Origin of the sequence: Pseudomonas massiliensis (assembly GCF_000826105.1) — a bacterium.
Lineage (GTDB): Bacteria > Pseudomonadota > Gammaproteobacteria > Pseudomonadales > Pseudomonadaceae > Aquipseudomonas > Aquipseudomonas massiliensis.
Genome location: NZ_CCYK01000007.1, coordinates 224,277 through 683,246, shown reverse-complemented (window position 1 = coordinate 683,246; position 458,970 = coordinate 224,277). Strand labels below are relative to the sequence as shown.

The 458,970-nt window shown below is 63.0% G+C and carries 415 protein-coding genes, 3 tRNA genes, 1 other RNA gene and 6 pseudogenes (1 of these 425 cut by a window edge); 185 read left to right on the top strand and 240 right to left on the bottom strand.

All coding sequences use genetic code 11. The annotated features are described in order from the left end of the window. The first annotated feature begins 459 nt into the window (after positions 1–459). The 4 genes from BN1188_RS13970 to BN1188_RS13955 are packed head-to-tail and all read left to right on the top strand — an operon-like array spanning position 460 to position 4,514. Positions 460–1,977, top strand: a complete 1,518-nt coding sequence (locus tag BN1188_RS13970; RefSeq protein ID WP_040262060.1) for an amino acid ABC transporter permease/ATP-binding protein — start codon at positions 460–462, stop codon at positions 1,975–1,977. Between the two features lie 30 nt (positions 1,978–2,007). Continuing rightward, positions 2,008–2,880, top strand: a complete 873-nt coding sequence (locus tag BN1188_RS13965; protein WP_040262059.1) for a phytanoyl-CoA dioxygenase family protein — start codon at positions 2,008–2,010, stop codon at positions 2,878–2,880. A gap of 21 nt (positions 2,881–2,901) precedes the next feature. After that, the gene (locus BN1188_RS13960; RefSeq protein WP_040262058.1) at positions 2,902–3,735 is read left to right on the top strand and encodes an ABC transporter substrate-binding protein; all 834 of its coding nucleotides are present in this window, start codon (positions 2,902–2,904) and stop codon (positions 3,733–3,735) included. Between the two features lie 47 nt (positions 3,736–3,782). After that, positions 3,783–4,514, top strand: a complete 732-nt coding sequence (locus BN1188_RS13955; protein WP_040262057.1) for a class II aldolase and adducin N-terminal domain-containing protein — start codon at positions 3,783–3,785, stop codon at positions 4,512–4,514. A gap of 158 nt (positions 4,515–4,672) precedes the next feature. Here the strand turns inward: BN1188_RS13955 and BN1188_RS13950 are convergent, their stop codons facing one another. Beyond that, positions 4,673–5,566, bottom strand: a complete 894-nt coding sequence (locus tag BN1188_RS13950) for a sensor histidine kinase (RefSeq protein ID WP_052469279.1) — start codon at positions 5,564–5,566, stop codon at positions 4,673–4,675. Further along, positions 5,563–5,994: a response regulator gene (locus BN1188_RS13945; RefSeq protein WP_040262056.1), complete on the bottom strand. Its 432-nt coding sequence runs from the start codon at positions 5,992–5,994 to the stop codon at positions 5,563–5,565. Before BN1188_RS13945 ends, BN1188_RS13950 begins: the two co-directional genes overlap by 4 nt. A 325-nt stretch (positions 5,995–6,319) precedes the next feature. Here BN1188_RS13945 and BN1188_RS13940 point away from each other — a divergent pair, with 325 nt between their 5' ends. Continuing rightward, positions 6,320–7,078 carry a substrate-binding periplasmic protein gene (locus BN1188_RS13940; RefSeq protein ID WP_040262055.1) on the top strand — a complete coding sequence of 253 codons (759 nt, stop codon included), beginning with the start codon at positions 6,320–6,322 and terminating at the stop codon, positions 7,076–7,078. Positions 7,079–7,298: 220 nt separating this feature from the next. Here BN1188_RS13940 and BN1188_RS13935 read toward each other — a convergent pair whose 3' ends face one another. Continuing rightward, the gene (locus BN1188_RS13935; RefSeq protein WP_040262054.1) at positions 7,299–10,118 is read right to left on the bottom strand and encodes an autotransporter family protein; all 2,820 of its coding nucleotides are present in this window, start codon (positions 10,116–10,118) and stop codon (positions 7,299–7,301) included. A 141-nt stretch (positions 10,119–10,259) separates the two neighbouring features. On the opposite strand from BN1188_RS13935, the gene BN1188_RS22180 reads away from it, so the two are divergent. Beyond that, positions 10,260–10,487 carry a recombinase family protein gene (locus tag BN1188_RS22180; protein ID WP_052469278.1) on the top strand — a complete coding sequence of 76 codons (228 nt, stop codon included), beginning with the start codon at positions 10,260–10,262 and terminating at the stop codon, positions 10,485–10,487. Further along, entirely contained in the window at positions 10,469–10,861 is a 393-nt protein-coding gene (locus BN1188_RS22175; protein WP_325062742.1) for a recombinase family protein, read from the top strand. The genes BN1188_RS22180 and BN1188_RS22175 overlap by 19 nt, the downstream gene beginning before the upstream one ends. 208 nt (positions 10,862–11,069) lie before the next feature. On the opposite strand, the gene BN1188_RS13925 is transcribed toward BN1188_RS22175, so the two are convergent. The 9 genes and pseudogenes from BN1188_RS13925 to dapA all read right to left on the bottom strand — a co-directional run bounded on the left by BN1188_RS13925 (position 11,070) and on the right by dapA (position 19,994). After that, positions 11,070–12,749, bottom strand: coding sequence for a coiled-coil domain-containing protein (locus BN1188_RS13925; RefSeq protein WP_148485257.1), 1,680 nt, complete (start codon positions 12,747–12,749; stop codon positions 11,070–11,072). Positions 12,750–12,757: 8 nt separating this feature from the next. Beyond that, positions 12,758–14,305 carry a hypothetical protein gene (locus BN1188_RS13920; RefSeq protein WP_040262053.1) on the bottom strand — a complete coding sequence of 516 codons (1,548 nt, stop codon included), beginning with the start codon at positions 14,303–14,305 and terminating at the stop codon, positions 12,758–12,760. A gap of 36 nt (positions 14,306–14,341) precedes the next feature. After that, on the bottom strand, positions 14,342–14,833 hold the full coding sequence (locus BN1188_RS13915; protein WP_040262052.1) for an SMI1/KNR4 family protein: 492 nt from the start codon (positions 14,831–14,833) through the stop codon (positions 14,342–14,344). Positions 14,834–15,365: 532 nt separating this feature from the next. Then, entirely contained in the window at positions 15,366–15,824 is a 459-nt protein-coding gene (locus tag BN1188_RS13905) for a hypothetical protein (RefSeq protein ID WP_148485256.1), read from the bottom strand. Positions 15,825–16,198: 374 nt separating this feature from the next. After that, a tRNA-Ser gene (locus BN1188_RS13900) sits at positions 16,199–16,288 on the bottom strand. 92 nt (positions 16,289–16,380) lie between these two features. Next, complete coding sequence (purC, locus tag BN1188_RS13895) at positions 16,381–17,091, bottom strand: phosphoribosylaminoimidazolesuccinocarboxamide synthase (protein ID WP_040262049.1); 711 nt, start codon at positions 17,089–17,091, stop codon at positions 16,381–16,383. A gap of 67 nt (positions 17,092–17,158) precedes the next feature. Beyond that, positions 17,159–17,982, bottom strand: a pseudogene (locus BN1188_RS13890) (MBL fold metallo-hydrolase). Beyond that, complete coding sequence (gene bamC / locus BN1188_RS13885; protein WP_040262048.1) at positions 17,983–19,098, bottom strand: outer membrane protein assembly factor BamC; 1,116 nt, start codon at positions 19,096–19,098, stop codon at positions 17,983–17,985. A 17-nt stretch (positions 19,099–19,115) separates the two neighbouring features. After that, on the bottom strand, positions 19,116–19,994 hold the full coding sequence (dapA, locus tag BN1188_RS13880) for a 4-hydroxy-tetrahydrodipicolinate synthase (RefSeq protein WP_040262047.1): 879 nt from the start codon (positions 19,992–19,994) through the stop codon (positions 19,116–19,118). A 257-nt stretch (positions 19,995–20,251) separates the two neighbouring features. Here dapA and BN1188_RS13875 point away from each other — a divergent pair, with 257 nt between their 5' ends. Beyond that, the gene (locus tag BN1188_RS13875) at positions 20,252–20,812 is read left to right on the top strand and encodes a glycine cleavage system transcriptional repressor (RefSeq protein ID WP_040262046.1); all 561 of its coding nucleotides are present in this window, start codon (positions 20,252–20,254) and stop codon (positions 20,810–20,812) included. A 9-nt stretch (positions 20,813–20,821) separates the two neighbouring features. After that, positions 20,822–21,286 carry a peroxiredoxin gene (locus tag BN1188_RS13870; RefSeq protein ID WP_040262045.1) on the top strand — a complete coding sequence of 155 codons (465 nt, stop codon included), beginning with the start codon at positions 20,822–20,824 and terminating at the stop codon, positions 21,284–21,286. 93 nt (positions 21,287–21,379) lie between these two features. Here the strand turns inward: BN1188_RS13870 and BN1188_RS13865 are convergent, their stop codons facing one another. Continuing rightward, entirely contained in the window at positions 21,380–22,450 is a 1,071-nt protein-coding gene (locus tag BN1188_RS13865; protein WP_040262044.1) for an AI-2E family transporter, read from the bottom strand. A gap of 17 nt (positions 22,451–22,467) precedes the next feature. Beyond that, on the bottom strand, positions 22,468–22,707 hold the full coding sequence (locus BN1188_RS13860) for a sulfurtransferase TusA family protein (RefSeq protein WP_040262043.1): 240 nt from the start codon (positions 22,705–22,707) through the stop codon (positions 22,468–22,470). 184 nt (positions 22,708–22,891) lie between these two features. Between BN1188_RS13860 and BN1188_RS13855 the strand changes: the two genes are divergently transcribed. Further along, complete coding sequence (locus tag BN1188_RS13855) at positions 22,892–24,325, top strand: M48 family metalloprotease (protein WP_040262042.1); 1,434 nt, start codon at positions 22,892–22,894, stop codon at positions 24,323–24,325. Between the two features lie 103 nt (positions 24,326–24,428). Next, positions 24,429–24,941 carry a DUF4174 domain-containing protein gene (locus BN1188_RS13850; protein ID WP_040262041.1) on the top strand — a complete coding sequence of 171 codons (513 nt, stop codon included), beginning with the start codon at positions 24,429–24,431 and terminating at the stop codon, positions 24,939–24,941. Between the two features lie 48 nt (positions 24,942–24,989). Here BN1188_RS13850 and BN1188_RS13845 read toward each other — a convergent pair whose 3' ends face one another. Further along, positions 24,990–26,171 carry an aspartate aminotransferase family protein gene (locus BN1188_RS13845; protein ID WP_040262040.1) on the bottom strand — a complete coding sequence of 394 codons (1,182 nt, stop codon included), beginning with the start codon at positions 26,169–26,171 and terminating at the stop codon, positions 24,990–24,992. A gap of 97 nt (positions 26,172–26,268) precedes the next feature. On the opposite strand from BN1188_RS13845, the gene BN1188_RS13840 reads away from it, so the two are divergent. The 6 genes from BN1188_RS13840 (at position 26,269) to BN1188_RS13815 (ending at position 33,858) form a co-directional block, all read left to right on the top strand. Continuing rightward, positions 26,269–27,174 (top strand): LysR family transcriptional regulator, encoded by a 906-nt coding sequence (locus BN1188_RS13840; RefSeq protein WP_040262039.1) that lies wholly within the window; start codon positions 26,269–26,271, stop codon positions 27,172–27,174. Between the two features lie 75 nt (positions 27,175–27,249). Then, complete coding sequence (locus tag BN1188_RS13835; protein ID WP_040262038.1) at positions 27,250–28,683, top strand: mechanosensitive ion channel family protein; 1,434 nt, start codon at positions 27,250–27,252, stop codon at positions 28,681–28,683. A 75-nt stretch (positions 28,684–28,758) separates the two neighbouring features. Next, the gene (locus BN1188_RS13830; RefSeq protein ID WP_325062741.1) at positions 28,759–29,025 is read left to right on the top strand and encodes a hypothetical protein; all 267 of its coding nucleotides are present in this window, start codon (positions 28,759–28,761) and stop codon (positions 29,023–29,025) included. Positions 29,026–29,122: 97 nt separating this feature from the next. After that, the gene (locus BN1188_RS13825) at positions 29,123–32,476 is read left to right on the top strand and encodes a transglycosylase domain-containing protein (RefSeq protein WP_052469276.1); all 3,354 of its coding nucleotides are present in this window, start codon (positions 29,123–29,125) and stop codon (positions 32,474–32,476) included. Between the two features lie 65 nt (positions 32,477–32,541). Next, on the top strand, positions 32,542–33,078 hold the full coding sequence (locus BN1188_RS13820; protein ID WP_040262037.1) for a PadR family transcriptional regulator: 537 nt from the start codon (positions 32,542–32,544) through the stop codon (positions 33,076–33,078). Between the two features lie 3 nt (positions 33,079–33,081). Next, a complete protein-coding gene (locus BN1188_RS13815; RefSeq protein WP_040262036.1) occupies positions 33,082–33,858 on the top strand; it encodes a siderophore-interacting protein in 777 nt (258 codons plus the stop codon). On the opposite strand, the gene BN1188_RS13810 is transcribed toward BN1188_RS13815, so the two are convergent. Beyond that, positions 33,812–34,480, bottom strand: coding sequence for a Pr6Pr family membrane protein (locus BN1188_RS13810; RefSeq protein ID WP_040262035.1), 669 nt, complete (start codon positions 34,478–34,480; stop codon positions 33,812–33,814). The genes BN1188_RS13815 and BN1188_RS13810 overlap by 47 nt on opposite strands. A 145-nt stretch (positions 34,481–34,625) precedes the next feature. Between BN1188_RS13810 and BN1188_RS13805 the strand changes: the two genes are divergently transcribed. Continuing rightward, positions 34,626–35,990, top strand: a complete 1,365-nt coding sequence (locus BN1188_RS13805; protein ID WP_040262034.1) for a carbohydrate porin — start codon at positions 34,626–34,628, stop codon at positions 35,988–35,990. Positions 35,991–36,052: 62 nt separating this feature from the next. On the opposite strand, the gene BN1188_RS21610 is transcribed toward BN1188_RS13805, so the two are convergent. Further along, positions 36,053–36,286, bottom strand: a complete 234-nt coding sequence (locus BN1188_RS21610) for a hypothetical protein (protein ID WP_148485255.1) — start codon at positions 36,284–36,286, stop codon at positions 36,053–36,055. Here BN1188_RS21610 and BN1188_RS22095 point away from each other — a divergent pair. From BN1188_RS22095 to BN1188_RS13790, 4 genes are all read left to right on the top strand, one after another. Continuing rightward, positions 36,279–37,622: a hypothetical protein gene (locus tag BN1188_RS22095; protein ID WP_269745222.1), complete on the top strand. Its 1,344-nt coding sequence runs from the start codon at positions 36,279–36,281 to the stop codon at positions 37,620–37,622. The two genes, BN1188_RS21610 and BN1188_RS22095, sit on opposite strands and share 8 nt — an antisense overlap. Next, complete coding sequence (locus tag BN1188_RS13800; RefSeq protein WP_269745229.1) at positions 37,529–38,896, top strand: outer membrane protein assembly factor BamB family protein; 1,368 nt, start codon at positions 37,529–37,531, stop codon at positions 38,894–38,896. Before BN1188_RS22095 ends, BN1188_RS13800 begins: the two co-directional genes overlap by 94 nt. Before the next feature lie 134 nt (positions 38,897–39,030). Next, positions 39,031–40,407, top strand: coding sequence for a pyridoxal-phosphate dependent enzyme (locus BN1188_RS13795; RefSeq protein ID WP_040262033.1), 1,377 nt, complete (start codon positions 39,031–39,033; stop codon positions 40,405–40,407). Beyond that, positions 40,404–41,582, top strand: coding sequence for a cystathionine gamma-synthase (locus BN1188_RS13790; protein ID WP_040262032.1), 1,179 nt, complete (start codon positions 40,404–40,406; stop codon positions 41,580–41,582). The genes BN1188_RS13795 and BN1188_RS13790 overlap by 4 nt, the downstream gene beginning before the upstream one ends. 9 nt (positions 41,583–41,591) lie before the next feature. On the opposite strand, the gene BN1188_RS13785 is transcribed toward BN1188_RS13790, so the two are convergent. The 4 genes from BN1188_RS13785 to BN1188_RS13770 are packed head-to-tail and all read right to left on the bottom strand — an operon-like array spanning position 41,592 to position 45,898. Continuing rightward, complete coding sequence (locus BN1188_RS13785) at positions 41,592–42,014, bottom strand: group I truncated hemoglobin (RefSeq protein ID WP_040262031.1); 423 nt, start codon at positions 42,012–42,014, stop codon at positions 41,592–41,594. After that, positions 42,014–42,880 (bottom strand): DUF3034 family protein, encoded by an 867-nt coding sequence (locus BN1188_RS13780; RefSeq protein ID WP_040262030.1) that lies wholly within the window; start codon positions 42,878–42,880, stop codon positions 42,014–42,016. The genes BN1188_RS13785 and BN1188_RS13780 overlap by 1 nt, the downstream gene beginning before the upstream one ends. Then, positions 42,877–45,234 (bottom strand): putative bifunctional diguanylate cyclase/phosphodiesterase, encoded by a 2,358-nt coding sequence (locus tag BN1188_RS13775; RefSeq protein ID WP_040262029.1) that lies wholly within the window; start codon positions 45,232–45,234, stop codon positions 42,877–42,879. Before BN1188_RS13775 ends, BN1188_RS13780 begins: the two co-directional genes overlap by 4 nt. After that, entirely contained in the window at positions 45,218–45,898 is a 681-nt protein-coding gene (locus BN1188_RS13770; protein ID WP_040262028.1) for a methylamine utilization protein, read from the bottom strand. The genes BN1188_RS13775 and BN1188_RS13770 overlap by 17 nt, the downstream gene beginning before the upstream one ends. A gap of 183 nt (positions 45,899–46,081) precedes the next feature. Here BN1188_RS13770 and lon point away from each other — a divergent pair, with 183 nt between their 5' ends. From lon to nadE, 5 genes are all read left to right on the top strand, one after another. Next, a complete protein-coding gene (lon, locus tag BN1188_RS13765; protein ID WP_040262027.1) occupies positions 46,082–48,514 on the top strand; it encodes an endopeptidase La in 2,433 nt (810 codons plus the stop codon). 68 nt (positions 48,515–48,582) lie between these two features. Then, positions 48,583–49,002, top strand: a complete 420-nt coding sequence (locus BN1188_RS13760) for a protease inhibitor I42 family protein (RefSeq protein ID WP_052469275.1) — start codon at positions 48,583–48,585, stop codon at positions 49,000–49,002. A 95-nt stretch (positions 49,003–49,097) separates the two neighbouring features. Then, entirely contained in the window at positions 49,098–49,841 is a 744-nt protein-coding gene (cmoA, locus tag BN1188_RS13755) for a carboxy-S-adenosyl-L-methionine synthase CmoA (protein WP_040262026.1), read from the top strand. Then, on the top strand, positions 49,838–50,800 hold the full coding sequence (gene cmoB, locus BN1188_RS13750) for a tRNA 5-methoxyuridine(34)/uridine 5-oxyacetic acid(34) synthase CmoB (RefSeq protein ID WP_040262025.1): 963 nt from the start codon (positions 49,838–49,840) through the stop codon (positions 50,798–50,800). Before cmoA ends, cmoB begins: the two co-directional genes overlap by 4 nt. A gap of 125 nt (positions 50,801–50,925) precedes the next feature. Continuing rightward, the gene (gene nadE / locus BN1188_RS13745; RefSeq protein WP_040262024.1) at positions 50,926–51,756 is read left to right on the top strand and encodes an ammonia-dependent NAD(+) synthetase; all 831 of its coding nucleotides are present in this window, start codon (positions 50,926–50,928) and stop codon (positions 51,754–51,756) included. 18 nt (positions 51,757–51,774) lie between these two features. On the opposite strand, the gene pdxJ is transcribed toward nadE, so the two are convergent. The 10 genes from pdxJ to rpoE all read right to left on the bottom strand — a co-directional run bounded on the left by pdxJ (position 51,775) and on the right by rpoE (position 61,449). Then, positions 51,775–52,527 carry a pyridoxine 5'-phosphate synthase gene (gene pdxJ / locus BN1188_RS13740; RefSeq protein WP_040262023.1) on the bottom strand — a complete coding sequence of 251 codons (753 nt, stop codon included), beginning with the start codon at positions 52,525–52,527 and terminating at the stop codon, positions 51,775–51,777. Between the two features lie 164 nt (positions 52,528–52,691). After that, the gene (gene recO, locus BN1188_RS13735; RefSeq protein WP_040262022.1) at positions 52,692–53,381 is read right to left on the bottom strand and encodes a DNA repair protein RecO; all 690 of its coding nucleotides are present in this window, start codon (positions 53,379–53,381) and stop codon (positions 52,692–52,694) included. After that, complete coding sequence (era, locus tag BN1188_RS13730) at positions 53,362–54,264, bottom strand: GTPase Era (RefSeq protein ID WP_040262021.1); 903 nt, start codon at positions 54,262–54,264, stop codon at positions 53,362–53,364. The genes recO and era overlap by 20 nt, the downstream gene beginning before the upstream one ends. Next, on the bottom strand, positions 54,257–54,934 hold the full coding sequence (gene rnc / locus BN1188_RS13725; RefSeq protein ID WP_088776236.1) for a ribonuclease III: 678 nt from the start codon (positions 54,932–54,934) through the stop codon (positions 54,257–54,259). Before rnc ends, era begins: the two co-directional genes overlap by 8 nt. An 11-nt stretch (positions 54,935–54,945) precedes the next feature. Then, complete coding sequence (locus BN1188_RS13720) at positions 54,946–55,323, bottom strand: DUF4845 domain-containing protein (RefSeq protein ID WP_040262019.1); 378 nt, start codon at positions 55,321–55,323, stop codon at positions 54,946–54,948. Positions 55,324–55,402: 79 nt separating this feature from the next. Beyond that, complete coding sequence (lepB, locus tag BN1188_RS13715; protein WP_040262018.1) at positions 55,403–56,260, bottom strand: signal peptidase I; 858 nt, start codon at positions 56,258–56,260, stop codon at positions 55,403–55,405. Between the two features lie 9 nt (positions 56,261–56,269). After that, the gene (gene lepA / locus BN1188_RS13710; RefSeq protein ID WP_040262017.1) at positions 56,270–58,066 is read right to left on the bottom strand and encodes a translation elongation factor 4; all 1,797 of its coding nucleotides are present in this window, start codon (positions 58,064–58,066) and stop codon (positions 56,270–56,272) included. A gap of 299 nt (positions 58,067–58,365) precedes the next feature. Next, the gene (locus BN1188_RS13705; RefSeq protein WP_187375348.1) at positions 58,366–59,796 is read right to left on the bottom strand and encodes a DegQ family serine endoprotease; all 1,431 of its coding nucleotides are present in this window, start codon (positions 59,794–59,796) and stop codon (positions 58,366–58,368) included. A gap of 497 nt (positions 59,797–60,293) precedes the next feature. Beyond that, positions 60,294–60,836 (bottom strand): sigma-E factor negative regulatory protein, encoded by a 543-nt coding sequence (locus BN1188_RS13700; protein WP_040262015.1) that lies wholly within the window; start codon positions 60,834–60,836, stop codon positions 60,294–60,296. 31 nt (positions 60,837–60,867) lie between these two features. After that, positions 60,868–61,449 carry an RNA polymerase sigma factor RpoE/AlgU gene (gene rpoE / locus BN1188_RS13695; protein ID WP_003252049.1) on the bottom strand — a complete coding sequence of 194 codons (582 nt, stop codon included), beginning with the start codon at positions 61,447–61,449 and terminating at the stop codon, positions 60,868–60,870. A gap of 522 nt (positions 61,450–61,971) precedes the next feature. On the opposite strand from rpoE, the gene nadB reads away from it, so the two are divergent. Further along, the gene (gene nadB, locus BN1188_RS13690; RefSeq protein ID WP_040263950.1) at positions 61,972–63,585 is read left to right on the top strand and encodes an L-aspartate oxidase; all 1,614 of its coding nucleotides are present in this window, start codon (positions 61,972–61,974) and stop codon (positions 63,583–63,585) included. 63 nt (positions 63,586–63,648) lie between these two features. Here nadB and BN1188_RS13685 read toward each other — a convergent pair whose 3' ends face one another. Together BN1188_RS13685 and BN1188_RS13680 are read right to left on the bottom strand one after the other, a co-directional pair. Next, positions 63,649–64,110 (bottom strand): protein YgfX, encoded by a 462-nt coding sequence (locus BN1188_RS13685; protein WP_040262012.1) that lies wholly within the window; start codon positions 64,108–64,110, stop codon positions 63,649–63,651. Continuing rightward, positions 64,094–64,348, bottom strand: coding sequence for an FAD assembly factor SdhE (locus BN1188_RS13680; protein ID WP_040262011.1), 255 nt, complete (start codon positions 64,346–64,348; stop codon positions 64,094–64,096). The genes BN1188_RS13685 and BN1188_RS13680 overlap by 17 nt, the downstream gene beginning before the upstream one ends. A 143-nt stretch (positions 64,349–64,491) precedes the next feature. On the opposite strand from BN1188_RS13680, the gene ygfZ reads away from it, so the two are divergent. Then, entirely contained in the window at positions 64,492–65,433 is a 942-nt protein-coding gene (gene ygfZ / locus BN1188_RS13675; RefSeq protein WP_040262010.1) for a CAF17-like 4Fe-4S cluster assembly/insertion protein YgfZ, read from the top strand. 60 nt (positions 65,434–65,493) lie between these two features. Further along, the gene (locus BN1188_RS13670; RefSeq protein ID WP_040262009.1) at positions 65,494–66,306 is read left to right on the top strand and encodes an HDOD domain-containing protein; all 813 of its coding nucleotides are present in this window, start codon (positions 65,494–65,496) and stop codon (positions 66,304–66,306) included. 6 nt (positions 66,307–66,312) lie between these two features. On the opposite strand, the gene BN1188_RS13665 is transcribed toward BN1188_RS13670, so the two are convergent. Continuing rightward, positions 66,313–67,713: a sensor histidine kinase gene (locus BN1188_RS13665; protein ID WP_040262008.1), complete on the bottom strand. Its 1,401-nt coding sequence runs from the start codon at positions 67,711–67,713 to the stop codon at positions 66,313–66,315. Beyond that, positions 67,706–68,377 carry a response regulator gene (locus BN1188_RS13660; RefSeq protein ID WP_040262006.1) on the bottom strand — a complete coding sequence of 224 codons (672 nt, stop codon included), beginning with the start codon at positions 68,375–68,377 and terminating at the stop codon, positions 67,706–67,708. Before BN1188_RS13660 ends, BN1188_RS13665 begins: the two co-directional genes overlap by 8 nt. Before the next feature lie 188 nt (positions 68,378–68,565). On the opposite strand from BN1188_RS13660, the gene BN1188_RS13655 reads away from it, so the two are divergent. The 4 genes from BN1188_RS13655 to BN1188_RS13640 are packed head-to-tail and all read left to right on the top strand — an operon-like array spanning position 68,566 to position 72,593. Continuing rightward, complete coding sequence (locus BN1188_RS13655; protein ID WP_040262005.1) at positions 68,566–69,546, top strand: Bug family tripartite tricarboxylate transporter substrate binding protein; 981 nt, start codon at positions 68,566–68,568, stop codon at positions 69,544–69,546. A gap of 45 nt (positions 69,547–69,591) precedes the next feature. After that, positions 69,592–70,053 (top strand): tripartite tricarboxylate transporter TctB family protein, encoded by a 462-nt coding sequence (locus BN1188_RS13650; RefSeq protein ID WP_040263949.1) that lies wholly within the window; start codon positions 69,592–69,594, stop codon positions 70,051–70,053. Between the two features lies 1 nt (position 70,054). Continuing rightward, positions 70,055–71,566 carry a tripartite tricarboxylate transporter permease gene (locus BN1188_RS13645; protein ID WP_040262004.1) on the top strand — a complete coding sequence of 504 codons (1,512 nt, stop codon included), beginning with the start codon at positions 70,055–70,057 and terminating at the stop codon, positions 71,564–71,566. Continuing rightward, entirely contained in the window at positions 71,559–72,593 is a 1,035-nt protein-coding gene (locus BN1188_RS13640; protein ID WP_040262003.1) for an AbrB family transcriptional regulator, read from the top strand. Before BN1188_RS13645 ends, BN1188_RS13640 begins: the two co-directional genes overlap by 8 nt. Here BN1188_RS13640 and ung read toward each other — a convergent pair. Continuing rightward, on the bottom strand, positions 72,588–73,283 hold the full coding sequence (gene ung, locus BN1188_RS13635) for a uracil-DNA glycosylase (RefSeq protein ID WP_040263948.1): 696 nt from the start codon (positions 73,281–73,283) through the stop codon (positions 72,588–72,590). The genes BN1188_RS13640 and ung overlap by 6 nt on opposite strands. Before the next feature lie 109 nt (positions 73,284–73,392). Here ung and BN1188_RS13630 point away from each other — a divergent pair, with 109 nt between their 5' ends. After that, the gene (locus BN1188_RS13630) at positions 73,393–74,496 is read left to right on the top strand and encodes an enoyl-CoA hydratase/isomerase family protein (protein ID WP_040262002.1); all 1,104 of its coding nucleotides are present in this window, start codon (positions 73,393–73,395) and stop codon (positions 74,494–74,496) included. A gap of 287 nt (positions 74,497–74,783) precedes the next feature. Here the strand turns inward: BN1188_RS13630 and BN1188_RS21605 are convergent, their stop codons facing one another. From BN1188_RS21605 to ppc, 7 genes are all read right to left on the bottom strand, one after another. After that, on the bottom strand, positions 74,784–75,155 hold the full coding sequence (locus BN1188_RS21605) for a hypothetical protein (RefSeq protein ID WP_148485254.1): 372 nt from the start codon (positions 75,153–75,155) through the stop codon (positions 74,784–74,786). Positions 75,156–75,255: 100 nt separating this feature from the next. Beyond that, entirely contained in the window at positions 75,256–75,939 is a 684-nt protein-coding gene (locus BN1188_RS13625; RefSeq protein WP_040262001.1) for an extensin-like domain-containing protein, read from the bottom strand. Between the two features lie 15 nt (positions 75,940–75,954). Further along, entirely contained in the window at positions 75,955–76,824 is an 870-nt protein-coding gene (locus BN1188_RS13620; RefSeq protein WP_084596221.1) for a DUF72 domain-containing protein, read from the bottom strand. Beyond that, complete coding sequence (locus BN1188_RS13615) at positions 76,821–77,126, bottom strand: hypothetical protein (protein ID WP_040261999.1); 306 nt, start codon at positions 77,124–77,126, stop codon at positions 76,821–76,823. The genes BN1188_RS13620 and BN1188_RS13615 overlap by 4 nt, the downstream gene beginning before the upstream one ends. A gap of 123 nt (positions 77,127–77,249) precedes the next feature. Further along, positions 77,250–77,933: a tRNA (adenosine(37)-N6)-threonylcarbamoyltransferase complex dimerization subunit type 1 TsaB gene (tsaB, locus tag BN1188_RS13610; RefSeq protein WP_040261998.1), complete on the bottom strand. Its 684-nt coding sequence runs from the start codon at positions 77,931–77,933 to the stop codon at positions 77,250–77,252. Positions 77,934–78,101: 168 nt separating this feature from the next. Continuing rightward, complete coding sequence (adk, locus tag BN1188_RS13605) at positions 78,102–78,749, bottom strand: adenylate kinase (RefSeq protein WP_040261997.1); 648 nt, start codon at positions 78,747–78,749, stop codon at positions 78,102–78,104. Positions 78,750–79,021: 272 nt separating this feature from the next. Continuing rightward, complete coding sequence (gene ppc / locus BN1188_RS13600; protein ID WP_040261996.1) at positions 79,022–81,688, bottom strand: phosphoenolpyruvate carboxylase; 2,667 nt, start codon at positions 81,686–81,688, stop codon at positions 79,022–79,024. A gap of 164 nt (positions 81,689–81,852) precedes the next feature. Between ppc and BN1188_RS13595 the strand changes: the two genes are divergently transcribed. The 3 genes from BN1188_RS13595 to BN1188_RS13585 all read left to right on the top strand — a co-directional run bounded on the left by BN1188_RS13595 (position 81,853) and on the right by BN1188_RS13585 (position 83,621). Then, positions 81,853–82,233, top strand: coding sequence for a hypothetical protein (locus tag BN1188_RS13595; protein WP_052469274.1), 381 nt, complete (start codon positions 81,853–81,855; stop codon positions 82,231–82,233). A 155-nt stretch (positions 82,234–82,388) separates the two neighbouring features. Then, a complete protein-coding gene (locus tag BN1188_RS13590) occupies positions 82,389–82,802 on the top strand; it encodes a DUF4398 domain-containing protein (RefSeq protein WP_040261995.1) in 414 nt (137 codons plus the stop codon). Between the two features lie 36 nt (positions 82,803–82,838). Beyond that, a complete protein-coding gene (locus tag BN1188_RS13585) occupies positions 82,839–83,621 on the top strand; it encodes a lipotoxin F family OmpA-related lipoprotein LptF (RefSeq protein ID WP_040261994.1) in 783 nt (260 codons plus the stop codon). A gap of 85 nt (positions 83,622–83,706) precedes the next feature. Here the strand turns inward: BN1188_RS13585 and BN1188_RS13580 are convergent, their stop codons facing one another. From BN1188_RS13580 to BN1188_RS13520, 13 genes are all read right to left on the bottom strand, one after another. Continuing rightward, positions 83,707–84,612, bottom strand: a complete 906-nt coding sequence (locus BN1188_RS13580; protein WP_084596220.1) for an alpha/beta hydrolase — start codon at positions 84,610–84,612, stop codon at positions 83,707–83,709. Then, positions 84,584–85,861 carry a flavohemoglobin expression-modulating QEGLA motif protein gene (locus BN1188_RS13575; RefSeq protein ID WP_040261993.1) on the bottom strand — a complete coding sequence of 426 codons (1,278 nt, stop codon included), beginning with the start codon at positions 85,859–85,861 and terminating at the stop codon, positions 84,584–84,586. The genes BN1188_RS13580 and BN1188_RS13575 overlap by 29 nt, the downstream gene beginning before the upstream one ends. Before the next feature lie 16 nt (positions 85,862–85,877). Then, positions 85,878–86,426 carry a hypothetical protein gene (locus BN1188_RS13570; protein ID WP_040261992.1) on the bottom strand — a complete coding sequence of 183 codons (549 nt, stop codon included), beginning with the start codon at positions 86,424–86,426 and terminating at the stop codon, positions 85,878–85,880. Positions 86,427–86,441: 15 nt separating this feature from the next. Then, positions 86,442–87,170 carry a TetR/AcrR family transcriptional regulator gene (locus BN1188_RS13565; RefSeq protein WP_040261991.1) on the bottom strand — a complete coding sequence of 243 codons (729 nt, stop codon included), beginning with the start codon at positions 87,168–87,170 and terminating at the stop codon, positions 86,442–86,444. Positions 87,171–87,359: 189 nt separating this feature from the next. Further along, on the bottom strand, positions 87,360–88,874 hold the full coding sequence (gene lysS / locus BN1188_RS13560) for a lysine--tRNA ligase (protein ID WP_040261990.1): 1,515 nt from the start codon (positions 88,872–88,874) through the stop codon (positions 87,360–87,362). Between the two features lie 100 nt (positions 88,875–88,974). Then, positions 88,975–90,070 (bottom strand): peptide chain release factor 2 gene (gene prfB, locus BN1188_RS13555; protein ID WP_148485253.1). Its coding sequence is split into 2 segments (ribosomal slippage): positions 88,975–89,997 and positions 89,999–90,070, totalling 1,095 coding nucleotides; the frame shifts between segments, so codons are not numbered across the junction. Between the two features lie 67 nt (positions 90,071–90,137). Next, complete coding sequence (locus BN1188_RS13550) at positions 90,138–91,145, bottom strand: diguanylate cyclase (RefSeq protein ID WP_040261988.1); 1,008 nt, start codon at positions 91,143–91,145, stop codon at positions 90,138–90,140. Positions 91,146–91,197: 52 nt separating this feature from the next. Next, the gene (gene cheB, locus BN1188_RS13545; RefSeq protein ID WP_040261987.1) at positions 91,198–92,208 is read right to left on the bottom strand and encodes a chemotaxis response regulator protein-glutamate methylesterase; all 1,011 of its coding nucleotides are present in this window, start codon (positions 92,206–92,208) and stop codon (positions 91,198–91,200) included. Beyond that, positions 92,205–94,478, bottom strand: a complete 2,274-nt coding sequence (locus BN1188_RS13540; RefSeq protein WP_040261986.1) for a hybrid sensor histidine kinase/response regulator — start codon at positions 94,476–94,478, stop codon at positions 92,205–92,207. Before BN1188_RS13540 ends, cheB begins: the two co-directional genes overlap by 4 nt. Beyond that, the gene (locus BN1188_RS13535; protein WP_040261985.1) at positions 94,475–95,149 is read right to left on the bottom strand and encodes a chemotaxis protein CheW; all 675 of its coding nucleotides are present in this window, start codon (positions 95,147–95,149) and stop codon (positions 94,475–94,477) included. Before BN1188_RS13535 ends, BN1188_RS13540 begins: the two co-directional genes overlap by 4 nt. Then, positions 95,146–96,465, bottom strand: coding sequence for a CheR family methyltransferase (locus tag BN1188_RS13530; protein ID WP_040261984.1), 1,320 nt, complete (start codon positions 96,463–96,465; stop codon positions 95,146–95,148). The genes BN1188_RS13535 and BN1188_RS13530 overlap by 4 nt, the downstream gene beginning before the upstream one ends. After that, complete coding sequence (locus tag BN1188_RS13525) at positions 96,462–96,977, bottom strand: chemotaxis protein CheW (RefSeq protein WP_040261983.1); 516 nt, start codon at positions 96,975–96,977, stop codon at positions 96,462–96,464. Before BN1188_RS13525 ends, BN1188_RS13530 begins: the two co-directional genes overlap by 4 nt. Beyond that, complete coding sequence (locus BN1188_RS13520; RefSeq protein ID WP_040263944.1) at positions 96,977–98,599, bottom strand: methyl-accepting chemotaxis protein; 1,623 nt, start codon at positions 98,597–98,599, stop codon at positions 96,977–96,979. Before BN1188_RS13520 ends, BN1188_RS13525 begins: the two co-directional genes overlap by 1 nt. A 221-nt stretch (positions 98,600–98,820) precedes the next feature. Between BN1188_RS13520 and BN1188_RS13515 the strand changes: the two genes are divergently transcribed. The 8 genes from BN1188_RS13515 (at position 98,821) to BN1188_RS13480 (ending at position 108,629) form a co-directional block, all read left to right on the top strand. Next, positions 98,821–99,729 (top strand): LysR substrate-binding domain-containing protein, encoded by a 909-nt coding sequence (locus tag BN1188_RS13515; RefSeq protein ID WP_040261982.1) that lies wholly within the window; start codon positions 98,821–98,823, stop codon positions 99,727–99,729. A gap of 91 nt (positions 99,730–99,820) precedes the next feature. After that, the gene (locus tag BN1188_RS13510) at positions 99,821–101,287 is read left to right on the top strand and encodes a gamma-aminobutyraldehyde dehydrogenase (RefSeq protein ID WP_040261981.1); all 1,467 of its coding nucleotides are present in this window, start codon (positions 99,821–99,823) and stop codon (positions 101,285–101,287) included. Between the two features lie 85 nt (positions 101,288–101,372). Beyond that, positions 101,373–102,524 (top strand): putative ABC transporter substrate-binding protein YdcS, encoded by a 1,152-nt coding sequence (ydcS, locus tag BN1188_RS13505; protein ID WP_040261980.1) that lies wholly within the window; start codon positions 101,373–101,375, stop codon positions 102,522–102,524. Between the two features lie 137 nt (positions 102,525–102,661). Continuing rightward, positions 102,662–103,687, top strand: a complete 1,026-nt coding sequence (locus BN1188_RS13500) for an ABC transporter ATP-binding protein (protein WP_040261979.1) — start codon at positions 102,662–102,664, stop codon at positions 103,685–103,687. A 1-nt stretch (position 103,688) separates the two neighbouring features. Beyond that, positions 103,689–104,639: an ABC transporter permease gene (locus BN1188_RS13495; protein ID WP_052469273.1), complete on the top strand. Its 951-nt coding sequence runs from the start codon at positions 103,689–103,691 to the stop codon at positions 104,637–104,639. Beyond that, on the top strand, positions 104,629–105,435 hold the full coding sequence (locus tag BN1188_RS13490) for an ABC transporter permease (RefSeq protein WP_040261978.1): 807 nt from the start codon (positions 104,629–104,631) through the stop codon (positions 105,433–105,435). Before BN1188_RS13495 ends, BN1188_RS13490 begins: the two co-directional genes overlap by 11 nt. A 16-nt stretch (positions 105,436–105,451) precedes the next feature. After that, the gene (locus BN1188_RS13485; RefSeq protein ID WP_040261977.1) at positions 105,452–106,876 is read left to right on the top strand and encodes a gamma-aminobutyraldehyde dehydrogenase; all 1,425 of its coding nucleotides are present in this window, start codon (positions 105,452–105,454) and stop codon (positions 106,874–106,876) included. A gap of 133 nt (positions 106,877–107,009) precedes the next feature. Then, on the top strand, positions 107,010–108,629 hold the full coding sequence (locus BN1188_RS13480) for a glucan biosynthesis protein D (RefSeq protein ID WP_040261976.1): 1,620 nt from the start codon (positions 107,010–107,012) through the stop codon (positions 108,627–108,629). A 216-nt stretch (positions 108,630–108,845) separates the two neighbouring features. On the opposite strand, the gene BN1188_RS13475 is transcribed toward BN1188_RS13480, so the two are convergent. From BN1188_RS13475 to ffh, 14 genes are all read right to left on the bottom strand, one after another. Beyond that, entirely contained in the window at positions 108,846–109,967 is a 1,122-nt protein-coding gene (locus tag BN1188_RS13475) for an NADH:flavin oxidoreductase/NADH oxidase (RefSeq protein WP_040261975.1), read from the bottom strand. A 108-nt stretch (positions 109,968–110,075) separates the two neighbouring features. Continuing rightward, a complete protein-coding gene (gene recJ / locus BN1188_RS13470) occupies positions 110,076–111,785 on the bottom strand; it encodes a single-stranded-DNA-specific exonuclease RecJ (protein WP_040261974.1) in 1,710 nt (569 codons plus the stop codon). 49 nt (positions 111,786–111,834) lie between these two features. Next, a complete protein-coding gene (locus BN1188_RS13465) occupies positions 111,835–112,377 on the bottom strand; it encodes a YaeQ family protein (RefSeq protein ID WP_040261973.1) in 543 nt (180 codons plus the stop codon). Positions 112,378–112,588: 211 nt separating this feature from the next. Further along, positions 112,589–112,879 carry a DUF3509 domain-containing protein gene (locus tag BN1188_RS13460; RefSeq protein WP_052469272.1) on the bottom strand — a complete coding sequence of 97 codons (291 nt, stop codon included), beginning with the start codon at positions 112,877–112,879 and terminating at the stop codon, positions 112,589–112,591. Positions 112,880–112,993: 114 nt separating this feature from the next. Then, the gene (locus BN1188_RS13455) at positions 112,994–113,407 is read right to left on the bottom strand and encodes a response regulator (RefSeq protein WP_040261972.1); all 414 of its coding nucleotides are present in this window, start codon (positions 113,405–113,407) and stop codon (positions 112,994–112,996) included. Between the two features lie 177 nt (positions 113,408–113,584). Then, complete coding sequence (gene thrC, locus BN1188_RS13450; protein ID WP_040261971.1) at positions 113,585–114,994, bottom strand: threonine synthase; 1,410 nt, start codon at positions 114,992–114,994, stop codon at positions 113,585–113,587. Positions 114,995–115,154: 160 nt separating this feature from the next. After that, positions 115,155–116,459 carry a homoserine dehydrogenase gene (locus BN1188_RS13445; RefSeq protein WP_040261970.1) on the bottom strand — a complete coding sequence of 435 codons (1,305 nt, stop codon included), beginning with the start codon at positions 116,457–116,459 and terminating at the stop codon, positions 115,155–115,157. Positions 116,460–116,541: 82 nt separating this feature from the next. Further along, positions 116,542–117,270, bottom strand: a complete 729-nt coding sequence (locus BN1188_RS13440) for a DsbC family protein (RefSeq protein ID WP_040261969.1) — start codon at positions 117,268–117,270, stop codon at positions 116,542–116,544. Positions 117,271–117,423: 153 nt separating this feature from the next. After that, entirely contained in the window at positions 117,424–118,320 is an 897-nt protein-coding gene (gene xerD / locus BN1188_RS13435; protein ID WP_040261968.1) for a site-specific tyrosine recombinase XerD, read from the bottom strand. Positions 118,321–118,490: 170 nt separating this feature from the next. Beyond that, positions 118,491–118,841, bottom strand: coding sequence for a 50S ribosomal protein L19 (rplS, locus tag BN1188_RS13430; RefSeq protein ID WP_040261967.1), 351 nt, complete (start codon positions 118,839–118,841; stop codon positions 118,491–118,493). Between the two features lie 42 nt (positions 118,842–118,883). Beyond that, complete coding sequence (trmD, locus tag BN1188_RS13425) at positions 118,884–119,636, bottom strand: tRNA (guanosine(37)-N1)-methyltransferase TrmD (protein ID WP_040261966.1); 753 nt, start codon at positions 119,634–119,636, stop codon at positions 118,884–118,886. 3 nt (positions 119,637–119,639) lie between these two features. After that, on the bottom strand, positions 119,640–120,176 hold the full coding sequence (rimM, locus tag BN1188_RS13420; RefSeq protein WP_040261965.1) for a ribosome maturation factor RimM: 537 nt from the start codon (positions 120,174–120,176) through the stop codon (positions 119,640–119,642). 5 nt (positions 120,177–120,181) lie between these two features. Next, positions 120,182–120,433, bottom strand: a complete 252-nt coding sequence (gene rpsP, locus BN1188_RS13415) for a 30S ribosomal protein S16 (protein ID WP_040261964.1) — start codon at positions 120,431–120,433, stop codon at positions 120,182–120,184. Positions 120,434–120,597: 164 nt separating this feature from the next. After that, entirely contained in the window at positions 120,598–121,971 is a 1,374-nt protein-coding gene (ffh, locus tag BN1188_RS13410; RefSeq protein WP_040261963.1) for a signal recognition particle protein, read from the bottom strand. Positions 121,972–122,153: 182 nt separating this feature from the next. Between ffh and BN1188_RS13405 the strand changes: the two genes are divergently transcribed. From BN1188_RS13405 to BN1188_RS13395, 3 genes are all read left to right on the top strand, one after another. Beyond that, the gene (locus tag BN1188_RS13405; protein WP_040261962.1) at positions 122,154–122,966 is read left to right on the top strand and encodes a cytochrome C assembly family protein; all 813 of its coding nucleotides are present in this window, start codon (positions 122,154–122,156) and stop codon (positions 122,964–122,966) included. Between the two features lie 9 nt (positions 122,967–122,975). Continuing rightward, positions 122,976–124,172, top strand: a complete 1,197-nt coding sequence (locus BN1188_RS13400) for a transporter associated domain-containing protein (RefSeq protein WP_040261961.1) — start codon at positions 122,976–122,978, stop codon at positions 124,170–124,172. Between the two features lie 236 nt (positions 124,173–124,408). Beyond that, complete coding sequence (locus BN1188_RS13395) at positions 124,409–125,716, top strand: MFS transporter (RefSeq protein WP_040261960.1); 1,308 nt, start codon at positions 124,409–124,411, stop codon at positions 125,714–125,716. A gap of 71 nt (positions 125,717–125,787) precedes the next feature. Here BN1188_RS13395 and purT read toward each other — a convergent pair whose 3' ends face one another. From purT to BN1188_RS13380, 3 genes are all read right to left on the bottom strand, one after another. After that, complete coding sequence (gene purT / locus BN1188_RS13390; protein WP_040261959.1) at positions 125,788–126,969, bottom strand: formate-dependent phosphoribosylglycinamide formyltransferase; 1,182 nt, start codon at positions 126,967–126,969, stop codon at positions 125,788–125,790. Between the two features lie 114 nt (positions 126,970–127,083). Further along, positions 127,084–127,302, bottom strand: coding sequence for a DUF1289 domain-containing protein (locus BN1188_RS13385; protein WP_052469271.1), 219 nt, complete (start codon positions 127,300–127,302; stop codon positions 127,084–127,086). A 19-nt stretch (positions 127,303–127,321) separates the two neighbouring features. Continuing rightward, positions 127,322–127,921, bottom strand: a complete 600-nt coding sequence (locus BN1188_RS13380) for a CoA pyrophosphatase (RefSeq protein ID WP_040261958.1) — start codon at positions 127,919–127,921, stop codon at positions 127,322–127,324. Positions 127,922–128,036: 115 nt separating this feature from the next. On the opposite strand from BN1188_RS13380, the gene BN1188_RS13375 reads away from it, so the two are divergent. The 4 genes from BN1188_RS13375 to BN1188_RS13360 all read left to right on the top strand — a co-directional run bounded on the left by BN1188_RS13375 (position 128,037) and on the right by BN1188_RS13360 (position 135,623). Then, on the top strand, positions 128,037–128,600 hold the full coding sequence (locus BN1188_RS13375) for an NUDIX hydrolase (RefSeq protein WP_040261957.1): 564 nt from the start codon (positions 128,037–128,039) through the stop codon (positions 128,598–128,600). Positions 128,601–128,628: 28 nt separating this feature from the next. Then, entirely contained in the window at positions 128,629–129,174 is a 546-nt protein-coding gene (locus BN1188_RS13370; protein ID WP_040261956.1) for a L,D-transpeptidase family protein, read from the top strand. Between the two features lie 125 nt (positions 129,175–129,299). After that, positions 129,300–131,051: a ShlB/FhaC/HecB family hemolysin secretion/activation protein gene (locus BN1188_RS13365; protein WP_052469270.1), complete on the top strand. Its 1,752-nt coding sequence runs from the start codon at positions 129,300–129,302 to the stop codon at positions 131,049–131,051. Between the two features lie 18 nt (positions 131,052–131,069). Next, a complete protein-coding gene (locus tag BN1188_RS13360) occupies positions 131,070–135,623 on the top strand; it encodes a hemagglutinin repeat-containing protein (protein WP_040261955.1) in 4,554 nt (1,517 codons plus the stop codon). A gap of 170 nt (positions 135,624–135,793) precedes the next feature. Here the strand turns inward: BN1188_RS13360 and purL are convergent, their stop codons facing one another. Then, positions 135,794–139,690 carry a phosphoribosylformylglycinamidine synthase gene (purL, locus tag BN1188_RS13355; protein ID WP_040261954.1) on the bottom strand — a complete coding sequence of 1,299 codons (3,897 nt, stop codon included), beginning with the start codon at positions 139,688–139,690 and terminating at the stop codon, positions 135,794–135,796. Positions 139,691–139,876: 186 nt separating this feature from the next. Here purL and mltF point away from each other — a divergent pair, with 186 nt between their 5' ends. Both mltF and BN1188_RS13345 read left to right on the top strand, forming a co-directional pair. Further along, positions 139,877–141,343 carry a membrane-bound lytic murein transglycosylase MltF gene (mltF, locus tag BN1188_RS13350; RefSeq protein WP_040261953.1) on the top strand — a complete coding sequence of 489 codons (1,467 nt, stop codon included), beginning with the start codon at positions 139,877–139,879 and terminating at the stop codon, positions 141,341–141,343. A gap of 95 nt (positions 141,344–141,438) precedes the next feature. After that, on the top strand, positions 141,439–144,351 hold the full coding sequence (locus BN1188_RS13345) for a membrane-targeted effector domain-containing toxin (RefSeq protein ID WP_040261952.1): 2,913 nt from the start codon (positions 141,439–141,441) through the stop codon (positions 144,349–144,351). 26 nt (positions 144,352–144,377) lie between these two features. Here BN1188_RS13345 and tadA read toward each other — a convergent pair whose 3' ends face one another. From tadA to BN1188_RS13310, 7 genes are all read right to left on the bottom strand, one after another. After that, positions 144,378–144,863 carry a tRNA adenosine(34) deaminase TadA gene (gene tadA, locus BN1188_RS13340; RefSeq protein WP_040261951.1) on the bottom strand — a complete coding sequence of 162 codons (486 nt, stop codon included), beginning with the start codon at positions 144,861–144,863 and terminating at the stop codon, positions 144,378–144,380. Beyond that, a complete protein-coding gene (locus tag BN1188_RS13335; protein ID WP_040261950.1) occupies positions 144,863–146,236 on the bottom strand; it encodes a multicopper oxidase family protein in 1,374 nt (457 codons plus the stop codon). The genes tadA and BN1188_RS13335 overlap by 1 nt, the downstream gene beginning before the upstream one ends. A 485-nt stretch (positions 146,237–146,721) precedes the next feature. Then, a complete protein-coding gene (locus tag BN1188_RS13330; RefSeq protein WP_408633623.1) occupies positions 146,722–147,000 on the bottom strand; it encodes a type II toxin-antitoxin system death-on-curing family toxin in 279 nt (92 codons plus the stop codon). 119 nt (positions 147,001–147,119) lie between these two features. Then, positions 147,120–147,290 carry a hypothetical protein gene (locus tag BN1188_RS13325; RefSeq protein WP_040263938.1) on the bottom strand — a complete coding sequence of 57 codons (171 nt, stop codon included), beginning with the start codon at positions 147,288–147,290 and terminating at the stop codon, positions 147,120–147,122. 494 nt (positions 147,291–147,784) lie between these two features. Further along, complete coding sequence (guaA, locus tag BN1188_RS13320; RefSeq protein ID WP_040261949.1) at positions 147,785–149,362, bottom strand: glutamine-hydrolyzing GMP synthase; 1,578 nt, start codon at positions 149,360–149,362, stop codon at positions 147,785–147,787. A 152-nt stretch (positions 149,363–149,514) separates the two neighbouring features. Further along, complete coding sequence (gene guaB, locus BN1188_RS13315; protein WP_040261947.1) at positions 149,515–150,984, bottom strand: IMP dehydrogenase; 1,470 nt, start codon at positions 150,982–150,984, stop codon at positions 149,515–149,517. A 78-nt stretch (positions 150,985–151,062) separates the two neighbouring features. After that, a complete protein-coding gene (locus tag BN1188_RS13310; RefSeq protein WP_040261946.1) occupies positions 151,063–151,611 on the bottom strand; it encodes a hypothetical protein in 549 nt (182 codons plus the stop codon). Between the two features lie 85 nt (positions 151,612–151,696). Here BN1188_RS13310 and xseA point away from each other — a divergent pair, with 85 nt between their 5' ends. The 3 genes from xseA to leuA all read left to right on the top strand — a co-directional run bounded on the left by xseA (position 151,697) and on the right by leuA (position 155,907). Continuing rightward, a complete protein-coding gene (gene xseA, locus BN1188_RS13305) occupies positions 151,697–153,076 on the top strand; it encodes an exodeoxyribonuclease VII large subunit (protein ID WP_040261945.1) in 1,380 nt (459 codons plus the stop codon). A 2-nt stretch (positions 153,077–153,078) separates the two neighbouring features. Further along, positions 153,079–153,903, top strand: coding sequence for a peptidoglycan DD-metalloendopeptidase family protein (locus tag BN1188_RS13300; protein WP_040261944.1), 825 nt, complete (start codon positions 153,079–153,081; stop codon positions 153,901–153,903). Positions 153,904–154,236: 333 nt separating this feature from the next. Beyond that, a complete protein-coding gene (leuA, locus tag BN1188_RS13290) occupies positions 154,237–155,907 on the top strand; it encodes a 2-isopropylmalate synthase (RefSeq protein WP_040261942.1) in 1,671 nt (556 codons plus the stop codon). A gap of 80 nt (positions 155,908–155,987) precedes the next feature. Here the strand turns inward: leuA and BN1188_RS13285 are convergent, their stop codons facing one another. The 20 genes from BN1188_RS13285 to trmJ all read right to left on the bottom strand — a co-directional run bounded on the left by BN1188_RS13285 (position 155,988) and on the right by trmJ (position 173,870). Beyond that, positions 155,988–156,779: an amidohydrolase gene (locus tag BN1188_RS13285; protein WP_040261941.1), complete on the bottom strand. Its 792-nt coding sequence runs from the start codon at positions 156,777–156,779 to the stop codon at positions 155,988–155,990. Beyond that, complete coding sequence (locus BN1188_RS13280; protein WP_040261940.1) at positions 156,767–157,915, bottom strand: pyridoxal phosphate-dependent aminotransferase; 1,149 nt, start codon at positions 157,913–157,915, stop codon at positions 156,767–156,769. Before BN1188_RS13280 ends, BN1188_RS13285 begins: the two co-directional genes overlap by 13 nt. A gap of 76 nt (positions 157,916–157,991) precedes the next feature. Continuing rightward, positions 157,992–159,455, bottom strand: a complete 1,464-nt coding sequence (gene der, locus BN1188_RS13275; RefSeq protein ID WP_040261939.1) for a ribosome biogenesis GTPase Der — start codon at positions 159,453–159,455, stop codon at positions 157,992–157,994. A 115-nt stretch (positions 159,456–159,570) separates the two neighbouring features. Then, a complete protein-coding gene (gene bamB / locus BN1188_RS13270; protein WP_040261938.1) occupies positions 159,571–160,722 on the bottom strand; it encodes an outer membrane protein assembly factor BamB in 1,152 nt (383 codons plus the stop codon). Further along, complete coding sequence (locus tag BN1188_RS13265) at positions 160,715–161,356, bottom strand: YfgM family protein (RefSeq protein ID WP_040261937.1); 642 nt, start codon at positions 161,354–161,356, stop codon at positions 160,715–160,717. Before BN1188_RS13265 ends, bamB begins: the two co-directional genes overlap by 8 nt. A 47-nt stretch (positions 161,357–161,403) precedes the next feature. Beyond that, entirely contained in the window at positions 161,404–162,690 is a 1,287-nt protein-coding gene (hisS, locus tag BN1188_RS13260; RefSeq protein WP_040261936.1) for a histidine--tRNA ligase, read from the bottom strand. 57 nt (positions 162,691–162,747) lie between these two features. After that, positions 162,748–163,857: a flavodoxin-dependent (E)-4-hydroxy-3-methylbut-2-enyl-diphosphate synthase gene (gene ispG, locus BN1188_RS13255; RefSeq protein ID WP_040263936.1), complete on the bottom strand. Its 1,110-nt coding sequence runs from the start codon at positions 163,855–163,857 to the stop codon at positions 162,748–162,750. A 5-nt stretch (positions 163,858–163,862) separates the two neighbouring features. Beyond that, positions 163,863–164,903, bottom strand: a complete 1,041-nt coding sequence (locus BN1188_RS13250; protein WP_040261935.1) for a RodZ domain-containing protein — start codon at positions 164,901–164,903, stop codon at positions 163,863–163,865. Next, entirely contained in the window at positions 164,903–165,661 is a 759-nt protein-coding gene (gene pilW, locus BN1188_RS13245) for a type IV pilus biogenesis/stability protein PilW (RefSeq protein WP_040261934.1), read from the bottom strand. The genes BN1188_RS13250 and pilW overlap by 1 nt, the downstream gene beginning before the upstream one ends. 23 nt (positions 165,662–165,684) lie before the next feature. Further along, positions 165,685–166,833, bottom strand: coding sequence for a dual-specificity RNA methyltransferase RlmN (gene rlmN, locus BN1188_RS13240; RefSeq protein WP_040261933.1), 1,149 nt, complete (start codon positions 166,831–166,833; stop codon positions 165,685–165,687). Positions 166,834–166,861: 28 nt separating this feature from the next. Beyond that, a complete protein-coding gene (ndk, locus tag BN1188_RS13235; RefSeq protein ID WP_040261932.1) occupies positions 166,862–167,287 on the bottom strand; it encodes a nucleoside-diphosphate kinase in 426 nt (141 codons plus the stop codon). A gap of 87 nt (positions 167,288–167,374) precedes the next feature. After that, the gene (iscX, locus tag BN1188_RS13230) at positions 167,375–167,575 is read right to left on the bottom strand and encodes a Fe-S cluster assembly protein IscX (protein ID WP_040261931.1); all 201 of its coding nucleotides are present in this window, start codon (positions 167,573–167,575) and stop codon (positions 167,375–167,377) included. A 13-nt stretch (positions 167,576–167,588) separates the two neighbouring features. After that, positions 167,589–167,930, bottom strand: a complete 342-nt coding sequence (gene fdx, locus BN1188_RS13225; RefSeq protein WP_040261930.1) for an ISC system 2Fe-2S type ferredoxin — start codon at positions 167,928–167,930, stop codon at positions 167,589–167,591. A gap of 3 nt (positions 167,931–167,933) precedes the next feature. After that, complete coding sequence (gene hscA, locus BN1188_RS13220) at positions 167,934–169,796, bottom strand: Fe-S protein assembly chaperone HscA (RefSeq protein WP_040261929.1); 1,863 nt, start codon at positions 169,794–169,796, stop codon at positions 167,934–167,936. A gap of 39 nt (positions 169,797–169,835) precedes the next feature. Further along, a complete protein-coding gene (gene hscB / locus BN1188_RS13215) occupies positions 169,836–170,357 on the bottom strand; it encodes a co-chaperone HscB (RefSeq protein WP_040261928.1) in 522 nt (173 codons plus the stop codon). Between the two features lie 8 nt (positions 170,358–170,365). Further along, entirely contained in the window at positions 170,366–170,689 is a 324-nt protein-coding gene (gene iscA / locus BN1188_RS13210; RefSeq protein WP_040261927.1) for an iron-sulfur cluster assembly protein IscA, read from the bottom strand. Between the two features lie 34 nt (positions 170,690–170,723). After that, complete coding sequence (gene iscU, locus BN1188_RS13205; protein ID WP_040261926.1) at positions 170,724–171,110, bottom strand: Fe-S cluster assembly scaffold IscU; 387 nt, start codon at positions 171,108–171,110, stop codon at positions 170,724–170,726. 48 nt (positions 171,111–171,158) lie between these two features. Further along, on the bottom strand, positions 171,159–172,373 hold the full coding sequence (locus BN1188_RS13200) for an IscS subfamily cysteine desulfurase (RefSeq protein WP_040261925.1): 1,215 nt from the start codon (positions 172,371–172,373) through the stop codon (positions 171,159–171,161). A gap of 39 nt (positions 172,374–172,412) precedes the next feature. Beyond that, positions 172,413–172,919 (bottom strand): Fe-S cluster assembly transcriptional regulator IscR, encoded by a 507-nt coding sequence (iscR, locus tag BN1188_RS13195; protein ID WP_040261924.1) that lies wholly within the window; start codon positions 172,917–172,919, stop codon positions 172,413–172,415. Between the two features lie 195 nt (positions 172,920–173,114). Beyond that, positions 173,115–173,870, bottom strand: coding sequence for a tRNA (cytosine(32)/uridine(32)-2'-O)-methyltransferase TrmJ (trmJ, locus tag BN1188_RS13190; RefSeq protein WP_040261923.1), 756 nt, complete (start codon positions 173,868–173,870; stop codon positions 173,115–173,117). Between the two features lie 145 nt (positions 173,871–174,015). Between trmJ and suhB the strand changes: the two genes are divergently transcribed. Next, on the top strand, positions 174,016–174,831 hold the full coding sequence (gene suhB, locus BN1188_RS13185; protein ID WP_040261921.1) for a type III secretion system regulator SuhB: 816 nt from the start codon (positions 174,016–174,018) through the stop codon (positions 174,829–174,831). A 125-nt stretch (positions 174,832–174,956) separates the two neighbouring features. Here suhB and BN1188_RS13180 read toward each other — a convergent pair whose 3' ends face one another. From BN1188_RS13180 to queA, 6 genes are all read right to left on the bottom strand, one after another. After that, positions 174,957–175,505, bottom strand: a complete 549-nt coding sequence (locus tag BN1188_RS13180) for a glycine zipper 2TM domain-containing protein (RefSeq protein ID WP_040261920.1) — start codon at positions 175,503–175,505, stop codon at positions 174,957–174,959. Between the two features lie 131 nt (positions 175,506–175,636). Continuing rightward, complete coding sequence (secF, locus tag BN1188_RS13175) at positions 175,637–176,548, bottom strand: protein translocase subunit SecF (protein WP_040261919.1); 912 nt, start codon at positions 176,546–176,548, stop codon at positions 175,637–175,639. Positions 176,549–176,558: 10 nt separating this feature from the next. Continuing rightward, on the bottom strand, positions 176,559–178,427 hold the full coding sequence (secD, locus tag BN1188_RS13170) for a protein translocase subunit SecD (protein ID WP_040261918.1): 1,869 nt from the start codon (positions 178,425–178,427) through the stop codon (positions 176,559–176,561). 59 nt (positions 178,428–178,486) lie between these two features. After that, positions 178,487–178,822 carry a preprotein translocase subunit YajC gene (gene yajC / locus BN1188_RS13165; protein WP_040261917.1) on the bottom strand — a complete coding sequence of 112 codons (336 nt, stop codon included), beginning with the start codon at positions 178,820–178,822 and terminating at the stop codon, positions 178,487–178,489. A gap of 32 nt (positions 178,823–178,854) precedes the next feature. Then, a complete protein-coding gene (gene tgt, locus BN1188_RS13160) occupies positions 178,855–179,976 on the bottom strand; it encodes a tRNA guanosine(34) transglycosylase Tgt (RefSeq protein WP_187375347.1) in 1,122 nt (373 codons plus the stop codon). Positions 179,977–179,990: 14 nt separating this feature from the next. Then, positions 179,991–181,055, bottom strand: coding sequence for a tRNA preQ1(34) S-adenosylmethionine ribosyltransferase-isomerase QueA (queA, locus tag BN1188_RS13155; protein ID WP_040261915.1), 1,065 nt, complete (start codon positions 181,053–181,055; stop codon positions 179,991–179,993). Positions 181,056–181,169: 114 nt separating this feature from the next. Here queA and BN1188_RS13150 point away from each other — a divergent pair. From BN1188_RS13150 to BN1188_RS13095, 13 genes are all read left to right on the top strand, one after another. Beyond that, positions 181,170–181,254: transfer RNA gene (locus BN1188_RS13150), tRNA-Leu, on the top strand. Positions 181,255–181,462: 208 nt separating this feature from the next. Continuing rightward, the gene (locus BN1188_RS13145; RefSeq protein ID WP_040261914.1) at positions 181,463–182,668 is read left to right on the top strand and encodes a tyrosine-type recombinase/integrase; all 1,206 of its coding nucleotides are present in this window, start codon (positions 181,463–181,465) and stop codon (positions 182,666–182,668) included. Next, positions 182,668–183,252, top strand: coding sequence for a hypothetical protein (locus tag BN1188_RS13140; protein ID WP_040261913.1), 585 nt, complete (start codon positions 182,668–182,670; stop codon positions 183,250–183,252). The genes BN1188_RS13145 and BN1188_RS13140 overlap by 1 nt, the downstream gene beginning before the upstream one ends. 124 nt (positions 183,253–183,376) lie before the next feature. After that, positions 183,377–183,601, top strand: coding sequence for a helix-turn-helix transcriptional regulator (locus tag BN1188_RS13135; RefSeq protein WP_040261912.1), 225 nt, complete (start codon positions 183,377–183,379; stop codon positions 183,599–183,601). Between the two features lie 14 nt (positions 183,602–183,615). Continuing rightward, on the top strand, positions 183,616–184,263 hold the full coding sequence (locus BN1188_RS13130; RefSeq protein WP_148485251.1) for a hypothetical protein: 648 nt from the start codon (positions 183,616–183,618) through the stop codon (positions 184,261–184,263). After that, positions 184,260–184,976 carry a hypothetical protein gene (locus BN1188_RS13125; protein WP_040261910.1) on the top strand — a complete coding sequence of 239 codons (717 nt, stop codon included), beginning with the start codon at positions 184,260–184,262 and terminating at the stop codon, positions 184,974–184,976. The genes BN1188_RS13130 and BN1188_RS13125 overlap by 4 nt, the downstream gene beginning before the upstream one ends. Before the next feature lie 2 nt (positions 184,977–184,978). After that, complete coding sequence (locus BN1188_RS13120) at positions 184,979–185,893, top strand: toprim domain-containing protein (RefSeq protein WP_232430926.1); 915 nt, start codon at positions 184,979–184,981, stop codon at positions 185,891–185,893. Positions 185,894–185,910: 17 nt separating this feature from the next. Then, positions 185,911–187,257 carry an AAA family ATPase gene (locus BN1188_RS13115; RefSeq protein ID WP_232430925.1) on the top strand — a complete coding sequence of 449 codons (1,347 nt, stop codon included), beginning with the start codon at positions 185,911–185,913 and terminating at the stop codon, positions 187,255–187,257. Then, positions 187,257–187,547 (top strand): hypothetical protein, encoded by a 291-nt coding sequence (locus BN1188_RS13110; RefSeq protein ID WP_040261909.1) that lies wholly within the window; start codon positions 187,257–187,259, stop codon positions 187,545–187,547. Before BN1188_RS13115 ends, BN1188_RS13110 begins: the two co-directional genes overlap by 1 nt. A 333-nt stretch (positions 187,548–187,880) precedes the next feature. After that, positions 187,881–188,072 (top strand): hypothetical protein, encoded by a 192-nt coding sequence (locus tag BN1188_RS21500; RefSeq protein WP_040261908.1) that lies wholly within the window; start codon positions 187,881–187,883, stop codon positions 188,070–188,072. A gap of 134 nt (positions 188,073–188,206) precedes the next feature. After that, the gene (locus tag BN1188_RS13105) at positions 188,207–188,881 is read left to right on the top strand and encodes an HK97 family phage prohead protease (protein ID WP_040261907.1); all 675 of its coding nucleotides are present in this window, start codon (positions 188,207–188,209) and stop codon (positions 188,879–188,881) included. Between the two features lie 11 nt (positions 188,882–188,892). Next, positions 188,893–190,017 carry a phage major capsid protein gene (locus BN1188_RS13100; RefSeq protein ID WP_040261906.1) on the top strand — a complete coding sequence of 375 codons (1,125 nt, stop codon included), beginning with the start codon at positions 188,893–188,895 and terminating at the stop codon, positions 190,015–190,017. A 507-nt stretch (positions 190,018–190,524) separates the two neighbouring features. Then, positions 190,525–191,409, top strand: a complete 885-nt coding sequence (locus BN1188_RS13095) for a hypothetical protein (protein ID WP_052469269.1) — start codon at positions 190,525–190,527, stop codon at positions 191,407–191,409. 309 nt (positions 191,410–191,718) lie between these two features. On the opposite strand, the gene BN1188_RS13090 is transcribed toward BN1188_RS13095, so the two are convergent. Continuing rightward, complete coding sequence (locus tag BN1188_RS13090) at positions 191,719–192,615, bottom strand: alpha/beta hydrolase (protein WP_040261905.1); 897 nt, start codon at positions 192,613–192,615, stop codon at positions 191,719–191,721. A 260-nt stretch (positions 192,616–192,875) separates the two neighbouring features. Here BN1188_RS13090 and BN1188_RS13085 point away from each other — a divergent pair, with 260 nt between their 5' ends. Further along, positions 192,876–195,095, top strand: coding sequence for a TonB-dependent siderophore receptor (locus BN1188_RS13085; RefSeq protein ID WP_040261904.1), 2,220 nt, complete (start codon positions 192,876–192,878; stop codon positions 195,093–195,095). 149 nt (positions 195,096–195,244) lie between these two features. Beyond that, a complete protein-coding gene (locus BN1188_RS13080; RefSeq protein WP_040261903.1) occupies positions 195,245–195,961 on the top strand; it encodes a tRNA (adenine(22)-N(1))-methyltransferase in 717 nt (238 codons plus the stop codon). A gap of 284 nt (positions 195,962–196,245) precedes the next feature. Here BN1188_RS13080 and BN1188_RS13075 read toward each other — a convergent pair whose 3' ends face one another. Further along, positions 196,246–197,556, bottom strand: coding sequence for an MFS transporter (locus BN1188_RS13075; protein WP_040261902.1), 1,311 nt, complete (start codon positions 197,554–197,556; stop codon positions 196,246–196,248). 144 nt (positions 197,557–197,700) lie between these two features. Here BN1188_RS13075 and BN1188_RS13070 point away from each other — a divergent pair, with 144 nt between their 5' ends. The 4 genes from BN1188_RS13070 to BN1188_RS13055 all read left to right on the top strand — a co-directional run bounded on the left by BN1188_RS13070 (position 197,701) and on the right by BN1188_RS13055 (position 203,128). Next, positions 197,701–198,807 (top strand): sugar diacid recognition domain-containing protein, encoded by a 1,107-nt coding sequence (locus BN1188_RS13070; protein WP_040261901.1) that lies wholly within the window; start codon positions 197,701–197,703, stop codon positions 198,805–198,807. 91 nt (positions 198,808–198,898) lie between these two features. Then, complete coding sequence (locus BN1188_RS13065) at positions 198,899–200,056, top strand: glycerate kinase (RefSeq protein ID WP_040261900.1); 1,158 nt, start codon at positions 198,899–198,901, stop codon at positions 200,054–200,056. Between the two features lie 175 nt (positions 200,057–200,231). Beyond that, a complete protein-coding gene (locus tag BN1188_RS13060) occupies positions 200,232–202,397 on the top strand; it encodes a TonB-dependent siderophore receptor (RefSeq protein ID WP_040261899.1) in 2,166 nt (721 codons plus the stop codon). 245 nt (positions 202,398–202,642) lie between these two features. Beyond that, on the top strand, positions 202,643–203,128 hold the full coding sequence (locus BN1188_RS13055; RefSeq protein ID WP_040261898.1) for an REP-associated tyrosine transposase: 486 nt from the start codon (positions 202,643–202,645) through the stop codon (positions 203,126–203,128). A 126-nt stretch (positions 203,129–203,254) separates the two neighbouring features. On the opposite strand, the gene BN1188_RS13050 is transcribed toward BN1188_RS13055, so the two are convergent. Next, positions 203,255–204,316 carry an SDR family oxidoreductase gene (locus BN1188_RS13050; protein ID WP_040261897.1) on the bottom strand — a complete coding sequence of 354 codons (1,062 nt, stop codon included), beginning with the start codon at positions 204,314–204,316 and terminating at the stop codon, positions 203,255–203,257. An 88-nt stretch (positions 204,317–204,404) separates the two neighbouring features. On the opposite strand from BN1188_RS13050, the gene BN1188_RS13045 reads away from it, so the two are divergent. Continuing rightward, the gene (locus tag BN1188_RS13045) at positions 204,405–204,785 is read left to right on the top strand and encodes a winged helix-turn-helix transcriptional regulator (protein ID WP_040261896.1); all 381 of its coding nucleotides are present in this window, start codon (positions 204,405–204,407) and stop codon (positions 204,783–204,785) included. Here the strand turns inward: BN1188_RS13045 and BN1188_RS13040 are convergent. The 4 genes from BN1188_RS13040 to BN1188_RS13025 all read right to left on the bottom strand — a co-directional run bounded on the left by BN1188_RS13040 (position 204,771) and on the right by BN1188_RS13025 (position 211,983). Continuing rightward, positions 204,771–207,107, bottom strand: coding sequence for a glycosyl hydrolase family 65 domain-containing protein (locus tag BN1188_RS13040; RefSeq protein WP_052469268.1), 2,337 nt, complete (start codon positions 207,105–207,107; stop codon positions 204,771–204,773). The genes BN1188_RS13045 and BN1188_RS13040 overlap by 15 nt on opposite strands. Continuing rightward, entirely contained in the window at positions 207,100–208,056 is a 957-nt protein-coding gene (locus BN1188_RS13035; protein WP_040261895.1) for a PfkB family carbohydrate kinase, read from the bottom strand. Before BN1188_RS13035 ends, BN1188_RS13040 begins: the two co-directional genes overlap by 8 nt. Before the next feature lie 79 nt (positions 208,057–208,135). Next, positions 208,136–209,047: a DMT family transporter gene (locus BN1188_RS13030; protein ID WP_040261894.1), complete on the bottom strand. Its 912-nt coding sequence runs from the start codon at positions 209,045–209,047 to the stop codon at positions 208,136–208,138. Positions 209,048–209,349: 302 nt separating this feature from the next. Further along, positions 209,350–211,983, bottom strand: coding sequence for a patatin-like phospholipase domain-containing protein (locus BN1188_RS13025; RefSeq protein ID WP_040261893.1), 2,634 nt, complete (start codon positions 211,981–211,983; stop codon positions 209,350–209,352). Between the two features lie 189 nt (positions 211,984–212,172). Between BN1188_RS13025 and BN1188_RS13020 the strand changes: the two genes are divergently transcribed. Then, on the top strand, positions 212,173–212,826 hold the full coding sequence (locus tag BN1188_RS13020) for a polysaccharide lyase family 7 protein (protein ID WP_040261892.1): 654 nt from the start codon (positions 212,173–212,175) through the stop codon (positions 212,824–212,826). Positions 212,827–212,851: 25 nt separating this feature from the next. Here the strand turns inward: BN1188_RS13020 and BN1188_RS13015 are convergent, their stop codons facing one another. Beyond that, positions 212,852–213,796, bottom strand: a complete 945-nt coding sequence (locus BN1188_RS13015) for a copper resistance protein B (protein WP_040261891.1) — start codon at positions 213,794–213,796, stop codon at positions 212,852–212,854. After that, positions 213,789–215,546 (bottom strand): copper resistance system multicopper oxidase, encoded by a 1,758-nt coding sequence (locus BN1188_RS13010; protein ID WP_040261890.1) that lies wholly within the window; start codon positions 215,544–215,546, stop codon positions 213,789–213,791. Before BN1188_RS13010 ends, BN1188_RS13015 begins: the two co-directional genes overlap by 8 nt. Before the next feature lie 209 nt (positions 215,547–215,755). On the opposite strand from BN1188_RS13010, the gene BN1188_RS13005 reads away from it, so the two are divergent. The 9 genes from BN1188_RS13005 to BN1188_RS12965 all read left to right on the top strand — a co-directional run bounded on the left by BN1188_RS13005 (position 215,756) and on the right by BN1188_RS12965 (position 225,846). Beyond that, positions 215,756–216,667 carry a TauD/TfdA dioxygenase family protein gene (locus BN1188_RS13005; protein WP_040261889.1) on the top strand — a complete coding sequence of 304 codons (912 nt, stop codon included), beginning with the start codon at positions 215,756–215,758 and terminating at the stop codon, positions 216,665–216,667. 15 nt (positions 216,668–216,682) lie between these two features. After that, the gene (locus BN1188_RS13000; protein WP_040261888.1) at positions 216,683–217,816 is read left to right on the top strand and encodes an ABC transporter substrate-binding protein; all 1,134 of its coding nucleotides are present in this window, start codon (positions 216,683–216,685) and stop codon (positions 217,814–217,816) included. Positions 217,817–217,850: 34 nt separating this feature from the next. Then, complete coding sequence (locus BN1188_RS12995) at positions 217,851–218,630, top strand: ABC transporter permease (RefSeq protein WP_052469443.1); 780 nt, start codon at positions 217,851–217,853, stop codon at positions 218,628–218,630. After that, complete coding sequence (locus BN1188_RS12990) at positions 218,627–219,409, top strand: ABC transporter permease (RefSeq protein WP_040261887.1); 783 nt, start codon at positions 218,627–218,629, stop codon at positions 219,407–219,409. The genes BN1188_RS12995 and BN1188_RS12990 overlap by 4 nt, the downstream gene beginning before the upstream one ends. A gap of 18 nt (positions 219,410–219,427) precedes the next feature. Next, positions 219,428–220,186 (top strand): ABC transporter ATP-binding protein, encoded by a 759-nt coding sequence (locus BN1188_RS12985; protein ID WP_040261886.1) that lies wholly within the window; start codon positions 219,428–219,430, stop codon positions 220,184–220,186. Between the two features lie 626 nt (positions 220,187–220,812). After that, positions 220,813–223,569: a polysaccharide lyase family 8 super-sandwich domain-containing protein gene (locus BN1188_RS12980; RefSeq protein WP_052469267.1), complete on the top strand. Its 2,757-nt coding sequence runs from the start codon at positions 220,813–220,815 to the stop codon at positions 223,567–223,569. A 352-nt stretch (positions 223,570–223,921) separates the two neighbouring features. Beyond that, positions 223,922–224,620 carry an AzlC family ABC transporter permease gene (locus BN1188_RS12975; protein ID WP_040263925.1) on the top strand — a complete coding sequence of 233 codons (699 nt, stop codon included), beginning with the start codon at positions 223,922–223,924 and terminating at the stop codon, positions 224,618–224,620. Then, a complete protein-coding gene (locus BN1188_RS12970; protein WP_040263923.1) occupies positions 224,620–224,931 on the top strand; it encodes an AzlD domain-containing protein in 312 nt (103 codons plus the stop codon). Before BN1188_RS12975 ends, BN1188_RS12970 begins: the two co-directional genes overlap by 1 nt. A 93-nt stretch (positions 224,932–225,024) precedes the next feature. Continuing rightward, positions 225,025–225,846: an HDOD domain-containing protein gene (locus tag BN1188_RS12965; RefSeq protein ID WP_040261885.1), complete on the top strand. Its 822-nt coding sequence runs from the start codon at positions 225,025–225,027 to the stop codon at positions 225,844–225,846. On the opposite strand, the gene BN1188_RS12960 is transcribed toward BN1188_RS12965, so the two are convergent. Beyond that, positions 225,847–226,788, bottom strand: coding sequence for an iron-sulfur-binding ferredoxin reductase (locus tag BN1188_RS12960; protein ID WP_040261884.1), 942 nt, complete (start codon positions 226,786–226,788; stop codon positions 225,847–225,849). After that, the gene (locus BN1188_RS12955) at positions 226,781–227,887 is read right to left on the bottom strand and encodes a GGDEF domain-containing protein (RefSeq protein WP_040263922.1); all 1,107 of its coding nucleotides are present in this window, start codon (positions 227,885–227,887) and stop codon (positions 226,781–226,783) included. The genes BN1188_RS12960 and BN1188_RS12955 overlap by 8 nt, the downstream gene beginning before the upstream one ends. 331 nt (positions 227,888–228,218) lie before the next feature. Between BN1188_RS12955 and BN1188_RS12950 the strand changes: the two genes are divergently transcribed. The 4 genes from BN1188_RS12950 (at position 228,219) to ilvA (ending at position 232,421) form a co-directional block, all read left to right on the top strand. Further along, positions 228,219–229,742: a fumarate hydratase gene (locus tag BN1188_RS12950; protein ID WP_040261883.1), complete on the top strand. Its 1,524-nt coding sequence runs from the start codon at positions 228,219–228,221 to the stop codon at positions 229,740–229,742. 235 nt (positions 229,743–229,977) lie between these two features. Next, on the top strand, positions 229,978–230,463 hold the full coding sequence (locus BN1188_RS12945; RefSeq protein WP_232430924.1) for an N-acetyltransferase: 486 nt from the start codon (positions 229,978–229,980) through the stop codon (positions 230,461–230,463). Positions 230,464–230,498: 35 nt separating this feature from the next. Further along, on the top strand, positions 230,499–230,660 hold the full coding sequence (locus BN1188_RS21705; RefSeq protein WP_187375326.1) for a hypothetical protein: 162 nt from the start codon (positions 230,499–230,501) through the stop codon (positions 230,658–230,660). A gap of 210 nt (positions 230,661–230,870) precedes the next feature. Continuing rightward, positions 230,871–232,421 carry a threonine ammonia-lyase, biosynthetic gene (ilvA, locus tag BN1188_RS12940; RefSeq protein WP_040263920.1) on the top strand — a complete coding sequence of 517 codons (1,551 nt, stop codon included), beginning with the start codon at positions 230,871–230,873 and terminating at the stop codon, positions 232,419–232,421. 209 nt (positions 232,422–232,630) lie between these two features. On the opposite strand, the gene BN1188_RS12935 is transcribed toward ilvA, so the two are convergent. From BN1188_RS12935 to BN1188_RS21955, 3 genes are all read right to left on the bottom strand, one after another. Then, on the bottom strand, positions 232,631–232,882 hold the full coding sequence (locus tag BN1188_RS12935) for a BrnA antitoxin family protein (protein ID WP_040261881.1): 252 nt from the start codon (positions 232,880–232,882) through the stop codon (positions 232,631–232,633). Positions 232,883–232,886: 4 nt separating this feature from the next. Beyond that, positions 232,887–233,138, bottom strand: coding sequence for a BrnT family toxin (locus BN1188_RS12930; RefSeq protein WP_040261880.1), 252 nt, complete (start codon positions 233,136–233,138; stop codon positions 232,887–232,889). Positions 233,139–233,496: 358 nt separating this feature from the next. Beyond that, positions 233,497–235,404 carry an S-layer family protein gene (locus BN1188_RS21955; protein WP_052469266.1) on the bottom strand — a complete coding sequence of 636 codons (1,908 nt, stop codon included), beginning with the start codon at positions 235,402–235,404 and terminating at the stop codon, positions 233,497–233,499. A 131-nt stretch (positions 235,405–235,535) separates the two neighbouring features. Here BN1188_RS21955 and BN1188_RS12920 point away from each other — a divergent pair, with 131 nt between their 5' ends. Next, positions 235,536–236,447, top strand: a complete 912-nt coding sequence (locus tag BN1188_RS12920; protein ID WP_052469265.1) for a DMT family transporter — start codon at positions 235,536–235,538, stop codon at positions 236,445–236,447. Between the two features lie 35 nt (positions 236,448–236,482). Here BN1188_RS12920 and BN1188_RS12915 read toward each other — a convergent pair whose 3' ends face one another. After that, positions 236,483–237,892, bottom strand: coding sequence for an aminotransferase-like domain-containing protein (locus BN1188_RS12915; RefSeq protein ID WP_040261879.1), 1,410 nt, complete (start codon positions 237,890–237,892; stop codon positions 236,483–236,485). Positions 237,893–238,081: 189 nt separating this feature from the next. Between BN1188_RS12915 and BN1188_RS12910 the strand changes: the two genes are divergently transcribed. The 3 genes from BN1188_RS12910 (at position 238,082) to BN1188_RS12900 (ending at position 240,907) form a co-directional block, all read left to right on the top strand. Continuing rightward, the gene (locus tag BN1188_RS12910) at positions 238,082–239,008 is read left to right on the top strand and encodes a LysR substrate-binding domain-containing protein (protein ID WP_040261878.1); all 927 of its coding nucleotides are present in this window, start codon (positions 238,082–238,084) and stop codon (positions 239,006–239,008) included. Between the two features lie 103 nt (positions 239,009–239,111). After that, entirely contained in the window at positions 239,112–240,476 is a 1,365-nt protein-coding gene (locus BN1188_RS12905) for a metal-dependent hydrolase family protein (protein WP_052469264.1), read from the top strand. Beyond that, on the top strand, positions 240,473–240,907 hold the full coding sequence (locus BN1188_RS12900) for a GlcG/HbpS family heme-binding protein (protein ID WP_040261877.1): 435 nt from the start codon (positions 240,473–240,475) through the stop codon (positions 240,905–240,907). The genes BN1188_RS12905 and BN1188_RS12900 overlap by 4 nt, the downstream gene beginning before the upstream one ends. A 46-nt stretch (positions 240,908–240,953) precedes the next feature. On the opposite strand, the gene BN1188_RS12895 is transcribed toward BN1188_RS12900, so the two are convergent. Together BN1188_RS12895 and BN1188_RS12890 are read right to left on the bottom strand one after the other, a co-directional pair. Next, complete coding sequence (locus tag BN1188_RS12895; protein WP_052469263.1) at positions 240,954–241,910, bottom strand: LysR family transcriptional regulator; 957 nt, start codon at positions 241,908–241,910, stop codon at positions 240,954–240,956. A 4-nt stretch (positions 241,911–241,914) separates the two neighbouring features. After that, positions 241,915–243,072: a phospholipase D-like domain-containing protein gene (locus BN1188_RS12890; RefSeq protein ID WP_040261876.1), complete on the bottom strand. Its 1,158-nt coding sequence runs from the start codon at positions 243,070–243,072 to the stop codon at positions 241,915–241,917. Positions 243,073–243,313: 241 nt separating this feature from the next. Here BN1188_RS12890 and BN1188_RS12885 point away from each other — a divergent pair, with 241 nt between their 5' ends. Next, positions 243,314–244,066, top strand: coding sequence for a GNAT family N-acetyltransferase (locus BN1188_RS12885; RefSeq protein ID WP_040261875.1), 753 nt, complete (start codon positions 243,314–243,316; stop codon positions 244,064–244,066). Beyond that, entirely contained in the window at positions 244,063–244,824 is a 762-nt protein-coding gene (locus BN1188_RS12880) for a lysophospholipid acyltransferase family protein (protein ID WP_040261874.1), read from the top strand. The genes BN1188_RS12885 and BN1188_RS12880 overlap by 4 nt, the downstream gene beginning before the upstream one ends. On the opposite strand, the gene BN1188_RS12875 is transcribed toward BN1188_RS12880, so the two are convergent. The 4 genes from BN1188_RS12875 to BN1188_RS12860 form a co-directional block, all read right to left on the bottom strand. Further along, positions 244,821–245,402, bottom strand: a complete 582-nt coding sequence (locus BN1188_RS12875; protein ID WP_040261873.1) for an acyl carrier protein phosphodiesterase — start codon at positions 245,400–245,402, stop codon at positions 244,821–244,823. The genes BN1188_RS12880 and BN1188_RS12875 overlap by 4 nt on opposite strands. Before the next feature lie 8 nt (positions 245,403–245,410). Then, positions 245,411–246,253 (bottom strand): hypothetical protein, encoded by an 843-nt coding sequence (locus BN1188_RS12870; protein WP_040261872.1) that lies wholly within the window; start codon positions 246,251–246,253, stop codon positions 245,411–245,413. A gap of 81 nt (positions 246,254–246,334) precedes the next feature. Further along, positions 246,335–247,339, bottom strand: coding sequence for an NAD-dependent epimerase/dehydratase family protein (locus BN1188_RS12865; RefSeq protein WP_040261871.1), 1,005 nt, complete (start codon positions 247,337–247,339; stop codon positions 246,335–246,337). 13 nt (positions 247,340–247,352) lie between these two features. Then, positions 247,353–248,270, bottom strand: a complete 918-nt coding sequence (locus tag BN1188_RS12860) for a LysR family transcriptional regulator ArgP (RefSeq protein ID WP_040261870.1) — start codon at positions 248,268–248,270, stop codon at positions 247,353–247,355. A gap of 87 nt (positions 248,271–248,357) precedes the next feature. Here BN1188_RS12860 and BN1188_RS12855 point away from each other — a divergent pair, with 87 nt between their 5' ends. The 7 genes from BN1188_RS12855 to BN1188_RS12825 all read left to right on the top strand — a co-directional run bounded on the left by BN1188_RS12855 (position 248,358) and on the right by BN1188_RS12825 (position 257,225). Then, positions 248,358–248,954, top strand: coding sequence for a LysE/ArgO family amino acid transporter (locus tag BN1188_RS12855; RefSeq protein ID WP_040261869.1), 597 nt, complete (start codon positions 248,358–248,360; stop codon positions 248,952–248,954). A gap of 174 nt (positions 248,955–249,128) precedes the next feature. Next, positions 249,129–249,725: a superoxide dismutase gene (locus tag BN1188_RS12850; protein ID WP_040261868.1), complete on the top strand. Its 597-nt coding sequence runs from the start codon at positions 249,129–249,131 to the stop codon at positions 249,723–249,725. 265 nt (positions 249,726–249,990) lie between these two features. After that, on the top strand, positions 249,991–252,042 hold the full coding sequence (locus BN1188_RS12845) for a putative bifunctional diguanylate cyclase/phosphodiesterase (protein ID WP_040261867.1): 2,052 nt from the start codon (positions 249,991–249,993) through the stop codon (positions 252,040–252,042). Between the two features lie 125 nt (positions 252,043–252,167). Continuing rightward, positions 252,168–253,505, top strand: coding sequence for an imelysin family protein (locus BN1188_RS12840; RefSeq protein WP_040263910.1), 1,338 nt, complete (start codon positions 252,168–252,170; stop codon positions 253,503–253,505). 126 nt (positions 253,506–253,631) lie between these two features. After that, a complete protein-coding gene (locus tag BN1188_RS12835; protein WP_040261866.1) occupies positions 253,632–255,062 on the top strand; it encodes a di-heme oxidoreductase family protein in 1,431 nt (476 codons plus the stop codon). A gap of 29 nt (positions 255,063–255,091) precedes the next feature. Continuing rightward, the gene (locus BN1188_RS12830; protein WP_040261865.1) at positions 255,092–256,156 is read left to right on the top strand and encodes an imelysin family protein; all 1,065 of its coding nucleotides are present in this window, start codon (positions 255,092–255,094) and stop codon (positions 256,154–256,156) included. A gap of 1 nt (position 256,157) precedes the next feature. Then, positions 256,158–257,225: a DUF1513 domain-containing protein gene (locus BN1188_RS12825; protein WP_052469262.1), complete on the top strand. Its 1,068-nt coding sequence runs from the start codon at positions 256,158–256,160 to the stop codon at positions 257,223–257,225. 48 nt (positions 257,226–257,273) lie between these two features. Here the strand turns inward: BN1188_RS12825 and BN1188_RS12820 are convergent, their stop codons facing one another. The 5 genes from BN1188_RS12820 to BN1188_RS12800 form a co-directional block, all read right to left on the bottom strand. After that, on the bottom strand, positions 257,274–257,507 hold the full coding sequence (locus tag BN1188_RS12820) for a hypothetical protein (RefSeq protein WP_040261864.1): 234 nt from the start codon (positions 257,505–257,507) through the stop codon (positions 257,274–257,276). After that, positions 257,504–258,226 carry a lipopolysaccharide kinase InaA family protein gene (locus BN1188_RS12815; protein WP_040261863.1) on the bottom strand — a complete coding sequence of 241 codons (723 nt, stop codon included), beginning with the start codon at positions 258,224–258,226 and terminating at the stop codon, positions 257,504–257,506. Before BN1188_RS12815 ends, BN1188_RS12820 begins: the two co-directional genes overlap by 4 nt. 5 nt (positions 258,227–258,231) lie before the next feature. Further along, positions 258,232–258,912 carry a class I SAM-dependent methyltransferase gene (locus BN1188_RS12810; protein WP_040261862.1) on the bottom strand — a complete coding sequence of 227 codons (681 nt, stop codon included), beginning with the start codon at positions 258,910–258,912 and terminating at the stop codon, positions 258,232–258,234. Positions 258,913–259,100: 188 nt separating this feature from the next. Next, positions 259,101–260,363 (bottom strand): sensor histidine kinase, encoded by a 1,263-nt coding sequence (locus BN1188_RS12805; RefSeq protein ID WP_040261861.1) that lies wholly within the window; start codon positions 260,361–260,363, stop codon positions 259,101–259,103. Then, the gene (locus tag BN1188_RS12800) at positions 260,353–261,036 is read right to left on the bottom strand and encodes a response regulator transcription factor (RefSeq protein ID WP_040261859.1); all 684 of its coding nucleotides are present in this window, start codon (positions 261,034–261,036) and stop codon (positions 260,353–260,355) included. The genes BN1188_RS12805 and BN1188_RS12800 overlap by 11 nt, the downstream gene beginning before the upstream one ends. A 196-nt stretch (positions 261,037–261,232) precedes the next feature. Here BN1188_RS12800 and BN1188_RS12795 point away from each other — a divergent pair, with 196 nt between their 5' ends. Next, positions 261,233–261,961 (top strand): phosphatase PAP2 family protein, encoded by a 729-nt coding sequence (locus BN1188_RS12795; protein ID WP_040261857.1) that lies wholly within the window; start codon positions 261,233–261,235, stop codon positions 261,959–261,961. Positions 261,962–262,026: 65 nt separating this feature from the next. Here the strand turns inward: BN1188_RS12795 and groL are convergent, their stop codons facing one another. The 4 genes from groL to BN1188_RS12775 all read right to left on the bottom strand — a co-directional run bounded on the left by groL (position 262,027) and on the right by BN1188_RS12775 (position 265,911). Continuing rightward, positions 262,027–263,676: a chaperonin GroEL gene (groL, locus tag BN1188_RS12790; RefSeq protein WP_040261855.1), complete on the bottom strand. Its 1,650-nt coding sequence runs from the start codon at positions 263,674–263,676 to the stop codon at positions 262,027–262,029. A 55-nt stretch (positions 263,677–263,731) separates the two neighbouring features. Next, a complete protein-coding gene (locus BN1188_RS12785; protein WP_040261854.1) occupies positions 263,732–264,025 on the bottom strand; it encodes a co-chaperone GroES in 294 nt (97 codons plus the stop codon). 249 nt (positions 264,026–264,274) lie between these two features. Then, the gene (locus BN1188_RS12780) at positions 264,275–264,754 is read right to left on the bottom strand and encodes an FxsA family protein (protein WP_040263907.1); all 480 of its coding nucleotides are present in this window, start codon (positions 264,752–264,754) and stop codon (positions 264,275–264,277) included. Between the two features lie 146 nt (positions 264,755–264,900). Further along, on the bottom strand, positions 264,901–265,911 hold the full coding sequence (locus tag BN1188_RS12775) for a DUF481 domain-containing protein (RefSeq protein ID WP_040261853.1): 1,011 nt from the start codon (positions 265,909–265,911) through the stop codon (positions 264,901–264,903). 76 nt (positions 265,912–265,987) lie between these two features. Between BN1188_RS12775 and BN1188_RS12770 the strand changes: the two genes are divergently transcribed. Together BN1188_RS12770 and BN1188_RS12765 are read left to right on the top strand one after the other, a co-directional pair. Next, the gene (locus tag BN1188_RS12770) at positions 265,988–266,359 is read left to right on the top strand and encodes an MGMT family protein (protein ID WP_052469261.1); all 372 of its coding nucleotides are present in this window, start codon (positions 265,988–265,990) and stop codon (positions 266,357–266,359) included. A 42-nt stretch (positions 266,360–266,401) separates the two neighbouring features. Further along, positions 266,402–267,919, top strand: coding sequence for an AmpG family muropeptide MFS transporter (locus BN1188_RS12765; RefSeq protein WP_040261852.1), 1,518 nt, complete (start codon positions 266,402–266,404; stop codon positions 267,917–267,919). Between the two features lie 177 nt (positions 267,920–268,096). Here BN1188_RS12765 and BN1188_RS12760 read toward each other — a convergent pair whose 3' ends face one another. Next, positions 268,097–268,969, bottom strand: a complete 873-nt coding sequence (locus BN1188_RS12760) for a mechanosensitive ion channel family protein (RefSeq protein ID WP_052469260.1) — start codon at positions 268,967–268,969, stop codon at positions 268,097–268,099. A 94-nt stretch (positions 268,970–269,063) separates the two neighbouring features. After that, positions 269,064–269,549, bottom strand: coding sequence for a YajQ family cyclic di-GMP-binding protein (locus BN1188_RS12755; RefSeq protein WP_040261851.1), 486 nt, complete (start codon positions 269,547–269,549; stop codon positions 269,064–269,066). A gap of 211 nt (positions 269,550–269,760) precedes the next feature. On the opposite strand from BN1188_RS12755, the gene BN1188_RS12750 reads away from it, so the two are divergent. Genes BN1188_RS12750 through BN1188_RS12735 form a run of 4 tightly spaced genes read left to right on the top strand, consistent with a single transcriptional unit; the run spans position 269,761 to position 274,279 of the window. Continuing rightward, complete coding sequence (locus BN1188_RS12750) at positions 269,761–270,711, top strand: GGDEF domain-containing protein (RefSeq protein WP_040261850.1); 951 nt, start codon at positions 269,761–269,763, stop codon at positions 270,709–270,711. A 3-nt stretch (positions 270,712–270,714) separates the two neighbouring features. Beyond that, entirely contained in the window at positions 270,715–271,635 is a 921-nt protein-coding gene (locus tag BN1188_RS12745) for a putative 2-dehydropantoate 2-reductase (protein ID WP_040261849.1), read from the top strand. Positions 271,636–271,683: 48 nt separating this feature from the next. Further along, positions 271,684–273,714: a sensor histidine kinase gene (locus BN1188_RS12740; protein ID WP_040261848.1), complete on the top strand. Its 2,031-nt coding sequence runs from the start codon at positions 271,684–271,686 to the stop codon at positions 273,712–273,714. Between the two features lies 1 nt (position 273,715). After that, entirely contained in the window at positions 273,716–274,279 is a 564-nt protein-coding gene (locus BN1188_RS12735; RefSeq protein WP_040261847.1) for a cob(I)yrinic acid a,c-diamide adenosyltransferase, read from the top strand. A 107-nt stretch (positions 274,280–274,386) separates the two neighbouring features. On the opposite strand, the gene BN1188_RS12730 is transcribed toward BN1188_RS12735, so the two are convergent. The 3 genes from BN1188_RS12730 to secA all read right to left on the bottom strand — a co-directional run bounded on the left by BN1188_RS12730 (position 274,387) and on the right by secA (position 279,447). Next, positions 274,387–275,334: a Nudix family hydrolase gene (locus BN1188_RS12730; protein WP_040261846.1), complete on the bottom strand. Its 948-nt coding sequence runs from the start codon at positions 275,332–275,334 to the stop codon at positions 274,387–274,389. A 55-nt stretch (positions 275,335–275,389) separates the two neighbouring features. Next, positions 275,390–276,607 carry a bifunctional glutamate N-acetyltransferase/amino-acid acetyltransferase ArgJ gene (gene argJ, locus BN1188_RS12725; protein WP_040261845.1) on the bottom strand — a complete coding sequence of 406 codons (1,218 nt, stop codon included), beginning with the start codon at positions 276,605–276,607 and terminating at the stop codon, positions 275,390–275,392. 98 nt (positions 276,608–276,705) lie between these two features. Further along, positions 276,706–279,447: a preprotein translocase subunit SecA gene (gene secA / locus BN1188_RS12720; protein WP_040261844.1), complete on the bottom strand. Its 2,742-nt coding sequence runs from the start codon at positions 279,445–279,447 to the stop codon at positions 276,706–276,708. Positions 279,448–279,694: 247 nt separating this feature from the next. On the opposite strand from secA, the gene BN1188_RS12715 reads away from it, so the two are divergent. Further along, entirely contained in the window at positions 279,695–280,150 is a 456-nt protein-coding gene (locus BN1188_RS12715) for a DUF721 domain-containing protein (protein ID WP_040261843.1), read from the top strand. A 194-nt stretch (positions 280,151–280,344) separates the two neighbouring features. Here BN1188_RS12715 and lpxC read toward each other — a convergent pair whose 3' ends face one another. The 18 genes from lpxC to rsmI form a co-directional block, all read right to left on the bottom strand. Then, a complete protein-coding gene (lpxC, locus tag BN1188_RS12710) occupies positions 280,345–281,256 on the bottom strand; it encodes a UDP-3-O-acyl-N-acetylglucosamine deacetylase (RefSeq protein WP_040261842.1) in 912 nt (303 codons plus the stop codon). Positions 281,257–281,368: 112 nt separating this feature from the next. Then, positions 281,369–282,562 carry a cell division protein FtsZ gene (gene ftsZ / locus BN1188_RS12705; protein WP_040261841.1) on the bottom strand — a complete coding sequence of 398 codons (1,194 nt, stop codon included), beginning with the start codon at positions 282,560–282,562 and terminating at the stop codon, positions 281,369–281,371. A 46-nt stretch (positions 282,563–282,608) separates the two neighbouring features. Beyond that, positions 282,609–283,868, bottom strand: coding sequence for a cell division protein FtsA (gene ftsA, locus BN1188_RS12700; protein ID WP_040261840.1), 1,260 nt, complete (start codon positions 283,866–283,868; stop codon positions 282,609–282,611). 13 nt (positions 283,869–283,881) lie between these two features. Beyond that, complete coding sequence (locus BN1188_RS12695; protein WP_040261839.1) at positions 283,882–284,748, bottom strand: cell division protein FtsQ/DivIB; 867 nt, start codon at positions 284,746–284,748, stop codon at positions 283,882–283,884. A 3-nt stretch (positions 284,749–284,751) separates the two neighbouring features. After that, complete coding sequence (locus BN1188_RS12690) at positions 284,752–285,711, bottom strand: D-alanine--D-alanine ligase (RefSeq protein ID WP_040261838.1); 960 nt, start codon at positions 285,709–285,711, stop codon at positions 284,752–284,754. Continuing rightward, complete coding sequence (gene murC, locus BN1188_RS12685; protein ID WP_040261837.1) at positions 285,708–287,162, bottom strand: UDP-N-acetylmuramate--L-alanine ligase; 1,455 nt, start codon at positions 287,160–287,162, stop codon at positions 285,708–285,710. Before murC ends, BN1188_RS12690 begins: the two co-directional genes overlap by 4 nt. Further along, entirely contained in the window at positions 287,155–288,225 is a 1,071-nt protein-coding gene (gene murG / locus BN1188_RS12680; RefSeq protein ID WP_040261836.1) for an undecaprenyldiphospho-muramoylpentapeptide beta-N-acetylglucosaminyltransferase, read from the bottom strand. The genes murC and murG overlap by 8 nt, the downstream gene beginning before the upstream one ends. Beyond that, positions 288,215–289,426: a putative lipid II flippase FtsW gene (gene ftsW, locus BN1188_RS12675; RefSeq protein ID WP_187375346.1), complete on the bottom strand. Its 1,212-nt coding sequence runs from the start codon at positions 289,424–289,426 to the stop codon at positions 288,215–288,217. The genes murG and ftsW overlap by 11 nt, the downstream gene beginning before the upstream one ends. A gap of 2 nt (positions 289,427–289,428) precedes the next feature. Then, the gene (gene murD / locus BN1188_RS12670; RefSeq protein WP_040261834.1) at positions 289,429–290,775 is read right to left on the bottom strand and encodes a UDP-N-acetylmuramoyl-L-alanine--D-glutamate ligase; all 1,347 of its coding nucleotides are present in this window, start codon (positions 290,773–290,775) and stop codon (positions 289,429–289,431) included. 4 nt (positions 290,776–290,779) lie between these two features. Further along, positions 290,780–291,862, bottom strand: coding sequence for a phospho-N-acetylmuramoyl-pentapeptide-transferase (gene mraY / locus BN1188_RS12665; protein WP_040261833.1), 1,083 nt, complete (start codon positions 291,860–291,862; stop codon positions 290,780–290,782). Beyond that, positions 291,862–293,229, bottom strand: coding sequence for a UDP-N-acetylmuramoyl-tripeptide--D-alanyl-D-alanine ligase (locus tag BN1188_RS12660; RefSeq protein ID WP_040261832.1), 1,368 nt, complete (start codon positions 293,227–293,229; stop codon positions 291,862–291,864). Before BN1188_RS12660 ends, mraY begins: the two co-directional genes overlap by 1 nt. Beyond that, on the bottom strand, positions 293,222–294,685 hold the full coding sequence (locus tag BN1188_RS12655; protein WP_040261831.1) for a UDP-N-acetylmuramoyl-L-alanyl-D-glutamate--2,6-diaminopimelate ligase: 1,464 nt from the start codon (positions 294,683–294,685) through the stop codon (positions 293,222–293,224). Before BN1188_RS12655 ends, BN1188_RS12660 begins: the two co-directional genes overlap by 8 nt. After that, positions 294,682–296,433, bottom strand: coding sequence for a peptidoglycan D,D-transpeptidase FtsI family protein (locus tag BN1188_RS12650; protein ID WP_187375345.1), 1,752 nt, complete (start codon positions 296,431–296,433; stop codon positions 294,682–294,684). The genes BN1188_RS12655 and BN1188_RS12650 overlap by 4 nt, the downstream gene beginning before the upstream one ends. Next, positions 296,433–296,726: a cell division protein FtsL gene (gene ftsL, locus BN1188_RS12645; protein ID WP_040261829.1), complete on the bottom strand. Its 294-nt coding sequence runs from the start codon at positions 296,724–296,726 to the stop codon at positions 296,433–296,435. Before ftsL ends, BN1188_RS12650 begins: the two co-directional genes overlap by 1 nt. After that, a complete protein-coding gene (rsmH, locus tag BN1188_RS12640; protein ID WP_040261828.1) occupies positions 296,723–297,670 on the bottom strand; it encodes a 16S rRNA (cytosine(1402)-N(4))-methyltransferase RsmH in 948 nt (315 codons plus the stop codon). The genes ftsL and rsmH overlap by 4 nt, the downstream gene beginning before the upstream one ends. After that, on the bottom strand, positions 297,667–298,122 hold the full coding sequence (gene mraZ / locus BN1188_RS12635; RefSeq protein ID WP_040261827.1) for a division/cell wall cluster transcriptional repressor MraZ: 456 nt from the start codon (positions 298,120–298,122) through the stop codon (positions 297,667–297,669). Before mraZ ends, rsmH begins: the two co-directional genes overlap by 4 nt. A 324-nt stretch (positions 298,123–298,446) precedes the next feature. Then, an RNA gene (gene rnpB, locus BN1188_RS12630) (RNase P RNA component class A) lies at positions 298,447–298,804 on the bottom strand. A 90-nt stretch (positions 298,805–298,894) separates the two neighbouring features. Continuing rightward, complete coding sequence (gene rsmI, locus BN1188_RS12625) at positions 298,895–299,845, bottom strand: 16S rRNA (cytidine(1402)-2'-O)-methyltransferase (protein WP_084596216.1); 951 nt, start codon at positions 299,843–299,845, stop codon at positions 298,895–298,897. Positions 299,846–299,907: 62 nt separating this feature from the next. On the opposite strand from rsmI, the gene BN1188_RS12620 reads away from it, so the two are divergent. The 4 genes from BN1188_RS12620 (at position 299,908) to BN1188_RS12605 (ending at position 303,305) form a co-directional block, all read left to right on the top strand. Continuing rightward, positions 299,908–301,683 (top strand): penicillin-binding protein activator, encoded by a 1,776-nt coding sequence (locus tag BN1188_RS12620; RefSeq protein WP_040261825.1) that lies wholly within the window; start codon positions 299,908–299,910, stop codon positions 301,681–301,683. After that, positions 301,680–302,051: a YraN family protein gene (locus tag BN1188_RS12615; protein ID WP_040261824.1), complete on the top strand. Its 372-nt coding sequence runs from the start codon at positions 301,680–301,682 to the stop codon at positions 302,049–302,051. The genes BN1188_RS12620 and BN1188_RS12615 overlap by 4 nt, the downstream gene beginning before the upstream one ends. An 85-nt stretch (positions 302,052–302,136) precedes the next feature. Then, positions 302,137–302,730 (top strand): phosphoheptose isomerase, encoded by a 594-nt coding sequence (locus tag BN1188_RS12610; protein ID WP_040261823.1) that lies wholly within the window; start codon positions 302,137–302,139, stop codon positions 302,728–302,730. After that, the gene (locus BN1188_RS12605) at positions 302,727–303,305 is read left to right on the top strand and encodes a BON domain-containing protein (protein WP_040261822.1); all 579 of its coding nucleotides are present in this window, start codon (positions 302,727–302,729) and stop codon (positions 303,303–303,305) included. Before BN1188_RS12610 ends, BN1188_RS12605 begins: the two co-directional genes overlap by 4 nt. Positions 303,306–303,341: 36 nt before the next feature. Here the strand turns inward: BN1188_RS12605 and BN1188_RS12600 are convergent, their stop codons facing one another. From BN1188_RS12600 to rplM, 4 genes are all read right to left on the bottom strand, one after another. After that, positions 303,342–303,770, bottom strand: coding sequence for a ClpXP protease specificity-enhancing factor (locus BN1188_RS12600; RefSeq protein ID WP_040261821.1), 429 nt, complete (start codon positions 303,768–303,770; stop codon positions 303,342–303,344). A gap of 17 nt (positions 303,771–303,787) precedes the next feature. Beyond that, positions 303,788–304,405 carry a glutathione S-transferase N-terminal domain-containing protein gene (locus BN1188_RS12595; protein ID WP_040261820.1) on the bottom strand — a complete coding sequence of 206 codons (618 nt, stop codon included), beginning with the start codon at positions 304,403–304,405 and terminating at the stop codon, positions 303,788–303,790. A 260-nt stretch (positions 304,406–304,665) separates the two neighbouring features. After that, entirely contained in the window at positions 304,666–305,058 is a 393-nt protein-coding gene (gene rpsI, locus BN1188_RS12590; protein ID WP_040261819.1) for a 30S ribosomal protein S9, read from the bottom strand. Between the two features lie 14 nt (positions 305,059–305,072). Beyond that, on the bottom strand, positions 305,073–305,501 hold the full coding sequence (rplM, locus tag BN1188_RS12585; protein ID WP_040261818.1) for a 50S ribosomal protein L13: 429 nt from the start codon (positions 305,499–305,501) through the stop codon (positions 305,073–305,075). Between the two features lie 315 nt (positions 305,502–305,816). Here rplM and BN1188_RS12580 point away from each other — a divergent pair. After that, positions 305,817–306,800 (top strand): annotated as a pseudogene (locus tag BN1188_RS12580) (GlxA family transcriptional regulator); the annotation flags it as partial. A gap of 60 nt (positions 306,801–306,860) precedes the next feature. On the opposite strand, the gene zapE reads toward BN1188_RS12580, so the two are convergent. The 3 genes from zapE to BN1188_RS12565 all read right to left on the bottom strand — a co-directional run bounded on the left by zapE (position 306,861) and on the right by BN1188_RS12565 (position 310,099). Further along, a complete protein-coding gene (gene zapE, locus BN1188_RS12575) occupies positions 306,861–307,955 on the bottom strand; it encodes a cell division protein ZapE (protein WP_040261817.1) in 1,095 nt (364 codons plus the stop codon). Between the two features lie 138 nt (positions 307,956–308,093). Beyond that, entirely contained in the window at positions 308,094–309,440 is a 1,347-nt protein-coding gene (locus tag BN1188_RS12570; protein WP_040261816.1) for a tryptophan--tRNA ligase, read from the bottom strand. A 23-nt stretch (positions 309,441–309,463) separates the two neighbouring features. Continuing rightward, a complete protein-coding gene (locus tag BN1188_RS12565) occupies positions 309,464–310,099 on the bottom strand; it encodes an alpha/beta hydrolase (RefSeq protein WP_040261814.1) in 636 nt (211 codons plus the stop codon). A 145-nt stretch (positions 310,100–310,244) separates the two neighbouring features. On the opposite strand from BN1188_RS12565, the gene BN1188_RS12560 reads away from it, so the two are divergent. Beyond that, on the top strand, positions 310,245–310,682 hold the full coding sequence (locus BN1188_RS12560) for a Z-ring associated ZapG family protein (RefSeq protein WP_040261813.1): 438 nt from the start codon (positions 310,245–310,247) through the stop codon (positions 310,680–310,682). 58 nt (positions 310,683–310,740) lie between these two features. Here BN1188_RS12560 and cysN read toward each other — a convergent pair whose 3' ends face one another. The 3 genes from cysN to BN1188_RS12545 form a co-directional block, all read right to left on the bottom strand. Further along, positions 310,741–312,639, bottom strand: a complete 1,899-nt coding sequence (gene cysN / locus BN1188_RS12555) for a sulfate adenylyltransferase subunit CysN (protein WP_040261812.1) — start codon at positions 312,637–312,639, stop codon at positions 310,741–310,743. Between the two features lie 209 nt (positions 312,640–312,848). After that, positions 312,849–313,766 (bottom strand): sulfate adenylyltransferase subunit CysD, encoded by a 918-nt coding sequence (gene cysD / locus BN1188_RS12550; protein ID WP_040261811.1) that lies wholly within the window; start codon positions 313,764–313,766, stop codon positions 312,849–312,851. Positions 313,767–313,897: 131 nt separating this feature from the next. After that, on the bottom strand, positions 313,898–314,656 hold the full coding sequence (locus tag BN1188_RS12545) for a Nif3-like dinuclear metal center hexameric protein (RefSeq protein ID WP_040261810.1): 759 nt from the start codon (positions 314,654–314,656) through the stop codon (positions 313,898–313,900). A 108-nt stretch (positions 314,657–314,764) separates the two neighbouring features. Between BN1188_RS12545 and algW the strand changes: the two genes are divergently transcribed. Further along, complete coding sequence (gene algW / locus BN1188_RS12540; RefSeq protein ID WP_040261809.1) at positions 314,765–315,922, top strand: Do family serine endopeptidase AlgW; 1,158 nt, start codon at positions 314,765–314,767, stop codon at positions 315,920–315,922. Between the two features lie 150 nt (positions 315,923–316,072). Here algW and hisC read toward each other — a convergent pair whose 3' ends face one another. The 10 genes from hisC to BN1188_RS12490 form a co-directional block, all read right to left on the bottom strand. Next, entirely contained in the window at positions 316,073–317,116 is a 1,044-nt protein-coding gene (hisC, locus tag BN1188_RS12535; RefSeq protein ID WP_040261808.1) for a histidinol-phosphate transaminase, read from the bottom strand. Between the two features lie 2 nt (positions 317,117–317,118). Next, positions 317,119–318,432 (bottom strand): histidinol dehydrogenase, encoded by a 1,314-nt coding sequence (gene hisD, locus BN1188_RS12530; protein ID WP_040261807.1) that lies wholly within the window; start codon positions 318,430–318,432, stop codon positions 317,119–317,121. 131 nt (positions 318,433–318,563) lie between these two features. Further along, positions 318,564–319,199 carry an ATP phosphoribosyltransferase gene (hisG, locus tag BN1188_RS12525; protein WP_040261806.1) on the bottom strand — a complete coding sequence of 212 codons (636 nt, stop codon included), beginning with the start codon at positions 319,197–319,199 and terminating at the stop codon, positions 318,564–318,566. A 67-nt stretch (positions 319,200–319,266) separates the two neighbouring features. Then, positions 319,267–320,532: a UDP-N-acetylglucosamine 1-carboxyvinyltransferase gene (murA, locus tag BN1188_RS12520; RefSeq protein WP_040261805.1), complete on the bottom strand. Its 1,266-nt coding sequence runs from the start codon at positions 320,530–320,532 to the stop codon at positions 319,267–319,269. Between the two features lie 21 nt (positions 320,533–320,553). Then, the gene (locus BN1188_RS12515) at positions 320,554–320,793 is read right to left on the bottom strand and encodes a BolA family protein (RefSeq protein ID WP_040261804.1); all 240 of its coding nucleotides are present in this window, start codon (positions 320,791–320,793) and stop codon (positions 320,554–320,556) included. 106 nt (positions 320,794–320,899) lie between these two features. Next, positions 320,900–321,202: an STAS domain-containing protein gene (locus BN1188_RS12510; protein WP_040261803.1), complete on the bottom strand. Its 303-nt coding sequence runs from the start codon at positions 321,200–321,202 to the stop codon at positions 320,900–320,902. After that, the gene (locus BN1188_RS12505; protein WP_040261802.1) at positions 321,199–321,852 is read right to left on the bottom strand and encodes an MlaC/ttg2D family ABC transporter substrate-binding protein; all 654 of its coding nucleotides are present in this window, start codon (positions 321,850–321,852) and stop codon (positions 321,199–321,201) included. The genes BN1188_RS12510 and BN1188_RS12505 overlap by 4 nt, the downstream gene beginning before the upstream one ends. A gap of 10 nt (positions 321,853–321,862) precedes the next feature. Further along, a complete protein-coding gene (gene mlaD / locus BN1188_RS12500) occupies positions 321,863–322,330 on the bottom strand; it encodes an outer membrane lipid asymmetry maintenance protein MlaD (protein ID WP_040261801.1) in 468 nt (155 codons plus the stop codon). Next, on the bottom strand, positions 322,330–323,127 hold the full coding sequence (gene mlaE / locus BN1188_RS12495; protein WP_040261800.1) for a lipid asymmetry maintenance ABC transporter permease subunit MlaE: 798 nt from the start codon (positions 323,125–323,127) through the stop codon (positions 322,330–322,332). The genes mlaD and mlaE overlap by 1 nt, the downstream gene beginning before the upstream one ends. Further along, positions 323,127–323,936, bottom strand: coding sequence for an ATP-binding cassette domain-containing protein (locus BN1188_RS12490; RefSeq protein ID WP_040261799.1), 810 nt, complete (start codon positions 323,934–323,936; stop codon positions 323,127–323,129). The genes mlaE and BN1188_RS12490 overlap by 1 nt, the downstream gene beginning before the upstream one ends. 280 nt (positions 323,937–324,216) lie before the next feature. Here BN1188_RS12490 and BN1188_RS12485 point away from each other — a divergent pair, with 280 nt between their 5' ends. The 10 genes from BN1188_RS12485 to BN1188_RS12440 all read left to right on the top strand — a co-directional run bounded on the left by BN1188_RS12485 (position 324,217) and on the right by BN1188_RS12440 (position 331,239). Continuing rightward, positions 324,217–325,191 carry a KpsF/GutQ family sugar-phosphate isomerase gene (locus tag BN1188_RS12485; RefSeq protein ID WP_040263901.1) on the top strand — a complete coding sequence of 325 codons (975 nt, stop codon included), beginning with the start codon at positions 324,217–324,219 and terminating at the stop codon, positions 325,189–325,191. After that, a complete protein-coding gene (locus BN1188_RS12480; RefSeq protein ID WP_040261798.1) occupies positions 325,191–325,715 on the top strand; it encodes a KdsC family phosphatase in 525 nt (174 codons plus the stop codon). The genes BN1188_RS12485 and BN1188_RS12480 overlap by 1 nt, the downstream gene beginning before the upstream one ends. Before the next feature lie 8 nt (positions 325,716–325,723). Beyond that, a complete protein-coding gene (gene lptC, locus BN1188_RS12475) occupies positions 325,724–326,296 on the top strand; it encodes an LPS export ABC transporter periplasmic protein LptC (RefSeq protein WP_040261797.1) in 573 nt (190 codons plus the stop codon). Next, positions 326,283–326,828 carry a lipopolysaccharide transport periplasmic protein LptA gene (lptA, locus tag BN1188_RS12470; RefSeq protein ID WP_040261796.1) on the top strand — a complete coding sequence of 182 codons (546 nt, stop codon included), beginning with the start codon at positions 326,283–326,285 and terminating at the stop codon, positions 326,826–326,828. The genes lptC and lptA overlap by 14 nt, the downstream gene beginning before the upstream one ends. Further along, on the top strand, positions 326,828–327,553 hold the full coding sequence (lptB, locus tag BN1188_RS12465; protein ID WP_040261795.1) for an LPS export ABC transporter ATP-binding protein: 726 nt from the start codon (positions 326,828–326,830) through the stop codon (positions 327,551–327,553). The genes lptA and lptB overlap by 1 nt, the downstream gene beginning before the upstream one ends. A gap of 126 nt (positions 327,554–327,679) precedes the next feature. Next, entirely contained in the window at positions 327,680–329,194 is a 1,515-nt protein-coding gene (locus BN1188_RS12460) for an RNA polymerase factor sigma-54 (protein WP_040261794.1), read from the top strand. A gap of 113 nt (positions 329,195–329,307) precedes the next feature. After that, the gene (gene hpf / locus BN1188_RS12455; RefSeq protein ID WP_040261793.1) at positions 329,308–329,616 is read left to right on the top strand and encodes a ribosome hibernation-promoting factor, HPF/YfiA family; all 309 of its coding nucleotides are present in this window, start codon (positions 329,308–329,310) and stop codon (positions 329,614–329,616) included. Positions 329,617–329,623: 7 nt separating this feature from the next. Further along, entirely contained in the window at positions 329,624–330,088 is a 465-nt protein-coding gene (gene ptsN, locus BN1188_RS12450) for a PTS IIA-like nitrogen regulatory protein PtsN (RefSeq protein WP_040261792.1), read from the top strand. Position 330,089: 1 nt separating this feature from the next. Next, positions 330,090–330,947 (top strand): RNase adapter RapZ, encoded by an 858-nt coding sequence (rapZ, locus tag BN1188_RS12445; RefSeq protein WP_040261791.1) that lies wholly within the window; start codon positions 330,090–330,092, stop codon positions 330,945–330,947. 19 nt (positions 330,948–330,966) lie between these two features. Further along, entirely contained in the window at positions 330,967–331,239 is a 273-nt protein-coding gene (locus BN1188_RS12440) for an HPr family phosphocarrier protein (protein ID WP_040261790.1), read from the top strand. 91 nt (positions 331,240–331,330) lie between these two features. Here BN1188_RS12440 and BN1188_RS12435 read toward each other — a convergent pair whose 3' ends face one another. From BN1188_RS12435 to pmbA, 3 genes are all read right to left on the bottom strand, one after another. Beyond that, positions 331,331–331,948: a superoxide dismutase gene (locus tag BN1188_RS12435; RefSeq protein ID WP_040261789.1), complete on the bottom strand. Its 618-nt coding sequence runs from the start codon at positions 331,946–331,948 to the stop codon at positions 331,331–331,333. Position 331,949: 1 nt separating this feature from the next. Continuing rightward, complete coding sequence (locus BN1188_RS12430) at positions 331,950–332,393, bottom strand: tetratricopeptide repeat protein (RefSeq protein WP_040261788.1); 444 nt, start codon at positions 332,391–332,393, stop codon at positions 331,950–331,952. Positions 332,394–332,489: 96 nt separating this feature from the next. Beyond that, positions 332,490–333,836, bottom strand: coding sequence for a metalloprotease PmbA (pmbA, locus tag BN1188_RS12425; RefSeq protein ID WP_040261787.1), 1,347 nt, complete (start codon positions 333,834–333,836; stop codon positions 332,490–332,492). Between the two features lie 109 nt (positions 333,837–333,945). On the opposite strand from pmbA, the gene yjgA reads away from it, so the two are divergent. Then, positions 333,946–334,467, top strand: a complete 522-nt coding sequence (gene yjgA / locus BN1188_RS12420) for a ribosome biogenesis factor YjgA (RefSeq protein ID WP_040263899.1) — start codon at positions 333,946–333,948, stop codon at positions 334,465–334,467. 34 nt (positions 334,468–334,501) lie between these two features. Here yjgA and tldD read toward each other — a convergent pair whose 3' ends face one another. The 8 genes from tldD to mreB form a co-directional block, all read right to left on the bottom strand. Further along, entirely contained in the window at positions 334,502–335,950 is a 1,449-nt protein-coding gene (tldD, locus tag BN1188_RS12415; protein WP_040261786.1) for a metalloprotease TldD, read from the bottom strand. A gap of 2 nt (positions 335,951–335,952) precedes the next feature. After that, the gene (locus BN1188_RS12410) at positions 335,953–336,804 is read right to left on the bottom strand and encodes a carbon-nitrogen hydrolase family protein (protein ID WP_040261785.1); all 852 of its coding nucleotides are present in this window, start codon (positions 336,802–336,804) and stop codon (positions 335,953–335,955) included. A 96-nt stretch (positions 336,805–336,900) separates the two neighbouring features. Next, entirely contained in the window at positions 336,901–340,740 is a 3,840-nt protein-coding gene (locus tag BN1188_RS12405) for a YhdP family protein (protein WP_040261784.1), read from the bottom strand. 29 nt (positions 340,741–340,769) lie between these two features. After that, on the bottom strand, positions 340,770–342,227 hold the full coding sequence (rng, locus tag BN1188_RS12400; protein ID WP_040261783.1) for a ribonuclease G: 1,458 nt from the start codon (positions 342,225–342,227) through the stop codon (positions 340,770–340,772). A gap of 70 nt (positions 342,228–342,297) precedes the next feature. Then, positions 342,298–342,888, bottom strand: a complete 591-nt coding sequence (locus tag BN1188_RS12395) for a Maf family protein (protein ID WP_040261782.1) — start codon at positions 342,886–342,888, stop codon at positions 342,298–342,300. Between the two features lie 25 nt (positions 342,889–342,913). Continuing rightward, the gene (gene mreD, locus BN1188_RS12390; protein ID WP_040261781.1) at positions 342,914–343,402 is read right to left on the bottom strand and encodes a rod shape-determining protein MreD; all 489 of its coding nucleotides are present in this window, start codon (positions 343,400–343,402) and stop codon (positions 342,914–342,916) included. Further along, positions 343,402–344,511, bottom strand: coding sequence for a rod shape-determining protein MreC (gene mreC / locus BN1188_RS12385; RefSeq protein ID WP_408633622.1), 1,110 nt, complete (start codon positions 344,509–344,511; stop codon positions 343,402–343,404). Before mreC ends, mreD begins: the two co-directional genes overlap by 1 nt. Before the next feature lie 187 nt (positions 344,512–344,698). Next, a complete protein-coding gene (mreB, locus tag BN1188_RS12380) occupies positions 344,699–345,736 on the bottom strand; it encodes a rod shape-determining protein MreB (RefSeq protein ID WP_008371426.1) in 1,038 nt (345 codons plus the stop codon). A 206-nt stretch (positions 345,737–345,942) separates the two neighbouring features. Between mreB and gatC the strand changes: the two genes are divergently transcribed. Genes gatC through BN1188_RS12355 form a run of 5 tightly spaced genes read left to right on the top strand, consistent with a single transcriptional unit; the run spans position 345,943 to position 350,677 of the window. Further along, positions 345,943–346,230, top strand: a complete 288-nt coding sequence (gatC, locus tag BN1188_RS12375) for an Asp-tRNA(Asn)/Glu-tRNA(Gln) amidotransferase subunit GatC (protein WP_040261779.1) — start codon at positions 345,943–345,945, stop codon at positions 346,228–346,230. 16 nt (positions 346,231–346,246) lie between these two features. Further along, positions 346,247–347,698 (top strand): Asp-tRNA(Asn)/Glu-tRNA(Gln) amidotransferase subunit GatA, encoded by a 1,452-nt coding sequence (gene gatA / locus BN1188_RS12370; RefSeq protein ID WP_040261778.1) that lies wholly within the window; start codon positions 346,247–346,249, stop codon positions 347,696–347,698. A gap of 12 nt (positions 347,699–347,710) precedes the next feature. Next, the gene (gatB, locus tag BN1188_RS12365; RefSeq protein WP_040261777.1) at positions 347,711–349,156 is read left to right on the top strand and encodes an Asp-tRNA(Asn)/Glu-tRNA(Gln) amidotransferase subunit GatB; all 1,446 of its coding nucleotides are present in this window, start codon (positions 347,711–347,713) and stop codon (positions 349,154–349,156) included. A gap of 59 nt (positions 349,157–349,215) precedes the next feature. After that, complete coding sequence (locus BN1188_RS12360) at positions 349,216–349,587, top strand: septal ring lytic transglycosylase RlpA family protein (protein ID WP_040261776.1); 372 nt, start codon at positions 349,216–349,218, stop codon at positions 349,585–349,587. 7 nt (positions 349,588–349,594) lie between these two features. Further along, positions 349,595–350,677 (top strand): sodium:calcium antiporter, encoded by a 1,083-nt coding sequence (locus BN1188_RS12355; RefSeq protein WP_232430923.1) that lies wholly within the window; start codon positions 349,595–349,597, stop codon positions 350,675–350,677. Positions 350,678–350,681: 4 nt separating this feature from the next. Here BN1188_RS12355 and BN1188_RS12350 read toward each other — a convergent pair whose 3' ends face one another. From BN1188_RS12350 to BN1188_RS12325, 6 genes are all read right to left on the bottom strand, one after another. Next, complete coding sequence (locus BN1188_RS12350; RefSeq protein WP_040261775.1) at positions 350,682–351,623, bottom strand: AEC family transporter; 942 nt, start codon at positions 351,621–351,623, stop codon at positions 350,682–350,684. Positions 351,624–351,739: 116 nt separating this feature from the next. Next, positions 351,740–352,651: a 5-dehydro-4-deoxyglucarate dehydratase gene (gene kdgD / locus BN1188_RS12345; RefSeq protein ID WP_040261774.1), complete on the bottom strand. Its 912-nt coding sequence runs from the start codon at positions 352,649–352,651 to the stop codon at positions 351,740–351,742. Positions 352,652–353,358: 707 nt separating this feature from the next. Next, positions 353,359–354,105, bottom strand: a complete 747-nt coding sequence (locus BN1188_RS12340; RefSeq protein WP_040261773.1) for a FadR/GntR family transcriptional regulator — start codon at positions 354,103–354,105, stop codon at positions 353,359–353,361. A 63-nt stretch (positions 354,106–354,168) separates the two neighbouring features. Continuing rightward, positions 354,169–355,908: an ABC transporter ATP-binding protein/permease gene (locus BN1188_RS12335; RefSeq protein ID WP_040261772.1), complete on the bottom strand. Its 1,740-nt coding sequence runs from the start codon at positions 355,906–355,908 to the stop codon at positions 354,169–354,171. A gap of 75 nt (positions 355,909–355,983) precedes the next feature. Then, complete coding sequence (locus tag BN1188_RS12330) at positions 355,984–356,547, bottom strand: response regulator transcription factor (RefSeq protein WP_040261771.1); 564 nt, start codon at positions 356,545–356,547, stop codon at positions 355,984–355,986. Next, positions 356,540–357,802 (bottom strand): ATP-binding protein, encoded by a 1,263-nt coding sequence (locus BN1188_RS12325; protein ID WP_040261769.1) that lies wholly within the window; start codon positions 357,800–357,802, stop codon positions 356,540–356,542. The genes BN1188_RS12330 and BN1188_RS12325 overlap by 8 nt, the downstream gene beginning before the upstream one ends. 195 nt (positions 357,803–357,997) lie before the next feature. Here BN1188_RS12325 and BN1188_RS12320 point away from each other — a divergent pair, with 195 nt between their 5' ends. From BN1188_RS12320 to BN1188_RS12280, 9 genes are all read left to right on the top strand, one after another. Further along, positions 357,998–358,699 (top strand): SIMPL domain-containing protein, encoded by a 702-nt coding sequence (locus BN1188_RS12320; protein WP_040261768.1) that lies wholly within the window; start codon positions 357,998–358,000, stop codon positions 358,697–358,699. Positions 358,700–358,966: 267 nt separating this feature from the next. Continuing rightward, the gene (locus BN1188_RS12315) at positions 358,967–360,568 is read left to right on the top strand and encodes an ABC transporter substrate-binding protein (RefSeq protein WP_040261767.1); all 1,602 of its coding nucleotides are present in this window, start codon (positions 358,967–358,969) and stop codon (positions 360,566–360,568) included. A 334-nt stretch (positions 360,569–360,902) separates the two neighbouring features. After that, positions 360,903–362,285, top strand: coding sequence for an OprD family porin (locus BN1188_RS12310; protein WP_040261766.1), 1,383 nt, complete (start codon positions 360,903–360,905; stop codon positions 362,283–362,285). Between the two features lie 75 nt (positions 362,286–362,360). After that, complete coding sequence (locus tag BN1188_RS12305) at positions 362,361–363,956, top strand: ABC transporter substrate-binding protein (RefSeq protein WP_040261765.1); 1,596 nt, start codon at positions 362,361–362,363, stop codon at positions 363,954–363,956. Between the two features lie 106 nt (positions 363,957–364,062). Next, positions 364,063–365,073, top strand: coding sequence for an ABC transporter permease subunit (locus BN1188_RS12300; RefSeq protein WP_040261764.1), 1,011 nt, complete (start codon positions 364,063–364,065; stop codon positions 365,071–365,073). A 10-nt stretch (positions 365,074–365,083) separates the two neighbouring features. Next, positions 365,084–365,995, top strand: coding sequence for an ABC transporter permease subunit (locus tag BN1188_RS12295; RefSeq protein ID WP_040261763.1), 912 nt, complete (start codon positions 365,084–365,086; stop codon positions 365,993–365,995). Positions 365,996–366,005: 10 nt separating this feature from the next. Next, entirely contained in the window at positions 366,006–366,974 is a 969-nt protein-coding gene (locus BN1188_RS12290) for an ABC transporter ATP-binding protein (protein ID WP_040261762.1), read from the top strand. Beyond that, positions 366,974–367,945, top strand: coding sequence for a peptide ABC transporter ATP-binding protein (locus BN1188_RS12285; RefSeq protein WP_040261761.1), 972 nt, complete (start codon positions 366,974–366,976; stop codon positions 367,943–367,945). Before BN1188_RS12290 ends, BN1188_RS12285 begins: the two co-directional genes overlap by 1 nt. Before the next feature lie 108 nt (positions 367,946–368,053). Beyond that, complete coding sequence (locus BN1188_RS12280) at positions 368,054–368,878, top strand: MBL fold metallo-hydrolase (protein ID WP_040261760.1); 825 nt, start codon at positions 368,054–368,056, stop codon at positions 368,876–368,878. 250 nt (positions 368,879–369,128) lie between these two features. On the opposite strand, the gene BN1188_RS12275 is transcribed toward BN1188_RS12280, so the two are convergent. Continuing rightward, a complete protein-coding gene (locus BN1188_RS12275) occupies positions 369,129–370,079 on the bottom strand; it encodes a hypothetical protein (protein ID WP_052469259.1) in 951 nt (316 codons plus the stop codon). Between the two features lie 302 nt (positions 370,080–370,381). Between BN1188_RS12275 and BN1188_RS12270 the strand changes: the two genes are divergently transcribed. Then, positions 370,382–371,380 (top strand): SDR family NAD(P)-dependent oxidoreductase, encoded by a 999-nt coding sequence (locus BN1188_RS12270; RefSeq protein WP_040261759.1) that lies wholly within the window; start codon positions 370,382–370,384, stop codon positions 371,378–371,380. A gap of 18 nt (positions 371,381–371,398) precedes the next feature. Here BN1188_RS12270 and BN1188_RS12265 read toward each other — a convergent pair whose 3' ends face one another. The 3 genes from BN1188_RS12265 to BN1188_RS12255 form a co-directional block, all read right to left on the bottom strand. Continuing rightward, positions 371,399–371,722, bottom strand: a complete 324-nt coding sequence (locus BN1188_RS12265) for an EthD family reductase (RefSeq protein WP_040261758.1) — start codon at positions 371,720–371,722, stop codon at positions 371,399–371,401. 54 nt (positions 371,723–371,776) lie between these two features. Then, positions 371,777–373,360, bottom strand: coding sequence for a peptide chain release factor 3 (locus tag BN1188_RS12260; protein ID WP_040261757.1), 1,584 nt, complete (start codon positions 373,358–373,360; stop codon positions 371,777–371,779). Positions 373,361–373,622: 262 nt separating this feature from the next. Beyond that, on the bottom strand, positions 373,623–373,880 hold the full coding sequence (locus tag BN1188_RS12255) for a transcriptional regulator (RefSeq protein WP_325062739.1): 258 nt from the start codon (positions 373,878–373,880) through the stop codon (positions 373,623–373,625). Positions 373,881–374,238: 358 nt separating this feature from the next. On the opposite strand from BN1188_RS12255, the gene BN1188_RS12250 reads away from it, so the two are divergent. The 5 genes from BN1188_RS12250 to BN1188_RS12230 all read left to right on the top strand — a co-directional run bounded on the left by BN1188_RS12250 (position 374,239) and on the right by BN1188_RS12230 (position 379,162). Beyond that, positions 374,239–374,958 carry an ABC transporter permease gene (locus tag BN1188_RS12250; RefSeq protein WP_040261756.1) on the top strand — a complete coding sequence of 240 codons (720 nt, stop codon included), beginning with the start codon at positions 374,239–374,241 and terminating at the stop codon, positions 374,956–374,958. A 16-nt stretch (positions 374,959–374,974) separates the two neighbouring features. Further along, positions 374,975–375,883: a glycine betaine ABC transporter substrate-binding protein gene (locus tag BN1188_RS12245; RefSeq protein WP_040261755.1), complete on the top strand. Its 909-nt coding sequence runs from the start codon at positions 374,975–374,977 to the stop codon at positions 375,881–375,883. Continuing rightward, positions 375,880–376,533: an ABC transporter permease gene (locus tag BN1188_RS12240; RefSeq protein WP_040261754.1), complete on the top strand. Its 654-nt coding sequence runs from the start codon at positions 375,880–375,882 to the stop codon at positions 376,531–376,533. Before BN1188_RS12245 ends, BN1188_RS12240 begins: the two co-directional genes overlap by 4 nt. Then, positions 376,530–377,687: an osmoprotectant ABC transporter ATP-binding protein OsmV gene (locus BN1188_RS12235; RefSeq protein WP_040261753.1), complete on the top strand. Its 1,158-nt coding sequence runs from the start codon at positions 376,530–376,532 to the stop codon at positions 377,685–377,687. The genes BN1188_RS12240 and BN1188_RS12235 overlap by 4 nt, the downstream gene beginning before the upstream one ends. Before the next feature lie 311 nt (positions 377,688–377,998). Further along, positions 377,999–379,162: a type III PLP-dependent enzyme gene (locus BN1188_RS12230; protein WP_040261752.1), complete on the top strand. Its 1,164-nt coding sequence runs from the start codon at positions 377,999–378,001 to the stop codon at positions 379,160–379,162. 48 nt (positions 379,163–379,210) lie between these two features. On the opposite strand, the gene BN1188_RS12225 is transcribed toward BN1188_RS12230, so the two are convergent. The 3 genes from BN1188_RS12225 to BN1188_RS12215 form a co-directional block, all read right to left on the bottom strand. Then, the gene (locus BN1188_RS12225; protein WP_040261751.1) at positions 379,211–379,777 is read right to left on the bottom strand and encodes a hypothetical protein; all 567 of its coding nucleotides are present in this window, start codon (positions 379,775–379,777) and stop codon (positions 379,211–379,213) included. Positions 379,778–379,858: 81 nt separating this feature from the next. Next, positions 379,859–380,614, bottom strand: coding sequence for a tetratricopeptide repeat protein (locus BN1188_RS12220; protein WP_040261750.1), 756 nt, complete (start codon positions 380,612–380,614; stop codon positions 379,859–379,861). Then, positions 380,611–381,291, bottom strand: coding sequence for a Fe2+-dependent dioxygenase (locus BN1188_RS12215; protein ID WP_040261749.1), 681 nt, complete (start codon positions 381,289–381,291; stop codon positions 380,611–380,613). The genes BN1188_RS12220 and BN1188_RS12215 overlap by 4 nt, the downstream gene beginning before the upstream one ends. Positions 381,292–381,487: 196 nt before the next feature. Here BN1188_RS12215 and BN1188_RS12210 point away from each other — a divergent pair, with 196 nt between their 5' ends. Both BN1188_RS12210 and BN1188_RS12205 read left to right on the top strand, forming a co-directional pair. Next, complete coding sequence (locus tag BN1188_RS12210; RefSeq protein ID WP_040261748.1) at positions 381,488–383,746, top strand: TonB-dependent receptor; 2,259 nt, start codon at positions 381,488–381,490, stop codon at positions 383,744–383,746. A gap of 89 nt (positions 383,747–383,835) precedes the next feature. After that, positions 383,836–386,202 (top strand): PepSY domain-containing protein, encoded by a 2,367-nt coding sequence (locus tag BN1188_RS12205; protein WP_040261747.1) that lies wholly within the window; start codon positions 383,836–383,838, stop codon positions 386,200–386,202. A gap of 212 nt (positions 386,203–386,414) precedes the next feature. Here the strand turns inward: BN1188_RS12205 and BN1188_RS12200 are convergent, their stop codons facing one another. Continuing rightward, positions 386,415–388,514, bottom strand: coding sequence for a M10 family metallopeptidase C-terminal domain-containing protein (locus BN1188_RS12200; protein WP_052469258.1), 2,100 nt, complete (start codon positions 388,512–388,514; stop codon positions 386,415–386,417). A gap of 104 nt (positions 388,515–388,618) precedes the next feature. Here BN1188_RS12200 and BN1188_RS21950 point away from each other — a divergent pair. Next, positions 388,619–389,032, top strand: a pseudogene (locus tag BN1188_RS21950) (integrase core domain-containing protein); the annotation flags it as partial. 103 nt (positions 389,033–389,135) lie between these two features. Here the strand turns inward: BN1188_RS21950 and BN1188_RS12190 are convergent. From BN1188_RS12190 to BN1188_RS12135, 12 genes are all read right to left on the bottom strand, one after another. Continuing rightward, positions 389,136–390,296, bottom strand: a complete 1,161-nt coding sequence (locus BN1188_RS12190) for an alpha/beta hydrolase family protein (protein WP_040263889.1) — start codon at positions 390,294–390,296, stop codon at positions 389,136–389,138. A 21-nt stretch (positions 390,297–390,317) separates the two neighbouring features. Continuing rightward, positions 390,318–391,292 carry a VOC family protein gene (locus BN1188_RS12185; RefSeq protein ID WP_040261745.1) on the bottom strand — a complete coding sequence of 325 codons (975 nt, stop codon included), beginning with the start codon at positions 391,290–391,292 and terminating at the stop codon, positions 390,318–390,320. 37 nt (positions 391,293–391,329) lie between these two features. Then, positions 391,330–392,070 carry an SDR family NAD(P)-dependent oxidoreductase gene (locus BN1188_RS12180; protein ID WP_040261744.1) on the bottom strand — a complete coding sequence of 247 codons (741 nt, stop codon included), beginning with the start codon at positions 392,068–392,070 and terminating at the stop codon, positions 391,330–391,332. Between the two features lie 12 nt (positions 392,071–392,082). Then, the gene (locus BN1188_RS12175) at positions 392,083–393,525 is read right to left on the bottom strand and encodes a carbohydrate porin (RefSeq protein ID WP_040261743.1); all 1,443 of its coding nucleotides are present in this window, start codon (positions 393,523–393,525) and stop codon (positions 392,083–392,085) included. An 85-nt stretch (positions 393,526–393,610) separates the two neighbouring features. After that, positions 393,611–394,828 (bottom strand): MFS transporter, encoded by a 1,218-nt coding sequence (locus tag BN1188_RS12170; protein WP_040261742.1) that lies wholly within the window; start codon positions 394,826–394,828, stop codon positions 393,611–393,613. A 38-nt stretch (positions 394,829–394,866) separates the two neighbouring features. Further along, positions 394,867–395,802: an NAD-dependent epimerase/dehydratase family protein gene (locus BN1188_RS12165; protein ID WP_040261741.1), complete on the bottom strand. Its 936-nt coding sequence runs from the start codon at positions 395,800–395,802 to the stop codon at positions 394,867–394,869. A 1-nt stretch (position 395,803) separates the two neighbouring features. Continuing rightward, complete coding sequence (locus BN1188_RS12160; protein ID WP_040261740.1) at positions 395,804–396,790, bottom strand: fumarylacetoacetate hydrolase family protein; 987 nt, start codon at positions 396,788–396,790, stop codon at positions 395,804–395,806. Next, positions 396,787–397,227 (bottom strand): VOC family protein, encoded by a 441-nt coding sequence (locus tag BN1188_RS12155; protein WP_040261739.1) that lies wholly within the window; start codon positions 397,225–397,227, stop codon positions 396,787–396,789. The genes BN1188_RS12160 and BN1188_RS12155 overlap by 4 nt, the downstream gene beginning before the upstream one ends. Positions 397,228–397,234: 7 nt before the next feature. After that, positions 397,235–397,987: an SDR family NAD(P)-dependent oxidoreductase gene (locus BN1188_RS12150; protein WP_040261738.1), complete on the bottom strand. Its 753-nt coding sequence runs from the start codon at positions 397,985–397,987 to the stop codon at positions 397,235–397,237. Then, positions 397,984–399,270: a histidinol dehydrogenase gene (gene hisD, locus BN1188_RS12145; protein ID WP_040261737.1), complete on the bottom strand. Its 1,287-nt coding sequence runs from the start codon at positions 399,268–399,270 to the stop codon at positions 397,984–397,986. The genes BN1188_RS12150 and hisD (BN1188_RS12145) overlap by 4 nt, the downstream gene beginning before the upstream one ends. Positions 399,271–399,295: 25 nt before the next feature. Then, positions 399,296–400,312, bottom strand: a complete 1,017-nt coding sequence (locus BN1188_RS12140; protein WP_040261736.1) for an SMP-30/gluconolactonase/LRE family protein — start codon at positions 400,310–400,312, stop codon at positions 399,296–399,298. A 21-nt stretch (positions 400,313–400,333) separates the two neighbouring features. After that, complete coding sequence (locus BN1188_RS12135; RefSeq protein ID WP_040261735.1) at positions 400,334–401,461, bottom strand: FAD-dependent oxidoreductase; 1,128 nt, start codon at positions 401,459–401,461, stop codon at positions 400,334–400,336. 203 nt (positions 401,462–401,664) lie between these two features. On the opposite strand from BN1188_RS12135, the gene BN1188_RS12130 reads away from it, so the two are divergent. Next, a complete protein-coding gene (locus tag BN1188_RS12130) occupies positions 401,665–402,570 on the top strand; it encodes a LysR family transcriptional regulator (RefSeq protein ID WP_040261734.1) in 906 nt (301 codons plus the stop codon). Here the strand turns inward: BN1188_RS12130 and BN1188_RS12125 are convergent. After that, positions 402,567–403,004, bottom strand: a complete 438-nt coding sequence (locus BN1188_RS12125) for a winged helix-turn-helix transcriptional regulator (protein WP_084596212.1) — start codon at positions 403,002–403,004, stop codon at positions 402,567–402,569. The genes BN1188_RS12130 and BN1188_RS12125 overlap by 4 nt on opposite strands. A gap of 161 nt (positions 403,005–403,165) precedes the next feature. Here BN1188_RS12125 and BN1188_RS12120 point away from each other — a divergent pair, with 161 nt between their 5' ends. Both BN1188_RS12120 and BN1188_RS12115 read left to right on the top strand, forming a co-directional pair. Beyond that, entirely contained in the window at positions 403,166–404,749 is a 1,584-nt protein-coding gene (locus BN1188_RS12120) for a phytoene desaturase family protein (RefSeq protein ID WP_040261733.1), read from the top strand. Between the two features lie 2 nt (positions 404,750–404,751). Next, entirely contained in the window at positions 404,752–405,003 is a 252-nt protein-coding gene (locus tag BN1188_RS12115) for a hypothetical protein (protein ID WP_040261732.1), read from the top strand. Between the two features lie 249 nt (positions 405,004–405,252). Here the strand turns inward: BN1188_RS12115 and BN1188_RS12110 are convergent, their stop codons facing one another. The 8 genes and pseudogenes from BN1188_RS12110 to BN1188_RS21945 form a co-directional block, all read right to left on the bottom strand. Next, on the bottom strand, positions 405,253–406,005 hold the full coding sequence (locus BN1188_RS12110) for a hypothetical protein (RefSeq protein WP_052469257.1): 753 nt from the start codon (positions 406,003–406,005) through the stop codon (positions 405,253–405,255). Positions 406,006–406,182: 177 nt separating this feature from the next. Continuing rightward, positions 406,183–406,518, bottom strand: a complete 336-nt coding sequence (locus BN1188_RS12105) for a hypothetical protein (protein WP_040261731.1) — start codon at positions 406,516–406,518, stop codon at positions 406,183–406,185. Positions 406,519–406,665: 147 nt separating this feature from the next. Continuing rightward, positions 406,666–406,938 carry a hypothetical protein gene (locus BN1188_RS12100; protein ID WP_040261730.1) on the bottom strand — a complete coding sequence of 91 codons (273 nt, stop codon included), beginning with the start codon at positions 406,936–406,938 and terminating at the stop codon, positions 406,666–406,668. A gap of 635 nt (positions 406,939–407,573) precedes the next feature. Next, positions 407,574–408,080: a peptide-methionine (S)-S-oxide reductase MsrA gene (gene msrA / locus BN1188_RS12090; protein ID WP_040261728.1), complete on the bottom strand. Its 507-nt coding sequence runs from the start codon at positions 408,078–408,080 to the stop codon at positions 407,574–407,576. 250 nt (positions 408,081–408,330) lie between these two features. After that, positions 408,331–408,702, bottom strand: a complete 372-nt coding sequence (locus tag BN1188_RS12085; RefSeq protein WP_088776210.1) for a type II toxin-antitoxin system VapC family toxin — start codon at positions 408,700–408,702, stop codon at positions 408,331–408,333. After that, positions 408,699–408,899 carry a type II toxin-antitoxin system VapB family antitoxin gene (locus BN1188_RS12080; protein WP_040263882.1) on the bottom strand — a complete coding sequence of 67 codons (201 nt, stop codon included), beginning with the start codon at positions 408,897–408,899 and terminating at the stop codon, positions 408,699–408,701. The genes BN1188_RS12085 and BN1188_RS12080 overlap by 4 nt, the downstream gene beginning before the upstream one ends. Positions 408,900–409,059: 160 nt before the next feature. Further along, complete coding sequence (locus tag BN1188_RS12075) at positions 409,060–410,619, bottom strand: alkaline phosphatase D family protein (RefSeq protein ID WP_040261725.1); 1,560 nt, start codon at positions 410,617–410,619, stop codon at positions 409,060–409,062. 41 nt (positions 410,620–410,660) lie between these two features. Further along, positions 410,661–410,864 (bottom strand): annotated as a pseudogene (locus tag BN1188_RS21945) (hypothetical protein); the annotation flags it as partial. Between the two features lie 255 nt (positions 410,865–411,119). Here BN1188_RS21945 and BN1188_RS12065 point away from each other — a divergent pair. The 3 genes from BN1188_RS12065 (at position 411,120) to BN1188_RS12055 (ending at position 413,976) form a co-directional block, all read left to right on the top strand. Next, entirely contained in the window at positions 411,120–412,103 is a 984-nt protein-coding gene (locus BN1188_RS12065) for a TRAP transporter substrate-binding protein (protein ID WP_040261724.1), read from the top strand. Positions 412,104–412,167: 64 nt separating this feature from the next. Further along, positions 412,168–412,695, top strand: coding sequence for a TRAP transporter small permease (locus BN1188_RS12060; protein WP_040261723.1), 528 nt, complete (start codon positions 412,168–412,170; stop codon positions 412,693–412,695). Continuing rightward, positions 412,696–413,976 carry a TRAP transporter large permease gene (locus BN1188_RS12055; protein ID WP_040261722.1) on the top strand — a complete coding sequence of 427 codons (1,281 nt, stop codon included), beginning with the start codon at positions 412,696–412,698 and terminating at the stop codon, positions 413,974–413,976. A 183-nt stretch (positions 413,977–414,159) separates the two neighbouring features. Here the strand turns inward: BN1188_RS12055 and BN1188_RS12050 are convergent, their stop codons facing one another. The 3 genes from BN1188_RS12050 to ptsP are packed head-to-tail and all read right to left on the bottom strand — an operon-like array spanning position 414,160 to position 419,707. Beyond that, positions 414,160–415,890 carry a PTS fructose-like transporter subunit IIB gene (locus BN1188_RS12050; protein ID WP_040261721.1) on the bottom strand — a complete coding sequence of 577 codons (1,731 nt, stop codon included), beginning with the start codon at positions 415,888–415,890 and terminating at the stop codon, positions 414,160–414,162. Further along, positions 415,887–416,843, bottom strand: a complete 957-nt coding sequence (pfkB, locus tag BN1188_RS12045) for a 1-phosphofructokinase (protein WP_040261720.1) — start codon at positions 416,841–416,843, stop codon at positions 415,887–415,889. The genes BN1188_RS12050 and pfkB overlap by 4 nt, the downstream gene beginning before the upstream one ends. Continuing rightward, complete coding sequence (gene ptsP, locus BN1188_RS12040) at positions 416,843–419,707, bottom strand: phosphoenolpyruvate--protein phosphotransferase (protein ID WP_040261719.1); 2,865 nt, start codon at positions 419,705–419,707, stop codon at positions 416,843–416,845. Before ptsP ends, pfkB begins: the two co-directional genes overlap by 1 nt. Positions 419,708–420,081: 374 nt before the next feature. On the opposite strand from ptsP, the gene cra reads away from it, so the two are divergent. Next, a complete protein-coding gene (gene cra, locus BN1188_RS12035; protein ID WP_040261718.1) occupies positions 420,082–421,098 on the top strand; it encodes a catabolite repressor/activator in 1,017 nt (338 codons plus the stop codon). Beyond that, positions 421,095–421,901, top strand: a complete 807-nt coding sequence (locus BN1188_RS12030; RefSeq protein ID WP_040261717.1) for a TatD family hydrolase — start codon at positions 421,095–421,097, stop codon at positions 421,899–421,901. Before cra ends, BN1188_RS12030 begins: the two co-directional genes overlap by 4 nt. A gap of 58 nt (positions 421,902–421,959) precedes the next feature. Here BN1188_RS12030 and ampE read toward each other — a convergent pair whose 3' ends face one another. The 3 genes from ampE to BN1188_RS12015 form a co-directional block, all read right to left on the bottom strand. Continuing rightward, entirely contained in the window at positions 421,960–422,793 is an 834-nt protein-coding gene (ampE, locus tag BN1188_RS12025; protein ID WP_040261716.1) for a regulatory signaling modulator protein AmpE, read from the bottom strand. After that, complete coding sequence (ampD, locus tag BN1188_RS12020; RefSeq protein ID WP_040261715.1) at positions 422,790–423,368, bottom strand: 1,6-anhydro-N-acetylmuramyl-L-alanine amidase AmpD; 579 nt, start codon at positions 423,366–423,368, stop codon at positions 422,790–422,792. Before ampD ends, ampE begins: the two co-directional genes overlap by 4 nt. Positions 423,369–423,448: 80 nt before the next feature. After that, on the bottom strand, positions 423,449–425,683 hold the full coding sequence (locus BN1188_RS12015) for a DUF1631 domain-containing protein (RefSeq protein ID WP_040261714.1): 2,235 nt from the start codon (positions 425,681–425,683) through the stop codon (positions 423,449–423,451). A 354-nt stretch (positions 425,684–426,037) separates the two neighbouring features. Between BN1188_RS12015 and nadC the strand changes: the two genes are divergently transcribed. After that, complete coding sequence (gene nadC, locus BN1188_RS12010; RefSeq protein ID WP_040261713.1) at positions 426,038–426,886, top strand: carboxylating nicotinate-nucleotide diphosphorylase; 849 nt, start codon at positions 426,038–426,040, stop codon at positions 426,884–426,886. A 41-nt stretch (positions 426,887–426,927) separates the two neighbouring features. Continuing rightward, on the top strand, positions 426,928–427,473 hold the full coding sequence (locus BN1188_RS12005; protein ID WP_040261712.1) for a cupin domain-containing protein: 546 nt from the start codon (positions 426,928–426,930) through the stop codon (positions 427,471–427,473). Between the two features lie 14 nt (positions 427,474–427,487). On the opposite strand, the gene BN1188_RS12000 is transcribed toward BN1188_RS12005, so the two are convergent. Next, positions 427,488–428,264 carry an EAL domain-containing protein gene (locus BN1188_RS12000; RefSeq protein WP_040261711.1) on the bottom strand — a complete coding sequence of 259 codons (777 nt, stop codon included), beginning with the start codon at positions 428,262–428,264 and terminating at the stop codon, positions 427,488–427,490. 239 nt (positions 428,265–428,503) lie between these two features. On the opposite strand from BN1188_RS12000, the pseudogene BN1188_RS22320 reads away from it, so the two are divergent. The 7 genes and pseudogenes from BN1188_RS22320 to BN1188_RS11975 all read left to right on the top strand — a co-directional run. After that, positions 428,504–429,244 (top strand): annotated as a pseudogene (locus tag BN1188_RS22320) (methyl-accepting chemotaxis protein); the annotation flags it as partial. A gap of 117 nt (positions 429,245–429,361) precedes the next feature. Further along, a complete protein-coding gene (locus tag BN1188_RS22315; RefSeq protein WP_408633621.1) occupies positions 429,362–430,129 on the top strand; it encodes a methyl-accepting chemotaxis protein in 768 nt (255 codons plus the stop codon). A 232-nt stretch (positions 430,130–430,361) separates the two neighbouring features. Then, positions 430,362–431,048: pseudogene (locus BN1188_RS22310) on the top strand (HAMP domain-containing protein); the annotation flags it as partial. After that, on the top strand, positions 431,040–431,903 hold the full coding sequence (locus BN1188_RS22305; RefSeq protein ID WP_408633620.1) for a methyl-accepting chemotaxis protein: 864 nt from the start codon (positions 431,040–431,042) through the stop codon (positions 431,901–431,903). The pseudogene BN1188_RS22310 and the gene BN1188_RS22305, both read left to right, overlap by 9 nt. A 117-nt stretch (positions 431,904–432,020) precedes the next feature. Beyond that, positions 432,021–433,310, top strand: a complete 1,290-nt coding sequence (locus BN1188_RS11985) for an arsenic transporter (RefSeq protein ID WP_040261708.1) — start codon at positions 432,021–432,023, stop codon at positions 433,308–433,310. A gap of 136 nt (positions 433,311–433,446) precedes the next feature. Next, positions 433,447–433,710 (top strand): CopG family ribbon-helix-helix protein, encoded by a 264-nt coding sequence (locus BN1188_RS11980; RefSeq protein ID WP_084596210.1) that lies wholly within the window; start codon positions 433,447–433,449, stop codon positions 433,708–433,710. Continuing rightward, positions 433,673–433,963 (top strand): type II toxin-antitoxin system RelE/ParE family toxin, encoded by a 291-nt coding sequence (locus BN1188_RS11975; RefSeq protein ID WP_084596209.1) that lies wholly within the window; start codon positions 433,673–433,675, stop codon positions 433,961–433,963. The genes BN1188_RS11980 and BN1188_RS11975 overlap by 38 nt, the downstream gene beginning before the upstream one ends. A 192-nt stretch (positions 433,964–434,155) precedes the next feature. Here the strand turns inward: BN1188_RS11975 and BN1188_RS11970 are convergent. The 4 genes from BN1188_RS11970 to BN1188_RS11955 all read right to left on the bottom strand — a co-directional run bounded on the left by BN1188_RS11970 (position 434,156) and on the right by BN1188_RS11955 (position 435,738). Further along, positions 434,156–434,231: transfer RNA gene (locus BN1188_RS11970), tRNA-Thr, on the bottom strand. Between the two features lie 64 nt (positions 434,232–434,295). After that, a complete protein-coding gene (locus BN1188_RS11965; protein WP_084596318.1) occupies positions 434,296–434,718 on the bottom strand; it encodes a pilin in 423 nt (140 codons plus the stop codon). Between the two features lie 23 nt (positions 434,719–434,741). Then, positions 434,742–435,170: a pilin gene (locus tag BN1188_RS11960; RefSeq protein WP_040261707.1), complete on the bottom strand. Its 429-nt coding sequence runs from the start codon at positions 435,168–435,170 to the stop codon at positions 434,742–434,744. A gap of 142 nt (positions 435,171–435,312) precedes the next feature. After that, a complete protein-coding gene (locus BN1188_RS11955) occupies positions 435,313–435,738 on the bottom strand; it encodes a pilin (protein WP_040261706.1) in 426 nt (141 codons plus the stop codon). 224 nt (positions 435,739–435,962) lie between these two features. Between BN1188_RS11955 and pilB the strand changes: the two genes are divergently transcribed. From pilB to hutH, 8 genes are all read left to right on the top strand, one after another. Next, the gene (gene pilB, locus BN1188_RS11950; protein WP_040261705.1) at positions 435,963–437,657 is read left to right on the top strand and encodes a type IV-A pilus assembly ATPase PilB; all 1,695 of its coding nucleotides are present in this window, start codon (positions 435,963–435,965) and stop codon (positions 437,655–437,657) included. 3 nt (positions 437,658–437,660) lie between these two features. Then, positions 437,661–438,887, top strand: coding sequence for a type II secretion system F family protein (locus BN1188_RS11945; RefSeq protein WP_040261704.1), 1,227 nt, complete (start codon positions 437,661–437,663; stop codon positions 438,885–438,887). Then, positions 438,888–439,763 carry a prepilin peptidase gene (locus tag BN1188_RS11940; RefSeq protein WP_040261703.1) on the top strand — a complete coding sequence of 292 codons (876 nt, stop codon included), beginning with the start codon at positions 438,888–438,890 and terminating at the stop codon, positions 439,761–439,763. After that, positions 439,760–440,383 (top strand): dephospho-CoA kinase, encoded by a 624-nt coding sequence (gene coaE, locus BN1188_RS11935; RefSeq protein WP_040261702.1) that lies wholly within the window; start codon positions 439,760–439,762, stop codon positions 440,381–440,383. Before BN1188_RS11940 ends, coaE begins: the two co-directional genes overlap by 4 nt. Next, on the top strand, positions 440,380–440,583 hold the full coding sequence (gene yacG, locus BN1188_RS11930) for a DNA gyrase inhibitor YacG (RefSeq protein WP_040261701.1): 204 nt from the start codon (positions 440,380–440,382) through the stop codon (positions 440,581–440,583). Before coaE ends, yacG begins: the two co-directional genes overlap by 4 nt. Before the next feature lie 89 nt (positions 440,584–440,672). Next, entirely contained in the window at positions 440,673–441,302 is a 630-nt protein-coding gene (locus tag BN1188_RS11925) for a DUF1780 domain-containing protein (RefSeq protein ID WP_040261700.1), read from the top strand. A gap of 306 nt (positions 441,303–441,608) precedes the next feature. Further along, on the top strand, positions 441,609–442,907 hold the full coding sequence (locus BN1188_RS11920) for an NAD(P)/FAD-dependent oxidoreductase (protein WP_040261699.1): 1,299 nt from the start codon (positions 441,609–441,611) through the stop codon (positions 442,905–442,907). 325 nt (positions 442,908–443,232) lie between these two features. Further along, entirely contained in the window at positions 443,233–444,765 is a 1,533-nt protein-coding gene (gene hutH, locus BN1188_RS11915; RefSeq protein WP_040261697.1) for a histidine ammonia-lyase, read from the top strand. 11 nt (positions 444,766–444,776) lie between these two features. On the opposite strand, the gene BN1188_RS11910 is transcribed toward hutH, so the two are convergent. Continuing rightward, the gene (locus BN1188_RS11910; RefSeq protein ID WP_040261696.1) at positions 444,777–446,093 is read right to left on the bottom strand and encodes an MFS transporter; all 1,317 of its coding nucleotides are present in this window, start codon (positions 446,091–446,093) and stop codon (positions 444,777–444,779) included. A 301-nt stretch (positions 446,094–446,394) separates the two neighbouring features. Between BN1188_RS11910 and proC the strand changes: the two genes are divergently transcribed. Together proC and BN1188_RS11900 are read left to right on the top strand one after the other, a co-directional pair. After that, positions 446,395–447,183 (top strand): pyrroline-5-carboxylate reductase, encoded by a 789-nt coding sequence (gene proC, locus BN1188_RS11905; RefSeq protein ID WP_040261695.1) that lies wholly within the window; start codon positions 446,395–446,397, stop codon positions 447,181–447,183. 146 nt (positions 447,184–447,329) lie between these two features. Further along, a complete protein-coding gene (locus tag BN1188_RS11900) occupies positions 447,330–448,355 on the top strand; it encodes a branched-chain amino acid aminotransferase (RefSeq protein ID WP_040261694.1) in 1,026 nt (341 codons plus the stop codon). A 113-nt stretch (positions 448,356–448,468) separates the two neighbouring features. On the opposite strand, the gene BN1188_RS11895 is transcribed toward BN1188_RS11900, so the two are convergent. Together BN1188_RS11895 and BN1188_RS11890 are read right to left on the bottom strand one after the other, a co-directional pair. After that, positions 448,469–449,653, bottom strand: a complete 1,185-nt coding sequence (locus BN1188_RS11895) for an amino acid aminotransferase (protein WP_040261693.1) — start codon at positions 449,651–449,653, stop codon at positions 448,469–448,471. A 165-nt stretch (positions 449,654–449,818) separates the two neighbouring features. Beyond that, on the bottom strand, positions 449,819–451,120 hold the full coding sequence (locus BN1188_RS11890; protein WP_088776209.1) for an MFS transporter: 1,302 nt from the start codon (positions 451,118–451,120) through the stop codon (positions 449,819–449,821). A gap of 296 nt (positions 451,121–451,416) precedes the next feature. Between BN1188_RS11890 and BN1188_RS11885 the strand changes: the two genes are divergently transcribed. From BN1188_RS11885 to BN1188_RS11875, 3 genes are all read left to right on the top strand, one after another. Further along, a complete protein-coding gene (locus tag BN1188_RS11885) occupies positions 451,417–452,244 on the top strand; it encodes an NAD-dependent epimerase/dehydratase family protein (protein ID WP_040261692.1) in 828 nt (275 codons plus the stop codon). Between the two features lie 118 nt (positions 452,245–452,362). Beyond that, on the top strand, positions 452,363–453,805 hold the full coding sequence (locus BN1188_RS11880; RefSeq protein WP_040261691.1) for a SulP family inorganic anion transporter: 1,443 nt from the start codon (positions 452,363–452,365) through the stop codon (positions 453,803–453,805). A gap of 370 nt (positions 453,806–454,175) precedes the next feature. Next, a protein-coding gene (locus BN1188_RS11875; protein ID WP_040261690.1) for a putative Ig domain-containing protein crosses the window boundary here: on the top strand, positions 454,176–458,970 show its 5' portion. The gene runs 827 nt beyond the window's last position; only the first 4,795 of its 5,622 coding nucleotides appear in the window; it begins with the start codon at positions 454,176–454,178; the stop codon falls past the right edge of the window.

Here is a 458,970-nt window from a genome sequence, read left to right as displayed (position 1 = left end):
CATATCCCTCCTGAACAGGATAGCGATTTTCATGCCAGAGCACCGGAGCCTGCGCGTAGGCCCCTGGCGATGGGAATCCGGCACGCCCGAACCCGGCACCCATAAGACCTTGCCGGCATTCTCCGTGGCGCTTTCCACCCCGTCATTGCGCTTTTCAGCCGGTAACCAACACGTTGCACCTGCCCATTATCGCGCACCAAAAACTTGCACCCCTGGGCACGATAAATGGATCATGCGCCCAAGTAGGGCATTATCTAACAAACCAGCCGAAGATCACTGATTAAAACTTTTGCATTTCAGTCCGCTGCATAGCAGCCTCCTATCCAGTTCTCGAAAATTTACTAATTGACGCTACCCGTCACGCTCAGGGATTCTTGAGTTACCGCTGGCACTGGAGAACGAACTCCGACTGTCCACAGCCAGCACCTACCTCAATTGATCATGTCGAGCACAGTAGCGATGATATTTGACTGGAACTACATGGTTGGTTTGCTAAGTTATTCTGAGTTCTGGCTGGCATCCTGGACTGTCATAAAACTCAGCGCCCTGACCTGGCTGATCAGTATAGTGATCGGCTTTGGCCTGGCGCTGGCCAAGCAATCCCCTCACCCGCTGCTGAACTTGCCGGCGCGAGGGTACATATGGCTGTTCCGCAGCGTGCCGCTGCTGGTGCTGCTTATATTCATCTACAACCTGCCTCAGGCACTGCCTTTCACATCCCGAGTGCTGTCCGATCCGTTCTGGGCAGGGCTGATCGCCATGGTGATCTGCGAAGCCGCCTATGTGGCGGAGATTCACCGGGGCGGCCTGCTGTCGATTCCCAAGGGCCAGGCCGAAGCCGCACGGGCCCTGGGCTTGCGCTTTCTAGGCATTCAGGGCCGAGTGGTGATTCCGCAAGCGCTGAGGGTCGCGCTGCCTTCGTTGGCCAACGAATTCATTTCCATCGTCAAGCTGAGCTCCCTGGTGTCGGTGATTTCCCTTACCGAGATCCTGATGGTGGGCCAGCGGCTTTACGCGCAGAATTTCCTGGTAATGGAAACCATGGCCGCAGTGGCCGTGTATTACGTAGCCATAGTCACGGTATTCGACTTCCTGCTCAAGCAGCTCGAGCGCTTCCTGGATGTCACCCAACGCAAGGCACCGTTGCGAGCGGCTGCCGTACCGCCGGTATCGCCTGCCTCGCCAGTGGCGCTGGTTCGCCCTGCGGTAGCCGGGGCCGGGCCAGCGTTGCAAGCCGTGCGGCTGCACAAGGCCTATAACAATGTGGAAGTGCTGGGCGCGGTCAGCCTGCAGATCCAGCCCGGCGAGGTGGTATCGGTGATCGGCCCGTCGGGGTCAGGAAAAACCACCCTCATCCGCCTGCTCAACGGCCTGGAGCAGATCGACAACGGTGAAATCAGGATCAATGGCCAGCCGTTCATTCACCTTTCCCGGCAAGGCGCGCAGAAACCCCGTTTCGTAGAGGATGCCAAGCATCGTCTGAACATAGGCATGGTGTTCCAGAGCTTCAATCTGTTTCCGCACCTCACTGTGCTTGGCAACCTGCTTCTGGCACCGCGTTATCACCGCCTGGCCCCCTTGGGCGAACTCAAGGCGCAAGCCCATGCCCTGCTCGACAAGGTCGGGATGCTCGAACACGCCTGGAAATACCCGCACCAGTTGTCCGGTGGGCAGCAACAGCGGGTCGCTATCGCCAGGGCATTGATGATGCGCCCGCAGATCATGCTGTTCGACGAGCCTACCTCGGCCCTTGACCCGGAGAAGGTCAACGAGGTGTTGCAGGTCATCGAAGCCCTGGCTCAGGACGGCATCACCATGGTGATAGTGACCCACGAGATGAACTTCGCCTTCAAGGTCTCGGACCGCATCGTGTTCATGGAAAAAGGCCGGGTGGTGTGCGATGACGCCCCCCAGGTATTGCGCAACGGCCAACATCCCAGGGTCGAGGCCTTCCTCAAGGATGTGTCATTGGCCTGAACGGCCCACTCGCTTTGGAGAAGAAACAGCATGATCGAGCAATGGCAGATTGAACAGTTTCATCGAGACGGCTTCCTGGTGGTGGAAGGCGTGCTCGGCGTGGACGAATTGACCGCCCTGCGGCAGGACTTCGACCAGTGGGTCGAGGAAAGCCGCGGCCACCTGCAAGGCTGGGGCGAAACCCTCGACGGACGTGCCCGCTTCGACCTTGAGCGCGACCACCGCCCAGACCACCCTTCCCTACGCCGGGTAAGCTCGCCAACGGAAATCTCGTCGGCCTGCGAGCAGGCGGCAATGAAGTCGCGCATGGCGGAGATCGCCGCCCAGTTGATCGGTGGCAACGGCACGCGCTTCCACCACAGCAAGATCAACTCCAAGCTGCCCCATACCGCTACCCAGGTGAAATGGCACCAGGATTTCCCCTTTACCCCGCATAGCAACGACGACCTGGTCACCGCCCTGCTCATGGTGACCGAGGTGACGCCGGAGAATGGTCCGCTGACGGTAATCCCTGGCAGTCATAAGGGGCCGTTGTGGTCGCACTGGCACGATGGCCGTTTCACCGGCGCCGTGGAGGCCTCCGTGGTGGAGGAACACTGCCAGCAGCCGATGGCCTGCTACGGCCCGGCCGGCTCGGTGTGCTTCATGCACACACGGCTGTTGCACGCCTCCAGCCCGAATGAAACCGAGCTGCCGCGTACCTTGTTCATCACCGTCTATGCCGCCGAGGACGCCCTGCCCTTCGGAGAAAACCCGTTGCCTAGCCGGCATTACGGTCGCCTGGTGGCGGGCCGGGAAAGCGGCCTGGTGCGCACTACCCCCAACCAACTGCGGCTGCCAGAAAAACCCCGAGGCGCTTCTTTCTTCGTCCAGCAAGCCGGCATGGACCTCCCAGCCGCCTAATCCCTTCCAAGGAGCACTTCCATGACGTTCTCAAGCAAGACAATTCGCCAATGGGCCACGGCTGCCACTGCCGCTACGGTGGCCCTCGCTTCGCTGGGTGCCTCGGCGTTCCAGCAACCGGGCAAGATCATCGCCGGTTCGGACCTGACGTTCTTCCCCTACGAGTACATGGATAACAACAAGCCGGCCGGCTTCGACGTGGAATTCCTCGACGGCCTGGCCAAGGTCATGGGCCGCACCGCCGAGAACATCGATACGCGCTTCCCCAACCTGGTGCCTGGCCTGCAAGGAGGGCGCTTCGATATTACCAACTCGTCCATGTACATCACGGCAGACCGCCTCAAGGTGATCGACATGATCCCCTACCTCAAGAGCGGCGAAGCCATCATGGCCCTCAAGGGCAGCGATTACCAACCCAAGACGCCGGAAGAATTCTGTGGCCACAAGATCGGCTCCATGGGGGCCACGTCCTGGCTTCAGCAGTTACACAAGCTTTCGGATGAGTATTGCCTGAAGAATGGCCTGCCGCCCATCAGCCTGAGCGAATACGCCACCGACCCACAGACCACCCAGGCGCTGCTGTCCCGCGCCGTGGAAGCCCAGATCACGGATGCCGCCGTCGCCCGTGGCGTAGTGGAGAAACTGGGCAACCGGGTCGTGATTTCCTCCGAAACCCTGATCTATCCGGTGCTCAACGGCTTTGGCGTGAAGAAAGGCAACGACGAGGTCCGCAACGCCCTGGTCAATGCCCTGAAAACCTACAGCGCGACGCCGGAATATACCGCCCTGCTGAAGAAATACAACTTCCAGGCACCCACCGAAGCCGACATCGCCGCTCTGATGCCCAAGCCCTGAAATGACCGACAAGGCCTGCGCGCAGACCACAGGCCTGGAGAACCGTGATGGGACTGTCCCTGGAAGAACGCACCCGCATCAACCTTGCCGCGACCTTTCGCATCATCGCTCACCTGGGCATGCACGAGGCCGTAGCCAATCATTTCAGCGCCGCCGTTTCCGCCGATGGCAAGCGCTTCCTGCTCAACCCCAAGTGGAAACACTTTTCACGCATCCGTGCCAGTGACCTCTTGCTGCTGGACGCCGATGACCCGGCCTGCGCCGAGCGCTCGGACGTGGATGCCACAGCCTGGTGCATCCATGGCCAGCTGCATCAGCGCTTGCCCGAAGTGCGGGTGGTCCTGCACCTGCATCCGGTCTACACCACGGCGGTCGCCTGCCTGGCCGAACCTCGGGTGCCTCCCATCGACCAGAACACCGCGCGCTATTTCAACCGCGTCGCCGTGGACAACCTGTATGGAGGCATGGCGGACAACGAAGCCGAAGGCGCCCGGCTCGCCAGCCTGCTGGATGGCAAGCGCCGCCTGCTGATGGGCAATCACGGCGTGATGGTCACCGCGCCAACCATTGGCGAGGCCTTCGATGACATCTGGACGCTGGAACGCGCCTGCCAGATCCTGGTTACCGCCTGGTCTACAGGGCAGCCACTGCGGGTGCTGAGCGATGATGTGGCGGAGAAAACCGCCAAGGCCTGGGAGCGGATCACCGACTTTTCACAGCAGCATTTCGAAGAAATGAAGCAGTTGATGATCGAGCGGGATCCGTCGGTACTGGATTGAGCTACGCCGATACAGCCGGCGAGGGCATTGCGTGCCCTCTGCCAGGCCGGCTACAGGCTGACGGGGAAGACCAACCGTACATGAGCCCCGTTGTCGTTATAACGCTGGACCACGGCATTGAGCCGCCTCGCCAGGGCATCGATGATTCCAGTACCCTGTTATCGGTGACTACCGGGCACGAGCGTGCCCTCGGCAAAGCCAACGCCGGCATCCGAGACGGTCAGCGCAACATCACCGCCGGCTTCGCGACGCAGGACCAGCTTGATAGGCAGCGCCGAGGGGCCACCATGCTTGAGCGAGTTGGTGATGAGCTCGTTGAGTACCAACCCCAGGTTCGAAGCCTGCGGGAAGGAAACCCAGATGCTTTGCATGTCTGTCACCAGGCTCGACCCACCGCCATCTCCGGCATCCAGTACCGCCTGGGCCAGGCTGGGCAGGTAGTGCGCGAGGTCCACTTCCCCGGTTGTGGTTTGATGCAGGAAATCCTGAACCAGCCCGACGCCTTGAATGCGGTTGATCGCTGTCTCGAGCAGATCTCTCGCTTCCTGGCCGTGAGCCTTGGCGCCCGCCAGTTGCAGGAAAGCCATGACCAGTTGGAGGTTGTTCTTGACCCGGTGATTCAACTCCGCGAGCAACACCTGCTGGTGTTCCTGAAGCTCGCGCTGCTCGGTGATGTCGATGCAGCTGCCGAAGTAACCGGCGAAACTCCCATTGCGGAAATAGGGAGCGCCATTATCGAGGAACCAGCGGTACACGCCGTCCCTGCGACGTAGCCGGTAAGGCATGGTGAAAGACTCACGGGCATCGAAGGCGGCCACATAGGTAGCGACACAGCGGTCGTAGTCTTCCGGATGGACATCTTCCGCCCAACCGTAACCGAGCAACGCCTCCATGGACCGGCCGGCGTACTCGATCCAGGGCTTGTTGAACCAATCGCACTGCTTATCGATACCCGAGCGCCAGATCATGACCGGGGCATTATCGGCCAGCTCGCGAAACTCCTGCTCCCCCATATCGGGAGCGGACAATTGCCGCAGGTTCGAGTCGCTCATGAAGCAGTACCTATCGGGCAACGAGCATAGAGCGTCAACGCAGGTGGAAGCGCCTGCGCGTCCAGGCTGGCTTGCGCATCCTGGCGAACCGCTTGAACCGCCTTGAGCAAATCCGCTGGCGGGAAGGGTTTCTTCATCAGGCCTAGCGCCAGGTGCGCATGCTGCTGCACCACGGCGACCTGACCACTGACAAACAAAGCGGGTATGCCGAAACGCATACGCAGGTCGCGCACGACCTCGATGCCTTCGTCCTTTCCGTTGAGGTTGACGTCTGCCAGGGCCAGTTGCGCATCTGAGTGAGCCGATGCGAGGTCGTATGCTTCCTGGGCCGTGTAAGCGATTCCCAGCACCTCATGTCCACCCTGCTCCAAGGTGGATGCAAAGGTGAGGGCCAGGATAGGGTCGTCTTCGATCAGGAGAATGCGCATAGTATTCAGCGTAGAAAGGGCATTTGGGATTGCAGACATAGCTGACTGCCACACTTGGCCTTTATGTTGACAGAAGGCCGAGTGGGTGACAAATGAAGCCGGCCTGCCAGGAGGCTGCTCCGATAGATTGCGCTACAGGCTGTCATCTTCAACGGCCGGATCGAAGTCGGACCGAGGGCCGTTACCCCTGGCTTCAGCCTGAGATTGGCGCCAATAGTGACCGTTCGTAGCCAGACAGAGCGGGCGTCGCAGAAAAGACCATGGTCTATCCTTTTAGCGCGTTCAGGCGCAACGTGGATTCTGTGGCGCACTTCAGGCAGGGCATATGATCCATTCGGCGCTGGTCACGATAATGCTCGCTCTATTCCTGGCTGCTTCCAGCACCTGCGCTGTAGCACAAGGTTATCGCGTGGTCACTGAGGAGTGGGCACCTTACAACTATCTCGAGCATGAACGTCTCACCGGTATGGCGACGGATATCGTTCGGGCCATCATGACACGCACGGGAGATGAGTTTGAAATAACACTGCTTCCCAGCATGCGCAGCACCTTGACCCTCAGCAAGGGGCCGAGGACCATCATGTATTCTCTGTTCCGAACAGCGGAGCGAGAGTCCCTGTACAAGTGGGTGGGGCCGATTGCGGAAGTGTCCATTTTCCCCTACCAGCTAGCCGGTTCGGCACCGCAGGTCAATTCCATGAGCGAACTGCTGCGCGCTCCGCGGATAACGACCCGCCACGCCGGCCTGATACAGAAGCGGATGATGGCGCAAGGCTTTGAAAACCTGGACCCCAGTGCAGGAGAAAATGTCCAGCTCTACCTGATGCTGCTCACGGGCCGCACCGGCATCATCGTTGGCGACAGCACTGCAGGCGTTGATCATTACAGCCGCAGCCTGCGCATTCCTCCCGGCACGCTGCGCCAGATACCCGTGGAGCTTTACCGCTCCTCGCTCTACATCGCCTTCAGCAAGGATTCGGACGACGCCGTCGTGGCCAGATGGGCCGCCGCGCTGGAGCAACTGCGTGAATCCGGGGAGCTGAAACGCATCCAGGCTCAGTATGAACCGGCGAGTGAGCAATGAATGCTTTCCCCGAGCCGGAGGAATGGTTCATGGGGAGCCTTATTCCCTCGAACAAAGCATATTACTTTGCCATTCGGTAATGGATTCAAAATGCCGTGCCTGGTTGCCTTACGCTTCGCTATTGCCTCGCGGGCTTCGGCTTGATAGCGCGCATGCACCTTAACGACAGCGCTCGAAATTCCCTGGTGGGTCAAGCACTCTTGCGCGGTTGCGGTCGTCGCTAAAAAGGCACCTTCATGCTCACTGTCGCGGTCTGATCCGTGTAATCACTTCGGCTCTGCGTGTCCCAGTCCAACGACAGTTCACTTCCATTTCTGAACGTACTTGTCACCCCTACTCCGCCGCGCATCAACCACGGGCTGGCACGCTCGGGGGTGACTGTGAACGGCTGGTCAGACGCGCCTTCGAAAGCGGCCCGGCGGCTGCCGTCGGCGTTGAGCAGGTCGTAGCCGATGCCCAGATTGGCCCGCAGCTGGGTACCCGGGGCAAGCTGGTGCTCCAGGCGAGTATCGAAGCCTGCGATCAACTGTTCGGTATCGCGGGCGGCGACATCGAGTAGCAAGGGTTGCAGGCCGCTTGCGCCGCGCTCGCGGTAGCTGCCTTCATGCACGTGATTGAAATCCAGCCGCACGGAAGGCATCCAGTGAGTGGTGTCGCTCAGGCGATAGGTTTGCGCCAGGCTGCTACCCAGGGTGGCGACCAGGCTATCGTAGCGGGCATGGGCGGTGCCCGCTCCCGCGCCGGTGCGCAGGGTGCGCTCGGCCTCCATGCGGCGGTTGCCAGCGCCTCCATACAGCATCCATTCGGTATTGGTGTCGAGACGGTGGCTGCTGTAACCGAGGAATTGCCAGAGGTCGAACCGGTCACGTTGCTGGCTGCCGGACACGCTACTGGCGTTACCGTTGGCATAGGCGAAACCCAGGCCCACACGGTGAGTTGAGGAGAGCGCAGTGTCCACACCAATCACGTTGCCCCCGGTGGCACCGGATTCCTCGGCGCGGCTCCCGCTATAACTGAACGACTGCTGCCACAATCCCGCGCTACTGCCGCCGGGGCCCGCCAGGCTCATGCGGCCTTGCACGGCCTGGCCGATGGCTGACAGCGCGGCTTGGCTGGTGCGCAGCGCGCTGTTGTCCAAGGGCACGCTTTGCGCGAGGGTGGCGGCCACTTCAGCCTGGCTACTGGCACCGACGAAATATGGGGTAAGCGTACTGGCCGTACCCAGCGCGAGTTGCCGGTCCACTACGGCCGCCGCCCCTGCAGCATGCTGGAGCCCGGTCGCGCTGGCGGCATCGGAGACGCCGCTGGAGCTTTTGGCAGCCAGGGTCAGATCAACGGTATTGCCGTCCTTGACCGCACCGAAGTTGAACAGGGCGGAGTTGCTGGTGACCTTGAAAGTACCGTCGGAAACGAGCGTGCCGGCGCTCACTACATTTTGCAGCTGAGCTGGCGCCAGGGGCTGCGTGGCCTGGCTCAGGTCGATGTCGATCCGGGCCTGCGTGGGAAGCGTAGCCGTACCGCTCACTGTCAACTGGCCATAATGCGTGGTATCAACGACCTCGGCGCGCAGCACCCCTTCGGCCGCCTGGTTGTAATCACCAATGATCGCTGGCACCGCTGCGTCAGCATTCGTAGGCGCGGCCAGTATCAGGGTCCCCTGGTTGGTCAGTGAGCGCACTTCGAATACGTCGTTGGGCAGCAGCCGGTAGGTGGCCTTCGGATTGACAAAAAACGGGACCGTGGGAGCCTGCACCCTCCCGTCGAACCGCGCCCTGTCGCCCACGATCTGTACCGAGCCCACTTGAGCGCCTTCGCTGATCAGGAGGGAGGCTCCAAATCCGTATTCGTCGTACACACTGATGGTACCGCTGTTGATCAGCGTACCGATCTGAGCCCCCTCGCCAATCCTCAAGGCTTCGGAAGAGCTGGAAATGGTCCCGGTATTGACCAGGATGGGTGTGTGCGCACCGATCGACAGTGCACTTGAAAAGTCCCAGCCGCCGACGATTACGCCACTGTTGTAGATGCCGCCACGGATTTCCCCGGAGATACCGAACGAGTAGGCTCCCCCTGAAAGGACGCCGGTATTGACCAGGCGCCCCCCAATGTCGGCACGGATGTACGCGCTCGAGCCGGCTTCAAATGTGCCGGTATTGATGACGTCACCCGCAATATGGCTGTCCCGGATGCCCGCGAAGTCGCCGCCGTCGATGTCACCTGTGTTGATGAAGTTGCCACCGATGCGGACATTGATCAAAGCGAAGGTGCTGCCTATTTCGGCGTTGTTGACGAAGTCGCCTGCAAAACTTGAGCTGTAGATTCTTACGGCTGCACCCGCGCTGATGCTGCCGCTGTTGCGAAAAGAGCCATCCACCGTGGTTTGTTCAATAGACAACCCGTAGTAATAGCCATCAATGGAACCGCTATGCTTGATATCGCCCTTGATTCGGCTGCGAGAAATGGAGAGGGCCGGATAGGTAGCTTCATCGACCACCTCCAGGGTCCCTGTGTTGTTGATATCGCCGTTGACAGTACTATTTTCGATCAGTACTGCCGGAAGGTTTACTTCCGGACCGCCCGCCAGCGAAAGCCTGCCGGCATTGGCAAAGCTGCCCACGGTACTGTTGACAATATGCACAACGGCCTCGGAGCCTTCGATAACGCCGGTCTTGCCGTTGGATACTTTCCCGCTGAGGCTGGCATCGGTCAGCACCAGCCCTCCCCGGCCAGCAATCAAACCATTGTTGAGTATCTGTCTAGCGTTGGCGCCTGGGCCAAGCGTCACGGCTGAGTTACCTGGTACGCTCAACTCAGCCCCCTGGCCAACCTGCAGCTGTTCACCGTCATCGAGTATACAGGCGGTGTCGTTCCTACCTCCCAACACTGTAGTTCGGCGGTCACAGCCTTCGGCCATTGCGTCGTCCGAAGGCAATCCACAGATTGCCACCATCACCGCCAGGCTCAAACGACACAGCGGAGGGTAAGGGTGATGGCCTGACAGGCGCCCTAGCTGCGTGCGTTGGCCAAGGTAGCGATTCATGACTGTACCCTGTGCAATGGATGCAAACCTTGGGTATAGCGGGCAATTGGACAAAGTCAACATGCCTGGACGGGCAATGGGTTCACGATGCGTTATGATTAGTGCTGCCTAGCAGCTAGGGATGTTCACCAGACGAAAGTAATGGTTTACGAGGTAGTCACGTATCTTCGCGTCAGCACTAGCGCTCAAGAAAAATCAGGTCTGGGGCTGGAGGCGCAACGCGACTATGTGCAGGCAGCTGCGCGTCAGCAGGGGTGGATGACCGTGGCGGAGTATATTGAAACCGTAAGCGGTACGATTGCCCCCCTGATCGTCCTCAGTGTAAGGCTGCACTTGCTCTGGGCCTGCCGTTGCTGGTTGCGAAGGTAGATCGGATAAGCCGGGACGTCGAGCACATTGCAGGTCTAATGAAGCGAGCAACTCTGAAGGTCGCGCCTATGCCTCACGCTGATAATTTCCAGCTACATCTGTTCGCGGCCCTGGCACAGCAAGAGCGGGAATTTATTGCGGGTCGTACGAAGGACACGTTGGCCGCGCTAAAAAGGGACGCAGATAGCGGGAAGACCGAATCAATAAAAAAGGTCGCCAACTGTGCAGCCACATTGAGGCGCGGCCGCACTGATCAAAATCGGGCAAAGGCACGACAGTCCCTGGTCACCCATGCAAGTCCGCCGCGTTATGCTGTCGTTAGGCCTAAGCTTTGGTGTGCCATGACACCTACTACGGCAAAAGCCTGCTTCTGAATACCCAACAACCATCCCATTTCCCGCATTCGTACCACTGCCACCAATGCCCAAGCGGCACGCTGGTGAAGCGTCGGTTATTGTGGTGCCGCTGAGTGCTCAAACCATCATGGCTTAATGGCCCATCTATGACCCGGATGGTTGCGCAAGCTTCATCCATAGCATTTCGCAATAAAGCGACCATATCGTGAAATAATAAGCCTTCCGCTCAGGTCTTCAACCAATATAGCGCCGCCTGCCAAACCAGTGGCCCCAATGCCAACACTCCTACCCCCAGCAAACCCATCCAGTGCCGTTGCTGACTCCGCTTTAGCGCCTGCCGCAGATCGCTCACCTGCAACTGCTGATCCGACAGAGTTTTACAGGCTGCGCCAAGCTCAGCCACAAGCTCTTCGACTGACTGCGTGAAGCTCTCACCCTGTGCCTGAATTGACTGTTCCAGAGTCTGGCAAGTCGCCTCGACCTTCTCGGTGACCAATTTGTGCATATGGCGAACCGCAACCAGCCCCTGCTTGGCCGAGGCCGCAACAGACTGCTGAGCTCGATTCAGTTGCGCGGTGAAATTTTCATCCATTTGCCTCAGTGTCTGCTGTTGCGCGTCCACATTCGATGCCAGCAGGCCTTTCAGCACAGCCAGCTGTTCATGCAAGGCTGACTGCTCTTGCGCCAACTGTGCATGACCTGCTTCACAGGCCTCACGCGCTTGCTCCACCGCGAGCTGACTGTGCTGGGTAGACGCCTGGAGGGCCTGCTGGACCTCGTCAATCTGCGCGACGAAGCGCTCGTCCAAATGCTCGACAGCCTGTTGCTGCGCAGCTACAGCGGACTCAAGCATCTGCACGCTGGCTTGCAGCTTTTCTTCGAACACCTTGTCGAGGGCGATCAGTCGCTCACGCAGAACCGCCAGATCCAGCGCCAACTGCGCATCGTCTGCCTGCAAGGCCTCACGTGCCTGCTCAACCGCCAACAGGCCCTGCTGGGCCGTCACCGCAACCGACTGCTGCAACACTGCAACCTGTGCCACAAAACGCTTATCCAGCCCCTGCACAACCTGCTGCTGAGCAGCCAGGCTGAACTCTAGTGCCTGCGCGCTATTTTGCAGTTGCTGCTGCAGATGCCCTTCAAACACTGTCAGTTGTTCACGCAGCGCTACCTGTTCATGCTGACGCTGGGTATCCTGCGCGACTAAGGCCTCCTGCACGCGCTGCTCGGTGGCTTGCCAATATTGATCGCGTGCTGCCAGCCCCTCAGACAATTGGGCCAGGCAATCCTCGCTAGACACTTGCAGGCGATGATCGACGCTGTCGCTCAGCCGCTGGTTAGCTTGCTGGATGCTCTTTTCGGCCTCAGTTACGCGCACAACGCAACCGACCAGTTTCTGTGCTTGCTCCTGGCTGATGCCTTTAGCTTGCAGCAAGCCTTCGTTGGCTGCATTGATTGCGTGCTGTTGCTTTTCTAGAAGCAGCTGTTGCTGGAAAATCTTTCCGTTCTGCTCCGTTAGCGTATCGGCCTGGTTTTTCAAGACATGCTGCTGTTGCTGCAGTACACCTTGCTGGTCATACAGCATCTTGGAGATCGCGGTGTTGACGATCAGTAACTGCGAAGACTTCTGTGTCAGGCTGCCAATCGACTTGTTCAAGTCCAGCTGTGCGTCCTGCACCGCATCCGCTCTGTCATTCAGCAAGTTACCAAACCAGTTACCTTCCTTCTGCTCGCGACGGGCACGTTCAAGCTTGCTTGCGGTGGACTGCACCGATGCCTGAGCGTCGGTCATCCCTTTCACCAGTTCTTTGATATTGCTCTCTCGAACAATCTGCTCCGGCACACTCACCGAAGAGAAAGCCTCGACAATCTGTAGATCCTGCCGCGAGGCCGTACGGTTGTTCATTTCCATATTCAAAGCGTTCCCAGAAAATCTTCGATATCACGCTGGCTCGATGCGATGTACTCGATCGTTGCAACGCTTTTCGCGACCTGCTCGTGGGTCTGGGTGACTGTCCGCTCAAGGCTGGCCAGGGTAGCGTCCGCCATACGACCCGCAGACCCGTAGGCTTGTCCGATACCTTGGTAGAGCACGATCGATTGGTTATAGGCCCCGACATTGCGCAAGGAGCTATCCGACAGCTCAAGCAGCCCATGGGCAAAGACCTCACCACTGCGGGCACCACTGATCAGCTCATCCATAAAGCGCTCATCGTAGCCGTGGCGATCGAATAGGCAGTCGATCTGATAGGCAATGAACGCCGACAATAATCCGCTCAGTGTGCCGATCAGTGCTGAAGACAGAATCTCGGCCACCGGTAGCAAAAACGGGACGCTGGCGATAAAGGTTTTCACGGTTTCCTGCAGCAGCAGGCCCACCGATGACATCACGACCGCACTTAGCAATTTCAGGCCTTCTTGCAAAGCCTGCTCTGCAGTGAGGTGCGCCGGGGGAAACAGAATGATCTTGAAGGCTTTGAACAGCCCAATGAGCCCTTCGCGGATGACGGTGACAAAGCGTTTTGCCGTCGATACGAAACCGTTCAGCACAAAGGTCAGCAAGTTGCTCATAAAGCCACTGAGTCCGCCCTGGAACAGCTGAGAGATGGCATCTGGGATTTTCTTTAGCACCCGCGCCATCACGCCCGCCAGGCGCTGACGAATCTCGTCGAACAGCGTTTTGCCCTGTTCGACGCCGTGCTTGATCAGCGTCTTGATTTCATTGAACAGGCCGTTGACCAGTTCATTGAGCAGCACACCCAAGGCCTGTCGCAAGCCCATCTGCGCCGCCTGCTGAAAACCGGTTTTAAGCACCTCGCCGGTTTGCTTGACGAGAATGGCCCGGTTCGCCGTACGTTCAAGATATTGCTCCGAACGTGCCTTGGCGGCGCTCATCCGCTCGCGGTCGAGGTCAAGACGTTCGGCCTGGGTTTGGCCATCGACCACTTCATCAGCAAATTCCAGAATGTCTTTGGCGCGCTTGGGGTTGTTAACTTCCCGATGGGTCGCAACCAAGTTCTCGGTGTTGTTCGCCACTTCGCTCAGGCGATCAAGGTTTTCGCCAGTGTTGTAGGCCAGATGGTTTTTGCGCGTACCGTGGATTTTCTTCAAGGCCGTGACATGGTCGGCTTCCAGATGGGCAGGATCGACCTGTTTGCCAGTATAGCCGTCGACCCCTGGGGCCTTGAGGTTGTCTTTGACACTCTGCTTGATATCTTTGAGCTTGCTGCGGTCGTAGGCCTCACGGGAAGCCGCATAAGTTTTCTGGTCTTTCTCGGCCACATAATCGGCGCCCGCGTTCTCGAAATTGTGTACCGTGGTGACATTGCCACCATTGCGGTCTTCGAACATCGCGGTAGACAAGCCAAACGGCCCGATGATCTGGGCAATCACCTGCTGCTGGCAATCGTTGAATAACTTCTGCAGACGCTGTTCCTTCAACTCGGTCAGGGTCGGTTGCATACCTGTTCCTTGAAAAAAATGGGGGCTGAGGCGCCGTTAAAAAAACCGGGAAAACCAGGCTAAGAAGTGCACATCGACAATACGACGTGCGCCATCATCGTGCCATACCGTAATCACCTGCCCAGGCACACCCGCCGTCGCGGGAGCCAGGTCCAGGCAGAGGTAGTCGCCACTGCCATTACTGGCAAAGGGAATCCAGCCAGGATGCCACCAGTAGGCCTGTACGCCTGGGCCAGGCTCGACACCTTTGTTGAACCCGGTACTGGCAGACTGCTGTTTCCAGAAGTGCCAGGCATCAAGTATTCGTGCGCAGGACAGCCACCGGAAACTGTTCAGCAGTGGCTCGCTGTTACCCCGTTGACCGTCATGTCCGCGCAGGGCGTCAAGGAACGCCTCCGGCAAACTGACCCCCAGCGTGCTTTGCAGATGCTGGAGGGTCTTGGCAGACGCAGGGGGGTTCAGATCAGCCAGCAGGGCGGGTCTGTGCGCGCGCAATGACGCATCCAATTGGGGCCATGCAAGGGTCATCGAAGAGTCCTTCAGCGGCGTCAATATGCAGAACAGCGAAGGCACGCGCCGCTCTGACCTGGAGCATTTATCGGCTGCACAGGCTGAGGCTTGAATCGCTTTGGCTGTTCTATCGTCACGAGAACGGCACGGCGTTACAGGCCGCGTGGTCACGGATGTCGTACACTTGCGCCTCTGTCACCGGCGAGCCGTTCTGTTCTTCCCGGGCGCGTAAGCAGCATCTGCCTTTGCAGCACGCGGTCGCTCGACAGAGAGTGCGCAGATAATTTCATGGCCGGATCACAACCGCGAGGGTCTGGACAACTCAGCGCGAGGTAAAGATTTTGTACGCTTTTATTGCGCCAGAGGTTAAGGCGTCGAGCATCCAGTTCAGCTCATAAACCGTGAGCTGGATAGCTTCTTCTGGTGCGTCCGAGAAAATATGAAAGCGCTCGGCTTCGAGGTGCTTGGTAACCGTCTGGGGAACTTCTTTCTCAAGCCACAACCCGTACCGGAGCGCGATTATGTGGTTGCGGAGCCTTTGGTCTGCGGATTATAGGTTTTTTAGCAGCTCGCAGGCGTCAGCCCACGAATACGCTCCTTCCAAAGGGCTGTGCTCGAAGACCATCAAGTAGCGGTAATCTCGGCCTGCACACCTTTCCCAATACTTCCCAAGTTCGATTTTCGCGCTGGAGTCTGAGTTGTCCCGGTCACTACCCTTCGTCTCCAACAGGATGACGAGACTTGAGCGCAGTTTCAGAACGAAATCAGGGTAGTGGTTGATCGGGCCATTCAATACGAAGCCACGACCGCTTGAGTTCCTATGCCACCAACGGACGTTTTCACAGTCCGACAGGAATTCGGACATGCGCTCTTCAAGACCATTGCCCTTCTCTTCACGAACGTACAGAGAGTTCTCTGCCGCAAGTGAAGCGTTCTGCCGTGGAGCAATCTCCATTGGCAGTTGATAGGAAGGTCGTGTGTCCACCTTGTTCAGGTCGATCCACTGCACACCTATGCATCAAATCTATCTAGCCTACGATCAGTAGGCCGCAACCTGATTATGGAACGGCAACCACCATGCCAAAACCTCCGAAAGCTTCATGAGTGCAGGCGCGATCCCTCGGGTCCATCGCTATCAAGGGTATTGATCTGATCAATGAGCAAGTAAGCACTGCCCCTCATTGCCTGCATCACGTACGGCCGATGCCGCTAGAAACCTTCAGTTATTCCTCTAGTGGCGTAAACCGGTAATCGGCAGCCGACGCGCTGGCCAAACTCTCGCAAAGAAGGCAAAAATTTTACGTACTATCCCTACGTACAATGGGCAAGATCCAAAAACTAAAAACCCTCGCAAATCAATGACTTGCGAGGGTTCTATTCGTATGGCGGAGAGATAGGGATTTGAACCCTAGGTGCCATTGCTGACACAACGGATTTCGAATCCGTCCCGTTCGACCACTCCGGCATCTCTCCAATGGCGCGCATGATAGCAGCAGTTTCATTCGAGGCGAAGCCCCTTTTTGAAAAAAACCGCGTGCTATCAGGCGTTTGCGCGAGCGTTGCGCTTAGAGCGACACGCCAAGGCGTTGGGCGACTTCCTCGTAGGCTTCGATCACGCCGCCCAGGCCCTGGCGGAAGCGATCCTTGTCCATCTTCTTGCGGGTTTCCTTGTCCCATAGACGGCAGCCGTCGGGGCTGAACTCGTCGCCCAGGACGATCTGGCCGTGGAACACGCCGAATTCCAGCTTGAAATCCACCAGCAGCAGGCCGGCATCGTCGAACAGTTGGCTCAGCACCTCGTTGACCTTGAGCGACAGCTGCTTCATGGTCGCCAACTGCTCGGCGGTCGCCCAGCCGAAAGCGATCACGTGGGATTCGTTGATGAAGGGGTCGCCCATGGCGTCGTTCTTCAGGAACAGCTCGAAGGTGGATGGCACCAGTTGCTTGCCCTCCTCCACGCCCAGGCGCTTGACCAGACTGCCCGCGGCGTAGTTACGCACCACGCATTCCACCGGGATCATGTCCAGCTTCTTCACCAGGCATTCGTTGTCGCCCAGCAGGCGGTCGAACTGGGTCGGCACGCCAGCGGCTTCGAGCTTCTGCATGATGAACGCATTGAACTTGTTGTTCACCATGCCCTTGCGGTCGAGCTGCTCGATGCGCTTGCCGTCGAAGGCCGAGGTGTCGTTGCGAAACAGCAGGACCAGGCGGTCGGCGTCGTCGGTCTTGTAGACCGACTTGGCTTTACCACGGTAGAGTTCTTCGCGTTTTTCCATGATGGGCTCCGCTAACTGTAAAGGGGCCAGACGGTGGGCGACACCGTTCGCCGGTGCCGTACACAGCCTAGGCGATATGCCGCCAATCGAGCCCTGAGGCCTGATCCGCCAGTTGCAGCCAGGCTGGGTCGCACCCTAGGGTATCGACGAAGCACTGCCTGGCGCGTTCCGGCAGGTTGTTCTTCTGGCTGAGGTGGGCCAGCACCAGGTGCTGCAGGCCCTGCCATCCCAGCTCGGCCACCAGGCCGGCGGCCTGATGGTTGTTCAAATGTCCCCGGTCCCCACCCACCCGTCGCTTCAAGTGGTACGGGTAAGGCCCGCCCGCGAGCAGGTCGCGGCAATGGTTGGACTCGCCCGTCGCTTCAAGTGGTACGGGTAAGGCCCGCCCGCGAGCAGGTCGCGGCAATGGTTGGACTCGATCATCAAGGCGTCGAGGCCGCTGTAGTGATTCATCACCTTCGAGCACCAGGAGCCCAGGTCCGTCAGCAGGCCGAAGCGCCGCTTGCCGTCGCTGAACACATACTGGGTGGGCTCACGGGCATCATGAGCCACGCCCACCACCCGTACGTGCAGGTCGCCCAGGTCGAAGGCGTCGCCGCAATGCACCAGCCGCGCCGGCAGCACCGGTTTGCGCAGGCCGCTGTGGGTGCCCTGGCTCAGGTAGACTGGCACATTGTAGCGGCGCGACAGCAGCTCCACCCCGTGTACATGATCCGCATGCTCATGGGTGACCAGCACCGCCTTCAACTGAGCGGGATGCACCCCCAGCAAAGCCATGCGGCGCTCGGTTTCGCGCAGGGAAAACCCACAGTCCACCAGCACCAGGGTGTTGCCACTGGCGACGAGCGTGCCATTCCCTTGGCTTCCGCTTCCGAGAACGGCGAAGCGCACTTAGCCCAGGTTGTCCTGGATCACACTCAACACACGACGCGCCACATCGGCCGGCGCCACGGTGTTGATGTTCTTCTCGACGGTGACCTGCACCGCCTCGCCCACCTTGCTCAGGCGAACCTGATAGCGCTCGGCGCGGGCCTCGAGTTCTTCCTTGCTAGGCTCATGACCGAACAGCCGGCCGAAGAAGCCTGGCTTGTTGTCTTCCGGCCGACCGCCCTTCTCCGCCAGGTTGATGTAGTACAGGCCCAGGCTGCGGTTGATATCCTCGACGCGCCACTGGCCACCCTGCTCCAGGGCGCGACCGACGCTGGACCAGGCGCGATCCAGGTCTGCGCCCACGGTAAGGATCGGGTTGCCACTGCCGTCTTCGGTCATGGCCACCTGGCTTGGGGCGTCGAAGTCACGCGCCGCCACCAGGGACACGGAACCGCCCTTCTCGGCGCCACGGGTCAGGCTCGACAGCATTTCGTCCACCAGGGTGGCGTCCACCCCGCTGGTGGTGCGTGCCGGGAAGCCCACGTCTTCGCCGCTGCCGGCGGGACGCTGGGCGCTGACCACGTAGATTTCACTGGTGTTGCGCTGAACGCCAGGCTCTACCCGGACCTGCAGGCGGATGTCGCCGTTCACGTCAGAACTGCCGCGCAGGCGCTGGGCCAGGTCACCGGCCAGGCTGTCGAACGGCTGCCAGGCCGTGGTGAATTCACCGGTCTGCACGCTTTCGCGGTCGATACGGAAGCCGTTGTCCTCGAAGAACTGGCGCGCCAGCGGCCAGGCCTCGGCGGGCGGGCGCTGGGCCAGGATCCAGCGGCTGGCCGCGCTTTTCTGCAGGGTGAAGTCGCCACTTTCGGCCACCGTCGACAGCGGCTGCGGGCGGGGCACTTCATAGTCGTTCAGGGCGGTGTCGTCGGCCACGTTGCGCGGGATCGGCAGCAGTGGGTCCAGGCGCTTGGCGGTGCTGACACCCTCCGGAAGGTTCATCGGCTCGGTGCGCCGGGCCTCCAGGTAGTCGTTGCCACGGTCACGGAAATAGCCGTGCTCACCCCAGAGCCAACCGCAGCCACTGGTACTCGAAATAATGACAGCAAGGGCGGAAAGACCAGCCAAGCGCTTCATGCGTTGTACTTCCTCACTCAAACCAGAACGCCGGACTGGCGCAGGGCCTGCCGCACGGGGTCTTGACAGGTTTCGCTCAACCAGGTGAGCGGCAGGCGGATGCCTTCGGCCATCAGGCCCATTTCATGTAGCGCGAATTTCACCGGGATCGGATTGGCCTCGAGGAACAGATTCCTGTGCAGCGGCATCAACTGCTCGTTCAACGCCCGTGCGGTTTGCCCGTCGCCGCGCAGCGCGGCGGCGCAGAGATCGGCCATGGCCCGGGGCGCCACGTTGGCAGTGACCGAGATGTTGCCCTTGCCGCCGAGCAGGATCAGCTCCACGGCGGTGGGATCATCGCCGGACAGGAGCATGAAGTCGTCGCTGACGCGATCGAGGATATCCCGGGCGCGCTGCAGGTCGCCGGTGGCCTCCTTGATGCCGACGATGTTGCCGACCTTCGACAGGCGAGCCACGGTATCAGCCTGCATGTCGCAGGCGGTGCGGCCCGGCACGTTGTAGAGGATCTGCGGGATGGCCACGGCTTCGGCGATGTGGCGGAAATGCTGGTACAGGCCTTCCTGGGTCGGCTTGTTGTAGTACGGGGTTACCAGCAGGCAGGCGTCGGCGCCGGCGGCCTTGGCGTTGCGGGTGAGCTCCACCGCCTCGCGGGTGGAGTTCGCGCCCGTGCCGGCGATGACCGGGATGCGCTTGTTCACCTGCTCGACCACTCGGCGAATGACGTCGATATGCTCGTTCACGTCCAGGGTAGCCGATTCACCGGTGGTGCCTACGGCAACGATGGCATCGGTGCCGTTTTCCAGGTGGAAATCCACCAGCTTGCTGAGGGCGTCCCAGTCGAGACTGCCTTCGGCATCCATCGGGGTGACCAGCGCCACCATGCTGCCCGCGTACATGCAACCGCTCCTGCCGGAAAAAGAGAGCGGTAATGGTACTGGCGCCACCGACCTTGCACAAGCGACGCCATGGTTTCGAGCATTCCCACCGGCGGCGGTTTTCGCTACCCTTGGCCCTTTGATCGAGACAGGCGGCCACCGCCGCCCAGCGCCGCTTCGTCGCGCGCCAGGCCCGTGGGCTCAGCGCTCGCCCGGCCATGGGCTGGGCGCTCCAGGCGCCCGCCTGCCTCGACCGCTCATCGCTTTAGGAAGGCTGCATGTCCACCCCACCCGTTCGCGAACAATTTCTCGTCCTTACCGCCATGGGGCGCAACCCCATGGAGCTGACCAACGTCCTGTGCCGGGCCAGCCACGACAGCCGCTGCTCGGTAGTGACGTCCAGGCTCACCCGCCACGGCGAATTCAGCGCGCTGGTGCTGCAGATTTCCGGAAACTGGGACGCCCTGGCCCGCTTCGAGGGCGTACTGCCCGGCCTGGCCAAGCGCCACGATTTCCAGGTAAGCGTAGTGCGCAGCTCCACTCTTGAAAGCCGGCCACAGTCGCTGCCCTACGTGGCCTACGTGAGTTCGGCCTATCGCCCGGACATCATCAACGAGCTGTGCCAGTTCTTCATCGACAACAACGTGGAGCTGGAAAACCTCACCTGCGACACCTACCAGGCGCCGCAAACCGGCGGCCTGATGCTCAACGCCACCTTCACCGTCACCCTGCCCGCCGGCGTGCAGATCAGCTGGCTGCGCGACCAGTTCCTGGACTTCGCCGACGCCTTGAACCTGGATGCGCTGATCGAGCCCTGGCGCCCACAGAACCCCGTATAAGGACCTGCCATGGCCGTCGCCCTCGACCAGCCCGTTCCGGACTTCACTGCCCAGGCCACCTCCGGGCAGGCCATCACCCTCGCCGGCCTGCGTGGCCGCAAGCTGGTGCTCTATTTCTACCCGAAGGACAGCACCCCCGGCTGCACCACCCAAGGGCAGGGGTTTCGCGACCTGCATGAAAGCTTCGAGGAGGCCAACACCGTGGTGCTGGGCGTTTCCCGGGACGGCATGAAGTCCCATGAGAATTTCAAGGCCAAGCAGGGCTTTACCTTCGAGCTGATCAGCGACAAGGACGAAACCCTTTGCCAGCTGTTCGACGTGATCAAGCTCAAGAAGCTCTATGGCAAGGAATACCTGGGCGTGGATCGCAGCACCTTCCTGATCGACGAACAGGGCGTGCTGCGTCGGGAATGGCGCGGCGTGAAAGTCCCCGGCCATGTGCAGGAAGTGCTGGCCGCCGCCCAGGCCTTGTAGGGAGCGGCGAAGCTGCCGGAGCCAGCCATGAGTCGGTCATGCCTTCCGGCCCATCGCTGGCTGGCGCCAGCGTCGGTGGCATCGCGCCGGTACCTACAGCAAGGGCGCCACGCCGCCCTGGTTTCGGGGCCAGGCTTCCAGCACGGCCTTGACCAGGGTAGCCAGGGGAATGGCGAAGAAGATGCCCCAGAAGCCCCATAGCCCACCGAACAGCAATACCGCGCAAATGATCGCCACCGGGTGCAGGTTCACCGCCTCGGAGAACAGCAAGGGCACCAGCACATTGCCGTCCAGGGCCTGGATGATGCCGTAGACCACCATCAGGTAGATGAACTGGTCGCCCCAGCCCCATTGGAACAGCGCGATCAACGCCACCGGCACCGTGACTACCACCGCGCCCACATAGGGCACCACCACCGACACGCCCACCAGCAGCGCCAGCAATGCCGCGTAGTTCAGGCCAAGGGCGATGAACGCGATATAGGTGGCTATGCCGCAGATGACGATCTCGATCACCTTGCCACGGATGTAGTTGGCGATCTGCCGGTTCATTTCCTGGGCCACCCGAGTCAGCAAGGCCCGCTCACGAGGCAGGTAGCCGTTAATCCACTGGCCGATCAGCTCGCGGTCTTTCAGGAAGAAGAACACCAGGATGGGCACCAGTACGCAGTAGATCATCAGGTTGACCACAAACGGCAGGCTGGAAAGCGACAGGGTCAGGGCCCACTGGCCGAACTTGCCGATTTGCCCCCGGGCGGCCTCGATGGCGGCCAGCACCTGCTCGTCGGTGACGACCTGGGGGTAGCGCTCGGGCAGCAGCAACAACAAGGACTGCCACTTGGCCAGCATGCCGGGCAGTTCGTTGAACAGGGTAATGATCTGATGCCACAGCAGCGGCACCAGGACCAGCACCACCAACGCCAGCAGGCCCATGAACAGGGTGAACACAAGGCCGACCGCCATGGCCGGTGGCATTCGCCAGCGCTCCAGTTGCGCCACCAGGCCATGCATCAGGAACGACAGCACCATGGCCGCCAGCACGGGCGCCAGCATGCCGCCCACCGTCAGCACCACGGTGAAGGCCAGCACCAGCAGCAGCACCAGGACCACGGCCTCCTCGTCGGAGAAGTAGCGCTGGGTCCAATCCCTGAACAACTTGAACATGCAAGATCCTTGGTGGGTCAGTTTTTCCGAAGCCAGTAGGTATAGGTGCCCGCTTCGGCGGTTTCGCTCAGCAACGGGTTGCCGGAAAGCTTGGCAAAGGTGCGGAAATCTCGCTGCGAACCTGCATCCGTGGCGACCACTTTCAATACCGCGCCTTTGTCCAGGCCATTGAGGGCCAACTTGGCCTTCAACAAGGGAAGCGGACAATTCAGACCGCTGGCATCCACTTCGGCGTCACACTCAATTTCTCCACCCATTGCTTCCCTCACGGACAGTTCACTCATTCATGGTTTCGCTGGCAATGCGCAGCCCTGCGCCCAGAGTACAGAAGTGTTGGGAATTCTTCAGGCGCGATCTCCCATGGCGGCCTCTGGCGCCATGCCCTTGTGGCGTACCCCCAGGCATCGCTACAGTACCCTTTTGCCGCCCAGAGTTTCGTGCATGACCCTTCTGCGCCCTACGCTGTTGGCCCTGGCCTGCCTGCTTGCCCTTCCCGTCCACGGCGACGACCTGCCCTCCTTGGGCGATGCCAGTTCGGCGATCGTATCCCCGCAACAGGAACATGACCTGGGCCGAGCCTGGCTGAGCATGCTGCGCTCGGAGGTCAAGCAACTGCCGGACCCGCAGCTCAAGGATTTTGTGGAAACCAGTGTGTACCGCCTGGCTGAAACCAGCCAGGTGCAGGACAGGCGCCTGGAATTCATCATCATCGACAGCAAGGAACTGAACGCCTTCGCCGCCCCCGGCGGGATCGTCGGGGTCAACGGCGGGTTGTTCCTGGGCGCGGAGACTGAAGGTGAATACGCCGGCGTGTTGGCCCACGAACTGGCTCACCTGTCGCAGCGTCACTTCGCCCGCGGGCTCGAGGAGCAACAGCGCATGCAGGTGCCGATGATGGCAGCCCTGCTCGCTGGGGTGGTCATGGCTGCCGCCGGCGCGGGAGATGCGGGCATGGCTACCATTTTCGGCAGCCAGGCGGCGGCCATCCAGAGCCAGCGAGGGTTTTCCCGACAGAACGAAGCGGAAGCCGACCGCATCGGCCTGCTCAACCTGCAAAAGGCGGGCTACGACCCGCGCAACATGCCCAACATGTTCGAGCGCCTGGCCCGGCAGTACCAGTTCGCGGCCAAGCCGCCGGAGTTTCTGCTCACCCACCCGGTAACCGAATCGCGTATCGCCGATACGCGCAACCGCGCCGAACAGTCACCCAGGGGCGGCAAGGAAGACAGCCAGCTCTACCAACTGATGCGCGCCCGGGTGCAACTGATGTACGAGGAGACTCCGGGGGTCGCGGCCAAGCGCTTCCGTGCCCAGCTCGACGAGAATCACGGCAACGACGTCGCCCGCTATGGCCTGGCCATCGCTCAGGTCAAGGCCGGGCAGCTCAACGAAGCCCGGGAGAACCTCAAACCGCTGATCGCCAAGGCGCCGAACGATCTGACCTACAACCTGGCCCAGGTCGACCTGGACATCACCAACAACCGACTCGCCGACGCCCAGCAGCGGGTCGATCGCCTGCTGCCCCTCTACCCCGGCAGCTATCCGCTCAACCAGGCGCGCATCGACCTGCTGCTCAAGCAGGGCCGCACCGCCGAAGCCGAGAAAGGCCTGGATGCATTGCTCAAGGCACGTCCGAACGATCCTGATGTCTGGTACCTGGTGGCCGATACCCGGGGCCAGAACGGCAACATCATTGGCTTGCATCAGGCACGGGCGGAATATTTCGCCCTGGTCGGCGATTTCCGCCAGGCGATCCAGCAGTTGGACCTGGCCAAGCGTCGCGCGGAAAACAACTTCCCCCTGGCCTCGCGCATCGATCAGCGCCAGAAGGAGCTGATGGATCAGGAACGCGCGGTCAAAGACATGATGCGTTGAACCGGCGATGCCCGACCGGGCGGCAATCTCGGCTCATTCACGCTCAAGCTGGCCGTTTCGCCAACTTGAGCAATGCTTAAGGCTTGAACTGAAGGAGAACCCCATGCCCATCCGCACCCTCGCGCTTATCGCCCTGTTCGCCGCCAGCCCGCTCTACGCGGCCGACAGCGACTCGCCGCTGGCCCAGGACCGGGGCAAGGCGAGGCCGCTGCTGGTGTATTCCAAGACGGGTACCGACCAGCCCCTGGTGGATGAGGGCAAGGCTCTGCAAGACCCTGGGCTGAAACAGCGTGATGTGGTGGTCTACAAGGTGGTGGGCCTGGCCGGGGAGCGTAACGGCAAGCCTCTGGACACCCAGGCGACCATGGCGTTGATCCGTGAACTCAATCTGGGCGCCGGCACCCAGGCCAAGCTGGTGCTTGTAGGCAAGGACGGCGAGAAGAAACTGGAAAGCACCACGCCGCTGAAGCTGGACGAAGTCTTCGCCACCATCGACCAGATGCCCATGGCGGAAAAGGAAGCCGCCGCCGCGGCGCCAGCCCCCGCCCCGGCGCCCGCCGAGAACGGAAAAGCCAAGGGCAAGCCAGGCAAGGCCCCAGCGGATCTGGAGGATTGAGGCAAGTGGGCGATTGAACCAACCTCCGGTCGCCGCCAAGGCGGGCTGCTACAGCGATGCATTATCCTTCAACAACCCAATCACTCCCTCGGCCAGCCCGGCCGCCTCGGCGTCATTGAGCGTCAAGGGCGGCAGCAGGCGCAGCACCGTGCCATGAGTGACGTTGATCAGCAATCCTCTGTCGGCCGCGAGGCTGGCCAGGCTCGGGATTGGGGCATCCAGCTCGATGCCGATCATAAGCCCCTTGCCACGCACGTCCCGGATGCCTGGCTGGCCCAACAGCGCTGAGCGCAAGGTTGCCAGTAACCACGCGCCCTGGCGCTGGGCGTTGCGCACCAGCCCTTCCTGCTCGATCACGTCCAGCACGGTACAGGCCACCCGGCAAGCCAAGGGGTTGCCGCCAAAGGTGCTGCCGTGACTGCCGGGCGTCAGCAAGGCCGCGGTGCGGCTACGTGCCAGGCAAGCACCAATGGGAATGCCGGCTCCCAGGCCTTTGGCCAATGTCAGTACATCCGGGATAGCGTTTTCCGCCTGGTAAGCGAACCATTGTCCGGTGCGGCCCAGACCCGTCTGCACCTCGTCGAGCATCATCAACCAGCCCTGGCGATCACAAAGTGCCCGTACACCACCCAGGTAGCCGGGCGGCGCCGGGTATACGCCGCCCTCCCCCTGTACCGGCTCCAGCAACACGGCGACTACTTGCTGCCCATGCGCCTGGGCCACCGCCTGCAAGGCGCCCAGGTCTCCAAAGGGTACGCGAAGGAAATCATCGGCACATATACCGAACCCCAGGCGCATGCCGGTGCCACCGCTGGCCGCGAGAGTAGCCAGGGTACGCCCATGGAACGCACCCTCCATAACCACGATGCGCGGCTTGTCGATGCCCTTGTACCAAGCATTCAACCGCGCCAGTTTCAGCGCGGCCTCGTTGGCTTCCGCCCCTGAGTTGGCGAAGAACGCAGCGTCCAGGCCGCTCAGGCTGGTCAGGCGCGCCGCCAGCTGGTGTTGCCAGTCGATCCGGTAATGGTTGGAGGTATGCAAGACACGTCCGGCCTGATCCTGGATAGCCGCCACCACGGCAGGATGGCAGTGCCCCACCGAGGTCACCGCAACGCCACTCATGGCGTCCAGGTAACGCGTGCCGGCCGTGTCCCAGAGCCAGGCGCCCTCGCCACGTTCGAAACTCATCGGCAGCCGGTTGTAAAGCGACATCAGGGGTGCGGCAGTCATGGCAAGGCTCCTTTCCTTTGAAGGCTTGCAGTATCGTTAGCGCACCGGGATGGATAAACGACCATCCGCTTCAATCATTTATAAGCCGGGCTTGATAATGGATGTATTGCTGGCGATGTCTGTGTATGTGCAAGTCGTGGAAAAAGGAAGCCTGACCGCGGCGGCGCAGCAGTGCTCGATGTCCACCACCATGGTGGGCAACCACTTGCGGGCGTTGGAGCAACGTCTCGGGGTCAGCCTGTTGCAACGCACCACCCGCCGCCAGCGCCTGACAGAGTTCGGCGCGCAGTACTATCAGCGCTGCGTGGAAGTGCTGGGGCTGGTGGACGCTGCCGAGCGTCTGGCCGAACAGGCCCAGGCCGAGCCTTCGGGCCGCCTGCGCATCACCGCGCCGCTGACCTTCGGGGTCGAGCGTCTGGCACCAGCACTGGCCGAATACAACTTGCGCTACCCCAAGGTGCGCCTGGATGTCGTGCTGAGCAACCAGCGCCTGGATCTGCTGGAAAACGGCTTCGACCTGGCGATCCGCCTGGGCAACCCCGATCCTGCCAACGGGGTCATCGCCCGCCCGCTGGAGGACTACACCCTGACCATTTGCGCCGCGCCTGATTACCTGGCGCGCCGAGGCGTGCCCTTGCACCCGGCGGACCTTACCCGGCATGAGTGCCTCGCGTTCGCCTACCCGGCGGGGGACGACTGGCGTTCGGTGGAAAAGGAATGGCGCCTGCAAGGCCCGGAAGGCGAGGTGGTGGTACCGGTAAGCGGCGCCCTGACCCTGAACAGCTCGTCGGGGTTGCACCAGGCGGCACGCGCTGGCATGGGTATCGTGATGATGCCCGATGCGCTGGTCGCCGAAGACCTGGCCTGTGGCCGCCTGATGCCCTTGCTTGGAGGCTACCGCCTGCCACGGCGGCCCATGAACCTGCTGTACGCCAGTGATCGCTATCGCCTGCCGAAAATCCGCAGCTTCGTGGAATTCGCCCTGGAACATTGGGCACACTGAAGCACCCGCGTTCTGGCACAGCTGCCGGCAACCCATTAATCTTCCCCAGCCGCCCCTTTGTGGAACTCCGCGACCATGCTCAACCTGCCCGCCCCTGCCCTGCTCTGGAGCCTGGCGCTGCTGCTTGCCGACCTGGTGCTCTGGCAATGGGCGCCCTTCGCGCACCAGGCGGCGCGGGTCGGTGTCCGCCTGGCGCTCTTCCTGGGCTATAGCGCGGTGATCATGGCCAGCGGTATCAGCCCCCTGCTGCCGCCGCCCTGGCCGGAACAGAACCTGTGGAACCTTGCCGCCATGGGGCTGGCCATTATCTGGTGGCTATATGGCGCGCGCACCTTAAGCGAAGTGCTGGGAGTAATCCTGACCCGACGGATCGGCCACAGCGGCAGACTGCTGCGCGATGTGCTGGGAGCGGTCGTCTTCCTGATCGCCGTGGTGGCGGCCGCGGCCTATGTGCTGCAACTGCCGGTCAAGGGGCTGCTGGCCACCTCTGGCGCGGTGGCGATCATCGTCGGCCTGGCGTTGCAAAGTACCCTGAGCGACGTATTCTCCGGCATCGTGCTCAACACCACCAAGCCCTATCAGGTCGATGACTGGGTGGCCATCGACGGTACCGAAGGCCGGGTGGTGGACATTGACTGGCGGGCCACGCACTTGCTGACCACCGCGGGCGCTACCGCCGTGGTGCCCAACTCAGTGGCGGCCAAGGCGCGCATCGTCAACTTCAGCCGTCCGGCCGGGCGTCATGGAGTATCGATCAGCATCAATGTGCCCAACCGCATAAGGCCCGGGCGCGTGCTCGAAGCCCTGGAGCGTGCCTTGCGCGGCAGCCATGCCCTGCTGGCGGACCCCGCCCCCAAGGCGCTGGTCAAGGACGCCGGCGAGGACACCACCGAGTACACCGCCAGCGGCTTCATCGCCACCCTGGCCAACAAGGGCGAGGTGCGCAACCAGCTGTTCGACCTGGCCCATCGGCATCTGGAGGCGGCGGGCATCACCGATCACAGCGGCACGGGCGAGGCCGGCGCGGCGGCCTCGCGTAAACGCAGCCTGCTCGACGAAGTGAAAGTGTTCCGCGCCTTGGCGGCCAGCGAGAAAGACCGCCTCGCCGAGGCCCTGCAGGCACGCGAAGTGCCGGCCGGGCAAGTGATCCTGGACATCGGCGAAGTGCCGCAAAGCCTGTACCTCATTGGCGCGGGCGTAGTGAGCGCGGCCATCGCCAATGGCGATGCGCTTCTCGAAGCAGGGCGCATGGGCCCAGGCGAAGTCATGGGCGAGCAGAGCATTCTCGAAGACACCCCTTCCCAGGCTCGCTTCACAGCCCTGACCTCCTGCACGCTCTACAGCCTGGACAAGGGCCTGACGCAGGAATGCATGAAGGCCCGGGTGGAGGTGAGCAAGGCCTTGCAGAAATTGCAGGCGGTACGGCGCCAGAATAGCCAGTCCCTGCTGCTGCAGCGGCCGGCGCCGACCCGCAAGGGTGGGTTCCTGGGCTGGTTGCAACGCCACTAGGCACCTGGGGTCGACTGAAGCCGACGCGCTCGACACGACCGCCTGAACTCCGCCAAAGCCCCGGCTTCCAAACTGATGCAGGCCGCGCGCAGCGAGGCCCGCCGTGCCACCAGGGAGAGACACACCATGCCGCAAACCTGTGCCTGTCCACAATGCAAGGCCTTGGCCGATCCATCCATTGTCCGCCATGGACGCACTTACTGCAGCCGGGCCTGCGCCGATCGACACCCGGACAAGCAGCCCTGCCCGCGCTCGGATTGCTATTGCGAACACGCGGTGCTCGAAGAAGACGAGCGTACAGCTGTCGCTGGCACACATTGCCCTGGCGCCGCCTTGACCTGACCAGCCGTCGCGCTCCAGCGGCGTGCGCCTCTGGCGACCGCTCCAGGGTCTACGCTCAAAGTAGTCAGGCAGCATTTTCCAGACAAGGCCACGCAATATGGGCGTTTTATGGAAGCACGATTCCGAACCTAGAAAAGCGAGCCTCGATAGCGCGGACACCTCCAAGAGCGGCAGTGGGCAGGGTCGCCGCACCACGGTTGTCTTCCTGGCCCTGGCGGCGCTGCTGATAGTCGCCGCGGCGGTAGCAGCGCGCTGGGAAATGCAGAACGCCCGGTTGCAGGCCACCTGGCTATCCCGCTGGGCCGCCACCCTTACCTATGCACCCGGCCCGGGCCCTAGCGACCACATCATTTACCCCTCTGCCGGCCCGTTCGACAAACGCCTGGGCTATAGCGAACTGGACAGCTACGTCAGCCGCCTGCTTGAGCGCAACTACGCCGTCCAGCGACAGATGCGCTTTTCGCCTGCGTTGATGGATTACACCGAGCGGGGCCTGTTCGTGCCCTACGCTGAAAAACCCCAGGCCGGCCTGCTGATAAAGGACGCCACTGGCGCTCAGGTGTACCGCTTCGATTACCCTCAGCAGCTGTACCGCCGTTTCGAGGACATTCCACCGCTGGTGGTCGATAGTTTGCTGTTCATCGAGAACCGGCACCTGCTCGACCCCCATCCCGTCACCCAGAACCCGGCGGTGGACTGGCCACGCTTCGCCAAGGCCGCCTGGAGCCAGTTGGCCCACGCCCTGGGCTTGCCTGGGCAGTCGGCCGGCGGCAGCACCCTGGCGACCCAGCTGGAAAAATACCGGCATTCCCCCGATGGGCTGACGGCTTCGGGCCTGGAAAAACTGCGCCAGATGTTGTCGGCAAGCGTGCGCGCCTACCAGGAAGGGCCGGACACCTTGCGCGCCCGCCAGCGCATCGTGCGCGACTATCTCAACAGCGTGCCGCTCTCGGCCGTGCCTGGCCATGGCGAGGTCCATGGCCTGGCCGAGGGCCTGCGGGTGTGGTACGGCGCCGATTTCGACAAGGTCAACCAGGCCTTGCTGGGCCAGGATGCGCAGACCAAAGGCTTGGCGCTGCGTCAGGTGTTGTCGCTGATGATCGCTCAGCGGCGGCCCTCGCACTTTCTTACCCGCGGCCATGACGAACTGGACGAACTGACAGCCGCGCACCTGCGTCTGCTTGCCGCCCAGAAGGTCATAGACCAGGGCCTGGCCAAGGCTGCCCTGGCCAGTCGGCTGCGCTGGCGGGACTGGGCCAAGGAGCCGACCTGGGAACCCTATGCCAACGACAAGGGAGTGATGGTTGCGCGCAGCCGCCTGGCAGGCTTGCTGGGCGTGCCGTTGTACGACCTTGACCGATTGGACCTCAGCGCGACTACCAGCCTGGATGCGCAGTTGCAAACCCAGGCTACCGCCTACCTCAAGCGCCTCGCCGACCCGGCGTTCGCCCAGGCCGTAGGGTTGTTGGGTGAGCGTTTGCTGACGCCCACCAGTACCCGGGAAGTGAAGTACAGCTTTACCCTGTTCGAAAACACGTCCAAAGGCGCCCAGGTGCGGGTGCAGACCGACAACACTGACCAGCCTTTTGACATCAACGAGGGCAGCAAGCTCGAACTGGGGTCCACCGCCAAGCTGCGTGTGCTCACTAGTTACCTGGAGGTCATCAATGAGCTGTACGACCGCTACGCAGGTAGACCTGCGGCCCAGCTCCACAAAGTGCAGGTCGACCCGCAAGACCGCCTCACCCGCTGGACTCTTGATTACCTGCTGGCTCACCCCGGCACAGACTTGCCCGCCGTGCTGGATGCCGCCTTGGAGCGTAAATATTCGGCCAACCCCGGCGAGCGCTTCTTCACCGGTGGCGGCCTGCACACCTTCCACAACTTCCGCCGTGAGGATGACGGCCGCAGCCCGACCTTGAAGGAGGCACTGCGTGAGTCCATCAATCTGCCGTTCGTGCGACTGATGCGCGACCTGGTCCGCTACAGCATCTACCAGGCGCCCAACAACAGCGCCGAGTTGCTCAAGGACGACAGCAATCCCCAGCGGCAAGCGTACCTGGCCCGCTTCGCCGACCGCGAAGGCACCGAATACCTCCGGCGCTTCTGGCACAAGTACGCCGGCAGGGACACTCAGGCCCGGGTAGAAACCTTCCTGGATGACCTGCGCATCACCCCGGTTCGCCTCGCCGCGGTACACCGCTACCTTTATCCTCAGGCTGACCTGGCCACGTTCGAACGATTTGTACGCCAGCACTGGACCCGCACGCCTCTGAGCGACAAGCGCCTGGCGCAGATGTATGAGCGTTATGGGCCCGGCGGCTATGACCTGCCGGACCAAGGCTACATTGCTCGGGTTCACCCTCTGGACCTGTGGCTGCTCGGCTACCTGCTGCAGCACCCCGAAGCCCAGTGGCCGCAGGTCGTGGAGGCCAGCCGCTTCGAGCGTCAGGAGGTATATGGCTGGCTGTTCAAGAGCCGGCACAAGGGCGCCCGGGATAGCCGCATCCGCACCATGGTCGAGATCGAGGCCTTCTCCGATGTGCATCGCCGCTGGCAACGGCTGGGCTACCCGTTCGACCATCTGGTGCCATCGCTGGCCACTGCCCTGGGTAGCTCGGGTGACCGCCCCGCTTCCCTGGCCGAACTGATGGGCGTGATTCTCAACGATGGCGTTCGCATGCCCACCGTGCGCATCGACGACCTGCTGTTCGGCCAGGGCACGCCCTACGAGACGGCGCTGATCACCCGCACCGACGGTGGCGAGCGGGTGCTGTCTTCGGAAGTGGCCAACGCCATGCGCCAGGCCCTGGCCCAGGTGGTGGATGCCGGCACCGCGCGGCGCGTGGCCGGCAGTTTTACCCAGGGCGATGGCACGGCACTGGCCATGGGCGGCAAGACAGGCACCGGAGACAACCGGATCGAGAGCTTTGGCAGTGGCGGGCGCCCGTTGGGCTCCCCGGCCCGCCACCCCACCGCCCCCTTCGTGTTCTATCTTGGCAACCGCCCTTTCGGCACCCCCCCCGCCCACGTCCCCGGACAGGCCCCCGGCGGGGGGGGGGCGGGATTTTTCCCCGGGGGGGTGGGCCGGGCCCGGGCCGGGGGGGGAAAGACGGCCCCGGGAAACACCGGGACGGAGGTTTTGGGGGGGGGGGGGCGCTTGTGGGCCCCCGGGCCCCCCACCCCCCCCGCCACTTTCGTGTTCTATCTGGGCAACCGCCATTTCGGCACCCTCACGGCCTACGTCCCTGGACAGGCCTCAGGCCGGTTCAGCTTTACCTCGGCATTGCCGGTGCAGGTACTCAAGGGCATGGCTCCTTTCCTCAGTCTTTATCTGGCGCGTGCCTCGACGAAGCCCACCCCTACGGTTATGACGGCGCTGTCCCACGGTACCCCCTCTTTTCCCGTCTCCGATCATCGGTCAGGCAGACACTCTGTCGACGATCGGTAAAACATATCTGTAGACGATTCTAAAGATATATCTTAGTCTTCGCTCGCACTTAAAGAGAGAACGACATGAGACCCCAACTTCCCCCCCACGACGGCCTCGAGCGTGGCCGTGGCCGAGAGCGTGGCAGCCGAGGCGGCCGAGTATTCGCCCCTGGCGATCTCAAGCTGCTGCTGCTGTCGCTCCTGGCCGATCAGCCCTGCCATGGCTATGACCTGATCCGCCGCATCGAAGCCATGTTCGATGAGGCCTACAGCCCTAGCCCGGGGGTTATCTACCCTACCTTGACCTTCCTCGAAGAAAGCGACCTGATCACCAGCACCGCTGAAAATGGGAAGAAACGCTATAACGCTACTGACGCTGGTCGTTCATGGCTGAGCGAACAGAGCGTAGCCCTGGATGGCATCCGCACACGGATCGACGTCAGCAAACGCGCCCTGCGCGGGCAGGAACGTCCTGCTCCTATCCAGGAAGCGGTAAACAACCTGCGCCACGCCTTGCAGCTGCAGCAAGGGCGTTGGAGCGACGCCGAAATCCTGCGTGTGCGTGACCTGCTCAACGCTACCGCCCGCGCCATCGCCGATGGCCCCATTGCACAGGACTGACCCATGACCAAAGGCCCAGAATCCCCCGTACGCCGTGTGATGCATGAAATCAAAAGGCGCAAGCTCAACGTGCTTCGGGTCACCGAGCTCACTCCTCGGATGCGGCGCATCACCCTGGGCGGCCCGGAGCTGGCCGGTTTTCTCAGCCAGGGCAGCGACGACCACATCAAGCTGTTGTTCCCGCGCACTCCGGAAGAAGAAGCCGCCTTGCAAACCCTGGTCCTGGGCAAAGACAGCGAAGGGCCCAAGCCGGCCATGCGCGACTACACCCCACGCCGTATCGACCTGGCTGCCGGCGAACTGGATATCGATTTCGTGATCCACGGAGACGGCCCCGCCTCGACCTGGGCGGAGCAGGCCAAGGAAGGCGACACCCTGTACATCGGCGGTCCTCGAAGCTCACTGATCGTCGATGACGTATTCGACAGTTATCTGCTCATTGGCGATGAAACAGCCCTGCCAGCCATCGGCCGCCGCCTGGAAGAGTTGCCGGCCAACCGTCAGGTGCTGGCCGTGGTCGAGATCGAGAACGACGCCGAACGCCAGCCGCTTCTCGAGCGGGCCGGCATCGAAGTAATCTGGGTGAACCGCCGACAACAGGATCTGGAGCAGGTGATCAAGGGCCTGAGCCTGCCGCCCGGCCAGCTCTATGCCTGGATCGCCACCGAGGCGGGGCTTTCCCGCCGAGTGCGACGGCTGCTGCTGGAGGACTTCCAGCTCAACGAAGAACAGGTCAAGGCTGCCGGCTACTGGCGGCGCGAGGAAGACACCCCTGCCTGAGCCCCAGCCAGCGGTCCAGCGCCACCAGGGCCAACCCGCCGAGGCAGAACACACCCAGCAGGCCCAGCGCGTTGAGCGAAGCCCGGGCCAGCCCCAGCTCGCTGGCATCGATGAAGGGGTATGGCCATACCCCTATCGACCAGCCGCGCAGCAAGGTAAAGCCGTACCAAGCCAGCGGGTAGCAAGCCCATTGCGCAACCTGTACCGCACGCAGCCGCCCCTTGGGCAGGCAATGCCACCAGAACAGCACGAAGGCCGGTGGCAGCAGGTTGTGCAAGAGCGCGTTGGCCAGCCACTGCAGGCCCTCGGGCGCCCAGAGCCGACTGAGCAATAGCTGATAGGCCACCGCGACCAGGGCAATGCTGACCGAGGCGCAACCCGCCGCTGAAGGCGTACGCAGCGACACCCCCAGCGCGGTGGGCCGTGGCCAGGCATGAGCGCTGCAAACACCGGCCGCCAGGATATTGCTCAGCACGGTGAAGTAGCTCAGGTAGTGTACCGCTGCGCCCACCAGGCTGGCTTGCATCGCCCAGCGTGCCTGAAGGATGAGCCACAACTGCAGCGCCAGGGCGAACCAGCCCAGGACGGCCAAGGTGGCGGCAATCGTCCTGCCCCTCACCATTGCTGCCCCTCCATTGTTACGAAGCGGACAAGACTGTGTCTTTGCCGCGGCGCTTTGCCACAGGCGCGGATATCTATATCCTCCCCGCCCCGCTGACTGAACCCATTCAGCGTGCTTGCCATAACCATTAGAAAGACTGCCTTAAATGCCTGCTATCACATCCCGCCGCGACGGCGGTACCTTGCTTTGGGTGGCCAGCGCCACTGCGTTGTCGGCCTGCCTGTTCGCCATGCCCGCGTCTTGCGCGGACATGTTCGACGCTGATTCGCCCTGGATGTTCGGAGACTGGAACGGTACCCGTTCCGGCCTGGCCGAGCGTGGCTATGATTTCAAGCTCGACTACGTCGGCGAAGCGGGCGCCAACCTCCATGGCGGCTATGACCACGACCACGTCACCCGCTACAGTGACCAGCTGGCTCTGGGCGCTCACCTGGACCTGCAAAAGATACTCGGCTGGCAGGGCGCGGACTTCCAGGTCACGGTCACGGACCGTAACGGCGACAACATCACCAACGACCGTATCACAGACCCACGCGTGGGCGGGTTCACCTCGGCCCAGGAAGTCTGGGGGCGCGGCTCGATCTGGCGTCTGACCCAGCTCTGGTACCGGCAGACTTTCCTCGACGGCAAGCTCGACATCAAGGCGGGTCGCTTCGGCGAGGGCGAAGACTTCAACAGCTTCCCCTGTGACTTCCAGAACCTGGCCTTCTGTGGCTCCCAGGTGGGTAACTGGGCGGGCAGCATCTGGTACAACTGGCCGGTGAGCCAGTGGGCCTTGCGCGTCAAATACAACCTCACCCCTGAGTTGTATGCGCAGATCGGCGCCTTCGAGCAGAACCCGAGCAACCTGGAAAACGGCAACGGCTTCAAGCTCAGCGGTAGCGGCACCCAGGGCGCGGTGATGCCCATGGAGCTGGTGTGGACGCCACGCGTAGGCAGCCTCCCGGGCGAGTACCGGGTGGGCTACTACTACAGCAGCGCCGATGCCACTGATGTCTACAAGGACAGCCACGACCAGGCCGCCGCGCTCAGCGGCGAAACCTATCGAAGCGCTTCCAGCAAGCATGGTTTCTGGCTGGGCGCGCGCCAGCAACTGACCAGTCTGGCCAGCGACGGCTCCCGCGGCCTGAGCGTGTTCGGAAACATCACCCTGCACGACAAGAAAACCAACGCCATCGACCAATACGTGCAAGGCGGCCTGGTCTACAAAGGCTTGTTCGATGCCCGCCCAGCCGACGATATCGGCCTGGCGCTGGCGCGCATTCACGTCAACCCGGCCTATCGGCACAACGCCGAGGCAGCCAACCTGGCCAACGGCGTGGCGGACTACGATGACCTCGCCTACCTGCCGGTGCAGCGCACGGAATACAGCGCCGAGCTCAATTACGGGCTACACCTGACCAACTGGCTCACCGCGCGCCCAAACCTTCAATACATTCGCCATCCCGGTGGTGTAACAGAGGTAGACGATGCCTGGATTGGTGGATTGAAGTTCATAGCCTCCTTCTGACCAACGCGGCTTGCTGTCGGAGCCGGCTTAGTTGGCGAATGAATAATGAAATTCTTCACGGTTCAACCCGAAAGATTTAATCCCAGTTCGTTGTAAAGAGAATCGATCCATGCGTAGTAACCCTTCGGGATGTGGCCGGGTAACGCCTCGCCATTCCTTTGGAACCAAGAGAAACTCGAGTAAGTCAAGTCAACAGGGCTATCAGAGAGAAGGCTGATGAACACAGAGTCGAAAGGATCAGGTTTAAGAAATGTCAGCGTCGTAATCGCGGCGCTATTCGGATTGGTCTTGCTCATCGGCGGTATCTGGTTGGCGACCCTGGGCGGGTCGTTGTATTACCTGATCACCGGTGTTGTGCTGCTGGTCGTGGCCGGTCTGCTGGGGCGCCGCTCCACCGCGGGCGTGTGGCTGTATGCCCTGTTGATGCTGGCCACGGTGATCTGGGGCCTGTGGGAAGCGGGCACCGACTTCTGGGCCCTGGTACCGCGCCTGGACATCCTCGGCGTGCTGGGAATCTGGCTGCTCATCCCCGCCGCTACCCGGGGTGTCGGGCCCAATGCCAAGGGCAGCCGGGGTTTCCTCGCGCTGACCCTGGCCTTCGCCATTGCGGTGTTGATTTACTCGATCTTCAACGACCCGCAGGAACTCGACGGTAGCATCGCCGCCACCCAGCCGGCTCAGGCCCAGCCGGTGGAAGGCGTGAGCGATGCCGACTGGCCGGCCTATGGCCGTACCCAGGCTGGCACCCGCTACTCGCCCCTGACCCAGATCAACGACGGCAACGTCAAGGATCTGGAAGTGGCCTGGACCTTCCGCAGCGGTGAAAGCAAGACCGATAGAGACTCTGGCGAAACCACCAATGAACTGACGCCCATCAAGGTGGGCGACAACATGTTCATCTGCACTACTCACCAGATCCTGGTTGCCCTGGACCCTTCCACCGGCAAGGAAAAATGGCGCTTCGATCCCAAGCTGCAATCGGACCCATCCTTCCAGCACCTGACCTGCCGTGGCGTCTCTTACTACGATCAGGCCAACACCACGGAATTCGCCGCCAGCCTGGCCAACGTCACGCCGACCCAGACCGTCTGCCCACGCAAGGTATTGCTGCCGGTCAACGACGGGCGCCTGTTCGCCATCAATGCCGACAACGGTCAGCGTTGCAGCGACTTCGCCCAGAACGGCGAGCTGGACCTCAAGCACATGCACCCGTACACCTACCCGGGTGGCCTGCAACCAACCTCCCCGCCTGTGGTCACTGGCACCACCATCATCATCGGCGGGTCGGTCACCGACAACCCCTCCCTGCATGAACCCTCCGGCGCCCTCCGCGGCTATGACGTGAACACCCGGGCGTCGCGCCGCCCCAGCCCGTCTGCCCACGCAAGGTATTGCTGCCGGTCAACGACGGGCGCCTGTTCGCCATCAATGCCGACAACGGTCAGCGTTGCAGCGACTTCGCCCAGAACGGCGAGCTGGACCTCAAGCACATGCCCCCGTACCCCTCCCCGGGTGGCCTGCACCCACCCCCCCCGCCTGTGGTCACTGGCACCACCATCATCATCGGCGGGTCGGTCACCGACAACCTCTCCGTGCATGAACCCTCTGGCGCCATCCGCGGCTATGACGTGAACACCGGTGCGCTGCGCTGGATTTTCGACACTGGCGCCGAAGACCCGAATGCCTGGCCGGGCGAAGGCCAGACCCTGGTCAACAACTCGCCGAACGCCTGGGCGCCGCTGGCCTATGACGCCAAGTCGGACATGGTGTACATCCCTACCGGCAACCCGACGCCGGATATCTGGGGCGGCAACCGCACCCCGGTGATGGAGCGCTACGCCAGTGCGATCGTGGCCCTGAACGCGTCCACCGGTAAGCTGGCCTGGAGCTTCCAGACCACCCACCACGACCTGTGGGACATGGACGTACCGTCGCAGCCGACCCTGGCCCAGGTGAAGACCGAAGCCGGCGAAGTACCCGCCGTCTACGTGCCCACCAAGGCCGGCAACCTCTTCGTGCTCGACCGCCGCGACGGCAAGCCAGTGGTGCCTATCACCGAGATGCCGGTACCGGCCGGCGAAGCCGCTCCGGGCGACCGCGTCAGCCCTACCCAGCCACGTTCGGCGCTGAACCTGACGTCCATCCAGACCCTGGCGGACAAGGACATGTGGGGCGCCACCATGTTCGATCAGATGATGTGCCGGGTGATTTTCAAGCGTCTGTCCTACAACGGCCAGTACACCCCGCCGTCGGAGAAGGGCACCTTGGTATTCCCGGGTAACCTGGGCGTATTCGAGTGGGGTGGTATCTCCGTCAACTCGGATCGCCAGGTAGCGCTGATGAACCCCATGGCCCTGCCGTTCGTGTCCAAGCTGATCCCGCGTGGCCCGAACAACCCGCTGTGGCCGAAGGAAGGCCTGACTGGCGCGGGCACCGGTACCGAAATGGGCATCCAGCCGCAGTATGGCGTGCCTTATGGCGTGGAAATCAACGCCTTCCTGTCGCCGCTGGGCCTGCCGTGCAAGGAACCGGCCTGGGGCTACGTGGCCGGCGTGGACATGAAGAGCCACGAAGTAGTCTGGCGCAAGCGTATCGGTACCATCCGCGACAGCCTGCAGGGCATCCAGCTGCCTCCGCTGAAGATTGGCGTGCCCATGCTGGGCGGCCCTATCTCCACTGCGGGTAACCTGATGTTCATCGCCGGCACTCAGGACAACTACATCCGCGCCTACAACGTCACCAATGGCGACCTGCTGTGGCAGGCCCGCCTGCCGGCTGGCGGCCAGGCGACCCCGATGACCTACGAGGCCAACGGCAAGCAGTACCTGGTCATCATGGCCGGCGGCCATGGCTCCTTCGGCACCAAGATGGGTGATTACCTGATCGCCTACGCTCTGCCCAAGTGATCCCAGGCTGAGCTGAACCGCTGTACCGGAACCCCTGCCTTGCGCAGGGGTTTCTTCGTTAAGGCGGGCGCAACCCGCACCTTCACCCCCCGCCGCTGTCGATGGCTGTACCCACTCTATTGAGGAGGCTCACCATGTCAGCGGATTCCCGCCCGGCTGTGCTCGAACTGATCGGCAATACACCCCTGGTGCGGGTGACCCGCCTGGATACTGGGCCCTGCACCCTGCTTCTCAAGCTTGAATCCCAGAACCCCGGCGGCTCGATCAAAGACAGGGTCGGCCTGGCGATGATCGATGCCGCTGAACGGGAGGGCCGGCTGCGCCCTGGCGGCACCATAGTCGAAGCCACGGCGGGGAATACCGGCCTGGGCCTGGCGCTGGTCGGCCGGGCCAAGGGCTACCGCGTCGTGCTGGTGGTGCCGGACAAGATGTCTACCGAAAAGGTGCTGCACCTCAGGGCCATGGGGGCCGAGGTGCGGATCACTCGCTCAGACGTAGGCAAGGGCCACCCCGACTACTACCAGGACATGGCGGCGGGCCTGGCGGCGCAGATCCCTGGTGCGTTCTTCGCCGACCAGTTCAACAACCCCGCCAACCCCCTGGCCCATGAATCAGGCACCGCGCCGGAAATCTGGGCCCAGGCCCAGCACGACCTGGACGCTATCGTGGTCGGCGTGGGGTCAGCGGGAACCCTTACTGGCTTGACCCGTTACTTCAAGCGCGTGCAACCGGACCTGGAAATGGTGCTGGCCGACCCGGTGGGCTCGGTCATGGCCGAATACAGCCGCAGCGGCCAGCTGCCCACCCCTGGCGCCTGGGCGGTGGAAGGCATTGGCGAGGACTTCATCCCCTCGTTCGCCGATCTGTCCAGCGTGAAGCAGGCTTATTCCATCAGCGACGAAGAAAGCTTCGACCACGCCCGCCAGTTGCTGCGCGCCGAGGGTATCCTGGGCGGGTCGTCCACAGGCACGCTCCTGGCCGCCGCCCTGCGCTATTGCCGCGCCCAGACTGAACCCAAGCGGGTGGTCAGCTTCGTCTGCGATACCGGTACCCGCTATCTATCCAAGGTCTACAACGACCAGTGGATGACTGACCAGGGCCTGCTCAAGCGCACCCAGTATGGCGACCTGCGCGACCTGATCGCCCGGCGCTTCGAGGACGGCCGGGTGGTCAGCGTGAGCCCGGACGACACCCTGCTCACAGCCTTCCAGCGCATGCGCCTGGCCGACGTCTCGCAACTGCCGGTTCTGCGCGAAGGCAAGCAGCTGGCAGGCGTCATCGACGAATCGGATATCCTGCTGGGTGTGCACAAGGACGCTGGCCATTTCCACGACACCGGGGCCAGCGCAATGACGCAACGACTGGAAACCCTCCGGCCGGATGCCAGCCTGGCAGCCCTCGAGGATGAACTGGACCGGGGCCTGGTAGCCATCATTGCCGATGACGCGGGCTTCCATGGCCTGATCACCCGGGTCGATCTGCTCAACCATCTACGGAGAACCCTTGCATGAGCCATAACGACGAGCAACGCCCCCGGCATGCCTTCGCCACCCAGGTGATCCACGCGGGGCAAGCGCCAGATCCGACCACGGGCGCGCTGATGCCCCCCATCTATGCCAACTCTACCTACCTGCAGGAAAGTCCCGGGGTGCACAAGGGCCTGGACTATGGCCGTTCTCACAACCCGACCCGTTGGGCGCTGGAACGCTGCGTGGCGGAACTGGAAGGCGGCAGCCGCGCCTTTGCCTTCGCCTCGGGCCTGGCCGCCATTGCCTCGGTGCTGGAGCTGCTGGATGCCGGTGCGCACATCCTTTCCGGCGACGACCTTTACGGCGGCACCTACCGCCTGTTCGACCGCGTGCGCAGCCGTAGCGCCGGGCATCGCTTCAGCTTCGTGGACATGACCGACCCGGCGGCCTTCGAGGCCGCGCTGCGCGACGACACTCGCATGGTCTGGGTGGAAACCCCGAGCAACCCCCTGCTGCGCCTGACCGACCTGGCGGCCATCGCCCGGCTGTGCCGTGACCGAGGCATCATCTGCGTGGCGGACAACACCTTCGCCAGTCCGTGGATTCAACGGCCCCTGGAGCTGGGCTTCGATATCGTAGTGCATTCGACGACCAAGTACCTCAATGGGCACTCAGACGTCATCGGCGGTATCGCCGTGGTAGGAGACAATGCCGAGCTGGCCGAGCGCCTCGGCTTTCTGCAAAACTCGGTGGGCGCCATCGCCGGCCCTTTCGACGCCTTCCTCACCCTGCGCGGCGTGAAAACCCTGGCGCTGCGCATGGAGCGCCATTGCACCAATGCCCTGGCCCTGGCCCAGTGGCTGGAGCGGCAGCCGCAAGTGGCCCGGGTGTATTACCCTGGCCTGCCCTCGCATCCGCAGCATGCACTGGCGCAACGGCAAATGCGCGGCTTTGGCGGCATGATTTCCCTGGACCTGAACACTGACCTGGACGGAGCGCGTCGCTTCCTCGAACAGGTCAGCCTCTTCGCTCTGGCTGAAAGCCTCGGTGGCGTGGAGAGCCTGATCGAACACCCCGCCATCATGACCCATGCCAGCATCCCACCGGAAAACCGTGCCCGGCTGGGCATAGGCGATGCCCTGGTGCGGCTGTCGGTTGGCGTGGAAGACCTGGAGGACCTGCGCGCGGACCTGGCCCAGGCGTTGGCGCGGATCTGACACTGGACTTCAGCGGCCGATGACCTCGCCTCTTTGCGCGGCCAGGCGTGCCAACAGGCGGTTCTGCACCGGCACCGGCACGCCCTGGCTTTCCATGGCGGCGATCAGGTCTTCAACCAGTGCGTTGAATTCGCTTGGAGTAATGCGCTGGCCCTTGTGCGCTTCGGCCATGCTGTCGCCGCTGTAGGTGCAAGGGCCGCCCGCCTCGACGCAGAGTTTTTCCACCAGCTTGTCACGCAATCGCACAGGGTCTACTTGCCGAAAATGCTGGACGATGCGTGGGTCCCGGGCGACGTTGAGCAACATGGCTTCGACGATACGGGTGATCCCCGGCTGCTGGCCCAGGTCCTGGTACAACCGGTCATCGACTGGTGGTCGCTGAGCGCAGGCCATCAGCAGGCCAACGGCCATGACCAGGAAAAGCCGACGCATCAGAAGGCTCCCTGGATGGACAGATAGGCACCATTCTGGTCAGCCAATGTGGCGATTTCTCCGAGGCGAGCGTACGCCAGAACGACAGACAGGCGCTTGCTCGGGAACCAGCCGACGAACAGGTCCGCCCAGTCGCTTTCCCCGGCGAAGGACAGGTTGTCGGGCTTTTCCCGGTATTCCATTCCTACCGCCCAGCGGGGATTGAGCAGCACCGCCAGCGAGCCTTCCTTGAGCAGGCTGCGGCTATCCCGCCGATCCCCACCGAAACCCAGCAGCCCGAGTTCATTGGCACGGCTGTAGCGCAGGTTGCCGTTGAGCAGCAAGTTATAACCGAAGGCCCCGCCGAGAAAGAGCCGACTGGCGGCCAGGTAGGCTTCGGTGTCGTGGTCTCGACGGGCGCCGACCAGGCTCGGGATGAGGAAGTCTTTCTGCCGTTTGTAATTCACGCCCAGGGCGACCTGTGGCAACCGGTCATAGATCAAATCGCCAAACAGGCGTACCTTGGCGCCGAATACATCCTGGCTGAGGCTGTCTTCAGGCAGGCCGAGCCTGGGCACGAGGCTGCCGAGGTCGAAGCGATTGCGCGCCACGGACAGTTCCACCCGGTTGCCATAGCCCACTGCCACGCCCATGGCGTCCAAGCGGTAGTCAGGTAACTGTACCCGGGTGGTGAACAAGGTAGTGCCCCACTGCTGCGCCTCACCGTAACCCGCGATCACTGCCCACGGGGTAATGCCCCCGCCGGCCGCACCTTCCAGGCTGCTGGCTCCGCCCGTGGCGAGGAGGCGCCCATCAGTACCACCCTCTCGGGCGTAAACCGCCGCGCTCAGGAGCAGCGCGCTTAGCAGCACGATGGCGGCCTTCATGGCGTCAGCGCCTCCGGCACGGGGGAGTAGGCGGCCTGGCGTACCCAGGCTTCGAAGGCATTGGCCGGCAACGGCCGGCTGATGAGATAACCCTGGGCCGTATCGCAGCGCCAGCGTTTGAGCAAGTCCAGGCTGCGCTCGTATTCGACCCCTTCGGCCACCACGCTCAAACCCAGGTTATGACTCATTTCAATGGTCGAACGCACGATCACGGCATCCTCGCTGGTTTCATCCAGGTGGCGCACGAACGACTGGTCGATCTTCAATTCCTGTACCGGCAGACGCTTGAGGTGCGCTAGTGAAGAGTAGCCAGTCCCGAAGTCGTCCACAGAAAGGCTGATGCCGCAGCCTCGTAAGCGGTGAAGCACCTCCAGGGCCGCTTCCGGCTCACGCATCACCGCGCTTTCGGTGATCTCGAAAGTCAGCTGGTCGGCCGCCACGCCATAGTGCGCCAGCAACCGCGGCACCCGCTCGGCCAGGTCAGTTCCCAACAGATCCTCGGCCGAGACGTTCACCGACAACTCGATCCGCAGGCCGCGACCGTTCCACTGGGCCAGCTGCTGAATGCTCTCGGCGATCACCCAACGGGTGAGCCCTTGGATGCTGCCGGTGCGTTCGGCCAAGCCGATGAATTCGGCCGGGGAAACCATGCCCAATTCCGGATGCTGCCAGCGCAACAGTGCCTCGGCCTGGCGCACCTGGCCAAGGCGCAAATCCAGCTTGGGCTGGTAATGAAGCGACAGCTCACCATTGCCTGGGGCATTGCGCAGGTCGCGGATCAGCCTCACTTCCCGCTGGTGGACCAGGTCGCGCCCGTCCTGATAGAGCTGCAAACGGCCTGGCAGGCCGGCGGCATCATCACGCGCGATGGCAGCTCGTGATACCAGAAGCTCCGCGCTCTGCCCGTTCCCGGGATACACCGCGATACCGATGCTGGCGTCCAGGCTATAGTCATGGCCGTCCAGGCGACGGGTGCTCTGCAAGGCCTGCTGGAGGCGGTCGGCCATGGCCACTGCCAGTTGCGCGCTCAGCCCATCGAGGATCAGCAGATACTCACCGCCAATCAAGTGCGCCAGGGTATCGCCGGCGCGCAACTCCGTTTCCAGGGCCGGGCCGATGCTACGCAGCAAGGCTTCGGCAAAGGCCGCGCCACCATCGCCGCGCAGCGTTGCCAGGTTGTCCAGGCTCAGGCTCAGCACGGCCGCGGGACGCTCGGCGGCGATTGCGCCGCGCAGGCGCTCCATGGCCAGGGCCCGGTTGGGCAAGCCGGTGAGGTGATCGTGCAGCGCGTTATGCGCCAGGCGCTGCTCACGCTCGGCAATGCCGGCTTGCATCATGTTGATCGCGCTGGCCAGGGTGCCGAACTCGTCGCTGCGCCGCAGCTCGACTCGAACCTCATAATCCCCTTGGCCGATACGCTCAGCGGCGGCGGCCAGGGTTCGGACCGGCCGCGAGATGGTACGGGCCAGCAGCAGCGCGCCCAGCAGGGACGCCAGCAAGGCGCCCAGGGCGATCAGGAAAATGTTCTGGTCCAGAGGCGCGAAGGCGTGCATGGCATCGTCCAAAGGGCTTTGCAGCAAGGCGATGACCTGCTCCCCTCGGCCGCCGTTGGCCAGGTTCAGGCGCTGTTCGAGGAAGCTATGGCCACCATGCCAGTGCACACTGACCAGGGCCGGCGGCGAGTCGGCCCGCAGCCACTGCAGAAGGTCCTTGCGCAGCGCCGAAGGCTGCGTGGTCACCAGCTCGCCGACCCGCTCGCCTTCCACCGCCAGGAACGACACCTCCAGGTTACTGAGGTCGTGCAGCTCCTGGGCGAAGGCGGCGTCCATGGCAAAGCCCATCACCATCCGGGCAATGGGAAGCGGCGCCAGCACAGGCGCATCTACCAGGAGCACTGCCTCACCGCCCCGGGCCACGATCAGCATGGTCTGGTTACGACGGCGCGCCTCGCGCAGAGCCTGATCGTAGACAAAGAAAGAGCCTTCGCTGAATGCCGCCTGGGTACTAGCCATGACAATGCCATCCAGGCCCAGCAGCACTGCGTCGCTGGCGCCGATGCGGGCCCCATGGTTGACCAGGGCCGAGCGAATGGTAGCAAGGTCCGCGCTGGCGATGGCGTCGCGCAAGCCGAAATCGGCGGTGAGCAGTTGCACGCTGTCGCGCAGCCGACGGCCATGCACGTCCAGCAGGCGCTCGAAGACACGGCCGCCGATGGCCAGTTGCTGGGCTGCCTGGGCCCGCACCGCTTCAGCGGTGGCCAACTTGACAGCCAGGGTGATGGCGGCGATCACGATCAGCAACAGCAGCACCAGCACGCCGCTGATGCGGAACTGAACGCTATTTTTGGTTTTCACGGAGAGCCTTTTGGAACGCATCGCCGAAAGGGCTGGCCGGTGGCGACGGAGATGGCCCGTCGGCCCCGTCCACGGCCAGGGTCAGGACCTTGCGCTCCGGCGCCTGGCCCAACGCGAGGCTACCGCCAGCCTGCGGCCGCAGGTCCGGACTGCGAGGGTGCCACAGGGTGAGGCTGTAGCTTCCCTCTGGTAACTGAGTCAGGTTCAGATGGCCCTGGGCATCGGTCACCCCGAACCGGGGGTCGGCGGTTACATAGATGTAGCCGAGCATCCAGTCATGGATGTTGCAACCGAGCACCACTACTCCGGGCCGATCGAACACCACTGGCGCGGTGGGCGTGCCTTCATACAGGCGTAGCTCGAAGCGCTTGCTCTGGGAGAAGGAGTAAACCTGGTGACGAATGTCATCGCTGTTGGGGAAGGTCACGGCTGTGCCTGTGCGAACGGCCAGGACATGGGGCAGGAACATTTTGCCCTTCTGGTCCATGCGAGTCGTGACCACTGGCCGCGCGGGCCCGGCCGGCCCAGCCAGGGTGACCACGGCATCGGCCAGAGGGGCGCCCTGGGCGTCACTGACGCTCAATTGCAGTTCCGTGGCCTGGGCTGTCTGGGCCAGCCAGCCAGCAACGGCGAAAACGGCGACAGCGCGAAAGAATGAAAACATAGCCCCGGTTCTCGTTCGAAGGCGTAAACAAGGCAACGCAGGTTGGAGGATTACCCTGGCCCACGGGCTCGAAGGTGCTTTCCCATGGTTATCGGCCCAGATCGGCATTCCTTCACCCTTGCCATTGAAACCGCCCGTGCCGCGCCCCATCTAAGCGTTCATAGCCATTGCCGCAGGTGCCCCATGAGCGATCAGGATTCCGTGAAGGATCAGCCAAACGTATCCAGCGAGCCCAATCAAGGGGCTGAGCAGGTGGAGCATTCCACCACCTCCAGTACCGAGCTGGTGTTGCCCGGGCAGCATCTGCCGGACAAGGTCTACGTCATCCCGATCCATAACCGGCCGTTCTTCCCGGCTCAGGTGCTGCCGGTCATCGTCAACGAAGAGCCTTGGGCCGAGACCCTGGACCTGGTGGCCAAGACACCTCACCACTCCCTGGCGCTGTTCTACATGGAAACGCCGGCCGAGGATCCTCGCCACCTGGACACCTCTACCCTGCCCCTCTACGGCACCCTGGTGAAGATCCACCACGCCAGCCGCGAGGATGGCAAGCTGCAGTTCGTGGCCCAGGGGCTGTCCCGGGTGCGCATCCGCACCTGGCTCAAGCATCACCGCCCGCCCTACCTGGTGGAGGTTGAATACCCTTCGCAGCCGGCCGAACCCACGGACGAGATCAAGGCCTACGGCATGGCGCTGATCAATGCCATCAAGGAGCTGTTGCCGCTCAACCCCCTGTACAGCGAAGAGCTGAAGAACTACCTCAACCGCTTCAGCCCCAACGACCCTTCGCCGCTCACCGACTTCGCCGCGGCCCTGACCTCCGCCACCGGCGCCGAACTGCAGCAGGTGCTCGATTGCGTGCCCATGCTCAAGCGCATGGAGCGGGTGTTGCCCATGCTGCGCAAGGAGGTCGAGGTCGCACGGCTGCAGAAAGAAATTTCCGCCGAGGTGAATCGCCAGATCGGCGAGCACCAGCGGCAGTTCTTCCTCAAGGAGCAGCTCAAGGTCATCCAGCAGGAGCTGGGGCTGACCAAGGATGACCGCAGCGCCGACCTGGAGCAGTTCGAGCAGCGTCTGGAGGGCAAGACCCTACCGCCCGCGGCCCGCAAGCGCATCGACGAAGAACTGGGCAAGCTGGCCATCCTGGAAACCGGCTCACCGGAATACGCGGTGACCCGCAACTACCTGGACTGGGCCACGGCCCTGCCCTGGGGGGTGTACGGCAAGGACAAGCTTGACCTCAAGCACGCCCGCAAGGTGCTGGATGCCCATCATTCCGGCCTGGGCGACATCAAGAGCCGTATCCTGGAATTCCTCGCGGTGGGTGCCTACAAGGGCGAAATCAGCGGCTCCATCGTGCTGCTGGTGGGCCCGCCTGGCGTAGGCAAGACCAGCATCGGCAAGTCCATCGCCGAGTCCCTGGGCCGGCCGTTCTATCGCTTCAGTGTCGGCGGCATGCGCGACGAGGCCGAGATCAAGGGCCATCGCCGCACCTACATCGGGGCCCAGCCGGGCAAGCTGGTGCAGGCGCTCAAGGACGTGGAAGTGATGAACCCGGTGATCATGCTCGACGAGATCGACAAGATGGGCCAGAGCTACCAGGGCGATCCGGCCTCGGCCTTGCTGGAAACCCTGGACCCGGAACAGAACGTGGATTTTCTGGACCACTACCTGGACCTGCGCCTGGACCTGTCCAAGGTATTGTTCGTGTGCACCGCCAATACCCTGGACTCGATCCCAGGCCCCTTGCTCGACCGTATGGAAGTCATTCGGCTTTCCGGCTACATCACCGAGGAAAAACTGGCCATCGCCAAGAAGCACCTGTGGCCCAAGCAACTGGAAAAGGCCGGGGTGGCCAGGAGCAGCCTGAGCATCAGCGACAGCGCCCTGCGCCTGGTCATCGAGGGCTATGCCCGCGAGGCCGGCGTGCGGCAGTTGGAGAAACAGCTGGGCAAGGTGGTGCGCAAGGCAGTGGTCAAGCTGCTGGAGCAACCCGATGCCGTGGTCAAGGTCGGCCCCAAGGAACTGGAAAGCTACCTGGGCATGCCCGTGTTCCGCAGCGAGCAGGTACTCGCCGGGGTAGGCGTGATCACCGGGCTGGCCTGGACCAGCATGGGCGGCGCCACCTTGCCCATCGAGGCGAACCGCATCCATAGCCTGAACCGTGGCTTCAAGCTCACCGGGCAATTGGGGGAGGTGATGAAGGAATCCGCGGAGATCGCCTACAGCTACATCAGCTCCAATCTCAAGACCTTCGGCGGCGACCCGGCTTTCTTCAACGAAGCCTTCGTCCACCTGCACGTGCCGGAAGGGGCTACCCCGAAAGATGGCCCCAGCGCCGGCATCACCATGGCCAGCGCCCTGCTCTCGCTGGCGCGCAACCAGGCGCCGAAGAAGGGCGTGGCCATGACCGGCGAGCTGACCCTCACCGGCCACGTGCTGCCCATCGGCGGGGTGCGCGAGAAAGTGATCGCGGCGCGTCGGCAGAAGCTCAACGAGCTGATCCTGCCGGAGGCGAACCGCGGCAACTTCCAGGAGCTGCCTGACTATCTGAAGGAAGGCTTGACCGTGCACTTCGCCAAGCGCTTCGCGGACGTGGCCAAGGTGCTGTTCTGACACACGCTTAACCGCAACGCCCGCCTGAGCTATGCTGGCGGGCATCGCCTCTGCCTGGATGCCTGACGATGCCTTCGCTGACTGCCCTCCCCTCGCTGCGCACTGTATCGGTGGCTCTTGCCCTGCTCGCTGGCTGTGCCGGCCGACATGGGCCGGACCCTTCGGTGGCATTCGAGCTGAGCAAGCAGTCGCAATGCCCGGTGGCGCTGGCCAAAGGGCAATTGGTGATCCTTACCCTGCCCAGCAATCCCACCACCGGCTATCGCTGGCTGGTGCAGAACCCGGCCCCGGGCGTGCTGCGTAGCCTCGGCCCCGAGGTGTACACCAACGCCGAGGACGCTGGCATCGTCGGTGCCGCCGGGCAATCGCTGTGGCGGTATCGGGCCGAGGGTCCTGGCGAAGGGCACCTGATCCTGGTGCTGCAACAGCCCTGGGCGCCCGAGGTCAAGCCGGTCCAGACCTTCGACTGCGCCATCCGGGTCGAGTAACCCCCTGTTCCGTCGCCACTCACGCATTGCGGCTTGTGGCTGATCCCGGCTAGTCCTAAAATCCCGCGCTTTCCCTGAAGTGCCTGTAGACCTCCGTGCCTGAATCTTCCGATCGTCTGTTCGCCCAACCCCTGGCCGCGGTGCCCGACTTCGTCTTCAACGAGGATGTGGTGCGCGTGTTCCCTGACATGATCAAGCGGTCGGTGCCCGGCTATCCGGCCATTGTCGAGAACCTGGGCGTGCTGGCAGCGCGGTTCGCCCAGCCCCATACCTGTCTCTATGACCTTGGCGCCTCACTGGGGGCGGTGACCCAGGCCCTGCGCCGGCACGTGCGCGCGCCAGGCTGCGAGGTGATCGCCATGGACAACTCGCCGGCCATGGCGCAGCGCTGCGGTGAATACCTGCGAGCGCAGGATTCCATGTTTCAGGAGCTGTTGCCCGTGCAGGTCGTGGAAGCGGATATTCTGGCCGTCGAATTCCAGCCGGCCTCTGTGGTGGCCCTGAATTTCACCCTGCAGTTCATTGCGCCCGATCAGCGCCTGGGTTTGCTGACCCGCATCCGTCAGGCACTGGTCCCCGGCGGCGCGCTGCTGCTGTCGGAGAAACTGCGCTTCGAAGATGCCCAGGCGCACGAACTGCTAAACGAGCTGCACCTGGATTTCAAGCGCGCCAATGGCTACAGCGAGCTGGAAATCGCCCAGAAACGCAGCGCCATCGAGCACGTGATGAAGCCCGACAGCTTCGAACAGCACCGTGAGCGGCTGCTGGCGGCGGGATTTAGCAAGGTGGTGCCGTGGTTCCAGTGCCTTAACTTCGCTTCGATGATCGCCCTGCCATGATCGACCTGTCTCCACTCGTACAGCGCCTGGCGGGTTCGCCCTTGGCTCAATGGGCCAACGGCTTGCAGGCCGACCTCGATCGTCGGCTGGAAAAGGGGCACGGCGACCTGGCTCGTTGGCAGGCCGCGCTCAAGTCCTTGCCGGAGCTCACCGCCAGCATCGTGGACCTGGCTGACAGCGTGACCCTGGGAGGAGCCTGCGACGACAGCGCACGCCAGCGTCTGCATGACGCCCTGATGGGCCTCAGCCCCTGGCGCAAAGGGCCTTTTCACCTGTTCGGCGTGCATGTGGACACGGAATGGCGCTCCGACTGGAAATGGGCCCGGGTGGCGCCGCACCTGAACCTTCAGGGCAAACGGGTGCTGGACGTCGGCTGCGGCAATGGCTATTACCAATGGCGCATGCTAGGCGCTGGGGCCGAGAGCGTGATCGGCATCGACCCCAACTGGCTGTTCTTCTGCCAGTTCCAGGCCCTGCGCCAGTACCTTCCCGAGTTACCGGCCTGGCACCTGCCCCTGGCGCTGGAAGACCTGCCACCGAACCTGCAAGGTTTCGACACGGTGTTCTCCATGGGCGTGCTCTATCACCGCCGCTCGCCCATCGATCACCTGTTCGCCCTCAAGGATTGCCTGGTCAAGGGCGGCGAGCTGGTACTGGAAACCCTGGTGGTGCGCGGCGACGAACAGCGGGTACTGGTGCCGGAAGACCGCTACGCGCAAATGCGCAACGTCTGGTTCCTCCCCTCCCCCGACGCCCTGGCACTGTGGCTGCAGCGGGCAGGCTTCGAGGACGTCAAATGCGTGGACATCAGCCATACCACGCCGGATGAGCAACGCAGCACCGAGTGGATGCGTTACCAGTCCCTGGAGCACTTCCTGGACCCCGAAGACCACAGCAAGACGGTGGAAGGCCTGCCAGCGCCCCTGCGGGCGGTGATGACGGCGCGCAAGCCGGGCTGAAACGCGGCCCGCCGGCCTCAAGGGCCGAAGTGCTAGCGCGGGCGAAATCCCGTGGATCAAGGTAGGCTTCACGCTTGTCTACAGGTTTTCGCCAGCTCCGCTGGCCTTCACAGGAGGTCGACCCCATGAGCAACCGCCAGGCCGAAATCGCTGCCGCGTTGAATGTCATTCCCCCCTTCGCCGACGAGGCGGCCCTGGCCGCCGAAGTCGAGCGGCGCAAGGCTTTCATCAAGCAGACGCTGCGCAATTCCGGCCTCAAGGCCCTGGTGCTGGGCATCAGCGGCGGGGTGGACTCAAGCACGGCCGGCCGTCTGGCCCAACTGGCGGTGGAAGAGCTGCGTCAGGAAACGGGCGACGCCAGCTATAAATTCATCGCCGTGCGTCTGCCCTATGGCCAGCAACTTGACGAAGTCGATGCTGCGGCGGCCATGCAGTTCATCAAGGCTGATCAGGAAGTGACCGTCAACATCGCCGATGCGGTGAAAGGCCTGGATGCTGAACTGGACGCCATCTCGAAATTAAGCGATGCCCGCCGCGACTTCGTGCGTGGCAACACCAAGGCACGCATCCGCATGGTGGCCCAATACGCCATCGCCAACGCCAACGACGGCCTGGTGATCGGTACCGACCACGCCGCCGAGGCGGTGATGGGGTTCTTCACCAAGTTCGGTGACGGGGCTTGCGACCTTACCCCGCTGGAAGGGCTGGTCAAAGGCCAGGTACGGGACATCGCCAAGTACCTGGGGGCAGCCGAGAAGCTCTATCTGAAGGTGCCCACCGCCGACCTGGAAGAGCTCACCCCTGGCAAGCCTGACGAAGATGCCCACGGCGTCACCTACAAGGACATCGATGCCTTCCTCCAAGGCCGGGAAGTCAGCCAGCATGCCTATGACACCATCGTGCGCACCTACGACAAGACAGCGCACAAGCGCCGCCTGCCGTACGCGCCCGAGTGATTGACAGGCCGCGCCAGGTCAGGCCTTGGCGCGGTCCGCGGCAGCGATGATCAAGGCTTTCATTTCGGCGACCGCGGCCGGGAAGCCTACGAACAAGGCATGGGCCACCAAGGCGTGCCCAATGTTCAGTTCATTGATGCCAGGAATGGCGGCGATGGGCTCCACGTTGTGGTAATGCAAGCCATGGCCGGCATTGACGACCAAGCCTAGCGCTCGGCCCTGAGCGACCCCTTCGGCGATCCGTTGCAACTCGGCGGCGGCCTCCTCAGGGGTATGGGCATCGGCGTAGCGGCCGGTGTGCAGCTCGATGGCCGGCGCCCCGACCCGCGCGCTGGCCTCGATCTGGGCTGGATCGGCGTCGATAAAGAGCGACACTTCACTGCCGACTGCGCTGAGCCGTTCAACCGCGCCCCGAATACGCTCCTCTTGGCCTGCCACATCCAGCCCGCCTTCCGTGGTCAGTTCCTGGCGGGTTTCGGGTACGAGGCACACGTGCTCGGGCCGCAGGCGCTCGGCGAACGCCAGCATGGCCTCGGTAACGCCCATCTCGAAGTTCATGCGGGTCTGCATCACCTCCTTGAGCACGAGCACGTCCCGCTCCTGGATGTGTCTGCGGTCTTCACGCAAATGCACGGTGATACCGTCGGCGCCGGCCTGTTCGGCGTCCAGCGCGGCCTTGACCGGGTCTGGATAACGAGTACCGCGGGCCTGACGCAGGGTAGCGACGTGATCGACGTTCACGCCCAATAGGATGCGGTTGGGGGTATTCACGGAAGAAATGCTCCTGGCAGTAAGTGTGCACAGGATAAGTGAGCATGACCGGTAGGAGCCAGCGAAGCTGGCGACACCTTGTGGAACCCAGCGTCAGTTCAGCAATTGGGCGCCAGGCCGGCCTGGCATTCGGCAGCTTCGCTGCGTCCTGCAAGTGACAGACTTCAAGGTTTGCGAAACAGCTCCCGGCTCATCAGGGGCTTGCTGCCCAAGTGAGCCGCCAGCGCCTGACGCATCAGGCGCTTGGCGGCCAGCAGGGCCCCGGCGGCTTCCCAATCAGCGACGGCCATGGCCAAGAGGTCAGCGCCGCTGAACAGCCCGGGGGCGAAGCTGAATACCCGTTCAAGCCCCTCATCCGCGCTCAGGCGGTAAAGACCGTCCACGGCTATGGGCTCGCCCTGGCTGTCGCGGTCGAGAGCGAAGGCGTAGCCCAGCTCGTCCAGCAGCCGCCATTCGAACGCCCGCAGCAAGGGCTCCAAGGCACGGCCTTGGGCGAGCGCTTGCAGAGTCTGGGCATAGTGTTCATACAGGCGAGGATGGGGGTCTTCCAACGGCAGCAGGCGAACCAGCAGTTCGTTGAGATACAACCCGCTGAACAGCGCCTCTCCGACCAGCCAGGGGCTGTTGCCGGTAGCCTCCAGGCGGCTGACGCTGCGCAGCTCGCCCTTGCCGCGAAATTCCACCGCCAGGGGTACGAAAGGGCGTGCCAGGCTGCCGGCCTTGCCCCGGGCACCGCGCAACACGCCACGCACCCGCCCCCCAGGGGTCAGGAAATCCACCAGTGCGCTGGTTTCCCGGTAGGGCCGGGCATGCAGCACATAGGCCGGCTGCGGGTCAGACGTCGCCGTAGCCAAGGGAGCGCAGCGCCCGCTCGTCGTCGGACCAACCGCCTTTCACCTTCACCCAGAGGTTGAGCATCACCTTGGCATCGAACATCTGCTCCATGTCCTTGCGAGCCTCCATGCCGATGCGTTTGATCCGCTCGCCCTTGTCGCCGATGATGATTTTCTTCTGGCCGTCGCGCTCCACCAGGATCAGAGCGTGGATATGCAAGGTTGCGCCCTGCTGCTTGAACTCCTCGATCTCGACGGTGATCTGGTAAGGCAGTTCGGCCCCCAGCTGGCGCATGATCTTTTCACGCACAAGCTCAGCGGCCAGGAAGCGGCTACTGCGATCGGTGATCTGGTCTTCCGGGAAGAAATGCTCGTTTTCAGGCAGGTAATTGCCGATCAGGGCTTCCAGGGTGTCCAGGTTATGGCCCTGCTGGGCGGAGATGGGCACCACCTCGGCCTTTGGCAGCTGCTGCTGCAACCATTCCAGGTGAGGGATGAGCGCGGCCTTGTCTTCGAGCCGATCGGTCTTGTTGATGGCCAGGATTACCGGGCCCTGAACGAACTGCACTCGCTCCAGGACCAGCTGGTCTTCGTCGGTCCAGCGCGTGCGGTCCACTACGAAGATGACCACGTCCACGTCCTTGAGCGCGGCCGAGGCAGTCCTGTTCATGTAACGGTTCAGTGCCTTGTCGTTGGCCTTGTGCATGCCGGGCGTATCCACGTATACCGCCTGCACATGCCCTTCGGTCTTGATGCCGAGCATGGTGTGGCGCGTGGTCTGCGGCTTGCGCGACGTGATGGCCAGCTTCTGGCCGAGGATGTGGTTGATCAGTGTGGACTTGCCCACGTTGGGGCGACCTACGATCGCTACATAGCCACAACGGCTTTCCGGGGTATCAGTCATTGCCATTCTCCACGCCAAGGGCGATCAGCGCGGCCGCGGCGGCGACCTGCTCGGCGATACGCCGGCTTACGCCCTGCCCTCGGCTTTTTTCGTTGAGCAACGCCACTTCGCATTCCACGAAAAAGGTGCGGCAGTGCGGTTCGCCCTGGATATCCACCACCTCGTAGCGAGGCAGCTCGCAGGCGCGGGATTGCAGGAACTCCTGCAGGCGGGTCTTGGGGTCTTTGTTGGTGTCCACCAGGGTCAGGCTGTCGAACTCACCGGCCAGCCAGGCCAGGACGCGCTCGCGGGCCGTCTCCATGTCGGCGTCCAGGTAGATGGCACCGATCAGCGCTTCCAGCGCGTCGGCGAGGATGGACTCGCGACGGAAGCCACCGCTTTTCAGCTCACCGGAGCCAAGGCGCAAGTACTCGCCCAGGTCGAAGCCACGGGCCAGCAATGCCAGGGTTTCGCCTTTGACCAGGCGTGCCCGCAGGCGGGAAAGCTGGCCTTCCCGAGCCTGGGGGAAGCGCTCGTACAAGGCCTCGCCCGCGACGAAATTGAGGATGGCATCGCCGAGGAATTCCAGTCGCTCGTTGTTACGACCGGCGAAGCTTCGATGGGTCAAGGCCAGCAGCATCAGTTCCTTGTTCTTGAAGCTGTAGCCGAGCTGGCGCTCGAGACGGTTCAGAGGCGACTGATTCACGGCAGACGCACACTGCTTTGGTGATCGAAGCTGACCACCATGTCGACATTGCCCAGCAGGTGCTCCCGCCGCTCGTAGGCCAGGCGGGCCACGAGGGCGCCGGACTGTTCAGTGATGTTCAACGCTTTTTTCAAATCCAGATCCCGGATGTTATTGATCTGCAAACTGCGGTTCACGTAGTCGAAGTATTCATCGCCATCGGTAACCTTGGTGGCGGGGTCGCTGGCGGCCTTGTCCATGGCTTTCTTCAACGCCCAGTAATCCATGTAATGGGGCCCCAGCCGGGCGCCAGCCATCACGACCAGCGCCAGCGCGGCCAGAAGGAACAGCCCGCCAATCAGAGAAAGTCCTCGTTGGGACCTTACTGCTTTCATGCTAGACCCTCGCCTGCCGGATGTCGGGAAAACTGGCGAGGGCGCCATGCACGGCGCGACGCCAAGGGGAAACCGCGCGTTACTTGATCAGACCTACGCGCTCGAGGGTTGGCAGGTGCCGAGTCTTCGGTTCCGGCCAGCTCATCCATACGGCGAATGCCTTGCCGACGATGTTGTGGTCGGGGACCATGCCGAGCAGGTCCTTGGGAATGCGCGCGTCATCCCAATAGCGGCTGTCGTTGGAGTTGTCGCGGTTGTCGCCCATCATGAAGTAATGCCCGGCCGGAACCGTCCATTGCCCCCCAGGCAGCATGCGATAGGCCGCCATCTGCTTGTGGATCAGGTGCTCGGCCTCGCCGATGTGCTCCTTGTACACGCCAACCTCGCCCAAGTGTGGGTCGAAGGTGGTGCCGACCATCTGCTCGTCCACCGGTGCGCCATTGACATACAGATGCTTGTCGCTGGTGTAGCGGATGGTGTCGCCAGGTACGCCGATCACCCGCTTGATGTAGTTCACCGAGGGGTCGCTGGGGTAGCGGAATACCATCACGTCGCCCCGTTGCGGATCGCCGATGTCGATCACCTTGGTGTCCAGCACCGGCAGGCGAATGCCATAGGAGAACTTGTTCACCAGGATGAAATCGCCCACTTCCAGGGTCGGCTTCATGGACCCCGACGGGATCTGGAAGGGCTCGACCAGGAACGAACGCAGCACCAATACGATGAACAGTACCGGGAAAAAGGATTTCCCGTACTCCACCAGCAGCGGTTCCTTGTTCAGTTGATCCAGCACAGCGGGCTCCGGCTGAGCCACGCTGCCCTGATAATTCGCAATGGCAGCACGCCGCCGTGGTGCGTAGTACACAAGGTCAAGCAGACCCAGCAGGCCGCACACGGCCACGAGGATTACCAACAACAGCGGGAAGTTTAAAGACATAGGACCTGATCATTCCAACCTGAGCACGGCGAGGAAGGCTTCCTGTGGAATCTCCACGTTGCCGACCTGTTTCATGCGTTTCTTACCAGCCTTCTGCTTTTCCAACAGCTTGCGCTTGCGGCTCACGTCGCCACCGTAGCACTTGGCCAGAACGTTCTTCCTGAGTGCCTTTACAGTGGTTCGAGCGATGATCTGGCCGCCAATGGCCGCCTGGATCGCCACGTCGAACATCTGCCGAGGAATCAGCTCCTTCATTTTTTCGGTCAGGGCCCGCCCCTTGTAGTGGGCGTTGTCCCGATGCACGATCAGCGCCAGGGCATCGACCTTGTCGCCATTGATCAGCACGTCCAGCTTCACCAGGTTCGCCGACTGATAGCGGTCGAAGTGGTAGTCCAGCGAGGCATAGCCACGGCTGGTGGACTTGAGGCGGTCGAAGAAATCCAGCACCACTTCGTTCATGGGCAGGTCATAACGCACCTGCACCTGACTGCCCAGGAACTGCATGTCTCGTTGCACGCCACGCTTTTCGATGCACAGCGTAATGACGTTCCCCAGGTGCTCCTGAGGCACAAGGATGGTGGCTTCGACGATAGGTTCGCGGAAGTCCTCCACCGACGAGATGTCGGGAAGCTTGGACGGGTTGTCGACGTAGATCGTCTCGCCGTTCTTCATCTTCACTTCATAGATCACGCTCGGCGCGGTGGTGATCAGGTCCAGGTCATACTCGCGCTCCAGGCGCTCCTGGATGATTTCCATGTGCAGCATGCCGAGGAAGCCGCAGCGGAAGCCGAAGCCCAGCGCATCGGAGCTTTCCGGCTGGTATTGCAGCGAGGAATCGTTGAGCGTCAGCTTCTGCAAGGCCTCGCGGAAGTCCTCGAAATCGTCCGAACTGGTGGGGAACAGGCCGGCGTACACCTGGGGCTGGATGCGCTTGAAGCCTGGCAGCACTTCCACGTCCGGCGTGGTGGAGAGCGTCAGGGTGTCCCCCACCGGCGCGCCGTGGATGTCCTTGATGCTACCGATGATGAAGCCGACCTCGCCTGCCTTGAGGTCCGCGGTAGGCGTGTGCTTGGGCGTGAACACCCCGACGCTGTCCACCAGGTGGGTCTTGCCGGTGGACTTGACCAGGATCTTGTCGCCTTTCTTCACTCGGCCATGGCGCACGCGTACCAGGGAAACCACGCCCAGGTAATTGTCGAACCAGGAATCGATGATCAGGGCCTGCAGTGGGGCCTCGATGTCGCCTTCGGGAGCCGGGATGGTCTGCACCAGGCGCTCGAGCACGTCGTCCACGCCCATGCCGCTCTTGGCGCTGCAGGCGACCGCGTCGGTGGCGTCGATGCCGATGATCTTCTCGATTTCGTCCTTCACCCGGTCAGGATCGGCCTGGGGCAGGTCCATCTTGTTCAATACCGGCATGACCTCCAGGCCCTGCTCGATGGCGGTATAGCAGTTGGCGACGGACTGCGCTTCCACGCCCTGCCCCGCGTCCACCACCAGCAGCGCGCCCTCGCAGGCCGCCAGGGAACGGCTGACCTCGTAGGTGAAGTCCACGTGGCCGGGGGTGTCGATGAAGTTGAGCTGGTAGGTTTTACCGTCCTTGGCCTTGTAGTGCAGCGTGACGCTGTGGGCCTTGATGGTGATCCCGCGCTCGCGCTCCAGGTCCATGGAGTCCAGCACCTGGGCTTCCATCTCTCGGTCGGCGAGGCCGCCGCACATCTGGATGAATCGATCGGCCAGGGTCGACTTGCCATGGTCGATGTGGGCGATGATGGAGAAATTGCGGATATGACTCAAATCACTCACGGATCAACACTCGAGAAGGCCTTGGGCCGGGCGCCCGACAAAAAATAGCCGGGCATTGTACCTGATGCAGTGAGTTTTGTGGGAGCTCCTGTATCTGAGCCAACGGGCGAGCTGCGCTGGCCGAGGCCATGCCTGTGGCCGCCGGTATTGCTCGCGTCCAGCCCTGACGCCATCAGTATCGGAGGCTGCGACGCCCGGGCCAGTCCGAGCTGGGCCGACCCGACCTGGACCGACCCGGCTGCCACGGCGACAGGCATTGAGCCGGTCACCGGTAGCAGCCGTCCCAGCCCTGCCGCCGCTTATTCAGCCAGCTTGAACGTAATGAAGCTGGCACGCCCCTGACGCAGCACGCGCATGGAAACCGAGCGATTCTTCGGCAGGCCCTTGGCTACTTCGGTGAACTGCTTGGCCGAGGTGATCGCCTGGTTGTTCAGGTGGGTGATCACGTCTCCCGGCTGAAGGCCGATCATGGCGGCAGGACCATCCTGTACGTCCTTGATCAGCACGCCGCCCCGCAGGTCGGCGGCTTTCTTCTGCTCGTCGGTCAGGTCCGCCACGGCGACACCAAGCCGGTTGCTGCTGCGCTGGGGCTGGCCGTCGGCACCGGCGCCGGCTTCCAGGTCGTCGTCGTCCGGGATGGCACCCACGGTCAGCTCGATGTTCTGGCGCTTGCCGTCGCGAATGATCTCGAAGGTCGCCTTGGCACCTGCCTTGAGGCCGCCGACCAGGTGCGGGAGATCCGCGGACATGACGATGGGCTGGCCGTTCATGCTCAGGATCACGTCGCCCACCTGCAGGCCGCCCTTGGCTGCCGGGCCATCCTGCATCACCTGGGCCACCAGCGCGCCGGCGGGCTTGTCCAGCCCGAAGGATTCGGCGAGGTCCTTGTTCACTTCCTGGATGACCACGCCCAGCCAGCCACGGCTGACCTTGCCGTCCTTCTTCAGTTGGTTGGATACGTCCAGGGCCACGTCGATCGGAATGGCGAAGGACAGCCCCATGAAGCCGCCGGAGCGGGTGAAGATCTGCGAGTTGATGCCCACCACTTCACCGTTCATGTTGAACAGCGGCCCGCCGGAGTTGCCCGGGTTGATGGCGACGTCCGTCTGGATGAAAGGCACGTAGGAATCGTTGGGCAGCGAACGGCCCTTGGCGCTGACGATCCCCTTGGTCACCGAATGGTCGAAACCGAACGGCGAGCCGATGGCCAGCACCCACTCGCCTACCTTGAGCTTGTCGGAGTCGCCGAGCTTCACCGTAGGCAGGTTCTTGCCATCGATCTTGAGCAATGCCACGTCGGTGCGCGGATCCGTGCCTACCAGCTTGGCTTTCAGCTCACTGCGGTCGGACAGACGCACTATGATTTCGTCAGCATCGGCGATCACGTGGTTGTTGGTCAGGACATAGCCATCCGGGGAGATGATGAAGCCGGAGCCGAGCGACTGGGCTTCGCGCTGGCGATCGCCACGGGGGGAGCGTGGGGCGCTGCGGGGCATGTTGCGCTCGAAGAACTCCCGGAACATGGGCGGCAGGCCCTGGAGGTCAGGCATCTGGCTGTCCGCCACGCCGCGGTCCGGCAGTTTCTGGGTGGTGCTGATATTCACCACGGCTGGCGAGGCCTGTTCGACCAGGGTAGTGAAGTCAGGCAGTGCTTCGGCCTGGGCGCTAAGCACCTGCCCCAGCATCAGTACCGCCGCGAACAGCGATAGGCAGGATTTCAAGCGAGGTATCGACATACGGCTCCCGTGTAGTGCGAGCATGGTTAAGCGAAGGGGGCGCCTCTGCCGAGAACCCGGGCCTGGATGCCCTGAAGGTCGCTAGGCACAAGGCTGGGCGAACCCTCCCCTGGTGGCAAAGACCTATAAGAAAAAGCGGATCTATTTGCAACAACAATGGCAGATCTTTCATGTTGCAACTTGATACATGAAGCCCGCGTTAACACGGCTCGACTGTGCCGAATACTGCATCAAACGCTGTGCAGACGGCGATAGCGACGCTCACAAGCGTCACTCACCGATACGCCCCGGCCCTTATGGACCACGGAAGCACAAATAGGTTTTCACCCAGCGTTGGCACGGAGCCGCACGGCGAAGCCGGCTTTCGCCCATTGCAAAAGCGCGCCGACATGGCTATTGCCTACGTGAAACGACAGGACTTCCAGACGAACGAACGCCCGGCCGGCCGTCGCAAGCACATGCGAGAGCCGAACCGGGCGTTCAGGTGTTACTTAACGAGTCTCGGAGCCAGCGGCATGCGAAGATTGCTCGGCGTGCTGACGCACAGGGCCCGATGCCTTTTCGTCCTGCCAGCCCGCTTCACGGGCGGCTGGCGCCTTGACCGGCTCGCTGGTTTCCGTGTAGCCCGCCAGTACAGCCGGGCCGTTGGCCTGAGGCGCCACCAGCACAGGCTGAGCCGCCTGTTGAGCGACCTGGGCACCGCCAAGGTCGTTCTGGTTGTACAGACGCACCCCGGCAAGCACCGCCAGAGTGACCGAGGCCGCTACCGCCAGCCGGCCCAGGCTGCGCCATGGACGCGCAGCCACGGGTGCTGGAGCCGCTTCGTCGACCAGCGCGGCGGAAACCGCGGCGGCCAGGTCCAGGCGTGGATTGAGCAGTTCCTTGTGCATGGCGGCGCGGGCAACCTGGTAACGAGCCCAGGTAGCGCGTGCCTCGCTGTTCTCCACAGCGCCCAGTACACGACGTAATTCAAGTTCGTCCGCTTCGTTATCCATCACCGCGGACAGCGATTCCTGCAGGGCTTCACGACTCATTGCGGTTCCTCTCTTGGCTGTCGCCGCTGTCTTAGGTTTCCTGCAGCAAAGGCTGCAGGGCTTTATCTATGGCTTCCCGGGCCCGGAAAATCCGCGACCGTACGGTGCCCACCGGACATTGCATGACGCTGGCAATGTCTTCATAACTCAGACCATCGAACTCGCGTAGCGTCAATGCCGTACGCAGGTCCTCTGGCAATTGCTGGATGGTCCGGTGGACGGTGCCCTCGATCTCATCCCTTAACAGCGAGCGTTCCGGTGATTCAAGGTCCTTCAGGCCGTGATCGCCGTCGTAGAACTCTGCGTCTTCGGAGCTGACATCGCTATCCGGTGGCCGTCGTCCTCGGGACACCAGATAATTCTTCGCCGTGTTGATGGCGATGCGGTACAGCCAGGTATAGAAGGCGCTGTCGCCGCGGAAATTTCCCAACGCCCGGTACGCCTTGATGAACGCTTCCTGGGCCACGTCTTGTGCTTCGTGGGTGTCGTGCACGAATCGCACGATCAGCCCGAGAATCTTGTGCTGGTACTTGAGCACCAGCAGATCGAACGCTCTCCGGTCGCCACGCTGCACGCGCTCGACCAATTGCTGATCTTCTTCCTGGGTTAGCATGAACACTCCTCGTTAAGCTCCAAGGAGCGCTGCAAGAGCCATCGTTCAGGCTTGCAACCATAGACTCGGGCTTTGTGCAAAAGTTCTCCCCTCCACGCAAGTTTCCTGCCCTGAAGATCGGGTGCAGGAAAAAAACACATCAGGCAAGCCCTGCTGTGTGAACACTCCGGATGTCCGGCCGCTGGCGGTGGCCTTTGTTGTAGGCCCTTCCCGTCGCGCCCTGTGTATTTGGCAACTCCCTATGGATTGTCCATCATTTAGGAAAGTTCCCAACACCCTATAGCCAATTTCCTACAAACCAGACAGGCATCGGACGTTTGCGCAGCCGCCATACACAAGACCGTGGCCCTGTCGATACGCCGCTGGTATAACTGTCGGCCGCCCGCTGCGTTCAATAGTTTCATTTTGCCATCTGGCTATGCGGGATTGTGCCCGTGGACGCGACCAATGACCAGCGCCGCGCCGCGTTCTTGCACTCTGCCTATGAAAAGCGGCATCTGCGCCGCGGGAGACACCTGCTACATGAGTCAGCATTCGCATCACGACGTTCTGGTAATCGGCAGCGGTGCCGCAGGCTTGAGCCTGGCCTTGAATCTTCCTTCTCATCTGCAGGTCGCGGTGCTGAGCAAGGGTGAGCTCTCCAATGGCTCTACCTACTGGGCGCAGGGTGGCGTCGCTGCCGTGCTGGATAACGCCGACACCGTGGACTCCCACGTCCAGGATACGCTCGAGGCCGGCGGCGGGCTGTGCCATGAGTCGGCGGTACGCTTCACCGTCGAACACAGTCGCGAGGCCATCCAGTGGCTCATCGACCAGGGGGTGCCCTTTACCCGGGACGACAACCCGGCGCCCGAGGAAGGCCACTTCGAGTTTCATCTGACCCGCGAAGGTGGCCATAGCCACAGGCGCATCATCCACGCCGCGGATGCCACCGGAGCAGCGATTTTCAACACCCTCCTCGCCCAGGCGCGTCAGCGGCCGAACATCCAGCTGCTGGAACAGCGCGTGGCCGTGGACCTGATCACCGAAGGTCGGCTAGGTCGAGACGGCCAGCGTTGCCTGGGGGCCTATGTGTTGAACCGCAAGACCGGTGAGGTCGACACCTTCGCGGCGCGCTTCACGGTTCTGGCCACTGGCGGCGCGGCCAAGGTGTACCTGTATACCAGCAACCCCGACGGCGCCTGTGGCGATGGCATCGCCATGGCCTGGCGCGCGGGCTGCCGGGTGGCCAATCTGGAATTCAACCAGTTTCACCCAACCTGCCTGTACCACCCACAGGCCAAGAGCTTCCTGGTGACCGAAGCGCTGCGAGGCGAAGGCGCCGTGCTCAAGCTGCCCGATGGCGAACGCTTCATGCCGCGCTTCCATCCCCGCGCCGAACTGGCCCCACGGGACATCGTCGCCCGCGCCATCGACCACGAGATGAAGCGCCTGGGCGCAGACTGTGTCTACCTGGACATCAGCCACAAGCCGGCGGAGTTCGTGCGCGCGCACTTCCCCACGGTATATGAGCGCTGCCTGGCCTTCGGCATCGATATCACCCGCGAGGCCATCCCGGTGGTGCCCGCCGCCCATTACACCTGTGGCGGAGTAATGATCGACAACCATGGCCGCACCGATGTGCCGGGGCTTTATGCCATTGGCGAAACCACCTTCACCGGCCTGCATGGGGCCAACCGAATGGCCAGCAACTCATTGCTGGAGTGTTTCGTCTACGGTCGCTCGGCGGCCCGCCACATCGAGAGCGAACTGGCCCAGGTGAGCATGCCCCAGGCCTTGCCTACCTGGGATGCCAGCCAGGTGACAGATTCGGACGAGGACGTGATCATCGCCCACAACTGGGACGAGCTGCGACGCTTCATGTGGGACTATGTGGGCATTGTCCGCACCAGCAAACGCCTGCAGCGCGCCCAGCACCGGGTGCGCCTGCTGCTCAGCGAGATCGATGAGTTCTACAGCAACTACAAGGTCAGCAGGGACCTGATCGAGCTGCGTAACCTGGCCTGCGTGGCGGACCTGATGATCCGCTCGGCCCTGGAGCGCAAGGAATCCCGAGGCCTGCACTACACCCTGGATTATCCGGGAATGCTGGCGGAAGCACAGGACACGATCCTCGACCCCAGGGCAAGACCCTAGCAGCCGGCGAAACTGGCGAACCCACGCCGGCCTCGAGGCCAGGGACAGCGTAGAAGCTTGCGCCTAGATGGACGCGCCGGGCGAGACGAAGCGCTTGCGGCTCCAGCGCAGGCGCAGGCGTAGACGGCGGTGGGTATCAGGGTCCAGCGCGTCGGCGGGGATGCAGGCGGAGCGGGTCCACCACTGCCCTGGCAACCGATAGCGCACGATGACCAGCGCAGGCAACGCCAGGCTGTCGAACATCAGCCGCGCCGGGCGCCAGCCACTTTCCCGGCAGTACAAGGCCCAACCGGCTGGAGTGCGGCGCAGGCCTGTCACCGCGCCGGGCGCGCTCAAGAGTAGATGACGCGGCAGTACCCAGATGCCATGGGCCACGCACCCTGTGAGCAGGGCGAAGCCGACCAGGGGCGGCACTTGCAGGGACAATATCGAGCCAATGGCCAACAGCTGCGCGACGCCATAGCTCCAGCAAAGTGCCCGCGACGCTGCCCAATGGCACTCGAAACGGTCATTTCGGCTGGACACGATCCAGGATCATCCGCACCATGCGCTGCAGCTCAGGGTCTTCGGACTCATTGCGCTCCATGAACCAGCCGAACAGGTCTTGGTCTTCGCAGGCCAGCAGGCGCACATACAGGGCACGATCGGTATCGTTCAGGGTGCCGTAGACCTCCTGGACGAAGGGGACCAGCAGTACGTCCAGTTCCAGCATGCCACGGCGGCTGTGCCAGTACAGGCGGTTGAGTTCGATATCCGCGACCATGACGGGCTCCTCGATAGGGGGCGCCAGTATACAGAGCGCGCCGGCCAGAGGCACCCTGGCGGGGTGTATGCGCTTATGACCTGCCTGTTTATTTTCCGCGCCGGGCACTATCATGGGCATCTTCACGTCCGCCAAAGTGCCTCATGTCCGAATCCGCCTTTTTCTGCGTGCTCAACCACGAGGGCATCCTCGCCGTCCGCGGCTCGGATGCTGGTAAGTTTCTGCAGGGCCAGCTCACCTGCAACATCAATTATCTGAACCCCACCGCCAGCAGCCTGGGCGCCCGGTGCACACCAAAGGGGCGCATGCAGTCGAGCTTTCGTATTGTCGGCCAGGCGGACGGCTACCTGCTCGCCCTGGCGGCCGAATTGCTCGAGCCGCAACTGGCGGACCTGAAAAAATACGCCGTATTCTCCAAGGCCACCTTGACCGACGAAAGCCCGCGGTGGGTACGCTTCGGCCTGAGTCACGCCGAAGACGCCCTGAAAGCCATGGGAATGGGCCTTCCCGGCGAACCCAACGAGGTGCTTGCCGAGGGTGAGGCCTTGCTGGTGCGGGTATCGCCGGGACGTATCGAAGCCTGGCTGCCCGTGGAACAGGCCGAGGCTTTCCAGGCCCGCCTGGGTGAAGCCCTGGCGCGAGCGAGCCTGGACGAGTGGCTGCTGGGCCAGGTCCGTGCCGGTATCGGGCAGGTCTTCGGCCCTACCCGGGAGCTGTTCATCCCACAGATGATCAACCTGCAGGCCGTGGGCGGGGTCAGCTTCAAGAAAGGCTGCTATACCGGCCAGGAGATAGTCGCGCGCATGCAATACCTGGGCAAGCTCAAGCGCCGGCAATACCGCCTGGCCCTGGGTGGCAACAGTGTCCCGGCCCCGGGCACCGAGCTGTTTTCCTCCGTGCACGCCAGCGCCGTGGGCGAGGTGGTGCTGGGCGCTCCGGCAGGCGATGGGGTCGAGCTTCTTGCGGTGTTGCAGGATAACGCCGTGGAACAGGGCGACATTCGCCTCGGCAGCCTGGAAGGCCCACGCCTGGGCTTGCTGGACCTGCCCTATGAACTGGACCGTGACCGCGAAATCCAGCGGTAGCCCCACGGCCCGGGCGCTGCCCGGCCCGTATCGCGTTCCTCGGAACGCTCGAGAGGCCTCATGAGCACGTTGGCCGAGACGGTTCAACAGCATTTACTGGTCGCCATCGACCGGGACGACCTGATGTTGCCTACCCTGCCGGAGGTCGCCTTCGAGATCCGGCAGGCGGCTGAAGACAGCGAGGTAAGCGTCAGCCAACTGAGTCGCGTGGTCGGCCGTGACCCGGCGCTCAGCGCCCGGCTGATCAAGGTGGTCAACAGCCCCCTGCTGCGCAGCCAGGTAGAAGTCACGAGCTTGCAGGCGGCCATCACCCGTCTGGGCGTCAACTATACCTGCAACCTGGCGATCGGCCTGGTCATCGAGCAGATCTTCAACGCGCGCCTGCCCATAGTCGAAGCCAAGCTGCGGGAAATCTGGAACACCAGCATCCAGGTGGCGGGGATCGGCTACGAGCTGTGCCGTCGTCAGCCTCATCTCAAGCCGGACCAGGGCGCCCTGGCCGGCATGGTGCACCTGATCGGGGTGCTGCCCATCCTGACCTATGCCGAAGAGCACAATGACCTGCTCAGCGACCCGGTGTGCCTGAACCATGTGATCGACAACATTCACCCGGTGATAGGCGCGCGCATCCTGGCGTCCTGGGATTTCCCCAAGGCCCTGGCCCAGGTACCCCTGCTTCACCTGGAGCTGCAGCGGGAGCAGACGACCGCTGACTACGCGGATGTGGTGCAGATCGCCTCGCTGCTGAACACGCCCATCCAGCGACGCCCCTCCATGAGCCACCTGCCCGCTTATGCGCGCCTGGGGATGGATCGACTCGACCCGCCACTATCAGGCAGCGAAATGGAAGAAGCCAGAATCATGCTGGCCTGAACAGGCTCAGGCCAGCGCCTTGGCCTGGGCCGCCAGGGCAAAGTCGACCCGTACGCACAAGCCGCCCTGTACACCGTCATGCAAGGAGATATCGGCCCGATGGGCACGGCAGATTTCGCCCACGATAGCCAATCCCAGGCCCGTACCTTGCTGACGCCCCCGATAGAAACGTTCGAACACGCGTTCGCGCTCGGTGGCCGGGATGCCCGGGCCTTCGTCTTCCACTTCCAGGACGGCGCCTGGCATTACCCGCAGTACCACCGTGCCGCCCGCCGGGCTATGGGCCAGAGCGTTGTCCAGCAGGTTGCTCAACAGTTCGCTGAGTAACGTGGGCTCGCCATCGAGCAACACCGGGCGCTCAGCTTCGAATGCCAGGCCAATGCCCTTGGCATGCGCCAGGGGCGCCATGGCCATGGCCAGGTCCCGCGCCAACTCGGTGAGGTCGACCTGCTGGGCTCCGCCTTCGGCAATGGCCTGAGCGCCGTTTTCTACCCGGGCCAGGGACAGCAACTGATTGGCCAGGTGCGTCAGACGGTCGATGCCGTCCCTGCCTTCGTGCAGGGTTCGCTTGAGTTCACTTGCCTCTTCACTGCGCAGGCCCAGTTCCACTCGAGCCTTGAGCGCCGCCAGGGGCGTGCGCAGCTCATGGGCCGCGTCAGCGATGAACTGGCCCTGGCGCTCGAACTGCAAACGCAGCCGCTCGGTGAAGTGATCGATGGACTGCACCAATGGCAACAGTTCGCGTTGCACCTCCTCGCTGGGCAATGGGCGCAGGTCGTCCGGGCGACGTTCCTCCACCGCACGGCGCAACCGCTCCAAGGGTCGCAGGGCGCCGCTGACGGTAATCCATACCAGCAGCAACGCTCCGCCGCCCAGCATGCCCAGGCGCAGAAGGGTGTCGGTCATCAGGTCCCGGGCCATGCTCACCCGGGCTTCGTCCGTTTCGGCCACGCGAATTTCGGCCATGCCGTTCATGCTCGGCTCGCTGACCGCCTTGAGCAGGCTCACCACTCTCACGTCCTGGCCCCGGTAAGTGCCATCGTAGAACTTGGCCAGCGCTGGGTAGGCATCGGTACGGGGCGTGTCAGACGGCGGCGCGGGCAGGTTCTCATAACCGGAGATCAACTGCCCGTCGATACCGTTGACCTGGTAGTACAGCCGTCCGGCGCTGTCATAGGCAAAGGTATCCAGGGCTACGTAGGGCACATCCAGGCTCAGGCGACCATCCTGTTCGAACAGCCCCGCGGAAATGGTCCTGGCCGAGGCCAGCAGGGTGCGGTCGTAAGCCACGTCCGCGGCCTGCCGGCCATTCCAGTAGGCACTCAGACCACTGGCCAGCATCAGCAGCACCAAGAGCCCGGCCAGGTTGCCCAGCAGTCGCCAGCGCAGGCTCGCCGGCCTAGGCATCACGGGCCTCGAGCAGGTAGCCCAGGCCGCGGAAGGTCACGATGGCCACCCCCTGGCCGTCGAGTTTCTTGCGCAGTCGATGAATGTAGATCTCGATGGCTTCCGCGCTGGCATCCTCGTCCAGGCCGAATACCTGGGCCGCCAGCTGTTCCTTGCTCATCACCCGTCCGGGGCGGGCGATCAACGCCTGCAACACCGACTGCTCCCGCGATGTCAGCACCAGCGGCACCTCGCCAATGCTGAAGCGCCTGGCTTCCAGGTCGTACACCAGGGCCCCGCAGCGCTGCTGGCGCTCGCCGCCAAGCAGGGTTCGCCGCAGTAGCGCCTTGACCCGCGCCTCCAGTTCGCTCAGCTCGAAGGGCTTGGCTAGGTAATCGTCGGCGCCGAGGTTCAGGCCATGGACCCGGTCGCGCACATCGCTGCGCGCGGTGAGCATCAGCACTGGCAGGTTGCGACCGCGGTCGCGCAAGCGGGCCAGCACCTCGAAGCCGTCCAGGCGGGGCAAGCCCACGTCCAGGATGGCCATGGCGTAGTCTTCGCTGGCCAGGGCCAGGTCTGCCGCCACGCCGTCGTGCAAGACGTCCACGGTCAACCCAGCCGCCTTCAGAGCCTGGGCTACGCTCTCGGATAATTGCTCATGGTCTTCTACCAGCAGAATGCGCATCGCTCTCCCCTCGGCTACCAGCGGCTGCGAAGTGTCCCCTATTCATCGCCTATTGGCGATACGCCACTGCCGTAACGGCGGATTTTCCGCGCCATGGCGGGGCATGAAAGCTTGGTGAAAGGTTCGTTTCCTAGGCTCTGGGCAGGCGGACTTTTCCGCCAGACAAAAACAACAACAATGGAGTCACCATGAACCCGATACTGCGCTCACTCGCGCTGGCCGTCACCTGTGTGACGCTGGCCGCACCCGCCCTCGCCGAAGAACCCAAACGCCCGGAATGCATTGCTCCGGCGGCTCCTGGCGGCGGCTTCGACCTCACCTGCAAACTGATTCAAAGCGGCCTGCTCGAGCAGAAGCTGTTGAGCAAACCCATGCGTGTCACCTACATGCCTGGCGGTGTCGGCGCGGTCGCCTATAACGCGGTAGTGGCGCAGCGCCCCGCCGATGGCGGGACGGTGGTAGCGTGGTCCAGCGGCTCGCTGCTGAACCTCGCCCAAGGCAAGTTCGGGCGCTTCGACGAAAATGCCGTGCGCTGGCTGGCGGCAGTCGGCACCAGCTATGGCGCCATCGCGGTAGCCAGCGACTCCCCCTTCAAGACCCTCGATGACCTGGTACAGGCGCTCAAGAAAGACCCCAGTCAGGTGGTGATCGGCTCCGGCGGCACCGTGGGCAGCCAGGACTGGATGCAAACCGCCCTGATCGCCAAGGCCGCGGGCATCAACCCCCGCGAATTGCGCTACGTAGCCCTGGAGGGCGGCGGCGAAATCACCACGGCGCTGCTGGGTCACCACATCCAGGTGGGCAGTACGGATATTTCCGACTCCATGCCCAACGTAATCGCGGGCAAGATGCGCCTGCTGGCGGTGTTCTCGGACAAGCGCCTGGAAGAGCCGGACATGAAGGACATCCCCACCGCCAAGGAGCAAGGCTACGACATCGTGTGGCCGGTGGTGCGCGGTTTCTACGTGGGGCCCAAGGTCAGCGACGAAGACTATGCCTGGTGGAAGACCACCTTCGACAAGCTGTTGGCCAGCGAGCAATTCGCCAAGCTGCGTGATGACCGTGAGCTCTTTCCCTTCGCCCTTACCGGCGCGGAGTTGGACACCTATGTGAAGAAACAGGTGGCCGATTACAAGGTGTTGGCCAAGGAATTCGGGCTGATCCAGTGACCGCTTGCGCCCACCCCAGGGGTGGGCACGCCGGAGAATACAATGATGAATACATTGCAACGGGCCTTCGCCGCGGTGCTGCTGCTGGCATGCGCCGCCCTGGCGATCATGGCCTGGCCTTATCAGGCGGCTTTTTCATACGAACCTGTCGGCCCCCGAGCCTACCCCCTGCTGCTGCTGACCCTGCTGGGTATCGCCGCGCTCTACATGCTGATCCGTCCGGCCGCCATCGTCCATGGTGAGGATGAGCCCCAACTCGATCGCCATGGCCTGCTCAAGATAGTCGCCTGCATCGGCTTGCTGCTGTTGTTCGCGGGGCTGTTCGAGCCCCTCGGCTTCATCCTCAGCAGCGTGCTGATAGGCGTGCCCATGGCAAGGCTCTACGGCGGGCGCTGGATGCCGGCACTGCTGGTGATTCCTCTGACTGCGCTTGCGCTGTACATCCTGTTCGATCGGCTTATGGACGTCCCACTACCGCTGGGCCTGCTCAGCCTTCTGGAGAACTGATATGGATACCCTCGGTTACCTGGGCCAGGGCTTTGGCGTGGCCATGTCCCCCTACAACCTGATCACCGCCTTGATCGGCACGCTGATCGGCACCGTGGTCGGCCTGCTGCCGGGCCTGGGGCCCATCAACGGCGTGGCCTTGCTGATTCCCGTGGCCTTCGCCCTGGGCCTGCCGCCCGAATCGGCGCTGATCCTTTGCGCCGCGGTGTATCTGGGCTGCGAGTATGGCGGGCGCATCAGCTCCATCCTGCTGAACATTCCCGGCGAAGCCTCTACCGTGATGACCACTCTGGACGGCTATCCCCTCGCCCGTCAGGGCCTGGCCGGCGTGGCCCTGTCGCTGTCGGCCTGGAGCTCGTTCATCGGCGCCCTCATCGCCACCTGCGGCATGGTGTTGTTCGCCCCGATCCTGGCGCGCTGGGCGGTGGCCTTCGGCCCGGCGGAATATTTCGCCCTCATGGTCTTCGCCATCGTTTGCCTGGGCGGCATGGCCGGTAACCGGCCAGTGAAGACCTTCATGGCGGCGCTGATCGGCCTGTTCCTGTCCACCGTCGGCATCGACGCCAACAGCGGGGTCTATCGCTTCACCGGCGACAGCGTGCACCTGGCCGATGGCGTGCAGTTCGTGGTGCTGGTGCTGGGGTTGTTCTCGGTGTCCGAGATCCTGTTGCTGCTGGAAAAAACTCAGCATGGCCACGCCGCGGCCAAGGCCACCGGGCGAATGCTGTTCAACGCCAAAGAGGCGCTCAGCGTTGGTTGGGTCAACCTGCGCTGTGGCTTGCTGGGCTTCATCATGGGCGTGCTGCCCGGCGCCGGCGCTACCCTGGCCAGCGCGGTGGCCTACATGACGGAGAAACGCATGGCCGGGCCCGCTAGCCGCTTCGGCCAGGGCGACCTGCGCGGCCTGGCCGCCCCGGAAACCGCTATCGGCGCCGCCGCCTGCGGCGCGCTGGTGCCGATGCTGACCCTCGGCGTACCGGGTTCAGGCACCACGGCGGTGATGATCGGCGCGCTGAGCCTTTACAACATCACCCCTGGGCCGATGTTGTTCGAGCAGCAGCCGGATCTCGTCTGGGGCCTGATTGCCTCGCTGTTCATCGCCAACGTGATGCTGGTGATCCTCAACATTCCGATGATCCGCGTCTTCACCCGTATCCTGGCCATACCCAACTGGGCCCTGGTGCCAATCATCGCCATCATCACCGGTATCGGCGTATACGCCGTGCACGCCACCACCTTCGACCTGTTCCTGATGGTGGGCATCGGCATCTTCGGCTACATCCTGCGTAAGCTGGACTTCCCGCTTTCACCGCTGCTGCTGGGCTTCATCCTGGGCGGGCTGATGGAACAGAACCTGCGCCGGGCACTGTCCATCTCCAATGGCGACCTGCAGATCCTGGTGTCCAGCCCCATTACGCTGGGGACCTGGGTGTTGACCGCGGTCATGCTGGCCTTGCCGCTGCTGCGGTTGTGGCGCAACCGCCAACGGGCGCGGCAGGCGGCCCATGCCTGACGTACGAACGCCGCCGTGGTGGGTCACCGCCACGGTCGGCCTGGCAGGCGGGGCCTTGGCCAGCATGGCCGGCTGGCCACTCCCCTGGATGACCGGCGCCCTGCTGGCGGTGATCCTGGTGCGTTGCGCCACGCCCTGGCAGTTGAAGGAAATTCCCAATGGGCGACGTTGCGGCCAATGGATCATCGGCATCGGCATCGGCTTGCACTTCACCCCCGAGGTGCTTGATCAGGTCGCTGACCACGGGCTGCTGATCCTCGCGGGCGCCTTCGTGACAAGCGTCTCCAGCCTGGTCAGCGTCTGGCTGCTGCTACGCACGGGCGAGGATCGCCCTACCGCTTTCTTCTCCAGCATGCCGGGAGGATCGGGAGAAATGGTCAACCTGGGCGCGCGCAACGGGGCCAATCTGGGTCAGGTCGCCGCTGGCCAGAGTCTGCGGGTATTGCTCGTGGTGCTGCTGGTGCCCGCCCTGTTCAAGTACCTGCTGGGTGAAGGCGCGGTGCTTTCCCATGCAGCTTCCTTGGGCTGGAGCTGGCTGGCGCTGATCGGGCTACTAGGGCTGGGGGCAGCGCTGGCCTGGCAAGCCCTCGGCCAACCCAACCCCTGGCTGTTCGGCCCCTTGGCGCTGGCAGCGGGCTTGAGCATCGGCTTTCAGCTTCAAGGAAGCCTGCCCCCGGGTGCCAGCCAGGCAGGGCAGTGGCTGATTGGCAGCGGACTGGGCTGTCACTTCAACCGGGCCTTTTTCCGCCGCGCTCCGTCATTCCTGGGCCGCACCCTGGTCGGTACCCTGTTGACCATGCTGATCGCCGGCCTGGCCGCCCTGCTGCTGAGCACAGCCACCCACCTGGACCTGCGTTCTCTTACCCTGGGCATGATGCCCGGCGGCATCGCGGAGATGAGCCTGACCGCCGAAGCCCTTCAGCTGTCGGTGCCATTGGTCACGGCGATGCAGGTCATGCGCCTGGTGTTCGTGCTCTTCCTGGCCGAACCGCTGTTCCGCCGTTGGAATCGCCAGGTCGCCTCATAGGCTCCAGTCGATAGGGGCCAGGTGGTGGTCCTGCAGGAATTGATTGGCCCGGCTGAAATGGCCGTTCCCCAGGAAACCCCGGTGCGCCGACAATGGCGAGGGGTGCGCTGAGGTCAACACCAGATGGCGAGTGCCGTCGATGAGTTTCCGCTTGCTCTGGGCATGAGCGCCCCAGAGCAGAAACACCACGTGTTCGCAACGATCGCTGACCGTCTGGATGATCCTGTCGGTGAAGGGTTCCCAGCCTTTCTTGGCATGGGACGCCGCCTGGCCCCGCTCCACGGTCAAGGTGGTGTTGAGCAGCAACACACCCTGTTCAGCCCAATGCTGCAGGCAACCATGGTTGGGGACCGGCAGGTTGAGGTCGCGCTTGAGCTCCTTGAACACGTTCACCAAGGATGGCGGTGCCGGCACTCCGGGCTGGACCGAAAAGCACAAGCCGTGGGCCTGCCCTGGCCCGTGATAAGGATCCTGGCCAAGGATCACTACCTTGACCTTGTCCAGGGGCGTCAGGTTGAGGGCATTGAAAATCAGGGGGCCGGGCGGATAGATTTCCTTGCCTGCGGCCAGCTCATGGCGCAGGAAGTCACGCAACTGGTGCATGTATGGCTGGTCGAATTCAGTCTTGAGGGCCTGTTTCCAGCTGGGCTCGAGCTTGATGCGATCGTCTTCAGGTGCAATGGTGGTCATGTGGCAGTCCATGGAACAATCCATGGACACTAGGAAAGACCCTCTCTGTTGTCAATCGAACCGCCGGGTGGCGGTCCATAATTCCAATAAGCGCTGAACAGAGGTTTCGATGAATCTGAGTTTCGAAGAGCTGCTGGGGGCCAATGGCGCACGTATCGGCATTGCCAGCCTGGATGCGCCCAGATCCCTCAATGCCCTTTCCTTGCCAATGATCGAAGCCTTGCTCGATCGACTCGATGCCTGGGAGCAGGACCCGCGCATCGCCTGCGTGCTGTTGCGCGGCAACGGGCCCAAGGCCTTCTGCGCGGGGGGCGACGTACGCAGCCTGGTGGAGGCGTGCCGCGCCCGGCCCGGCGAGGTCCCTGCCCTGGCGGCGCGCTTCTTCGCCGCGGAATACCGGCTGGACTACCGTCTGCACACCTATGGCCGACCCGTCATCTGCTGGGGGCATGGCTACGTGCTCGGCGGCGGCATGGGCCTGTTGCAGGGTGCCTCGATCCGCATCGTTACCCCAGGCAGTCGCCTGGCCATGCCGGAAGTGAGCATCGGACTTTACCCGGATGTAGGCGCTGGTTGGTTCTACAACCGTCTCCCTGGCAAGCTCGGGCTGTTCCTGGCCCTGACCGGGGCCCAGGTGAACGGCAGCGACGCGGTGGCCCTGGGCCTGGCGGATCGATTGCTGCGAGACGACCAGCAGGATGCGTTAATCGACGGGCTGGTTCAGTTGAACTGGCAGGAAGACTCAGAGCTGCAATTGATCAGCCTGCTGCGCGCCCTGGAGCACGAGGCCGAACCCGACCGTCCTGAACCACGATGGCTGGCGCGGCGGCCGGCGATCGACGCTTTGCTGGATGTCCCGGGGCCAGTACAGGCGTGGAAAGCCATCGCGCGCTGGCAGGACCACCCCGACCCGGACCTAGCCCAGGCTGCGCGCAACCTGGCCACCGGCTGCCCGCTCACCGCACACCTGGCCTGGCATCAACTGCGCAAGGCCCGGCGGCTGTCCCTGGCCCAAGTATTGCGGATGGAGTACGGCCTGAGCCTGAACTGCTGCCGACACCCAGAGTTCAGCGAAGGGGTACGTGCCCGCCTGGTGGACAAGGACAACACGCCCCACTGGCACTGGCCCGACGTGGCGGCGATTCCCGAAGCGGTGGTCAGGGCGCACTTCAGTCAGGCCTGGGATGGGGAACATCCATTGGCTGATCTTTAAGGAACCCGGCGAAGCATCATTGTAGAGCGCTGTCCGAAAGTGAGCGCCGCATTGTAGGAGGCGGGCGCAGCCGCAGGCGGAGCTCGCGAATGGCCATTGCACCGCATTCTGGAGCTTCGCCTGCTGCCCGGCGTTGAATGAGAGTCAGCGGCAACTGGCGGATGTTCAGTTCACATTCCCTTCGCTAGCTGTCGCTAGCTCCCACAGGCATTCCTAGCCTGGCGCCGCTCGCCTGCCGCGGCGCCTGTGCCATCCGCGCAAGGTTCGCTAGCTCACTTCGTTGCTACTTAGCGATCCCGCTGCCAATACCCCCGCTCCGGCCCTCCTCGACCATGATCCCGCCAATCCGGCCCGCGGTCACCGCGCCAGTGGGGCGGTGGGCCGCCATGCCAGCCCATGCCTGGCCGCGGTGGCGGGCCCGGACGCCAGGCCGGTGGAGGCGGTGGCCGACGATAATGAGGCGCAGGCACGTAATACCGAGGGGCCGGCCTTACGTAATAGCCGCTGGTGTAGCCATAGGGGTATGCATAAGGGCGGTACTCATAGGTCGGGCTCTGTACGGTATAGACGTCCGTCTGTACATAGCCACTGGTGGCATAAGGCGCGCAGGCTCCAAGCAGCGTTCCCAGGGAAGCGATCAACAAGAGTTTGCGATACATGGGCGGCCTCCGGGACCGCGGTGGGGGAAATCTGCACAAGATCAGACAGAGGAAATCGGTGCCGGTGCGGACGTGGAAATACCCAGAAATAATTCCCCGTTCAGCGACATACTCGCCAGGGGCCCATGTCCAGATGCAAGTGGTTGCGGTGGGCCGCGTTGTAGTCGGGGCTCAGCACTGTATTGAAGCTTGTACAGGCCCCGTCGCGGACTTGCCGCAGGAAGGCGGCCTCCGCTGCCGAGCCCGCCCACCCCTTCAAGACACTGACGCGGCGGCCATCGGCCAGCCGAAACCCGGCGATATCCAGGGCGTTGGCAGTGGCATGCTGGCTGAGTCGCCCCTGGGCGCGGTTATAGATGTTCCGGCAGGCGAAACTCCCCAAGTGATCGACCTGCACGACCGGGGTCTTGAACGCCGCCTGGGCGGCCGGCTGTAGTACGTTGCGCTCGAACAGGGCAAAGGCGACCGCTACCGGGCAGGTGGCAAGGAAGCTGCTGCTCATGCGTACCGGGCCGCCAGAGATCCGGACGACATCATGAAGCGGGCAACGGCTGTCACCCGTTGTATCAGCCTGGGCGATGACCTTGAGCGTCGAACTGGCCAAAGCCTGGGCGCATAGGCCAGGGTCGCCGCGCAAGCGCCAAAGCTTGTAAGGGGTCAATAGGTTCGGCGGGGCTGTGACATCCAGCGGCGTCCAGGGATTCCAGCTAGGGCTGGGCGGCCACAGGCGCCAGCCCAACGCCAGTGCCGCGCAAATGACAACCAGCCATGCCGCCCCTCTCATTGGCTCGCGCCTCCGTCATAACAATCCCAGTTGGGTGGAGGCTTTAGTGCTGGCAAGGGTCGGTAGCGCCGGCAAACCAGGCAGGCGTACGCCCAACTGCTCGTGGAAGTACCGGGCCAAGGCAGGCGCGTCGCGGTTATCAGCGGTATGAAGGAATATGTACGGACGGCGACCCTCTTCAATCCATTCGGCCACCTTCTCTACCCAGGGCACCAGGAAAGGCTCGTTGTCCTTCACCACTGGCAGTCCGATAAACCGCACCTGAGGGCTCTGACTGAAGGCGGCGGGGCGCACCGGGACCTTGGGCTTCTGCCCTTGTGCGTGGAGAATCCCCGGATCATTGGAAGCAACGCTGAACAACGCCCTGGAGTCCAGGCAGACGCGCTCCACGCCTGTATCGCGCAGCAGCCGATTGAGCGCCCGCTCATCCGGCCCCTTGTCGAAGAAGGCCAGGTGGCGCACTTCGACCGCCAGGGCGCAGCCGAGCCCTTCGATGAAGGCCGCCAGTTCACCCAGGCGATTGGGACCAAAGCTTGCTGGCAGTTGTAGCCACAAGGGGGAGACTCGCTCGCCCAGGGGGCGAAGCAACCGAATGAAATTCCAGGCGGTTTCCAATTGCCCTGGCAAGTCCGCGCCGTGGCTGACCTCCCGAGGAAACTTGGCGGTGAAGCGGAAGTGCTCCGGCATGATTCGAGCCCAGCGTTCTACAGTGCCAGGCGCAGGCCAGGCGTAGAAGGTCGTATTGCCTTCTACTGCATTGAATACCTGGGCATAGAGCCCCAGGCTGTCACCCGCCTGGGTATCGCCCGGGTAGAAGCGCCCGCGCCAGGCGGTGTCGCTCCAGGAGGGGCAACCCAGGTGGTACGGCAGCGCCAGGGCAGTCAGATGTGAACATCCAGGCCGAGCACTTCGCCATCCCAGTCGACGAAGCTGGCGGTGGTGAGGTAGCTGGCCAGCGCGGTAGCCACTCGGCTGTTCACGCCGCGTAGGGTTTCTTCCTGTTTCACGCGCGCCGGCAGCGTGGCCACCAGCGCGCCACGGCTAGCGCCGGCCGATGGCCGCTGCCGTGTCTCGATGACCTCGAATTCGCCTTCTTGCTCGTCGATCGCGTCTTCAGGCCGGGCAAGTCCCTTGCGGGGCTTGCGCGACACCGGATAAGACCGCGAGCCGACTCCGTCTATGCGCATACCGATACTCGTGGGTTAATGCCAGTGCGCCACTGTTTCAAAACGCAGGTGATAACTGGACCACATAAACCCGAAAAGGTTTATAACGCAACGGCGGAACCCGGCCTCCGGATCGCTTTGGAATCAGGCGCCAGCGCCGCCCTTGGGCGTCGCTACCTGGTCCCGTAGATACACTGGCTGAGCCTGGTCGGCACTGACGGCCTCCCCCCTTGCCCAGGCAAATCCGGCCAGCGTGAGTACGTCCTGGGCGTGGGGCAAGGCCTGGGCGTCGAAGCGGTTCAGGCGCACGGCCAGCCGATCGGCGTAGCCCCAACCCGTGCCGACGCCATTCCAGTTGTTCGGGTTATCGGCCGGCAAGCTCACAGCTTGAGGCGGCAAGACCGCTTCCCGGCCACAAAGGCGCATCTCCCCGCCCTGCTCGACATAGCAGCCCCAATAGACTTCATCCATGCGGGCATCGATGGCCGCGGCCACCTGGGCCCAACCGTGCTGGCGCCAAGCGCCCTGGGCCAGGGCCGCCAGGTTTGACACGCCAAGCACCGGTCGATCCAGCGCAAAGGCCAGGCCCTGGACCACGCCGATGGCGATCCGTACCCCTGTGAAAGCGCCAGGCCCGCGACCATAACCGATGGCATCCACGGCGCTGAGCCCGATGCCGGCCTCGGCCATCAAGCGCTGCACCATGGGCAGCAGCTTCTGCGCATGCAGCCGGGGGATGACTTCGTAGTGGCTATGGGTACGCCCTTCATGGAGCAGGGCAACGGAGCAGGCTTCGGTGGCGGTATCGAGGGCCAGCAGGGTCGGCATGGTGGCATCCGGACTGAAAAAAGGCGCGCAGTATAAACGACGAAAGCCCGTGAACGGGCTTTCGTTTATCCGGAGCGGGCGGCTGGCGGATTCAGGTGAGCTTTCATGGCTCTGTCATGGCCCTGACCGCCAGCTGGCGCTGGCTCCCACCGCTTGCGCCAAAGAGGCTCAGCTCAGCGCGGTGACGACCTTGGCGGTGATGTCTTCCACACTACCCACGCCCTCGATGCAGGCGTACTTGGGCTTGCCCTGCTCGACGGACAGGTTCTGATAGAAGCTCACCAGGGGCTCGGTCTGCTCATGGTAGACGTGCAGGCGCTTGCGTACGGTTTCTTCGGTGTCGTCAGCGCGGTGGATCAGCGCCTCGCCGGTAAGGTCGTCCTTGCCTTCGACCTTCGGCGGGTTGAAGACAGTGTGATAGACACGCCCGGAGGCTTCGTGCACGCGACGGCCAGCGATGCGCTTGACGATCTCGTCATCCGCCACGTTGATTTCCACGACATAGTCGAGCACCACGTTCGCCTTCACCAAGGCCTCGGCCTGGGGAATGGTGCGCGGGAAGCCATCGAACAGGAAGCCATTGACGCAATCGGGCTGGGCAATGCGCTCTTTCACCAGGGCGATGATCAGATCGTCGGATACCAGGCCACCGCTCTCCATCACGCTCTTGGCCTTCAGGCCCAGCTCGGTGCCTGCCTTGACCGCGGCGCGGAGCATGTCGCCCGTGGAAATCTGCGGAATACCGAACTTTTCGGTGATGAACTTGGCCTGCGTACCTTTCCCGGCTCCGGGAGCTCCCAGCAGAATCACGCGCATCGATGTGCTCCTCAAATGTTTTTTTATATAACAACGCCGATGACTCTGGAGAAAACCTAACTGCCGGTGAGCCACCGAAAAAATTCGGACCAGCCGAAAAATCGGCCAAAAGGCTGATCAAGATACACAGCCGCCTATAAGCAGACAAGCCACCGAAGGTCGCAGGCACCCGGCGGCCTGGCCTCGGTACAACCTGGCGCCACTCCAGGACCCGCCATGGATCAACCAGGTGGCGCCGACAGTGAAGGAGCGAGCAGGCGCCGCGCCATCCCTCAGCCCGTGTTGCGCAGGCCGGCGGCGATCCCCGCCACGGTGACCAGCAAAGCCTGCTCAAGCCCGCTTTCAGGGGGTGCCGGGTGGTTGCGCGAGCGGGCCAGCAGTTCGGCCTGCAAGCGGTGAAGGGGGTCAAGGTAGGTATTGCGCAAGGCGAAGAACTCAAGGGTTTCCGGGCTGCTGGCCAGCAACCTCGGCTGCCCGGTTAGCCTCAATACATGGCCCGCGCAGTGCGACAATAGGTCGCGCAGTTGCGCGCCGAGAGGCTTCAAGGAATCCTCTACCAGGCGGTCGTCGTACTGCTGCGCGATACGTAGGTCCGCCTTGGCCAGGACCATTTCAAGCATGTCGATGCGGGTGCGGAAGAACGGCCAGTGCTCGCGCATTTCTGCCAGCAGTGGGCCGTCGCCGCGCTCGAGGGCCTTGCCCAGCGCCGTTTCCCAGCCCAACCAGGCGGGCAACATAAGTCGGGTTTGAGTCCAGCCGAAGATCCAGGGAATGGCCCGCAGGCTCTCGATTCCACCCTGGCGTCGCTTGGCCGGCCGGCTGCCGAGCGGCAGGCGTCCCAACTCTTGCTCCGGCGTGGACTGACGGAAGTAATCGACAAACTGGGGATGCTCGCGTACCACCTGCCGGTAGGCTTTCACCCCGTCGGCGGCCAGTTGATCCATGAGTTGTCGCCACGCGGGCTGCGGCGGAGGGGGAGGCAGCAGGGTCGCTTCCAGCACGGCGGCCAGGTAGAGATTGAGGTTCTGCTCAGCGAGATCAGGCAGGCCAAATTTGAAACGAATCATTTCTCCTTGCTCGGTGGTGCGAAAACGACCTGCCACCGACCCCGGCGGCTGGGAGAGAATCGCGGCGTGCGCAGGGCCGCCGCCGCGTCCGACAGTGCCGCCACGGCCGTGGAACAACAGCAGTTCAACACCCTGCTCCCGACAGATGTTCACCAGGGTTTCCTGGGCCCGGTACTGCGCCCAGGCCGCTGCTGTGGTGCCCGCGTCCTTGGCCGAATCCGAATAGCCGATCATCACTTCCTGAGGACCCTGCAGGCGCGAGCGGTAGCCTGGCAAAGACAGCAGCCGTTCAACCACAGGCCCAGCGTTATCCAGGTCGGCCAGGGTTTCGAACAGCGGTACCACCCGCATCGGTCGCAGCAGGCCGGCTTCCTTGAGCAACAACTGCACCGCCAGTACATCCGAAGCAGCCCCGGCCATGGAAATGACGTAGGAGCCCAAGGAAGCAGCAGGCGCGTTGGCGACCTCCCGACAGGTCGCCAGCACCTCAGCGGTTTCCGCCGAGGCCTGGAAGTAGGTCGGCAGCAAAGGACGCCGGTTGGCCAGCTCAGCCAGCAGGAAGGTGATGCGCTGCTCTTCGTCCCAGTCAGCGTATCGGCCCAGGCCCAGGTAATCAGTGATCTCACTCATGGCGGCGCAATGGCGGGCCGCATCCTGGCGTACGTCCAGCCGTGCCAGGAACAGGCCAAAGGTCACCGCGCGGCGAATGCAATCGAGCAGGGGGCCGTCGGCGATCACGCCCATGCCGCAGGCATGCAGGGATTCGAAGCATAGCTGCAAGGGCGCGAGCAGCTCGCGATTGTCCTGCAGCACGGCATCTGGTGCCGGTTGCGGCTGTTGCAGCGCGGCCTGGGCCCAGCTTCGAGTAGCCCGCAGGCGCTCGCGCAGTTGCTTGAGCACCGCCCTATAGGGTTCAGGGCTGTCGCCGCTGTGCTGGCGCAAGGCATCGCTGGCCTGTTGCATGGAAAGCTCGCCAGCCAGGTGGTCCACGTCCCGCAAGAACAGGTCAGCGGCCATCCAGCGAGCCAGCAGCAGCACTTCCCGCGTCACAGCCGCGGTAACGTTAGGGTTTCCGTCCCGATCGCCGCCCATCCAGGAAGCGAAGCGAATCGGCGCGGCTTCCAGAGCCAGGTGCAAGCCAGTGGCAGCGTGCAATGCCCGGTCTACCTTGCGCAGGTGGCTTGGTATGGCATGCCAGAGGGAATGCTCGATCACAGCGAAGCCCCACTTGGCTTCATCCACCGGCGTAGGCCGGGTGCGACGGATCTCGTCGGTATGCCACGCTTCAGCGATCAGCCGTTTCAGCCTCTCATGGATGCTGGCACGCTCGGCCTCGGTCAGGTCGCGATGGTCCAGCGCCGCCAGCTGAGCAGCGATGGCGTCGTATTTCTGGATCAAAGTGCGCCTGGCCACCTCGGTGGGGTGAGCGGTAAGCACCAGTTCGATGTCGAGACGGCCGACCTGGCGAGCCAACTGCTCAGTGCCATGCCCGGCCGCGCGCAAGCGCTTGAGCAGTTCGGGCAGGCGTTCGGCATCCAGTACCTCGGCCGCCGGATGCGCCGCTGAAGGTGTTCCCGGGTCTTCTTCGGTACGACGGCGAATGAGCTGGTATTGCTCGGCAATGTTGGCCAGGTTGAGGAACTGGTTGAACGCCCGGGCCACCGGCAACAATTCTTCATCGCCCAGTTCGTCCAGGCTGTCGCGCAGATGCGCCTTGCCTGCATCGGCGCTGCGGCGATCGGCCTTGGCCCCCTGACGGATGCGCTCGATCTTCTGCAGAAAGGCCTCGCCATACTGCTGGCCGATGGTAGTGCCGAGCAGTTCGCCCAGCACATGAACCCGTTCGCGCAAGCGCGCGTCGATCTCGCTCATATCCACTCTCCGTGATCAAGCCGGCCTGCCTGGTCAGCATACTCCAGGGCAACTGAACGCGACGGTGAAAAACCGCTCAATAGCCAAGTAGCCGTTGCTGCCGTCGCGCCTGCCAAAGGCCATTCGACACTCGGCCAGGTATCTATCCGACCCCTGAGGTGTCCATGAAAATCCGTGAGCTTGCCCGCCATTGGGAGCAAAACGCCAAGGGCCGCCTGACGAAGACGGCCTACAGCATCCACCTGGACGTGGAAGCCGCCGCGCGGCTGGCGGCCCTTCAGGAAATGTACCCCAAGCACCATGCCGAGGAGCTGCTGGGAGAACTCATCGGCGCCGCGCTGGAAGAGCTGGAGACCAGCTTCCCGTATGTGCGTGGAAGCCGGGTGATCGCCACTGACGAGGAAGGCGATCCCATGTACGAAGACATCGGCCCCACCCCTCGTTTCCTGGCCCTATCAAGGCGATACCTTGAGGAAATGAACAGCACGCAGGCCCGGCCGACGCCCGACACGCCGCAGGAAAGCAAGCCAAAACCCCTCTCCTAGAGCGCCCGAACATTAAAAAACGGACGATCCGCTCAGTTTTGTGAACTATTCAAAAATTACTTGAGTCCCAAACATTAGCCATAGCAGGACAACGCCGCTGGCCGGCCTGCGGCTTACCAGCGCCGCGGCCCAGACGTTATTTGAAAAGCCCTCCCATGGAGTCGAAGATCATGAAGACTTGCACTGCCAAACCGTCGTCCAACGCTGTCCGTGGGCTCAAGCTCGCCGTACTGGCGTTGGGCAGCAGCTTCATCCTGGCCGGTTGCGCTGGTAACCCGCCAACCGAGCAGTACGCTCTGGCCCAGTCGGCGGTCAATGCCGCGGTCAGCGCTGGCGGCACCGAATTTGCCGCGGTTGAAACCAAGTCGGCCCAGGACAAGTTCAAGGCCGCCGAGATTGCCATGCATGACGAAGACTACGAAAAAGCGAAGGTACTGGCCGAGCAGGCCGAATGGGACGCCCGCGTAGCCGAGCGCAAGGCCCAGGCAGCAAAAGCGCAGAAGGCCGTGGATGACGCGCACCAGGGCGTGGAAGACCTGCGCCAGGAAGGCATGCGCAACGCTCAGTAATCGCCCTTTCGCCTCGGAAACATAAGGAATAGACCCATGCGTAAACAGTTGATGATCCCTGCCCTGCTGGCCGTTGCCGTGAGCCTGAGCGCCTGCTCCCACGACCCGAACGCCAACCTGGAAAGCGCCCGTACGAATTTCTCCTCCCTGCAGACCAACCCGAAATCGGCGACCCTGGCTGCCCTTGAAACCAAGGATGCGTCCGAGTGGCTGGACAAGGCCGACAAGGCCTACCGCGAAGGCGACGATGAGAAAAAGGTCGACCAACTGGCCTACCTGACCAACCAGCGCGTTGAGTTCGCCAAGCAGACCATCGCCCTGCGCACCTCCGAAGACGAGATCAAGAACGCTGCGGCTGAACGCGCCAAGGCCCAGCTGGCGGCCCGCGATGCCCAGATCAAGAAGCTGCAGGACAGCCTGAACGCTAAGCAGACCGACCGCGGCACCCTGGTGACCTTCGGCGACGTGCTGTTCGACCTGAACAAGGCCGAGCTCAAGCCCAGCGGCATGACCAATATCATCCAGCTGGCTCAGTTCCTGCGCGACAATCCGGAGCGCCAGGTGATCATCGAAGGCTATACCGACAGCACCGGTTCGGATGCCTACAACCAGAGCCTGTCCCAGGCCCGCGCCACCTCCGTGATGGCCGCCCTGGTACGTCAAGGCATCGATCCCAAGCGCATCGTCGCCCAGGGCTACGGCAAGCAGTATCCGGTGGCTGACAACAGCAGCAGCGCCGGCCGCGCCCAGAACCGTCGTGTGGAAGTGACCATTTCCAACGACAACCAGCCGGTGGCACCGCGCTCCACCATGCGCTAAGCCATGGTGGCAGTGAAAGGCCAGCCCTCGGGCTGGCCTTTTTCATGGGCGCTTATCCGAAGCGCCTGCACCCCGCTTCGCTGGCCTAGGGGTAATTGGGGATCTCACCCAGGCGCCTGATGCCATTGAAGTGCTGCGGATCTTCCAGGAAGCGCAGCATGACCTGACGATAGGTAGGGTCGGCGAAGGTCTGGACATGCCCGCCCCGGGTCAGTTGCAGCACTCTCGGCGGGGGCAAGGCCTTATAGAGTGCAATACCGTTTTCAGGAGGCACTACGGTGTCATCCAGGCTCTGGAACACCAGCTTCGGTGTTTTCTCCAGGGCGGGCGCCGCGCCCAGGGCGCTGTCGCCGTCCGGTACGAACCAGGACAAAGGTACCTGCAAGGGCCAGGTCAGCCAGGACTTGCTCAAGGCGAACCGCCCTACCTGGCGATAGCTGGCCGGCGCGCCATCGAATACCAGGGCCTTGAATCGCGCGGCTTCGACCGGATGAGAAGCCAGGTAATGAATGGCCAGCGCTCCGCCAAGGCTTTGCCCCAGCAGGACCATCGGCGACTTGCCCACCCGCGGATCATGCTTGAGCCAATCCAGAGCAGCCCGGACATCCAGGTACAGGTCGGGTAACCGCGGAGTGCCAGCGGAAAGTCCATAGCCTCGGTAATCGAGCATCAGCACCTGGTACCCCTCGGCGGGCAGCCACCAGCTGCCGCCCAGGTGCCGCGCCAGGTTACCGCCATTGCCGTGCAGGTGCAGTACCGTACCCTTTACCGCCACGCCTGCCTTGGCCGGCAACCACCAGGCTTGGAGGGCCACGCCATCAGCGGTACGCAGGCGCACTGGCTGCCAGGCCAGGCCGGCCACCTCGGGCGTGAACGGCTGGCCCGGTTCCGGGTAGAAAAGCAGACTGCTGCAGCCCGCCAGGGCAAGGCACCCAAGCAAGGCCAGCCTTCGGCCGAACACGCTAAATGATATTGGCGTAATCGGCTTCAATGCGGTCCAGGCTCAGATGATTGAGGAAGTTGGAGAAACACATCCAGGCGGACAGGGCATTCATGTCGCGGAATTGCTCGGGCAGGTATTTGGGTGGTTCCACCAGTCCTTCTTCCACCAATTGGCGCAGGATGCGCATGTCTTCCAGGGTGGTCTTGCCGCAGAACAATAGCGACACCTGATCCAGCTTGCCTTTGCGTACGGCGAGCTGGATATAGTTGTAGACCATGATGAAGCCTTTGAGGTAGGACAGGTCCTTGGTGAACGGCAGGCCCGTCGGCGTGGAGCCTCGGAAAACCCGGCTGGCATTGCCATAGCTTTCACTCATGCCGAAGCCCTGTTCGCGGAAGAAATCGAACACCTGGAGGAAATCGGCCCCCTGCTCCACCATATCGATGGCGCGGGTACGGTTGGTCAGTTTGCGCAGGCGACTGGGATAGGAGGCGAACGCGATCACTTCCATGAGGATGGCGAGGCCTTCCTGAGTTACCGTGGATGACGGCGGCCCCTTGGCGAGGAAGGTGCAGATAGGCTGGTTGAGGCCATTCAGGGTAGTGCCCACATGCACCAGCCCTTCATGGACTTCCAGGGCACGCACGTCGCGCTCGTTGAACATGGCATCGGCCCGCAGCTTGATGTAATCGGCCCCAGCCGCTGCATCGGCAACGATGCCGTCGGATTCGAACACCCGGATGGTTTCCTCGGTTTCGCCGAAGACCCGGTTCAGTCGGCCCTGCAGCATGGCCACGGCCTCCTTGGCGGTCATGTTCTTGGCTTCGTCCTTCAAGTCACCCCGGCCATCGATGTTGTTCAGGTAGCCCGACAAGGCCAGGCCAAGATCGGCCAGGGTGGGGTCCCCAGCGTGGAAAGCGTCGGAGGCAGCGCCATACAGCTCTTGGGAAATCAGGCCGAAGTCCTCGGTGCCACGGGCTTCGAGCATCCGCACCACCATGCGGTACTCCCGGCACATGCGGCGCATGATCTGCCCCACCGGGTTGAACTGGCCCAGTTGACGGGTAATGTCGCGCTCGATGGCCTGGAATTCGATCCTGACCTCGGCGGCATCGAAGCCCAATGGCCGCGCCTGATACCAGGCGCGGTCTACCTCGGGGAGCGCCTTGCCCTTGGCCTTGAGGAAGCGCTGGCGGATATCGTCATCCCACTTGACCGCATCGAGGATGCGAATGGGCGTTTGCGCAGCGACAATCCGGTCGGACAGGGTGCGTACCGTCTGCTGGTAATCGTCCATCGGCTTTCCTTGTTGGTTATTGAGCGGCCCGGCTATAACGTGCCGTTTCGACGAATACGTCCGAGTTGGCCGGGTCATCCAGCCAGGCGAATACCTGGGCGGGCGTAGAGCGTATCGCAACGCCCTGCCCTTCTTCCGTCTCGAAACGGTCGCCGGCCAGGGCGCCCTGGCTGATGGCCTGCTGCAGGCGCTGCAGATCCAGGCTATAGACCACCAGTTCGCCTTCCCCGCTCAATTCGAAACCGACCAGCGCAAAGCGGCCGCCATAGGCCTTTGGCATGGGCGCGGACGCATACCAGCGGCCGCCATGGCGGGTCACGGTGAAAGTCACTTCATCCCGCGGCCCGGCGCTGCCCTTCTGGTAGTTGATGGCGGTGTAGCGCCCGCCGGGCGCGGGCCGCAGGCTTAGCCTGAGGGCATTGCCAAAGGCATCCCGCGCGCGCCAGTGGCCCATCAGGCCAGCCGGCGCTTTCTGCCCGGGGGCGATAGGTTCGTCGAAGGTGGCAAGGCACCCGCTGAGCGATGCCAGGAGTACAAGCATGAACAGCGGGCGCCAGAGGTTCATCCGGGCGGTTCTCCGTCAGGCCGCGGCCAGCACCAGGTGCATGTACCGGGTAAGTATGTCGAGCATGCCGGCATCCTGATGCCCCGCGTGAGCTTGCGATGCGGGCGCCAGCAGTGCCTGATATTCCAACTGTCCGATCAGCGCCGTCAACACCTGCGCGTCCTGCTCGGGTGAGCGGGAGCCCAGCACACGCAGCATCTGGCAGGCACCTTCATGGAGGATGCGCTGGTGGGAAAGCACCAGGCCGGCCAGCCGGGGCGTCAGCAGGGCTTCCTGGCGAAACGCCTGCTCAGCCATCAGGTACTCACGGCGGGTATGCAGTTGCTTACGTACGTAGTCCGCGGTCATGCGGGCGATGGCATCGGCCAGGCGACCTCTGGCTTCTGGCGTATCGTCGGTGGCCGCCAGCAATTGGCGCAGCAGTTCCTCGCTGTTGGCCCAGAGCTTGGTCATATGGGCGGCGCTGCGCTCCACGTAACGGGCAAAGCTGTCGGCCAGCAGGTCTTCGATGTCCTTGAAGTAGTAGGTAGTGGCAGACAACGGCACCCCGGCCTCGGCCGCCACCGCACGGTGACGCACGCCACGAACCCCATCGCGAACGACGATCCGCATGGCGGCGTCGAGAATCGCCTGGCGGCGCTGCTCGCTGCCCTCCCGCGTGGGCTTGCGACCTTCATACTGGATACTGTTGGCCACGGCGCTGGCAACGCCGGCGGCTCCGATTGTAAGGGTAGCGGGTTCCACTTCTGATCCTTTTGTTGAAGCAATCCAGAGCTGGCCTGGAACCTCCAGGCCGCGCCGGCTATTTTGCCTCAATCCGAAGGACGTGCAGACGTTTTCTCTGGGGAAGATACCCGACCGTAGGAAGCGGGCGGAGCTCGCGAACGCCGCTACCCCGCATTCGGGAGCTTCGCCCCCTTCCTACCGAGCGGATCAGGCCTGGGGGCGCATGTGCGGGAACAGAATGACGTCGCGGATCGACGGCGAGTCGGTCAACAGCATGACCAGGCGATCGATACCGATGCCCTCGCCCGCGGTTGGCGGCATGCCGTATTCCAGGGCGCGAACGAAGTCCGCGTCGTAGTGCATGGCTTCATCGTCGCCCGCGTCCTTGTCCGCCACCTGGCGCATGAAGCGCTCGGCCTGGTCCTCGGCGTCGTTGAGCTCCGAGTAGGCGTTGGCGATCTCGCGTCCGCCAATGAACAGCTCGAAGCGGTCAGTGACGCTGGGGTTGTCGTCGTTGCGCCGAGCCAGGGGCGAGACCTCGAAGGGATACTCGGTGATGAAGGTAGGCTGCTCCAGCTTGTGCTCCACCAGTTCTTCGAAAATCATCGTTTGCAGCTTGCCCAGGCCCTCGAAGCCCTTGACGTCGGCACCGGCCTTCTTGGCCAGGGCGCGCGCGGTGTCGATGTCCTGAAGGTCAGCCGGGGAGATCTCCGGGTTGTACCTGGTGATGGACTCGAATACCGAGATGCGCTGGAACGGCTCGCCGAAATGGAACACCTTGCCCTGGTAAGGCACGTCCGTGGTGCCCAGCACGGCCAGGGCCAGTTCCCGGAACAGCTCTTCGGTCAGGTCCATGTTGTCGCGGTAGTCCGCGTAGGCCTGGTAGAACTCGAGCATGGTGAATTCCGGGTTGTGCCGGGTCGAAACGCCTTCGTTGCGGAAGTTGCGGTTGATCTCGAACACCCGTTCGAAGCCGCCCACCACCAGGCGCTTGAGGTACAGCTCGGGCGCGATGCGCAGGTACATGCCCAGGTCCAGGGCATTGTGGTGCGTTTCGAACGGCTTGGCCGCCGCGCCACCGGGAATGGTCTGCAGCATGGGGGTTTCCACTTCGAGGAAATCCCGCTCGCTGAGGAAGCGGCGAATATGGGCAATCACCTTGGAGCGCACCTGGAAGGTATGGCGCGTTTCCTCGTTGACGATCAGGTCCACGTAGCGCTGGCGATAGCGGGTTTCGGTATCGGTCAGGCCGTGATGCTTGTCCGGCAGCGGGCGCAGCGACTTGGTCAACAGCTGCACATGGGTCATGTCCACGTACAGGTCGCCCTTGCCGGAGCGGGCCAGGGTGCCCTCCACGCCGATGATGTCGCCCAGGTCCCAGGTCTTGATGGCCGCCAGGGTGGCTTCGTCCAGCACCTTGCGGTTGACGTAGACCTGCAGGCGGCCGCTCATGTCCTGGATCACCATGAAGGCGCCACGGTTGAGCATGATACGACCAGCGACCTTGACCGGAATGGCCGCCGCTTCCAAGGCTTCCTTGGATTCGTTGGCGTACTGCTTCTGCAAGGCGTCGCAGTAGCTGTCGCGACGGAATTGGTTGGGGAAGGCGTTGCCTATTTCGCGGACCTGGGCAAGTTTTTCCTTGCGCAGGGCGATCAGGTTGTTTTCTTCCTGTTGCAGTTCTTGCGGGTCTACTTGCGGGGCTAGGGGTTGGTCGGTCATGTCAAAATCCACAAATCTGATAGCTACGAGCTCCAAGCTGCAAGCTGCAGGCTGAAGCGCTGTGTCTTGCCGCCTGAAGCCCGCGGCTTGTGCTCCGGGCCTACAGGCCCTGCTTCAGGCTGGCCTCGAGGTATTCGTCCAGGTCGCCGTCCAGCACCTTGTCGCAGTCGCTGCGCTCCACGCCTGTGCGCAGGTCCTTGATCCGCGACGAGTCGAGCACGTAGGAGCGGATCTGATGCCCCCAGCCGATGTCCGACTTGCTGTCTTCCAGGGCCTGGGAAGCGGCGTTGCGCTTCTGCACTTCCTGCTCGTACAACCTGGCCCGCAGCATCTTCATGGCGGTGTCCTTGTTGGCGTGCTGGGAACGTTCGTTCTGGCAGCTGACCACGGTGTTGGTGGGCACGTGGGTGATCCGCACCGCCGAATCGGTGGTGTTGACGTGCTGGCCACCGGCACCGGAGGAGCGGTAGGTGTCGATGCGCAGGTCGGCCGGGTTGATCTCGATCTCGATGTTGTCGTCGATTTCCGGCGAAACGAATACCGCGGTGAACGAGGTATGGCGGCGGTTGCCCGAATCGAAGGGGCTCTTGCGCACCAGGCGATGCACGCCGATTTCGGTGCGCAACCAGCCGAAGGCGTACTCGCCCTTGATGTGCAGGGTAGCACCCTTGATGCCGGCCACTTCGCCTTCGGACAGTTCCATGATGGTAGTGTCGAAACCGCGCTTGTCGGCCCAGCGCAGGTACATGCGCAGCAGCATGTTGGCCCAGTCCTGGGCCTCGGTGCCGCCGGAGCCGGCCTGGATGTCCAGGTAGGCATTGTTGGCGTCCATCTCACCGCTGAACATGCGGCGGAACTCGAGTTTTTCCAGGGATGCGCGCAAGCGGTCCAGTTCGCTCACCACGTCGGCGACAGCGCCTTCGTCGTTTTCCTCGACGGCCATGTCCAGCAGGTCACGGCAATCGGCCAGGCCGCCGGAGAGCTCGTCCAGGGTCTCGACGATGGTCGCCAGGGTGGAACGTTCCCGGCCCAGATTCTGGGCGTATTCAGGGTTGTTCCAGACGTTGGGATCTTCCAGCTCGCGATTGACTTCGGTCAGGCGTTCAGCCTTCTGATCGTAGTCAAAGATACCTCCGAATGGTTTCGGAACGTTCGCTGAGGTCCTTGATGGTGTTGAGGATCGGATTGATTTCCATGGCGGCTGCGCACTCACGTCAAAAGCCCGGGAGTATAGCATGGCCGCCCTGGCGTGCGGTCGCTGCCTCATTCGGCCACGATCACCTGGTTGCGCCCGCTGTGCTTGGCCATGTAGAGGCCTTTGTCGGCCGCCTGGATCAGCAACCGGCATTGGGTTCCAGGCACCGGTGTCATGGTCGCCAGGCCGATGCTCACGGTCAGCGGCGAGGCAGGTTCCGGCGCGTTGTGCCAGATGCCCAGGGCGGAGATGCTCTGGCGCAGTTTCTCGGCCACCAGCCGGGCGCCGCCGGGGGAAGTGCTCGGCAATACCAGGGCAAACTCTTCGCCGCCGTAGCGCGCCGGCAGGTCACTGGAGCGGCTGGAGCAATCACGGATGGCATCCGCTACCCTGCGCAGTGCCTCATCGCCCTCCAGATGCCCGAAACTGTCGTTGTAGGACTTGAAGTAGTCCACATCGATCATCAGCAGCGAAAGCTGGGTCTGGTCACGCATGGCCCGGCGCCATTCCAGCTCCAGGTATTCGTCGAAATGACGGCGGTTGGACAGGCCGGTGAGGCCATCGGAATTCATCAGGCGCTGCAGTACCAGGTTGGTATCCAGCAATTGCTGCTGGCTCACCCGCAAGGCCCGGTAGGCCTCATCGCGCTGCAGCAGCGTCAGGTATGACCGGGAGTGGTAGCGAATCCGGGCCACCAGCTCGATGGTATCCGGCAACTTGACCAGGTAATCGTTGGCCCCGGCGGCGAAGGCGGCGCTCTTGACCACCGCGTCTTCCTTGGTGGATAGCACGATGATCGGAATGTCACGGGTAGAGGGATGATTGCGGTATTCGCGCACCAGGGTCAACCCGTCCAGCCCAGGCATCACCAGGTCCTGGAGAATGACCGTGGGGCGGATGCGCACGGCATTGGCGATGGCCTGGTGGGGGTCGGCACAGAAGTGGAAATCGATGTTCATTTCCGTAGCCAGGCTCCGCCGGATGGCTTCGCCGATCATGGCCTGGTCATCCACCAAGAGCACCATGGCCTGGTTTTCAGGGGCGGATTTGAATTGGTCCAGTTGTAGATCAATCATTGGGTTGTCACCTGAGTACCGCTGGTATGCCGGCTCGGCCGGACGTACGAAGTCATTGAATGAACATCTCTACAAGCCGAGGAGCGATCTGCTCCAGGGAGAGCACTTGAATGGCCGCGTTCAACGCCACGGCTGCCTTGGGCATACCGAACACGGCACAGCTTTGTTGATCCTGGGCGATGGTGAGGTGCCCCTGTTCGCGCATCCGTTTCAAGCCCTGGGCACCGTCCCGCCCCATGCCGGTGAGCAGCACGCCAACGGCCTGCCCGCGCCAGTGCTCGGCCACGCTTTCGAAGAAAACGTTGATCGAGGGGCGGTAAATCTCATTCACCGGATCCGGGGTGTAGTTCAAGCTCCCATCCGCACCCAGCCGCAGATGATTGTTGGTGCCCGCCAGCAAAACGTCGCCCGGCCGCAGGCAGTCCCCCTTGCGGGCCAGGCGCACCGGACGGCCCGTAGCCGTGGCCAGCCAGCTGGCCATGCCGGCGGCGAACACTTCATCCACATGCTGGACCAGCACCAGCGCGGCGGGAAAACTGGCCGGGAGCCCCTTGAGCAGGGTTTCCAGGGCCGCCGGCCCGCCGGCCGAGGCCCCGATGGCCACCAGCCCCAGGGGCCCCGCACCGTTGCGCTGCACCGCCAGCCGGGGCTTGGCGGGCGTACCGCGTTCGCCCACCAGCCAGCCGATATTGGTGATCTTGCGCAGCAGGGGCGCGGCAGCCTCCCGGCCATCGCCCAGGCCCAGGGCCGGTGTATCCACCACGTCCAAAGCGCCATGGCCCATGGCCTCGAACACCTTGTGCACGTTGCGCTCACGATCCACGGTCACCAGCAGGATGGCGCAGGGGGTGTCCGCCATGATCTGCCGGGTAGCCTCTACTCCGTCCATGTTCGGCATCACCAGGTCCATGAGCAGCACGTCCGGGCGCTGCTCGGCGCACAAGCGCACTGCCTCCGCTCCATCGGTGGCAATCCAGATCACCTCGTGGGCCGGCTCGAAGGCCAGGGCGCGGCGCAAGGCCTCCACTGCCATGGGCAGGTCATTTACGATCGCAACCTTCATTCCCTGGCTCCTCCGATCAACTCGGCCACTGCCTGCAACAAGGCGTCGTCATGGAAACTGGCCTTGGCTAGATAGTAGTCGGCCCCGGCATCCAGGCCGCGCTGGCGGTCTTCTTCGCGATCCTTATAGGACACCACCATCACTGGCAGGCCTTGCAGGCGGGCGTCTCGCCGCAGCAGGGTCACCAGTTCGATGCCGTCCATGCGAGGCATGTCGATGTCGGTGATGAGCAGGTCGAAGGCCTCGGCACGCAGCGCGTTCCAGCCGTCCATCCCGTCCACCGCCACGGCCACCTCGTAGCCTGCCGCCCGCAACAGCTTGCGCTGCAATTCGCGTACCGTGAGCGAGTCATCCACCACCAGGACGCGCTTGCCGGCCGGCTTCGAGGCGGCGCCAGCCGAACGATCGATACGCTCCAGCCGACCGCTGCTCAAAAGCTTTTCCACAGACCGTGTCATGTCTTCCACATCGACGATCAGCACTACCGAGCCGTCGTCGAGCAGCGCGCCGGCGGAAATGTCCTGTACCTTGCCCAGGCGCGTATCCAGCGGCAGCACCGCCAGTACCCGCTCGCCGATGAAGCGGTCGACCGCGATGCCGTAGAGGGCATCGCGCTCGCGCACCACCACGACCCGCACGCTGGCGTTGCCCGGTGCGCCGGAGGGCCGTTGCAACAGCTGGCTGGCGGCGACCAGCCCGACCTGCCGGCCATGATGGAAGAAATGCTGGCGCCCCTCGATCTGCAGGATATCCGCGAGGGCCAGGTCAAGGCTGTACTCGATGTGCGCGAGCGGAAAGGCATAGGCCTCACCACCCACCTCGACCACCAGGCTGCGCACCACGGACAGCGTCAAGGGCACTTCCAACAGGAAGCGGCAGCCTTCGCCGGTGCGCTGAGTCAATTCGATAGTGCCGCGCAGTTCGCGAACCATATGCTGTACCGCGTCCAGCCCAACGCCCCGGCCGGATACCTCGGTCACTGTGTCGCGCAGGCTGAAGGCGGGCAGGAAGAGAAACGCCAACAGCTCTTCCTCGCTCAGGCGTGCCGCGGTGTCGGCGCTCGACAATCCGCGCTGCGCCACACTCTGTCGCAGCCGGGAAAGGTCCACGCCAGCGCCGTCGTCATTAAGCTCCAGCACCAATTGCCCGGCGCGGTGGGAGGCACGCAGACGAATGCAGCCCTCGGCCGCCTTGCCGGCCATCAGGCGCTGCTCAGGCTGCTCGATGCCGTGATCGACAGCGTTACGCAGCAAATGCATGAGGGGCCCTTCCAGGCGCTCGAGGACGTCGCGGTCCACCTGGGTCTTTTCGCCCTCGACCTCCAGGCGTACCTGTTTGCCCAGGCTGCGACCGAGGTCGCGGACCATGCGCGCCTGGCCGCCAAGCACGTCGGCGAAAGGCCGCATGCGGCAGGCCAAGGCCGTGTCGTAGAGCTGCTGGGCCCGCTGCCCAGCCTCCCAGCCGAAGTCATCCAGTTCAGCCACCTGGCCCAGAAGGATCTGCTGGGTATCGCCGAGCAGCGTCTTGGCCTGGGTCAGTGCCTGGCGCACGTCCTCCACCGGCAGCTGCGCGTCGAGCCGCTGCTGCAATTCATCCAGCGCCCGCAGCCCCTGGGCCTGCATTCGCTTGAGCCGCTGCAGGCTGGCCAGGTAGGGCTTGAGACGCTGGGTCTCGACCATCGCCTTGCTGGCCAGGTCCAACAGCGCGTTGAGGCGTTCAGCGGTGACCCGGAGCACCCGTTCGCCCTCCCCGCTGCGTCGGGCCCCGGTCGGCTCGCCGCTGGGCTCGTCCACGAGCGCGGGCGCCAGGCTCGGCTGCACCATAGGCGCTGGCTCGAGATCGACCATTGCCGCCTCGAGCGGCGATGCAAGCGCAGGAGGAGCGCCTTCTACGGCGGCCTTGATCTGCCCCAGGAAGGCGCTGATGTCTTCCGCGGCCGGGGCCTTGTGCGGCATGCCGATGCGCAGCAACAGGTCAGTGCCCTGCAGCAGGGCATCGATATGCTCCGGCCCGAGGCGCAAATCACCGGCCTGAGCCGCCACCAGGCAGTCCTCCATCACATGGGCCACCTGCACACCGGCATCGACGCCTACGATACGCGCGGCGCCCTTCAAAGAGTGGGCCGCGCGCATGCAGGCTTCCAGCTGAGCCGGATCGCCGGGGTTGCGCTCCAGGGCCAGCAGCCCTGCGCTGAGCACCGCTGTCTGGGCCTCGGCCTCCAGGGCGAAGAGCTCCATCAGCGATGCATCGCGCATCTGTTCAGGGGTCATGTCAGGCTCCCCGCGATGGCTGCCAGTAGCGCCGATTCTTCCAGTACCCGCAGGGTGCGTGCTTCCTCTCGGACGACGGCCGCGGTGAACCTTGCCTTGTCCAGGAGGGCGCTGGCCTGGATCAGCCGCTCCTCGAAGCGCTGGATGCCCGCGACCTCATCCACCGGGGCGACCACCGAGCCACCCGGCACGGCCAGTATCAACAATCGCGGCGACACGCGCCGAGTGCCGGCCGGCGCGACGCCGGGGCCTATCCCGAGCAGGGCTTGCAGGGCGATGCAAGGCACCAGGGCGCCACGCACGTTGCACACGCCCAGCAAGGCACGCGAACGCTGATGGGGCAACGAATGCACAGGCTGCTGGGGCGCTATCTCCACCAGGCAGCGGGTGGCCAGGGCAAGCCATTCTTCCCCCAGGCGAAACACCACCAGAGAACGCGAAGGCAGCACCGGTGGCGTCGGCGGGTAGGTCAGTTCCCCTGGCTCACGACGCAGGGAGTAGCGGTCCAGCAGCGTGCTGGCGGCCTCGGCGAATACCGGGCAATTCAGGCAGCGCACATATTCGACCAGGCGCGGGCAGGAGTGGTCGCCACGTACCCCGATGGTCTTCCAACAGGCATCGAGGATGAGCGCCTGATCATCGGCGGCCTCGCGCCCCGGTTGTTCGGTCATGCCCTAGGCTCCTTCATGGCACGGGCGGCACGGGCCTGCAGGCGTCGAGCGCTTTCCAGGTCCCCCCTCGCCGCCAGCAGCATGGCCAGTTGCGTCAGCGCTTCGGCATGCTGCGGTTGCAGATACAGTGCCTTGCGATAATAACCCTGTGCTTCCAGGGCATTGCCGGCGGCGTCACAGAGCAAGCCTAACCAGTAATACACCTGGGCTTGAGGCGGATGCTGCTTCAGGTAACGCTCGCAAGCCAGCCGGGCGTCGGCGCTCTGGCCTGCGTTGGCCAGGGCGGCGATCCGTGCGAGGAGCGTGGCTGCGTCGGAGCCGCCCGCTTCCACTGGCGCGACGGAACGGGAATTCTCCTGGGCGGTTACCCTTGCGGATGAAGCCGAGCGGGATAGGGGGAAATCCAGAGCCTTGGGCTGCGCGCCCCTGGCCGGCAAGAACTGCTGCCGCAAGGGCCGAGCGGGCGCCATGGACACCGAGGCCAGCGGTAAAGGCTTGCTGAGCCCGGCCAGGGCGGGACTTGGCTCGGCTTGCCGAACAAAGGCAAAGGCCTGGGCAATGCCAAGGGGGCGCATGCCATTGGAGGCCAGGAGGCTGCCTTCGGCCGGGCCGATGAACAACACGCCATCGGGCCGTGTCAGCGATTTGAGGACGGCTACCACTTCCCGTTGTGTGGGCACATCGAAGTAGATAAGCAGATTGCGGCAGAAGACAAAATCATAGGGCGTTTCGCTGGCCAGCGTCGGGTCGAGCACGTTGCCGTGGCGCAAGCGAACCTGCCCAGTGATACTCGGCCGCAACCTGTGCCCTTCCGGGTCCTGGGTGAAATACCGGGCCTGGTAGGCCCTGTACTCGCCTCGGAAGGAGTTGCGCCCATAGCACGCCCGCCGGGCCTTCTCCAGCGAGGCCGGGCTGATGTCCAGGCCATCGACGATAAAGGCCTCGCCGGGCAGGCCGGCGTCGAACAACGCCATGACCATGGAATAGGGTTCTTCCCCCGTGGAGCACGGCAGGCTGAGCAGACGTAGCGGCTGGCCGGGGCGTTCGTGCCAGCGCGCTCGCGCCAGGCGGCCCAGGGCCGCGAAGGACTCCGGATAACGCATGAACCAGGTTTCCGGCACAATCACCGCTTCGATCAGCGCCTGCTCTTCTTCCTTGTTCAGGTTGAGCAAGCTCCAGTAGGCCTCGAGGCTGGGCGCGCCGACCTTGTCCTGGCGGTGACGCACCGCGCGCTCGATCATCGCCGGGCCCACCGAGGCGGCGTCCAGCCCGATACGCTGGTGAAGAAAGGCGAAGAAGCGTGGGTCGAAGCTCACTTGGGCGCGCCTCCGAGCAAAGCCGCGTTCTCAGGCGCGAACAACAGCGTCCGGGCGCGTTCATCGAGCAAGTCCTCGACGCTGATGCGCTGCAGCAAGCCCTGGGCATCCTCACGGATGGGGCCCAGGTAGGGCGCGTCAGGGCTCAGCAGCCCGTACGGCTTGAATTCGGTGAGGTCACAACGAAGGGTTTGGCTGGCCTGTTCAAGCACCAGGCCCAAGCAGTGATTGCCGGGGTAATTGACCAATACCACCCGGGTACTGGTGCGCTGCCGAGCGGGACTGCCAAGGGCCAGATGGCAAAGGTCGATCACCGGCACGACCCGGCCGCGATAGGAAAATACGCCGGCCACCCAGCCTGGTGCCCGCGGGATCGGCTTGAGCGGCAGCAGTGGCAATACCTCGACCACTTCCCGCGCAGGCAAGGCAAAGCGCTGCTCGCCGAGGCTGAACAGCAAGAAAAGCTGGGTGGTGGGCACGGCTGGCGCCACCGGTGTGCGCGGGCTGGTCATCAGACCTTGAAGCGCGACACACCGCCACGCAACCCAGCGGCGACTTGGCTGAGCTCGTCGATGGCGGCGCTGGCCTGGCGTAGCGAGTCCACTGTCTGGCTGCTGGCGTCGCTGAGCTGGCTCAAGGCATGGTTGATCTGTTCGGCGCCGGTGGCCTGGGCCTGCATCCCTTCGTTGACCATCAGCACCCGCGGCGCCAGGGCCTGGACCTGATGAATGATCTGATTCAACTGCTCACCGACCTGATGCACTTCCAGCATGCCGCGGCGTACTTCTTCGGAAAACTTGTCCATGCCCATGACCCCTGCCGATACCGCGGACTGAATCTCGCGCACCATCTGTTCAATATCATAGGTGGCCACGGCGGTCTGGTCGGCCAGGCGACGCACTTCAGTGGCCACCACGGCGAAGCCCCTGCCGTACTCGCCGGCCTTTTCAGCCTCGATCGCGGCGTTGAGGGACAACAGGTTGGTCTGGTCGGCGACCTTGACGATGGTGACCACCACCTGGTTGATGTTGCTCGCTTTCTCATTGAGCGTCGCCAGCTTGGCGTTGACCAGCTCCGCCGCGCCCATGACGTGTTGCATGGTATCGGCCATGCGCGCCAGCCCCTGCTGCCCATTGTCCGCCAGCAGCGAGGCCTGGTCGGCGGCGCCGGTCACCTCGCCCATGGTGCGTACCAGGTCGCGAGAGGTCGCGGCGATTTCTCGAGAAGTTGCGCCGATTTCGCTGGTCGTGGCCGCGGTTTCCGTGGCCGTGGCCTGTTGCTGGCGAGAGGTGGCGGCGATCTCCGTAACCGAGGTGGTGACCTGGATGGACGAACGCTGAGCCTGTGACACCAGGGCGTTGAGCTCCTCCATCATGGCGTTGAATCCGGTCTCGATGGCGTTGAACTCATCCCGGCGACCCAGGTTCAGGCGCACGCTCAGGTCACCGCCGCGCATTACATCGAGGATCTCCAGAAGACGGGTGGTGGGCGACATGATGTTGCGCAACAGCAATAGCCCGCAGGCCAGGGCCGCGGCCACCGCCACGATCAGGCTGGCCAGCATGACCAGGCGGGTAGTGACCACGGAACCTTCGATGGCCGCGCTGGCCTTTTCGGCAGCCTGGCGGTCCAGGTCAACCACCAGGTTCAGTTGCTTTCGGCCCGCCGACCAGGCAGGTGTCAGCTCCTGCTCGAACAATTCCATGGCTTCGGTGAAACGCCGCTGCTGATAGACCGCCAAGGTACGCTTGAGCGCTTCCTGATAGCTGTCGCGCAGCCGAGCGAATTCAGTGAAGGCGGCACGCTCCTCATCGCTGTTCAAGGTTCTCTGGAATACCGCCATCTGGCTGGCCAGGCGCTCCGAGAACCCCTTGTACTGTTCTTCATCGGCGCTGACCAGTTCGCGCTGATAGCTCAACCCCAGCAACTGCTGGGTATAAAGGTAGCCGTCGGTCCAGGCGCTGCGCATCATCGAGCCGGAATACACACCCGGAATGCTTTGGCCACGCAGGCTGGCCGCCTCCTGCTCGATCATCAGCAAGCGGGTGAAGGTGATCAGTACCATCGCCAGCATGATGGCGATCACTACGGCGAAGCTCGCCAGAATGCGTTGGCGCAGCGTCCAGTTCTTCACAATCACTCCTCGGGCTGGGGGCAGGCGAAAGTCGGGCAGTATAGACCAGCGGCTGGTAAGCGAGGCGGCTACTTTCACGATGACAATATGGATAGCGGAGCCACGTGCGGCGCTTGTCACGGCTGGCCAACCGGCCTCATCGGACATAGTCCGCGCCCCTGTCGCCCGTTCGATTTTTTCGATATAACGGATCCACCCTCTTCTTTTGTAGATACCTTGTCATGATGACGCTGCGCCAGATCCGTCATTTCATCGCGGTGGCCGAAACCGGATCGATCTCGGCGGCCGCTCAGGCAGTGTTCATCTCACAGTCCACGCTCACGGCCGCGATCCAGCAACTGGAGGAGGAAATCGGCGTCTCGCTGTTCAATCGTCACGCCAAGGGCATGAGCCTGACCCACCAAGGGCACCAGTTCCTCCGCCAGGCGCACTTGATCCTGGCCACGGTGGATAACGCCAAGCGCAGCCTGCAGCAATGCACGGACCAGATCATCGGCACCCTCACCATCGGGGTCAGCAGCTTGGTTGCCGGGTATTACCTGGCCAACCTGCTCACGCGCTTCCAACGGGCTTACCCGAATGTAAGCCTGCGGGTCATGGAAGACGAGCGCCCCTACATCGAGCACCTGTTGCTCAACGGCGAAATCGATGTAGGAGTGCTGATTCTGTCCAACCTGGAGGATCGCCACGCCCTGCAAACCGAGGTGTTGACCCACTCTCCCCAGCGCCTGTGGCTGCCAGCGCGCCATCCCCTGCTGGAGCGTGATGACATTGCCCTGGCGGACGTGGCCGCCGAGCCTTTGATCGAGCTCAATGTCGACGAGATGGACCGCAACGCCCAGCGCATCTGGGCCGAAGCCGGACTGCGCCCCAGTATCAGCCTGCGCAGCGCTTCCACCGAGGCGGTGCGTAGCCTGGTGGCCGCCGGGCTAGGCGTGGCGATCCAGCCTGACATGACTTACCGGCCCTGGTCTCTGGAAGGCGACATCATCGAGGCGCGTAGCGTAGTGGACCTGACCCGCACGCTTGACGTGGGTCTGGCTTGGCGCCGGGGCAGCGCGCGGCCTCCGCTGGTTGACCCCTTCCTCACCACGGCCCGCGAGCAACATGCCCGCAAGCATTCGGTTTAATCGAACGCAGCTTTCGATATTTGATATTTGTCGGTAGCGCACCGGCGCTACTAGGCTGCAGGCCAGACAACCGCTTCGTCGAGGCTTTGCCATGCCCCGTTTCGACCTGTTCGAGCCCTTGCGCACTGCCTTGCTGATCGACGGCCAACTGGTGGCAGGCGAAGGCATGGCCGAGACCATCTTGGACCCCAGCGATGGCAATGCCTTGGCCCAGGTGGCCGAAGCCAGCCCCGCTCAGGTGGAGGCGGCGATCGCGGCCGCCAGTCGGGCGTTCCCGGCCTGGTCGCGAACCACGCCCCAGCAGCGCGCCAATCGCCTGTTGGCCATCGCCGAACGCATCGAAGCCAGGGCCGATCAATTGGCTCGGATCGAGGCCCTCAATTGCGGCAAGCCTTTGCACCTGGCTCGCCAGGACGACCTGGCCGCCAGCGTGGACGTATTCCGATTTTTCGCCGGGGCGGTCCGCTGTCAGACGGGACAGCTGGCGGGCGAATACGTCCCTGGCTACACCAGCATGGTACGCCGAGACCCGGTGGGCGTGGTGGCATCCATCGCGCCCTGGAACTACCCCTTGATGATGGCGGCCTGGAAACTGGCCCCAGCGCTGGCCGCCGGTAATACCCTGGTCTTCAAACCCTCCGAACACACGCCCTTGAGCGTATTGGCATTGCTGCCCGATCTGGCCGAGCTGCTGCCGGCCGGGGTGCTGAACGTCGTCTGCGGTGGAGGGGATGGCGTGGGTGGACAACTGGTCAGCGACCCTCGGGTGCGCATGGTGTCGCTTACCGGCGATATCGTCACCGGGCAGAAGATTCTCCAGGCGGCCGCCCGCACCCTCAAGCGTACCCATCTGGAACTGGGCGGCAAGGCACCGGTGATCGTTTGCGACGACGCCGACCTGGAGGCGGTGGTGGAAGGCATTCGCACCTATGGCTATTACAACGCCGGCCAGGACTGTACCGCAGCCTGCCGTGTCTATGCCCAGGCCGGTATCCATGATCGCCTGGTGGCCGAACTGGGTACAGCGGTGGGCAGCTTGCGCTTCGCCAGCAAGCGTGACCAGGACAACGAGCTGGGCCCGCTGATCAGTGCCCGCCAACGCGACCGAGTCGCCAGCTTCGTGGAGCGCGCCCTGAGCCAACCGCATATCGAGCGCGTCACAGGCGCGGCCACCCATTCAGGCCCAGGCTTTTATTACCAGCCCACTTTGCTGGCCGGCTGCAGGCAAACCGACGAGATCGTGCAACGGGAAGTTTTCGGCCCGGTGGTCACCGTGACGCGCTTCGACACCGCCGAGCAGGCCCTGGGCTGGGCCAACGCCTCTGAATATGGCCTGGCCTCGTCGGTCTGGACCCGCGACCTGGACAAGGCCATGCAGTTCGCTTCCCGGCTGGAGTATGGCTGCACCTGGATCAACAGCCATTTCATGCTCGCCAGCGAAATGCCTCACGGCGGCCTGAAACGCTCCGGCTATGGCAAGGACCTGTCCAGCGATTCGCTGCAGGACTACAGCGTGGTACGCCACATCATGGCGCGCCACCGGGAAGTGCTGGACTGAGGCTCCAGCCCCACAACAATAACGAATGCGAAGCTGTCCTTGGCTCACCGCTGCCCCGACGATAATTTGAAAAAGAGGGAAATCCATGTCCGCGTCCACGACCACCTTGCTCAGCGCAATCACCACGGGCCTGCTCGCCAGCGTCGGCGTCCAGGCCGCCGAACTTCCCAAGGCTCTAGGCGCCGGTGAAGGCCACCTGGATATCATTGCCTGGCCCGGCTATATCGAGCGCGGCGAAAGCGACAAGCGCTATGACTGGGTCACCGGCTTCGAGAAGGAAACCGGTTGCAAGGTCGAGGTCAAGACCGCGGCAACCTCGGATGAAATGGTCAGCCTCATGGCCAAGGGCGGGTACGACCTGGTCACCGCGTCGGGTGATGCTTCCCTGCGCCTGATCGCGGGCAAGCGGGTTCAGCCCATCAATACGGCGCTGATCCCCCGTTGGAAGAACCTGGACCCTCGCCTGGCTGACGGGCCATGGTTCGTGGTGAACCAGCAGGTATACGGCACGCCTTACCAGTGGGGCCCCAACGTCCTGATGTACAACACGCAGGTGTTCAAGACCGCGCCCAGCAGCTGGAGCGTGGTGTTCGAGCCCCAGGGCTTGCCCGATGGCAAGCCGAACAAAGGCCGCGTGCAGGCCTATGACGGCCCCATCTATATCGCCGATGCAGCCTTGTACCTGAAAAGCGCCAGGCCTGAGCTGGGCATCCAGGACCCCTACCAACTGACTGAAGCCCAGTACAAGGCCGTGCTGGACTTGCTGCGCCAGCAGAAACCTCTCATTCACCGCTATTGGCACGACGCCACGGTACAGATGAGCGATGTGAAGAATGAGGGCGTGGTTGCGACCAGTTCCTGGGGCTACATGGTCAATGGCCTGAAGGCAGACAACCAACCCGTGGCCTCCACGGTGCCCAAGGAAGGAGCTACCGGCTGGGCGGATACCACCATGCTCCACGCCGAAGCCAAGCATCCCAACTGCGCCTACAAGTGGATGGACTGGTCACTGCAGCCAAAAGTCCAGGGCGACGTGGCGGCCTGGTTCGGCTCGCTGCCAGCCGTGCCCCAGGCCTGCAAGGCCAGTGAGCTGCTCGGTGCCGAGGGCTGCGCCACCAATGGCTACGACCTCTTCGACAAGATCGCCTTCTGGAAGACCCCCCAGGCCGAGGGCGGAAAGTTCGTGCCCTACAGCCGCTGGACCCAGGACTATATCGCGATCATGGGCGGCCGCTAGCCGTCTGTTGGCGCCAGCGATGCTGGCCAATGGGCGAAGGCTGGCCGGATCGCCAGCTTCGCTGGCTCCTACTGCAACCTCCTGGCAAGCACGCGGGCGCGCCATGCCCGTATTCCTCTCGGCAAAGGGCAATCATCATGACCGCTGCGGTGCAATTTACTGACGTATCTCGCCAGTTCGGGGAGGTCAAGGCTGTAGACCGGGTGTCCATCGACATCCGGGACGGGGAGTTCTTCTCCATGCTCGGGCCCTCAGGCTCCGGCAAGACCACTTGCCTGAGGTTGATCGCCGGGTTCGAGCAGCCCAGCGCCGGGTCCATCCGCATCCATGGCATAGAAGCTGCCGGGCTGCCCCCCTATCGCCGTGATGTCAATACGGTTTTCCAGGACTATGCCCTGTTCCCCCATATGAGCGTGCGCGACAACGTGGCCTATGGCCTCAAGGTCAAGGGTGTCGGCAAGGCTGAACGCCTGGCCCGCGCTGAGGAAGCCTTGGCCATGGTTGCCCTGGCCGGTTTCGGCGAGCGCAAGCCGGCACAGTTGTCTGGCGGCCAACGTCAGCGAGTGGCCCTCGCCCGCGCGCTGGTGAACCGCCCGCGTGTGCTGCTGCTGGATGAGCCCCTGGGGGCGCTGGACCTCAAGCTTCGCGAACAGATGCAGGGCGAGCTCAAAAAGCTGCAGCGGCAACTGGGGATCACCTTCGTGTTCGTGACCCACGACCAGACCGAAGCCTTGTCCATGAGCGATCGAGTGGCAGTATTCAACAAAGGCCGCATCGAACAATGCGACAGCCCGCGTAACCTCTACAGCAAACCGGCCACTGTCTTCGTGGCCGAGTTCGTGGGCACCTCCAATGTTCTGCGCGGAGAGCTGGCCACTACCTTGCGTGGCGTTCCGGGGGCCTTTTCGATTCGTCCGGAACACATACGCCTTGGCCTGCCGGATCATGTCGACCATGTGCGCGTGGATGCCACCGTGCAGGACGTGCAGTTCCAGGGCAATAGCACTCGCTACGAGGTGCGCCTGGGCAATGGTCAGCCTCTGAATGTCAGCCAGGCCAACCAGAACTGGCAGTTCGATGGCAATGCGCCCCAGCCCGGCCAGCGGCTGACCCTGCATTGGCCCCGGGCGGCCATGGTGCCGCTGCTGGACGAGGCGCGCTGACATGGCCCTGGCACTGGAGTCACCCGCACCCGCTCCGCGCAGGCCCACCCTGCGCCGGTTGGCCGACCTGCTTTACCGGCGGCCCAACCTCTACCTGGCGCTGTTGCTGGTGCCGCCGTTGCTCTGGTTCGGGGTCATTTACCTGGGGGCACTGCTGAACCTGCTCTGGCAAGGGTTCTACACCTTCGACGATTTCAGCATGACGGTGACCGCGGACCTGACCTGGGCCAACCTCGGCGCGCTCTTCGTGCCGGCCAACCTGGACATCATCCTGCGTACCCTGACCATGGCCCTGGCCGTGTCGGTCGCCAGCGCAGTCATCGCGTTTCCCATCGCCTGGTACATGGCCCGCTACACCCAGGGCCGTGTCAAAGCCTTTTTCTACATCGCAGTGATGCTGCCCATGTGGGCGAGCTACATCGTCAAGGCCTACGCCTGGACGCTGCTGCTGGCCAAGGGAGGAGTGCTCCAGTGGTTCGTCGATCACCTGGGGCTGGGCGGCCTGCTGGGCTGGCTGCTGAACCTACCCGGCATTGGCGGCAGCACCCTGTCCACCTCGCATCTGGGCCGCTTCCTGGTGTTCGTTTATATCTGGCTGCCATTCATGATCCTGCCGATCCAGGCGGCCCTGGAGCGCCTGCCGCCGTCGCTGCTGCAAGCTTCGGCCGACCTTGGCGCCACGCCACGGCAGACGTTCATGCAGGTGGTATTGCCCCTGGCGGTACCAGGTATCGCGGCAGGCTCGATCTTTACCTTTTCTCTCACCCTGGGAGATTTCATCGTGCCGCAGTTGATCGGCCCGCCAGGGTATTTCATAGGGAGCATGGTGTACGCCCAGCAGGGGGCCATCGGCAACTTGCCCATGGCCGCCGCCTTCACCCTGGTGCCCATCGTGCTCATTGCGCTCTACCTGACCATCGTCCGTCGCCTGGGGGCCTTCGATGCACTCTGAAAAAGCGTCCATCGGGCTGCGTATCGCGGCCTGGAGCGGGTTGGCTTTCCTGCATGTACCGATTCTGGTGATCTTCCTGTACGCGTTCAACACCGAGGATGCCGCCTTCAGCTTCCCGCCCCGGGGCTGGACCCTTAAATGGTTCAGCGCTGCCTTTGCCCGGGAGGATGTAGTCCTGGCGATCAAGCTGTCGCTACAGGTGGCCTGCCTGGCCACGGCGCTGGCCCTTGTGCTGGGCACCCTGGCCGCGGCGGCGCTCTACCGGCGAACGTTCTTCGGCAAGGACGCCGTGTCGCTGATGCTGATCCTGCCCATCGCCCTGCCGGGCATCGTCACGGGTATCGCCTTGCTGTCGGCCTTCAAGACCCTCGGCATCGAGCCTGGGCTGTTCACCATCGTGGTCGGCCATGCCACCTTCTGCGTGGTGATTGTCTACAACAACGTCATCGCCCGGCTCAGGCGCACATCCCATAGCCTGATCGAAGCTTCCATGGACCTGGGCGCCGATGGCTGGCAGACCTTCCGTTACATTATCCTGCCGAACCTGGGCTCGGCCCTGCTGGCCGGGGGAATGCTGGCTTTCGCCCTATCCTTCGATGAAATCATCGTCACCACCTTTACTTCCGGCAATGAACGCACCCTGCCCGTTTGGCTGCTCAACCAACTGGCGCGGCCGCGGGATGTCCCCGTCACCAACGTGGTGGCCATGTTGGTGATGCTGGTGACCATGCTGCCCATTCTGGGCGCCTATTACCTGACACGCGGCGGCGAATCGGTCGCCGGCGCCGGCAAATGACCTGGAGGCTCGCACGATGCAAACCCTACTGTTGATCAATGGCCAGTTGGTAGCTGGCGAAGGTAGCCTCCAGCCGGTGCTGGACCCGGCCCGGGGTCAGGTGCTGGTCAAGATTCCCGAGGCCAGCGAAGCCCAGGTGGATGCCGCGGTACGTGCCGCCGATGCCGCCTTCGAAGGCTGGTCGCAGACCCCACCGAAGGATCGCGCCCTGGCCTTGCTCAAGCTGGCCGACGCCATCGACGCCCATGCCGATGAGCTGGCCGGCCTGGAATCCGCCAACTGCGGCAAGCCTCTGAGCGCGGCGCGCAATGATGAGCTGCCGGCCATCGCGGACGTCTTCCGCTTCTTCGCTGGCGCGGCGCGTTGCCTCAATGGGTCGGCCGCCGGTGAATATCTGCCGGGCCATACCTCGATGATCCGGCGTGACCCGGTGGGCGTAATCGCCTCCATCGCGCCCTGGAACTACCCGCTGATGATGGTGGCGTGGAAAATCGCTCCGGCCTTGGCCGCGGGCAATACCGTGGTCCTCAAACCGTCCGAGCTTACGCCGCTGACCGCCTTGAAGCTGGCCGAACTGGCGACGGGCATTTTCCCGGCGGGTGTACTGAATATTCTCTTTGGGCGCGGAGCCAAGGTGGGAGCGCCTCTGGTTGAGCACCCCAAGGTGCGCATGGTATCCCTGACCGGCTCTATCGCCACCGGCTCGCAAATCATCGCCAGCACCGCAGCCCAGGTGAAGCGCATGCACATGGAGCTGGGCGGCAAGGCACCTGTGCTGATCTTCGACGATGCCGACCTGGATGCCGCCGTGGAGGGCATTCGCACCTTCGGTTTCTACAATGCCGGGCAAGACTGTACGGCCGCCTGCCGGATCTATGCCCAGCAGGGTATCTATGAGCGCTTCGTCGAAAAACTGGGCGCGGCTGTCAGCAGCCTCCGACACGGGTTGCAAGAAACCGAGGGCACCGAGCTGGGCCCGCTGATCAGCGCGCAGCAGCGCGACCGTGTGGCAGGCTTCGTCAGCCGTGCGATAGCTGAGCCGCACATTCGTCTGGTCACGGGCGGCAAGGCCGTGGAAGGAGACGGTTTCTTCTTCGAACCGACAGTGCTGGCCGATGTGCAACAGGACGATGAGATCCTCCGGCGGGAGGTGTTCGGCCCGGTGGTCACCGTGACGCCCTTCAGTGACGAAACCCAGGTACTGGACTGGGCCAACGATTCGGACTACGGCCTGGCTTCATCGGTCTGGACCCAGGATCTGGGCCGGGCCCATCGGCTCAGTGCCCGCTTGCAATACGGCTGCACCTGGGTGAATACCCACTTCATGCTGGTGAGCGAAATGCCCCATGGCGGCCAGAAACACTCCGGCTACGGCAAGGACATGTCCATGTACGGACTGGAGGACTACACCGTGGTGCGCCATGTGATGTTCAAGCATTGACGCGATGAACCAACGGGGGCGATCGGCGCTCTACAAGGGCCGTGAAGCAAGGTTGGTGGCGCCAATCGAAGCGGTGATTGCGCGGTGCCATCAACCTTGGCTAACGTTCGCATTTTCCAGCAAAGGTTTGCCCATGCACCGCAGAAGCCTGTTGAAAGCCTCCATGGCCCTGGCCGCCTATACCGGCCTGTCTACCAGCGCACTGTTCTCCGCCCGCGCGCTGGCGGCAACCGCCGACGGCGACGCCGAACACTTCGATTTCGAGGGGCTCAAGGCCCTGGCCAAGGCCCTGGCCGCGCAGCCCTACACCGACCGCAAGCAGGCCTTGCCGCCTACCTTGGCGAACATGACGCCTCAGCAGTTCAATGCCATTCAGTACGACGCCAACCATTCGCTCTGGAAAGAAGTGAATGGCCAGCTGGATGTCCAGTTCTTCCACGTGGGCATGGGCTTCCGCACGCCGGTGCGCATGTACAGCGTGGATCCGGCCACCCGTCAGGCGCGGGAAGTACACTTCCGGCCCGAGCTGTTCAACTACAACGACAGCAAGGTCGACCAGAAGCAGCTCAAGGGTGACCTGGGCTTTTCCGGGTTCAAGCTGTTCAAGGCGCCTGAGATCGATCGCCATGACATCGTTTCCTTCCTTGGCGCCAGCTATTTCCGCGCCGTGGATGCGACCAAGCAGTACGGCTTGTCGGCGCGCGGCCTGGCGGTCGACACCTTCGCCAAGCGGCAGGAAGAATTCCCGGACTTCACCAGGTTCTGGTTCGAGACCCCGACCAAGGACGCCACCCGCTTCGTGGTCTACGCCTTGCTGGAATCCCCCAGCGCCACCGGCGCCTATCGTTTCGACATCGACTGCCAGGACGAGCGCGTGGTCATGGCGGTGGACATGCAGGTAACGGCCCGCACGGCGATCCAGCAACTGGGCATCGCCCCCATGACCACCATGTTCAGTTGCGGCACTCATGAACGTCGCATGTGCGACACCATCCATCCACAGATCCACGACTCGGACCGGCTGGCCATGTGGCGCGGCAACGGCGAATGGATCTGCCGGCCACTGAACAACCCGGCCAAGCTGCAATTCAACGCCTTTGCCGATACCAACCCGAAAGGGTTCGGCCTGGTGCAGACCGACCACGATTTCGAGAGCTATCAGGATACCGTGGACTGGTACAGCAAGCGTCCCAGCCTGTGGGTAGAACCCACCACCGCCTGGGGCGAGGGCTCGATCGACCTGCTGGAGATCCCTACCACTGGCGAGACCATGGACAACATCGTGGCGTTCTGGACGCCCAAAAAGCCCGTGGCCGCTGGTGACACCTTGGCCTACGGCTACAAGCTGTACTGGAGCGCCCTACCCCCGACCGGCACGCCGCTGGCACGGGTTCACGCCACCCGCTCCGGCATGGGCGGCTTCCTGGAAGGCTGGGCACCGGGCGAACATTACCCGGACAAATGGGCCCGCCGCTTCGCCATCGACTTCACCGGCGGCGGCCTGGAAAGCTTGCCGGAAGGCACCGGCATCGAGCCCGTGGTGACGGTATCCAATGGCAAGGTCCAGGACTTCCATGTGCTGGTACTGCCGAACATCAAGGGCTACCGGGTGATCTTCGACTGGTACCCCACCAGTGACAGCGTGGCGCCGGTGGAGATGCGGTTGTATATCAGGACCAGCGACCGCACCCTTAGCGAGACCTGGCTGTACCAGTACTTCCCGCCGGCGCCGGAGCAGCGTAAGTATCCGTAGGAGGGCTGCCAAACTGACGAATGGTCCCGCTCACTGCCCTTCGCCAGCTTCGCTGGCTCCCACGATGGGTAGCGAAGCCGCCGAAGGTAAAGTTGGGCCTACAGGGGTTGGACCAACCGGTAGGACCTAGCGCCAGCTGGGGAATGGAGCTTTCGAAATTCGCTTCATTCGCCAGCTTCGCTAGCGCCTACCTTGGGGGCAGCCCGTGGATAGGGATCAACCGCGCGCTGCCGTATCCCGTAGGTCAGACTCATGGATGGGTTGGTCCCGGTGGGTGGCGCGCTGGTACTGGGCGGGCCAGGTGGACTGACGGCCACCGAGGTCATCGTCGGCATGCAGCGGCCAGTACGGATCGCGCAATAGCTCCCGGGCCAGCAGAATCAGGTCCGCCTGGCCAGTGCGCAGGATATGCTCGGCCTGGGCAGGTTCAGTGATCATCCCTACGGTGCCGGTGGCAATTTCCGACTCCTTGCGTACCCGCTCGGCGAAGCGCGTCTGATAGCCAGGACCCGTCGGGATTTCAGCATTCGCGGCGGTACCGCCGGAAGAAACGTCTACGAGGTCTACCCCCAGGGCTTTCAAGCGCCGCGCCAGTTCAACGGTTTCGTCCGGATTCCAGCCGTCCTCCACCCAGTCGGTGGCCGATACACGCACGAACACCGGCAGGTCCGCCGGCCACAGCTCGCGAATGGCTTCGGTTACTTCCAATACCAGGCGAATGCGATTGTCGAAGCTCCCCCCGTACTGGTCAGTACGGCGATTGCTCAAGGGCGACATGAATTGGTGCAGCAGGTAGCCGTGGGCGGCGTGGATCTCCACTACCTTGAAATTGGCGCTCAAGGCGCGGCGGGCGGCTTCGATGAAGGCTTGCTTGATGCCCTCGATGTCCTTTTCGCCGAGCTCGGTCGGCCGTGCATGTTCGGGGTCGAAGGGAATCGGTGAAGGCGCCACCGGAATCCAGCCGCCCTCTTCCAGGGTCACGCTACCGTGCTTGCCCAGCCAGGGCCGCCAGGTACTCGCCTTGCGACCGGCATGGGCGAGCTGGATGCCCGCTACCGCCCCCTGGGCCTCGATGAAACGCGTGATGCGCTGCAGGCCGGGAATCTGCTCGTCTTTCCATAGGCCGAGGTCTTCGGGAGTGATGCGTCCGTCCGCGGTTACCGCGGTGGCCTCGAAGATCACCAGGCCCGCGCCACCCACGGCCCGGCTGCCCAAGTGAACCAGGTGCCAATCGTTGGCCAAGCCATCCTCGGCCGAGTACTGGCACATGGGCGAAACCACGATACGGTTTCGCAAGGTCAGGCCGCGCAGCGTGTAGGGTTCTAACAGCAGGCTCATGAAGCACCTCTCAAATGGGTTAGGTCAGCCATAGACGCTGCCCGTGGCTTTGGGCCAGCGGACATTCTACAGAGCCTAGTAGACCCCCATGGAGGGCGGCGGATTCCCCTAGCGTGGACTCAGGTGCTGAATCAACAGCTGCACGCTCTCCACGCCCCGGTACTCATTCACGTCCAGCTTGTAGGCCATTTCCACCCAACGCGCGCCGGGGTTGGGCCACAGCTCTCGATCGACACCGAAGGCGATGCCATCGAGGCGAACGCTGCCGCACTCACTCTTGAGCACCACTTTGAGGTGCCGCTCACCCACTATGCGTTGCTCCACCAGCTCGAAAACACCGTGGAACAGCGGCTCGGGAAAATGCTGCCCCCATGGCCCGGCATTGCGCAGGGCCCGGGCCAGTTCCAGGTGGAATTCTTCCACGGCCAGGCAACCGTCCGACAATAGCCTTCCGGTGAGATCGTCCTCGCAGAGCTGGGCCCGCGCCTGTGCATCGAAGGCCTCGGCGAAGGCCTGGAAATGCTCGGCCGGCAACGAGAGCCCGGCGGCCATGGCGTGGCCGCCGAACTTGGTGATCAAGCCTGGATGGCTGGCGGCTACGGCATCCAGCGCATCACGGATATGGAAACCAGGGATGGACCGCGCCGAGCCCTTGAGCACGCCATCGCCGGCATCGGCAAAGGCGATGGTGGGCCGGTGATAACGGTCCTTGAGCCGCGAGGCGAGGATGCCGATCACGCCCTGGTGCCAGTCCGGCTCGAACAGGCAAAGGCCAAAGGGCATGGCCTCCAAGGGAAGGTCCTTGAGTTGCGCCAGGGCTTCGCGTTGCATGCCCTGCTCCACGGATTTTCGATCCTGGTTAAGGCCATCGAGCTCCGCGGCCATGTCCCGCGCCAACGCCAGGTCTTCACTGAGCAGACATTCGATGCCAAGGCTCATGTCGTCCATGCGCCCCGCTGCGTTGAGGCGCGGTCCGAGGATGAAGCCCAGGTCCACGGAAGTCAGACGGCGATGGTCGCGACGAGCGACTTCCAGCAGTGCCTGAATGCCGGGCCGCGCCCGACCGGCGCGGATGCGTTCCAACCCCTGGTGCACCAGGATGCGATTGTTGGCATCGAGAGGTACCACGTCAGCCACGCTGCCCAGCGCGACCAGGTCCAGCAGCTCGCCGATATTCGGCTGCGCTGCCTGCGCATAGCGGCCGAGGGCGCGCAAGCGGGCACGTAGCGCCATCAGGACATAGAAGATGACACCGACACCGGCCAGCGCCTTGCTGGGAAATTCACACCCGGGCTGGTTGGGGTTGACGATGGCATCGGCCTGGGGCAATTCAGGGCCCGGCAGATGGTGGTCGGTAATCAATACCTTGAGCCCGGCCTGCTTGGCGGCCTGGACGCCATCGACACTGGAAATGCCGTTATCCACGGTCACCAGCAAGTCTGGCTGACGCTCCAGGGCCACGCCGACGATTTCCGGCGTAAGGCCATAGCCGTAAGTGAAGCGATTGGGTACCAAGTAATCCACCTGGGCGGCGCCAAGCAGGCGCAAACCCAATACCGCAACGCTGCTGGCCGTGGCCCCATCGGCATCGAAGTCACCGACCACCAGGATGCGCTGGCGCTGGTCGATGGCTTCGACCAGCAGCGACACCGCCTGGTCGATGCCTTTGAGTTGCTGATAAGGCAGCAGCCGTGCCAGGCCCTTGTCCAGCTCCTCCTGACTCTGTACCCCACGGGCGGCATACAGGCGGGTCAACAGGGGCGGCAAGTCGCCAAGGAAAGGCAGTTCAGCAGGTAGCGGGCGTGGCTCGATACGCATGTGCGGCAATCATCTCAGGGGTACGACAACGGCGGGCGGCCACCATGCCTTAGCCACGTTCGCCAAGCAACCATTCAAGCTGGACTTCATGTTGGCCCCGATCATCGGTCACGAACACCGTACCTTCGCTGATCATCACATCCCACTTGATGGCGCGCGGCATGTCGCTGGCCAATACCTCCAGCACATCCTGAGGCACTGCGGCAATGTTCAGGTTCTTCAGGGTCCGGGCCGAATCCACCACCTTGCCCTGCCAGACCCGCAGGCTGCCATAGGCCAGCAGGCTGGTACGTTCGGTACGACGGGAACACCAGGTCAGGCGATCCAGATCAGGCTGGCCTACTTCGATCCAGTGCAGCACACGGTCGTCCAGGCTCTTCTCCCAGAGGGCAGGCTCGTCCACGTCAGACAAGCCGCGACCGAATGCCAGGTTTTCGTTGTACCACAGCGCGTAGGCCAACAGGCGTACCGCCATGCGCTCTTCGGTTTCCGAAGGGTGACGGGCGATGGTCTGCTTGATGCTTTCGTAGACGCCCCGGTCCAGGTCGGTGAGGTTGAGTTCGAACTTGTAGGTTGTCGAGGGCTGGGCCATGGTGGGCTTCGAGGTAACGAGGGGGGCAATAGTCTACCCGAAGCAAGGGGCCAGGTGGCGGGCGGGCAAAAGAAACCCCGGACGCGGTGGGGAGGCCGGCCGGGGCAAACATGGCCTTACAGGCCACCGGACGACCGAACGACACCGGAGCACAATGTCGTTCAAGCGTCCTTGTAAGGTAAGAGGGTTGCCTTTCAGGAAGGTTCCCCGATCAACGCATCTCGGCGCCGTACCGACCGGCGGTACCCACGACACGCAAGGCCGCGATCATCGAAGGCTCCAGGCGGCCCTCTGCGATCAGAAGGTCTCGATGCAAACCATCCACCACATCGGTGAGGGCACGGGTATCTGCCAGCTGGCTTTGATTCACATCGCGATTCAGAACCGTATTGCCGGCTTGATCGTCGATCGTCAGCCGCAAGCGGCCTTGGAGATCCGACGGAGCCAGGCTGACGCGGTATGGCGCCAGAGCATCACTAAGCAACAAGCTGATGTTTTCCATCTTGATCACCCTTGTTTACCGGAAATCCTATTCAGTGCCAGTAAATGACCACTATGCCAGGGCAAAAGTTCGCCCCTTCGGCCTGACCAAGCGCAACGGGCGATGAAAGGCGGTTCAAGCAGTCAGGGCTTCGGCAGTCTCCATGCGGTATCGGCAAAGCATGTTGTGCAGCGGGCAGATGGACTGCCCCCAGGGCAGCAACCCCAGCACCCACAGCCCCGCCTGACGAGCGCGGCGAACGACCTCGGCCGGTTCGGTGTACCCGACCGGCCCCTGGACGATAACGCCACCCGCCAGGGCGGTAGCTTGCCCGCGACCGGCAAGCTCTGCGAAAAAGCTCGAGGCAGGCAACAGCTGGCTGCCTAGTACGAGCACATCCACGCTCCCCTGACGGGCGAGGCTGCGCCGCGCGGCGTTCAGATCCTCGGCGACACGCACACCGAAGACGCCGCAGGCATTGAGCATCTGATGGAGCTGCAGCAGGCGGGCGGGATTCTGCTCTACGATGAGAACCTTGAGCGAACGCATTGGGCGGCCTCCTGAATGTGTATAGGGCGGCTACCTTAAAGAAGGCTGCGTTGCGTCTAAATAGGATTGATCTGAAAGACCAGGGCGAAAAGTCGATGAACTTCGCCAAAGTGGCGAGATATTTCCTACAGCCGTGTAGGCAACAAGGGCGCCGCGGAGCGCCCTTGAGGTGACGGGTTACAACGGCTTGCCACGATTGCCATGGCTGCTGACGAATGCCTGCACCGCGGCAATGTCATTGGGCAGTACGGTGCAGCGCTCTTCCCGCTGGAACAGGTCTTCCAGGTGCGCGGGCAGATGCAGGGCCTTGCCGACGCCTGCCTTTTCCACGGCGTCAGGGAACTTGACCGGGTGCGCCGTGCCCAGCACCACCATGGGGATGTCGAGGCTGCGCCGGCACTCGCGGGCGGCGCGCACGCCGATGGCGGTGTGCGGGTCGAGCACTTCACCGGTGGTGGCAAATACCTGGGCGATGGTCTCGCACGTCTGCTCGTCGCTCACTGCCAGGGAGTCGAACAGCTTGCGCGCTTCGGTCCAGCGGTCTTCATCGACACTGAACCCGCCGCCGAGCTTGAAGCTGGCCATCAGCTGCGCGATCGCCATGCCATTGCGCCCGTGCAGGTCGAACAGCAGACGCTCGAAGTTGGACGAGACCATGATGTCCATGGAGGGCGACAGGGTCGGATGAAGGGTGTCCTTCACATACTGGTTGCCACTCATGAAGCGATGCAGGATGTCGTTGCGGTTGGTGGCGACGATCAGCTGGTTGATGGGCAGCCCCATGTTGCGCGCCAGGTAGCCGGCGAAGATATCGCCGAAGTTGCCCGTGGGTACCGAGAAGGCCACCGAGCGCAGCGGGCCACCCAGCTGCAGGGCCGCGTGGAAGTAGTAGACGATCTGGGCCATGATGCGCGCCCAGTTGATGGAGTTCACCGCTACCAGCCGCGTGCCTTTGAGGAAGGACTGGTCGGCGAAGCTGGCCTTGACCATCTCCTGACAGTCATCGAAGTTGCCTTCCACGGCGATGTTGTGGACGTTGTCTCCAAAGAGCGTGGTCATCTGCCGGCGCTGCACTTCCGACACGCGCTGGTGCGGATGCAGGATGAAGATGTCCACGTTTTCGCAGTGCTTGCAGCCTTCGATGGCCGCCGATCCGGTATCGCCGCTGGTGGCGCCGATGATCACCACCCGCTCGCCCCGCTTGGCCAGCACATGGTCCAGCAGGCGGCCAAGCAGTTGCAGGGCGAAGTCCTTGAAGGCCAGAGTAGGGCCGTGGAAGAGTTCCAGCACCCATTCGTTGCCGCCGAGCTGGCGCAGGGGCGCGACTGCGGCATGGTTGAAGCCGGCATAGGTTTCTTCAAGGATGCGCTTGAAGTCCACGTCGGCGATGCTGCCGGTCACGAATGGGCGCATGACCCGGAAAGCCAGCTCGTGGTACGGCAAGCCGGCCCAGGAGGCGATTTCCTCCTGAGTGAAACGCGGCAGATTCTCTGGCACGTAGAGGCCGCCATCACTGGCCAGGCCGGCCAGCAGCACGTCCTCGAAGTTGAGCGCCGGTGCCTGGCCGCGGGTACTGATATAACGCATGGGTGCAAACCTTTGGTTTGAGCGGCGAGCTCCGAGCCGCAAGCCACAAGACGAAGCCTCCTGGCGTATCTCATGCTCTGCGTTTCGGCCTCGCCGCGAGTTTATTCCGATCGAAGCTTCAACACTGCGTCGCCTTCATTCACAGCGTGAAGCCTGCCGCTTAGTTGAGCTGTTCGACGCGGATGCGCACAACCTTGCCGACCACGTCATCCAGGGCTTCCAGCGCGACGATGGCGTCGTCGATCCGCTGCTCCACCACGCGATGCGTCAGCAGGATCATCGGCACCAGGCCATCGTGCTCCTCGGCTTCCTTCTGCATGATCGATTCGATGTTGATACCACGTGCGGAGAGAATGCTGGCCACCTGTGCCAGGACGCCCGGATGATCCTTGGCCTGGATGCGCAGGTAGTAGGCGCTTTCGCAGGCATCGATCGGCAGGATCGGGTGCGCGGACAGCGCATCGGGCTGGAAGGCCAGGTGCGGCACGCGGTTTTCCGGGTCCGAAGTCATGGCCCTGACCACGTCGACCAGGTCGGCCACCACGGAGGAAGCCGTCGGTTCCATGCCGGCGCCGGCACCGTAGAACAGGGTCGAACCTACCGCATCGCCATTGACCATCACGGCGTTCATCACGCCATTGACGTTGGCGATCAACCGGTCGGCCGGAATGAGCGTCGGGTGCACCCGCAGCTCGATGCCGCTGGGAGTGCTTCGCGCCACACCCAGGTGCTTGATGCGGTAGCCCAGGGCCTCGGCGTAGTTGACGTCGGCCGTGGTCAGTCTGGAAATGCCTTCGGTATAGGCCTTGTCGAACTGCAGCGGAATGCCGAAAGCGATGGAAGCCAGGATGGTCAGCTTGTGGGCCGCGTCTATGCCTTCGACGTCGAAGGTCGGATCGGCCTCGGCGTAGCCCAGGGCCTGGGCTTCGGCGAGCACGTCAGGGAAGGTACGGCCTTTCTCGCGCATCTCGGTGAGAATGAAGTTGCCCGTGCCGTTGATGATGCCGGCTACCCAGTTGATCCGGTTGGCCGAAAGCCCCTCGCGGATGGCCTTGATCACTGGAATGCCGCCGGCGACGGCTGCCTCGAAGGCGACGATCACGCCCTTCTCTCTCGCCTTGGCGAAGATTTCATTGCCATGCACGGCGATCAGCGCCTTGTTGGCGGTGACCACATGCTTGCCGTTCTCGATCGCCTTGAGCACCAGTTCCCGGGCCACGGTATAGCCACCGATGAGTTCGATGACAATGTCGATCTCCGGGTTGCTGGCCACTTCGAACACATCATGGGTAATGGCGGTACCGGTAATCTGGCAGTTGGGGTTTGGCGAGCGCATGGCGATCTGGGCGACCTGAATACCACGCCCGGCACGGCGGGCGATCTCCTCGGCGTTGCGCTGAAGTACGTTGAAGGTGCCGCCACCGACGGTACCTAACCCACAGATGCCTACTTTGACCGGTTTCACTCTTGACTCCCCATGAATCGGCCGACGCTGGCGCCGGCCGGAAAGCGCCGCGATCATCGCGGCCTGTATTTGGTATGGCCTGTCACTTCGTCGCCAGGGCCAGCTTCGCCACCTGGGGCGCCGGCTGGTAGCCTGGAATGACCTGGCCATCCTCCAGGATGATGGCCGGGGTGCCGCTGACGCCGATGCTCTGGCCAAGGGCGAACTGCTTGCTCACCGGATTCTCGCACTTGGCGCCGCCAACGGACTTCCCGCTGATCAGCTTGTCCAGGGCCGCGCGTCGGTCGCTGGCGCACCAGGCGGCTTGCAACTGCTGATCGCCTTCGGAGCCCGGGCCTTGGCGCGGGAAGGCCAGGTAACGCACCTCGATGCCGCGCCGATTGAGTTCGGGCACCTCGGCATGAAGCTTCTGGCAATAGGGACAGGTGGTGTCGGTGAATACGGTGATGTGCGCCTTGACCTCGCCCTGGGCCGGATACACGACCATTTCCGAGGCAGGGATGGCATTGACGGTCTTGGCGATAGCAGCCCGTTCGGTCTTCTCGGTGAGGTTGACCGGCTTGCCATCCTGCATCTGGTAGAGGTAGCCCTGCATCACGAACTGACCGTCAGCGCTGGCATACAACACCCGACCGCCTTTGAGGCGCACTTCGTAGAGGCCGTTGAGCGGGCTGCTGGACACCGCTTCGATGGGCACATCCAGCTGAAGCGTTTCCAGGGTTTTACGGATGGCCTGCTCGGCATTGTCGGCCAGGGCAAAGGTACTGGCCAGGGCCAACGCAGCGGCGGCGAAAAGACGTGTCACGCGCATGAGAACTCCTGAGGCGGCGGACGGGCGACCCGGCCGGCCGAGGCCGGGAAATGAACCGACGGGCCGGGTACGATTGGCCGCCAAGACTATCACATAAGGCCCTGTTGGCCGACAGCCCGGCTTTCGAACCTGGCACCCAGGCGTGCCCCTCGCTTAGCCGCGTGGATGATGAAGGGCATGCAACTCTTGCAACCGGGCCTTGGCCACATGGGTGTAGATCTGGGTTGTGGAAAGATCCGCGTGCCCTAGCAGCAGTTGTACCGAGCGCAGGTCCGCGCCGTGATTGAGCAAGTGCGTGGCGAAGGCGTGGCGCAAGGTATGCGGGGACAGGGCCGCGCTGATGCCGGCGTGCATGGCGTGCTGCTTGATTCGGTGCCAGAAGGTCTGGCGGGTCATTTGATCTCCGCGCTGACTGGGGAATACCACATCACTGGCGCGGCCATTGAGCAACTCGGCGCGACCATCGCGCAGGTAGCGCTCCATCCAAGTGATGGCTTCTTCTCCCATGGGCACTAGCCGCTCCTTGCTGCCCTTGCCCATGACCCGTATCACCCCCTGGCGCAGGTTGAACTGGTCCAGCGTCAGGCTGACCAGTTCGGTCACCCGCAGGCCGCAGGCGTAGAGCACTTCGAGCATGGCCCGGTCCCGCTGGCCAATGGCTTCGCTCAGGTCAGGGGCCGCCAGCAGCGCCTCCACATCCGCCTCTGAAAGACTCTTGGGCAATGGCTTGCCCAACTGGGGTAGGTCCACCAGCAAGGTGGGGTCTACCTCAATCACTTCCTCGCGCAATAGATAGCGGTAAAAACCTCGCGCCCCGGACAGGAACCTCGCCGTGGAACGGGCTTGATACTGGTGATCCACCCGCCAGGCCAGGTAGTCGAGCAACACCTCCCGACCGGCCTTGGGCAGATCCACCCCACGCTCGCTCAACCAGTGATTGAAATGAGCCAGGTCACTGCGATAGGCGCTGCGACTGTTCTCGGACAGGCCTTTCTCCAGCCAGAGCGCATCGAGGAATTGATCGATCAGGGGATGGTCGAGGGCGGGCATGACAACTTCGCAGGCAAAGCCCGGGATATTAGCATGATGACCACTGACAGCTAGCGAATGGGTGGCAGGGCGCGTACGTGACCTTACCAGCCTCACTGGCGCCAACATGTAAAAGCAAAAACCCCGGCACAAGGGCCGGGGTTTTAGGTGAGCCTGAGCTCAAGCCGCTATCAGGACAGTTTTTCCTTGATGCGGGCGGCCTTGCCGGACAGGTCGCGCAGGTAGTACAGCTTGGCCTTACGCACGTCACCACGACGTTTCACGGACATGCTGTCGATCTGCGGGCTGTAGGTCTGGAAGGTACGCTCAACGCCAACACCGTTGGAAATCTTGCGAACGGTGAATGCGCTGTTGATGCCACGGTTACGCTTGCCGATGACAACACCCTCGAAGGCCTGCAGACGGGTACGCTCGCCTTCCTTCACCTTCACTTGCACGACAACGGTGTCGCCAGGTGCGAAGGTCGGGATTTCCTTGTTCATCTGCTCGGCTTCGAGCTGAAGAATGATCTTGTTGGTCATGCTGTGCTCCTAAGGCAAAAAAATGGTTTTGCCATCGATACGTTAACTATCGTCCCGCTCGCGGAGATACTCCGCCAGCAGCTTCTGCTCTTCTCCAGAAAGTGAGCGACTTTCCAGAAGATCGGCCCGCCGTTCGTAGGTCCGCCCAAGGGACTGCTGCAAACGCCAGCGCCGGATGTGTGCATGGTTGCCGCTAAGCAACACGTCGGGTACACGCCGTTCCGCATACACCTCAGGTCGGGTGTAGTGCGGGCAATCGAGCAGACCATCCGTGAAGGAGTCTTCCTCCGCGGAGTCCGCATGCCCTAAAGCTCCGGGCAGCAACCGTGTAACCGCATCGATCAGCACCATGGCCGGCAGCTCGCCACCGGACAGCACGTAATCACCAATCGACCACTCTTCATCCACATGCGCCTCAATGAAACGCTCGTCGATGCCTTCGTAACGCCCGGCAATGAGGATCATCGCATCCAACGTTGCCAGTTCCTTCACCGCCGCCTGGGTCAGGCGTCGGCCTTGTGGCGACAGGTAGATCACCTTCGCCGTGCCTCCAGTTGCCTGCCTGGCCTCGACCAGGGCGTCTTCCAGTGGCTTGATCTTCATTACCATTCCAGGGCCACCGCCGAACGGGCGATCATCCACCGTGTGGTGACGGTCCGTGGTGTAGGCCCGCGGGTTTCGACAGGTAAGCTCAAGCAACCCCTGCTTTACCGCGCGGCTGGTAATGCCGTACTCGCTGATGGCCGAAAACATCTCGGGGAACAGGGTAATGACTTCTATGCGCAGGCTCGCCATGGCCTAGAAATCCGCGTCCCATTCCACCCGCATGATGCCGGCATCCAGATCGATGGCTTGCACGCAGTCGTCCGTATAGGGCAACAGCCGCTCGCGATCGTCCAGGCTACCCGCGCTGGGCTTGACCACCATCACATCGTTGGCGCCGGTCTCGAGCAGGTGATCAACCGTGCCCAATACTTGCCCCTCGCCGTTGATGACCTGTAGACCCTCAAGCTGATACCAGTAGTAATCGCCATCGGTGAGGTCGGGCAGCAGGCTGCGCGCGATGCAGATCTCGTAGCCCGCGAGAAGCCGAGCTTCCTCACGGTCGTCAAGACCTTTCAACTTAGCTACCAGGACCTTGTTCTGGGAACGGCCCCGGGTCATTTCCACCTGCTTGACGATGCCTTCATGCCGAAGCGTCCAGCGTGTGTACTGAAGCAGGTTTTCAATCGGATCGGTAAAGGAATACACCTTCACTTCACCACGAACGCCGTGCACCGAAACAATCTTGCCGATGACGATGAGGTCATCCGCGGAGTCTGGCGTCGCGTTCATACTGCTCAGGCAGCAGCCTTGGCAGCGTCCTTCAGCAGCTGAGCAACGCGCTCAGACGGCTGCGCGCCCTGGGACAGCCAGTAGCTCACGCGCTCCTGGTTGACGGACAGGCGAACTTCGCCACCGGTAGCAACGGGGTTGAAGAAGCCAACACGCTCGTTGAAACGACCGTCGCGCGCATTGCGGCTGTCGGTCACGGTGAGGTGGTAAAACGGGCGCTTTTTGGAGCCGCCACGGGCAAGACGGATGGTTACCATGTGAACATCGTTCCTGTTTGTCGGTGCAAAACTATAAGGCACAGCGGGCACGGGTGCCCGAAAGGCCGCATATTCTCAAGGAATGCAGGGATTTTTGCAAACCTCTTTTACCCCAATGGCCAGGCATCGCATCGCGGCGGCTGGCCACGCCGGGCCGCCTGGCATCAGAGACGGGGCATGCCGCCTGGCATCATGCCGCCCAGGCCGCGCATCATCTTGGCCATGCCGCCCTTGGTGGAGAATTTCTTCATCATCTTCTGCATCTGCTTGTGCTGCTTGATCAGCCGCCCCACGTCCTGCACCTGGGTGCCCGAGCCCAGCGCGATGCGGCGCTTGCGCGAACCGCTGATCAGCTCAGGGTCCCGGCGCTCGGCGGGCGTCATGGAGTTGATGATGGCTTCCATCTGCTTGAACTGCTTTTCAGCCGCGCCCTGGGCATTGCCCATCTGGGACAGGTTGACGCCGCCGATGTTGGGCAGTTTCTCCATGAGGCTGCCCAGGCCGCCCATGGTCTTCATTTGCAGCAACTGATCGCGGAAGTCTTCCAGGTCAAAGCCCTTGCCCTTCTTTATCTTCTTGGCAAGCTTCTCGGCCTTTTCCTTGTCTAGGTTCTGCTCGGCCTGCTCGATCAGGCTGAGCACGTCGCCCATGCCGAGGATTCGCGAGGCGATACGGTCCGGATGGAAGGGCTCGAGGGCCTCGCTTTTCTCCCCCATGCCGATGAACTTGATCGGCTTGCCGGTGATGGAGCGCACCGACAGCGCGGCGCCCCCGCGGGCGTCGCCGTCGACCTTGGTCAGCACCACACCGGTGAGCGGCAGCGCGTCACCGAAGGCCTTGGCGGTGTTGGCCGCGTCCTGGCCGGTCATGGCGTCGACCACGAACAGGGTTTCCACCGGCTTGACCGCGGCGTGCAATGCCTGGATCTCGGCCATCATGTCGGCGTCGATGTGCAGACGGCCCGCGGTATCGACAATGACTACATCGATGAACTTGAGCTTGGCTTCCCGGATCGCCGCTTCGGCGATAGCCACGGGCTTCTGGCTGATGTCGGACGGGAAGAACGTGACGCCGATGTCGTTGGCCAGGGTTTCCAGCTGCTTGATGGCCGCGGGCCGGTAGACGTCCGCCGACACCACCATGACGGACTTCTTCTTGCGTTCCTTGAGGAAGCGCGCGAGCTTGCCCGCGGTGGTGGTCTTGCCCGCGCCCTGCAGGCCGGCCATGAGCACCACGGCCGGAGGGGCGACGTTGAGCGCCAGGTCTTCGTTGGCCGCGCCCATCACCGCCTCGAGTTCGGCCTGGACGATCTTCACGAACGCCTGGCCGGGCGTAAGGCTGCGCGACACCTCGGTGCCGACCGCGCGCTCCTTGATGGCGTTGACGAAGTCCTTCACCACCGGCAGGGCCACATCGGCCTCGAGCAGCGCCATGCGCACTTCGCGCAGGGTGTCCTTGATATTGTCCTCGGTCAGCTTCGCCTTGCCGGTGACATGGCGAAGCGTCTGGGATAGACGATCGGAAAGATTTTCAAACATGGGGAATCCTTACAGGCTCCGTCGAACCGAAGTGGCATGCGGCCTGCCGATGTGTTCTGGCCACGGGCAAGGGAAGACCGGCGATTATAGCGAGAAGTTGCCCGAGCCGACACAGGCCGCCACTTTATCCCGGCGAAGGTTCTATGCCACACTCGCGACTTTAGTGGCCGCCCGTCAGACTTATGCTCGCCTTGCCTTCCAGTTTGCTACCCAGCCTCGCTTCGGCGCTGTTCTATGCCGGGATCACGGCCTATCAGGGCGCGCGGCTCGCGCGTGGGGCCAAGGCGAACAGAACACTGCTGTATGGCGGTGGCATCATTGCCGTGCTGCTGCATGCCCTGGCCTTGTCTTCGCAACTGCTGGCCCCTGGCGGTCTGAACCTGGAATTCATCACCGCCGCGAGCCTGATCGCCGCCGCGGTGATCGCCCTGACCCTGCTTGCCTGCGCCTCGCTGCCAGTGGAAAACCTGCTGGTCCTGCTCTATCCATTGGGCCTGGTCACCGTCCTGGTGGCGCAATTCGCGCCCGCCGGCACCATGCCTCGCATCGACCAGGAACCTGGCATCCTGGCCCACATCCTGCTGTCCATCCTGGCTTACGGGGTGTTCACCATCGCCGCCTTCCAGGCGTTGCTGCTGTCTGTCCAGGATCACCAGCTCAAGCATAAGCACCCTTCCGGGCCAATCCGCGCCTTCCCGCCACTGCAGACCATGGAAAGCCTGCTGTTCGGGTTTCTCTGGGCGGGCTGGGTGTTGCTGTCATTGTCCCTGATATCGGGCTGGCTGTTCCTGGAAAACATGTTCGCCCAGCACCTGGTGCACAAGACGCTGCTGTCCTGCCTGGCGTGGGTCGTGTTCAGCGTACTGCTCTGGGGCCGCACGCGCCTGGGTTGGCGCGGTCATATGGCCATTCGCTGGACCCTCGCCGGTTTCGTCCTGCTGATGCTGGCCTATTTCGGCAGCAAGCTGGTCCGTGAATACATCCTGCACATCTGAGGCCGCGTCATGATGCCTATGCCTGTGGGGCCCGCCGCTGGCGCCATCGCCCTGGCGCTGTTGTGGTCGGCCAGCCTCGGTACCGTCGCTCATGCTCGGCGCCAGCCGCAGGGCCGGGTTCGGGGCGCCGACCGGGAGCGCTCGGCACTGGCCCTGGCCAGGCTTGGGTTTCATGTACTGGTGGCGAGCCTGAGCGCCCTGCTCGGCGCGCAGGCTTTCGGCCCCCTGGGCGCGATGGCCGCCGCGTTGCTGGCCTGGGTAGCCATCGTGCTGCTCGCTGGCGCCCTGCCCCGTCTGCTGGCTCAGCGGATGCCGGAACGCTTCGACCATGCCGGCCTCCTGCTCTGGCTGCCCGTGTACCTGATGCGGCCCCTGGTTGCGGTCGAACTGGCGCTGGCGCGCAGATGGGCTCCCGCGACGCGAACCCGACACAATCCAGGCGAGCCCCAGGCCACGGCGCAGCCGACGAACACTCCGGAAGCCGAAGGGCGCGCGTCCCGGCAAGGAGTGGCCAACGCCATCATGGGCCTGGACCGGATGACCGTGAACGACATCCTGGTGCCACGTCACGAGGTGGATGGCATCGACCTCGATGACCCGCTCGACCAGATCATCGACCAACTGATGGTCAGCCGCCACACCCGGTTGCCGGTGTTCCGCGGCGATATCAACCAAGTGGACAAAGTCATCAACACACGGCAGATCAGCCACCTGCTACCCAGCCGAAGCCTCACCGAGCAGGCGCTGCTGGCGGCCTGCTACGAAGCCTACTTCGTTCCGGAAGGCACGCCGCTGCATACCCAGCTGCTCAATTTCCACAAGCAGCAACGGCGGCTGGGCATGGTGGTGGACGAATATGGCGAAGTGCTCGGTCTCATCACGCTGGAAGACATCCTCGAAGAAATCGTCGGGGAATTCGAAAGCGAACAGGCTGGCAGCCACCCCCATGTGTTCCCCCAGGCAGACGGGCGCTACATCCTCGACGGTGCCGCCAGCCTGCGCGACCTGAACAAGGTGCTGGGCTGGCATCTGCCCAGCGATGGCCCCAAGACGCTCAACGGCCTGGTCACCGAGGCGCTGGAGTCCATACCCGAGCGAGCGGTATGCCTGAAAGTCGGCCGCTATCGCCTGGAAATCCTCGAAACCGAAGAGAATCGGGTCAAGCGCCTCCTGGCCTGGCAACATTCGGGCCCGTCCTCCGCCTGAGCATTGCCCCGCCCGGTAGCCCTTCCTATACTCCAAGGGCTTACCCAAGCCCGCCGAATCAGGCGCCATCCGCGCCTACCGTTTCTGGCCAGTCAGCCCGCTGACCGCCGCGCCCCCGCCTTCCCATCCGAAGGCCCGGGACGCTCTTTCCCGATCCGGGATCGCGGCCCAGCGAGGACCTACAACAATCCGCCAGCGCGGCCTGCCGCCCATGGCTCATGACTGTCGAGACACCCATGACCGCTACTACCCTTGCCCCAGCAGACGCACCCGCGGTTCGCCCCGTGAATTCCGCCACGCGCGTGGCTACGGCCAGCTTCATCGGCACCGCCATCGAGTTCTACGATTTCTACGTCTACGCCACGGCCGCTGCGCTGGTCATCGGCCCGGTGTTTTTCCCACAGACTTCAGGCACGGCGCAGATGCTGTCGGCGTTCCTGACCTTCGGCATCGCCTTCCTGGCGCGACCGCTGGGTTCGGCTCTGTTCGGGCATTACGGTGACCGCATCGGGCGCAAGGCGACCCTGGTCGCTTCTCTCTTGCTCATGGGTGTCTGCACTACCCTGATCGGTGTGCTGCCAGGCCACGAGCAGATCGGCCTCTGGGCGCCGGCCTTGCTGTGCGTGCTGCGCTTCGGCCAGGGCCTCGGCCTGGGCGGTGAGTGGGGTGGCGCGGCGCTGCTGGCCACCGAGAACGCGCCTAAGGGCAAGCGCGGCTGGTTCGGTATGTTCCCGCAACTAGGGCCATCCATTGGTTTCCTGGCGGCGAACGGCCTGTTCCTGGGGCTGGCCATGGGCCTGAGCGATGAGCAATTCCGTAGCTGGGGCTGGCGCCTGCCGTTCCTGCTGAGCGCCGCGCTGGTCGTGCTGGGGCTGTATGTACGCCTGAAGCTGGTGGAAACCCCGGTATTCGCCGCGGCCCTGGCACGCCAGGAAACGGCGCGGGTTCCGGTGGTGGAAGTGTTCAGCCAACATTGGCGGCCGATGCTCCTGGGCGCCGCCGCCATGGTGGTGTGCTACGCCCTGTTCTACATCTCCACGGTATTTTCCCTGAGCTATGGGGTTTCCACGCTTGGCTACAGCCGCCAGGCCTTCCTGGCCATGCTCTGCTTCGCCGTGCTGTTCATGGCCCTGGCCACTCCGGTGTCGGCCTGGCTGAGCGATCGCTACGGGCGCAAGCCGGTGCTGGTGTGGAGCGCGCTACTGGCGATGCTATCGGGCTTTGCCATGGAGCCTCTGCTCAGCCAAGGCACGACCTGGGGCGTGCTGCTGTTCCTGAGCCTGGAATTGCTGCTCATGGGCGCCACCTTTGCCCCCATGGGCGCCCTGTTGCCGGAGCTGTTCCCTACGCGGGTACGCTACACCGGTGCGTCGGCCGCTTATAACCTTGGCGGGATCGTCGGGGCCTCGGCCGCGCCTTTCTTCGCCCAGAAACTGGTTGCCATGGGCGGGCTGAGCTGGGTCGGCGGTTATGTTTCCGCCGCCGCCCTGCTCAGCCTGCTGGCGGTGCTGTGCCTGAAGGAGACCCGGCACCAGGCCTTGTAGGTCTCGCCCGAAGCCTGCGAACCTTGCCATCGCCAAGAGCGAGGGTATAGGTTCGCCAGCTTCGCTGGTTTCTAGAGCTCGACCTTTACCGCCTGGGCGGCGCGGGTAGCCTTGGCCCGGGCGGCTTCGATGGATTTATCGCGGGCCAGAGCCACGCCCATGCGCCGCTGGCCATTGACCTCCGGCTTGCCGAACAGGCGCAGGGCGGTGTCCGGCTCGCTCAGGGCAGTGCCCAGGTTGGCGAACGCGGTTTGCGTGGACTGCCCTTCGACCAGCACCACCGCCGAGGCGGAGGGGCCGAACTGGCGGATCACCGGCACTGGCAAACCGAGAATGGCCCGGGCATGCAGGGCGAACTGGGAAAGGTCCTGGGAAATGAGGGTGACCAGGCCGGTGTCGTGCGGCCGTGGCGACACCTCGCTGAACCACACCTGGTCGCCTTTGATGAACAGCTCCACGCCAAACATGCCACGGCCACCCAAGGCCTCGGTCACCGCCCGGGCGACCTCGCGGGAAGCCTCCAGGGCTTTCTCGCTCATGGCCTGAGGCTGCCAGGATTCCTGGTAGTCACCCTTCTCCTGGCGATGACCCACCGGCTCGCAGAAGGTGGTTCCGCTGCCATGGCGAACGGTCAGCAAGGTAATTTCGTAATCGAAGTCGATGAACCCCTCCACGATGACCCGGCCTTTGCCGGCTCGCCCGCCTTCCTGGGCATAATCCCAGGCGCGCTGGACATCCGCCTCGCTCTTGAGCAGGCTCTGACCCTTGCCGGAAGAGCTCATCACCGGCTTGACCACGCAGGGGAAGCCGAGCGCCAGAACGGCGTCGCGGTAATCTTCGAACGCATCGGCGAAGCGGTAGGGCGACGTGGGCAGGCCCAGTTCCTCGGCAGCCAGGCGGCGGATGCCTTCACGGTTCATGGTCAGTTGGGCTGCGCGCGCGGTGGGGATCACCGTAAAGCCTTCGCTTTCCAGGTCCACCAGGGTAGCGGTGGCGATGGCTTCGATCTCCGGCACGATGTAGTGAGGCTTCTCGGCTTCGATCACGGCGCGCAGGGCCGCCCCGTCGAGCATGTTGATCACGTGACTGCGGTGAGCCACCTGCATGGCTGGCGCATCGGCGTAGCGGTCCACGGCGATGACCTCTACTCCCAGACGCTGCAATTCGATCACGACTTCCTTGCCCAGCTCGCCTGAACCGCATAGCAGGACGCGGGTGGCGGTCGGCGAAAGGGGGGTTCCGATACGGGTCATGGCAGCTCCTCAACTGAACGAAACGAGGGCCGCCGGTGCGCAACCCTGGAAGGGGCGCATTCTACCTCAAGCGGCGGCCTGGGCGGGACCGTTGGCCGAGGCCGCAGATGGGTTTCAGCGCATGACGCCCTGGACACGCGCTCGCGCCTGGGCCTGGGCAATGACCTGGCGCCGCTCCTCATTGCTCATCCTGCCCCACTGGGTAATTTCCAGCGCCGTACGCTGGCAACCGATGCACAGGTCATGTTCGTCCATGGCGCACACGTTCACGCAGGGGGAGCGTACCGGCCGCTCGGGCGTGGGTTGCGACGAGGCTTCGCCGAGGCTGGTCATCACGCAATGCTCCTTGTCATCAGGGCGAAGAATAGGGGCCGGTGGGCCTGTCCATGGTGATACCGGTGTCATACAGCAGGTTCACCAGCTCGACGATCATGATGGCGGTGAGCCCCCAGATCTTGAAACTTTCATAACGGTAACAGGGGACGTACCAACTACGCCCCTGGTAATCGATGCGATGGGTGTGTTCGCGCGGGTCTTCTCGGAAAAACTCCAGCGGAACGGAAAAGACCGCGGCGATTTCGGCGTCATTGGGACGATATTCCACGAACGACGGTATTACACCCACCACAGGCGTGACCTTCAGCCCATGGGCGGAGATCAATGGGCTAAGGTTGCCGACCACTTCCACCATGCCCGGAGGCAGCCCGATTTCTTCCTCGGCTTCGCGCAGGGCGGTGAACGTGAGGTCGGGATCTTCCGGGTCGCGCCGGCCGCCCGGGAAGGCGACTTCACCGCCATGGGTAGACAGCCCCTTGGCCCTGAGGGTGAGCACCAATTGCGGCGGGTCGTCTCGAGTGATAGGCACCAGAACCGCCGCCTCGGGAAATCGCTCGTCGATTTCCAGTGTTCCGGGCACATGATTGCCGATACGGCGTAGCAACTCCTCGAGCATGGCTTTCCTCGCTACTTGGCCTGCCCTCCATCATGCTACAAAGGCACTCAATGCCCAACCCCAAAAACACGCTCGCCCCCGGTCGAGACCGAGCAGCCTACCCAGCGAGGCCCCGATGAAGTTCTGCAGCCACTGTGGCCATACCGTTTCCCATTTGATTCCCGAGGGCGATACCCGGTTGCGCTACGTCTGTGGCGCCTGCTCGCAAGTGCATTACCAGAACCCCAACATCGTGGCCGGAGCCGTGCCCATGTGGGAGGGGCAGGTCTTGTTGTGCCGCCGCGCCATCGAGCCGCGCAGGGGATACTGGACCCTTCCGGCGGGCTTCATGGAAAACGGCGAAACCCTGGAACAGGCCGCGGCCCGGGAAACCGAGGAAGAGGCGTGCGCGCGCCTGCGCGAACTGCGGTTGTACACCTTGTTCGACCTGCCCCATATCAATCAGGTACATGTGTTCTTCCGCGCCGAGCTGAGCGACCTGGCCTTTGCCGCGGGCGTGGAAAGCCTGGAAGTACGGCTCTTTCATGAAAGCGAGATACCTTGGTCGGAGCTGGCTTTCCGCACTGTGGCGCGTACCTTAGAATGCCTCTTCAGCGACCGGCGCACAGGCGAATTCCCGGTTCGCAACGAGGCGCTGCCACCGCTGTCGGCGCAGCAGGTGGCAAGCCCTTCTCCCTAGCCGGCTGGTTCGAGGTTCGATTTCTTCAATGCGCGTGCTGTTTGCATTCCTGTGCCTGTCGTTCGCCTGCGCGGCCAACGCATCCTTCACCCAGACCATCGTCACACGCCCATTGACCCCGGCCGCCCCGCCGGCAGTCGTGCCCACCGGCCCGGTGGACAAACTGCTGGTGGTCAAGTCCGCCCGCCAATTGCAGTTGCTCAGCCGGGGGGTGCCCCTGAAGACCTACCGGGTATCCCTGGGCAAGCAGCCCCGCGGGCCAAAAGAGCGCGAGGGTGACAAGCGTACCCCGGAAGGCCTGTACTGGGTGGACTGGCGAAAGATCAGCGAGCGCTACAACCTGGCCTTGCATCTTTCCTATCCCAACCCGAAGGACATGGCCAAGGCAAGGGAAGCCGGCGTAGAGCCCGGCGGCATGATCATGATCCACGGCACGCCTGCCAGCGAGGACTATCCGGAGTGGTACTTCCAATCCTTGGACTGGACCGACGGTTGCATCGCGCTCAAGAACGATGACATGCGGGAGTTATGGAGCCTGGTGAAGGACGGTACCTTGGTCGAGATCCGCCCGTGAATATTTCCTAGGATTTTTCCCTCAAGATCCTCACCAGTTTCCTTCACTGCCCTCGGAAGCCGCTGACCGCGAAAACGAGGCGGACCGGGTAAGGTAGAAACCATTCATTCGGATGGTTTCTACCGATGCTGAAATTTCGAACCAAGCTTTCGAATATCGTACTCGCCTGCGCCCTGGTCGAAACAGCCCTGGCAGAGACCCCAGGTGGCGGGTCCGGCTTCCCGGCGCTACCGCCTACGCTGCTCGATGCCCCCCAGCGCTTCATCCAAGACAGCGAACAACGCCGCGAGGCCATCGAGGCCGAACAGCGCCAGCGCCAACTGGAGCGCCAACCGCCGCCCTCGCCACGCCAGCCCGCCCCGCCGCCCTCCTCGCAGGACGCACCGGACGCCCCTTGCTGGTATCTCACCGGGATCAGCGTCCAAGGCAATCGGCTGGTGTCGGACAGCCAGGTGCAGCATGCCGTCCGGCCTCTGCTCCGGCCATGCATGGGGCCGATGCGGATCAACCGCATCCTGGCCGCCATCACCCGGCTTTATACCGAGGCAGGCTATGTAGCCAGCCGGCCGGTGCTATTGTCCCCGCCCGCCGATCAGCAGCCCCTGGCCCTAGTCATCGAAGAGGGCTTCGTGGAAGCCATCGAGCTGGCGGACCAGGAGCTGCCGGTGAACCTGGGCGCCGCATTCCCGGGCATGATCGGCCAGCCCTTGCAGTTGCGGGCCCTGGAGCAGGGGCTGGACCAGCTCAATCGCCTGCGCTCGGTGGACCTCGTCGCCGACATTGCGCCAGGCCAGTACCAGGGTGGCACCAAGGTCGCGCTGCGCGCCGCCAGTCGCCCGCCGCGCTGGCAGGTCGACCTGGGCATGGACAATCAGGGAAGCGCCAGTACCGGGCGCCAGCGCATCAGCCTGAGCGCATCGGTGGACAGCCCCCTGGAGCGCAACGACTTTTTCAGCCTGCACGGCGCTCGCAGCCGGCCCAGCGACACTGCGGGCAGTGAAACCCTGGGGCTGAATTACAACATTCCCTATGGCCCCTGGAGCCTGTCCCTGGCGGCCAACCAGTTTCGCTACAAGGCCCAGGCGCCAGGGTTGCTGAGTGTCCTACCGATGCAGGGCACCTCCCATCTGTTCAGCTACGCGCTGGAGCGCGGACTGTGGCGGGATCAGTCCCGCTTGCTGAGCGCTACCCTGCGCCTGGATGACAAGCGTATCTCGGCCGGACTGGCCGGGCATCGCATCGCGCTACAAAGCCCTCGCTACCAGAGCCTGGAGCTGGGGCTCAACGGCCTCTGGGTGGGCCGCGCCAGATGGGCCGGCTATGTCGGCCATGGCCTGGGTTTGGGTGGGTGGCGAGAAGACGACGCCGGGCCGCGCAAACAACCCGGGGCGCGTAGCGCCCGCTACCGCAAATGGCGCCTGAGCCTCGTTCGCAGTTCAGCCCATGAGCTAGGGGGGCGCTACTGGACCCTGGCCAGCCAATGGACCGGGCAATACAGCCAGGCCCCCATGCCCGCCAGCGAAAGCCTGGGCCTGGGCGGCAGTTCGCTGGTTCGCGGCTTTCGCGAACGCCCCATCGACACCGGCAGCGCCCTGGCCTGGCGCAACACCCTGGCCCTGCCCCTTGCCTTGGACCACGGCTTTCGCCTGAGCCCGAGCCTGGGCCTGGACGCCGGCTGGGCCGAAGGTCGAGGCCGGGCATCGCGCAGTCTTGGCCACGTCCCTATCCGAGGGGAGCGCCTGCTGGGCGGCAGCCTGGGCGCGACCCTGGAACACCGGCATGGCGCGCTGGCCCTGGAATACCAGCGGGCGCTTTATCGGCGCAACGCCCCCTTGGACGGGGATTACTGGCAGCTGGCTGTGCACTTGCGTTACTAACCTCCAAGAGAAGCCCTCATGAAAAACAAAACCAAAGGTTCTCCTGTACTCTTTCTACGCCCGGACCCCCTGCGCTGGGCAGTTGCCGGTGCCCTGCTGTTCCCGGTCACGGGCATCGCCATGGAGGGCCTGGTACCCCTGCCTGGCCCCGGCGGCACGGCGCAGGTAAGCCAGCAAAACGGCGTTCCCGTGGTCGCCATCACTGCGCCTAATCCCCAGGGCCTTTCGCACAATCCCTTCGACACCTACAATGTGCCCCTGCAAGGGCTGGTATTGAACAATGCCCTGGTGGCCGGTCAGTCGCAACTGGCCGGCGCCCTGGGCGCCAACCCGCAGTTCCAGGGCCAGGCGGCGTCCGTCATTCTCAACGAAGTGGTCGGGCAGTTGCCGTCGAACATCCAGGGGCCCCAGGAGATCTTCGGCCAGGCCGCCGATTATGTGCTGGCCAACCCCAACGGTATCCATGTGCACGGGGTCGGCTTCATCAATACCCCGCGCGCGGTCTTTCTCGTCGGCACACCGGAGATCGAAAACGGCCGCCTTGCCGGCCTGAATACCTTCAACGCAGCGGGCGACCTGCGCATCAGTGGACGGGGCTTGAATACCGCCGCGGCCGTGGACCTGATCGCACCCAGGATCGATAGCCAGGGGCGCCTGGAGGTCGGCCCGAGCCTGACCGCCATCGCCGGGCGCAACCGCGTGCAGGCCGACACCCTGCAGGTGCTGGAAAGCCGGCAACGTCCTGAGGAAGCGCCGGGTATCGATCTCAACGTGCTGGGCGCGATGAAGGCCGGCCGTATACGGATGGTCAGCACCCGGGAAGGGGCCGGTATCCGCCTTGCCGGCCCCCAAGTAATAGGCAGCGCCGGGGTGACGGTCGCCTCGGCTGGCGACCTGAAAGTGGGGCCTGATGGCAAGGGCACCACGACCATTGCCGCCACCCAAGGGGACCTGGACCTAAGCGCGGGCCGGGACGTGGAAATCATCGGTAGTCGTCTGGCAGGCAGAACGTTGGCCGTCAAGGCCAAGCGGGACCTGACCCTAGACGCCACCACCGAACAGAACGTGCGAAACCAGCGGGAAGCCTGGAGCAGGAAGGCCCTGTTCATCACCACTGAAACCTACCGCAAGCACACCGAGGAGCGAAGTGACTCCCTGCAAGGCAATACCCTCACCGCCTCGGCAGACATGAACCTGAGCGCGGGACGCAACGTCAAGGTGCGTGCCAGTGACCTGCGCGCCGAGGGCGCGCTCAAGGTCAGCGCCGCGGACAACGTCAACATCGAGGCCGGCGTCAGCTCACGTAGCCGAAGCCAGGAAATTCGCCATCGCAAGCATCTGTGGCGCGGGAACCTCGATGAATACAGACTGGAAGAACAGGCTGTGGCTTCCAGGCTGCAAGGTGGGAGCCTGTCTATCGAGGCCGGCCGCAAAGCAGTGGTGCGTGGCAGTGATCTGGTTAGCCAGGGTGACCTGGACATAACAGCCGGTTCCATCGAGATCGATAGCCAAGGCCTCAGGCATGAGGCCAACAAGGACAACTACCGGGGCGACCTGGTGAAGGGCTTCTTCTTCGCCGACAAGGGCGATCGCCAGGAAACCGGCCTGCGTCAGCGCGGTAGCGACCTCAAGGCCCAGGGCGTGGCACGCCTGGTTTCCGATGACGTGCTCATTCGTGGCAGCAAGGTCGAGGGCAAGGCCGGTACCTTGACCGTGGGCGAAAAGGGCCCGGTTATCATCGATAGCGCCGCCGAGTTCACCCATATCAAGGACAACCGCAGCGACACCAAGCTGGGGGGCGTTTTCGGCAAGTCCAGCAGCCTGGAGCGCCAGCACACCGAAACGGTGGGTTCTACCGTACGCACGGACGGCGACCACCGTAGCCTGAGCGCCAGCGACATCCGCGTTGTCGGCTCATCCATTGAAACAGCGGGCACGCTGCGACTGGAAGCCAAGGACAAAGTGGAGATCCTCGCCGCCAAGGACACGCTGACAGAAACTACCCGCGCCGCTGAAGGCAAGCTATACGCCCATGCCGGCGAAACCCGCGCGGCCGAGGATGGCAAACCCGGCTCCAAGCAATGGTCCGCTGGCGTAGGCTATCAGCGCGAGACCACCGGGCAACAGGTCGACACACTCAAGCACAAGGGCTCTAGCGTGACCGGCGCGAAGGTGATCACCGCGGCGGATCAGGTGACCGTGCACGGCTCTAAAGTGGAATCCACTCAGGGCAACAACGAGGTGTTGGCCCGCCAGCTCGAGGTCAAGACGCTACTGGATGAAACCAGGAGCAACCGCACCACCACCACGATCAAGGCAGGCGAGCAGGTGACCGGGGGCATGGACCGGGTCGGCAGCGGGCATACCTTCGAACGAAACCGTGACGAGGAGCGGCGGGAGCGCGCTACCGCTGCCCTGGCCACCATCCAGTCAGCCGGGGATATTCGTTTCGATGTACGAGAACACGCCAGCTACGAAGGTGCGGTCATCGACGCCAAGGGGCAGGTGATTGAAAAGGCGCAGACCATTGACCGCAAGGTTGTCACGGAAATCGATGACGTGCAGCACAAGCGCAGCAGCCTGAAGGTGGACACCGGCGTCAGCGCCGAGTGGAAGGATCTTACCCGCCCCATCGAAAAACTGGTGAACGGGCAGGAGCAATCCCGCCTGCAGAAACAAGGAGTCGAGGATGCGCTGGTGCCGCCCTCCCTTGGCCTGGACGTGATGGCAAGCCATATGAACCGCGAACAGGGCACGCGCACTGAAACGCCGGTGGTGACTCAGGTCAGCGCAACGGGACTGGACGCGGAGGTGCAGGGGCGGCTTTATGACCAGGGCAGCGCCTACCGCATCGCTGGCGGCCAATCGCAGATCAAGGCAGGCAGCCATGAGGCGCCAGCGGCCGTATCCAGGCAGATAGAAACCCTCAAGCGCCTGGACGTCAATGCCGCGGCACGCCTGGACACGGTCACCAGTAGCGACATCAATGTGAAGCTGAGCGCCGATGGCTCATCCCGACAGACGTTGCTGGATACCCAGACCGCCGTGCCCATGCAGCTCACGTCCCCTGGTGGCATCCGCGTGCAATTGGGCACCGACGGCCGCTACGAAGGCAGCCAGTTCGAAGGCAAGCCGGATATCAGGGCCGGTGGGGATGTGAAGATGCTGCAGGCACAGAATCGCGTCCACAAGGAAGAAAGCGAAACCAGTGGCTATGGGCTGCTCAAGGGAGGCACCGCACCTACCGGTGAAAACGCGCTCTTCATGGGCGCCTTGAACCACAAGGTTCTGGCGAGCACCGATACCACCGGAGTGGGCGTCGGTATCGAGGCGCCCGAAGGCTCGATCCAGGCGGGCGGTGACGCCGAGCTTCAAGGCGTCACTATCAACAACGGCAGGGCTGCGACGGAGCGCTTCTCGGTTGAGGCCGCGGGCGTAGCCTCCATCACCGCCAAGCTGGACACCCATGAGGCCCAAGGGCAGAGCCTCGGTGGCGCGCTGCAAGCCGGGTTCAGCCGAAACCCGTCTGCCGATGCCCAGCGCCTGGGCGGGTCTCTCGGCGGGCATGTGGACATGGGCCGGGTGAGCGAGCAGGCCGAGCGCCGCATCGGGGCAGACCTGGCCGTGAAAGATCTGACCGTCACGGGCGGCGCCCACAAAGCAGTTGCGGTTCATCTGGAAGGTACCCAGTTGGCTGGCGATCGGCTGGAACTGAACGCACCCGCCGGAGGCGTGTTGATCGAGGCGGCGCGCGGCACGGAAGAAAAGGATAACCTGCAAGTCGCCTTGGGCGGCGAGGCAGGCGTCAGCCGCGGGCTGGACAAAGACGGTGACGCCTCGGCGCTCTATGCCCGGGCCAAGGTGGACGTGGACAAGGTCGACAGCACCACCTACAAAAACGCCGACCTGCAAGTGAAGAGCCTGGAAGTGAGCATGGCCAAGGACCTTGAACTCAAGGGCGCAACCGTGAACGCACAGCACGTCAAAGGTAATGTGGACGGCGATCTACGGATCACCAGCGTGCAGGATCAGGTCAGCTCCACCCAGGTAAAAGTGGACGGTCGCTTCAGCAAGGAAAAGAACCCTCAGGGCCTGCTCAATGCCCTTGGCGCGATGACGGGCCCATTGGCCGGCAAGGCGAAGGAAAAGGTCGGCGAGCAGGTACAGGCCCTTGACCAGACCCTGGCCCCCAGCCTGCTGATCGACGTCGTCACTGAGCAGCGCGACAACGTCAACCGCATGGCTTCGCTCAATGGCCAGCAAGGCATAGACCTGAATGTGGCCGGGGATACGACGCTGACCGGCGCCAAGCTTCGGTCTGGCTCAGGGCAAGTGAACCTGGGCGGCAGCGAGGTGCGCCTCGATGACCTGCATACCCAGGATTACCGCGCGGACGTGAGCCTCAACGCCGCGGCCAGCCCGGCCGAACTGATCAGCAGCATCGTCGAGGAGCTCACGGCCAAGCGCAGCGACCAGGCCAAGGCAGACGAGCATGGCAACCTCGGGGTGATCCGCACCGGTGGCCATGACAGGTCCCAGACGCTGAAGGCAGCGGTAGAGGACCGCCGCTGAAACGATCATCGCCACCAAGGCGGGCTGCTACGGGCTGGGGCTGGTACCCCGTAGCAGCCGCGCTTGCGCGCGACTAGGCCAACACCGTCACCACGCCCCGTCGCCGCCAAGGTGGCCACGGGGTAGGCGGTCCGGTATCTCGCCGTCGCCTGGATCGTGCTGGCCTGCGATCAGTTCACCCACACCCGGGCATTGCGGAACATGCGCATCCAACCACCGTCTTCGCTCCAGTCGTCGCCGTACCATGAGTTCTGCACAGCGCGGAATACCCGTTCCGGGTGCGGCATCATGATGGTTACGCGTCCGTCGCGGCTGGTAAGGCCGGTGATACCCCGAGGCGAGCCGTTAGGGTTGGCCGGGTAGGTTTCAGTGACCTTCCCATGGTTATCCACGAACCGCAGCGCGACGCAGCCGGAAACATCCGCCTCGATCAGCGCCTGCTCGCTGGCGAATTCCGCGTGGCCTTCGCCATGGGCAATGGCGATCGGCATGCGCGAACCGGCCATGCCTTGCAGCAGGATGGAGTTGGATTCCTGCACCTGCACCATGGCCACCCGGGCTTCGAACTGCTCGGAGCGGTTGCGTACGAAGTGCGGCCAGTGCTCGCTGCCTGGAATGAGTTCATGCAGGTTGGACATCATCTGGCAACCGTTGCACACGCCCAGGGCAAAGCTGTCGCTGCGCTCGAAGAACGCCTGGAAGGCATCCCGGGCGCGGCTGTTGAACAATGCGGACTTGGCCCAGCCCTCGCCCGCGCCCAGCACGTCGCCGTAGGAGAAACCGCCGCAGGCCACCAGGCCCTTGAAGTCATCGAGGTCGACCCGGCCGGCCAGGATGTCGCTCATGTGCACATCCAGAGCGCTGAAGCCGGCGCGGTCGAAGGCGGCGGCCATTTCCACCTGCCCGTTCACGCCCTGTTCGCGCAATACGGCAACCTTCGGCCGTACGCCGCTCTTGATATAAGGCGCGCTCACGTTCTGGTTGACGTCGAAGGACAGCTTGGCATGCAAGCCAGGATTGTCCTCCTCCAGCAACGCATCGAACTCCTGGTCCGCGCAGGTGGCGTTGTCGCGCATCCGCTGAATGCGATAGCTGGTTTCAGCCCACTGGCGGTGCAGCAGGCGTCGCTCGCCTTCGAACAGGGTGTCATCGCCCAGGCGAATGGAAACATGGCCGTTGTTCACCGGCCTGCCGATGACCACCACGCAGTCTTCCAGGCCAGCGGCGCTGAACTGGGTAAGGATAGCCGGGGTGGCGTCATGGCGAACCTGAATGACCGCCCCCAGTTCCTCGTTGAACAGTACCGCCGCAGCGTCTTCACGGCCGTGGGCCAGGGTATCCAGGCGCAGGTCCAGGCCGCAGTGGCCGGCGAAAGCCATCTCCAGGGCGGTAACCAGCAGACCGCCATCGGAACGGTCATGGTAGGCCAGCAGGTGACCGTCGGCGTTGAGCCCCTGGATCACCGCGAAGAAGGCCTTCAGGTCTTCGGCGTCGTCGACGTCCGGCGCAACCTGACCGAGCTGGCCGTGCACCTGCGCCAGAATGGACGCGCCCATACGGTTCTTGCCGCGGCCCAGGTCGATGAGGATCAGGTCCGTTTCGCCCTTGTCCAGACGCAGTTGCGGGGTGAGCGTCTTGCGGATGTCGGTGACCGGCGCGAAGCCACTGACGATCAACGACATGGGCGAGGTGACCGCCTTGTCCTGGCCTTCCTCGCGCCAGCGGGTCTGCATGGACATGGAGTCCTTGCCCACCGGAATGGTGATGCCCAGCGCCGGGCACAGCTCCATGCCCACTGCCTTGACGGTGTCATACAGGCGAGCGTCTTCGCCCGGGTGGCCCGCCGCGGCCATCCAGTTGGCCGACAACTTGATATCGGACAGCTGGCCAATGGCCGAGGCGGCCAAGTTGGTGAGGGTTTCGCCAATGGCCATGCGCCCGGAAGCCGGGGCGTCCAGAAGCGCCAACGGGGTGCGTTCCCCCATGGCCATGGCTTCGCCGGTGTAGACGTCGAAGCTGGTGGCCGTCACGGCGCAGTCAGCGACCGGAACCTGCCACGGCCCGACCATCTGGTCCCGGGCTACCAGGCCAGTGATGGTGCGGTCGCCGATGGTGATCAGGAAGCTCTTGCTGGCCACTGCGGGATGCCGCAGGACTCGGGTAATGGCGTCGGCCAGGTCCAGGCGGGCCGGGTCGAAGTCATCGCCCTGCTCGGCTTCACGGGCGACACTGCGATGCATGCGCGGCGGCTTGCCCAAAAGCACTTCCAGCGGCATGTCTACCGGACTGTTGCCGAAGTGGCTGTCGGTCACGGTCAGGTGCGGCTCGGCGGTGGCTTCGCCGACCACCGCGAACGGGCAGCGCTCGCGTTCGCAGATGGCCTGGAAGCGCGGGAAGTCCTCGGCCGCCACCGCCAGCACATAGCGCTCCTGGGATTCGTTGCTCCAGATTTCATGCGGGGCCATGCCAGGCTCGTCATTGGGCACGTTGCGCAGCTCGAAGCGGCCGCCACGTCCACCGTCGTTGACCAGCTCCGGGAAGGCATTGGAAAGACCGCCAGCGCCTACGTCATGGATGAAGCGAATCGGGTTGGCGTCGCCCAGCTGCCAGCAGCGGTCGATGACCTCTTGGCAGCGGCGCTCCATCTCGGGGTTTTCCCGCTGCACGGAGGCGAAATCCAAGTCCGCCGAGCTGGCGCCGGTGGCCATGGAGGAAGCGGCGCCGCCGCCCAGGCCGATCAGCATGGCCGGGCCGCCGAGCACGATCAGCTTGGCGCCCACCGGAATCTCGCCCTTCTGCACATGGTCGGCGCGAATGTTGCCCAGGCCGCCGGCCAGCATGATGGGCTTGTGGTAACCCCGCACTTCCTGACCACGGGGGCTGTCGACCGACTGCTCGAAGGTACGGAAGTAACCGGTCAGGGCCGGGCGACCGAACTCATTGTTGAAGGCGGCGCCACCCAGGGGGCCCTCGATCATGATATCCAGCGGGGTAACGATACGCTCCGGCTTGCCGTAGGCCTTTTCCCAGGGCTGCTCGAAGCCGGGGATGTTCAGGTTCGAAACGGTGAAGCCGGTCAGGCCGGCCTTGGGCTTGGAGCCACGGCCGGTGGCGCCTTCGTCGCGGATCTCTCCGCCGGAACCGGTGGAGGCCCCGGGGAAGGGTGCGATGGCGGTAGGGTGGTTATGGGTTTCCACCTTCATCAGAATATGCACCGGCTCGCGCACGGCGCCATATTCGCCAGTCGCCGGGTTGGGGAAGAAACGCCCCGCCTCGTGCCCCACGATGACCGCCGCGTTGTCCTTGTACGCCGACAGTACGCCCTCGCTGTGCATCTGGTAGGTGTTCTTGATCATGCCGAACAGGCTTTTTTCCTGGGCCTGGCCGTCGATGTCCCAACTGGCGTTGAAGATCTTGTGGCGGCAGTGCTCGGAGTTCGCCTGGGCGAACATCATCAGCTCGATGTCGTTGGGGTTGCGCTTGAGACCCTGGAAGCTGCTGACCAGGTAATCGATTTCGTCGTCGGCCAGGGCCAGGCCCAGGCTCACGTTGGCCGCCTCGAGGGCCGCGCGGCCGCCACCGAGCACATCCACGGAGGTCATCGGGCGAGGCTCGGCATGGCTGAACAGGGCCGCGGCATCCTCGAGGCGCTCCAGCACGCGCTGGGTCATGCGATCGTGCAGCACCGCCGCGACCTGAGCGGTTTGGTCGTCGCTCAGCTGGCCTTCGACGTAGTAGGCAATCCCGCGCTCGAGCCGCTCCACGCTGGCCAGGCCGCAGTTATGGGCGATGTCGCTGGCCTTGCTGGACCATGGCGAGATGGTGCCGGCCCGTGGCACTACCAGGAACAGGCGCCCCCTGGGCTCCTGCACCGCTACGCTCGGCCCGTACTTGAGCAGGCGAGCCAGCACTTGCAGCTGTTCGTCGTTGAGGTCCGCCTTGAGTTCGGCAAAGTGGGCGAACTCGGCGTACACACCGGTGACAGCTGGGACCTTCTGGCTCAGTTGCTCCAGTAATTTACCGTGGCGAAAGGCAGAAAGGGCAGGAGCGCCGCGCAGGATCAACATCGTGGGGAGAGCCTCGGGAGGGGTGTAGATTGGGTCGTGCATTCTAGCCTAAACCGCCGGCGGAGGCACCCGTGACAGCGCCGGGCGGTGCCGACGGCGTCGCGGTGTTCGAACCGCCCTGCCCTAGCAGAACCCTGTTGCACTGTCGAGATATGGCCCGCGGGGCGCTTTGCGTATACTGCGGCTATGTTTGCCTCGATCGTTCCCCACATGCGCCACGCGCTGTGGCTCCTTGCAACCGGTTTCCTGTTGATGCTCAGCGGCTGTGTGGAAAAACCCAGCACACTGGAGCGGATAAAGGAAGATGGCGTGCTGCGCGTGATCACACGCAACAGCCCGGCCACGTATTTCCAGGATCGCAGCGGTGAAACCGGTTTCGAGTACGAGCTGGTCAAGCGTTTCGCCGACGATCTCGGGGTCAAGCTGGAAATCCAGACCGCCGACAACCTCGACGACCTCTTCGCCCGCCTGGGCCAGCCAAACGGTCCGGTACTGGCCGCCGCCGGCCTGGTCAGCAGCGGCTCGCGCCAGCAGAGCGCGCGCTTTTCCCACCCCTACCTGGAAGTCACCCCGCAGATCATCTACCGCAATGGCCAGGCACGCCCCACCGAGCCGAAAGACCTGGTCGGCAAGAAGATCACCGTGCTCAAGGGCAGCACCCATGCCGAGCAACTGGCCGAACTGAAGGCCCGCAATCCCGGGCTCGACTACGAAGAATCCGATGCGGTGGAGGTGGTAGACCTGCTGCGCATGGTGGACGAGGGCCAGATCGACTACACCCTGGTGGACTCCAACGAAGTGGCGATGAACCAGGTGTATTTCCCCAACGTGCGGGTTGCCTTCGACCTGGGCGAGGCGCGAGACCAGCGCTGGGCCGTGGCGGCCGGTACCGACAACAGCCTGCTGCACGAGATCGATGGCTTCCTCGACAAGGTCCGCCGCAATGGCACCCTGCAGCGCCTGAAGGATCGCTACTACGGCCATGTGGACGTACTTGGCTACGTAGGCGCCTATACCTTCGCCCAGCATCTGCAGGAGCGCCTGCCCCGCTTCGAGAAGTATTTCCAGGCAGCGGCCAGGCAGGAACGGGTGGATTGGCGACTGATGGCCGCCATCGGCTACCAGGAATCGATGTGGCAGGCGTCCGTTACTTCCAAGACAGGCGTACGCGGCCTGATGATGCTCACCCAAAGCACGGCCCAGGCGATGGGCGTGGCCAATCGGCTCGATGCTCGCCAGAGCATCTTCGGGGGCGCCAAGTATTTCGCCCTGATCAAGGATCAGCTCGACGAAAGCATTCAGGAGCCGGACCGCACCTGGTTCGCCCTGGCGGCCTACAACATCGGCACGGCGCACCTGGATGACGCCCGCAAGCTGGCCGTGGACGAGGGGCTGGACCCGAACAAATGGCTGGATGTGAAAAAGATGCTGCCGCGCCTGTCTCAGAAAAAGTGGTACAGCAAAACCCGCTATGGCTATGCCAGGGGCGGTGAGCCGGTGCATTTCGTAGCCAACATCCGCCGTTACTACGACATTCTGACCTGGGTGACCCAGCCTCAGGGCGAGGGCGCCGCCGTGGCCGACGGCAACCTGCATGTGCCGGGGGTAGACAAGACGCGTCCCGCCGAGCAGAAGAACTCGCCGCCGCTCTGACCATGGCGCTTCACCCCTGGCGCGGCACAGATATGTAGCGCCTGCCGGAACCTTCCTGGGCACATCCTCGAAAACCCTATCGAGGAGACACGCCTGTGACACAAACCCCGCCTGGTTCCCTCCACCCCTACCTCCAAGCCCTGGCGCAGACCCTTGCGCGAAGCTGTCCAGACCTGCGCGAAAGCATCCGGCGTCTGGCCGCGGAGTTCCTGCAAGCGCATGGTTTGCCTGGCCTGGACCCGGACCGCGTATATTGGCACCGCTTCGCTGAAGCGGTAAGCAGCCCCCGCGCGTTCACGGGTTGGGCCCACTACGCAAAGCCCAGTGAATCGATGACTCTGGCGCAGTTGGTCATGCACCGCTTCAACAGCAACGACCAGGATGCCCAGGACCAACTGGACCAGCTCAGCGGTTTCTACACAGTGGGCCCTGACGCGCCAGTATTCGATGAGCGCAACGAAGTTCGCGTTTTACCGCACCAATTGCTCGAATGGTTGTGGGCTACCGATCCGAAAACCCGACTGCTCAACCACACCCGGACCTTCTGGCGCGAGCATCAGGCCGACTTCCGCTTGCTGGCCAAGGCGCACTTCATCGCCCAAGGGCTGGAGGCACGGCAAACCGGCGCCATTTCCGACGCCGACCTGGGGTATCTGTTTGGCGTGCTGGCCGGTGGCGCTCACGCCGAGCTCGACATGCAGCAACTCACGGCAGAATGCGCGGCCGACACGGAGGGTACCCGCGTTTACCTGCTACAGATCGGTGAGTGTCAGTCCAGTGATCTCCTGGGCGTGGAAAATGCCAAGGGAGAGCATTTCTTGTGGGTACCCGGCTCCGCAGGCAGTCTGCATAAGTTCGAGTCCATCAGGGCCTTGCGTTGGTGGCTGCTGGAACACACGAAGGACGCAGAGGGCCGGGCTCGATTCGTGCTGCATTTCCCCTTGAAGACGCGCCTGGAGGCCTCCGACAACGACCTGAATCACAGCATCGATCAACTGTTCTACCACTGGGGCAGCCTGGCAGGCGATGCCTGGATTCATCACCCAGAACAACGCCTGGCAGGCGATGCTTTCACTGCCTTGGCGTGCAAGAGCCGAGAGCGCATGCTCGACGATGCGCAACTGCTGCTGCTCAGCAATGCGCAGCAACGAAAGAAGATGTGGCTGGGCTACCTGGGTGCCGCCAATCAAGTGTTTGGCCCCATGGCAGCGCTGGACTGGCCCGTTGCCTTGGCAGTGGTCGGCGCAGGCCTGGCCGATATCGGCCTGAATGTCGACCAAGCGCTGAATGCGCCCCTACGGGCCGAGCGTGAAGCGGGCGTGGCAGGCGCGATAGTCGCTAGCATCAATACGCTGTTCAACGGGCTGTACCTCTGGGGTGCATGGGCAAACCCAGGCAATATTCCCGAGAACGAGGTGATACCCGAACGTGCCAGCTTCGGCGAAGCTGATACAACCATCGAGCTTCCCGAGCTGCCCGACCAGACGACACTGCTGGCCCAGCCAACCGAGGTTACCCCCCAGGCCAACCTCTTGGCGCACTATGAAGCCAATGTGATTCTCGACGCCTACCCCCTTGGCACGGAAGGCAGGGCGGCGGGCATCTATGCGCTACCAGGAGGCGCGAACTACGTGAGCATCGAAGGCTTGCCTTACCGTGTACGTTACTCGGCGCAGCTGCAAACCTGGATGATCGTCGATCCGGAGCAGCCCTTCGCTTTCCACGACTGCCTGCCCCTAGCTCGCACCGAAGCTGGCAGTTGGGTAGTGGCGCCAGGCGTCAGGCTGCAAGGCGGCGCCCCATTCGGAAACCTTTGGCCCTGGGCGCGCTATCCAAGGCTTCGCATCACCCCTTATGTACCTGGCCGCTATGACTTGCCCGCGCAATACGAGCAACGCCTGTGCGAGATCATCCTTGATCCGGAGAATCGCACGCTGCGAGGCTACGTTGATCCGAGCACAGGCGACTCCGGGCTATTCGCCAGCTTCGAGCAGAGGCAAGACCAGCTCACCGAGGACGCTTGGCAGTTCTTCCAACGAGCCGTAGCGCAACCCCACCCTAGTCTTGAACCACTGGCGGCGAGCATGCCAGGAAAGCAGGTCGTTCGCTCGATCTTTGCGCAAAGTCGTGGCCTGGTGATCGGCGAAGCTCACTCACACATCGCTGGCAAACAGTTCTTGGTGGAGCAACTTCCGAACATGGCCAAGGAAGGTGTGCAAACACTTTATATGGAACACTTGCTGACCGATGCCAACCAGACCGACCTGGATGCGCTCGCCACCACGGGCAAGCTCCCCCCTCGCCTGCGGCAATACCTCAAGGACCTCGACGAAGGCCACGAGACTGATCCTGACGGCCGCTATACCTTCAGGGCTGTGGTAAAGGCTGCGGCGAAAAGCCGTATCCGCATCAAGGCCCTAGACTGCGCCGCCAGCTATGGAGGGCGCGTAAGCATCGATCTGCGTAACTCGGTTCGCCAGCAGCGAATGAATTATTACGCTCACGAATTGATGCGCACTGCTCCACCTGAAGGTAAATGGGTGGCGCTGGTTGGCAATACCCATTCCGACCGCTACCTGCAGGCGCTTGGCCTGGCAGACCTCGAGGGGGTCGTCAGCCTGCGCGCGGAGGATGTTCCTCTCGGCGTGGCGGCGGGAATCGAACCCGACGAGGGTGTCATCGTGCCTCGCACGGACCGGCGCTCGCTTCTGGTCAGGAGTGACCTGCGCCTGCGAGTGCCCAACCGCCGGCCCGGTGTCAACCTGGACAAGTCCGTGGAAACTCGACTGGCCGCCCGGGGCAGCTTCCTCATTGCGCAACGCGGCCAGGACCTTGAAATGCTACACCGTAGCCGCGCTGGAGAAATCGTGCGCACGCCGGTGGTCCGAGCGCATGGCCGATTCGTCATTCACCGGGACCAATGGCCCCAGGTCAGCGGGCGAGCCTACGCCTCGCTCGAACGGCTGATCGCGGCCCTGCAAGCGATGGGGCTGACTCCTGTCGACTAGGGCACCAGGCGTGGCGCTATCCGCGCTCAGCGTGAACCGCCCCGCCTGCTTTTGAAAAAGCCGCTGAGCAAGGCAGCACAGGCATCGGCAAGCACGCCGCCTTCCAGCATGGGCCGGTGATTGAGGAACGACTGCTCGAAGAATCGGCCCTGACTTTGGACGATGCCCGCCTTGGGCTCGGCAGCGCCGAAGACGATACGAGCGATACGCGAATGCACGATCAAGCCCGCGCACATACTGCATGGCTCCAGAGTCACGTAAAGAGTTGTGCCCGGTAACCGGTAGTTACCCAGCGCGGCGGCGGCCTCTCGAATCGCCACTACTTCGGCGTGGGCGCTAGGGTCGTGGGTGCTGATCGGGCAATTGAAGCCCTGGCCTATCACCTCCCCCTGGTGTACCACCACAGCGCCTACGGGCACCTCACGCAAGGCCGCGCCCCGCTCGGCCAGCTCAAGGGCCTGTTGCATGAAATGGGTATCCCGACTGCGGTCCACGATCAGGGGCTGGCGCATCAGGTCACCTGTATGGCGGCCATCAGGCCGGTTTCCATGTGGTCGATCACATGGCAGTGGAACATCCAGGTACCAGGATTATCGGCCACCAGGGCGACCTGGGCGCGTTCATTGCGCCCCAGCAGGAAGGTGTCAGTGAAGTAAGGGATGATCTTGCGCCGATTGGACCGGATTACCTTGAAGCTCATGCCGTGCAGGTGGACCGGGTGTTGATACTGCGTCATGTTCTTCAGCTCGAAGATATAACTCTTGCCTCGCTCCAGGCGGGCAATCGGCCGGTCGGCACAGGTTTTGTCATTGATGTCCCAGGCAACGCCATTGATCTGCCAGAGGCTGGGCGGGGCGTCCACGCCCGCGGCGGCGGTGCTGCCGACCCATTCGAAATTGAAGTTGAGTTTTTCAGCGCTGGCCAGGTCGGGCTCGGCTACCGGGTTGGGCGGCAAGGGCGCGGGCCAGTCACCGGTCTGGCCGTCCACGGCCACGGCGCGGAACGTACCCAAGCGCACCGGCCCATCACGCAGGGCGATTTCCTCCCCCGCCGCCGGCACGCGCAGGGCCAGGCACACTCGCATGCCCGGGCCAAGCCAGTAGTCCTTGCCGAAAGGGCGGGGTTCGATGGGGTTGCCGTCCAGGGCATACAGCCGGGCCTCGCCGGCCCCTTTGAGGTTCAGCCGATAGGTGGCGGTGTTATCCAGGTTGAGCAAACGAAGGCGGACGATCTGGCCGGCTGGCAACTCCACAGTGGGATTGGCCACGCCATTGATGGTCGACAGCCGGCCCAGGGTGCCGTTGCGTGCCGCTTCACGGGGAATGCTGAAGGGCAGGAACGCGCCCTGTTCGTCCACGTGCCAGTTCTTCAGGCTCAAGGTGCGCTCGTGAACGAAGCCCGTCGGTTCGCGCTCCTCGATGATCAATGGCCCGACCAGGCCCCGTCCCAATTGCTCGCTGCTGGCCACGTGAGGGTGATACCAGTAGCTGCCCGCATCGGGCACACGGAATCGATAAATGAAGGATTCGCCTGGCAGCACCGGCATCTGCGATACGTAGGGCACACCGTCCATTTCCAGTGGCAGGCGTATGCCATGCCAGTGGATGGTGGTGGGTACGGGCAAGCGGTTGGTAAAGCGCACCCGCAGCCAGTCGCCTTGCCGAACCCGCAATTCCTGCCCGGGCGCCGAGCCGCCGAAGGCCCAGGCGGGCGTCTGGAAGCCCGGCACCAGCTCAACATCCAGGGGCGCCGCGATCAGCTCATAGTCGTGGGTGGTCGCCGCTTCGTTACGGCCCAGCCAATAGCGGGCGGCACCGCCCGCTCCCAGCCCTAACACAGCCAGGCCGGAAAGGCCCGCAAGGATCTGGCGACGAGTGAAGGACATGGTGGTTTGGAACCTCTGGCGTAAACCTGGGGTAAGCCCATCAGGGGGCCGATACCATACACGGGTGAGCGGCAAATTTTAAGAGCATCGGTCAGGCAGGGCGACTCATTGGTGCTGGTATATCCGGATACTGCCCAAGCGGCTTCTACAGAGCCGATACCCACGTGGGCGTCTACGACGAGTGCAATGAAATCAGGCTTCCTCCTAGCGAGGTTTTGAGCCTGCTCTGGCCAAGGCCACGGTCCTTGGTCGGGCCCTGCCGCCAAGCAGCATGGCTGCCTCAGCGAGAGGGATGTGGGGATATACTCAATACCCATGCCGGGCCGGTGCAAGCGCCAGTAACCCTGGCCATGCTTGAGCCCCATACCGGCCAGTAAGCTGACAGCGCAATAAATGAAACGCCCGGCGCGCCGAGCGGGCCGGGCTCCGCCGCATTATCATGACTGGACTATCAGGCCGGCACCCCTAAAAAAGCCCTCCGAGCACTAAGCCTGATTTTGAGAAGCAATGAAGGAGGAGTAGAGGATATCGGCGAAATCATACTGATCGATGTCACCGATAACCAAATCCCTGACGGCATCCGCTAGCAGATCATTATCTAGAGTAATTTCATAATCATTGAGCGAAAGGTATTCCAAGCCTACTGCCAGCCCGGTACGCTTGTTGGCATCGGGGAGAGCGTGACCTTGTGCGATACTGGCAGTGTATTTAGCGGCAATTTCAAATACATCATCAAGGCCTTCGTAGGCGATCGCATTGTCGATTCGGGCCAGCGCACCTTATAAGATCGGAATATTTACTGCCCCTTTCATGCCGGGCTCGGTCGCCAGGATCTGCGTGTTTATCTCGATGACACGTTCAAATGGAAAGAAGATCAACTCCATTACATGTCAGCCAACTTCTGAAACGTCTTTTTGTGGGTTCTAAGAGCTAGCTTGGTTTCCGTATAAACGATCTGCCTACCTTGGTCGCCGCTCAAGTCCAGCTTCTTGGTCGCTTTGATTTTTGGCCTTGCTACTATGGATATGCCATAGGTGGTCAGCTTGCGGTTCATGGCTTGTATACCCCTAAACGGCTTGATCAATTTCCACTTGAAAGGTAACACACTAACAGGCAGGACGCACCGAGCCGCCGACTCAAGGCACCGGAAAGGTTGTTTGGCGCTTTCTTGCCAAACCAGCGGCCCCTTCTGGCGAATGAAGGTAAAGACAGGCCTGATTGTTTTTTCACGTACTCATCGGTCTGTCGGCAGTGATGCTGATTTGACACGACGCACCGCACTGCGCCATGGCCATGCCTGCCGCACCAAAGAAAAATGGTTTACACCTCCCAAGGATCATTTATGTTGTAGGTGCTTGCGCTTTAGCAAAATGAAAGCCCTCATAGATCCTGGATAAGCCGGCGGCCCTTATTCTCGGCCCTGTCAGCCTTCTGCTTTTCGGCCAAGTGCTGGTTGTCCTGGCAAAACTGCTATACGCAAAAGCCCGCAGTTACGCGGGCTTCAGGGCATTTCTTGCTAGATCGTGCCGGACAATGCCGGACGTAGGATCATTCCCACTCGATAGTCGCTGGCGGCTTGCTGGACACGTCGTAGGTGACCCTCGAGATGCCTTCGATCTCGTTGATGATGCGGCCGCTGACCTTCTCCAGCAATTCATAGGGCAGGTGCGCCCAGCGCGCGGTCATGAAGTCGATGGTTTCCACCGCGCGAAGGGCCACGACCCAGGCGTAACGGCGGCCGTCGCCGACCACGCCGACGGACTTCACCGGCTGGAACACGACGAAGGCCTGACTGACCTTGTGGTACCAGTCGGCCTTGCGCAGTTCCTCGATGAAGATGTGGTCCGCCTGGCGCAACAGGTCCGCGTACTCCTTCTTCACTTCTCCAAGGATGCGCACGCCCAGGCCAGGGCCCGGGAAGGGATGGCGGTAGACCATGTCGTAGGGCAGGCCCAGTTCCAGGCCAAGGCGGCGAACTTCGTCCTTGAACAACTCGCGCAGCGGCTCGACCAGCTTGAGGTTCATTTCCTCCGGCAGGCCGCCTACGTTGTGGTGGGACTTGATCACATGGGCCTTGCCGCTCTTGGCGCCGGCCGATTCGATCACATCCGGGTAGATGGTGCCCTGGGCGAGGAACTGGATGTTGTGCAGCTTGCTGGCTTCGGCATCGAAGACGTCGATGAAGGTGCGCCCGATGATCTTGCGCTTCTTTTCCGGGTCCGCCTCGCCGGCGAGGTTTTCCAGGAACTGAGCCTCGGCATTGGCGCGGATCACCTTCACGCCCATGTTCTCGGCGAACATGGCCATCACTTGCTCGCCTTCATGCAGGCGCAGCAGGCCGTTGTCCACGAATACGCAGGTAAGTTGGTCGCCAATGGCTTTGTGCAGGAGCGCGGCCACCACGGAGGAATCCACGCCACCGGACAGGCCCAGCAGCACGTTGGCGTCGCCTACCTGCGCACGGACCTGCTCGATGGCGTCGTCGGCGATGCGCGACGGCGTCCACAGGGCTTCGCAACCGCAGATATCCAGCACGAAACGGGACAGGATGCGCCCGCCCTGCTTGGTGTGGGTCACTTCGGGGTGGAACTGCACGCCATAGTAACCACGGGTGTCATCGGCCATGCCGGCGATGGGGCAGCTCGGGGTGCTGGCCAGCACGTGGAAGCTGGATGGAATCTCGGTGACCTTGTCGCCGTGGCTCATCCAGACGTCCAGGCCCAGCACGCCGTCGGCGTCAATGTGGTCCTCGATGCCGTCGAGCAGGCGGCTCCTGCCAACCACATCCACCCGCGCATAGCCGAACTCGCGCAGGCTGGAGCCTTCCACCCGGCCGCCCAACTGCTCGGCCATGGTCTGCATGCCGTAGCAGATGCCCAGCAGCGGCACGTTCAGGTCGAATACGGCCTGGGGCGCGCGGGGGCTGTCGGCCTCGTGCACGGACTCCGGGCCGCCCGCCAGGATGATGCCCTGCGGGGCAAAGGCGCGAATCGCCTCGTCATCCATGTCGAAGGGGTGCAGCTCGCAGTAGACACCGATCTCGCGCACGCGGCGGGCGATCAGCTGAGTGTACTGAGAACCGAAGTCGAGAATCAGGATGCGGTGGGCGTGAATATCGAGGGCCATGAGGGAACTCTTGAAAGGCAGCTGCAGGCCGCGAGCTGCAAGTTGTTATGAGCAACGCAGCCGCGACGTTATCGAAAACGCGGCGGCTGCGTCTCGCTTCAGGCTTGCCGCTTGAAGCTTATAGCTTGAATCTGTCGGCTTCGCCCGACCCGTCAGCCAACCCGGTAGTTGGGCGCTTCCTTGGTGATCTGTACATCGTGCACATGGGACTCGGCCATGCCGGCGCCGGTAATGCGCACGAACTCGGGCTTGGTCCGCATCTCCTGGATGTTGGCGCTGCCGGTGTAGCCCATGGAGGAGCGCAGGCCGCCCATCAGCTGGTGGATGATGGCGGAAAGCACGCCCTTGTAGGGCACGCGGCCTTCGATCCCTTCCGGTACCAGTTTCTCGGCGCCTGCGGAAGAATCCTGGAAGTAGCGATCCGAAGAGCCCTGGGCCTGAGCCATGGCGCCGAGCGAGCCCATGCCGCGGTAGGCCTTGTAGGAGCGGCCCTGGAAGAGCTCGATCTCGCCTGGCGCTTCCTCGGTACCGGCGAACATCGAACCCATCATCACGCAATAGGCGCCGGCGACTATGGCCTTGGAAAGGTCGCCGGAGAAGCGGATGCCACCGTCGGCGATCAAGGGAACGTCAGTGTCTTTCAGCGCCTCGGCCACGTTGGCCACGGCGCTGATCTGTGGCACGCCCACACCAGCGACGATGCGGGTGGTGCAGATCGAGCCTGGGCCGATGCCGACCTTCACGCCATCGGCACCCGCTTCCACCAGGGCACGGGCAGCGGCGCCAGTGGCGATGTTGCCACCGATCACCTGCACCTGGGGGAAGTTCTCCTTCACCCAGCGCACACGGTCGATCACCCCCTTGGAGTGGCCATGGGCGGTGTCCACCACCACCACATCGACGCCGGCGGCCACCAGGGCGGCAACGCGCTCGCCGGTATCCTTGCCGGTACCGACGGCGGCGCCGACCCGCAGGCGGCCCTGGTCATCCTTGCTCGCCAGCGGGTAGGCCTTGGCCTTCTCGATGTCCTTGACGGTCATCATGCCCTTGAGCTGGAAGTGGTCGTCAACGATCAGGACCTTTTCCAGGCGGTGCTTGTGCAGCAACTGCCGGACTTCTTCCTTGGTGGCGCCTTCGCGTACGGTCACCAGGCGATCACGGGGGGTCATGACCTCGCGCACCGGGATGTCCAGGCGGGTTTCGAAACGCACGTCGCGGGAAGTGACGATGCCCACCAGGTCGCCATCATGCAGCACCGGCACTCCGGAAATATTGTGCTGGCGGGTAAGGTCGAACAGGTCGCGCACCGAAGCGCCAGCCTCGATGGTGATCGGATCCTTCACCACGCCAGCCTCGAACTTCTTGACCTTGCGGACTTCCGCGGCCTGCTGCTCGATGGTCATGTTCTTGTGAATGATGCCGATGCCACCTTCCTGCGCCATGGCGATGGCCAGGCGGGCTTCGGTGACGGTATCCATGGCGGCGGATACCAGGGGGATGTTCAACTCGATGCCCCGGGTCAAACGGGTCTTGAGGCTGACTTCGTTGGGCAGGACCTCTGAATAACCAGGGACCAAAAGAATGTCGTCGAAAGTCAGGGCTTCTTGGCTGATACGCAGCATCGCGGGGGCTCCCGGGCGGGAAAAATGGAAGCGCGCCATTATACCGGGAGATCGTTCGCGGCTCAATGCGCCCTTGCTCTACAGCTGCACGTCCACCCGACGGACCGGCCAATCCAGGCGCTCGGCGAAATCGGCCAGGAAGCCATCGGTGAATTGCGCCTCGCTCCAGCCATCGAAGATGAAGCCCAGGTCGGAGAACCCGCAGGGCTGCAGGAACAGGAAGCCGTTGATATCGTCTTCGAAACCACAGAGCGGGCACGTGAAGTTGTTCGTGTGGCCGGGGTACCACTCATCCAGGCTTTCGAACAGCGGCTCCCCCACTTCCCGGCGGCACTGGGGACAGCCGGCTTCTTCGAGGAAGCCCTTCTGCGGCGTATAGATGCAGCGCCTGGTAACGATGCGCAGGCCGTTGAATTTCTCCTCGAAAGGCAGGCGCTCGGGGTGGCGCACCACTCGCCGCGCGCCCTCGGCGATGGCGTAGCCCATGCCGTTGCCGCCGCGGCAACAGGTGGTCAACTGGCCATCCACTACGTTCTTGTGCACCAGCCAGCGCAGCATCAGGCTGGCGGCGCCTTCGTTGCCGGGCACGGTGGACAGTTGCGGGACCAGGATGCTTTGCGAAGCCATGAGCGAATCGTTCTACCTCGGGTAAGAATGCAACATTCTACCACCAGCCGCGACAGGGGCCGGGGGTTAGCCTTATGATCGCCCCATGAATAACGACCCCTTTGCCAGGCTCGGCCTGGATCGCCAGGTACTTACCGTCTCCCAGCTCAACGGGCGCGCCCGGGTGCTGCTCGAGGACGTTTTCAGCAGTGTCTGGGTGGAAGGCGAAATTTCCAACCTGGCGCGCCCCGCCTCCGGACATATGTACTTCACGCTCAAGGACGCCGGCGCCCAGGTGCGCTGCGCGCTGTTCCGGCAGAATGCGGCCCGGGTGCGCCAGGCGCTACGCGATGGCCTGGCGGTCAAGGTGCGCGGCAAGGTATCGCTGTTCGAAGGTCGCGGCGATTACCAGCTTATCCTGGATACGGTCGAGCCCGCCGGTGACGGCGCCTTGCGTCTGGCCTTCGAGGCACTGAAGGAAAAGCTGAGCGCCGAAGGGCTGTTCAGCGCCGAGCGCAAGCAGAGCCTGCCGGCGCATCCTCGCCGCATCGGTATCGTCACCTCCCCTGGTGGCGCGGTGATACGAGACATCATCAGCGTATTCCGCCGCCGCGCGCCGCAGGTGCAGCTCACGGTGATTCCCACCGCGGTGCAGGGCCGCGAGGCCATCAGCCAGATCGTCCGAGCCCTGGGCCTGGCCGACCGTCACGGCTTCGATGCCATCATCCTTGCCCGTGGCGGCGGTTCGCTGGAAGACCTCTGGTGCTTCAATGAGGAAGCCGTGGCGCGCGCCGTCGACGCCTGTGTTACGCCAGTGGTCAGCGCGGTGGGCCATGAAACCGATGTATCCATCAGTGACTTCGTTGCCGACGTACGCGCCCCAACGCCCACGGCGGCAGCTGAACTCCTGGCGCCAGACAGCAATGACCTGCAGCGCCAGTTGGCCGGGCTGCAGCGGCGTCTGCTGTTGCGCATGCAGCAACGCCTGGCCCATGACCGGCTGCGCCTGGAAGGTCTGGCCCGCCGCCTGCGGCACCCCGGCGAGCGGCTGCGCCAGCAGGCACAGCGCCTCGACGACCTGGACATGCGCCTGCGCCGAGCCTTCGACACGGCACTACACCATCGCCAGCAACGCCTCGTCCATCTGGACGCGCGCCTAGCCGCGCAGCACCCCGGGCGCACCCTGGCTGTGCTGCGCGAGCGCCTGCGCATGCTCGAACAGCGTTTGCCAAAGGTGATGCTCGACCAGCTCAAGGCCCGCCGCCTGCAGTTGCAGGCGCAGGCGCAGACCCTGCATATCGTCAGCCCTCTGGCCACGCTGGGCCGCGGCTACAGCATCCTGCTGGACGAGCGTGGCCAGGCGATCCGCCGCGCCGAGCAGGCGCCCCCTGGGCAGAAGCTCACCGCCCGCCTGGGCGATGGCGAACTCAGCGTACGGGTGGAAGACAACCACCTTACCCCGGTCACACTTTCGCTATTGGATTGAACATGCTTCGACTGCTCGCCGCCCTGCTCGCCCTAGCCGCCCTGCCCGCCTGGGCCGACAGCTACCTCAGCCGGCAACTGAACCGGCCCGTGCCCGGGGGCGTGGCGGTGCTGGACCTGGGCCAGGCGGCGGAGGCGCCGCGAGCCTTCCTCGGCAACAAACCCGTCCTGGTGGTAAAGGAACAGGACACCTGGCGTGCCGTGGTAGGCATCGCACTGAAAACGCCACCAGGGCAGCAAACCCTGCAAGTGCGACAGGCGGACGGCCAACGCACCGTTGCCTTCACGGTAGGTAGCAAGGCCTACCCGGAACAGCACATCACGCTGAAGAACAAGCGCCAGGTCAATCCCGAACCCCAGGATCTGGCCCGCATCGACAAGGAGCTGGCCGAACAGAACCGCGCCTACGCCAGCTTCAGCCAAGGCACGCCCAGCAACCTGCTGCTGGACAAGCCAGTCAACGGCCCGCTGTCGAGCCGCTTCGGCGTACGTCGCTTCTTCAATGGCGAAGAGCGTAACCCCCATGCCGGCCTGGATTTTGCCGTACCCGCCGGAACACCCATCAAGACCCCTGCCGCCGGCAAGGTGATCCTGGTGGGCGATTATTTCTTCAACGGCAAGACCGTATTCGTGGATCACGGCCAAGGCTTCATCAGCATGTTCTGCCATATGTCCAGGGTGGACGTGAAGCCAGGCCAGGCGCTGGCGCGTGGTGCTGTGGTCGGCCGCGTGGGGAGTACGGGCCGCGCCACCGGGCCGCACATGCACTGGAACGTCAGCTTGAACGATGCAAGGGTAGACCCGGCCATTTTCATCGGCAAAGAGTGAGCCCTACTCCATGGTCATGGGAAGCGAGACTGGCAGCAGGGGAAAACCCGAGCAATCAACGGCAAAAAAGGGCGACTCGAGCGCTTGTATCTGCTTGAAACAGGCCTGAAGCGAGAATTCCTGCCATTTTTTCCGCTCAGCTTGCGATCTTTCCCTGCAGTGTTTAGGGTTGACCTCATGAAAGACGCACAGACCCTCATCATAGCCCGCCAACATCGAAGCCTTTGCCTCGTCAGCGAGCGACTGCCTGGCTGAAACCTCACTTCGGCCATGCTTTCTACACCTCATGCATTCAGGCAGGCTCCAGCTCGAGCCGACCAAGGACAATTCATCATGACCATGCTCAAAGACCCTTCGAAGAAATACCGTGCTTTCCCGACCATCGACCTGCCCGACCGCACCTGGCCGTCCAGGGCGATCACGGAGGCACCCGTCTGGTGCAGTTCCGACTTGCGTGACGGTAACCAGTCGCTGATCGAACCGATGGACGCGGAGAAGAAGCTGCGGTTCTGGAAAACGTTGGTGAAGGTGGGTGTGAAGGAAATCGAAGCGGCCTTCCCTTCCGCCTCGCAAACGGACTTCGACTTCATCCGTACCCTGATCGAGGGCGGCCATGTGCCCGAGGACACCACCATCCAGGTGCTGACCCAGGCCCGGGAAGACCTGATCGCCCGCACCTTCGAATCCCTGCGCGGCGCTAAAAAGGCCATCGTCCACCTCTATAACGCCACCTCGCCTTCGTTCCGCCGGATCGTCTTCAACCAGGACAAGCAAGGCGTAAAGGAGATCGCGGTCAATGCGGCCAAGCTGTTCGTCAAATACGCCGCGCAACAGCCTGAAACCCAATGGACCTTCCAGTACTCGCCGGAAACCTTCAGCGCGACCGAGCTGGAGTTCGCCAAGGAAGTCTGCGATGCGGTGATCGAGGTCTGGAACCCGACCCCCGAGCACAAGATCATCCTTAACCTGCCGGCCACCGTGGAAGTGTCGACGCCAAACGTATACGCGGACCAGATCGAGTGGTTCTGCCGCCATATCAACCGTCGTGACAGCGTGCTGATCAGCCTGCATACCCACAATGACCGTGGCACCGGCGTGGCCGCCACCGAACTGGGCTTGATGGCAGGGGCGGACCGGGTCGAGGGCTGCCTCTTCGGTAACGGCGAACGTACCGGTAACGTGGACCTGGTGACCCTGGCGCTGAACCTCTACACCCAGGGTATCGACCCTGGGCTGGACTTCTCGGACATCGACGGCGTACGCAAGGTAGTAGAGGAATGCAACCAACTGCCTGTGCATCCGCGTCACCCCTATGTGGGCGATCTGGTTCATACGGCGTTCTCCGGCTCCCACCAGGATGCCATTCGCAAGGGCTTCGCCCAGCAGAAAGAGGACGCCGTGTGGGAAGTGCCCTACCTGCCCATCGACCCGGCGGACATCGGCCGTAGCTATGAAGCGGTCATTCGCGTGAACAGCCAGTCCGGCAAGGGTGGCATCACCTACCTGCTGGAACAGGAATATGGCATCAGCCTGCCGCGCCGCATGCAGATCGAATTCAGCCAGGTGGTACAAGGCGAAACCGACCGCCTCGGCCTGGAAATGACCGCCGAGCAGATCTACAAGCTGCTGCAGAAGGAATACCTGCAGGCCAATCTGCCCTACGCGCTGGTCAGCCACCGCTTGGCGGAGGAAAACGGCAATAGCCAGGTAAACGTGGAAATCAGCAGCGATGGTGAAACGCTGCACTGGAAAGGCAAGGGCAACGGCGCCCTGGAAGCCTTGGTCAGCGCTCTGCCGATCAATGTGGAAATCATGGACTACAACGAGCACGCCATCAGCGCGGGCACCAATGCCAAGGCAGCGGCCTACATCGAACTGCGCGTGGCGGGCGAGCGCCCCGTGCATGGCATCGGCATCGATGAAAATATCACCACCGCCAGCTTCAAGGCACTGTTCAGCGCCCTGAACCGCTCCCTGAGCCAGCGCACGGCTCAGGCTGCTTGACCCGGCGGTAAACATTCGTGGAGCTAGCGAACCTGCCTCGACCTTCGGTAACTGGCATAGTTCGCTTGCTTCACAGGTGCTTACCCCAATTCGAACCGGTCGGCATCCAGATGCGCGGGGAACCGCTTGCGATAGGCGGCAAGCTCGGCGCTGCTCAGGGTGAGACTGAATACTCCCTCCCCCTCGCCGGCGTTCAGCAAAGTCTCACCCTGGAAATCCAGCACCTGGCTGTCACCGGTATAGGGATAGCCCTTGCCATCCGTGCCTACCCGGTTCACTGCCGCCACGTAGCATAGGTTCTCGATGGCTCGGGCCGGCAGCAGACGATTCCAGTGATGGCGACGCGCGCCTGGCCAGTTGGCGGTGTAGAGCAACAGGTCGGTATTCTCCGGGTCCCGGCTCCACACCGGGAAACGCAGGTCATAGCAGATCAGCGGGCGGACTCGCCAACCCTTCACTTCCAGCCGAACCTGACGTTCCCCCGCGGTGTAATGCTCATGTTCGCCGGCCATGCGGAACAGATGACGCTTGTCGTAGTGCAATAGAGCGCCATCCGGGCGCGCCCACAGCAACCGATTGCGGTAGCTGCCATCGGCGGCTTGAATGATCAGGCTACCGGTGATCACCGCGTCCAGGCGTGCGGCCTGCTCCTTGAGCCAGGCGCTGGTCGGCCCCTGCTCCGGCTCGGCCAGGCTGGCCGAATCCATGGAAAAGCCGGTGGTGAACATCTCTGGAAGCACGACCAGATCAGCCCCTTGCGCCTTTTCCAAAAGTAGAGCGAAGCGAGCCAGATTGGCGTCCCGGTCATGCCAGGCCAGGTCGCTCTGGACCAGCGCCAGCTTGAGATCCGGCAAATCGTTCAGATCGCGCATAGTTTCTCCGCAGCGGCCCGCAATGTGCCCTCCCGTTTGGCGAAGCACAAGCGCACAAGCCGTTGGCCTTCAACAGGGGTTTGGTAAAACACGGAAATCGGAATGGCGGCCACCCCATGCTCGCGGGTCATCCACAAGCACATGTCCACATCGTTGAGGTCTGGCCGGATCGCGGAATAGTCCACTACCTGGAAGTAAGTAGCGGGAGTGCGCGTGAAGGTGAAACGCGAGCGGTCCAGCAGATCGCAGAACAGATCCCGCTTGGCCTGATAGAAGCCTGGCAGCTCAGCGACATGTTCCGGGTGCTGCGCCATGTACTCGGCCAGTCCCCACTGCAGGGGCGTCACCCCACAGAAGTTCACATACTGATGGATCTTGCGAAGTTCGGCGCTCAAGGCTGGTGGCGCCACCACATACCCGGTCTTCCAACCGGTGACGTGGTAGGTCTTGCCAAAGGAGCTGACCACGAAGGCCCGTTCGTACAGAGCGGGATGCGCAAGCACGCTGGCGTGACGCGCGCCGTCGTACACCAGATGTTCATAGACCTCATCGCTGACCAGGTACAGGCCGCGCGCCTGAACCAGTTCCGCCAGGCGGTCGAGATCCTGTCGGCTGATCAAGGCACCGCTGGGGTTGTGCGGGCTGTTGAGCATGATCAGGCGGGTACGGGGGCTCAGTGCCGCTTCCAGACGTTCCCAGTCGATAGCGAAGGTGTCCGGGTTGAGTTGAACGTGTACACAGCGCCCTCCGGCCAATTCCACCGAAGGCTCGTAGCTGTCGTACACCGGGTCGAATACGATCACTTCATCGCCAGGGCGTACCACCGCCTGGATCGCGCAGAAGATGGCCTCCGTAGCACCCGGCGTAATGGTCACTTCGGTATCCGGGTTCACCTGGGCGCCATGACAGCGAGCGATCTTGGCCGAAACCTGTTCGCGCAACGCCAGCAGGCCAGTCATGGGCGAGTACTGGTTATGCCCTTCCATTACATGCCGCGCCACCGCCTCTCGCAACGCCAGCGGGCCGTCGAAGTCGGGGAACCCCTGGCTCAGGTTGAGCGCGCCGGTCTGCGCGGCGAGCTGCGACATGGTGGTAAAGATGGTGGTGCCGACGTTCGGCAACTTGCTGACGATCATCCGGGTCTCCCGCAGGCCTGCGCCCGTACACCGGGCGAAGCCGCAGGATAGCCGATCGGGGCGCGGCAAACACCCGTTAGCGCTTGTCCTTGCGCTTCTTCTCCGCTTTCTTGTGGTGGGACATCAAGCGGCGCTTCTTGTTGACCTGGCGGTCGGTCAAGGTGTTCTTCTTGCCTTCGAAGGGGTTTTCCCCACCTTTGTATTCGATGCGAATGGGTGTACCCACCAGCTTGAGCACGCGGCGATAGGTGTTCTCCAGGTAGCGGCTGTAGGAGCGTGGCACCTTCTCCACCTGATTACCGTGGATCACGATGATGGGAGGGTTGGCTCCGCCCAAGTGGGCATAGCGCAGCTTAATCCTGCGCCCATTGACCATGGGCGGCTGGTGGTCGCTGATCGCATCTTCAAGGATCTGGGTCAGGCGACTGGTGGGCCAACGGGTGATCGCCGACCTGAAGGCGGCCTGCACCGAGCCATACAGATGGCCGACCCCGGTGCCATGCAAGGCCGAGATGAAGTGGATATCAGCGAAGTCGACGAAGAACAGCCGACGCTGCAATTCGGTTTTCACGTATTCCCGCTCGCTCGGCTCCATGCCGTCCCACTTGTTCAGGGCGATGACGATGGCGCGGCCCGTTTCCAATGCGAAGCCCAGCAGGTTCAGGTCATGGTCCACCACGCCTTCACGGGCGTCCATCACGAAGATCACCACGTTGGCGTCCTTGATGGCCTGGAGCGTCTTGACCACGGAGAATTTCTCGACTTCCTCGTGGATCTTGCCGCGCTTGCGCACCCCGGCGGTGTCGATCAAGGTGTACTTGTCGCCGTCGCGCTCGAAGGGAATGTAGATACTGTCCCGAGTGGTGCCAGGCTCGTCATAGGCGATCACTCGCTCTTCACCGAGCATGCGGTTCACCAGGGTGGACTTGCCCACGTTCGGCCGGCCAATGATGGCGATCTTCACGCCATCCTTTTCACTTGGCCCAGGAATGCGGGTCGCTTCCTGGCCCTCGGCAACGTCTTCGCTGAGCGCCTCTTCCTCGGCGTCACGGGGATACTCCCCAAGGGCCGCCTCCAGCAAGGCGTTCATGCCACGCCCTTGGGAGGCAGCCACCGGGATGGCGGTGCCCATGCCTAGCGGGGCGAACTCCGCCCGGGCCATTTCGGGATCGATATTGTCGACCTTGTTGGCCACCAGCAGCGAACGCTTGTTCCGCTTGCGCAGGTGCTCGGCGATCATCTGGTCGGCGGCGGTGAACCCGGCGCGGGCGTCGACCATGAACAGCACCAGGTCGGCTTCCTCGATGGCCAGCAAGGACTGCTCGGCCATCTTCTCGTCCATGCCGGCTTCGTCCCCGGTGATGCCACCGGTGTCGATCACGATATAGGAGCGGCCCTGCCAGGTTGCTTCACCATACTGGCGGTCACGGGTCAGGCCTGAAAGGTCGCCGACGATAGCGTCGCGGCTCTTGGTCAGGCGGTTGAACATGGTGGATTTACCCACATTGGGGCGGCCCACCAGGGCGATTACGGGAACCATGCGGCTCTCCACTACGGAATTTCAGAAAGGCAAAGGCCGCTGCGGGGCAGCGGCCATGAACGATTGCGGGTTCGCCCCGCGCGCTTGGGGCTGTCAGCCCCAAGCATAGCAAGCATTACTTGAGGGTCAGCGCCTCGAGTTTGCCGCTGTTGGCGTAGACGTACAGCATGTCGCCGACCACCAGCGGCCGGGCGCGCAGGCCATCGCTGTCGATCCGGGTCCGGCCCACGAAGCGGCCGTCCACCTGGCTGAGCAGGTGCAGGTAACCTTCCATGTCGCCCACGGCGATGTAGCTGGAGAACACTTCTGGCGCGGTCAACTGGCGGCGGGCCAGGGCATCGTTGCTCCAGAGCGCGGTGGTGGAGCGCTCGTCCACCCCTTCCACCGTACCCGAGGCCTCGGCGATGTAGACGCTACCGAAACCCTGGGCCACACCGGCATAGCTGGAAGCGTCGCGCTGCCAGAGCACGCGGCCGCTGTCCACATCCAGGCCTGCCATGCGGCCCTGGTAGGTGCTCACATAGAGCGTGCTGCCAGAGAGCAACAGCCCCCCGTCGATATCCACAACGCGATCCAGCTCGGAGCGGCCCTGTGGGATGGCGACCCGGGTTTCCCAGACGGGCGTGCCGTTACGAATGTCCAGTGCCACCACCTTGCCAGTGGACAGGCCCGCCAGGGCCAGTTGCGAAGTGACCAGCGGGGCGCTGGTGCCGCGCAGGGTCAGGACCGCCGGTGTGCTGTCGTAGAGCCAGAGCTGGTTGCCATTGCTGGCGTCCAGCCCGACCAGGCGGTCGTCCTGGGTCTGTACCACTACCACGTCACCGTTGTTCGCCGGCGGTGCCAGCACTTCGGCCTTGACGTGGGCGCGCCAGCGTTCCTCGCCATTGGTGGCGTCCAACGCGACCACATCGCCACGCAGGGTTCCGAACATCACTAGCCCGCCGCCCACGCCAACGGCGCCGGAGATCGGCATTTCCAGGTCTTTCTCCCACGCCACGTCACCGTTCATACGGTCCATGGCCATGACCACGCCCTGGGTATCGGCGGCGTAGAGGGTATTGTTCTCAACCGCTGGCACCAGCATGTTGTAGGTTTCACCCTGGCCGTCTCCGATGGAGCGGCTCCAGACCTTGCCCAGGGTTACCTCTTCCTTGAAGTCGGTGAGCTCCGCCGGGGGGAGTTCCTTGCTGCTGTTGCTGCTACAGCCCACGACCGCCACGGCCAGGGCAAGCAATACCGCCTGTTTCCATCGAATCACGTTACGCATCCCCTTTGGCCAGGTCGTCGAGCTTGAGTTGGAGATCACCCACGGCGGCATCATCGGCCAGGGCGTCCTTGGCCTTGCGATAAGCCTTGGCCGCGTCATCGGCGCGACCGAGCTTCACCAGCAGGTCACCGCGCAGTTCCTCGCGGCTGGCCAGGTAGGCCTTGTCCGCTTCGCCATCGAGCAGCTTGAGGCCGTCGTCGGTCTTGCCCTGCGCCGCCAGGACCCGCGCCAGGCGTTGCCGCGCCAGCTCGCCGATGGTCGTGCTGGCGGGCTTGGCCAGCACGGCCTGCAGTTGCCCCGCCGCAGCGTCCAGGCGGCCGGCATCCACGTTCACCTTGGCCTGGAACAGCTGGCCGAACTGGGCATAGGTGGTGCCCCCGAAATTCTTGGCCAGCTCACCGGCCAGGTAATCCACCTTGGCCTGGTCCGGCTTGCCGCTGGGCGTGAGCACCGTTTCCAGCAGCTGCTGGTACAGGCTGGACGCCCCCTGGGACTGGCTGCCCTGATACTTCTGCCAGCCCTGCCAGCCAAAGACCACGACCAGCGCCAGCAGGCCACCTGTTACCAGGGGCTTGCCGTTGCGCTGCCACCAATCCTTGAACTGGCCGAGCTGTTCATCATCGCTAACCGACACCCCAATACTCCTGTGTTTATGAACGTCTTGCCCCCAGGGGCGGTTGATCAGGCCTGCAACGCGCTGGCGAGATGGTCGGCCAGCGCCGCCCAGGCGATTTGCTGCTGTTCGCCCTGGTCGCGCAAAGGCTTGAACCCTATCACTTCACGGGCCAGTTCGTCCTCCCCAAGCACCAGGGCAAAGAGCGCGCCGCTCTTGTCGGCTTTCTTGAACTGGCTCTTGAAGCTGCCGCCACCGGCGTTGACCTGCAAGCGCAGGGATGGCAAGCCATCACGCAGCTGCTCGGAGAGCGTAAGGGCAGCCAGTTCGGCCTCCTCGCCAATGGCGCAAAGGTAGACGTCGACCTGTCGGGCCAGGGACGCCGGAACCTGCCCCAGGGTTTCCAGCAGCAGGATCAGCCGTTCGATGCCCATGGCGAAGCCGACACCTGGGGTAGGCTTGCCGCCCATCTGCTCGACGAGCCCATCGTAGCGACCGCCGGCGCAGACGGTACCCTGGGCACCGAGCTTGTCGGTGGTCCATTCGAATACCGTCTTGGAGTAGTAGTCCAGGCCCCGGACCAGCTTGGGGTTGATCACGTAGGGAATGCCCGCGGCATCCAGGCGCGCCTTGAGGCCATCGAAGTGCACCCGGGATTCTTCGTCGAGGTAATCGGCCAGCCTGGGCGCGTCTATCAGCAACGCCTGGGTTTCCGGCACCTTGCTGTCGAGAATGCGCAGCGGGTTGCTCTGCAGGCGGCGTTTGCTGTCCTCGTCCAGTTGTTCCAGGCGAGCCGACAGGAACGCCACCAGGGCATCGCGATAGCGGCCCCGGGCCTCGGTGGTGCCCAGGCTGTTGAGTTCCAGGGTGACCGCGTCGCGGATGCCCAGGGCGCCCCACAGGCGCCAGGTCAAGGCGATGAGCTCGGCATCGATGTCCGGCCCGGCCAGGTTGAACACTTCCACGCCGATCTGGTGGAACTGGCGATAGCGGCCTTTCTGCGGGCGCTCATGGCGGAACATCGGGCCGATGTACCACAGCTTCTGAGGCTGGCCGTTCCCAGTGATACCGTGCTCGAGCACCGCGCGCACGCAGGCGGCGGTCCCTTCGGGACGCAGGGTAAGGGAGTCCCCGTTGCGATCTTCGAAGGTATACATCTCTTTTTCGACGATATCGGTGACTTCACCAATGGACCGCTTGAACAGTTCGGTGAACTCGACGATGGGCATGCGGATCTGGCCATAGCCATAGCCATCGAGCAAACCGGCCACGGTGCCTTCGAAGTAGCGCCAGAGCGGTGTTTGCTCGGGCAGGATATCGTTCATGCCACGAATGGCTTGTAGAGCTTTTGTCACGGGGTGTCCTTAACAATTCTGTTGGCCATGTGGCCGGGCTAGGCCGGCCTGCGGGGTTCAGCCGCGGGCGATCACCGCCGCGTCGGCTTCGGCCTTTTCCGCCGCCTTCTGCCGGATCAGCCGTTCCAGCTGCTCGGCGAGGTTGTCATTGGTCAGTTTCTGCGAGGGCTTGCCGTCGATGTACACCAGGTTGGGCGTGCCGCCGGTGAGGCCGATATGGGCCTCCTTGGCTTCGCCCGGCCCGTTGACCACGCAGCCGATCACGGCTACGTCCATGGGTACCAGCAAATCCTCGAGGCGGGTTTCCAGTTCGTTCATGGTCTTGACCACATCGAAATTCTGCCGGGAACAGCTGGGGCAGGCGATGAAATTGATGCCACGGGACCGCAACCGCAGAGACTTGAGGATATCGAAGCCAACCTTCACTTCTTCCACCGGGTCCGCCGCCAGGGAGATTCGGATGGTGTCGCCGATGCCGTCGGCCAGGAGCATGCCCAGGCCCACCGACGACTTCACCGTGCCGGAGCGCAGCCCGCCCGCCTCGGTGATGCCCAGGTGCAGCGGCTGGATGATCTGCCCGGCCAGCTGCCGGTAGGCGGCAACGGCCATGAACACATCCGATGCCTTGACGCTGACCTTGAAATCCTGGAAGTCGAGACGATCCAGGTGCTCCACATGACGCAGCGCCGATTCCACCAGTGCCTCTGGGGTGGGCTCGCCATATTTCTTCTGCAGGTCCTTTTCCAGTGAGCCGGCATTGACGCCGATACGGATCGGGATGCCCCGGTCACGGGCCGCGTCCACTACCGCGCGGACGCGATCTTCACGGCCGATGTTGCCCGGGTTGATGCGCAGGCAATCCACACCCAGCTCCGCCACGCGCAGGGCGATGCGGTAATCGAAGTGGATATCGGCGACCAGGGGAACCTTCACCTGCTGCTTGATCTTGCCGAAGGCTTCGGCGGCCTCCATGTCGGGTACCGAGACTCGGACGATATCCGCGCCGGCGTTTTCCAGCCGGTTGATCTGCGCAACGGTGGAAAGGACGTCCAGGGTGTCCGTGTTGGTCATGCTCTGCACCGCGATAGGGGCGTCGCCGCCTACCGGCACCGAGCCGACCCAGATTTTACGTGATACGCGACGCTTGATCGGAGATTCGCCATGCATGACTGTCATTGTCCCAGTTTCAGGCGAGCGGTTTCGCCCGAGATGAAGGGAGCCACGTTCACGGCTTCACCGTTGTACGTGACCTGGGCACCCCGGGCGTAGCCCAGGCGTACCTGAAGAGGAGGCTTGCCGCTGACATCCAGGCTGTCGCCCTTGCGCTTGAGGGCGCTGGCGAGCACCTTGCCAGTGGCATCCGTGACCTGGGTCCAGCAGTCGGCGGTGAAGTCGATCCGCACCTGGCCAGCGCCGGGCATGGGGGCGCCGACAGCGGGGCCGCTGCCAACAGGCGCAACGCTGGTCGCGGCTGGCGCTGTAGCCGGAGCCGGAGGCGAAGCGATTACCGGAGAACCTGCAGAGCCATGAGTGGTGCTCAGGGGCGGCGCCGAGGGAGTCGCCGCAGGCGCGGCCGCAGGCGCGGCCGCAGCGGTGGCTGGCGCAGGGGGGCTGGCCTGGGTCGACCCCTCGGCGGATGGCGCGCTGGCCGCTTCATCGGCCCCGGGCGCTGGTACGGCCTGGCTATCGGTTACCGCCTGGTCTTCCGGCTCGTCTATGGGATGGATCTGGGTGGTGCCGTCCGCGCTTTCCACCTCCACATGCTCAATGGCGGTACCGGCCTGGTCCCGCCCACGGGAGGCGTTCTGATCCTGCCACCAGAGGAAGCCGCCACCGATGACCAGTACCAGCAGCAACAGGCTGACGATCCGCAGGATGTTATGGGATAGGCGCACAGGCTCTTCGATGCGGCCAAGGCCGTGGACATCAGAGCCCTTGGCGTTGGTACCGGTGTAATGATCGAAGGCTTCCACCAGGGGCGTCTGGTCCATGCCCAGCAATTTTGCGTAGGCGCGGATGTAGCCACGGGCGAAGGTATGGCCGGGCAGGCGCCCGAAATCGCCGGATTCCAGGTTGGCCAGGGAGGTGGTGGTCAGGTTCAGCCGCGCGGCCACTTCCTGCAACGTCCAGCCTCTGCTTTCGCGGGCCTGGCGCAGAGTTTCGCCGGGATTCGTGCGAGCCACTGCTACTGCTTCGGGATGCGCCGCTTTCATCATTGCTCCGACAGGTATTGCTGATATTCCGGCGTGCCGGGATAGAGTCGTTTCAGTTGCAGGCCATAGCTGGCGGCCCGGTTCTTGTCGTCGAACAGCTTGGCCAGACGAGTGCCGAGCAACAGGCTGCGGGCATTCTGCTCGCTGAGCTGGCTGAAGCGCTCATAGTAATCGCGCGCCGGTACATATTGCTGCGCCTCGTAGGAGAGTTCGGCCATTTCCAGCAACGCACGGGGCTGCTGGCGATTCAACCGCAGCGCCTTGTCCAGCAGCTCACGTCCTTCATCCTTTCGCCCCAGCATCAACGCGGTCATGCCCAGGTTCTCGAACACCCGGGAGCGTTCCGGGTAGAGCGGATCCTGGGCGGCCTGCCGGAATTTCTCGTAGGCGTCCTCATAGCGCTTGCGTTCGTACAGGAATCCGCCGTAGTTGTTCAGGATACGGGAATCTGCCGGCCGGGCCGAGAGCGCCTTGCGAAATGCCTGCTCGGCCAGTTCGGCCTCGCCCTCGGCCTGGAATACCAACGCCAGCGCCGCATTGGCTTCGGCACTGGCTGCATCCAGTTCCAGCGCCTTCTTCAAGGGCACCTTGGCGCGCTCCGTTTCGCCCTGCTGGAGGTAGCCCAGCCCAAGCTGGATGTACGCATCCCGTGCCTGTTCACGGCCCTGGCGAGTGTCCATCGGGTTCACCTTGCCGGTGGTGACGCAACCGGCAAGGACCATGGCCAGAAACAGCAGGGGCGCAAGGCGCGGGATCATTGAGTTCCTCTCTCGATAAGCGCTCAGGGGCGGCTGGCGGCTTGCGGCAGCCCTTGGGCGTCGGCTTCCAGCTGACGCACCGCGATGTAACGTTCACTGCGGCGGGTACGGTCCATCACCTGGCCGACCAGCTGCCCGCAAGCCGCGTCTATGTCTTCGCCACGGGTGGTGCGCACCGTCACGTTATAGCCCGCGTGGTGCAGGCTGTCCTGGAAGCGACGGATGGCATTGTTGCTTGGCCGCTCATACCCCGAATGCGGGAACGGGTTGAAGGGGATCAGGTTGATCTTGCAGGGCACATTGCGCAGCAGCTCGATCATTTCCGCGGCGTGTTCCGGGCGGTCATTGACGTCCTTGAGCAAGGTGTACTCGACGGTGAGCACTCGCTTCTCGCCCAGGGCGGCCATGTAGCGCAGGCAGGAATCCAGTACCACGGCCAGCGGGTATTTCCTGTTGATCGGCACCAGCTCGTTGCGCAGCGCGTCGTTGGGCGCATGCAGCGAAAGGGCCAGGGACACGTCGATGTGCTTGGCCAGCTCGTCGATCATGGGCACCACGCCGGAGGTGGACAGCGTGACCCGGCGCTTGGAGATGCCATAGCCGAAGTCGTCCATCATCAGGTGCATGGCGCTGACGACGTTGTCGAAGTTCAGCAGCGGCTCGCCCATGCCCATCATCACCACGTTGGTGATGGCGCGGTCGATGGTATGCGGGACGGTGCCGAAGGATTTGTTCGCGATCCACACCTGGCCGATCACTTCGGCGGCGGTGAGGTTGCTGTTGAAGCCTTGCTTGCCGGTGGAGCAGAAGCTGCAGTCCAGGGCGCAGCCGGCCTGGGAAGACACGCACAATGTGCCGCGCTTGCCCTGGGGAATGTACACGGTCTCGACGCAACTGCCCGAGGCCACGCGCACGACCCATTTGCGGGTGCCGTCGGCGGAGATGTCTTCGCTGACCACTTCGGGGCCGCGGATTTCCGCGCAAGCCTTGAGCTTGGCGCGCAGTGCCTTGCCGAAGTCGGTCATGGCGTCGAAATCATCGACGCCAAAGTGGTGAATCCATTTCATCGCCTGACCGGCGCGGAAGCGCTTTTCCCCGAGCGAGTCGAAGAATTTCTCCATTTCCTGGCGGGTAAGACCCAACAAGTTGATTTTGTCGGTAGATGTCGTCATGGATTCACCTCTCACTCGCAAGCGTGGCTTAGCGAGTGGTTACCTCGGTAGCCGCGAAGAAGTAAGCGATTTCACGAGCGGCGGCGGCTTCGGAGTCCGAACCGTGGACGGCGTTGGCGTCGATGGAATCGGCGAAATCGGCGCGGATGGTGCCAGCGTCGGCTTTCTTCGGATCGGTGGCGCCCATCAGCTCGCGGTTGCGGGCAATGGCGTTCTCGCCTTCCAGCACCTGGACAACGACCGGGCCGGAAGTCATGAAGGCAACCAGGTCACCGAAGAAGCCGCGCTCCTTGTGCTCGGCGTAGAAGCCTTCGGCTTCGGCCTTGGACAGCTGCTTCATTTTCGAAGCGACGACGCGCAGGCCGGCGTCTTCGAAGCGGGTGGTGATCTTGCCGATGACGTTCTTGGCGACGGCGTCGGGCTTGATGATGGAGAAGGTACGTTGAACAGCCATGTGACACTCCAGAAGCAGTGAGTTAAGCAAAAATTAAACCCGCGAATTATACGCGGGTTCGGAGGTATTTCCTAACGCGGAACATTTTCAATCCGCTTCAGCGATCCAGTGCGCCTGGATCGCCTCGAGCACCTTCTCGCCGGAGCGATTCGGGTCATCGTCGAAATCCGGCAGTTCCATCACCCACTGGCGCAGCCGAGGAAAGCTGACCGTGCGAGGGTCCACTTCAGGCCGGGCCTCGGCCAGCTGAATGGCGATTTCCTGCACGTCCACCCATTTAAGAATCATGCGGGCCTCCGTCTCAGTGCGGCGCTTCGGCAGCGTGGTTCAGCGAATACTTGGGAATCTCGATGGTAAGGTCTTCGTCGCCGACCTTGATCTGGCAAGCCAGGCGTGACTGTGCCTCCAGCCCCCAGGCCTTGTCGAGCATGTCTTCTTCCAGCTCGTCGGCCTCCTGGAGCGAGCCGAAGCCCTGGCGCACGATGCAATGGCAGGTGGTACAGGCGCATACCCCGCCGCAGGCGCTTTCCATTTCGATATGGTGCTCGTGCGCCAGCTCCAGGATGTTGGTCCCGGGCGGTACGTCCACCACCAGCCCCTCGGGGCAGAACTTCTCGTGCGGCAGGAATTTCACCTGGGGCATCGGTTACTCCTCGATCTCATTCAGGTTGCGCCCGGCCAGTGCGGCTTTGACCGTCGAATCAAGGCGGCGGGCGGCAAAGGCATCGGTCACCTGCGACAGACGGCGAGTCTGCTGCTCGATGGCGGGGCCATCGGTGCCGGTCAACAAATCACGCAGTTCTTGCATCTGGAACTCGATCGCTTCCCGCTCCTGGGCTTCGAGCAGACGGTCGCCGTCAGCCTCGAGCGCACCCTGCACGGCCTCGAGCAACCGTTCGGCGTCCACCTGGTGCTCGCGTAGCTGGCGCGCCTGCTTGTCATGCCCGGCGTATTCGAAGGAATCCTTGAGCATGCGGGCGATCTCGCCATCGGTCAGGCCATAGGAAGGCTTGACCTGGACGCTGGCTTCCACACCCGAGCCCAGCTCGCGGGCAGATACGTTCAGCAGGCCGTCGGCGTCCACCTGGAAGGTCACGCGGATCTTGGCCGCGCCTGCCACCATGGGCGGAATACCGCGCAGCTCGAAACGCGACAGGGAGCGACAATCGCTGACCAGTTCGCGCTCACCTTGCAGGACGTGGATGACCATGGCGGTCTGGCCGTCCTTGTAGGTGGTGAACTCCTGGGCGCGGGCGACCGGGATGGTGGTATTGCGCGGGATGACCTTTTCCATCAGCCCGCCCATGGTTTCCAGGCCCAAGGACAGTGGAATCACGTCCAGCAGCAACAGGGCCTCGCCGTCCCGCTGGTTGCCCGCCAGGGTATCGGCCTGGATCGCGGCGCCGATGGCGACCACCTGGTCCGGGTCGATGTTGGTCAAGGGTTCACGGCCGAACAACTGGCCGACCGCCTCACGCACACGCGGGACCCGCGTGGAGCCCCCGACCATGACCACCGCGCCTATGTCTTCGAGCTCGACCCCGGAATCGCGTACAGCCCGTCGGCAGGCCTTCAGGCTGCGAGCCAGCAGTGGCTCGATGAGGCTGTCGAACCGGGCCCGACTCAGCTCGCCGGCCCAGCCGCCATAGACGACTGGCACGGCCTCTGCCCCGCTGAGTGCTTCTTTCGCGGCGCAGGCCGCCTGGAGCAATTCGCGCTGGGCCGCCGGCGCCAGGTCCGAGGACAGACCGGCCTCGGCGAGCATCCAGCTGGCGATGGCATGGTCGAAGTCATCACCACCCAGGGCGCTGTCGCCGCCGGTGGCCAATACTTCGAACACCCCGCGGGAAAGCCGCAGAATGGAAATATCGAAGGTACCGCCACCCAGGTCATAGATGGCTACCAGGCCTTCGGCCTGCTGGTCCAGCCCATAGGCGACGGCCGCGGCGGTAGGCTCGTTGAGCAGGCGCAATACGGTCAGGCCCGCCAGGCGCGCGGCATCCTTGGTGGCCTGGCGCTGGGCGTCATCGAAATAGGCTGGAACGGTAATCACTGCACCCACCAGATCCCCGCCCAGGGTAGCTTCGGCGCGCTGGCGGAGCACCCGAAGAATTTCCGCCGAGACTTCCACCGGACTCTTGGGCCCTTGCACCGTTTCGATGAACGGCATGTGCGACTCGCCTTCGGCGAAGCGATACGGGAGCTGCTCACCCAGTTGATGGACATCGGCCAGGCCGCGCCCCATCAACCGCTTGACCGATACGATGGTGTTGTACGGATCCACGGCGGCGGCCCGGCGGGCGCCGATGCCCACTTCGACCCGGCCGGCATGGTAACGAACCGCGGACGGCAGGATGACCTGGCCCTCGGCATCCGGCAGCGGCTCGGCGAGCCCGCTGCGCAAGGCGGCGACCAGGGAGTTGGTGGTGCCCAAGTCGATCCCCACCGCCAGCCGACGCTGGTGCGGTTGGGGGCTCAGGCCAGGTTCGGCAATCTGCAGTAGAGCCATGCTTGTCTTATTCAGGCGTGCGGCCGTGGCGGCACAGGGTTAATCGTCGAGGCGCTCTTCGAGCTGGCGCACTTCCTGGGCCAACTTGTCCAGGAACTGCATCCGGCGCATCAGGCGTTCGGCCTGCTCGCGTTCGGCGGGCTGGTCCCAGCAGGCGGAAAAGGCGTCGTCCAAGCCCTGCTGCGCCACTTTCAGCCGTTGCTTGAAAGCCGCGACGCCAGGAAGGTCCGCGTTGTCCTGCAAGTCTTCGAGCTCCTCGCGCCACTGCATCTGCTGCATGAGGAAATCGGGGTCGTGGACCGTGACTTCCTGGGGCACTTCGTGGCCGACCACCTGTAGCAGGTAGCGCGCGCGGCGCGGCCCGCTCTTGAGCGTCTGATAGGCCTCGTTCAAGGCGGCGGACTGTTCCAGGGCCTGGCGCTGCTCAGCCGCCGATGCATCGGCGAAGCGGTCTGGATGCACCGCGCGAGCCAGCTCGCGATAACGCGCGCCCAGTTGATCCAGGTCCAGCCGATAGGCCGGCTTGAGGTCGAACAGGGCGAAGTGACAGGGAGTACCCACGGGCGACCTCAAACGTTGAAGCTTTCGCCGCAGCCGCATTCGCCACGCACGTTGGGGTTGTTGAACTTGAAGCCTTCGTTCAACCCTTCGCGGACGAAATCCAGCTCGGTGCCGTCCAGGTAGACCAGGCTCTTGGGATCGATGATCACCTTCACGCCATGGCTTTCGAATACCTGGTCCTCGGCGGCGGTTTCGTCGACGAACTCAAGAACATAGGCCAGCCCCGAGCAGCCCGTGGTGCGGACACCCAGGCGGATACCCTCGCCCTTGCCCCGCCCTTGCAGGGAACGACGCACATGGTTGGCGGCGGCTTCTGTCATGCTGATGGCCATCGAAACTCCTCGGATGCAAGCTGGGTTGACGCGATCAAAGCAGGCCTTTCTTCTGCTTGTAGTCGCGAACGGCCGCCTTGATGGCGTCTTCAGCGAGTACCGAGCAGTGGATCTTCACTGGCGGCAGTGCCAGTTCCTCGGCCAGCTGGGTATTCTTGATGGTTTCCGCTTCGTCCAGGGTCTTGCCCTTCATCCACTCAGTGGCCAGGGAGCTGGACGCAATGGCCGAGCCGCAACCGTAGGTCTTGAACTTGGCGTCTTCGATCACGCCCTGCTCGTTGACCTTGATCTGCAGGCGCATCACGTCGCCGCAGGCCGGCGCGCCGACCATGCCGGTACCCACGTCCGGGTCTTCGGCGTCCATCTTGCCGACGTTGCGGGGGTTCTCGTAATGGTCGATGACCTTTTCGCTGTAAGCCATGCTAGGTACTCCTCATCAATTCGTTAAGCCGCTCGCCGACGGCTTCAATCAGTGTGCGGCCCACTCGATCTTCGAGATGTCGACGCCGTCCTTGTACATGTCCCACAGCGGCGACAAGGCGCGCAGCTTGGTCACGGCTTCGCAGACCTTGGCCGCGGCGTAGTCGACTTCCTCTTCGGTGGTGAAGCGGCCGAAGGTGAAGCGGATGGAGCTATGCGCCAGCTCGTCGTTGCGGCCCAGGGCCCGCAGTACGTAGGACGGCTCCAGGGAAGCGGAGGTACAGGCCGAACCGGAGGAAACCGCCAGGTCCTTGAGGGCCATGATCAGCGATTCGCCTTCGACGTAGTTGAAGCTCAGGTTCAGGTTGTGCGGCACGCGGGCAACCTGGCTGCCGTTCACGTACAGCTCCTCGAGGTGCTGGACCTGCTTGAAGAAGCGATCGCTCAAGGCTTTCACATGGGCGTATTCCTTGGCCATGTCTTCCTTGGCGATACGGAAGGCTTCGCCCATGCCGACGATCTGGTGAGTGGCCAGGGTACCGGAGCGCATGCCGCGCTCATGACCACCACCGTGGATCTGCGCTTCCAGGCGCACCCGCGGCTTGCGGCTCACGTAGAGCGCGCCGATGCCCTTGGGGCCGTAGGTCTTGTGGGCGGAGAAGGACATCAGGTCGACCTTCAGGGCCTGCAGGTCGATCTCCACCTTGCCGGTGGACTGGGCCGCATCCACATGGAACAGCACGCCGCGAGCACGGGTGAGTTCGCCGATGGCCGCGATATCATTGATGGTGCCGACTTCGTTGTTCACGTGCATCACCGACACCAGGATGGTGTCGTCACGCAGCGCCGACTCGACCATGGCAGGGGTGATCAGGCCGTCTTCGCCCGGCTCGAGATAAGTGACCTCGAACCCTTCACGCTCGAGCTGGCGGGTAGTATCCAGCACCGCCTTGTGTTCGATCTTGGAGGTGATGATGTGCTTGCCCTTGCTGGCGTAGAAGTGCGCGACGCCCTTGATTGCCAGGTTGTCCGACTCGGTGGCCCCTGACGTCCAGACGATCTCGCGCGGGTCCGCATTGACCAGGTCGGCGACCTGACGACGAGCGTTTTCCACGGCTTCCTCGGCCTTCCAGCCGAACACATGAGACCGCGATGCCGGGTTACCGAAGTTGGTTTCCATGGTCAGGCAAGCGATCATCTTCTCGGCGACGCGAGGGTCGACCGGCGTAGTAGCGGAATAGTCCAGGTAAATCGGCAATTTCATCGAGAATCTCCTAATCAGGCGCGCTCCGCTCTACGGCGGTCAGTCGACGGCAGATGTTTCTATCTTTTCGAGAACGGGCTTGTCCGGCATCGTGGGCTGGCCGGCGCAGCGGCGCTGATCCTGGCGCTGGGCCACTTCCTGCACTTCGCGGCGGGTAACCAGGTCCGCCAGGCTGATGCCACTGAGGAACTCGTGAATACGGTCGCTCAGGTCGCACCATAAATGGTGGGTAAGGCAGGTATCGCCGGCATGGCAATCACCCAGCCCCTGGCAGCGGGTGGCATCTACCGATTCGTTCACGGCGTCGATCACCTGGGCCACCTGGATGCCTTTCATGTCTCGGGAAAGCTGATAGCCACCGCCCGGGCCGCGCACGCTGGACACCAGGTTGCCGCGACGGAGCTTGGCGAACAGCTGCTCGAGGTACGAAAGGGAGATGCCCTGGCGCTCGGAAATATCGGCCAGCGACACGGGCCCACGCTGCGCGTGCAACGCCAGGTCCAGCATGGCGGTAACGGCATATCGGCCTTTGGTTGTCAGTCGCACGGTTCAGTTACCACGGTTTGCGAAAGGGACGCGATGGGGCAAGTATGCGATTCCCGAGTATTTAAGTCAACTATAAGACCTACTGTATTACTCGGAATTAGGCTGGAAACGGCGACGGATGATAGCACAATGAGCAGCCACAAGCTGCAAGCCGGACAGCGGGCCGAACGGCTGGTCGCTTGCAGCGTGCCCTGATCACTCCTTGCGCTTGTGCGGCTCGCCTTTTGCGGCCTTGCGGGTTTCGGTGAAGATGCCGCGCAGTATGCTCAGCTCGGTACGTTCCAGACGGCAGCGACTGTACAGCCGACGCAGGCGGGACATCAGGTGTCGCGGCTTTTCCGGGTCCAGGAAGCCGATGTCCACCAGCGTGGCTTCCATATGGCCATAGAAGCCTTCCAGCTCTTCAGCCGTGGCCAGTTCGACCGGAGCCTCGGCAGGCGTCGCGGGCGCCGCCTCGGCCAGGGCCAGGAAGGCCAGGCGCACCTCATAGGCTAGCACCTGAACGGCCGCGGCCAGGTTCAGGGAGCTGAACTCAGGGGCCGAAGGAATATGCACGTGGAAGTGACAACGCTGCAGTTCTTCATTGGTCAGGCCAGCATGCTCACGGCCGAACACCAGGGCCACTTCCCCGCCTGCTCGGGCATCCTCCACGGCCTTGGCAGCGCAGGCGCGCGGGTCCAGCATGGGCCAGGGCAGGCTGCGGTCTCGCGCGCTGGTGCCCATGACCAGACTGCAGCCGACCAGGGCCTGCTCCAGGGTTGGCACCACCTGGGCATCGGCAAGGATGTCATCGGCCCCGGAAGCCCGCGCGCTGGCCTCTGGCGAGGGGAACACCTGCGGATCCACCAGCACGAGGCGGGACAAGCCCATATTCTTCATGGCCCGGGCCGCCCCGCCGATGTTGCCGGGATGGCTGGTATTGACCAGTACGATGCGGATGTTCTGCAGCATCTAGGACGCTCCCCTGGTTGAAAAGGGGGCAAATTCTACAGAAGCGACGAAAGCAACGCCATGAAGGCCGATGGCCCACTTCTTAGTGGCCGCTTTTCTGGTAGAATGCCCGGCTCTTTTTAAATGACCAGGTGAAAGAACGTCCATGCAGCCCATGCTGAATATCGCGCTGCGCGCCGCCCGCAGCGCCAGTGAACTGATCTTCCGCTCCATCGAGCGGCTGGATAGCATCAAGGTCGATGAAAAAGACGCCAAGGATTACGTCAGCGAAGTGGACCGCGCCGCTGAGCAGGCCATCGTCACCGCGCTGCGCAAGGCTTACCCGAATCACGGCATCCTCGGCGAGGAAAGTGGCCTGCACGCCGGTAGCGGCGAAGGCGAAGACTACCTGTGGATCATCGACCCCCTCGATGGCACCACCAACTTCGTGCGTGGCGTACCCCACTTCGCCGTGAGCATCGCGTGCAAGTACCGCGGCCGTCTGGAACACGCCGTGGTACTGGATCCGGTCCGCCAGGAAGAATTCACCGCCAGCCGCGGCCGTGGCGCCGCCGTCAATGGTCGTCGCATCCGGGTCAGCGCCCGTCGCGGCCTCGAAGGCGCCCTACTGGGAACAGGCTTCCCGTTCCGTGACAACCAGATGGACTACCTGGACAACTACCTAGGCATGTTCCGCAGCCTGGTTGGCCAAACCGCCGGGATCCGCCGCGCGGGCGCCGCCAGCCTGGACCTGGCCTACGTGGCCGCCGGCCGCTTCGACGCCTTCTGGGAGTCTGGACTTTCGGAATGGGACATGGCCGCGGGCGCGCTGCTGATCCAGGAAGCGGGCGGCCTGGTCAGCGACTTCACCGGCGGTCATGAATTCCTGGAAAAGGGCCATATCGTGGCGGGTAATACCAAGTGCTTCAAGGCCGTGCTCACCGCTATCCAGCCGCACCTGCCGCCGACCATGAAGCGCTGATCGGTCGACAGGCATAAAAAAGCACTCATCGAGTGCTTTTTTTATGCCTGAATCCCGGCCTTGCCGTGGCTAGCGAAGCGGATACAACTGACCGGCCTACCTAACCCTTCGCTAGCTCCCAGGGTTTACTGCGCCGGGGCCTGGGTCAGCACCAACTGACCTTCCTTGTTCACCGGAATCTGAGCGCCCGGGTTGTGATCCATGCGCACGCTGCCCACCTGGCCATTGAGCTGATATTTGACGTTATAGCCAACCAGCTTGTCGCTCACGTCATTGACGGTGCTGCAACGCTGTTCAGTGGTCGTGTAGGTGTCGCCAGCCTGCATGTGCTCCTGCACCTTGTTGCCGGCATAGCCGCCACCCACAGCGCCGGCTACAGTGGCGATCTTCTTGCCGGTACCACCACCCACCTGGTTGCCGAGCAAGCCGCCCGCGACCGCGCCCAGCACACTACCGACGATCTGATGCTGGTCCTGCACCGGACGGCGATGAGTGACAGTCACATCCTGGCATACCTGGCGTGGCGTCTTGATTTTTTCATTGATGGGCTCGGCCGCCAACACCTGCGCATATTCCGGACCCTTGTCTTTCACGAGGCTGTAGGTTGCAACAGCACCCCCGGCGGTAACACCGACAGCACCCAATACTGCACCGATCAGCAACGACTTGTTCACGGGAACCTCCTGATGGCGAGGCAGACGTTATGGCCTCGCGATTCTCCCAGCCTTGGAACGAAAAAACCGAAGGAAGTTCACCTTCCTTCGGTTTTCAATGACTTAGTGGCACCCAGACAGATGCCGACAGCTCAAGGACGGTCGTCTACTGCTTCCTTGGTGGCGGGCGGGATGAGGTCTTCACTGGTCAGGTTCAGCCAGATCAACACCACGTTGGCGATGTAGATGGACGAGTAGGTACCGGCCATGACCCCGATGAACAAGGCGAGGGAGAAGCCGAACAGGTTGTCGCCACCGAACAGCAGCAAGGCGCCAATGGCCAGCAGGGTCGACACCGAGGTAGCGATGGTCCGCAGCAGGGTCTGGGTAGTGGACACGTTGATGTTCTCGATCAACGAAGCCTTGCGCATCACTCGGAAGTTTTCCCGCACCCGGTCGAACACCACGATGGTGTCGTTGAGCGAGTAGCCGATGATCGCCAGTACCGCCGCCAGGACGGTAAGGTCGAAGGTCACCTGGAAGAACGAGAGGATCCCCAGCGTAACAACCACGTCGTGGATCAGCGAGACGATAGCGCCGACCGCGAACTTCCACTGAAAGCGGAACGCCAGGTACACCAGCACGCCGCCCAGGGCCAGGAGCATGCCGAGGCCGCCCTGATCGCGCAGCTCTTCACCTACCTGCGGACCGACGAACTCGACCCGCTTGACGGTGACCGGGTTGTCGCCGCTGACCTTGCGCAGGGCGTCGGCCACTTCGCTACCGATCTGCGGATCTTCGCCCGGCATGCGCACCAGCACGTCGGTGGCCGCGCCGAAGCTCTGCACCACGGCCTCGTGAAAGCCCGCCCCGGCCAGTTCGCCACGCAGATTGCCCAGGTCGGCCGGCTTCTCGTAGGTCAGCTCGATGAGCGTACCCCCGGTGAAGTCCAGGCCAAAGTTGAGACCCTTGTAGAACCAGCTGAACAGCGCCAGCAAGCTAAGGAACACGGTGACGGCGAACGCTAGGTTGCGCACGCCCATGAAGTTGATGGTCTTTTTCATGGCAGTGGCCTCAAATCCACAGCTTCTTGATGTCACGACCGCCGTAGATCAGGTTGATCATCGCGCGGGTCACCATGATGGCGGTGAACATCGAGGTAAAGATCCCGAGGGACATGGTCACGGCGAAGCCTTTCACCGGGCCGGTACCCATGGCGAAGAGAATCGCGCCTACCAGCAGGCTGGTGAGGTTGGCATCGATGATCGCCGTGTAGGCTCGGTTGAAGCCTTCGTGGATAGCCCGCTGAGGGCTCATGCCGGCGGCGATCTCTTCACGAATTCGCGAGAAGATCAGCACGTTGGCATCCACCGCCATGCCCATGGTCAGCACGATACCGGCGATGCCTGGCAGGGTCAGGGTAGCTCCCAGCAGCGACATCAGCGCCAGCAGCAAGACCATGTTGAAGGCCAGGGCCACGGTCGCGATCAGGCCGAAGAAGCGGTAGATGGCGATGATGAACAGCGACACGAAGAGCATGCCCCACAAGGCCGCGTGCACGCCCTTGGCGATGTTGTCCGCGCCAAGACTCGGGCCGATGGTGCGCTCTTCGGCAAAGTACATGGGCGCGGCCAGGCCACCGGCGCGCAGCAACAGCGCCAGCTCGGAGGACTCGCCCTGGCCGTTCAGGCCCGTGATGCGGAACTGGCTGCCCAGCGGAGACTGGATGGTCGCCAGGCTGATGATTTTCTTCTCTTCGGTGAAGCTCGGAACCGCGACTTCCTTCTCTACGCCATCGACCACCTGCTTGACGTATTTGGTGGTCGGCTTCTGTTCGATGAAGATCACTGCCATCCCGCGCCCGACGTTGGTGCGGGTTGCCCGGCTCATCAGGTCGCCGCCATGGCCGTCCAGACGGATGTTCACCTGGGGCTGGCCATGCTCGTCATAGCTGGCCTGAGCGTCGGTGACCTGGTCGCCGGTGATGATCAGCCCACGCTCAACCGCCGCTGGAGGCCGATTGCCTTCGCGGAACTCGAACTGCTCGGTGGTGGCGCGGGTATCATCCGGGCCGGCTGCCAGGCGGAACTCCAGGTTGGCGGTCTTGCCCAGGATGCGCTTGGCTTCGGCGGTGTCCTGCACGCCCGGCAGTTCGACCACGATGCGATTGGCACCCTGGCGCTGCACCAGGGGCTCGGCCACGCCCAGTTCGTTCACCCGGTTGCGCACGGTGGTGAGGTTCTGCTTGATGGCGTAGTCACGGATTTCCGATACCTTGGCCTGGGTAAGCGCCAGGCGCAGTACCGCCAGCTCGTTACGCTCGGTGGCGGCAAGGTCGAAATCGTTGAAATTCTTGCGGATCAGGTCACGGGCCTGGTCGCGGGTGGAATCGTCGCTGAAGCCCAGCATGATGCCGCCATCCTGCTGGGGCAAGCTGCGGTAACGGACTTTTTCCTTGCGCAGCAAGGTCTTCACTTCCCCTTCGTATACCTTCAGGCGGGCGTCGAGGGCTTTGTCCATGTCCACTTCCAACAGGAAGTGGACACCGCCAGACAGGTCCAGGCCCAGCTTCATCGGGCTGGCGCCCAGGTTGCGCAACCACTGGGGCGTAGTCCGCGCCAGGTTCACGGCCACTACATAGTCGTCCCCCAGCGCCTTGCGCACGATGTCCTTGGCTGGCAGCTGATCTTCCTGACGGGTCAGGCGCAGCAGGCCGCCCTTGCCATTGTCAGCCAGGCTCGCGGCCTTGACGGTGATGCCTGCGTCGGCGAGAGCCTTGCTGGCCTTGTCCAGGTCAGCCTGGCCGACCTGCAGCGCGGTGCTGGCGCCGGACAGCTGGATCGCCGGGTCGTCCGGATAAAGGTTGGGTGCGGAATAGATAAAGCCGACCGCGAGCACCGCCACGATCAGAATGTATTTCCACAAAGGGTATTTGTTCAGCATCACGCCGCCCGTTCAAACGCGGAGCGCGTTGCGCGCCCCGCCAAGGTAAAAGACTTGGATCAGATCGCTTTCAGCGTGCCCTTGGGCAGGGTGGCGGCAACCGCACCCTTCTGGAATTTCAGCTCTACACTGTCGGAGACTTCCAGTACCACGAAGTCATCGCTGACCTTGACGATCTTCCCGGCGATACCACCGGTGGTCACCACTTCATCACCCTTCTGCAGGCCGCCGAGCAGATTCTTCTGCTCCTTGGCACGCTTGGCTTGAGGGCGCCAGATCATGAAGTAGAAGATCACCAGGAAGCCGACCAGGAAAATCCATTCGAAGCCGGTACCGGCGGGGCCAGCGGCCGGTGCTGCGGCGTCCGCGTAGGCGGCGGGGATCAGAAAGCTCATTCAGCGCTCCATTCGACGTTTTTCGTCAATTATTAAAGGGGGTCCAGAGACGGCACGGGCAGGCCGCGCCGGGCATAGAAGGCGTCGACAAAGGCGGCCAATTTACCCTGTTGGATTGCCTCGCGCAAACCAGCCATCAGGCGCTGATAATGGCGCAAGTTATGGATGGTATTGAGCATGCTGCTCAGCATTTCGCCGCATTTATCCAGATGATGCAGATAGGCGCGGGAGAAGTTGCGGCAGGTGTAGCAATCGCAGGTCGGGTCCAGCGGCGAATCGTCGTGACGATGAACCGCGTTACGGATCTTGATCACGCCGGTATCGATGAACAGGTGTCCATTACGCGCATTGCGAGTGGGCATTACGCAATCGAACATGTCGACGCCTCGGCGCACACCCTCAACGAGGTCTTCGGGTTTGCCAACCCCCATAAGGTAACGAGGTTTGTCCGCTGGCAAATGTCCGGGCAGGTAGTCCAGCACCTTGATCATTTCTTCCTTCGGCTCGCCCACGGAGAGGCCACCGATGGCCAGGCCATCGAAGCCAATCTTTTCCAGGCCTTCCAGGGAGCGCAGGCGCAAGTCTTCATGCATGCCCCCTTGAACGATGCCGAACAGCGCCGCGGTATTGTCGCCATGGGCGTCCTTGGAACGCTGCGCCCAGCGCAGGGACAGCTCCATGGAAGCCCGGGCCACATCATGGCTGGCCGGATAAGGGGTGCATTCGTCGAAGATCATCACGATGTCCGAGCCCAGGTCGCGCTGGACCTGCATGGACTCTTCCGGCCCCATGAACACCTTCGAGCCATCGACCGGGGAGGCGAAGGTCACGCCTTCTTCCTTGATCTTGCGCATCGCGCCAAGGCTGAACACCTGGAAGCCGCCGGAGTCGGTGAGGATCGGACCTTTCCACTGCATGAAATCGTGAAGGTCGCCGTGGGCCTTGATCACCTCGGTACCAGGGCGCAGCCACAGGTGGAAGGTATTGCCCAGGATGATCTCGGCGCCAATGGCTTCGATGTCCCGGGGCAGCATGCCCTTGACCGTGCCATAGGTACCCACCGGCATGAACGCCGGGGTTTCCACCGTGCCCCGGGGGAACGTCAGGCGCCCTCGACGGGCCTTGCCGTCGGTGGCTAGCAGCTCGAATTGCATACGACAGGTGCGACTCATGGATGATCCTCGTCGGCGCTGCCCTGAGGACCTTCCGGCGCCGGATTGCGGGTGATGAACATGGCATCACCGTAACTGAAGAAGCGATACTCCCCGGCAATGGCGGCGGCGTAGGCGGCCATGGTCTGGGGATAACCGGCGAAAGCCGAAACCAGCATCAGCAGCGTGGACTCGGGCAGGTGGAAATTGGTGACCAGGGCGTCCACCACGTGGAAGGGCCGACCGGGATAGAGGAAGATGTCCGTATCGCCGCTGAAGGGCTTGAGCTGGCCATCCCGCGCGGCGCTTTCCAGGGAACGCACGCTGGTGGTGCCGACGGCGATCACCCGCCCTCCCCTGGCCTTGCAGGCGTTCACGGCTTCCACTACCTCTTCGCCGACGGCCAGCCACTCCTTATGCATCTGGTGATCTTCGATGCGCTCCACCCGCACGGGCTGGAAGGTGCCAGCGCCCACATGCAGGGTAACGAAGGCGGTGTCCACGCCCTTGGCGCGGATTGCCTCGAGCAGCGGCTCGTCGAAGTGCAAACCGGCGGTGGGCGCGGCCACGGCCCCGGCATGCTGGGCATAGACCGTCTGGTAACGCTCACGGTCGGCGGTTTCATCCGGGCGGTCTATATAAGGCGGCAGCGGCATGTGACCCACCCGCTCCAACAACGGCAATACCGGCTCGTCGAAGCGCAGCTCGAAGAGCGTATCGTGCCGGGCGATCATTTCGGCCTGGCCGCCGCCCTCGATCAGGATGGCCGTTCCGGGCTTGGGCGCCTTGCTCGCCCGTACATGGGCCAGCACCGAGTGGCTGCTCAACACCCGCTCGACCAGTACTTCCAGCTTGCCGCCGCTGGCCTTCTGGCCAAACAGCCGCGCGGGAATCACCCGGGTGTTGTTGAACACCATCAGGTCGCCAGGGCGCAGGTATTCCAGCAGGTCGGCGAACTGACGGTGGGCCAGCTCGCCCGTGGGGCCATCGAGCACCAGCAACCGGCTGGCGCGCCGCTGCGCCAGCGGATGGCGGGCGATCAGGGCATCGGGAAGGTCAAAGGCGAAATCAGCGACACGCATAGTGAGCACAAGGAGGGATCAGCAGGGTGAGAAAGTCTAGCGGAATTATGCGTTTATGACCATGAAAGCTGATTGACCGACGCCCAAAGGCTCTCTATACTTCGCCGCCAGCAAGCCCTGATGGCGGAATTGGTAGACGCGGCGGATTCAAAATCCGTTTTCGAAAGGAGTGGGAGTTCGAGTCTCCCTCGGGGCACCATGTAAATGTTCCAAGAGGTCCCAAAAGGACCCGGAACACCAGAGAAACCGGCCACTGAGCCGGTTTTTTTGTGCCCACAGTTCCCAGTGGTTCCCTTGTAAGCACAATGCGATGTGAGTAGATTTGTGAGTAGGCCGAGTTCGGTCTCCAATCCTACTCACATTTTGCCGCCATACCCCGGCGCGCCGCACTTGCAAGGATAACCACCTTGGCGCTCACCGATACCGCCATACGCACCGCAAAACCCCGTGAAAAGCTCTACAGGCTGGCTGATGCCCAAGGCCTGTGCTTGGAAATCACTACTGCTGGCGGCAAGCTGTGGCGCCTGCGGTACCGGTTTGATGCCAAGGCCAAGATGCTGGGCCTTGGCCAGTACCCGGCTGTAACGCTGGCGCAGGCCCGGGAGCGCCGCGACGCCGCACGCAAGCTGCTTGCACAAGGCATAGATCCCAGCGCCTACAAACAGCAGGAAAAAGCCGCAGCGGCTGCCCAAGTGCTCACGATGGAAGCTCTGGCCAGGGAGTGGTTTGCGTACAACCAGCCTCGCTGGGCATCCGCTACGGCTAACAAGGCTCAGCAGTACCTAGAGAGCGACATTTACCCGGTGATCGGCGCTCGGCCGGCCGCTGAAGTGACACGCCCCGAGCTGGTAGACCTGGTGCGAAGGATCGAAAAGCGCCAGGCGTTTAATGTAGCTCGCAAGGTTCGCCAGTGGCTGAGCCAGATTTTCCGCTTTGGCTTGGCCAAGGGCGTGGTGCCAGCGAATCCTGCCACCGATCTGGACGTGGTAGCCGCGCACGCGCCGCGCACTCGCCATCATCCTCATGTATCGGAGGCGGAGCTGCCTGAGCTGCTCGAAAAGCTGGAGGCCGCCAAGTGCGACGTGACGACTCGGTACGCTATACGCCTATTGCTGCTTACCGCCGTGCGCCCTGGAGAGCTGCGGAACGCCCCATGGGATGAGTTCGACCTGGAGGCGGCAACCTGGACGATCCCTGCGGCGAGGATGAAGGCAAGGCGCCCGCATATAGTCCCCCTGCCCCGCCAAGCCGTCGCTATCCTGCGCACGCTCCACGAAATCACTGGTAGCTACCCACTGATCTTTCCAGGCCGCAATGATCGATCCCGACCCATGAGCGAGAACACGGTCAACAAGGTGCTCTCGGTAATGGGGTATGAGGACAGACAGACCGGCCACGGCTTCCGCCACCTGCTCAGCACCAGCTTGAACAGCCGCGGCTATAACCGGGATTGGATCGAGCGCCAGCTAGCGCACGGCGATCAGGATTCCATCCGCGACACCTACAACCATGCCAGCTACCTGGAGCAGCGCCGGGGAATGATGCAAGCGTGGGCTGATTCAATCGACGCGCTCTGCGCTGGCGCGAATGTGGTTTCCATCAGGAGGGCGTAATGGACGAGAGATTTACACCGACCGGGAAAAGGTTTGCGCCGGTTTTCAGTGATGCCATGAGAATAATAAATAAGTCACTGGCTAATGATGAGCCTATGAACTTCGACGATTTGAAATACATTACGAGATTACTCATACAGTCTCGCGACCAAGGAACAGATCAGGATCTTATTGAAATTGCATTCCAAGGCTTGGAACATGTCTCCAAGGAACATAATGGGCTTAGCGAGCAGATTCGGTGGTGTTTTACGCCGCTTTTGCTTGCTCTGATGGATGCATCCAACGAGATAGCTTGCGCCTCAATCAGCACTGAAATTCTGAGGCTAAAGCCGTTGATCGAAGGAAACAAAACCAAGAACGCGATCATCGAGAGGGCGAAACAGATCGCTTCTGAAATGTGGGCCGACGACCTTTCTAACGAAATCAAAACAAGCGAGATGGCCGATATGGTATGGGCCCGTCTTGTAGACGAAGGGCATTCCGCCCAGTTGCCAGAACATGCTGCGCGCGTTCGTGTCTGGATCAGGAGCGTCGCGCCGGAATATGCCAAGGCAAAGGGCCGGCCTAAAAAGCGTTCTGCGTAACGGATATCCTATTTTCCGTAACGGATAATCTATTTTCCGTAACGAGCGCCAAATTTTCTAAACCTGCCAGATCCCCCAGCATTGCCATCGTCGATTACCCATACCGCCCTAGGAGGCGCAGACAATGGCAAAGCCTACCAACACCACCGCGCCAGCTCGCCGGTTCATCAAGCGCCAGGAAGTGGAGGCGATCACCGGCCTCTCCTGCACCGAGATTTATCGCCGGGTGGCCGCCGGTACCTTCCCCAAGCAAGTGACGCTAGGCCCTAAGTCCGTTGTCTGGGTGGAGGCTGAGGTACTGGCTTGGTGCGATGAGCGCATTGCCGAATCTCGAGGGGAAGCTGCCTAATGGCTGCCCCGAAGATGCTCAAGAAAACCTCGAAGGCGCTCAAGGTGTTCAACGAAAAGGCTGAGCACCTTCGTGAGCGCCTTCTCATGCCCTTTTATCTTACTCGTGCCCATTTTCTCTACTCGTGCCCATACCTAAGGCTGGGCACGAGTGGGCATCTGAGGGCACGAGTAGCCGATTCCGGCGAAAAGATGGCCTTGCGCTATCACGACAGGCGAATGATACTCGCGCTTGCGTTGCGCCAGCTCTCCGGTTATCGTCACGCCGTCGCTGCAAGTTCAGCGACCGGGCGTGAGAACCCGTGGAGAAATTGGCGCAACAGCGCCCCCATTCCATTTGCAGGCGCTTTTTTTACGCCCGCAGATTCGTGTTATGGCGGCCGTGCGTGGGCAGGCTTCGGCCTGGCCGGGTTCCAATTTCCCCGGTTTCTCACCCCGCGTACGGCTGCCACCCAATCCCGTGAGAAGGACGGTGACAGCTCCAAACTGAAATTGGAGTCCACCATGACCACCCTCAATCCGTCCAAAATACGGGCCGCTGCCCACCGAGCAATGGCTCTCGCTGCTCTGCGCGCCAACTCCTCCGGATCCGTTCGCCTGCGCCGCTACAACCACCACATTGCAATCGCTCGCACCCTGGAGAACGCCGGGGGTGCCCAATGAAAACTGATACCACCCTGCGCCTCACCCGTACCCAGTACCGCCAGCTTGCGGAAGTGGCCAAGCAGGACGGCTGCTGCCTGAGCCTTGCCAGCGTTGCCCAACTGAGGGGCAACTGGGGACTGTTCACGCCCTGGGCACTGGGCATTCATGACGATGCCACTTCCAATGAAGCCCGCATGCGGGAGAATGTGGTTATTGAGGTGGCAACTACGGTCAATGCTGCCAGGCTCCGCCGTGCGGTGCGCCCCGAGATCGACTGGAGCCAGTTGGAAGATCACGAAGTGTTCCCCTTTATCGTTGCCCATGAGATTGGGCACTTTCGGGATAATCACTTCCCTTTCGATATTTTCAAGATCGAGGATCTGGAGGCTCGCGCCCGATGCGAGCGTGTCATTTCAAGCGTGAATGAAGTACTGGCGGATCGTTTCGCCTGGTCACGCATTCGTCCAGGTGAGCCGGTACCACTCTGCGAGAACGGAAAGCGGGTACAGCGCGAAGTTGCCGAAGCCATGGAATTGCTCGACAAGTACATTCCACGCCAACGACGCAGCCCACGAGTACTTCCCGCAGGCCAGTACCGGTGGATTCCACAAAGCATGTTGGAATCCGAACAGCTAACGGCCTTTGTTGGGCCAAAGGTTTCTCCAGCTTTGATCGAACGCTCACGGCAACGGCGCCGTATTCATCGCCTAGATACTCGGCGCAGGGGTTAAACATGGAAATCAAAAACGGCGCAATTGCGCCGACGGGATCGGCTTGCCTGAATAATGCTGAACTGGTCTTTCTGCAAGTTCTGCAACAGAACTTTGGGCTGCTCTCTTTCGTGCCTGTAGCGGATGGCGAACTACATCGCTTCCGGGTTCCTGAGGATCGTCCCGGCAGCCGCAACGGCTGGTACGTGCTTCATGCCGATGGCCTGGCCGCTGGCGCTTTTGGCTCATGGAAGACTGGCGAAAGCCGCACCTGGTCGAGCCGCGAACCGGCGGATGCCTGCGAAGCCAAGGCAATGCGCGAGCAGATCGCCCAGGCGGTTGCCAAGCGTGACGCCGAACGCCGGCGCCGCCAGTTGGCCGCGGCTGAATACGCGGCGCGGCTGTGGCGTGATGCCCGCCGCGCCGATCCAGCCCACCCGTACCTGGTGCGCAAGCGCATTCGGCCCTACTCCCTGCGCCAGCGCGGCGCTGAGCTGCTGATACCGCTGTACGCCGATGGCGAACTGGTGAACCTGCAGCGCATTCGACCGGACGGCAGCAAGCGCTTCCTGTTTGGCGGGCGCATCCGTGGCACCTATTCGCCCCTGGGCAATATCAACGGAAAAAAACCGCTGCTGGTGTGCGAAGGCTGGGCCACTGGCGCGACGTTGATGGACCTGGGGTACACCGTGGCCTGCGCGATGAACGCGGGCAATCTGAAGGCCGCCGCAGTCGCGCTGCGCGCCAGGTATCCCGGCGTGGTGATGATCGTGGCTGGCGATGATGACCGTCTGACCGATGGCAACCCGGGGCGCGCCGCCGCGGAGGATGCCGCGCACGCCGCCAGCGCCCTGGTGGCCTTCCCTGACTGGCCGGACGATTGCCCGGCAAGCCTTACCGACTTCAACGACCTGCACGTATGGAGAGCGGCCCAATGACCCAGCGGGACAACATTATGACCATGCCAACCCGGCCACCCGCGAAGCCTGCGCTGTGGAAAGTCAAAACCGTATGCGCCGCCGACATCGAGCCGGTGGCCATCCGCTGGCTGTGGCCGGACTGGCTGGCCAAGGGAAAACTTCACATCCTGGCGGGCGCCGGCGGTACGGGAAAAACCACCCTGCTGCTGGGCCTGATCGCCACGCTTACGAGTGGCGGGCGCTGGCCGGACGGCAGCCCTTGTACCGAGCCGGGGAATGCCCTGATCTGGTCGAGCGAAGATGATCCGGCCGATACGCTGATTCCACGGCTGGCGGCGGCTGGCGCCGATCTGCGTCGCGTACACATCATCCAGGGGCGCATCAACGCCCAGGGCGAGCACGATCCGTTCGACCCAGCCAACGATATGGAGCTGCTGCGCGCCACGGCCGATGAGCTGGGCGGCTTGGCGCTGCTGATGCTCGACCCGATTGTCAGCGCCGTGAAGGGCGACATGCACAAGGCCAATGACGTGCGCCGGGCACTGCAAGGTGTGGTGGACCTGGCCGAGGCTTACGGCTGCGCGGTGGTGGGTATCTCCCACTTTGCCAAGGGCACGGCCGGCGGCTCGCCCGCTGAGCGTGTTGTGGGCTCGCAAGCCTTCTCCGCCCTTGCCCGTACGGTGCTGGTAGCCGCCAAGCAGGAAAATTCGGATCAGCGAGTGCTGGCGCGCGCCAAGTCGAACATTGGCACCGATGAGGGAGGCGTGTCCTACACCATCGAACCTGTGACCATCCAGACGAAGCGCGGCCCCATTGATGCGACCTGTGTGGCCTGGGGCGAGATCATCGCCGGGAGTGCTCGAGAGATCCTGGGTGACGTAGAGGAAACGGGTGAGCAAGAGGAGCGGGATTACGATGATCCAGGCGACTGCCTGTATCGAATCCTGCGCGACAACCCGCTGGAAAGTAATGAAGCCAAGTCGCTGATGCGGCGTAACGGGTACACCGAGAAACAGATCCGCCGCGCGCGGGAAAAGCTCTCGGTAGTGGTGGCCAGAACGGGTAACAAACGGGATGTGAAATCCTACTGGTCCCTGCCCCAGGACGGCAGCAAAAGTCCACTCGTGCCCTCAGATGCCCACTCGTGCCCAGCCTTAGGTATGGGCACGAGTAGAGAAAATGGGCACGAGTCAGAAAATATGGCACGAGTGGGCACCGATCCTCAGCCTTTCGCTGGCGCTGAAAAATCCAAGGTGCTCACGAAGGTGCTCAGCCCTGCAGATGAGCGCCTTCGGGAAAACGTGAGCGCCTTCGAAGGGGATGAGCACCTTCGCGAAGCTGGAGGAGAAGCCGAAGAATTCCAGGATGCGGAGGACTTGTGATGGCCGCCATCGACTACCTCACCGACCGTGGCTTCACCGCGAAAAAGCACGGCATGCGGGTACGGATCATGCCCGCATCCAAGCTCACCGACGACGTACGCAAGTATGTGAAGGCCAACCGCCTGGCCCTGCTGGCAGAGCTGGCGGCGAACGATGGGCGCGAGCGTCGATGCTCATGGATCGTGCTGGCGCCCGGGTACAGGCCGTTCACCATGATGTGTGAGCCAATCACCTATGAGGAAGCGCTGGCAGAGGTACAGATCCGGTGGCCAGGGGCAGCCCTCAAATGAAGATGCGCGCAGATATCCTCACATCTCAGGACATCTCCCAAAGGGGTACATCCAAGTTTGGATGGTGGAGGAAATGCCACAGTGGATCACCAGCAGCAGACTTCCGAGAAAATCGGAATCGGTACCGAGCCAAGCGGATGGGGGGTGTACAAGGTTTTGAGGATACCCCCTGATTCACCGATGGCGCCAATCGGAGCCATCTAACCAAACTGCCAAAAGTGCCTTTCTCAAGCAGACAGGTGATAGATACGCGGTTTAGCGAAAGTCCCTACAGCCCACGAACTGCGCGGCTTAGAGGGCAATCCACAAAATTGTTAAAGGGGAGGTTTCAAAATGAGTGTTAAACGACAAATGTTAGGCCGTCCGGCATTCCCGCGCGAACTGGCCGAAAGGATTGCAGCCAAGGCCGATGCGATGGCCAGGAAGTTCGAAGAGCGCGCTATTGAAGAAATGGTAAGCGAGGCAAAGCGCGCATTAGGTCGCGGCGAGGGGGAGGCCCAGATCATCAAAGAAATGGGTTTGTAACTCCTACGCCACTCAACTTCCGGGGTATACTTTGCCGGTCCCGTACGTGATGTGCGGGGCGCCCGTCCAGATGCGCGTGATGCGTTTCGAGCGGCAAATGAGATAACCCCATTTGCTAGTTTGGAGCTCGCTCTATGCGCCCTTTCTATACCGCACCACTTAGTCTCAAATTCGCTGCCGATGAATCAGCCGGCACGTTCACTGGCTACGCCTCAACCTTCGGCGGCGACCCCGACCACCATGGCGATGTTGTGCTGCCTGGAGCTTTCGCCCAGAGCCTGGCCAAGCACGCCAGCGCCGGCACCCGGCCTGCCTTGCTGTGGCAGCACGATCAGGCCAACCCCATCGGTGTATGGGCCAGCCTCGAAGAAGACAGCCACGGCCTGGTGGCCACCGGCAAGCTCACCATGGACGTTCCCCAAGCCAAGGCTGCCCATGCCCTAGCCAAGGATGGAGCGCTGGCGCTGAGCATCGGTTACACCGTCGCTCCGGGCGGCGCCGAGCTGGTGAACAGCGCCCGCCACTTGAAACAGTTGCACCTGGTGGAGGTGTCCCTGGTGGGCATCGCTGCCAACCCGAATGCCCGCATTCTCAACGTGAAGTCGGCGTTCGACCCTGTACAGCCGAATCCTCGTGAATTCGAACGCTCAGTGCGTGATGCGCTGGGGCTCTCTGCCCGTGAAGCCAAACGGCTCATGGCGGGCGGCTGGAATGCACTTGTTCGCGATGAGCAAGCCGACGACAGCGAAGAACTGGTCGCAATCGCGACCAAACTCCAACGCATCACCGCGAGCCTGCGCGCTCGCTGAGGAAACACACCATGTCTCTCGAAATCCTGACCAAAGCCATTGAAGAACACGGCGGCGCCGTGGCCGCCATCGGCAACAAGATCGACGAAGCCCAGGAGGGCATCAAGCAGTTGACCGCCCGCATGTTCGACCTGGAGCAAAAAGCCGCCGGCGGCGCTGATAACCTGAACACCAAGGCCTTCGGGCGCGGTGAAAGCGCAGTGGATGCGTTCATGAAGTCCGACCAGTTGGCCGCGGTGCGCAACGGTGCCACTACCACTGGGCGAGTCGAGCTCAAAGGCGCCGGCATCGCTGTGCTGCGCAAGGCCGCGCTGACCACAGGCGACCTGCACATTCCCGCTCAGCGTGACCCGGGCCTGTACAACAACCCCCAGCCCACCTTGGCGCTGCTGGACGTCTTGCCAAGCATTCCGGTTTCCACCGGCAGCTTCGAATACATGCAGCTGGCTTACACCAACACCGCGGCTGTCCAGGAGAAAGAAGGCGATCTTAAGGCCGAGGCGAACCCCACGTTCACGCCGAAGACCGCCACCATCAGCACCGTCGCCCACTGGGTACGGGCGAGCAATCAGGTGTTGGCCGACGCGCCGGCCTTGCAAAACCGGCTGTCAAACCTGCTGACCTATGGCGTGAGCCAGAAGGTGGAACAGGAGGTTTTGAACGGCAACGGCGCTACCGGCCACATGCTGGGCATCTTGCCCCAGGCCACCCTGTTCGTTCCCAGCTCCACGACGGGCAACACCGCAGTAGATCGCATCGGTGAGGCAGTAACGTCCCTGGGGGCCGCTGGCTGGGCTGCCTCGGTGATCGTGCTCAACCATGTGGATTGGTTCAGCATGACCAACATCAAGGACGCCGACGGTAACTATGTCATCGGCAACCCGCGCAACCCAGGCCCGCTGAACCTGTGGGGCGTTCAGGTAGTGCTGAGCGCCGGTATGCCCCAAGGCACCGCGTTGGTGATGGATCTGAGCCAGGTGGCCGTGCTGGATCGAGAGCAGGCGACGGTGCAGGTGAGCCAGCATGACCGCGACAACTTCGTGACCAACATGGTGACGATCCTGGGCGAGGCCCGAGCCGGTGTTGCCGTGTTTGCCGCACCTGCCGTTCTCAAGCTTCAGTTAACCGCAGCCTAAGCGCCCCGCAAGGGAAGTTAGGACAGGGATCAGTCGGTGAGTGCCCTGGCTCCAATCAACCCCGACAGGCTGTGCGACCGTACGAAGGTGGTCGGCGACAGCCTCTACCCCCAGCCGCGGCCACCTGGCCAGGCCCGGGGGAGGTCAAAACTCCACGCTTCAATCCCCTCGGACACCGCCCACCCCGCACGCACAGATTTTTTTCCCGCCTCAGAAAAAGTGTTAAAGCTGTTAAAGCTGTATGCCGAACGTGCATGTGGCTCAACGCCACGCCTTGCAAGGGCTGTAGAGCTTTTCAAGGGCCTGCAAGGTGTTAAAAAAGTGTTAGATCCGGCACCGCTTGGTTACTGCTTTAACATCATCAAGAGACTGTTACATCTTCAGCTAATGATTTAGGATCCGTCCATCTCCGAGACGAAACCAGAGCCCCGGAGCGCTAGGCGGGCGGGTCTATAGCCAGAAGATACCCATAGCGACCGTTCTAAACTACACCAAGGAAGAACCTATATGTCCTCCAGCACGACGGAAGTAGCAATATTGGATAGCAGTGGCCTTACGGAGCAATCCCAAGAATCAGACCCGAAGACGTGCTTTGTGATAATGCCAATTGCCGATATGGACGGTTACGAAGCGGGCCATTTTCTACGGGTCTTCGAATACTTGGTAAAGCCCGCCGCAATGACTCTTGGCTATAAGGTAGTGAGAGCCGACAACGTAGCCGCAAGCAATTACATAATAGTGGATATTTTAAGAAAAATATTGGACAGCGACATGGTGATTTGTGACTTGAGCGGAAGAAACCCTAACGTCCTATATGAACTAGGAGTGCGGCAGGCGTTTAACCTCCCGACAGTTTTAATCAAAGATACAGTCACCCCAAGCATTTTCGACATCCAAGGGCTAAGATACACTGACTACAAACCTTCCCTTCGCATAGATGATGTTGAAATAGAAAAGAAAAAAATCATTACAGCAATTAAGGAAACATCTGAAAGCAAAGATGACGTGAACTCAATCATTCAGTTACTTTCAGTAAAACCCGCAACGCAGCCTATCCGAACTGAACTTTCTAACGACGCCAGCGTTATTCTTGAGTCGTTAAGGGATATTTCAAATCGAATATCTTCGATTGAAGCCTTGCAAGCTTTAGACCTCTCTGAGAAAACGATAGCATATCAGGGGGAGATAAATACAAAGCTGCCTAACGGAAAATATAAATTTAATGGCGAGGTCTTTTCGATAGGGGAAACCCTACTTATAAACGGAAAGGTTATAGGAGATCTGAAAGAGGTTCTTCCACATTCAATAACTGTAGCTACCAAGAACGGCTCGGTGCGAAAATACAGCGTTAGCTCACCAGAGTTTTCAAAAATAAGCGCAATTCCGTTTTAAGAAGACAGAAATGGTTGTTATCTCGAAGGTCTAGCTCTACGTGTCGAGGCCAGCGGGCTTGCAAATGTGAGTAGGATTGTGAGTAGAAAAAAACCTCAGGAAGCTCTATCTAGCAAGATCAACGCGAAAAAGCCTCGGTTCGAGTCTCCCTCGGGCACCAGATACAGCGGGTCATCCGCACAAGAAACCGGCCATGAGCCGGTTTTTTTGTGCCTGTAGTGAACGCGAAGGCCATGGCGGCCTTGGTTTCGCCAGTTTCGCTGGCTCCGCGTGATCCCTGGGGGGCCAGGGATTGCGGTCATTTCATCACTACAGCCTGCCCTCCCCCGCCAGGCGCAACGCCGGCAACAGGCTCGCCTTGAACATCTCCCCGTGGCTGAGCGGCAACTCCTGGTATTCCACCTTCAAGTTGGGCTGGGCGGACAACCGCTGCGCCAGGTTGCGTGCCAGCTCCGGTGCCTTGTGCGCTCCCGGCGGCCCCTTATCCGGATGGTCGGCGGTGCCGCGCATCATGAGCAAGCGCGCCGGGCCTGGGCTAGCGAAGCCTGGTTCATTGGCCAGGACGGCGCTGTTCTGCCACCACAATGAGGGGTCGGCCAGCACATAACCCTGGAAGGCACCGGGCTGGGTGAAGAGCGAGTGCAACCCGAAAAGTCCTCCATAGGAATGGCCCCATAGCGTGTGCCGCTGCGGGTCGGTGCTTACCACCTCCTGTACGGCGGGCTTCAGGCGCCGTTCGATGAATTCAGCGAACTTGTCCGCCCCGCCGCTGCGCCGCCCCCCGTCGCGTTCCTCGAGTGCCGGCATCTTGCCTGGCAAAGGCGGCGTGTAATCGTAGGCCCGCGCTGTCACATCGAAGCGGGCGGCTACGGGGTATCCCACCAGCACCAGTACAGGAAGCGCATCGCTTCTCAAGCCCTCCAGCATCTGGTCATCGAGGGCGGTCAGCACGGCATTGCCATCGAGCATGTAGAGCGCAGGGTATCCCTGGGGCGGCGCGGGGTTTTTAGGGACTGCGACCCAGACGCGGTAATGCTGGTCAGGCTCTTTCCCCTGCAGATCGACCTGGGTGAATCGATAGAAGGCGGAGCCACGTTCCGCGAGGTTGGGCTCGTTGGGAAGGTCGAGATTCGGTCGCGCCCAGAGCGGGCCATTCAGGGCAAGCAGAAGCCAGAGGAAAACGGAATATCGGAGTACTTGAATCATCGTGCCTCAGCGCTGGCTGGCGCGTAATGGAATGGACAAAAATCAGGAGATGTCATCTGACGCTGTCAGCGAGCGGCCCCCTTGGGGTGTCTAGCTCGCCAGTTGCGATCCTAAATTAAAAAAATACTCAGGTTGCAATCCGGTTACAGGCGCGTATATTGGCGCACCCATGAACGAATGGTAATCGTTCGCAACAAATTGGGGAATGCCTATCAGGCTTCCCGTTGCTGGCCCTTTCTTGAACGCCATGGAGACGCACGATGCGACCGGATATGCCCCGTAACTGCCTGACAGTGGCCCTGCTTGCGCTTGTCGCGCCCTCACTGGCCATGGCCGTCGAGCCCACATCGACCTTGCCCTCTGAGCAGGAGAATGCCGTCGAGCTTGAAACCACCCACGTCACGGCAGAGCAGGAAGCGAAACAGGCGCTGGGCTCTTCAGTGATTACCGCCGAAGACATCAAGCGTCATCCTCCGGCCAATGACCTGTCGGACATCATCCGGCGCCAACCCGGGGTCAACCTGACGGGCAACAGCGCCAGCGGCGCCCGTGGCAATAACCGGCAGATCGATCTGCGCGGCATGGGCCCTGAGAACACCCTGATCCTGATCGACGGCAAGCCGTCCAGCGCCCGCAACGCGGTGCGTTATGGGGGAAGCGGTGAGCGCGATACCCGGGGCGAGACCAACTGGGTGCCGGCCGAAGCGGTCGAGCGTATCGAGGTTTTGCGCGGCCCGGCCGCCGCGCGCTATGGCTCGGGCGCCATGGGCGGGGTGATCAATATCATCACCAAGCGGCCCACCAAGGAATTCCATGGCAGCGTGAACCTGTACACCCAGCTGCCCGAAGACAAGGCCGAAGGCGCCAGTAAGCGCACCAACTTCAACCTCAGCGGCGGGCTCACCGACGACCTTTCGTTCCGACTGTTCGGCGGCCTGGCCAAGACCGACGCCGATGACCTGGATATCAACGCAGGCCACAACAACAGCACCCTGGTGGCAGGGCGCGAGGGCGTGCGCAACAAGGACGTCAATGGCCTGCTCAGCTGGCGCGTCAATGATGCTCATACCCTGGAACTCAACAGCAGCTACAGCCGCCAGGGCAATATCTACGCCGGTGACTCCCAGAACAGCAATGCCGGCGGCAACCTCGCCTTGCTTTCAAGCCTGTATGGTGCTGAAACCAACGTGATGCAGCGCAGCAATTTCGACCTGACCGACCTGGGCAACTTCGACTGGGGCACGAGCAAAAGCTCCATCACCTATGAATACGTCCGCAACTGGCGCATGAACGAAGGGGCAGCGGGCGGACCGGAGGGGGCTATCAACGATACCGGCGCCGCCATGTCGCGGTTGCGCAATACGCGGCTCTCCAGCGAGGCGAACCTGCCGTTCGTCATGGGCGACACCGATCACACCCTTACAGTAGGCGCAGAGTATCTGTACGAAACCCTCAACGACCAAGGGTCGTTGCTCCCGCAGAGTTTCGACCCGTCCGGCGCGAGCGGTGACACCATCACCGGCTTCACATCGGGCGAGTCCAAGACCTCGGCCAGGAGCTTCGCCTTCTTCAGCGAAGACAATATTCAATGGGGCGAAACCACCATCACCCCCGGGCTACGCCTGGATCACCACGAAGATTACGGCGACAACTTCAGCCCAAGCCTCAATGTGTCTCGCAAACTGACCGATGACCTGACCCTGAAAGGCGGCATCGCCCGCGCCTACAAGACACCGAACCTTTATCAGGCCAACCCCAACTACCTGCTGTATAGCCGGGGCAACGGCTGCAGCGTCGTACAGACCAATACCGGAGGTTGTTACCTGCAGGGTAACGCCAACCTCGATCCGGAAATCAGCATCAACAAGGAAATCGGCCTGCTCTACGATCGTGGCGTCTGGCGCGCTAGCGCTACCTATTTCCGCAACGACTATCAGAACAAGATCATCGGCGGCAACGAAGTGGTGTACACGCTCAATAACGGGCGCCGGGTCAACCAATGGGAAAACTCCGGCAAGGCTCTGGTCGAGGGAATTGAAGGCAACTTTTATATCGAACTCACGCCTACCCTGGACTGGAACACCAACCTGACCTGGATGCTCAACAATGACAATCAGGACACTGGCGAGCCCTTGAGTGTCGTGCCTGTATATACGGTGAACAGCACCCTGGACTGGCAAGCCACCGAAAAATTGTCCTTCCAACTGGCCGGTACCTGGTACGGCAGGCAGAAGTCTCCCAAGTACAACCTGAGAACCCAGAGCAGCTATGACGAAAGCGCCCAGCAGGATGTCTCACCCTACGCGCTGCTGGATGTCAGTACCGGTTATGAGATCAGCAAGCACTACGACGTGCGCCTGGGGGTAAGCAACCTGTTCGACAAGCAGATCTATCGCGGCGGCAACGCCAGCACGTCCGGCGCCAATACCTATAACCAGCCAGGGCGAGCGCTGTTCGCGGCGTTGAATATTTCGTTCTGATAGCATGGGCGCCAGCGTCAGCGGCCAAACGCATCCCGCTGGCGCTGAATCGGTGTCTCCTGCATCAGGCATCGATTTCGAACCGACCGCGATACGTGGCGGAGCACTCTCCACCACGTTCCCAGAGCTCAAGTACTTAGGTATTCTTTTTGACCACCCCCAAACTTCCCCTGCGCCTGGAGCGAGTCGCGGCCCAGGTGCCGCATGGGGCGGTCCTGGCCGATATCGGCTCGGACCACGCCTACCTTCCCGTGGCGCTGGTAAGCCGCGGCCTCGCTTCACGGGTAGTGGCCGGAGAAGTGGCAAGCACGCCTTACCAGGCCGCGCAACGCACCGTGCACAACCATGACCTGGGCGAGAAGATTCAGGTGCGGCTGGCCGATGGGCTGGACTGCATCGAGCCCGGCGACGGCATTAACGCCGTTGCGCTATGTGGCATGGGCGGAGAAACCATCCGGGATATTCTCGAGGCGGGGAAAAACCGCCTTGGCGGTCATGAATGCCTGATCCTGCAGCCCAACGGGGGCGAAGCACCCTTGCGGCACTGGTTGATGGACAACAGCTACTGCATTCTTCACGAAGAAGTGTTCAGAGAGAAAGGCTTCGACTACGAACTGATCGTGGCCAGGCGCTCGGCCCCTGTGAAATACAGCGAGCGCGAGCTGTTCTTCGGCCCGTTGCTGCTGAAAGCCCGCAGCCCGGCCTTCATTACCAAATGGCAACGCATGCTCGGCCTGAGGCGCAAGCTGCTGATGGGTTTCCCCCATACCCGGTCTGGCACGACGGACGAGGCCACCGCACGGCTGTCACGGCAGGTGCTGTGGATCGAAGAGATGCTGGGAAATATCTCAGGCGGGTCAAATTAGCCTGAGCTGAGCGCATGGCGATATCGGCAATATCCTGTTATTACCAAGCGGTTGCGCCCTAATTTCCATAAGCAAATGACAGAAATTATGGAAAGTCTATATTTTCCATGAACTCAGTCCTCTGAACGCGAAAAGCAGCCAAGCAGCTTTTAGATTGCATGCGTTACACCAAGTCCGGGTCCATGATGCTGTCGGGCAACTGTCTCAATGCCTGACGTTCCCATCGGCTTTACCTGGGTGCTGGGCCGCCTGCGCGTAAAACGCCCGGCGGTCCCCTAGGCGCCCTAGACCCGCAGGGCGCGGGTCATGCGCAGCGCCAGCAGGCTGCCACCGCCGATCACCGCGGCCAACAGATACAGGGCCAGGTCCGTGGAACCCGTGCTGTCCTTGACGAAGCCTACCACGTAGGGGCTCAGGAAGCCGGCCATCTGGCCCATGGAGTTGATCAGGGCCAGCCCACCGGCCGCCGCGGCCGCGCTGAGCATGGCCGTGGGCACAGGCCAGAACATCGGCAGGCCGGTGAGCGCGCCCATGGTGGCAATGGTCAGACCGAGTATGGCGATGGTCGGTGACTGTGGGAAATTCACCGCGATCAGCAAGCCCGCCGCGCCCATCAGCATGGGCACGGCCAGGTGCCAACGGCGCTCGCGGTGTTTGTCGGCCGAGCGTCCCACCAACAGCATGAACACCGCGGCCAGAAGATAGGGAATCGCGCTCAGCCAGCCGATTACCATGTTGTCGCCGAAACCCAGGTTCTTGATGATCGAGGGCAGCCAGAAATTGATGGCATACACCCCGCTCTGAATGCAGAAATAGACGAGGCCAAAGGCCCAGATGGACGGGTTCCTGAACACTTCCTGCAAGGGGCTTTTCTCGGTTTTCGGCGCATTGGCGCGATCGCTGGCCTGGTCTGCCTCGAGCACCGCACGCTCGCTGACAGTCAACCAGCGCGCATGGGCGAAGTTGTCACTGAGCAGGAAATACGCCATGACACCCAGCACTACCGTAGGCAGACCTTGCAGCAGGAACATCCACTGCCAGCCGGCCAGCCCTCCTTGCCCAGTGGAGAAATGGTTGAGAATCCACCCTGACAGCGGGCTGCCCAGCAGGCCAGACACCGGGATGGCCGACATGAACAGCGCCATGATCCGGCCCCGCCGGGATGCGGGAAACCACTGGGAAAGGTAGAGCACCACGCCGGGAAAGAAACCGGCTTCCGCGGCACCGGTGAACAGGCGCAAGGCGTAGAAGTGGGTAGGCGTGGTCACGAACAGCAGGCAGGTAGACAACGCGCCCCAGGCGATCATCATCAGGGCGATCCAGCGGCGTGGGCCGAAGCGGCTCAGCGCCAGGTTGCTGGGCACTCCGCACAGCACATAACCGATGAAGAAGATGCCGGCGCCCAGGCCGTACACGGTTTCGCTGAACTTGAGGTCGTCGAGCATCTGCAGCTTGGCGAAGCCGACGTTGACCCGGTCCAGGTAATTGAAGAGGTAGCAGACGAAGATGAAGGGAATCAGGCGCAGCGTGATGCGGTTGTAAACCCTGTTCCTGACATCATCGGTGGCCCGCGTAGCGGCGGCGCTCTGTGACATGGCGTTCTCTCTTTATTATGCTTTTTCGCAATGCGTGGTTACGGGATCGCCCGCTGAGTCTCAGCCAACCGGGCGTCTGCTGTCTTTGTGCTGGCGCACAGGACTTCTCCTTCTGCGCTGTGCCACTGAACAAGGACCCGCTCGATGTTCGAACTCGATCACGACCTGGCGCAAGATATCGTCGATCGCGCCATGGCCATCCTCCCGCACAACGTGAACGTCATGGACAGCCAAGGCTTGATTCTAGGCAGCGGTGAGCCTGAGCGTATCAATACCCGCCATGAGGGCGCGCAACTGGTATTGACCAATGGACGCGTGGTGGAAATCGACGGCCCTACCGCGCAGCAGCTCAAGGGCGTACAACCGGGCATCAACCTACCCCTGCTGCATGACGGGCAGCTCATCGGCGTGCTCGGGCTCACCGGCGAGCCACAGGAACTACGCACTTACGCCGCCCTGGTGCGCATGACCGCGGAAATGCTGGTAAGCCAGCGACATCAGCAAGCCGAACAGCAGTGGCGGCGACAACGCTGCGACACTCTGCTGGCGCTGCTGCTCAGCGAACATGGCCATACCCCACGTCTCGTGGACGAAGCGCGCCAGCTAGGCCTCAAGCCGCAATTGGCGCGCACGCCCTGGCTGTTCGAACTCGGCTCTGGTGAAGGCGCGGATGCCTTGGGCGCCTGGCTGCTGGGCCGTTACCCTGATAGCTGGTGCGTCAGCGCGGCCCCCTCTTCCCTGCTCTGGTGCAGGCCGGCCTCGGCAGCCGTGGACAACACGCGTCTGCTCGCCAAGCTCGACGGCATGGGGTGGTCGCTGGTCCGGGTCGCGGTAGGCGAGGCCGCCGATGGCCTGGCCCGGCTGCGTCGTGGCTGCCGCCAGGTCGCCGACCTGCTGAGCTACGGCCGCGATGTGCTGCCCAGCCGCCGCTTGCTGACGCTGGCCCGCCATCGCCTGCCCGCTCTACTCTGGCGCCACCGACATGAAGACAGCCTGGACGACCTGATCGCCCCGCTGCAGCGCATCATCGCCGAAGACACGAACGGGCAATTGCTGGCCACCCTGCAAGCCTGGTGTGAGCTGGACGGGCAAAGCCAGGCCTGCGCCCAGGCCCTGGGGATTCATCGCAACAGTCTGCGCTATCGCATGGAGCGCATTGCCCAGGCCAGCGGCCTGGACCCTTCGAGCCTGAGCGGCATGCTGAGCCTTTACCTGGGCATGCAATTGCTGCCCCCTGGTTTGGACAAATGAACAACACGTCCGGCCCTGGCTTGTGCACCTGACCGGCGTGTTCGGCCCAGGCAACTGGCAGCATGGCTGACATAAAGACAGGAGACCGCTCATGAAGATCGTCATCGCCCCCGATTCGTTCAAGGACAGCCTCGGCGCCGCCGAGGTAGCCGCGGCCATCGCCGAAGGCTTGGCCGAGGTGTGGCCGCAGGCCCAAGTGGTGCAGTGCCCCATGGCCGACGGTGGCGAAGGAACGGTCGCTGCGGTGCTGGCCGCCTGCAACGGCCAATGGCGTCGCCAGGCCGTGCGCGGGCCGCTGGGGGAGTTGGTGTCGGCACGGTGGGGCTGGCTGGCCCAAGGCCGCACCGCCATCATCGAAATGGCTGAAGCCAGCGGCTTGCAGTTGGTACCCCTGGCCCAGCGCGACGCCTGCAACTCCAGCACCTACGGCACGGGGGAGCTGATTCGCGCCGCGCTCGACGCCGGTGCCGAGCGCATCATCCTGGCCATCGGCGGCAGCGCCACCAATGACGGCGGTACCGGGGCCCTGCAGGCCTTGGGGCTGGCCATGCGGGACAGCGACGGCAACGCACTGCCGCCGGGTGGCCTGGGCTTGGCCCGACTGGCGAGCATTGACCTCGAAAACCTGGACCCTCGCCTGGCCCAGGTACGTTTCGACATTGCCGCGGACGTGAACAATCCTCTCTGCGGCACACAGGGCGCCTCGGCTGTCTTCGGCCCGCAGAAAGGCGCCAGCCCCGAGCAGGTGGCACAGCTGGATGCCGCCCTGGCCCACTATGCCGACCTCTGCGCCCAGGTGCTGCCACGGGATGTACGTAACGAGCCGGGCAGCGGCGCCGCCGGAGGGCTAGGCTTCGCGGCCAAGGCGTTTCTTGGCGCCCGGTTCCGTGCCGGCGTGGACGTGGTGGCCGAGCTGGTCGGACTGGACCAGGCGGTGCGCGATGCGCATTTGGTGATCACCGGCGAAGGCCGCTTCGACGCCCAGACACTGCGCGGTAAAACGCCTTTCGGCGTAGCCCGCATAGCCCAGGGTTGGCAGGTTCCAGTGGTAGTGATCGCTGGCACCCTGGGCGAGGGCTACCAACAGATGTATCAGCACGGGGTGAGCGCCGCCTTCGCCCTCCCCGCCGGCCCGATGACGCTCGAGCTGGCCTGCGTCGAAGCCCCGCGCCTGCTTCGGGAGCGCGCGGCGGACATTGCGCGGTTGTGGCAGGCGGCACGGTCAGGTTCAACTTCATGTAACAATTAATAACGATAATACGTAACGAATGCGATAAATTATTATTTACATTCAGATACGTTCTGCTCTAGCCTCCCCTCGCCCCGCACCAACGCGGGGCCTCGCAAGCCCTAAGCGACCTGACTGAACGACACCGTGCCAAGTCGGCGCGCGCTTGCGCTCGGCCTCTGGACAGGACCTTGTCATGACCTACCCTGCTTTGCGCCCCGTGGCGCTCTTTGTTTCCCTATTGACCGCCAGCCAGGCCCAGGCGGCCACCGCCGCGGATCAGGACCAGATCGACCTGGGCACCATCGAAGTTTCCGCCAAGGCGCCGACTGTCATCACCAGCGACTCTGCAGCGACCGAAGGCACAGGGTCCTACACCACGGGCAGCATGAACACCGCCACCAAGCTGCCGCTGTCGGTTCGCGAAACGCCTCAGTCGGTCAGCGTGGTCACCCGTCAGCGCATGGACGACCAAGGGATGAACGACCTCTATGACGTGGTCAAGTACGCCCCTGGCATTCAGCTACGCAAGTTCGGTTCGGACCGCCAGCAGTTTCTCGCCCGCGGTTTCGTGATCGACAACCTGATGTACGACGGGCTGCCTACTACCGTCAGTACGTTCACCCTCGACACCCTCAGTGGGGCCGACCTCGCCATCTATGACCGGGTCGAGGTGGTACGCGGCGCTACCGGCCTGATGAGCGGAACGGGCAGCCCTTCGGCCACCTTGAACCTGGTGCGCAAGCGCCCCACCGCCACGCCTCAGGTCAGCATCACCAGCAGCGCGGGCAGCTGGGACCGTTACCGCCTGGAACTGGACGCCTCCAACAAGCTCAACGAAAGCGGCACGCTGCGCGGCCGTATCGTCACTGCGTATGAAACCAACAACAGCTTCGTGGATGAGCGCGAGAAAGAGCGGCAGACCTTCTACGGCATTGTCGAAGCGGATTTGAGCGACGCCACCACCTTGAGCCTGGGCGCCTCCAAGCAACGCGACGACGCCGTATCCGACTGGGGTAGCCTGCCGTCAGGGCCCAATGGGGAAGACCTGCACCTGCCGCGCTCGACCTTCCTGAGCAACGACTGGGCGTACTGGGACCGGGATGTCATTACCGCTTTTACCGACCTTACCCACCGCTTCGACAACGACTGGACGCTCAAGCTCGCCGCCAGCCGGGTGTGGGGAGAGTCGGACATGTTCTCCAATTACCTGACCCTGGGCCAGGACAAAAAGAGTTATGGCCAGGCGGCCGGGCAGTACGACACCACCGATGTGCAGACCAACCTGGACGGTGCCTTGTCCGGACGTTTCCAGCTGGCGGGCCGCGAACATGATTTCACTTTCGGCATGAGCCGGCGTCAGGAGAAGTTCGACCAGAAAGGCGGTTTCTGGGCTTCAACCCCCATCGATCACTATCGCTTCGACCCGGATGTCATCCCGAGGCCGTCACCAGGCGCGCGCACCCCTTACCAGAGCATGAACACCGCCACCGAGGAAGCCGCCTACGCCGCCGTGCGCTTCAACCCCATCGACCCTCTGCATGTGATCCTGGGTGGCCGGGTGACCTGGTACGATTACGACAACCGCTCCGCTGGCGGCGGTTACAAGATCACCCAGGAATTCACACCCTACGCAGGGATGATCTATGACCTGGACGATACTTATTCGGTGTACGCCAGTTATACCGAGATCTTCAAGCCACAGACCGAAGCAGACGTAGGCAACAGCCCGCTGGAACCCATGACCGGCGAAAGCTACGAGCTGGGGCTCAAGGGTGAGTACTTCGAAGGCGCGCTCAATGCTTCGATGGCGCTATTCGACATGACCCAACAGAACCGCGCCTATGCCCTGGTGGAACAACCGACCAGCTGCAAGAACCAGAACCGCACATGCTACGACGCGGCCGGCGAAGTCCGCAGCCGGGGCATTGACACCGAGCTGACCGGCGCGCTCACACCGAATTGGGATTTCAGCGCGGCCTATACCCTGGTACTGAGCCAGTACGTCAAAGACCGCACCTACAACAAAGGCGACCTGTTCGCCCCGATACAACCCAAGCACTTGCTCAAGCTCGCCACTACCTATCACCTCACCGGCGAGCTGGACCAGTGGCGCGTGGGGGGCAATGTGCTGGCGCAAAGCAGAACCTACAGCCGCGTCGGCACGGGCCATTCGGAGCAGGACGCCTATGCCGTGGTGGGGCTGATGGCAGGGTACAAGTTCGACGAGCATTGGGACGGGCGGGTGAACTTCAATAACGTATTCGACAAACGCTACTGGCAAGGCATCCCGGGCAGCACCGGCAGCGGCGTCTATGGCGACCCCCGGAACCTGATGTTTACCTTGAAATGGACGCTCTAAGCATCAAGCGCTCGACGTGGTTACCATGGTGGGAGTCAGCGCAGCTGACGAACAGCACTCGCTCAAAAGCCTTTCGCTAGCTGGCGCTAGCTCCCACCCGGCGCAACCTTGCCGCCTCCGGCCCGGTCACCGGTGGGAGTCAGCGCAGCTGACGAACTGACCCAATAGTCATATCCAGCGAAACAGTGGCCCTCGCTTTGATTCCTTCATCAGGTAGCCTTCAGGCTTTGGCATGGAGGCCAGTGATGGAACGATACCGAAGCAGCGATCTAAGAAAGGGGCGAGTAAGCGAAGCGGGCCGTGCGTATATGATCACTACCGCCACGCATCAACGAAAACCTTTGTTCACCTGCTGGAGGCTGGCGCGCCTGGTGTGTCGGGAACTGAAGGCGCTTCACGATACTGAAAAGGTCACCGGCCTTGCCTGGGTCGTCATGCCGGATCATCTTCACTGGCTGTTCGTTCTGCATCACCCCTCCCTCGCTCAGGTAGTGCAGCGAATGAAGGTACGCTCAGCACTGGCCGTCAACCGCGCCCTGGGTCGTTCTGGCGCGGTGTGGCAAAAAGGGTTTCATGACCACGCATTGCGGCGATCCGAATCGCTCCAGGCAGTTGCCAGGTACATCATTGCCAACCCATTGAGGGCAGGGCTTGTGGACCGGGTAGGTGACTACCCGTTTTGGAATGCGATCTGGCTGGATGCTGCAAGCGAGGTTTCACCCTGGCTATAGGGCCCGCGAAGCTGAAGGGTGGCATTGGCCCTGGCAGGAGCTAGCGTCAGCTAGCGAAGGGGCAATTGCGGGTGCCCCATTCGGCAGCTACGGCTGCCTCCTGCCGGGTACCTAGCCTTGCCGCCTTTACGGAATCAACTTCAGGCTACGCAGCCGCTCGAACACCTGGAAGAACGCATCGTCGCTGGGTTGATAAGCCAGGAAACCCAGGCGGCGGCTTTTGCTCATGTCCGTCACCACCTCGATGGGCCGACCCAGGTCAGCGTCGGTATGCCAGGGCGAAATCAGGCGGTCGATGTTCGCTTCGGCCAGGCCATGCTGCTGGGCGATCTCCTGCCAGACGCTGGCGTCGTTGGCCATCTGCTGCTCCAGCGGCTGGACCGTGCCATCGAAAGGCGCCGGCTCGATGCCGAACCAATCCGCCAGGCGCGACCACATCCAGCTCCAGCGGAACACATCGCCATTGACGATATTGAATGCCTCATTGGCCGCCTTGGGAGTCGTGGCCGCCCACAGCAGTTGCCGGGCCAGCTGATGGCTGTCGGTCATGTCCGTGAGGCTGTTCCATTGCACCGCCGAGCCGGGGAAGCGGAACGGCCGACCGGTGTGACGGCAGACACTGGCATAGACCGCCAGGGTGGTGGCCATGTTCATGGCATTGCCGACGGCTACGCCAGTGATGGTGTGGGGGCGATGCACGCTCCAGGTGAAGCCGTCACGGGCGGCGGCAGCGAACACTTCGTCTTCCTGGGCGTAGTAGAAATTCTCCACATCCAGGCGCGGCTGCTCTTCGCGAAATGGTGTCTGCGGCAGAGTCCCCTTGCCGTAAGCCTCGAAGGGGCCGAGGTAATGCTTCAGGCCTGTCACCAGGGCCACGTGGCGAACACTGCCCGCTGGCCGCAACGCTTGCAGCAGGTTGCGCACCATGGCCGCGTTGACCTTGATGTTCTCCGCCTCGGTGGCTTGCCGCGACCAGGTGGTAATGAATACGTGAGTAGGCGCCTGGCCGGCCAAGGCCTGGGCCAGGCTGGCCGGGTCGAGCAGGTCCGCGGCCAGGGCAGTGACCCCTTCGCGCGCCTGGGGCTTGCGGGCCAGGCCGGCGACTGTCCAGCCTTGCTCGACCAGCAGGTCGGTGACGGCACCGCCCACGATTCCGCTGGCGCCTACCACTAGTGCATGATTGCCCATGTTGTGTTCCTCTCTTTCCAAAACCGGTCGCCCACCATAACGGCGGGCCACCCTTGATCCAAGTCGGCACCAAAAGGTAACCATCCCCATGCAACCCGGTAGCAACGAAGACGAATGGCTCGAGGATTGCGCGCCTCGCCGTGTCCTGGAGCTGTTTTCCACCAAATGGACCAGCATGGTGCTGCACTGCCTGCAGGCCCGGCATGGCGGCGAGGCGCGCAGTGGCGTGCTGGAGCGCAGCCTGCCCGGCATCTCGCGCAAGATGCTTATCCAGACGCTGCGCGAGCTGGAAGCCAGCGGGCTGGTCGAGCGCGAAGACCATGACACGGTGCCACCGGCCGTGGACTACCGCCTCACGCCCTTGGGCACCCTGATGGTCGAACCCATCGAACTGGTATACGCCTGGGCCCGGGAAAATGCCCCGGCGCTGGATGCGCTGCGCACCCGTCCCACCTCACGGCGGCGTTGAGGCCAGCGGATACTCGGCTTGCCATGGGGCGCCAGGGCTCAGCCAGGTATGCCCCCAGTGATGCACCAGGCGCACCGGGGCGCTGGCGCTTTCCCGCAGCCGTACCTGCAGCGCCCGGCCATCCCAATGAACATCCAGCCACTGCCCGCGGTATTGCAGGCACAGGCGTACCGGGCCCAGTTCATCGGGAATGGCGGGGAACAGGTGCAGACCATCGAGGGCGGGACGAAGGCCAAGGTAGTGACGTTGCAGCACGTCCAGAGCCCCTGACATTGCCGCCAAATGGACGCCTTCCACCGTACCGCTGTCCGCGGCGGCGCCCAGATCCGTGCCCAGGCACTGACCAAAGAAGCGCCAGGACTTGCCCATGTCCACGTGAGCCATGGCGCCTGCGCAAACGGTGTGCGACAGGCTCGATTCGTGGGAAATGCGCGACAGATGATAGGCCACCGCTTCCCGGCCATTCTCCTGCGGGGCCGCGTAGCCTAGGCTCAAGACCAGTTCACGGATAGCCTGGGGTGAAAACAGGTGTAGCAGCATCAGGGTGTCGGCCTGCTTGCTTATCTGATAATGGTCGACCCGATCCCCCTGGGCCTCGAGCATCCAGTCCAGGCGCGGATGTTCGTCATCGAACCATGCACGCGGCGGCATCAGCAGGTCTTCGAACCCTTCGAACTGAGCCAGGACACCGGGCTTCAATTCCGGAAGATAGAGCCTGCGGCCCACGTCTGCCCAATGGGCCAGTTCCTCGTCGGTCAAGCCCAGCCGCTGGCGTAATCCGGCAGCCTGCTCGGGCGCCAGTTCGCCCAACACCTGCAGGCCCTTCTGCAACGTCCAGGCGGCCATGAGGTTCGTGTAACTGTTGTTGTTCAGGCCGGCTTCAGGGGCCCCGGGGTAACCGTTATGGTATTCGTCCGGGCCGATCACGCCTTCGATCACATAGCGGGCGCGCACTCGGTCCCAGCGCGCCAGGCTGGCCCAGCAGCGTGCCACCTCGAGGACGATTTCGCCGGCCATGCCTGCCAACAGTTCCCGATCCCCGGTGGCCAGGTAAAGCAGCCAGGCGTCGTAGGCGATGGCCGCGCCTATATGGTATTGCCGCCAGGTCGGGTCTTTAACCCAATGGCCCGACAGCGGGTAGTACAACCAGGGCGGGGTCTGCTCGTGACCGCTGGCCGCGCTGCGCCAAGGGAAAAGCGCACCGCGCAACCCCGCGTCCCTGGCGCGGGCCCGTGCCGCGTCCAGGCGGCGGTAGCGGTAAGCCAACAGGTTGATCGCCCGCTCGGGGAAATGACTGGTCAGGAATGGAAACACAAACAGCTCGTCCCAGAAGATCTGCCCTTGATAGCCCTCCTGCCAGCCCCGGGCGGGAAAGCCAAGGTCATGTCCCAGGCTCAGCGGCGTGACGGTTTGCAGGATATGCCCCAAGGCAAAATCCAGCGGCTGCTGCAGGGCGGCCTGTTCCAGGCACATCCGTCCGGCCGACCACGCCGGCTGCCATGCCCGACGGTGAGCTTCGCGCAGCGCCTGGAAACCCACAGCGGGCCAGCCGTCGCATAACCTGGCCAGGTCCGTCGCGCCCTGGCGCACGCGTACCTGTTTTTCGATGACCAAGGGGCCTTCCCCAGGCCAGCTCAGCCAGGCGTCCCGTTGCTCGGCGACCCCCTGCCAGACGGGCGCCTGGCCGGTGTGAACATGGGTGGCGATACTCACGCTCTCCCCGTCGGCCAGGCTGGCCTGCAGCGCGCCATGGCCTTGCTCGCTCTGCCACCAGGTGACTGCCCGCAGCCGCTGGCCTTCATAGGCCAGGTTGCGCTCGATCAGGCTATTGGCGCGCACTCGCAAGGTAGTGCGCAACCATAGCCCTGGCGGCGGCGAGCAGCAGCTGACCTGCCAACGCACCGCCAGGATGTCGGGCTCGGCATGGCTGACCAGGCGGCATTCTTCGATCCGCAGCGGATGGCCGCCAAGGTTGAGGGTAAAGACCCGGCGCAGTTCGCAACTGGCCAGGTCATAGGTTTGCTGGTAATCCCTGTAATCCGTGCCCAACCACGTCTGACGGTCCAAGGACAGGCTCAGCCCCAGCGGGTCCGGCAAATTGACCAGGGCCTCGACCTGGCAACGCTCGCCGTTGACCCAGCGCGGCGCATTGTCATAAAAACCCGCCAGATACAGCCCTGGGTAGCCAGGCGCCGGTATCTCCTCAACCGCGCGCTCGGGTGCGCTCGCGCGCAGGCTGATCACCCCATTGCTCAAGCTGAATAGCGCTTCGCGCCGACGTTCGTCAGCCGGGTCATAGCAGTCGAAGCGGATATCACTCATGCAGGCGTGTCACTCCGTGGCGCAGTTGTTCGGCCAAGGCCTTGACCGGCTCCCGCCCCTGGTAAGCCGGTTGCGAGCCGAAGGTTGTCACCGCCAGGTTCGCCGCCGCGCTACCCCAGAGCGCGGCCTCCAGGGGCGCCAGGCCTTCGAGCAGGGCAATGGCGAAGGTGCCGGTGAAGGCATCGCCCGCCCCGGTGGCGTCCACGGCCGGCTGCCCATTGCTTGGCACCCGGAAAACGCCATCGTCACAGGCCAGCACGCAGCCACCGTCGGGCAACTTGACCACGCCAATGGCCGCGCCTAGCTCGCGCAGGGCCTTGGCAGCCTTGCCCGCCTCCTGCTCAGTGTCGACGACCAGGCCAAGCAGGGCGGCAGCTTCCTCGGCATTGGGCGTGAGGGCGCGGACCTTGCTCATCAGGCCGCGCTCCACGCGCTCGGGGAAGGACGGGTCCAGTACCACGGGCAAGCCGCGCTGGTACGCCGCCTCGATAGCCAGGCGCACTACCTCGGCCGGTATTTCATAATCCAGCACCAGAAGCGCGGGAAGGGCTGCAGCGCTGACCGCATGACTCAGCCGCTCCCGGGCCATGGCGTCCCAACGGTCATTGGCCTCGTTGGCCAGGATGATCTGCTTCTTGCCGGTGGCCGGTACGGCGATCATCGACACTGCCGTACTGGCGCCGGGCGCGTGGGTCACTGCTTCCAGGCAAACCCCCACCTTGCGCAAAGGCTCCAGGGCCTGGTCGGCCAGGTCGTCCGCGCCAACCCGGCCCACCAGTACGCTACGGTGGCCGAAGAGCGCGCCCAGGTAGGCGGTATTGGCGGCCTTGCCGCCGCTCAGGCGGTGCAGGCCGTGGGCCAGTAGGGTTTCCTGACTGCCGGGCGCCTGGTTCAGGCGCACCTGGAAGTCGGCATTGATACTGCCAAGGCTGATGAGGGTTCGCGGCATGGGAGGGCCCTGTTCGAGTCGATACAGTGCTGACTCCCCCCAGGCCGGGCCGGTTCGGTCCGGTCGATGGCTGGCCCGCTCAGCGCCGTCCTAGACGCTTGAGGTAACCATGACCGCTGACCAGCAGTATGCCGGTCATCACCAGCGCGGCGCCGACGATGAAGGCTGGCTCCAGGGGCTCGCCCAGCAGCACCACGCCGAACACCACGCCGAACAGGGGCGTCATGAACGAAAGCACGCCCACCCGGGATGCAAGGTAATGGCCTAGCAGCCAGAACCAGATCAGGAAGCTGCCGAAGGACACCACCAGCACCTGGAATACCAGGCTGGCAATAGCGACGGGCGTGGGCTTGAAGTAAGCCTGGCCGGTGAGCAGGCTGGCCGCCAGCAAGAGCACGAAGGCGCCCACCAGTTGATACAGCAGTACCTGGGTAGCGCTGGTCTGGGCCAGGCGGGTGCAACGGGCGGTGACGGTGGTGGCCGCCCAGGCGATGGCGCCCAGTACGCCCAGCAGATCCCCGAACCACTGGTAGCCACCTGTGCTTTCCGCCAGTTTTCCCGAGAAGGCCGCGGCCGTGCCGCCGAACGCGATCAGGATGCCCAGCCACTGCAGCCTGTTGAGCCGTTCATGAGGAAGGAAGTAATGCAGCCCCAAGGCCGCGAAAATCGGTGCTGTGTACAGGAACACCACCATATGGGAGGCCGTAGTATGGCGCAGCCCTTCGCCGACCAGCAGGAATTCCAGGGCGAAGAGCACACCTACGGCCAGGCCCGGCCGCCACAGCCCCGGGAGTGCCGTGGGCCGTTCGCGCCGAAAGTACATCAGCAGCAGCACCAGCACCGCCGCCCCCGCCGAGCGCAGGGCCAGCTGAAACACCGGCGCCACATCCGGCGCCGCCGCCTTGAGGGTCACCTGCTGGAAGCCCCAGATCGCACAGAGTACCGTCATCAGCCCAACGGCCCGGCCGTCCACGGGTTTGCCAACTTGCATAACGTGTTCATCCAGCCTTGAAGAAGAAGGCGCGATTATGCGGGCCCTCGACTGGACGGGGCTACAAGCGCGGCGCTGGATTTTCCGGGCGCTCTGTAAGCAGCAGCGCCAGTTGTTGAAGCCCCGTGCCTGCTTCGCTAGCTGCCGCTAGCTCCAACCAGGGTTAAGCTCCGCCCTGGGTCCTCAAACGGCTGTGACACTGTTCGCGAGCTGCGCCTGCGGCTCCGTCCGCTTTCCGCAGGATCGAAGCAAGCCAGGAAGCGAGCGCCGTGTACCGGGCGAGCGCCCAGTAAATGAAGCCCTCACAGGGGTTTTTCCAGGTAACGCCACAGCGCCTGGGCCACCGGGTGATGCCCTTCCGAGCCGCCGAACAGGGTCTGGCCGATGTGTAACCCCAATTGGCGATAGCTTTCGAACTGCGCCTCGTTGAAGAACTGGTCGGCGGTGCTTTCGTTGGGGAAGGCCGGCTTAAGGGTGGCGTAGTTATAGACATCGGCGGGCAGCCCGGCAATCACCCGGGGCTTGAGCACCAGGATGCGAGCCTGGAAGCGACGGGCTCCGGCTTCGTCCACGCTAAAGGCATTGAGCAGCACCGCGCAACGGCGGTCCGGGCCGGCGATAGGGGTGGCGAAGCTTTCCGGCGTGGCGAAATAGGGGGCCAGTTCGGCCTCACTGGCAATGCCGGCATCGACCTCCAGCTCCACAGCCTGGTCGATTCGCGCCAAGCGAATCAGATTGGCGAGGTCGTCGAAACGGTAGCTGGGATCACAGCCGTTGTCGCAAGCCAGGATCAGTTCGATGCCGCGCGGACCGCGTAGCAGTTCGTAGACCGCCGTGTTCTCGAAGTGGCCCCCATCGGACAGGTACTGGTACTCCCGACGCAGCCCATGGAAATGCGCGGTAAGCTCATACATCAAGTACGTTTGTGCCTTGAAGGCACGCGACGCCCACCATGACAGGGTCCGTCGTTGGGGTGCCTGACCGGGTCGCAGCGATCCGCCGCGCGCGTTGCGGTCGGCGAATGCACTGGGCCACCAGGTGCCCAGGCGAATATTGGCCAGGCCAAAGGCCAGAGATGTGCCAAGGCAGGTAGCACGCCCCAGGCCGGTGGTGAAAGCGGCCCCGGAAGTGCCCATCCAATACGAAAGGCTCAATGGCTGGTTGAGCTCGCTTTCACGAAGCGAGGGCGCCAGGCGCTGGCGGTAGACTCCATCAAGGATGAAGCTGACGCCCTCCCCCTGCCCATTGCCAGGGATCCCTGGCGCAACGCACAGTGGCTTGCCCTTGCGGTCTCGCTGTATCAACTGCTCGGCCGGGTCCACGGTGATGTTCAAGGTAACGTTGATCAGGTGCAGCGGCGCGCAATGGGCCGAATAGAATTCCGCCAGAGGCAGGTCATCGCCTTTGATTGCGTCCGACACGCTGAGCAAGGGGGTGCCGCGCTGGCCGGCGTAGCGGAAGCGCAGGCCGTTGGACGCGCCCAGATAGGCCCGGGCCAGGCGGCTGGCATAGAAGCTTTGCAGGGAAGACAGGTTGATGAACCCCATGAAGCGGCCCGTGGCGAAGGCCAGCAGCAGCGCTGCAAACGCCAGTGCCGCCAGGCTGCCGATGGCAACTGCCTGGCTTTGGGCAATCGCCTGTGCGGCCACCCATTGCACCAGCAGGTTCCAGCCCACCGCCACACACACGAAGATAGCGGCCCCTACCCCGCCCGCGATCAGCCCAACGGGCAACCTGCCGACCCACACGGGCAGCGTTTTTTGATCGCTGAAAGCCGCGACCTTGCGCACCAGGGCAATCAGCACCGGGCCGAGCCCGGCGGCGGCGATCTCCGTCCATTGCAAGCCGGCCATGCCATCGAAAGCCCACTGGGTCAGGCTATCTATCCCGGCCAAGGCCAGCAGGCCCAGCAGCACCATCAATTGCTGCGCCAGTGCCCGGGTCATCTGGATGCGGTAATTGCGCACGCTGTTGTCTTCGCCGTTGTTGTGCGGCCGATGTGGCAGGGTCAGCGCCTGGAACACAAAGGCGACCAAAGCCAGCGCCAGCACTGTGCTGCCAGCAGCCAGCCCGAGCCTGAACGACACTGGCCAGCCCATCGCGACGGCCCCCCAGGCGCTGCCTGTCAGTACCAGGCACACTGTTGTCATGACCAGGCTGCTGGGGTTGAGCAAGCGCACCGGCTCGTGCTGGCTGGTGCGCGGACAAGCCAGCCAGTAGGCGGCCAACAGCGGCAGTACGGCCGCGCCACTCCAGACGGTGGGCAACCACCAAAGGCTGACGCCCAACGCCAGCTTGAGCAGCGCCATCAGTGCCAACAGCCCCAGCAGTGGCATGCCGATGACAAAGTGCACCGATAGCAGGTTACGCAAGGTAGTAGCCAGCACGTAGAAGAGGTCGCCACCCCCGGCTGGGGACAGGTAGCGACCATTCTCCCGTAGCCACCCCAAGGGGCCGCGCCCAGCAGGGCCTCGCGCGTAGTCCGCCGAAGAGTGAATGCGCTCGGGCGGCTCGTAGTCCAGTACCGCGTAAGCCTGTTGCGCGGCTGCTCGCGGGCTTTGCGTCGGATGCAGGTCTGCATCGCCCGGGCCCGCTTCCCGCTGGCTCAAACGGCCCGGGATGAACAGACTGGTGAAGAAGGCGCCGATGTAGCCCCCACCGCTGACGGTAGAGAGGTAGTCGAACCGTGCCAATAAACGCCGCCCTAGGCCCTCGCCGCCTTGCTCGCCCTCTACCGCGCCGCCAGTAGGCGCCTGGGCTCGGGCCAGGGCCTGGAGCACGCCAAGGGAGAAGGTAGCGCTGCGGATCCCCCCGCCAGACAAGGCCAGCCCCCAGCGCTTGGTTGCAGTAGGCAGGCCAAGGTCTGCACGACGCAGGTCGGCGCGCCGACTTTCGGCGTTGTACTGAGGTTCGCTGGAGGCGGTTCGGTCGTTCATGGAGGTCCTTCACGGCAACCCTGACCAAAAGACAGTCAGGCTGACCCACCATGATACATGGCACAAAGCCACAATAGTGGCAGTTGGCCCAGCCGCTGAACGGTCATAAAGCTCGCGCGGGAGCCGCAGATACGCCGGTATCGCCTCCTCTCATGGTGTTGGAGGCTCCTACCTTTATGGATCGCCCCCATGATCGACCTTAGCGTTTGGGACCTTATCCTGCCGGTTGGCAAGCCCGCCCAGGAAGTGGCAGCCGCCAAGCTGACCGGTTTCACCAACCCCTACTTCCAGAACACCGCCAATGGCTTGATCCTGTGGACGCCGGTTACCGGTTCGAGGTCCGGCAGCAGCAAGTACCCGCGCAGCGAATTACGCGAGGTCTACAAGAACGGTGACCAGCGCAACTGGCGCTACAACAGCGGCACCAACACGATCAGTGGCAAGCTGGCCGTGACCCAAGTGCCATCCGAGGGCAAGGTAGTGGTGGCGCAGATTCATGCCAAGGATGCCGACTCGCCCTTGCTCAAGCTGCAGTACCGCTACGTCAAGGGCGTAGGTAACGTAGATATTACCTGGCGTACCAAGCCGGGCGATGACAAGTCACCGATCATCTACACCTACAAGAACGTGCCCCTAGGCCAGCCGTTCACCTACAACATCCAGATGGACAAGGCCGGCAAGGTCACCGCCACGGTAAATGGCGTGGTGACTCAGGTGACGCTCAACAGCAAATGGCAGAAGTACTCGTTCTTCTTCAAGGCGGGGAATTACACCCTGGATCACAGCGGCTATGCCAGCGAAGGCGGCCGGGTGACCTACTACGAGCTACAGACCAAGCACTGACCCCCGCCTGGGATTGGCAAGCGGTTCAGTACCAGAGCCGCACGCCCACCACCAGCCGCGCCTCCTGGGCGTCGTCGCCCTCTTCGCGCGCATAGTCGGCGGTGCGGCCATAGCGCTTGGTCCAGTTCACCCCAACGTAAGGCGCGATCTCGGGAATGATTTCGTAGCGCAGCCGCAGCCCCGCCTCCAGGGTGGAAAGGCCGCTGCCTTGCTGGCGCACAGGGTCGTTGCGGCTGAAGAAGTTGGCCTCCATTCGCGGCTGCAGGATGAGCGAACTGGTCAATGGAAGGTCGTAGTCGCCCTCCAGGCGCAAGGAGGACTGGCGGTTTTCCCCCAGGTATAGGGTCGCTTCGGTGTCCAGGTCGGCCAAGGGCTCGCCCTGGATACCGAAGGCCGCCCAGGTCTGCGGTGATTCAGGCTTGAAGTCCTGGCGGACGCCACCGACCAGCGTCCACCAGGGGCTGACGGCATGGCCATAGAGTGCTTGCAGCTCAGCGCTTTCGGTATGGCCGTTGGTGCGCTCTCCCTGGGTGCGCAGCCATAGCCGATCCACGTCTGCCCCTACCCAACCTTCAGCGTCCCAGGCCAGGGTGGTGCCCTCGTCGGCCTTCTGGTATTCCAGGCGATCGAACAGCCAGTACGCGTGCAGGTCGTTGTCTGCCAGGGCGTGACCCTGCACATCGGGGAAGGCGGCAGCGCGATCGGCGTCGGAGGGGGTTGGCAACCGGGGCGGTGCGGCGGGCGCGCCTGGGTCGCTCGCTGCACCGGTATGAGCAGCGCCAGGCATGGCGCTGTGATCCATGCCTTTCATCGCGCCGTGGTCCATTCCTGGCATGGCATTGTGGTCCATGCCTTTCATTGCACCATGGTCCATTTCCGGCATGGCGCCGTGGTCCATGCCCGGCATTTCTTCAGCCGAGGCGCCGGTGGCCCAGAGGCCCAGGCAAAGCATTGCGGCGAGCTTATTCATCGACACGTACCTCGCGGAACATGCCCGCTTCCATGTGATAGAGCATATGACAGTGGTAGGCCCAACGCCCAAGGGCATCGGCGCTGACCCGATAACTGCGGCGCGTGCCGGGAGGCACGTCGATGGTGTGCTTGCGCACCAGGAAACGCCCGTCTTCGTCTTCCAAGTCGCTCCACATGCCATGCAGATGGATGGGGTGCGCCATCATGGTGTCGTTGACCAGCACGATGCGCACGCGCTCGCCGTAGCGCAGGCGAATGGGTGCTGCCTCGCTGGCTTCGATGCCGTCGAAGGCCCAGACGAACTTGTCCATGTGGCCGGTCAGGTGCAGCTCGAGCGTGCGGCTGGGCTCGCGGCCGTCCGGGTCAGGGGATGTGCTGCGCAGGTCAGCGTAGGTAAGCACGCGGCGGCCATTGTTACGCAGGCCGATGCCTGGGTCCGCCAGGCGTGGGCTGGGGGCCGTGGCCTGCATGTCCACCAGCGGGTTGCCTTGCTCGCTGGGCTTGTGCGCGGGCGCCGCGAGCGTGGCGGGCATGGCGCCGTGGTCGCCATGCGTCATGTTGGCCATGGTGCCGTGCGCGCTGTCGGACGTGGCGCCATGGTTCATGCCTTCCATACCCTTCTCCCCCATGCCCATGCCCATGTCCATCATGCCCAGTACGACCGGCGCATCGAGGGGCGGAACAGGCGCTGCGAGCCCTGCGCGGCTGGCCAGGGTGGCCCTGGCATAGCCACTGCGGTCCATGCTCTGGGCGAAGACCGTGTAGGCGTCGGTGCTGTCTGGCCGGACCAGCACATCCAGCGTTTCAGCGACGGCCAGGCGGAATTCGTCCACCTCCACCGGTTCTACCGGCTGGCCGTCAGCGGCGATCACCGTCATTTTCAGGCCGGGAATGCGCACGTCGAAGTAGGTCATGGCCGAGCCGTTGATGAAACGCAGGCGCAAGGGCTCACCAGGGGTGAACAGGCGAGTGAAGTTATCATCGGGGGCCTGCCCGTTGACCAGGTAGGTGTACGCCTGGGCGCTGACGTCCGCCAGGTCGGTGGGGTCCATGCGCATGCGCGCCCACATCCAGCGCTCGCGCAAGGTGGCGCCCAGGCCCTGCTGACCGGCATCGTGAAAGAAGTCGCCCAGGGTGCGCGGGTTCTGGTTGTAGTAGCCGGGCTCTTTCTTGAGGCGGGCGTAGATACGCTCAGGGTTTTGGTCGGTCCAGTCGGTGAGCATCAATACCTGCTCTGCCACTCTTGGCTGGTCGGCCACGCTTGGCTCGATCACCAGCGGGCCGTAGACACCGACCTGCTCCTGAAAGCCCGAATGGCTGTGGTACCAGTAGGTGCCATGCTGACGCACCTTGAAACGGTACTCGAAGGTTTCCCCGGGGGCGATGCCATGGAAGCTCAAGCCGGGCACGCCGTCCATGTTGGCCGGCAGCAGGATGCCGTGCCAATGCAGTGAGGTGGGTTCGGCCAGGCGGTTATGCACCCGCACCGTGACGGTATCGCCTTCCCGCCAGCGCAGCAAGGGCCCGGGCAGGCCGCCATTGATGGTCAACGCCTGGCGGCGCTCGCCGCCCACGGTTACCGCGGTGGCATCTATGACCAGGTCGAACACTTGCCCACTCAATTCAATCAGGCCGGCACCGGGTAAGGACGAAGCCCAGCCCGGCTGGCGCCACAGGCCGGTGCCGCCTACCACACCCAGGGCGGCGAGGCTCTTGACGAAGGTTCGACGGTGCGGACGGTACGGCATCGGGTTTTCCTTGAATACGGTCAGGCAAAGCTCGGCCAGGCGGCTTATAGGAACATTAAGCGCAGCAGAGGTTGCCTGCCCTTGGCTTGGCTGTGCAAAAAGGCGCTAAAGATAGAACCACCCAAGGCCATAACCTTATGAGCAATCGGCCTTGGCGTGTCGGGTCGTTATGCAAATAACCTAGGGTTATCCAACACAGGAGTGACGAAATGGCTATAAGCATACAACCGGTGGCTGGCAAACTCGGCGCGCAGGTCTCTGGCGTTCAACTGAGCGGCGATCTTGATCAAGCCACATTCAAGGACATTCACCAAGCACTGCTGCGCCACAAGGTGCTGTTCTTCCGCGAGCAGGTTCTGGACGACCCGGAGCAGGAGCGCTTCTCCCGGCTGTTCGGCGCCCAGGTACCCCATCCCACCGTTCGCTCGGCTAGCGATACCACGGCCATTCTCAATCTGGATGCCAAGGAGTCCCGCGCCAACTCATGGCACACGGACGTGACCTTCGTCACCGACTTCCCGAAGATTTCCATCCTGCGCGGGGTAGTCATCCCTCCGTACGGCGGCGATACCGTATGGGCCAACACCGCCACCGCCTATGAAGATCTCCCCCCGGCGCTGCGCCAACTGGCCGACACCCTGTGGGCGGTGCATAGCAACCTGTATGACTATGTAGCGCCCAACCATGCCGCCGAAGCGGCGCTCAAGCGCTACCGCGAGGAATTCACGGCGCGCGAATACGAAACCGAGCACCCGTTGGTGCATGTGCATCCGGAAACCGGCGAGCGTGCCCTGCTACTCGGCCATTTCGTGAAACACTTCAAGGGTGTAAGCAAGGCCGACTCCAAGCAGCTGTTCCAGCTGTTCCATCAGCGCATCACTGACCTGAACAACACCGTGCGCTGGCGCTGGCAAGCCGGGGACGTGGCCATCTGGGACAACCGCGCCACCCAGCACATCGCGGTGAATGACTACGGCAACGCCGAGCGCATCGTGCGCCGCACTACCATCGCTGGTGACATTCCCGTGAGCGTTGACGGCCAGCACAGTCGCGCGCTCAAACCCAGCCCGGACGCCCGCTCGCCTCAGAGCGAAGCCGACAAACAGCACTTGGCGGCGTAAACGGAGGGCGAGCTCATGCCAACACCTATCCTCGCTTCACGACGCGGCCGCCTCGGCACGCTCGCCTTGCTGGCCTTGGCCCTTGCCAGTGGCGCCCAGGCAGATGTGCTGCGCATCGGCGTGGCCAGCGCTGGCGGTGGCGACCCTGTGACCTTCGGCGGTTCCAGCCTGTCCATCGCGCGCAATCAGCAGGTGCTGGAAAAGGCGTTCGAAGGCAGCGGCACCGAAGTGCAGTGGTTCTTCTTCAAGGGCGCCGGCCCGGCGGTGAACGAAGCGCTGTCCAACCAGCAGATCGACTTTGCCTACGAAGGCGACCTGCCCAGCGTGGTCGGCCGCGCCAATGGGCTGGACACCCGCCTGCTGGCCGCCATCGGCACTCGGTCCAATGTCTATGTGGCAGTGCCCAAGGGCTCGGACATCCACAGCCTCAAAGACCTCCAGGGCAGGAAAGTCGCTATCTTCCGTGGCACCAACGGTCATCTGCTGGCGATCAAGGTATTGGCGACTCAAGGCCTGACCGAGCGTGACCTGAAGGTGATCAACCTGGACACCGGCAGCACCCAGGCAGCCCTCGCGGCGCGGGGCGTGGATGCCGGGTTCGGTGGCTACGAGCTGTTCAAGCTGCGCGACCAGAGCCTGGTGGACATCATCTACGACAACAGCGAGAACGACCCTGTCTATACCCGGCAAACCGCGCTGGTGGTGCGTAGTTCCTATGAGCAGGCGCATCCCGAACAGGTACAGAAGGTGGTCAATGCGGTGGTCGACGCGGCCCGCTGGGCCAGTGACAGCGCCAACCAACCCGCAGTGTTCGCCGAATGGGCCAAGTCCGGCGCGCCTGTGGCCTCCTGGGAGGCGGATTACCAGGGGCAGTCGTTGAAAGTGCGCCAGTCGCCCCTGCTCGATGGTTTCTTGCAGGCGCGCTATCAGGGTGTTGCCGACCAGGCTTATGAACAAAAGTTGATTCGCCGCCCAGTGACAGTGCAAGGCTGGTTCGAGCCTCGTTATCTGAACACCGCGTTGCAGGCCAAGGGGCTGCAAGGGTTCTGGACAGGCTACGGGCCGGACGGCAAGCAGGCCGAGGCTGCCGCCACCGCCAGCGCGCCGGCACCCTTCAAAGCTGTGGAGGTGAACCATGAGCCGGGCTGAAGCTACCGCCGGGCGACTGCGCCGCGGCCCGTCTATGGCCTTGGTTTGGCCCCGGCTGCCCGGAAAGTGGGCCAATTACTTGCTGCCCTGGCTACTGCCTTTGGCGCTGCTCTCGGTGTGGCAGGCGGGCAGTATTCAGGGCTGGGTTTCCGAGCAGGTGCTGCCCCCGCCCGCGTATGTCTGGGAAACCCTTTGCGAGCTGACGCGCAGTGGCGACCTTTGGCTCAACGCCAGCGCCAGCCTGCAACGGGTGCTGGTGGGCTTCGTACTTGGGGCTTGCCTTGGCGTGGCGCTTGGCACACTGCTGGGCCTCTGGGCGCCGGCCAGGGATTACCTGCTGCCAACCTTCAACGCCCTGGTGCAGATTCCCGTGCTGGGGTGGCTGCCCTTCGCCTTGCTGCTGTTCGGCATTGGCGAGCCGCTCAAGTATGTGCTGATTGCCAAGGCAGCCTTGGTACCGGTAACCCTGGCGACCTTGCAAGCCTTTACCCAGGCGCCGCCGCGCCTGCTGGAAGTGGGCCGGGTGTATGGCTTCAGCCGGCGGCAACTGGTGACCGAGGTGGTGCTACCAGCCGCGTTGCGACCGCTGTTCACCGGCCTGCGCCTGGGCTTTACCAAGGCGTGGCTGTCCCTTGTGGTGGTGGAGCTGGTGGCCTCGAGCGAGGGCCTGGGTTACCTGATCGTCTACGGCCGCCAACTCTTCCAGCTGGATCTGGTCATGGCCGCCGTGGTGATCGTAGGCGCGGTGGGCCTGTTCATCGACCGCGGTTTCGACTTGATCGAGCGCCGTCTGGGCAAGGGGCATCCGGCATGAAGGGTTTTTCGTCAGCTGTCTCGACCCCGAACCGGCACCACCGTGGCTGGGTGCTGCCTGGCGCTGCGGTGGCCCTCTGGTGGCTGGCGGCGAGCCAGGGCTGGAGCGATTCGCCCCTGCTGGTGGCGCCGGATCAAGTGCTGAGCACTGCTTGGGCCGAACTGAGCAGCGGTCGCCTGGCCCGGGCCTTGAGCGCCAGCCTGGCGCGGGACCTCAGCGGCTTTGCCATCGGCACCGCCGGCGGGTTGCTGCTGGGTGGGCTTCTGGGCCTGAGTGCCTGGGCGCAACGGCTGCTGGCGCCCAGCTTCAACACCTTCAAGCAGGTTTCACTGTTCGCCTGGATTCCACTGATTTCCGTGTGGTTCGGCCTGGGCGACCTGGCCAAGGTGGTGTTCCTCTCCCTGGCGGCCCTGGTGCCGGTGGCAGTGAACACGGCCGACGGTCTGCGCAAGGTGCCGCCCACCCTGCTGGAAGTGGCGCGCGTCTACGGCTACACCCCATGGCAAACCCTGACCCAGGTACGCTTGCCCGCGGCCCTGCCGTCGATCTTCACCGGGCTGTACCTGGGCCTGATCTATGCCTGGCTGGCCACCATCGGGGCGGAGTACCTGCTGGTGTCGGGCGAAGGCATCGGCAATGCCTTGATCGACGGCAGCGAGCATTTCCGCATGGACCTGGTGCTGTTCGGCATGCTGGTGATCGGCCTGGTGGGCTGGGCCCTCAATGCGTGCGCACGCCTGGCCGAGGTTCGCCTGGCCCGCCACTTCGGCCATCTCTGACTCAAAGGAATGCCTTTCATGCAAAGCAACAGCCTGATACTGGACCGCGTCAGCAAGCATTTCGAAGACCCGCAGCGGCCCGGCCAGGCGTTGCCGGTGCTGGATGACATCCGCTTGAGCATTCGCCCAGGCGAATTCGTGAGCATCGTGGGTGCCAGCGGCTGCGGCAAGTCCACCCTGTTGCGGTTGATCCTGGGGCTGGACACCGCCTTCGACGGCCAGATACTGCTCGGTGGCACTCCTGTTCGGGGTACCGGGCTGGAGCGCGGCATCGTGTTCCAGGACCATCGGTTGTTTCCCTGGCTCACGGTACGCGAGAACATCGCGGTGGGGCTGAAGAACGCCCAACTGTCCGCGGCTGACAAGGCCGAGGCGGTGCAGGCGCACTTGCGACTGGTGGGCCTGGAAGCTTTCGCCGAAGCCTATCCCCGGCAGCTTTCCGGTGGCATGGCGCAACGGGTGGCCATCGCCCGCGGCCTGGTGAACCGGCCTTCGGTGCTGCTGCTGGACGAACCCTTCGGCGCCCTGGACGCCCTTACACGCGCGCGGTTGCAGAACGAGTTGCAACAGATCTGGGCCCAGGAACGCATCACCATGGTGCTGGTGACCCACGATGTGGACGAGGCCGTGTTCCTCGGTGACCGCGTGGTGGTCATGCAGCCCAACCCCGGACGCATCCGCCGAGTACTGGACATTGACCTGCCTAGGCCGCGAAACCGCAGCGACGCGGGGTTCATTGAGCTGCGTGATGATTTGTTGGGGGATTTCACTGCTTGATTGAACTGCCTACTCCAGCGAGATTAGCCCGGGCTGGACATAGCTGGAATAAACCGGTGATGTCCAAGCCATCCTTTTGGGATGGGTATTTCAAGCCAAAGAATTGAATATCAGGCCTATAACCTGACAGACCGCCAGCTATACCAGTCGGCATCCCCGCTTTAAGTTAGGTTTCGTCTGTAAATACAGGTGAAAATGATGATAAAGCGAGCCCCCTTCTGCACGGTCGGACCAGCCACGCCTCTGACCGCGTGCCATAGGCCTTTGAAGCAAAAAAGGCCACTACCCTCTCTCCAGCCGCTGCGCCAATTGGCACTCCCATACAAACTGTTTTATGGGCGCATCTGACGATTCATTGTTCGCTCAGACGCTGAACCTCCACGGACGGATGACACTATCGAAGCTGACGACAAAGAAAGGCAATTAATGAATTTCAGACCGCAGTCATTGAATTTATCGAGACCTCTCCTGCTCGATACCAAACATTATTGAAACACACGAAAGCAGAAACCAACAGCCACCTGATAGCTGCGACTCGTGGATACAGCTTATTCAATACATGCCGTAACCGAAAATACCATCCGGGGGGACGGGGTGATTCCTGAATAAACTAAAAGGATTATGCCATGAATGTTAACGAAGAATGGAAAGAAATTGAGGGCATGAATATTCGTTCAGACAGAAATGCAGAGAACGGGGAGAAAATATGCATTTTTGTCATAGACCTAGAAACAGACGAGATCCTGGAAAAAAATATCCTCATACCGAACGAGGCGGAAGCCGAGCACTATACTTGGCCAATGAGACTGAGTGAAAGCATAAACAGGAACAGCAATTATATTCGAGCAGGAGAACTCAGTGAAGACGGAAACATCATCCCCATTGGCAGCCAACATCGAAATAAATTATGGAGAAGAGAGCATTCTGAACTGATCGCATACCCTACAAACTGCTGTCTAGATACCTGGAAAAAAGAAGGTACTCTTTCCTCGGCAGGCTCGGTCATCCCGGGTACAAAAATGAAAATTTCGGTGATATCGCGCAATCACGGCTTATTGTATGAGGCATTGACTTTTGTCACCGACGATGAAACCTCGTCAATGTATAGCTGGCCTTACTATCTATCCGAGCACATAAACGATAATAGTATTTTTCTGAGGGCAGGAGAAAAAAACCAAGAAAGCAAACTGATAACTCCACTACACAGCGCGTATCGAAATATAATCTGGGTGCCAAATGGAAGCAACTACAAATATAACGTCGAATACGAACACCCTAACGGTATAACCCAAGATGCTGAACAAGTATACCGGAACGCCCTGAGCACCCTAACCACCTCAAACCGTCCCTCACAGGATTTGATCGATGGCTGGCTCCAGGGATTCAGCCAGGGAAAATTCAGCGATATTTCATATCCGCAAAATAACGCAGGAACCAACACCGCCCCTTTGTACGAGCACCTGAACAGAACGAAGGATCTCGCCAACTACATCCACCATAAGGCCATTTCGGAAAGCGACACCTATTACACTGCAGCCGTCGAAGCACTGCATTTTTATGCCAGCCAGAACTTTCAGACAACTAACTGGTGGGATAGACAGATTGGCCTCGCCAGCATAGTTGCTCAAACCCTCATCATACTGACAGACAAGCCCCCGTCATCGCAGTTGAGCGAGTGCATTCTCTACCTAAGGAAAACGACCAACACTTCCATGGGGCTAACGGGCGCCAATCTGGCAGATTTCGCATACATACAACTACTATGGGCCTTGAGCGGCTGGAAGAACGACGGACTGTCGTCCTTCTTGGATGAAGCTTATGCAGCTTCGGATGCAATCTCATCGCTCTGCTTACCTGTGGCCCGACATGGAAAGGAGCGCGGCGAAGGCATCAGTATCGACAATTCATTCAGCCAACACAACCCCCAGTCAGGTAGATATTCCCAGTTGTACGCTGGAAGTTATGGAACAGTATTTTTGGACAGCGTATTCAAAACCCAGTCTATCCTGTGTGGTGTTTTTTCTCTAAGTAAAGCCGCTCTCCGAAGCATTGAGGGTTTCATCATCAATGGGATGGGATGGTTCAGCTATGCTGGGCTGTACGATTTCCATGCATGCGGCCGTGCAATCAGTCGGGGGATGAAAGCAAGCAACGCTTTGGCTGGATGGTGCAGACAACTGATGGGTACCAGCCCAGAGCATCTGGAAACCCTGCAGGAACTTATCCGCAGAGCGAATGGCGATGAGGGGGCTAACCGGTTTTATCTGGGATGCAGGGCTTACTGGGTCAATGACTACATCGCCAAAATATCAGAGAAACATTGCCTGTGGGCGAAAGTAATATCCTCAAGGACTGTGGCCAGTGAAAGCGGCCTTGGCGAAAACCTCAAAGGATATTATATGGGTTGCGGCAGCTACTTTATTACCAGAACCGGAAATGAATACAGGAACATACAACCGCTATGGGATTGGCAGCGCGTTCCAGGCACAACCGTAGAGCAAGTCGAAAATTTCGAGTACCCGTTGATTGAATGGGGCGATAACAACTGGGGAAGTGATGATTTCTCCGGCGTTATCAGTAATGGCGCGACTGCGATAGCCACCATGATTCTTTCTAGGGGAAATGTGAAGCTTGCAAGAAAATCCGTTATAGCACTCCCGGACAAGAATATTTTCATTGGGTCATCGATCGACAACTCCTGGGCCGAGCGCCCCGTTTACACGAGCGTCAACCAGTGTAAATTAAATGGCGATGTAGAAGTTCATTTCAGTGATGGAGGCCGGGAATTCATAAATCTGGGACAACGGATCACATCAGACAAAATAGTCAAGATCAGTCATGATGGGTTGCACTACAGCTTCCCCACCCCTCAAGTCATCACAGTGCAGGCAGCGCTTCAGACGGGAAGTTGGCGTGAAATAAACAGGAACGGGAGCAGTGACAACTTATCGGGTGAAGTTTTCTCTGTCTGGGTTGAACATGAGAGGGGAAATGACGAATCATATTACTATGAGATCGCGGATGCCCAGGAAGCAACATCCGCGACACCAACGCAGGCATTCCATGACAGCCTCGCTCATATCGTTACTGACAGCGAAAGAAAATTTACCGCGGCTGTGATTTATACGGCTGATGGTTACGACATTGAGCTATCCAATGTCAAGCTCAGAGCCTTGGGCTCCTTCGCCTTGATCGCCTCGGTCAGAGACAATGGCCTACTGGAACTCACCCTTGCCGACATGACGCAGAAAATGACGAAAGCAGATTTTCTTTTCACATGGGGCAGGGTCACATCTTTAACGAGCTTTCCATTGCCCGGAGGGGACGACAGGGGAAAAAGCATCACTTACCTGGTTGCACCAGTCACACAGCCTGATAAATGACATTGTCCGTGCTCTGCCTATCGAAAGCACTCACGCTACTTTCCATATTCGTTGGATAAGAACTCTGGACGCTAAGATTCGTTGTTTTGGCTGGAGCGGTCCAGGCTGTGATGCAGCAGGCTGTCTACTGTTGCTGATGGACGCCTAATCGACCGTCCTGGGCGATCACCAACGAGGCGGGATTGGAGCCAGCGCTGGGGGCTGGACAACTACCTGGAAGTGAAACAGGTGACCGAATACACCAGCCATGAACCCTGGGGCTGGTACCTCTGAACCCTGGCCTCACAGGGCAAGACAAGCCGCCCAGGACCTGACATCCTTGGCGGCCCTGTCGATTATTCTGAACGCCGCCATGCCCGTGCCTGCTCCCCATCGCCCCGCTTTTCTTCGTGGTGCCGTCGCTGTGCTGCCCTTGTCCCTGGCTTGCCTGCCCTGGGGACTGTTGGCCGGCTCCCTGGCGGTGGACGCAGGGCTGACCCCGCTGCAAAGCCAGGGGCTGTCGACCATCGTTTTCGCCGGGGCGGCACAGTTGGTGGCCATTGGCATGTTCAAGGGTGGCGCGGGTGCGTTGTCCATCCTGATCACCACCCTGCTGCTGACCTCCCAGCACCTGCTCTATGGCATGCACATGCGCGCCCGGGTCGCGCCGCTCGATGCTCGCTGGCGCATGGGGCTGGGCTTTTTGCTGACCGATGAACTGTTCGCGCTCACCAGCCAGCAAACGCCCGAGCACTTCCAACGCTGGTATGCCCTGGGCGCCGGGCTGACATTCTACCTGGCGTGGAATCTCTGCACCCTGGCCGGCATCGTGCTGGGCAAGAGCCTGCCCGGCTTGCAGAACCTGGGCCTGGATTTCTCCATCGCCGCTACCTTCATCGCCCTCATTACTCCGGTAGTGCGCTCCATCCCCGCCGCGGTGTGCGTGGCGGTGGCGCTGGTGTGTTCGGTAACGTTCAGCCTGTGGCGGCTGGAAAGCGCGCTGGTGCTGGCGGGGCTGTGCGCCATGGCTGCCGGCTACGCCTGCCAACGGCTGATGGAGCGTGCGCGATGATGGTTTGGCTGGTGATCTTCGGCATGGGCGCGGTGCTGTTCTTCAACCGCTATGTCTTTCTGGAGCCGCGCTTGCCGTTGCGCCTGGGCCGGCGTGCCAAGGACTTCCTGGGCTTTGCCGTACCGGGCATGCTCACGGCCATCTGCGGCCCTATCGTCTTCATGCCGGGGCACCAGTTGAATCTTTCCCTGGGCAACCCTTACCTGTTGGCCGGGCTGTGTACTGTGGTGCTGATGCTGCTGACCCGCAGCGTGCTGGGCAGCGTGGTGCTCGGCATGCTGGCGTTCTACGGGCTACGCGCCTGGCTGTGATCTTGATTGAACGTTCGCCGCAAATGAACGGCCGAATGCACAACCGAAAAAATTGCCTATCGTTGTGGGTATCGACGTAGAAAGGTGGAAGCCATGGAAATCGAAAAGCTGTTCGCCCAGTTGCACACTTTGCCCAGCATTCCCAAGGTCGCCCAGGACCTGATCGGCCAGTTCGACAACCCTTCTTCGAGCCTGGAAGCCATTGCGCGCAATATCGAGAAGGACCCGGTGATCTCGGCGAAAATCCTGCGCCTGGCCAACTCGGCGCGTTTCAAGGGCGCGCGCGAATCCACCAGTATCGAAGACGCCGCCATGCGCCTGGGTTTCAACACCATGCGTACGCTGGTGCTGGCCAGCGCGGTGACCGGCGCCTTCACCGCGCCGGCGTCGTTCAACCTCAAGGGGTTCTGGCTCAAAAGCTTCCAGGTGGCGAGCATTGCCCGGGTATTGGCCAAGCAGACCGGCCAGGACCCTGAAGTGGCCTTTACCACCGGCCTGATGCACAACATCGGCGAATTGCTGATTCAAACCGGCGCGCCCGAACTAGTGGACAGCCTCAACGCACGCCGCTCTTCCTCTCCCGCCCACGCGGCCCATGAAACGCTGCACTTGGGCTTCGGTTACCCAGAAGTCGGCGCCGAGCTGGCGCGCCGCTGGAACCTGCCCAAGCAGATCCAGGACGGCATCGCCTACCAGGCCAAGCCGCACCAGACGCCGGGCAATTCGCCCCTGCCCTTGCTGATCGCCCAGGCCGATGAAGTCAGCGATCGCCTGCAAGAGTTCGGCGGCCCCACGCCGGAAGCCAAGGCCCAGCTCAACGACGCCTTGATGCAAGGAGTGGACCTGGAACTGCTGTTCGACGCCCTGCCTGCGGTGCTGGAAGCGGACAAGGCCTTTGCCGAGTTGCTGAGCTGATCAGCCTTCGAGGGCGGCTGGAGCCCCTTCCAGAAACACATCCATGAACAGCTGATTACGCGGCAGGCCCGCCATGTACAGGCGGCGGGCCGTGGTTTCCACGAACCCGGGCCTTCCGCAGGCCAGGGCCAGGGTCTGGCGCAAAGGGCGCAGGTTCTCCAGACCGGCCTCGACAGGAATCAGGTCAATCGTCAGTTGAGGGCGCTTTGCTGCCAGGGCCTGCAGCTCGGCCGCCAGGTAATGTTCCCCCGGCCGCGCCACATGCATGACCCGGATATCCCCTCCGTGCCCCTGCCGCAGAGCCTCGCGCAGAATCGCCCAGAGCGGCGCCAGGCCGGTACCGCTGGCCAGCAGCCACAAGGGCCGGCCGTCCCAGGCCGGGTCATACTGCAGGGGCCCGCCCAGCACCTCGCCCAGCCGCAAGGAATCACCCACCGCAAGGGCGCGGGCGCGATCAGCGAACGCGCCGGGGCGGCCGCATTGCAGGTGAAATTCCAGCCAGGGTGCCTCTCCCGGCAGACTGGCGAAGGAGTAAGGCCGCGCGACGCCGTCTTCGGTCCATAGCAGCACATGTTGCCCGGCGCTGTAGCGTAACGGGCGCGCCGGTGTCAGCCGCAGCCGCAGTACATTGGGCGCAAGCCAGGCCAGCTCGCTCACCTGGGCAGGCACGCCATGCAGCCGCGGGTCATAGGGCACCACACTTAGATCGTCCCGCACCTGGCATTGGCAGGCCAGGCGCCAGCCTTGCGCCCGCTCCTGGGGAAGCAGGGCTTGGGGCAGGCGGTCCAATGGCTCACCACTGACGCAGCGCACCCGGCAGCTGTGGCAATGCCCAGCGCGGCAACTGGACGGCACGGCAATGCCGCCGCTGTTCAAGGCATCGAGCAGATTGGCCCCTGCCGCTACCTGCCAGGCACGCCCGCCTACCTGCAGTTCAGGCATCGCTGCATTCCCAGGCGGCCACGCAGCGGTTGCGCCCGGCGCGCTTGGCCTCATAGAGCGCATTGTCGGCCCGGTGCAGCGCCTCATCGAGGTTATCGCCATGCCCCAGCAACGTCATGCCCGCGCACAGGCTCAAGCTGCCCAGTTTGCCCTCCAACGGACGCACCGTGCCAAACGCCAGGCGCAAGCGCTCGCAGCACAGGGCCAGGCGCTCGGCATCGCAGCCGAGCATCAGCAGCACGAATTCCTCGCCGCCGTAGCGGGCCAGCACGTCACCCTCGCGCAGGCAGGCGGCGGCCACCTGGGCGAACCCTTGCAGCACGGCATCTCCAGCGGCATGCCCGTGCAGGTCGTTGATGCGCTTGAAGTGGTCCAGGTCGATCAGCGCCAGGCCATGGCTTTGCCCCGGGCGCAGTGCCTGCAGCTCGCGGGAGGCCAGGCGCAGGAAGTGACGGCGATTGAACAGCCCGGTGAGCTCGTCGGTTGCGACCAGGTCCTCGAGCTGGCGCATCATGCCGCGCAGGGTGTCCTGGTGAGCCTGGAGGGCGTAGCGGCGCTGGCGCATGCGATAACGGGAAGCTTGCACGTAATTGGCATACAGGCACAGCCAGAACAGCACGATGAACAATACCGCCGCCTGAATCGCCACCAGGCCCGGATCGTGCAGCAGGCCGGCATCGGCCTCGTACAGGTTCAGCGCCACGAAGCTGCCCATGACCAACAGGGCGCAACGCAGGAACACCGCGCGCGGCAGGTGGAACAGGCCGAACATCAGCGGCACCACATAGATCATCAGGAATGGCCCCCGGGCCTCTCCCAGGTGATGCAGCAGCCAGGTATGCCAGCCAATGCCCATCCAGATCTGGGCTTCGGTCAGGCTGGGGTCATCGAAACGAAGGTTGTGGCCCAGGGCGAAGACAATCCCGAGCGCCCCTTGGCTGAGCAGCAGCCCGATGCCCGCCACTGTGAGCGTATGGGCGGTGCCGTGGAAGTAGCCGCCCAGAAAGGCCACCGCGACCAGCACCACCATCATCACATAGCTGCTGGCGCCCAGCAGGAAGCGTTTGATGAAAAGCTTTTGAAGATTATGTTCAGTCACTCGTTGACTCACCGTACTCATCGGGATCCCATCCCTTACCACAGTTATGGCAAGATGCCACTTTAGTGGCCTGTGCAAGAAATAACCATCGGATTTTCCACTCATCCGATGACCGTGCCTCAACCGATGTCCCCCCTAGGTCCGCCGACTATCGCACGGCATCGCTCGATGGCGGGTGTGCCACTGCCCCTGGCGGCGGTATACTGCCGCGCCTTTTACTGGCCCCCCGCCTGCCCTGCCCTGTTGGCGGCCGCGGGCAGCGCTGGTGAGGCCGCCCCGCGTGCCCTGCGCGAGGTCTAGAAATGTTCCCGTGTCAAAGAGGAGCGCGCCCGTGACCGTGATCAAGCAAGACGACCTCATCCAGAGTGTCGCCGATGCCCTGCAGTACATCTCCTACTACCACCCCGTGGATTTCATCCAGGCGATGAACGAAGCCTATGAGCGCGAGGAATCTCCCGCCGCCCGTGACTCCATCGCCCAGATCCTGATCAACTCGCGCATGTGCGCCACCGGCCACCGGCCGATCTGCCAGGACACCGGGATCGTCACGGTCTTCGTTCGGGTAGGCATGGACGTGCGCTGGGACGGCGCCACCATGAGCGTGGACGACATGATCAACGAGGGTGTACGCCGTGCGTACAACCTGCCGGAGAACGTGCTGCGCGCCTCCATCCTGGCCGACCCGGCCGGTAGCCGCAAGAACACCAAGGACAACACCCCGGCGGTGATCCACTACTCCATCGTGCCGGGCAATACGGTCGAGGTGGACGTCGCCGCCAAGGGCGGCGGCTCCGAGAACAAGTCCAAGATGGCCATGCTCAACCCGTCCGACTCCATCGTGGACTGGGTACTCAAGACCGTACCCACCATGGGCGCCGGCTGGTGCCCGCCGGGCATGCTGGGCATCGGCATCGGCGGCACCGCCGAGAAGGCCGCGGTCATGGCCAAGGAAGTGTTGATGGACCCCATCGACATCCACGAGCTCAAGGCCCGCGGCCCGCAGAACCGTATCGAGGAGCTGCGCCTGGAGCTGTTCGAGAAGGTCAACCAGCTGGGCATCGGCGCCCAGGGCCTGGGCGGCCTGACCACGGTGCTGGACGTGAAGATCATGGACTACCCCACCCACGCCGCCTCGCTGCCGGTGTGCATGATCCCCAACTGCGCCGCCACCCGCCATGCCCACTTCGTGCTCGACGGCAGCGGCCCGGCCGCGCTGGAGGCTCCGCCTTTGGACGCCTACCCGGAAATCGTCTGGGAAGCCGGCCCTTCCGCGCGCCGGGTGGACCTGGACAGCATCACTCCCGAAGACGTGCAAAGCTGGAAGCCGGGTGAAACCTTGCTGCTCAACGGCAAGATGCTCACTGGCCGGGACGCCGCGCACAAGCGCATGGTGGACATGCTCAACAAGGGCGAAGCCCTGCCGGTGGACCTCAAGGGCCGCTTCATCTACTACGTGGGCCCGGTCGATCCGGTGCGCGAAGAAGTGGTAGGCCCGGCCGGCCCGACCACCGCCACCCGCATGGACAAGTTCACCCGGCAGATTCTCGACCAGACCGGCCTGCTGGGCATGATCGGCAAATCCGAGCGCGGCCCGACCGCCATCGACGCCATCAAGGACTACAAGGCCGTGTACCTGATGGCTGTGGGTGGTGCCGCCTACCTGGTGGCGCAAGCCATCAAGGGCGCCCGCGTGGTGGCCTTCGAGGAACTGGGCATGGAAGCGATCTACGAGTTCGAGGTCAAGGACATGCCTGTCACCGTGGCGGTGGACAGCCAGGGTGAGTCGGTGCACATCACCGGCCCGGCCATCTGGCAGGGCAAGATCGCCGAAAGCCTGGCGGTGGAGGTGCGGTAACTTCACTCAAGGCTTGGGTTGCGCCTTGGTAAAGTTGCTATAAGCGCAGCGCCCTGAGAGCCGATGTTCGCAATGCGACATCGGCTCTTACATTTTCTATAGGTTGAATCTTCGTTTATACCGCTTTCTTGGAAGAAGGGAACTCAGGCAAGTAGTTACTATAGCGCCCTTGGAAGACTTAGGGCGAAAGATGGCTAGCAGTTATTATTTGCTTAAATATGGACAATTTCGTTCCATGGCATTCAAAACGGCTCATGGGATTATTTTGAGCGACTTGGCATTGAAACAAATGGCCATAGATGTCTCAAGAATTCGCTTCACCCCTATCGACCATCATGCATTGGAGGCGTCCTATCTCTGGCCCCAGGGATTGGCCTGTTTCCCGTGGGAAGACATTCATCGCTGGAAAGAGAAGGACCCAAGAGGCATAGATGTGGCGCTATGGTTTGCCAGTGAATTATGCGGACTTTGTTATGCGACTCCAAGGCGAAGCAAGCTCTGTATCAAGATCATCCTGCTCGAGGGCAATCCCATGCCTAGACATTCTCTAAAAGGGCTAGTAGCGCCGCTAATACTTACTGTTATACGAGCCTACGCAATAACGCTAGGCTGCACCTGTATCGAAATCGAAAAACCGGCCGAAGGAGCTGTAGCTTGGTACAAGAAGCTTGGCTTCTATTACAACGGCGAAAATCGCCTTGTCATTCCGATCCTCCGGTAATAGTATCAACCCGACTATCCAAGCTGGGAGGGTACATGAACAAAACCAAGCGCGAATCCAAATCCCTGGCTTTCACTGATGCCCAACGGCAAGCAGAAGCGCGCCTTGCTGATCATAGAGGCGATCTTGGGCAGTTCCTAAAGGCGGCCTCATCTGCAGGGCGGTCTGTTGAACCGCTCGGTCGTTTAGCCGGCTGAGGCCTGAGTTCTGATGATCAACCTCCGCACTATGCCCAGCAGCATCATTATCACCGCCATTCCAGCACTGGCGGGCTAGCGTTCATCTGCACCCCACCCGCCTCCGAGGCGGGTGGTTCACTGTCTCGAGGCCCTGAAACGAGAGACAGCATGTACAGCCTCACCACTCCCGGAAATAGCCCTGATAACTCGAGCCACACAGCCCAGGCCCTGAACGCTGCGCAACGAAGCAGCCTCGATCTTCTACTCAAAAGCTACGTAACCCGCATTCTGTCGGCTCCGGTATATGACGTGGCGGTGGAAACGCCTTTACAAGTCGCCCCAGCGCTCAGCGCGGCCTCGGGCAACCAAGTGCTGCTGAAGCGGGAAGACCTGCAGCCGGTGTTTTCTTTCAAAATTCGAGGGGCCTACACGCGCCTGGCCCGCCTTGGCGAAAGCCAGCGTCAGGCAGGTGTGATCACCGCTTCAGCCGGCAACCACGCCCAAGGCCTTGCCCTGGCCGCACAGGCATTGGCGGTAACGTGCCAGGTGGTGATGCCAGTGACCACGCCGGACGTGAAAATCCAAGGGGTACGCAGCCGGGGCGCCGAGGTGATCCTCCACGGCGATGCCTTTCCCGAGGCCCTGGCCTATGCCCTGGCCCTGGCGCAACGCCAAGGCGTGACCTTCGTGCCCCCTTTCGACGACCCCGACGTGATCGCCGGGCAGGGCACGGTCGCCATGGAGATGCTCCGCCAGCAGCAGGGGCCGCTTGACGCCATCTTCCTGCCCGTAGGCGGCGGGAGTCTGATCGCCGGCGTGGGCGCCTATGTGAAATACCTGCGGCCCGACATTCACATCATCGGCGTTGAACCCCATGACTCCAACTGCCTGCAACAAGCCTTGAGCGCGGGGAAACCGGTAACGCTCAACGAGGTTGGGCAATTTGCCGATGGCGTGGCCGTGGCGCGCATCGGCGAACATAACTTCGAGCTATGCCGCCACCTTGTGGATGAAGTGATCACCGTAAGCGCCGATGAAATCTGTGCGGCCATCAAGGACATCTACGACGACACGCGCGCTATCTGCGAACCGGCCGGCGCTTTGGCAGTAGCGGGGCTCAAGCGTTATGTCGAGCGCACCGGCTGCCAAGGCCAGGTGCTGGCGGCTATCACTTCAGGCGCAAATATCAGCTTCAACCGCCTGCGCCATGTGGCCGAGCGCGCCGCCCTGGGCGAAGGGCGCGAAGCCTTGCTGGCGGTGACGCTGACGGAGCGGCGCGGCAGCCTGCGCGCCTTTTGCAAGGCGCTGGGCAAGCGGCCGATCACCGAGTTCAATTACCGCTGCCAAGGTCGTGCCCATGGCCATATCTTTCTAGGTGTGCAAACCGACCCCGAACACGATGCCCGTCAAGCCTTGGTATCCCGACTCCGGCATCTGGACTACCCAGTGCTGGACCTCACGGACAACGAACTGGCCAAGCTTCACCTGCGCCACACCGTAGGGGGCCGCGCCCCCGCCGGGCTGAAGGAACGTCTCTATCGGCTCACCTTCCCGGAACGCCCGGGCGCCCTCGCCGCCTTCCTTGACGCCCTGGACCCTAGCCTTAACATCACACTCTTCCATTACCGTAACCATGGGGCCGATGCCGGACGCGTCCTGATGGGCCTTGAGCAATTGCCTGGCTGCGGTGCCGAGCGTATCGCTGGCTTCCTCAATGCCTGCGGCTGCCCGTTTACGGATGAGACGGAGAATGAGGCGTACCGGTTGTTCATTGGGTGAAGCTGACGGGGCTTCCTGGGCCTAGATTCGGCGTGAAAAGCCTTGATATTTGGTGATGAGGCGTTGAAAACAGCCTTGAAATGCTCATTTACAATCCGTAAACGTCGCTGGCTCGGCTGTTTTCGCCTTGGCTGCCCCTCGTCTCAAGACTTCTCACACAGACCCTAACGGCCCGGGGCGCTCTGACCTTCGCTCCACGATATCCGAGGCTATGAACCTCGATGAGCCTGCATGTATTGCCGCAGCAGCTGATTGATCCGGGTCTGGTAGCCAGCGCCTTGGGCCTTGAACCATTCCAATACATCCGCGTCGAGGCGGATCGTCACCGCTTGCTTCGCAGGAACCCGAAGCTCTGCTCGCCGAAAAAAATCATCGCCCAGCTCCGGAATGTCATCTTTGTTTAGGTCCTGATCGCCAAGCCTTTGCAAACGCTCCCAGTCAGTTCCCGATGCTTTCGACATAACACTAAGCCTCCTGTTTGGTTGCTTTTCGAGCGGAAATGACGCGGATGACATTTCCATGGCGCTCGGTATAGACGACAACGGCAACTAGAGCCGTCAACCAGCCAATACCGAGCCAACGGTCTTCGCCATATCCCACCCTATCGTCGCGAGTAAGAAGCATCGGATGTTTGAACATTTCAGCCACGTCGGCGAAGTCGATGCCATGTTTTCGAATATTCGACTGGTTCTTAGCCTCGTCCCACTCACACTTCATGCTATACCTTGTATGTACGCCTGTACATACACGATAGCGAGCGCTTTATGACTTATCTCGAGTGCTGCAAGCTGAATATGTTGCTAGCGGTGACTTGGTATGAAAGGACGTCATCCGGCTCCAGAGCAGATAGCCGCTGCCAGGTGCTGATGGGTCTGGATGCCCTGGCGGGTTCAAGGGCGGCCCGCATGGCCGAGATGTTCGGAGCATGTGACTGTCCGTTTACGCGTGAAACGAAGAATGAGGCGTATCGGTTGTTGGGAGGTGAGTGAGCGGACAAAAACGGAGGGAGTCTGCGGCTGGGAGCTTGGCAGTTGCAAGCCACCTCCCCCCACGACCATCGCGGCGGTGCTGTCCGTCACAAGGCGTAGCGGGCCACCACGGTGAGCGGCGCGGTGGAGGCTACCGCAACCCGGCACCGAGCTCGGCCGTTCGAAACGCTGCTCGGCAGTCGGTTGCCCGCTTCGACCAACCCGCTGTTGACCAGGTCGCCACCCGCCAAGGCCAAAAGGTTGTTGCTGGCCTTGAGGGTGCCGACGTTGTCCAGGTTCTTGCCGGCGATCAGGCTTAGATCATTACCGGCAATCAAGGCGCCGGTCGGGCCCAGGCGGCCGCTGGCCTGGGCCAGGTACACCACCGGCACCAGCACGTGCTCGCCGTTCACCACCGCGTCTTCCAGCCACACGATGTCGTGGGTGAGCGCGGCCACTTGTTCGGAGGTGAGGCTTACGCCCACCCTAAGATTCAACGCCTCCTTGCTGGCGATGGCGTTGTTCATCAGGTACTTGAACTGCGCCTCATTGGAGGTTTGCCCGTCGAGGAAGGCCTGGCCGGTGCGGGCGGTGATGGCTTGTTGAACTAGGCGTTGCTCGTAGAGGCCGTCGCCCAGTCGCTTCCAGCTGGCGTCCGGGTCGTAGCCCAGGCTGCCGAGCAGGTAGTCCGAGCTCATGAACTGCTTGAGGTCGGTGAGTGCGGGGTTGGTTTCGATCAGGTATTTATTGGCCGTAGGGCGTGCCGCTGAGCTGGGCACGCCTTGCACGGTCGGTAGGCTGCCAACGGCGTTCGTGCCACCGGAGTTGGCTTGGTGGCCAGGGGAGGCGCCGTTATCTGAACCGCCGTCAACGGGTTGGCCGACGCTAGTGGCCTGGCCGGTGATGCCTGCATTCTGGCGAGTGACCGCCGCCAACTGGGCGCTGCTGGCTGTCACTTGTGCCGCGTTACCCAGCTGGACGTTACTCCCCGCCACCTCAGGAAGGGCTTGCTCACGTTGGGCCAGGGACACACTGGCCCCTGCAATCGTCCAGTCTTGCAGGGCGCCCTGGCTGTGCGCCGGCTGAGATGCACTGCCGCCCTGCCCGCTTAGCCGGAACAGGCCGTTCTGGCCGGTGGGTAGCGTGAATCCGGGCAGGGTCAAGGGGTTGACCTGCTGTTGAGCGAGGTCCGGGGCCAGCTGTGGGTTGAGGGTCACGATAGTGGCGGTACGGGTGCCCGCCGCGGTGGTATCCGTTCGAGTACCACTGCCCACATAGTGGTAGCCCGCGCGCACCACGCTGTTGTCCACGTTGTTGCGTGCGTTGACCCTTGCAGCGCCACCGGCCTGGATCACGGCGGCATAGCTTTGGTCGCCGCCAGACAGCGTGCGTGTGCTGTTGAACTGGGTCAGTTCGGTTTCAGTGGCGGCGATGAAGCGCGCCACGGCGTCCTCTAGGCCGCTCAGGTTGTTAGGGTCGTACCCGCTGCTCTCATACCAATAGGGGTCGGTTACCGCATCGGCCAAGGCCGCATAGGGCCCTACGTTGGACGTGCGCTGAGTACGGAAAACCCGGGAGCGTTCGGTATCGGAGGTTTCCACCCCGCTGTTGGTCAGGTTGTCGAGGTCGGCGGTGAAGTCGCCACCGGCGGAAATGACGCTGCTCTGGTTAAGCAGGTCGCCACCCTTCACGGCCAGGTTGCCACCTGCGGTGATGGCCGAGGCTGCGCTGGCGTCGGTGACTTCCAGCTTGTTGCGCAACACCATTTCCCACACGTGGTTGCGCTTGCCGCCACAGTCCCCTGCGTTGACGCCTTCGATACAGGCAATTTCGCTGACCTTCGCGGTGTAGGTGCCCGCGTCATTGGTGGTCAGGATCGCGCGCACGTTTTCCAGCGTGCTGGCGGCCAGGCGCATGTCGCCGTCGCTCTGGACGGTTCCGGAACTGTTGACGATGCGGTCGGCCAGGGCACCGGCGCCGTCGCGGTCGATGCTCAACTTGGGAAGCAGTGGCAACTGTCCTGCTCGGCCGCCTGCACAGTTCGGCGTTGTGCCGGCCAGTTGTATAGGTACGCCTTGTGACCCGCGCCTTACCCTGTGTACAGCGCCCATATGGGGGCGCATCGCATTTAGAAGGAACCGCCAGCATGACGCACGCCACCCTAGCGACCTCGCATTCGCCCCAACCGGACGCCCGTAGCCAGGACACCCAGGCGTACCTGCTGGGCCTGGTTTCAGTCGCGGCCTTCGCCATGACACTGCCCGCGGCCAAGCTGCTTGCGGGCGAGCTGAGCGCTTTGCAGGTGGGGTTTTTCCGCTCGGTACTGGCGGCGCTGGCCGCCATTCCGTTTTTGTTGCTGGGCCGAGCCAAGTGGCCTGATCGATCCCAGGTCAAGCGCATGCTGCTGACCTCTACCGGCATCGTTTACGGGTTTCCGATTCTCACCGCGTTGGGCATGCAGTACGTTCCGGTCAGCCATGGCGGCGTAGTACTGGCGGCGCTGCCCCTGTCCACGGCCATTTTCGGCACCCTGATCACGGGCACCCGGCCATCGGCGGCGTTCTGGTCGGTTTCGGGGCTGGGCTTCATGGTAGTGGCTGGCTACATGGTGCTGACGACGTCGTTGTCTGGCCTTTACCTGGGTGACTTGGCCCTGCTGGGCGCGGTTCTGCTGGCCGGCTTCGGCTATGCCCAGGGCGGCGCGCTGTCCAAGGAGCTGCCGGGGTGGCAGGTAATGTGCTGGACGCTGGTGGTCAGCCTGCCGGTGCTGCTGCCGGCCAGCCTCTGGCTGTACACCCCCACCATCCCCGACCAGCTCAGCGGCCAGGGCCTGGGGGCCTTGCTGTTTCTGGCGCTGATCAACTCCCTGCTGGGGTTCTTCTCCTGGAACCGCGCTCTGGCGCTCGGCGGCATCCAGCGGATCAGCCAGCTGCAACTGCTGCAGCCGTTCTTTACTTTCCTCTTCGCCATCGCCCTGATGGGTGAAAACTGGAACTGGGGCACTCCGGCGGTATGCGCTGTGGTCATCCTGCTGGTGTGGCTGGCCAAGCGCTGTTGAGCCGAGCCCTCATCAAGCTCTTCCGCAGGTGGCCATCAGGTGGCGCGAGCCAGCGCCAACTGTGCCTGGAAGAAGGCCTTGAAGGCTGGCACGTTGCAGTAAGCCACGTTGAAACGCAGATGCCGGTCATAGTGCCGGCCATGGCTGAACAGCGACCCGGGCGCCAGGAAGATGCCAGCATGGTGGGCTTGTTCGATCATACTCGGCAGGTCGAGGTGATCCGGCATCCGGCCCCAGAGAAAAAGCCCGTCAGGGCTGCGGTCATCGAAGATCACCCCGGCCTTGCTCAACCACTGGCGCGCCGTGGCCCGCGCGCGCATCACTCGCTGGTTGAGCGTGATCAGGTGCTGCTGGTAGCGACCGGCATGCAGGGTATCGGTCACCAGGGTTTCATCGAGGGCCGAGCCGCACAGCAGGTCACACATTTTTGCTTCCACCAAGGGCTCGACCAAAGCGGTGGGTGCCACCAGGTAACCCACGCGCAAGGCGGGGCTCAGTACCTTGCTGAAGCTGCTGACATAGAAGCTGCGGCGCAGGCCGTCCAGGCTGGCCAGGCGCGGGGTGGGCTGGGAGGCCAGCGGCCCATAGACGTCGTCTTCCACCACATGAAAATCGTAGCGCTCGGCCAGGGACACGATACGCTGGGCCTTGCTCGGCGAAGTGCTGCCGCCGGTGGGGTTGTGCACCAGGGTTTGAGTAAGGAACAGCCGCGGTCGATAGCGGGCCACCGCCGCTTCGAAGGCGTCCATGTCTGGCCCGTCGCGCAGGCGAGGCACAGTGATGAGATTGAAGTCAGGCTGCTTGATCGACTTAAGCTGCAGCAGCAGGTAACTGGGGTCCTCGGCCAGCAGGTAATCCCCTTCCCGCAGCACGACCTTGCGGATCATGGACAGGGCGTGGGTCGCGCCCAGGGTCATCACCACCTGCTGGCTGCTGGCGTCGATGTGCAGGTCGCGCAGTCTGCGGGCGATGGCCCCACGCAGCTCATCGCTGCCGGCGGCCGGGGCAGGCCTGCTACTGGCAAGCGCGTTACGCACCAACCGCCCGGTAACCGTGGGCGGCACGGCGTCGGCCAGCCAGTCGGGCGGCAGGTAGCCGGCGCTTACCGGCAATTCATACCGGACAGGGTCCAGGGCGCGATAGAGAAAGTGGCCCTGCACGTTCGCGGGGCCTACGGCTTCATCCATCTCGCCAAGAGGCTCATCGCCTCTCACCGGCAACACGAAATACCCCGCGCCCGGGCGAGCCTCTATGACCTGCCGGGCCGCCAGCCCCTCATAGGCGCTGGCCACGGTGAACACGCTCACGCCCAGTTGCCGGGCCAGTGCCCGCACCGAGGGCAGGCGCGAGCCCTGCACCCAGTGGAAGGTCTCGATACCGCCCAGGATGCCCTGGCGAACCTGGTCTACCAGCAGTGTCTTGCTGTCGCGGTCAATCTGGAACATTGCGTGTCCTTGCTGGCGGGCCAGCGATCCCAGGGCTATGGGCGGCCCTTTCCTTGCGCCATGCCAGGCATTGGAGCAGCAATCAGACTCACGCGCCAGCCCGCCGCCTGTACCCCGGCCCTTGACGAAGCCGCCCCCAGCCCGCAACGTATCGGCCAAATAACTACAACAACCCACAGGGACCGTGCCATGCGATTCCACCACCTGGATTTGAACCTCCTGGTCGCGCTCGACGTCTTGCTCGAAGAATGCAATATCACCCGCTCCGCCGAACGCCTGCACATGACGCAGTCCGCCACCAGTGGCGTGCTCGGCCGGCTGCGCGAGTACTTCGATGACGAACTGCTGGTGCAGGTCGGGCGCAAGATGCAGCCCACGCCCTATGCTCTGCAGTTGGCCGAGCCAGTGCGCGAGGTACTGCTCAAGATCCGCTCGTCGATCACCAGCAAGCCGGTGTTCGACCCGGCCACCAGCAAGCGGCACTTTCGCCTGGTGACGTCCGACTACCTGATCAGCGTGCTCTTTTCCAATGTGCTGCAGAAGCTGCACAAGCAGGCGCCGAACATCACCTTCGAAATGCTCAGCCCTGGGGATAACTCCGGCGAGCTGCTGGCCCGTGGCGAAATCGACCTGATGATCGTGCCTGAGCGCTATATCCTCCCGGAGCATCCGTCGCGGCTGCTGTTCGAGGAAGAGCATGTGTGCGTGGTGTGGGCCGGCAACGATCAGGTGGGCGATCACCTCACCCTGGAGCAATACCTGAGCCTGGGCCATGTGTCGGTCGGCTTCGGGCGCACGCGCCATCTGAGCATCGAGGACTGGTTCATGGCCCAGTACGGCGTGAGCCGGCGCATGGAAGTGATCACCAATGACTTCAATACCCTGGCGCGCCTGGTGGTCGGCACCAACCGGGTAGCGACCATGCACAGCCGCCTGGCGCGCCTGCAGGCCGAGCACCTGCCGCTGCGCCTGCTGCCGCCGCCGGTGAAGATACCGGTAATGGGTGAGTACATGCTCTGGCACCGCACCCTGGAGGGTGACCCGATGCACGCCTGGCTGCGCGACCAGATCAGCCTGGCCATCGGCGACCTGGAACAGGAAGCACGCGCCGCCTGAGCTATCGATCGCATCGATGGCTAGCCATCGAAGGGTTTTGCTGTTGGCGCCGAGCGCCTCTGGTTAGGTTGGGCCATCTCCATAACAAGAAAGGGATTGGCCCATGTCCGCCTTGCACCTGCGCTGCCACACCTTGTTCGACAGCATCGACCTTGCCCCTCGCCAAGACCAGACCCTGGTTATCGAGAACGGCCTGTTCTCCTACGTAGGGCCCACGGCCGAAGCTCCAGTGGCCCGGCCAGGCGACCAGCGAGTCGAAGGCATCGCGCCCTTCGTGATGCCCGGGCTGGTGGACGTGCATACACACCTGGCTTTCGGCAACGCCCAGAGCGAAGAAGACATCGATATCTGGACCAGCGATGAATTCCGCGCCCTGCGCGGCATGTTCTTCGCCCGCCATGTGCTGGCCGCCGGGGTCACCAGCATGGTCTGCCCCGGTGACAGCGGCCAGTTGAGCATCTCGGTGCGCAACGCCATCAACGCAGGCTTGTTCGAGGGCCCGCGGGTGGCCGCCAGCAGCCGCGTGATCACCAACCGGCAGAGCCTGAACGACTGGTTCCCCAGCCGGGTGGGCGCGCCCGAGTACTTCACCGCCCGCCTGGTCACCAGCCGCAGCGAGGCCATAGCGGAGATTCGCACCCAGGCCAAGGATGGGGTGGACCTGATCAAGATCGCCATGGACGGCACCCATCGCCGGCCCAATGGCGAGATCATCGCCGCCTTCACCGCCGACGAAACCCGGGAGATGGTCGAGGAAGCCCACCGGCTGGGCTGCAAGGTGGCCACTCATGCCTATGGCCGCGAAGCGGTGATGTATGCCGCCAAGGCCGGCGTGGACCTGATCTTCCACGCGTTCTACATGGACGATGCCTGCATCGAGGCCATGCTCGAAAGCGGCAGCATCCTGGCCCCCACCATGACCTTCCCGCAGAACACGGTGGACTTCTGCCAGCCCCACGACCCGGCCATCACCACGGGCTACGCCGGCTATTGCAAGCGCACCCTGGAAGTGGGCAGCGCGGTGCTGCGCCGGGCCAAGGCGGCCGGGGTGCCCTTCGCCTGCGGCAGCGACAGTGGCTTTGCGGTCACCCCTTATGGCGAATGGCATGGGCGCGAGGCCGAGCTCTTGGTCAGCCGCCTGGGTTTCACTCCGGCCGAAGCCTTGCACGCGGCCACGGCCGTGGGCGCGCGCTGCATGCCGCGCGGCGACACGCTTGGCACGCTTGCCGTCGGCCAGCAGGCTGACCTGCTGATCTTCGAGGCTTCTCCGCTGGAGGATATGCGCCGCCTGATCGACCGCGACTGCCTGCGCGCCGTGTACAAGGCGGGCAAGCCGGTGAGCCTGGAGCGCACGGCCTACAACCCCAAGCAAGTGTCGGACTTCAATTCACTGAAATGGACTGACCTCTATACCCGGGACCGCGTGCAAGCCCTGGCCGCCCTCAAAGACGGAGCGGTGCGCGCATGAGCCTATTGGACCTGGATACGGCGCTGATCCTCGCCCGCCGCGCCATTGCCGAAGGCGTGACACAGGGTTATCAACCGCTGGCCGCGGCAGTGCTGGATCGCCACGGCCATCCCCTGGCCGTGCTGCGCCACCCCGAAGCCAGCTTCCTGCGCCCGCAGATCGCTACGGCCAAGGCACGTGGTTGCGTGGGCATGGGCTTCGGCGGTCGTGAGCTGGCCCGCCGCGCCCAGGCCGTGCCGACCTTCTTCGATGCCCTCAACAGCCTGACCGGCGGCCAGGTGGTGCCGGTGGCCGGTGGCGTGCTGATTCGCGACTCCGGGGGGAGCCTGCTCGGGGCTTTAGGTATCAGTGGTGACACCTCCGATAACGACGAGCGCTGCGCGCTGGCTGCTATCGAAGCCGCCGGCCTGGTGGGCGATATCGGCGGCTGATTGACGGGGCGATTGCAGCTCGGCGGCGACCGGGCATGGCGCGGCGTCAGGCCGGGTCGCGGCCAAGGCCGGCTGCTACGGCGGCTACCGGCCGCGCCAGCTCACTCAAAACCTTGCGCAACCACGCTAACGCAGGGTCGCTGTCTTGATAAGGATGCCACTGCATCACCTGCAGGGCGCGGGGAAAGTCCACCGGTGTCGGCCACAGGCGCAAGGGGTAACGCTGGGCCAGCTGCTCGGCCTGGCGGCGAAACAGCGTGGCGATACGCTCAGTGCCCACGATGAACTCCGGCATCAGCGCAAAGCTTTCCAGGCGCACGACTACCTCCCGAGCCAGGCCGACCTCCCGCAAATGCAGTTCATCCATGCCCAGGGTGCGTCCGTCGGCGAAAGCGCGCACCACATGTTCGGCGGTCTCGTACTGGGCCAGGCTTAATCCCCGCGCGTACGGCGAGGCTCCAGACCAGGCCATGCAGCACCACTGGTCTTCCAATAGGGGCGCCTGGGGAAACTGAGGGTTATGCCGCCGCTCAGGCACGATCACCAGGTCGCAACGGCGGTATTCCAAGGCCTCGCTCACCACATCCTGTTCCCGGGGCGGTGGCAGGTCGCGCAGGCTCAGGCGTACCTTCGGCGCCGTACGCGCCAGGGTTGCCGCCAGCGCGGGCATAAGGACCGCGATTACATAGTCAGACGCCGCGAGGGTGAAGCTGCGTTCGCAGGTTGCGGGGTCGAAGTCAGTGGGTTCTTCCAGCAGCTCCCGTGCCAGCGCCAGGGTTTGCCGCACCTTGGGCAGCAAGGCCGCTGCCTTGGCCGTGGGCTGCAACCGCCGCCCCACCTGTACCAGCAAGGGGTCGTCGAAATGTTCGCGCAGCCGAGCCAGCGCCGCGCTGGTCGCCGACTGGCCTAGGTGCAAGCGCTCGGCCGCGCGGCTGACGCTGCATTCGCTGAGCAAGGCGTCGAAGGCGATCAGCAGGTTCAGGTCGAGGCGGCGTAGGCGCACTGGCTCACCCCCGACTGTCCAGCAAATTGGCCACCAGCCGGTCCAGCCAGCCCCACATCCGCTGCTTGGCGCGGCGCCACAGCGGGCGGTCCTGCCACTGCTCCTGGGTGATCTCGGCGCTCTGGGCCAGGTCCGCCCTGAAACTGGCCTCCACCGCAGCCGTAAGGGCGGGGTCGAGGGCTTCGATGTTCGCTTCGAGATTGAAGCGCAGGTTCCAGTGATCGAAATTGCAGGAACCTATGCTGACCCAGTCGTCCACCATCACCATTTTCAAGTGCATGAAGCACGGCTGGTATTCGAAGATCTTCACCCCGGCGCGTAGCAGCTTGGGGTAATAGCGGTGGCCGGCGTAGCGTACCGATGGGTGATCGGTGCGCGGGCCGGTGAGCAAGAGGCGCACGTCCACGCCGCGTTGGGCGGCGCGGCGCAGGGAGCGGCGCACGCTGTAGGTAGGCAGGAAGTACGGCGTGGCCAGCCAGATGCGGCGCTGCCCCGCGTGCAGCGCGCGCACCAGGGAGCGCAGGATGTCGCGGTGCTGGCGCGCGTCGCAATAGGCCACCCGGCCCAGGCCGTCGCCGCTGGGTGGCATGCGCGGTACCCTGGGCAAGCCAAAGTGGGTCGGCGGGCGCCAGGCGGTCCGCCGGTTGTTGGAGCGCCACTGGCGGTCGAACAGCATCTGCCAGTCGGCCACTACCGGGCCCTGCATCTGGACCATCACTTCGTGCCATTCGCTGCTGGCCGCCTCAGGCTGCCAGAACTGATCGGTCACGCCGGTGCCGCCCACCACGGCCAGGGCCTGGTCGACCAACAGCAGCTTACGATGGTCGCGAAACAGGTTGCGCCCCCCGCGGCGCCAGGACACCGGGTTATACAGCCGCAGTTCCACGCTGGCATCGAGCAAACGCTGGCGCGCCGGGTTCACGAAGGCCAGGCTGCCATAGCCATCGAACAGGCAACGCACCCGCACGCCTCGGCCCGCCGCGGCCACCAGGGTATCGACCACCGCATCCGCGCAGTGGCCTGCCTCGACCAGGTACAGCTCCAGGTCGACCTGCCCTTCAGCGCGCTCGACGGCCGCCAGCATTCGAGGAAAGAACGCCGGCCCATCGATAAGCAGCTCGAAGCGGTTGTCGTTACGCCAGGGGAAAACCGGGCCGGCCATGGCTCAACGGGCCTGGCCAGGAAGGAGGCCATGGGCGGCGGTGCAACTGGACATTGTGTGCGCCTGATAAATTGACCGAGTCACCTTACCCGCCTTGCAGGAAATTTCCTACAAGACGCCCGGCAGCGCTGGAGGTTCCGCTGGCAGCCGGCTTCACACAAGCATCACCGAAGCTTAACGGACCTGACATTAGGGCTGCCTAGCCTGAGCGTGCCGCTTCCGCCATGCCTTGGAGCCTGCCATGACCCAGACCGTATCCACGGGCCCGTGCAACCTTCCCCGCCGACTCCGGGCCGAGCACCTGTCCGGCTCGGCCGTCCTTGAGGCACAAGCCCTGCGCTACCGGGTATTTCGCGAAGCCTTCGAGGCCGACCTGGGCGATGCCGATCGCGCCCTGGACCAGGATGACTACGACCCCCATTGTCAGCATCTGGGTGTACGAGACCTGGCGACCGGCGAGCTGGTCGCCACCACTCGCCTGCTCGACCACCAGGCTGCCCGACGCCTGGGCGGTTTCTACAGCGAGGAAGCGTTCAGCCTGCATGGGCTGGGCACCTTGCAAGGCCCCATCCTGGAAGTGGGACGCACCTGCGTGGCCCAGGGCTACCGCAACGGCGGGACCATCGCGGTGCTCTGGGCCGAGCTGGCCGAGGTGCTGAACCAGGGCGGCTATCGCTATCTGATGGGGTGCGCCAGCGTGCCCATGCGCGACGGCGGGGTTCAGGTCGAAGCGGTGATGCGCCGCGTGCGCGAAAGCCACCTGTGCCTGAACGATGTTCGCGCGGAGCCCCGCTGCCCGGTTCCGGCGCGAGGGCTGCAAGCCAATATTTCCGCGCAATTGCCACCCCTGCTCAAGGCTTACCTGCGCCTGGGCGCCAAGATCTGCGGTGAGCCCTGCTGGGACCCGGCTTTCCAGTGCGCGGATCTGTTCATCCTGCTCAAGCGCGAGCACCTGTGCCCACGCTATGCCCGTCACTTCAAGGCCGCCGTATGAAGCTGTGGCTGCGCCTTGCGCGCCTGTTGCCCGGTTTGCTGCTAGGGGTGTGCCTGGCGCTGCTGCTGGTGCTCTGCGAGGGCCTGCGGCTGAAGGGCGGGGCCCGGCGCCGGGCCCGCTGGACCCAACGCTTCATGGGCGCCCTCGCTCGCCGACTGCCCTATGAGTATCGCCTGGTGGGCGAGCTGCCGACCCAGCCCATGCTGTGGGTAAGCAACCATGTCTCCTGGGCGGATGTGCCGGTGCTCGGGCAACTGGCGCCCTTGACCTTCCTGTCCAAGGCCGATGTCCGGCAATGGCCTTTGCTGGGCTGGCTGGCCCAGCGGGCGGGCACGCTGTTCATTCGCCGGGGTGGTGGCGAAAGTGCGCCCCTGCGCCTGGGCATCGGAGACCATCTGCGTCAGGGAGGCTCGCTGCTGGTCTTTCCCGAGGGCACCACCACCGACGGCAGCGGCACTGCCACCTTCCATGGCCGCCTGCTGGGCGCGGCCATCGAGGCAGGCGTTGCGGTACAACCGGTCGCGTTGAAATACCTGCGCGGCGGGCGGCTCGACCCCATCGCCCCCTTCATTGGCGACGATGCTCTCTGGCCGCACCTCAAGCGACTGTTCCAGCACCCCAAGGCGATGGTGGAGATACATGTACTGCCACCACTGCCCAGTCAGGGGATGGACCGTTCCAGCCTGGCCCGGCTTGCACGCCTGGCCATCGACGAACGCTTGGCGCCGCGGTCGCGCGAAGCTCGTAAAGTGGCCTAGACAGGCGGCCGCCACTGGCTGGCGAAGCCTTGCAACTGGGGATAGAAGGAGCGGAAATCCGCCAGCAGAATGGGATACAGGGCTTGCAGCTCGGGAAGCACCCCCAGCAAGCCCTCAGGCCTGGACAACCGCCGCGAGATCCCTTCCAGCACATCGCCGATCACCGTCAGCTCCCGGTAAGAACCCAGCCAGTCGTTGCGCGCCATCAAGGGCGCAATGGCCGCCAGGCGTCCAGGAAGGTCCGGCGTGCGCAGCAACACCTCATAGGCCCGGGCGGTGAAGACCGACAGGGGCTCGGGGTGGTAATCCTGCCAATGACGCGCCAGGCAGTGATCGAAGAACACGTCGAGGATAATCCCGGCGTAACGTCGGCGGGCGGCAGGCAAGCGAGCCATGGCGGCCAGCACCAGCGGATGGCTGTCGGTGTAGCGGTCGATGGCCCGGTGCAGGCGAATGCCCGCCTCCACCTCGGCCGAAAAACGCCCCGCCACGTCACCTTTGACGAAGTCCCCATACAGGCTGCCAAGCATCTGCTCGGGCCGGGGACCACCGAGGTGAAGGTGAGCGAGGAAGTTCATGAGCCCTGTCATTGCCCCCGGCGGTCGAGCTGCTCCTGCAGATTCTGGATCTGAGCCTGGAGGCCGTTGATGTTGCGTGTGGTCTGACCACGGAAGGCGTCGAACTCGCTGTTGGTCGGACCGGCGGCGGCCTGGTCGGCGCTGTGGTTGTCCTGCTGGGCCTTGAGCACGACCAGGTCTTCCTCTACCTGCTCCAGGCGGCCGCTCAGGTCGCCTTGTTTCTTCAAGGCCGCCAGCTCATTGGCCAGCGCCTTGACCTGGGTTTCCAGGCCCGCCTGGTTCGCCTGAGTGGTCTTGACGCTGGCAAGATCCGCGGCCAAGGCCTTGAGCTGGCCCTGGGCCTGTTCATTGACCAGCTGTTGCGCGCCCAGCTGACTGTTGAGTTGCTCCAGGCGCTGGTTGTTGGCGCCCTGCTGGCCACCCGTGGTCTGCTGCTGGCGGCCCAGGTCGTCGAGCCGGGCCTGCAGTTGCCTGACCTGCAACTTCAGGGCCTCGGTGTCTCCCGCCACTGTGGTTTCCCCGTCGGCCACCTTGCCGCTGATGGCCTGCAGGCGCCCGGCAGCCTCTTCGCTGACCTTGGCGAAGCTTTCCTGGGTCGCGACCAGTTGCTGCTCCATCAGAGATATTTGCTGGAAGCTCCACCAACCCAGGCCACCGAGGGCAATGAACAGGGCCAGCACCAGAGCCCACAGGGGGCCGGTGGCTGGCGCCTTGACCTTGACCACCGGCGTGGTGCGCGAATAGACCGCTTCATGTCGGCCCGCGGGCTCCAGGGCCGCATCGTCTTCATCATGGTCACTGGCGGTCAGGCTAGGCAGGTGGTCAAAATCATCTCGGGAGTCTTTGCGCATGGGGTGTTCCGAAGCGGTAACTGGCAAGTGGGCGCGAGTCTATCAGCGCGGCCGGCTGTCGTGGGGCCCGGGTGCGTGAGGTCAACGGTATTTACCGGTTGTGTCCCGAGCCCGCCAGCCTTGGCAGAGCGCGTCCATGCCTGCCCACACCGAGGCCTGTGGCTGATAGCCCAGGTATTGGCGGGCGCGGTTGATGTCCAGGCAATTGTCCTGGGTAATCCAGCCCAGGTCATGGGGCGTCAGCGGTGGCCGCGGGCGGCCGGGCCAGGCCTGGCGCGCCAGGCTGCCGAATCGCGTGCCCAGGCGCGCCAGCCCCACCGGGCGGTAATCTCGCAGCTGCGGCAGGCGCAGTTGACGCAGGCCGTAATTAAGCACGTCCCAGAAAGGCACGGCCTGATCGTTGGCAATGTTGTACACCCGCCCCAAGGCGTCGTCCTCGGCGAACAGGGCAGCCAGCAGGGCGTGGTCCAGATTGGCCTGGGTGGTGAAATCGACCCGGTTCAAGCCATCGCCAAGCAGGCTCAGACGCCCCCGGCCACAAAGCTCGAACAAGCCCGGCCATAGCCAGGGCTCGCCCTCGCCCAGCACCGGTGCAGGCCGCAGGGCCACCACCTGCAAGCCAAACTCCTCGGCGCCAAACACACGTTGCTCAGCTCGAAAACGGGTTTGCGCCTGCAGCGACGCCTTGCGGGGCGGCACTTGATCTTCGCGCAAAGGGGCTGCGCTGGAGGAGCGTTCGTAGATCTGCGCGCTGGAAAGGTACACCAGGCGACGCACCTGTGCCTTGATGCAGCCTTCGACCACATTTTCCGTGGTGCCGAGGTTGGCCTGCTCGAAATCCGCCAGTCGGCCCCAATGCCCACCGAGGCCAGCGCAATGCACTACCGCATCCATGCCCTGGCACAGCTGCAGGGCGAAACCGGCATCGAGCAAGTCGCCTTCGCATACTTGCGCTCCCAGCCTGGCCAAGACTGCCAGGCGTTCACCGCGTCGGCCGCTGGCGCGGACCCGAAGGCCCTGGGCTAAGGCGCTGCGAGTAAAGCTCGCGCCAATGAAACCGGTAGCCCCGGTGATCAGAATGTTCATGCTGCCTCGCTACTCATTTTCTCACCGCAGTGGCGACGCTCGCCATTGGCACCAGGGCACGCCCGGCCTGCCTGACCAGTTCGCTGGTCAGGTCAGCCAGAAGCTTGCCGCCGCTGCGCCAATGGTGCCAGTACAGCGGCACATCGCTGGGGTGGCCAGGCAGCAACTCGACCAGGCTGCCCTTGGCCAACTGGGCCTGGACCTGCATTTCCGGCACCAGCCCCCAGCCAAGGCCCGCTTCGGTCATGCGGACGAAGCCTTCCGAAGACGGCACCAGGTGATGGGCGAACCCTTCCTCGATGCCCAGCGAGGCCATGAACCGGTGCTGCAACAGGTCATCGGGGCCGAACACCAGGGCCGGTACCTGTGCCAGTGCCGCGGGACTGAAGCCTTCAGCAAAATGACGAGCGATGAAGGCCGGGGTGGCTACCGCCCGATAACGCATGGCCCCCAAGGGCTCGCTGCGCGCCCCTGCCACTGGTCGTGGCGCCGCGCACACGCAACCGGCCACCTCGCCGGCCCGCATGCGCCGCAGGCCTACGTCCTGGTCTTCAACCACCAGGTCCAGGAGCACATGGCGCTCCTGGCAAAAACGCGCCACGGTTTGCGGCCACCAGGTAGCGAGGCTGTCGGCATTGATGGCCACCCGCAGCCGCTCGGGCGGGCCGTCTTCACCAAGGCAGGGTAGCGCTTCGCGCAGTTCCCGCTCCAACAGGCGCACCTGCTGTACATGGTTGAGCAACAGGCGGCCGACAGGGGTTGGGCTAGGTGGTGCCTGGCGCACCAGTACCGGCTCGCCCAGGCGCGCTTCGAGCAGCTTGATGCGCTGGGACACCGCCGACTGCGACAAGCCCAATGCCTGGGCGGCGCGCTCGAAGCCGCCTTGCTCGATCACCACGGCCAAGGCGGCGAGCAGTTTGTAATCGAACATCGATTTTCCTAATGCCTCATCAGCATGATTGGTTTTTCTTATACCTCAGTGAACTTCAGACTGTCAGCCTTCCCAAGGAGACTTTCCATGCTGCAGAGTTACCTGAACGGCCTGGCCATCGCGATTGGTCTGATCGTCGCCATCGGTGCGCAGAACGCTTTTGTCCTGGCCCAAAGCCTGCGCCGCGAACATCACCTGCCAGTGGCTCTGCTCTGCGTGCTCTGCGATGTGCTGCTGGTCAGCGCCGGAGTATTCGGCCTGGCGAGCTTGTTGAGCCAGAGCCCCGCCCTCCTGGCCATCGCTCGCTGGGGCGGGGTGGCCTTTCTGCTCTGGTACGGCTGCCAGGCATTGCGCCGGGCTTTGTCACGTCAGGCCCTCCAGGCTGCCGAGCAGGGCCCGCGCTCCCGGCGGGCGGTGCTGCTCAGCGCAATGGCCGTGACCTTGCTCAACCCTCATGTATATGTGGACACGGTGTTGCTGATCGGTAGCCTCGGCGCCCGCCAGGCGGTGCCGGGCGCTTACGTCGCCGGCGCCGCCAGTGCGTCCGCGGTGTGGTTCTTTACCCTGGCGCTGGGTGCCGCCTGGCTGGCGCCCTGGTTGGCCAGGCCCGCTACCTGGCGCCTGCTGGACCTGGCCGTGGCGCTGATGATGTTCGGCGTGGCCGGGCAGCTGATTCTAGGGTAAGCACCCTCGACGTTAACGGCGCCGAGGCGTCTATTCCCTACGGTTGCTGCGTGGTTAAGGCGTAGCCCCGGTGCTATGATCCCGCGCTTGTGCCCGCTCCGCTTCGCGGGCGCAGCCTCGGCCGCCCGTGATCGGCCTTGCGTCTACCGCAACAGACCTGATTAGGAGAATCAAATGGCTTTTGAACTGCCGCCGCTGCCGTACCCACACGACGCCCTGCAGCCGCACATCTCCAAGGAAACCCTGGAGTTCCACCACGACAAGCACCACAACACCTATGTCGTGAACCTGAACAACCTGATCCCGGGCACCGAATTCGAAGGCAAGACCCTCGAGGAAATCGTCAAGTCCTCGTCCGGCGGCATCTTCAACAACGCGGCCCAGGTCTGGAACCACACCTTCTACTGGAACTGCCTGTCTCCCAACGGCGGCGGCGAGCCTACCGGCAAACTGGCCGAAGCCATCACTCAGGCGTTCGGTTCCTTCGAGAAGTTCAAGGAAGAATTCAGCAAGACGTCCATCGGCACCTTCGGTTCCGGCTGGGGCTGGCTGGTCAAGAAAGCTGACGGTTCCCTGGCCCTGGCCAGCACCATTGGCGCCGGCAACCCGATGACCAGCGGCGACACCCCGCTGCTGACCTGCGACGTGTGGGAGCACGCTTACTACATCGACTACCGCAACGTGCGGCCCAAATACGTCGAAGCGTTCTGGAACGTGGTGAACTGGGACTTCGTCGCCCAGCAGTTCGAAGGCAGCGCCTTCAAGGCCTGAGCCGCCAACGTCCAGACTGTCCCGGGGGCCAGCTAGACTGGTTCCCGTGGCCAACTTCGCTGGCGCTCCGCGGTTTGGAGCCAGCGCCTACCTTTCATCGCCTCGCCTCAAGTTTCAGCCACGGGCATCGATACACCAAAGACCTATTCTCGCCGCATGCTCACTGGCATGCATGGCTCGAACCAATGCGTACCCTTTGACGGTCACCCCGTGTTTGCCAATACTCGGCCATGGGTACCGCGCGCTTGGAACAAGGAATTGTCCTTTGAAGGTGGAAATCAAGCACAGCTTGTCTCTGAAACTGCTGAGAGTGGTATTGCTCTCGACCCTGGTCGTGGGCGTATTGCTCAGCTGTGGGCAGATCGTGCTCGATGCCTACAAGACACGCCATACCATCGCGCGGGATGCCGACCGCATCCTGGACATGTTCCGCGACCCTTCCACTCAGGCGCTGTACAGCCTGGACAAGGAGATGGGCCTGCAGGTCATCGAAGGCCTGTTCCAGGACCCCGCCGTGCGCAAGGCAGCCATTGGCCACCCCAATGAAACCATGCTCGCTGAACGCGAGCGGTCACCCACACCGGCTTCCACTCGCTGGCTCACCGACACCGTGCTCGGGCCGGAACGCACCTTCGCCACGCCCCTGGTGGGCCGCCCGCCGTACAACGAGTACTACGGCGACCTGAGCATCACCCTCGATACTGCCATCTACGGGGAGCAGTTCCTGCGCAATTCGGCCGAGCTGTTCGTGTCCGGCGTGCTACGGGCCATGCTCATGGGCCTGGTGCTGTACCTGATCTATCACTGGCTGCTGACCAAGCCCCTGTCGCGCATGCTCCATCATTTAAGCCAGATCAACCCGGACCGCCCGGGCCAGTATCAGTTGCCCTTGCCCCCTGGCCATGAGCACAACGAGTTGGGCCAGTGGGTAAACACCGCCAACCAGTTGCTGGCGTCGATCGAGCGCAACAGCAGCCTGCGCCGGGAGGCGGAGAGCAGCCTGGAGCGCATGGCTCAGTACGACTTTCTCACCGGCCTGCCGAACCGGCTTCAACTGCAGCGTCAGCTTGACCAGGTGCTGGAGGATGCCACGCGCATGCAAAGGCGTGTGGCCATCCTCTGCGTAGGCCTGGATGACTTCAAAGGGGTGAACGAACAGTTCAGCTACCAGGCCGGCGACCAGTTACTGCTGGCCACGGCTGATCGCCTGCGCGGCCATGGTGGACGGCTCGGCGCCCTGGCGCGCCTGGGCGGCGACCAGTTCGCCCTGGTTCAGGCCAATATCGAGGAGCCTTACAAGGCGGCCGAGTTGGCCCAGCACATCCTCGATGACCTGGCCGCACCCTTTGCCCTGGACGCGCGTGAGATCCGCCTGCGAGCCACCATCGGCATCACCCTTTTCCCCGAAGACGGCGACAGCGCCGAGAAGCTGCTGCAGAAGGCCGAGCAGACGATGACGGTCGCCAAGAGCCGTTCGCGCAATCGCTACCAATTCTATGTCGCCAGCGTTGACAGCGAGATGCGTCGCCGTCGCGCGCTGGAGAAAGCCTTGCGCGAGGCTCTGGCCGGCAACCAGTTGTTCCTGGTGTACCAGCCGCAGGTCAGCTACCGCGACCGTAGGGTGGTCGGCGTCGAGGCCTTGCTGCGCTGGCAGCATCCCGAACTGGGCTTCATCCCGCCCGACCAGTTCATTCCCCTGGCTGAACAGAACGGCACCATCCTGGCGATCGGCGAATGGGTACTGGACCAGGCCTGCCGTCAGCTGCGCGAGTGGCATGACCAGGGCTTCACCCACCTGCGCATGGCGGTGAACCTATCCACTGTGCAATTGCACCATAGCGAGCTGCCCCGAGTGGTCAGCAATATCCTGCAAATGTACCGTCTGCCGTCGCGCAGCCTCGAGCTGGAGGTCACTGAAACCGGCCTGATGGAAGACATCACCACCGCCGCCCAGCACTTGCTCAGCCTTCGCCGCTCCGGCGCCCTGATCGCCATCGACGACTTCGGCACCGGCTACTCGTCCCTGGGCTACCTGCGCTCACTGCCGCTGGACAAGATCAAAATCGACAAGAGCTTCGTCAAGGATCTGCTGGATGACGAGGACGACGCCACCATCGTTCGCGCGGTGATCCAGCTGGGCAAGAGCCTGGGCATGCAGGTGATCGCCGAAGGCGTGGAAACCGCCGAACAGGAGGCCTATATCATCGCCGAGGGCTGCCATGAGGGGCAGGGCTACTATTATTCCAAGCCACTTCCGGCGCGGGAACTCCAAGCCTTCCTCAAACAGGACGAGCGCACTCACATGGCGCCGTTGTAGGCCAGCGGCGGGCGAATTATTTTTCAGTCGCCCCTTTACATCAAATGCAAATCCTTCGCATCATGTGGCCCGTTTCGGTCGGCGCCCTGGGGCGCCTTTCGCCATTCAACACGCAGGATTCGCCCATGAAACGTACGCCGTTGGTTGCCAGTCTGCTGGCCGTCGCAATATCCCTCGCCGGTTGCGGCGACAGCAGCGACAAGGAAAAGGCAGCGGCCCAGGCGCCCGCGCCATCGGCGGCCAACGCAGCGGCCACGCCCGCCGCGGTCGCGCTGGACCAGGCGGCCGCCAAAGCCGTGGTCAGTCATTACAGCGAGATGGTCCATGCCGTGTTCAGCGATGCGCTGACCACCGCGCAAGCCCTGCAGAAAGCCGTGGATGCCTTCCTCGCCAAGCCGGACGCCAATACGCTGAAGGCCGCCCGGGAAGCCTGGCTGGCCGCGCGGCCGTCTTACCTGCAAAGCGAAGTCTTCCGCTTCGGCAACACCATCATCGACGACTGGGAAGGCCAGGTGAACGCCTGGCCCCTGGACGAGGGCCTGATCGACTACGTGGCCAAGGGCTACGAGCCGGCCCTGGGCAACCCGGGCGGCAGCGCCAATATCATCGCCAATACCGAGATCCAGGTGGGCGAGGACAAGGTCGACGTCAAGGACATCACCCCAGAGAAGCTGGCCAGCCTCAATGAACTGGGCGGCTCGGAAGCCAACGTCGCCACTGGCTACCACGCCATCGAGTTCCTGCTCTGGGGCCAGGACCTCAACGGCACCGGCCCGGGCGCCGGCAATCGCCCCGCCAGCGACTACCTGGAAGGCAAGGGCGCTACCGGCGGCCACAACGACCGTCGCCGCGCCTACCTGAAGGCCGCCACCGACCTGCTGGTCAGCGACCTGGAAGAAATGGTCGGCAACTGGAAGCCGGGCGTGGCCGACAACTATCGCGCCACGCTGGAAGCCGAACCGGTGGATAGTGGCCTGCGCAAGATGCTGTTCGGCATGGGCAGCCTGTCCTTGGGCGAACTGGCCGGCGAGCGTCTGAAGGTGGCGCTGGAGGCCAACTCACCTGAAGACGAGCACGATTGCTTCAGCGACAACACCCACAATTCGGCCTTCTTCAACGCCAAGGGCATCCGCAACGTGTACCTGGGCGAATATCTGCGGGCCGACGGTACCCGCCTGACCGGGCCGAGCCTGTCGTCGCTGGTGGCCAAGATCGACCCGGCCACGGACGAAGCCCTCAAGGCCGACCTGGCCGATACCGAAGCCAAGATGCAGGTGATCGTGGACCACGCCAACAAAGGCGAGCACTTCGACCAACTGATCGCCGCTGGCAACAGCGCTGGCAACCAGGTAGTGCGCGATGCCATCGGTGCACTGGTCAAGCAGACCGGCGCCATCGAACAGGCCGCGGGCAAGCTGGGCATCACCGACCTGAACCCGGACAACGCTGACCACGAGTTCTGAGGCTTGTAGGAGCCAGCGAAGCTGGCGAATGTCCAGGCCAGCGGCCCTTCGCCAGCTGGCGCTGGCTCCTACCGGTTGGCGTCTTTGAAGATCAAGCGCCAGCTTCGCTGATTGCAGGTTGTATCGATGTTTCCAAGCTCGCTGAGCGTTCTTCTGCTTGCCCTGGGCCTGGCCCTGGCGGCGTGCGACCAGTCGCCTCGCTTCCAGGCAGCCGAGCCAGGCGAAGCGCTCTCGGCCGGCGCCGCCACGGTCAGGCGTAGCGACCTCAATGCCTATTCCCTGCCTTCAGCCAACCTCAGCGCCGCGCGCCGGGTGGATTTCAGCGTCGGCAATAGCTTCTTTCGCAACCCCTGGGTCATCGCGCCCTCCACCACCACCGCCAGGGATGGGCTGGGGCCGCTGTTCAATACCAATGCCTGCCAGAACTGCCACATCCGCGATGGCCGCGGGCAACCACCCGAGCCCGGCGCCAGTCACGCCGTATCGATGCTGGTGCGCCTGTCGGTACCGCCCAGCGACGCCACCGCCGAGGCGGTGCGCCAGATGGGTTTTGCACCTGAGCCTGTCTATGGCATGCAATTGCAGGATATGGCCATCCCCGGTGTCGTCCCCGAGGGGCGTGTCCGGGTGGAATACGACGCGCTACCGGTGAGCTTCGCCGATGGTTACACGGTGGAGCTGCGCAAGCCCCGGTTGCAGATCAGCCAGTTGGGCTACGGGCCCCTGCATCCGCAAGTGCGCCTGTCGGCCCGTATAGCGCCGCCCATGATCGGCCTTGGCCTGCTCGAAGCCATTCCCGAAGAGGCCATCCTGGCCAACGCCCGCGCTCAGGCGGCCGGGCCAGGAGCGATCAAAGGCCGGCCAAACTGGGTCCATGACGATCAGACAGGCACCACGGCCCTTGGCCGTTTCGGCTGGAAGGCGGGCCAGCCCAGTCTCGATCAACAGAACGCCCACGCCTTCGCCGGCGACCTGGGCATTACTTCTTCTCTGCACCCGGTGGATGACTGCACCGCCGCGCAAGCCGACTGTCGCGCCGCCGCCAATGGCAACCAGAGCGCCGAAGAGCCGTTCGAAGTCAGCGATAACATACGTCGGCTGGTGTTGTTCTACAGCCGCAACCTGGGCGTGCCAGCCCGGCGGGGTGAGGAACAGGCGCAGGTACTGAAAGGCAAGGGCCTGTTCCATGAAGCCGGTTGCCAGGCCTGTCACGTGCCCCACTACCGCACCCGCGCAGACGCCGCGGAGCCCGAGTTGGCCAATCAGCTCATTCGGCCCTACACCGACCTGCTGCTGCATGACATGGGCCCTGGCCTGGCCGACGCCCATACCGAATTCGACGCTCGCGGCCAGGACTGGCGCACGCCACCCCTTTGGGGGATCGGCCTGTCCGAGACGGTCAATCCTCGCGGCCGCTACCTGCATGACGGCCGCGCCCGCAACCTGCTCGAGGCCGTGCTCTGGCACGGCGGAGAGGCCGACGCGGCCAGGCAGCGAGTGCTGGCCTTCGATGCCGATGAGCGCGCGGCATTGCTGGCGTTTCTCGAATCCCTATAACATGCCTGACTTTTCCCAGGGGAGCTCCAATGTTCCGTCCCAAGCTACTGTTCACCAGCCTCGCCGCCCTCGCCCTCGGCGCCTGCGCGCCCCAGGACCCGCAGGCGGTGACCAGCGCGGCCCTGGCCAGCCAGGTGATCCTGCCGACCTATACCCAGTGGGTCGAGGCCGACCGGCAACTGGCCCGCAGCGCCTTGGCGTTCTGCCAGGGCAACGAGGACCTGGCCAAGGCCCGGGCGGACTTCCTTGTGGCTCAAAAGGCCTGGGCCGCTTTGCAGCCGTTGTTGATCGGCCCACTGGCAGAAGGCAACCGGGCGTGGTCCGTGCAGTTCTGGCCGGACAAGAAAAACCTGGTGGGGCGCCAGGTCGAGCAGTTGGTCAGCAACGGCGAGCCCATGGACAGCGCGGCGTTGGCCAAGGCCAGCGTGGTCGTCCAGGGCCTGTCGGCCTATGAATACATCCTTTTCGACAGCAAGCCTGAACTGGCCGATGCGGCTCGCAAGGCCAGCTATTGTCCGCTGCTGGTCGCCATCGGCGAACGGCAGAAGGCCCTGGCCGAAGAGATCCTCGACGGTTGGAAACGCAACGATGGCATGCTCGCCCAGTTGAGCAAGTTCCCGAACCAGCGCTACGCCGATGCCCACGAGGCCATCGCCGACCTGCTGCGGGCTCAGGTCACCGCCCTGGACAGCCTGAAGAAAAAGCTTGGCGCGCCCATGGGCCGGCAGAGCAAGGGCGTGCCGCAACCGTTCCAGGCCGAAGCCTGGCGTAGCCAGGCTTCGCTCAAGAGCCTGCAGGCCAGCCTCGAGGCGGCCCGGACGGTATGGAACGGTGTTGACGGCAAGGGCTTGCGCAACCTGCTGCCCAAGGATCAACAGCCACTGGCCGAGAAGATCGACACGGCCTACAGCGCGGCGGCCAAGGCACTGGCGAACAACGACCGAAGCCTGACGGAGCTGCTGGCAGATCCGGCTGGGCAGCCTGTGCTGAATCAGATCTACGACAGCCTGAACACCGTGCATCGTCTGCATGAGGGCGAACTGGCGCGGGCCTTGGGCGTCCAGCTGGGCTTCAACGCCAACGACGGTGACTGATATGTGGCAGCGCATGCTTACCACCCTGGCGCGGGTGCTGCCCGGCAAGGCCCATCGCTCATTGTTGCTGTCGGCCCGGGACGATGCCGACGGCCGGCACTATGCCGTGGCCTACCACGCTGACGGGCGCCTGGCGTTCAGCACACAGGTGGCCCAGCGCTGCCACGCCGTCATCGAGCACCCCCATGTGCCCTTGGCGCTGTTCGTGGCCCGACGCCCAGGCACCGAGTGCTACCTGCTGAGCCTGCATGACGGCAGCCTCCTGCAGACCCTCAGCGCGCGCGCCAACCGGCATTTCTACGGCCACGCGGTGATACACCAGTCGGGCGAATGGCTGTACACCACTGAAAACGACACGACGGAGCCTGGCCGGGGCGTGCTGGGCGTTTATCGGTTCATCCAGAATCGCCTGGTGTTCGTCGAGGAGCTGCCCACCCATGGCATCGGCCCTCATGAGCTGGCGTGGTTACCCGATGGTGAAACCCTGGTGGTAGCCAATGGCGGCATCCGGACAGAAGCGGAAAGCCGTGTCGAGATGAACCTGGACGCCATGGAGCCGAGCCTTGTGCTGATGCAGCGCGACGGTCGCCTGCTCAGCAAGGAGACGCTCACCCAGCCCATGAACAGCATTCGTCACCTGGCGGTGGCTCAAGACGGCACCATCGCCGCTTGCCAGCAATTCATGGGCAGTGGCAACGAAGTGGCCCAGCTGCTGGCGGTCAAGCGCCCCGGCGGGCCGCTGCTGCCGTTTCCAGTGAGCGACGACCAACTGCTTTCCATGGGCAACTACACCGCGAGCGTGGCCATCAACGACCATCGCCGTCTGGTGGCGATCACCGCCCCCAGGGCCAATCGCTTCTTCATCTGGGACCTGGACAGCGCCGAGGTAAAGCTGGATGCGCCGATGCCGGACTGCGCGGGTGTGGTCGCCATGGACGACGGCTTCGTGGTGACCTCCGGCCAAGGCCGCTGCCGCTTCTATCAGGAGCGCAGCGGGCAGTGGCTGGGCACGCCAATGGCGCTGCCGTCAGGACTTTGGGACAACCATCTCCATGCCATCGCCTCCTAGGCAATAAAAAACCCGCCGAAGCGGGTTTTTCCATTGCACAAGGCTTGATCAGGCGCCGGAACGCAGCCCCTGGGTCAGGCCAAACAGGAACAGCAAAGCGTTATGCCCGGCCCGCGAAACATCCTCGGCCCCGGCCTTGGTCGCTCGCGGCAGCGCGCAGGCGCCCTGCCCTTGTTCCGCCTTCAATACCTCAGGCCCTGGCTCATTCCAGGCGGCCGCGGCCATGGTGGTCACGGCCAGGGAACCGATAAAGAACAAACTTCGTGCAATTTGTAGGTTCATCGCTCTAACCCTTTGACAACGCTGCCAAACGCTGTCTCGTAAAAGTAGAGCAATTTCTTCCAGTCCGCATCGCTGAACGACGAGTGGCGGCGCAGTTGCTTGAGGTCACGGTGAGAAGCCGCGGAGGCCGTGAACCGCCGACGGCATTTCTCCAGATCCAACAAGGCAACCTCGGCGCGGGGGCCGTTGGGCTCCTCAACGACTCGCACGAATACATGCTTGATGTAGAGACAGCTATGCTGCCAGCGCCCCTGATGCATACGCGCCAGGTTTCCAGCAAGATCCTTGAGCAACTGGTCGTGCAAGGCTTCGCCATAACGCTCACGGCCGCCCTTGGCATACCACTGCATGATCTCTTCGAAGCCATCGAGCGAGGCAGTGACCAGTAGCGCCTTCCAACCGAATTCCTGGTCACGCTGGGCACCGGAGAACAACAAACGAGGCACCCGTACGTTCAACTTGCTCAAGCCACGCAAAGCATCGCGCTCACGCAGCACCGTAGGCCGACCGAAGGGATGCAGAGGCGAACGGTAGATGTGGCCCACCTGCCGCTTGACATAAATCATGTGGTTATCAGGCAGCAGCACACGCTGGACACCGCTCTCCCCACCACGCCGGCGGTTAGGCTCTTCTACCCAGTCGCCGCGGGTTTGCCAGTAGTGATCAAAACCCTGCTGCCCACTCGAGGCACTGTGTCCAGAAGCCTGTTCTACCGCCATCACCCTTACTCCTTCCGCAATACATACACTCGCCACATTGCATACAGCGGCAAGAAATCGAGACGCTCTTGAATACGAAATCCGGCCTCGGCGAATTCAGCCTCTACCGTTTCCACCGGCAGGACGAACCGGTTCTGATATTTCTCCGGCTCCCCGCGCCGCTGGCGCCGCCGCTCAGACCGCTTGCGCTTCCAGGCCTTGAAGTTGCCATCCACCCACAGCGAAAGAATGACCGAGTCTCGGCTAACCCTATGGAACTCGCGCAGCATGGCCAGCCGGTGTCCCGCATCGCCAATGTGGTGCATCAAGCGCATTGAAAAAATGCTGTCGACTGCGTTATCCGGCAACTCGATCTCGAAAGCCGAGGTTTGCATGACCCGCACACGCTTGACGATGGCCTCAGGCTGCATCTTGCAGGCAGTGGCGACCATGTCTGCGGAGTTGTCCGCGCCGATGATCACCCGGTTGACCTTCTCTGCCAGCACCGGCCAGAAGCGCCCGGCCCCACAGGGCAGGTCCAGCACCAGGCCCGGATCTCCCGCCAGCTCCAATGCCTTGCGCGCGAGCTGAACATCACGCGAATGCGACAGCCGACGTGAAAGGCCGTTCTGATGCTTGTAGAAATACCGCTGCGCATGCGCCTGGTCGTATTTCTCGGAGAATTCCAACTTGATCGGTTGGCTCATGTGAACCTCCTTGAACAGTCGGCGCACACTATCCCTGCCCAGGTCATCGACCAGTCACACGGTTGTGAAAATTCTGTAACCTCAAATTATCAGGGCGACAAGCTTGTTGCCAGATATTTCGGCCATAGAGATTGCCGAGGGGCCAGCGTTCGCTGATGGAGCCGTGGCGTTCACAAGGTCTGCTGCCTTTACAGGTTTACCTGAAAGGCGCAGCCCTGGGGCTCATTGGTGGTCAGGCTCACTGCCCAGCCTTGCTCATCGCAGATCCGCTGGACAAGGGAAAGCCCTAGCCCCAGCCCTTCGCCTCTTTTCTCGTTACCGCGGACGAATGGCTGGAACATGGCTTCGCGCTTTTCTTCCGGAATTCCCACGCCTGAATCCTCCACCCGGAAGCCTGTGTCGGTGAGGGTCAGCCGGATGAAGCCCTGGTCGGTGTAGTGCAAGGCATTGCGCAACAGGTTGCTCATCACCGTATGCAGGAAGGTAGCGTTGTAGCGCGTATCCCCTGGTTCACCGCGTTCATACTCCAGGGTCAGCCCTTTCTGTTCGATCGGCTCGCGCCACTGGGCCACCAGGTCATCGGCCACCTTCCCTAGGGTAACCTGCCCGGCAACGGTTTCGTTGCGCTGCGCACGGGCAAGCATCAGGAACGTCTGCACCAGATCCCGCATTTCCTCGCATGCCCTGGTGATGCGTTCCACCTGCGCCTTGGCTCTCGGATCGAGCTTGTCGTTGGCCAGGAGCAGCTCACAGGAAGTGGCCAATACCATCAGTGGCGTACGCAGCTCATGGCTTACATCACTGGTGAACAGACGCTCCCGGGTCAGGGCCTGACGCAGCCGCCCGAGGGTGGCATCGAAGGCGGCGGCCAATTGGCCGACTTCATCCTCGGCGTAGTCAGGGGCCAAGGGCGGGGCGAGCCCGAGCAACTGGTCGCGGTGACGAACCTGCCGGGCCAGGCGAATCACCGGCGCCATGACTCGCCGCGCCAATAGCCAGCCCAGCGAGGCGGCCAAGGCCAGGCTGAGCACGAAGCCCACCAGCACTACCGCAAAGAGAATGCGCTCACGCTCTTCAAAATCGCTTTGATCCTGCAAGAGCACGTAATGACGACCGTCTACGATTTCCACCATGGCGTGATAAGACAGGTCACCACGGAACACCTCGTGAAATCCCGGCGACAGGTGGCGCAGGTCCTTTGGCAAGGCGTAGTCGCCTCGCCCGCCACTGTAATAGAACAGCTGGTCCGGCTCCGGACGGTGGCTCCAGTCGTCCATGTTGTCCATGAGCAGCAAGCGCTGCAAGTCGCCGCCCAGCCCCGCGGAGATGAGTTTTTCTTCCACCAGGTGCACGGTAGCGACAATGCCGACGGCGAAGGCTCCGGCGACCAACGCGCTCATCAGGGCGAAGGCGATGATGATGCGCTGGGCAAGACTTTGCTTAAACTCCATCGCGGCCTTCGGTCAGGCGATAACCCACGCCGTGCACCGTATGCAGCAGCGGTTTATCGAACGGCTTGTCGATGACCTGGCGGAGCTGGTGGACATGGCTGCGCAGGCTGTCGCTGTCGGGGCAGTCATCGCCCCACAGAGCCTCCTCCAGTACTTCCCGCCGCAGCACGTGCGGGCTCTTCTGCATCAACACTTCCAGCAGCTTGAGCCCTACCGGGTTGAGCTTGAGCAACTTTGAGCCGCGGGTGACCTCCAGGGTATCGAGGTCGTATTCAAGGTCGGCCACTTGCAATGTCCGCCGCCCGCCGCCCTGGGCGCGGCGCATCACCGCTTCAATGCGTGCCGCCAATTCGGACAAGGCAAAAGGCTTGACCAGATAATCGTCGGCGCCATGACGGAAGCCTTGCAGGCGGTCGTCCAGCTGGTCGCGGGCGGTAAGCATGATCACCGGGGTGTTGCGTCGGGCATCCTCGCGCAAGCGCTTGCACAGGGTGTAGCCGTCGATGCCGGGCAACATCACATCCAGCACGATCAGGTCGTAGTGGGCGGTGGCTGCCAGATGCAAGCCGGACAGCCCATCCTGGGCACAGTCCACGGTATAGCCTTTCAAGCCCAGATAATCTGCCAGGTTGGCCAGGATATCCCGGTTGTCTTCGACCACGAGAATGCGCATCAAGGGTTCCTCTCATTAGGCTGTGCGACCTGAAGCGGGCGCAGCTTACGCTCTGTTCGCCTCCTTGGGCCAGCGCAAATCGTCGTGGCCATGCCCAGGCAGCGTCTCGGCAAAATTTTCACGACAGCTTGACGAGCCCGCCACCCGGTCAGGCGCAAGGTGCCGGCAATTTGCGATCGCTTTCCTCGGAGCCTCGATGAACTACCCTTCCCCTCGCCCCATTCGCTGGCACCTTGCGCTGGGCCTTCCGGCCCTGCTGGTGCTGGGCTTGTTGCTGCTGGAACTGACCAACCTGGACATGTGGCTGGCGCGCCTGGCCTATGACAATCATGCCGGCCAGTTTTTTGGGAAACACAGTTACTGGCTGGAAAATATCCTTCATGATCGGGCCAAGCAAATAGTGATCGCCGTAGCGGTGCTCTCGGCGGTGATCTTTATCGCGACCTTCGCTCTCCCGCGAATCAGACCCTACAGGCGCGAGCTAGGCTGCATGGTACTGTCCATGGCGTTGTCCACCAGTTTCGTCACGCCTCTGAAGGCGGTGACCGCCGTTCAGTGTCCGTGGAGCCTCACTCAATTCGGCGGCAGCGAAACCTACAGCAAGGTCTGGGACAGTCGCCCGGCCACCGAACATCCGGGGCGCTGCTGGCCCGGCGGGCATGCTGCGACGGGCTTCAGCCTGTTCGCCCTCTACTTCGCCCTGCGCGACCGCCGCCCTCGCTTGGCGCGCTATGCCTTCGGCCTGGCAGTGGGGCTAGGCTTGGTGTTTTCGGTAGGCAGGATGCTGCAAGGCGCGCATTTCTTTTCCCATAACGTGTGGACCGCCATCTTTTGCTGGTGGATCTGCCTTGGCGTCTATTACGCCGTGCTCTACCGACGCCCATTGAGCCGCGGCACGGCGGCCAAGCCACAGGCCGTGAGCTGATCCACGGGTATAAAAAAACCCTGCCTTCGCAGGCAGGGTTTTCGAGGGGCTGGGTTCAGCCGGGCTTACATCATGCCGCCCATGCCGCCCATGCCACCCATGCCGCCCATGTCAGGCATGCCGCCGGCAGCCTTGTCTTCCGGCAGGTCAGCAACCATGGCTTCGGTGGTGATCATCAGACCGCCGATGGAAGCCGCGGCTTGCAGCGCAGAACGGGTGACCTTGGCTGGGTCCAGGATACCCATCTCGATCATGTCGCCGTACTCACCGCTCGCTGCGTTGTAACCGAAGTTACCCGAGCCTTGCTTGACCTTGTCCACTACCACGCTTGGCTCGTCGCCAGCGTTGGCAACGATCTGACGCAGCGGTGCTTCGACGGCGCGGCGCAGGAGCGCGATACCGACGTTCTGGTCTTCGTTTTCGCCCTTGAGCTCGGAGATGGCCTGCAGCGCGCGAACCAGCGCCACGCCACCGCCAGGCACCACGCCTTCTTCGACGGCTGCGCGGGTAGCGTGCAGGGCGTCTTCAACGCGGGCTTTCTTCTCTTTCATCTCGACTTCGGTGCCAGCACCGACCTTGATCACGGCAACACCGCCAGACAGCTTGGCCAGGCGCTCTTGCAGTTTTTCACGGTCGTAGTCCGAGGAGGTATCAGCCACCTGGGCGCGAATCTGGGCAACGCGAGCCAGGATGTCTTCCTTGGAACCGGAACCGTCGACAACGGTGGTGTTTTCCTTGGTCATGGTCACGCGCTTGGCGGTGCCCAGGTGCTCCAGGGTAGTGGTTTCCAGGGTCAGGCCGATTTCTTCGGAGATGACGGTGCCGCCGGTCAGGATGGCGATGTCCTGCAGCATGGCCTTGCGGCGATCACCGAAGCCAGGCGCCTTGACAGCGGCAACCTTGACGATGCCGCGCATGTTGTTGACGACCAGGGTAGCCAGGGCTTCGCCTTCGACGTCTTCAGCGACGATCACCAGCGGACGGCCGGCCTTGGCGACAGCTTCCAGGACAGGCAGCAGTTCGCGGATGTTGGAGATCTTCTTGTCAACCAGCAGCAGCAGCGGGTTGTCCAGCTCGGCCACCATGGTGTCCGGCTTGTTGACGAAGTAAGGCGACAGGTAGCCGCGGTCGAACTGCATGCCCTCTACGACAGACAGTTCGTTCTCCAGGCCCGAGCCTTCCTCGACGGTGATCACGCCTTCGTTACCGACTTTTTCCATCGCTTCGGCGATGATCGCGCCGATGGCGCTGTCGGAGTTGGCGGAGATGGTACCTACCTGGGCGATGGCCTTGTTGTCGGCGCAAGGCTTGGACAGGGACTTGAGCTCGGCGACGATGGCGGTGGTGGCCTTGTCGATGCCGCGCTTGAGGTCCATCGGGTTCATGCCGGCAGCAACGGACTTCAGGCCTTCGCTGACGATGGCCTGGGCCAGGACGGTAGCGGTGGTGGTGCCGTCGCCTGCTTCGTCGTTAGCCTTGGAGGCTACGTCTTTCAGCAGCTGGGCGCCCATGTTCTCGAAGGCGTCCTTGAGTTCGATTTCCTTGGCGACGGAAACGCCGTCCTTGGTGATGGTAGGAGCACCGAAGCTCTTGGCCAGGACAACGTTACGGCCTTTCGGGCCGAGGGTGGCCTTGACGGCGTCAGCCAGAACGTTAACGCCAACCAGCATTTTCTTGCGAGCGGAGTCGCCGAATTTTACGTCTTTAGCAGCCATGATCGTTTTCCTTGAATCTGAAGTCGGACTGAATGTCAGAGGGGCGCTTGGGCGCTTAGCCTTCGACGACGGCGAGGATTTCGTTCTCGCTCATGACCAGCAGGTCTTCGCCATCGACCTTGACGGTGTTGCTGCCCGAATAAGGACCAAACACGACCTTGTCGCCGACCTTGACGGCCAGGGCGCGAACTTCACCGCTGTCCAGAACGCGACCGGTGCCTACAGCGACGACTTCGCCACGGTTCGGCTTCTCGGCGGCCGAGCCAGGCAGAACGATGCCGCCGGCGGTCTTGGATTCTTCTTCGCTGCGGCGAATGACGACGCGGTCATGCAGAGGACGAAGCTTCATTGTCGATCTCTCCTAGTTATGGTTGTCCATCGGCCGGGTTCACTCGGCCCATTGATGCAGTCCGGCTTTCGCCGGTCGCGCCAGGCGCTGCCCGGCGCGCAGTGATGACCGACCCGGAGGCCGGCACCTTGCGGTGACCCATACATGAGGCCGGGCCAAGGGATTACAAGGCCGATTGCAAATTTTTTTTGGTCAGGGGGAGGGAAACGATACGCCCCCGCCAGACGGGGGCGTGGCGGAGGGCCGGCGTCAGTCGCGACGCTCGTACTGGCCCTCGATGACGTTCGGCCGACGGGGCTGCTCAGGGCCGCCCTGGGCGCCATGGCCGAAGGGCGAGTGGCTGCCCGGCTCGCCGAAGTGGCCCGCCTGGCCATAGCGGGCCTGGGCGCCAGCACGCAACCTGTTGGCGATCAGGCGCCGGGTGAAGGGCAGCAGGCACAGCAGGCCAAGCACGTCGCTGATGAACCCGGGAACCACCAGCAGCAGGCCACCGGAAGCGACCATGGCGCCGTTGAGCAGGTCCTGAGCGGGGAGCTGCCCGGCGCGAAGGCTCGCCCTGGCATTGAGGGCCGTGGCCAGGCCGGCCACGCGGAGCACCAGCACACCGATGGCCGAACCGGCGATGATCAGTAGCAAGGCGGGGAAGAAGCCGATGGCCGACCCTACCCTGAAGAAGACATAGAGCTCCAGCACTGGAAACAGCAGCAGGAGCAGTAGAAGCAGGCGCATCGATAGTTCCTCGGCGAAAGTCACCTTCATATGTGCCGACGATACGCCTCATTTCAAGGCTGCGCTCGTGGCAATCTTTTCAGACTGCCACTGAGCCCGCGCCCCGCATGGCCTGGCGAGGTGTTTCCAGGTGTTGCGGGAAAGGATTACCAGGTAACCCCAAAGCCGGCGGTGTAGCGGCTGCTATCCAGGTCGTTGCCATTGGTGGTGCCGGTGATCAGGTCCTTCTCGTACTTCAGATTGAGGGAGGCCCACTCGGTTACCTTGTAGCGCAACCCGACTTCGGCATCGAGGTTGTAGTCGGCCACGTTGCTCAACGGGCGTCCCAGTTCGCCGGTAGTGAAGAACTCGACCGTCTTGCCGACCAGGTAGCGGTTGTAGTCCCACTTCACCGCCATGGAGTAGAAGTTCTCCTTGCGGCCATCGGAGAAGGTGTAGTCGGTACGGTTGAGCAGGCCGCCCAGGGAGAAGGCGCCGAGTTCGTCGTCCCAGAACTGGTAGCCCGGGCCGGTACCCACGGTCCGCTGGCGACGGATGTCTTCGATGTTGTCATGCTTGTAGTTCAGACGACCCTGCCAGAACCACTGATCCGTGATGAAGCGATCCAGGGAATATTCCAGGCCCCAGTTATCGGTACCGGTCACGCCATCTTCGGTTTCCCGGTTGTATTCGCCATCAGCGGTATGCCGCCAGCGGCCATGCCGGGCCGTGGTCTTGAAGGCCAGGTTGTAGTCGTCGGTATCGGTTTCGGCGCGCTTGAAGTCCAGGGCCGCGTCGATATTGCCCTTCCAGCTGAGGTCCTGCACCAATGGCTTGGGCTTCATCAATTGCTGAATGCTGGCAAGCTCGACGGTTTTCGGCGCGTCACCATTGGCCAATATCACCTTACCGTCATCTGCCGGCTTCAGAGCCTTGGCCATTTCACTGTCGTAGGCATCCTGGCGTACCAGCAAGGGCTGGTCGGTTTCCAGGGTCTTGACCTGTTTCATATCCACTGGAATGGAGCCGCCATAAGCGGTATCGACCATGAGCTTGCCACCATCGAATACCTTGATGGTGCCGGTGATGCGATCACCATTTTTCAACCAGACGGTATCGGCGAATGCGTTGGACATAGCGCAGGTGGCAGCGACGCACAGGAGGGCTTTGGGGAACATAGGCGACTGTTGGCTCGGTTTCGTGGAAGATCGTCGTTATCCCCGTGATAACGAATGACTCAGGACTGACCAAGCCATGCGCGATGAGTTCCGGCCCCTGGCCTCCAATAATGTAACCGAGTCGTTACCCGATCCTCGTCGGCAAGCCCTTTATAGCACCCTGGCGGCGGTGCCGACGGGGCGGGTAGTGACCTACGGCGATCTGGCCCGCCTGGCCGGCCTGGGACGCGCGGCGCGCTGGGTGGGCCGACAGTTGAGCCAACTGCCGGCAGGGTCGACGCTGCCGTGGCATCGGGTCATCGCCGCCGGCGGGCGTTTGAGCTTGCCCGCCGGCAGCCCCAGCGGCGATGAACAGCGCGCGCGGCTGCGCGAGGAAGGCGTATCGATTAGCGGGAATCGCGTGGATATCGCGCGCCATGGCTGGCGCCCGGGCGAGTACAGCGGTTAGAGTGCGCGCTTTGTTTTGCAGATTCGAGGCACACCTTCGTCCATGCCCGGTAAAACCTGGCGCGCCGCGCTGGCCGCCTATGCCAGCCCCTCCACCTTGGTGCTGTTGCTTCTTGGCTTCGCCTCAGGCCTGCCCTACATGCTGGTGTTTTCAACCCTCTCCGTATGGTTGCGTGAGGCCGGCGTGGCCCGGGAAACCATCGGTTACGCCAGCCTGATCGGGCTTGCCTATGCCTTCAAATGGGTATGGTCCCCGCTGCTGGACCAATGGCGCCTGCCGTTGCTCTCCCGGCTGGGCCGTCGCCGCTCCTGGCTGGTCCTGGCCCAGGCCCTGGTCATCCTCGGCTTGATCGGCATGAGCTTTTGCGACCCGCAGAAGCATCTGCCCTGGTTGATCGCCATCGCGGTGGTGGTCGCCTTCGCCTCGGCCACTCAGGACATCGCTGTGGACGCCTACCGCCTGGAGATCGCTGGGGACCAGCGTCAGGCCGCGCTGGCCGCGAGCTACATGGCGGGCTATCGAGTCGCCGCGCTGCTCGCAACGGCCGGGGCGCTGTTTTTCGCCGAATGGTTCGGCTCCACCGGTTTCGCCTACCTGCATCGTGCCTGGGCCGGGACTTACCTGCTCTTCGGCGTGCTGATGGTCCCGGCGCTGGTGACCAGCCTCTTGATGCGCGAGCCACCTGTGCCGCTGCGCACGCAGCTGTCCGCGGCCCGCTATGGGTTCGTCCACCAGATCGCCTCGGTGGTGGTGCTGATTATCCTGCTGGTATCGGTTCCGGCCATGTTCACCCAGCTGTACAACACGGATTTCGCTGATTTGATCAGCGGTGACATGAGCCTGCTGGACCTGCTGCTCGAGGACCGGGCCTTCCTGCGCGCCCTGCTGTACATCCTGCTCACCGGGCTGTGCCTGTCGTCCCTGGGCCGACGCGGACTGGCCCCGGTGCTGACGCCGGTGAACGACTTCATCCTGCGCTACCGTTGGCAGGCGCTGTTACTGCTTGGCCTGATCGCCACCTACCGGATGTCCGATACGGTCATGGGGGTAATGGCCAATGTGTTTTATATCGACCAGGGCTTTACCAAAGACCAGATCGCCAGCGTCAGCAAGCTGTTCGGCCTGGTGATGACGCTGCTGGGTGCCGGTGCCGGCGGGCTATTGATCGTACGTTTCGGGATCATGCCGATCCTGTTCATCGGCGGCGCCGCCTCGGCGGCCACCAATATACTGTTCCTGATGCTGGCGGACATGGGCCCCAACCTGCGCATGCTGGTGGTCACCATCTCGCTCGACAACCTCAGTTCCGGCCTGGCCACGTCGGCCTTCGTCGCCTATCTGTCCAGCCTCACCAACCTGAAGTTCTCAGCCACCCAATATGCGCTGCTGAGCTCGATCATGCTGTTGCTGCCCAGGTTGATCGGGGGCTATTCGGGCGTGATGGTAGAGAAATACGGTTACCACAATTTCTTCCTCATCACCGCTCTGATGGGCCTGCCTACCCTGGTGCTGATCCTGCTTCACTGGCGCTATCACCAGGCTGAGGAAGGTGAATCGTAGCAGGCAACGGCAGTTGCCATGTGTCATGCCTCACACCCGTTCGGGAGCTTCGCCCCTCTCCTACGCCGCACACCGGGTAGGAGCTGGGCGAAGCCGTCAGGCGGAGCTCGCGAAGGGGGTCGGCGCTATACCGTGTCAGCCCATTCGGGAGCTTCGTTCCCGCGTGGGTAGGCAACCTCAGCGAATGGATGGCGCCGTGGGTGGCGGGGTGCCGTCTTGTTGTTCCTGGACCAGGCGCACGACGCGCTGCGGGAACGGAATGTCGATGCCGGCCGCGCGCAGGCGGTCACGCACTTGAGCGTTGAGCATGTTGAGTACCCCGCCGTAATCCGCGGTGTTCACCCACAAACGCAGCGAGAGGGTAATGGCACTGTCGCCCAGGGCCGCAACCACCGCTTCAGGGGCAGGGTCCTGCAACACGCGAGGATCCTGGGCGAGTTCGAGCAGCACTTGCTGCCCTTTCTGCAGGTCGGCGTCGTAGTCGACACCGATGTCCAGGGTGATCTTGCGGGTAGGCTGGCGATTGGTATTGGTGATGATGCCATTGGAGAGATTCCCGTTGGGGATGATCACCGTCTTGTTGTCGCCGGTGCGCAGCACCGTATGGAAGATCTGGATCGCGTCTACAGTGCCGGAAACACCTTGGGCCTCGATCCAGTCGCCGATGCGGAAAGGACGAAACAGCAGGATCAGCACGCCACCGGCAAAGTTCGACAGGCTCCCCTGCAGCGCAAGGCCCACGGCCAGGCCGGCGGCACCGATGGCGGCCACGAAGGAGGTGGTTTCGATACCGATCATCGATGCCACGCTGACCAGCAGCAACACCTTGAGGATGATATTGGCCAGGGTGCTGATGAACCCCTGTAGCGCCAGGTCGGCATGGCGCAGAGCCAGGAGCTTGCCGATCTCGTAGGTGACCTTGTTCACCAGCCACCAGCCGATGCAGAGAGTGACTACTGCCAGCAGTACGCGACTGCCGTACTCCATGATCATCGGTATCCATGCTTGGGAAGCTCGGACGAGATGATCCAGTTGAGCGTTCAAATCCATAGGGAGAGCCTCCAGCTTGAGCTATCCGGGGCGAGGACATCGCCACCGTTGACAGCCGTCCGACGCCGGACGCCCCCTGATGGTTCCGCTTCGATCAGTCGCGGAAGTTGTTGAACTGCAGCGGCATGCCGAATTGTTCGCCACGCAGCAGCGCGATCGCTTCCTGCAAATCATCGCGTTTCTTGCCGGTGACGCGCACCTGCTCGCCCTGGATGGCGGCCTGCACCTTGAGCTTGGCATCCTTGATGCGGGCCACGATTTTCTTGGCCATTTCCTTGTCCAGGCCTTCGCGCAGCACGATGTCCTGTTTCATCTCCTTGCCTGAGGCGTAAGGCTCTTTCACCTCCAGGCACTGTACGTCGATCTTGCGCTTGACCAACGCCATGCGCAGGATCTCCAGCGTGGCTTCGAGCTGGAACTCGGCCTCCGCGGTGAGGTTCACAGTCTTGTCCTTGTCGTTGAAGGCCATCTGCGCCTTGCCTTTGAGATCGTAACGGCGGTCCAATTCCTTGATGGCATTGTCGACGGCATTGGTCACTTCGTGTTTGTCCAACTCAGACACTACGTCGAACGAGGGCATTCAAATTCTCCAGTTTGTTACAAAACAGACAGCTGTTGGGTGTTTTTGTCGGTTGAGCGCAATAAACCCGTTAGCCTGGCTTGACGACCAAAAGCACGGATCATTATAACGAGTGCCAGCATTGCGACATGCTTTCCTCGCAACTTCGGCAACCGCCAAGGGATAGCATTGTTTGCGTTAGATCGCGGCACTCCCTTATTGCGAGCGTTAGATGTCCAACCCGAACCTGAGCATCCTCCTGGCCTTCGACGAGGCCGACCTGGGCCAAGAGGCTGCCATGCGGTTGCAGGCAGGCGGCTATGCCGACCTGCGCCTGAGTACCGCCAGCCAGGCCCTCACGGAGCTGGACCAGCGGTCGGCCAACGTCCTGGTCACCGCGGGCGACGCCGGGTTGCGCCTGGCTTCCCAGGTTCGCCTGCTGGACGAAGCCACCCAGGACCATACCTGGATCATCCTGGTAGATCCGCGCCCCAGCGCGCATCTGCTGGACGAGACCGCCGACCTGGGCGTGGATGACGTGCTACCGCCAGACCAGTTCCAGGCGCACCTGCTGAGCCGGGTGCATGCCGGTGATCGGTTGTATAGCCTGTTGCAACGGACCCGCCGGGAAAACCGCCTGCTGCGCGATAATATCGCCAGTCTTGAACAGCGCAACCTGGTAGACCCTCTCACCGGCCTGGGCAACGCCCGCTACCTGCGCCAGAAGCTCGACGACTGCCTGCGGCAGATCCAGGCCCGGGGTGGTGCCCTGTGCTACCTGCTGATCGGCCTGCAGAACGCCGCAACCTTGCAGCAGGACCACGGCGACGAATTCTACGATGAATTGCTCCAGGGTGTGGGGCGTCGATTGCAGCAAATGGTCAGGCCGCTGGATGTGCTCGCGCGGCTGGACGACCATCATTTCGTGCTTCTTACCCTTCCGCGCAGCTTGCAGGAGTGCGCGCCCAGCAGTTTCAAGCGCCTGCATGACGGGCTCAATCTCAAGGGCTTCATGACCAGCGCCGGGCTGATTGACGTCCGTGCTGGCATCAGCCTGGTGGGCCTGGACGAGAAAAGCCTGCCGATCGAGCCGGTGAGCCTGTTCGGTGAAGCCAGTCGGCTGCTGCAGGACGCCTACGCCACAGGCCTGGTCAACGCGCGGCGGCTGCCCGCCAAGGGCTGAACCATGGCGACTCGGTCATGGCACCTGCTTGGCGCCGGCAGCGTGGGCACGCTCTGGGCGTGCCGGCTGGCGCGCGCCGGCTTGCCGGTACGGCTGATCCTGCGCTCTGCCTCACGGCTGGAACAGTACCTTGAGGGCCCTGGCCTGCGCCTGATTGAAAACGGCCACGCCTTCACCGCGGCCTTGCCTGCCGAGACCGCGGCCGCGGCCACCCCGATCGAACGCTTGCTGGTGACCTGCAAGGCCTATGACGTCGCCGCGGCCGTGGCCGGCGTGCGCCAGCGCCTGGTGCCAGGAGCGACCGTAGTGCTCCTGCAAAACGGCCTGGGCAGCCAGCAGGCCGTATCCGAGGCGTTGCCAGAAGCCCAGGTCGTTTATGGCTCCACTACCGAAGGTGCCTGGTGCCAGGCAGACGGTAGCGTGGTATTCGCCGGCCAAGGCTTCACCTGGCTCGGTCGGCCGGGCGATGCCCAGGCACCGGCCTGGCTGGCGGACCTGGCGCAGGCAGGCATTCCTCACCAATGGACGCCACACATCCTCGGCCGTCTCTGGCGCAAGCTGGCGGTCAATTGCGCCATAAACCCCCTTACCGTACTGCATCAGTGCCGCAACGGTGCCTTGAGCGACCATGCCGAGGCGGTGAACGCCCTTTGTGACGAGCTTACTGCCCTGCTGCAGGCGGCGGGCCAAGCCGAAGCCGCCGAGAGCCTGGCCTTGGAAGTGGAGCGCATCGTCACTGCGACGGCGGCCAATTATTCCTCCATGTACCAGGACGTGGCTGCTGGCCGCCGGACGGAAATCGCCTACCTGATCAGCTACGCCTGCGGGCGAGCCGCCTCCCTCGGCCTGACCATGCCCCGCCTCGAAGCCCTGCACCATCGGCTGATCGACTACCTGGCCGCGCGCCACCTGCCGACGAACTGAGCCCACCCTTTGCTACACTCGGCCGGTTACCCGAGAGCCGGACCTGTGATGCCTTTGCGACAACGTCTTGAAAACCTTCCAGTCGGGCAGAAGCTGCTCGCCGCCTTGCTGGTATTGATGGTGACCGTCCTGGTGGTGGCCAATCTGACCTTCATCACGGCGGCCTATTGGATTTCCCACGAAAGCATGGCGCCCCAGGCCCTGCAGACCATCGGCAAGCTGGCGGCCCAGCCACAGCTTGCCCAGCGAGCCCTGGCCGATGCCGAGGCGGCCAATGCCCTGCTGAAAAGCCTGGACAGCTACACGCCATTGCGCGCGGCAGCCGTGTATGGCAGCACTGGCGAGCGCCTGGCTCAGCTGCAACATGGCAGCAAACTGAGCCTGCCCAAGCACTTCGATGACTTGCCGGAGTGGCGCCTTACCGAATTTCGCACTACCGAGCTGGCGCCCTTGCCTGGGGTGGCCGGAGGCCCGCCCGGGCATCTGTTACTGATCGCCAGCAGCGAATTGCCCATGGCGTTCTATACCGGCACCTTCACTGCCAGCGTGGGGATACTGGTGTTCAGCGTACTGCTGTGGATGGTGATCGCGCGGCAGATTCGGCGCTTGATCACACGCCCTATCTATCAGCTCGAAGAGCTCACCCGCCAGGTCACTCGGGAAGAGAACTACGCGCTGCGCGCCCGGCCGGGCAACCAGGACGAAATCGGCAGCCTGGCCGCGGCGTTCAATACCATGCTGTCGCGCATGGAAGCCCGAGAGCAACAGCTCAAGCGCGCCAGGGACGACTCCCAGGCCGCCTACGACGCGGCCCAGGGCCTGGCGGAGGAAACCCGACATACCAACCGCAAGCTCGAACTGGAAGTGCAGGTGCGCAGCAAGATCGAGAAAAAGCTCACCGGGTTTCAGAATTACCTCAACAGCATCATCGATTCCATGCCGTCGGCGTTGATCGCCCTGGATGAGCAGCTCTACGTGACCCAATGGAACAAGGAAGCCAGCGCGCTTTCCGGCACGCCCCTGGACGAAGCCCTGAACCAGCCCATTTTCCTTGCCTTCGAACCACTCAAGCCCTATCTGCCGCAGCTCAAGAGCACGGTAGAACAGCACCGTGTGGCGAAGATCGAGCGGGTCACCTGGCAGCGCGGCGAGGTGCCTCACCACTATGCCCTCACCTTCTACCCGCTGACCGGCAGCGCGGGGCGCGGGGTGGTGATTCGTATTGACGACATCACCCAGCGCCTGTCCCTGGAAGACATGATGGTGCAGTCGGAAAAGATGCTTTCCGTCGGTGGCCTCGCCGCCGGCATGGCTCACGAGATCAATAACCCGCTGGGCGCCATCCTTCACAACGTGCAGAACATCCGCCGACGTCTCTCGGCAGAGTTGCCGAAGAACCTGGAGCAGGCCGAGGCGGTAGGCGTGTCGCTGGCCAAGGTCAACGACTATCTGGCAGCACGGGATATTCCCGGGCTGCTCGAAGGCATTCATGGCGCCGGCGCGCGGGCGGCGAAAATCGTGACTCACATGCTCAGTTTCAGCCGGCGGAGCAACCGGCAGATGGCGCCCTGCGACCTCCCCGCCCTTATCGAGCAGGCGGTGGAAATCGCCAGCAACGACTTCGACCTGAGCATCGGCTTCGACTTCCGCGGCCAATCCATCGTGCGCCAGTTCGACCCTCGCCTGGGGCCTGTGCCTGGCACCGCCAACGAGTTGGAGCAGGTGCTGCTCAACCTGTTGAAGAACGCCGCCCAGGCCATTCACCAGCGTGAACACCCCAACGACCCCGGGCGCATCACCTTGCGCACTCGCCTCAATGGACCCTGGGCGGAGGTACAGGTCGAAGACAACGGCGTCGGCATGCCCGAGAGCGTCCGCAAACGCATGTTCGAACCTTTCTTCACCACCAAGGAAGTAGGCCAGGGCACGGGGCTGGGGCTCTCGGTGTCGTATTTCATCATCACCAACAACCACAAGGGGCAAATGGAAGTGCAGTCGACCCAGGGCGTGGGCACCTGCTTCACGCTGCGCTTGCCCCTGGTGCAACCGACTGCTTCCAGCGCCACGCAAGGACAGTGACATGGGGAACCGCCTTTCGAAGATCTATACCCGCACCGGCGACGGCGGAGAGACAGGCCTTGGCGACGGCCGGCGGGTAGCCAAGGACCACCCTCGCGTCGAGGCCATGGGCGAAGTGGATACGCTCAACAGTCAGCTGGGCCTGCTATTGGCGCAATTGGCCAATGACTCCGCCCTGGCGGCCATCAGCGATGCCCTGACTCCCTGCCAGCACCGTTTGTTCGACCTTGGCGGAGAATTGGCGATGCCTGGTTACCGAGCGTTGCAGGCCGAGGACGTAGCCCTGCTGGAAAAAAGCATCGACGAATGGAACGAGGTATTGGGCCCGTTACGCAACTTCATCCTGCCCGGAGGCTCGGTGCGTGTAGCCCAGGCCCACCTGTGCCGCAGCCAGGCCCGTACCGCCGAGCGCCGTTGCCAGCAGCTGCATCGCGAAGAACCACTGGAGGCTGTTGGCCTGGCTTACCTTAACCGCCTCTCCGACCTGCTCTTCGTGGCGGCGCGGATGATCGCCCGCATCGAAGGCGTAGAGGAAGTGCTCTGGGCGCAAGCGGTGCGGGAGTGAGCGCAGAGGTGGTCGGTACCCGCCGTAGCAGCCGGCCTTGGCCGCGACCGGCTCATAACCTGATCTGAGGCCTGTCGCGCGCAAGCCAGCGTGGCCCGGCGCGGCTGCTACCGCGGGGTGGGCCAGAAGCTGCGAATGCCTGCCACGCCTTGAGCGCCGATGCTCCAGGCCCGGTCGCAATCTCCTGGCGATAGCCCGCCCAGCAGGTACACCGGCTTGCCGAAACCGGCGATCAGCGCATGGGCCTGTTCCCAGCCCAAGGGCGAGGCATCGGGGTGGGTCTGGGTAGCCTGGATCGGCGAGAGGGTCACGAAATCCACCCCCATGCGTTCGGCCAGTTCCAGCTCTTCAGCATTGTGGCAGGAAGCCGCCAGCCAGCGGTCCGCCGGGAACGGGCGGCCGTTGGGCGCATACTTGCGCAACTGAGCCGAGGTCAGGTGCCACCCGGCCGACGGAAAATCTCCCAGCCATTCCAAGGGCCCCTTGAGCATCAGTTGGGCCTTGGCCGCGCACAGCCCGACCGCATCCACGGCCAGGTCCCGATATTGCGGATCGTAGAGGTCCGGCGCGCGCAACTGCACCAGCCGGGCGCCCTGAGCGATGGCGGCGCGCAGTCCGCCAAGCAGTTCAGGGCCCGGCAGGTTGTCCGGCGTGATCAAGTAGCTGGCTGGCAAGCGAGCCGCGCTGACGATGGCCAGGTTGGCCGCTGGAAATTCGTACTCCCCCAGCGCCCTGGGCGCTACCCACTCCAGCGGCTGGCCTTCAGCGCCATGAGGCTCGCCATTGAAGCCGTCCACTTCCCAGACATCCAACAGCACCTGCTTGTCCGGGTAGTCATGGGGTACCTGGATCAGTGGGCGGGCTGAAGTGACTTCGATGCCCAACTCCTCGGCGAGCTCCCGGGCCAGTCCGGCACGCGGGGTTTCGCCCGCCTCCAGCTTGCCCCCGGGAAACTCCCACAGGTTGCCTTGATGCTGAGTAGCGCCGCGTCGGGCGATCAATACCTTGCCATCGGCGCGACGGATCACCGCCGCGACTACATGAACCCGTTTCACATGTTCTCCTTGGGCAGCCTTGGCCGGTCAGCCACGGCCAGTCAGCTACGGCCAGTCAGGTGCGGTACTCGGCGTTGATCTTCACGTATTCATGAGACAGGTCAGTGGTCCAGATCGTCTCGCTGCAAGCACCACGGCCCAGTTCGATACGAATGCCGATCTCGGCCTGGGCCATGACCGCGGCGCCCTGTTCCTCGGTATAGGTCGGAGCACGTCCCCCCTGGCTGGCAATGCAGACATCGCCCAGGTAAACGTCGATCCTGCTCACATCCAGCTCGGGCACGCCGGCGCGGCCCACCGCGGCCAAGATACGACCCCAGTTCGGGTCCGACGCGAAAAGCGCGGTCTTGATCAAGGGCGAATGCGCTACGGCATAGCCTACATCCAGGCATTCCTGGTGATTGCCGCCGCCGTTGACCTCTACGGTCACGAACTTGGTGGCACCCTCGCCGTCACGCACGATGGCCTGTGCCACCTCCATGCACACATCGAACACGGCCTGCTTCAACGCCGCGAACAACGGCCCGCTGGCTTCGGTGATCTCCGGCAAGGCGGCCTTGCCGGTGGCTACCAGCATGCAGCAGTCGTTGGTGGAGGTATCGCCATCGATGGTGATGCGATTGAACGACTTGTTCGCCGCATCGCGGATCAGATCCTGCAGCACGGGCTGGGCCACCTTGGCGTCGGTCGCGATATAGCCCAGCATGGTGGCCATGTTGGGCCGGATCATCCCGGCACCCTTGCTGATACCGGTCACGGTGATGGTAACGCCGTCATGACTGAACTGACGGCTGGCGCCCTTTGGCAGGGTATCGGTGGTCATGATGCCTACCGCCGCCTCCGCCCAGTTGCCCTCGGCAAGGTTGTCCAGGGCGGTCTGCAGGGCGCCTTCGATCTTCTCTACCGGCAGTGGCTCGCCGATAACACCGGTGGAGAACGGCAGCACGGCCTGGGCCGAGACACCCACCAGGCGCGCCAGGCTCTCGCAGGTACGCTCAGCCGCGGCCAACCCGGGCTGGCCGGTACCGGCATTGGCATTGCCGGTATTGGTCAGCAGGTAACGCACCTCCCCGCTGACCCGCTGCCTGGCCAGGATCACCGGCGCCGCGCAGAAGGCATTGAGGGTGAACACTCCCGCCACGCTGGAGCCTTCAGCGCAGCGCATTACCACCACGTCCTTGCGGCCCGGTCGTTTGATGCCTGCCGAAGCGATGCCCAGTTCGAAACCGGGGACAGGATGCAGGGTGGGCAAGGGACCGAGACCGACAGCCATTGATGACTCCTTGGGAAGGGATGAAGCCAGAAAGGTAAACGCCGCGACGGAAGGAGCCGACGCGGCGTAAGGGTAATCAGACCAGGGCGTTGCCAGGGTTATTCGATACGCCCATGGCAATGCTTGAATTTCTTGCCGGAACCGCACCAGCAGAGTTCGTTACGGCCAAGCTTCTGCTCGTTGCGCACGGGCGCCAGGGCGGCGGCCACGTCCCCCTCGGGCGGGGTGTCCAGCGCTTCGGGCTCGTCCAGGCCTGGGGCCTCGGCATGGCGGAACTGCATGCGCTGGGCCAGTTCCTCGGCTTCGCGACGCAGGCGCGCTTCTTCCTCGGCCGGGTCCTCGCGGCGAACCTGCACGTGGGACAGCACGCGAATGGTGTCGCGCTTGATCGAATCGAGCAGTTCCTGGAACAGAGTGAACGACTCGCGCTTGTATTCCTGCTTGGGGTTCTTCTGGGCGTATCCGCGCAGATGAATGCCGTGGCGCAGATGATCCATGGTGGACAGGTGATCCTTCCACAGGTCGTCGATCACCCGCAGCAGGATCTGCTTCTCGAAGGTACGCAGGGCTTCGGTGCTGGCCTGGTTTTCCTTCTCGTTGTACGCCGACAGGATTTCAGCCAGCAGGCGCTCGCGCAGCGTTTCCTCGTAAAGCTTCTCGTCGTCGTCCAGCCACTTCTGGATGGGCAGGTCCACGGCGAATTCGGCCTGCAGGGCCGCCTCAAGGCCAGGGATGTCCCACTGCTCCGGCAGCGACTGGGGCGGGATGTGCTGGGACACGATGCTGTTGAGCACGTCCTCGCGGAACTCGGCGATGGTGTCGCCAATGTTCTCGGCCGCCAGCAGGCTGTTGCGCATGTGGTAGATCACCTTGCGCTGCTCGCTGGAAACGTCGTCGAACTCCAGCAACTGCTTGCGGATGTCGAAGTTGCGGCCCTCGACCTTGCGTTGGGCTTTCTCGATGGCATTGGTGACCATGCGGTGCTCGATAGCCTCGCCGGACTGCATCCCCAGTGCCTTCATGAAGTTCTTGACCCGGTCCGAGGCGAAGATGCGCATCAGAGGATCTTCCAGGGACAGGTAGAAACGGCTGGAACCGGCGTCGCCCTGGCGCCCCGCGCGGCCGCGCAACTGGTTGTCGATGCGGCGCGATTCGTGACGCTCGGAAGCGATCACATGCAGGCCACCGGCTTCCAGTACTTGCTGGTGACGCTTCTGCCAGTCGGCCTTGATCTGGGCGATCTGCTCCTCGGTCGGGTTCTCCAGGGCGGCGACTTCCACCTCCCAGTTGCCGCCAAGCAGAATGTCCGTACCACGACCGGCCATGTTGGTGGCGATGGTCAGCGCGCCTGGGCGGCCGGCCTGGGCGATGATTTCCGCTTCCTTCTCGTGATACTTGGCGTTGAGCACCTTGTGATCGATGCCTTCCTGCTTGAGCAGGTTGGACATGTGCTCGGAGGTTTCGATGGTAGCCGTACCCACCAGCACCGGCCGGCCGGTGGCCATGCACTGCTTGATGTCTGCGATGATCGCAGCGTACTTCTCATCGGCGGTGAGGTACACCAGGTCGTTGAAGTCCTTGCGCGCCAACGGACGGTTCGGCGGAATCACCATCACCGGCAGGTTGTAGATCTGCTGGAACTCGAAGGCCTCGGTGTCCGCGGTGCCGGTCATGCCCGACAGTTTGGTGTAGAGACGGAAATAGTTCTGGAAGGTGGTCGAGGCCAGCGTCTGGCTTTCGGCCTGGATCTTGAGCCCCTCCTTGGCCTCGATGGCCTGGTGCAGGCCCTCGGACAGACGGCGACCCGGCATGGTACGGCCGGTGTGCTCGTCGATCAGCAGGATGTTGCCATCCTGCACGATGTACTCCACGTTGCGGTGGAACAGCTTATGCGCGCGCAGGCCGGCATAGACGTGGGTCAGCAGGCCAAGGTTATGGGCCGAATACAGGCTCTCGCCCTCGGAGAGCAGGTCGGCCTGGGTGAGCAGTTCCTCGATGAACTGATGGCCCGCCTCGTTGAGTTCGACCTGGCGGCTCTTTTCGTCGACGGTGAAGTGGCCCTGCTGGGTCACCTGGCCTTCCACCTCCTCGATGTGCTGCTTGAGGCGCGGGATCAGGCGGTTGATCTCCATGTACAGGCGAGAGCTGTCCTCGGCCTGGCCGGAAATGATCAGCGGCGTACGGGCTTCGTCGATGAGGATGGAGTCCACTTCGTCGATCACGGCGAAATTCAGCTCGCGCTGGAACTTCTCTTCCAGGCTGAAGGCCATGTTGTCGCGCAGGTAGTCGAAGCCGAATTCGTTGTTGGTGCCGTAGGTAATGTCGGCGGCATAGGCGGCGCGCTTCTCTTCCGGGGGCTGGAAGGGCGTGACCACGCCTACGCTCAGGCCGAGGAACTCATACAGCGGGCGCATCCAGTTGGCGTCCCGGCGGGCCAGGTAGTCGTTCACGGTCACCACATGGACGCCCTTGCCGGACAGGGCATTGAGGTACACCGCCAGGGTGGCTACGAGGGTCTTGCCCTCGCCGGTACGCATCTCGGCGATGCGGCCTTCGTGGAGGGTCATGCCGCCGATGAGCTGCACGTCGAAGTGACGCATGCCCATGATCCGCTTGCCGGCTTCGCGACAGACGGCGAAGGCTTCCGGCAGCAAGGCGTCGAGGGATTCACCTTTGGCGAAGCGAGCCTGGAACTCGGGAGTCTTGGCACGCAGTTGCTCGTCCGAGAGCGCGACCATTTTCTCTTCGAAGGCATTGACGATAGCCACCGTCTTGAGCATGCGCTTGACTTCACGCTCGTTCTTGCTTCCAAAAAGTTTTTTCAACAAAGGCGCAAACATATCGGCTGGATCTTCCACACTTTGGGATGGAGGGGCGGCCCCAGGAGTCGCCCGCGCAGCCCTCATGGCCGCATGCGAACGAGCATTCTACCCGGAAACGATGGAGAGGAAAGTGGCGAGACCACCATGCTGGCACAGCGCTTTTACGGGGCGGGTTTACAATAAGGCCTTTTTTCCCAACTTCAAGCTTCTGAAGCAATCGTCATGGCGCTCGGCGTAACATACGACCCCGCTGGCTTCTGGTACCATGCCTGCCCCACCGGAGACGAGCGCGGCCCGCCCACCCGCCGTACTACTGCGCGAGGCGCGGCCGCTCAAGGCGCTGCTGAGCCAGGCCCAGCGGCTGAGCCAGATCAAGAGACTGCTGGATACCCAGCTGCAACCTGCCGCCCGCGAGCATTGCCATGTGGCCGCCTGGCGCGAGGGCAGCCTGCTGTTGGTGGTCACCGACGGTCATTGGGCTACCCGCCTGCGCTACCAGCAGCGGCGCCTGCAGCAGGGCTTGCAGGGGATGCCTGAATTCGCTGGCCTGACCCGTATTCTCTTCAAGGTGCAACCCAGCGTCGGCCCCCGTCGCGCCTCGGGCCCGGGCCTGAACCTTTCCGATACGGCCGCCGAGAGCCTTCAGGCAGCGGCCGAAGGCGTCACGGACCCGAATCTGCGCGCCGCCTTGGAGCGTCTGGCGCGCCATAGGCGCAAGTGATCCTTCGGTAGCGAAGGTCACGAGGAATAGCCCACCCTTGCCATTAGAAGGCACTTCAGCCGTCGAACCGACCAGATGCGCGCGCAAGCTCGCCAGCTACGCTGGCTCCCACCTGATGCTTAGCCCATGACTGCGGCACCACTAATAAAAAAGGCCACCCGAAGGTGGCCTGAATCTAGAGAGAAGGTTCGAGCTTAGACTGCCGCAACCGGGCGCATGTAGGAGATCGGCGCGGTACTCGCGTCTTCGAAGGTGACCACTTCCCATGCGTCTTTCTGTTCGATGAGCTTGCGCAGCAGCCGGTTGTTCAGGGCATGCCCCGACTTGAAGCCGCGGAATTCACCGATCAGGCTGTTGCCCAGCAGGTAGAGATCGCCGATGGCGTCGAGGATCTTGTGCTTGACGAATTCGTCCTCGTAACGAAGACCGTCCTCGTTCAACACGCCTTCCTTGTCGACCACGATGGCGTTCTCGACGCTGCCACCAAGCGCCAGGTTGTGCTTGCGCAGGTATTCGATGTCGCTCATGAAGCCGAAGGTGCGGGCCCGGCTGACTTCCTTGACGAAAGACGTGCTGGAGAAATCCACACTGGCGCTCTGGGTGCGATCCTTGAATACCGGGTGATCGAAATCGATCTCGAAACTCACCTTGAACCCTTCGAACGGCAGGAAGGTAGCGCGCTTGTCGCCCTCCTCCACCGCGACTTCCCGAAGGATGCGAATGAATTTCTTCGGTGCGTCCTGTTCTTCCAGGCCGGCCGATTGAATCAGGAATACGAAGGGACCAGCGCTACCATCCATGATCGGCACTTCCGACGCGGAGAGTTCGACGTAGGCGTTATCGATCCCCAGGCCGGCCATGGCCGAAAGCAAATGCTCCACGGTGTCTACCTTGATGTCCCCCTGGAAAAGGGTAGTGGACATGGTGGTTTCACCGACGTTTTCCGCACGCGCGGGAATCTGGACCACTGGGTCCAGATCGGTACGGCAGAACACGATACCGGTATCCACCGGCGCGGGCTTGAGGGTCAGGTATACCTTTTCCCCGGAATGCAGGCCGACGCCGGTGGCACGGATGATGTTCTTCAGGGTGCGTTGTTTAATCATGGCAGTGGCCGCTTCAGCGCAAGTTGCGAACTGGTATCAACAAAGGCTGGCGATGATAACAGAGCCCGCCTTTGCTGAACACCAATCACCCTTATACCCCTGATAAATTGCATTAATCGGCTTGGCGACGCAGGAATGCCGGGATATCCAGGTAGTCCAGGTCGTCGTTGGGGTTGAGCTTGGCGGCCGCGGCAGCGCCGGCATGAGCCTGGTTGCGCATGACAGTGGGGCGCTCCAGGTCACGGTAGTTGACCGCTGGCTGTTCCTGGCGAACCGGGGCCGGAGCCGGGGTCTGCTGGGCGACGGCCGCCTGCATGGTGTTGTCGATGACCTTGACCGGCTTCTCGATCTTGGCGCCCAGGCCGGTGGCCACGACGGTAACGTGCAGCTCATCGCGCATGTCCGGATCGATCACGGTACCGACCTTGACCATGGCGTGGTCGGAGGCGAAGGCTTCGATGATGCTACCTACATCGGAGTACTCGCCCAGGGACAGGTCCGGGCCGGCGGTGATGTTCACCAGGATGCCACGCGCGCCCTGCAGGTTGACGTCCTCGAGCAACGGGTTGCGAATGGCCGCCTCGGTGGCCTCGCGAGCGCGGTTCGGGCCGCTGGCGCAGCCAGTGCCCATCATGGCCATGCCCATCTCGCTCATCACGGTGCGCACGTCGGCGAAGTCGACGTTGATCATGCCGGGGCGCTTGATGATGTCGGAAATGCCACGCACCGCGCCGGCCAGTACGTCGTCGGCCTTGGCGAAGGCCGACAGCAGGCTGGCGTCCTTGCCCAGGATGGTCAGCAGCTTCTCGTTGGGGATGGTGATCAACGAGTCGACGCTTTCGGCCAGGGAGCGGATGCCTTCGTCGGCGATCTGCATGCGCTTGCGGCCTTCGAAGGGGAATGGCCGGGTCACGACCGCCACGGTGAGGATGCCCAGTTCCTTGGCCACTTCGGCGATGATCGGTGCGGCGCCGGTACCGGTGCCGCCGCCCATGCCGGTGGTGATGAACACCATGTTGGTACCTTGCAGTACCTCGGCGATACGCTCGCGGTCTTCCATGGCGGCCTGACGGCCAACTTCAGGGTTGGCACCGGCGCCCAGCCCCTTGGTCACGCCGGTACCCAGCTGCAGTACGGTACGCGCGCCGATGTTCTTCAACGCCTGGGCGTCGGTGTTGGCGCAGATGAACTCCACGCCCTCGATGTTGCTCTTGACCATGTGGTTGACCGCGTTGCCGCCGCCACCACCGACACCGATCACTTTGATGACCGGGCTTTGTGGGATGTTGTCTACCAGCTCGAACATGTTCCCTCTCCTTCCATTCTCTAGTTTTATTCGCCTACTGCTGTTATCAGAAATTGCCCTGAACCCACCGCTTGAGGCGTTCCAGCACCGGCGCCTTGGGCTCGTCGCCGTAGCTGCTCTCGCGACCGGCCAGGCCGGTCAGGGTTACGCCTTCGGATTGCTTCTGCAGGCCGTAGGTCAGCAGACCCACGCCTGTCGAATAGATCGGGTTGCGGATGAGGTCATCCAGCCCCCGCACGGTATGCGGCACGCCCAGGCGCACCGGCATGTGGAAGATCTCTTCGGCGAGCTCCACCGCGCCTTCCATCTTGGCGGTGCCACCGGTCAACACGATGCCGGCGGGAATCAGGTCTTCGTAGCCACTACGGCGCAGCTCGGCCTGGATCAGGGTGAAGAGCTCGTCATAACGCGGCTCGACCACCTCGGCCAAGGCCTGGCGAGACAATTCCCGTGGCGGGCGGTCGCCCACGCTTGGCACCTTGATGGTCTCGCCCGCGCCGGCCAGCTTGGCCAGGCAGCAGGCGTAGCGAATCTTGATTTCTTCGGCATACTGGGTAGGCGTGCGCAGCGCCATGGCGATGTCGTTGGTGACCTGGTCCCCGGCGATCGGGATGACCGCCGTATGGCGAATGGCCCCCTCGGTGAAGATCGCGATATCGGTGGTGCCGCCACCGATATCCACCAGGCATACGCCCAGCTCCTTCTCGTCATCGGTGAGCACCGAATAGGCCGAGGCCAGCTGCTCGAGGATGATGTCGTCGATTTCCAGGCCGCAACGGCGCACGCACTTTTCAATGTTCTGGGCAGCGTTCACCGCGCAGGTCACCACATGGACCTTGGCTTCCAGGCGAACGCCAGACATGCCCAGCGGCTCGCGCACGCCCTCCTGGTTGTCGATGACGTAGTCCTGCGGCAGGGTGTGCAGTACCCGCTGGTCCGCTGGAATGGCCACCGCCTGGGCCGCATCCAGTACACGCTCCAGGTCGGCGGTGCTGACTTCGCGGTCGCGGATGGCGACGATGCCATGGGAGTTGAGGCTGCGGATATGGTTACCCGCCACGCCCACGAACGCTGAATGGATACGGCAGCCCGCCATCAGTTGCGCTTCTTCCACGGCGCGCTGGATGGACTGCACCGTGGACTCGATGTTCACCACCACGCCCTTCTTCAGGCCGCGGGACGGGTGCGTTCCGATACCGACGATCTCCAGGGTGCCATCGGCCGCGACTTCGCCCACCAGCGCCACCACCTTGGAGGTGCCGATATCCAGCCCGACGATCATTTTGCCGCTTTGCGCGTTTGCCATGTCCTGCCTCTTGTCAATTCTTCGCCACGGTCGGGACCGCTGGCGCCGCCGCGTTCGGATCACGCCAGCCAACGGCCAGGCCGTTGGCGTAGCGCAGATCGACGCGGGCGATATTCGTGATCTGGTCTTTTAGTGTTTTGTCGTAGATGGCGATGAACCGGCGCAGCTTTTCCACCAGATGATCACGCCCGAGCAGCAAATCGATACCTGGCCCGGCGCTACCCGCGCCCGTGGTCAGGAACCAGCTGCCACGTTCACGCAATTCAAGCCGTGCTATGGAGAAACCGAGAGGCCGAAGCATCTGGCTGAGCACTTGATACTGCTGCATGACCTGTTGTTGAGCACGTTGCGGGCCGAACAGCTGCGGCAGGTGCTCATAGTTGGCCAGTTCGCGCGGGGCGAACGCCTGGCCTTGGTTGTTCAGCAGCTGGCCCTCGCCCCAGCGGGCGACCGGCAGCTGCTCTTCGAGTCGGATCACGACCTGGTCAGGCCACACGCGACGCACTTCCGCGTGGGCGATCCAGGGCATCTGCTCCAGTTCCACCCGCATGCCGGTGAGGTCGATGCTGAAGAAACGGGCATTGGCGTAGGGCGCGATTCGCTGCTGTACCGCCTGTTGGCTCACATAGCTCAAGTCGCCCTGCACGTTGATTTTAGAAATGGGCCTGTCCAGGTAAGGCAGCGCACGCTGCGAACCTTCGTAGGTAGCGGCGGCCAGCCCTACCAGCAACAGCGGCCAGAGCAGGCGCTTGAAGAAACCGCCGCTGGGCCGCGGCATCCGCGTGCCGGCCGGCTCCTTGGCGACCATGCGGCTCGCGCCACGAGGCGGTGCCTTGCGGCTGGGCATGGGCTGCTGATGACGAAGGGTCGCGACGCGCATCGGTCAGCCTCGCGCCTGAAGTGAATCAGTGAGAATGGACAACACCAGCTGCTGGAAATCCAGCCCGGCCGCCCGTGCCGCCATGGGCACCAGGCTATGGTCGGTCATTCCCGGGGCGGTATTGACTTCCAGCAGCCAGAAAGCGCCCTGGGCATCCTGCATGACATCCACCCGTCCCCATCCGCTGACGCCGATCGCCTCGCAGGCACGCAGGCACAGTTGCATCAGCGCCTGCTCCTGCTCGGCCGGCAGGCCACAAGGGATGCGGTACTGGGTATCGTCGGCCAGGTACTTGGCGTCGTAGTCGTAGAATGTATGAGGCGTGCCGAGGGCGATCGCCGGCAGTACCTGATCGCGCAGAACAGCCACGGTGTACTCCGGGCCGTCGATCCATTGCTCGACCAGGACTTGCGAGTCATAGGCGCTGGCGTCTTTCCAGGCTTTGACCAGTTCGTCGCTGCTGGTCACCTTTGCCATGCCGATACTTGAACCTTCATGGGCGGGTTTGACGATCAAAGGGAAGCCCAGTTCCCTAGCCGCGACCACGCAGTCGGCTTCGCTGGCCAATACCGCATGCCGCGGTGTGGGAATTCCCTGGCTCTGCCACACCTGCTTGGTGCGCAGTTTATCCATGGCCAGCGCCGAGGCCAGGATGCCGCTGCCGGTGTAGGGAATGCCAAGGCACTCCAGCAACCCTTGCATGCTGCCGTCTTCACCGCCGCGCCCGTGCAGGATGATGAAGGCGCGGTCGATCCTTTCACGAAGCAGAACCTGCAGCAGGTCGCTGCCCACGTCGATGCCGAAAGCGTCCACGCCAGCGGCCTGCAAGGCAGACAGCACCTGGGCGCCGGACTTCAGGGACACTTCGCGCTCGGCACTGGTGCCGCCATAAAGCACGGCGACACGGCCGAAATCGCTGGGTGCCACCTTGGACACGAGGGTTTCGTAGGCATGAGCGTTCATGAAAGCTTCCCCGAGGTAGCGACCGCGCCGGCGAACAGCGGGCTTTTCAACAGTTGAGGCGCGATGGAGCCAACGTCCCCGGCGCCCTGGCAAAGGAGGATGTCGCCGGGACGAAGCAGCGGCTTGACCACCGGCGCGATGTCGGTGCCGCGTTCCACGTAGATCGGGTCCAGCTGGCCACGCTGACGGATGCTGTGGCACAGCTGACGGCTGTCGGCCCCGGGAATCGGTTCTTCGCCGGCCGGGTAGACTTCCATGAGCAGCAGTACATTGGCATCGGCCAGCACTTGCACGAAATCGTCGTAAAGGTCACGGGTGCGGCTATAGCGGTGCGGCTGGTAGAGCATGACCAGGCGACGCTCGGGCCAGCCCCCACGCACGGCGTCGATGACCGCGGCCACCTCACGGGGGTGATGGCCATAGTCGTCCACCAGCATGACTTCCCCCCCTTCCACGGGCAACGCGCCGTAGACCTGGAAACGCCGACCCACGCCCTGGAAGCCGGAGAGCCCGCGGACGATGGCCTCGTCGCTGATGCCTTCGTCGGTTGCGATGGCGATGGTGGCCAGCGCGTTGAGCACGTTGTGGTTTCCGGGCATGTTCACCGACACGTCAAGTGGCTCGCGGTCGCGGCGCAGCACGGTGAAGTAGGTCTGCATGCCGTCCTGGCGGATATCGATAGCGCGCACGTCCGCGGACTCATGCACCCCGTAGGTGGTGGTAGGCCGAGCGACCTGGGGCAGGATCTCACGCACCACCGGGTCGTCGATGCACACCACGGCCAGGCCGTAGAACGGCAGGTTGTGCAGGAACTCCACGAAGGTCTTCTTCAGCTTGTTGAAATCGCCTTCATAGGTCGCCATGTGGTCGGCGTCGATATTGGTGACCACGGCCACCAGCGGCTGCAAATGCAGGAAGCTGGCGTCGCTTTCGTCCGCTTCGGCGATCAGGTAGCGACTGCTGCCCAACTGGGCATTGGTACCGGCGGCATTGAGCCGGCCGCCGATCACGAAGGTAGGGTCTAGCCCGGCCGCGGCGAACACTGATGCCAGCAGGCTGGTAGTGGTGGTCTTGCCGTGGGTGCCGGCCACCGCGATGCCATGGCGGTAGCGCATCAGCTCGGCGAGCATTTCAGCTCGACGCACCACGGGGATACGGCGCTCCAGGGCGGTGGCGACCTCCGGGTTGCTCACGTTCACCGCGCTCGATACCACCAGCACGTCGGCGCGCGCGGCGTTCTCGGCACGGTGGCCGATGAAGACCTCGGCGCCGAAGGCACGCAGGCGCTCGGTCACGCCGGAAGCCTTCAGGTCCGAACCAGAGACCTGGTAGCCCAGGTTCAACAACACTTCGGCGATACCGCACATGCCGACGCCGCCGATTCCCACGAAATGAATGCGGCGGATCCGGCGCATTTCCGGCTGCGGCATGGCGCGTTGGCTTTCAACCATGGGCCACCTCCAGGCAAGCGTCGACGACGCTACGGGTGGCATCGGGTTTTGCCAGCCGGCGGGCGGTCTGGGCCATGGTCACGAGTTTTTGCGGTTGCATCAAAACCTCTTCAAGGCGCTCGGCCAGTTCGGCGGCGCCGGTTGTTGCTTGCGGCATGACGAAGGCTGCGCCTTCGCGGGCCAGAAATTCGGCATTGCGGCTTTGGTGGTCGTCGATGGCGTGGGGCAAGGGCACCAGCAAGGACGGCAAACCGGCGGCGGCCAGCTCGCTTACGGTAAGGGCGCCAGCCCGGCAGATCACCAGGTCGGCCCAGGCATAGGCCTGGGCCATGTCGGCGATGAATGGCGCCACCTCGGCCTGCACCCCGGCGGCTCGGTAACGTTCGGCCGTGATCGCGTCGTGTTGCTTGCCGGCCTGATGGAAAACCTCGGGACGGTGGGCTTCAGGCAAGCGGGCCAGGGCTTCTGGCACCAGTTTGTTAAGCGGTTCGGCGCCCAGGCTGCCGCCCATCACCAGCAACCGTGGCCGGCGGCCCGCGAGTGTGGCGCGCTGGCTTTCCAGGAACAATTCCGCGCGCACCGGATTGCCAGTAGTCAGGCATTTTCCCGAATCAGCGAAGGTGCCGGGGAAAGCTTCGCAGACTCTGCTGGCCAGGGGCAGCAGCAACCGATTGGCGGTACCTGCCACGGCATTCTGTTCGTGCACCACCACAGGGATGCCAGCGAGCCTGGCAGCCAGGCCGCCGGGGCCGGTGACATAGCCACCGAAGCCAACCACGCAGGCTGGCTTGAGCCGCCGGATGATCGCACGGGCCTGCAGCACCGACCTGACCAGCATCAGGGGTGCCTTGAACAACGCCAGGCGCCCCTTGCCGCGCAGACCGCTGGCCTCGATGCGATGCAGGGTGATGCCGGCCGTCGGGACCAGATCGTTTTCGATACCCCGAGGCGTACCGAGCCAGTGGACCTGGTAGCCCCGGGCCTGGAATTCACGGGCGCAGGCCAGGGCCGGGAACACATGCCCCCCGGTACCGCCCGCCATGATCAAGACATTACCGGCCATGGTAAGGCTCCTCGGCAAAGTCTTTCTCGGTGAACTCCACTTCCTCGCTGCCCAGGTGGGTACGGCTTTCCCATTCGATGCGCAACAGCAGGCCCAGGCACGCGCAGCAGATCACCAGGGAGCTACCGCCGTAGCTGAGAAACGGCAGGGTCAGCCCCTTGGTCGGTAGCAGCCCCACGTTCACGCCGATATTGATGAGGAACTGGCCGATCCACAGCATGGACAGGCCATAGGCCATGTAAGCGGCGAAGAACTGCTTGGCTCTTTCGGCCCAGAGCCCGATGTACATGCCACGGATACACACGAACATGAACAGCGCCACCGTGCACAGCGAGCCCACCACGCCCAGCTCTTCGGCCAGCACGGAGAACACGAAGTCGGTGTGGGCTTCGGGCAGGTAGAACTGTTTCTGCACGCTGTTGCCCAGGCCCACCCCGAACCACTCGCCACGGCCGAAGGCGATCAGCGCCTGGGTCAGCTGGTAGCCGGAACCGAACTGGTCGGCCCAGGGGTCGGTGAAGGTAATCAGGCGCGCCATCCGGTACGGCTGTGCCTGTACGAGCACGAACACGGCCGCCGCTGCCAGCACCACCATCAGGGCAAAGCGGAACAGGCCGACACCGCCAAGGAACAGCATGGCCGCGGCCGCGCCCATCATCACCACGGTGGCCCCGAAGTCCGGCTCCATCAGCAGCAGGCCGGCCATGGGCAGCAGCACGATGAAAGGCTTGAAAAAGCCCATCCAGCTTTCCCGTACTTCCTGCTGGCGGCGGATAAGGTAGCCGGAAAGGAAGATCACCACGAAAACCTTGGCCAACTCGGATGGCTGAACGTTGAAGGCGCCGAAGCCGATCCACCGCATGGACCCGTTCACCTCGCGCCCTACCCCCGGCACGATCACCAGGAACAACAGGCCGAAGGCAGCCATCAGCAGCAGCCAGCCCATGCGCTGCCAGGTGGCGATGGGAATGAGCAGGGTCACGCCACAGGCGCCAAGACCGAGCGTCACATAGATGATGTGGCGGATCATGTGGTACAGGGGGTTGCCGCTCTGGGCCGCAGCGACCTCGGACGACGCCGACGTGATCATGACCAGCCCGAGCCCCAGCAGGGCCAGGCAGCCCGCCAGCATGGGAAAGTCGATATCGATGCCCCGGTTGCTGATCAGCGGCGATGGATAAGGCTTGATAGCGCTGAGGATGTTCATGACAGCGCCTCTACGGCCTGGGCGAACAGGCGCCCACGCTCTTCATAATTACGGAACATGTCCAGGCTGGCGCAGGCGGGAGACAACAGCACCGCGTCGCCTGGCTGGGCCAGCTGAGCGCACCGGGCCACCGCGGCGTCCAGGTCGGCTACGTGGTATCGGGGCAGTTCCGGGTCAAGTGCCGCAGCCAGGCGCTCGGCGTCGCGACCAAGCAGTACCACCGCCCGGCAGTATTGGCTGACCGGACGGCGCAGGTCGGCGAATTCCGCCCCTTTGCCGTCTCCGCCCGCCACCAGCACCAGCTTGCCGTCGATGTCTTCGCCCAGGCCACGAATGGCCGCCAGGGCGGCGCCTACATTGGTGGCCTTAGAATCGTCATACCAGCTTACGCCGTTGCGCTCGCGCAGCCATTGGCAGCGATGCGCCAGGCCACTGAAGCCGCGCAGGGCGTCGAGCATCGATGCCATCGGCAAGCCCGCGGCGCTGCCCAGTGCCAGGGCAGCCAGGGCATTGGCCTGGTTGTGGGCGCCCCTGACTTTCAGCTCGGTGACCGCCAACAGCCGCTCGCGCCCCCTGGCCAGGTAGCGCGCGCCGGCTTCCTCGACGATGCCGAAACTGTTGAAGTCCGGCCCGTCCAGGCCGAAGGAGGACAGGGTCATGTCATCGCGCAGCAAGGGCCGGGTCAGTGCGTCCTGGCGGTTGATCACCACATGGCGGGCACCCCGGAAGATGCGGTGCTTGGCCAGGTGATAGGCCGGCATGCCGCTGTAGCGGTCCATGTGGTCTTCGCTGAGGTTGAGCACGGTAGCCACTTGCGCGTTGAGCTGGTGGGTCGTTTCCAGCTGGAAGCTGGAAAGCTCGAGCACGTAGAGCTCCACGTCCTCGGCGAGCAGGTCCAGGGCGGGCGTGCCCAGGTTGCCGCCCACGGCCACGCGCTTGCCGGCGGCCTGGGCCATCTCGCCCACCAGGGTGGTCACGGTGCTCTTGGCGTTGGAACCGGTGATGGCGACGATGGGCGCGCGCGCATGACGGGCGAACAGGTCGATATCGCCAGAGAGCCTCACGCCCCGCGCCGCGGCCTCGGCCAGGGCTGGCGTGGCCAGGGCCAGGCCCGGGCTGACGTACAGCTCGCTGGCGCGGCAGAGAAACTCAGGGTCCAGTTCGCCGCAGCGGACTTCCACTTGGGGAAAGGCTTGCCGCAGGGTCGCCAGCTCCGGAGGATTCTCGCGCGTATCGGCCACCGCAAAGGCAACGCCCTGCTTCGCCAGGAAGCGAACCAGGGACATGCCGCTCTTGCCGAGGCCGACAACGATGCGGAATTGGTCGGAAGCGATCAGCGACACAGGGCTACCTCAGCTTCAGGGTGGCGAGGCCGATGAGCACCAGGATCACCGTGATGATCCAGAAGCGCACGATCACCCGGGGTTCGGGCCAGCCCTTGAGTTCGAAATGGTGGTGGATCGGCGCCATGCGGAACACCCGGCGCCCGGTCAGCTTGAACGAGGCGACCTGGATGACCACGGAAAGGGTTTCCATCACGAATACGCCGCCCATGATGAACAGCACGATTTCCTGGCGAACGATGACCGCGATGGTGCCCAGGGCGGCACCCAGCGCCAGGGCGCCCACATCCCCCATGAATACCTGCGCCGGGTAGGTGTTGAACCAGAGGAAACCAAGGCCGGCCCCGATGAGCGCGCCACAGAAGACGATCAGCTCGCCCGCGCCTGGCACATAGGGGATCAGCAGGTAATCGGCGAATTTCACGTTGCCCGACAGGTAGCAGAAAATGCCCAGGGCCCCGCCCACCATCACGGTCGGCATGATGGCCAGGCCATCCAGGCCATCGGTGAGGTTGACCGCGTTGCTGGAGCCGACGATCACGAGGTAAGCCAGGATCATGAAGCCGGCGCCCAGGGGTACGCTGGCGTCCTTGAGCATGGGCACGATCAGCGTGGTTTCGACCGGCGTGTTGGCGGTGGTGTAGAGGAAGACCGCGGCGCAAATGCCGAACACCGATTGCCAGAAATACTTCCAGCGGCTTGGCAAGCCCCGGGAGTTCTTCTCGATCACCTTGCGGTAGTCGTCCACCCAGCCGATGCCGCCGAACAGGAAGGTCACCACCAGCACCACCCAGACATAGCGATTGCTCAGGTCGGCCCACAACAGCGTACTGATGCCGATGGCCGAAAGGATGAGAGCGCCGCCCATGGTCGGGGTGCCGGACTTGGACAGGTGGGACTGAGGACCATCGTTACGCACGGCCTGGCCAATCTGGCGGATCTGCAAGGTACGAATCATCCACGGCCCCAGCCACAGCGCCAGGACCAGCGCGGTCAATACACCCAGGATCCCGCGCAGGGTCAGGTACTGGAAAACCGCGAAGCCCTTGTAGAACTGTTGCAGGAATTCGGCCAACAGCAGCAGCATTAATGTGTCTCCCCGCTGGCACCGCGCAAGGCCGCTACGACGTGTTCCATCGCAGCGCTACGCGAGCCTTTGATCAAAATGGTTGTGTCGGCTGCCTGCTCCGAGGCCAAGGCCTGGATCAGGTCAGCTTGAGTGTCGAAATGGCGGGCGTTCTCACCGAATGCCTGGACAGCGTTGGCCATGAGCGGGCCAACGGCATAAAGCGCGTCGACCTTGCCCTGGGCGTAGGCCCCTACCTGGCGGTGGCCTTCGATAGCCCAGTCACCCAGCTCGCCGATATCTCCGAGCACCAGGACGGTGCGCCCGGAAAAGCCGGCGAGTATATCAACCGCCGCGTTCACCGAGGAGGGATTCGCATTGTAAGTGTCATCGATCACTCGCACGCCGCTAGCGGTCACCTGGGCGACGGTACGGCCCTTGACCGGTTGCACACTGTTGAGCCCACGGGCGATCTCCGGCAGGGTGGCGCCCATGGCTCGAGCCGCGGCGGCGGCGGCCAATGCATTGCGAACGTTGTGCTGGCCGAGCAGGTTGAGCTGGATGTGCTCGATGCCGTCGCCGCAGCGCAGTTCGAAGGCCGGGCAGCCACGCGCGTCTGTGCTCACGGGGCCGGCATGGAAGCTGGCTTCAGGGTTGGCCAGGGAGACGGTGAGGATCGTACGCCCCGCGGCCCTCCTGGCCCATACCGGATAGGCCTTGTCGTCGAGGTTGAGCACGGCCACGCCGGTGGCGTCGAGGCCCTCGAGGATCTCGCCCTTGGCCTCGACGATCTTTTCCGGGCCGCCGAATTCGCCCACATGGGCGGTGCCGGCGTTGTTGATCAGCGCCACGGCCGGCCGGGTCAGGCCCACGGTATAAGCGATTTCGCCGATGCGCGAAGCACCCAGCTCGATCACCGCCGCCCAGTGCTCGCCCGCCAGTTCCAGCAAGGTCAGGGGCGCGCCCAGGTCATTGTTGAGGTTGCCGCGGGTGGCCAGGGCCGGGCCACGGACACGCAGGATGGCGGCCAGCATTTCCTTGACCGTGGTCTTGCCGCTTGAGCCCGTGATGGCAGCCACCGGCCCGGTGAACGCCTGACGATTCAGCGCGCCCAACTGGCCCAGAGCGAGTCGGCAGTCGGCCACCAGCAACTGCGGCAAGGGCGCATCCGGGATCTCGCGTTCCACCAGGGCGGCCACCGCGCCTTTGCCGGCTACCTCGACCAGATAATCGTGGCCGTCGAAGCGCGGCCCGGCCAAGGCGATGAACAGTTGGCCTGGCTCGATGGCGCGACTGTCGATACTGACGCCCGTGAAAGTGCGGTCCTCACCCAGCAGGCGCCCACCAAGGGGTTGCGCCACGCGCGCCAGGGACAGGGGCTCAAGCATGGTCTCGCTCCCAGGTAGCCAAGGCCGCTTCGGCCTGTTCGATGTCGGAGAACGGGTGTCGCTCGCCAAGAATTTCCTGATAGTCCTCGTGCCCTTTACCGGCCAGCACCACAACGTCACCGGCCCGGGCGTCGCCCACCGCTTGCGCGATGGCCTCGCTGCGTCCGGAAATGAATCGGGCCTGCCCAGGCTGGGCGAAGCCAGGACGGATATCGTCAAAGATGGCTTCGGGCGCCTCGCTGCGCGGATTGTCATCAGTGACCACGACCTTGTCGGCCAGGGTTTCGGCTACCTGCGCCATGAGCGGACGCTTGCCCCGGTCACGGTCGCCGCCGCAGCCGAACAGACAAACCAGACTGCCGCTCACATGGGGGCGCAAGGCCTGGAGAACCTTCTCCAGGGCGTCCGGCGTATGGGCGTAGTCCACCACTACCAGCGGGCGGTCGCCGCCACCCAGGCGCTGCACGCGGCCCAACGGGCCTTCCAGCGCTGGAACGACCTTGAGGATCTCGTCCAGCGGATAGTCCATCGCCATCAGGGCGCCGATGGCCGCCAGCAGGTTGCTCAGGTTGAAGCGGCCCAGCAAGCGGCTGCGCAGATTGAAGGTGCCCTGGGCGGTGACCAGGGTAGCCGTGACGCCCTGGTCGTCGAAGCGGGCATCGCGGCAGTACAGAGTAGCGCTCGCCTCGACCAGGCTATAGCCGATGAGCCGGGAGGTACCCGGCCGCCGGGCCAGGTCCTGGCCAAGTTCGTCATCGAGGTTGATCACCCGGGCGCGCAAGGTAGGCCAGGCAAACAGACGGGCCTTGGCATTGGCGTAGGCCTGCATGCTGCCGTGGTAGTCGAGATGGTCCCGGGACAGGTTGGTGAACACGGCGATACCGAAATCCACCGCCGCCACGCGCCCCTGCTCCAAGGCGTGGGAGGAGACTTCCATGGCCACGGCCCGGGCGCCGGCCTTGCGCAGGTCGGCCAGGGTCGCCTGCACCGCCACGGCATCCGGGGTGGTCAGACGGCCACTTTTGAGTTCGCCATGAAAGCCGCTGCCCAGGGTGCCGATCAGCCCGCACGAGGTGCCGAGCCGGTCCAGCGCCTGGGCGATGAGCTGGGTCACGCTGGTTTTGCCATTGGTTCCGGTAACGCCGATCATGCGCAGATGACGGCCCGGCTCAGAATAGAAACGTCCGGCGATGGCTGATAACTGGCCCGCCAGCCCACGCACCGGAACCAGGGGTATGTCGGTGAAAGGCAGGACATTGGCGCCTTCGGCCTCATAGGCCACCGCCGCGGCGCCTCGCGCCAGGGCATCGGCGATGTGCTGGCGGCCATCGACCCGGCCACCGGGCACGGCCAGGAACAGGTCACCTGGGCGAACCTGCCGACTGTCCAGCGCCAGCTCGCGGATCAGCGGATCGCGCCCGGCATCGGGGAACAGGTGGGTCAGGGGCATGCTCATCCTTGGCGTCCTTTGCCAGGCGCGGGCGCGGGCACCGGAGTGGCGCTGGCCTGCTGTTGTGGAGTGGCCGCCGGAAGGTTGTCCGGCGGTACGTTCATCAGGCGCAGCGTGCCCGACATCACCTTGCTGAAGACAGGCGCGGATACCAGGCCACCGAAGTAACCGCCCGCGCCGGGCTCGTCGATCACCACCACCACCGCGTAGCGCGGGTTGGCCACCGGACCGAAGCCGGCGAACAGCGAGCGGTAAGCGTTCTCGGTGTAGCCACGCGAGCCGATGGTGGCCTTGCGCGCGGTACCGCTCTTGCCCGCCACGTGGTAGCCCGGCACCTGCGCGCGATACACGCCACGTGGTGCTTCGATCACCTGCTGCAGCATGCCCTGGATGGTCATGGCCACGTTTTCCGGAATCACTTGGCTGCCTTCCGGCGGATTGTCCACTTTCAGGATCGACAGCGGCACCAGCCTGCCGTGGTTGGCCAGGGTGGCGTAGGCGTGTACCAGCTGCAGCGCCGTCACCGAAAGGCCGTACCCGTAGGACAAGGTAGCGGTTTCCGCCTTGCGCCATTCGCGGTGGTTGGGCAGGTTGCCCACCCGCTCGCCCGGGAAGCCAAGCCCAGAGTATTGGCCCAGGCCCACGGAAGACATCACGCGGTAGATATTCTCGCCGCCCACATCGAAGGCGACCTTGCTCATTCCCACGTTACTGGAATTGATGAGGATGCCGGTCAGGTCCAGCACCGGCCCCTCGGTCTTGGATACGTCCTTGATGGTGTAGCGGCCGATCTGCAGGGACCCTGGGTATACCTCCACCTTGTCCGTCGGCTTCCAGCGCCCGGTTTCCAGGGCCGCGCTCATGGACAGTGGCTTCATGGTCGAGCCAGGCTCGAACACGTCGATGATGGCGCGGTTGCGCATGGCCGCCGGCACCATGGTGCGACGGTTGTTCGGGTTATAGGTGGGCATATTGACCATGGCGAGCACCTCGCCACTCTTCACGTCCATGATCACCAGGCTGCCCGCCTTGGCCTGGTTCTCCGTAATGGCCTTGCGCAGCTCCCGTGTGGCCAGGTACTGCAGGCGCAGATCAATGGACAAGGCCAGGGTTTTCCCGGCCTTGGCGTTCTTGGTCACCTGCACGTCGCGAATGAGCCGCCCGCGCCTGTCCTTGATCACCTGGCGCCGGCCAGGCACGCCGGCCAGCCACTCGTCGTAGGCCAGCTCGACACCCTCGCGACCGTGGTCGTCCAGGTCGGTGAAGCCGACCATATGGGCGGTGACGTCGCCAGCCGGGTAGAAACGACGGAACTCCTCCAGGCCATAGACGCCGGGCACCTTCAGGTCCAGTACCGCCTGACCCTGCTCCGGGGTCAGCCCACGGACCAGATAGAGGAATTCCTTGCTGGCGTTGGCTTCGAAACGCTCGCTGAGCTGCGCCGGATCCTGACCCAGGGCACGCGCCAGTTCGGGCCAGCGGTCCTTGGCCAGCTGCAGCTCCTTGGGGTTGGCCCACAGGGTGCTCACCGGCGTACTGACCGCCAGGGGCTCACCGTTGCGGTCAGTGATCAGGCCGCGATGCGCGGGAATGGGGATATGACGCATGCTGCGGGCATCGCCCTGGCCCTTGAGGAAATCACGGTCCACTACCTGCAGGTCGATGATGCGCCAGCTGATGGCCGCCACCATGATGCCGAGCAGGCCGAGCACGACGCGGAAACGCCACGGAAATAGGGCTCCGTCGAGTTTCATCATGGCGCCACCATCCGCACGTCCGCCGCGTCAGGCACATGCATTTTCAGCTGTTCGGTGGCCAACGCCTCGATTCGGCTATGGGCCGTCCAGGTGCTTTGCTCGAGAATGAGGCGGCCCCACTCGGCCTGGGCCTTGTCGCGCTCATTGAGCTCGGTGTAAAGGGCGTTGAGCAAGGTGCGGTTCAAGTGCGCGCTATAGGCCACCGCAATGGCGGACACCAGCACCCCCACGAACAGCAGCAGCATCAGGAAACTGAAGCGTGGCAATGGCTTGAAGAAGAGCTGGCTCACCGCAGTTTCTCCGCCACACGCATTACGGCGCTGCGCGAGCGCGGGTTGGCCTTGAGCTCGGCTTCAGAAGCGAAACGCGCCTTGCCCAGGGTACGCACGATCGGCTCGAAGCGCTGTACTTGCACAGGCAGGTTGCGCGGGAGCTTGTCCTGCTCGCCTTTCTCCAGGCGGCGCAGGAACAGCTTGACGATGCGGTCTTCCAGGGAATGGAAGCTGATCACTACCAGGCGGCCGCCCACTTCGAGAATGTCCAGCGCGGCCTGGAGCCCTGCTTCAAGGTCGGCCAGTTCGCTGTTGACATGAATGCGCAACCCCTGGAAGGCTCGGGTAGCCGGATGCTTGTTCTTCTCCCAGGCCGGGTTGGCATCCTTGAGCACCTGCGCCAGGTCGGCGGTGCGCTCGAACGGCTGCGCCTGACGCCGCTCCACGACCGCCCGCGCCATGCGCCGGGCGAAACGCTCCTCGCCATATTCCTTGAAAACCCGAGCGATTTCCTCCTCAGGCGCTTCGGCAATGAAGCGCGCCGCGCTGATGCCCTGATCGGGGTTCATGCGCATGTCCAGCGGGCCGTCATTGAGAAAGCTGAAGCCGCGCGCCGGATCGTCCAACTGCGGGGAGGACACGCCCAGGTCCAGCAGGACGCCGCTGATCTTGCCGGCCAGGCCAAGGCGATCGGCTTCGGCAGCCATCTCGGCGAAACTGCGCTGCACAATGACAAAGCGGCCGTCTTCGGCCGCCAGCGCTTGCCCGGTAGCAATCGCCTGAGGGTCTTTGTCGAAGCCAAGCAATCGGCCGTCCCCTCCCAGATGTCGGAGGATCAGACGGCTATGGCCGCCGCGACCGAAGGTGCCATCTACATAGCAGCCGTCCGCGCGCACGTTCAAGGCCTCGATCGCCTCGTCTAGCAACACGGTAATGTGGTTGTAGCTGCTGTCGGTCGTCACAGGATCAGGTCACGCAGTTCATCAGGCATGGCGCCCGGTTGTTGGATTGCTTCGAGGTCCGCCGCGGAAACCGCGTTCCAGGTGTCCTCGTCCCACAGTTGAAACTTGTTCAGCTGGCCTACCAGCATCGCCTTCTTGTCCAGGCGGGCGTAGTCGCGCAAACGCGGGGGAACGAGAAAGCGGCCACTGGAGTCGAGCTCCAGGTCTACCGCGTTACCGATCAACAGCCGTTGCAGGCGCTTGACTTCCTCTCGCAACGAGGGAAGCGCCTTGAGCTTGGTTTCGATGATTTCCCATTCGTCGAGCGGGTAGAGGTTCAAACAAGGGTCGACCGTATCGATGGTGATGATCAACTGGCCACTGCTTCGCGAATTCAGCTCGTCGCGGTACCGGCTCGGCATAGCGAGACGGCCTTTTGCGTCAAGGCTGATGGCATTGGCTCCGCGAAACACTGTTGAGCTTCCCCGAAAAAAGATACTGCCGCGCTATTGTTCGCCTGCGCCTGAATTTCCCACTTTCTGCCACTTTCCGCCACTCGCGCACACTATAGGAATCCCCCCACGGCAGCGTCAAGGCGCGCCGTCAGGGAAAACCCTTACATATCGGTGATTTACGACACAGATGAGGTGGAAAGCCTGAAAAAGCGAGACAAAACGCCTGGGAAACCCCTTCCGGGCCAGTGGTTTGCGTCAAATAGTTAAAGTGAATTGTGAGAATTAAGATTTTTTCGGTATTACCAGGGAGGGGATACAAACGAAACGGGGACGAAAAGAAAGGTGGAGAGTCGGCCTGTAAGCCGGGTTCTGTCGAGGACAGCCATTCCTCTACGGTGGTCATCACTGAACACCTTTAGCAACCTACCCGGTTCCAGCGCGGGCCACGCCTATGGAACCCTATTTGGTCTTGCTCCGAGTGGGGTTTACCTTGACCACGGACTGTTGCCAGCCGCGCGGTGCGCTCTTACCGCACCTTTTCACCCTTACCGGCGCCGAAGCGCTTAGGCGGTTATTTTCTGTGGCACTTTCCGTAGGCTCGCGCCTCCCAGGCGTTACCTGGCACTCTGCCCTATGGAGCCCGGACTTTCCTCCCCCGCGCATGCGAGCATGCAACGGCAGCGACTGTCCAACCGACTCTCCGGCGGCAAGGTTACCGGCAGCCGCCTTCGGTTACAAGCGATGACAGCCGAGCGAGGCTTGCTAGCGCCTATTTTAGCGGCAGATCATCCTACCCCTGTCGCTCCAGAGCGACCTGGTACAGCAGGTTCTTGCGTACGCCTGTGATCTGCGCCGCCAGGGCGGCGGCTTTCTTCAGGGGCATCTCGGCCAGGAGCAGGTCCAGTACTCGCAGCGCTTCCACACTCAGGGCCTCCTCGCCAGTGGGAGCGGACCAGCCGGCGACCAGCACCACGCATTCGCCGCGCTGCTGGTTCACATCGGTTTCAATGAACGCCTTCAACTCGGCGAGCGGGGCGCTTTTGAGGGTTTCGAAGGTTTTGGTCAGCTCGCGTGCCAGCACTGCGGGGCGCTCAGGGCCGAACACCGCTTCCATGGCCTGGACCGACTCCAGGATGCGATGAGGCGCCTCGTAGAAGATCAGGGTGCGCGGCTCTTCCCGCAGCGCCTCCAGGCGGCTGGTCCGGGCAGCGGCCTTGGCGGGGAGGAAGCCCTCGAAAATGAAGCGATCGGACGGCAGCCCGGCGGCTGATAGCGCGGCGATCACCGCGCAGGCGCCTGGCACTGGCACCACGGGCACGCCAGCCGCGCGGGCCTGGCGCACCAGGTGGTAGCCAGGGTCCGAGATCAAGGGAGTGCCTGCATCGGAAATCAAGGCCACGTCATCGCCAGCTTGCAGCCTGCCCAGAAAGCGGCCGCCGTCCTCTCGCTCGTTATGCTCATGGCAGGCGGCCAGCGGAGTCTGGATGCCGAAGTGCTGGAGCAGGCGCAACGAGTGACGGGTATCCTCGGCGGCTATCAAGGCCACCTGCGTCAATACCCGCAGGGCCCGGGGGGTCATGTCCTCGAGATTACCGATAGGGGTGGCGACCACATAAAGTGTGCCTAAAGTTGAATCAGTCGCGCCTGGGAGGGTCACAGCACACACCTTGGAAGGCCGGAAAAGCGGCCATTGTAACGGCGCGACAGCAGTTTGCCGAATCCCGGCTCGGGGCCTCGTCATCGCGTCGCCGCCGGGCCTTGGGTACAATTGTTCGTCCAACGATCCGTATCAGGAAGATGTACATGACCGGTTGCCTGCGTCCGCTATTTGCCCTATTCCTGGCCATGCTCCTGGCCGCGTGCGCGAGCCAGCCGGGTTCGTCCCTGGGCGAGCTGCCACGCACCGCCAACGCAAGCGTGGATGAGCTGTTGCAGCAGGCCGCGGCGAGCAAGGCGCCAGACGAAGCCGCCTTCCTGCGCCTGAGCGCGGCGAGCAAGGCCATGGAACAACGACAGGACGCCATTGCCACGCAGATTTTCGGCCAGCTGGACCTCAATCAGCTCAAGCCTGCCCAGCAGGTATTCGCCAGCACCCTGCTGGCCGAACTTGCCATGAACCGCAACGACCCCAAGGCTGCGCTCACGGCGCTGAAACATCCGAGCCTCGAGCACCTGGGCGAACTGCCCGTCGACCAGCAGATCCGCACCCAGACCGTTCGCGCCCGGGCCCTGGAGGCTGACGGCCAGGTCTTGGCGGCGGCGCGTGAGCGCATCTTCATTGCGCCCATGCTGCAAGGGGACGCGAGCAGCGCCAACCACGAGGCAATCTGGAAACTGGTGGCAAGCCTGCCGGCCGACCAGCTTCAACCCAGCGGTACCGACGACCTCGCAGGCTGGCTGAGTCTGGCCCAGGTCGCCAAGACGCCCGGCACGCTGGAGCAGCAGAAGGCGGCTATCGAGGCATGGCGCGCGCAGCATGCCAGTCACCCGGCAGCGGTCACCCTGCCGCTCCCCTTGCAACAACTGATGACGGTAACCAACCAGCCGCTGGACCGCGTCGCCCTCCTGCTGCCTCAGCAGGGCCAACTGGCTGGTGTTGCCCGAGCCCTGCGTGACGGCTTCATGGCCGCGCACTACCAGGCCCAGCAGAGCGGCCAGCCGACGCCAGCCATCGAATTGTTCGACAGCTCCCGCGTCACGTCCATGGACGAGTTCTACCGCGAGGCCCAGGCCAAGGGCATCCAGCTGGTGGTCGGCCCGCTGGAGAAGAACCTGGTCAAGCAACTGAGCAGCCGCCCCCAGCTGCCCATCACTACCCTGGCGCTCAACTATAGCGACAGCCCACAGCCGGGCCCGGCGCAGCTCTTCCAGTTCGGCCTCGCCGCGGAAGACGAAGCCCGTGAAGTGGCGCGCCGCGCCCATGCCGACGGCCTGCAGCGGGCCGCTGCCATAGTGCCCAAGGGCGAGTTCGGAGACCGGGTACTGGCGGCGTTCCGCCAGGCCTGGCAAGCCGAGGGAGGCACGCTGGTCGCCGCGGTGCAGATCGACCAGCCGGTCGCCCTGGCGGGGCAGATCGCCGAGCTGCTGCAGGTCCGCCAGACTGGCACCGGTGGTCAGGGCAGTCGCCGCCAGGACGTGGATTTCATCTACATGACCGCCACGCCGCAACAGGCCCAGCAGGTCAAGCCCACGCTCAATTACCAGTACGCCGGCGACATCCCGGTGTATGCCACCTCGCATGTGTACAGCGCCAGCGGTGACCAGGCCCAGTATACGGACCTGAACAACGTACGCTTCTGCGAAACGCCCTGGTTGCTCGATGCGAACAACAGCCTGCGCCAGCAGGTCGCCCGCCAGTGGCCACAGGCGAATACCAGCCTGGGCCGCTTGTACGCCATGGGGGCCGACGCCTACACCCTCGCCCCGCGGCTGGGGCAACTCAAGGCCTTGCCTGACAACCGCATCGACGGGCTTTCGGGAAGCCTGAGCCTGAATACTGCCCAGCGGATCGAGCGCCAGTTGCCCTGGGCTCAATTCACCGGCGGGAGGGTCGAGTCCATGCCATCCAGCGCCCAGTGACCCGCCTGCTTCATCCCCGCCCGGGCCAGCAGGCCGAGGACTGGGCCGAACGCCATCTACAGGCGCACGGGCTGCAACGGCTGGCCCGCAACTGGCGCTGCCGGTACGGTGAACTGGATCTGGTCATGCTGGAGGGGGATACAGTAGTATTCGCCGAAGTTCGCTATCGGCTGCACGCTGGTTGGGGTGGCGCCCTCGGCAGCGTCGACGGCCGCAAGCAGGCGCGAGTGGTTACCGCTGCGGCGCATTTCCTTCAGGAAAACTCCCAATGGGCCGAGCACCCTTGCCGTTTCGATATCGTCGCTATCGAAGGCACTGACCCTCGGGCGCTTGGGCTGACCTGGCTGAAGGATGCCTTCACCAGCTGACACGCACCGGTTTGATCTCATCAAGCATACGCCGCGGCCTGCCCCGGCGTCCCCGCTTCGCGGGCTCAGGTTTCTAAGGTAGACGATGGACATGCAATCCCGGATTCGCCGGCTCTTCCAGGCCAGCATCGACACCAAGCAGCAGGCCATGGAAGTGCTCGCTCCCCATATCGAGCAAGCCAGCCAGGTCATGGTCCATGCCATGCTCAGCGAGGGCAAGGTGCTCGCCTGCGGCAATGGAGGGTCTGCCGGAGACGCGCAGCATTTTTCATCGGAGATGCTCAATCGATTCGAACGGGAGCGGCCGGGCCTGCCCGCCATCGCCCTGACCACGGACGCCTCGACCTTGACGTCCATTGCGAACGACTACAGCTACAACGAGGTCTTCTCGAAGCAGATCCGCGCACTGGGCCAGGCGGGCGACGTGCTGCTGGCGATTTCCACCAGCGGTAACTCGGCCAATATCATTCAGGCCATCCAGGCGGCTCACGACCGGGACATGACGGTAGTGGCGCTCACCGGCCGGGACGGAGGCGGCATGGCTTCGCTGCTGTTGCCCGAAGACGTAGAGATCCGCGTTCCATCACAGGTAACCGCGCGCATTCAGGAAGTACACCTGCTGGCGATCCACTGCCTTTGCGACTTGATCGACAGCCAATTGTTCGGGAGTGAAGAATGAGCCCCATCCGTATCGGCCTCGCGGCCTTGACTGCTTGCATCGCCCTCTCCGGCTGCAGCTCCGTGCTGACTGCCACCCGCGACAAGCCCATCGACGACGACCGTGGCACCCGCACCCTGGGCAGCAAGATCGACGACTCACTGATCGAGACCAAGGTGGCGGTGAACGTAGCCAAGGCCAGCCCTGACCTGGACCAGGGTTCCCATATCGTGGTGACCAGCTACAACGGTGTCGTGCTGCTGGCCGGCCAGACCCCGCGCGCGGACCTCAAGACACTTGCAGGGCAGGCTGCCGGCGCTGTCCAGCGAGTCAAGAAGGTAGAGAACGAACTGCAGGTCGCCCAGCCCTCTTCAATGCTGGCCCGCAGCAACGACGCCTTGCTGACCACCAAGATCAAGACCCAGATGTTCGCGGACAATGCCATTCCGGGTTCACGCATCAAGGTAGTTACGGAAAACGGCATCGTCTACCTGCTCGGCCTGGTTTCCCAGCAAGAGGCAAACCGGGCCACCACCCTGGTGCAAGGCGTCTCGGGCGTCCAGAAGATCGTCAAGCTGTTCGAATACATCGACTGAACAGCCATGAAAAAGGCGACCTCGCGGTCGCCTTTTTCACTTCACTACTTTGAGGCTTGGCCGGCCGCTGGGGCGCGGCGGTTGCCCACCCGACGGCGGCAGATCATCACCATCGGTGTGCTCGCCCTCAAGCTCGACGTCATCCTCGAGGGACGGCACTTCAGGGTCGAACACCATACCCTGCCCGTTCTCACGGGCGTAGATGCCCATGATCGCCCCCACTGGTACATACAAGGAATGGGCGACACCGGAAAAGCGACCTTCGAAGCTCACTGCTTCGTTATCCATCTGCATATGGCGCACCGCGCTGGGCGACACGTTCAGCACGATCTGACCATCAGTGGCAAATCCCTGGGGGACTTGCACGTTACGGTATTCTGCATTGACCAGAATATGGGGGGTGCAATCGTTATCCACGATCCACTCATACAGCGCGCGGACCAGGTAAGGACGACTGGAATTCATCAAGGGCTCCTCTAGAACTAGCGCATTTCACGTTCGGCGGCGGATAGACTCGCCTCAAAAGCTTCACGAGCAAACTGCCGGTCCATGTAGTCAAGCAGCGGCTTGGCAGCCTTGGACAGCTCCACCCCTATCACCGGCAGGCGCCAGAGTATGGGCAGTAGACAGCAGTCCACCAGGCTTTGCTCATCGCTCATGAAGCATGACATCTCGGCGAACAATGGCGAGACGCCGGTCAGGCTTTCGCGCAGGTACTTGCGCGCTTCTGAACGGGCCGCCTCCTTGCTTCGTGGATCGAGCAGCAGATCCACATGACCACACCAGTCACGCTGGACGCGGTGCATCAGCAAGCGCGTGTTGGCCCGAGCCACAGGATAGGCGGGCAAGAGTGGCGGATGCGGGTAGCGCTCATCCAGGTATTCCATGACCACGGTGGATTCATACAAGGCCAGGTCCCGGTCAACCAGGGTAGGCAGGGACCCATAGGGGTTCACATCCATCAGGCCCGCAGGCTGCCGTCCGGGGACGGTATCGATGATCTGCACGGTCACGGCTTTTTCGGCAAGCACGATGCGCACACGATGGGAATAATGGTCGGCCGGGTCGGAATAGCAGGCCAACCGGTTGGCTACGCCCATGGCGATTTCCTCGCTGGAAGCGGATAAACGAACGCGCCCAGGCAAGCCTCGTTCGCGGCGAGCATGGAATGCCCTGGCCACAGACTGAACGTAGGCGCCCCCGGGCGCGCGATAGCCGCGAATCTTACAGCAAAACCGTCGCTAGCGGGCGGGAATGCCAGAACGCTACCGCCGCCTGCAGCATCCGGCAACTGAAAAACACCCAAACGAAAAAGCCCGATTCTTTCGAACCGGGCTTTTCGTGAAGCGAAAGCAGCGAATTAACGCTTGGAGTACTGCGGACGCTTACGCGCTTTACGCAGACCGACTTTCTTACGTTCAACTTCACGGGCGTCGCGGGTAACGAAGCCAGCACGACGCAGGGCGCCACGCAGGGTTTCGTCGTAGGCCATCAGGGCACGAGTGATACCGTGACGGATAGCGCCGGCCTGGCCGCTGACACCACCACCGGAAACGGTGACGTAGACGTCGAACTTGGCGACGTTTTCAGTCAGTTCCAGCGGCTGACGAACAACCATGCGCGCGGTTTCACGACCGAAGAAGGTATCCAGCGGGCGGTTGTTGATAGAAATGTTGCCAGTACCCGGCCGCAGGAATACGCGAGCGGTTGCGGTCTTGCGACGGCCAGTGCCGTAGTTTTGAGTCGCCGACATAGTGAACTATTCCGTTAAATCTTCAGTTCTTGAGGCTGCTGAGCAGTATGAGGGTGAGTAGCGCCCGCATAGACTTTCAGCTTACGGTACATGTCGCGACCCAGCGGGTTCTTCGGCAGCATGCCCTTGACCGCGGTTTCGATGACACGCTCAGGTGCCTTGTCGATCAGCTTGTCGAAAGTGATCGATTTGATACCGCCGGGGAAACCGGAGTGGGAGTAGTACACTTTGTCAGTGGACTTGGCGCCGGTTACACGCACCTGCTCGGCGTTGATCACGACGATGTAGTCGCCAGTGTCAACGTGGGGGGTGTATTCAGGCTTGTGCTTGCCACGCAGACGGCTCGCGATTTCGGTAGCCAGACGACCCAGGGTCTGGCCAGCGGCGTCGACGACAAACCAGTCGCGCTTTACTGTTTCCGGTTTAGCAGTAAAAGTTTTCATTCTTTATAGCCTCAGGGGCCGCCCAGCAAAAATAGACGGCGGAGCTTACTGAATAGTGCTTGCTTTGACAAGGTCAAAGGCAGCCGCATCCAGACGCTTTCGGGGGCTCGGGTCATCGCGTCGGGTCCGGCAAAGGGCCTGTCCGGGGAGGGGCATCACTTCCTCCGCGTGCAGAGCAGGCGAATTATCCGGATTGGCCGGAAAATTTCAAGTTCTTTCGCTAGCCCTGTACGCACGCTCGCCTACTGGACACCAGGCGACAAAAACAAGACGATAGTGCCAAAGCGTGACCGCTATCCCACAAGAACAATGAATATGCGCCCACAGCCCTCTCCCCGCCTCCAGCGGGTCGCGATACTCGTCACACCCAATGTCTTCGCCTCTACCCTGATGCAGGCCAAGGATTTCTTTCATCTGGCGAGCCTGCGCTACGGGCGCGAACTCGGGCTGGGCCTGGTCCCCGCCTACGAGACCTGCCTGCTCAGCGCGGGCGGCGAAGGGGCGCAAACCTTCAGCGGCACAAGAATGGAGGCCGAAGGCGCGCTCGCGGACGCTGACGTGATCATACTGCCGGCCTTCTGGGGGGAGTTCTCGACCGCCTCGCCGGAAACGACCCAGGTGCTACCTTGGCTGCGACAGCAACATGCCAAGGGCGCGGTGTTGTGTGGCGAAGCCAACGGCGTCTTCTGGCTCGCCGAGGCGGGGCTGCTGGACGGCAAGGAGGCGACCACTTACTGGCGCTACTTCGACGCGTTCAGCGAACGGTACCCCAAGATTCGACTGAACCGGGAAAAGCACTTGACCGACGCGGACAACCTTTACTGCGCCGCGGGGCTGACGTCGGCCTGCGACCTTTACGTCTATGTGATCGAGCGCTTCTGCGGCCCTCGCGTTGCGCAAGCGGTGGCGCGGGACATCCTCCACGAGGTCCGGCGAAGCTATGCTCCCGGGCGAATCGGCTTCGGCGGGCAAAAACTGCATCAGGACCTGCAGATCCTCCAGGTGCAGGACTGGCTTGAAACTCACTTCGCCGACAAGTTTCGCTTCGAAGACCTGGCCCGCAAACATGGCATGAGCATCCGTAACTTCATGCGGCGATTCCACTCGGCCACGGGAGACAAGCCCCTGCACTACCTGCAAAGGTTGCGGATCGAAACCGCCAAGGGGTTGCTTTCGGCCAGCGCCAAGAGCATCAAGACCATCAGCTATGAGGTGGGCTACGACGACGCGAGCTTCTTCGCCAGGCTGTTTCGCCAGCACACGGGCGCTTCGCCCAACCAGTACCGCCAGGGCTACCGCGGGGGTACCGCGGCGGCCAGTGCGGCGCGCCTGGCGCAGGCCACCGCCGAGGTCGTCAGTTCAAGGCTTGTGGGCGCGTGAGAGGAACTCATGAGACTGCATTTCCAGCAGCCGGCTGAGAGTACGTTGGAATTCGAAGTTCAAGCGGCCACCGGAATACAGGTCCTTTAGCTCCACTTCAGCCGAGATGATCAGCTTTACGTTGCGATCGTAGAACTCGTCGACCATGTTGATGAAGCGTCGGGCGATATCGTCGGTCGCTACGCCCATCTGTTCCACGCCACTGAGAATCACGGCGTGGAAGATCTTGCCCAGCTCGATGTAGTCGTTCTGGCTGCGCGGCCCGTCGCACAGGGCGCGGAAGTCGAACCAGGCCACATCGTCACAGGTACGCAGCGCGTGGATCTCGCGGTTTTCGATGATCAGAACATCGTTTTCCACAGGCTGGGTGCACTCCGGCGTCAGTGCCCGGAAGCTCTCACGCAGGCTTCTCTCCGCCGCCTCGTTCAGAGGGAAATGGAACAGTTCCGCCTGCTCCAGATGGCGCAGGCGGTAGTCCACCCCACTGTCGACGTTGACCACTTCGGTGTGCTGCTTGATCAGCGCGATGGCGGGCAGGAAACGGGCACGCTGCAGGCCGTCCTTGTAGAGCCCGTCCGGCACGATGTTGGAGGTCGCCACCAGGGTAACCCCATGCTTGAACAATTCCTCCATCAAGGTGCCCAGGATCATGGCGTCGGTGATGTCCGACACGAAGAATTCGTCGAAACAGATCACCCGCGACTCGCTGGCGAATCGCTTGGCGATCAGCGTCAGCGGATTCTTCTCCCCCTTGAGGGTTTTCATCTCCTCGTGGACCCGCTTCATGAAGCGGTGGAAGTGGGTACGGGTTTTTTCCTTGAACGGCAGCGCTTCGAAGAAAGTATCGACCAGATAGGTCTTGCCCCGCCCTACACCGCCCCAGAAATAAAGCCCCTTGATGGGCGCGCTGTCTTTCTTGCCGAAGAGCTTGCCCAGCAGGCCTGGCTTGTGGGTGTCCGCGGCGATCAAATCATCGTAGAGCCGCTGGAGATGGCGCACCGCTGTTTCCTGCGCCGCATCGTGGAAGAAATCAGGACGTTTCAGGTCGGCTTGGTATCGTTCAAGGGGCGTCATAAGTCGTCTACGGGCTGTAAAACCGGGCCGCCACTTTAACGGCGGGCCTGGGGGATGGCAATCGAGGCCGCGACCGATCGCCGCAGCCGTCAGCGCCGGGCCTGCGCGAACAAGACCCGGCGCGCAGATGACCCGCGTTCAGTCCGCCGCGGGCCGCAGGGCCTGCTTCACCGCATCGATGGCAGCATCCCGGGCGGCATCATCGGCATGGGCCGGGCTGCTGGCCACGCACTCGCCATCGAGCCATACCGTGAAACTGTCCGCTTCGACGCGCAGTTCTGGCTCGACCTGCTGCAGTCGCTTGCTTGCCGCGCCTGCTGCCTTGCCATCGGCGAATGGCTGGGAAAGCAACAACTGCTCACCCTCCGCGCTGAGCAGGCGGAAACGGAAGCTGCCGTCGTCCTCGCGGAAGCTGACGAACCGCGCCGCCTTGCCGGCCTTTTTGGGGGTGGTGCCGGTCGCCGCGACCTGGGTACGGAACGAGCGCAGGCCCACCGCTTCGCGCAACTGCTCGAGGAAAGGCGTGGCCACGCGACGCGCCTTGGCGGCACCGGCCAGCAGGATGTCTTCCAGGTCAGCGGGGCGAGCGATCAGTTGCTGGTAGCGCTCGCGCGGCTCGGCAAGGAGGCCGTCGAGCAGTGTGAACAGTTGCTGCTTGGCCTCGCCCCACCCCAGGCCGCCCAGCAGATGCCCGCGGAAGGCTTCGGTCTGGGCCGGAGTCGCGAAGGCGCTGTACAGGGTGAACAGGTGACTGTTGTCAGGATCCTTCGGCTCACCCGGAGCGCGTGAGTCGGTCACGATACGGGCAATGGCGTCCTTGAGCTGCTTGGCCGAGCCGAACAACGGGATGGTGTTGTCGTAGCTCTTGGACATCTTGCGGCCATCCAGCCCGGGCAGGGTCGCTACGCTTTCCTCGATCACCGCCTCGGGGAGTACGAACAGCTCCTGCCCCTGGCCGAACAGATGGTTGAAGCGCTGGCCGATATCACGGGCCATTTCCACGTGCTGGATCTGGTCGCGACCCACCGGCACCTTGTGGGCGTTGAACATCAGAATGTCCGCCGCCATCAGGATCGGGTAGCTGTACAGGCCCATGGACACGCCGGCGTCCGGGTCTTCGCCGGTTTCTACGTTCCTGTCTACCGACGCCTTGTAGGCATGGGCGCGGTTGAGCAGGCCCTTGGCGGCCACGCAGGTCAGCAGCCAGGTCAATTCAGGGATCTCGGGGATGTCCGACTGCCGATAGAAGGTGGCGCGTTCCACGTCCAGACCGCCAGCGAGCCAGGTGGCGGCGATTTCCAGGCGCGAGCGCTGGATACGCTGCGGGTCGTCGCATTTGATCAGGGCGTGGTAATCGGCCAGGAAGTAGTACGAGTCCATGCCAGGCTGACGACTGGCCTCGATGGCTGGGCGGATGGCGCCGGCATAGTTGCCCAGGTGGGGCGTGCCGGTGGTGGTGATACCAGTGAGAATACGGGTGGTCATGGGCAATCGCTTATCGGCTGCGGTCAGGGGGCAAGGCGCGGAAGAACAAGATCTTTCAGGTCGGTGAGTTTGCCATGAAAGAAGTGCCCGCACTCCGCCACTTTGATCAACTCATGAGGACGCTCGAGCCCGGCGGACCATTCGTACACATGGGCAGGCTCGACGACCTCGTCGGCATCAGGCTGGATCACCGTCAGCGGGCACTGCCGCGGCAGCGGTTCCTCGGTACGCAACCGCATCACGGCCGGAGCGCACATGAACAGGTGCTCAAGCGTCACGCCTTGACGTTCCAGCCGTCCGGCCAGGGTGGCCGCCACGAAACCACCGAAGGAAAAGCCCAGGAGTGTCAGCGGCAGACCTGGGTGACGAATGCGTAGCCAGTTGGCGGCGGCATTGGCGTCGTCCACTTCTCCCAGGTCCATGTCGTGGCTGCCGGCGCTGCTCCCCGTGCCGCGGTAGTTGAAACGCAGGGTGATGTAGCCGGCGTCCCGGGCCGTACGCTGCAGCGTGGACATGACCTTGTTGAGCATGGTGCCGCCCTGCTCCGGATTCGGATGGCAAAGCAGCGCCAGGCCTCGCGGCTGGGGAACTTCAAGGTAAAGCGCCTCGAGCTGGCCAACCGGCCCATCGAGCATCAAGGGGTTTTCACGAATGAGCAAGGGTATGAACTCCGTGACCCTGGCCAGGGTCGACTCGTCTAGCTAGTGGTTTGTGCCCGTGGGCAGGCGGTATTGACGCCTTGCGGTATACAGCGCGGGTTCGAGCCGTTAACGTAATGCAAAGTCGTTTACAGAGGAAGGACTCGTGGAACTCTCGCTCTTGGTTTGGTTGCTACCCACACTGGCCCTCGTGGTGGGCCTGGTCGCCGGCTTCCTCATTGCACGCCTGGCCCCTAACGCCGTGCCCGGCGGCACCCAGCGCCAGCTGGATGAGCTGCAGCAGAAATTCGATAACTATCAGCACGAGGTGGTTACCCACTTCAACAGCACAGCGGTGCTGGTCAAGAAGCTGACCCAGAGCTACCAGGAGGTTCAGGAACACCTGGCCGAAGGCGCCAATCAGCTGGCTACCGACGAACTGACACGCCAGCGCCTGTTGGCGGCCCTGCACGCCGAGCCGAGCGCTTCGAGCCGTGACCGGCTGACCCCGCCCAAGGATCATGAAGCGCCGAAGGATTACGCCCCCAAGGGGCCGGACATGCCGGGCATGCTCGACGAGCAATATGGGTTGAAACGCAAGTAAATGAAAAAGGGCCTCGATCGAGGCCCTTTTCGCAGGTGAGCGGCAAGCCCGCGGCGGGTCAGATGACTCCGCGCGCGCGCAATAGCTCGATGACCTGCCTGACGCCTTCCTCGATGCTGAGGGCTTGGGTGTCGATGACCAGGTCCGCGTCGAGCGGTACGTCATAAGGGAAGGACTCACCCGGGATGTTGTCCCCACCGGCGGCGTATAGCCCTTGAGGGTCACGCTCGCTGCAGGCCTGTGGCGAAGCCTGTACATACACGGTCAGCAGGCGATCCCCGATCAGGTCCCGTGCCTGGGCACGGCCTTCGGCATCCGGCGCCACGAACGCCGCCAGGGTCAACAGCCCCGCCTCGTTGAACTGCTTGGCCACATGGGCGGCACGGCGCCAGTTCTCGGTACGGCCAGCCCGGTCCTGCGGCAGCCCCTTGTTCAGGTCATGACGCAGGTTCTGGCCATCGAGTACATAGACCGCGCGCCCCATATCGAAGAGTTTGCGTTCCACCGCATAGGCCAGGGTGCTCTTGCCCGCGCCGGACAGGCCCGTCAACAGCACGGTAGCCGGTTGCTGGCCGAAGCGGCGGACGCGTTCCTCCACACTGACGTGGGCCAGCGCACCGTGAGCGCCAGCGCTGCCATGGGGTATTACGGGCGGAGCGATGATCATGCCCGCCCCTACCGTACCGTTGGTGAGCCGGTCAATGACGATGAAGGCGCCAGTGGTGCGGTTGCTGGCGTAGCCGTCCAGGGCGATGGAGGCGTCGAGCGCCACCTTGACCTTGCCGATCTCGTTCAGCGCCAACGCACTGGCAGCGCCTTGCTCCAGGGTGTTGACGTCTACCCGATGGACGATGCTGGCGATGGAGCCCGGCACGTAGCTGGTCGCCCGCTTGATGTCGTATTTCTTCCCAGGCAGCATCGGCTCTTCAGACATCCACACCAGCATGGCTTCGAACTGATCGGTGACCGGCGGCACGTTGTCGGCATGCACCAGCAGATCCCCGCGGGAGATGTCGATCTCGTCTTCCATGGTCAGGGTAATGGCCTGGCCAGGCCCGGCATGCTCCAGCTCACCTTCGTAGGTGACGATGGACTTGACCCGGCTGCTCTTGCCCGAAGGCAGCACCATTACCTCGTCGCCCTTGTGCACGACGCCGCTGGCCAGGGTACCGGCGAAACCGCGGAAGTTCAGGTTGGGTCGGTTAACGTACTGTACCGGGAAGCGAAGGTCGGTCAGGTTGCGGTCGGCCGCCACTTCCACCGTTTCCAGGATTTCCATCAGCGCGGGGCCGGTGTACCAGGGCGAGCGCTCGCTGCGATTGACCACGTTGTCGCCCTTGAGGGCTGACATGGGCACGAAATGCAGGCTGCTCGGCGTCAGCTGGATCGCCTCGGCAAACTTCAGGTAATCCGCCTTGATGGCCTCGAACACACCTTCATCGAAGCCCTTGAGGTCCATCTTGTTGATGGCCACCACAATGTGCTTGATACCCAGCAGCGAAGCGATATAGCTGTGGCGGCGGGTCTGGGTCTGCACGCCGTAGCGGGCATCCACCAGGATAATGGCCAGGTCGCAGGTGGAAGCACCTGTGGCCATATTGCGCGTGTACTGCTCGTGGCCCGGCGTGTCGGCGATGATGAACTTGCGCTTGGCGGTGGAGAAGTAGCGGTAAGCCACGTCGATGGTGATGCCCTGCTCACGCTCGGCCTGCAAGCCATCGACCAGCAACGCCAGGTCCACCTCTTCGCCAGTGGTGCCGACCTTCTTCGAATCCCGGGTGATGGCCTCGAGGTGGTCCTCGTAGATCATCTTCGAATCGTGCAGCAGACGGCCGATCAATGTGCTCTTGCCGTCGTCGACGTTGCCGCAGGTCAGGAACCGTAGCAGTTCCTTGCGCTCGTGCTGGGCCAGATAAGCGAGGATGTCTTCGCTGATCAGTTCGGATTGATGACTCATCTTGAGCTCCAAGCCGTAAGCTTCAAGCGGCAGGCTTGTAGCGTACGGCTAGTTAGAAATTCTGTTGATCAACCCAGCGAGCATTCTGGAAGCTCGCGGGCTTCGGTAATCCAACCGCAGGCGCTTCTAGGCTGCAAGCGACCCAAGCGGCGATGCAAAAACCGGGAATCCACATCCGGCTTGCGGCTTGCCGCTTGTAGCTCGAAGTTCTAGAAATAACCCTGACGCTTCTTGTCTTCCATGGAACCCGCGCCATCGTGGTCGATGACCCGCCCCTGGCGCTCGGAGGTACGCGTCAGCAACATTTCCTGGATGATGTCGGTCAGGCTCTTGGCGTCGGACTCGACTGCGCCGGTCAGCGGATAGCAACCCAGGGTACGGAAGCGGACCTTCTTCTTGACGATACGCGCTTTTTCTTCGTCGCTGAGGTGTTCGAGAATACGCTCGTCGTCGATCATGATCAGGGTGCCGTTCTTTTCGATCACGTCACGCTCGGCGGCGAAGTACAGCGGAACGATCGGGATCTGCTCCAGATAGATGTACTGCCAGATGTCCAGTTCGGTCCAGTTGGACAACGGGAACACGCGGATCGACTCGCCCTTGTTCACCTTGCCGTTGTACAGGTTCCACAGCTCGGGGCGCTGGTTCTTGGGGTCCCAGCGGTGCTTGCTGTCGCGGAACGAGTACACCCGTTCCTTGGCACGGGATTTTTCCTCGTCGCGTCGAGCACCACCGAAGGCTGCGTCGAAACCGTACTTGTCCAGCGCCTGCTTCAGGCCCTGTGTCTTCATGATGTCGGTATGCTTGGCGCTACCGTGAGTGAAGGGATTGATGCCCTGAGCCACGCCCTCGGGATTGATGTGCACGAGCAGGTCCAGGCCCATCTCCTCGACCATGCGGTCGCGGAACTTGTACATCTCCTGGAATTTCCAGCGGGTATCCACATGCATCACCGGGAACGGCAGCTTGCCCGGGAAGAAGGCCTTGCGTGCCAGATGCAGCATCACCGCCGAATCCTTGCCGATGGAATACAGCATCACCGGATTGTCGAACTCGGCTGCCACCTCACGAATGATGTGGATACTCTCCGCCTCGAGCTGTTTCAAGTGCGTCAGTTTATCGACCATGGCTACTCACGGATTGCTTTGCAGATGGGGACGGCCTACGGGCCGTTTTGGAGCCGGACACTGTATCACAGGGTCTGCGGCATATAAGGCACGCGTCTTAGACCCAAAAGGTATGAGCATATGCCCGCCAGTTAGACCGGATTCGGGCAATCTATAAAATGATGCTCCAGGGCGAACCGCTGCGCCAGATACTCACCCAGGGCCTGCACTCCATAGCGCTCGGTGGCGTGGTGTCCTGCGGCGATGAAGGACACGCCATTTTCGCAGGCACTGTGGAACGTCTGCTCTGAAGCTTCCCCGGTCAGGTAAAGATCGACGCCGGCGGCAATGGCAGTATCGATATAACCCTGCCCGCCTCCAGTGCACCAACCCACCCGGCGTACGGGCTGTCCGTTGCAGACCACCAGCGGCTCACGCTGCAGCACCTGAGCGACCCGCCGCGAGAACGCCAGGGCAGTTTGAGGAGTATCCAGCGACCCCACCAGCCCTACCACCTTTGGATCCGCCGGGTCCAGCGGACCTTCGACAGTCAACCCCAGGCGGGCCGCCAATTGGGCGTTATTGCCTACCTCCGGATGCACATCCAGGGGCAGGTGATAGGCCAGCAGGCTGATGTCATGACGTAGCAGGGTTTTGAGCCGACGCTGCTTCATGCCTACCACGCAAGGGTTTTCCCCCTTCCAGAAATAGCCATGGTGTACCAGCACCAGGTCCGCGTCGGCGGCGACCGCGGCATCGAGCAGCGCCTGGCTGGCCGTTACCCCACTGACGATACGCCTTACCTGAGGGCGCCCTTCCACCTGGAGCCCATTGGGGCAGTAATCGGCCATCCGGGCGCTGCCCAGGTAACGGTCGGCTTCCTCGACCAGGGTGCTGAGTGACACGGCCATAAAACTCTCCATAAAGGCAGTTCGCGGGGGCCGAAGCCCTCGTATAATGGCGCCCATTATGCGGCCGCCCCGGCCCTGTGAAAACGCTCCCTCCTTTAGGACCCCCCGATGTCGATCGTCCTGCGTTATTTCAGCTGGCCTCTGGTGACCGGCGTTCTGGTCGCGCTCCTGATCATCCTACGCTTTCCGGAATGGGTAGGGCTGCCCAGCCAGGACGTGAACCTGCAACAGGCACCGCAATCGGCGACCGTCATCCAGGGTCCGATTTCCTACGCCGACGCGGTGACCATCGCCGCCCCGGCCGTGGTGAACCTCTATACCACCAAGGTCGTGAACAAGTCCTCGCATCCCTTGTTCGAAGACCCTCAATTCCGCCGCTTCTTCGGCGACAACCTGCCGCGCCAGCGCCGCTGGGAATCCAGCCTGGGGTCGGCGGTCATCATGAGCCCCGAGGGCTACCTGCTGACCAACAACCATGTGACCTCCGGCGCCGATCAGATCGTGGTGGCCTTGAAGGATGGCCGGGAAACCCTGGCGCGGGTCATTGGCAGCGACCCGGAAACCGACCTGGCGGTATTGAAGATCGACCTGAAGAACCTCCCCGCCATCACCATCGGCAGCTCGGACAACCTGCGCATCGGTGATGTGGCGCTGGCCATCGGCAACCCCTTCGGTGTCGGCCAGACCGTCACCATGGGCATCATCAGCGCTACCGGTCGCAACCAGTTGGGCCTCAATACCTATGAAGACTTCATCCAGACAGACGCGGCCATCAACCCAGGCAACTCGGGCGGTGCCCTGGTCGACGCCAATGGCAACCTGACCGGCATCAACACCGCCATTTTCTCCAAGTCTGGCGGTTCCCAGGGTATCGGCTTCGCCATTCCGACCAAGCTGGCCCTGGAAGTCATGAAGGCGATCATCGAGCACGGCCAGGTGATACGCGGCTGGCTGGGCATCGAAGTTCAACCGCTGACCGAAGACCTGGCCGAATCCTTTGGCTTGAAAGACCACCCGGGAATCGTAGTAGCGGGCGTATTCCGGGACGGTCCGGCGCAGAAGGCGGGGCTGCAACTGGGCGACGTCATTCTCAGCATCGACAAAGAGCCCGCCGCCGATGGCCGTAAGTCCATGAACCAGGTGGCACGCACCAAACCCGGCGACAAGATCGATATCGAGGTGATGCGCAAGGGCAAAACCCTGAAACTCACCGCCGAAGTGGGCCTGCGTCCGCCGCCGGCGCCGGCCGCGCCCAAGGAAGAGTAGGCGCCAGCGAAGCGGTAGAATCGGCCAGCAGTCAGGGCCGGTTCGTCAGCTGCCGCTGCCCCCCGTCCGACGTTTCACGTCCTGCCTGACTGCCCCTCCGGTGGAAGCAAGCGAACAAAGCTTTTCGCTTGCTGACGCCAGCCGCCTGGGTTACAGCGCGTCCAGCAACCCTCGGTTCTGTTCCGGCGTGCCGATGGTGATACGCAGGAACTGGGCGATGCGTGGCTGCTTGAAGTGGCGAACGATCACGCTGCGCTCACGTAGATGCGCGGCGACCTGCGCAGCGTCCCGCTCCGGATGGCGCGCGAAGATGAAGTTGGCGCCCGAAGGCAGCACCTCGAAGCCGCGCTGCCGCAGCTCGGCGGCCAGCTTTTCCCGGCTGTCGATCACGCGTCCACGGGTTTCGTCGAACCAGGCGCGATCTTCGAAGGCCGCGGCGGCCCCGGCCAGGGCGATGCGATCCAGAGGATAGGAGTTGAAGCTGTTCTTGACGCGTTCCAGAGCCTCGATCAGGTCCGGATGCCCTACTGCCAGGCCTACCCGCAGCCCGGCCAATGAGCGGGACTTGGACAGTGTCTGGGTCACCAAAAGGTTCGGATAGCGATCTACCAGCGCGATGGCGCTGTCCCCACCGAAATCGATATAGGCTTCGTCGACCACCACTACCGAATCCGGACTGTCGGCCAGGATCCGCTCGATGGCATCGAGCCCAAGCAGGCAGCCGGTTGGCGCGTTGGGGTTGGGGAAGATGATGCCGCCGTTGGGGCGCGCATAGTCGGCGGGTTCGATCTCGAAGCGGTCATTGAGCGCGACCTGTTCGAAGTCGATGCCATAGAGCCCGCAATAGACCGGATAGAAGCTATAGCTGATGTCCGGGAAGAGCAGTGGGCGCTCTTGCTGGAACAACCCGTGGAAAATATGCGCCAGCACTTCATCCGAGCCGTTGCCAACGAACACCTGCCCCGGCTGCACGTTATAGAAAGCGGCCACGGCCTGCTTCAAGCGGTCGCCGTTCGGGTCGGGGTACAGGCGCAGGTCATCGCCGATCTGCGCCTGCATGGCTTGCAATGCCAAGGGTGAGGGGCCGTACGGGTTCTCGTTGGTGTTGAGCTTCACCAGGTTGTTCAGCTTTGGCTGCTCGCCCGGCACATAGGGCACCAGTTGCTTGACGAAGGGGCTCCAGAATTTGCTCATGGTCAGGCTTCCTTGATTCGGTATTCAGCGCTACGTGCGTGAGCGGTAAGGGACTCGCCCCGAGCCAGTACCGAGGCCGTGCGCCCCAGCACGGACGCACCCTCGTCCGAGCAGAAGATCACCGACGATCGCTTCTGGAAGTCGTAGACACCCAGCGGTGAAGAGAACCGGGCGGTACCGGAGGTAGGCAGTACGTGGTTCGGCCCGGCGCAATAGTCGCCAAGGGCCTCGCTGGTGTGACGCCCCATGAAGATGGCCCCGGCATGACGAATCGAAGGCAGCCATTGACGCGGATCGGCTACCGATAGCTCCAAGTGCTCGGGAGCGATCCGGTTGGCCACTTCGATGGCCTGGGCCATGTCGGCCACCTTGATCAGCGCGCCGCGGTTGTTCAGCGAGGTACGGATGATCTCGGCCCGCTCCATGGTGGGCAACAGCTTGTCGATGCTCAGTGCCACCTGGTCAAGGAAGGCCTGGTCCGGACTGACCAGGATCGCCTGGGCGTCCTCGTCATGCTCGGCCTGAGAGAACAGGTCCATGGCGATCCAGTCCGGGTCGGTGCCGCCATCGCAGACCACCAGGATCTCCGACGGGCCTGCGATCATGTCGATACCTACCTTGCCGAAGACATGGCGCTTGGCGGTGGCTACATAGATGTTCCCCGGGCCGACGATCTTGTCCACCGGGGGAACGCTTTCGGTGCCATAGGCCAGCGCCGCGACGGCCTGGGCGCCACCGATAGTGAACACTCGGTCCACACCGGCGATGCAGGCGGCGGCCAGCACCAGCTCGTTCACCTCGCCACGGGGCGTCGGCACCACCATGACCACTTCGGGCACGCCCGCGACCTTGGCCGGAATGGCGTTCATCAGCACCGACGAGGGGTAGCTGGCCTTGCCACCGGGCACATAGAGCCCGGCGCGGTCGAGGGGCGTGACCTGCTGCCCAAGCACCGTGCCATCGGCCTCGGTGTAGCTCCAGGAATCCTGTTTCTGTTTTTCGTGATAGGCACGCACGCGGGCAGCAGCCGTTTCCAAGGCTTCCCGCTGGGCTGGGGTGATGCGCTCCAAAGCCTGCTCCAGCCGGGCCCGTGGCAGGATCAGGTCCGTCATGGCCTTGGCCTGCACCCCATCGAAGCGCTGGGTGTATTCCACCAGGGCCGCGTCGCCCCGTTGGCGCACCGCGTCGATGATTTCCAGCACGCGACCGTTCACAGCGTCATCGGAAACGCTTTCCCAGCTCAGCAGATGATCCAGATGCCGCGCGAAATCCACAGTAGTGGCGTCAAGTCGGCGGATGGCGGTCGGTTCGGTCATGGCTGGCCTCGGTCTGCGAGTGTGTAACGGGATGGGTAATCTAGCAGGGCCACCACGCCATTTGGGCCTTTCCTTCGATCGAAGGCGGCTATGGCGTGGATAGCGAAGCGCGCAGGATGCGCGCCGAAGGGTCAGGCCCGGTGTCGGGATTCCACTGCCTTGCGCAGGGTCTCGATCAGTGCCTGGATGCGGGCATGCTGCATCTTCATGGACGCTTTGTTCACGACCAGGCGCGAACTGATGTGGGCGATCAGCTCCTGGGGTTCCAGGCCGTTGGCCCGCAAGGTGTTGCCGGTGTCCACCACGTCGATGATCTTGTCCGCCAGGCCTACCAGCGGGGCAAGCTCCATCGAGCCGTAGAGCTTGATGATATCGACCTGGCGGCCTTGTTCGGCGTAATAGCGCTTGGCGACGTTGACGAACTTGGTCGCTACCCGCAGCCGCCCCTTGGGCACGGGTGCCCCGATGGCGCCGGCGGTCATCAGGCGACACCGGGCGATCTTCAGGTCGAGGGGTTCGTACAGGCCCTGGCCGCCATACTCCATGAGCACGTCCTTGCCCGCCACGCCGAGGTCGGCGGCGCCGTGCTCGACGTAGGTGGGCACGTCGGTGGCACGCACGATCAGCAGGCGGACATCATCCTGGGTAGTGGGGATGATGAGCTTGCGGCTCTTGTCCGGATCCTCGGTCGGGACGATGCCCGCATCCGCCAGCAACGGCAGGGTGTCGTCGAGGATACGGCCCTTGGACAAAGCGATGGTCAGCATGGAAGAAGCAGAGCCCTTTTCTTTCGTTAACGATGCAGGATGGCCGAAGCCGCCAGGTGCGTTGGCGCTAGCCCGGCACGCGGCGGATCCTGGCGCCCAGCATCTGCAGTTTTTCCTCGATGCACTCGTAGCCACGGTCGATGTGGTAGATGCGGTCGATCAGGGTATCGCCTTCGGCAACCAGGGCTGCCAACACCAGGCTTGCCGAGGCGCGCAGGTCGGTGGCCATCACCGGGGCGCCCTTGAGGCCTTCCACGCCAGTGACCACGGCGGTATTGCCTTCGACCAGGATATGCGCACCCATGCGCAGCAGCTCGTACACGTGCATGAAACGGTTTTCGAACACGGTCTCGATGACCGCCCCGGTGCCTTCGGCAACGGCGTTCAGGGAGATGAACTGTGCCTGCATGTCCGTAGGGAACGCCGGATAGGGGGCGGTACGCAGGTTGACCGCGCGCGCGCGCTTGCCGTGCATGTCCAGGGCGATCCAGTCTTCACCGGAGGTGATCTCGGCACCGGCTTCGCGCAGCTTGTCGAGCACCGCCTCGAGGATGGTCGGGTCGGTATCCTTGAGCTTGACCCGGCCACCGGTCACGGCAGCGGCTACCAGGTAGGTACCGGTTTCGATGCGGTCGGGCATGACCTTGTAGGTGGCCGAATGCAGACGCTCCACACCCTCGATGGTGATGGTGTCGGTGCCAGCGCCCTGGACGTTGCCACCCATGGCATTGATGAAGTTGGCCAGGTCGACAACTTCCGGCTCGCGGGCGGCGTTCTGCAACACGGTGCGCCCCTTGGCCAGGGCCGCGGCCATCATGATGTTCTCGGTACCGGTCACGCTGACGGTATCGAAGAAGAAGTTGGCGCCGCGCAGCCCGCCTTCCGGTGCCTTGGCCTTGATGTAGCCACCTTCCACGTCGATGACCGCGCCCATGGCTTCCAGGCCTCGGATGTGCAAATCCACCGGACGCGAGCCGATGGCGCAGCCGCCTGGCAAGGCGACTTCCGCCTCGCCGAAGCGGGCGACCATCGGGCCCAGCACCAGGATGGACGCACGCATGGTCTTGACCAGTTCATAGGGCGCGACCAGTGTCTTGATGGTGCGCGGGTCGATCTCCACTGCAAGCTTTTCGTTGATCACAGGCTCGATGCCCATGCGCCCGAACAGCTCGATCATGGTGGTGATGTCGTGCAGGTGCGGGAGGTTCGCCACCGTGACCGGCCCATCGGCCAGCAGGGTTGCCGCCAGAATCGGCAGGGCGGCGTTCTTCGCGCCGGAAATGCGGATCTCGCCATCGAGGCGGGCACCGCCGGTAATAATCAGTTTGTCCATAACACTCTCGAAGCCTATGGCTCAGGTGCGCTCAGCCCAGGCTGCGCGGGTGAAAAATTTCATCGTCACGGCATGGATGCTGCCATCGGCGATCCAGGGATTGAGGTGCGAATAGACCTGCTGCTGACGCTTGACCGGGCTGAGCGCGGCCAGCTCGTCGCTGATGACGTTCAACTGGAAGTTGCAGCCTTCGCCTTCGACTTCCACCTGGACTTGGGGCAGCTTCGCTTCAAGGAAGCTTTTGACTTCTAGGGCCTGCATGATCAACCTCGGTCGGCGCCCTGTGCGCGCGGGTCGGCCATGATACAAAAAAAGCCCGCTGGCTGCGAGCTTCGCAGACCAGGCGGGCTTTTCCCGAGCACGGGTGTCAGGCGCTGCGCAGCAAAGGCGAAACGCCACAGACCTCGGCAATCTGGCACAGGTCCGTCGGCATGTGGCTCACGCTCAGCGTCTTGCCAGCTGCCTGGGCATCACGGGCCAGCGCCAGCAACAAGGACACGCCCACGCTGCTGGCCTTCTCCACGGCGCGGCAATCCACCACCACCTGGCCGCCGCTTACCCGCGGCACCAGATCCCGGGCCTCGGCGCGCAGGCTGGTCCCGGTGCGGTAATCCAGCACGCCTTGCAGATGCAGCTGGTTGTCTACCAGCCTTAACGAAGCCAGGCTCATTGCTGCTCCTGCAAAGGCTGGTTGCCGGCGGCTTCCTTGGCCTTGGCGACCTCGCCAGCCCAGCCGTCGATGGTCTTGTCCAGGTCGTTGCCGTTTCGCTGCATGGCGTCGGCGAACTGGTCGCGGAACAGCTTGCCGATGTTGATGCCGTTGACGATCACATTCCGCACTTTCCACTGGCCCTGGACCTTCTCCAGCGTATAGGAAACCGGGTAGACCGCACCGTTGTTGCCGCGCACCTGCATGCCGACGGAGGTCCGCTCACCGCTTTCGTCCTTGGGCGGGTCGACCGTGATGCCTTGGTTGTTGTACTCGAGCAGGGCGTTGCCATAGAACTGGAACAGGCTGCGGCGGAAGTTTTCCTGGAAGCGAGCCATCTGCTCCGGCGTCGCCTTGCGCGAATACTTGACCGTCATGATGCTGCGCGAGATGCCGTCGGCGTCCACCACAGGGCCCACGATGCGGTTGAGCGCGGCGTAGAAGGCCGAGGGGTTGTGGCGGTAGGCGTCGCGATTGGCGCTCAGGTCGGCCAGCAGCTCGTCGGTGGTGCCCTTGACCAGGTCATGGGCGGAGCTGCCCGCCGCGGCATTGGCCAGTAGCGGCACGGCCAGCAGCATGGCGACCAGGGCTCGACGCAAAATGGCTATCATGTGAACTCCTTTATTTCGCTTCTTTGCTCACGTTATTGAGCAAGAATTTGCCAATCAGATCCTCCAGCACCAGCGAGGATTGTGTGTCATGGATTGTCTGACCGTCCTTCAGGACGGCACTCTCGCCACCCACGCTCACCCCGATGTACTTCTCGCCCAGCAGGCCGGCCGTCAGGATGGAAGCGGTCGAATCCACCGGCAGGTTATCCACGCTCTTGTCCAGTTGCAGCGTCACCCGACCGGTGAAGGTGTCCTTGTCCAGGTCGATGGCGGTGACCTTGCCGATGGTCACGCCAGCCATGGTCACCTTGGCTCTGACAGTCAGGCCGGCGATATTGTCAAAATATGCGTAGAGTTTGTAAGTGTCGTGGGCGGAGGTCGGGGATAGCCCGCTGACCCGTAGGGCCAGCAGCAACAGCGCGAGGATCCCGGCCAGCAGAAACAGGCCGACACCGACTTCCAGGGTGCGGTTTTGCATTAGAAATCTCCAAACATCAAAGCGGTCAAAATGAAGTCCAGGCCCAATACGGCCAGGGAGGCGTAGACCACGGTACGGGTAGTCGCGCGGCTGATTCCTTCTGACGTAGGGTCGCAGTCATAGCCCTGGTACACCGCGATCCAGGTGACCACGAAGGCGAACACAAGGCTCTTCACCACGCCATTGAGGACATCCTCGGTAAAGCTGACGCTGTTCTGCATGTTGGCCCAGAACGACCCTTCATAGACCCCGAGCCAGTCCACCGCTACCCAGGACCCGCCCCAGATGCCCACGACGCTGAACATGGCCGCCAGCACCGGCAGGGAAATGAAGCCCGCCCAGAGCCGCGGCGCGATGATGTACTTGAGCGGGTCGACGCCGATCATTTCCAGGCTGGAGAGCTGCTCGGTGGCTTTCATGTTGCCGATTTCCGCGGCCAGGGCCGAACCCGCGCGCCCGGCGAAGAGCAAGGCGGTGACCACTGGCCCCAGCTCACGCAGCAAGGTCAGGGCAATCATCTGGCCTACCGCCTGCTCGGAACCGTATTTGGCCAGGATGCTGAAACCCTGCAGCGAGAGCACGCCGCCAATGAAGATCCCGGATACCACGATAATGGCCAGGGATAACACACCGACCGAGTACAGCTGCCGCACCAGCAGGGCAAACCCACCGGACACTCCGCCGCGACTGAATAAGGCGTGAAGAAGAAACAGAGTGGCGCGACCCAGCCCTGCGATGATGTCGATGGCAGCTCGCCCCAAGAGGCGAACCCGCTCCACTATGGACCTGCGACGCATCAGCGCTTCCCCAGAAAGTCTTCGGCCAAGGCTGGCGCGGAAAAATGGAAAGGAACCGGCCCGTCTGCCTGGCCTTTCATGAACTGACGGATGCGCGGGTTATCCGAGGCCATCAGCTCGGCCGGGGTACCCTGCCCCAGCACCTGACCGTCGCCCACTACATAAAGGTAATCGGCGATGCTCGCGGTTTCGGCCAGGTCGTGGGACACCACGATACTGGTGATCCCCAGGGCGTCGTTGAGCAATCGGATCAGGCGCACCAGCATGCCCATGGCGATCGGGTCCTGGCCGACGAAAGGCTCGTCGTACATGAGGATCTGCGGGTCCATGGCGATAGCGCGCGCCAGGGCCACCCGGCGCTTCATGCCTCCGGAAAGCTCGTCGGGCATCAGCTCCACCGCACCGCGCAGCCCCACGGCCTGCAGCTTCATCAGCACAATGTCGCGAATCATTTCCTCGGGCAGGTCGGTATGCACCCGTAGCGGGAACGCCACGTTCTCGAAGACGTCCAGGTCCGTGAACAGCGCGCCACTCTGGAACAGCACGCCCATGTGCTTGCGGGCATCGAACAGGTCACTGCGCGACAGCTCCGGCAGGTTCTGCCCGTTCACCCATACCTGGCCCTTGGCGGGCCGCAGCTGAGCGCCCATCAGGCGCAGCAGGGTCGTCTTGCCGCAGCCGGACGGCCCCATGATCCCGGTGACCTTGCCGCGTGGAATGCGGATATCCACATTCTCGAAAATGCTGCGCGCGCCGCGCTTGAAGGTAACGCCCTTCAGCTCGACGGCGTAGGCGTGTTCAGCACTCATTCGTTCTCCTTGCGATGCGACATTCCCCTGAAGACGTGTGAGCCACAGGCCAGGGCACACCGCCGCCGGAGGTCGACAAGCGGCGCACTATACCACCGACCTCCGCGCGGGGAACCGCCCGCGCTTGCCGATGCGCCCTGGGCCTGGCCGCGCCGGCGGCGCCAGCCAGCGACTCGCCCGGCCTTGTTGCGAAGGCGCAAATGACCGGCTGCGCCGGGCCGTGCGCGCTACCGGCAATCCGGATATAATCCCGGCCTTTTCTCAGGCTGACCTGCTCCGCATGAACCAGACCCGCGACCTTATCCAGTCCGCGCAGCGCACCATCGCTCTTGAACTCAAGGCGGTGGAAGGCCTGCTCGAGTCCATAAACGCTGATTTCGTCCACGCCTGCGAGATGATCCTGGCCAGCAGCGGGCGCGTCGTGGTCATGGGCATGGGCAAGTCGGGCCATGTCGGGCGCAAGATCGCCGCCACCCTGGCCAGCACCGGAACGCCGGCCTTCTTCGTGCATCCAGCCGAGGCCAGCCACGGCGACATGGGCATGATCACCCCGGCCGACATCGTTCTGGCGCTGTCCAATTCCGGTACCACCGCGGAACTCGTCACCCTGGTACCACTGATCAAGCGCCTTGGCATCGGCCTGATCAGCCTTACCGGCAATCCGGAATCCACCCTGGCCAAGGCCGCCGAAGTACATCTGAGCGCCCGGGTGGATCAGGAAGCCTGCCCCCTGAACCTGGCGCCTACCTCGTCCACCACCGCGGCGCTGGTGCTGGGTGACGCGCTGGCGGTAGCCCTGCTCGAAGCACGCGGGTTCACCGCCGAAGACTTCGCGTTTTCGCACCCGGGCGGGGCCTTGGGGCGACGCCTGCTGTTGAAGGTCGAGCAATTGATGCACAGCGGGGCCGCCCTGCCGAAGGTCACGCGCGGCACGCTCCTGAAGGAAGCCCTTCTGGAAATGTCGCGCAAGGGGCTGGGCATGACCGTGGTGATCGAAGAGGACGGCCGCCTGGCCGGCGTCTTCACCGACGGCGACCTGCGCCGCAGCCTGGACCGCAGCCTGGACATCCAGGCCACGCGCATCGAACAGGTGATGACCGTTCACGGCAAGTCCGTTACCCCTGAAATGTTGGCGGCCCAGGCATTGAAGATCATGGAAGACCACAAGATCGGCGCCCTGGTGGTGGTCGATGAACAGGATCGCCCGGTTGGCGCGGTGAACATGCATGACTTCCTCCGTGCGGGGGTCGTGTGATGGATCACGCCCTGCTGGAACGCGCGAGCCGGATCAAACTGGCGGTTTTCGACGTCGACGGTGTGCTCACCGATGGCCGTCTTTACTTTCTGGAAGACGGCAGCGAGATCAAGGCGTTCAATACACTCGATGGCCAGGGCATCAAGATGCTCATGGCCTCGGGCGTGACAACCGCCATCATCAGCGGCCGCACCAGCGCCGCGACCGAACGCCGCGCACGCAACCTGGGCATTGCGCACCTGTACCAGGGCCGCGAGGACAAGCTCGTGGTCCTGGATGGGCTTATCCAGACGCTGGGCCTGTCTTACGAGCAGGTCGCCCACCTGGGCGACGACCTTCCGGACCTGCCGGTCATCCGGCGCGTGGGGCTGGGCATGGCAGTGGCCAATGCCGCCGACTTCGTGCGCCGGCACGCCCATGGCGTGACCCAGGCCAAGGGTGGCGAAGGCGCGGCTCGTGAATATTGCGAACTCATCCTGCGGGCCCAGGGCAACCTGGACGCCGCGCTGAACCACTACCTGTAGGCACCGCAATGCCCAAGAAAAAGCTCTTGACCCTGTCGATCGCGGTGGCGCTCGCCGCCCTGCTGATCGCTGTGGGGTACTGGAACGTCAGCCCTGGCCGCTTCCTCGACAACCCCAAGGCGAGCGTCGACGCCGGTACCATCGACTACTATGCGATCAACGCGCACACGGTGCAGTACCTGCCCGACGGCTCCAGGCAGTACGACATGATTGCCGACAAGGTCGAGCACCTCAAGGCCAGCGAGGTCACCCATGTGACCAGGCCGGTGATGGACATCTACCGGGGAACGACCTACCCCTGGCACGTGCGCAGCGAGCGCGCCGTGGTCAATCCGGACGGCAGTCAGGTCGAACTCATTGACGCCGTACGGCTCAACCGCACGGACCAGCAGAACCGAACCACCGTGATCACTACGTCCCGCGCCATGGTATTCCCGCAGAAGCAATATGCGGAGACTGACCAAGACGTTAGAATCGAGGGCGCCGGTGGCGTCACGACTGCCAAGGGAATGAAAGCGTATTTGAACGACAGCAAGATCCACTTGCTGTCCACCGTAAGAGGACAGTATGAGGCTCGTTAAAACACTCCCCTTCCTGCTAGGCCTGGGCGCGGCACTGGGAAGCGTGAACGCTTTGGCGCTGCCCACCGACCGGAATCAGCCCATCCATATCCAGTCCGACGACGCCCAGCTTGACGACAAGCAAGGCGTGGCCGTGTACACCGGGGACGTGGTCATCACCCAGGGCTCGATGAAGATCACCGGCAACAAGGTAACCGTCACCCGCGCAGCCAATGGCGACGTGGACGTGTTCACCGCCGTGGGCAACCTGGCCTACTACGAGCAGAAGCCTGCCGTCGACAAGCCGATCGTCCAGGCCTACGCGGTGACCATCCAGTACTTCGCCTCCCAGGACCGCATCGTGCTGATCGACAAGGCCAAGGTCATCAACGATGGCAACACCTCCGAAGGCGAAAAGATCGTCTACGACACGGTGCGTCAGGTGGTGAACGCCGGGCGGGCCACGGGCAGCAAGCTGACCGCGCCACGCCCGCGGATCGACATGGTGATCCAGCCCAAGAAGAAAACCGACCAGCCGCAGAAGGCGCAGTAATGGCAACGTTGAAGGCCCAGCACCTGGCCAAGAGCTATAAAAGCCGGCAAGTGGTGAGAGATGTCAGCCTTTCCATCGAAAGTGGGCAGATCGTCGGCCTGCTTGGCCCCAACGGGGCGGGCAAGACCACCTGCTTCTACATGATCGTGGGCCTGGTCCAGGCAGACCAGGGCCGAGTGCTGATCGACGATCTGGACGTCAGCCACCAGCCCATGCATGGTCGCGCCAAGGCAGGCATTGGCTATCTGCCCCAGGAAGCCTCCATCTTCCGCAAGCTGTCGGTGGCCGACAACATCATGGCCATTCTGGAAACCCGCAAGGACCTCGACAGCAATGGCCGTCGCAAGGCCATGGAAAGCCTTTTGCAGGAATTCCACATCACCCATATCCGGGACAACCTCGGCATGAGCCTGTCCGGCGGCGAACGGCGACGGGTCGAGATCGCCAGGGCACTGGCCACCGCACCGAAATTCATCCTGCTGGACGAACCCTTCGCTGGCGTGGACCCGATTTCCGTGGGTGATATCAAGCAGATCATTCATCACCTCAAGGCCAAGGGCATTGGCGTGTTGATCACCGACCACAATGTGCGGGAAACCCTCGATATCTGCGAAATCGCCTATATTGTGAACGATGGCCAATTGATTGCAGAAGGCGATTCGGCAACTATCCTGGCCAACGAGTTGGTGAAAGAGGTCTACCTGGGCCACGAGTTCCGGCTGTAAGTGTAAAGCCCCTAGGCAAAGCTCGAAGCCTCAGGCATATAATTTGCTTCAAGTCTGGGTGCTCCGCTGGGAGTGCCCGTTGTGGAAGGCGCCTCGCGCCGGCAAACAAGGTGTCAAGCTCACGCCATGAAACCATCGCTTGTCCTTAAAATGGGCCAGCAACTGACGATGACGCCGCAGTTGCAACAGGCCATCCGCCTTCTCCAGCTTTCCACCTTGGACCTTCAACAGGAAATCCAGGAAGCGCTCGAGTCCAATCCGATGCTCGAACGCCAGGAAGAGGGTGACGACTTCGACAATACCGACCCGTTGGCTGACAAGGCGGAGCAGTCGAACACCCAGGCGGAAAGCCCCGAACCGACCTTCCAGGAAACCAGCTTCCAGGAAAGCGCTGACAGCGGCGCCCAAGCCAGCGAAGAAGGCGACTGGAGCGAACGCATTCCTGAAGACCTGCCCGTGGATACGGCCTGGGAAGACATCTACCAGACCAGCGCCAGCAGCCTGCCTGGCGGCGATGAGGACGATTGGGACTTCACCACCCGCACCTCGGCCGGGGAAAGCCTGCAAAGCCATCTGCTCTGGCAGCTCAACCTGGTGCCGATGTCCGACAACGACCGGTTGATCGCAGTTACCCTCATCGATTGCATCAACAACCAGGGGTACCTGGAGGAAAGCCTGGAAGAACTTTGCCAGGGCTTCGATCCGGAACTGGATATCGAGCTGGATGAAGTCGAGGCCGTGCTGCACCGCATCCAGCAGTTCGAGCCTGCCGGCGTGGGCGCACGCAACCTTAGCGAATGCCTGGCCCTGCAGTTGCGCCAGTTGCCGCCGAAAACCCCATGGCTTGCCGAGGCCCAGCGCCTGGTTACAGAGTTCATCGAATTGCTTGGCAGTCGGGACTATAGCCAACTGATGCGGCGAATGAAGCTCAAGGAAGATGAGCTTCGCCAGGTGATCGAGCTGGTGCAGAGCCTCAACCCGCGCCCCGGCTCGCAGATCGAGAGCAGCGAACCGGAATACGTGGTGCCTGATGTGATCGTGCGCAAGGACAACGACCGCTGGCTGGTGGAACTCAACCAGGAGGCCGTGCCACGGCTGCGTGTGAACCCACAGTATGCCGGGTTCGTACGTCGCGCCGACAGCAGCGCGGACAACACCTTCATGCGCAATCAGTTGCAGGAGGCCCGCTGGTTCATCAAGAGCCTGCAAAGCCGCAACGAAACCCTGATGAAGGTAGCCACGCAGATCGTTGAGCACCAGCGCGGCTTCCTCGACTATGGCGACGAAGCCATGAAACCCTTGGTGCTGCACGATATCGCCGAAGCCGTGGGCATGCACGAGTCCACGATTTCCCGTGTCACCACCCAGAAGTACATGCACACCCCTCGCGGCATTTATGAGCTGAAATACTTTTTCTCCAGCCACGTCAGCACCTCGGAAGGCGGAGAATGCTCATCCACGGCCATCCGGGCGATCATCAAGAAACTGGTTGCCGCCGAAAACCAGAAAAAGCCATTGAGTGACAGCAAGATCGCTGGTTTACTGGAGGCACAGGGCATTCAGGTAGCACGCCGCACTGTCGCCAAGTACCGTGAGTCCCTCGGGATCGCGCCGTCCAGCGAACGCAAGCGGTTGATGTAGCCTGGCCAGGTGGCTGCCGGCCCTGGTCGTCGGCAACCACCGGGAATGCCACCAGCGTTTCAGTGGCAGGTTCTTGCCTGCCTCTTTATGCACTGGCAATAAGGAGAAGCGGTATGCAAGTCAACATCAGTGGGCATCAACTGAATGTGACCGACGCCATGCGTAGCTACATGACCGAAAAGCTCGCCAAGCTGGAGCGACACTGCGACAAGATCACCAATGTGGAGGTGATCATGGAAGTGGAGAAGCAGAAACAGCGCGTCGAGGCGACCATCCGGGTTCCCAAGTGCGACGTGGTGGCCCAGGCGGAACACGAAGACATGTACGCCGCCATCGACCTTCTTACCGATAAACTCGACCGGCAATTGCTCAAATACAAGGAAAAACAGCAGAGCCACCTGCAAGGTACGGCCGCTCGCTGAGCCCCCGATGATCCGACTAGAACAGATCCTGACCCCCGGCCGTTCCCTGGTGAACGTGCCGGGCGGCAGCAAGAAACGCGTCCTCGAACAGATCGCCAGCCTGATCCATAAAGACCTACCCGATATCGGCCAGCAAGCCCTTTTCGAGGCTCTGATCGCACGGGAAAAGCTTGGGTCCACCGGTTTCGGCAATGGCATCGCCATTCCGCACTGTCGGCTCGCCAACTGCCATGAGCCCGTCAGCGCCCTCCTGCATCTGGAGTCGCCGGTAGACTTCGACGCCATCGATGGCGCGCCGGTGGATCTGATCTTCGTGCTGCTGGTTCCCCAGGCAGCCACCGATGCACACCTCGAACTGCTGCGACAGATCGCCAGCATGCTCGACCGCCGCGAGACTCGAGACCAACTGCGTTCAGCCAGGGACAGCGAGGCGCTGTACCAGGTGGTAGTGAACGCCCAGGTCAGCGCCTGACATGCGCCTGGTCATCGTCAGCGGTCGCTCGGGTTCGGGCAAGAGTACCGCTCTCGATGTCCTAGAAGACAACGGCTTCTACTGCATCGACAACCTTCCGGCCGGCCTGCTACCCGAGCTCGCCGAACGTGCCATCATTCATACCGAGCTGGCCCAGCCCTTGGTCGCCGTGTCCATAGACGCGCGCAACCTGCCCAGTCATCTGTCCCGCTTTCCGGAATTGCTCGATGAAGTCCGCGCCAAGCACATCCAGTGCGACGTGCTGTTCCTGGATGCAGACGAGGAAACACTGCTCAAGCGCTTTTCAGAAACCCGCCGGCGACACCCGCTGACCAGCGCCAATCGCTCCCTGGCCGAGGCCATTCGGGTTGAAAGCGACCTGCTTGGCCCCATAGCCGACCTGGCCGACCTGAAGATAAACACCACGAGCCTGAACCTCTACCAGCTCAGGGATACGCTGAAACTGCGCCTGCTCAACAAGCCAGACGCCGGTACCGCGTTCCTCCTGGAATCGTTCGGTTTCAAGCGTGGCATGCCCATCGACGCTGATCTGGTATTCGATGTGCGCTGCCTGCCCAACCCTTACTGGAAGCCGGAGCTGCGCGAGCACTCCGGGCTGGACCAGCCGGTGATCGACTATCTCGCGGCCCAGCCCGAGGTCGAAGACATGTTCCAGGACCTTTCCAGCTACCTGCTCAAATGGCTACCAAGGTTCGCGGCAAGCAACCGAGCCTACGTGACGGTTGCCATTGGCTGCACGGGCGGGCACCATCGCTCGGTCTATCTCACCGAGCGGCTCGGCGAACTGCTGCAACGGACCTTACGGAACGTGCAGGTGCGCCATCGAGACCTCACCTGAACCAAGGACTTGCCACGCAATGCCCGCACTCGACATTACCATCATCAACAAGCTGGGCTTGCACGCGCGCGCGGCCGCCAAGTTCGTCGGCGTCGCCGGTCGCTTTCCCTGCCAGGTTCGGGTTGGCCGTAGCTCGGCCAGCCTGGTAGACGGCAAGAGCATCATGGCAGTCATGATGCTGGCGGCCGGTAAAGGCACCCAGATTCACCTGAGCACCGAAGGCGAACAGGCCCAGGAAGCGCTGGATGCGCTCGCAGGCCTGATCAACGACAAGTTCGACGAAGGGGAGTGAAGCCGGGAGCGGTGCACCTGTAGGAACCAGCGCAGCTGGCGAAACTGCCGATTCGCTCGCTTCGCAGGCCCCTACCGATACGCCAGCGAGCTTAGAAGGCCTGCACGGCTGCCTGGTAGCGCTTTTCCACTTCCGGCCAATTGACCACGTTGAAGAACGCGCCTATGTATTCAGGGCGACGGTTCTGGTACTTCAGGTAATAGGCGTGCTCCCACACATCCAGCCCCAGGATGGGAGTATTGCCTTTCATCAACGGGCTGTCCTGGTTGGCAGTGCTCTCGACCACCAGTTTCTTCTCCGGGGTGACGCTCAGCCAGGCCCAGCCACTGCCGAAGCGGCTCACCGCGGCCTTGGTGAAAGCCTCCTTGAAGGCATCGAAGCCGCCCAGGTCTTTCTCGATCGCCTCTTTCACCGTGCCGCTGGGTTGGCCGCCGGCCGAAGGGGCCATTACCGTCCAGAACAGGGAATGGTTGGCATGGCCACCACCGTTGTTGGCCACGGGGCCTTTGAGTTTATCCTCGAGGCTATCATAGGCTGCCAGCAGCTTTTCCACTGGCCACTCGGCGTATTCGGTGTTTTCCAGGGCGGCGTTCAGGTTGTTGATGTAGGTCTGGTGGTGCTTGGTATGGTGGATCTCCATGGTCTGGGCATCGATATGGGGCTCCAAGGCTTTGTAGTCGTACGGCAAGGACGGCAGGGTGTGCGGCATGTCAGTGGACTCCGTATCGCGAGTGCGCGCCGGTATGGCGCGACGGTTGGCCCATGGCACCGCCGAGCAAGCTCGCGGTGCGGGGGTATTCGCCATGGACGGCAATGAAACCCAGCAGTTCCGTATAGGTGCGATCGCTGTGACGAAGCGCTGCCTGGCGCAAGGCCACGGACAAGTGCGAATCGGCTACCGCATGGAGCAAATGCTCATGGGCCGCGCACAGGTACTCGGCACTTTCTTCCGGCTGCCGCAGTTTCAGGTGCAGGTCCGCCAGGTTGTGGTGTGAAACCACGAAAGCCGCGACCGCTTCGTCCGGGTTGCTCCATCGCTCGAAGAGAATCTGCGCCAGGGCCAGTGCCCGCAGATAGTGCTCCCGGGCGTCGACCCAGTTGCCTTCGGCAAAGAGCGCATTGGCGCGCTCGATGGTCTGTTTCCAATGGTCCATGGTCGCTCCCCTTGCAGGTTGAGGTGCTTACAAGTGATGAGAGTGACTATTAGTGATAATCACTCTCAATGCAACTATGGTAGACCAAGGGGTATTTCAGCTGCCAGCTACTGTCATGCGCTCGATCAGTACGGATCCGGTACGTACGTTGCTGCGCAATTCCAGGTCATTGCCCACCGCGATGACCTGCCTGAACATGTCTTTCATGTTCCCAGCGATGGTCACTTCCTGGACCGGGAACTGGATTTCGCCGTTCTCGACCCAATACCCCGCAGCGCCGCGGGAGTAATCACCAGTGACCATGTTCAGGCCGCTGCCCATCAGCTCGGTAACCAACAGGCCACGTCCCATCTTGCGAATGAGCGCGGCCTGGTCGTCGCCGCCGTGGGTGACGAACAGGTTGTGCACGCCCCCGGCATTGGCTGTGCTGGGCATGCCCAGCTTGCGACCGGAATAGGTGCTCAACACATAGGACACCAGCCGGCCATCCTGCACGAAGGGCTTGGCATAGGTGGCCAGGCCGTCACCGTCGAAGCCCGCGCTGCCCAGGGCTCGGGGTAGATGGGGACGCTCGTCCAGGGTCAGCCAGTCTGGGAACAGCTGCTGGCCGAGGGCCCCTTCCAGGAAGGAGGACTTGCGATAGAGATTGCCCCCCGATACGGCCGAGAGGAAGCTGCCGAACAATCCGCCAGCCAGTTCCGCGGCGAACAGCACCGGGACCTCGCAGGTGGGCACCGGGCGCGCGCCCAGCCGGCTGGCGGCGCGTTCGGCGGCCTTGCGACCGATGGCTTCGGGCGAAGCCAGCAGGCCGCCTTCCCGGTTCACGTCGTACCAGTAGTCCCGCTGCATCTGCCCGTCCTGTTCGGCGATCATCACGCAGCTCAGACTGTGGCGGGTAGACGCATAGCCACCGATGAACCCGTGGCTATTACCGTACACCCGGCACCCCTGGTGGGTCGAAACCTGGCTGCCGTCGGCATTGCGGATCAGCGGACTGGCTGCGAATGCCGCCGCCTCGCAGGCCAGTGCCAGCTCGATGCTGGCCTCGGGACTGATCTCCCATGGGTGATACAGATCCAGCGCGGGCAGCTCACGGGCCATGAGCGCCGCGTCGGCCAGCCCCGCGGCATCGTCTTCGGAGGTATGTCGCGCGATCGCCAGGGCCGCCGCGACCGTCTCCCGGATGGCCTCGGGGCCGGTGGCCGAGGTGCTCGCCGATCCCTTGCGCTGCCCCAGGTAAAGCGTAATGCCAAAGCCTTGGTCGCGGTTGAGCTCAACGGTTTCGACTTCGCCCTGGCGCACCGAGGTGGACAGGCCCTGCTCCAGGGAAACGGCCACCTCGCAGGCGCTGGCGCCCTGGCGGCGGGCCTCGGCGATGATCTGTTCGACCTGTTCCTGTAAGGGCGGCAGCGCCTGCGGGCCAACGCTATCGACTGCTTTCATGGGTTTCTCCACAACTTCAAAGACGGATCCGGGCAAGGGCCTGCTGGCCGGACCGGACAACCGGCCCCCGACTGGTTATCATGGCGGCGTTTATAAGCGGACGGCCCCCATGGTTGATTCATACGACGACGCCCTCGGTGAGGGTAAAAGCAAGACGCAGGTCAAACGCGAGCTCCAGGCACTGACAGAACTGGGCGAGCGGCTGATCACGCTCAAACCAGACCTGCTCGCCCGGCTGCCGCTGACCGAACCGCTGCGGCGGGCACTGGAAGAAGCGCCCAGGCACACGGCCAATGCGGCGAAGAAACGGCACACCCAGTTCATCGGCAAACTGATGCGAGACCAGGACACGGCGGCGATTCTCGAGCTGCTGGACCAGGTCGACGCCTCTACGAGGCAGTACAACGAACGCTTCCACAACCTAGAGCGCTGGCGCGACCGGCTGATCGCCGGCGATGACGCGGTACTGGATGCGTTCGTGGGCCAATACCCGGAAACCGATCGCCAGCATTTGCGTTCACTGGTGCGCCATGCGCAGCACGAGGCCGCGCACAATCGCCCACCTTCGGCCAGCCGCAAGATCTTCAAGTACATCCGCGAGATCGACGAGCAGCAACGCGGCCTGCGTTGACCCACAGCTTCACCTGGGGCGAAGCCTGGCAAGGTCACGCCCCGGTGCCGCCCACGGTGATAGCGTCGATCTTCAGCGTGGGCTGGCCAACACCGACCGGCACCGATTGACCATCCTTGCCACAGGTGCCCACCCCGCTATCCAACGCCAGGTCCGTGCCCACCATGGACACCTTGCTCATGCAATCGGGACCATTGCCGATCAAGGTGGCGCCCTTGACCGGCGTGGTGATCCTGCCATCCTCGATCAGATAGGCTTCGCTGGTCGAGAACACGAACTTGCCGCTGGTGATATCCACTTGGCCACCGCCCAGGTTGGCGCAATAAAGCCCCTTCTTGACTGATCGGATGATTTCCTCGGGATCATGCTCGCCCGCCAGCATGTAGGTATTGGTCATGCGAGGCATGGGCAGGTGCGCGTAGGACTCCCGGCGCCCGTTGCCGGTGGCCGCCACGCCCATCAGGCGCGCGTTGAGCTTGTCTTGCATGTAGCCTTTGAGCACGCCCTTCTCGATCAGGGTCGTGCATTGGGTGGTAGTGCCTTCATCGTCGACGCTCAACGAGCCGCGACGACCTTGCAGGGTGCCGTCATCGACGATGGTGCACAGGCTGGAGGCCACCTGCTCGCCGATCCGTCCGCTGTAGGCCGAGCTGCCCTTGCGGTTGAAGTCTCCTTCCAGGCCATGCCCCACGGCTTCGTGCAGCAGCACGCCGGACCACCCCGGCCCCAGCACCACGGGCAGGGTACCGGCCGGAGCGGGCCGGGCCTCCAGGTTGACCAGAGCCTGGCGCAGGGCTTCACGGGCGTAACCCATGGCCCGCTCCTCATCCAGGAAATAGCGGTAGTCCGTGCGCGCGCCACCACCCTGCCCGCCCCGCTCGCGGCGGCCGTTCTGCTCGACGATCACGCTCACGTTGAAACGCACCAAGGGGCGGATATCGGCTGCCAGGCTGCCATCCATGCCCGCTACCAGTACCCGCTCCCAGACGCCTGCCATGCTGACGGTAACCTGCTGCACGCGGGGGTCGAGGGTACGGGTATAGGCATCGATGCGCTTGAGCAGCTCGACCTTTTCAGCGCGGCTCATCACGTCCAGCGGGTTGTCCGCGCCGTACAGGGGCGCTCGCGCCTGTGTCGGCTGCGCGAAGGCACGTACCTGCCCGTGCTGGCCTGCCCGGGAAATCGAACGAGCGGCCTGGGCGGCCTGGCTCAAGGCTTCACGCGTGATGGTGTTGCTATAGGCGAAACCGGTTTTCTCGCCAGCCTGGGCGCGAACGCCCACGCCCTGGTCGAAATTGAAACTGCCTTCCTTGACGATACCGTCTTCCAGGGCCCAGGACTCGGAGATCTGCGCTTGGAAATACAGGTCGGCGGCGTCGACTCCAGGACCGGCCAGTTCGCCCAGTACGGCGTTCAGGCTGTCGAGGGTCAGCTCGCCGGGGGTCAGCAATTGGTCGCTGACCGTATTCAACATCTCGCTCATGTTCACTCCGCGATAGGGGCAGGCCGCATGGCAGCCTGCGAGAAAATGCGCCGATGCATCTGCACCGGCATACGCTCACGGATGGACGCCTGCTCGACAGCGTCGCGTGAGCCCAGCAGTACCGCTTCCCCCGTCTGGTGCTGCGTGAGCAGCCGACCCCAAGGGTCCACGATGGCCGATTGCCCGTGGGTATGGCGTGGGCCAGGGTGCTCACCGCCCTGGGCCGCGGCCAACAGGTAGCATTGGGTTTCTATGGCACGGGCGCGAATCAGCACCTCCCAGTGAGCGGCCCCGGTCACCGCGGTGAACGCCGAAGGCGCGCTGATCAGCTCCGCGCCGGCATCCCTTAGCCGCGCATAGAGTTCAGGGAAGCGCAGGTCATAGCATACGCTCAACCCCAGCCGCCCTACCGGCGTGTCGGCAACCACAAGGTTGTGACCATGGCCATAGTCATCGGACTCCCGATAGCGGGCCCGATCGTCCTGCACATCCACGTCGAACAAATGGATCTTGTCGTAACGGGCGACTGTGCGCCCGGTGTCGTCCAGCAGCAGCGAGCAAGCGCGGGGCTGCGCGTCCGGCGCGCCTTCCGGTGGCAGTGGAACAGTGCCGGCGACCAGCCAGAGGCCAAAGTCCCGAGCGCACTGGCGTAGCGCTGGCAACACCGGGCCGGTGCCCTGGGCTTCGGCCCGGGCGATGGCTGCCACGTCCCTGCGGCCGAGCGCGGCGAAGTTCTCCGGCAACACCGCCAGCCTGGCCCCCACCTCGCTAGCCTGCTCGAGCAGTGCCCTGGCCCGCGCCAGGTTCAAGGCCAGGTCGGTTTGGCTGACCATCTGGATCACGGCCACGTCCATAGGCGCTGGCGTCTCCTAGATAAGGGTTCAAGGTGCATCCTAACCCACTGGAGGCTGTGCGGCTAACCGCAGCCAGGATTCGGCCAGGCGTCCTGCTCAATGCTTGCCGTCGAATGGGCGGTCGAAGCTGAGCTTGGGCTCCTTGAGCGGCCCTTCCACGCGATACTTGACGCTGATCAGGCGGGACACCCGGTCCCCCAGCAGCTTGTCGACCAGGAACAGCGCGCCACCCACCGCCGGCGCACCCACGATCAGGGCCGCCATGGGCAGATTGGTGCTCACGGGCAGGGTGACCAGCAAGCGAGCGTCCACCCGGTCGGCCGCCATGTCCAACGTGCCGTCCAGTTCGAGATTGCTGGACGGGCCGGTCAGGGCAATGGGCGTGCGGGTCACGTATACCCCATCGCTGGCGGCCAGCTTCCCGGTGACCTTGTCGTAGCTGAGCCCACGCCCGAGCAGGTCGGAGAAGTCCAGGCGCAGCCGGCGGCCGATGGCATTGAAGTTAAGCAACCCGAACACCCGCAGGGCCTGGGCGCCGCCTTCCACTTCGATGAACTGGCCATGCTTGAGGGTAGCGTCCAGGCTGCCGGAATATCGCTTGGGCGAGGCCCATGCGGGTGACCCTGGCCAGCGGCCGTCCACGTCCAGGCTGAAGTCCTGACTGGTGACCGAGGGCGCGAATCGCCAGGCCTTGAGCACATCGGCCAGGTTGGCGCCGTGGACATTGCCCTTGAACCAGCTTGTGCTGGCGCCGGCGGTGCCCTCCCAGCCACCGCTGCCTTGCAGTTGCATCCCCTTGAGCCCCAGGCTCAACTCATCCAGCGCCAGCCCCCGCTCGCTGGGGCGTAACTTGAGCGACCAGGCGCCGACTAGGTCTGTTCCTTGCCACAGGCGCGCGATGCGCACATCTACCGCGGGAATGTCATGGGGATCTATCTCGGCCAGCGGGTCGGGCGTCTCGAGAGGGTCCTGTAGGGCGGTACCCTCGACTGCGGGCGCGGGCAGGTGGACATCCTGCAGGTCGATGTCCAAGGGCAATCCAGGGCGGTCCGGCACAGTAGCCTTTCCGGTGAGCTGGGGGCTGTTCAGGCGAAGCTGCCAAGCGTCCTGGGCGCGGTCCAGACGCAGGCGCGCTTGCTCCAGCGATTGCCCGAACGCGCTCAGGTGCGCGATGGTCAGGTCCACGCTGCTCAACGGCATGGTCGGTGCCGAGCCGTTCGCTGTTCCCGCGGTGACCGGGGCGGCTGCCAGGTAGCGATCGCGCACTGCCTGCCAGGCCTTCAGGTCCACCCAGTCCATGGCGCCACGCAGGCGTAGCCCAGGCGCTCCGGGCAGCTGGGCCTTGCCGTCACCAAGCAGTAGCTCGCCGTGGCTAGTGCTCGGCGGGGCGCGGAACTGGCCATTGGCGGGCTGGTAGACCAGGCTGGCCAGGTTTGCGTAGGTCACCCGCAGTTGCCGCTCGCTTCCTGTAAGGTCGAGGTCGACACGCGTGGGGCGGCTATCCCCGGCCGCCTTGCCGTAGGGCGCGGGTAGATCGACGGTCACGCCCTTGAGGTCCGAATCGATGCCGAGCTGGCTGTCATTTCCCAAGGCCAGCTGCATCTGGTAGGGGAACTCGCCCGTGGCGGGAAGGGGTTGGCTATTGCCCAGCCAGTTGCTCAGCGTGGCAACGTCCATCCGGCCGCTCACGTTGATACGGGTCAGCGGCGCCCCCGGCGTGCCAAGCGCTTCCAGCCCGGCGGTGAAGCCCTTGCCCAGCGCCTGGCCACTCACGTCCTTGGCCGCCAGCCCCTTGGCCAGGTCGAAGCGGAAGTCGCCCTTGAGTTCGCTGAGCTCCAGGGAGGGCTCAGCAAGCTTGAGGCGGGCGCCAGCGGTGGTGAAATCCACGACCACCTTGGGTAGCTCACCGTGGGCAAGGGGAATGTCCAGGTCTACCCCGCCTCGGAGCGGACCTTGCGCCTGCCAGCCGGCGAACATCGCCTCGGTACCTATTGGCGCCGTTTGCAGAAGTTTGATTCCATCCCCGAGCGGCCCGTCGAAGCGTCCCAACACGCTCAGGTGTGGCACCTGCCCTTCGCCTGGATGAGGTACTCGCACGGTCACGTCACTCACGGCGGTGTCCAGCAAGCGGCCTCGATCAGCCTGGATGCGGACATCCCCGTCCTGGATGTAGACCTTGCCGTCCACGCCTGTGACCGCCGGCCAGCCCGGCTGGAAAGCCAGGCTCGCATCATGGACCTTGAAGAAAAGGGTCAGGCTGCGCGCGTGATCCGGCGCGGCGTGGGCCAAGGAGCCCTGGTACTGGAAATAGCCCTCGTCGACCTTCCCCTGCTGCACCGCAGTGCGCAGCCAGTCGGCCACCTGGGGGTTCAGGGCTTCAGGCAGGTATTTGGGGGTGAACCGGCCGTCACCGTCATGCAAGCCCACGCGCAGGTCCATGTAAGGCTCGAGTCCTTCGCCGAAAGGCAGGCGGATCATGAAATCGGCCGCGATTCGCCCTTCTTCCCCTTGCACCTGGATGACCGGCGCGACCAGGCTGAAGCCTTCGCTGTTCAGACGCCAGGCCAATCGGGCCTGGGCCTGCTGGTAATGCCATTGCTGATTGAAGATGGGAAACAGGTGCAGCATGAAGCCTTCGCTGGCCAGGCGCAGTTCGCCATGGCCCAGGTCGCCTTCGATGCTGCCGCTGACGTTGGCGCCGCCAGGGGCGAAGTGATAGGGCTGGAACGCGACCTGCTCCAGGTTCGCGGCGAAGGCCAGGCGGCGGTCTCCGTTCTCCTTCGGGCGCAGCGTCACCAGCACGTTGCGCAACGTACCGCTGGGCTTGAGGCTGTCCACCGCCAGGGCGGCCTTTTCCGGCCAGGGCATGTAGGCATCGAGCAAGGGGAGCAGAGGGCCGAGGGCGAGGCGGTCGGCCTGCAGTTGCCACTCATCGCCGGCCTGCTCGGCCTTGAGGCGCGCTTCCCAACGCTGGTCGGCCAGGGTCATGGCCAAGGGCTGGGCCAACAGCCGGTAATTGGTACCTTCCCGCTGCAGCCAGGCGGAGAGGGCCAGGTCACTGACCGCAGTTGGCGCCCGGCCTTCCATACCACCTTCGATTCGCGGGGCGTTGAGGCGCAACGAGGCGCTCTTGAGATGCTGGTCTGCCCAGTCCAGCCAGAGTTCCCCACCGGCCTGCAGCGCCTGAAAATGCCATTGCCCCGTCGAGCTTGCCGGAAGCCATTTTGCCCAATCGCTCTGAGGCAAGCTGACATAGGCCTGAAGGGCTGCCTCCTGCCAGCGCTGCGGCTGTACCCTGGCGCGCACCTGCGCTGCCATGGGCTTGCCATCGGGCAGGTGCAGGCGCAAGTCCAGGCGCTCCTGCCCCTGGGCGGAACGCAAGCTGGCGTCCAGGTAGGTAAAGGCGATAGGGTCGTGACCCCATGGCACCAGCACCAACTGGCTGTCAAGCAGTGTCAGCTCGCCAAGCTGGCGCAGGCGGTCGATCGCCTGGGCGGGGTCCAGCGGGCTATCGTCAGAAGGCCTGGGAAGGCCCTGCAACGCCCAGTGGCCGCTGCCATCCTGACGCAGGGTCAGGTGCAAGCCTTCCACTTGGAGCGTGTCGATCTGCGGCTTGAGAGTCGTGAGACTGCGCCACAGCGCGGGCACTACCCGCACCCGATCCAAATGCAAGGCATCCGGCCCGGTGCCGAGGGTCAGGTCCTGGGCCACCAGCGCTGGCGACAGCCCTACCCAACTGCCTTCCACGCGGCCGATGCTCACGGGCAGGCCCAGGGCCTGGCTTACCTTGTCGGTGAGCGCGGGCTGGTAGTCTCCTACCAGAGGCAGCAACTGCCGGCCGAGGCTTACATAGAGCGCCAGGAGGATCAGGTAAAGCGCGCAGCCGCCCAGCCCCCAACGAACGAGCGCCCCTGTCACCTGTGTCAAACGCGCCATGCAGGGGCCCTTGTTCGGTTAAGCTTCAATCAGAGCAACACCACGTCGTATTGTTCCTGCGAATACATGCTCTCTACCTGGAAGCGAATGGTGCGGCCTATGAAAGCCTCCAGTTCGGCGACATTGCCGGACTCTTCGTCCAGCAGGCGGTCCACCACTTTCTGATTGGCCAGCACCCGGTAGCCCTCGGCCTGGTAGGCCCTGGCCTCGCGCAGGATTTCCCGGAAAATCTCGTAGCAGACGGTTTCAGGCGTTTTCAGCTTGCCCCGCCCCTGGCAGCAGGCACAGGGCTCGCAAAGTACCTGTTCCAGGCTTTCCCGGGTTCGCTTGCGGGTCATCTGCACCAGGCCCAGCTCGGTGATGCCAATGATGTTGGTCTTGGCATGGTCACGTTCGAGCTGTTTCTCCAGGGTACGCAATACCTGGCGCTGGTGTTCCTCGTCTTCCATGTCGATGAAGTCGATGATGATGATCCCGCCGATGTTGCGCAGGCGCAGCTGGCGGGCAATGGCCGTGGCAGCCTCGAGGTTGGTCTTGAAGATGGTTTCCTCGAGGTTGCGGTGCCCCACGAAGGCACCGGTGTTGACGTCGATGGTGGTCATCGCCTCGGCCGGGTCCACGACCAGGTAGCCACCGGACTTGAGCGGCACCTTGCGATCCAGTGCCCGCTGGATCTCGTCTTCCACCGCATAGAGGTCGAAGATCGGCCGTTCGCCCGGGTAATGTTCCAGGCGGTCGGCGATCTCCGGCATCAGCTCTTCGACGAACTGGGTGGTTTTCTGGAAAGTCTCCCTGGAATCGATGCGGATCTTCTCGATCTTCGGATTGACCAGGTCGCGCAGGGTACGCAGGGCCAGGCCCAGGTCTTCATAGATGACCGTGGGCGCGCCGGCGGTCTTGATCTGGCTGCCGATCTGTTCCCAAAGCCTGCGCAGGTAGCGAATGTCCATGAGGATTTCCTCGGCCCGGGCGCCCTCGGCGGCGGTGCGCAGGATGAACCCGCCGCTTTCCTGGATGCCCTCCTTGGCCACGCAGTCGCTGACGATCTGCTTGAGGCGCTCGCGCTCGCATTCTTCCTCGATTTTCAGGGAAATGCCCACATGACTGGTGCGTGGCATGTACACCAGGTAGCGCGACGGAATCGACAACTGGGTGGTCAGGCGCGCGCCCTTGGAGCCAATCGGGTCCTTGGTGACCTGCACCACCAGGCTCTGCCCCTCATGGACCAGGGCACTGATGGTTTCCACGGCCGGCCCTTCGCGCAGGGAAATCTCCGAAGCGTGGATGAACGCGGCGCGGTCCAGTCCGATGTCGATGAACGCCGCCTGCATGCCCGGAAGCACGCGCACGACCTTCCCCTTGTAGATGTTGCCGACGATGCCCCGGCGCTGGGTACGCTCCACGTGCACTTCCTGCAGCACGCCGTTCTCCACCAGCGCCACACGGGATTCCATCGGCGTGATGTTGATGAGGATTTCTTCGCTCATGACAGGCTCTCGTCAGGATGTTTGCCCCATGATGCCCGGACTGACGGCGCGAGGCGACGCCAGCGTAAGCTCAAAGGGTAACGTTCGGTTGCCAGCACGGCACGCCGAAGCGGGCCAGCAGCGAGGCGGTTTCGCACAGGGGCAAGCCGACCACGCCGGAATAACTGCCGTCTATGGCTTCCACGAAGACCGCGCCCAGCCCCTGTATGGCATAGGCCCCAGCCTTGTCGGCAGGCTCCCCGCTGGCCCAGTATGCGTCGATTTCCTGTGCCGAAAGATGTCTGAAACGTACCTGGCTGCTCACGCAGATCACTTCTGCCTCGCTGGCGCTTCGTACCGCCACGGCGGTGAAAACTCGGTGCGCGCGGCCGCTGAGGGCGGCGAGCATGGCGCGCGCGTCCTGGCCGTCGGCGGGTTTGCCGAGAATCCGCTCGTCAAGGATAACCGCGGTATCGGCTCCGAGCACGACCGCACCTGCCGGCGCGTGCGCCTGGCCGGCGATCGCCTTGGCCACGGCCAGGCGGCACACGTAGGCCTGCGGCTGCTCGCCGGGCAATGGGGTTTCGTCGATAGGCGCCGTCAAGGTGCTGAAGGGCACGCCGATCTGGGCCAGCAACTCGCGCCGGCGTGGGGAGCCGGAAGCCAGGAACAATGAAGGCATGGGACAACTCCTTGTCAGCGGCGCCTCAGTGGATATTGAAGCGTCGGCGCAGGCCGCGCAGTCCATAACTGACCCACGGCCATAGCAGGGCGCTGACCACCGCTGGCAACAGCAGGGCCAGGGTGGGCTGGCGGTTACCGGTCAGGGCGCTCAGCCATAGCTGCGCCAGCTGCATGACCCCCAGCACCACGAAGATCACCAGGCTCTGCTGCCACATCGGGAACATGCGCATGCGCTGCTGCAGCGACAGCACCAGGAAGGTAGTCAGGCTCAGGATAAGCGCGTTCTGCCCCAGCAGGGTGCCGTAGAGGACGTCTTCGGCCAGGCCCAGTACCCAGGCAGTGGTCATGCCCACCTTGCCGGGCACGTTCAGGCACCAGAAGGCCATGAGCAACGACAGCCACAGTGGGCGCAGCACTTCCATGAACTGGGGCAGCGGGGACACGCTCAGCAGCAGGCCGATGGCGAAGGTCAGCCAGATGATCCAGCCATGGTTGCGCCTTGTATTGACCATCAATGCGCTCCTTCGGGGCTGGCTGCTCGCCCGGCCGGCGCGCTGGCGCGGGGCGTGGCGGCCGGCTTGACATTAGGCGCCGGGGTAGCGCCCTGGGCAGGCGTGGAGGCCGGGTGGCCGGCCGCGGCGGGCTGCGCCGGATGGGAATTCGGAGTGGCGACATGTGCACCATTGCCCGGCGAGCCACTCCCCGCTGGTGCGGCCGGCGTAGCCTGTGCACCGGCCGGGTTCTGGTCGAGATGCTCGCCCGAGCCGCCTCGCCCAGAGGCCGGGGCGGCGGGCACACCGCTGCCTTCTTCTGCCTGGGCGGCGTCGGCGGCGCGCTGTTCCGGCGTACGGCTATCGGAGAACACCAGCAACACGTAGCGGCTGCGGTTGAGCGCGGCCGTGGGCACTGCCCGTACAATCGCAAAGGGCTGGCCGGAGTCATGAATCACTTCCTTGACCGTGGCCACCGGATAGCCTGCCGGGAAGCGCTGGCCCAACCCTGAGCTGACCAGCAGGTCGCCTTCCTTGATGTCGGCCGTGTCGGCTACGTGCCGAAGCTCCAGGCGCTCCGGATTGCCCGTGCCGCTGGCGATGGCGCGAAGCCCGTTGCGGTTGACCTGGACAGGAATGCTGTGGGTGCTGTCGGTAAGCAGCAAGACCCGCGAAGCATAGGGCATCAATTCCACTACCTGCCCCATCAGACCCCGCGCATCGAGCACCGGCTGCCCCAGGAACACGCCGTCACGCTCCCCCTTGTTGATGAGGATACGGTGGGTGAAGGGATTGGGGTCTACGCCGATCAGTTCGGCCACCTCTACCTTCTCGTTCACCAGCGAGGATGAATTGAGCAGTTCGCGCAAGCGCACGTTCTGTTCCGTCAAGGCAGCCAGCTTCTGCAGGCGCCCCTGCAGCAGGAGAGCTTCGGTCTTGAGCTTTTCGTTTTCCGCGATCAGCTCGGTGCGGCTGCCGAACTGGCTCGCCACGCCCTGCCACATGCGTTGCGGCAGGTCGGTGATCCAGTACGACTGCATCAGCACCAGCGACATCTGGCTGCGCACGGGCTTGAGCAGCATGAAGCGGGCGTCCACCACCATCAGGGCAACGGACAGTACCACGAGCACCAGCAGATGCACGCCCAGCGAGGGGCCCTTGGCGAACAGCGGTTTAATGGGCTGTTCCTCCTGGGCGGGAAGATGGAAGGTCAGTCATGGATCGAAACCGCGGCAAGAAACTGATAAACGCGCGAACGCCCGGCCGCTACCTTAGCGCCGGGAGACGCTACTGTAACCCACCGGGCGTGCCACTGGATCATTCGCTGGAGAGCAGATCCATGGTGTGCTTGTCCATCATCTCCAGGGCACGGCCGCCGCCGCGGGCCACGCAGGTGAGCGGATCCTCGGCGACGATGACCGGCAGGCCGGTTTCCTGGGCCAGGAGCTTGTCCAGGTCACGCAGCAGCGCGCCACCGCCGGTGAGCACCAGGCCACGCTCGGCGATGTCCGAGGCCAGTTCAGGCGGGGACTGTTCCAGGGCGCTCTTGACCGCCTGGACGATGGTCGCCAGGGACTCCTGCAGCGCCTCGAGCACTTCGTTGGAATTGAGGGTGAAGGCTCGCGGCACACCTTCGGCCAGGTTACGGCCACGCACGTCCACTTCGCGAACTTCGCCGCCCGGGTAGGCGGTGCCGATTTCCTGCTTGATGCGCTCGGCGGTGGATTCGCCGATCAGACTGCCGTAGTTGCGGCGAACGTAGGTCACGATGGCTTCGTCGAAGCGGTCGCCACCCACGCGCACGGATTCGGCGTACACCACGCCATTGAGGGAAATCAGGGCGATCTCGGTAGTGCCGCCGCCGATATCCACCACCATCGAACCGCGGGCTTCCTCCACTGGCAGACCGGCGCCGATGGCCGCCGCCATGGGCTCCTCGATGAGGAAGACTTCACGCGCGCCGGCACCGAGGGCCGACTCACGGATGGCCCGGCGCTCCACCTGGGTGGACTTGCAGGGCACGCAGATCAGCACGCGAGGGCTGGGCTGCAGGAAGCTGTTTTCATGAACCTTGTTGATGAAGTACTGAAGCATTTTTTCGCAGACGCTGAAGTCGGCGATCACTCCGTCCTTCATGGGACGGATGGCAGCAATGTTACCCGGGGTGCGGCCGAGCATGCGCTTGGCCTCGGTCCCGACGGCCACCACGCTCTTCTGGTTGCCGTGGGTACGGATGGCGACCACCGAGGGCTCATTCAGGACGATACCGCGCTCACGCACGTAGATAAGGGTGTTGGCCGTTCCCAGGTCGATGGACAGATCGCTGGAAAACATGCCACGCAGTTTCTTGAACATGGAGAAGTGACCCTGGCAACGCGTGGGTAAAAAAGTGCGGCAAACTCTAACAACGGCGGGGATTTTGGGCAAGGCGCCAATATGTTAAATTGGCTGTTTTTCCGGGCACACGGCCCCACGATCGCGGCTCTGTGACCGTGTTTTCGCGACTGTGTTCCCCCCGTGGCGGAACGTTTCCGCCCGGCTTTCTCCTGGAGATCCTCCCCATGGCGCTCGAACGCTCCGACGTGGAAAAGATCGCCCACCTGGCCCGCCTCGGGCTGAGCGAGGCTGATCTGCCACATACCCTAGACGCTCTCAACAGCATCCTGAACCTGGCAAGCCAGATGCAAGCCGTGGACACCCAGAACATCGCCCCCCTGGCCCACCCGCTGGAAGCCAGCCAACGCCTGCGTCCCGACCAGGTCACCGAACACAACCAGCGCGATGCCTACCAGGCCATTGCACCGGCCGTCGACAGCGGCCTGTACCTGGTACCGAAAGTCATCGAGTAAGGGATAACCGCCTGCCATGCATGAATTCACCCTGGCCGAGATCGCCCAAGGCCTTGCCGCCAAGCGTTACTCTTCCGTCGAGCTGACCCAGGCGCTGCTGACGCGCATCAGGGCCCTGGACCCACGGCTCAACGCCTTCATCACCGTTACCGAAGACCTGGCGCTGGAGCAGGCCCGCGCGGCCGACACGCGCCGCGCCGCTGGCGAGACGGGGCCGCTGCTGGGCGCTCCCCTGGCCCACAAGGACCTCTTCTGCACCCGGGGCATCCGCACCAGTTGCGCGTCCCGGATGCTGGACAACTTCCAGGCGCCCTACGACGCTACCGTGGTCGAGAAGCTGGCCGCCGCTGGCACCGTGACCCTCGGCAAGACCAACATGGACGAGTTCGCCATGGGCTCGGCCAACGAAAACAGCCACTATGGCGCCGTGCACAACCCCTGGCAGCTGGACCACGTACCGGGCGGTTCGTCCGGCGGTTCTGCGGCCGCGGTGGCGGCGCGCCTGGTACCGGCGACCACCGGTACCGACACGGGCGGTTCGATCCGCCAGCCGGCGGCCTTCACCAACCTCACCGGCCTGAAGCCTACCTACGGTCGTGTTTCCCGCTGGGGCATGATCGCTTACGCCTCCAGCCTCGACCAGGCCGGCCCACTGGCACGCAGCGCCGAAGACTGCGCCCTGCTGCTGCAAGCCATGGCCGGTTTCGACCCCAAGGACTCCACCAGCATCGACCAGCCGGTGCCGGACTACAGCGCCACCCTCAACGACTCGCTGCAGGGGCTGCGTATCGGGGTGCCGAAGGAGTACTTCGATGCCGGGCTGGACCCGCGCATCGGCGAGCTGGTGCAAGCCAGCATCCAGGAGCTGGAAAGACTCGGCGCGGTGATCAGGCCCATCAGCCTGCCGAACATGCGCCACGCCATCCCGGCCTATTACGTGATCGCACCGGCCGAGGCCTCGTCGAACCTGTCCCGCTTCGACGGCGTGCGCTTCGGCTATCGCTGCGAAAACCCGGTGGACCTCACCGACCTGTACAAGCGCTCCCGGGGCGAAGGCTTCGGCCCGGAAGTACAGCGCCGCATCATGGTCGGCACCTATGCCCTTTCGGCCGGCTACTACGACGCCTATTACCTCAAGGCCCAGCGTATCCGTCGGCTGATCAAGAATGACTTCATGGCCGCCTTCCAGGACGTGGACGTCATTCTCGGCCCGACCACGCCGAACCCGGCCTGGAAGCTGGGCGCCAAGGGCAGCGACCCGGTGGCGGCCTACCTCGAGGACGTCTACACCATTACCGCCAACCTGGCGGGGCTGCCTGGCCTGTCCATGCCGGTCGGCTTCGCCGACGGCTTGCCTGTGGGCGCGCAACTGCTGGCGCCGTATTTCCAGGAAGGGCGACTACTGAACATCGCGCACCGCTACCAACAGGTCACTGATTGGCACCGCCGTTCGCCGGAAGGCTTCTGAGGAGCAATACACATGCAATGGGAAGTCGTGATCGGGCTGGAGATTCATACCCAGCTCGCGACCCAGTCCAAGATTTTCTCCGGCAGCGCCACCACCTTCGGCTCGGCACCCAACACCCAGGCCAGCCTGGTCGACCTGGGCATGCCGGGGGTGCTTCCGGTGCTGAACCAGGAAGCCGTGCGCATGGCCGTGATGTTCGGCCTGGCCATCGATGCCCAAATCGGCCAGCAGAACGTCTTCGCCCGCAAGAACTACTTCTACCCCGACCTGCCCAAGGGCTACCAGATCAGCCAGATGGACCACCCCATCGTGGGCAAGGGCCATCTGGACATCACCCTGGAAGACGGCACCACCAAGCGCATCGGCGTTACCCGCGCCCACCTGGAAGAAGACGCCGGCAAAAGCCTGCACGAAGATTTCCAGGGCTTTTCGGGGATCGACCTCAACCGGGCCGGCACGCCGCTGCTGGAAATCGTCTCCGAGCCGGACATGCGCAGCGCCAAGGAAGCCGTTGCCTATGTGAAAGCCATCCATGCCCTGGTGCGCTATCTGGGCATCTGCGATGGCAACATGGCCGAAGGCTCCCTGCGCTGCGACTGCAACGTCTCGATCCGCCCCAAGGGCCAGGCCGAGTTCGGCACTCGCTGCGAAATCAAGAACGTCAACTCGTTCCGCTTCATCGAGCGCGCCATCAACAGTGAAGTGCAACGCCAGATCGAGCTCATCGAGGACGGCGGCAAGGTCATCCAGGAGACTCGCCTGTACGACCCGAACAAGGACGAAACCCGTTCCATGCGCAGCAAGGAGGAGGCCAACGACTACCGCTACTTCCCTGACCCGGACCTGCTGCCGGTGGTCATCGAGGACAGCTTCCTCGACAGCGTGCGCGCCTCCCTGCCCGAGCTGCCACCGCAGAAGCGCGAACGCTTCCAGAGCCAGTACGGGCTCTCGGCCTACGATGCCACGGTACTGGCTTCCAGCCGCGAACAGGCCGACTACTTCGAGCAGGTAGCGGTGCTGGGCGGCGACGCCAAGCTGGCGGCCAACTGGGTCATGGTGGAGCTGGGCAGCCTGCTGAACAAGCAAGGCCTGGACATCGAGCAGTCCCCCGTCAGTGCCGAACAGCTGGGCGGTATGCTGCAGCGCATCCGCGACAACACCATCTCCGGAAAAATCGCCAAGGTGGTGTTCGAAGCCATGGCCAATGGCGAGGGCAGCGCGGACCAGATCATCGAAAACCGTGGGCTGAAGCAGGTCACTGATACTGGCGCCATCGAGCAGGTGCTGGATGAAGTGCTGGCGGCCAACGCCGAGCAGGTCGAGCAATATCGCGCCGCCGACGAGGCCAAGCGCGGCAAGATGTTCGGCTTCTTCGTCGGCCAGGCGATGAAGGCGTCCAAGGGCAAGGCCAATCCGCAGCAGGTGAACGAGCTGCTCAAGCGCAAGCTGGAAGGCTGAAAGCCGATGCGCCCGCCAGACCAGCGGGCGCGTCGGCCTTCCTTGTACAAGGATCTACCATGCAACGCCTGTTCAGCTTGACGCTCTCGATGGCCATGCTCGGTGGCTGCGCGGGCCAGCCCACTGCACTGGCCCCAGGGGAGGCCCAGGAAGGCCTGGCCTCCTACTACGGTTCACGCCACCACGGCCTGCGCACGGCCAGTGGGGAGCGCTTCGACCAGAACGCTCTCACGGCGGCGCACCGTACACTGCCGATGGGCGCCGAGGTGCAGGTCACCAACTTACGGAACGACCGCAGCGTGGTAGTGCGCATCAATGACCGTGGCCCTCATGCGCGCAGCCGGGTCATCGACCTTTCCCGCGCCGCGGCACAGCGCCTGGGCATGATCGACGACGGCACCGCTCGGGTGCGTATCCGGCGTCTGGACTGACCAGGCTGTGATTACCGAGCTCGCTTCCCTGCCACCTGTCAGCCTGCTGCAGTTTTTCCTCGGGCTGGCGATGCTGATGCTTGGCGCCGAGCTGAGCGTTCGCAATCTGTTGCGCCTGGCTGAGCGCGCCCGGGTACGCCCGTTGATCGCCGGCCTTTCACTGATGGCACTGGGCAGCAGCGCCCCACAGCTGGCCATTGGCCTGGGCGCCATCAACGCCGACGCGCCGGACCTGGCCTTTGGCAGCCTGGTAGGCGGCACTCTATTCAACCTATGGGTCACGCTGGGCCTGTGCGCGCTGATCGTGCCCTTGCGGATCTCTCCCTCGGTGGTGCGCCTGGACTTGCCCCTGGTCGCGCTGACAGCCGCCCTGCTCTACGGGCTGTCGATGGATCAGCGCCTTGGTAGCCTCGAAGCCGTGCTGCTGGTTGCCGCCTGGGCAGGGTATATGTACCGGGTGACATGGCATTTCAAGCATGCGCACCGGCCGGTGCCCCGCGCACCCGTGCGACAACGCTCGGCCCTTGCCGCCGGGCTACGCCTGGCCTTGGGCATTCTGGCGCTGACCCTGGGGTCGCAATGGATATTGACGGCCACGGTGGCCATCGCCAACGAGCTTGGCCTGTCCGAGCGCATCATGGGGCTGACGCTGGTTGCCGTTTGCGCTTCCCTCCCCGGCCTGGCGATGTCATCGCTGGCGGCCCTACGGGGCGAGCGGGAGCTGGCGGTGGGCAACGTCATCGGCGCTACGCTGTGCAACCTGACCGGGGTGCTGGGCGTCGTTGTGCTGGCTGCCCCCCAGGGCCTGTCGATATCCCCCAACAGCCTGGCGTTCGACCTTCCCGTTCTGTTCGTGGCTGCGCTGCTGGCCTGGCCGCTGTTGCGCCTCGGCTATCGCCTGAGCCGCCTGGAAGGATTGTTGCTGCTTGCCCTTTATGCGCTCTTTGGCGCGCACCTTGTGGCCTTCAACACCGACATGCCCTTGGCGATGCGCGCCGAACGCTTACTGCTGCATTACGCGCTGCCGCTATTGGGCACCTTGGTGGCCATGCAGGCTTGGCGCAACTGGCGCAGGGCCGGACGCTCCTGAGCCCTCAGATCAGGCCGCTCCAGTTCAACAGGAAAATGCCGATGTTGGTGGTCACGATGGCCGCGATGGTGGTGATCACCACGATGGTAGCCGCCAGGCGATAGTTGCCGTTGGCGGCGCGGGCCATCACGTAACTCACCGAGGCGGTGGGGGCGCCGAAATAGAGGAATAGGATGCCCAGGTCGGCACCCCGAAAGCCGCATGCCCAGGCGCCCAGGGTAGCCACCAGCGGTAGCGCCACCATCTTTACCAGACTAGCACTGATAGCCAGATGACTACCGGCGCGCAGCGCGGACAGCGACAGGGTGCCGCCGATACAGATGAGCGCCAGGGGCAGTGTCATGTGGGCCAGGTATTGCGCGGATTGGTCAAGCCACCCCGGCAGAGGAATCTGCCATACCGCGAACGGGATGGCGGCCACCACGCCGAGGATCAGAGGATTGCGAACCACGCCGATGGCCAGGCTCAACGGGTCGGATTTCATGGTGGGGCTGTAGTAGGCCAGCACCACGGAAGAGAGGCTGTTGTAGAGCACGATCAGCACCGCGGCCAGGATCGAGCCCACGGCAATGCCGTAATCCCCATACATGCTGGCGGCCAGCGCCAGGCCGATGATGCCGTTGTTGCCGCGGAAGGCGCCCTGCACATAGATGCCGCGGTCGGCTACGGGGCAATGCCAGCGCGCCCAGAGCCAGATCAACCCGAAGCTGACCACCGTGGCGATGGCGAAATACACCATCACGCCGATTTGCAGAGCCTCGTTGAGGTTAGCGTGGATGATGCCCAGGAACAGCAGGCAGGGCATGGTCACGTTGAATACAAGCTCGGAGGCGACCTTGATGAAGCCGTCGTCGATCCATCCCACGCGCTTGAGCAACAGTCCCATGAACAGCATCGCAAACACGGGCGCGGTGATGTTCAAGGTTTCCAGGAAAAGGCTCAGCATCAGGTCGGCGATCCGTTATCAGTCATCTGCTGCATGATAATTCACCTGAACGAAAAAGCGCGCCCGGAGGCGCGCTTCTTGAATGCCGCTTGGGAGCAAGCGGCCGGTCCTGCGAGTTACTGCGGGCCGAGCTTGTCCATCAGCGCGGCCAGCGCGGCGTACTCTTGCTCGGTGAGGTCGGTCAGCGGCGTGCGCACCGGACCGGCGTCGTAGCCAGCGATCTTGGCGCCAGCCTTGACGATGCTCACGGCATAGCCAGCCTTGCGATTGCGGATATCCAGGTAAGGCAGGAAGAAGTCGTCGATCATCTTGCCAACGGCTACGTGATCGTCCTTGGCGATGGCGTGGTAGAAGTCCATGGCCAACTTGGGCACGAAGTTGAATACCGCCGAGGAGTACACCGGCACGCCCAGTGCCTTGTACGCCGCTGCGTAAACCTCAGCAGTGGGCAGGCCGCCCAGGTAGCTGAAGCGGTCGCCCAGGCGGCGACGGATGCTGACCATCAGTTCGATGTCACCGAGGCCGTCCTTGTAGCCGATCAGGTTCGGGCAACGCTCGGCCAGCTGCTCCAGCTGTACGGCATTGAGGCGGCAAACGTTACGGTTGTAGACGATCACGCCAATGTTCACGGATTTGCACACGGCCTCGACATGGGCCGCGACGCCGTCCTGCGACGCTTCGGTCAGGTAGTGAGGCAGCAGCAGCAAGCCCTTGGCGCCCAGGCGTTCGGCTTCACGGGCGTATTCGATGGCCTGGCGGGTGGCACCGCCCACGCCGGCGAGGATCGGCACGCTCTTGGCGCAGGTGTCGACCGCGGTCTTGATCACCTGGGAATATTCACTGGCGGCCAGGGAGAAGAATTCACCGGTGCCGCCGGCGGCGAACAGCGCGCTGGCGCCGTAAGGGGCCAGCCACTCCAGCCGCTTGATATAGCCTTGGGGGTTGAAATCCCCTTGGGCGTCGAAATCGGTGACCGGGAAGGACAGCAGGCCGGCGGAGAGGATGGACTTGAGTTCTTGTGGAGTCATTGTTGTGAACACCCTGGTGCGCTGAGAAACAAGAACCGGCGGCTGCCGGTGTTGTATGTCATCGTACAACCAGAGATGCAGTCCGACAAGGGGGTCATGCAAAGATTCCGTGCGCGGCATCGAGATTCACGGCGAGCCCTTCCCCAGCTGGCGCTGGGTCCCACAGAGACAAGTCGGTTCAGGCGATTCATTCACGCGGTGGGAGCCAGCGCTAGCTGGCGAACCCCTGAACAGCTCAGACGGGAGCCCTTCCCCAGCTGGCGCTGGGTCCCACAGAGACAAGTCGGTTCAGGCGAGTCATTCACGCGGTGGGAGCCAGCGCTAGCTGGCGAACCCTGAATAGCTTAGACGGGAGCCCTTCCCCAGCTGGCGCAGGGTCCCATAGAGACAAGTCAGTTCAGGCGAGTCATTCACGCGGTGGGAGCCAGCGCTAGCTGGCGAACCCTGAATAGCTCAGACGGGAGCCCTTCCCCAGCTGGCGCTGGGTCCCACAGAGACAAGTCGGTTCAGGCAAGTCACTCACGCGGTGAAGCCAGCGCTAGCTGGCGAACCCTGAATAGCTCAGACGGGAGCCCTTCCCCAGCTGGCGCTGGGTCCCACAGAGACAAGTCAGTTCAGGCGAGTCATTCACGCGGTGGGAGCCAGCGCTAGCTGGCGAACCCTGAATAGCTCAGACGGGAGCCCGAGGGCGGAGCCATTCCCCTGGGCTATAGGGGGCTGGCGGCTTCCTCGTGCGCCTGGCGCAGGCGCTCGCGGCTGTTTGTCAGGTGCAGGCGCATGGCTGCACGGGCGGCATCGGCGTCCTGGCGGGCAATAGCGTCGAATATCTCTTCGTGCTCGCGGCTCAATCGGCTCATGTAGTGCTGTTGATCGTCATGGGCCAGGCGGGCGGAATTGAGCCGGGTGCGCGGAATGATGCTCGTGCCCAGGTGAGTCATGATGTCGGTGAAATAGCGATTTCCCGTAGCCAGGGCAATGCGCAGGTGGAACTGGAAGTCCGAAGCCACCGCATCGGTGGCGTGGGCGGCGCTTTCGTTCAGGGCATCCAGGGCTTCGCGCATGGCCTGCAACTGATCATCGCTGCGCCGCTGCGCGGCCAGGCCGGCGGATTCCACCTCCAGGCTGATCCGCAGTTCCAGCACGGCCAGTACGTCTCGCAGGGTGACGATGGTGGCCGGGTCGATGCGGAAGCCACTTGGGCTAGGTGTGTCGAGCACGAAGGTGCCTATACCGTGACGGGTTTCCACCTGCCCGGCCGCCTGCAGCCGGGAAATGGCCTCGCGGACAACCGTGCGGCTCACACCCTGCTCTTCCATGATCGCCGACTCGGTAGGCAGCTTGTCGCCGCGCTTGAGTTCGCCGTTACGGATGCGCTCGCTCAGGACGGCTACCAGCTCCTGGGCGAGGCTGCGAGGTTTCTTGCGGGCGCGTGGCATGGCGCTCTGATTGTCCATAGGTAAAGCCGGTCTCGGGTTGATCACGCCCCATCATAGCGCAAAGCGGCTCGTACGATCACATTAGAGCGCGCTGGGCGCCGACGCCTGCTGAACATGCAGCTGTCCACCTTCGATCTTGACCAACCGCGGGTGGAAAGGTCGCAGGCTGGTCCGGTGGCCAACGCTGACGAGGCTGACGCCCGGGAGCCGGTCGATAAGCCCCTGGTAGAGGCTCGCTTCGTCTTCTTCATCCATGGCCGAGGTGGCTTCATCCAGGAACAGCCACTGAGGCCGGTAGAGCAACGCGCGGGCGAAGGACAACCGCTGCTGCTCCCCTGGAGACAAGACTCGCTGCCAGTGATTGCCTTCGTCCAGGCGCGCCGCCAGATGACCGAGACGGCATTGCTCCAGTGCTTCGCGGTAGCGCTCATCCGGGTAGCTGTCCCCGGCCAGGGGGTAGCTCAAGGCCTCGCGCAAGGTGCCGATGGGCATGTAGGGGCGCTGCGGCAGGAACAGCGTGCGGTCCTCAGGCCGTAGAATCTGCCCGCCACCGCGGGGCCAAAGCCCGCCGATGGCTCGCAGCAGGGTGCTCTTGCCACTGCCGGAGCGGCCGCTGAGCATCACCCGCTCGGTGCGGGATACGTCCAGGTTGACGTTGTCCAGCAAGGCTCGGCCGTCAGCCAGCCCCAGGGTCAGACCAGCAATGTGCAGCTTGTGTCCCTGGGTTTGAACATCGATGGGCGCGGACCGAAGCTCGTTTTCGGTCATGGCCTGGCGGAAGCTGAGCAGACGGTCGCAGGTAGCTTTCCATTCAGCCAGGGAGGCATAGGCATCCACGAACCAGCTCAGGTTTTCCTGCACATTGCCGAAGGCCGAGTTGATCTGCATCAGACCGCCGAGTTCGATCTTGCCCGCGAAATAGCGCGGCGCTGCTACGACGAAGGGAAAGATGATCGCGATCTGGCCGTAGCCTGAGGTAAAGAATGTCAGGCGCTTCTGGACCTGCATCAGCGACCAGAAGTTGCTCCACACCCGGCCGAAACGGCCCTGCAACCGCTCCTGCTCATTGGGCTCGCCATTGTAGAGAGCAATGGTTTCGGCATTTTCCCGAATGCGCACCATGGAAAAACGCAAGTCCGCCTCGTAGCGCTGCTGCTGGTTGTTCAGCGGGATCAGGCGCCGACCGATCAGGTGGGTCAGCCAACTGCCCACTACCGCATACAGCAGCGCCGCCCAGAACATATAGCCAGCAATGGTGTAGCCGAACAGTTCGATGCTTCCGGATACGCCCCAGAGGATGATGGAGAAGGACACCAGGCTCACTACGGTGCGCAGCAGGCCGAAGCCCAGGCTCAAGGTTGTACTGGTGAACCGGTCGATGTCTTCGCTGATGCGTTGGTCGGGGTTGTCCGTGTAAGCGCCGGTTTCCAGGTGATAGAAATTCTTGTGCCTGAGCCAGCGCGCGAAATGCTGCTCGGTCAGCCAGCGCCGCCAGCGGATGGTCAGCATCTGGGTCAGGTACAGCCGGTACACCGCGCTGAGAATGGCAATGGCAGCGATGCCGGAAAAATAGAGGATCAGATGACTGAAGGCCGCCGTGTCCTTCTGCTGGAGTGCGTTGTAGAAGTCGCGGTACCAGTTGTTCAGCAGTACCGAAATGGCCACGCTGAACAGCGACAGCCCGATCACGGCAACCAGCAACAGCCACGCCTTGCCTTTTTCTTCACTGCGCCAGTACGGCACGGTCATCGCCCACACGCGACGGAAGAACGAGCCCTGCACGGCATCGTTCACTGCGGAATATTCAGCGTTCTCGGTCATAGTTGGCTCAAAGCGTAGGAGCGCCCGCCACGCCTGGCTTCAGGTGGCTGGCGGGCGAAGAGGTGATCCTGGGACTCAACGGCGCACAGGCCGCTTTTGCAGCTTGCGCTGCAAGGTACGCCGGTGCATGCCCAATGCGCGAGCGGTGGCGGAGATATTGCCTTCGTGCTCGGCCAGCACCCGCTGGATATGCTCCCACTGGAGGCGATCCACCGACATCGGGTTGTCCGGCACCAGCGAGTCCAGGTCGGCATGCTCGGAAAGCAAGGCCGTCAGTACGTCGTCGGCATCGGCCGGCTTGCAAAGATAATTACAGGCGCCGCGCTTGATCGCCTCCACGGCGGTGGCAATGCTGGAATACCCGGTAAGGATCAGCACCCGCATTTCCGCGTCCAGCTCCAACAGCCTGGGCAACAGCACCAAGCCCGAGTCCCCTTCCATCTTCAGGTCCAGCACGGCGTAGTCGGGCACGTCCTGGCGGGCAAGGGCCAGGCCTTCCTCGGCGGACCCGGCGGTACTGACGCGAAAGCCACGACGGCCCATGGCGCGTGCCATCACACGGGTGAAGGTGGCGTCGTCATCGACCAGCAGCAAATGCGGCAGCTCTTCGCCATCCGCGGCCTGGTTTGTATCAGTCATCTGTCTCTCCTCGGGCGTCACGGGGAAGGCGCAGCTCCGTGAGCGTGCCGCCATCCTCATGACTATAGAGTCTCACCGAGCCGCCAGCGCGGGTTACGCTGGCCTTGCTCAGGAACAGGCCAAGGCCGAAGCCCTTGCCCTTGGTGGTAAAGAAAGGTTTACCGATTTGCTCGGCAATGGCCAGAGGTACACCCGGCCCATGGTCGCGAATCCTGATGAAGATGTTTTCATCGTCCCACTCCAGGCGCACTTCCAGGTTGTCCGGGCAGGCATCGGCCGCATTGTTGAGCAGGTTGAGCAGGGCCTGAGTAAGGTCCGCCGGCGGCGCCAGCCGAGGCACGCTGCCATTGCCGCCACGCTGCAGACGGTAGCTGGCCTCCGGACGCATCAGGTGCCAGCGGTTCAAGGCCTCGTCCAGCCAGGCGGTGACCTCCTGGTCCACGACATCCTGGCGGCGGTTGGCTTCCGCGGCGCGTACCAATTGCTGCAAGGTCTGCTTGCAGAGCTGGACCTGGTCCTGCAGTACCTGAAGGTCTTCCTGCAGCATCGGGTCCGCATGGTCCTGCCGCATTTCCTTGAGCAACACGCTCATGGTCGCCAGGGGTGTACCCAATTCATGAGCGGCGCCCGCGGCCTGGGTGGCCACGGCCAGCAACTGTTGGTCACGCAGGCCCTCCTCTCGTCGTTGCGCGCGCCATTCCTGCTGGCGGCGCAATTCCTCGGCCATGCGCGCGGCGAAAAAGGTGATCACCGCCGCCGCCAAGGCAAAACTGAGCCACATGCCGTAGATCTGCATGTTTTCCCGGGCCGCCGGGTAGGTTTCCAGAGGATAGAAGCGCACCAGCAACAAGGTGTAGCTCGCCAGGGCCAGCCCGGAAAGGATCAATGAATACAACCAGGGCAAGGTCACCGCGGCGATGGTCAGCGGCACCAGGTAGTAGGACACGAAGGGGTTGGTACTACCGCCGGAGTAATACAGCAAGGCGCTGTGGATCAATAAATCGCATCCCAGCTGCAAGGCATACTCCAGCTCCGTGACCGGCAGCCGCCAATGCAGGCGCACCGCGGTCAGGGCGCAGAGCACCGCCGAGCATGCCAGGGTCAGCGCCAGTTGCCACCATGGCAAGGGCAACAGGTGCGTCAGGTAGGCGAACCCCACCGAGCCGGCCTGGGCCGCCAGCACCAGTATACGTACGAGAGTGAGACGCCAGAGGTTCTGGCGAGAGGCGGAAAGCGGCGGAGCGGCGGTGGGCATGACGGTTCCTGGCAAAGGCGTTTGTCTTGCAAAACATTTCCCGGGCAGCGGAAAAAGATCCGCCGGAGTATAACGACCTCCCCGGCGCCCTGGCAGCGCTGCGGCAAAGCACCACAGCGAGAGGGCCGCCTGCTGCGCTGGAACCGTGACTCCTGGCAGCCGGTCCTACTCGCAACCTTGATAAAGGAGTAAATCATGATACGCACCCTTGGCCTTTGCGCACTCTTCAGCACTACTGCCCTGCTCAGCGCTGGCGCACTGGCCGACGCCACACCGCGCTACAACCAGGTGTCCCTCCACGCCGAGGCGAGCCGTGAGGTGGCCCGCGACCTGATGAGCGTGACGCTGTATAGCGAAGCCGAGGACAAGGACCCGGCCCGCCTGGCCGAAACGGTGACCGCAAGCCTGAACGAGGCCCTGGCCAAGGCACGCCAGGCCAAAGGCGTGAGCGTACGTCAAGGCAGCCGCAACAGCAGCCCGGTCTACGACGAAAAAGGCCAGGGCATCACCGGCTGGCGAGAGCGCGGCGAGTTGCGCCTGGAAAGCCAGGACTTCGCCGCCCTCGCCCGCCTTACCGGCGAGCTTCAGCAGAGTCTGAAGCTCGGGGGCATGGACTTCAGCATCGCCACGGCCACTCGCCAGCAGAGCGAGGATGCCTTGATCAAGGATGCCATCGCCGCCTTCAAGGCACGCGCGGACATTGCCCGCCAGGCAATGGGAGCCAAGGGCTACAAGGTCGTCAACCTGACCCTCAACAGCAACTCGGTTCCGCAACCTTACCTGCGTGCCCCCATGATGATGAAAGCGGCACGGGCTGAAGCGGTGACGGCGGATGTGGAAGCCGGTACCACCGAGGTGACCGTCAGCGCCGACGGCACCATCGAACTGCAAGACTGATGATCCGAAGGCCGCCATTGCGCACCAGGAACGCGCATTGGCGGCTTTCCGCCATCAATCTTAATGGCGAAACCTTAGGGAAAGTGATGGCCTGAATGGTTAATTCGCCCGAAATTTACATCCATGCGACATTCGAGTACGTTCGTACAGCAATTTCGGAACCTTCTGACCCTTTGGCATTGCATTCGGTATGGGCCCTGCATAAGTATCCGCAGGAAGGCTCACGAGGCCGTCCTCTTTCGAAAAAAGCACAACAATGAGGCCCCCATGCTCAAACACGCAGTCATTCCGTTCCTGGTCGGTGCAGGTCTGCTCGCCGTCACTCCGCTGAGCCAAGCCGCTTCGAACCTGGTGTTTTGCTCGGAAGGGAGCCCGGCTGGCTTCGACCCAGGCCAATACACCACCGGTACGGATTTCGACGCTTCCGCCGAGACCGTTTTCAACCGCTTGACCCAGTTCGAGCGCGGCGGCACCCAGGTCCAGCCTGGCCTGGCCACCCGTTGGGATGTGTCCCCCGACAACTTGACCTACACGTTCCACCTGCGCCCGGGCGTGAAGTTCCACACCACCGATTACTTCAAGCCTACCCGTGACTTCAACGCGGACGACGTGCTCTTCACCTTCAACCGCATGCTCGACAAGGACATGCCGTTCCGCAAGGCGTACCCCACCGAGTTCCCGTACTTCACCGACATGGGCATGGACGCGAACATCACCAAGGTCGAGAAGCTGGACGACGCCACGGTTCGCTTCACTCTCAAGGAAGTGGACGCGGCCTTCATCCAGAACCTGGCCATGAGCTTCGCCTCCATCCAGTCGGCCGAGTACGCCGACAAGCTGCTCAAGGAAGGCAAGCCCGAGCTGATCAACCAACAGCCGATCGGCACCGGCCCGTTCGTGTTCAGTCGCTACCAGAAAGACGCCCAGATCCGCTTCAAGGGCAACAAGGACTACTGGAAGCCTGAAGACGTCAAGCTGGACAACCTCATCTTCGCCATCACCACCGACGCCTCGGTGCGCGCGCAGAAGCTCAAGAAGAACGAATGCCAGGTCACGGCCTACCCTCGCCCGGCGGACATCCAGCCGCTCAAGAGCGACAAGAACCTGAAGATGCCTGACCAGGCCGGCTTCAACCTGGGCTACATCTCCTATAACGTGACCCATAAGCCGCTGGATAACCTCAAGGTCCGCCAGGCGCTGGACATGGCGGTGGACAAGAAGCATATCCTCGAAGCGGTGTACCAGGGCGCGGGCCAGGAGGCGGTGAACGCCATGCCGCCGACCCAATGGTCCTACGACACCACCATCAAGGATGCCGGCTACAACCCGGAAAAGGCCAAGGCTCTGCTCAAGGAAGCCGGCGTTCCCGAAGGCACCGAGATCCAGCTGTGGGCCATGCCCGTGCAGCGTCCGTACAACCCCAACGCCAAGCTGATGGCCGAGCTGCTGCAAAGCGACTGGAAGAAGATCGGCATCAACGCCAAGATCGTCAGCTACGAATGGGGCGAGTACATCAAGCGCGCCAAGAATGGTGAAACCGACGCCATGCTGATCGGCTGGAGCGGCGACAACGGTGACCCGGACAACTGGCTCGGCACCCTTTTCAGCTGTGACGCGGTCAACGGCAACAACTTCGGCAAGTTCTGCAACCAGGACTACGAAAAGTTGATCAAGGGCGCCAAGGCCACCGTCGATCAAGACAAACGCACCGAACTGTACAAGCAGGCGCAACAACTGCTCAAACAGCAAGTAGCGATGACCCCCATCGCTCACTCGACGGTGTACCAGCCCATGAGCGCCAAAGTGGACGATTTCAAGATCAGCCCGTTTGGTCTCAACTCCTTCTACGGAGTAGGCATCAAGAACTGAGTTGATTCCAGGCACCGCCACGGCCCGCTAGAGGCCGACGGTGCCTGGGTCGTAGGCGCGCGAAGTTTTCAGAAACTTCTCACAGCTCCCTCGGAAACTTCCTGTTTATCCCGAACACGTCCGTCTTTATGGTCGGTCGCGTGCCTGCCTGTCCGATTTGGCCGGGCGGGTGCCTCTTTCCTTACAAGAAAGAGCGATGAAGAAGTTTTGACACGGCTTGACCGAAGATGCCGGCACAGCACTTCGGCAGTGTTCAAGGCTTATCAGCTGTATCAATAGAAAAACTACCGGGGCCTCGGCAACCGGCAACAAGCAGTCAGGAGCTACCATTTTTATGAAACCCGCAAAACAGAGTTTGCTCGCCCTTGCCATCGCAGGCGTCAGTACTTTCGCCGTGGCCGAGCCGGCCAGCCAGGCGTTCGTTCCGCTGGAGGTCAAAGGTACCAGTGCCCAAAGCGAGGCCACCGGCTTCATCGAAGGGCAATCCCTGTCCGGCACCACGCGCAACTTCTTCGCCAAGGAAAAATGGAAGCGCGGCGGCGGCCTTACCTTCCAGAAGGGTGACGGTAGCCGCGAACACACCAGCAGCCGGGACACCTGGACCCAGGGCACCATCCTCAACTACACCTCCGGCTTCACCCAAGGCACCGTCGGCTTCGCGGTAGAGGGCGCGCTTTACAACGAGATCGCCCTGGAACAGGGCCGCGGACGAATCGCCGGCGGCGGCAACCGGACCCTGGCCGACCATGATGGCGATGCCGTGGAACAGTGGAGCAAGCTGGGCCTGGGCAACCTCAAGGCCCGCTATTCCAATACCGTGCTTACCGCCGGCCGCCAGAACCTCAATACCCCCATGGTCGCCACCATCGGTAACCGCGCCCTGCCCTCCAGCTTCGAAGGGGTGGCGATACACAGCGCCGAGTTCACCAACCTGACCCTCGATGCCGGCACCTTCGACCGGGTATCCCCCCGTACCGAGCAGAGCCTGACCCGCTTCGTCAGCGAATACGGCAATCGGGGCGTCAGCGCCGACCACGTCAACACCCTGGGCGCGGTCTACAAGCCCTTCCAGAGCCTGGAAGCGAGCCTCTACGCCACTCAGGCCGAAGACCTGTGGAACCAGTACTACCTGGGCTTGACCCACGAGCTGGGCGACGCCGACCTGGTAGCCCTGACCACCAGCCTGAACTACTACAAGACCAAGGACGAAGGCGCCAGCAAGCTGGGCGACATCGACAACAACACCTACAGCCTGAGCTTCACCGGCACCCATGGCGCCCACAGCCTGACCCTGGCGTACCAGGAAGTGGACGGCAACGAATACTTCGACTACCTGCACGAGACCAACGGTATCTTCCTGGCCAACTCGCTGCTTTCGGACTTCAACGGCCCCAATGAAAAATCCTTCCAGGTCGCCTATGGTCTGGACATGGCCAAGTACGGCGTACCGGGTTTGAAGTTCAGCCTCTACAGCGCCCGCGGCTGGGGTATCGACGGCACCCACTATCGCAGCACCGGCTATACCGATGTCGTCAACATGGACGGCGAACACCACTACGAATACGGCGTAGGCACCTCCTATGCGGTGCAGAGCGGCCCGCTCAAGGCCACGACCATACGCGCCACCTACACCACCCACCGCGCCAGCGAAAACCAGGCTGACGGCAGCCTGAACGAGCTGCGTGTGGTCACCACGGTTCCGTTCAACATCCTCTAACAGCACGCGCGGCGCGGAGGGCTCACAAGGCTCACCCGCGCCGTCTACGCTGCCATCGAAAACCAGAGGTCTTCCATGAAAAGCCATACTTTGCGCGTCGCCCTGGGCGCGGCTCTGTTCAGCCTGAGCGCGCTGGCCGCCGCCAAACCCTTGGTAGTCTGTACCGAGGCCAGCCCGGAGGGCTTCGATATTGCCCAGTACACCGCGGCCACCACCGCGGACGCCGCTTCGGAAACCGTCTTCAACCGCCTGGTGGACTTCACCCCTGGCAGCACCGACACCCAGCCTGGCCTGGCCGAGCGCTGGGAGATTTCCGAAAACGGGCTGACCTACACCTTCCACCTGCGCAAAGGGGTGAAATTCCAGACCACCGATTACTTCACGCCCACCCGGGACTTCAATGCCGATGACGTGCTGTGGAGTTTCCAGCGCCAGCTGGACCCGGCCCATCCCTGGCATGACAAATCACCCATGGGCTTCCCCTATTTCGAGGCCATGGGCTTCAAGGACCTGCTCAAGGCCGTGAAGAAGGTGGACGACTACACCGTCACCTTCGAACTCACCCGGCCCGAAGGGCCTTTCCTGCGCGACCTGGCCATGGGCTTCGCGTCGATCTACTCGGCCGAGTACGCCGACCAGTTGCTCAAGGCTGGCAAAACCGGCGAACTGAACAGCAAACCCATCGGCACCGGACCGTTCATCCTTGTGCGCTACAACAAGGACGCGCAAATCCGGTATAAGGCCAACCCGGACTACTACAAAGGCAAACCCCCGGCGGACCCGCTGGTATTCGCGATTACCACCGACAGCAACGTTCGCCTGCAGAAGCTGCGCGCCAATGAATGCCAGGTGGCGGTGTACCCCAAGCCGGACGACATCCCGGCGCTCAAGGCCGATCCGAACCTGCGGGTGGACGAGCTGGAAGCCCTGATCGTCAGCTATGTGGCCATGAACACCACCCACAAGTACCTGGATGACGCGCGGGTACGCCAGGCCATCGCCATGGCCCTGGACAAGGACAACCTGGTCAGGACGCTGTTCGGCGAAGGCAACGCCACCGTGGGTACAGGACCTTACCCATCGACGTTGCTTGGTTTCAACTCTAGAATCGCCAACCTTCCCCACGATGCGGAGAAGGCCCGGGCCCTGCTCAAGGAAGCCGGCGTGCCCGAAGGCACACGTTTCACCGTGTTCATCCGAAACGGCGGTGGGGTAACCAACCCCAACCCGGCCCTGGCGGCCCAGCTGTTGCAGGCGGACCTGGCCAAGGTGGGCCTGAACACAGACATTCGCACCCTGGAATGGGGCGAACTGGTCAAGCGCGCCAAGCTCGGCGAGCACGACCTGGTGTTCTATGGCTGGGCCGGCGACAACGGCGACCCGGACAACTTCGTCACGCCGAACCTGAGCTGTGACGCCGCCAAGAGTGGCGAAAACGCCGCGCGCTGGTGCAACCCGGCGTTCGACAGCCTGCTTTCGCAGGCACGGGCCGAAACGGAACCGGCCAAACGGGCGGCGCTCTATGAGCGAGCCCAGGAAATCTTCCACAAGGACCAACCGTGGATCAGCCTGGCCTACCCCAAGCTGTTCGTGGCAATGCGCAAGACTGTCGAGGGCTTCCATATCAGCCCGATGACCAACAACAACTTCGCCACAACCCAGGTGAAGTAAAAAACCGACCCGCCGCGGCCTCATCCAGGCCAGCGGAGGGCTCCGAGGCGCAAGGGCCACCCCCCTTGCGCCTCGGCCGTACTGGCCGACGAGGTATGACCCTGAAATGTTGAGCTTTATTGCCCGCCGATTGGGATTGCTGATTCCCACCTTCTTCGGCATTACCCTGCTGACGTTCGCGTTGATACGCCTCATCCCCGGCGATCCGGTGGAAGTGATGATGGGGGAACGGCGGGTCGACCCCGAGATGCATGCCCAGGCCATGGAGCGCCTGGGGCTGAACAAGCCGATGTATGTGCAGTACGGCAACTACATCGCGCAACTGGCGCACGGTGACCTGGGCCAATCCCTGAGGACCCGTGAAAGCGTCTGGACCGAATTCACCACCCTGTTCCCCGCTACCCTGGAGCTGTCCATCGCCGCGCTCATCTTCGCCGGCGTGCTGGGCCTGCTGGCCGGGGTGATCGCGGCACTGCGGCGCGGCTCCCTGTTCGACCATGGCGTGATGGGCATCTCCCTGGCCGGTTATTCCATGCCCATTTTCTGGTGGGGCCTGATCCTGATCATGTTCTTTTCGGTGCAACTGGGCTGGACGCCCGTGTCCGGGCGCATCGATCTGCTCTACGACATCGAGCCGAAAACCGGCTTCATGCTCATCGATACCCTGTTCAGCGAAGACGAAGGCGCCTGGATGGATGCCCTGCGCCACCTGATCCTGCCGGCCATCGTGCTGGGTACCATCCCGCTGGCGGTGATCGCCCGCATGACCCGCTCCTCGATGCTCGAAGTGTTACGCGAGGACTACATCCGCACCGCTCGCGCCAAAGGGCTCTCCCCTGCTCGCGTGGTGTTCGTGCATGGCCTGCGCAACGCCTTGATCCCGGTGCTGACCGTGTTCGGGCTGCAGGTAGGTACCCTGCTGGCCGGTGCCGTGCTCACGGAAACCATCTTCTCCTGGCCGGGCATCGGCAAATGGCTGATCGAGGCCATCGGCGCCCGTGACTATCCCGTGGTTCAGAACGGCATCCTGCTGATCGCCTGCCTGATCATCCTGGTCAACTTCGTCGTAGACATTCTCTACGGCCTGGCCAACCCACGCATCCGTCACCAGCGCTGAGATCCTGCCGATGAATACCCAAGCTCAACCCGCGGCAGTCGATCAGAGCCTGCTGTACCCTTCGCCCCTGAAGGAATTCTGGAAAGCCTTCGCCCGCAACAAGGGCGCCGTGGCCGGCCTGCTGTTCATGGCCGTCGTAGTGTTCTGCGCGCTGTTCGCCCCCTGGGTCGCGCCTTTCGATCCCAGCGAGCAATTCCGCGATGCCCTGCTGACCCCACCCTCCTGGGCCGAGGGCGGCCAGCTCAAGTACCTGCTTGGCACCGACGAACTGGGCCGCGACCTGCTGTCGCGCCTGATCCACGGCGCGCGCCTGTCGTTGCTGATCGGCCTGTCCTCGGTGCTGATGTCGCTGATCCCGGGCATCCTCATGGGCCTGCTGGCGGGCTTCTTCCCGCGCATCCTCGGGCCGACCATCATGCGCCTGATGGACATCATGCTGGCCTTGCCCTCGCTGTTGCTGGCAGTAGCCATCGTAGCCATCCTCGGCGCCGGGCTGATCAATACCGTGATCGCCATTGCGGTAGTGTCCCTGCCTTCCTATGTTCGCCTGACCCGCGCCGCGGTGATGGGCGAGCTGAACCGCGACTATGTGACTGCCGCGAAACTGGCCGGCGCCAGCCTGCCGCGCCTGATGTTCGTGACCGTGCTGCCCAATTGCCTGGCGCCGCTGATCGTGCAGGCCACCTTGAGCTTTTCCTCGGCCATTCTCGACGCCGCGGCCCTGGGCTTCCTGGGCCTGGGGGTACAGCCGCCGACCCCGGAGTGGGGCACCATGCTGGCCTCCGCGCGCGACTACATCGAGCGCGCCTGGTGGGTGGTGAGCCTGCCTGGCTTGACGATCCTGCTCAGCGTGCTGGCAATCAACCTGATGGGCGACGGCCTGCGCGACGCGCTGGACCCGAAACTCAAGAATGCGATCTGAGGAGGCCCCCATGTCATTGCTTGAAATCAAGAACCTGAGCGTGCGCTTCGGCGACGCCAGCGCGGTACCGGTAGTGGACGGCCTCGATCTTTCGGTGAATCGCGGGGAAGTGCTCGCCATCGTCGGGGAGTCCGGCTCCGGCAAATCCGTCACCATGATGGCCCTGATGGGCCTGGTGGAGGCGCCTGGCATCATCAGCGCCGACACCCTGCGCTTCGATGGTCAGGACATGCTCAAGCTGAGCCGGCGCCAGCGTCGGCATGTGGTCGGCAAAGACCTGGCGATGATCTTCCAGGACCCGATGACCGCGCTCAACCCGAGCTATACCGTAGGCTTCCAGATCGAGGAAGTGTTGCGCGCGCATCTGGGCCTGTCGGGCCGCGCCGCGCGGGCGCGTGCCCTGGAGCTGCTGCAGAAGGTGGAAATCCCTGCCGCCGCCAGCCGCCTGGATGCCTACCCGCACCAGCTGTCCGGCGGCATGAGCCAGCGCGTGGCCATTGCCATGGCTATCGCCGCCGAGCCCAAGCTGCTGATCGCCGACGAACCCACCACCGCCCTGGACGTGACCATCCAGGCGCAGATCATGGACCTGCTGCTGGCCTTGCAGAAGGACCAGGACATGGCGCTGATCCTGATTACTCATGACCTGGCCGTGGTCGCCGAAACCGCCCAGCGGGTGTGCGTGATGTACGCCGGCCAGGCCGTGGAAGTGGGCCAGGTGCCGCAACTGTTCGACGTGCCGGCGCACCCCTACACCGAGGCCTTGCTGGCGGCCATTCCGGAGCACAGCGAAGGCGCCGAGCGGCTGTCCACGCTGCCGGGCATCGTGCCTGGGCGCTACGACCGCCCCCATGGCTGCCTGCTGTCGCCGCGCTGCCCCTACGTTCAAGAAAACTGCCGTCAACAGCGTCCGGCCCTGGACCCTAAGGCCCATAGCCTGGCCCGCTGCTTCTACCCGCGTAACCAGGAGGTGGCGTGATGAGCGTCGTACTTACCGCCCGCGAGCTCACTCGCCACTATGAAGTCGCTCAAGGCATGTTCAAGCCGCACGCCACCGTGCGCGCCCTCAATGGCGTGTCCTTCGAGCTCGAAGCCGGGAAAACCCTGGCCGTGGTGGGCGAGTCCGGTTGTGGCAAGTCCACCCTGGCGCGCCAGCTGACGCTTATCGAAGAGCCGAGCTCCGGGTCCCTGATGATCGCCGGGCAGGAAGTGGCGGGCGCTAGCAAGGAGCAGCGCAAGCAACTGCGCCGGGACGTGCAGATGGTGTTCCAGAGCCCCTACGCCTCTCTCAACCCACGGCAGAAAATCGGCGACCAGTTGGCCGAGCCCCTGCTGATCAACACGACGCTGACCAAGGCCGAGCGTCGCGAGAAAGTGCAGGCGATGATGCAGCAGGTGGGCCTGCGCCCTGAACATTACCAGCGTTACCCCCACATGTTCTCTGGCGGCCAGCGTCAGCGCATTGCCCTGGCCCGGGCAATGATGCTGCAACCGAAGGTGCTGGTGGCGGACGAGCCCACCTCCGCGCTGGACGTATCCATCCAGGCGCAGGTGCTGAACCTGTTCATGGACCTTCAGCAGCAATACCAGACGGCCTATGTGTTCATTTCCCATAACCTGGCGGTGGTACGTCACGTAGCGGACGACGTGCTGGTGATGTACCTGGGCCGGCCGGCAGAAATGGGGCCAAAGGAAGACCTTTACCATAACCCGCTGCACCCCTATACCCAGGCGCTGCTGTCGGCCACGCCGACCATCAAGCCCGACCCTGACAAGCCTCGGATCAAGATCGCGGGTGAGCTGCCCAATCCCTTGAACCCGCCGTCCGGCTGCCCGTTCCACAAGCGTTGCCCTTACGCCACCGAGCGTTGCGTGACCGAGGTCCCCGCCTTCCGCCCGGTGGGCACGCGCCATGTGGCTTGCCACTACGCCGAGCAGTTCCTCAAGTAAGACCAACGCCCGGCGCCTTCCAGGCGCCGGGCATCCGTTGATCGCCGGCCTGGATCGCTGGCGTCCTTCGCGCAGTCGTCTGTACAGACTTGCCGAACGGACTTCTCCATGCGCATCCATCATCTTAATTGCGGCTGTATGTGCCCCCTGGGCGGTGCATTGTTCGATGGCTTCAGTCGCGGGCTTACCGCTCGGCTGGTCTGTCATTGCCTGTTGATCGAAACCGACAATGACGGCCTGGTGCTGGTAGATACCGGCTTCGGTAGCCAGGATGTGAACGTCCCCAGCCAGCGTCTGAGCGGATTCTTCCGCTACTTCAACAATATCCGGCTGGAACATCGCTATACCGCCTTGGAGCAGGTCCGCCAGCTGGGCTTCAGCCCTACCGACGTGCGTCATATCGTATTGACCCACCTGGACTTCGACCATGCGGGCGGGCTGGAGGACTTCCCTCAGGCCACCGTGCATGTGCTGCAGGCTGAAATGGATGCGGCTCGCCAGGCCAGCGGCTGGCGCGACAGCCGGCGTTTCCGACGCCAGCAATGGGATCGGGTAGGTAATTGGGCGTTTTATCAGCCCGAGGGAGAGCGCTGGAATGGTTTCAGCTCGGTGCGCACGCCACTGGGCACCCGCGATGACATTCTGCTGATTCCCTTGCCTGGTCATACTTCAGGCCATGCCGGCATCGCCGTACGTACCGCCGAAGGGTGGCTGCTTCACGCAGGCGATGCCTATTTCTACCGGGGCGAGGTAGGCAACCCCGAGCGTCTTTGCACGCCAGGCCTTCGTTTCTACCAACGAATGATGGATTTTGATCACGCCCAGCGCGTGGATAATCAAAACCGCTTGCGGGCCCTTTCCGTTGCCACCGACCAACACGTTCGAATGTTCTGCAGCCATGACGCGATGGAGCTGGAGCGTTATACCTCGTAGCAGCCCGCCTTGGCGGCGACTGGGCACGGCGCGGTGTCAGGCCGGGTCGCGGCCAAGGCCGGCTGCTACGGCGGGATATCTGATTGATCGCAAAAACGCCGTGACTAGGTCACGGCGTTGAGTTACAGCTCGTGCGCCGGTCTCAGTGCACGAACAAGGCGATCAGAATGATGATCGGGATCGGAATGCCCAGGAACCACAGCAGTAGAGAGCGCATGTTGTATCTCCTTTTCAGAAAGGTAAGGTTGGCTTAGCGGACCGGAACCGTGGTGGTTTGGGTGGCATGGCCATGAACGTTCAGGTTGTGAGCATCCAGGTAGCGAGCCGCATCGCGCTGGCGGCCACCGAAGAGCGCGGCCAGGCTGGCGAAGAAGGCGCCGCACAGCAGGGCGATAAAGGTCCACAGGGAGGCCCAGGCCGCAGCCTCGGCGGCAGCGTCGGCAGCCTGTTTGGCAGCGACCTTGGCATCGTCGGCGGCCTTGCGCAGCTGGGCATACACCTGATCTACCCGTGCCTCGGCTTCCGGTTGGGTCAGACGAGTACGTTGGGCGACCAGTTGAGCCAGGTAGGCGCGGTCATCGGCATTCAAGGTGCCATCCCCGGCCATGGCCTTGGAGAAGATACGACCGGCAACGCCGTTGACTGCATCGTCGCTGACAGGCGCCGGGCCTTCGCCCCGGAACAGGGTGTCAGTGAAATAGCCCATGGGGTCATTGCCATTGGCCGCCATGCCGCCCGCCGCACTGCCCGCCACGGTCGCCGCGCCAGAAGCGACGCTGGCACCGGCCTGGGCACCCGCGGTCACTACATTGCCCGCAGTACCGATTACCAACGCGGTGGTCACCAGGGTCGCCACAGCCCAAGCCAGGAACCCATGGGCGGTGTCGCGGAAATAGACCTCATCGCCATGCAGATTGGCCCACTTCACGCGCAGCCGGCCCGCCAGGTATCCCCCCAGCCCAGAGGCCAGGATGGCAGTGATCAACAGCCACAAGATGCTGGAAATGCCCAGGGTCTTGGCACTGGCCCCTTCGTCGGCCCAAGGCGAGGTAGCGGCAAAACCAAGGCCTGCCCCCAGCACGATCAGGATCAACGACAAGGCTGCCGCCGCAGCGGCACCTGCAAAGATGGCCGCCCAGGAAACGCCTGAGCGGTTCGGGCCATCGTTGGCAGCGGTTGAATATTCGGCAGTGGTGATCATTTTGAGCCCTTTTTTTAGTTGACAATAAGTCCGGCGCCTTAAACATTGCAGCGTACGTGCCAGGGCTTTGTCATTAGTGTTCCTAGAAAAATCAATGACTTAAAACAGAGCTTGTTAGCCATCATCATGCAAAATGCCCGCAAGGCCTTTGATCCCAGGGTGTTCTGCAACATGGCGAAACAGTTGCACGACCCGTTCGGATCATGTCCCCTTCACCTCCCGTCGCGCTAAAATCGAGTCGTTAAAACTCGGCAAACCCAAGACCGGTCAGCATGACTACATCCTGATAAACGAGGTTTGCCATGTCGTTCCGTGCCTGGCCGTTGCTGCTAGCCGTTCCTGCCGCTGCTGTATTGATGTCCCGTCGGGTCACCCGCCCTCTTTCGTTGTCCGAACGCAGCCGTCTCGCCGGGAAGACCTTCGTGATCACTGGCGCTTCCAGCGGCCTGGGCCGAGGCGTGGCACTGGAACTAGGCCGCAGCGGCGCGCGGGTGGTGTTGGCGGCTCGTCGCGCCGAGGCGCTGGAGAGCCTGGTCAGCCAGATCGAAGGCGAAGGGGGCCAGGCGGTGATGGTACCGACCGATGTCACTGATACCACCCAGATGCAGCATCTCCTGGAAACCGCCGTAGGCGCGTTTGGTGCCATCGATGGCTGGATCAACAACGCCGGCGTGGCGGTGATCGGACGCTTCGACGAGATACCGCTGGAAGACCAGCATCGGTTGCTCGATACCAACCTCAAGGCCATGGTGACCGGCAGCTATCTGGCGATGCGACAGTTCGAAGCGCAGGGCTACGGCAATCTGATCAACGTAGGTTCAGTAGATAGCGAAGTGCCCCATGCTTACCAAGCCGCCTACTCGGCTTCCAAGGCAGGCGTGTCGATGCTGGGCCGGGTACTCAACGAAGAACTGCGCCTGCGTCGCCAGCGGCTGATCCAGGTGAGCACTGTCTTGCCCTGGGCCCTGGACACACCACTGTGGGATCACGTCGGTAACTACACCGGACATCAGACGCGTATTCCCACCATGGACCCGGCGGCGAAGGCCGTGGTCGCGGTAGTACGGGCCTACCTGCAGCCTCAGCAGGAGATCACCGTAGGTTACAAGGCCAAGCTGGCCTACTGGAGCCACCGCCTGACGCCAGGGCTCAATGAACGGCTTTCCGGGCTGATTCTTGAGAAAGCGGAAATCGAAATGCACCCTGCCGCCACGCCCACGTCTGGCACCCTGCATCGACCCGTGGAGCAAGGCCAGGGCGTGGACGGCGGCATCCGGGAACGGATGAAGCGCGAGGGCTGAGCGGCCCCCAGCCTGAGGTTATGGGCGGTTGTCCACCAGCACTTCGCTGAGCTGGGTGACCGGGGTGATATTGGTGAAGTTGGGCACGTCGGCGTTGAGCTCACCGCCATGGGCACCCATGACCGCTCCAAGGCTGGCCATGGATTCGAAGTACAGGTTGCATTGGGTCACATAGAGCGGCGGCGTGGCGCCATCATCCCCGGCAAGACCGCGATCCACGCTGTAGCCAAGCAGGTTGGGACCGAAACGCTCCTTTACCAGTGCCATGTGGGTCTTGAGGTAGTACTCGTGGTCGAAGGTGGCGCCGGTGGCGTTGGGGTAGAGCACGGAAACCTTGATCATGCGAAGGGCCTTTCATGGAGGGAAAGGCCCAGCATAGTCCGTAAGCGCTACGGATCAATGATGTTCGCGAGTGGCGCGGAAACTGACGTCAGGCCAGCGTTCTTCCATCACCGACAGGTTGACCCGGGTAGGGGCCAGGTAGGTAAGGTGGCCACCGCCATCCACCGCCAGGTTCTCGACCGCCTTGTTCTTGAATTCCTCGAGCTTTTTCTTATCGTCGCAGGAGATCCAGCGCGCCGACCATACGGTGACCGGCTCGTAGGCGCATTCGACCTTGTACTCTTCCTTCAGGCGGCTGGCGACCACGTCGAACTGAAGCACCCCCACCGCGCCAAGAATGATGTCGTTGCTGCGCTCGGGGAAGAACACCTGGGTAGCGCCCTCCTCGGCCAGCTGCTGCAAGCCCTGGCGCAACTGCTTGGACTTGAGCGGGTCCTTCAGACGCACGCGGCGGAACAGCTCCGGGGCAAAGTGTGGAATGCCGGTGAAGCCCAGGCTCTCGCCTTCGGTGAAGGTATCGCCGATCTGGATGGTGCCATGGTTATGCAGGCCGATGATGTCGCCGGCGAAGGCTTCCACCAGTTGCTCACGCTCCGAGGAGAAGAAGGTCAGGGCGTCGCCGATGCGCAGGTCCTTGCCGGTACGCACATGACGCAGTTTCATGCCCTGTTCGTAGCGGCCCGAACAGATGCGCATGAACGCGATACGGTCCCGGTGCTTGGGGTCCATGTTCGCCTGGATCTTGAACACGAAACCGGAGAACTTCTCTTCGGTGGGCTCGACCGAGCGCTCGTGGGCCACGCGAGGCAAGGGGCGGGGCGCCCAGTCGACCACCGCGTCGAGCACGTGGTCCACCCCGAAGTTGCCCAGGGCGGTACCGAAGAACACGGGCGTGAGCTGGCCGTTCATGAATTCGTCGGCATCGAACGGGTGGCAGGCGCCTTGCACCAGCTCGAGCTGCTCGATGAAGCGCTCGTACTCGTCACCCAGGTGAGCGCGGGCTTCGTCAGAGTCCAGCTTCTCGATGATCCTGGCCTCGGTGCGCTCGTGACCATGCCCCGGCGTATAGACGATGATGTAGTCGCCTTCCAGGTGATAGACGCCCTTGAAGTCCCGATAGCAACCGATGGGCCAGGTGATGGGCGCGGCCTTGATCTTCAGCACGGCCTCGATCTCGTCCAGCAACTCGATGGGGTCGCGGATGTCCCGGTCCAGCTTGTTGATGAAGCTAACGATGGGCGTGTCGCGCAGGCGGCACACGTCCATCAGCGCGATGGTACGCGGCTCCACGCCCTTGCCGCCGTCGAGCACCATCAGCGCCGAGTCCACCGCGGTCAGGGTGCGGTAGGTGTCTTCGGAGAAGTCTTCGTGACCGGGGGTGTCGAGTAGGTTGATCATGTGCTCGCGGTAAGGGAACTGCATGACCGAGGTGGTGATGGAGATACCCCGCTGCTTTTCCATTTCCATCCAGTCGGAAGTGGCGTGTCGGTCGGATTTACGCGACTTGACCGTACCGGCCACGGCGATCGCCTTGCCCATCAGCAACAGCTTTTCAGTGATGGTGGTTTTACCGGCGTCGGGGTGGGAAATGATTGCGAAGGTACGGCGCTTCGCGACTTCGGCGGCCTGCTGGGTCATGGAAAATCGCCCGGGAGCTGAACAAAAAAGGGCACAGATTATAGCCCAGTTCAGCGAGCGTTCTCACCCGTTTGGCGACTACGGGCAAGGAGCCCCTGACGATGGGGCTATTATCCCTATATCCAGCATTACCCGCTAACTTCCTACTGGCTTCTTTCGATGGGGGAGCGGTCGGTACGCTGTCGATAGCTTTGACCTGGGCGGTAGGCAAAAAGTGTCTGGCTGCAAACCAGGAGGCCAACCGTCAGGCCAGCCCTGTTTCTTACTTGAGGTCCGCGTTCAGGTCGCCAAGACCTTCCAGCCTTACGGGACCACGACCGGGAAGCCGGGCAACCAGTTCCAGCGTCCCACCCATCGCTTCCACGTACTCGCGCAGCGTGTGTTCCGCAATGAGCTCCGCGCCCCGCTGCTCGATCATTTGTTGGCGAGCAGGAGGAAGTCCTTTCATCACGTGGTCGAGTGACTTAGCCATTGTCTTGCCCTTTTCTAAGTGCGCCCAGATACCGTTCAAAGCGCGCATCCGCGCTCTTGATCAAAGCCCTTCAGCTTTTTCACGCGCTTGCATCGAGCGCGGTTCGTGAAAAAGGGCACAGATTATAGCCCAGTTCAACGAGCGTTCTCACCCATTGGCATTTTCCGGGGTGGCCAGCCGTGCCGGGGTTATGGGAACCTTTGAAACCATGGAGCCGTCCATTGCCGCGTGACCGCTTCGCTTGCGTGGCAGCGACAACGTGCGTTTTCGGCCTGACGAGGCCGTGCTCATGGTTGTGCCAGACCTCTATCCGGGGCAGGCCGACCGCTATTCGCGCCGGTGTGGTTCGCGAGCCTTCATGGCCAGGCCAACGCACCCGCGCAGACTGATACGACAGGAGACGTCTGTGGCCACACGCTATGGAACGGGCCTGGCAGGGGGCGCCGCTGTGCTCGCCGTCCTGGCCCTGCTGATCCACTGGATTGGCATAGACACGCTGAAACACTATCAGGATGACTTGCTGTTCTACCTGCAGGCTCACCTGGAACTCGTACTGGTTTCGATGCTGGCTGCCCTATTTGTAGGCATCCCTGCCGGCATATGGCTCAGCCGCCCGGCCCGAGCCCACAGCGCCGAACGCTTCATGCAGGTGTTCAACATCGGCAACACGGTGCCACCCCTGGCCGTGCTGGCCATCGCCCTCGGCATTCTGGGCATCGGCAGTGGCCCGGCCATTCTCGCGCTATTCCTCGCCTCCTTGCTGCCCATCGTGCGCAACACCTACGAAGGCTTGAAGAACGTACCCGCCTCGCTCAAGGAAGCCGCCACGGGCATCGGAATGACCCCGGCCCAGACCCTCTGGCAGGTGGAGTTGCCCAATGCCGTTCCCATCATCATTGGCGGGGTACGCGTGGCTTTGGCCCTGAACGTGGGCACTGCCCCCCTGTCGTTCCTGATCGGCGCCAACAGCCTGGGCAGCCTGATATTCCCTGGCATCGCCCTGAACAACCAGCCTCAGCTGGTGCTGGGGGCCGCCTGCACTGCCCTACTGGCGCTCGCCCTGGATGGCCTGGTGCTGTGGATCAGCCGCACCTGGCTCGAACGCGGCCTGGCCCCGGCCCGCTAACACAAGGAATGAACAGATGATCAAGACAGGCTGGCTGCTGACGGCAGCCCTGCTGTTCACGGGTATTGCCCAGGCCGCGGATGACACACCCCTGCTGCGCATCGGCGCCCGGGTGTTCACCGAGCAGACGGTGCTGGCGACACTGACTTCCAAGTACCTGGCCACCAAGGGCTACCGCACGGAGATCACCGGCGGGCTGGGCAGCAATATCGCCCGCAGCGCCCAGGAGAGTGGCCAACTGGACCTGCTCTGGGAGTACACCGGTGTTTCCCTGGTGTCGTACAACCATGTGAACGAAAAGCTCGACAGCGACGCCACCTATGCCCGAGTCAAGGAACTGGACGCCCGCAAGGGGCTGGTGTGGCTGTCGCCTTCGAAGTTCAACAACACCTACGCCCTGGCGCTGCCGGACAAGATTGCCCACCGGTATCCCGAAGTCAGCACCATCACCCAGCTCAATGACCTGGTGAAACACGAACAGGACAAAGGCCACGTGCTGGCCCTGGACACCGAGTTCGCCAACCGCCCGGACGGGCTGGTCGGGCTGACGGAGGCTTATGGCCTGGCCTTCAAGCGCCGGGATATTCGCCAGATGGATGCCGGGCTGGTCTATACCGCCTTGCGCAACGGCCAGGTCTTCACCGGCCTGGTATACACCACGGATGGGCGTCTGGACGCGTTCAAGCTCAAGGTGCTCGAAGACGACAGGCACTACTTTCCCGATTACACGGCCGCGCCCGTGGTGCGCAAGGCTGTGCTCGACCAGCATCCGGAACTGGCCAGGCTGCTCAAGCCACTGGCCGAACTGCTGGACAACGCCACCATGCGCCAGCTCAACGCCAAGGTAGACGTGGATCACCAGAACCCCGGGGCGGTGGCCGAAGCCTTCCTGGCCCAGCACCCTGAACTGAAGGAGGCGAAATGAACTGGCTCGCGACCTTCCAGCACATAGATTGGCAGCAGGTGCTGCAGCTCACCGGGCAACACGTGATGCTGGTAGGCATTGCCGTTGGCCTGGCAATTCTCATCGGCGTGCCGACGGGGATTCTCATGACCCGTTTTCCCGTACTGGCCGGCCCCCTGCAAGCTGCCGCCACTGTGCTGCTGACCATCCCGTCCATCGCGCTCTTTGGCCTGTTGCTGCCCTTCTATTCCAGGTTTGGCCAAGGCCTGGGGCCGTTGCCGGCCATCACCGCAGTGTTTCTCTATTCGCTGCTGCCCATCCTGCGCAACACCTACCTGGCATTGACCAACGTCGAACCCGGTATCCGCGAAGCCGCCAAGGGCATCGGCATGACCTTCGGCCAGCGCCTGCGCATGGTCGAACTGCCGATCGCGGTACCGGTAATCCTGGCCGGCGTGCGTACCGCCGTGGTAATGAACATTGGTGTCATGACCATCGCCGCAACCATCGGGGCCGGCGGCCTCGGTGTGCTTATCCTCACTTCCATCAGCCGTAGCGACATGTCGATGCTGGTGGTGGGCGCGGTCCTGGTGAGCGTGCTCGCCATCATCGCCGACCTGCTGCTGCAGGCACTGCAACGCTCGCTGACGCCAAAGGGGCTGCTCAAATGATCGAACTGCAAAATCTCACCAAGACCTTCACCAGCAATGGCAAGGACGTGCGGGCCGTGGATGCGGTCAGCCTGACCGTGAACGAGGGGGAGATCTGCGTATTCCTTGGCCCCTCGGGATGCGGCAAGAGCACCACCCTGAAGATGATCAACCGTCTGATCGAGCCTACCTCGGGCAAGGTGCTGATCAACGGCGAGGACACCAGCGCCCTGGATGAGGTAACGCTGCGGCGTCAGATCGGCTATGTGATCCAGCAGATCGGCCTGTTCCCCAACATGACCATCGAGGAAAACATCACCGTGGTGCCTCGCCTGCTGGGTTGGGACAAGCAACGCTGCCGCGAACGCGCGCGCGAACTGATGAGCATGATCAAGCTGGAGCCCAAGCAGTACCTGAGCCGCTATCCTCGTGAGCTGTCCGGCGGCCAGCAGCAGCGAATCGGCGTGATCCGTGCCCTGGCCGCCGAAGCGCCTTTGCTGTTGATGGACGAGCCTTTCGGCGCGGTGGACCCGATCAACCGGGAGATGATCCAGAACGAGTTCTTCGAAATGCAGCGCGCCCTGAACAAGACGGTGATCATGGTCAGCCATGACATCGACGAAGCACTGAAGCTGGGGGACAAGATCGCCATTTTCCGCGCCGGCAAGCTGCTGCAGATCGACCACCCCGACACCCTGCTCGCTCACCCGGTGGACGACTTCGTCAGCAACTTCGTGGGCCAGGACAGTACCCTCAAGCGCCTGTTGTTGGTGAAAGCCGAGGACGCCGCCGACAACGCGCCCTCGGTAAGCCCGCAGACGCCGGTGGCCGAGGCCCTGGAACTGATGGACGAGCTTGATCGCCGCTATGTGGTAGTGACCGACGCGGATAATCGCGGCCTGGGCTATGTACGCCGACGCGACCTGCATCGCCAGCAGGGTACCTGCGCGGACTTCCTGCGTACTTTCAACGCCACCGCCGCGGCTGACGAGCACCTGCGCATCCTGTTGTCCCGGATGTACGAGTTCAACCGCGCCTGGTTGCCGGTGTTGAACGCGGAAAACGTGTTTCTTGGCGAAGTGACTCAGGAATCCATCGCCGCCTACCTCAGCTCCGGGCGCTCGCGTGGCATGAAGACCAGTATCGTATCGCCAGCCGAGCAAGTGGCGGGTTGAAGGGTGAGCAGTGGCAACGAATGCCCCCCACGTCTGTTTAATTTATTTAAATGCGACGTTTAATTTATTTAAACGCGACATTTTTTATTGATCTCGCCGTCCGCACGCCCTACAGTGCGCGCCGAACGTCCATGCTGGAAACGATCCATCCGGCTCAAGTACTGACGACGAGACAGCGAGGTCACCCCATCGGAGGCGTGACCTTTTTGCTTTCGGCGACATGCCTTGGGAAGTAGGCGAACCAAAGTGGGGATACGGAGGGCGTTCAGCTGTAACAGATACCCGTTGCCAGCCCCAGGAGCATTTTCACTATGTCCATCCAGGTCGAAGATTACTACGCCCGCGAAACCTTCCAGAAAATGAAGGCCTTCGCCGACACCCAGGAAACCCCTTTCGTGGTCATCGACACCCAGATGATCGCCAAGGCCTACGATGACCTGCGCGCAGGGTTCGAATTCGCCAAGGTGTATTACGCGGTCAAGGCCAACCCCGCCGTGGAAATCATCGACCTGCTGCGCGACAAAGGCTCGAACTTCGACATCGCCTCGATCTACGAGCTGGACAAGGTCATGGGCCAGGGCGTGGGGCCGGAGCGTATCAGCTACGGCAACACCATCAAGAAAGCCCGGGACGTACGCTACTTCTACGAGAAGGGCGTTCGCCTGTTCGCCACCGACTCGGAGGCGGACCTGCGTAACATCGCCAAGGCTGCGCCCGGCTCGAAGGTTTACGTGCGCATCCTGACCGAAGGCTCCACCTCGGCGGACTGGCCGCTCTCCCGCAAGTTCGGCTGCAACCCGGACATGGCCCTGGACTTGCTGATCCTGGCCAAGCAGTTGGGCCTGGTGCCCTATGGCGTATCCTTCCATGTAGGCTCGCAGCAGCGGGACATCGACGTGTGGGACGCGGCCATCGCCAAGGTGAAGGTGATCTTCGAGCGCCTGAAGGAAGAAGACGGCATCACCCTGCAGATGATCAACATGGGTGGTGGTTTCCCCGCCAACTACATCCAGCGCACCAACAGCCTGGAAACCTACGCCGAGGAAATCATTCGCTTCCTCAAGGAAGATTTCGGCGACGACCTGCCGGAGATCATTCTCGAGCCGGGCCGTTCTCTGATCGCCAATGCCGGGGTATTGGTCAGCGAAGTGGTGCTGGTGGCGCGCAAGTCCCGGACCGCTGTCGAGCGTTGGGTCTACACCGACGTGGGCAAGTTCTCGGGCCTGATCGAAACCACGGACGAATCCATCAAGTTTCCGATCTGGACGGAAAAGAACGGCGAGGTGGAAGAAGTGGTCATCGCCGGCCCTACCTGCGACAGCGCGGACATCATGTATGAGCACTACAAGTATGGCCTGCCGCTGAACCTGGCCAGCGGGGACCGCCTGTACTGGTTGTCCACCGGTGCCTACACCACCAGCTACAGCGCCGTGGAGTTCAATGGCTTCCCGCCGCTGAAGTCCTACTACCTGTAAGCGTCCCGAGGGCGCGCATCGGGCGCGCCCCTTTTTCCGGAACAGCCTTCACCGGTAGAGCCGGGGCAAGGCATCACTGGCGAAACTGTCGAACCGGGGTACGCCGTGACGCTCGATGTCCAGGCGCAGCCTGAAGGCTCGTGTCGCCACCCGCACATAGCAATTGTCCAACAGCCTGCGCTGGTTGCCCTCTTGGGAGGGCCCCAGGAGTTGTCGTTCGAGCGTGGAAATGGTGACGTCCCCATGGGGGCCAAGCCCGGAAGCCTCGAAGGCTCTTGGACCTTGCCGGACCCGCCAGAGGGTGGGCTTACCGGCCTGGGGTAAATAAAGCCCTACGTAGCGGTTGTAGCTAAGGCCCAGGGTCTTGTGATGCAGGTCCAGATGCTTGGCAGGATCGAAGGTCTTGATTTCATACCGCAGCTTGCCAGCCTGGGCATAGCAGCCGAACCAGAAGCGCTGTGGGCTGATAGCGCGCTCAGTGGACAGCGTTAGCCATGCGCCGCGGCTGTACTGAGTACTGGCGGCGTTGTACTCGACCGAATCGATGAAACCCTCGAAACCGTCCAGTTCAGAGTGAAGCGTTGCGATGAAAGACAGGTCCGGGCGGTAATCCATATAAACGCTCCTTGCATCCGCATGAAAAGCCCGCGCGGCCGATCGCGCGGGTGGGGCTCATGCTCCGGCAAGAAAGCGCCTTTAGGCGGTAGGCAAGGCTTCCTCTGCCAACCAGGCCGAGGCCAATGCCTGCAACTGCGGCAGCGGCGAGCTCGCCAAGGCCTGCGCGGCGACCACACGGAACGCGGCATGCCCGCCCTGGCGGGCCTTTTCCAGCCAGGCCAGCCCTTCGTCGAGCTTGCCCGCGGCAATCAGAACCCCACCATGGCTGAACTGCCCTCGGAAGTCTCCCGCCTCAGCCGAGCGCCGGTACCAGGCGTGAGCCGCGGCGATATCCCGAGCCACACAGTGTCCTTCTTCCAGGTAGCGACCGTACAGGTTCATGGACTTGGCATGCCCCAGCTCGGCGGCATGCCGATAGCCTTCCACCGCGGCCTGCTCGTCGCGCGCCACGCCACGGCCCGTGGCCTGCAGGTTGGCCAGGTTGTACAGGCCCCAGTCGAGCCCGGCTTCGGCACATATCCGGTAATGTACCGCCGCCTTGGTGGCATCGAGCTCACACCCCCAGCCATGCTCATGGCAGCGCCCCAGCATATTGCGGGCCATCAAATGCCCGGCATGGGCGGCAATCTCGAACCAGCGCAACGCCAGCGCCGGGTCGCGCTCGATACCGCGACCATCCAGCAGGATCTGGCCCAACAAGGCCTGCGCCTCCGTCAGCCCAGCCGCGGCGGCTGAAAGGATCGCCTGCGCCGCTCGCTGAGGCGTATCAGCCAGATGCTCCTGGACATCATGGGCATCCAGAACCTCTTCCCGACGCAGCGCCCAGCCGCTCACACGTCAACCCAACGGCGCAGCAGGTTGTGATAGCTGCCAGTAAGCCTGAGCAAGGCCGGGTGGTCCGGCATGTCCGCGGTCAGGGCCTGGATCGCCTCGTCCATCTCGAACAGCAAGGCCCGCTGGGCATCCTCGCGCACCAGGCTTTGCGTCCAGAAGAAGGCCGCATAACGAGCCCCGCGAGTGACAGGCCGCACCCGATGCAGGCTGGTGCCGGGATATAGCAGCATGTCACCGGCCGCTAGCTTGATGGCCTGGGTCCCGAAGGTGTCCTGGATCTCCAGTTCGCCACCGTCGTACTCGGCCGGGTCGCTGAGGAACAGCGTGGAGGACAGGTCGGTACGCAGGCGTTCGCCTCCGCCACGAGGCTGGCGTACGGCGTTATCGATATGAAAATCGAAGCTGCCCCCGTCCCGGTAGCAGTTGATCAGTGGCGGAAAAATCTTGTGCGGCAAGGCCGCGGACAAGAAGCGCGGGTTGCGCCACAGGCGGTCGAGCAAGGCGGCGCCAATTTCCCGGGCCAGCGGATGCTCTTCGGGCAACTGCAGGTTGTGCTTGGCCTTGGCCGACTGGTAACCGGCCGTGAGCTTGCCATCCGCCCACTCCGTGGCCGCCAGGGCATCGCGGATACGGGCAACCTCATCTGGGCTGAACAGCGCGGGGATCTGGATGAGCATGGAAGCGCCTCGGGCAAATTGGGCGCAATGATATTGATTCGCACTCGCCGTCGGCAAGGGTTTGTGTATCCGTTCACGGTAAACACGCCATAGAATGTGAAGAACAGGATCATGTAGCGAATAGCAAAATTTCTCGTTTGATACATATAAGCATTTGTCTTATTCTCCGCCGCCTTGAACCAGGGGAAGGTTTCCGATGCCATACGCCAAACACACCCAATTTTCACCCCGCCTGCTCGCCTCGGCCGTAGGCGTTGCGCTGGGTAGTCTGTCCGCTGCTCAGTTGGCCCAGGCTGCCGAGCAGGAGGACAACACCGTCACTCTCGGCCCGACTGCGGTTACCGAGAAAGCCCAGAGCGAGTCCTACCAGACCGAGCAATCGGCCTCTCAGAAATACACCGCTCCCCTGCGTGATACTCCACGCTCCGTTACCGTAGTGCCCCAGCAGGTCATCAAGGACACTGCCGCCACTACCTTGCAGGATGCATTGCGCACCGTGCCCGGCATTACCTTCGGTGCTGGCGAAGGTGGCAACCCGCAGGGTGACCGCCCGATCATCCGTGGCTTCGACGCACAGGGGGATACTTATCTCGATGGCGTGCGCGATACGGGCGCGCAGAGTCGGGAAATCTTCGCGATCGAGTCCATCGAAGTGAGCAAGGGGCCCAACTCGGCCATGGGTGGGCGGGGCAGCGCCGGCGGTAGCCTGAACCTGATCAGCAAGCAACCCAAGGCCTACGACTTCCTCGATGGTGGCTTCGTTTACGGCTCGGACCAGACACGTCGCTATACCCTGGACGTGAACCGCAAGTTCCTCGATACCGCCGCCTTCCGCCTCAACCTGATGAGCCACGAGCAGAACGTGGCCGGGCGTGACGCGATCAATTACGACCGTTGGGGTGTGGCGCCGTCCCTGACGTTCGGGCTGGGTACCGCGAACCGTCTCAACCTCAGCTACTACCATATGGAAAGCGATGACCTGCCGGATTCGGGCATTCCCTATGGCTACGCGTCCCCTACCGCCACGGCTCACGTGCACGACAAACCGGTCGATGGCGGCGACAGCGACAATTTCTACGGCCTGAAGGGCCGCGATTTCCGCAAGAGTCGTGCGGATATCAGCACCATCGCTTTCGAGCACGACTTCAGCGACACCATGACCTTGAAGAACACGCTGCGCCACGGCAATACCGGCCAGGACTACTTCCTGACCCAGCCGGACGACAGCAAGCGCAACGTCAGCCAATATGGCACCGTCTGGCGCCGGGCCAACACTCGCGTATCGGTCACTGAAACGACCACCAACCAGACCGATCTGTTCGGTGAGTTCCGTGCCCTGGGCTTCAAGAACAGCTACTCCACCGGGCTGGAAATCACCCGCGAGAAAACACGGGTGAGTGGCTACAACTACAGCACCAGCGGCTTGACCAACTGCTCGCCCACGGGTAGCGGCAACAGCGTCGTCGGCAACTGCACTTCGCTGAGCAACCCGAATCCGGAAGACGCCTACGGTGGCACCATCACGCGTAACCGCGCCACTACGGAAACTTCCGCCAATACCCGTTCGCTCTATGCCTTCGACACCATCGAGCTGGACCCGCAATGGCTGCTGAACCTCGGCGCCCGCTACGACAGCTTCGACACCACCGCCAACTCAGCCACAACCCACGCCAGCAATGACAGCAACTTCTGGAACTGGCAGGCAGGTATCACCTACAAGCCGGTAGAGAACGGCAGCATCTACGCATCCTTCGCAACCTCGGCCACGCCGCCGGGTGGCCTGGTGGGTGAAGGCTCGGAAGGCAATCCGTTGCAGGCCGGGAGCGCGACCAGCGAACTGGAGCCGGAAACCACCAAGAACTACGAGATCGGTACCAAGTGGGACCTGTTCGATGAGCGTGTATCCCTCTCTGCCGCGATCTTCCGCACAGAGAAAGAAAACACCCGCATCCTGGTCAGCACCAATACCTACCAGAACGCCGGCAAATCCCGGGTCGATGGTGTCGAGCTGTCCGCCAGCGGCAAGATCACCGATAAGTGGCAGGTATTCGCTGGCTACAGCTACCTGGACAGCGAGCTGGTGGATGCTGGCCTGACGGGTCGCAACGGCGCCGTGACCGCAGGCGCGGCCCAGACCAGCGGCAACGATATGCCCAACACGCCGAAAAACAGCTTCAGCCTGTGGACCACTTACCAGTTGATGCCCAAGGTCACCATCGGCGGCGGCGCGTTCTATGTCGACAAGGTCTATGGCGATGCTGCGAACACCGTGTACGTGCCTTCGTATACCCGCTACGACGCCATGGCGGCCTACAAGCTGAACAAGCATGTAGACTTCCAGCTCAACGTGCAGAACCTGACGGACAAGACTTACTACGACAAGGCCTATGCGTCGCACTTCGCGACCCAGGCCCCTGGGCGTACCGTCCTGCTGAGCACCAACTTCCACTTCTAGCAAAGCCGCCCTACGGCAAGCGCCCCGCTCACTTCGGTCAGCGGGGCGTTTGCGGTTATGGCCCGCGGCGATTTCAGCGAGCGACCCTCGTGTTCAAGAAAACGGTGTTTCAGCTTCATTGGTTCTTCGGCATCAGCGCCGGGCTGGTGCTGGCCTTCATGGGTATCACCGGGGCCCTGTATTCTTTTCAGGATGAGATCCTGCGAGCGCTCAACCCGGATACGCTCCGGGTGGAGATACGCGAAACCGGCATCCTTCCACCTTCGCAACTGGTAGCCAGGCTAGAGACCGAGGCGCTGGGCAAGGTGAGCGGCCTGTGGATAGAAACCACCACCGGGCTGACCTCCCGCGTCTTCTATGCGCCTGCGCCAGGGGAGCGCCGGGGCCCGACGCGCTATTTCGACCCCTTCACCGGCGAGCTGCGTGGCCAAATCACCGGCCAGGACTTTTTCGCCCTGGTGCTACGGTTGCACCGCTTCCTCGGTCTGGGCGAAGTGGGCAAGCAGATCACTGCCGCCTGCACGCTGATGCTGCTGTTCTTCTGCGTGTCCGGCCTGTACCTGCGCTGGCCCAAAAATCTGGGGAGCTGGCGGGCCTGGCTGACCCTCGACTGGGCCAAGCGCGGGCGCGCCTTCAACTGGGACCTCCACGCCGTGGCAGGGACCTGGTGCCTGTTGTTCTACCTGGTCTCGGCCTGTACCGGGCTGGTCTGGTCCTATGATTGGTTCCGTGACGGCGCTGCCCGCCTGCTTACCGATACAGCCCCACCCATGCGTGGCGGCGAAGGCCGTGGCAGACCCGGGGCTGGCCCGGCCGTCAGGATGGACTGGGATGCCGCCTGGCAGTCCCTTCAAACCGCCGCCGGCCCCACCATGACCAGCGCCAACCTGCGCTTGCCCGGTGGCGCTGGGCAGCCGGCCAATGGCTTTTACCTGTTGACCACCTCCCCTCATGAGCGCGCCTTCAACCCTGTGGTGCTGGACCCGCTCACGGGCACGCTGCTCAGGCATGACCGTTACGCCGCCAAGCCTTTGGGCGAACAACTGTTCGATAGCAACTACGCCGTCCACACCGGTAGCTTCTTCGGCCTGCCAGGGCGTTTGACAATCACGCTGGCCAGCCTGTGCATGCCCCTGTTCTTCATCACCGGCTGGTTGTTGTACCTTGACCGCCGGCGCAAGAAGCGGCAGATCCGCCTCAGCCAGCAAGGCCTGGACGCTGCCCGCGAGGGCTGGCTGGTGGCCTTCGCCAGCCAGAGCGGCTATGCAGAACAACTGGCCTGGCACGCTGCCTCACGCCTCCAAGCCGGTGGCCAGGGGGCCAAGGTGGTCAACCTGGCGGCGGTAAGCGAAAGCGACCTGAAAGGTGCACGACAAGCCCTGTTCGTGATCAGCACATTCGGCGACGGCCAGGCCCCGGATACCGCGCGCCAGTTCGAGCGACAGCTGCCCCTGCGCCAATGGCCGCTGCCCCAGTTGCGCTATGGCGTACTGGCCCTGGGCGACCGCCACTACCCACAGTTCTGCGCCTTCGGTCATCGCCTGGCCGACTGGCTTCACGCGCAAGGCGCCGAACCGCTGTTTCCCCTGATCGAGGTGGACAACGGCGACGACAGCGCCCTCGCTCGCTGGGAGCACTGCCTGGAAACCCATTGTCAGGCAGCGCCAGCCCAGGCAACCGCCATTGAAACCGGCCCCGCGCCCTTCCAGCCATGGCCACTGACGCAACGTCGCCTGCTCAACCCCGGCAGCGCCGGCGCGCCACTGTTCGCCCTAGAGTTGGCCCTACCGCCCGACGCCGACTGGTCCGCGGGCGACCTGCTGGAAATCCTCCCGCCTGGGGAAGTACTGGCAACCGAGCCACGCGCCTATTCCATCGCCTCGCTGCCCAGTGAGGGTTGTGCGCGCCTGCTGGTACGCCAGTATCGCCTGGCCGACGGCAGCCTGGGGCGATGTTCCGGATGGCTCACCCAGACAGCCCTCATCGGCACACCAGTGGAGGCACGGTTGCGGCGCAACAGCAATTTCCATCTACCCAAGGACGACCGCCCGTTGATCCTGATCGGCAACGGCAGCGGCCTGGCCGGCCTGCTGGGCCTGCTGAAGGCCAGGATCGCCAAAGGGCAGCGGCGCAACTGGCTGCTGTTCGGCGAACGCAACCAGGCGACCGATTACTTCTGCGAAGCCGAGCTGCAAGGCTGGAAAGCCAGCGGCGGCCTGGCACGGCTGGACGCCGTCTTCTCCCGGGACCAGCCAGGCAAGCGGTATGTGCAGGACGCGCTTCGCGAGGCCCAGGCAGACCTCGCCCACTGGCTCGCCGAGGGCGCGGCCTTTTATGTATGCGGCAGCCTGGACGGCATGGCCCAGGGCGTGGACCAGGCCCTGCGCGAGATACTCGGAAACGCCCAGGTGGAAGCTTTGATGGCCAATGGGCGGTACCGGCGGGATGTGTATTGAGCTGGGGTTAAAAGTTAACCTGTGGGGGGCGTAGCTGCCTGCCTAGCTGAAGCGTAAGCATCCGGCAAACTTATCTACCCAACCTTGTAATAAAGACAATATGTCGAAATCTTGTACAATCGTACAAGATTTCGACATATTGTAGCTCGGATTACCGAGAGTGAACTCTCCATTCCAGTCCAGTTAAAGGGAGTATGTACCCAAAAAATTCTTTAGCCTATAGCCTGCCCTTCCCCGAATTCATCCCTTACCCCGAGCAATTTGATATTTGTTGGGGATGCGAAAATCATATTCCTCTCGTCAATTTCCATAAGCCAGTTACCGGTTAAGGCGATCTGGAATTTGTGGCCGTGGTCGTCAGCCTCCAGATCTTTCAAGTACGTTCGGTCCAATGCGCTGCTGTACGCAATTTTGAGAGTCGTACCTGTTCCGTCGCCAAATCCTGTGTAGCCAAGAGCCGAAACGTCGATTCTATCGCTGTATGTCTCTAGGTTAACGATGAGGTCTGAAAAACTCTTCGTTGCGGTATTGTAGCTGTCTTCAACCGCGGTATAGCGAAATATGTCTGCATCCGCATTGGGTTTGCTATATAAAGTGACGTCGCTTCTATCGCCGCCATTCAGCTGATCCGCGCCAAGGCCACCGATGATCACATCAGCTCCAGCTCCGCCATTAACCTTGTCATTTCCAGCCAAGCCATAAATCGTTTCAGGCAATGCTGAGCCTGTGATTATTTCCTTGCCTGAGGTTCCTTGAATGGTGGGTGGGAAAAACACTATATTAGTGCTGTTCAAATGTCCTGCAAGATGACCGTCAAACGCCAGTTCGAAGCGCTGTCCTGACGCGTCAGCCTCAAAACTCTTGAGATAGGTCTTCGTACCGTTAGCATTGGCTTGCACTGCTAGGGTGCCATGATGTCCGTCACCTATTCCGCTGAACCCCAAGTTGATCAGGTCGATACGGTCTTGCGAAGGATTGAAATCTTGGATACGGACGATGCTCGTTTGCGAACTCGTACGGTAGCTATCGCTTATTTCGGAGAAACGAAAGATATCTGCGCCAGCACCACCGTTCAGTACATCCCTGCCGCCGTGCCCCAGCAGTACATCCTTACCAGCATATCCATGGATAATCTCGGCAGCGCTTGCACCGTCCAGGATTTCCTCGCCACTGTACCCATCAATATGAAGCTTGCCGTCGCCACTCCCGAATCTTGTGTCGAGACTGCCATCTGCATTGAAGCGGGTAATATAAATATCCTCGTCATTGCTACCAGTGGCTAGAATCTTGCCATCCGCTTGCACCAAGATGTCGTTTAGCGATGCTGCCTTGATCACCACTTTACCGTCTGTCCCGAAGGATTCGTCCAATGAGCCATCGGAATCAAGCCTTGCTAGAAGTTGCTCATGCGTTGTAGGGTTTCCAGCCCATAAGATCACCTTTCCGTCGGACTGCACGGCTGCTACTTCGCTTACGCTGAAGTTGTCATCCTCGGCGATGTAGAGCACGCCGTTGCTACCGAAACGCTCGTCGAGCGAACCGTCTTGATGAAACCGCTGTAGGGAGTAGACAAGGCTATCAGTGTCAGAGGTTCCCCCTGCGGTGCTAGCACTCAGGTAAGATACGCCTAGCAAAACGTTTCCGTCTGGTTGAAGCGTTGGGCTTATCCTGTACACATCACCTGGGCCCCCAACGGGGGCGACGGTTAACACACCATCTATACCAAAACCCTTTACCAACGCACCATGACTGTCAAGTTTTATCAACATTGCCTGGCTATCGCCCACAGCACTAAGATAGGGAGACCCGTCTGGGCTTAAGTCGATGTCAAAGCCATTAATATTTTCAGGGGTATCGAAAACAAAGGCCCCGTGATTGCCAAAATGCTTATCTGGGGTGCCATCGGCGTTGTACCGGTGGAGATGTAGGGTGTGCTTCGGGGATCCATCAGCAGCAGTCGCCATCAGTATTTTTCCGTCCGGCTGAGCGGATGTTATGTAATCCCATGCGTCCGAAGGAATTGGGGCCGGCACGATGTCCACGCCGCCTTCATGGAATCTGCCGTCTAGGCTACCGTTGGCATTGAGTCGGAGCACTGTATGTTGGAATCTGTAACCCCATGATTCATCCCCTGGCGCTCCGGGATAACCCCAAGCCAAGGTCTCAGTTTGACCACCAATGACTATCCTGCCGTCTGGCCTCGTTGCAACATTGAAAGCTAAGTCCCAATCGCCCCTGAGGTCGGCCTGTGTATACCCTGGGCCAGTTCTCACCGTGTGGCTAAGCACATAGTTGCTATCGGCTGTACTCATCATGTCATCCCTAGATTTGAGATCTGGACTACCCACTTTAGTAGATTGAATCGCTGTCGGTTTGGTAGATGCCTGCAAGTCTCATAATGAGGCCGCAATAGGAGGACTGCTGCGATCGTGAGCCGATTGGCGGGATGGCCAGCCCGACGGGCTACAGTGGCGACGATGTCCGTGACCTGATGCTGGAAAGCGTAGAGAAACGGTTTGGTGATCAATTACCCCAGCACGCCTGTGCAGCGGCTGAGAGATGATGGCTCGGCCTATATCGCAGAGCAGACTCGGCTGTTTGCACAGCAAACCGGCTTGCAGCCTGTTACGACTCCGGTTCGCAGCCCGCAAAGCAACGGCATGGCCGAGAGTTTCGTGAAAACCATCAAGCGCGACTACGTGCCCACATGCCTCGCCCGAACCGCGAAACGGCATTACGTAATTTGGCAATTGCCTTTGAGCATTACAACGAGCAGCATCCGCACAGCGTGCTGAAATACCGCTCTGCGAGGGAATTCAGGCGTATGAAAACGGCATCAAGTCAACGGGTGTCGGTGTCCGGTTTTGTAGGGGCCAGTCCAGGCAGCTTCGCCTCCTTTTTTGAAAGAACATGGAGGCGAAGCCCCTGAGCCTCTACCTTACCCGCCCGCGCAGGCGCCGGGCCACCCAGTCGGCGATCCAGGCGCCGGCGTTGGCGGTGTTGTCCAGGCTGCTGTGATGGATGCCGCCCTCGCGCAGGGTGAATACCTTGAGCTCACGGTCGGAGCTTGCTGTGAGCTGCTCGTAGGAGCGGTGAGCATACTCAAGCGAGATCTGTCGGTCGGCTTCACCATGGGTTACCAGGAACGGTACTTTGATCCGCTCCATCACCCCGTCAAGGTGTACCTGCTCGGCGATGGCCATGAATTCGCTCAGGTCACTGGCACCCCATACCCAACGCACATGCTCCCAGTAATGCGGTACCGGCCGCTCGCCTTCACGGGCCAGCCGGCGCTTCTGCACCTCACCCCAGTCGTGGTTGGCCCCCCAGACCACGCCCAAGGCAAACCGCGGCTCGAACGCCACCGCCCGTGGGCAGTAATAACCGCCCAAGGATACGCCCAACAGGCCGATCCGCTCGAGGTCGATCTCCGGGCGCGTTTGCAGATAGTCCATCACCGGGGTGGCCCATTGCTCGGCATCCACCACGGCAGTCAACCCATGCAGGCGCAGGGCTTCGCCAGTGCCAGGCTGGTCGAGGAACAGGCTGGCAATGCCTCGCCGCGCCAACAGTTCTGGAAACAGGCCGGCGCGGTAAACCATCTCCTTGGTACTGTCCAGGCCATTGATGACCACCAAGCAAGGGGCTGGGCCGGTCACGCCTTCGGCCGGGGTAAACAGGCCCGCCAGGTGCACGCCCTTGTAAGGGATTTCAAACCGCTGGGTGTTTGAGCGCGACAGGGCCAAGCCTTCGCTGAAAGTGCGCAGAAACTTCGCATACAGCGCCTTGCGCGGCGCATAGCCATGGGCCTGCATGCGCTCGGCGGTGATGAAGTACACCGCCGCGCGGTTGAGCTTGTCGCCGGCGCTGAAATGATTGCCAGCAGCCTTGTCCTCTTCAGCCAGCGCTACTAGGTTGTCGCCGCCCGCTTCCCACGCTGCGAGAAATGCCTGGGTGCCTTCGTCATCCCCCTGCCGGGCGATGGCCTTGAGCGGTGCGCACATGGCTTCGATCTCGCCAATCTTTCCGCCCATTTCAATGGCCGCTGCAACCGCCAGGCTCCACACGTAGTTGGTTTCGAAGTACTGGAACATGCTCATGGTTCGATCCTCGGTTCAACGGCGAGTCGCCGGGGCATCGCCCTGGTAGAAAGTCACATCCCAAGGGATGTCGTCCTGCATGAAGGCCGGCGGGTTGCTCATCCATTGAGCCGTGCCGAAGCGAAACTCCCATTCCCGTGGCACCCAGCTGTCGTCCAGGTAATCGGTGTCTGCGCCGTATTCGGCCTCGCCCCCGGTCGGTGAGTTGAAGTAGCAAAATATCGCCGAGGCAATCCGGTGCCGTCCGGTGCCGAGAAAGCCGTGCTGCCAGCCCCGGCGAGTCATATGGTTGGAGCCCACCATTACCTCGTCAAAGTCCTCTACGCCGAAACAGGTGTGATGGAAGCGCGGCACGCCACCGGCCCCTGGGGCCTTGTTGTTGAGCAGGAAGGTGTTGTGGTGCTCGTTGGCGCCATCGGCGCGCAAGTAGGTGCCGATGCCTTTCTGATGGTCAGACAGGCGGAAATTGAGGCGGTCCCGGAAGAACGCGAAGGTGGCCCAGTAATCGTCTACCGCAAATACCACATGGTTGATGGTTTTCGGCCGCGCCCGGGTTCGCCATTTTCGGTGCTGGTTCAACCGGTTCACATTACCCGCCGCATTGACAGGGTCCGGCGCGTAGGTAACTTTTTTTCGCTGAAACACTCGTAAAGCGAGGGCCTGGCCGCAGTCGCTTAGAAAATGCCAGGCGCCATCATCGCCCAACCGTACCTCGCGATCACGGCGCAAGTCGCTCAGTAGTCGTTGCAGGCTGGCGTCGTTGTCCACACCCCATACGGTTTCCTTTACGCCGTAGCCTTCATAGCGCGAAGCAGGAATGGACGGGTGCGTCAGCGCACGCACGATCACCGTGGAGCCTTCGTCAAGCCGGTACACCGTTTCCTCGGCCGAAGCACTGAGCCGTTCCAGGCCAAAATCGTCGAAGAAGCGCGTGGCGGTGGCCACATCTTCAACGCCGTACAGCAGGGTATCAATGCCGACAATGGCCATCTTCAAACCTCCTTTCAAAATGATAAGCACGGCGATTTCAGAAGAGAAAACCGCCGTCCACGTTGAACACCTGGCCTGTCATATACGCCGAGGCGTCGGACACCAGAAACGCCAACACCCCGCATAGGTCATAGGGTTCGCCGGTACGCTTGATCATCTGGCTGTTGCGTACCTGTTCGAACAGCTCCGCTGGGAGGGCGGCGCTGCTGCCAGGGTGGCGAATTAGCCCTGGCGAAAGTGCGTTCACGGTAATGTCGTACTCGCCTAGCTCCATGGCCAATGCGCGAGTGAGGCCTATGACTCCCATCTTCGCGGCGATGTAGGCCATAAAGCCCTTTTGCGGGCGTCCGGTGTTGCTGGATGCCAGGTTGACAATGCGTCCCCAGCCGCGCTCGCGCATGCTCGGCGCGAAGGCCTGGCTGAGCAGGAACGGCGCATCGAGGGTGACCGCGTGGCAATCGCTCCAGTCCAGCAGGGTGGTGGCTTCCAAGCTTTTCAGCGGGATATAGGCCGCGTTGTTCACTAGCACGTCGCAGCGACCGAAGCGCTCCATCACCTGGCCGTACAGGTAGGTGATCTGTTCCGGCTGGCGCAGGTCGCAGGCAAAGCTCTCGGCTTGGCCGCCCTGCTCATGCACCGCGTTGGCGACGTCTGCGGTGTCAACACAATCCACCAAGGCGATGCGCAGCCCGTCTTTGGCCAGGCGCAACGCAAATGCCTGCCCTAGCCCGCCTGCCGCACCGGTGATCAAAGCCACGCGCGTTTCGTTGTGGTTCATGCCATAGCTCCTTCAGTGGCGGCTGTTGAGGCCGAGCAGTTCATCGAACTGGACGTGGAACAACAGTCCGGCGGCGTAGCCGTCGCGGGGGTTGATTCCGGTGTAGGGGTTGAGCCAACTGCTGGTGCCCCAGGTGCGCAGCACAAAGGGGCTGACCACGATGCTGTCGGTGAGGATGAAGTTCGCATCCAGAGACACCCCGAATTCATCCCTCCCCGGCCGGTAGTCGCCACCGCCGGCTGCGGCGTGCGCCTCTTCGAGAAAAGCCTGTTCGCGTGAAGTCAGCCGGGCCCAGTTGAAATTCAGCGAATAGCTGTCAAACGGCCTGCTACGCAAAGGCGCCGAGAGAATCAGCCCAGCATTGGCCTGGGTGGCCACGCCATTGCTGGTGTTCTCGTCGAACGTATGGGTAACGCTGGCAAAGGCCGCTAGGGCGGTCGGGTTCGGTTCCTGCCCTTGGCCTCCATCCAGGCGCCACACTGTCTTTTTGCCTCCCAGGTAAAGCCCGCTGACGCCCTTGCTGGTGGCCGATGCAGCAGTGTCGTCGGCTACTTTGGAGGTGCCGTTGACGGTGTAGTACGGGTCGGTCTGACGACCGTTGTTATGGAAGGCCAGCACCTCCCAGGTTTGTGGATACGCCTCCATACGGTAGTCGCTGCGGTATGCCAGGTTGGCCAGGTACAAGGTGCTCAGCGTGCCGCCGCTGTCGCCTTCGTCGCGCTCCCACCCGTTGGTGAAGGGGTAGGCATTGTTGCTGCGCCAGGCACCGACCTGGGCGCGCAACGCGGGGGTGAAGTCATACCCGATGCGGGCGCTCCAATTGGCATAGGGCGGCGGGTTGATGCCAGCGGTGTCCTGCAGAATGGCGTTCACGCACCCCAGCGGCACATTGCACAGCGGCAGTGCAAAATAGTTGCCGGCATTGCTTTTGCCCACCTCGATGGCGAGCTTGTCGTCGAGCAGCTTCTGCTCGTAGGTGAACAATGTGAGATGGCTTACCTGCGGAACGTAGGGTCCAGGTTTGCCAGCCAGCACGTCGCCCACCTGACCGCCGTAGGTCAGGTTGCTGGTCCAGGGCACATACAGCTGTTCGAAATGCAAGTTGCCGCCAGGCAGTCCCAGCAGCTGGTCAAGATCAAAATCCGCCCCTACGGCGAAAATGGTCAGCGACTCGTGGTTACCCGTACTCAGGCCCACGCTGGGGTTGCGCAGGTAGATTTCCGTCATCGACAGGTGGGGGCTGATGCCATGGGCTTTGAGCCAGCGGCCCTGCTCGGCCAAAGGCTTGTCGCTGGCAGTTGGCGCCGGGGGCTCCACGTTCAGCACCCGGGGCCCGACCTTTTGGTTGGGGTACTCAGTGGCCATGGTGTCGGCCACGGTCTTTGGCTGCTCGGCCCATGTCGGGCACGCCACCGCTATCATCAAGGCACAGGCAACCGCCGCTCGCTCGTTCATGTCGGGTCTCTGTTGTTGTTTTCAGGCTGAGAGAGCCCAGCCGGCGCCAGTCGCGCCGGTTGGGTTACCAATCAAAAGAGGTATGTCACGGGGTAAGCGGCAGGCCCTGAGGTTGACGGCGGACCAGGCTGACCATCAGCGCCAGCACGGTTACGCCCATGCACAGCCAGCCGGCCCAGCCCACGGTGGTTGCCAAGTGCCCGCTGGCCTTGCCTACGGCCACTACCAGCAACGGGCTGCAGAACATGCCCAGGCAATAGCTGCCGTACCACATGCCGGTGCCAAGCCCCCGGCGCTGCCAAGGGAGTTCGCGCATGTTCCAGATGGCCAGGGTAGGCAACATCAGCCCGCAGCCCAGACCGTTGACCAGCGCCACCGCCATGATGCCTTGCCAGCTGTGCATCACCGGTATCACCACGAAACTGGTGGCGATCAGGCCGAACGCCAGCGCCAGGCAGTGAGGCGTGCGCAGCCCCATGCGGCTCAGCGGATGTACTGCCAGCGTACCGAGCACGATCATCACGCTGCAGGCCGAGGCCAGCAGGCCGGCGGTCTGCGGCGAAGGCTCGCCGATGTCGCCTAGCAGATAGGCCATCTGGATCTGCAGCACCATGAACATCACCGCGCCGATAAAGGTCACCATGCAAATGCCCAGCAGCACCCAGGGCCGAAAGCGTGGGCCATTGCCGTTGTGCCGTTCATCTGCGGCCATGCTGGCCACGGCCGGTTCCCATAGCATCACCTTGCTCACCAGCGCCAGCAGCAGCGGCACCGTGTACACCACGTAAGGCATCCGCCAGCTGATCTCGCCCAGGGCGCCACCTACCATGAAGAATACAATGGCCGAACTGGAGGCGAAGGTGGTTTGCAGTGCCAAGTACTTCTGCCGTTGCGCCCCGCTGTAATAGTCGCCGATCAGCATGGTACTGATCGTGACCACTACCGCTTCCACACAGCCCAGGGCCACGCGGCTGACAATGATCGCGTACAGCGAGTCGAGGAACATCGGCAGCACGCCGAACACGCCATAGCCGAAAATGGAACCCACCAGCAACGCCTTGCGCCCGTAGCGATCGGCGAGCAGCCCAACCACCGGGCTAAGCAACGCCACCAGCAGGCCTGGCACGGTAAGCGCCACGGGGATCAGAAATTCGACGTTGGGGACCTGGGCAAAATGCGCCTGCATCTGCGGCAGGCTGGGCGCGATCACGATCGCCGCCATGGGCGACAGGCAGTTGATCAGCAGTAACAGGTAGGTTGCCAGGGTGGCTTTTGACTGGGTAATGCTCAGCGGAGCGTTCATGGTGTCTCCCGTTATTGTTATTAGGTGTACGGAGTGTTCTACAGCGGGTTCAACGTCCTCTCGATCAGCTGCGCCAGGCTGCCGTCATGGCACAGCCCCAGTTGCTCAGCCGCTTCGCTGCGCAATGGCGGATAGCGGCCGAAGGCCGCTTCCAGCGCCTCATTGGGCACAAAGCTGACCGGCGACTGCCCGAAGCGCTGCTGCAGGCCTTCGATCAACGCGCCCATGCTCAGGTGTAACACCGGCAGGGTAAACACCCGCCGCGCTCGAAGCGCCTCGGCTGGCAGCGCGGCAGCGTGCAGCAGGTTGTCCACGCAGCGCACTGCAGACATCCACCACGCCGTGGCCTGCGCCGACACCGGGCATTCGAACGGCTCACCAGCTTTGCTCTTCCAGAACACGTCGCTCATGAAGGCCGACAGCAACCCAGAGGGCTGCGGCGGGCGCGCTACGATACCGGGCAAGCGCAGGCTGATGCCATCAATGGTGCCGCGCCGGCTGAAATCGTCGATCAACAGCTCGCCAATCAGCTTCTGCGTGGCGTAGCTCAGGTGCGGGCGCAACGGGGTGAAGTCGTCTACCACTTCGGGCAATGGCGAGCCATACACGGCGATGGTGCTGGCAAACACCACGCGCGCGGGGGTTGCCTGGCGCTGCAACCCTTCAAGCAAGGCCAGGGTGGCGTCCAGGTTGGCCTGCCGGCCCAGGGCATAGTCGCGCTCGGCCAGCCCGCCCGGCACGCTGGCAAGGTGAAACACCACCTCAGCCGGCGCTTCCAGTGCCGTGGCCAGCAGCGTGGGGTCATCCAGGCTACCAACCAGTTGCTGTACACGCGGGTCATCGGTGGGTGTAGTGAAGCTCAGGTCTACCAGGGTAAGGCGATCCCAGCCAGGCAAGGCGGCAGGGTCGGTGAGAAGCCGACGAGCCAGGGAAGCGCCGACGAAACCGTTGGCCCCGGTGATCAGAATGTGCATGTCAGGCCTCCTGCGCGGGCACGAAGCGATGGTCGATGGCGCCGAACACGCTCTGGCCGTCGTGCCCGAAGATCTCGAACCGCAAGCGGTCGCCGAAACGCAGGAATGGCGTTTTTGCCTCCCCGTGCTCCAGCACTTCCACGGCGCGGCGTTCGGCAAGGCAGGCCGAGCCTGTGCGCGGGTAGTCACGGTTGGAGAACGTGCCCGAGCCCAGTACGGCACCAGCGCGCAGGTTGCGTGTGCGTGCCAGGTGCATCACCAGTTCTGGAAAGCTGAAGTCCATCTCTTCGCCGTTGGGCTCGCCGAAGCGTTCGCCATTGCATTGCACATGCAGCGGCAGCTTCACCCGCCCGTCTGCCCAGGCGTCGCCCAGCTCGTCGGGCGTGACCGCCACCGGCGCGAAGACAGTGCTGGGCTTGGCCCGCAGCGGGCCGAAGCCGATGCTCACTTCCTTGAACAGGTGCGCGCGCAGGCTCACATCATTGAGCAGCATCAGCAACTTGATGTGCCCGGCGGCGGCGTGGGAATCGATGCCCATGGGCACGTCGTCGAGCACCACCGCCACCTCCCCCTCGAAATCGATCTGATGTTCCTCGCCGGGCACCGGGTAGTCGTCGCAGGCGCCGAGAAAATCATCGCCCGCCCCCTGGTAGATGATGGGCACGCCGGCGTCTTTCTTGATGTCCAGTTTGTATGCGCGCTCCATCAGGCTGCCGTGGTTAAGGAACGCCGAGGCGTCGGCCCACTGATACGCGCGAGGCAGCGGTGCCATGGCTTCGCGTGGTTCGAAGGCGAAGGCTTGTGAGGCAAGGTCCGCATTGAGTGAGGCATACACCTGCTGCAACAGCGACTCGCAACGGGCCCAGTCCTCGATGGCCGCTTGCAATGTGCCGGCGATACCACTGGCGAGCACGGCACGGCTCAGGTCGCGGGATACCACTACGAGGCGGCCGTCACGGCTGCCGTCTTTCAAGGTTGCCAGCTTCACAGGGGTGCTCCTTGTTCGGCCCACAAGGCCGGGTATTGGATGAGTTCCAGCAAGTTGCCGCTGTTGTCGCGCAAAAAACCCATGGGCGTACCGCCAATAACGTGCTCGAACACAATGTCGGCGCCCTTGCTTCGCAGCTGGGCGAAGGCGGCTGGCGCGTCCTGCACGGCAAAGCACAAGTGCTTGTGGCCATGGGTGAGCAGGTCCAGGTGCGGCTCGCGGCGGTCCTCTGGCAGAGGCTTGGCGTCTTCGAGTTGGAACAGCTCGATGCGGTAGTCGCCATGGCGAATGAACGCCACCTCGGCCGGAATCTGCTCGATAAAGGCACGGCTTTCCAACTCGAAACCGAACATCAGGTGGTACCAGTCGATAGCCTCGTCCAGGTCCGGCACGCTGATGCCGCCGTGGTGAGGTTTGAGTGCGAATACGTCGCTCATGGTGCCCTCAGCTCAATGCTCTGCCGCCATCCACAGGGATGACCGCGCCGGTGGTAAAGGTGAGGTGAGAGGCCGCTGCCACTACGGCCTGGGCCACTTGCTCTGGCAGGGCCAGGCGGCCAAGGGGCGTGCGTTGCGCCTGCTCGTCACGCCAGTCGCTGGCCAACCCTTGCACGAATTCGGTGTCGGCCAGGCCCGGCGCGACCGACACCACCCGCACGGCGGGTGCCAAGGCTCGCGCCAGGGACGCGGTCAGGTTGTCCAGCGCGGCCTTGGAGGCACAGTAGGCGATGTTGCTGCCCATGGCCGTACGCGCAGCGATCGAGCTGATATTCACCACGAGTCCATTGCTCCTGGCCTGCAGCAGCGGCTGGAATGCCCGAACGCAGGCGATGGCGCCGCGCACATTGGTGGCGAAAATGTGGTCGATCAGATCATCGTCCAGCCCGAGCAAGTCCCCGTGTGGCACGAAGCGAGTGACACCGGCACAGTTCACCAGCAGGTCGCAATGGCCATGGCGAGCATCAACCAATGCCGCCAGTTCATTGAGCGCGTTGCTGTCAGTGACCGGTGCCGAGGCGGCCCAGTGGCCAGCGTCTACGGGCGGCAGATTCTGAGCCAGGGCCTGAGCTGCCAACGCTGAATGGTGATAACCCACCACCACGCTGGCGCCCTCCTCGGCCAACGCCTGGCAAATGGCCTGGCCCAGACCGCCAGTGGCCCCGGTGACTACCGCCACCCTGCCTGCAAGCCTGCTCATGCGCGGGCCGCCTGGAAGCGCCGCACGCGGATGTCGGCTTGTTCCTTGTGGCCAGAGAAGTGCTCGAGCGCGCATAGCCGGGAACACACCTCACCAACGGCCACGCTGGCTTCATCGGTGAGCACGCGCTGGTAGGTATGGGTCTTGATGAACTTGCCCACCCACAACCCGCCGGTGTAACGGCCAGCGCCCATGGTGGGCAGGGTGTGGTTGGTGCCGATTACCTTGTCGCCGTAGGCCACGTTGGTGCGATGGCCGAGGAACAGGCCGCCGTAGCAGGTCATGCGTTCGAAGAACCACTCGGGGTCGCAGGTCATCACTTGCACATGCTCGGAACACAGCCGCTCGGATTCAGCGAGCACTTCCTCGTCGCTGTCGCACAGGATGATTTCGCCGTAGTCGCGCCACGCCACGCTGGCCACCGGCGCAGTGTCCAGCCGTGCCAGCACCTGCTCGATGGCCGCGGGCAGTTCTTCGGCCAGTCGGCTGCTGGTAGTCAGGCACACCGCCGGCGACGTAGGGCCATGTTCTGCCTGGCCCAGCAGATCCACGGCCACCAGTTCGGCGTCCACGCTGTCATCGCAGATCACTAGGGTTTCGGTTGGTCCCGCAAACAGGTCGATACCCACGCGCCCGTATAGCTGGCGCTTGGCCTCGGCGACGTAGGCATTGCCTGGGCCGACGATCATGTCCACGGGCGCGATATGCTCGGTACCCAGGGCCATGGCCGCCACGCCTTGAACGCCGCCCATCACGTAGATTTCATCGGCACCGGCCAGCGCCATGGCGGCGACGATTTCTGCCGAGGGCTTGCCTTCGAACGGCGGCGCGCAGGCGATCACCCGCTTTACGCCTGCCACCTTGGCAGTAAGCACGCTCATGTGCGCCGAGGCCAGCAGCGGGTATTTGCCCCCGGGGATATAGCAACCCACGGCGTTGACCGGGATGTTCTTGTGGCCCAGCACAACACCCGGCAAGGTTTCAACCTCGACGTCGCGCAGCGATAGCAACTGCACCTGGGCGAAACGGCGAATCTGCGCCTGGGCAAATTTGATATCCGCGATGGCCTGGGCCGGCAGGCTGTCGATGCAGGCCTGGATCTGTGCCTGGCTCAACCGCAGGTCAGTGGGGCTCCAGCTATCGAACTTCTCGGAATACTCCCGCACTGCCGCCTCGCCCCGTTGCTCCACCGCGCTGATGATCTGCTCTACTGTGTCACGCACCTGAGCATTGAGCTCGGCTTTGTGCGCGGCAGGCTTGCCTCTTTTCAAATAACGAATCATGGCCTGTGTTCCTTGTTGTTGAGTGTCAGCGCCAGTGCACCAGCGCCTGGCCCGCCACGGGCGAGCGGAAGTACGGAATACGGGTACCTTGCAAGCTGCCCAGGTACACCGTTTGAAGGTCCGGACCGCCAAAGGTGATGCTGGCCATCCACGGCGCAAGAGTGCCGCGAGTGGCTTGCATGATCTGCGGGGTCAGGGTTTTCGCGCGGTAATGGGCGTTGAGCACGGCGATGGCCTCCGGGTTGCCGTCGTCCAGCAGCGTCAGTACCTCGCCGTCCGGGGTAAGGGCGATCAGCTTGTCGCTCATCACCAGGGTTACCCAAAGGTTGCCAAAGCAGTCGAAGGCAAAACCGTCCGGGAAGCCTTCCAGCTCAGCAGGGCCGAACACTTCGCGGTCACCCAGCGAGCCATCGGGGCGCAGACGCAGGCGCGAGATCCGGCGCACATTGCTTTCCACCACGTACAGCCACTCCTGGCGGTCGTCGAAGCGGATTTCGTTGGTGCCGCCGAAGCCCTCGGCGACTACACGAATGCCGTGCTCGTCGATCACTCCGATGTAGCCGTCCAGCACGCCGGAATTGATCGAGTCGGTCCAGGGCTGCATCGTGGTGGTGACCGTGAACCAGATCCGCCCCTGGCGATCCCGCAGCGGGAAGTTGGTCTTGCCCAGGGGCTTGCCGTCCAATTGATCGAACAACACCTGCAGGTTGCCTCGGCGATCAAGTTTTTCTATACGGTCCAGGCCCCAGTTGCAGATGATGAAGTCACCGTTTTCGGTCAGCGCCAGGCCGTTGGGCAGCGAAGCGCCCTGGGATTGCACGTAGCGGGCTTCGAAGCTGGCGTCACTGCTCGGCGCCTGGGCCGGGGCCAACAGGGTTTGCTCGCCGTGGGCCGCGATGTGCATCACCCCACCGCGTGCATCGGCGGCCCAGAGGCTGCCATCAGGCTGGGCAATGATGCATTCGGGGCGTTGCAGGTCGTGACCGATGAATCCAATGGCGTCGCGATCGACCTGCCAGTCTTTGAGTGGGTTGCGGTTCATGGAGCGTCCTTGTGCAGCGCGTCAGATGGGTTCGGAAACCACGCGGATCATCTTGGCCATCAGCCCGGCGAAATCGGCTTCAGGCGTAGGCCGTTGCTCCCACTCACCGATCTGCACCGAGCCTTCGTTGATGAACTTACAGCGCTCGTAGCGGCGGGCCATAAAGCCGTCCAGTACTGCTTGCGTCTTTAGCCCGGCGCCGCAGAGTTCGCCGAGCACCACGGCGTCTTCCACCGCTTGCGCCGCACCCTGGCCCATGTGTGGGGTAGTGGCGTGCGCCGCGTCGCCGATCAACAGCACCCGGCCGCGGTACCAAGGCGCTGGCATCAGCAATGCCTCCAGCGGGCGGTACACCACCTGGCTGTTGTCGGTGATCTGCGCGCTCAGCTCGGGTACCAAGCCGCCATAGCCTTCAAGTCGCTTGCGAAATTCCGCCGCCAAGGTATCTGGGTCGAAAAAGGGGTTACCGGGTTCCTCGAACACCGAGAGGATGTAGAGGCTGTCTTCGGTGAGTGGGGTATAACCGGCCTTGCCGCCAGGCTTGCCCTCGAACATGTGCGACCACAGCAGGTCCTTGGGCCGGGGCAGGTTGTAGCGCCACACCCCCTGGCCAGTGAAACGCGGGCGATAGTGCTCACCGAACACCCTGGCGCGCACCTTGGAATACACACCATCGGCGCCGACCACCAGGTCGTAGTCGCCGCTGCTGCCGTCGGTGAACCGCACCGACACCTTGTGTTCGCTTTGTTCGATGTCGCTGAAGGTCACGCCCAGCCGCAGGATCGCGCCGTTCTGCGCGACCGCATCCAGCAATACCTTGTGCAAGGCGGGCCGGGTAAGGCCCAGGTTGGCGGGGTAATCCTCACCCGCCAGGCGGGCGCCGCTAAGTTCGGCCTTCACTTGACCCTGCTGGTTGCAGATGCGCAGGCCGTTGTAGGGGAAGCCCGCCGCCACTGCCGCGTCAGCGATGCCCAGTTGCGCCATGGCCCGGATGCAGTTGGCCTGCACCACAATGCCCACGTGGTACACCTTGGCCTGGGGGTTGATCTCCACGATCTCCACCGCCACCCCAGCCCTGCGTAGGGCGATCGCGGCGCTCAACCCGCCGATCCCCGCGCCCACTATCAGCACGTTCCTGATCTCGCTCATCCAGCGTGTCTCCGGTTTTATTGTTGTGCCCCGCCAGGCGCTGGCGGCGAGGTATGAGCCTCACACTACGCAGCGGCGGGGTATGCCGGAAATTGTTTGTTCGGATGCCTGTCATCCATGGCGTGGATGACTGGTCACGGCCAGCGTGCCGGGGTATAAACACCGCAAATGCTGGTGCCCATAACCATAAGAAGATCCCCCACATGCGCTTCCACGGCCTGGACCTGAATCTGCTGGTAGTGCTGGACGTGTTGCTCGCTGAACAAAACATCACCCGCGCCGGCGAGCGGCTGTTTCTCAGCCAACCGGCCACAAGCGCGGCATTGGCCCGCCTGCGAACCTATTTCGAAGACGATTTACTCGTGCAGATCGGCCGCCGGATGGTGCGCACCCCGATGGGTGAAACCCTGGCACAACCGGTGCGTGACCTGCTCATTCAGATGCGCGCCACGCTGGAAAACCGCAGTCAGTTCCAGCCGGAACAGGCCATCCGCACCTTCACCTTGATGGCCTCCGATTACGTGGGCATGGTGCTGATGCCTGAAGTGAGTCTTCGCTTGCGCGAGTTAGCGCCCAAGTGCTCGCTTGAGCTGTTCTCGCCCAACGACGATGCCATTCATGAAATCGAGCGGGGGCACCTGGATTTTTTGCTGCTGCCCGATACGCAACTGATGGAGGGCCACCCCTCCAGCCCATTGTTCGACGACATTTTCGTGTGCGTGGTGTGCCGCGAGCAGGGCCCAGCGACGCTCTCGTTCGATGACTACAAGCAGCTCGGCCACGTGCTGGTGCGCTGGGGCAACGAACACCGCACCCCCACCGTGGATGAGTGGTTTCTACGCCGTTTCGACTTCGAGCGCCGGGTGGAGGTAACTACCCACACCTTCAACAGCGTGCCTCCCTATGTGATCGGCACTCGCCGCATCGCCACCATGCACCGCCGTCTCGCCGAGCGCTGGGTGGAATACCTGCCGTTACGCATCCTGCCCGCCCCCTGGGCGGCACCGGAACTCACCATCGCGTTGCAATGGAACAAATACCGCCAGCACGACCCGGGGCTGGCGTGGTTGCGAAACCTGATCATCGAGACGGCGCAAGGGTTGGGTTAGGTGTGGTCCCATACAGCCCGAGCGGCGAGGATTTCAGGCGCCTGGCCTTCCAGCCATTCCAGTAATCCTTCCAGCCGCTGCGCCAGCGCAACGCCCAGTGTCGTAAGCCGATATTCCACCTGGGGCGGGATAGTCGGGATTACCGTGCGGGACACCATGCCGTCGCGCTCGAAGGCACGCAGCTTGAGGGTAAGGATGCGCTGGGACAGCTCCGCGTCGGCCATGGCGTTCACCTGCCGTTGAAGCTCGGTGAAGCGCAGCATCCCGGTTTTCAGGATCAACAACAGCAGCGGGCTCCAGCGATCGCCAAGCCGGCCGAGGGTTTCCCGGATAGGGCCGTGCGGATCATTGCCGTTGTGCAGTACCCGCGCGCGCAAGCGCTCCAGGGCCTGCTGCTGGGTTGCTTGCGGGGCTTGAGTGTCGGGATTTTCCACGCGGTGATGTTCCTGCGGTTGGTAGAGGCACGCACATTGAGGTAACCGACCCACATTAAAGTGCGATCTTCCAGGCCTGCAAAGCCTACTCCTAGAATCGCCCCACAGCCCAGCCACTGGCACGGCTGCCAACAACAATAAAACCCTGTGGGAAGGTGCAGATGAACCATTACGACGTGGTCGCAATCGGCGGAGGGCACAACGGCCTGGTCGCCGCGGCCTACCTGGCCAAGGCCGGAAAAAAGGTGCTGGTGCTGGAGCGCAAGGATTACGTGGGCGGTGGCGTGTCTACCCGCCAGCTCAACACACCGGGTTTCTGGCACGACGAGCACTCCAGCGTGCACATCATGATCCAGGGCAACCCAATGATCACCCAGGACGAGCTGGGCCTGTTCAGCCGGTTCGGGCTCAAATACAACTATTCCGACATTCCTCACGCCACGGTCTTCGAGGACGGCAGTTCGCTGATCACCTATCGCGACCTGGACAAAGCCTGCGCGTCCATCGCGACGGTATCCGAACGTGACGCCAACACCTACCGCGAGCTGGCCTTGAAGGCCGGTGGGCTGCTGCCGCTGTTCCTCTCCGGGTTTTATTCGCCGCCGCTGCCCATGGGCGCCATGGTGGCGATGCTCGACCAGAGCCTGGAAGGCCGCGAGCTGTTCGATGCCATGCAGCGCAGCACGCTAGACATCATCGATAACCTGTTCGAACACGACAAGGTGAAGATCCACTTGCTGCGGGTGATCGCCGAGAACCTGCAGATGCCCGACGAACTGGGCACAGGGATGGGCGTGTATGCCTTTGTCGGGATCATGCACACCCACGGCGTGTCGCAACCGGTGGGCGGCAGCGGCAAGCTGTCCGAGGCCCTCGCCCGCTGCATCGAGCACCACGGCGGCGAAATCCGGTGCAATGCCGAAGTGCGCAAGGTCGTGGTATCCGATGGCCGCGCGGCGGGCGTAGAGCTGGCTGACGGTGAACGTATCCTTGCCAAGGATGCGGTGATCGGCGCGCTTCACCCCCATGTGATCAAGCGCTTTGTGGACGGGCTGGACCCGGGTGTGATCGCCCGCGCCGAACGCGCCACCCTTGCCCCCTTCAGCCTGTTCGTGAGCCACTACGATTTGCATCGCCAGGCTGAATTTCACGCAGGCCCTGACGTGGGCCGCGCCACCATGCTGACCATGATGAGCAGTGATCGCCTGAGCGACATGCTGGATGATTTCGATGCCTTGCGGCGCGGCCGCGTGTCCACGCGGCGGCTGGTGGCGGGCGGAGATGAAAGCATCAACGACCCTACCCGCGTGCCGACTGGCAAGGGGATGTTCCATGGTATGACCTTCGCGCCCTACAACCTAGCCGAAGGCGGCGCTGCGCGCTGGGACGAGTACAAGGAGGAATTCGGCGACCTGAGCCTGCAGGCCTACCGCAAGTTCGTGAAAAACCTGACGCCCGACAACATCATCGCCCGCACCCTGTGCTCGCCACTGGACCTGGAGCGCAGCTCGCCCAATTCCATGGTCAAGGGCGACGTGCACGGGGTGGCGCCGTACTTCTATCAAAACTTCGCCCACCGCCCCACGCCCGACCTGGGTCGCCTGACCGTGCCAGGGCTAGACAACCTCTACTTGGTAGGGCCGTTCATGCACCCCGGCGGTGGTGTATTCGGCGCCGGCCGCGCAACGGCCATCAAGGTGTTCGACGACCTGGGCATGGATTTCGACCGCGTGACGAGGAACTGACCATGAAGATATTCGGCAGCGACAACAGTGAGCTGATGGCGGTGAATGCCATCGAACGTAGCGGCAACGAACTGCTGATCAAGGGCAAGATCTTCGGCGCCATGCCCATGGTCGCCCGCCTGCGTCCGGAGGAAGCCCGGGCGGCGCTGAAGATGCTCGACCTCAAGACCGTGTTGTTCCTGCTCAGCCTGGTGTTTCGGGCTCGAGTAGGCAAGATGAAATCCAAGGCTGGCTCAGAGACTGCCAGACGCTGAGTGCCAAGATCGCCCTCATAGGTCTGCCCAATTTGTCACTTAGCGTGACAAACTACGGCCTTCCCTTATCGAGGGCCGTCTTTTAATCATGTTGGATGAGCGGAGAGCAAAGTGAATCGCTCCTGGTTTCGTAGACGCCTGCGACTGATTGCTTTTGACTGACCGCTCAGGGTCGGTAGGGGTCGTTCTCAAATGGCGGGATCATGATTCACCTTAGCAATGCAGACTTGGCAGCAAGCGTCGCTGCTGTCATCCCATTGGACTGAATGACGCCGCCGAGCAATACCGCCTTTTTTCGGAGTCACCGCTACCTCCGCTACTCTGCGTGCTTCGGCACTGCTGCATGAACCACTGCTTGGCGCCCTTGCGGCATTCGCGATAGTCGATCGAACCCTGGCGGTGATTACGGCATACGCTCGACGTATCAACTTCGTTGTCCACCACCTGCCAGGTGGCCAGGTAGCTCCCATGGCCATCCCAGCCAGGAATCACTTGGGTTTCTGTTCCGTTGACGTGTTCCCTCCGGTCACTTACCGGGCGCGCCGCGCGCTCGGCCCGGTACTGCTTCAAATACGCCGCTGACACGAGGCCTTGGCGAGGTTGGGTCTCCATGCGGGGAGGCGGTACGTTGCCAAAGCGGCATCGCAGCACCTCCTCATTGATCACAGTGCTACCCGCCAAGCAGTCGGCCAGAGGCCGGGCCTGGGCACGAGCCGGTGCCGAAGCGAGCGCCGTCGCAGGCGCGCTAATCGGAAGCGCGGGGCGAGTGACCGGCTGGGCGGGCAAGGCCGCTTCCGCGAGGGTGGAGGACTCAGGCTGCCAATAGGCTTTGAGGTGCGCCCAGCTCACGCCAAGGGCCACCACGACGGTCAGTCCTCCGATCCACAAGGCCGGACTCATGCGCGACGGTGAACGCCGATGCGGCGACAGCGGCTCCAGCGCCGTCAATGGCGATTCGAGTCGATCCCTGTCGATGACTTCCGGGCGGTTACGCCGTGGCATTACCCTCTCCTGTGTGCGGCTGTGCGACGCCGCGGTGGGGCGTTCATTGGGCGATTGATGGAATGTCGGCAATGCCGATGCCAGGTGCCTATCAGGCAGTCGGTTGCAGCGTTATCGGCCGTGGCGGGCAGAACCTAAGTAATATGCCCGCACAGGAACGATTCGAACGGTACCACTTCACTTCGGCTCAACCGACACCACGTCTGCATAGCAAAATTTCTTCCGTGCCGCCTTCACCGTTTCCTGCTCCGCCAGCAGGGTGCTCAGCATATCGGCCTCATGCACGAGTTCTTCCGTTTCGCCTTCAAAGACATTCCCCACTCGCAGCTTGACCTTGAGTCGCGGCGTAAACGCTTTCTCAACCTTCCGCTTCTTCGCCTCGACCGTCGGCACCACGATGACCACATCCGGGCTGGCCTCCAGCGGATCAGGGATGTGCATATGCTTAGGGGCCGGTGCTTCCGCAGCGCCAAACAAGGCGCGGCGCATTTCTGCTTCGATCAGGTCAGTCATGGTTGTCTCAATGTGTTAAAGCTTCATGAGGGCGTAGCGCCGCGCACAGGCAGCTTCGGATCTTAGACTGCTTCAGGTTCGGTTGAACGGTGCTTTAGCGAGCTGCTTCCCTCTTTCACCGGAATCAGCTTCATCCGAAACCTCAGCTCACCCCTGCCCTTCCGATTTTGCCTGTAACAGGGCCTCATAGCGTGCTTCGAGGCGCTCGTGGGCTTTTTGCAACTGCTGCACCTGTGCAGCAAGGCTGTCGGCTTGCGCGCGGTACCCGGCAGTTTCCTCCTTGGCGTCCGAGCGCTGCACCCGCAGCCGGTCGACCATATTGCGACTCTGCGCCAGTTCCCGGGCCAGCCGTTCGGTCTCCATTTGGGCGAACTCGCGGGTTTTTGGCAGGCCGCTGCGGGTAGCAGAAGGTGTACTCACGACAGTGCTCAGGTGAACGGATTGAATGGCTTTTCAGCAGCCGGTTTTTAAAGGACTAGACCCCTGTTTTGGGACGCAAACGGGCCAAAACGGCAAAACATGAGAGACTTTCCGATAGTTATATCCCTACTATAAGTGATATAGGGACTGGCCGGCCCGGACTTGATCCATGAGCAGCACAATCTTCCGAACATCTCCATGCGCTCCCCATCGCTGTCCCACCTCCGGTTGTACCGTGCGCTCGAATATCGCTATCCCATTTAAACCGCGTAGGGTGAGGGTCAGCTCGGCGATAGCAGGTGCAGTGTCCACCTTTGGCCGGGAGCGGGCGGAACTCCCAGAGGCAATCGGCGCCCTGTAGGAACCGGCTCGCGCAGCGCTTCTATCAGTTCAGCGTTTGGCGCCAGCACCGCCGGTAGCGCGGTAACCTTCGTAAGGATGGTAAGGTTATAAGCATGGAGGTCCAGCCGCTGCTCGGACAAGCGCGACTCCTCCATCAATGCTTCATGGCTGGCGTGGCGCATGGCAAACCCGGCGCTGAGCAAAGTGCCGGCCAGCGTGGGGGCGCACCTAACATCAGCGGCGACCGGTCGTTAAGCCCGATACCAGGGGCGACTCGCCAGCCCCTGCCCACCTTACCCGCGCTTCGGCAGGGTCCAGTTCGGCCGAATGAAGTGGCAGGTATAGCCGTTGGGAATGCGCTCCAGGTAATCCTGGTGCTCGGGTTCCGCTTCCCAGAAGGGGCCCGCCGGCTCGATCTCGGTCACCACCGGCCCTGGCCACAGCTTCGAAGCGTCCACATCTTTCACGGTGTCCAGTGCCACCTCACGCTGTTCGTCGGTCAGGTAGTAGATGGCCGAGCGATAGCTGGGGCCCAGGTCGTTACCCTGCCGGTTCGGGGTGCTGGGGTCATGGATCTGGAAGAAGAATTCGAGGATCTTGCGGTAACTGATCACCGTGGGGTCGAAGACGATCTCGATAGCCTCGGCATGAGTGCCATGGTTGCGGTAGGTCGCATTGGATACGTCGCCACCGGTATAGCCCACTCGGGTATGCAGCACGCCAGGGTAACGTCGCAGCAGATCCTGCATACCCCAGAAGCAGCCGCCAGCGAGGATAGCGGTTTCGGTTTGGGTGTTCATGGCGGAGGCTGTTTCCTTCGAATGCGGTAGATACTGCAATTGATATGGGCGGGTTTCGCAAATCCAAGGGCGTAGGCTGAAACACTTTCCCAGAAAGCCACCAGCGCTGCGCTATTGACCGTTGCCTTCCAGCTCAATCCGAAGATCGCTCCACGGCGATGCCTGCTTTACCAACGACCTTGAGCTTCGCCAGTTCAAGTACGCCGACGACTGTAAAAACCTAATGGGTACCTTACATCGACAACTGGCTTCATTGCGTTGTATGCAATACCCCAAATTGGCCCGCCAGCTTCGCCAAACGCTTATCCAAGGTCCATAGGGTAGCCTTTGACATCAACGTCGAGGCGAGCAGGAACATGTCTATCAGCCCACAGCCAAGGCCATAAAGCTGATGGCGCTCGATAAAATCCAGCGCTTCGCTTAACGAAGCTTGTTGTCCATGGCGAAGGCTTGATAAGTCAGCCAGTGTTCTGACCCGGTCAGGTGGTGTCCCACAGGCCAGTTCACCTAGAATCATTGGGTGTATCAACACCCGATCGTGGCCGAGCAGATCCACCAGTGCCTCATTACGGCTACGAAAGTGCGCTATCCATACTGAGCTATCGACCAGCACATCCATCAGCTGAGATCGCCTTGTCGGCGGGGGACCTCTTCCATAGACGGCGCTGCGGAACCTAATGAGGCAAGGCGTTTAGCTGCTTGAATGCGAACAAAGGTCTTTACGGCCTCCCGAAATAGGTCAGCCTTGTCCATGCTGGGATCAGCCAGTTCAAGGGCGCGCTTATAGAGTTCGTCGTCAATCGTCACCGTAGTTCTCATCATGTTTCCTCATCAACAATGATGTTTTTACGCATCATAATCGATGATTGCATGTGTTTGTTGATGCATCAATGTGTAGAGCGGCAGAGGCCAGATCGGCCCCCCTACTGGCCAGCTATAAGCAACCGTTCGCCGGCAGACTGACACGCCCCCCCCTTCCCTACCCCACCTCAGGCTGCAACTTACGCTCAAATATCGCCACCCCATCCAAATCACGCAGGGTAACGGTGAGCTCGCCGCTGGCGGCTTCGATGTTCACTTCGCCGAAGAACTGATAACCGGCAAAAGGCGAAGTGTTCTGGGCCGGGGGTGCTTTTTGAAAGACCACTTCGGGGCCGAAGGTCAGGTCCAGGGGGTTGGGGCCGAAGCTTCCTGCGTTCAGCGGGCCGGCGACGAATTCCCAGAAGGGGTCGAAATCCTGGAAGGTGGCGCGGTCCGGGTGGTAGTGGTGGGCTGCGGCGTAATGCACATCGGCGGTCAGCCAGATGGTGTTCTTCACCTGCTGGCGCCGCAGGTGGCCGAGCAGCTCGGCAATCTCCAGTTCCCTACCCTTGGCCGGGCCGTTGTCGCCGTTGGCGATGGCTTCCCAGCGCCCTACCCCGGGGCTGACTTCACCGTCCGGTACGCCCAGGCCGATGGGCATGTCGGCTGCGATCACCTTCCATTGGGCCTTGGAGGCCACCAGTTCGGCCTTGAGCCAGTCCAACTGCTCGCGTCCCAGGAAGGCGCTTTGTGCGTCCATGGCCTGGCTCAGGTTGGCATCGTTGCCACCTCGGTAGCTGCGCATGTCCAGTACGAAGATGTCCAGGGTCGGCCCGTAGGGGATTCGCCGGTATACCCGGCGGCCGCTGTCTCCGCTTTGGGGGCGCATGGGGGCATATTCGAGCCAGGCCTGGCGCGCTGGGCCTACCAGTTGCTGGATGTCTCGGGTGTGGTAACGCTCATCGAGCTGCTTGCTGGGTGACCAGTTGTTGGTCACTTCATGGTCGTCCCACTGCCAGATCTGCGGCACCTCGGCATTGAAGCGCCGGACGTTATCGTCCATCAGGTTGTAGCGGTAGTTGCCCCGGTAATCGGTCAGGGTTTCGGCCACCTTGCTTTTGGCTTCAGTGGTGAGGTTGCGCCAGATACGCCCATTCTCGGTGGTAAGTTGCGCTGGGACCACACCGTCGGCATAGATGGTGTCACCGCTGTGGATAAAGAAGTCCGGCAGGCGCAGGCGCATCGCTTCGTAAATCCGCATACCGCCGATATCCGGGTTGATGCCGAACCCCTGCCCCACGGTATCGCCGCTCCACACGAAGCGGATATCCCGGGCCTGGGCCGGCACGCTGCGCAGGTGTCCGAACCAGGGCTCGCTGGCCACGCCGGTATTGCCGTCCTCGAACCACAGCCGGTAAAAAATTGCCTGGCCTGCTGGCAGCCCGGTCAGCTCAACGCGCCCGGTAAAGTCGCTCTGCGCGGTGACCAGCGTCGAGGTAACCCGCCGCGGCTGGTTGAAGGTGCTTCGGGTATCCCATTCCACCACCAGCTTCGCTGGCCGGTCGCAGCGGCTCCAGATCATGGCGCGGTCGCCCAGGGGGTCGCCCGATTGCACGCCGTCGGTGACCTTGGGGCGGTCGTTCACTGATGCAATCACGGCAGGGGCCAGGCCGGGCAACAGCAGGCCCGCGCCGACGCCTTGCAGGAGGCGACGGCGAGCGATGGGGAAGTTGGGCATGTGTGGCTCCTAGTCGGACAGGAAGGAGCTACTAGACGGAATCAAGATGACAGCTTCGTGTAGGCCGGCTCGTTTTTCCAAGCCGGCCCGCGCGGCATCAGGAAGGCGACACCACCAATTCGCCCCCCTTCGGCTTTCTTGTGCACCGCGTACACCAGGGCGGTGAGCATGCTGCCTGCCAGGGTCGCCAGGAGGTACAGCAGGGCATGGTGCATAGCGTTGGGGATCAACAGCCCGAGCAGGCCGGCGGTCTGGTTGGCAACCTAGCCTGACCTTCGTCTCAAGACTACTCAAACAGACCCTGATCTGTGCAGTTTCTGAAAATAAAGACATACGACAACAGATCACCTATGATCTTGCTCGAAGGCTTCCCTGCTGTCCTGGGCACGGAAGGTTTTGCCGTTCCGGAGACAGGGGGCATGCCCACTCGCTTTCCGACACTGTTGCTGGGCTCGTTTTGCCGCTGTACCTGAAAAACAATAACAACACTGGAGATAGCCATGGACTTCAAACGCAAGCTACTGATCGCATCCCTTCCATTGGTGTTCTGCCTGTCGAATGGGGCAATGGCAGAAGTGAAGATCAAATTCGCGGACGTTCACCCGGCGGGTTACCCGCCTGTTGTAGCTGAACAGCAAATGGGAAAAAAGCTCGAAGAACAAAGCCATGGCGAGATCAGCTTCAAGATGTTCGCTGGTGGCGTACTGGGGTCCGAAAAAGAAGTCGTCGAGCAAGTCCAGGCCAATGCGGTGCAGATGACCCGGGTGAGCCTGGGGATCGTAGGGCCGGTCGTACCCGACGTTAACGTGTTCAACCTGCCGTTTATCTTCCGTGACCACGCTCATATGCGGAAGGTGATCGATGGAGATATCGGCCAGGAAATCCTCGACAAGATCACCAACTCCCAATTCAACCTGGTGGCGCTAGCGTGGATGGACGGGGGCACCCGTAATCTCTATACCAAAAAGCCGGTGCGCGATATTGCCGACCTTAAAGGCATGAAGATCCGCGTTCAGGGGAATCCGGTCTTCATCGACACCGTCAATGCCATGGGCGGCAACGGTATCGCCATGGCCACAGGCGAAATCTTCAGCGCCTTGCAGACCGGCGTGATCGACGGCGCCGAGAACAATCCACCGACCATGCTCGAGCACAACCACTACCAGAACGCCAAGTTCTATACCCTGACCGAGCACTTGATCCTGCCGGAACCGGTGGTTATCTCCAAGGTCACCTGGAACAAACTCAGCCCTGATCAACAGGCGCTGGTGAAGAAGCTCGCCATGGAAGCCCAGGCCGAAGAGCGCGTGCTCTGGGACAAGAAGTCCGCGGAAAGCGAAGCCAAGCTCAAAGCAGCTGGCGTTGAGTTCATTACCCTCAGCCCTGAGCAGAAGAAAGCCTTCTACGATGCCACCGCCCAGGTACGTAGCAAGTACGGCGCGCCCTATGCCGACCTGATCACTCGCATCGAAGCCGTCAAATAACTTCTCCAGCAAAAATGCTTTGGTAAGCGGGTGAACGCCCGCTTGCTGGAGCGGTGGTGAGCCCATGAAAAATACGATTCTACGGTTTAACGACGCACTCTATGGCCTCTGCATCGGTGTGGCTGGCCTGTCGATGCTGGCCATGGCACTGATCATTCCATGGGGTATTTTCGCTCGATACGTCCTTGGGTCTGGCTCCAGCTGGCCTGAACCAACGGCGATCCTGCTAATGGTGGTGTTCACCTTCTTCGGCGCGGCGGCCAGCTACCGAGCCGGCGCACACATGGCGGTGAGCATGGCCGTTGATCTAATGCAGCCCGGCCTGCGCCGTGGCGCCGCGATCCTGGTACAGCTGTTGATGGCGCTGGTGTGTATCTTCATGGCGATCAAAGGCCTGAAGCTGTGCCTTAACACCTGGAACCAGTTTATAGGCGAGATGCCCAGCCTGCGCGTAGGGATTTCCTATCTGCCTATTCCAATCGGTGGGGTAATCACCCTGGTGTTCGTGTTGGAAAAGCTGTTTCTAGGCGACCAGAGCCACCGCCGGGTGGTGCGCTTTGACTTGGTTGAAGAAAGCGAAGGAGCGGCGTGAATGGACGCGTTTATCTTGTTAGGCAGCTTTATCTTTCTGATCCTTGTGGGCATGCCGGTGGCCTTTGCGCTAGGCCTGTCGGCATTGATCGGCGCCTGGTGGATTGAAATCCCGTTCGACGCCTTGATGATTCAAGTGGCGGGCGGGGTCAACAAATTCTCGCTGTTGGCGATTCCGTTCTTCGTGCTGGCCGGGGCGATCATGGCCGAGGGCGGCATGTCCCGCAGGCTGGTGGCATTTGCCGGTGTACTGGTCGGTTTTGTACGCGGCGGCCTGTCCCTGGTGAACATTGTGGCATCCACCTTCTTCGGGGCTATCTCGGGCTCGTCAGTAGCGGACACCGCTTCGGTGGGCTCGGTGCTGATCCCGGAGATGGAGCGCAATGGCTACCCGCGGGACTTCTCCACGGCAGTCACTGTCAGCGGGTCGGTGCAGGCGCTACTGACGCCCCCTAGCCACAACTCGGTGCTTTACTCCTTGGCCGCGGGCGGGACGGTGTCCATCGCCTCGCTGTTCATGGCCGGTATCATGCCCGGGCTGCTGCTGAGCGCAGTCATGATGGGACTGTGCATGCTCTTTGCGCGCAAACGCAATTACCCCAAGGGCGAAGTGATACCGCTGCGCCAGGCATTGAAAATCGCCGGCGAAGCGCTCTGGGGCATGATGGCCATGGTCATCATTCTGGGGGGTATTCTCTCGGGCGTGTTCACCGCCACGGAGTCGGCCGCCATTGCCGTGCTCTGGTCGTTCTTCGTGACCATGTTCATCTATCGCGACTATAAATGGCGCGACCTGCCTAAACTGATGCATCGGGCAGTACGCACGGTTTCGATCGTGATGATCCTGATCGGCTTTGCCGCCAGCTTTGGCTACATCCTCACGCTGATGGAAATCCCGACGAAGATCACCACAGCGTTCCTGACCCTGTCAGACAACCGCTACGTGATTCTGATGTGCATCAACATCATGCTGCTGATGCTCGGCACCATAATGGACATGGCCCCGCTGATCCTTATCCTTACCCCGATCCTGCTGCCGGTAATTGCGGGAATAGGCGTGGACCCGGTGCATTTTGGCATGATCATGCTGGTGAATCTGGGCATCGGCCTGATAACCCCGCCCGTGGGCGCGGTACTGTTCGTGGGCGCTGCGGTAGGCAAGGTCACCATCGAAGCCACGGTCAAGGCCTTGCTACCGTTTTACATAGCGCTGTTCCTGGTGCTGATGTTGGTGACTTACATCCCTGCCATTTCGTTGTGGCTGCCGAGCGTGGTGCTCTAACCACGTGCTGACTATGCCGGTAGCAGCAGGCCTTGGCCGCGATTGGCCGCACACTGGGTAACGGTCGTGGCCAAGACCTGCCGCTATGTGGTTCCTGGCCGGGCAGGAAGGCGCCACTGGACGGAATCAAGATGACAACTTCGTGCAGGCCGGCTCGTGTTTTCCAAGCCGGCCCGTGCGGCATCAGGAAGGCGACACCACCAGTTCGCCCCCCTCGGCTTTCTTGAGCACCGCGTACACCACGGCGGTGAGCAGGCTGCCCGCCAGGATCGCCAGCAGGTACAGCAGGGCATGGTTCATGGCGTTGGGGATCAACAGCACGAACAGGCCGCCGTGGGGCGCCACCAGCTTGCAGCCGAAGTACATGGACAGCGCGCCAGTTAGGGCGCCGCCGACCATGGAGGCTGGGATGACCCGCAGCGGGTCCTTGGCGGCGAACGGAATGGCGCCTTCGGAGATGAAGCACAGCCCCAGTACCATCGCCGCCTTGCCCGCTTCCCGCTCGGCCTGGGCGAACTTGCTCCGCGCCAGCAGGCTAGCAAGGCCCAGGCCAATGGGCGGCACCATCCCCGCGGCCATGGTCGCGGCCATGGGGCCAGTGGTCTGGTCGGCCAGCAGCCCGACCGAGAATGCATAGGCAGCCTTGTTGATGGGGCCACCCAAGTCCACGCACATCATTCCGCCCAGCAGGATACCCAGCAGGACGGCATTGGCGGTGCCCATGCTGTTGAGGAAGGCGGTGAGCGAGCCGAGCATGTTCGCCACCGGCGCGCCTACCACATACACCATGATCAAGCCGGTGATCAGGCTCGCCAGCAGGGGGATGATCAGGATGGGCTTGAGGGACTCCAGGCTGGTGGGGAGTTTGGCGGCGCGGCTGACACCTTTGGCGCTGTACCCGGCGATGAAGCCCGCCAGGATGCCGCCGATGAAGCCCGCCCCCAGGGTACTGGCCAGCAGGCCGCCGATCATCCCGGGCGCCAGGCCCGGACGGTCAGCGATGGACCAGGCGATATACCCGGCCAGTAGCGGCACCATCAGGGTGAAGGCCGCATCACCGATCTGCTTGAGCGCGGCGGGCAGCGTGCCGGGCTCTTCGAACGCCCTGATGCCGAACACGAAGGACAGTGCGATCAGCAGGCCACCCGCCACCACCATGGGAAGCATGAACGACACCCCGGTCAGCAGGTGCTTGTACACCCCGCGCTTTTCCTGGGCAGCGGGCGCGGCGCCTTCGCCGCTGGACTCGATCCGGCCTTCAGCTAGGGCCTTGTCCAGCATGGCCTTGGCCTGCTTGAGCGCGACGCCCGTGCCGCAGCGGAAGATGCGCTTCCCGGCGAAGCGGTCCGTGGCCACTTCGATATCGCAGGCCAGCAGCACCACGTCCGCCGCGGCGATGTCCTCGGCGGCCAAGGGGTTGCGGGCGCCCACCGAGCCCTGGGTTTCCACCTTCAGGTCGTAGCCCAGTTGGCTGGCGGCCTGTTGCAGGGCCTCGGCCGCCATGAAGGTATGGGCAACACCGGTCGGGCAGGCGGTGATCGCCACGAGGCGCGGACGCTGGTTTGCCGTGGCGCTGGAAGCCGCCTCCGGTGAGGCCTGTGGCGCGTAGGGCCTGGCTTGGTCCAGGGCGCGGTCGAGGAAGGCATCCACGTTACCCAGGGCTTCGGCCGGCGTGCTCTGGAACAGACGCTTGCCACGCAGGCGCTCGAGCTCCACCGGGCCCGTGGCGACCACCACCACATAGTCGGCTTCCTCGATGTTCAGGGGCGACAAGTGCCGCTCCGGATGCTGCGGGTCGTGGATTTCCACGCAGGTGCTCCAGCCACGGCGCTGGGCCGCGCCGTCCAGCAGCCGGGCGCTGAGCACGCTGGAGATTCGCCCATTGGGGCAGGCGGTGATAATGGCCAGCTTCATTGTGGCACCTCCTCGAATGCTGCCAGGGGACGAACGCTCACCCCCGTTTCCAAGCGCGCCAGCGTGGCACGGTCGGGAATACCGAAACCGATCTGGGTCACTGCCATGGCCGCGATAGCGGTGGCAGTGCGCAGGGTGTCAGCAGGCGTTTGTGCCTCCAGTAGCCCGTGCACCATGCCGGCCAGCAGCGAATCCCCGGCGCCGACGGTGCTGGCCACCGCCACCGTGGGTGGCAGGCCATGCAATGCCTGGCCGGGGCTGAACCAGCTCACGCCCTGGGCGCCCTGGGAAATCACCACGTGCTCGATCCCCCGCTCGAGCAAGGCCGTCGCGGCCTCGGCCTGCTGGCGCAGGTCTTCCACAGGGCTGCCTAGCACCTGCGCCAGTTCTTCGGTATTGGGCTTGACCAGCCAGGGCTGGCAGGCCAGGCCGGCCTGCAGCGCCGCGCCACTGCTGTCCAGGGCCACCTGCAGGCCGAGGCTGCGCAGGGCTTCGAGCAGCTGCTGTAGCCATTGCGGGCTGATGCCTTGGGGCAGGCTGCCGGCCACTATGGCCACGGAGCAGCCGTCGGCCAACGCGGGCAAGCGCTCCAGCAAAGTGGCCTGCGCTTCGACGCTGATGACCGGGCCAATGCCGTTGACGTCGGTGACCCGGCCATCCCGTTCGGCCAGCTTGATATTGCGCCGGGTCTCCCCCGGCACCCGGACGAAACCGTCATCGAAGCCGCGTTGGCGGAACAAGGCTTCGAAGCGGTCGCTATTGGCCTGGCCGAGAAAGCCGCTGACCCGGATCTGATGGCCGAGGTCGGCCAATACCTGGGCGACGTTCAGGCCCTTGCCAGCGGCATGCACATGCAGGGCTTCACCGCGGTTCACTTCGCCCAGGCGCAGCGTCGGCAGCTCGACTGTCAGGTCCAGGGCCGGGTTGAGGGTAATCGTTAGAATCCTTGCCATCACTGCTTCTCCACCAGGGCGCGTACTTCAGGGGCGCTTGCCGCGCTCAGGGCGCGTTGCGCCAGCCGCTGTGCATCAGGCAGGCTGAGCTCTCGCACACTGGCCTTGACCTCTGCGATGCTGCGTGCCGACACGCTCAGTTCATCCACGCCAAGGCCGACCAGAATAGGCACCGCCAAGGGGTCCGCCGCCAATTCACCGCATACGCCTACCCATTTGCCGTGGGCATGGGCCGCGCGTACCGTGATGTCGATCAGTTGCAGCACCGCCGGATGCAAGCCGTCTGCCTGAGCGGAGAGGGTCGGATGGCCGCGGTCCATGGCCAGGGTGTACTGGGTCAGGTCGTTGGTGCCAACGCTGAAGAAGTCCACCTCGCGGGCCAGTACCGGGGCCAGTAGCGCGGCGGAGGGCACCTCGATCATGATGCCGACCTGCAGGTCCTCGACCGGGTGCGCCTGGCGCAGGCGCTCCAGCATGTCACGCCCCTGGCGCCACTCTTCGACGGTGGCGACCATGGGGAACATGATACGCAACGGGCGGCCTTGGCCCGCGCGCAACAGAGCGCGCAGCTGGGTTTCCATCAGCTCGGGCCGCTGCAGGGTCAGGCGGATGCCGCGAACACCCAGGAAGGGGTTTTCCTCGCTGGGGATAGGCCAATAGGGCAAGGGTTTGTCGCCCCCGACGTCCAGGGTGCGCACCACCAGTGGGCGGCCTGCGAGGGCATCCAGCACGCGGCGGTATTCGGCTTCCTGGGTCGCCTCGTCCGGGGCCTGGGAATGAGCCATGAAGATCAGCTCGGTGCGCAGCAAGCCAATGCCTTCGGCGCCCTGCTCCACTGCCGCGCTCACTGCGGCGGCCTCGCCCACGTTGGCGCAAACCTCCACACGATGGCCATCGGCGGTCAGGGCCGGCTCATGTCGCCGCTGCGCCGCCGCGGCCAGGCGCTGGGCGCGCTGGTCGCGTTCGATGCGGGCACGTTCCAGCACCTCCGGCTGCGGCGCCACGATCAGCGTGCCGCGCTGACCATCGAGCAGCAAGGGGGTGCCTGGGGCGATGCGCAGCACTGCCTCACTGGCACCGACCACGGCCGGGATACCCAGGGCACGGGCGACAATAGCGCTATGGGCGGTCGCCCCGCCACGCGCAGTCAGGATGCCCGCTACCCGGGCCGGGTCCAGGCGCGCCACATCGGACGGGCCTACCTCATCCATCACCAGTACATAGGGCTCATCCGGCGCCTGTGCGGCCTGCACCCCGCACAGTTGTGCGAGCACCCGGCGGCCAATGTCCCGCAGGTCTGCAGCTCGCTCAGCCAGCAAGGCATCGCCCAGGCTCTCCTGGCGAGCCGCCGCGCTGTCGATCACCACCACCCAGGCCGCCGCGGCGCTGTCGCCCTGCTGCAAGCGTTGGCTGACTTCATCGATCAGGTCCGGGTCTTCGAGCATCTCCAGATGGGTCGTGAAAATGTCGCGGATGGACTTCGCCGCGCCTCCGGCAATCAGCTGTTGCAGGTCTTCGCGTACCTGGCTGACTGCTGTTTCCAGGCGCTGACGCTCCAGCGCCGGGCTTTCACCCCGAGCGGGATAAGTGAATTGCACAGGCGCTTCCACATGGGCGGGGCCGATGGCGATGCCCGGGGCGGCCGACACCGCGCGCAAGGTGCTGCCCGCCGCCGGGGCTGGTGCCTGCAGGTTTGGCGGCTGTGGCGTGTCCAGCTGCTCAGGGGTGGCCACGGGCAATGGCTCCACGGCTTCGCCCAGCCCTTGCTCGATGGCACTCACCAGCATCGCCAAGGCCTGCTCGGCGATGGCCGGCTCGGCGGCCAGTTCCAGCACCTGCCCACGGCGAGCGCCCAGGCTCAACAGGCGGGAAAGACTCTTGGCCGAAACCGGCCCCTCGCCGCTACCCATGACACGTATCTGGATCTCACCCTCGAAGCCCTTGGCCAGCTGGGCCAGCTCCTTGGCCGGCCGCGCATGCAGGCCATGGGCATTGGCCAGGGTTACCCGCGCGCTGGGCCAGTCCGGTGGAATGTCCCCGCCGAGTACTTCCAACACGGCGCGGCTGTTGGCGGCATGGAACAGTTCCTCCCCGCGCCCGGCGATCAGCAGCGCGCAGAGCCGTTCGAGCAAGGCTTCATGGGCCTCTCCCAGGCTGGCCAGGCAGAACAGGCCATTGACCGCTTGCCCCTGGTAAGTCAAAGGCCGCTCCGGGGTCACGAAGGCCAGCCCCGGGCGCGTTACTTCCTGTTCGCTATGCAGCCACCACAGCCCCTCACCCAGCGGCAAGGGCGCCAGGCCCTGCACGATGCCGGCGAAGCCGCCGTGGACACAATCGGCCTGGCGCAACAGGCGTGCGCCACGCCATACCAGTTCCTCGAAATCGTCCACGGGCAGGCCAAGGCTGACCATCTGCGCATCCAAAGCCAAAGCTTGCGGCGCGCCCTGTAGCAGCTTGAGCAAGGCTTCGGGTGTGGCCGCTCGGCGCAGCGCCTCGCCCAGGTCCGTTTCGCCAAGGGCGCGGGTCAGCAGTTGCAGCAGGCGCAGGTGCTCGTCGGACTTGGCCGCGATACCAATGGCCAGGTAAACCCGCTGGCCATCGCCCCAGTCCACCCCTTCGGGAAACTGCAGCAGGCGCACGCCAGTGGTGAACACCTGGTCGCGGGTAGCCGGCGTGCCATGGGGTATGGCGATGCCTTGACCCAGGTAGGTCGATCCTTGAGCTTCGCGGTCCATCAACCCCTGCAGGTAACCCTCGGCAACCAGGCCATCGGCCACCAGGCGATCGGCGAGCAAGCGCAGCGCGGCGGGCTTGTCCGAGGCCGCTTGCCCCATGGAAATCTGCTCAGAGGTGAGCTCGAGCATGCTGACTCCTTATCGCGCCGCTTACTGGGCGCTGTTGTTGTGAGTGTTTCGGCGTGACGCGGCTATGCTCAATACGAAGGCCGGACCGCTACGCGCGCGCCATGGGCGCCCTGCCACGGCAGCTGGGCAAGGGTAGAGACCACCTGTGCGGTAAGACCTCACGAGCACGATTTCTATCGCGTTCACGCTAGCTGAAACGTTTAACCTAGCAAACGATGAACGTTACTCGAAATCGCCTCGACAGGGAACGCCTGCCGTCGGCCAGGCTGTGGAAAACTCGCCCCTGCCGCCGCCGCGCAAGATAAGCGACAATGACGAATGCGTTCGACTGGCGCTCATCCGCGGTCAGGGATGCCCATAAAAGGAAACTTGGCTTGAAACTCAGCGATATCGCTCGGCTGGCCGGCGTGTCGGTCACCACCGCCAGCTATGTCATCAATGGCAAGGCGGCTCAACAACGCATCAGTGACACCACAGTGGCGCGTGTGCGCGCGGTGGTTGAGGAGCACGGCTTTACGCCCAACCCTCAGGCCGCGGGGCTGCGCAGCCAGCGTACGCGCACTCTGGGCTTTATCCTCCCAGACCTGGAGAACCCCAGCTACGCGCGCATCGCCAAGAACCTGGAGCAACAGGCCCGGGCCCGGGGCTATCAGCTGCTGATCGCCAGTTCCGACGACGACCCGGATAGCGAACGACAGTTGCAGAAGCTGTTCCGGGCACGCCGCTGTGACGCCCTCTTTGTAGCCAGTTGTCTGCCGGCCGCCGATGGCTGCTACCGAGAGATCCAGAGTCGCGGCACGCCAGTGATCGCGATCGACCGACAGATGGACCCAGCTCTCTTCTGTTCGGTGATCAGTGACGATCGTGAAGCCGCCCGCGTGCTTACCGCCAGCCTGCTCAACCCTGCGCTGGGCGGGCCGCCTCCCCGGCATATCGCGCTGATCGGGGCCCGACCGGAGCTGAGCATCAGTCTTGAGCGCGCTGGTGGTTTCGCCGATGCCCTCAGTGAGTTTTCCGGAACCGTGCTGGTACGCGAAGGCGAGGCCTTCAGCCGCGATCGGGGCCAGCGCCTGATGAGCGAACTGGTGGAAGAACTCGGCGGCCTGCCAGACGCTCTGGTGACGACCTCCTACGTGCTGCTTCAGGGGGTGTTCGATGAACTGCAGCGCCGCGGCCTGGGCGCTCCCGACCTACGCCTGGGCACTTTCGGCGACACCCAGTTGCTGGACTTCCTTCCGCTGCCGATCAACGCCATGGCCCAGCAGCATGAGTTGATCGCCGCCCGCGCGCTGGAACTTGCCCTGGGCGCGCTGGACGAAAAGGTCTGTAGGCCTGGCGTCCATGCCATTGCCCGTACCTTCAAGCAGCGCATCCGAGAGGGCCAGGCGTGAACCTGGTGGATACCCACACCCACCTGGATTTTCCCGATTTTGACGCGGACCGCTCGGCCGTGCTGGATAGCGCCGAGGCGGGCGGTGTTAGCCGGGTGGTGGTGTTGGGAGTGCATCGCGCCAACTGGGAGCGGGTATGGCAGCTGGCACTCACGGACTCCCGGGTCTATGCCGCCCTGGGGCTGCATCCTGTATTCCTGGACGAGCATCAGCCGCGGCACCTCGATGAACTGCGCCAGTGGCTCGAACGACTTGCGGGGCATGGACGGCTGTGCGCGCTGGGTGAGTTCGGGCTGGACTATTACCTCAAGGGGCTGGACCGCGAGCGCCAGCAATGGTTGTTCGAGGCTCAGTTGCAGTTGGCGGTGGACTTCGAGCTGCCTGTGCTGTTGCACGTGCGCCACTGCCATGCGGCTGTGATCGCTACCTTGAAACGCTACAAACTACCGAAACGTGGGGTGATCCATGCCTTCGCCGGCAGTTGGGAAGAAGCTCGCGAATACCTGAAGCTTGGCTTCAAGCTGGGCCTGGGCGGCGCACCCACCTGGCCCCAGGCATTGCGTCTGCGCAAGGTAGTGCCGCGCCTCCCCCTGGACAGCATCGTGCTGGAAACCGATTCGCCGGACATGGCGCCAAGCATGTTCCCCGGCCTTCGCAATAGCCCTGCCCATTTGCCGGCCATCTGTGAGGCGCTGGCCGAGCTCCTTGGGGTAAGCGCCCAGACACTGGCCCAGGCCAGTACCCGCAATGCCTGGGGGCTGTTGGGGTGGGCAGCAGCCGGCCTTGGCCGCGACCAGGCCTGACACCGCGCTACGCCCGGTTGCCGCCAAGGCGGGCGGCTACGGGGTGGGGCTGGTTCTTTCAATACAGCAAGGTCCAGAGCGCAAACAGCGCATACCACAGCACCGCCGCCCGTTGCAGCAAAGCCCAGAGCGCATCCAGGGCAGCCACGGGCTCGGCAGGGCCACCTGGGGTGGCCAGGTCGGCAGCCAGGCGACCGGTGTGGGCGACGAAACGGCCAGCGCTACCGTGCCAGTCCAGCAGTTCATGGAGCATCCAGCGACACACCGCGACAAAGTTGCCCACCAGGGCGAAGCTGGCACCGAGCATCCGCGCCGGTAGCCAGTCCAAGGCATGCAGCATCAGCCCGGCGCGCTCGGCCAGGGCCGGGTCCGCGGTGCGTTCGGCAATCAATGCCAGCAGCCGGTAGGCCAGGGCCAGGGCCGGGCCCAGCAGGCTGTACCAGAAGACTACGGAGAAGAAGCTGCGCAAGGCCTGGCCCAGCAGCCAGCCTTGCGCCTGTTCAGCCAGGGCCTCGGGGCTCGGCGCGCTGAGACCCAGGTCGCGCTCGGCCACATGCAACGCTGCCTGCAGGTCGCCTCGGCGCCAGGCATCGCGCAGCGGGCCGGTGGCAACCTTGGGCTCGCCCCGGCCCAGGCTGTAGAGCAACACGACCAGATGCAAGGGTAGCGCCAGCCAGCCATAGGCCACCTCGCCCAAGGCCCACAGCAACAACGCGACCAGCGCCACGGGCGGCGCGACCAGCCAGGCCAAGGCCAACCCCGGCCTGGCACTGCCTGAACCGCGCTCGCGACGCCGTAGCGCCCGCAGGAACCAGCCGTCGACCTGCACACGCTGACGCAAGGCGGAGAGTTTCTCGATCAAGACGACGAGCAACAGCACCAGAAAACTCACGCGCACCCCTCCTCGGTGGTCAAGCTGGACAAGTAGCGGCTCCAGTCGAAGGCAGGGCCGGGATCGGTCTTGCGCGTCGGGGCAATATGGCAATGGCCCTGGATACGCGCCGGCACGATGGCCGGATAGCAACGGCGGATCTCCGCGGTCAGGTGAGCGAGGCTTGCGTATTGCGCCTCGGCGTAGGGCTGGTCGTCGGTACCTTCCAGCTCTATGCCCAGGGAAAAGTCGTTGCAACCTTCACGCCCGTCGAAGGTGGACACACCAGCATGCCAGGCTCGATCATGACAGGACACGAACTGAGTGATCGCCCCATCGCGCTCGATCAGAAAATGCGCCGAAACGGTCATCTGGGCGATGCTTTCGAAATAGGGATGGGCAGCGGCGTCCAGGCGATTCTGGAAAAACGCCTGGACCTGGCCGGTCCCGAATTGCCCTGGCGGCAGGCTGATATTGTGGATCACCAGCAACGACACCTCGTCGCCGGGCCGGGTATTGAAGTTGGGTGACGGGCAATGGCGCGCGCCATGGCACCAACCCGTGACGGGATCCAGACGGACCTCATCGAGGCGCATAAGGGCTCCTTGCGGCAGGCCGATCAGGCGCCCAGTATGCCTTTTCCAGCGAAGCAGCGCAGCGTCGAGGCAGACGCGCCTTACTTTTTAAGCTCCCGCAGCTTACCGACCACCGCATCCAATGCGCGATCGAACAGCAGGTTGTCGTCAAGCACCTGGATGGTGCCGCGCTTGAACTCTTCGGCCAGGCCCATGCGGGTTCGCTCCAGCACCTTCATGCCGGTACGGTTCACGAACACATACTTGCCGGTGCTTTCGATGATCGCGGTCAGCTTGCAGCGCAGCCGGGTGTCTTCGTCTTCCTGCAGCTCCACCCAAACCCCAGGGCGAAGGTTATCCACCTGCCGCAGAGCCGGGTCATTTTCCGGCAGGCGCGCCGCGGGTTCCACCGGCGTGGCAGGCTCGCTGCCCTCGAGGACGATTTCATCCGTCACCTGGATCAGCGAAGGGTCATTGGCCGGGCCCGGCAGGTTCGCGCCCAGGGCCTCGCGCTGGAATGCCTGAACATGCAGGCTTTCCAGCTGGCTGAAGAATTGACTGGTGGCGAAGGGGTCGAAGGCCGAACTGGTCAAGCCCTCACGCAGCGACTTGAGCAACCCCGGCACCAGCTCCAGTAGGCGCAGGCGGCTGTGCGGGTCGTCATGAGGCACAACACTCCAGATCAGTTGGTCCATGGTCGCCAGCCCGGCTTTCCATTCTTGCGAATCACTGCCGTGCTTGAGCCAGGTCAGCAGCAGGAACTTGCTCCAGGCTTCTTCCAGCAAGCGCACCACCACCTGCGGCAGGGTACGCCCCATCAGGCGGCGATTGAGCTCGGCCTGCACCTGGGCACGGGCCATTTCCGCCCGGGCACGGCCCTCCTCAGCGTCACGGGTGCGCTGCTCGAGCAGTTCGCTCCGGCGTCGCTCTTCACCTGTGAATGCAAGGAAGTCCACCAGCAGCTCGGAAAACAGCGCGGGGTCGTCCACGAAGTCGTTGAGGAGCCGTTGCACGATCTGCTCGATCCGTGCGTGCAAGGCATCGCGCTGGGACTCGTCGCGGCTGCTCCAGCCCATGGCAGCGCTGGCGATCTCGTTCAGCAGACGGCGGGCAGGATGCGCCCCGCGACTGAAGAAGCTCTTGTCCAGCACCGCCACCTTGAGCATTGGAATCTGCAGGCGGCCAATCAGCGCCTTGAGGGAATCCGGCAGGTTACGGTCACCCAGGATGAACTCGAACAGCATGGCCACCAGGTTGATGACGTCCTCGTCCACGCCACCGACTACCCGGAACTTGCCGCTCTTGACGCTTACCCGTGTCAGCAGCTGCTCGAGCTGGTAGCGCAGGTCATAGTCTTCATGCGCGGAAGGGTTGGTGGGCACGTACTGTTGCAAGTGGGACAGCAGACGCAGGAGGTCGTTGGTGGAAATGGGCTGTGCTTCGGCCGGATGTTCCACCTTCGGGGCGACACTGCCACGAACCGCGTGGAGCAATTCCTGGAGCGCGGAGAAGACCTCGCGCACGCTTTCATCCAAGGGGGCCTGGAGCGGTGCCTGCGCGTTCTGAGCGCGCGCCGGCGGCGCTTCCGTCGTGGCCTCGACCCGCTTTCGGGCGTTAACGGGGCGGTCTTCGGCGCGGCGGCTCGGCGCCGCCTTGAGCTCGGGAAGGATGCCGGTGGCGATCAACAGTTGGTTGGCATCAGCGTACAGGTGGTCGGTATCGCTGAGCACGTACTTGTCGAAGAGCTTGAGAATGATCAGCTTGACCTTGATCTCCACGCCCAGGTTACGCCCGGCCTGCAGGAAGTACTCACAGAGCATGGCCGGACCCAGCGGATTGCTGTCGTCGGTCAGCTTGCGTGGCACCAGGGTATTGAGCCGGGTGGTCAGCTGGCCCAGGGCCAGGCCATCACGCGCCATGACCTTCCCGACCATGGCATCCAGAGCCACCGTACGCTCGAGCTCATCGTGCGGCACCAGGGCCAGCTTGTCGTAGGTCACGGCCGACGCACTCGGCTCTCCCAGGTCGTACTGGCCGATGCGCACGAACGCTTCATAGAATTTTTCCAGAAAGCCGCGCTCGATATTCTTGCGCTTTAAACGAAGGTCGCGCATGGCTTCGAAGAAGGTGTTCTGGTCGACGTTGTTCAAGGCCTTGTCGGCCATCTCGAACAGGGTGTCGTCGGCGTTGTCGAACAACGCCTGCAGGCCGTCCTTGAGTTGCTGGGCGGCTTTATCACGGACCTGCAGCAACACCACGGGCAATCGGGCCAAAGGGGCCGAAGCTGCCTGGTCAGCAGGTACCTTGAGAGGCACCACTTTGCCGTCTGTGGGCATGGCTGGCTCCTGGTGTTGAAGGTTGGGCACTATGTAAGTGAGATCGTCCAAGTTTCAGCCCTGCCTTCGTCGAACATGGCCACTTGGATAGAAGCTGAGGGCCACGTCATCTGTGCTGAGCATGATTCGCCAAACAAGTGGCGTCAATTACAAGGCGCACCAGGTTGTGAACCAGATCTCAACCCTGTTGAAAGCTGTGCGAGCTGTTTTTTTACGATCACATCAATGGACCATTGACCGCTGCACCGTCGAAAAGTTGCGCCGGAACTCATTTTCCCTGCTGCTGTTGAAGTGGGGTACGCAGCCGGGTGCTCTGCCCCTATAATCGGCCCCGAATTTGCCTCGGAGTACCCCATGCCGAACCTACGGATCGCTGACCTGGCGGCGGAAATCGAAGCCAATGTTCGCCGTGCACTGCTCGAAGACGTGGGCAGCGGCGACATCACCGCCCAGCTCATTCCCGCCGAACGGCTGGCCACGGCTCGCATCATTACCCGCGAGGCCTGCGTGATTGCCGGCACGGCCTGGGTGGATGCAGTGTTCCGCCAGTTGGACCCTCGCGTAGTGGTGCACTGGCAGGTGCAGGATGGCGACCGCGCCAGCCCCGACCAGATCCTGTTCACGGTGGAGGGCCCGGCACGCTCGCTGCTCACGGGCGAGCGCTCGGCATTGAACTTCCTTCAGTTGCTTTCCGGCGTGGCCACTCGGGCACGGACCTACGCCGACCTGGTCAGCCACACCCAGGTGCGCCTGCTCGATACCCGCAAGACCCTGCCGGGGCTGCGCCTGGCGCAGAAATATGCCATTACCTGCGGGGGTTGCCATAACCACCGGATCGGCCTGTACGACGCCTTCCTGATCAAGGAAAACCATATCGCGGCCTGTGGCGGCATTGCCCAGGCAATCGCTACCGCCCGCTCGCTGGCCCCTGGCAAACCCGTGGAGGTGGAAGTGGAAAACCTCGATGAGCTGGAGCAGGCCCTGGCCGGCGGCGCGGACATCATCATGCTCGACGAGCTGAGCCTGGCGGACATGCGCGAGGCCGTGCGACGCACCGCCGGCAAGGCCAGGCTCGAAGCCAGCGGTGGAATCAACGACACTACCCTGCGCCAGATTGCCGAAACCGGAGTGGACTACATCTCCCTCGGTACGCTCACCAAAGATGTGAAGGCGGTCGACCTGTCGATGCGCCTGAGCCTGTAAGCGGCATTGGCCGCGTTTTTCTTCCCATCGATAAGGGTGCTATGGACATCGGGCCACGACTGAAAATGGTGCGTGAACGCCACCAGCTCTCTCAACGAGAACTGGCCAGGCGCAGTGGCGTGACCAACGCTACGATTTCGCTGATCGAACAGAACCGCGTCAGCCCTTCGGTCAGCTCATTGAAGAAGCTGCTCGAAGGGATTCCCATGACCCTGGCGGACTTCTTCACCGCCGATGAAACGCCTGTGGAAAACCCGCATATCTTCCGCGCCGCCAGCCAGCCGGACCTCGGCCGCCATGGCGTGCGCCTGCTGCTGGTGGGCGCGACCGTGAAGAACCGTGAGATGCGCATGCTGCGCGAGCTGTATGCGCCCGGCGCGGACAGCGGTGAGCCTATCGTGCATCCTGAAGGCGAAGAATGCGGCCTGGTCACCCGGGGCACCATCGAGCTGACCATCAACGGCGAGGTCAGCATCCTGCAACCTGGCGACGGCTATTACTTCCCTACCACCCTGCCGCACAGTTTCAAGAACATCGGTCAGGACGAGGCGGAAATCATCAGCGCCAACACGCCCGCGAACTTCTAGTCATACCCTGGAGTTCAGAGCCCGGACAGAGGCAGGCAACCGACTTCTGGCCGGGCGAACAGGTATCCCTGCATCAGGTGGATACCCAGCTCGAGCAGGGCATCGCGTTCCGCTTCGGTCTCCACGCCTTCAGCGATGATCTGGATGCCCAGCCGTCCGGCGGCATGGATGATGCCCGAGACAATGGCTTCGCGAACAGGGTCTGCGTCGATATTGCGGGTAAGCGCCATGTCCAGCTTAAGGACTTGGGGCTGGAATTCGGCCAACAGGTTCAGGCCCGAATAACCGGAGCCAAAGTCATCGATGGCCGTGGTGAAGCCATGGCGTTCGTACTCGGCGAAGATACCCTTGAGGTGCTCAGGTTCTTCGACGCGCTCCCCTTCCATCACTTCGAACATCAGGCGGCTCAAGGGGAAGCCGAACTGGCGCGACGCCTCGATCGTGGCGCGGATGCACGTTTCGGGGCGATAAACGGCATTGGGAAAAAAGTTGATGCTCAGCTTGCAGTCAGGAATCTGCGCAAGCCCGAGACTCGCGGCCAGCTCGATGGCCTTGACCCGGCAGGCCTGGTCGAAGCGATAGAGGTTATCGGCATTGACCTTGTCCAGGATCTGCAGGGCGCCTTCCCCCTGTACTCCGCGCACCAGCGCCTCGTAAGCGTAGGGAATGCCGGAGCGGACATCGACGATGGGCTGGAAGGCCATGGTGAAGTCAAAATCGAGCTTCTCCAAGGCACGGCATTGCGCGCACCCTACCGGCACGAAGGGCTGTTCGAAGTTGGGCCTTGGCATTTGAGTTCTCCCCTGGCATAAGCGGCAATACTGTCATTTAGGCATCATCTTGGCGAGTACTCTCCATCTCGCACCTTCGAAGCCGCTTCTAGCTTTCGGCCGCGGCGCCGGATTCTTGCCCCTTGCAGACGGGCGGTAGCGTCTACGCTAAAGAGCTGACACGCCTGGCCGATCTGCTAAGCGAGGAACAGGGAAGCTCCAAGACAACCATTACAGCCCACTTCGCGTTCGAGAATCCCATGTCCCTGAAGACCTCCCTGAAGGCCCAAATGCTGCTTTTAATTGGCGGCAGCCTGCTCGCCATCCTGCTGATCGCCCTGGGCTGCTTTCAGTTCCTGGCCCAGGGCATACGCGACTACCGCACCCTGGTCGATGGCCCTGTCCATGCGTCCCAACTGGTGGAAGAGACCAACCTGCAATTCAAGGTACAGGTGCAGGAGTGGAAGAACGTCCTGCTGCGCGGCAAGCAGCCCGCGGACCTGAACAAATACTGGGGACAATTCGAAGACCGTCATCGCGCTGTGCAGGGCCTCTTGGCTGATCTGGTGGCCAAGGCGGAAATGCCCGCTCAGTTCAAGGAACGCGCCCGTCAGCTGCGTGAAAGCCATCAGGCCTTGCTGGCGGCCTACACCAAGGGCCGCGATGCCTTCGTGGCCGCGGGCGCCGACCCTGTGGCCGGTGACCGCGCCGTGCAGGGCATCGACCGGCAGACGACCGAGCAGCTGAGCCAACTGGCTCAGGACATCGGTAAGGACGCGACGGCCCAGGCCGCCGCCATCAGTGACAGCGCCCAGGAAGCCATGTGGCTTGGCCTGTTGATCATGGTGCTGTCAGCCCTGGCGGTGGCCGCCTTGAGTCTGTGGCTGGTGAGCCATCGCCTGGTGGCACCGGTGACCCGCCTGATCGCCTATGTAGCGGACCTCAGCCACGGCAAGTTCAAGGACCGCGTGCAGAACGACCGCCACGATGAACTGGGCCAACTGGCCGTTGCGGCCAATACCTTGCGTGACTTCCTCGACGAAACCTTCACTCGCCTCAAGCGCAACGCCGCGGACCTGGACGGCGCCAGCTCGGCCTTGTCGCAGATCGCCCGGCAAATGGCCAAGGGTAGCGAAGACCAGTTCAGCCGCACCGACCAGGTGGCCACGGCCATGCATGAAATGTCCGCCACCGCCCAGGAAGTGGCGCGCCACGCCCAGGAAGCGGCGCGTGCCGCCGAGCAGGCGGACCAGTCAGCCCAGCAGGGGGACCAGGTGATGCAGGTGACCATCGCGGCCATCGACCATATGCGTAACGAAATCGAAACCACCGCCTCGGTGATCCGCAAGCTGGAAAGCGACAGCGGCCGGGTGGGCAAGGTCCTGGAAGTGATCCGTGGCATCGCCGAGCAAACCAACCTGCTGGCCCTGAACGCGGCCATCGAAGCGGCGCGCGCGGGCGAAGCCGGCCGTGGCTTCGCCGTGGTGGCCGACGAAGTGCGTAGCCTGGCCCAACGCACGTCTGCGTCTATCAGCGAGATCAACCAGATCATTGATGCGGTGCAACTGGGCACCACGGACGCGGCGCGAGCCATCGAGAATGGCAAGCAGCGCAGCGACGAGAGCGTGGAAAAGATCGCCCATACCGGGACCATGCTGCGCCACATCACCGGCGCCATCGAAGCCATTCGCGGGATGAACCAGCAGATCGCTACCGCGGCCGAGGAACAGACCGCGGTCGCTGAGGACATCTCTCGCAACCTCACCGAGATCACGACGGTGGCGGTGGCCAACCAGGAAAGCGTCCGCGGTACCGAACAGGCCAGCGGCCGCCTGCACGAGCTGTCCGGCCAGCTCGGCGCGCTCACCGCGCGTCTGGGAGGCTGAAATCCTTAATCGAGCTATTGCCTAGGGAACGGGGCTCAGGCCGCACTCCGAGAGGCCGCCCGGCCTCACTGTCTACGCTGGCATCGGGCGCGGGCAGGCCCTGTGGCGGCTTGGTTCAGGGAAGCTAGACTTCCCTCCAAGCAGTCGGCTCGGGAGTTCCCGCGTGAAGATACGCAGCAAGATCATTCTGTCTGGCCTTGTCAGCCTGTTGTCCGTGGTGGTGCTGGCCCTGATGGCAACCTTCTGCTATCGGCAGATCCTGGGCGCGCTCGACGAAAACGAGACCAGCCTACAGGCCCTGCGCCAACACCTGCAGGCCGACATGATGCACGACGCCATCCGTGGCGACGTGCTGGCCGCGCTGCTGGCCGGTACCACGGACAGCCAGGGCGGCCAGGCGGCGCGTGAGTCTTTCAAGGAACACGCGCAAACACTTCGCGACTCTGTGCAGGCCAACGCCCGCGCGCCCTTGCCTCCGGCACTGCACGAGCCGCTGCAGCAATTGCCCGGCCAGGCCCAGGCCTACACCCAGAGCGCCGGGGCCTTGATCGAAGCCGCGCTCTCCGCCCCTGGCAAGGTCGACGCCTTGCGCCCTGGCTTCACCCAAGCCTTCGAGGCGCTGGAAACCCACAATGCGGCCCTGAGCGACATGATCGAGGCCAACGCCACGGCAACCCGTGATCAACAGGACCACACCCTTGCCTCGGCGGCGCGCTGGCTGGCCGGCTGCCTGGTGATCATCCTCCTGGCGCTGGGGTTTCTCTGCCGACAGATGCTGAGCGGCGTACTGCGGCCGCTGGAAGGTATCGTCGATTCGGCCCGCGCCATTGCCGGCGGGGACCTGCGCCAGCCGCCCAAACCGCGGGCCAGCGCCGATGAAATGGGTGAACTGGTGGCGGCGATCAGCGACATGCAAGCCAACCTGCGCCAGATGATCAGCACCGTGCGCCATGAAAGCCAGGCGCTTCAAAGCGCTTCCCGGCAATTGGGCGAAACGGCGGGGGACGTGGTGGCCAGCGCCGATGAGCAGGCCCACAACGCCGCCAGCGTCGCTACTGGCATGGGCCAGATGATGGCCAACATCACCCAGGTGTCTGGCCATGCCGACACCGCCCGCGCCCTGTCGGCGCAATCCGAGGACCTGGCCAGCAGCGGCGGCCAGGTGATCCTCGGCGTAGTGGAGAGCATGACCCGCATCGCCGATGCGGTGCGACAGTCGGCTACGAGCATCGCGTCCCTGGACGCGTCTTCAGAAGAAATCCACTCCATCATCCAGGTCATCAAGAGCATTGCCGAGCAAACCAACCTGCTGGCGCTCAACGCGGCCATCGAAGCGGCGCGGGCTGGTGAAGCCGGGCGCGGTTTCGCCGTGGTAGCCGATGAGGTGCGTGGGCTGGCGGCGCGCACGTCGCGTTCCACCCAGGAAATCACCGCCATGATCGAGCGGCTGCGCGGCAGCGCCCAGGACGCCGCCGGGAATATGCAGGCGTGCGTGACACGGGTAGATGAAGGGGTGTCCCTGGCCGAGCGCGCCGGGGTGTCCATCAATGAAATACGTGCCGGGGCGCACAATGCCGCCGAGCGGGTGCAGGACATCTCCACCACCATCAACGAACAAACCCACGCCAGCGATGAGATGGCCCAGCGGGTGGCCGCCATCGCCGAACGCTCGCGCAGCTACACCGGCGCCATGCAAGGGCTGCAGGAAACGGCCGAACTGCTCAACGCGGCGGCCGCGGCCATGCAGGCTTCAGTGGCGCGCTTCCGGGTCTAGCGCCGTCCAAGCCAGGCCCCACCGCAGCAGTCATGTCACTGCAGCGAACCGGCCGCCTGGCGTAGAATCCTCCCGCCCGGGGTCCCGCGCCCCCTTCCCTCTGATGGATACCTCTTGATGCTGACCGCAGCCTGCATTTTCGTGCTGACCCTGACCCTGGTGATCTGGCAGCCGAAAGGCCTAGGTGTGGGCTGGAGCGCCGCCGGGGGCGCGGTACTGGCGCTGCTCAGCGGCGCGGTCAGCCTGCATGATGTGCCGGCGGTGTGGCATGTGGTCTGGAACGCGACTGCCACCTTCATTGCCATCATCGTCATCAGCCTGCTGCTGGACGAGGCCGGCTTCTTCGAATGGGCCGCCTTGCATATGGCCCGCTGGGGCCGCGGCCGTGGCCATCGGCTGTTCGCCCTGATGATGCTGCTGGGGGCGGCGGTTTCGGCGATATTCGCCAACGACGGCGCGGCGCTGATCCTGACGCCCATCGTGATCGCCATGCTGCTGGCCCTTGGCTTCGGCCCAGCCACCACCCTGGCGTTCGTGATGGCGGCGGGCTTCATCGCCGATACCGCCAGCGTGCCCATGGTGGTGTCGAACCTGGTGAACATTGTTTCGGCGGACTTCTTCGGCCTCGGCTTCGGCGCCTACGCCTCGGTGATGTGGCCGGTGAACCTGGTCAGCGTAGCCGCCACCCTGCTAGTGCTGTGGCTGTTCTACCGCAAGGACATCCCCACCCGCTTCGATCCCTCGGCCCTGGGCGAACCCCGCGCCGCCATCCGCGACCGCGCCACCTTCATCGCCGGCTGCTGGGTGCTGGTGCTCCTGCTGGTCGGGCTGTTCGCCCTGGAACCCTTGGGCGTGCCCATCAGTGCCGTGGCGGCCCTGTGCGCGGTGATCCTGCTGGTGATCGCCGGTCGGGGCCGGCACATTTCCACCCGCAAGGTGCTACGTCACGCCCCTTGGCAGATCGTGGTGTTTTCCCTGGGGATGTACCTGGTGGTCTATGGCCTGCGCAATGCCGGGCTGACCGACGCCCTGGCCGGGCTGCTCGACCGCTTCGCCGAGCACGGGCTATGGGCCGCCACCTTCGGCACCGGCATCACCGCCGCCCTGCTCTCCTCGGTGATGAACAACCTGCCCAGCGTACTGATAGGCGCGCTGTCCATACAGGACAGCCAGGCCAGCGGCGTGATCCGGCAGGCCATGGTGTACGCCAACGTGGTGGGCTGCGACCTGGGCCCGAAGATCACGCCCATCGGCAGCCTGGCCACCCTGCTCTGGCTGCATGTGCTGGCGCAGAAGAACATCCGGATCGGCTGGGGCTACTACTTCAAGGTAGGCAGCCTGCTGACCCTGCCCATCCTGCTGGCGACCTTGGCGGCGCTTGCTCTACGGCTGGGCCTGGTGGGCTGAGCCAGGGGGGCGTTGTCCTGAGCGGGTGACAGCGTTGACTGCTACTCGGCCAAAGCGTTTGAACTTCATCTGTGAACTGTCTACACTCACGCCATCCGTATACAGCGTATACAACCATGAGTTTGGGGAGGTAAGCATGGCAGCCTCTGTGTTGTCTTTTCGAATCGAACCGGAGTTTGTCTCCCGCCTCGATGCATTAGCCGCAGCGACGGATCGAGACCGCCAATACCATTTGAAAAGAGCCGTTGCCCGTTATCTGGAAGACGAATCGTGGCACGTCAAAGCTATTGCAGAAGGGATCGCGGAAGCTGAAGCAGGACATCTCACAGATCTCGAGATCATCAAACGTAAGTGGGTAGCACGTGCCGAAGCTGTATCTGACACCGAAAGCGGAAAGTGATCTGGAAGCCATCCATGAGCACTATTCGCTCAAGATAGGCGCAAAACGCGCGGCAGTTGTCTTGCTGGACATGATCGAAACGCTAGAAATGCTCCGTGCCTTTTCGCATGTGGGACGTGCAGGGCGAGTACCAGATACGCGAGAACTCATCTTCAGCGACTACCCTTTTCTGGCCGCCTATCGTGTAAAAGAAGACAGGGTGGAAGTATTCCGAATTCTTCATCAACGCGCCGAATCCGCTGCGCATTGGTGAGGGTTTAAGCGAACACGTTGCCTTCTGAGAATCACCGAAGCGCGCGCCGGAGCGTACACACAAAGTGCGTTTTCGGGACAAGCGGTGGTTCGATAGCGCCTTTGTTCACTGCTGGAGGCAAGCGGCAGAATCGAAGATCGACAGGGATGACTTGACGAGGCTTGGCCTAACGGGAATTGGCCAAGCGGGAGATGGTGCCGGAGACAGGAATCGAACCTGCGACCTTCGCGTTACGAGTGCGCTGCTCTACCGACTGAGCTACACCGGCGTGTTCGGGTGCTGAACTTACCACCAGACGTCAACCGAGGCAACCTTGGTGAAAGCTTTGGGAATCAACTGCCTACGGTGCAGCCGCTAGGGGCGTAGGTATTGCCTATGCTGGAATTGACTCTGCAAGTCCATTCACCGGTAGCGCTTCGAATGATGCTCACTACGCCACCATTGATCAAATACGGCGGATTAATCAAGTTGCAAGCGATAGAGGCTGTACCATCTTGGCTCTTCGTAAGGCTAAGGAAGCAATGAGCCGAACTGGTCGGGACATCAAGGTCAGCAAGACTTGGCTGGGTTTTACCTGCGCTGAGAGCGCTGTCGTAATTCGTTTTCAACCACTCAAGCTCTGCCCTCGCCGCCGTGGTCTTGGTCGTAGCCAAATAACGAGAATAAATCGATAAGGCAATGGCCGCGAGGATTCCAATGATCGCAACGGCGATAATCAGCTCAATCAGCGAGAAACCCGATTGGTTTTTCTTCACTGAAAACCTCGCGACCCTGGCCTTTAGCTACCGCCACACCCCATAGGAGCAAGATTGGTGTTTTCGCTTGCCAAGTCCGTGGTGCATGACCAACCGTTGGAAGCATCCCGAGTCCAAGTGACAGTTTTGTCCAGCACCTGGGCTGGCGCGTTGGCGATCTTGCAAGTGATGGTAGCTTCGCCCGAGCTGGCGGTACCGCTTGCGCTCAACGCGCTGCAGTTGGACGTGGAGGTATCAGCCGCACCTACCTCGGTCGCCGCGGTGACGTTCTTCCCTTCATTGAGGTAAGTATCAACCCCTGTCTTGAGCGCAGCCGTCTCGGCGACCGCGGCGGCTACTTTTGATTTAGCTTGGTACTTGGAATATTGCGGGATGGCGATTGCGGCGAGAATGCCAATGATCGCGACAACGATCATCAATTCAATCAGTGTGAAGCCTTTCTGGTTACGCAAGTACGGAACTCCTCAAAATTACTGGTTTTATCGCTACAATGTCCTTATCAGGACACAAAGAAGCGCGAGGCCTCAGGCGTTTATACGCTGCAGCCTCGCGACTGATATCTCACGCCCGACTTTAATCCAGGCCAATGCTGGATTAGCTACCACCGCAACTTTTCGGAACGAGGGTCAGATCAGTGCTGGTCATGTTGGTGGCGCAGCTCCAACCATTCGCTGCAGTACGTGTCCAGGTTACGACCTTACCAAGAGCAGGGGCGGGAGCGTTCAGGATGGTGCAGCCAATGGTTGCAGCACCGCTAGAAGCGGTACCCGTAGCGGTGAGGGTACAGTTCGAGGTCGTAGCGTTCGCAGCGCCAATATCGGTGGCTGCGGCTACGTCAGTGCCGTTATTCAGCTTGTCTTCCATCCCGGTACGCAACGCTGACGTTTCAGCAATGGCAGCCGAAATCTTAGCCCGCGCCTGATACTTGGAGTACTGCGGAATCGCAATCGCCGCCAAGATCCCGATGATCGCGACCACGATCATCAGTTCGATCAGGGTGAAACCCTTCTGGTTATTCATACTCGTTCTCCTAATGCGAGAAGGCCTTGTGCCTGATAGGGAAAGAGCAACCCCCATGCCAAACCCTCGAGTACCATGCTACCGCTCGCTCCGGCCTATTGGCCATGATTGAGCCATCACCGCGCAGTGGCGCAAACTGACGTTTTTTGTCACCTTGTCCCTAGCATTTGGCACCCATGGGTGGACTAGGCTATAAACGAGCGACCGAAGGAGTCTGGCTACCCATGAACGACATTGCCCTCACCGGCCTGGCCAAGCAGTTGGTCGCTGCGGAACTGTTGAACGAAAAGAACGCGCAGCAGGCGTCCCAGCAGGCTCAACGCAACAAGATCCCGCTCGTGCACTACCTGGTGCAGACCAAGCTGGTGAAGGGTCGCGACATCGCCGAGCTGGCGGCGGATCAGTTTGGCATGGCGGTGCTGGATATCGGCACCGTGGATAAAGAAGCCTTCCCCCAGGGGGTGGTCAACGAGCGCCTGATTCGCCAGCACCGCGCTCTGCCCTTGTGGCGGCGCAGCAACAAGCTGTTCATCGCCCTGTCGGACCCGACCAACCAGCAGGCCATCACGGACATCCAGTTCAACACCGGCATGAACGTCGAAGCCATCCTGGTGGAAGACGACAAGCTCAGCGATGCCATCGAGCGCTTCTTCGAAAGCACCACCGGCCTGGAAGACCTTGCCGATGTTGACCTGGACGGCCTGGACGTGGAGGCCGTGGATGACGGCCGGGATGACGCGCCGGGACAGGATGCGGACGACGCCCCGGTGGTGCGCTTCGTCAACAAGATGCTGCTCGACGCCATTCGCAGCGGCTCGTCGGACCTTCACTTCGAGCCCTATGAGCGTGCCTACCGGGTGCGCTTCCGTACCGACGGCATGCTGCGCGAAGTGGCCCGCCCGCCCATCAGCCTGGCCGGGCGTATCGCCGCGCGCCTGAAGGTGATGGCCAGCCTGGATATTTCCGAGCGGCGCAAGCCTCAGGACGGGCGTATCAAGATGCGCATTTCCAAGAGCAAGGCCATCGACTTCCGGGTGAACACCCTGCCCACGCTCTGGGGCGAGAAGATCGTGATGCGGATCCTGGACCCGACCAGCGCCCAACTGGGCATCGACGCCCTGGGCTATGAGGAAAACCAGAAGCAGCTGTACCTGGAAGCCCTGGGCCAGCCCCAGGGGATGATCCTGGTCACCGGGCCCACCGGCTCGGGCAAGACGGTGTCGCTCTACACCGGCTTGAACATCCTCAATACCGTGGACATCAACATTTCCACCGCCGAAGACCCGGTGGAAATCAACATGGAAGGCATCAACCAGGTCAACGTGAACCCGCGCCAGGGCCTGGATTTCGCTTCCGCCCTACGCTCGTTCCTGCGTCAGGACCCGGACGTGATCATGGTGGGGGAAATCCGCGACCTGGAAACGGCGGAAATCGCCATCAAGGCCGCGCAAACCGGCCACCTGGTGCTTTCTACCCTGCACACCAACAGCGCGGCGGAAACCCTTACGCGCTTGCAGAACATGGGCGTGGCGGGCTTCAACATCGCCACCTCGGTAAACCTGATCATCGCCCAGCGGCTGGCGCGCAAGCTGTGCCCCAACTGTAAGCAGGAAGCGGACATCCCTCGGGACGCGCTCATCGAGGAAGGCTTCCCGCCGGAAAGCATCGGCACCTTCAAGGTGTACGAGCCCAAGGGCTGCGATCAATGCAACAATGGCTACCGGGGCCGCCAAGGCATCTATGAGGTGGTGAAGAACACCCCTGCCCTGCAACGCTTGATCATGGAGGCGGCCAACTCCATCGACATCGCCGCGCAAATGCGCCAGGAAGGCTTCGCGGACCTGCGTCAGTCGGGCCTGGCGAAGGTCATGCAAGGGGTGACCAGCCTCGAGGAAGTCAACCGGGTGACCAAGGACTAAGCCATGGCAGTCAAGGTGGCGAAAGCCGCGCAGCCCAGCGTGTTCAGTTGGGAAGGGGTAGACCGCAAGGGCAACCGCATCAAGGGCGAGTTGACCAGCCTCAACGTGGCTCTGGTGAAGGCCCAACTGCGCCGCCAGGGCATAGTGCCTGGCAAGGTCAAGAAGAAGTCCAACTCGGTGTTCAGCCGGGGCAAGAAGATCAAACCTCTGGACATCGCCTTCTTCACTCGCCAGATGGCGACCATGATGCGTGCCGGGGTGCCGCTGCTACAGGCCTTCGACATCATCGCCGAGGGTGTGGACAAGCAAAGCATGCGCGACCTGGTCAACGACTTGAAACAGGAAGTGGCCGCCGGCAACAGCTTCGCCAGTGCCCTGCGCCGCAAGCCGGAATACTTCGACGAGTTGTACTGCAACCTGGTAAACGCCGGTGAGCAGGCCGGTGCCCTGGAGACACTGCTGGACAGGGTCGCCACCTACAAGGAAAAAACCGAGGCCCTCAAGGCCAAGATCAAGAAGGCCATGACCTATCCCATTGCGGTGCTGGTGGTGGCCTTCATTGTCTCCGGCATCCTGCTGATCAAGGTGGTGCCGCAGTTCCAGAGCGTGTTCCAAGGCTTTGGCGCGGAGCTGCCGGCCTTTACCCAGATGGTGATCAACCTGTCCGAGCTGCTGCAGAACTGGTGGTACATCGTATTGCCCGTCATGATCGGCATCGGCCTGCTGATCCGCCGGGCGTACAAGAAAAACTTCAAGTTCCGCGACACCGTGGACCGCGGCCTGCTGAAGATGCCCATCATCGGGCAGATCCTCTACAAGAGTTCGGTGGCGCGCTACGCCCGCACCCTCTCCACCACCTTCGCCGCCGGTGTGCCGCTGGTGGAAGCATTGGATTCGGTCGCTGGGGCTACCGGCAACGTGGTGTTCCGCAATGCGGTCTTCCAGGTGCGCCAGGATGTGTCCACGGGCATGCAGCTCAACGCCTCCATGCGTTCTACGGGCACCTTCCCCAGCATGGCAGTGCAGATGACCGCCATCGGTGAAGAGTCCGGCGCCCTGGACGAAATGCTCGGCAAGGTGGCCGGCTACTACGAGGAGGAAGTGGATAACGCCATCTCCAACCTCACCACCCTGATGGAGCCGATGATCATGGCCATCCTTGGTGTGCTCGTCGGCGGCCTGGTCATCGCCATGTACCTTCCTATCTTCCAGCTCGGTTCCGTCGTTTAAATGCCTGCTTTCGACCTCCTGGCCAGCTCGCCGCTGGCCACCACCCTGTGCGCCCTGCTGCTGGGCCTGCTGGTTGGCAGTTTTCTTAACGTGGTGATCCACCGCCTGCCCGTCATGATGAACGCCGATTGGCGCGCCCAGGCCAGGGAATACCTGCAGATGCCGCCGTTGCCCGCCGAACCACGCTACAACCTGATGGTACCGCGCTCGGCCTGCCCCCACTGCGGGCACCGGATCAGCGCTGTGGAAAACATTCCTGTCCTGAGTTACCTGTGGTTGCGCGGGCGCTGTACCGGCTGCAAGGCCTCCATCTCGCCACGCTATCCGCTGGTGGAACTGGCCAGCGGCCTGCTCAGCGCCTTCATCGCCTGGCACTTCGGCGCCACCTGGCAAGCGGGTGCCATGCTGCTGCTGACCTGGGGCCTGCTGGCCATGAGCATGATCGATGTGGACCATCAGCTGTTGCCGGACACCCTGGTGCTGCCGCTGCTATGGCTGGGGCTGATCGTCAATGCCCTGGGCCTGTTCGTGCCCCTGAACGACGCCCTATGGGGCGCCGTGGCCGGTTACCTGAGCCTGTGGCTGGTATTCCAGGCCTTTCGCTTGCTTACCGGCAAGGAAGGCATGGGCCATGGAGACTTCAAGCTGTTGGCCCTGATCGGCGCCTGGGGCGGCTGGCAGGTGCTGCCTTTGACCATCCTGTTGTCCTCGGCGGTGGGCGCCATACTGGGCGCCCTGATGCTGCGGGCCCGGGGGCAGAGCCATGCCACGCCTATTCCGTTTGGCCCCTACCTGGCCGTGGCCGGCTGGATCGCGCTCATCTGGGGCGCGGACATCACAGCGTCTTATCTTCAGTTCGCAGGGTTCGCTCAATGATCAAAGAAAACACCCGCCCCTGGGTCCTGGGCCTGACGGGCGGGATTGGCAGCGGCAAGAGCGCCGCGGCTGATCGCTTCGCCTTCCATGGCCTGGAGGTGGTGGACGCGGACCAGGCGTCGCGCTGGGTCGTGGAGCCCGGCCGGCCGGCACTGGCTGCCTTGGCCAAGCACTTCGGCCCAGGCGTGTTGCAGGAGGATGGCGGCCTGGACCGCAAGGCCCTGCGCGAGCGTATCTTCAGCGACACGGACGCGCGCCTGTGGGTGGAAAAGCTGTTGCACCCGCTGATCGCCGAGGAAATCGCCAGCCGCTTGCGCGATGCCCGTTCCGCCTATGCCGTGTTCGTCTCGCCGTTGATGATCGAGTCCGGGCAATACCGGCTGGCCAACCGCCTGCTGGTGATAGACGCGCCCCGGGAGCTGCAACTGGCGCGTACCCTCAGCCGTGACGGCAGCAGCCAGGCCCAGGCGGAGGCCATTCTCGCGGCCCAGGCTAGCCGGGAAGATCGCCGCGCCCTGGCCGACGACGTGATTCTCAACGACGGCAGCCTCGAAGCCCTGCACGCCGAGGTAGACCGGCTACACCTTGTTTATTTGTCTTTGGCGGAAGCGTACTCATGAGTCAACCCACCCTTGTCAATTGCCCCACCTGTGGCGCGCCTGTGGAATGGAGCGCCGCGTCCCCCAATCGCCCGTTCTGCTCGGATCGCTGCAAGCTCATCGACCTCGGCGCCTGGGCCGCGGAAGAACACAAGATCGCTGGCCGTGAAGAATCCGAGGACGAACTGTTCTCCGAAAGCCTGCCGCCCAGCCAGCACTAAGCCCGACCAGGCCTGCCCCGGCATCTTGGGGGTTGTAGTGGCCCGCCTTGGCTGTTACAGATAGCTCAAGCTGTCGATGAGGCAAGGCCATGGACGATTCAGACTACCTGCGCCTGTTGACCACCCAGGCTGAACAGGCCAATGCGATGCTGTCCAACGCCCGCAAGTGGGAGCGCGAGCGCTGGGTATGCCAGCGCTTGCTGCAGGGCCTGAACATCGCATATGGCGCCGAGGAGTTCCTGCCGGTGGGCCAGGAACCGCCAGACGTCCTGTTTCGCGACGCCAACTTTGAAGTGTTCTTCGTGCTCGATGAAGGCCGTCGGCTCAATGACGAATGGCGCCAGGAACTGCAGCGCCGGCGCAGCGCCTTTTCCCTGAGTCAACTGGTGCGCCGGGAGGCCAAGCCCAAGCGAATCCGCGCGCCGGAACTGTTGGCGCGGCTTGGCCCTACGTTGCGCAAGAAAGCCCATAACTACTTCGAGCGTGGCCTGGACTTGGGCCAGCTGGACATGGTGGCCTTCGCCAGTCTCAAGCGCGAGGTGCTCAACCTCAACAGCCACTTTCCGCCGCCTACTGAGTACCTGCGACAGGGCTGGCGCTCCCTTTCCCTGGTGGGTCCCAACTTCGCCCGGGTGCTGTTCGCTCACCCCGGCGCGCCTGATTTCCTGCGGGCCAACCTGGGGCGAAGCATTCTTTTCGACGTGGGTATCACCTTGTAATACCACTGCCCATGGCGCCTGGCCCGCCAGAATGTTACAAATAGCGCATTGCGTAGAACCTGCCGGCCTTCCCCATGCCCGCCCCCTCTTCCACCGCCTCGATACCTCTGGCCACCTTGGGTGCAGCCTTCGTTTCGACCACTGTGCAACATTTTGCCCAGTGTCGCGGTCTACTCGCGCAACCTGAATTCCGCCACCCCCTGGCCGGGCGCTCGAAGCTGCCTAGCGCTCGCCCCGACCAGATGTCGCCGCCTCCCTGTTGCACGCGGCATGGCTACCGTTTTTTCAACCTTACGAGATACCTCCATGAAACATCGCATCGTGATCGTTGGCGGCGGCGCCGGCGGCCTGGAACTGGCGACCCGCCTGGGTAAGAGCCTGGGCAAGCGCGGCAAGGCCTGCGTGACCCTGGTGGACGCCAACCTCACCCATATCTGGAAACCCTTGCTGCACGAAGTCGCGGCAGGTTCCTTGAATTCGTCTGGTGACGAGCTCAACTACCTGGCCCAGGCCAAGTGGAACCACTTCGAATTCCAGCTGGGCCGCATGAGCGGGCTGGACCGGGCCAACCAGCGCATCACCCTGGCAGCCACCCTGGACGAGCGCGGAGTGGAACTGGTGCCGGAGCGCGAGCTGGCCTACGACACCCTGGTGATCGCGGTGGGCAGCACTACCAATGACTTCGGTACCAAGGGCGCCGCCGAGCACTGCCTGTTCCTGGATACCCGCCAACAGGCCGAGCGCTTCCATCAGCAGTTGCTCAATGCCTACCTGCGCGCGCATGCCCAGGACGAAGGTCATCAGGAAGAAATCACGGTCGCCATCGTCGGCGCAGGCGCCACCGGGGTGGAGCTGGCCGCCGAGTTGCATCATGCGGCCCATGAGCTGGCCGCCTACGGTCTGGGGCGGATTCGCCCGGAGAACATGCGCATTACCTTGATCGAGGCGGGCCCTCGGGTATTGCCGGCCCTGCCTGAACGCATCAGCGCTCCGGTGCATCGCACCCTGGAGAAACTGGGCGTGACCGTGCTCACCGGCGCGGCCGTGAGCGAGGTGACCGAGCACAGTCTGCTGACCACTGACGGCAAGGTGATTCCGGCGCGCCTGAAGGTGTGGGCGGCCGGCATTCGCGCACCTGGCTTCCTGGAAAACATCGATGGGCTGGAAACCAACCGAATCAATCAGCTCCAGGTGCGGCCTACCCTGCAGACCACTCGGGATGACAATATCTTCGCCTTTGGTGATTGCGCCGCCTGCCCGCAACCGGACAGCGACCGCAACGTGCCGCCTCGGGCCCAGGCCGCGCACCAGCAGGCTTCGCTCCTGGTCAAATCCCTCAAGCAGCGGCTTGAAGGCGGGCAACTGCCTGAATACCGCTATACCGACTACGGCTCGCTGATCTCTCTCTCGCGTTTCTCGGCAGTGGGCAACCTCATGGGCAACCTCACCGGCAGCGTCATGCTCGAAGGCTGGCTGGCGCGCATGTTCTACGTGTCCCTGTACCGCATGCACCAGATGGCGCTCTATGGCCCGTTCCGCACCGCCATGTCCATGCTGGGCAGCCGATTGGGCCGTGGCACTGAGCCAGGGTTGAAGCTGCACTGACCTGAGGAACGCACCTCGGCGGGAGGTAGCGAAGCTGTCGAATACCTGCTTCCCCCCGGGGCCCATTCCCCAGCTGGCGCTGGGTCCCACCGGGACTGCATGCACCTCGGCGGGAGGTAGCGAAGCTGCCGAATACCAGGTTCCCGCCGGGGCTGCACGCACCTCGGTGGGAGGTAGCGAAGCTGCCGAATACCAGCCCCCCTCCGCCAGCATCCCCATTCCCCAGCTGGCGCTGGGTCCAACAGCTGCTGTGACAGATGCCCCTTGCCATACCTGTATATACAGGTTTAGATAAGGGCATTGCCACGTATCAGGACAGCCTGCCATGCCCGTGCCCTTGCTTATCCAGCCCGGCCAGTTCGATCTCGCTCAGTTGCGAGACATTTTCCATCACCAAGTACCCTTCGAACTGGACCCGGCCGCACGTGCGACGGTAGACGAAGCCGCCGCCACCGTGACCCGCATCATCGCCAGCAAGCGTACGGTGTATGGCATCAACACAGGCTTCGGGCTGCTGGCGCGTACCTCCATCGCTGAACAATCCCTGACCCGCCTGCAACGCAACCTGCTGCTCAGTCACTGTACCGGTACCGGGCCATTGCTGGACGACGCTACGGTCGGCCTGATCCTGGCGCTGAAGGTAGCATCCCTGGCCCGAGGCTTCTCTGGTGTGCGCTGGGAAGTGATCGAAGGCTTGCGCAAGCTCTACGAGACGGGCGTATACCCCTGCGTGCCGTCCCAAGGCTCGGTCGGCGCTTCGGGGGACCTGGCACCTCTGGCACACTTGGCGGCGGTACTCATAGGCGTGGGCCGGGTGCGCCGCCAAGGCCGCGAGATGGATGCCAACGAAGGCCTGGCCCTGGCTGGCCTGAAGCCGCTGGAGCTTGGCCCGAAGGAAGGCCTGGCCCTGATCAACGGCACCCAGGTGTCCACCGCGCTGGCGCTGCGCGGTCTGTTCGCCGCCGAGCGTTTGTTCAGCGCCGCGGTGGTAGCCGGCAGCCTGACAGTGGAGGCGCTCAAGGGTTCGGACGTACCCTTCGACCCACGCATCCAGGCGGTTCGTGGCCAGCCGGGGCAGATCGACGTGGCTGCCTTCTATCGCGAGCTGTTGGCCGGTAGCCAGATCCGCGAATCCCACCGCGACTGCCCTCGCGTGCAAGACCCTTATTCCCTACGCTGCCAGCCACAGGTCATGGGCGCCTGCCTGGATCACCTGCGCTTTGCCGCAGGTGTGTTCCTGCGTGAAGCCAATGCCGTGTCCGATAACCCGCTGGTGTTCAGCGCCGAGGGGGACGTACTGTCCGGTGGCAACTTCCATGCCGAGCCGGTGGCCATGGCCGCTGACGTGCTGGCCCTGGCCATCTCGGAAATCGGCGCGCTTTCCGAACGGCGCACCGCCCAGCTGGTGGACCCGGCTCTATCCGGCTTGCCGGCCTTTCTGGTCAAGGAAGGCGGGCTCAATTCCGGCTTCATGATCGCTCAGGTCACCGCTGCCGCCCTGGCTTCGGAAAACAAGACCCTCGCCCATCCGGCTTCGGTGGACAGCCTGCCCACCTCTGCCAACCAGGAAGACCACGTGTCCATGGCCACCTTCGCCGCCCGCCGCCTGCTGGACATGGCCGGCAACAGCAGCGCCGTGGTAGCGATCGAACTGCTGGGCGCAGCCCAGGGCGTAGACCTGCTCGCCCCTCTGAGTACCTCCGCCAAGCTGGCCCAGGTAATGAGCCTGGTCCGCTCGGAAGTGGAGCACTATCACGAGGACCGCTATTTCGCCCCGGATATCGCCTGCGCCCGTGCCTGGGTGGAAAACGGCGTCTTTGAGCGCTGGCTGCCGGCTTCGCGCCTGTACCAGGCGTGAGCCTCTCCCGCTCAATCGCGCTTGGTCACTGGCGCGGCCAGGTCGCGCGCCTTGACTCGCCCTACACAGAGCACCGCTAGCAGCGAAATGGCCGCCGTCGCCAGCAGGTAAAGCGCTACAGGCTGCCATCGCCCCTGATATTCGCTAAGCAGCCAGGTGGCGATCAACGGAGCGGTGCCGCCTGCCAAGGCCGCTCCGAGCTGGTAGCCCAGGGTGATTCCGGTGTAGCGCACCCGGGTGCTGAAGATTTCCGATGAGAGCGTGCCCAGCACGGCGGTGATCGGTGCCCAGAGCAGCCCCAGCGCCACGACCGTAGCCAGCGTCAGCCCCCAGACGGCACGGGTATCGAGCAGGATGAAATAGGGATAGACGAAGGCTGCGCTGAGCAGAATGCCCAGGGTATAGACGGTTCGCCGGCCGAGGCGGTCGGATAGCCAGCCCATGACCGGAATACTGAAGCTGGCCACCACTGCGGCGATCATTACCGCATGCAGAGCGTCGATCTTGTTGTAGCCGAGATTGCCTGTAGCGTAGCTGACCACGAAGGTGGAAAAGATATAGAAGGGTGCGGTTTCCACCACTTTCAGCCCGGCGGCGATCAACACGGCGCGCCAATGTTGCTGCAGGGTTTCGACGATGGGCATGCGCGCGACATTGCCGCTGGCCTTGGCCGCTTCGAAATCCGGGGTTTCGCCGATACCGGAACGAATCCACAGGCCAAGAAACACCAGCCCGGCGCTCAACAGAAAGGGAATCCGCCATCCCCAGCTGAGAAAATCCTCCTCAGGCAGCAAAGCCATCAAGCTCACCGCCAGGGTCGCCAACAACATACCGATGGTCACGCCAACCTGCGGGATGCTACCGAATAGCCCTTTACGATGGGCCGGTGCGTACTCGTAGGCCAGTAGCAATGCCCCACCCCATTCACCGCCAATGCCCAGCCCCTGTATCACCCGCAAGAGCACCAGCAGGATGGGCGCGGCGATACCGATACTGGCGTATGTCGGCAGCAAGCCGATGGCCACCGTTGCTCCGCCCATCAAAGAGAGCGTAAGGACCAGCGTTTTCTTACGGCCAATACGATCGCCGATATGAGCGAAGACTACCCCGCCGATTGGACGAATGAAGAAGGTCAACGAGAACGTAAGGTAAGAAAGCAGCAGAGCAACCACGGGCTCGAAGCTTGGGAAAAACAGCTTGTTGAATACCAACGAAGCGGCTGTGCCATAGAGAAAGTAATCGAACCATTCGATCGAACTTCCCGTCAGGCTGGCAACGAGAGCGCGACCGCCACCTTGAGGCGCGGGCGAGTGATGACGCGAGGCCATAGAGACTCCGGATTTATTATTAGGTTGCGCTTTTAGTGCAACCCCTTACCTCCATGAGTTGCACCTCGACCAGCGCATCTTATGCAAGCTATCTCAGCCTTCGCAATAGCCCCAGCTGGCCGCAACAGGATTTTTTCTCGAAAAATCCATAGTAAAAAGGCTTATTTTCCATTCCTTATCCACATATCAGAAATTAATACGGTAGTGCTGAAAGGTTTAATCAACATATTTGGCGCAACCTGGTTGCACCCATGCTGTTTTTGTCGCTAGGCTGATAAAAAACCAACCGTGGAGTTGCGGCATGAATGTGTTATTTGTCGGGTATGGCCAGATGGGCAGCGCCATGGGCAAGGCTTGGCATATGGCCGGCCTGGTTCAGAACCTCTATGCCGTAGATCCCTATCTGCCCCAAAACACCACTGCACAAGCAGTCCCGGATCTAGAAGCTTTCAATGCCGCCCTAGACCTTATCGTGCTGGCTGTCAAACCAGCCATGGCTGGCTCGGCCCTGGCCAATCTGCCCAAGCGGTTGTTGAATGACTGCGTCATAATTTCCGTGGCGGCGGGCGTGACCTTGGCCAGCCTACGCGAAGCAATCGATGACGCCTGCCCCGTGGTAAGGGTTATGCCCAATACTCCAATGCTTCTAGGGGCCGGTTGCACCGGACTGTACGCCGACAATGACCTGCCTGAAGCCAAGCGGCAGGCGATCACTCAGCTGTTCGAAGCCGTTGGCAGCGCCTACTGGGTGCAAAGCGAGCGGCAGCTGGACACGGTGACCGCCATCAGCGGCAGCGGCCCGGCTTACTATCACCTGTTCAGCGAAGCCCTGGCTGCCGCTGGCGAAGCCTTGGGGCTGGACCCGGAGCTGGCAAGGCGACTTGCCGTGGACACCGCCTTCGGCGCGGCCACGCAGCAACGCCAGCCCCAAGCCGACCTTGTGCAGCTACGACGGGCCATCACATCCCCAAACGGCACCACCGCGGCGGCCATCGAGGTGTTCGAACGCGACCAGGCCCTGCGCGCCTTGGTACAGAGCGCCGCCCGAGCCGCGGCACAGCGAGCCGAGGCCTTGTCCCGCGGCGAATGAAGCGGCTTCAGTGATGCGTGAGCGCCTTGGATGAACAGTGCGCGAAAGGCTGGGCGAAAGCTCGGACAAACGCGCAGAAATCATTATTATCCCTAGGTAGAGAACGGCCGGTGGTGAGCGGGCCGAATTAGTCGATCGAGGGTGTCATGGGCAACGAAAGCATCAATTGGGACAAGCTGGGCTTCGATTACATCAAGACGGACCTGCGTTACCTGGCCTACTGGCGTGACGGTGCCTGGCAGCCCGGCGAGCTGACCGAAGACAACGTGTTGCACATCAGCGAAGGGTCCACCGCCCTGCACTACGGCCAGCAATGCTTCGAAGGCCTGAAGGCCTACCGCGCCAAGGACGGCTCGATCAACCTGTTCCGCCCTGACCAGAACGCCCTGCGCATGCAGCGCAGCTGTAATCGGCTGCTGATGCCCGAGGTATCCGTCGAGCAGTTCATCCAGGCTTGCCAGCAAGTCGTGAAGGCCAATGAACGCTTCATCCCGCCTTATGGCACCGGCGGCGCTCTTTACCTGCGCCCCTTTGTCATCGGTGTAGGCGACAACATCGGCGTGCGCACCGCACCGGAGTTCATCTTCTGCGTGTTCGCCGTACCAGTGGGCCCGTACTTCAAGGGCGGCATGAAGCCTCACAACTTCGTGATCTCCGGCTACGACCGCGCCGCGCCCAATGGCACCGGTGCCGCCAAGGTCGGGGGCAACTACGCCGCCAGCCTGATGCCAGGCGCCGAGGCCAAGAAGCACAGCTTCGCCGACTGCATCTACCTGGACCCGCAAACCCATAGCAAGATCGAGGAAGTGGGCTCGGCGAACTTCTTCGGCATTACCCAGGACGGCAAGCAGTTCGTCACGCCCAAGTCCAGTTCGGTGCTGCCGGGCATCACCCGCCTATCGTTGCTGGAGCTGGCCAAGACCCGTCTGGGCCTGGAAGTGATCGAAGGCGACGTGCATATCGACCAGCTCGACCGCTTCGCCGAAGCCGGCGCCTGCGGTACCGCCGCGGTGATTACCCCTATCGGTGGCATCGAGTACAAGGGCAAGCTGCACGTCTTCCACAGCCAGACCGAAGTCGGCCCGGTCACCCAGCGCCTGTACAAGGAGCTGACCGGCATCCAGACCGGCGAGATCGAAGGGCCGCAAGGCTGGATCGTCAAGGTCGACTGATCCGCGCTTCGAGAGTCATGCAAATCCCCGCCATGCGCGGGGATTTTTATTTTGCAAGGACCTGGTCGCGGCTGAGCCTGCATGGCCCAGGCCGCTGCCAATAGTCAGCTGTTCTACATCACCGCGGCGAAGGCCTCGATCACCCGTTCCAGGTTGCTCGGGCTCAAGCCAGCGATGCAGATACGTCCGGTTTCCACCGCGTATACGCCGTGCTCGGCCTTGAGTCGACGCACTTGCTCGGCATTGAGGCCGGTGTAGGCGAACATGCCTTCCTGATGGGCCAGGAAGCCAAAGTCCCGTTCGGGCAAGCGCTTGCTCAGGCCTTCCACCAGGGCACCGCGCATGGCCGTGATGCGCTCGCGCATTTCGGCCAGTTCGGCCTGCCATTGGCGGTTGAGCCCGGCATCGCCCAGCACGCGGGCCACGATGCTGGCACCGAACATGGGCGGGCTGGAATAGTTGCGACGTACATGCAGCTTGAGCTGGCCGAGCACCAGCGCCTGACTGTCCAACGTGGTATGAACGCTCAACGCCCCGACCCGCTCCCCATAGAGAGAGAACGTCTTGGAGAACGAGCTGGATACCAGAAACTCCATGCCTCGGCGCGCGCATTCGCGGATGAGCCAGGCGTCTTCGTCCAGGCCCTTGCCGAAGCCTTGATAAGCGATGTCCAGGAAAGGAATCGCATCCCGGGCCTGGAGCGCGTTGAGCATCTTCACCCAATGCTCGCGCTCAGGCTGGATGCCCGTGGGGTTATGGCAGCAAGGGTGAAGCACCACTATCGCTTTGGGCGGCAGGTTTTCCAAGGCCTGGAGGGCGCCTTCGAAATCGAACGCCTTGCGATTCGGCTCGAAGTATGGATAGCGGTTCACCTTGAAGCCCGCCCCCTGGAAGATACCCAGGTGGTTGTCCCAGGTAGGGTCCGATACCCAGACCTGTGAATCCGGCCAGGCGGTTTTCAGGAAATCCGCGCCTACCTTGAGCGCGCCGGAGCCGCCTACGGTCTGGATCGCCGCGATGGCATGACGGTTGCGGTGGACACTATCAGCGAACAGCAGCTGTTCGACCACCCGACGGTAGGCCGGCGCGCCTTCCATGGGCAGGTAACTGCGGGGCTGGTGCTCGGCCACCAGCAGCTCTTCGGCCTGCTGCACGGAAGGCAACAAAGGCACGCGGCCCAGCTCGTCATAATAGATGCCAACGCCCAGGTTGACCTTGCCCGGCCGCGTATCCTCGGCGAACTCACCCATCAGCCCCAATATCGGATCGCCCGCGTACAGGGGCAAGTGCTCGAACATTCTCCACCTCGTCTTGTTTTCATCTGGGCCCACTGGCGGACCCGCGCATCGCCGGGAGATTAGCCCACAGGGGGCCGCCAAGGGTCAAGGCGCCAGATGCAATGCGGCCGCCCCATGCGCGAGGCATGGCGGCGGCCGCTGGGTTCGGGCTAGCGCTGCGCCAGATCAGACCACGGCGGGGCGACCCTGGACATCCGCGTCGACCAGGGGCTCGGGCGGCTTGACCAATTCCCGCGCGACCGTCCACACGATCACGGCGGCGATGATATCGAACACCGCCAGCACCACGAACAGCGGACTGTAGCCAATCTTGGTGACCAATACGCCGAATACCATGGTGAAGGCCGCGGCACCCAGGTAGCCGAACATGCCGCCCATGCCGGTGGCGGTGGCCACTTCGTTCTTGCCGAAGGAGTCCGAAGTGATCGAATAGAGCGCGCCGGAAAGGGTCTGGTGAGCGAAACCACCGATACACAGCAGCATGATGGCGGTATACGGGCTTTCCACCAGGCCGATGCAGGCCGGGCCGATCATGCAGGACGCGCCGAACAGCAGCACCATCTTGCGCGAGGTGAACAAAGACACTCTGCAGTGCTTGTGGAAGAAGGGGCTCAGGTAGCCGCCCAGCACGCAGCCCAGGTCCGCGGCCAGGAACGGCAGCCAGGCGAACATGGCGATTTCCTTGATGTTCATGTGCCGTTCGGTCATCAGGTATAGCGGAATCCACGCATTGAAGGTTTGCCAGGCCGGCTCGGACAGAATGCGGGCCGAAGCGATGGCGTAGAAGTTGCGGCTGCCGATGATTTTCTTCCAGCTGCCCTTCTGTGGCGTGGCCTCCTTGAAGTGCGCCTCCTGGCCAGAAAGGATGTACTGGCGCTCGGCCTCACCGAGTCGGCGCTGATCGCGGGGGTGCTTGTAGAGCAACAGCCAGAGGAAGCTCCAGGCGATACCCAGGCCACCCACAATCAAAAATGCCAGTTCCCAGCCACTCTGCAGGATGGCCCAGACTACCAGGGGCGGCGCCAGCAGCGCGCCGATAGACGAGCCGATGTTGAACCAGCCGATGGCCACGGAGCGTTCCTTGGCGGGGAACCATTCAGTGGTGGCCTTGACCCCTGCAGGCAAACCGGCGGCTTCCGTCAGGCCCAGCAACCCACGCAAGAAGGCCATGCTCTGCCATCCCGTTGCCAGGGCAGCGGCGGCGCAGGCGGCGGACCAGGCCAAGGCAAAGGTGAAGAAGCCCATCTTGGTCCCGATGGCATCCAGTATGTAGCCGGCCACGGGCTGCATGAAGGCGTAGCACAGCTGCCAGGCCACCACGATATTGGCGTACTGCTCGGTAGAGATGGTGAGTTCTTTCATCAGGGTGGGCGCAGCCACCGACAGGGTGTTGCGGGCCAGGTAGTTGACGATGAGCCCGGCCGTTACCAGGCCGACCATCCACCAACGGATGCCTTTGATTTTCATAGGCTGAAACTCTTTGTATTGTTTTTGTCGAGAAAAAGCGTAACGACATATGTCGTCGTACTTGTCAGCATTTTATAGAGCCGAGCCTAGGGAGTGTCAAACAAAGAATGAGGATTTTTGGGTCGTGCCTGTACGATTTCATTTAGTGACCGCGGCCTGTAAATAGCCCTCTTTCCAGGGGTTTCGTATAGGTGAATTTTGACTTTCACGTTGACAGCGCAAGGCGCCAGACAAATAATCGCCGAACTTGTACGACAACCTACCGCAAAAAAATAACAACCCGAGAGTGGCAGCTCATGGCGGAATTCGACGCAATAGAAAGGCAACCCTTCAACCGCATCCTCTTGACAGGAGCCGCCGGAGGGCTTGGCCAAGTGCTCCGTCCCCGCGTTCGCCCTTTCGCCCGTCAGGTGCGGCTGTCTGACATCAGCGAGATGGCTCCCGCCGAGGGAAGCTTCGAAGAAGTGGTTACCTGCGACCTGGCGGACAAGGCGGGAGTGGACCGGCTGGTCGAAGGCTGCGATGCCATTCTCCATTTTGGCGGGGTCTCCACCGAGCATGCGTTCGAAACCATCCTGGGGGCGAACATCTGCGGCGTCTTCCACCTTTACGAAGCCGCCCGCCGTCACGGGGTGAAACGCGTGATCTTCGCCAGTTCCAACCATGTGATCGGTTTCTATCGCCAGAGCGACCGCCTCGACGGCCTCAGCCCACCTCGCCCGGACAGCTACTACGGTTTGTCCAAGGCATTCGGCGAAGACATGGCCACCTTCTATTACGATCGCTACGGCATCGAGACGGTAAGCATCCGCATAGGCTCGTCCTTTCCCGAACCCCAGAACGTTCGCATGCTCGACACCTGGCTCAGCTACGACGACCTGGTGCAACTGGTAGAACGCGGCCTGTTCACTGAACAGGTCGGCCATACCATCGTCTATGGCGCCTCGGCGAATCGAAACCTGTGGTGGGACAACCGCTACGCCGCCCACCTCGGCTATGCCCCCAAGGACAGCTCGGAACCCTGGCGCGCCACCATCGAGGCACTGCCACCGCTGGCCGCGGATGACCCCGTGCGGCACTACCAGGGCGGAGCCTTCGTCGCCGCCGGCCCCTTCGAAGGCTGAGCCGCTGGTCAAGGCAGGCGTCATTCCTTATATTGCCCGCATTCCAATAAAAGCCCCGACCCGTCGCTGCCACCCCAGCGGCGTGCCGGGGCTTTGTGTTTCCAGTGCCTGAGGTTTTATGACGTTTACCACTCTCCGCCGCGATGCCCTCGCCGGGCTCACCACGGCCTTCGCCCTGGTGCCCGAATGCATCGCTTTCGCCCTGGTGGCGCACCTTAATCCATTGATGGGCCTCTACGGCGCCTTCTTCATTTGCACCATCACCGCCTTGTTCGGTGGGCGTCCCGGCATGATTTCCGGGGCCGCCGGCTCCATGGCGGTGGTGATCGTGGCCTTGGTGGTGCAGCACGGCGTGCAGTATCTGCTGGCCACAGTGGTGCTGGGCGGCCTGCTGATGATGGTGTTCGGCGCGCTGCGCCTGGGCAAACTGATCCGCATGGTGCCGCACCCGGTCATGCTCGGCTTCGTCAACGGGCTGGCCATCGTCATCGCCCTGGCCCAGCTGGAACACTTCAAGAAAGGCGAGCATTGGCTGCAAGGTACTGCGCTATGGGTGATGCTGGGGCTGGTGGGCCTGACCATGGTGATCGTCTGGCTGCTACCACGCCTCACCCGGGCGGTACCTCCCGCCCTGGTGGCCATCCTGGGGGTTGGGGTGCTGGCCTACGCGCTGGAGCTACCGACGCGAACCCTTGGCGACATGGCCCACATCGCCGGCGGCCTACCGCAGTGGCAACTACCTCAGGTGCCCTGGACCCTGGAAACCCTGCGCATCATCTTACCCTACGCGGTACTGATGGCCTCGGTCGGCCTGTTGGAAACCTTGCTCACGCTGAACCTGACAGATGAAATCACCGAAACCCGCGGCCAGCCAAACCGCGAGTGTGTGGCCCTGGGCGTGGCCAATCTGACGTCCGGCCTGTTTGGCGGGATGGGTGGCTGCGCCATGATCGGCCAGACCATGATCAACCTGTCTTCTGGTGGCCGTGGCCGACTGTCTGGGGTGGTCAGCGGCATCATGATGCTGATGTTCATCCTGTTCCTGTCGCCCTGGATCGAGCGCATTCCCTTGGCTGCGTTGGTGGGAGTGATGTTCGTGGTTGCTCAGCAAACCTTTGCCTGGGGCTCGTTGCGCGTACTGGGCAAGATTCCGCGGCAGGATGCGCTGGTGGTGGTCGCTGTGACCTTGATCACGGTGTTCACCGACCTGGCGACGGCGGTGCTCTGTGGTGTGATCATCGCTGCCCTGAGTTTCGCCTGGCAGCATGCCCATGAGATTCGGGGTGAATTTGTCGATGAAGGAGGCCAGCGCCGCTATCGCGTGCATGGCACGCTCTTCTTCGCATCCACCACACAGTTCCAGGCGCTGTTCGAGCCTGCATCCGACCCCATGAGCGTGCTGGTCGACTGCACGGACCTCAGAGTGGCGGACCACTCAGGCATCGCCGCCCTTGAAGCACTGTTGACCCGCTATCGCAGCCAAGGCCGCGACATGTCTCTGACAAACCTCTCTCCGCGTTGCGACGCTCTGCTAAATCGAGCCGGCGTCAGCGCTTCCTGACCCCCGGGTAATCCAGGCTCCCGATTACGGGAGCCTGCGAAGCGAGCGAAGGCTCTCCCTCAGGCATTGGCGCTCATTCGAGCCACTCCCAGCCAAGCTGTTGTCCTCTCCGCACCGCCGACACAAACGCCAAAAAATAATCAGCAAGCTATTGTTTTTTTGACGATACGCCTCGTAACAGAGCGCTTACAGGGGCATGGCGCACCTTCTTCGACGTAAAAATGACGGATTCACCCTGTTAAGTGGATGGATTGACGCCTGTCGATGGAAGGAAGGATCGATTTCTGCGAACTGTGTCATACAACTTCGGCACTAGGCGCTGACTTCTTGGCATCGCCGCCTTATTCCTTCCCAGGACCGGAGCAACCTCATGATTTTCAATGTAAAGGATTTTGGCGCTGTCGGCGACGGAGTCACGGACGATACCGCGGCCATGCAAGCGGCTATCGACGCCGCGGCTGCCGCGGGCGGCGGCACTGTATTCGTGCCTAGCGGCACCTACATCGTTTCGGCTGGGGAAGAGCCTTCCGACGGTTGCCTGATGCTCAAGAGCAACGTGTACATGGAAGGCGAAGGCGCGGGCAAGACCACGGTCAAGGTGGCCGATGGCAGCGATACCAAGATCACCGGCGTGATCCGCTCGGCCTATGGCGAGGAAACCCATGACTTCGGCCTGAGCAACCTGACCATCGACGGTAACCGCGACAATACCACCGGCAAGATCGACGGCTGGTTCAATGGCTATATTCCAGGCCAGGACGGTCACGACAGCAATGTCACCCTCAGCGGGGTGGAAATCATGAACTGCTCAGGGTATGGCTTCGACCCGCACGAGCAGACCATCAACATGCTGATCGAGAACTGTGTCTCCCACGGCAACGGCCTGGACGGCTTCGTGGCGGACTACATGATCGACACCAAGTATGTGAACAACGTGGCCTATGACAACGACCGCCACGGGTTCAACATCGTCACCAGTACGAACGACTTCACCATGACCGGCAACGTGGCCTACGGCAATGGTGGCAACGGCATCGTGGTGCAACGCGGCAGTGAGGACATTCCCTCGCCCTACGACATCACTATCGAAGGCGGCAGCGTCTACGACAACGGCGCCGAGGGCGTGCTGGTCAAGCTCTCCAGCGATGTCACCGTCAGCGGCGTAGACATTCATGACAACGGCGGCGCAGGCGTGCGTATCTACGGCAGCACCGGCGTGACCGTGACCGGCAACACCCTGACGAACAATGGGCTCAATGCGCCGGTGCCGGAAGTGGTCATCCAGAGCTACGACGACACCACTGGTGTTTCCGGCAAGTTCTTCCCTGGCAGCGACAACCAGATCATCGACAACACCATCACCGGCGGCGCCAACTCCACCTATGGCGTGGCCGAGCGTGACGAGGACGGCACTGACCGCAACGTCATCGTGGGCAATGACATCACCAACACCACCAAGGGCGCCACCCTGACCTACGGCGACGGCAGCTACGTAGGCGGCACCCTGCCTACCTACACGATCGAAGGCACCAGTGGGGCAGACACCCTCAATGGCACGGCCAGCAACGAATTGCTCCTGGCCGGTGCCGGCAAGGACGTGATCAATGCAGGAGCAGGCGACGACATCCTGATAGGTGGCGCCGGGGTAGACAAGCTGACCGGCGGCGCCGGTGCCGACACCTTCCGCTTCACGGCCCTGACCGACAGTTACCGCACCACCAGTGCCTCGGCCAGCGACCTCATTACCGACTTCGACGTGGCCACCGACAAGATCGACCTTGCGGACCTGGGCTTCAGTGGCTTGGGCGACGGCAACAACGGCACCCTGCTGGTGCAATACAACAGCAGCACCAATCGCACCTACATCAAGAGCTATGAAGCCGACGCCAGCGGCAACCGCTTCGAGCTGGTGCTCGAGGGCAACCTGGCGAACACCCTGACGGCGAGCAACTTCGTGTTCCAGCGGGTGCTGGACGGCACCAGTGGCAGCGACACCCTCACCGGTACCAGCGGCACCGATACCCTCAACGGCCTGGCCGGTGAAGACACGCTCAACGGCGGCGGCGGAAATGACCTGATCAACGGTGGCGCCGAGGCCGACACCCTGACCGGCGGCGCGGGCGCCGATACCTTCGTGTACGCCAGCCGCCTGGACAGCTACCGCAACTACAACACCGGTGGCGCCACGGTGACGGACCTGATCACAGACTTCGACGTGGCCAGCGACAAGATCGACCTCTCCGAGCTGGGTATCACTGGTCTGGGCGATGGTCGCAACGGCACCGTATACCTGACCCTCAACAGCGCGGGAACCAAGACCTATATCAAATCGCTCGAGCCGGATGCCTCCGGCAACCGCTTCGAAATCGCCTTGAACGGCAACTACACTACCAGCCTGACCGCCGGGAATTTTGTCTTTAGTACGGTGACTCCTGTGAACCATGCGCCCGTTGTGGCCCTTCCCCTGGCCGATAAAAGTGCCAGCGAAAACACGCCCTTCTTCTATGTTGTGCCTGAAACCAGCTTCAGCGATGCCGACAACGATACCCTTGGCTATTCGGCCAGGATGGCCGACGGCAGTGCCCTGCCCAGCTGGCTGACCTTCGACCCCGCTACCCGTACCTTCAGCGGTACGCCAGACAGCAGCGCCGCTGGTAGCTTCGACGTGGTGGTCACCGCCGACGACGGCAAGGGCGGCACGGTCAGCGACACCTTCAACCTCGCGGTACAGGACGTGCCGGAAAACAATGGCGTGTACAACGGCACCTCCGGCAAGGACACGCTCACGGGTACCGATGCCATCGAGCAACTCCTCGGCCTCGACGGCAACGATACGATCAACGCCGGCGGCGGCAACGACCTGTTGGTAGGCGGCTCTGGCGCGGACAAGCTTACCGGTGGCGCGGGCGCGGACGTGTTCCGTTACACGGCGGTGCTGGACAGCTACCGCACCGACACCACCAGCGCCACGGACCTGATCACTGACTTCGACGTCAGCGTAGACAGGATCGACCTCTCCGCACTGGGCTTCAGCGGCCTGGGGACCGGCTACGGTGGCACGCTGAACATCTCCTATAACGCCAGCACCAACCGTACCTACATCAAGGACCGCGATGCCGACGCCAACGGCAACCGCTTCGAACTGGCGCTGCAAGGCAATTACCTGAACACGCTCACTGCCGCCAACTTCGTGTTCGCCTCGGAAACCCCACCGGTAAACCATGCGCCAGTGGTGACCGACCCGTTGCTGGACAGCACGGCCACCGAGAACACGCCCTACAGCTATACCCTATCGCGCAGCGCCTTCACCGATGCCGACAACGAGGCCCTGACCTATACCGCCACCCTGCAGGATGGCTCGCCCTTGCCTGCCTGGCTGACCTTCGACCCGAGCACCCTGACCTTCAGCGGCGTTCCGGATGACCTCGCCGCCGGCACCTACAACTTCCTGGTAACCGCCACCGACCCACGCGGCGCCTCGGCCAGTGACGTGTTCGCCCTGACCGTGGCCAACGCGCCACCCGTTACCCTGACCGGCACCGACGCCAGCGAAACGCTAGCGGGCACCGAGCACGACGACCTTATCCTGGGCCTGGACGGCGCCGATGTGCTCAAGGGCAATGGCGGCCATGACGTGCTGGATGGCGGCGCGGGCCGCGACACGCTCACCGGTGGCGCCGGCGCCGACAGCTTCCGCTATAGCGCGCTGAGCGATAGCTATCGCGACTATGACACCGGCGGCGTCACGGCAACGGACACCATTACCGATTTCACCGTTGGCGTGGACAAGATCGACGTCAGCGCCCTGGGCTTCCTCGGCCTGGGCAGCGGTGAAAACCACACGCTGTACATCACCACCAACAGCGACGGCACCAAGACCTACATCAAGTCCGCCGAGGCCGACGACCAAGGCAACCGCTTCGAGATCGCCTTGCAGGGCAACTATGCCGACACCCTCACCGCCGACGACTTCGTCTTCGCCGAGCGTGCCCAGCAGGACATCCTGTTCCTGCCGACCCTGGGCCAGTCCAACGCCCGCCTGCTGCGCATGACCGAGGACGACGACCAGTCCGGCATCACCGAGATGGTCAACGACCTGGCCAAATACACGGACTATGACGTTCGCAGCCAATTCACCGATGCCGATGGCAACGGCATCGACGTCGCCGTCGGGGGCAGCACCGTGTGCGGCCTGTCTACCGGCACTGCGGAAGAATTGCGCCTGTCCTGGTGGCTGACCGATACCGACCAGCCCGGCCCGGCGCTGCTGCGCGCGGTATCACTGCTGCAGGAGCAGCTGGCGTCGCTCAAGGCCATCGACAACGTGACCATGGGCATCGTCTGGGGCCAGGGTGAAGAAGCCGCCCAGGAGATCGCCCGCGCCGCCGACCCGGCTGCCCAGGCCGAGCTGTACAAGGCATCGACGCTCAAGGTGTTCGACTACCTGCATGAGCAGCTGGGAGACTTCAAGGTCTACATGATGGAAACCGGTCACTACGACGCCGATGCCGCGCGGGTACGCGGCTACGACGAAGCGAAGATCGCCAGCATCCAGCAAGGCGTTGTCGCCGTGCGCGCCGTGCAGGAAGCCATCGCCGCCGAGCGCGCCGACGTAGACCTGGCCGTAGACTACACCGACCTGCCCCTGCGTGAAGAAGCGGACCCGGTCACTTACCCGGACGATGTCTGGCACCTGCACGAAGAAAGCGCCGAGATCGTGGGTCAGCGCCTGGCGGACTACATTGCCGATGACCTGGGCTACCAGGGCGACGCTACCGACAACCGCACCGCCGAGGACGTGTACGACGAGGTGGCCAGCCAGAAAGGCGGCTACATCCTCGGGACGGACCAGGATGACACCCTGGTCGGCAGCGCCTATGACGATACCCTCGATGGCGACCTGGGCGCCGACACCCTCAATGGTGGCGATGGCAAGGACGTCTACATCGTGGACAACCCCAACGATGTTGTCATCGAAACCAACGATGCGGCCACCCAGATCGACACGGTCGAGGCTTCGGTAAGCTGGACCCTGGGCGCCAATGTCGAATACCTGGTCTTGACCGGCTACTCGGCCATCGACGGCACCGGTAACGCGCTGCGCAATTTCATTACCGGTAACGACGCGGCCAACGTCCTCGACGGCAAGGAAGGGGCCGACAGCA

Bases quoted from the DNA above. Each gene is read 5' to 3' on its own strand.
- gatB (WP_040261777.1), top strand. From the start codon at position 347,711: ATGCAATGGGAAGTCGTGATCGGGCTGGAGATTCATACCCAGCTCGCG.
- BN1188_RS13825 (WP_052469276.1), top strand. From the start codon at position 29,123: ATGGGCGTTTTATGGAAGCACGATTCCGAACCTAGAAAAGCGAGCCTC.
- BN1188_RS12865 (WP_040261871.1), bottom strand. From the start codon at position 247,339: ATGAACATTCTGATCACCGGGGCTACCGGTTTCATTGGCGCGAGCTTT.
- tsaB (WP_040261998.1), bottom strand. From the start codon at position 77,933: ATGCCGACCCTGCTGGCCCTCGATACCGCCACCGAAGCCTGCTCCGTT.
- BN1188_RS12350 (WP_040261775.1), bottom strand. From the start codon at position 351,623: ATGCTGAGCCTTTTCCTGGAAACCTTGAACATCACCGCGCCCGTGTTT.
- gatC (WP_040261779.1), top strand. From the start codon at position 345,943: ATGGCGCTCGAACGCTCCGACGTGGAAAAGATCGCCCACCTGGCCCGC.
- BN1188_RS12055 (WP_040261722.1), top strand. From the start codon at position 412,696: ATGGACGCGTTTATCTTGTTAGGCAGCTTTATCTTTCTGATCCTTGTG.
- ftsA (WP_040261840.1), bottom strand. From the start codon at position 283,868: ATGGCAAACGCGCAAAGCGGCAAAATGATCGTCGGGCTGGATATCGGC.
- BN1188_RS12215 (WP_040261749.1), bottom strand. From the start codon at position 381,291: ATGCTCATCCAGATCCCCGCGCTGTTCAGCCCAGATGAGGTTGCCCGT.
- BN1188_RS13700 (WP_040262015.1), bottom strand. From the start codon at position 60,836: ATGAGTCGTGAAGCCCTGCAGGAATCGCTGTCCGCGGTGATGGATAAC.
- BN1188_RS12130 (WP_040261734.1), top strand. From the start codon at position 401,665: ATGCGCTTCCACGGCCTGGACCTGAATCTGCTGGTAGTGCTGGACGTG.
- secF (WP_040261919.1), bottom strand. From the start codon at position 176,548: ATGAAAAAGACCATCAACTTCATGGGCGTGCGCAACCTAGCGTTCGCC.
- BN1188_RS12850 (WP_040261868.1), top strand. From the start codon at position 249,129: ATGGCTTTTGAACTGCCGCCGCTGCCGTACCCACACGACGCCCTGCAG.
- BN1188_RS13625 (WP_040262001.1), bottom strand. From the start codon at position 75,939: ATGAGAGGGGCGGCATGGCTGGTTGTCATTTGCGCGGCACTGGCGTTG.
- nadB (WP_040263950.1), top strand. From the start codon at position 61,972: ATGAGTCAGCATTCGCATCACGACGTTCTGGTAATCGGCAGCGGTGCC.
- rpsP (WP_040261964.1), bottom strand. From the start codon at position 120,433: ATGGTAACCATCCGTCTTGCCCGTGGCGGCTCCAAAAAGCGCCCGTTT.
- BN1188_RS13945 (WP_040262056.1), bottom strand. From the start codon at position 5,994: ATGCGCATTCTCCTGATCGAAGACGACCCTATCCTGGCCCTCACCTTT.
- BN1188_RS13050 (WP_040261897.1), bottom strand. From the start codon at position 204,316: ATGGGCAATCATGCACTAGTGGTAGGCGCCAGCGGAATCGTGGGCGGT.
- BN1188_RS12335 (WP_040261772.1), bottom strand. From the start codon at position 355,908: ATGACCGAGAACGCTGAATATTCCGCAGTGAACGATGCCGTGCAGGGC.
- BN1188_RS13070 (WP_040261901.1), top strand. From the start codon at position 197,701: ATGTTCGAACTCGATCACGACCTGGCGCAAGATATCGTCGATCGCGCC.
- BN1188_RS13375 (WP_040261957.1), top strand. From the start codon at position 128,037: ATGAAGTTCTGCAGCCACTGTGGCCATACCGTTTCCCATTTGATTCCC.
- guaB (WP_040261947.1), bottom strand. From the start codon at position 150,984: ATGCTGCGTATCAGCCAAGAAGCCCTGACTTTCGACGACATTCTTTTG.
- BN1188_RS12310 (WP_040261766.1), top strand. From the start codon at position 360,903: ATGAAACCCGCAAAACAGAGTTTGCTCGCCCTTGCCATCGCAGGCGTC.
- BN1188_RS13970 (WP_040262060.1), top strand. From the start codon at position 460: ATGATATTTGACTGGAACTACATGGTTGGTTTGCTAAGTTATTCTGAG.
- BN1188_RS12490 (WP_040261799.1), bottom strand. From the start codon at position 323,936: ATGAGTGCTGAACACGCCTACGCCGTCGAGCTGAAGGGCGTTACCTTC.
- BN1188_RS12005 (WP_040261712.1), top strand. From the start codon at position 426,928: ATGGACATCGGGCCACGACTGAAAATGGTGCGTGAACGCCACCAGCTC.
- BN1188_RS13805 (WP_040262034.1), top strand. From the start codon at position 34,626: ATGCCTGCTATCACATCCCGCCGCGACGGCGGTACCTTGCTTTGGGTG.
- BN1188_RS13395 (WP_040261960.1), top strand. From the start codon at position 124,409: ATGACCGCTACTACCCTTGCCCCAGCAGACGCACCCGCGGTTCGCCCC.
- ydcS (WP_040261980.1), top strand. From the start codon at position 101,373: ATGTCCGCGTCCACGACCACCTTGCTCAGCGCAATCACCACGGGCCTG.
- BN1188_RS12325 (WP_040261769.1), bottom strand. From the start codon at position 357,802: ATGCCCACCGCCGCTCCGCCGCTTTCCGCCTCTCGCCAGAACCTCTGG.
- BN1188_RS12185 (WP_040261745.1), bottom strand. From the start codon at position 391,292: ATGGCCATTGTCGGCATTGATACCCTGCTGTACGGCGTTGAAGATGTG.
- BN1188_RS13500 (WP_040261979.1), top strand. From the start codon at position 102,662: ATGACCGCTGCGGTGCAATTTACTGACGTATCTCGCCAGTTCGGGGAG.
- der (WP_040261939.1), bottom strand. From the start codon at position 159,455: ATGGTTCCCGTAATCGCCCTGGTGGGCCGCCCCAATGTGGGTAAATCC.
- BN1188_RS12480 (WP_040261798.1), top strand. From the start codon at position 325,191: ATGGATCACGCCCTGCTGGAACGCGCGAGCCGGATCAAACTGGCGGTT.
- xerD (WP_040261968.1), bottom strand. From the start codon at position 118,320: ATGCCCGCCCTCGACCATCCCCTGATCGATCAATTCCTCGATGCGCTC.
- BN1188_RS13915 (WP_040262052.1), bottom strand. From the start codon at position 14,833: ATGACCCTTGCATGGCCCCAATTGGATGCGTCATTGCGCGCGCACAGA.
- BN1188_RS12875 (WP_040261873.1), bottom strand. From the start codon at position 245,402: ATGAACTTCCTCGCTCACCTTCACCTCGGTGGTCCCCGGCCCGAGCAG.
- mltF (WP_040261953.1), top strand. From the start codon at position 139,877: ATGTTTGCCTCGATCGTTCCCCACATGCGCCACGCGCTGTGGCTCCTT.
- BN1188_RS12210 (WP_040261748.1), top strand. From the start codon at position 381,488: ATGCCATACGCCAAACACACCCAATTTTCACCCCGCCTGCTCGCCTCG.
- BN1188_RS12890 (WP_040261876.1), bottom strand. From the start codon at position 243,072: ATGGCCGGCCCGGTTTTCCCCTGGCGTAACGACAACCGCTTCGAGCTG.
- BN1188_RS12755 (WP_040261851.1), bottom strand. From the start codon at position 269,549: ATGCCCTCGTTCGACGTAGTGTCTGAGTTGGACAAACACGAAGTGACC.
- BN1188_RS12405 (WP_040261784.1), bottom strand. From the start codon at position 340,740: ATGGCGCGTTTGACACAGGTGACAGGGGCGCTCGTTCGTTGGGGGCTG.
- BN1188_RS21605 (WP_148485254.1), bottom strand. From the start codon at position 75,155: ATGTATCGCAAACTCTTGTTGATCGCTTCCCTGGGAACGCTGCTTGGA.
- BN1188_RS12830 (WP_040261865.1), top strand. From the start codon at position 255,092: ATGTTCCGTCCCAAGCTACTGTTCACCAGCCTCGCCGCCCTCGCCCTC.
- BN1188_RS11900 (WP_040261694.1), top strand. From the start codon at position 447,330: ATGGGCAACGAAAGCATCAATTGGGACAAGCTGGGCTTCGATTACATC.
- BN1188_RS11910 (WP_040261696.1), bottom strand. From the start codon at position 446,093: ATGGCCTCGCGTCATCACTCGCCCGCGCCTCAAGGTGGCGGTCGCGCT.
- BN1188_RS13360 (WP_040261955.1), top strand. From the start codon at position 131,070: ATGAAAAACAAAACCAAAGGTTCTCCTGTACTCTTTCTACGCCCGGAC.
- iscU (WP_040261926.1), bottom strand. From the start codon at position 171,110: ATGGCTTACAGCGAAAAGGTCATCGACCATTACGAGAACCCCCGCAAC.
- BN1188_RS12750 (WP_040261850.1), top strand. From the start codon at position 269,761: ATGTCCAACCCGAACCTGAGCATCCTCCTGGCCTTCGACGAGGCCGAC.
- leuA (WP_040261942.1), top strand. From the start codon at position 154,237: ATGACCATGCTCAAAGACCCTTCGAAGAAATACCGTGCTTTCCCGACC.
- BN1188_RS12975 (WP_040263925.1), top strand. From the start codon at position 223,922: ATGCCCGTGCCTGCTCCCCATCGCCCCGCTTTTCTTCGTGGTGCCGTC.
- iscA (WP_040261927.1), bottom strand. From the start codon at position 170,689: ATGGCCATCAGCATGACAGAAGCCGCCGCCAACCATGTGCGTCGTTCC.
- BN1188_RS11895 (WP_040261693.1), bottom strand. From the start codon at position 449,653: ATGTTCGAGCACTTGCCCCTGTACGCGGGCGATCCGATATTGGGGCTG.
- groL (WP_040261855.1), bottom strand. From the start codon at position 263,676: ATGGCTGCTAAAGACGTAAAATTCGGCGACTCCGCTCGCAAGAAAATG.
- BN1188_RS12610 (WP_040261823.1), top strand. From the start codon at position 302,137: ATGGACATGCAATCCCGGATTCGCCGGCTCTTCCAGGCCAGCATCGAC.
- BN1188_RS12515 (WP_040261804.1), bottom strand. From the start codon at position 320,793: ATGCAGGCCCTAGAAGTCAAAAGCTTCCTTGAAGCGAAGCTGCCCCAA.
- lon (WP_040262027.1), top strand. From the start codon at position 46,082: ATGAGCGATCAGGATTCCGTGAAGGATCAGCCAAACGTATCCAGCGAG.
- BN1188_RS12545 (WP_040261810.1), bottom strand. From the start codon at position 314,656: ATGGCCGTGTCACTCAGCACCCTGGTCGAGGAAGCCGACCGTTACCTG.
- BN1188_RS13015 (WP_040261891.1), bottom strand. From the start codon at position 213,796: ATGAATAAGCTCGCCGCAATGCTTTGCCTGGGCCTCTGGGCCACCGGC.
- BN1188_RS12395 (WP_040261782.1), bottom strand. From the start codon at position 342,888: ATGCCTTCATTGTTCCTGGCTTCCGGCTCCCCACGCCGGCGCGAGTTG.
- BN1188_RS11925 (WP_040261700.1), top strand. From the start codon at position 440,673: ATGGACGATTCAGACTACCTGCGCCTGTTGACCACCCAGGCTGAACAG.
- cmoB (WP_040262025.1), top strand. From the start codon at position 49,838: ATGATCGACCTGTCTCCACTCGTACAGCGCCTGGCGGGTTCGCCCTTG.
- BN1188_RS13010 (WP_040261890.1), bottom strand. From the start codon at position 215,546: ATGCCGTACCGTCCGCACCGTCGAACCTTCGTCAAGAGCCTCGCCGCC.
- recJ (WP_040261974.1), bottom strand. From the start codon at position 111,785: ATGCGTATCGAGCCACGCCCGCTACCTGCTGAACTGCCTTTCCTTGGC.
- BN1188_RS13515 (WP_040261982.1), top strand. From the start codon at position 98,821: ATGATGACGCTGCGCCAGATCCGTCATTTCATCGCGGTGGCCGAAACC.
- dapA (WP_040262047.1), bottom strand. From the start codon at position 19,994: ATGTACGCGGGCAGCATGGTGGCGCTGGTCACCCCGATGGATGCCGAA.
- BN1188_RS12980 (WP_052469267.1), top strand. From the start codon at position 220,813: ATGAATGTTAACGAAGAATGGAAAGAAATTGAGGGCATGAATATTCGT.
- BN1188_RS12815 (WP_040261863.1), bottom strand. From the start codon at position 258,226: ATGGCGGTAGAACAGGCTTCTGGACACAGTGCCTCGAGTGGGCAGCAG.
- BN1188_RS12225 (WP_040261751.1), bottom strand. From the start codon at position 379,777: ATGGATTACCGCCCGGACCTGTCTTTCATCGCAACGCTTCACTCTGAA.
- BN1188_RS13540 (WP_040261986.1), bottom strand. From the start codon at position 94,478: ATGACCCCTGAACAGATGCGCGATGCATCGCTGATGGAGCTCTTCGCC.
- BN1188_RS13570 (WP_040261992.1), bottom strand. From the start codon at position 86,426: ATGAACCTCTGGCGCCCGCTGTTCATGCTTGTACTCCTGGCATCGCTC.
- BN1188_RS12605 (WP_040261822.1), top strand. From the start codon at position 302,727: ATGAGCCCCATCCGTATCGGCCTCGCGGCCTTGACTGCTTGCATCGCC.
- BN1188_RS12945 (WP_232430924.1), top strand. From the start codon at position 229,978: ATGGCATTCAAAACGGCTCATGGGATTATTTTGAGCGACTTGGCATTG.
- BN1188_RS13510 (WP_040261981.1), top strand. From the start codon at position 99,821: ATGCCCCGTTTCGACCTGTTCGAGCCCTTGCGCACTGCCTTGCTGATC.
- lptC (WP_040261797.1), top strand. From the start codon at position 325,724: ATGCCCAAGAAAAAGCTCTTGACCCTGTCGATCGCGGTGGCGCTCGCC.
- BN1188_RS12190 (WP_040263889.1), bottom strand. From the start codon at position 390,296: ATGTTCCAGTACTTCGAAACCAACTACGTGTGGAGCCTGGCGGTTGCA.
- BN1188_RS12255 (WP_325062739.1), bottom strand. From the start codon at position 373,880: ATGCGCGCTTTGAACGGTATCTGGGCGCACTTAGAAAAGGGCAAGACA.
- BN1188_RS12505 (WP_040261802.1), bottom strand. From the start codon at position 321,852: ATGATAGCCATTTTGCGTCGAGCCCTGGTCGCCATGCTGCTGGCCGTG.
- adk (WP_040261997.1), bottom strand. From the start codon at position 78,749: ATGCGCGTGATTCTGCTGGGAGCTCCCGGAGCCGGGAAAGGTACGCAG.
- BN1188_RS12330 (WP_040261771.1), bottom strand. From the start codon at position 356,547: ATGACTGATACAAACCAGGCCGCGGATGGCGAAGAGCTGCCGCATTTG.
- BN1188_RS13790 (WP_040262032.1), top strand. From the start codon at position 40,404: ATGAGCCATAACGACGAGCAACGCCCCCGGCATGCCTTCGCCACCCAG.
- BN1188_RS13095 (WP_052469269.1), top strand. From the start codon at position 190,525: ATGTCCTCCAGCACGACGGAAGTAGCAATATTGGATAGCAGTGGCCTT.
- BN1188_RS13075 (WP_040261902.1), bottom strand. From the start codon at position 197,556: ATGTCACAGAGCGCCGCCGCTACGCGGGCCACCGATGATGTCAGGAAC.
- BN1188_RS12880 (WP_040261874.1), top strand. From the start codon at position 244,063: ATGAAGCTGTGGCTGCGCCTTGCGCGCCTGTTGCCCGGTTTGCTGCTA.
- BN1188_RS13495 (WP_052469273.1), top strand. From the start codon at position 103,689: ATGGCCCTGGCACTGGAGTCACCCGCACCCGCTCCGCGCAGGCCCACC.
- BN1188_RS12275 (WP_052469259.1), bottom strand. From the start codon at position 370,079: ATGATCACCACTGCCGAATATTCAACCGCTGCCAACGATGGCCCGAAC.
- BN1188_RS13615 (WP_040261999.1), bottom strand. From the start codon at position 77,126: ATGCGCATAGACGGAGTCGGCTCGCGGTCTTATCCGGTGTCGCGCAAG.
- BN1188_RS11985 (WP_040261708.1), top strand. From the start codon at position 432,021: ATGCTGACCGCAGCCTGCATTTTCGTGCTGACCCTGACCCTGGTGATC.
- pilB (WP_040261705.1), top strand. From the start codon at position 435,963: ATGAACGACATTGCCCTCACCGGCCTGGCCAAGCAGTTGGTCGCTGCG.
- BN1188_RS12290 (WP_040261762.1), top strand. From the start codon at position 366,006: ATGTCATTGCTTGAAATCAAGAACCTGAGCGTGCGCTTCGGCGACGCC.
- BN1188_RS13525 (WP_040261983.1), bottom strand. From the start codon at position 96,977: ATGACCAGCCCGCGCACACCGGTGGCGCCAGCCGTGCCCACCACCCAG.
- BN1188_RS12175 (WP_040261743.1), bottom strand. From the start codon at position 393,525: ATGAACGAGCGAGCGGCGGTTGCCTGTGCCTTGATGATAGCGGTGGCG.
- BN1188_RS13595 (WP_052469274.1), top strand. From the start codon at position 81,853: ATGAAAATCCGTGAGCTTGCCCGCCATTGGGAGCAAAACGCCAAGGGC.
- BN1188_RS12840 (WP_040263910.1), top strand. From the start codon at position 252,168: ATGAAACGTACGCCGTTGGTTGCCAGTCTGCTGGCCGTCGCAATATCC.
- BN1188_RS13480 (WP_040261976.1), top strand. From the start codon at position 107,010: ATGCACCGCAGAAGCCTGTTGAAAGCCTCCATGGCCCTGGCCGCCTAT.
- mlaD (WP_040261801.1), bottom strand. From the start codon at position 322,330: ATGCAAAACCGCACCCTGGAAGTCGGTGTCGGCCTGTTTCTGCTGGCC.
- BN1188_RS13535 (WP_040261985.1), bottom strand. From the start codon at position 95,149: ATGACCGAACAACCGGGGCGCGAGGCCGCCGATGATCAGGCGCTCATC.
- mreB (WP_008371426.1), bottom strand. From the start codon at position 345,736: ATGTTCAAGAAACTGCGTGGCATGTTTTCCAGCGATCTGTCCATCGAC.
- algW (WP_040261809.1), top strand. From the start codon at position 314,765: ATGTCGATCGTCCTGCGTTATTTCAGCTGGCCTCTGGTGACCGGCGTT.
- BN1188_RS12930 (WP_040261880.1), bottom strand. From the start codon at position 233,138: ATGAAGTGTGAGTGGGACGAGGCTAAGAACCAGTCGAATATTCGAAAA.
- BN1188_RS12315 (WP_040261767.1), top strand. From the start codon at position 358,967: ATGCTCAAACACGCAGTCATTCCGTTCCTGGTCGGTGCAGGTCTGCTC.
- BN1188_RS12690 (WP_040261838.1), bottom strand. From the start codon at position 285,711: ATGAACGCTCATGCCTACGAAACCCTCGTGTCCAAGGTGGCACCCAGC.
- BN1188_RS13835 (WP_040262038.1), top strand. From the start codon at position 27,250: ATGCTCAACCTGCCCGCCCCTGCCCTGCTCTGGAGCCTGGCGCTGCTG.
- BN1188_RS12910 (WP_040261878.1), top strand. From the start codon at position 238,082: ATGCGATTCCACCACCTGGATTTGAACCTCCTGGTCGCGCTCGACGTC.
- hpf (WP_040261793.1), top strand. From the start codon at position 329,308: ATGCAAGTCAACATCAGTGGGCATCAACTGAATGTGACCGACGCCATG.
- BN1188_RS13100 (WP_040261906.1), top strand. From the start codon at position 188,893: ATGTCTCTCGAAATCCTGACCAAAGCCATTGAAGAACACGGCGGCGCC.
- BN1188_RS12140 (WP_040261736.1), bottom strand. From the start codon at position 400,312: ATGAACCGCAACCCACTCAAAGACTGGCAGGTCGATCGCGACGCCATT.
- BN1188_RS12885 (WP_040261875.1), top strand. From the start codon at position 243,314: ATGACCCAGACCGTATCCACGGGCCCGTGCAACCTTCCCCGCCGACTC.
- BN1188_RS12235 (WP_040261753.1), top strand. From the start codon at position 376,530: ATGATCGAACTGCAAAATCTCACCAAGACCTTCACCAGCAATGGCAAG.
- BN1188_RS13780 (WP_040262030.1), bottom strand. From the start codon at position 42,880: ATGAAGGCCGCCATCGTGCTGCTAAGCGCGCTGCTCCTGAGCGCGGCG.
- BN1188_RS12295 (WP_040261763.1), top strand. From the start codon at position 365,084: ATGAATACCCAAGCTCAACCCGCGGCAGTCGATCAGAGCCTGCTGTAC.
- nadE (WP_040262024.1), top strand. From the start codon at position 50,926: ATGAGCAACCGCCAGGCCGAAATCGCTGCCGCGTTGAATGTCATTCCC.
- BN1188_RS13485 (WP_040261977.1), top strand. From the start codon at position 105,452: ATGCAAACCCTACTGTTGATCAATGGCCAGTTGGTAGCTGGCGAAGGT.
- BN1188_RS12620 (WP_040261825.1), top strand. From the start codon at position 299,908: ATGACCGGTTGCCTGCGTCCGCTATTTGCCCTATTCCTGGCCATGCTC.
- BN1188_RS12695 (WP_040261839.1), bottom strand. From the start codon at position 284,748: ATGCGCGTCGCGACCCTTCGTCATCAGCAGCCCATGCCCAGCCGCAAG.
- BN1188_RS12835 (WP_040261866.1), top strand. From the start codon at position 253,632: ATGTTTCCAAGCTCGCTGAGCGTTCTTCTGCTTGCCCTGGGCCTGGCC.
- mlaE (WP_040261800.1), bottom strand. From the start codon at position 323,127: ATGCGTCGCAGGTCCATAGTGGAGCGGGTTCGCCTCTTGGGGCGAGCT.
- cysN (WP_040261812.1), bottom strand. From the start codon at position 312,639: ATGAGTCATCAATCCGAACTGATCAGCGAAGACATCCTCGCTTATCTG.
- BN1188_RS12810 (WP_040261862.1), bottom strand. From the start codon at position 258,912: ATGAGCCAACCGATCAAGTTGGAATTCTCCGAGAAATACGACCAGGCG.
- BN1188_RS13000 (WP_040261888.1), top strand. From the start codon at position 216,683: ATGCCAACACCTATCCTCGCTTCACGACGCGGCCGCCTCGGCACGCTC.
- BN1188_RS13680 (WP_040262011.1), bottom strand. From the start codon at position 64,348: ATGGTCGCGGATATCGAACTCAACCGCCTGTACTGGCACAGCCGCCGT.
- BN1188_RS13855 (WP_040262042.1), top strand. From the start codon at position 22,892: ATGACCCTTCTGCGCCCTACGCTGTTGGCCCTGGCCTGCCTGCTTGCC.
- BN1188_RS12305 (WP_040261765.1), top strand. From the start codon at position 362,361: ATGAAAAGCCATACTTTGCGCGTCGCCCTGGGCGCGGCTCTGTTCAGC.
- BN1188_RS13285 (WP_040261941.1), bottom strand. From the start codon at position 156,779: ATGCGCGATCTGAACGATTTGCCGGATCTCAAGCTGGCGCTGGTCCAG.
- gatA (WP_040261778.1), top strand. From the start codon at position 346,247: ATGCATGAATTCACCCTGGCCGAGATCGCCCAAGGCCTTGCCGCCAAG.
- BN1188_RS13250 (WP_040261935.1), bottom strand. From the start codon at position 164,903: ATGAAAGCGGCGCATCCCGAAGCAGTAGCAGTGGCTCGCACGAATCCC.
- tgt (WP_187375347.1), bottom strand. From the start codon at position 179,976: ATGCAATTCGAGCTGCTAGCCACCGACGGCAAGGCCCGTCGAGGGCGC.
- BN1188_RS12340 (WP_040261773.1), bottom strand. From the start codon at position 354,105: ATGGACAATCAGAGCGCCATGCCACGCGCCCGCAAGAAACCTCGCAGC.
- hisC (WP_040261808.1), bottom strand. From the start codon at position 317,116: ATGAGCAAATTCTGGAGCCCCTTCGTCAAGCAACTGGTGCCCTATGTG.
- purT (WP_040261959.1), bottom strand. From the start codon at position 126,969: ATGACCCGTATCGGAACCCCCCTTTCGCCGACCGCCACCCGCGTCCTG.
- BN1188_RS13365 (WP_052469270.1), top strand. From the start codon at position 129,300: ATGCTGAAATTTCGAACCAAGCTTTCGAATATCGTACTCGCCTGCGCC.
- BN1188_RS13870 (WP_040262045.1), top strand. From the start codon at position 20,822: ATGGCCGTCGCCCTCGACCAGCCCGTTCCGGACTTCACTGCCCAGGCC.
- BN1188_RS13935 (WP_040262054.1), bottom strand. From the start codon at position 10,118: ATGAATCGCTACCTTGGCCAACGCACGCAGCTAGGGCGCCTGTCAGGC.
- ftsZ (WP_040261841.1), bottom strand. From the start codon at position 282,562: ATGTTCGAGCTGGTAGACAACATCCCACAAAGCCCGGTCATCAAAGTG.
- BN1188_RS12135 (WP_040261735.1), bottom strand. From the start codon at position 401,461: ATGAGCGAGATCAGGAACGTGCTGATAGTGGGCGCGGGGATCGGCGGG.
- rsmI (WP_084596216.1), bottom strand. From the start codon at position 299,845: ATGACGAGGCCCCGAGCCGGGATTCGGCAAACTGCTGTCGCGCCGTTA.
- ampD (WP_040261715.1), bottom strand. From the start codon at position 423,368: ATGCGCCTCGATGAGGTCCGTCTGGATCCCGTCACGGGTTGGTGCCAT.
- BN1188_RS12120 (WP_040261733.1), top strand. From the start codon at position 403,166: ATGAACCATTACGACGTGGTCGCAATCGGCGGAGGGCACAACGGCCTG.
- BN1188_RS12870 (WP_040261872.1), bottom strand. From the start codon at position 246,253: ATGCGCAAAGACTCCCGAGATGATTTTGACCACCTGCCTAGCCTGACC.
- bamB (WP_040261938.1), bottom strand. From the start codon at position 160,722: ATGCGTAACGTGATTCGATGGAAACAGGCGGTATTGCTTGCCCTGGCC.
- BN1188_RS12820 (WP_040261864.1), bottom strand. From the start codon at position 257,507: ATGAACCTACAAATTGCACGAAGTTTGTTCTTTATCGGTTCCCTGGCC.
- BN1188_RS12960 (WP_040261884.1), bottom strand. From the start codon at position 226,788: ATGCCTGAACTGCAGGTAGGCGGGCGTGCCTGGCAGGTAGCGGCAGGG.
- BN1188_RS12200 (WP_052469258.1), bottom strand. From the start codon at position 388,514: ATGAGTACAGCCGATAGCAACTATGTGCTTAGCCACACGGTGAGAACT.
- BN1188_RS13105 (WP_040261907.1), top strand. From the start codon at position 188,207: ATGCGCCCTTTCTATACCGCACCACTTAGTCTCAAATTCGCTGCCGAT.
- BN1188_RS12765 (WP_040261852.1), top strand. From the start codon at position 266,402: ATGCCCGGTAAAACCTGGCGCGCCGCGCTGGCCGCCTATGCCAGCCCC.
- lysS (WP_040261990.1), bottom strand. From the start codon at position 88,874: ATGACCGACCAACCCCTAGCCCCGCAAGTAGACCCGCAAGAACTGCAA.
- purC (WP_040262049.1), bottom strand. From the start codon at position 17,091: ATGGAAAAACGCGAAGAACTCTACCGTGGTAAAGCCAAGTCGGTCTAC.
- rng (WP_040261783.1), bottom strand. From the start codon at position 342,227: ATGAGCGAAGAAATCCTCATCAACATCACGCCGATGGAATCCCGTGTG.
- secA (WP_040261844.1), bottom strand. From the start codon at position 279,447: ATGTTTGCGCCTTTGTTGAAAAAACTTTTTGGAAGCAAGAACGAGCGT.
- pilW (WP_040261934.1), bottom strand. From the start codon at position 165,661: ATGATCCCGCGCCTTGCGCCCCTGCTGTTTCTGGCCATGGTCCTTGCC.
- BN1188_RS12410 (WP_040261785.1), bottom strand. From the start codon at position 336,804: ATGGACGTGGCCGTGATCCAGATGGTCAGCCAAACCGACCTGGCCTTG.
- BN1188_RS13110 (WP_040261909.1), top strand. From the start codon at position 187,257: ATGGCCGCCATCGACTACCTCACCGACCGTGGCTTCACCGCGAAAAAG.
- hisD (WP_040261737.1), bottom strand. From the start codon at position 399,270: ATGATTCGTTATTTGAAAAGAGGCAAGCCTGCCGCGCACAAAGCCGAG.
- BN1188_RS12985 (WP_040261886.1), top strand. From the start codon at position 219,428: ATGCAAAGCAACAGCCTGATACTGGACCGCGTCAGCAAGCATTTCGAA.
- BN1188_RS13085 (WP_040261904.1), top strand. From the start codon at position 192,876: ATGCGACCGGATATGCCCCGTAACTGCCTGACAGTGGCCCTGCTTGCG.
- tldD (WP_040261786.1), bottom strand. From the start codon at position 335,950: ATGAGCGAGATGTTGAATACGGTCAGCGACCAATTGCTGACCCCCGGC.
- BN1188_RS12110 (WP_052469257.1), bottom strand. From the start codon at position 406,005: ATGCCACGGCGTAACCGCCCGGAAGTCATCGACAGGGATCGACTCGAA.
- BN1188_RS12115 (WP_040261732.1), top strand. From the start codon at position 404,752: ATGAAGATATTCGGCAGCGACAACAGTGAGCTGATGGCGGTGAATGCC.
- BN1188_RS13020 (WP_040261892.1), top strand. From the start codon at position 212,173: ATGATCGACCTTAGCGTTTGGGACCTTATCCTGCCGGTTGGCAAGCCC.
- BN1188_RS12570 (WP_040261816.1), bottom strand. From the start codon at position 309,440: ATGACCACCCGTATTCTCACTGGTATCACCACCACCGGCACGCCCCAC.
- BN1188_RS12770 (WP_052469261.1), top strand. From the start codon at position 265,988: ATGCGCGATGAGTTCCGGCCCCTGGCCTCCAATAATGTAACCGAGTCG.
- hisD (WP_040261807.1), bottom strand. From the start codon at position 318,432: ATGACCGAACCGACCGCCATCCGCCGACTTGACGCCACTACTGTGGAT.
- BN1188_RS13665 (WP_040262008.1), bottom strand. From the start codon at position 67,713: ATGCCTAGGCCGGCGAGCCTGCGCTGGCGACTGCTGGGCAACCTGGCC.
- BN1188_RS13940 (WP_040262055.1), top strand. From the start codon at position 6,320: ATGATCCATTCGGCGCTGGTCACGATAATGCTCGCTCTATTCCTGGCT.
- BN1188_RS13760 (WP_052469275.1), top strand. From the start codon at position 48,583: ATGCCTTCGCTGACTGCCCTCCCCTCGCTGCGCACTGTATCGGTGGCT.
- BN1188_RS12105 (WP_040261731.1), bottom strand. From the start codon at position 406,518: ATGACTGACCTGATCGAAGCAGAAATGCGCCGCGCCTTGTTTGGCGCT.
- BN1188_RS13630 (WP_040262002.1), top strand. From the start codon at position 73,393: ATGAATCTGAGTTTCGAAGAGCTGCTGGGGGCCAATGGCGCACGTATC.
- iscX (WP_040261931.1), bottom strand. From the start codon at position 167,575: ATGATTCTTAAATGGGTGGACGTGCAGGAAATCGCCATTCAGCTGGCC.
- BN1188_RS13840 (WP_040262039.1), top strand. From the start codon at position 26,269: ATGGATGTATTGCTGGCGATGTCTGTGTATGTGCAAGTCGTGGAAAAA.
- BN1188_RS11955 (WP_040261706.1), bottom strand. From the start codon at position 435,738: ATGAATAACCAGAAGGGTTTCACCCTGATCGAACTGATGATCGTGGTC.
- BN1188_RS12735 (WP_040261847.1), top strand. From the start codon at position 273,716: ATGGGGAACCGCCTTTCGAAGATCTATACCCGCACCGGCGACGGCGGA.
- fdx (WP_040261930.1), bottom strand. From the start codon at position 167,930: ATGCCCCAGGTGAAATTCCTGCCGCACGAGAAGTTCTGCCCCGAGGGG.
- BN1188_RS13860 (WP_040262043.1), bottom strand. From the start codon at position 22,707: ATGGGTGGAGAAATTGAGTGTGACGCCGAAGTGGATGCCAGCGGTCTG.
- rpsI (WP_040261819.1), bottom strand. From the start codon at position 305,058: ATGTCGGCGACTCAAAACTACGGCACTGGCCGTCGCAAGACCGCAACC.
- xseA (WP_040261945.1), top strand. From the start codon at position 151,697: ATGAATAACGACCCCTTTGCCAGGCTCGGCCTGGATCGCCAGGTACTT.
- BN1188_RS12780 (WP_040263907.1), bottom strand. From the start codon at position 264,754: ATGCGCCTGCTTCTACTGCTCCTGCTGCTGTTTCCAGTGCTGGAGCTC.
- BN1188_RS13065 (WP_040261900.1), top strand. From the start codon at position 198,899: ATGAAGATCGTCATCGCCCCCGATTCGTTCAAGGACAGCCTCGGCGCC.
- BN1188_RS13060 (WP_040261899.1), top strand. From the start codon at position 200,232: ATGACCTACCCTGCTTTGCGCCCCGTGGCGCTCTTTGTTTCCCTATTG.
- BN1188_RS12825 (WP_052469262.1), top strand. From the start codon at position 256,158: ATGTGGCAGCGCATGCTTACCACCCTGGCGCGGGTGCTGCCCGGCAAG.
- BN1188_RS13960 (WP_040262058.1), top strand. From the start codon at position 2,902: ATGACGTTCTCAAGCAAGACAATTCGCCAATGGGCCACGGCTGCCACT.
- BN1188_RS13120 (WP_232430926.1), top strand. From the start codon at position 184,979: ATGGAAATCAAAAACGGCGCAATTGCGCCGACGGGATCGGCTTGCCTG.
- bamC (WP_040262048.1), bottom strand. From the start codon at position 19,098: ATGAAGCGCTTGGCTGGTCTTTCCGCCCTTGCTGTCATTATTTCGAGT.
- BN1188_RS12510 (WP_040261803.1), bottom strand. From the start codon at position 321,202: ATGAGCCTGGCTTCGTTAAGGCTGGTAGACAACCAGCTGCATCTGCAA.
- BN1188_RS12995 (WP_052469443.1), top strand. From the start codon at position 217,851: ATGGCCTTGGTTTGGCCCCGGCTGCCCGGAAAGTGGGCCAATTACTTG.
- BN1188_RS12065 (WP_040261724.1), top strand. From the start codon at position 411,120: ATGGACTTCAAACGCAAGCTACTGATCGCATCCCTTCCATTGGTGTTC.
- BN1188_RS12860 (WP_040261870.1), bottom strand. From the start codon at position 248,270: ATGTTCGATTACAAACTGCTCGCCGCCTTGGCCGTGGTGATCGAGCAA.
- BN1188_RS22180 (WP_052469278.1), top strand. From the start codon at position 10,260: ATGGTTTACGAGGTAGTCACGTATCTTCGCGTCAGCACTAGCGCTCAA.
- cysD (WP_040261811.1), bottom strand. From the start codon at position 313,766: ATGGTCGATAAACTGACGCACTTGAAACAGCTCGAGGCGGAGAGTATC.
- BN1188_RS13830 (WP_325062741.1), top strand. From the start codon at position 28,759: ATGCAGGCCGCGCGCAGCGAGGCCCGCCGTGCCACCAGGGAGAGACAC.
- era (WP_040262021.1), bottom strand. From the start codon at position 54,264: ATGACTGATACCCCGGAAAGCCGTTGTGGCTATGTAGCGATCGTAGGT.
- BN1188_RS12285 (WP_040261761.1), top strand. From the start codon at position 366,974: ATGAGCGTCGTACTTACCGCCCGCGAGCTCACTCGCCACTATGAAGTC.
- BN1188_RS12460 (WP_040261794.1), top strand. From the start codon at position 327,680: ATGAAACCATCGCTTGTCCTTAAAATGGGCCAGCAACTGACGATGACG.
- ptsP (WP_040261719.1), bottom strand. From the start codon at position 419,707: ATGCTCGAGCTCACCTCTGAGCAGATTTCCATGGGGCAAGCGGCCTCG.
- BN1188_RS12740 (WP_040261848.1), top strand. From the start codon at position 271,684: ATGCCTTTGCGACAACGTCTTGAAAACCTTCCAGTCGGGCAGAAGCTG.
- BN1188_RS13325 (WP_040263938.1), bottom strand. From the start codon at position 147,290: ATGAACCGCAAGCTGACCACCTATGGCATATCCATAGTAGCAAGGCCA.
- BN1188_RS13575 (WP_040261993.1), bottom strand. From the start codon at position 85,861: ATGGACGATTACCAGCAGACGGTACGCACCCTGTCCGACCGGATTGTC.
- BN1188_RS12260 (WP_040261757.1), bottom strand. From the start codon at position 373,360: ATGACCCAGCAGGCCGCCGAAGTCGCGAAGCGCCGTACCTTCGCAATC.
- rapZ (WP_040261791.1), top strand. From the start codon at position 330,090: ATGCGCCTGGTCATCGTCAGCGGTCGCTCGGGTTCGGGCAAGAGTACC.
- BN1188_RS13335 (WP_040261950.1), bottom strand. From the start codon at position 146,236: ATGTCCTTCACTCGTCGCCAGATCCTTGCGGGCCTTTCCGGCCTGGCT.
- zapE (WP_040261817.1), bottom strand. From the start codon at position 307,955: ATGACGCCCCTTGAACGATACCAAGCCGACCTGAAACGTCCTGATTTC.
- BN1188_RS13280 (WP_040261940.1), bottom strand. From the start codon at position 157,915: ATGATCGTCAGCAAGTTGCCGAACGTCGGCACCACCATCTTTACCACC.
- BN1188_RS13115 (WP_232430925.1), top strand. From the start codon at position 185,911: ATGACCATGCCAACCCGGCCACCCGCGAAGCCTGCGCTGTGGAAAGTC.
- BN1188_RS12000 (WP_040261711.1), bottom strand. From the start codon at position 428,264: ATGCCAAGGCCCAACTTCGAACAGCCCTTCGTGCCGGTAGGGTGCGCG.
- BN1188_RS13845 (WP_040262040.1), bottom strand. From the start codon at position 26,171: ATGACTGCCGCACCCCTGATGTCGCTTTACAACCGGCTGCCGATGAGT.
- BN1188_RS13400 (WP_040261961.1), top strand. From the start codon at position 122,976: ATGATGCCTATGCCTGTGGGGCCCGCCGCTGGCGCCATCGCCCTGGCG.
- BN1188_RS13925 (WP_148485257.1), bottom strand. From the start codon at position 12,749: ATGAACAACCGTACGGCCTCGCGGCAGGATCTACAGATTGTCGAGGCT.
- ygfZ (WP_040262010.1), top strand. From the start codon at position 64,492: ATGTCCGAATCCGCCTTTTTCTGCGTGCTCAACCACGAGGGCATCCTC.
- BN1188_RS12900 (WP_040261877.1), top strand. From the start codon at position 240,473: ATGAGCCTATTGGACCTGGATACGGCGCTGATCCTCGCCCGCCGCGCC.
- BN1188_RS12240 (WP_040261754.1), top strand. From the start codon at position 375,880: ATGAACTGGCTCGCGACCTTCCAGCACATAGATTGGCAGCAGGTGCTG.
- BN1188_RS13125 (WP_040261910.1), top strand. From the start codon at position 184,260: ATGAAAACTGATACCACCCTGCGCCTCACCCGTACCCAGTACCGCCAG.
- BN1188_RS11890 (WP_088776209.1), bottom strand. From the start codon at position 451,120: ATGAAAATCAAAGGCATCCGTTGGTGGATGGTCGGCCTGGTAACGGCC.
- BN1188_RS12320 (WP_040261768.1), top strand. From the start codon at position 357,998: ATGATACGCACCCTTGGCCTTTGCGCACTCTTCAGCACTACTGCCCTG.
- BN1188_RS12745 (WP_040261849.1), top strand. From the start codon at position 270,715: ATGGCGACTCGGTCATGGCACCTGCTTGGCGCCGGCAGCGTGGGCACG.
- pfkB (WP_040261720.1), bottom strand. From the start codon at position 416,843: ATGGCAAGGATTCTAACGATTACCCTCAACCCGGCCCTGGACCTGACA.
- BN1188_RS13440 (WP_040261969.1), bottom strand. From the start codon at position 117,270: ATGCGCGTGACACGTCTTTTCGCCGCCGCTGCGTTGGCCCTGGCCAGT.
- hscA (WP_040261929.1), bottom strand. From the start codon at position 169,796: ATGGCTCTACTGCAGATTGCCGAACCTGGCCTGAGCCCCCAACCGCAC.
- murA (WP_040261805.1), bottom strand. From the start codon at position 320,532: ATGGACAAACTGATTATTACCGGCGGTGCCCGCCTCGATGGCGAGATC.
- purL (WP_040261954.1), bottom strand. From the start codon at position 139,690: ATGTTGATCCTGCGCGGCGCTCCTGCCCTTTCTGCCTTTCGCCACGGT.
- BN1188_RS21610 (WP_148485255.1), bottom strand. From the start codon at position 36,286: ATGAGCAAGACCAATCCGAATAGCGCCGCGATTACGACGCTGACATTT.
- BN1188_RS12650 (WP_187375345.1), bottom strand. From the start codon at position 296,433: ATGAAACTCGACGGAGCCCTATTTCCGTGGCGTTTCCGCGTCGTGCTC.
- kdgD (WP_040261774.1), bottom strand. From the start codon at position 352,651: ATGACTCCACAAGAACTCAAGTCCATCCTCTCCGCCGGCCTGCTGTCC.
- BN1188_RS12915 (WP_040261879.1), bottom strand. From the start codon at position 237,892: ATGTTCCAGATTGACCGCGACAGCAAGACACTGCTGGTAGACCAGGTT.
- BN1188_RS13140 (WP_040261913.1), top strand. From the start codon at position 182,668: ATGGACGAGAGATTTACACCGACCGGGAAAAGGTTTGCGCCGGTTTTC.
- BN1188_RS13795 (WP_040262033.1), top strand. From the start codon at position 39,031: ATGTCAGCGGATTCCCGCCCGGCTGTGCTCGAACTGATCGGCAATACA.
- BN1188_RS12265 (WP_040261758.1), bottom strand. From the start codon at position 371,722: ATGATCAAGGTTTCCGTGCTCTACCCCAACGCCACCGGCGCCACCTTC.
- BN1188_RS12180 (WP_040261744.1), bottom strand. From the start codon at position 392,070: ATGAACCACAACGAAACGCGCGTGGCTTTGATCACCGGTGCGGCAGGC.
- BN1188_RS12990 (WP_040261887.1), top strand. From the start codon at position 218,627: ATGAAGGGTTTTTCGTCAGCTGTCTCGACCCCGAACCGGCACCACCGT.
- mreD (WP_040261781.1), bottom strand. From the start codon at position 343,402: ATGGTCAATACAAGGCGCAACCATGGCTGGATCATCTGGCTGACCTTC.
- BN1188_RS13025 (WP_040261893.1), bottom strand. From the start codon at position 211,983: ATGAACGACCGAACCGCCTCCAGCGAACCTCAGTACAACGCCGAAAGT.
- BN1188_RS11945 (WP_040261704.1), top strand. From the start codon at position 437,661: ATGGCAGTCAAGGTGGCGAAAGCCGCGCAGCCCAGCGTGTTCAGTTGG.
- BN1188_RS12050 (WP_040261721.1), bottom strand. From the start codon at position 415,890: ATGAAGCTGGCCATTATCACCGCCTGCCCCAATGGGCGAATCTCCAGC.
- hutH (WP_040261697.1), top strand. From the start codon at position 443,233: ATGCCCGTGCCCTTGCTTATCCAGCCCGGCCAGTTCGATCTCGCTCAG.
- BN1188_RS12795 (WP_040261857.1), top strand. From the start codon at position 261,233: ATGAACTACCCTTCCCCTCGCCCCATTCGCTGGCACCTTGCGCTGGGC.
- BN1188_RS13135 (WP_040261912.1), top strand. From the start codon at position 183,377: ATGGCAAAGCCTACCAACACCACCGCGCCAGCTCGCCGGTTCATCAAG.
- BN1188_RS13820 (WP_040262037.1), top strand. From the start codon at position 32,542: ATGAGACCCCAACTTCCCCCCCACGACGGCCTCGAGCGTGGCCGTGGC.
- rplM (WP_040261818.1), bottom strand. From the start codon at position 305,501: ATGAAAACTTTTACTGCTAAACCGGAAACAGTAAAGCGCGACTGGTTT.
- BN1188_RS13130 (WP_148485251.1), top strand. From the start codon at position 183,616: ATGCTCAAGAAAACCTCGAAGGCGCTCAAGGTGTTCAACGAAAAGGCT.
- BN1188_RS12080 (WP_040263882.1), bottom strand. From the start codon at position 408,899: ATGAGAACTACGGTGACGATTGACGACGAACTCTATAAGCGCGCCCTT.
- BN1188_RS13385 (WP_052469271.1), bottom strand. From the start codon at position 127,302: ATGACCAGCCTCGGCGAAGCCTCGTCGCAACCCACGCCCGAGCGGCCG.
- BN1188_RS13655 (WP_040262005.1), top strand. From the start codon at position 68,566: ATGAACCCGATACTGCGCTCACTCGCGCTGGCCGTCACCTGTGTGACG.
- thrC (WP_040261971.1), bottom strand. From the start codon at position 114,994: ATGCGTTATATCAGTACCCGCGGCCAGGCACCGGCGCTCAACTTCGAG.
- BN1188_RS12075 (WP_040261725.1), bottom strand. From the start codon at position 410,619: ATGCCCAACTTCCCCATCGCTCGCCGTCGCCTCCTGCAAGGCGTCGGC.
- BN1188_RS13300 (WP_040261944.1), top strand. From the start codon at position 153,079: ATGCTTCGACTGCTCGCCGCCCTGCTCGCCCTAGCCGCCCTGCCCGCC.
- queA (WP_040261915.1), bottom strand. From the start codon at position 181,055: ATGCGTGTCGCTGATTTCGCCTTTGACCTTCCCGATGCCCTGATCGCC.
- BN1188_RS12760 (WP_052469260.1), bottom strand. From the start codon at position 268,969: ATGGATTTGAACGCTCAACTGGATCATCTCGTCCGAGCTTCCCAAGCA.
- rimM (WP_040261965.1), bottom strand. From the start codon at position 120,176: ATGAACGCGACGCCAGACTCCGCGGATGACCTCATCGTCATCGGCAAG.
- tadA (WP_040261951.1), bottom strand. From the start codon at position 144,863: ATGCGCCAGCCCCTGATCGTGGACCGCAGTCGGGATACCCATTTCATG.
- BN1188_RS12785 (WP_040261854.1), bottom strand. From the start codon at position 264,025: ATGAAGCTTCGTCCTCTGCATGACCGCGTCGTCATTCGCCGCAGCGAA.
- secD (WP_040261918.1), bottom strand. From the start codon at position 178,427: ATGCTGAACAAATACCCTTTGTGGAAATACATTCTGATCGTGGCGGTG.
- yjgA (WP_040263899.1), top strand. From the start codon at position 333,946: ATGGTTGATTCATACGACGACGCCCTCGGTGAGGGTAAAAGCAAGACG.
- yajC (WP_040261917.1), bottom strand. From the start codon at position 178,822: ATGAGCTTTCTGATCCCCGCCGCCTACGCGGACGCCGCAGCACCGGCC.
- BN1188_RS12855 (WP_040261869.1), top strand. From the start codon at position 248,358: ATGCTGCAGAGTTACCTGAACGGCCTGGCCATCGCGATTGGTCTGATC.
- BN1188_RS13045 (WP_040261896.1), top strand. From the start codon at position 204,405: ATGCAACCCGGTAGCAACGAAGACGAATGGCTCGAGGATTGCGCGCCT.
- BN1188_RS12150 (WP_040261738.1), bottom strand. From the start codon at position 397,987: ATGAGCAGGCTTGCAGGCAGGGTGGCGGTAGTCACCGGGGCCACTGGC.
- BN1188_RS13460 (WP_052469272.1), bottom strand. From the start codon at position 112,879: ATGGAAAACATCAGCTTGTTGCTTAGTGATGCTCTGGCGCCATACCGC.
- BN1188_RS12430 (WP_040261788.1), bottom strand. From the start codon at position 332,393: ATGGACCATTGGAAACAGACCATCGAGCGCGCCAATGCGCTCTTTGCC.
- BN1188_RS11885 (WP_040261692.1), top strand. From the start codon at position 451,417: ATGGCGGAATTCGACGCAATAGAAAGGCAACCCTTCAACCGCATCCTC.
- BN1188_RS12775 (WP_040261853.1), bottom strand. From the start codon at position 265,911: ATGTTCCCCAAAGCCCTCCTGTGCGTCGCTGCCACCTGCGCTATGTCC.
- proC (WP_040261695.1), top strand. From the start codon at position 446,395: ATGAATGTGTTATTTGTCGGGTATGGCCAGATGGGCAGCGCCATGGGC.
- BN1188_RS12245 (WP_040261755.1), top strand. From the start codon at position 374,975: ATGATCAAGACAGGCTGGCTGCTGACGGCAGCCCTGCTGTTCACGGGT.
- BN1188_RS12965 (WP_040261885.1), top strand. From the start codon at position 225,025: ATGGAAATCGAAAAGCTGTTCGCCCAGTTGCACACTTTGCCCAGCATT.
- BN1188_RS13770 (WP_040262028.1), bottom strand. From the start codon at position 45,898: ATGTTTTCATTCTTTCGCGCTGTCGCCGTTTTCGCCGTTGCTGGCTGG.
- trmD (WP_040261966.1), bottom strand. From the start codon at position 119,636: ATGGCGAGCCTGCGCATAGAAGTCATTACCCTGTTCCCCGAGATGTTT.
- BN1188_RS12800 (WP_040261859.1), bottom strand. From the start codon at position 261,036: ATGCGCATTCTCGTGGTCGAAGACAACCGGGATATCCTGGCCAACCTG.
- BN1188_RS13955 (WP_040262057.1), top strand. From the start codon at position 3,783: ATGGGACTGTCCCTGGAAGAACGCACCCGCATCAACCTTGCCGCGACC.
- cheB (WP_040261987.1), bottom strand. From the start codon at position 92,208: ATGAAGGTTGCGATCGTAAATGACCTGCCCATGGCAGTGGAGGCCTTG.
- mraY (WP_040261833.1), bottom strand. From the start codon at position 291,862: ATGCTGCTGCTGTTGGCCGAATTCCTGCAACAGTTCTACAAGGGCTTC.
- rpoE (WP_003252049.1), bottom strand. From the start codon at position 61,449: ATGCTAACCCAGGAAGAAGATCAGCAATTGGTCGAGCGCGTGCAGCGT.
- suhB (WP_040261921.1), top strand. From the start codon at position 174,016: ATGCAGCCCATGCTGAATATCGCGCTGCGCGCCGCCCGCAGCGCCAGT.
- BN1188_RS13310 (WP_040261946.1), bottom strand. From the start codon at position 151,611: ATGGCTTCGCAAAGCATCCTGGTCCCGCAACTGTCCACCGTGCCCGGC.
- BN1188_RS12715 (WP_040261843.1), top strand. From the start codon at position 279,695: ATGCCTGCCCCACCGGAGACGAGCGCGGCCCGCCCACCCGCCGTACTA.
- ptsN (WP_040261792.1), top strand. From the start codon at position 329,624: ATGATCCGACTAGAACAGATCCTGACCCCCGGCCGTTCCCTGGTGAAC.
- BN1188_RS13380 (WP_040261958.1), bottom strand. From the start codon at position 127,921: ATGCTCGAGGAGTTGCTACGCCGTATCGGCAATCATGTGCCCGGAACA.
- BN1188_RS12440 (WP_040261790.1), top strand. From the start codon at position 330,967: ATGCCCGCACTCGACATTACCATCATCAACAAGCTGGGCTTGCACGCG.
- BN1188_RS13055 (WP_040261898.1), top strand. From the start codon at position 202,643: ATGGAACGATACCGAAGCAGCGATCTAAGAAAGGGGCGAGTAAGCGAA.
- murC (WP_040261837.1), bottom strand. From the start codon at position 287,162: ATGGTTGAAAGCCAACGCGCCATGCCGCAGCCGGAAATGCGCCGGATC.
- coaE (WP_040261702.1), top strand. From the start codon at position 439,760: ATGATCAAAGAAAACACCCGCCCCTGGGTCCTGGGCCTGACGGGCGGG.
- BN1188_RS12435 (WP_040261789.1), bottom strand. From the start codon at position 331,948: ATGCCGCACACCCTGCCGTCCTTGCCGTACGACTACAAAGCCTTGGAG.
- BN1188_RS12920 (WP_052469265.1), top strand. From the start codon at position 235,536: ATGACGCACGCCACCCTAGCGACCTCGCATTCGCCCCAACCGGACGCC.
- BN1188_RS12905 (WP_052469264.1), top strand. From the start codon at position 239,112: ATGTCCGCCTTGCACCTGCGCTGCCACACCTTGTTCGACAGCATCGAC.
- lptB (WP_040261795.1), top strand. From the start codon at position 326,828: ATGGCAACGTTGAAGGCCCAGCACCTGGCCAAGAGCTATAAAAGCCGG.
- BN1188_RS12165 (WP_040261741.1), bottom strand. From the start codon at position 395,802: ATGCACATTCTGATCACCGGGGCCAACGGTTTCGTCGGCGCTTCCCTG.
- BN1188_RS13030 (WP_040261894.1), bottom strand. From the start codon at position 209,047: ATGCAAGTTGGCAAACCCGTGGACGGCCGGGCCGTTGGGCTGATGACG.
- BN1188_RS13035 (WP_040261895.1), bottom strand. From the start codon at position 208,056: ATGCCGCGAACCCTCATCAGCCTTGGCAGTATCAATGCCGACTTCCAG.
- trmJ (WP_040261923.1), bottom strand. From the start codon at position 173,870: ATGCTGCAGAACATCCGCATCGTACTGGTCAATACCAGCCATCCCGGC.
- ndk (WP_040261932.1), bottom strand. From the start codon at position 167,287: ATGGCTGTTCAACGTACCTTCTCCATCATCAAGCCCGACGCCGTCGCC.
- BN1188_RS22315 (WP_408633621.1), top strand. From the start codon at position 429,362: ATGGCCAAGGGTAGCGAAGACCAGTTCAGCCGCACCGACCAGGTGGCC.
- yacG (WP_040261701.1), top strand. From the start codon at position 440,380: ATGAGTCAACCCACCCTTGTCAATTGCCCCACCTGTGGCGCGCCTGTG.
- BN1188_RS13875 (WP_040262046.1), top strand. From the start codon at position 20,252: ATGTCCACCCCACCCGTTCGCGAACAATTTCTCGTCCTTACCGCCATG.
- pmbA (WP_040261787.1), bottom strand. From the start codon at position 333,836: ATGAAAGCAGTCGATAGCGTTGGCCCGCAGGCGCTGCCGCCCTTACAG.
- BN1188_RS13965 (WP_040262059.1), top strand. From the start codon at position 2,008: ATGATCGAGCAATGGCAGATTGAACAGTTTCATCGAGACGGCTTCCTG.
- BN1188_RS13550 (WP_040261988.1), bottom strand. From the start codon at position 91,145: ATGATTGATCTACAACTGGACCAATTCAAATCCGCCCCTGAAAACCAG.
- BN1188_RS11880 (WP_040261691.1), top strand. From the start codon at position 452,363: ATGACGTTTACCACTCTCCGCCGCGATGCCCTCGCCGGGCTCACCACG.
- ispG (WP_040263936.1), bottom strand. From the start codon at position 163,857: ATGCATGGCGAATCTCCGATCAAGCGTCGCGTATCACGTAAAATCTGG.
- nadC (WP_040261713.1), top strand. From the start codon at position 426,038: ATGCCGAACCTACGGATCGCTGACCTGGCGGCGGAAATCGAAGCCAAT.
- BN1188_RS13785 (WP_040262031.1), bottom strand. From the start codon at position 42,014: ATGCGTCGGCTTTTCCTGGTCATGGCCGTTGGCCTGCTGATGGCCTGC.
- BN1188_RS21705 (WP_187375326.1), top strand. From the start codon at position 230,499: ATGAACAAAACCAAGCGCGAATCCAAATCCCTGGCTTTCACTGATGCC.
- argJ (WP_040261845.1), bottom strand. From the start codon at position 276,607: ATGGCTGTCGGTCTCGGTCCCTTGCCCACCCTGCATCCTGTCCCCGGT.
- BN1188_RS13660 (WP_040262006.1), bottom strand. From the start codon at position 68,377: ATGCGCATTCTGCTGGTAGAAGACCATGAGCAATTATCCGAGAGCGTA.
- BN1188_RS13810 (WP_040262035.1), bottom strand. From the start codon at position 34,480: ATGGTGAGGGGCAGGACGATTGCCGCCACCTTGGCCGTCCTGGGCTGG.
- BN1188_RS12170 (WP_040261742.1), bottom strand. From the start codon at position 394,828: ATGAACGCTCCGCTGAGCATTACCCAGTCAAAAGCCACCCTGGCAACC.
- rlmN (WP_040261933.1), bottom strand. From the start codon at position 166,833: ATGACGACATCTACCGACAAAATCAACTTGTTGGGTCTTACCCGCCAG.
- hisG (WP_040261806.1), bottom strand. From the start codon at position 319,199: ATGCTGACCATCGCTTTGTCCAAGGGCCGTATCCTCGACGACACCCTG.
- BN1188_RS13585 (WP_040261994.1), top strand. From the start codon at position 82,839: ATGCGTAAACAGTTGATGATCCCTGCCCTGCTGGCCGTTGCCGTGAGC.
- BN1188_RS13865 (WP_040262044.1), bottom strand. From the start codon at position 22,450: ATGTTCAAGTTGTTCAGGGATTGGACCCAGCGCTACTTCTCCGACGAG.
- msrA (WP_040261728.1), bottom strand. From the start codon at position 408,080: ATGAACACCCAAACCGAAACCGCTATCCTCGCTGGCGGCTGCTTCTGG.
- BN1188_RS13645 (WP_040262004.1), top strand. From the start codon at position 70,055: ATGGATACCCTCGGTTACCTGGGCCAGGGCTTTGGCGTGGCCATGTCC.
- BN1188_RS13640 (WP_040262003.1), top strand. From the start codon at position 71,559: ATGCCTGACGTACGAACGCCGCCGTGGTGGGTCACCGCCACGGTCGGC.
- BN1188_RS12970 (WP_040263923.1), top strand. From the start codon at position 224,620: ATGGTTTGGCTGGTGATCTTCGGCATGGGCGCGGTGCTGTTCTTCAAC.
- BN1188_RS13040 (WP_052469268.1), bottom strand. From the start codon at position 207,107: ATGAGTGATATCCGCTTCGACTGCTATGACCCGGCTGACGAACGTCGG.
- murG (WP_040261836.1), bottom strand. From the start codon at position 288,225: ATGGCCGGTAATGTCTTGATCATGGCGGGCGGTACCGGGGGGCATGTG.
- BN1188_RS11980 (WP_084596210.1), top strand. From the start codon at position 433,447: ATGGCAGCCTCTGTGTTGTCTTTTCGAATCGAACCGGAGTTTGTCTCC.
- BN1188_RS12360 (WP_040261776.1), top strand. From the start codon at position 349,216: ATGCAACGCCTGTTCAGCTTGACGCTCTCGATGGCCATGCTCGGTGGC.
- BN1188_RS12805 (WP_040261861.1), bottom strand. From the start codon at position 260,363: ATGGAGTTTAAGCAAAGTCTTGCCCAGCGCATCATCATCGCCTTCGCC.
- BN1188_RS13720 (WP_040262019.1), bottom strand. From the start codon at position 55,323: ATGAAAGCAGTAAGGTCCCAACGAGGACTTTCTCTGATTGGCGGGCTG.
- BN1188_RS12060 (WP_040261723.1), top strand. From the start codon at position 412,168: ATGAAAAATACGATTCTACGGTTTAACGACGCACTCTATGGCCTCTGC.
- BN1188_RS12270 (WP_040261759.1), top strand. From the start codon at position 370,382: ATGTCGTTCCGTGCCTGGCCGTTGCTGCTAGCCGTTCCTGCCGCTGCT.
- BN1188_RS13370 (WP_040261956.1), top strand. From the start codon at position 128,629: ATGCGCGTGCTGTTTGCATTCCTGTGCCTGTCGTTCGCCTGCGCGGCC.
- guaA (WP_040261949.1), bottom strand. From the start codon at position 149,362: ATGGCCCTCGATATTCACGCCCACCGCATCCTGATTCTCGACTTCGGT.
- BN1188_RS13005 (WP_040261889.1), top strand. From the start codon at position 215,756: ATGGCTATAAGCATACAACCGGTGGCTGGCAAACTCGGCGCGCAGGTC.
- BN1188_RS12935 (WP_040261881.1), bottom strand. From the start codon at position 232,882: ATGTCGAAAGCATCGGGAACTGACTGGGAGCGTTTGCAAAGGCTTGGC.
- ppc (WP_040261996.1), bottom strand. From the start codon at position 81,688: ATGAGCGAGATCGACGCGCGCTTGCGCGAACGGGTTCATGTGCTGGGC.
- BN1188_RS13490 (WP_040261978.1), top strand. From the start codon at position 104,629: ATGCACTCTGAAAAAGCGTCCATCGGGCTGCGTATCGCGGCCTGGAGC.
- BN1188_RS13465 (WP_040261973.1), bottom strand. From the start codon at position 112,377: ATGGCCCAGCCCTCGACAACCTACAAGTTCGAACTCAACCTCACCGAC.
- BN1188_RS12300 (WP_040261764.1), top strand. From the start codon at position 364,063: ATGTTGAGCTTTATTGCCCGCCGATTGGGATTGCTGATTCCCACCTTC.
- BN1188_RS12660 (WP_040261832.1), bottom strand. From the start codon at position 293,229: ATGCTTGAGCCCCTGTCCCTGGCGCGCGTGGCGCAACCCCTTGGTGGG.
- BN1188_RS13670 (WP_040262009.1), top strand. From the start codon at position 65,494: ATGAGCACGTTGGCCGAGACGGTTCAACAGCATTTACTGGTCGCCATC.
- BN1188_RS13590 (WP_040261995.1), top strand. From the start codon at position 82,389: ATGGAGTCGAAGATCATGAAGACTTGCACTGCCAAACCGTCGTCCAAC.
- lptA (WP_040261796.1), top strand. From the start codon at position 326,283: ATGAGGCTCGTTAAAACACTCCCCTTCCTGCTAGGCCTGGGCGCGGCA.
- BN1188_RS13090 (WP_040261905.1), bottom strand. From the start codon at position 192,615: ATGATTCAAGTACTCCGATATTCCGTTTTCCTCTGGCTTCTGCTTGCC.
- BN1188_RS11920 (WP_040261699.1), top strand. From the start codon at position 441,609: ATGAAACATCGCATCGTGATCGTTGGCGGCGGCGCCGGCGGCCTGGAA.
- BN1188_RS13650 (WP_040263949.1), top strand. From the start codon at position 69,592: ATGAATACATTGCAACGGGCCTTCGCCGCGGTGCTGCTGCTGGCATGC.
- ung (WP_040263948.1), bottom strand. From the start codon at position 73,283: ATGACCACCATTGCACCTGAAGACGATCGCATCAAGCTCGAGCCCAGC.
- BN1188_RS13850 (WP_040262041.1), top strand. From the start codon at position 24,429: ATGCCCATCCGCACCCTCGCGCTTATCGCCCTGTTCGCCGCCAGCCCG.
- rplS (WP_040261967.1), bottom strand. From the start codon at position 118,841: ATGACCAACAAGATCATTCTTCAGCTCGAAGCCGAGCAGATGAACAAG.
- BN1188_RS13455 (WP_040261972.1), bottom strand. From the start codon at position 113,407: ATGCGTTCGCTCAAGGTTCTCATCGTAGAGCAGAATCCCGCCCGCCTG.
- BN1188_RS13920 (WP_040262053.1), bottom strand. From the start codon at position 14,305: ATGCAACCGACCCTGACCGAGTTGAAGGAACAGCGTCTGCAGAAGTTA.
- BN1188_RS12230 (WP_040261752.1), top strand. From the start codon at position 377,999: ATGTCCATCCAGGTCGAAGATTACTACGCCCGCGAAACCTTCCAGAAA.
- BN1188_RS12155 (WP_040261739.1), bottom strand. From the start codon at position 397,227: ATGAGCGACGTATTCGCACTCAAACCTCACCACGGCGGCATCAGCGTG.
- lpxC (WP_040261842.1), bottom strand. From the start codon at position 281,256: ATGATTAAACAACGCACCCTGAAGAACATCATCCGTGCCACCGGCGTC.
- BN1188_RS12595 (WP_040261820.1), bottom strand. From the start codon at position 304,405: ATGGGCGTAGCCAACCGGTTGGCCTGCTATTCCGACCCGGCCGACCAT.
- BN1188_RS21500 (WP_040261908.1), top strand. From the start codon at position 187,881: ATGAGTGTTAAACGACAAATGTTAGGCCGTCCGGCATTCCCGCGCGAA.
- BN1188_RS22305 (WP_408633620.1), top strand. From the start codon at position 431,040: ATGCAAGCCAACCTGCGCCAGATGATCAGCACCGTGCGCCATGAAAGC.
- BN1188_RS13475 (WP_040261975.1), bottom strand. From the start codon at position 109,967: ATGAGCCTGCTGTTAGAACCCTACACGCTGCGCGGCCTGACCTTGCGA.
- BN1188_RS11940 (WP_040261703.1), top strand. From the start codon at position 438,888: ATGCCTGCTTTCGACCTCCTGGCCAGCTCGCCGCTGGCCACCACCCTG.
- lepB (WP_040262018.1), bottom strand. From the start codon at position 56,260: ATGTCTTTAAACTTCCCGCTGTTGTTGGTAATCCTCGTGGCCGTGTGC.
- BN1188_RS12600 (WP_040261821.1), bottom strand. From the start codon at position 303,770: ATGAATTCCAGTCGTCCTTACCTGGTCCGCGCGCTGTATGAGTGGATC.
- BN1188_RS12280 (WP_040261760.1), top strand. From the start codon at position 368,054: ATGCGCATCCATCATCTTAATTGCGGCTGTATGTGCCCCCTGGGCGGT.
- BN1188_RS12485 (WP_040263901.1), top strand. From the start codon at position 324,217: ATGAACCAGACCCGCGACCTTATCCAGTCCGCGCAGCGCACCATCGCT.
- BN1188_RS13815 (WP_040262036.1), top strand. From the start codon at position 33,082: ATGACCAAAGGCCCAGAATCCCCCGTACGCCGTGTGATGCATGAAATC.
- BN1188_RS13200 (WP_040261925.1), bottom strand. From the start codon at position 172,373: ATGAAATTGCCGATTTACCTGGACTATTCCGCTACTACGCCGGTCGAC.
- BN1188_RS12655 (WP_040261831.1), bottom strand. From the start codon at position 294,685: ATGAGCATGCCCCTGACCCACCTGTTCCCCGATGCCGGGCGCGATCCG.
- BN1188_RS13405 (WP_040261962.1), top strand. From the start codon at position 122,154: ATGCTCGCCTTGCCTTCCAGTTTGCTACCCAGCCTCGCTTCGGCGCTG.
- BN1188_RS12015 (WP_040261714.1), bottom strand. From the start codon at position 425,683: ATGCCCACAGACGGCAAAGTGGTGCCTCTCAAGGTACCTGCTGACCAG.
- ffh (WP_040261963.1), bottom strand. From the start codon at position 121,971: ATGTTTGAAAATCTTTCCGATCGTCTATCCCAGACGCTTCGCCATGTC.
- BN1188_RS13950 (WP_052469279.1), bottom strand. From the start codon at position 5,566: ATGAGCGACTCGAACCTGCGGCAATTGTCCGCTCCCGATATGGGGGAG.